Raw genomic sequence first — 322,992 nt, forward strand, 5'->3', positions numbered from 1 at the left:
CCCATTCCGAACAGAGAAGTTAAGCCCGCCAGAGCCGATGGTACTGCAGTAACATGTGGGAGAGTAGGTCGGTGCCAGATCTTAAAAGAAGCCTCATAACGAAAGTTGTGAGGCTTTCTTGTTTTACAAAATTTCCTATTAAAATGTTGTGTTGGCTTTTGTTGATCCAAAAAGCGATGTGCTTTGTGAACTTTGCTAGGCAAATGTAAATAGCAGCACAACATGCTCCATCATAGACCCGATTGCAGTGTATACCGAAGTGGATAGCGGGCAATGGCCGTATAACGGAAAGCGGGACACACGTTAATAATACAAATGAAAATGATCTGCTAATTTTTATTGAACTATTTAGCTTTCATATTGTTTAAATTACAAATAAGGTAAGGTTAAATTCTGCTTTATGCTTATCTTTGCACAATAAACACTATAAGATGAACATCAATTTTGGATCTAGGAAAGAAGTATTAATGCATGTTGAAAAATATATGCTTAAAATGATGCCTACCTATTTGAAACCTATAGATACTAACTGGCAACCATCAGATTTTTTGCCTGACTCTACGAATGAATCATTTTTTCAAGATATTAAAATATTAAGAGAGAATGCTAAAGATCTTTCTTACGATTTAGTTGCTGTGTTAATTGGTGATACCATTACCGAAGAGGCATTGCCTACTTATGAATCATGGTTAATGATGATGGATGATATTTCTCGTGATGAAGAGGGTGGTTGGGTTAAATGGAATAGACATTGGACCGCTGAAGAAAATCGTCATGGTGATCTTTTGAATAAATATTTATATCTATCTGGTCGTGTTGACATGCGCCAAATGGAGATTTCTACACAGTATTTAATTGCTGATGGATTTGATATAGGTACAGGTCATGATCCATACAGAAATTTTGTTTATACAAGTTTCCAAGAATTAGCAACTAATATTTCTCATAGAAGAGTAGCTTCGTTAGCGAAAAAGAATGGTGATGTATTGTTATCAAAAATGTGTGGCGTAATTGCAGCAGATGAACTACGTCATGCAAAGGCCTATAAAGATTTTATGTCGAAAATATTTGAGGTTGATCCTAGTGAAGCAATGATTGCTTTTGAAGATATGATGCGTAAGAAAATTGTAATGCCTGCACACTTTTTGCGTGAAATGGGATTGAAGATTGGTCAAACTTTTGGACATTTTACAGATGCTGCACAGCGTTTAGGCGTTTATACCGCTGTTGACTATGTTGAAATTATGCAACAGTTGATAGAGGAATGGAAAATTGATAGCATTAACGAGTTAAATGAAGCAGGTGAAAAGGCGAGAGATTATATTATGAAATTGCCTGATCGTTTATTACGCGTTGCTGATAGAATGAAAAACCCAACAATGGAATATAAATTTAGTTGGATACATTCTTAAGATAAAGAATTATTAGAACAAAAAAGGCTCCATTTGGAGCCTTTTTTGTTTTACATGTTGCGGCGATATTGGCCACCAACTTCGTAAAGTGCATTACTAATTTGTCCTAAAGAACAGATTTTACACACTTCCATTAGGTGTTCAAATATGTTTTCTCCAGCGATGGCTGATTTTTGTAAGTTCTTTAAAGCGTTAGCAGTTTGATTTGCATTTCTATCTTGAAAAGATTTTAATGCATTGATTTGAAATTGTTTTTCTTCCTCAGTGGCGCGGATTACTTCGCTAGGTACAATTGTTGGTGATCCGTTTTTGTTTAAGAAAGTATTTACACCTACAATTGGATATTCGCCAGTGTGTTTTAAAGTTTCGTAATACAAACTTTCTTCTTGAATTTTACCACGTTGATACATGGTTTCCATAGCACCTAAAACACCACCACGATCATTTATTCGTTTAAATTCTGCTAATACGGCTTCTTCTACTAAATCTGTTAAATCTTCTATAATAAAAGCACCTTGTAATGGATTTTCGTTTTTAGCCAAGCCTAATTCTCTATTAATGATTAACTGAATGGCCATTGCTCTGCGTACCGATTCTTCTGTTGGCGTTGTAATTGCTTCATCGTAAGCATTGGTATGCAGTGAGTTACAATTGTCGTAAATTGCATATAAGGCTTGTAATGTTGTTCTGATATCATTAAAATCAATCTCTTGCGCATGTAATGAGCGGCCAGAGGTTTGAATATGGTATTTTAATTTTTGTGACCTGTCGTTACCTTTATATTTGTTTTTAATCGCTTTGGCCCAAATTCTACGAGCTACACGACCTATAACCGAATATTCTGGATCGATACCATTACTAAAGAAGAAAGAAAGATTTGGTGCAAAATCATCGATATTCATTCCACGGCTTAAATAATATTCTACAAAAGTAAAACCATTACTTAAGGTAAAAGCCAATTGAGAAATTGGATTTGCACCAGCTTCGGCAATATGGTAGCCAGAAATTGATACTGAATAAAAATTCCTTACTTTTTCGTCGATAAAGTATTTTTGAATATCGCCCATCATCCGCAATGCGAATTCTGTAGAAAAAATACAGGTGTTTTGGGCTTGATCTTCTTTTAGAATATCTGCTTGTACCGTGCCACGCACCGCACTAATGGCATAAGCTCTGATTTTGGAATACACATCAGCAGGTAAAACATCATCTCCAGTTACGCCTAACAACATTAAACCTAAGCCATTGTTACCTTTTGGTAATTCACCTTGATATTTAGGTTTATCGATACCTTTTGCTCTATAGATTTCGGAGATTTTAGCTTCAATTTCCTTTTCTAAACCATTTTCTATGATATATTTTTCGCACTGCTGATCTATTGCTGCATTCATGAAAAAACCCAATAGCATAGGCGCTGGGCCATTAATTGTCATGGAAACAGAAGTAGATGATGCACAAAGATCGAAACCAGAATACAGTTTCTTAGCATCATCTAAAGTGGCAATGCTTACCCCAGAGTTACCAATTTTACCATAAATATCTGGACGGATGTGCGGATCTTCTCCATATAAAGTTACTGAATCAAACGCTGTAGATAATCGGTGGGCTGGTTGGCCTAAAGAAACATAGTGAAAACGTTTGTTTGTTCTTTCTGGTCCACCTTCTCCGGCAAACATACGTGTTGGATCTTCTCCATCGCGTTTTAATGGGAATACTCCAGCTGCATAAGGAAATTCTCCAGGTACATTTTCTGTTAATAACCAACGCAAAATATCTCCCCAATCTTGGTATCGGGGTAAACTTACTTTTGGAATTTGAAGTTTTGAAAGTGATTCGTAAAAAAGTGGTTGTTTAATTTCTTTGTCGCGAACTTTATAAACAAAAAACTCTTGTTTGTATTTTTCTTTTGTCTCTGGCCATTGGCGAAGTAAACGTTTACAATCACCATCTAATTGTTCTTCTAAATAGTTATAAGCATCTTGTAAATGCCCACCTAAATCTTCCCCAGAAGGGAGGGCTTTTTCCTGTTCTTCTTTAAATAGGTCAATTACACCTTTAAGTTGATATAATTTTCTAGCGATTTTACATTGTTTATCTACCCATTCGTTATAAGTTTCGCTAGCTTCAGCAATTTCTGATAAATAACGAATACGATCTGGTGGAATGATGTATATTTTTTCGGATTGAACATTGGTCATTTCCATTAGAGAAATAAAATCGACCGCTGTTTTATCTTTGATACCTTTTAATAAAGCAACAAAGAGATTGTTCATTCCAGGATCATTAAACTGTGATGCCATTGTTCCATAGACTGGAATTTCTTCGTCTTTGGCATCAAAAATATTGTGGTTGCGTTTGTATTGTTTACGCACATCTCGTAAAGCATCTAATGCGCCGCGTTTGTCGAATTTATTGATGGCAACCAAATCAGCAAAGTCTAACATGTCGATTTTTTCTAATTGAGAAGCAGCACCAAACTCGGGTGTCATTACGTATAAAGAGACATCGCAATGTTCGGTAATTTCTGTATCAGATTGGCCAATCCCGGAAGTTTCTACAATTATTAAATCGTAACCTGCTGCTTTACAAATGTCTATGCTTTCTTGAACATTTTTAGACAGCGCTAAATTTGCTTGTCGAGTTGCTAATGAACGCATATAAACCCTTGGGTTGTTAATGGCATTCATTCTAATTCTATCGCCTAATAGTGCACCACCAGTTTTACGTTTTGATGGATCTACAGAGATAATTGCAATGGTTTTGTCTTTAACTTCCACCAAAAATCTACGTACCAATTCATCAACCAATGATGATTTACCAGAACCACCAGTACCTGTAATACCCAAAACAGGAGCTTGACTTTTTAGGGTCAGTTTCTTTAATTCATCAACAAATTTTTGAGCACCTTCTGGATCATTTTCTGCTACAGTTATTGCTGAGGCTATACTTTTAACCTCTTTATTTGGAATGTTTTCTAACTCGTTTGTGATCGCTTTTGTAGTGATAAAATCGGTTTGCTCTAACATATTATTAATCATGCCTTGCAAACCCATTTTTCGCCCATCATCTGGCGAATAAATTCTAGTAATTCCGTGTGCTTGTAATTCTTCTATTTCTGAAGGAAGAATTACGCCGCCACCACCGGCAAATATTTTAATGTGTTTTGCACCTTTTTCTTGTAACAAATCGTACATATACTTAAAATATTCGATATGTCCACCCTGGTAAGATGTCATTGCAATACCTTGTACATCTTCTTGAATGGCACAATTTACCACTTCATCTACAGATCGGTTATGCCCTAAATGGATTACTTCGGCACCTGATGATTGCAATATGCGACGCATGATATTTATGGTTGCATCGTGTCCATCGAATAAAGCGGCAGCGGTAACAAAACGAATTTTATTTTTGGGTTTGTATGCTTGAATTTGTTCCATGTAGGTTCTTGTATTTGGTATGCAAAGTTAGCAAAAACTAAGGATTGGCAATGTTATTCATATAATAGATACAGAACAATCACGAACAAATTTATATGAAAAGCAGTTTCAATAGCTTTTATTAAAGTTAGTCGGGCTAATCGTTTCAATTTTTTTGTGCACTTCGACTACGCTCAGTGTGACACAAAAAAGATTTACACTAATATCCCGTTTATAAAACTTTGGTTCTTTCTACTATTTGCAGTTGCACTATGCCTAAACATATCTTATAACTTGCAAACTTCATATAGTTTTTAGTCTTAAAGCTGATGCTGATATAGATTTAGCATAACGAATAACGTTAGTTGCTAGGTTAATGTTGGTTAGTCAATTTTGTTTAATACAATTTGCTATTTGCTTTTTGCAGCTTTTGTTTATTGTACTGTTTGATGTTTTATAAGCCTGATTGAAATGATAGCCCGGAATGTAGCGAAGCGAAATGAGGACTATAAATGAAAAGCAGGGCTTACGTTAATCGTAGCCCTGCTTTTGCCTTTCAAAAAATATAAAATTTACTGAGTAATTTCTGTAATTGGTGTACCAATGCAACCATTTGGCATTTGGATACGCAGCATTGTTGCTAAGGTTGCGGTAATGTCTGTCATGTAGTATTGTTTTGATGTTTTACCAGGTTTTACATTCCAACCCAAAAACACTAGTGGGATATGTGAATCGTAATTGTACCAACCTCCATGACCTATACCAGAGGGTGAGCTAGAATTATACCAAGCTGCATGGTTTATAATTTGAATGTCGCCACTTAGTTTTGGATTATAACCATTTGCTAATCTGGTTTTTAATTCGGTGGGTAAAGTTGTGTTTTGTAGATTGGTTAAATCTATCGCGTTACTTACACTCTTTTGCTTTTTAAGGTAATTGATAGCTGTATTTTTAACTGTTGTAAAATCTAACTTACTATTTTCAATAACTTCGTGGTCAAAAATTACTTGATCATTGGTAACTGTGATGATCGCTTTTTTAAGTTGAAATTTTTGCTGCATTAAAGTATCTAAACCTCTATATAATGATCTTGAAGTAAATCTTTCTGCAGGTATTTTATTCTTAGCTAAAAATTCTGGCGCATGAGCCACACCATGATCTGCGGAGATAAAAAACAAATAGTTTCCCTTGCCCACAGTTTTATCTAAGTAGTTAAAAAGTTCTTCTAGGTCTCTATCTAATCTTAAATAAGTATCCTCAATTTCGATAGAGTTTGGCCCAAATTGATGACCAATATAATCTGTGGAAGAACAACTAATGGCTAAAAAATCGGTAATATCGTCTTTACCTAATCCCTCTTTTTCTACTGCCAATTTTGCAAAATCAATGGTCATGGTGTTACCGTATGGCAAACTTTTAATCATTTCATTATTTTTACCAATGTATTGTTTGGTTGCATGAGGAAATGAAGATCCACTTTCGTCTTTAAAACGACCTTCATAAACAACATCATTAGAGTCGCTGTTTAAATAAGTTTCTATTGGGTAAAGGGTATTCCAGTCTTTTGAAAAAAACCTATCGCCTTCTTTTAAAGCATTATATTCGTTTACCCAAGTTGGTAATTTATCCATGTAGTGTGTGCTGGTAATCCAGTTACCACTCATGCCATCGTGCCAATAAGCCCCATTTGCCGAGTGACCGCCTGGAAGTATTGATCCTCTATCTTTCATAGATATACTGATTACTTTTGACTGAAAATTTGTGGCTATTCGCAGTTCATCAGTTATTGTATTAACTTGAAGATTTTTTGGCGACATTAATCCTGCATTTGAGGTGCTGCCGACTGTTTTTTGACTTTTATCTTCAACACAATACATATCTCTACCCACCATTGGGTCGTACCATGAATTGGCAATAATACCGTTTAATGCAGGTACAGAACCTGTATAAATTGATGCATGGCCTGGAGCTGTTTGAGTGGGTGTGTAAGGAATGAAAGTGTTTTCTGCCGAGAAACCTTCATTAATTAATCTTTTAAAACCACCTTTTGAGTAACGATCGTAAAAACGATATAGGTAATCCCAACGCATTTGATCTACCACAAAACCTACTACTAATTTTGGTCTATCAACCGTTTTTGGATATTGAGTGCTTGCTGTATTTGGTTTAACCCATTTTTGAGCTTGTGATTGACTGAATGCTGAAATTAATATAGCTATTAAAAGTATTCTTATCATTATATTGGTTTTTGTAAGGGGGTAAAAATAGCAATATGATTGTGAAGTAATAGTGAATTTATTATAAAATTTCTGCTACTACAAATGTGCTTCCACCTATAAAGATGAGATCTTTAGGATGGCTTTTTTCTTTAGCATATTTAAATGCTTCAATTACAGAATTAAAAACTTTTCCTTTTAAATTATGAAGAGTAGCTTTTTGATAAAGTTCTTGAGCAGGTAAAGCTCGTTCTAAATCGGGCTGGCAAAAATAGTAAATCGCATTATTTGGCAATAAAGCTAAAACACCATCAATATCTTTGTCTTTTACCATGCCAATAACCATGTGTAATGTTTGATATTTGATATTTGCAATGTTTTTTAGTATTTCGGTTATCCCAGCTTTGTTATGACCAGTATCGCAAATTACAAGTGGGCTTTTGCTTAAGGTTTGCCATCTGCCCTGTAAACCAGTTAATTTTTTTACGTTTTTTAATGCCTGATAAATTGCTCGGTCTGGAATATTAAAGCCAAGTTCTCTGAGTTTTAAAACCGATTGAATTACAGTTAAAATATTCTTCTGTTGATAAGTTCCGGTTAAATCTAATGCCAAATTTGTAAAGATAGCCTGCTCATTCTCCAAAATATCTACTGTTAAAAAAGATCCTTTAGTTGTTTGATGATTGATTTTCAGCGTATCTTCTGCAAAATGAATGGGTGCTTTTTCTAATTTGGCTTTTTGTTTAAAAACATCAATGGTCTCTATGTGTTTTTCGCCAATAACTACTGGAATATTTGGTTTGATAATGCCAGCTTTTTCAAATGCGATTTGTGCTAAGGTATCACCTAATAAATTGGTATGATCTAAACTAATATTTGTGATTACAGAAAGCTCTGGAGTGATAATGTTAGTTGAATCTAATCGGCCACCTAAGCCTACTTCAATTACGGCGATATCAACTTTTTCTTTTGCAAAATACTCGAAAGCCATTGCAACGGTTACTTCAAAAAAAGAGGGTTCAATTTCTAGGATATTCTTTTTTTGCTTACGAACAAAATCCTTAACAAAAGCTTTTGGCACCATTTTGCCGTTGATACGGATACGTTCTCTAAAATCTTTTAAATGTGGCGAAGTATAAAGTCCGGTTTTATAACCTGATTTTTGCAAAATAGCTGCCAACATGTGAGATGTTGAGCCTTTGCCATTTGTACCTGCAATATGAATGGTTTTGAATTGATGCTGAGGATTATCTAATCTAGCACAAAGTTCTATAGTATTGTGTAAATCTTTTTTCAATGCAGCAGCACCAATACGAGTAAACATTGGAAGTTTGCTGTACAGAAAATTCAGTGTTTGTTGGTATGTCATTTTTTATAAAATACCTAAGCTATTTTACTTTAAAATTGAAAATTACTACACCAGTTTGGCTATCGCCACCAACATCAGATTTGCTTAATGAAGAGTTTAAAACTGCTTTGATACACTTGTTTACCAATTCAGTATCTGTTAAAGTACTGCCTTTAAGTTCCTGATTTGCTCTAGTAATGGCTCCAGCTTTATTAAAATATATTCTAATTGCAATTCTCCCAGTTTTCTGGCCATCATCGGTAGGTATAACCAAGTTAGAAAAACGCCTAAGCGGTATAGGCGTGTTACCATTTCCTGATCCACCTGCTCCGTAATTTGGTGCTAATGGATCTCCATTTATGCTGCCCTGGTTTCCTGGCGTATTGCCGGTACCATCACCTTGTCCGGCGCCATTGTTCTTTTTGCCTTTGTAAAGTGCATTTTGGTTAATGGCTTGCTCTGCAGGTTTTGTTTCTTTTGCACTAGTAGGAGCGTTGTTGCTTTTTTTATCCTTTGTATTAATACTAACCGCATCCTGACTGTTTTGCGTGGTTATATCCTTATCACTCATTTGAGAAGAAACAGTTGGCGTAACTTGCTGTTCTGGAGTAATTTTATCGGGCATTTTATTGTTTGCATTTTCATCCATAGAAGGCTCTTCGATGCTGGTATAATCGGTACCCATACCCGTAACTGATGTGCCATAATTTACAACCATGCCGCCCATACCAATATCTTCTGGTGGTTGAAAAGATCCGATAGCCCAAAAAATGCTCAATACAATAAACAGCGCCATTATCCCTGTTGATATGGCAATTGCTTTTGGATAGTTATTTTCTTCTTGGCTTGTCATTAATTTTTCTTCTGTTCTACTGCTAAAACAACTTTTAATTTAAGTTTGTTGGCTACATCAAAAACCTGCATGGTATTTTCTATAGAAACACCTCTAGCTACATATAAAACAATAGTTACATCATTTGCAGCTTGTTGATAGGTTTGTACTTTACTTTCAATTTGGTCTAATGTTACTTGTTCTTTATCAACGAAATAATTCAAATTCTCGTCTATAGTAACAGTAACTGTTTTTTGTGAAGTAGATTGTTGCCCTGATTCTGAACGTGGCAATAACAGTTTAACTACTTGTGGATTTACTACAGCAGATGCCAATAGAAAAAACAAAAGCAAGAAGAACATGATATCGTTAAGTGCAGAAGTATGAACTTCAACCGTACCTTTTTTTCTTTTGCGTAAATTCATTATTTGCCCGGCTCTTCTAATAAATCTATAAATTCAATTGCGTCAGTTTCCATTTTAAGGATGATTTTTTCGACCATCATATTTAAAATGTGATACAACACATAAGCTATAATACCAATGATTAAACCAGTTGCTGAAGTAATCATTTTAGTATATAAACCACCAGAAATGGTTCCAATTTCAATAGCACCTTTAATAGATACATCATGAAAAATGGTAATTACACCAATAATTGTACCTACGAAACCAAGCATTGGCGCAATACCTGCAATGATACCCAAAACACCAATGTTTTTTTCCAATTTAGATACTTCTAATTTACCGGTATTTTCAATGGCGCCTTCAATATCTTTTATTGGTCTGCCAATTCTTTTTAAACCTTTCTCCAACATTCTACCTAAAGGCGATTTTGCATTTTTACACAAAGCGATAGCATTGTCTAATCTGCCATCGTGTATGTTTTGTTTAATCTGAAACAATAGGTTAGATTCATCTTTAGATACTTTACGAATAGTTAAATAACGCTCGATAAATATAACCAAACCTAAAAAGGCCAATAATGCCAAAGGGACCATTACCCAGCCTCCAGCAAATAATAAATCTATAAAACGGAGTTCTTTAGGAGCTGTTGCAACAGTTGTGGCTGCAACATTTGTAGAATCGATCATCTGGTTCACTGTGTCTTGAACTGCTAAAAGCAATGTATTCATGTGTTATTTTTTTGGTTTGATGGGCTGTATGTAAATTCCCTGGTTTTTTAAAATTACTCTTAAACTATCTCTATATAATTTTGCTTCGTATTCTGTTAAAAAAGTGCCTGCACTTATGTTAATCATAGTTTTAGACAATTTTATCTTTTTAGCTTGAACACCTTCTTTAGCCAAATTTGCAATAATTCTATTGGCCTTTTTTTCTGTAGCTACAGCACTTACTAAAACTTCATAAGTGGTTACTGCGCTACTATCAATTTTTGGTTTGGTAATACTATCAGTGCTTAACTTAATCAAATCATTATTTTGAGCTAAACTATCAACAGCTATTGTATCTGTAAAATTTGTTACCGTATCTGCTAATACTGGAGTGATGGTTTGTTCCTGTTTATCTCCAAAATTTTTGTTGAAATAGTTATTAAAGAAATTCGGATTGATGAAATAAACAATGGCTCCTAATGCAACAATAATTAAAAACGCAATTAAAAATTTCATAAAGAATGGTAAACCTTTTTTCGGTTCTTCCTCTTCAAATTCTGGTTGCTCTACAAAAACAGGTTTTTGTTTAACTTCAATATTTTCAACTTGCTCAGGTTTAGTTTCTTCCTCAACTGTTTCTATAACAGGAGGGTTTTCATTTAAATGATGGTAGGTGGTAGGGTTATTTTTAAGCTCAGAAATCTCTTCATAAACCTCTTGTTCATCATTTAAAAGTACATTTTCTTCAACTTCAGTTTCTTGTCCAGGATTTTCTTCTTCTAATTTATTTTCCTCAACTATTTCTTCTAAAATATTTTCTTCAGCATTGCTGGATGAATGTGAAAATGTATTGTCAATTTCAATTTCGGTTACTTTTGGCAAACCATAATAATCGAACCCAATATCGTTGCCTTCTGTTGGAGTAAAGTTGATTTCGCCATTACTCAGTTTAAGTTTGCCTAAGTTAGCTAAATCAGCTTCTTGTTTATCGGTAAGGTCGGTTTGTATCCGCTCTGCGAACTCGCGGATATAATAATTAGCAGATTCTGTAGTAATATTTCTTTCTGAACTGATGTAATTCGCTAACTCTTCTTGTTCTTCTAAATCGGTAGTAAATGATAGTTTATAAGTTGGTGGTACAAAGGCATGTTGTGCTGTATCGTATTTACCAGGCGATTTTTGTTTATAAAACGTTCCTAAGCCAGCAACACCAATGGTTTTACGGGTTTTTAAAAGTTCTATGAGGTATAGTAATATATCCATTCTGGTAAAAATAAATTTTAATTCGGTACCAATCAATAATTAATTTATGAGCTCCTTAAAATGAGTAACTTAAACCACCAAAAATATTGATGCCATTTTGCTGATAATATAAAAATCTGTTGTATTTAGTGTTTAAAATATTGTTGGCTTTTGCAAATACTGAAAACTTATTGTAGATTTTATAATCAGCTCCAATGCCTAAGTCAACAAACCCTTTAACCGTTACAATTGTTTCTTTAGAAAAATCAGGGGTAGATGGATATAAACCTGCAACTTGAGGGTCTGCCACGTAAACTTTAGCTTTGCTATCATCTTGGATGGCTACACTTGCATTAAAGCTTAACTTGTTGTTGTAAGTATATGAAAAGTTTGAACTAACACGCAATTGAGGCTTAAAAAAGCTTTCATTCTCTACTGCCGGTTTGTAATCTTCCATAATCAAATTTCCTGTCCACTTTAAGTTATCGCTCACTTGTACCGATAACTCACCTTCTAAACCTAATAACTTCATGGTTCCGAAATCATAAATTACATCAAATTTATTGAAGCTATTAAAATTGTTTACAAATAATGGCATATCAGTAATTCTTTTACTATAGAATTTTGCTTTGTAACCAAAGCCCGGACCACCAGTACCTTTAATACCACCACTAATACTCAATTTTTCTACCGTATTTTGTATAGCTATATTTGCATTTAAGAAAGGGTTTTCATCGGTAAATGATTTTAAACTATTTCTATTTACATCACCTTTAACCTCTCCAAAAATTTGTAAAAATTCAGGTATCAAGGTGAAATCAGCAGTTACAGCAGGAAAAAATCTGGTGCTTGAAAATTCACCAAACTCTTGTACTAAATTTACACCAGCAGTAATTTTTACTCCATTTGCTTGCAATTTGATATAAGGATTTAAGCGGAACAAGTTGTTTGAGATATTGGTATTGACATCTTTTGTGCTACCTAGTTCTAATGAACTGGCTAATCCTAAATTAAATTTGCTAATTCTTTTATTTAAGTAACCTGTAATGGTAACTGCATTTTCTTTAGCTTCAAACTTATCATTTAATAAATAGGCATTAATTTTTGCAGCATAGCTTAATGCATTTTCATCCGTAGTAAATTTGTTGATGGCTTCACCTTCAATTTCAAAAAAGTTGATGGCTTGCTTTTCTGGGGTAGGATTTAAAGTTGGATTTAAATCATCAATGCCATAAAAATACACACCATGTCTTTGAAAGTTCACACGGCCATTTAATGTTGCCTTATCTCCAATACTGCGGCCAAAAGCACTCAATTGCTGTGAGTTTTCATTCTGCATATTTAGTTTACCTTCTTGGCCAAAATGCCTAAAAAATGCACCAGCTTGTAAAGCCTGATCATTGCCTGTGCCTACATAAGCTTCAGCTAAAAATGTGCTCAGTGAACCTAATCCACCCTTCACATAATTGTTAACTAATTCAGCAGATTTTTCATCAGCCAATTGCTGTGCTTGTAACTTTTGAATATCAGAATTAAGCGAAAGTCTACGATCGGTTACGATGTAATTAAACTTTGCTTTATAAGTACCTACATTATTTAAATCTGGACTTCTTCTTAGTTTAACCGCTTCGGCTAAAACGGGTTTGTAAGGTCTTATTACCTCAATTTCTTCAGTTACAATTTTCTCAGGTGGCTTAACCTCTTGTGCTTTCAGGGTTAAAGATCCAGCTGCTAAAAAGATAATGGTGCTATATATGGTTTTGTGTAATGTCATTTGTGCTTAGTTAATTTTTGCTAATTTTTCTTTTGCAGTAGGAAGGATATCATCATTGCCTTCATAGTTATCGATAACGCTTAATAGCGTACTTTTTGCTTGAAGTCTATCTTTTAAAGCCAAGTAGTTATCTGATAATAGAATGAATGATTTAGCCACCCAATAATCATAAGAAGGCATATTATTAATTAAATCGAAACAGGTTTTTTGTGAAGTTTTATAATCGCCTTTGGCATATTGTATAGCCGCCAAATTGTACTTTGCTTCTGCAGCTGCCAAAGTTTTTGTTTTAGCTACAACGTTGTTAAAAGATTTAATTGCCTGTGTAGTATCAGCTTTTATTAAAGAAGCTTTACCAATGTATAAATCAGCACTATTTTTTTCTTCTTCAGATGCCTTATCAGATGTTTTGATGATTTCAGCATACTTACTCATGTCATCGGCCATGCCCAAAGCATTGTAAGCTTTTAGCAAATTATTAATAGCGTAGGTATAGTGAACTTTATAATCTGCTGTAGTTTCTAATCTTTTCAAATAAACAATAGCTTCATTATATTTTTTTTCCTCCATTAAAACTTTAGATACGCTGATTAATGAACGTTCTGTATAATCGCTTGTCCAATCGTTTAAAATGTAGTCATAGTCAGGTATTGCTTCCGCAGAGCGACCTAATTTTACTAGAGATTCAGCTCTTATAAACTTAGCTTCTTTATCGTGTATGGCTTTTGGGAATTTATCAAAATAGGCATTGATTGCTTCATAAGCACCTTTTGCATCACCTTGTAAATACCTGTTATTAGCGGCCTGAAAAACAATGTTGTCTTGCTCGCTCATCGAATAATTACCTAACGGAGTTGTACCAGCATAAGCAATAAATCCATTGGCATCACCTTTGTCAATGTAAATATTTTTGATAGATTCTAGCGCTTGCTTTGCTTCTGGAGAACTTGCATAATCTCTAATCACTTTTTTAAATGATTCTAATGCCATTTCATCTTGGTCTTGATTGTATTGAACTAAACCAATGGTAACTAAGGCACGAGGAACATAACTACTACGCGGATATTTTGCAACTAAATCAACTAAATCTGATTTAGATTTATCGAAATCACCTTTATTGAAATAAGTATAAGCCGTTTCAAAGCCAGCATCATCAGCATAGTTTGAGGCAGGAAATTTGTTCAACAAGTTTTGCATGGTGGTAATTTTAGCATCATCTTGTTTCTCTAATCCTTGGATCATTCCACGTTGAAACAATGCATAATCTTCGCCAGTTAATTTACCGTTGATGATTTTGTTATAGTAAACCATTGCATCTCTATAATTTTTATTTACAAAGTAGGCATCCGCAAGGCGGATGGTTGCATCAGTTACTGTTTTGGCATCTTTATCATTGCCACTTAAAAATTTTTCGAAGTAGTTTGCTGCCTTAGTATATTTTTCATCTTCAAAAGCGGCATAACCCAAAGCATAATTTGCGAAATTATATACCTCTGTTTTTTGTGCAGCAGGCATTGTTAAAAATTGCTCGAAGGTTTTAACAGCTTCGCCATATTTGCGCAATTCATACATCGATTCGGCCATCCAATAAATTCCTAAAGCGTGTATTTCGCTATCTTCTGGGAAATTACCCGAACGTAAAAACATTGATAAAGCATTAGGAAAAGCTCGTTCGTTATAATATTCTAAGCCCCGGAAATAGGTAGCTTTTTGATAAGCTTCTTTTGCTTCTGGTGTTTTGTTTGGCAGAGGTTCTAAAATATCAATAGCAGTTTGATAATTTTTACTTGTTAATAAAATCTCACCTTGCAAAACTCTAGCCTCTGTTAGTTTTCTTGAAGATGGGAATTGTTTGATAAAGCCTTGAACCGACTCTAAAGCTTGTGCGTTAAAATCTAACTCATAACTTAATCTGGTATAGCTTAACCAAGCCTCTTCTTGTATAATTTTATCAAAATCTAATCTTGATGCTCTAAAAAAAGCGCTTCTCGCTTTTTCTTTGTTGTTCAATTTTAATGATGCTCTACCAAGTGTGTACATACCATTTTGCAAATACACATCGTCAGAATTTAACTTTTCTAATACAGGTACAGCCTCTTTATACTTTTCATTTTGGAATAGTGAGTAGCCATATTGGTAAATAAATAAGTTGTTTTTAGTTTGATTTTTATCTTTTGCGTAGAACTCTGCGAAGTATTTTTCAGCATTTTTATATTCTGCTTTTGCGAAAAATGAAGCAGCCACCAAACTTAACATTTCAGGCTCAAACTGTTGTTTAGTTTTAGCCATTGCTGGTAAGGCATAATCAATTACATCATCGTAACGCTCATCTAAATAATACATTGAGGTGATGTAATAAGGATAACTAGCCTCGTAAGTAGGAGAGCCTTTTAGCTTCTCTAAGTTTGATAGCGCTGTTTTATATTCTTTATTTAGGTAATTGATGTAAGCAAAGTAATATGTTGCACCTTCTTTAAACTTAGTATCTTCTTTTTTGGCAGCTTCAAATAATGGCTCAGCTTTTTCGTAATCTTTTAACAGAAAGTACGAATAACCTTGTTTAAATTGATATTCAACTCTTTCTTTTTGCGAAAGTGAAGTTGGTTCTGTTTTTTCGAACCATTCTAAAGCTTTTGTATAGTTCTTTTGTGCGAAGTAAGATTTACCAACATGAAAATAGGCCAATTTAGTATTCGGATTTAAAGGATATTCTCTTATAAAATCCATAAATAGGTTTTCTGCATCGTCATTACCCAACTCTAGTGCACAAACTGCAGCATAAAACTTAGCATTCTCTTTTATTAATGATAACTCGGCGTTGCTTTCTTGTTGTTTGCTAGCTTTATTTCTGGCTTGTTCTACAATTTTAAATTGTTGTGATGCTGCTGCGTATTTCTCATGTTGAAGCAGTTCTAAACCGGTTTGATAATTTTTATTTAGTGTTACTAAGGGACTAATTTGGGCAAAACTAGCGGTAATACCGCCGACTAAAAAGAGGGGAACTAATAGAAATTTCTTCTGCATAGGTTTCAAATATGGTTGGTACTAAATTAGAAATAGTAACAATGCTTATCAACATAAGTAACTAACATGTGTTGATAACACAGTTTTAACGATTGGATTTTGGAAATGTTGTTAAAGATTAGAAAAGTATTAGAAACGCTTAATCGTTTTGACTAGCTAACAAATAAAGCACAGCCATTCTAACTGCTACTCCATTTTCTACTTGTTCTAAAATAATAGATTGTTTGCTGTCGGCAACATCGCTTGTAATTTCTACACCACGGTTAATTGGACCAGGATGCATAACGACAATCTCTTTGTCGAGGTTATCTAGAATTTGTTTGTTTAAGCCATACATCATGGCGTATTCCCGTTGCGTTGGGAAGTATTTAATGTCTTGCCTTTCTAACTGAATACGCAGCATATTTGCTACATCACACCAGTTCAAGGCCTTTTTTAAATCGTGTTCTACTTTAACACCTAAGCTTGCAATGTGTCTTGGTATTAGTGTTGTTGGTCCGCAAACCATAACTTCTGCACCTAATTTTTGCAGGCATAAGATATTAGAAATTGCAACTCTTGAATGTAAGATATCGCCAACAATAACTACTTTTTTACCAGCAACATCGCCTAATTTCTGACGAATAGAAAAAGCATCTAACAAAGCTTGTGTTGGATGTTCATGAGCACCATCGCCAGCGTTAACAATTTGAGCTTTAATATGCTTACTTAAAAACTGACCAGCACCAGCATAAGGATGACGCATCACAACCATGTCAACCTTCATTGCTAAAATGTTGTTAACGGTGTCAATTAAGGTTTCACCTTTGCTAACAGATGATGATGAAGCTGCAAAATTTACCACATCAGCAGATAATCTTTTTTCAGCAAGTTCAAATGAAAGTTTTGTACGAGTAGAGTTTTCGAAAAATATATTCGCAATGGTAATGTCTCTTAACGATGGAACCTTTTTTATCGGCCTGTTAATTACATCTTTAAAGTTATCGGCAGTTTCCAAAATCAATTCAATATCATTCAGGTTAATATCTTTAATGCCTAAAAGATGTCTAGTTGATAGTTTTTCTGCTGCCATTTTTTTCTTATTGCTTATCTGATAATAAAACTACTTTGTCTTCTCCTTCTTGCTCTTTCCAGCTTACTTTTACTTTTTGCGAATCAACACAATCAACCTGCTGGCCAATATAGTTGGGTTCAATAGGTAAATGTCTGCTAAATCTTCGGTCAATTAACACCATTAACTCTACTTTTTCAGGTCTTCCGTAAGCTAACAATGCATCCATAGCCGATCGTATAGTGCGTCCGGTCCATAAAACATCATCAATCAAGATTACTTGTTTGCCTTCAATAATAAAGTCAATTGTATTACTGCTAGCGGTAACCAAACCATCTTTTCTTCTAAAATCATCCCTAAAAAAAGTAATATCTAAATGTCCTTTTTGGATAGATTTTGTTTTTAAAATTTCAGAAAGTTCTTGGTGTACGCGATCTGCGAAATAAATTCCTCTAGGTTGGATGCCTATTAATACTGTATTCTTAAAATCGGTATGATTCTCAATTAATTGATGACAAAGTCGCTTAATTGTAATTTGAAATTTTTTACCGTCTAGGAGGGTTCTCTTCTGCATTTAACAAGGATTGAGCAAATATAGGTAAATGTTTTAATGTTGTAAAGTTGAAATGTTGGAATTTGCAATTCGTTAAGCCATCACCTTTTGTAATAGTGATTTAAATTCATCTTTAATTAAACTTGTAACTGCACCAACTTTGCCATCTCCTACATCTTTACCATCAATATTTAAAATGGGCATTACATTTTTAGTAGAGCTGGTAATAAAGGCTTCATCAGCATTTTTAACATCATCTAGTGTAAAATCTTCGGCTAAAATTTTATAGCCATCTATATTAAAGTTTAAAATTTTACTACGTGTAATTCCCCATAAAATGGATGTTTTAGGTGTGCTAATTGTTTTGCCTTTAACCATAAAAAAGTTTGCTCTTGGGCATTCTCTAACTGAGCCATCCTGGTGGTAAAGGATATCATCAGCCAATTGTTGTTTTACCAAAGGTTGCAAACGGATGGCTTGTAAATAATCTATCGTTTTAACGTTGGCTAATTGTCGCTGATGGTTGTAAGTAATTAAACGCATTCCTCTATCAAAACTAGTTTCATCAAGTTTAAAAGGAGTTTGCGTAATAATTAGGTTCGGTTCAGCCATTAAATAACCATCTGCAGAAAATCCTCCGGTAAGTATAATTTTTAAACCTGAATTTGGAAGGTTGTTTCCTTCCATTAAATCGTTTATCGCTTTAAATAAATTCTCCTTGCTGTAGGGAACAGTGATATTTAATTCTTTTGCAGAATTATAAAATCTGTTAAAATGATCTTCAATAAAGATAGGTTTGCCGTTAATGGTTTTTAAAAAATCAAAAATACCAAAACCTCTTTGTACTGATAAATCTGAAACATGGATTTTAGCTTCTTCTTCTAAAAATAACTGATTGTTGATGGAGATAAATTTAGCTTTCATTAATTGATGTTATTGTGTTTTTTTAGGATAGATAATACTTTTTCTATAGGTAAGCCTTCTACAACATTGCCTTTATAGCCTTGCATATTTTTGCCTGCAAATAGTGAGTTAATGATGGCTTCTTCTGTAGCTTCTATAGCTGCCATAAAAATGGGAGAGGTGTAATCGTTGTGTAAAGTGTTGTTTTGATTTACTTTTTCTTTAGGACTATGTGCAACCCGAAGATTTTCGGCAGTTGAGAATGCAATAACATAATCGCCGCTACCATTTGAGGCAATTCCTCCAGTTTTACCTAAACCTAAAAAAGCCCTTTTAGCTAATCGTTCTAAATTTCTACTGTCTAAAGGTGCATCTGTTGCTACAATGATCATGCAAGAGCCATCAACATTGTTTAACAATTGATTGCTAAAATCGAATTTACCTAATTCTTTGCCAATATTTACGCCATTAATTTGTAATACTCCGCCAAAATTTGTCTGTACTAAAACTCCTATGGTGTAACCGCCCAAACTCTTGGGTAATTTTCGGGATGAGGTGCCAATGCCACCTTTGTAACTAAAACAGATTGTCCCTGTACCCGCACCAACATTTCCTTCTTCAACTATTCCATTTTTTGCATTTGCCAAAGCTTGTAACACATCAGCAGTAGAAACATGGCGGCCTTTGATGTCATTTAAAAAACTATCATTAGTTTCGCCAACTACTGCATTTACAGAACGTATATTTTCATTTCCACTTTGTGCTAAAGAATAAGTAATTAAGGCATCCATTGCTGTAGCAACATTCATGGTATTTGTTAAAACAATCGGCGTTTCCAAGTTACCTAGCTCCATAATTTGAGTGCTACCGGCAAGTTTGCCAAAACCATTAGCTACAAATACAGCTGCAGGTACTTTTTGCTGAAAAACATTGCCCGAATGAGGTATAATTGCAGTTGCTCCAGTTCTAACAGAATCTCCTTTGATCAAAGTGGTATGCCCAACCGTTACCCCAGAAACATCAGTTATGCTGTTGAATTTGCCTGGCGCCATTACACCAATTTTAATTCCGTAATCTCGAGCTCTTTTTTGGTTTTGGGCTAAAGCTGAAAGACTAAGGATAAAAATAAAGAAGAGCGAAAAGCATTTTTGCATTATAAAATAATTAAGTATTAATATACTTTGAACAGAATTAAGCAACAATATGATATTGCTTTCAATAATACATTTTTAAGCTGTAACTTTAAAATTATGAATGGAAATGATATTATTTTTTTCGATGGACTTTGTAATCTCTGTAATAGGGCAGTACAATTTACCATTGAAAGAGATAAAAGCAACGTTTTTCGATTCGCTTCTTTGCAGAGTGATTACGCCAACCAAAAGTTAAAACCATTTAACATTGAACCTAGCGAAGGCAATAGTTTCGTGTTATTAGAAGGAGAGAAAGTTTACCAACGCTCTACGGCAGCTCTAAGAGTAGCCAGAAAACTAACTGGACTTTGGCCATTACTTTATGGGTTTATTGTTGTGCCTCCATTTATAAGAGATGGAGTTTACAGTTATATTGCAAAAAACAGGTATAATTGGTTTGGCAAACAAGAAAGCTGCTGGGTGCCTACTCCAGGATTGAAAAGTAAATTTTTAGGTTAACTAGCTTAAAAATGATAAATTTATATTTAAGGATCTGCTTAAAAAATAAGCAAAACAGAGGCTGATCAGCATAATAAACAGATTAGATATAGAACGAATAATCCAACGATGTTGAGCTAAATCTTGTTTAAAATAATTACTGATTAAAACAACTGTTCCCATAATTAAAAACCAGCAAGAAAATAGGAAAGATGTTTGTCCACGAAAAAGTAGGGTAACAGTATCATGAATTAGTCCGCAAAACACAAAGGTTACGATTAGAGAAATACTTGTTGGTAAAAAATGCTTTATTGGCTTAAATATTTTTTTGCCAAGATAGTATCCAAATATTGGATTCCAAAAGTTCCAAAATGAGGAGAAGTTTTTAGCGCCAAGAGCTCGGTATAAATTTTTAGCTAATGATTGAGGATGTCCGATAGGAACTCCATTTCTTTTCTTTACATATTCGGCTAATGTCATGTTACTTCGGAACTTTGGCGATTTTTGTTGTCAAATTTCCTAATCAGTTTTGATTTTTGTTTTCGGTTTCCAAAGCCACAAAGACAATAATGCCAATGGCAAGCTTATACTTAACGATATGATGATCAAAATCGGTCTTTGCTTAACAATCTCTACTTCATTGTTGGTAAAAATGATAAAGGTTTCCTTTAATGCATAAAGCGTAATTAAAGTGCAAATGATGGCCAATATTTTTCGCATAGTTCTAATTTCCATTCAAAGATTAGATTAATTTTTGATCCTTACCAATATTTTTTAACATCGTGATGGTTAAAAAACAAAAAGCCAGCTAAACAATGTCTAACCGGCTCTAATCAAACCAAAAATAAAGCTTATTCTCCTTCTCGTTTTATCGGAGTTAAGTTTTTTAACTCCTCTTCGTTAAAGAGCGTGTAGTGTATTTTAAATGTTTTATTTAATGGAGTTTCTAAAGAAAAGCCACCTACGCCAAAACCATCCAAAACATCAAGGTTAAAGTGCGAATATTTCCAGTATTCGAATAAATCTCTATCTACCCAAAACTCACAGCCTTCAATTTCTCCAATACAGGCATCATTCATTCTCATATAATAGCCGCCTTTTTCAAAACATTGAGGTTGAGTGCCTTCACAGCATCCGCCAGCTTGGTAAAACATCAATTCGCCATGCGTTACTTTTAGTTCTTTAATTAGGGATATTGCTTTTTCTGTAGCATCTAATCTTTTTACCATAAATGATGTATTATTAATTGCCTAACATTAAAAATTAGTTTCAATCTGAACATCAGAAGCAATCTATTTTGCATTTAGGCTATTAAGGTGCAAAACTGTGTGAAAGATTGCTTCGTCGCTGCACTTCCCTCGCAAGGACGAGCGCCCTAAACGCTTAACTTAATGATATTGGGCACCCGCGGCAGGTAGTCGTAGACCATTCGTTTATTCCTTCGACATGCTCAGGCTGACAATTTCTCTATATCAAAAGAAACCTAATTTATTTTTATCATAAGAAATCAGCATATTTTTAGTTTGGCGATAATGACCTAACATCATTTTATGATTTTCTCTGCCAATACCAGATTGTTTATAACCACCAAATGGTGCTCCAGCAGGATACGAGTGATACTGGTTAACCCAAACTCTGCCAGCTTGTACTGCCCTTGGTACCTGATAAAGTTCATGCGCATCACGTGTCCAAACCCCCGCTCCTAAACCATATAGTGTATCGTTTGCAATTTCAATAGCTTCTTCTACAGTTTTAAAAGTTGTTACTGCTAATACTGGCCCAAAAATCTCTTCTTGGAAGATACGCATTTTGTTGTGACCTTTAAAAATGGTTGGTTTAATGTAGTAGCCTGTTGCAAGCTCGCCTTCTAAGTGGTTTACTTCGCCTCCAGTTAATAGCTCTGCACCTTCTTCTTTCCCTAATTTAATGTAGGCTGCAATTTTTTCGTATTGGATTTTCGATGCTTGTGCACCCATCATCACTGTACGGTCTAACGGGCTGCCAATTTTAATAGCTTCGGTTCTTTCGATTACTTTGGCTATAAATTTCTCGTAAATATCTTCTTGTACCAGTAAACGAGAAGGGCAGGTACAAATTTCGCCCTGATTTAATGCAAACATTACAGCACCTTCTACAGCTTTGTCTAAAAATGCATCATCATGATCCATTACAGAGCTAAAGAATATATTTGGTGATTTTCCGCCTAATTCTAATGTAACCGGAATGATATTTTCAGTTGCGTATTGCATCACTAAACGGCCAGTAGGAGTGGATCCCGTAAACGCTGCTTTATTTACCTTAGGGTTAGTTACCAAATGGCGACCTAATTCTGCACCAAAGCCATTTACTACGTTAATTACACCTGGAGGCAATAAATCGCCAATTAATTCCATTAAAACCATAATAGAGGTTGGTGTGCTTTCTGCAGGTTTTAATACTACACAATTACCAGCAGCTAAAGCAGGAGCCAATTTCCAAATACCCATTAATAAAGGAAAATTCCATGGGATAATTTGAGCAACTACACCAAGTGGTTCTTGAACTATTAAAGAAACAGTATGTTCGTCTAATTCGGTATGCGAACCTTCTTCGGCACGAATAACGCCAGCGAAATATCTGAAGTGATCAATACCTAATGGTAAATCTGCTGCTAAGGTTTCTCTAATTGCTTTTCCATTGTCAATGGTTTCAACAGTGGCAAGATATTCTAAGTTATCTTCCATCCGCTGTGCGATTTTATTTAAGATGATGCTTCTTTCAGTTGGCGAGGTTTTGCTCCATGTTTTAAAAGCTTCGTGTGCTGCATCAACAGCTAATACTAAGTCTTCTTTTGATGAATGAGCTGCTTTTGTAAATACTTTTCCATCAATTGGAGATATGTTATCAAAGTATTTTCCGTTTACGGGAGCAACAAATTTACCTCCAATGTAATTGTCGTAATGCGATTTAAATTCTGGTCGTTTTACTAAATTTTCCATGTTATTTAAGATTTGGTTAATACAAACCTAATGGCAAACGCTACCCCAGAGATAGTAAAATCGTTTCATCTAGTAGCATTATAGTTGCATTGAATGTAACCTTTACGAAATAAAGTTATATTTGAGTAATACGTTGATAGCTAACCAAATCATATTAATGATATGCAGCATACATTAAATCAAGTGAGCTTAAGCAAAGCTGAAAATTTGCAAACGCTAGTAGAAAATAGAACCGCATATACTTTAGAACGTTGTGAGTTGAGTGTTTTTGAAACTTACACGCCATCGTTTAAAGTGCCATTAACTTTTAACGATTTTGTGATTACCAGTATGTTGCGAGGTAAAAAGGTAATGCATTTGTTTGATAAACAGGGGTTTGATTATATGCCAGGAGAAACGGTTATTGTGCCGCCTGATGTAACCATGAAAATTGATTTTCCAGAAGCATCTGATTTAAATCCAACACAATGTATTGCATTAGCTATTGATAACGATCAGATTAAAAAAACGATCAGCTACCTGAACGAATTTTTCCCGAAAGAGGATAGTAAAAGTAAATGGTTGTTAAATTACGATGAATATCATTTTTATAACAACGAAGAAATTGCTTATTTGATTAACAAAGTTATCAGAATTTGTTCCGAAAAGTCAATGGAAAAAGATGTGCTTGCCGATTTAACATTAAAGGAGCTTTTAATTAGAATTATGCAAAGTCAGAACTTAAAAACGATAAATGATGAGCATTATAATCTCAACCATAATCCTTTGGCTTATGTAATTGGCTATATCAAAAATAACCTAAATCAGAAAATAAGTATCGATAATTTAAGCAGCAAAGCCTGCATGAGTAAAGCTACGTTTTACCGTTTGTTTAAGCGTGAATTAGGGATTAGTCCGAATGACTATATTTTGGCCGAAAAAATGAGCAAAGCAAAAGAGTTATTAGCAAAACCAGGCGCTAAAATAGCTGCGATTAGTTATGAACTTGGATTTAGCGATTCTAATTATTTTATCAGGGCATTTAAAAAGATTGTAGGAATTACGCCTGGTGCTTTTCAAATACAAGCTTTACTTCAAATCGTTCATTAGATGGATAGTTTCTCAATTAGTCATTCAATTCTTCTATTTTACTTTCTAAGGCTTTAATAGGTTCCTTAAAAATGCTATCATTCATTTTTTGAGCGATAAAAATAAATGGAATACTAAACAACATGCAAAAAAACAACTGCCAACTAAGGTTAGGCAAGCCGATAACAGTTTCTAGATTTTGATGTACATACAATTTATAGGCTATCCAACCAATTGGCCCAATTATTGGCAAAAAGGCATAGCCAAAAAGATTTTCCATTCTTAAAATACGTTGTATTGATTTTAGATTGTCTGCTAAAACTTGTTTAGTAGTAGAATTGAAATCTATTGCAGTTTTAATCTTTTGAAACTCTCTTTGCCCAAAAAATCTACACATTTCGTAAGTAATAAATACAGCTATTAATAAAAATTGTAAGTCGTTTTTAACAAATAATGCTGCAATAAGCATTTGGATGTTAATTATTCTTATCCATCTCAGCTTCCATTTTAATTTAAACAATATGTCTCCAAGTAAACTATGAGATCGGGTATCAAATTTAAAAGTTGCAATTGCTGGTGTTTGGTCTTTGGCTGTAAATTCAACATTCATATTTTGCCACTCTTGTTGTAAGTCCATGCTATTTTTTATTTAAGATTGTTGTTAATTGTTGTTTAATACGATGTAACTTAACGTTAGTGTTTGTTTTTGAAAGTCCCATCATCTCGCTAATTTCGGTATTGTCGAAACCATCTAGATGCAGCATAATTATACTCCGATCTATTTCGGCTAATTGTTTTATAGCTCGGTATAAAAAATCAGCCTGTTCCGACAATTCTTTAGGTTCTGAAGAAATTTCTGGAAAAGTATTTTCTTTGATAGATGATGCCTTTTTTCTTTTGTTTAAGTAGGTTAGGGCAACGTTTAAACTAATTCTGTATAACCAAGTAGAAAATTTAGCATTACCTTCAAACCTTTCGTAAGCACTCCAACTTTGAAAAACAATTTCCTGATATAAATCTTTTCTGTCCTCTAAATCATCAGCATAAAGATTTACCACCTTTAGTATAATCCCTTTATGTTCTTCAATTTTTTGGAGATAAGCCTTTTCTGTCATTATTCTTTAGACTTTAAAGATTTCCTTGTTGCTTTGAACTCTTCGTAAATTTGTGTAGTGGTTATAATAAAGGATATTGTTGCGATTAACAACATGATGTATTTAAGTATTGGATGCATTTCTGTAGTAGCTAAGATTATGATAAGAAATGCAGTTAAGCCGACTTTTGAATTTTTATTTTCCATTTTGCTCATGTTAAACTGTTTAATTTGTACAGTTAGTAAGCAATGAAGCTCAAAAATTACAATAGTCGTAAACTAATTAAAAATTCAAACTATCGGCTAGCGGTTATCGATGCAAATACTGAGAACAAGGCATCTGTTATTACCACATAGGTATATAGAAAAAACAGCTTTGAACATTATGTGCTAGGTGAACTATGTCACTATGTGTTTAATTTTTTAATGCTTCCAACACTTTTAACATCATTACTTATATAGGTCTAAGCTTCTTTAAGGGTTTGGGTTTAGGTACCTTTTGCTGTAAGTTATTCCCATCAAATCATAACGTTTAAACTGAGTTTTCAACCTTCTTAAAAAATCTGGATAGTTTTTATTTCCCTTTGGGCTCCATAAAATTTCGCTCAAAGCATCCATTCTAGGAAACAACATGTATTCTATTTTAGCAGGGTTTGCAATATATTCCGACCATAGATTTCCTTGAGCTCCCCAAATGTATTTGGCTTGTTCGGCATTCAATTCAGCTGGAACAGGTTCGTAGTTGTAAACTGTTTCTAGAGGTAAAAATTTATTTGCAGCCAAGCTATCATCATTCATAAATTGTTTATGATTTAGATATAGCTTTTCTTCTGGTGTCATAATTACTTTTTGCTTTATTTTTGCTGCCGCGATGCCACCTTTTTCACCACGCCAACTCATTACTACAGCATTTGGCGCAAGGCCACCATCTAAAATCTCATCCCAGCCTATAATGGTTTTCCCTTTGCTGTTTACAAATTTCTCGATGCGATTAATGAAATAACTTTGTAATGCACTTTCGTCTTTCAGGTTATTTGCTTTCATCATTTGTTGTGTGGCTGCATCTTTTCTCCACCAAATTTTCGAGGCTTCATCGCCTCCAATGTGGATGTATTGCGACGGGAATAAATCCATTACTTCAGTTAAAACATCTTCTAAAAATTTAAAAGTTTTTTCAGTAGGCGCAAAAACATTATTGTATTTATTCATCATTCCCCAACTTTCGGCTACTTTATAACCACTTGTTGGGTCTGTACCAAATTCTGGGTAGGCAGCCAAAGCTGCCATACTATGTGCAGGCATTTCAATTTCAGGGATGATGGTAATGTATCTTTTAGCGGCATAATCAATTACGTCCTTGATTTCTTCTTGTGTGTAATAGCCACCATGTTTAATGCCGTCTGTTTTAATAGTTGCATTTGCAGGTGTAATTTTTACATCGTTAGGTAAAACCTGATATTTGATATTTTCATTTCCTTTGCCTGGCCATAAGCCTACAATGCTGCCATTTCTCCAAGCGCCAACTTCGGTTAGTTTAGGATATTTTTTAATCTCTATTCTCCAACCATGATCATCTGTTAAATGCCAATGAAAATAATTCATTTTATGCAAAGCGAGGTAATCGATGTATTTTTTAACCGTTGCTACATCAAAAAAATGACGACTAACATCGAGATGCATGCCACGGTAGTCGAAACGGGGAAAGTCTACAATTTGAACACTAGGTATAATTAATTTCGAATTTACTTGGTTAGGAAGAAGTTGTATTAGACTTTGAACTCCATAAAATAAATCTTTTGGAGATGATGAGCCAAGATTTATGGTATTTGTTAAAACCATTAAGAAGTATTGATCAGCTTTTTTGTAAATCTTTTTGTCAGTGACAAATTGTATCCTTTTATTTGAATTTCCTTCTGTTGAGGTTACTATAGAAAGTTTAAGTTTGTAATATTTTTCTAAATAATTAGCAAAATATTCTGCAGCATTTCTGGCATCTTCGCTTGAAATATATAAGGAGGTTTCATTATCAATAATGAAATCTGGAAAGTCACTTTTGTCAATTTGCGCAGGTTTCGGAATGATATTTATTTCTTGCGCAGAAATGTTTACATTTAAAGCTATAATTAAAAAGAGGAAAGCTACTTTTTTCATTGGATTAGGTTTGATTTTCAAAAATAAGAAAAATAAACTTGATGCATTAAAAGTGATTAGTTTATGCATATAACAACGAGATTCTTCGCATCGCTCTGAATGACAAAGAAACAAAACCTCACCCTGTTAAAGCTAGTGGTTTAAAACAGTTCCTTTGTCTCTCCGCCGCGGCGGAAGAGGGACTGCGAAGACAGAGCTTTTACTACAAAACGTTGATAGGGTGAGGTTTATACTATTGAACGGAAATGTTGCCAAGCATCACTAGCTTTCAATTATAAACCCGATTGGATGAAAAGCTCCCGATTTATCGGGACTTGTAAGAAAAGCGGGGCAGAAGTAAGCGATGAGCATTAACATTCGTTTTCTAATATTTACCATATAAGGCATTTAAGGAAATATAAGACAGAGCTTCAATGAACTTATATTTCTTATATGGTTTGATAAATAAAAACAGATTCCTCGCAAGCTCGGAATGACAAAGAACCGAAACCTCACCTTGTTAAAGCAAGTGATTAAACGCAGTTACTTTTTTTCTCCGCCGCGGCGGAAGAGGGAGTGCATTGGACAGAAGCTAAACAACAAAACGCTCATAGGGTGAGGTTAAACTGAAAAGGAGATTGCCGCAGTCGATGAAAAATCTCCTTCGCAATGACGAGCCTCTAAACACAAAAAAAATCCCGATAAGCATTTGCCTATCGGGATTAAATGTATTAGCTAGTTAAAAAGCTTATTTTTTGTTTTTGCTTTCTTCGCCTTCCATTTGCTCTTTTAATTGAGCAAGAACGCTAAGATCACCTAATGTAGATTTCTCTACAGAATCTTTCACTTTTTTAACTGCACTTACAGAAGCTTTAGCTTCTTTCTTTTTAGTAGCTCTTTCTTCAGCAGCAACTTCAGCTTTAGCCTCTTCCCAAATACGGGCGTGAGATACAACGATACGTTTAGCATCTTTGTTAAACTCAATGATTTTAAATTCATTGGTTTCTTCAGCTTTGATTACAGAACCGTCTTCTTTAGCCATGTGTTTAGTAGGTACGAAACCTTCTACACCATAAGGTAAAGCAATAACAGCACCTTTATCAGTTACTTTAACTACTGTACCTGTATGAACTGAATCAAGGGTAAAGATAGTTTCGAAAGTATCCCAAGGGTTTTCTTCTAATTGTTTGTGACCTAAAGATAATTTGCGGTTTTCAACATCAAGTTCTAAAACAACAACATCTAATGTATCACCAACTTTAGTAAACTCGTTAGGGTGATTAACTTTTTTGCTCCAAGATAAGTCAGAAATGTGGATTAATCCGTCAATTCCTTCTTCAATTTCAACAAATACACCGAAGTTAGTCATGTTTTTAACTACAGCTTGGTGTTTGCTGCCAATTTGATATCTTTCTGCAACAGCTCCCCAAGGATCTTGAGTTAATTGTTTAATACCTAAGCTCATTTTACGCTCATCTCTGTCTAAAGTTAAAACTTCAGCTTCGATCTCGTCGTTAACTTTCAAGAATTCTTGAGGTGAACGTAAGTTTTGTGACCAGCTCATTTCTGAAACGTGGATTAAACCTTCAACACCTGGAATGATTTCTAAGAAAGCACCGTAATCTGCAACAGTAACAATTTTACCTTTAACTTTAGAACCAACAGCTAAGTTAGTATCTAAATTTTCCCAAGGGTGAGGAGTTAATTGTTTTAAACCTAAAGCGATACGTTTTTTCTCATCATCAAAGTCTAAAACAACAACGTTGATTTTTTCGTCTAATGACAATACTTCTTTTGGATGCTCTATGCGGCCCCAAGAAATATCAGTAATGTGAAGTAAACCATCAACACCACCTAAATCGATGAACACACCGAAATCAGTAATGTTTTTAACAGTACCTTCTAATACTTGACCTTTTTCTAATTTAGAAACGATTTCAACTTTTTGGCTTTCTAAATCGTCTTCAATTAAGATTTTGTGAGATACTACAACGTTTTTAAATTCGTGGTTGATTTTTACAACTTTGAATTCCATTGTTTTACCAACGTAAACATCGTAATCACGGATAGGTTTAATGTCAATTTGAGATCCAGGTAAGAAAGCTTCTACACCCATAATGTCAACAATTAAACCACCTTTAGTACGGCTTTTCACGAAACCATTAATAATGGTATCATTGTCAAGCGCAGCGTTGATGGTTTCCCAAGAACGTTGTGTTTTTGCTCTCTTGCGAGATAAAATCAACTGACCATTCGCATCTTCTGGAGCTTCTACGAAAACATCCACTGAATCGCCAATTTTCAAATCAGGTGTATCTCTAAACTCTGAAGTAGAAACTAAACCGTCAGATTTGAAACCTACGTTTAATACTACGTCTTTGTTGTTGATAGACACAACGATACCACTAATGATTTCGCCTTGTGTGATTTGGTTGAAAGTATCTGTGTACATATCTTCAAACTTTTTACGGTCTGCGTCACTGTAGTTACCAAATACTTTATCATCTGCATCCCAATCAAAATCCTGATCTGGTGTTGCTAAAGATGATTTGATTTGTTCGATAGAAACCGAATCAGCTTCTGACTCAATTGTTTCTTTCTCGGTTAGACGAGCGTCTGCACCTTGTAGTTCGGCATTTGTTGCCTCTAGTTCTTTTTCTGCTACTTGTTTTTTAGCCATTAATTAATAATCTCCTTTGTTCCCTATTTAGGGACTGCAAAGGTAGAAATTTCTTTTTTAAAAGGAAAGTTTTTTTTAATAAATGTTGCTGATATTAAGCTATTTATAATTCCCCTCCCTCGGAGGGGTGCCTGAAGGGCGGGGTGGTTTTTATAATTTATCAGAAATTTATTTATTAGAAAAGCAAAAACTTAGCTTTTTTTAAGGTTAGTCCCGTTTTTCGCTTTACTCGCTTCGTACCTCAACTTCGTGCTCGCTACAACCGGGTTTAAAATGCAAAACCTGTGCTAAAATTAAAAACCGTTATGGCGTAAATCTGTGTTTATCCCTATTACCTTTGATTAAAATCTACTGCTTAGTAAAAGTCCCTCTGGTAAAACCTTCGCCAACTAGCGTATTGTCATCTCTCATTAACAACATGATCGTATTTTCTTGCTGTTTGAATTTAATGATATCGCCTTCAACCGTGTATTTGGTTGTAATTAAGGTATCCATGTAAGCGTCTTCAATAATAACGTTGTTTGCCTTAAACTCAAATGAATTATAATCGCCGTCGCCATGGTTTAAGTATTTACCAGCAACAGATTTTTCTACGATAAAAGTTAAATAGCTTAAATAACCAACTGCTAAAACTACACATGTGGCCAAAACCATTAAAACTTTATTATTTAAAAATTTAAAAATTATAAATAATGAGCCTAACATAATAATGGCTACAAAAGCAATAAAAATTGTCTTAGAATTATCTTTGCTTGTTTGTTGTTGTACCATAACTTTAGGAGCATCAGCTTTTTTTGCAGGCATAGGAGAAACCCTAGTTAAGTATTGGCTACTCACAAATCCTTCGCCATTGGTTACCTTAACTTTAAAATATTTGGCATCAGTTGAATCTAAAACTTGCACATTTTCGTTTTGTGGAACAAAACCTACTTTTTTACTTGTTGGGTCTTTAGTTTCTCGAACATTTAGTTTATCTGCAGTTACTTTATACATATCTTGCGCAATAGCACCAATAGAAAAAGACAATAAAGTAATTATAAAAAGGGGGAATTTATAGGTCATGTTTTTGAATTTAGCTTAGTATTTTAAGCTTTAGCTATTAGAAATTATAAAGATTTGAAGCCTCAAAAGTAGGAAACCCTTTTAAAAACTAGCCAAAAATTTTAAAATTAACAACATTTAGCGCTAAATGTTTTGGCTTTATGCTATTGGTTAATAATAGCAATGGCCCTGCATTTTAAACCAGATTGAGCTAAATAGCCCACAGCGAAGTATAACGAAGCGAGGACTATAAGCGAAAGCAGGGCTAACATTAATAGAAGCTAAGGAAACTGATTTTCAAATAAAAAATAATTTACCAGCTACCACCAGCACCACCACCGCTACTGCTACCGCCACCAAAACTACCACTACTGCTAGATGAACTGCTGCTAGATGAACTACCACTTGATGACGAGCTAGACTCTACAAGTTTAGCTAAGGTTACCCATTTGATAAACTCTACATGGTTACAGAAACAACATTCATGAGTTAGCTTCGCTGTGCCAGTACTACTATAAGTTGGGGATTTTGTTGTTTCTTGTTTATTGAGTTGATAAGTTCTAAAGTTACATTTGGGGCATTCGGTGTAGTTTTCAAATTCTTCGGCAGGCCAAACTTTAATTTGATGTTCTCTTTGGTCTTCGCTTAGCCAGATATCATAATCATAAGCTTTAATGAGCTCTTCTTTTCTTTGTCCTTTACTTAAATAAGGCTCGCCTTCTAGGTTAATATCTCTATCTAAACGAGACATTTGTTCTTTTTTGCTATCAAATATTGGAGCAAACCTTTCTACAGTTTTTGCTTTTTTAAAGGCGTGACTAATTAAGGCTACAATTATTGGAGGAGAAAAAACAATTAGCCACCAATATTTAGCATGAAAATCTTTAACTGCCTCGAAAAAATTTTCATCATCAAAATGTGTTCTTCTTAAGTTGCCAACAAAAGCATAATAACGAAAGAATAATCCGATTGCCAATAAAGCATAAAGAATGTACGGAATATGCGTGATTTGGAAATTATCAAAAAGACCGAATCCGCTTCCAAATGCGAGCACAAAAATAGAAATAAACACAAAAAAGAAGATACCAACGCAGCCTTTAATATAAACTGAATCGTAGCCGTTTTGATTTTCTAAAATTTGATTGATGTTCTTTTTGGAGCTAGCATTTTTCTTGCTAATAACTTTTGTTTTAACTGCTTTGAATGGCTTATCGGTTAGCGGTGTACTTTTTTTGGCTTTTTTATTCACCAATTTAAAAACGATAAAAAAGAGCAATATTATAGCAACAGAAGCACCTAATGTAAACTTCCAGTCGAAGCTTTTTTGCTCTTCTTGTTTAATTAAACCCTGTATTTCGGCTTTTGCTTTCGGGTTGGTTAATTTATTGCTAACCTCATCAATTGCATTCAAAATACCATCATCGTATAGGTTTTCTTTAAAAGCAGGAACTAGATTTCGTTCTCCAATTTGTTTTAGAACAATGTCTGGTAATAATCCTTCAACTCCATCGCCACTTATGAAACGATATTTTCTTCTATCGGCCGCGATAAACAATAACAAGCCATTATTACTACCCGCTTTGCCGATGCCCCATTCATCAAAAATGGCTTTGGCAAATTCAAAATCTTCTTGATCTTCTTCGAAATCTTTTACAAAAACGATGGCAAATTCTACTTTAGTCTCTTTTTCTAATTGAACGAGTTTTTCGTCCATTGCTGATACATTTGATAAAATCCCATCAGGATTGCTTACAAAATAATCTTGTCCGTTAGTTTTAGGGTTTGGAATTTGATCAACAGTGTAGAACTTTTGAGCGAAAGCAAAGGTGCTTATCCATATAAATAGGGCAAGCAGGAAAATTTTCTTCATAAAAGAGTTTAAATAAAAATTAATCTTTAGGGAAGATTGAAGGTTTTATTTTTCAGCTTTTAGCTTGGTAATCATTTTTTCCAGCTTAACTTTATCATTGGCATAAGGTGCTAAATCAAACAAGGCTACTTTTCTAAATTCAACAGGGTGGCTTTCGCTTTGCAAAGAAATATATCCGCCAGTTAAGCGCTTACCATCTTCTTTTACTTTAGGATCGAAGTTAATTACGCTACCACCACCAATTTGAGGTTTAGTGTATTGTAAAACCACTTCTTTATCTAAAATATGCTGAATTAACGAATCTCCTAAAACTAAAAACTCTGCAGTAACCCATTGGTCGCCAGCATAAGTTTTTGATTTAGATTCGAAACAATGTCCTTTATAAAGTTTATCATCAAGAAAAACCGTTGTGCCTGGTGTACAAACATTGCTGGTGTGTCGAAGATCTGTTCCATTTCCACCAAGTAATTGTGCCTCTACAGAGATAGGAAAATCTTGATCTTTTAGCATCGTTTTTGGATCTTGCCCATGCAGCATTGCACCACTGTTTCTAGTTGCCCAACCTTCGCCACCTTTGGCTTGCTCGCCAACAAAGCGATATTCTATTTTTAATAAATAATAAGAGAATGGTTTATTGTAGTGAATATGGCCGTATTGGAAGTTAAAATCTTCATAACCATCATACCTTACTTTCATCACACCATCTTCAACTCTAAACGTATTTGCATAGTTTTCGCCAACTTCGTGTTTGGCAATTTTTACGGTCCAATCATTTAAGTCTTTACCGTTAAAAAGATTAATCCATCCTTTTTGTGCAGAGCAAGAAGATAAGGTTAGTGCAAATAAAACTAAAAAATTGAATAGGGATTTATTGAACATAGTTGTTGCTGTTAAATTTAAAAGTAGAAAATAATAAGTAAATTTGTGTTATGTCAACCAACAAAAATATTCCGGTATTTGAAAAACGCATCTTTTGGGATGTGAATTTTGAGCGACTAGATTATGATAAAAAAGCTTCATTTATTATTGAAAGGGTTTTTGAACGCGGTGATGTGCAAGATATTCGTAATTGCAGAAGGTATTATGGTGATGATTTGGTTAGGACTGTTTTAATGAAGGCTAAATATTTGCCGATACATCGTTTGTATTTGGCTAGTGCAGTAATTGGTGAACCTATAGAACTTTTTAGATGTTATACTACAACACAGTTGAGTCCAAAACTCTCTCCATACTAAAACGTTTACTTAGCATTCCAGAACTGAAAGATTTTGCTTTAGTAGGAGGTACAGCATTGTCTTTAAAATACGGCCATCGACTATCTATCGATCTTGATTTGTTCAGTTGCTATAAGATAGAATTTCACAAAGAATTTATTATAAATGCATTGAGAAATGAGTTTGGCGATGATTTTATACCAGAAGTTATGCCAGCAAAATGGGCAGTTTTTGGATTTATTAAAAATGTTAAGGTTTATATTGTTTCTTATCCTCATCAAATTATTAGAGAATTAGATTTAACTGATGGGTTGAGAATGTTCAGTACAGAAGATATTATTGCAATAAAGTTTAACGCAATTTTGGGGCGTGGAAAGAAAAAAGACTTTTGGGATATGGCTGAATTGCTTAAAAACTTTAACCTAATTGATATGATGGCTTACCACAAAGAAAAATATCCCGAGCAAATGTTATTAATTTCCTTGCCTTCGGCATTAACCTATTTCGCAGATGCGGATGAAAGTGAAGATCCTATTAGTTTAAAAGGGCAAACCTGGGGAAAAGTAAAATCTTTCATCAGTAAAAAAGTTAGCGATTATTTAAAGTAATTAAGCCCTAGGTAAAAACGGATTAACTTTTTCTAATGCAAAATCTAACTGCTCTTGTTGTGTTAAATCTGTATTGTCTAAAATAATGGCATCTTCTGCTCTAACCAGCGGACTTTCTTTTCTAGTTGTATCGGCATAATCACGATGTGCTAGATTTTCAAAAACTTCTTCGAGTGTTGTAAAATTATCGCCTTTGGCAATCATTTCTTTATGTCTGCGCTCTGCTCTAATTTTTGGATCGGCAGTCATAAAAAATTTTACCTGAGCATCTTCAAAAACTGCTGTGCCAATATCACGGCCATCCATTACAATGTTTTTAGATTTGCCCATGCGCTGTTGCTGCTTTACCATATCATGGCGAACTTGTTTGTTGGCCGATACTTCACTCACGTTTTCAGAAACAGGCATTTGTCTAATTTCTTCAGAAACTTCTTCTCCGTTTAACAAAATATGAGATTCGTAATCACGAGAGTGGAAATTTAATTCGATATGATGTAAAGCATCATCAATAGCAGCTTGATTGGTCATATCAACTTTGTTGCGCAAAAAATAAAGCGTAACAGCTCTGTACATGGCGCCACTATCTATGTAAATAAAACCTAATTTTTTTGCCAAAGCTTTTGCCAATGTGCTTTTACCGCACGATGAATAGCCATCTATGGCTACAACTAGGTTTTTTCTCATAGTTTACAAATGTAAGATTTTGCTTTATTATTTATTTATTTTTGTAAAATGATACCTACTAAAGAAGAATTAATTAAAGAGCTTACTTTTAAAACATCGCGTAGCGGAGGCAAAGGCGGGCAAAATGTAAATAAAGTTTCGAGTAAAGTAGAACTGATTTTTAATCCACAAAATTCTTTGCTTTTTAATGATGATGAAAAGGTTTTATTATTAAAAAGGCTGGCTAATAGATTAGATTCAGAAGGTAATCTGCATATCGTTTCGCAAGAGGATAGAAGCCAATTACTAAACAAACAGCGGACAGTGATTAAGCTTGTAAAACTTTTAACTCAATGTTTGCAATTAGAAAAAAAACGGAAGCCAACAAAAATTCCGAAAACTGTTATTGCAAAAAGGTTAAACAATAAGGCGATCAATTCATCGAAGAAGGAGAATAGGAAGAAGCCGGGGTTTGATTAGTCTGAGCTTTTCAAATGGGTGTTTATTTGTTAGCTTTGCAAAACACACAAAAATACCCATGAAAAAAAATCTATTGTTGTTAGCTTTTGTAGCTACACTTGTTTCGTGCACGAAAAATCAGAATGAAAATGCTTTTCCAGAAGAGAAACTATCAGCCGATATTGATTTGGTAGTTAAAGGAGCTACGCAAGAGGTTAAGCCTTTATACCCATCATCTGATGTTTATAATTTTTTAGGATATGGATACGATGTAACTGATAAATTTGTTGATGAGGTTTCAGTAAGAGCAAGTGTATTAAATGTTACTGCGTATGCAGCGACGGGTACAAATAGAATAAATATGCCTAGAAGTTCTGAATCATCTTGGAAAAATGTGATTGGTAAAGATGCAGCAAATCTTTCTGAAAGATTGTCTAATATGTTTGAAGCTACTAGAGGGTTTAAGGTATTCGGAAATACCATTCAAAGTTCTTTTCCTACATCAAATTTTGCAAATTCAAACTATGTTTATGCATATTATTCTTATTATATGATCAGAAAAAGATTTGAATTTTATTATGAATCGGCGTTAAATGATTTTATAACTAATGATTTTATGACAGATATTAGTAAGCTAGACGCTGAGCAATTAGTTAAAAAGTACGGAACACACGTTTTAAGAAATATAAGCGTTGGGGCAAAATTTGATGTTGTTTATCAAGCCAATGCTACAGAAGGAGATAAAGAAAACATTAGTATGGAAGGACAAAGATATGCCTTGAAAAATACTTTTGGACTGATGACTGGCTATTTAGATCCTGTTAACTTAAAAAACTTAAATGCAAACTCATCTGCCAAAATATACTATAGCTCTATTGGTGGTGATCTCAATAAACTGAAAACAGAAACTATAAATAATAGATTGGTATTAAATATTTCAAACTGGGTTTCAAGTACAACTGAAGAAAAGGCACGTTTTATGGGCATTGCATCAGATGGTTTAGTGCCACTTTATCACTTCATTAGTGATAATAATAAAAAAGCAGAAGTAAAGCAATACATTGAGCAATATATTGATAGCAAAGAAGTTAAACTTACAAAGTAGGGAAATAATAAAGAGCAACTTTCATTGTTCTTTATTATTTCGTTTAGCTCCCAGATTTCCCAAACCTATAAAACATACTAATCATCCCATACTTGTTTGCTTTTGCCGAACTTTTCACTTCTTTAGATTTAAATATCAATCCAAAATCTAAAGTAAAACGTGGCGTGCTGTAATTAACACCAAGCTGCTGGGCAAAAACTAATGGTTTACGGCCAAATGTTATCGGACTATCGTTATTAAACATGCTGCCTTGTATGGTGGCATCATAAGCTACAAAGTTTAATTGCGGTTTGGCATAAAAGAAAGTTTCTCTTTTAACTAGTTTTTCTGTTTTGGCATTGTTGCTAATTACGGAGTTGGTATAACCAGAATTAAATAATTGATTAATTTTTCCTGCTCTAAATAATACTCCAGCACCAGCGCCACTAAAAGTTGTACCAACATTGGCGTATCCTTCAAAAGAGAAATCTACATCTTTTTTAGCAGAGCGATGTAAGAGCTGAGTATATTGCGTAGAAAGATTTACAGCAAATTCGTTGCTAATTTGATACTGCCAACCATCAATTTCATAAAAACCAACTAGGTCATGCAAAAGCTTTTGACCATCTTCTGCTAATGAATTTGGACCAACAGTACCTGCTTCTAGCCCTACTTTTAAAATTTTTTCGCTTTTGTAAAATAGATTAACGTTTCCGCCAGCATATAAATAACCTGCAAACGGACGATCCTGTTTAGCTGGATCAGGAACATTGCCAGATATGGCATTGAACATTTTCTGTCCAGCAGTTATTTCATAGGTTAATTTTTCTAAATTCCCACCAAGTTTTTGCTGGTCGGTAGCATGGCGAAAATAAATGAACAATCCATTGGTGTAATAACGATCTTGACCATAAAATAGGTAAGCATCGTTATCACTTTTAAAACCAAATTCATTTTTATAAGACTGAGCAAATAAGCTCGAACTTAATAACATAACAATTGCTAATAGCCCAATCTTTAATTTCATTTACTAATTTTTTATTTCTGGTTTAATTTTAACAGTTATATCTTGCGCATTTTTCACTTTATCTTTCATTAAAGCCAATTCAATTACTTCTTTCATCTCCGTCACATAGTGGAAGTTTAAATCCTTAATGTAATCTTCTTTGATTTCCAAAATATCTTTCCTGTTCGATTTGCAAAGAATGATTTCCTTAATATTTGCTCTTTTCGCAGCCAAAATCTTTTCTTTTATTCCGCCTACTGGCAAAACTTTTCCACGAAGTGTAATCTCACCCGTCATGGCTAAATTAGATTTTACTTTACGTTGCGTAAATGCAGATGTAAGTGCTGTTAACATGGTAATACCTGCAGATGGACCATCTTTTGGTGTGGCACCAGCCGGAACGTGAACATGAATATCAAATTGATCAAACAAGGCATTGTCTATACCAAATAAGCCCGAGTGTGCTCTTAAATAAGCCAAAGCAATAATCGCAGATTCCTTCATTACGTCACCCAAATTTCCTGTTAAGGTTAATTTACCTTTGCCAGGGCTTAAGCTCGCTTCAATAAATAAAATATCACCACCAACCGAAGTCCATGCTAAACCAGTAACAACTCCGGCTACCTCATTACCTTCGTAAGCGTCTTTATCGTAAATTGGCGCACCTAAAATACGTTCAACATCTGCTAAACTTAAAGTTGGCTCGTAAGGTTCTTCCATGGCAATTTTGGTAGCAATACCACGTACCAATGAGCCAATTTTCTTTTCTAGACCACGTACGCCACTTTCACGGGTATAGTCTTCAATTACTTTTTCAATTAGGCTTGTCTTTAAATTAATGGCTTTATGCTCTAAACCGTGTTGTTCTTTTTGTTTAGGTAAAAGATATTTTTTAGCAATTTCAATTTTTTCTTCAATAGTGTAACCATTTACCTCAATAATTTCCATCCTGTCTAAAAGTGCAGGTTGTATGCTGCTTAAAGAATTAGCAGTAGCGATGAATAAAACATTAGATAAATCGTAATCTGCCTCTACATAATGATCGTTAAAAGCGTTGTTTTGCTCTGGGTCTAAAACTTCTAGCAAAGCTGATGAAGGGTCTCCTCTATGATCAGAACCTACTTTATCAATCTCATCTAATACAAAAACTGGATTAGCAGCACCAGCTTTTTTAATAGATTGAATAATTCTACCTGGCATGGCACCGATGTACGTTTTTCTGTGACCACGAATTTCTGCTTCATCTCTAACACCGCCTAAAGCAATACGAACATATTTACGGTTGATGGCTTTAGCAATAGATTTTCCCAATGATGTTTTACCAACTCCCGGAGGACCAACTAAACATAAAATTGGCGCTTTCATGTCGCGTTTAAGTTTTAGTACGGCCAAATATTCGATGATACGTTGTTTAACTTTTTCTAAACCAAAATGGTCTTTATCTAAAATTTTCTGAGCACGTTTTAAATCGAAGTTATCTTTGGTAAAATCATTCCAAGGTAAATCTAACAATAGCTCTAAATAATTCATTTGTATAGAATAATCAGGCGCTTGAGGATTCATTCTACCTAATTTTTCTAATTCTTTTGCAAAATGATCGGCAACAGGTTTAGCCCATTTTTTCTTTTTAGAGCGCAATTGCAAAGCTTCGTACTCTAAATCTGACGAATTGCCTCCTAATTCTTCTTGTATGGTTTTTAATTGAGCATTTAAAAAATAATCACGTTGTTGCTTATCTAAATCGGTACGTACTTTAGATTGAATTTGATTTTTTAACTCTAACATCTGTAATTCAGTTGTTAGCAATTCCATCACCATTTCTGCACGTTTGCGTAAGTTGCCCATTTCAAGCATTTTTTGCTTGTCTGCTACATCAGCATTCATGTTAGATGAGATGAAGTTGATTAAAAACGAGGTGCTCTCAATGTTTTTTAATGCAATTCCTGCTTCGCTTGGTATGTTTGGCGAAAGCTGAATGATTTGAGATGACATTTCTTTTATTGAAGCCACCAAAGCTTTAAACTCTTTATCAGCTTTATGTTTCGACTCGGCGAATTTAGCAATGATAACTTTTATGTATGGCTCTGATTGTACTTCTTCTACCAACTGAAAACGTTGTTTGCCCTGTATAATTACAGTTGTATTTCCATCGGGCATTTGCAGCATTTTAATAATATGAGCTACTGTACCAACGCTGTTTAATTCATCAAAAGTAGGATCTTCTACAGAAACATCACGTTGTGAAACCACACCAATTATTCGATCGCCTTTGTAAGCTTCCTTGATTAGTTTAATAGATTTATCACGGCCAACCGTAATTGGAATTACTACACCAGGAAATAAAACTGTATTCCTAAGTGGTAAAATAGAAAGGATTTCTGGTGTTTCTTCGCTGTTCATTTCATCTTCGTCTTGTTGAGACATTAACGGAAAGAACTCAGTATCTTCATTTATAATTGGTAGCGATTGACTAAAATCAAAGTGATCTTGTTTACTCATTAAGTAGGACTTTTAAAATATATAAACGACAATCTGACAGCATTGTCGATAAAAAGTGTTAAATCTGTATAAAGGCATGTAATTTCAACTCTTGTGCCAAAGGCATAATTACAAAATTTGTCTGAAAAAAAGTCAGCATCTAAAATAAATATTACAAAATATCATATTTAACTTAAATTAACGTTTATCATATAATTTGCAAATAGAATGATTTTGTATATTGGCAGCATGTTTGTTGTTGAATAGTGATTTTAAAATTTGTAATTTTAACTAAACCAGAAACGCTTAATGAGTTATTTTAAAAAGGCATTATTCTTATTGTTATTTGTAAGTACATCTGTAACATCTTTTGGACAAGGTAATTTTGAAAAGATGGGTAGGCAAGCTTTTATGAAAAGCGACTATAAAAATGCTGTAATCCAATTAGAAAAGGTAGAGGGTGGGCAAACTAGTGCTAGTGTGCAAAAAATGTTAGGTTACTCTTATTTTCAATGTGGAGATTATGAGCAATCTATTGCATCATATAGTAAATTAATAAGTTTAAAACCAGCTGATTATTCTGCATATTATTATCGTGGAAAAGCGAGGTTAAATGTTGCCAATGCACCTAAAGAATCGCTCAACCAAATGAGAGAGAGTTTTTATACCTCTGCAATTAAAGATTTTACTAAGGCAATAGAAATTAGTGGAGAAGAGGATGCTCAAATCTTACAAAATAGGGGTATAGCGTACAAAGATTACGGAATATTTAAATCATATAAAGTTAAAAAGGCTGCTGAAAAAACTGCCTGTATTAGTGTTTTTAATAGCTCAATTGCCGATTTTCAAAAGATACTTACTATGCAACCTTTAAGGAAAGATATTGTTGGTTTAATAGACTATGTAAAGGCACAAATTGTAAGCTTAAAATAGTATACCAGAGCTAAAAAAAATGCCTCGATCAGTAATGGTCGAGGCATTTTTTTTAGTTGAATTTACCTTGTATGATGTACCGTTTGGTATCCATCAATTTTATTTTTTGAGTCTTATTGATCTCGAAATAGTTATTTGGTAAATAAACCAAACTGTCTGTAGATGAATAAAGTACATTTTTATTCTCCAAGAAAATTTTAATTGTCTGAACTTTTTTATCTTTTAAAGATATCACTACTTTCTTAACAGGAATTTTTTCGCTTTGCGATAAGTAGGTTTCAGAAGTATCCGTTTTAGTTAATTGAAAAGAGCCTTTCCACGAAGCTTTGTTGATATCTGCATCAATAAATGAACTTAATTCTTGTTCCCAATTTGCAATGCGTAATTTTTTCTCTTCGGTTTTACCATCAACAAAAACCGTTTTAACAATAGTTGGATTTGTTTTTGATAATCTTGCTGCTTCAGTTTTAAAATAATCGCTTACGCTAAAATAGCTTTGAGTTGTAGCTTTCTCCTCATTTTTTGCACCACATGATGCAAGTATTGTAATTAAACAAAACAGAACTGGTTTTCTCATACCAAACAATTTCCTGTCATAATTTCTGGAATTTCTAATCCCATAATTTTTAAAATTGTCGGGGCAATATCTCCTAACTTTCCATCGGCTATGCTTTTGTAATTTTTATCTATTAATATACAAGGCACTAGGTTTGTGGTATGTGCAGTATTTACAGATCCGTCGTTATTTAGCATAAACTCAGAGTTGCCATGATCTGCCAATATGATAAAAGAATATCCGTTTTTTAATCCAGTACTGATAACTTTTTCTGCACAAGCATCGGCAGTTTCTACAGCTTTTACAACTGCATCAAAAACTCCCGTGTGGCCAACCATGTCTGGATTTGCGAAGTTTAAACACACAAAATCAGGCCAGCCTGCAACTAATTCTTCATTTATAGCCTCAGTAATGCCTGCGGCACTCATTTCTGGTTGCAAATCATAAGTAGCTACTTTTGGCGAAGGAACTAAAAGTCTTTTCTCATTTTCAAATTCTTTCTCTCTTCCGCCAGAAAAGAAAAAAGTAACATGAGGATATTTCTCAGTTTCTGCAATGCGGATTTGGTTTTTATGGTTGCGTTCTAAAACCTCACCTAAAGTATTTGATAAATCGTCTTTAGTAAATACTACATGAACATTGTTAAAACTTTCATCGTAAGTTGTCATGGTAACATAGTAAAGTGGGAGCTTTTTAATACCGAAATCCAAATAATCATGCTGGCATAAAGCCGATGTAATTTCTCTACCTCTATCTGTTCTGTAGTTGAAACAGATCACAACATCATCTGGTTGTATAGTAGCAGTTGGTTCGCCAATTTCATTTACCACCACCAAAGGTTTTAAAAATTCATCTGTTATACCTTCATTATAAGATTGTTGTATCGCTTTATCAATGTCATGTACTTTTTCTCCAGTGCCATTAACCATTAAATCATACGCTAGCTTTACTCTTTCCCATCTGTTATCTCTATCCATTGCGTAATAGCGTCCAATTACACTTGCAATTTTGCCAGCAGAAGTTTTTAAATGCGCACTTAAGTTTTGAATGTATCCTAAGCCAGAATTAGGGTCGGTATCTCTTCCATCTAAAAATGCGTGGATGAAAACATCTTTTAAACCTTGTTCATTAGCCGCATCACATAAAGCTTTCAAATGTTCAATATGAGCGTGTACGCCTCCATCAGATACTAAGCCGATAAAATGAACGGCTTTGTTGTGCAATTTTGCATAGTTAAAAGCATTTACAAGCGTTTCATTGCTATGTAAAGTTCTATCTGTAATGGCTTTATTAATTCTACCAAGTTCTTGGTAAACCACTCTTCCAGCACCTAAATTCATGTGGCCAACTTCAGAGTTACCCATTTGTCCGGCAGGTAAACCAACCGCTTCTCCAGATGCTTCTAATTTAGAGTTAGGATAATTTTTAAGCATCGAATCAAAAAAGGGAGTATTTGCGGCAAAAGCGGCATCAGATTTATCTTTTTTTCCGTAACCCCAGCCATCAAGAATGAGTAGTACAAGTTTTTTAGCTTCCATTAAAATGATATAGAATGATGAAATATTTAAAACAAATATAAGCCAATTAGAGTTTTAATGGAAGGTTTTTATACTTAATGATTTATAAATGGCATAATTTTAGCTTGAAAAGGTTGTTTTATAAACACACATGATGAAACCTTTACTTGCTTTATTGTTTTTACTATGGCACATTCCATCAAATAACGCCATTCAGGCAGATATTATTGATGAATTAGCCGTGGAGTTTAGAGCAGGAAATGCTAAGGAAATTGGAAAACATTTCGCATCATCTGTAGAGTTAATTGTAATTGACCAAGAAGATGTATACAGTAAAGCACAGTCTGAGCAAATTTTAAAAGATTTTTTTATAAAAAATTCCCCTTTAAAATCTACAATCATTCATCGCATTAGCAGTAACCCAAATTACCGTTATGGCATACTCTCCTTAAATACCAAAACTGGAAAATTTAGGGTAACAGTTACCTTAAAATTAATAAAAGCTACTAATGCTTTCTTAATCAACGAATTAAGGATAGAGCAAGATAGAGAATAGTAATTTAGGTCATAAATTGTTATTTTTGATTAAAAATTACTGTTTTGGATAAAAAATTAGTCGATCTATTTATTAAAAATGCCATTGCCGAAGATGTTGGTGATGGAGACCACACCTCATTAGCTACCATTTCTAAAAACACACAAGGCAAAGCAAGGCTGATTGTAAAAGAAGATGGTGTTTTAGCTGGAGTTGAATTAGCATTAGAGATTTTTGATCAAATTGATGCTAATTTAAAAGTAAATGTGAACATGGCTGATGGAGCGAAAATAAACTACGGAGATATCGCATTTACTGTTGAGGGAAGTACACATTCGATTTTATTAGCAGAGCGTTTGGTTTTAAATTGTATGCAACGCATGAGTGGCATCGCTACCAAAACAAATCGAATTGTTGAGTTACTAAAACCATATCAAACAAAAGTTTTAGATACACGTAAGACAACACCAGGCTTAAGATATTTAGAAAAGTGGGCGGTAAAAATTGGTGGAGGAGTAAATCATAGAATTGGTTTGTATGATATGATTTTAATTAAGGATAATCATGTTGATTATGCTGGTGGAATATCGAATGCCATTAAAGCCGCAAATAACTATCTAAAAGAAACAGGAAAAAATTTAGCTATAGAAATTGAAGTTAGAAACTTAAAAGAATTAAATGAGGTTTTGACTGAAGGAAATATTGACCGAATTATGCTAGATAATTTTGATTTACCCTTACTGAAAGAAGCGGTTGATTTAATAAAAGGAAAGTTTGTTACTGAGGCTTCTGGTGGCATCGTAGAAGAAAATGTAACCGATTACGCCAAGTGCGGAGTTGATTACATATCAATGGGTGCTTTAACACATTCTGTAAAAAGTTTAGATTTAAGTTTAAAAGCTTTCTAATGCCTGAAAATTCTGCCTTCTTTCAATTAATTTTTTTAGTATAATTGTAGGTCATGATATCGATCTACTCTATTTCGGCTTTAATTGCTGCCTATCTTTTTGGTTCTATACCAACTGCTGTTTGGTTGGGGCAAGCTTTTTACGGTGTTGATGTAAGAGAATACGGTAGCGGAAACGCTGGTGCAACAAATACTTTTAGGGTATTAGGTAAAAAACCTGGTATTGCAGTAATGCTTATTGATATTTTTAAAGGTTATACCGCTTGTAATTTAGCCTACTTTATAGGTCTTTCTGTTACTGGTCCACAAAATTCTACTCAGTTTGTAAATTACCAATTAGCTTTAGGTGTTATTGCAGTAATGGGGCATTTGTTTCCAATTTTTGCTGGTTTTAGAGGCGGTAAAGGAGTAGCCACACTTTTTGGAATGATTTTAGCAGTTAACTATCAAGCAGCTATAATTTGTGTTCTGGTTTTTGTGGTAGTTTTATTAAGCACTAAATATGTATCGCTAAGCTCTATATGTGCTGGTTTTGCATTTCCAATAGGAACAGTATTTGTACTTCAAACATCTGTTAAATCAGAGGTTTTGTATGGAATATGTGTTTGTTTATTGATTTTGGTTACGCACCAAAAAAATTTAGAGCGACTACTCAAAGGCAAAGAATCTAAAGTTTACCTGTTTAAGAAAAAACAAAACTAAAAAATCTAAATCTGCAAACTATCTATCATGATGTTTGTTATGAATTTGATTAACGAGGTAAAAACAAAAATCTAATGAAAAAATTAATGATCCTAGGTATTGCAACAAGTTTATTGGCAGTATCTTCATGTTCTACTGTACCATTAACTGGTCGTAGTAGATTAAGTTTAGTAGATGATTCTCAATTGCAGCAACAGGCAGCAATTGGATATCAGCAATTATTAAGTGATCCAGCAACAAAAGTTGTTTCAACAAACTCTGCGAACACACAAATGGTTAAAAGAGTTGGGGCCAAAATTGCAGCGGCAGTTACTCAATACATGAACCAAAATGGCTTTGGAGAACAAATTCAAAGTTATAAATGGGAATTTAATTTAATTGAAAGTAAAGAAATTAATGCTTGGTGTATGCCAGGTGGTAAAGTTGCTATTTATACAGGTATTTTGCCTGTAACTAAAGATGAAGCTGGTTTAGCAACGGTTATGGGGCATGAAATAGCGCATGCAATTGCACAACATTCTGCAGAAAGAGCATCTCAAATGACCTTAGCACAAGCTGGTGGTGCAGCAGTTGGTGTGGCTAGCAATAATTCTAAATATGCAGCATACATTAATCAAGCTTATGGTATTGGTGGTCAGTTAGTGATTTTAAATTATGGAAGAAACCAAGAATTAGAAGCTGATAAAATGGGATTATCTTTTATGGCTATGGCAGGATATAATCCATCTACAGCTGTAGGTTTTTGGCAAAGAATGGCTCAAGCGGGTTCTGGAGCTGCAAAGCCACCTTTGTTTTTAAGTACTCACCCTTCTGATGATCAAAGAATTGCAAGAATACAAAGAGATTTGCCAGAGGCGATGAAATATTATAAGAAATAAGGCTAAAAAGCTGAATTTTTAAGGGTGGAAGGTTTTACTTTCCACCTTTTTTATTTTATAAATTTTCTACTTTGTCAATCTTCTACTTTGTCAATCTTTCAGAGATTGACAAAGTTTGAGGTCCTTCCAAGAGTTTCAAACTTTGACAATCTAAAAAAAGATTGTCAAAGTACAGGATTTTGCCCCAAAACCTTCATAATTGCCGATGCTTTCAACAAACATTCTTCATATTCATCTTCTGCAACAGCAGCATAAGTTATCGCTCCGCCTACTTGAAAGGATAAATATTTTGTGGTTTCATTATACAATATGGTTCTGATAATTACATTAAAATCAAAATCTCCATCAGGAGAAATGCAACCAAAAGAACCCGAAAAAGCACCACGTTTGCTTTTTTCATAATCATCTATCAATTCCATGGCTTTAATCTTCGGAGCGCCAGTCATTGATCCCATTGGAAAAGTATTTTTAATGGCATCGATAAAATGTATTTCAGGATTGAGCTCGCAACTGATAGTTGAAATCATTTGATGTACTTGCGGAAAAGTATAAATGCCAAATAATTCATCAACTTTAACTGTACCCTTTATGGCTGATTTAGTTAAATCATTACGCACCAAATCTACAATCATCACATTTTCTGCCTGCTCTTTAATGCTCGATTTTAGCTTAACTTTAATCAATTCATCCTCATTAATGTCTAAACTTCGCTTTGCGGTACCTTTTATAGGCTGAGAAATAAGTTTATTACTGCGTTTACATAAAAATCTTTCTGGCGTAGCCGATAAAATATACTTATCGTAAATTTTAAAAAAGCCAGCAAATGGCGTAGGAGAGAGCTGATTAAGTTCTTGAAAAGTACCTAACGGATCAATCTCAGCATTTGCTGCAAAAAACTCCTGGCAGAAATTTACCTCATAAATATCGCCACGTTTTATATGATTTTGAAGTTTTTCTACAGTTGCAATGTATTCTTTTTTAGTAAAACGATGTTCTATTTTTACTTTTGGTAGAGGCAAATATTCATTTAGTTGAACATTATTTATGGTGTTGATGATGGCTTGTTCACCTTTTAGTAAATGAAAGTCATCGCCTTGTATTGCAATTAAATATTCGGGAATAAAAAAGTATAAATCTGGGAATTGAAGTTGATCAGTATGATTGCTTTTTAAATCTTCAACTTCGTTTTTTAATTCGTAGCTCAATAAACCAAACATCCAATCTTTTTGAGCTTCATAAAATGATTTCAACTGCTCAAAAGCATCTCCGTGGCTTATATTGATTTCTTGCTTTTTACTAAATGCAATTAGGCAATCATAATTACTGTATTGATCTTTATAATTATTACTATCTAAATAGCAAAAAACATCATAAGATGATGCGAGTTGTAAAGCTTTTTGTTTGAAGATGTTAATTTCAGAATTACTCATTTGAACTGCAAAAATAGCTAAATGTGATAAGTTATAGCTTAAAAATTAATTTTTATATATCTTTCAAAAAAATAAATTACACGATCTCATGAAAAACAAAATTTTATTACTGGTTACTTTAATACTCGTTACTTCAGCAACTTATGCTCAAAAAAATGTAAAGATTGATGATGCCTATTTTGAGTATAAAAAATCAAGAAATGTTAAGGGAAATGCTGAATCTATTTTAGCTATGCAAACATTGCTAAAAAGATCTAATGAACTTTCGGTTAAGCAAAATGCAAATGTATCTTACCATTTAGGAAGGATGTATGAAGAAATGGAACTGCCAGATAGTGCAATACAGCATTATCAAAATTCTCTACTTAGCGAGCCAGATTATCTTGTTATCCATAGGGCATTAGGTTTCATCTATTTAGCAAAAACAAAACCATACATTGCTCAAATGAATGAGGCTATTAAACAAAAAGATGCAGATGCCAATGCAAAAGCTTTAGCACAATATAAAGCTTTAATAAAAAAAGCATTGCCTCATTTAGAAAAATACCAAGCCTGTGAAAATGATGAAGAAACTCTCGGTATGATTAAGAACTTGTATAAAAGTGTTAAGGATGAAGAAGGTTTAAAAACTTTAGATGATCGCTTAAAAGTTTTATCTGTTAAATGTATTACCTTATTAGAAGATGAGTAGAAAAAAAATCCTCTTAAGTTTTCAATTTAAGAGGATTTTAATCTATTTCAACATTAAAGTCTGCATTCTATCTGGGCCAACCGATAAATATTTAATTGGCACTTCTAGTTCTTTTTCTAAAAATGCAATATAATCAGCTAATTGACTAGGAATTTGTTCTTTTTTGGTAATGCCTGTTAAATCAGTTTTCCAACCTTCAATAGCTTTTAATACTGGTTTAGGCTGTATCGAGATAATATCATAAGGCATGTAATCAATCGTTTCGCCATTGTGCTCGTAATGTGTACAAGCATAAATGGTATCGAAACCATCCAAAACATCGGCTTTCATCATGATCAATTCGGTTACGCCATTTAGCATAATCGCATATTTTAAAGCTGGTAAATCAATCCATCCGCAACGGCGAGCTCTACCAGTTGTAGCGCCAAACTCATGCCCAACCTGACGAAGATTTTCTCCAACTTCGTTATCTAATTCAGTAGGGAATGGGCCACCACCAACACGGGTACAATAAGCTTTAAAAATTCCGAAAACATCACCTACTTTATTTGGCGCAATACCTAAACCCGTACAGGCACCCGCAGTTGTGGTGTTAGATGATGTTACAAAAGGATAAGAACCAAAATCTACATCTAGCAAAGTGCCTTGAGCACCTTCTGCTAAAACTTTTTTACCTTCTTTTAAATAGCTGTTTACAAAATGCTCACTATCTACGTGAGGAATATTTTTAATGAATTCAATTGCTTCGAAAAACGCAGCTTCTTTTTCTGCTAAATCATACTCAAACTCGTAGTGAGATAAAATTTCTTTGTGCTTCTCTACTAATTTGTTGTATCTGCCTTTAAAATCTGGTAAAGTAGTATCGCCAACTCGTAAACCATTACGGCCAGTTTTGTCCATATAAGTTGGACCAATACCTTTTAACGTAGAACCAATTTTGCCAGCACCCATTTTTTGCTCATTTGCAGCATCTAACAATTGGTGCGTAGGTAAAATTAAGTGTGCTTTACGAGCCAAAACCAATTTACCAGCAGCAACTGGATCATGACCAGCTTTTTTTAGGTTATCTAACTCTCTTTTTAAAATAATAGGATCGATAACAACACCGTTACCAATCAGGTTCATGATACCTTCATTAAAAATACCAGAAGGAATGGTGTTTAGAACGAATTTTTTGCCATCGAACTCTAAAGTGTGGCCAGCATTTGGTCCGCCTTGAAAGCGTGCTATCATGTCGTATTGCGGACTTAGCACGTCAACAATTTTACCTTTACCTTCGTCGCCCCATTGCAGGCCTAGTAGTACGTCTACTTGCGTCATTATTTTAAATTAAGAATAGAAATATGAGAATTGAATTAGTTTTTTGCATTTAATTTTTGTGAGGCCACATTTTTTATCGTTGCAGCAGCACTACAATCGAAACATACACCGTACATGTTTAATGAATGATGTTTAATGTCGAATTTAAGTAAATCGCCAACCATGCTCTGAATTTGATGAATACGGGGATCGCAAAATTCTACCACTTTGCCACAATCGATACAAATTACATGGTCATGTTGATGATAGCCATAAGATTTTTCGAATTGAGCCATGTTTTTACCAAATTGATGTTTGGTTACCAAATCACACGAAACCAATAGCTCTAAAGTATTATAAACCGTAGCACGACTTACACGATATTTTTGGTTTTTCATGTGGATGTAAAGTGTTTCTACATCAAAATGGTCGTTTCTAGAATATATTTCTTCTAAAATCGCGAAACGCTCAGGTGTTTTACGTAAGTTTTTATTCTCGAGATAGGCTTCGAATATTTTTCTAACCAACTCACTCGTATTCTGTTCAGACATAGTTTTAAACTCCTCTCCAAAGGTATAGAAATGATTACACAGATTAAAGGGATTACCCTGATTAATAATTAACAAATTGTAAAGATGTTGATTACTTCTAAAATTGTTTAACTGTTTAGCTGTTTGCTTGTTTAAACTGTTTCAAGAAACCGTAAACTGAGAACTGCCAACTGTAAACTGGCTAAGCATCAAATCTGGTTACCCCGGTAACACCTTTAACTTCTAATAAATTTTTAATTAAATTATCTAAGTGATCTTTATCGTTTACAAAAATTTTAATCGATCCATCAAAAATTCCATCATTGGTGTCAACAGTAATCGACCTCATGTTTACTTTAAAATCATTAGAAATTACTTTAGTGATGTTGTTAATTAAGCCCACATCATCAATACCAACAATATGTAATCCTGTTAAGAAAGTTAACTCTTGCTGTCTATTCCATTTTGCTTTTACAATTCTGTAACCATAATTAGCCATCAGCTGTGCTGCATTAGGGCAATTGGTGCGGTGTATTTTTATGCCTTCACCTACGGTAACAAAACCAAAAACGTCATCTCCAGGTATCGGGTTGCAACATGCAGCTAATTTGTAATCTATTTTTTGTAAGTCTTCGCCAATTAAAAGCACATCAGATTCTGGTCCTTTAACTTTATTTAGTAAAGCTTCAATGTGTTGCCCTTCGCCAGGTGCATGAAAATTGCTGCGGTTTTCAACCTCTTTTTCGCTTGCAACGTAATCTCTTAAATCTTTAAGCTCTATTTTTCCTTCAGCTACCGCGATAAACAAATCTTGCGTAGAGTGGAGCTTAAAAAAGTAACTTAACTTTTGTAAGTTATCGGTATTGTAAGTAATTTTTAATGATTTTAACTTTCGTTCTAAAACCTCTTTACCGCTTTCTGCAACTCTTCTTTTCTCTTCTTTTAATGATGATTTTATTTTTGATTTCGCCTTTGCGGTAACTACAATATTTAACCAATCTTCTTTAGGTACTTGTTTACCAGAGGTGATAATTTCTACCTGATCTCCATTTTGTAGTTTATAAGAAAGCGGAACTAATTTTTGATTTACCTTAGCGCCAATACATTTAGCACCAACATCAGTGTGTATTTCAAAAGCAAAATCAAGTGCGGTAGCTCCTAAAGGGAGTTGTAACAATGCACCTTTTGGTGTAAAAATGAATATTTCATCAGAGAAAAGGTTCATTTTAAAATCATCCAAGAAGTCTAAAGCGTTTGCTTCAGGATTGCTCAGCATCTCTCTTACTTTTAAAATCCATTGATCTAAACCATTATCGTTGCTAGATTCTTTATATTTCCAGTGTGCGGCAAAACCTTTTTCGGCAATTTCATTCATCCGTTGGGTTCTTATTTGAACTTCAACCCATTGCCCTTTCGGGCCCATAACCGTGGTGTGTAATGATTCGTAACCATTGCCTTTTGGCGATGAAACCCAATCACGTAAACGATCTGGATTTGGACGATATAAATCGGTAACAATAGAATAAGCCTTCCAACAATCGGCCTTTTCGCGTTCTGGTGCGCTATCTAAAATAATTCTAATGGCAAAAAGATCGTATACCTCTTCAAAAGGAATATTTTTCTTTTTCATTTTATTCCATATCGAATGGATAGATTTTGGGCGACCGAAAAGATTAGCAATTAAACCTTGTTCTTGTAAAATTTCGTTGATTGGTTCAACAAATGTTTTGATAAACGTATTCCTTTCTGCCTTTTTCTCATTTAATTGCGTTGCAATGTATTTGTAAGTATCGGGCTCTAGGTATTTCATAGAGAGATCTTCCAATTCAGATTTGATAGCATACAACCCTAATCTGTGTGCTAAAGGAGCGTATAGATAAATCGTTTCTGAAGCTATCTTTAACTGCTTTTGCCTTGGCATAAAATCCATAGTTCGCATGTTGTGCAAACGGTCGGCAAGTTTAATTAAGATCACGCGTACATCATCTGCAAGTGTGAGCAGCATCTTTCTGAAGTTTTCTGCCTGTAAAGAACTATTGTAATCGAAAACGCCAGATATTTTGGTTAGACCGTCAATTATTTTAGCTGTTTTTTTACCAAACTCACGTTCAATGTCTTCTAAAGTGATGTCTGTATCTTCCACAACATCATGCAGCAATGCGCAAACTATAGATGTTGTACCCAAACCGATTTCTTCTGCAGCAATTTGAGCAACGGCAATAGGATGATAAATATAAGGCTCACCAGATTTTCTGCGCATATCTTGATGGCTTTCTAACGCCATTTCAAAAGCTTTTCTAATTTCCTTTTTATCTCCCTTTTGTAACGTAGATTTAGATGCACGCAACAATGCCCTATATCTCTTTAAAATTTCTTGCTTTTCTGCCTCAATATCAATTACTAAAGTATTCTTCATTTGTGTTTTCTAGGTAAAATTGTAGTATTTTTAACTTTAAAAGTTTATATTCGATTATAGAAAAAAACGAATATATAAAAATAGCGCTAACTTTGTATAGGCATAAATTTATGAAATATTCTCGTCTCTTTATTCTCTTATTTGTCATACTTGCTGCGCCTTCAATAAAAGCACAGGAAAGTAATGTTCCGGCTATCTATCCAAAACTTGGTAAAAACGATACGATTAGGGTTGCGGCTACAAATGACAACGGGGTAATGATTCCTTGGATTGGCTTACATGAGGTTATCATTAATGGGAGTAGAATGTGGAAATCGCCTCAAGAACAGGCTGCATTTAATAGATTGCGATACAATGTGCTTAAAGTAATGCCTTATGCGCTTTTCGCTAAAAGGCGGTATGAACAATTAGAACGAGACTTGTCGTCAGTTAAAGAAAAAAAAGAACAGAAAAAATTAGTTAAAGCTTGTGATGCTGAAATTAAGCGAATGTTTAATACAGAGATTAAAGAATTAACCATCACACAAGGGCAAATTTTAACAAAATTGATAGATAGAGAAGTTGGTAGAACAACTTATGACATTGTAAAACAAACAAAAGGTGGATTTGCTGCGTTTTCTTATCAATTAGTAGCGAGAGTTGTAGGACACAATTTAAAAACTACCTACAATGCTAACGAGGAGCGAGATATCGAATCCATTATCGTTAGTTCTGGTTATTACCAACAATAGCAAAAATGAATTCTAAACAAACAATTTACCCGTTTAAACTTAAACTTTTAAATGGTAAGGAAAAAGTGTTAGCTGATTTTAAAGGAAAAGTTTTATTAATCGTAAATACGGCATCTGGTTGTGGCTTTACGCCGCAATTAAAAGAACTTCAAGAGCTTAGAGAAGAATTTAAAGATCAAGATTTTGAAGTTTTGGGCTTTCCATCTAATGATTTTGGCGGACAAGAACCTCTAGATGATGCAGCAATCAATCAATTTTGTGAGGTAAACTTTGGTGTTCAATTTCCGATGTTCGAGAAAATTATGGTGAGAGGAAATCAAACACATCCTTTATTTAAGTTTTTAAGTGATAAAAAGTTGAATGGAAACTTTAACTCAACGCCGAGATGGAATTTTCATAAATATTTGATTAATAAAGAAGGTGAAGCTGTAGATTATTTTTATTCGTTTACCAAGCCAAATTCTTCAAAAATTAAAAAGAAAATCCAGCGTTTGCTGAAGTAATAAATGAGAGAAGGAGTAAATGATAGAATGACAGCATTCACTCATTCTAAATTCATTCACTCATTCAAAATTAAATATAGATGAAATTAGATATACTTGTTTTTGCAGTGCATCCAGATGATGCTGAATTGGGCTGTTCTGGAACAATTTTAAAACATATTGCTTTGGGTAAAAAAGTGGGCATTGTAGATTTTACCAGAGGTGAACTAGGGACACGTGGCACAGCCGAAACAAGGGACCATGAAGCTGCAGATTCTGCGAAAATTTTAGGCTTACATACTCGAGAAAACCTTAAGTTTAAAGATGGCTTTTTTAAAAATGATGAAGAACATCAATTAGAAGTAATTAAAATGGTGCGCAAGTACCAGCCAGAAATTATTTTAACCAATGCGTTGCATGATCGTCACCCAGACCACGGCAGGGCAGGAGATTTAGCAAATGATGCGATATTCTTATCAGGATTGATTAAAATAGAAACCACTTTAGCTGGTGAAAAGCAAATAGCCTGGCGACCACGATTGATGTTGCAATACATTCAAGATAGGTACATCAAACCAGATATTATTATTGATATCAGCGATTTTATCGAACAAAAAATAGAATCAATCAAAGCTTTTAAAACACAGTTCGATAGTCCTGATGAAAGCGAGCCGCAGACTTATATTTCGTCTCCAGAATTTTTAGAATCTGTAATAGGCAGAGCAAGAGAATTAGGTAAACAAATTGGTGGTAAATATGGTGAGGGTTTCACTTCTAGAAAATTATTGGGGGTAGATAATTTCAATAATTTGCTTTAACTTTTATCGTCAAATTACGGAGCTAACCAACAATCTGCCTGTTTATTTGTTACTCTAAAAACGAATAATTATGGCAAACGTATTCTCTTCAATAAAAAGCGCATACAAACTTTTCAAGCATATCGATTTTAATCAGCTAGATGCTTTAGCTAAAAAAGTGGATTTACCAAAAATGGTAGAAACAATTTCATCTTTAGATGACAAACAATTGGCTGGAATGATGAAATTAATGGGTGGAACTAATAAAGTAAAAGAGTTGCCACCTATTGAGGGAGATTTTTACCATTTAGGTGATGAAGCGCTACATGATGAAGATAGAGCATTGCAACTAAAAGTTAGGGCTTTTTTAGAAAAGGAAGTTCAGCCAATCGTAAATCATTATTGGAACAAAGCCGAATTTCCATTCGAGATTATACCCAAATTAGCAGAGCTAAATATCTGTGGATTAACCTATAAAGGCTACGGCTGTCCGGGTAAATCTAATTTAATGGAAGGTATTTTAGCTATGGAAATGGCAAGAATTGATACTTCCATCTCTACATTTTTTGGTGTACAAAGTGGCTTAGCAATGGGCTCGATTTACTTATGTGGTTCTGAAGAGCAGAAACGGCAATGGCTACCCTCTATGCAGCAATTTAAAACCATCGGTGCATTTGGCTTAACAGAACCAGAAGTTGGCTCAGCCGCTGCAGGAGGTTTAACTACAACTTGTAAAAGGGTAGGCAACACATGGACATTAAACGGACAGAAAAAATGGATTGGGAATGCAACTTTTGCGGATATTTTAATTATTTGGGCAAGGGATTTAGCTGATAATGAAGTTAAAGGTTTTATTGTTAAAAAGGATAACCCTGGGTTTGCAGTAGAAAAAATGCAAGATAAAATGGCTTTGCGGATTGTACAGAATGGCATTATTACTTTAACAGATTGTAAGGTTGATGAGTTTGATCGGTTACAAAATGCAAATTCGTTTAAAGACACAGCAAAGGTTTTACAAATGACAAGGGCAGGTGTTGCTTGGCAAGCGGTGGGTTGTGCTCGTGGTGCTTATGAAAATGCCTTAGCTTATACCAGAACTAGAAAGCAATTTGGTAAACCGATAGCTTCTTTTCAATTGATCCAAAACCATTTGGTAGAGATGTTGTCTAACTTAACAGCGATGCAAACTTTGTGTTTCCGCTTGTCGCAATTGCAAGACCAAGGATTATTAAAAGATGAACATGCCTCTTTGGCAAAAGTTTTCTGCTCATTACGTACGCGTGATGTGGTAAGTAAAGCTAGAGAGGTAATGGGCGGTAATGGGATTTTGCTTGAATATAATGTTGCTCGTTTTGTGGCAGATGCCGAAGCCATTTATTCTTATGAAGGAACCAAAGAAATTAACACGTTAATTGTTGGCAGGGCAATTACAGGGTTTTCTGCTTTTGTTTAGTCTTTTGTCATTCTTGATCCGCCGCGGAGCAGAAGAATCTCTAAACTGGTTTGATAATTATTGATCTTTTTTTATTACAGAATTGGTGTTAGCCAAGCAGACCCTGAAATAAATTCAGGGTGACGCAAATCAATGCTCCGTAATGCTGAATTATCTCTGCAACTGCTTTAACGGCTGTTTTTCCTCCCAAGTTGATGTCCTCGCCAACTTTAATAAATTAGATAGTACTATCAAAGGTTTTAAACTTGCCTCCCAAGTTGGCGTCCTCGCCAACTTTAATAAATTAGATAACATTATCAAAGGTTCTTAACCTCATGTTTAATTATTTAAAAGGTTTTTTAATTAATCCAAAATTACCCATTGCGCTTTTTTCATATAATGCAAAGCATGAAGAATTGTATTTTTCATCAAAATTGATTTGACCCGGCATTAACTGATTTGGAATTTCATTTCCTTTTTCAAAAAAATAAACTTTGGTATTTCCATATTTAGAATGAGGCTTTAAATTGCCGTATTTAATCAGCTCTGCTGCTGCGGTATCTTTTACACTTACGGCATAAATTCTTTGCACCGGACCAGTATTGTTTTCATTTCTATAGCTGGCAATTTCTTCAAAACCACCTTTTAAATCGCTAATTTCTGGTTGGTCAAATAAATCTTTTGCTACCCAAACTACTACAACCAAAATAATCAGGATAATGAAAATACGTTTGTTTTTATTCTGCATGTGGTGTTTTAGTTTTAAAAGTGAGGTTGTACGTAAGTCAATAGAATAATGTTTAAGAACTCAAATAAAGGGGGTATTTCAACTTATTGTTTACACTTAATTTTTCACCGCTTTGTCAGTCTGAGCGTAGTCGAAGACCTTAAAATGCGCTTCGACTACGCTCAGCGTGACAGTCTATGAAATTAAATTTAGTTAGATTTTAATGATAGTGAAACAGCCACAACTTTTCTAATTTATAAAGTTGGTAAAATCTTTTCCATTACTTCCATACCTAAATCTATATGTTGTTTTTCTATACATAACGCAGGGCGAAAGCGAATAGTTTGGTTGCCGCATCCTAAAAACATTACATTATGCTCCATCCCTTTTTGCACAAATTCATTGCGCATTTCTTTGGTAGGAAAATCGAAAGCAGTTAATAAACCACGTCCGCGTACATTACTCATTTTATCGTATTTTTTAGCTAAATCTGCTAAATTTTGCTGTAAATAAGCCCCAACATTTGCCGCATTTTCGCAAAGCTGATCTTCGTGTACAATATTTAAAATTTGAGTAGAACGAACCATATCTACCAAATTGCCACCCCATGTAGAGTTGATACGAGATGGAACATTGAAAACATTAGTTTCTACCTCATCAACTTTGTTGCCAACCAAAATACCACAGATTTGCATCTTCTTGCCAAACGCAACGATATCTGGGCGAGCGGCTTCGCTAAAATGCTCATGACACCAGAATTTTCCAGTTAAACCAACACCAGTTTGCACTTCGTCGTAAATTAAAAAGGCTTCATTTTCATCTGCCAGTTGGCGAAGTTGAATTAAAAATTCTTCACGTAAATGGTTGTCGCCACCTTCAGATTGGATAGGTTCTATAATGATTGCACAAATTTCATCCTTATTTTCAGCAAAGGCTTGTTTTACTTGAGCAATTGAAAGTTCTTCGGTTTCTTGCGCAGTTTTTAAATTCTCATCAACTAAAGGAAACTTAACAGTTGGTATAGAAACTCTAGGCCAATCGAATTTGGCAAACCATTTTGTTTTATCGGGTAAGGTGTTAGTAAGACTTAAAGTATAACCAGTACGGCCATGAAAAGCTCTTTCGAAGTGTAAAACTTTGAAACCTTTTTCTTCTTTGTGCCCTTTGGCGAAGTTTTTTTGAACTTTCCAATCCATGGCTACTTTAATTGCATTTTCTACCGCCATGGCGCCGCCAGCAATAAAAAAGGCGTGTGGCAAATAAGAAGGAATACCAACTTTTGAAAAAGTTTTTACAAACTCAGCATATTGTTGGGTATACACATCAGAATTTGATGGATTAGCCATCGCGGCCAATAGTAAGTTATGTTTAAATGCTTCATCATTCACCATTTTAGGGTGATTATATCCTAATGGCACAGAGGCGAAACAGGTGAAAAAATCTAATAGCTTGCGGTTATATTTCGAATCATAAATATAAGCGCCATTACTTTTTTCCATATCGTAGGTTAAATCAAAACCATCAGCTAAAATATGCTGTTGTAAAGTTTGATTTACTTGATCTGGAGCTACACTAAGTTGATACATAATTTCATATTTTGGTATTTTCAAATGTAACTAAATGTGCCAAATTATCAAATTTAAGCAGTATTTGTAGTTTTAGGCTAAAAAATAGGTTTAAACTGTTTAAAGTATGATTTCGATAAAATTTACAATTACTATTGTGAAATGTGGAAAAATAAAATGAATTATTTTTACATAAAATCTTCTTTTATCACCAAAAATTTAAATCAGCATTGCTGATTTTATTATGACTACCTTAAACAAATTAATTAAATAATTATGAAATACGGAGTAGTGATCAGTTTTAATACCATTAAACAAATTGGAAATATTAAAGACAATACCACAAATATTGAATATGCTTTTTTAAAAGCTGATTGCCCTCATGCAGTTGAAATACTAGATGAGGTAAAGTTTGATGTGGTTTTTGAGAAGAATAAGAATAGAGCAATTAATGTGAAGTTAGCTTAGTTTCTCTTTCATGCCTAAAATACCAAATAAACCACCGGTGTGTATGGCTAATATTTTTGCATTTGGTTTAAAATATTCATTCTGGGCCATATCATTTATGGCATAAAACATTTTTGCCGTATAAACGGGATCTATCAGCATACCTGTTTGTGCGGTAAAACATTTAATAAAATTGATTAATTCTGGTGTAGTCTTAGCGTAACCGCCAAAATGATAATCGGTATGAAGAATTAAATTGCCCTGATTTTCTTCGTACTTCCCTATCTCATCTTTAATAAATTCGCCACCTTTTAAAACAGGTATCACATGTAATTTTGTATTTAGCTGATGAGTATTTATTCCTCTTAATAATCCAGCGGCAGTGGTCCCTGTTCCTGCTGCGCAAAAAATATGATCATAAACTTCCGGTAGTTCGTCTAAAATTTCTGCGCAACCAATTACTGCTTCATTACTAGCGCCACCTTCATCAATAAAATAAGCGCTTTCATCATTTCCAAAATGAGAAGAAAATAATTCTTTTTTATTTTTATAGCGCTCTCTGTCTACAAAAATTAAAGTCATCCCAAAAAGTTTGCAAAGTAAAAGCATTTCATTTTCTACTTTTTCGCCTCTTACAAATGCTGTGGCTTTAAGTTTATTTCTTGAGGCTGCTGCTGCGGTTGCAATTAAATGGTTAGAGTATGCGCCGCCAAAAGTTACCAAATGATGTTTTTGTTTTAAATTAACAGCTGTTAAAATATGTTTTAGTTTTCGCCATTTATTACCCGAAATATAAGGGTCAATTAAATCATCTCTTTTTACCGAAAGATTATCAATTGATTTAAAATTAACAATATGTATTGGGCTGTAAATAGTCATAAAAAGAAAAGCTGCTCCAAAGAGAAGCTTTTTACTTGAGTTTTAGAAATTATTTTCCGATTCCGATACCCAAACCAGCATTAACAAAGCAGTACTCGGCTTGTGTATAAGAGGTGTAAATTCTCAAAAAACCTAAATTAAGCTAAAATCATAATGATGCGGTCATACTACTTACATCCTCGTTTTTTAAAGCAATTGGATTAGTAAAAGTTGCAGAGCCTGCTGAAGTATCAAAGTTTTTTGTTTTAGCGGTATTGTACCCTACAGTAGATAAGCCTAAGCCCATACCTTTAAATAAAGGCTGCATTTAAGCATTAACTAATTCATTGGCATATAATGGAGGGAATTAAAATCAATCGCCAACATCACTCTGTGCCAGCAAACTTAAAGGCAATAAGGAAGCTTTCAAAACTAAAATAGTTTCGAAGAAGGGTAGATTTTATTACTTTTCTTACTTATCTGTTTGATTTTTAGTCACGAAAGTAAATCTTTCTAATAAGATAAGGGAAAAAGTTTAAAATAATTCTTGCGTTGTAAGTAAAGTTTTTCATTGATAGGCAGTGTATTAACTTATTGTTAACACTTAGCAAATAATACGCCAAAACTTATTTTTCCAAATTATCAAATTGTTAATCTTACTTTTGTAACATGGAAAACAGCAATATTGTAGATCAGGAAGAAGAACAAGACTTATTTGAACATTTTAATATTGTTGTAGATAAAGGACAATCGTTGTTGCGCATTGATAAGTTTTTGATGCATCGTCTAGAAAATGCTTCAAGAAACAGAATACAAAATGCTATTGATGCAGGTAATGTGCTAGTTAATAAAGGCACTGTAAAAACTAGTTACAAAGTGAAACCTTATGATGAAATTTCCATAGTTTTTGCGCATCCACCACGTGATACAGAAGTTTATCCAGAAGATATTCCTTTAAATATTGTTTACGAAGATGCTGATTTATTGGTTGTAAATAAACCTGCAGGTATGGTTGTACATCCTGGATTTAATAATTATACAGGTACTTTAGTAAATGCTTTAGCTTTTCATTTTGAGCAATTACCCACTTTGCCGGGTAATGATGGAAGGCCTGGTTTAGTACACAGAATTGATAAAGATACCTCGGGTTTATTATTAATTAGCAAAAACGAAATTACGATGACTAAGCTTGCTAAACAATTTTTTGATCATAGCATTACTAGGAAATATATTGCCCTAGCTTGGGGAGATATTGAAACAGCAGGTAGGGTTGAAGGTTATATTGGTAGAAGTTTAAAAAACCGCATCATTATGGATATGTATGATGATGAAGAAAAGGGAAAATGGTCTGTTACCAACTACGCACCTTTAGAGCGTTTAGGTTATGTAACGCTAATTAGCTGCCAATTAGAAACAGGCAGAACGCACCAAATTAGAGCACACATGAAACATATTGCGCATCCACTTTTTAGCGATGCAAATTATGGTGGAGATAAGATTTTAAAAGGCACAACGTTTACTAAATACAAACAATTTGTAAACAACTGTTTCGAGCTAATGCCTCGCCAAGCGCTACATGCGCAAACACTGGGATTTATACATCCAACCACACAACAATACATGGAGTTTGAAGCGCCTTTGCCTGCAGATTTTGATGCTGTTTTAACCAAATGGCGTAATTATGCAGCTTTGCCTCAATAATTTTTAATGTACAATAACTAAATGTCTAACTATATTTTATTTAACGACGAGTTTTACAATGCCGATCAAGCAGTTTTAAAAGCCAGTAATAGAGGCTTTAAATTTGGAGATGGCTTATTTGAATCGATGCGCATGTGTAACGGCAAATTGATGTTTGCAGAACAACATGCAGATCGTTTAAGAGCCGGAATGAAAGCGTTAAAAATGGAAGGTTATGCATTGTTAGATGAATATTTTTTAAGACAAAAAACCGCTGAACTTCAGAAAAAAAATAAGTTGGGTGCAAATGTGAGGTTTCGCCTCTCAATTTACCGAGATGGTGAAGGTTTATATACCCCACAAATTAATAAAACTGGCTATTTATTAGAAGCAAAATCTTTAGAAACATCGGCATATGAACTAAACCAAAAGGGATTAATTGTTGATGTTTATGACGAAATTACTAAGCCGTTAAACAAACTTTCTAATTTTAAAACGAGTAATGCAATGGTTTACGTGATGGCAGGTTTGTTTCAAAAACAAAACAAATTAGATGAAGCCATGATTTTAAATCAGCAAGGTTTTTTGTGTGAAAGCACAAGTTCTAATGTTTTTGTAGTTTATCAAAATCAAATTTATACACCAGCCTTAACCGAAGGCTGCATTGCAGGTGTGATGCGTACGGTTGTGCTTCAATTGGCAAAAACACATAATTTTAATTTGGTTGAGGCTCAAATTAGTCCAGAAATTTTAAAAGAAGCCGAAGAGGTTTTTGTAACCAACGCCAGCAGTGGCATACGTTGGGTAATGGGTTACGGTAGAAAGCGTTATTTTAACGAAGTAGCAAAAGAGTTAAGTGCAAAACTAAATGCTTTGGTTTAGTAAGTAAGTTGGAAAGGACGGCAAGTCGGAAAGTTTTTCTACAATCGTAAGTCTAAGATAGATGGTTGTTTGAAAAACAATGTTAGTAGTCTTTGGAAAATTCAGTCCTTCTTTACGTTTAAATGTTTTTGTGCTTCGACAGGCTACCGATATAAAATCGGCACAAGTCAGCATGACAAAAACATATACACTTCAATAAGGTTTATAGTACAAAGTAAGTGGTTATTGGCTTTTGCAGCCGTGTATAATTGCAAAACCTGCGTAATACAAATCAGCCACGGCAGACAGGCGGGATAGCAGCGAAAATCCTTTTGGTTTTTTGTCTTCCGTCATACCGAAATAAGGAATCCCGATTAATCGGGAAGGTATCTGTCCCATTAATCCTCCTATCTTACAGATTTCTCACTACGTTCGAAATGACGTTAAAAATCCAAAGATTGTAGCGCATAGCCCGGCCAACTTAAATAGTTGTAGGAAACTGCTTTACAACTAACCATCTCAAAACTAACCACCTAACCACCTCAACAACTACCCACCTAACCACCTCTACAGCCTCATTCCTCTCAAAAGTTCATCAATTAGCATTCTTTTTTTACCTTCAAACTGTACATCGGTAACTTTTATAAACCCGTCTTTAGTTGCAAATTTCAAATAGGTTTTGCCATCCGTTAAAAATGCACCAGTAGAAATTCCAGGTTCTTTATCCTCTGGTTCGGCATTAAAAATCTTAAAGTTTTTATCGTTTAACGTGGTAAAAGCAGTTGGGTAAGGACTTAAACCGCGAATATGGTTATAAACCGTTTGGTTATTTTGGTTCCAATCTATTTTACAATAATCCTTAAAAATTTTAGGGGCAGATTTGAGCTCATCACTTTCTGGCTGTGGTACTTCGTTGTAATCATCAGCCTCGATGGCTTTAACCGTTTTTACCAATAAATTGGCGCCAACAACCATTAATTTATCGTGTAAAGTTCCGGCAGTTTCAGTATCAGTAATAGCTACACTATCTGTAAAAATGATATCTCCAGTGTCTATTTCTTGTTTTAAGAAAAATGTAGTAACGCCAGTTTCTTCCTCTCCATTTATAATGACATGGTTTATAGGTGCAGCCCCGCGGTATTGAGGCAATAATGAGCCATGTAAGTTGATAGTTCCTTTGCTCGGCATTTGCCAAACAATTTCTGGCAACATTCTAAATGCAACCACTACAAATAAATCAGCTTCGAGCGATTTTAATTCTTCAATAAAAGCAGGGTCTTTAAGTTTTAAGGGTTGTAAAACACGTAATCCGTTTTCAACCGCATATTTTTTAACTGCGCTTTCGTTTAATTTTTGGCCTCTCCCTGCTGGTTTATCTGCTGCGGTAACAACGCCCACAATAGTTAAATCTGCTTGCTGTAAAGCACTTAACGATGCAACTGCAAAATCGGGCGTGCCCATAAAAACTATTTTCATACTATGGTTGTTCAATGGATGATTTAATGGTTACAAAATAACTAAAAAATCGCTTAAAATTTCTTCCTAAACTTTATGGTACCAACTTTAGATGTAATTAATACGAGCAATTTAGTATTTGTTGATCCCGCTAAACCCGGTATTTACAGAAAAGGTAAGCCTGGTAAATTTTATTACGAGGATAGCAAAGGCAATCGTTTAAAAGATGATGCAGATTTAGAGCGCATTAAAAAAATGGTTTTGCCACCCGCTTGGACTGATGTATGGATTTCGCCGAAAAAAAATGGCTATTTACAGGCAATTGGTAAAGATGTTGCTGGGAGAAAACAGTATCGTTATCACACAGATTGGACTTCGAGAAGATCAGATCATAAGTATTTTAGGTTATTAGAATTTGGCAAAGTTTTACCCGAAGCCAGAAAACAAATTGCTAAAGATTTAAGGCGCAAAGACTTTGATGAAAGAAAAGTTTTGGCCATTTGTTTGCAAGTGATGCAAAAAACTTTAATAAGAATTGGTAACGAAAATTATGCTAAAACTTATGGTAGTTATGGTTTAAGTACGCTAAAAGACAAACATTTTAAACAAAAGGGAAATGATGCCATTTTAAGTTTTGTTGGTAAAAAAGGCGTTAAACACGATGTGAAATTAACAGATAAAAGCTTAGCGAAACTGATTAAAAAAAGCAAGGATATACCCGGACAAGATTTGTTTCAGTTTTACACAAAAGGGAAAGAACATAGGTCTGTAGATTCTGGAATGATAAATAACTACATCAGAGAAATTACTGGAGGTGATTTTACAGCAAAGGATTTTAGAACATGGGGTGGCACTTTAGAGGCTCTTAGACAATTAGCTTGTTGTACAGAGCGAACGCCTGATATTGCCAAAAAGAAAATTATTGTAGAGGTTTTAGATTGTGTAGCGAGCAAATTAGGTAATACTCGGGCTGTTTGTAAAAGTTCTTATGTTTATCCGTTGCTTTTAGAAACCTTTGAAAATGAAGGTTTGCAAAAATATTTAAAAAAGATCAATACAGTAAAACCAGATAGTGTAACTGCAATGCAAAATGATGAAAAAGTGTTGCTTCAATTTTTAAAGCAAACTAAAGTTGCTACTAAGCGCAAAAAATAACTATCTACCTAAGCTCGATTTTTATTTATTATCATTAAACACCCCGGTCTGCGACCACCCCTCTGAAAGAGGGGAATTTAGTTCGCAATTCCCCTCCTTTGGAGGGGTGCCCAAAGGGCGGGGTGGTTAAAACAAGAATAAATTTCTTATATGGCACAACAATGTATACTAATAAATCGAGCTGAGGTTATCTATCTTTTAGGTTAAGATAAGCCTCTTCAAAATTGGGAGTAGCAATGCTTAATTGTTTGCCTAATTTAACCATATAACCTGTTATTGAGTTGAGTTCAGTTTGTGGTTTATGGTCATCAAAATCTCTTTGCATAGATGAGGTTGCGGTAAATGGTAATGCCGCATAATGCGTTAAAGCTTTTTCTTCGGTATTTTCATCTACTTCAATTTTTTTAGCTTTGGCAATTGCTGAAGCTTCTTTAATTAGGTTTGTTAAATAAGTTTTATGGTCTTGCAATAATTCTCCTACTGTTTTATTAAGGTATGAGGTAGCCGTTGCTATGCAAGAAAGAAAGATGAATTTTTCCCAAATTAGTTTGGCAATTTCATCAGATAGGCAAGCTTCTATACCAGCAGATTTTAATAAATCTTCAAGCAAAATCAGTCTTTCGTCGGTTAATTGATTTAAGCCGAAATAAATTTCTTGCCTGTTACCCATGTTTTCAATAACCCCGTGATTTTTTATAGCCGATACAATATAAGCGCAGCCAGCTGGAACAAGATTGTGTGGAAATTGTGTTCTAATTTTTTCTACTGCTTCAACGCCATTTAGCAACGGTAAAATAACAGTTTTTTCGGTTACACATGGTGATATTTGAATTAAAATTTCGGCTAAATCATAATTTTTTGTGCTGATGATGATGAAATCAGCTGCTCCAATTTTATTGACATCATCGGTAGCTAAAAACGGTTTAGCAGTAAAATTTATATCGCCTTTAATAACTTTTAATCCGTTTTCCTGTATGGCTGATAGGTGCTTTCCCCGAGCTAAAAAATAAACTTCAATGTCATCATTTCCTGCATAGGCTCTAGCTAAAAGTCCGCCAAAATAGCCACCAACACCACCAATACCTGCAATAACAATTTTTATTTTACCCGTCATTTTTATCTAAATTTTTAGAAGCTGTAGAAACAAGAAACACCTCGAAGCATGTTCAAGGTGTTTCTTATATTCTTGTTTATTATTTTTTTACTGAGTGAACTGGCTGCTCGCTATTTTCTTTAGCCTTAGCCGGATTTTCGGTTTTAGCTTTAGCGGGTTCTTGATTGTAAACCTCATCTTCTGGTTTTTTTACTGCCTTTTCCCCTTGGTCTACTTTTCCTTTTGGCTGCGGTTCTTCGAAATTACTCGAAGCTTTTTCGCTAGTTTTTTTTACTTCTTTGTTCATGGCTTTTAAAATTTTAGAATGCTTGAATTTTAAATGAAATATTTCATAAAAACCAATAGAATAACAAAGAGCCAATCGCTATTGTTTCATTTTCCAAATATTAATACTCGACTATTCTTTCATTCGTTTCCTTCTATAATTCTCTCATTTAGTCATTGCATCCTTCACTAATTATAAAGCAAATATTTTTTACGCATTTCCTTATATTTATTTAAGCCTGGTTGCCATGTTGCACGAATTTCTTTTTCAGATTTGCCATCTATAATTTGCTGTCTAAAATCTCCAACACCAATTAATCTTTCAACAGGCATCAATTGGTTACTTAATTTAGAATTAAAAAAGTCTTCCTTTTTAGGAGAAGCTTTATACAGATCAATAATCCAACCAAGGTTAATCTGTTTAGTTTTTCTTAAAATCTCAGTGTCGTAATTTCTTAAATCTAAGCCATAACATATTTGATCTTTAAAAAGTGGAGTTTCTGCCATTCCTTTTATCCCGGTAGGTGTATAAGAAAATTTGTATTTACCTTTTAAATAAGGTGCACCAATAACCGTAAATGGAAACTGTGTACCACGACCATGGTTTAAATAAATGCCTTCGAACAAACAAGTTGTTGGGTAAAGCAAAATAGATTGTTGTGTGTTTAAGTTCGGTGAAGGTTTAACAGGCAAAGTATAAGGCATATTGTGCGTATAATTGGCATTTTTAATTACGGTAATTTTGCATTTTGCTTTGTCTTTTAGCCAGCCTTCGCCATTTAACATTTGAGCATATTCGCCTAAAGTTAAGCCATGCACAATTGGAATGGGCTGTAGACCAATACCCGATTTAAATTTCGGATCTAAAATTGGTCCATCGATAAAGTAGCCATTCGGATTAGGTCTATCGAAAATCATTACTTCTTTACCATCGCGGGCACAAGCTTCCATCACATGTTGCAAAGTGTTCATGTAAGTGTAAAAACGCACACCAACATCCTGTATATCAAAAATCATAATATCTACACCTGCCAAATCTTCTTTTGTTGGTGTACTGTGTTTGCCATATAATGAAATTGCTTTAATTCCAGTTTTTGCATCTACGGCATCATCTACATGTATGCCTGCACTCGCATCGCCTCTAAAACCATGTTCAGGGCCAAAAATTTTAACAATATTTACCCCTCGTTTTAATAAACTATCTACAACAGTTACTTTACCAATAATTGATGTTGGATTTACCACCATACCAACGCGTTTTCCTTTAAGCAATGGCAAATAAATTTCGGTTTGTTCTGCACCAGTTCTAAATTTTTCTACCGTAATTTTAGATTTTACAATACTTTCATTTTTAACTTTAGTTCCTTGTCCACAGGCACTTAACGTAAATAAGGTAAGCGAGGCACTTATTAAAAAATTGAATTTCTTCATTTCTTAAGGTTTTTTAATTATTATATGCTTTTTCGGAATTGAATTAGCACTTTTGCTAAGTTACAATTATAATCATTTGAATATATCATATTTCATCGCAAAGCGGATAGCCATAAAAAGTGAACGAACATTTAGCAAACTAATTGTACGCATTGCAATAGCGGGTGTAATGTTAAGTTTAGCCGTTATGATACTTTCTGTAGCTATAATTAAAGGCTTTAAAACCGAAATACAAGATAAAGTAAGAGGGTTTATTGGCGACATACAGATTTACCGTTACGATTTAAATGGATCTTTCGAGAAATCTCCTTTTGTACCTAACGATACCACCATAGCTTACCTTAAGAACAATAAAAGTTTAGCTTCATTTTACCCGTTTGCTACCAAGCCAGCCATAATTTCTGCCAATGGCGAAGTAGAAGGTATTAATTTTAAAGGGATTGATGAAACTTACGATTGGCAATATGTGCAGAAGCATTTGTTAGATGGAAAAATCATTGATTTTAAAAATAAGGATGTTTATCAAATTATGGTATCTAGTTTTACCGCAAAGCGATTAAAGCTTAAAGTTGGTGATAGTTTTATCATGCATTTTGTCCAAAATCCGCCAAAGCGACGTAAGTTTACTATTGTTGGGATTTATAGTATTGGCATTGATAATATTGATAAAAGCTTTGTTTTAGGAGATATCAATGTCATTAGAAGTGTTAATAATTGGGAGCCAAATCAAATGGGCGGCATCGAAGTTCGCACTAAAGATTTTACCACTTTAGAGCAAGATGCTGATGACGTTTATGCCAATTTAGAATTAAAATTGAGATCTAGATCGGTTAAAGAAAGCACACCAGAAATTTTTACTTGGCTTTCTTTATTGGATGTAAATACCAAAGTTTTATTGATTTTAATGATGATTGTTGGCGTAATTAACATGATTACTGCCTTACTGATCATGATTTTAGAACGCACTACCATGATTGGTTTACTAAAAGCAATGGGCATTGGCAATTGGAGTGTGATGAAAATTTTCCTCTATAATGCGATTTATTTAGTTGGAATTGGTTTGGTTTTAGGGAATGTTTTAGGATTGGGTTTAGCTTATTTACAACATGCCACCCAAATTTTTAAGCTAAATCAAAGCAATTATTACCTTTCTTACGTGCCTGTTGAAGTACATTTTTTAGATGTGTTAATGTTAAATGTAGCAACAGTTGTAATATGTGCTGTTGTACTTATTGTACCGTCTTTATTGGTAAGTAGAATTAGTCCGCTAAAAGCGATAAGGTTTAAGTAGCCTCTCCCTTCGAAAGTTACTGCTCAGGCTTCTGTTAACTCTCCCTCTCCAAAAAAGAGGGAATTAATGGGTTGTGAGTGAAACCTATAGGTTCAAACCACAGTTTTTTGTTTCCCTTTCCTTCGGAGAGGGAATTGCACAGTTTAGCCTTTACTTAATCCTTTGATAGGGTGAGGAATCTAAACCTCAATCCATTCTAGCTGCTGCAAGCCAGAAAACTCTGTTCTCAATGGCAGGTTTAAATAAGGGTAAGTAACTTTAGATAAATACAAACCGGTTGGATGCGCAATTTCTAACATTCCGGGTGTTTCTAATGTGATGAGTAGGTTTTCAAATTCATCAACACTCATATTGCCTGTGCCGATTTTTAAAAGTTTGCCAGTAATAATTCTAATCATTTTACCTAAAAAACGGTTCGAGGCAATGTGAAAACGAAGATGATCGCCATTGGCTGTGGTAAATAATTTTGCATCGTGTACATTGCAAATGGTGTGCTCATTTTTATCAGGTGCGGTGCAAAAGGCCCTGTAATCTTTATATTTTGGCAACAGCTGTACCGCTCGTTTCATTTCGTTCAAATTCAGGTTTTCGTACTCGTAATAAGAGCTCAGCTGATTTAAAAATGGATTTTTGTAGGTATGGATGTAATAATCGTACTTTCTTTGCACAGCATCAAATCTGGCATGTGGTTTTCCTTCTAAGGGGATGATATCGAAAATTGCGATGTTGTGCGGTAAAACTTTGTTGAGCCTAAATTTTAAGTCAAAATCCCATTCTTGCGCTAGATCTGCATGGAAAAAGAACTGACTAGCATGAACTCCAGAATCGGTTCTGCCACAACCGTTAATGGTTAGAGGGGTTTTAAAAATTTGAGAGAGCTTGGTTTCAATTACTTCTTGTACGCTGTTAACTTTTGGTTGCCTTTGCCAGCCGCTGTAAGTATGTCCGTTGTAAGCAATATGGAAGAAGTATCTCATAAGAGCAAAGATAGCTTTTCTGAATAGAAGCTCAGAAAAGCTATTTATGATTAAAATGTTTTGTTTACGCTTTAAGTAGCGCTAATTTCTTCAACCCAATACTACAACCATAATGTAAACCATCATGATTGGCCACAAATGTAACAGCATCTTGTACATTATTTAGCGTAAAGCCAACGTATGTACTTACTGTATAAGGTGTATAATTATCAAAAGTTCCGTTTTGCAAATCAATTGCTAATTGATCAATGGTGCTTGATAAATAACCCTTCATTTGTGCAATTTCTGCATCGCTAAAATCTTTTTCTGGTTTCGATCCGTTTTTGTAAAGATCTATCAATTCATTTTCAATAATAAATGGTTGGCCAGCCAATTTGTAGCATAAAATCTGCTGACTAACCACTAAATGCCCAATTTGCCAAGCTAAGTTGTTTTTAAAACCTGTCGGGATGTAATTCATTTCTTCGGTAGATAATTCTTCTACTAAACTTAATAATTTGTTTCTTGATGCTTTGATGAGTTCTATTATTTTTTCCATTTGTTTTTTTGATTGATTACACAGATTTAAGGTGATTACACCGATTAAGATGTTTTGATAAAGGTAGTATTTCCCAGATTTTAACGAAAGAGGTTTTTAGCTTATTTGCAACTTGACAAAAGAACCACTGTTTTTGATTGCTAAACTTGATTGAAGTGATATCCTTTTTTGTAGTACAAACTATCCTTTTTAGCACAAAAGCTCCGCAAAAAAGATAAAACGGAAAGCAAGACTGCTTTTGCCTAAGGGTTACTGCCACTGATTTTCTAAAAAAAAAACATCCGATGAATAATTAAATTCACCGGATGTTTATGTGATTAGCTCCCTCTCTTTTGGAGAGGGTTGGGGTGAGGCTATCTATTTAGCCGTTGGCTTTGCATTTTTAACGTAAGTATCTAACCAAGTATTGATTTCCCATAATTGGTGTAATATATTTTCTTTGGCTCTGTAACCATGCGCTTCGTAAGGTAAATACACAAAACGAGTGGTGCCACCATGACCCTTAATTGCAGCATACAAACGCTCGCTATTAATTGGGAAAGTACCTTGATTATCGTCCATTTCGCCATGGATTAATAAAATTGGCGTTTTAATTTTATCAGCATAGCTGAATGGGCTCATTTGATAATACAATTCTGGTGCTTGCCAATACGTACGGTCTTCATTTTGGAAACCAAATGGTGTTAATGTTCTGTTGTAAGCACCACTACGAGCAATACCAGCTTTAAATAAATTGGTGTGAGCCAATAAATTAGCCGTCATAAATGCACCATAACTATGACCACCAACTGCAATTCTGTTTCTATCGCCAATGCCTAAATCACTTAGTTTGTTAATGGCGGCTTCTGCGTTTAACTTCAATTGTTCAACAAAAGTATCGTTAGGTTTTTTGCCATCTTTAGCAACAATTGGCATTTCTGCATTGTCTAAAACTGCATAACCTTGTGTAACAAAAAATAACGGTCCGCCAGAACTAATGGTGGTAAATTTATCTTGTGAGCCTCTAATTTGGGCGGCATCTGCTGCCGAGTTAAACTCACGAGGGTAAGCCCATATTAACACAGGCAATGGTCCATCTTTTTCTTTGTTGTAACCTGCTGGCAAATATAAATCGCCAGTTAAATCAATTCCATCAGCACGTTTGTAAGAGATTTTTTCTTTTTTAACGCCTTCTAATTGCGTGTATGGATTGGTGAAATTGGTGATTTGTCTATCTGCCATGCGTAACACCAAGTTTTTGATAAAATAGTTTGGTGCATCTTTCTGACTTTCTTTACGCGTTAACAAAACCAATTTCTGCGGATCTAAAACATCAGTCACCATTTCGAAACTGCCCGGTTGGCTGCGCCATAAAATTTCAGATTTTTTGCTAGCTAAATCAAACTTGGCTAAAAATGGTAAATCGCCTTTGGCCGAAGCACCAGTGGTGTTGTTTAACAATAATTTTGTACCACCATCTGTAGTTAAAATTACTTGGCGACCAAATTTATTTTTTTCGGTAACAGGCGAGCCAGGATTGTTGTAAGCATCAGTTGTGCTTAACTCATACAAAGTTTCTAAAGCGCCTGTAGTTGGGTTGTATTTGCTTAAACGCGACATTTGTTTAGCTCTAGAGTTTTCTCTAACCAAAGCTAAAGTACTATTGCCCCAGCTTACACCACCAAAACGCATTTTGGTTTTAAAAATCTCTTTTGGCTCGCTGCTAAAAGGAGCAGCTAATTGTAAAACAGCATCATGAAATTCTACATCATTTTTAATTAAACCTTCATCTAATGGTTTAGACCAAACTACTGTTGCAGCTTCATCATCACGCCAATCGAACCCACGAGGTACGTTTTGTACGTTATCATTACCCGATGGCCTAACTTCTGTACTAGGTAAATCGGCCAAGGTTTTAATTACTTTACCAGTTCTATCAGTAATGTTTACCACCGATGGGAAACCATAAGCAGAAACCAAATAAGAAAAAGGTTTTTTAATGGTACGTACCATCATATAATTTTTATCTGGCGATAAAGAAACAGTGCTATAAATGGCTGGTTTGCCAATTAATGTTTCTACACCCGCTTTATTTTGTATTAGTTGAGAAGTTGCAAAAAACTCAAACAATTGCTCGTCAAACGGCGATTTGATTAAATCTTGTAGAGTTGCACTTGGAGCTGCTTTGCCTAAATTTTGTTGTATAGTTGGGCCTTTTGGTGCCAATGGGCGAGTTGGTTGTAAATTTGCTGCTTTTGTAGCCACACGATATAACAGTGTATTATCATCAACCCATGTGGCACCACCACCCATAATTACATTTAATGGCTGCTTATTCATTTTAGTAGCTTTTCCTGTAGCTACATCAATTACATATAAATCGACCCTGTTTTGTGTAGTGTTGGTAAGGGCAATTTTAGTTTCGCTTGGGCTCCAGCTTACACTGCCAGCATATAATGGAGATGGTAAACCAGTTACGGTAACCGTTTTATCAGTTTTAATGTTTTTAAGACTAAAATTGTTGATGTAGGTTTGGCGACTCGGAGAGAAGTTATTTGGGTTAATTCTCATCCCTGCAATGCGGTATTCTGGCATTGCCAATTCTTCTATAGATGGATATGAGTTACGTTCGCTAAACAACATCCATTCGGCTTTGCTATCAATACTTACCGCCGGTGTCGGTTTTGCCAAAAGTAAATCGGCAATAGCTTTAGGCGGCATTTGATAACTAACTGCATCTTGAGCAAAAGCGCTGCCACCTAGTGCAAGTAGAAACAGGTTTAATATAATTTTTTTCATTTCAATGATTTAAGTTTTCCTAGGTATAAACTTACGCATCATTAAATGATTTTTCGTTTTGTATCAAAAATTTGATGTTAAAGCTATTTTATTTACAAGCTTGCACAAAAACCAAAATGGTTAATATAAATGCAATTAATGATAAAATGAGTTTGGTTCTTTTCATTTTGAGTTTTTTTGTTAGCGCTAATACGATGATTTTTGGCTAAACGCTACAAATAATTTATTTTTTTTGAAAATGAAGGCTGGTAAATTATGGCTAAAACAGCCCTGCTTTTTGGTACAAGTTTTTTGTGATTGTTATGCTGAGCTTAACAAAATATCTGCAACAAAAAAGCTTTTCCCGTCAATCAGGTTTATATTTTAAAGGCAGAAGCTTTTGGCTAGCTTTTTTGCAGGGCGCCTAAATAGTAGCAAAAGCTTGTGTATTATAAACGGGATTTAGTGGAAATACTTTTTTGATTGTCATCCTGAGCGTAGTCGAAGGAAAAATCAAAAAAGATTGGAACGAGAGCCCGACTATCAATAATAGTAGTGCAAAACTTGCTTTTCAAAAATCAATTCAACTGATATTCTATACTCCTTTTTATTTTCTGTAAATTTGCAGCATTATCAATTAAGCAATAACAAAGTGTCTTTAGAGCAATTAAAATTAAGTAAACCATTGGTATCTGCCATGACAGCGGCTGGATACTTAAGTCCGAAAGAAATACAAGCAAGAAGCATGTCACGCATTTTAGGCGGACAAGATGTAATTGCCATTGGACCAGAAGGATGTGGTAAAACTACAACTTACATTTTGGGTGTTTTAATGCGCTTAAAATATGGTTTTGAAGAAGCGCCAAGAGCTTTAATTTTAGTGCCAACTAGAGAAAGAGTAGAAGAAGTTATTGCGCAATTTAAATTGTTAAATAGAAATGACACCATCCGAATTGTAGGTATACATGCCGACGGTGGCATGGAAGCTCAGATTAATGAATTGACTGATGGAGTTGATATTGTGGTTGCAGTGCCATCAAGAGCTAGAGCGGTTTATTTAAAATTGGGCTTAAATACCAACAAAATTCAAATGTTTGTGGTAGATGATGCTGCCGATATGGTAAAATTAGGTATGCAATTGCCTATTAACGAATTGGCAAATAGCATACAAAAATGCCAACATTTAATTTTTACCGAAGTAATGCATGATCGACTTGATTTAATGATTGAGCCTTTTATGAAATTACCAACAACAATTGAGGTTGATGAATTAGAAGAGAATGAAACGGAAACACACACGCAGCTTTTATATCTCGTTCCAAATTTTAGAACGAAGTTAAACTTGTTAAATCTGTTGTTAAAAGATGCAGAGGTTTTTGAAAAGGTGGTGGTTTTTGTAAATACACGTTTAACGGCGCAAACTTTATCGAAAGATTTATTTGATGGCAAAGCCGATGATATTTTTGTGTACAAACCCTTGTTTTTTGATGAAGCTGGTTTTGATGACATAGAAGATTTTAAAGCAGTAGCCGAAGCGAGGGTTTTAATTGTAGCTAATGAGGGTTTAAAGGATATGGATTTAACTGGAATTCCATTTATTTTCCACTTTGAATTGCCAGTACAAAAAGAAACTTATTTAAATAGAGTGATTAAAGCTGATGACACAGAAGTGGTTGCTATTACCTTTACAACCGATTTGGAATTACCACAAGTGCGCAAAATTGAGCAAGCCATTGGTCAGAAAATTGAGATTGCCGATTTGCCAGAAGATTTACTGGTAGAAGAAGTAACCAAAGCTAAAGCGCAAAAAAATAAAATGCTAGCTGAGCAAGAGGATGATGAAAATTTTAGAGATGCGGCTTATCATAAACGTAAAGAAAGTAACTCTAAAACTACCAATTTTGGCATTGGCCAAAAAGCGATCATGAATAAGAAGAAAAAGCATGGGTAACAATCCTTTGCCATTCTTGATTATGCTCGTCATATCGAACGCAGCGCAGCGAGGAGATATCTGCCAGCTGCTATCACAGAATTAGCATAGACTTGTGCCGAAAACTTGGAGATTCCTCCTCGTGAAAAACTCGTTCGGAATGACGAAATTACTATTGGCTAACGGTTAAAATTAATTCCCAATCTGCGTTACTTTTTTACTCATTTTCTCCTCATAAGCTGATGGAAAAATAGCATGTTTTTTCTCGACCATGGTTGCCAAAATTTGCTTTACATGGTCTTGTATTTTTGCAGGCAATGCGTAAAATGTTAAATCAACTTGGGTTTTACGCTCATTATCTAAAACTCCATTTTGGTGTCTAATTACTACTTTTTGACCTTTATAAAATAGAATAGTTTTTGCCCTACCATCATCGTATCCATTAGGTCCAAAAGTACCATAAACAATAATTGGATCAACTAAACCATCACCATCAATATCTTTAAATTGGCAGTATTTAGTCCAAAACCAAATTGAAGTTTCTTTTTCTACACCTTTTAAATCTGGGGTTTTAAAATCGTTTATTTCCCACTTTTTTAGAGAAACGCCTTTGTCAACTTTAAAATTAAATGCTTTTACTTTATTGTTAACTGTATCTTTCAATTTGTTTACACTGTCTGCACTTTCGGTTAAGGCAACATAATAAGTTCCACTTTTATCTTTATAAGTGTAGGCTCTAAAAATAGGGAAGGTGATAAGGTTTTTCTTTTTAAAAGCATCGTTAAAAAACTCATCAGTTTCTGTTTTGTCTAAAATTCTGCTGGTGGTATCAGATTGAGCAATTGCTGTAAACGAGAAGAGAGTTAAAAATATAAAGGTGCAAATGTTTTTCATGGTTTAATTATATCAGTTCAAATATATAAAATGATCACAATTTAAAGTCTTTTCGCTTCATTCCAATACACATCCATTTCTGCTAAAGTCATGTCTTGTAAAGCTTTGCCGTTTTCTCTCGCTTTGCTTTCTAAAAACTGAAAACGTTTAATGAATTTTTTATTGGTTTTTTCTAAAGCATTTTCAGGATTGATATCTATAAAACGAGCGTAATTCACAAGAGAGAAAAGCAAATCGCCAAATTCACCTTCTGCTTTTTCTATATCAATATTTTCATTTTCGGCGATGTTAAATTCATCCTTAAATTCTTGTAATTCTTCCTCAACTTTTGCCCAAACTTGTTCCTTTTTATCCCAATCGAAACCAACGCCACGAGCTTTTTCTTGTATTCTGCTGGCTTTTACCAAAGCAGGTAATCCACTAGGAACACCACCCAAAACAGACTTATTGCCTTCTTTAAGTTTAATTTGTTCCCAGTTTCTTTTTACATCTTCTTCATTGTTTACCTCAACATCACCATAAATATGTGGGTGGCGATTGATCAGTTTATCACAAACTCCGTTCAGTACATCGGTAATATCAAAATCGTTGGTTTCGCTACCAATACGAGCGTAAAAAACCAAATGCATCATCAAATCACCCAGTTCTTTCTTAATCTCTTGCATATCGCCTTCTAAAATGGCGTCAGAAAGTTCGTAGGTTTCTTCAATAGTCAGGTGTCTCAATGTTTCCATAGTTTGTTTTTTATCCCATGGGCATTGTGTGCGTAAAGTATCTAAAACGGTTAGTAACCTTAAAAAAGCGGTATCTGGAGTTGTAGTAGCAGGAGGTGGAATATTAGCTGGCATATTTATTTGATGATGTTAAAAGCAATAAGCATTGTGGTGATAAAGAGAACAATTAATCCGCAAAGGAATAAAATATCAGCTATGCTTTCTAATTTATTTGAATTTACATTTTTACTTCGCATGGCGAGAAAAGATAACAAACAACTACTCATGAAAATTACGATAGCTAAAGCTGCACCTTCATCTATAAATGTTGATTGGTGTAATTTAGCAACCTTAACAGAGGTTAAAACGATAAAACAAAAGCCTAACAAATTGGCCGATGTGTTTAAAATATGCGGCGATCTATTTTCTCTCATTCAATAATTCACTAATTCTCTCATTCAAAATTCTCTCATTCAAAATTCATCACTCCGCTTCTTCTAGTTTAATCTTTTTTGTAATTCTATAAGTCCTTCTTTTTCGTGGTTTAACTGCTCCTTCACCTAATAAATTTCCCCAAGGTTGCAAACCATCAACTCTTTCGAAAATGATTTTTAGCATCGCTAAATACGGGATAACTAAAAACATACCTGATATTCCCCAGATCATTTCGCCGATGATGATACCAATAAAAGCAAATAAAGCATTGATTTTAACTTTAGAACCAACAACCAGCGGCATTAAAATATTTCCATCGATGGTATGTATCCCAATAAAAGCAAAAATTACAAATAAAGCTTGTGTTGCTCCTGCAGTTGCGAAAGTAATTAAAGCGCTAATTAATAGAGCGGTAGAAATGCCTAAATAAGGAATAATGTTAAAAATACCAGCAATTAAACCTAAAAGGATGGCATATTTTACGCCTAATAATGATAGCGTAATAATCATCATTAGCGATACGATAAGCATTTGTAGAAATAGTCCTGTTACGTATTTTCTAATGATGCGTTGTATTTCAGTTACAATTTCTTGTACTTTTTCTTTGTGTTGTTCATCAAACACAGTAGTTAAAAATGTAAAAAGTAATCTTCTATAATTTAAAATGAAGAAAGTGAAAAGTAAGGTGAAAGCTAAAAATAATAAGCTCGATGAAAGTGTTAAAATGGTAGAACCAATTACTACGGCACTGGTGGCTAATGATTTTTCAATACCATCTGTTAAGTAAGATTTTTGCTTGTATACATTAACATTAAATGTTTTTGCAATCCATGTTTGAATGTCGTTAAAAGCGGCGGTAACTTGTTTTACCAAAAGAGGCCAGTCTGCCCAAAGCTCTGCCAACTGGTTGCCAAAAAAATAGAGGATGCCATACAAAACAGCAATCATTAATATAACTGCAGTAATTGCTGCTACACTTCTTCCAAACTTTGCCCTTTGCTCTAATGCATTTGCAAATGGTAAAAGCAAAAAAGCCATTAATAAAGAGAAAAGTAAAGGAGATAATAAAGTTTTACCCAAAATTGCCAAGTAGCCCAGCATAATAATTGATAAAAGCACAAGCGCTAATTTTGCTACAAAAGGTAGCGAGATTTGTTTCATAGATGAAATTTTGAATAAATATAAAAGTTTGCTTTAAAATTGCCCTATGTTAAACATTTATCGCAATAAGTTGTTTTGCCCCTAAACCCTAAACCTTCACAGCTCTTAACATTTCTCTTTTTCCAGGGGCACCAGGTAATTTTTCTATGGAAAAACCGCAAGCTTTAACTGCTCTTTTTAAGTTGCCTGTTATGGCATAAGTAACAAAAATGCCACCTGATTTTAACAAGCTGCAGGCATGAGCAATCATATCATCTGTCCAAAGTTCGGGTTGGTGCCTTACCGAAAAAGCATCGTAATATAGCACATCAAATAATTCATCACATTTAAAAGCCTGTAAAGTTTGGTGGGCAATTTTTAATTCGCAATGCGATGATATATTTTGTGGCTCAGTTAGTGCTAACTCATAATTGTCAATGAATTTACTCCATTGTTCATGTTCAACATAAGCATTGTAACCTGTTTGTTCAAGTACATCTCGCGTAAGCGGAAATGCCTCTATGCCAGTATAATTTAATTTAACATTATTTTCATCGCAATGCGCAAAACTGAGGATGAAGTTTAATCCTGTTCCAAAACCAACTTCTAAAATTTTTATTTCTTGATCAGGATTTTTTTCAATCGCAAATTTTAACCCTGCATTTATAAAAACATGTTTACTTTCTTGCAAAGCGCCGTGAGCCGAATGGTAATTTTCGCCAATCGTTTCGTTAAAAAGGGTATTAGAACCATCAGCAGTTTTTGTAAGGATATTCATTGTCAGGATCAGGATTTACAAGATTTGAGGATTTTCAAGATTATAATACAAAATTACTAATTTAGTGCTGCACAATTTTAAAAGATTTGATTTGCTGTAAACCTAAGCTTTTAACTTTTGTTTTCCCTAAACCCTAAACCCTAAACCCTAAACCCTAAACCCTAAACCCTAAACCCTAAACGAAATATGGATATTGAAACCTTCAGAGAATATTGTTTGAGTTTGCCTGGGACAACCGAAGGCATGAAATGGGATCATCTTTGCTTTATGATTGAAGAAAAGATTTTCGTTATTATCGCAATTGATGAGGGAAATCGTTTTTCTACCAAATGTACGCCAGAAGAATTCGATGAGCTTACCGCTCGTGATGGTATTCAGCAAGCCTTTCACATGGCCAAAAGGCAATGGGTGCAAGTGGCAGATTTAGAAGTTTTAAATGATGCAGAATTGAAGAAAAGGGTAGAAACCTCGAGAGCTTTGGTTTTAGCTAAGTTGCCTAAGAGGGTGCAGGAGAAGTATAATTAACAAAAAATCGTCATTTCGAACGAGATTTTTTTATCGAGGAGAAATCAGTGTTTTTAGATGATTAATTATTATCTAAGAGATTTCTCGTCGCTGCGCTCTGTCGAAATGACGATTATTATAAGGTTCTTTAGTTATCTATTTTACCACATTCTAATTCTATCTTCTGGTTTTTTGTATAATTTATCACCTGCTTTTACATCAAAAGCATTGTACCAAGCATCCATATTTACTGGTGCACCAATGGTTCTGTATGGGCCAGGAGAGTGTGGATCTGTTTTAATCAGCTGTGCTGCAGTTTCTGGTAAAATATTACCTCTCCAAACTTGTGCCCACGATAAAAAGAAACGTTGATCTGGTGTAAAACCATCAATTTTCTCATTACTTTGACCTTGTTTGGTCATTTTAAAAGCTGTATAAGCTGCATTTAACCCACCTAAATCGCCAATGTTTTCGCCCATGGTAAATTTACCATTTACGTGTAGGGTATCTAAAACCGTATAGCTATCAAATTGTTCGCCCAATTGTTTGGTTCTAGCTTCAAATTTAGTTCTGTCTTCAGCTGTCCACCAGTTTTTTAAGTTACCGTCTTTGTCATATTGGCTACCAGAATCATCAAAGCCATGGCTCATTTCGTGACCAATTACTGCACCAATACCGCCATAATTGATGGCGTCATCAGCTTCTGGATGAAAAAATGGGAATTGTAAAATACCAGCAGGAAAGGTAATTGAATTCATTGTTGGGCTATAGGAAGCATTAACCGTTGGCGGTGTCATGCCGAAACGTTCTCTATCAACAGGTTTGCCTAACTGACCTATGTTTTCATTATATGCCCATTTGCTTGCATTTATTAAGTTCTGCAAATAAGTGCCTCTGTTTATTTCTAAGCCATCGTAATTTCTCCATTTGGTTGTATAACCAACTTTTGGTGTAAATGCGTATAATTTGGCTAAAGCTTTTTGCTTCGTTTCATCACTCATCCACTCTAAACCTTTAATTCGGATTTCGAAAGCTTTACGTAAATTTTCAATCATCACATCCATACGGGCCTTAGCTTCTGGTTTAAAATATTTGGCAACATAAAGCTGACCTAATAATTCACCAATCGTTCTATCTGTTAACGATGACATGGTTTGCCAACGAGGGGTTTGAACTTTTTGACCAGTTTGCACTTGCGAGAACTCGAAATTTGCCTTAACAAAAGGAGAACTTAAGTTACCTGCAGCTGATTTTAAAACGTTCCATTCTAAGTATGTTTTCCAATCTGCAACAGGAGTTGAAGTTAATAAACCATCTAAAGTTTTGAAAAAGCTAGTTGAATTTACCAAAACAGTGTCTTGTCCGGTTACTTTAAGTTGTGTTAAAGTATTATTCCAGTTGATGTTTGGCGTTAACTTATTCAATTCGCTAACCGTTAGTTTGTTGTAGGTTTTATACGGGTCACGCATCTCTAACCTAGTCATTTGCGCTTCTGCCAATTGTTTTTCTATTGCAAAAATAGTTTTAGCTTTTTGCTGCGCAACCGCATCAGTATTGCCAATCAGCTTTAAAAGCGTAACCATATAAGTGTTATAAGCTTCTCTAATTTTTACGCTTCTACTATCGTTGTTTAGGTAATAATCTCTATCGCCTAAGGTTGTTCCGCCTTGCGATAGATTAACCATATATTTATTTACATTTTTACGATCTTGACCAATGCCAAATCCATAAAAAGAACCACCTATGCCGTTTGTACGCATGTAGGTTGTATGGTCTAAAATGCCTTTTAAAGAATTGATTTGTTTGATTTTTTCTAATTCGGCCTTTATAGGAGTGTAACCTAATTTTTCAATGGTAACACTATCCATAGCTGCGGCATAAAAATCGCCAACACGTTTGGTAACCGATCCAGCTTTTGCATTTTTATCAGCTGCAGCTTCCTCAACTAAACCTTTAACGGCTTGTGCATTAAACTCTCTTAATTCATTAAAAGAACCCCAACGTGTCTCTTTTGCCGGAACAGGATTGTTTTTTATCCAATTTCCACTTGCATAACGGTAAAAATCGTCGCCAGGCTTAACCGACAAATCCATGTTTGTTGGATCGATGTATTTTTGAATTTTTTGGGCGCTTGCAGTAAAGGTGCATGCAGCAATGCCCAAAACTGCAAAATAGTTTTTGAGTTGAATTTTCATACTTTAATTATTTATTAGAGTCGAAAATTACGCAATAGCCGATGTAATTAGGAGAAGTTAATAGAAATATTACTTATTAAACCAGTAATAAAGTTTGGTTAAACCCAATTTGCGAAAAATCTCTGCGTTAAATAATGCTATTCTAAACGATTTCATGTTTTTCAGTTTTATAATCATTTAACATATTTTAACATAATTTATTGTGTAAACATCTATTTATTTTTAAAATTTTTTGTGTTGATGAAAAGATTTGCAGTGTGTTATTTAGCTAGTATTGAGTATATTTGAGTGTATGGGAACTCAAAAAACATATCCGGATTTAACTGAAACGAAAGTTTATTCTTTTAGTGATGTTGATGAGTCGATGACTTATAGCTATGCTCATTATTTAAATTGGCTTTTTGATGAGAGGGTCGAATTAATTAAGGGGAAAATTTTTAAAATGAGCCCTGCTCCATCAAGAGTTCATCAGAAAATTTCATTTTCCATTTCATTAGCTATAGGCAATTTTTTGAAAAAAAGATCTTGTGAAGTTTACGTTGCACCATTTGATGTTCGTTTCCCTAAAAGCAGCAAAGCTGATCAAGACGTATTTACGGTTTTGCAACCTGATATTTGTGTAGTTTGCGATTTAAATAAACTGGATGAAAGAGGTTGTATTGGTGCTCCAGATTTGGTGGTAGAAATTCTATCCCCTGGAAATAACAAAAAAGAACTGTTGCACAAATACCAAGTTTACCAAGAGTTTGGCGTTAGAGAATATTGGGTGGTAAGTCAGGGTGATCAAAGTATTTTAATCTATACTTTAGATAGCGAAGGAAAATTTCGTCCATCGAAAATATTTACGCAAGGTGAAGAAATTACTTCAACCGTTTTGCCAGGTTTTGTGCTAAAATTAGATGATGTTTTTGAGGGGTTATAAACAGGAAATTATAATATGAAAGCAGAAAAACCATATCCTGATTTAACTGAAACGAAAGTTTACAGCTTTAACGATGTTGATGAATCGATGACTTACAGCTATGCTCATTATTTAAATTGGCTTTTTGATGAGAGGGTCGAATTAATTAAGGGGAAAATTTTTAAAATGAGTCCTGCTCCTTCAAGAGTTCATCAGGAGATTTTTGGAGCTATTTTTTTATCAATGGGCAATTTTCTTAACAACAAACCTTGCAAAGTTTATGCTGCACCTTTTGATGTTCGTTTTCCTAAAAGTGGCAAAGCTGATAAGGATGTATTTACGGTGTTACAACCTGATATTTGCGTAGTTTGTGATTTAACCAAGCTAGATGATAGAGGCTGTATTGGTGCTCCAGATTTGGTTGTAGAAATTCTATCCCCTGGAAATAACAAAAAAGAACTGTTGCACAAATACCAAGTTTACCAAGAGTTTGGCGTTAGAGAATATTGGGTAGTTAGTCAAAGTGACCAAAGTATATTAATTTATACTTTAGATAGCGAAGGAAAATTTCGTCCTTCAAAGATTTATACCTTAAGTGAAGAAGTTACTTCCACCGTTTTACCTGGCTTTTTGCTTAAATTGGATGATGTATTTGAAGGATTGTAGTTTCGCTTTTTAAACATTAAGGAATTAAGTTGCATTAAGATTTTTTGAAACTTTGCAACTGTTGTTTTTTGCACCTTATTTTGTGTCTCAAACCCGATAGTAGTGAACACGTAAGGGTAACCCTTGCGGTTACCCAGAAGTAAAACGAATAGCGGGACTAACATTAATAAAATTTACTACCCCTGCTTTTCAAATAAACTTACTAAACCTTCTTTATTACTTGCTATAAAGTTGACAAAGTAAAGCTTGCCAACTTTGCTCTTTCGCACTAAAAACGTATTTTTACCAGCTAAATTCTACACTGCAATATAAATGAGCATTTCTACAAAATATAATCCTACAGAAACTGAAGATAAATGGTACAGCTATTGGTTAGACAAAAAGTTTTTCCACTCTGAACCAGATGAACGTGAGCCATATACCATCGTAATTCCGCCACCAAATGTAACTGGCGTTTTGCACATGGGGCACATGTTAAACAATACCATTCAGGATGTTTTGATCCGTAAAGCTCGTATGCAGGGCAAAAATGCTTGTTGGGTGCCCGGAACCGACCATGCTTCTATTGCAACCGAAGCAAAGGTTGTTGCCATGTTAAAGGAAAGAGGGATCAATAAAAAAGATATATCTCGCGAAGAATTTTTGAAATATGCTTGGGAGTGGAAGGAGAAATACGGCGGCATTATTTTAGAACAATTGAAAAAGTTAGGTGCAAGCTGCGACTGGGATAGAACTCGTTTTACAATGGAGGATGACCTTTCTGAAGCTGTAATTGATAGTTTTATTCACTTGTATAAAAAAGGCCTAGTTTACCGCGGTATTAGAATGGTAAATTGGGATCCAGCGGGTAAAACAGCAGTTTCTGATGAAGAGGTTATTCGTAAAGAGGTTAACCAGAAGTTGTATTATATTAAGTATACGATTGTTAGTCCGGAAGTCGGAAAATCTGCGTATTTAACGGTAGCTACCACTCGTCCGGAAACAATTATGGCTGATGCTGCAATATGTATTAATCCTAATGATGAGCGTTTTACACACTTAAAAGGTAAAAAGGTTTTTGTGCCTTTGGTTAATCATGAAATTCCGGTAATTGAAGATGAATATGTTGATATTGAATTTGGTACAGGTTGCTTAAAAGTTACACCAGCACATGATTTGAATGATTACGAGTTGGGTGTTAAGCACAAATTACCAGTTACAGATATTTTAAATGACGATGGAACTTTAAACGAACTAGCGGTTATTTTAGTAGGCGAAGATCGTTTTGTAGCTCGTAAAAAAATTGCCAAAATGTTAGATGAGGCTGGTCATTTAGAGAAGGTGGAAGATTATAAATCTCAAGTGGGTTTTTCTGAAAGAACTGATGCTGCGATAGAACCAAAATTATCAATGCAATGGTTTGTAAAGATGAAAGAATTAGCGCAACCAGCATTAGATGATGTGTTGAATGGTGAAGTAAACTTAATTCCCAATAAATTCGAGAATACCTATAAGCATTGGATGGAAAATGTTCGCGATTGGAATATTTCTCGTCAATTGTGGTGGGGACAACAAATACCTGCTTGGTACGATGATAAAGGAGATTGGGTTGTAGCTAAAACCAAAGACGAAGCGCTAGAAGAATTTTGGAAGAAAAAAGGATTGGATGCTGGAGAAGCTGATAAAGTTGGTTTTAAAAATCAATTAGCTCCCTTTGTAAAACAAGACGAAGACGTTATGGACACCTGGTTTTCTTCGTGGTTATGGCCAATTTCTGTTTTTGATGGCTTTAAAAATCCTGATAATAAAGACATCAATTACTATTACCCAACCAACGATTTGGTAACTGCACCAGAAATTTTATTCTTTTGGGTAGCACGTATGATTATGGCTGGGCATGAGTTTATGGGCAAAAAACCATTTACAAATGTTTACCTAACGGGAATTGTACGCGATAAATTAGGCCGTAAAATGTCTAAATCTTTAGGTAACTCACCAGATCCGATTGGTTTGATTGAAAAATATGGTGCCGATGGGGTTAGGGTAGGGATGTTAATGTCATCGCCAGCTGGCAACGATTTAATGTTTGATGAATCTTATTGCGAACAAGGTAGGAATTTTGCTAACAAAATATGGAATGCTTTTCGTTTGGTAAAAGGATGGGAAGTTGATGAAAACTTAGCAAATCCAAACACACAAGCCATCAATTGGTTCGAAAGTAGATTTAGCGAAGCATTGGTAGAAATTGAAGCTAACTTTAAGCAATACCGTTTATCTGAAGCCTTGATGGCTACTTATAAATTAGTTTGGGACGATTTCTGTGCTTGGTATTTAGAAATGGTAAAACCTGCTTATCAACACCCAATTGATGCAGCAACAAAAGCAGTTACGGTTAAATATTTTGAAGAGATATTGAAACTATTGCATCCATTTATGCCATTTTTAACCGAAGAGTTATACCATGATGAGTTGTTTGGCGAAAGAACAGAAATGGATTGTTGCATAGTTGCTCAATATCCAGTTGTGGGCAAAGCCGATGAAAAATTGTTAAAAGAAGCAGAGCTGATTAAAGGTTTAATTTCTGAAATAAGAAATATAAGAAATACCCGTCAGATATCTCCAAAGGAAGCATTGTCGTTAAATATTAAAGTTAACTCTGGTTTAGTTTACGAAAGTTGGACCGATGTGATATTTAAATTAGCTAATGTTAACCAGGTAGAATTAGTTAATGATAAAATTGCAGGAGCAGCTAGCTTTATGGTTGGCAACGATGAATTTTTTATTCCCTTAAATGAAAGTATAGATTTAGAAGCTGAAAAAGAACGTTTAAAAAATGAATTGGAATATTTACAAGGTTTCTTAAAATCTGTTGAAGCAAAATTAAGCAACGAACGTTTTGTGCAAAATGCAAAACCAGAAATTATTGCAAATGAACGCAATAAAAAAGCTGATGCAGAATCGAAAATTAGCATAATAAAAGAAAGTTTAGCAGGGTAAAAATAGATAATGAAATGATGGGTATCAAAGGATTTAAAAATTTAAGATGGTTGATGTTCATTTTTTCATTTGCCCTACTTTTTGCTTGTGCTGGCGATAAAAAAGTGGAAACTAAAATAACTTATCAATCAAAAATATTTACAGAACAATACCTGATTGATTATTTAAATGGAAATCCTGATTTAAATAACGAAGACAGCTTAAAATTTGCTGAAGCATTAGATAAATTTCAGTATGATATTAAAGGTTTAAGTAATAACCCTGATTTTCTGGTTAATTTTCCTTTGCAAGCAACAAATATTAGAGATACCGTTATGGGTACGCAAAATTTTAAAATGGCAACATTCGAAGCTTTTACAGATCCGCTTCGCGATAAAAATTCTTTACTCAATAGAATAAAACTAAGGGTGAATGGTATTTTTCAGTTTCCTGATCAAGCTTATGGTTTGGCTTTGGGCGGTAAATATTACCTTAAAGCTATGATTTATAAACAAGGCAAACGTAAAGATGTGAACTTTTATAAAAAAGAAGGTGGCTCAGTTTATAATTTAGGCGTTTATCCAATGGCAGTAAAAGCGTTAAAGCCCATTATTTCTAATCAACAAATGGCTAGTTTGAAAAAATAATATCCTTATGAAAAAAGTATTAATATTAATGTTTGTTGCTTTTTTTGCAGCTTGTTCTGGAGAAAAAGAGGTTGAAAACTCAGGAGTTTTTATAGAACAAAAATTAAATGAATTTATTTCACAAAATCCTGATTGGGCAAATGATGAAACTATTAATGAAGAAATAACGGATAAATTTAAACGACAAGCCATAAAATGGAGTAATGAGCCTGATTTTTTAAAAGGAATGCCTTTGCAATTAGAACGTATTGTAGACACTACAGAAAGTGGGCAAGCAGTAAAAATGGCGCATTTTAAAACATTTAATGATAAAGTAAGGCCAGAGGGCAGTTTACTTAATTACGTTAATTTACAAATTAAAGGAATTGTTTCTGATGAGCAAGCCGATCAGTTAAAAGTTGAAAATAAATATTTCTTAACTGGAAACTTACAAAGACAGGGCAAAAGAGCTGATGTTAAATTTGTTAAAGTTTCAGATTTCAAAGGTTATGATATTGGAAGTTATACGTTTTTAATAACAGGATTTAAACCCTTATAGAAAAAAATAGAAACGATTGCGTAAAAATAATACCTACAGAAGAACTGTTTCTGATTAAAAAATCATAATATTGGTTAGGGGTTAATCTAATTAACCAAACCAAATTATAAATCTTTCAAATCATTTATTGTTTCTGTAATGGATAATACCAGAAGAAAATTTATCAAGCAATCTGCTTTAATTGCTGCGGCAACTTATGCAGGCACATTTACAAGTAGTGCAAAAAGCTACAACAGAATTATTGGTGCCAACGATAGGGTAAGAGTTGGCGTGGTAGGTTTTTCTGATCGTTTTAAAGACACACTTTTTCCTTGCTTTTTAAACCATAACAAAGAACTCAATTTTGATATTGTTGGGCTTTCTGATATATGGAATTACCGTAGAGATTTAGGCGTTGCATACGTTAAGGAAAAGATGGGCAGCGATATTAAATCTTGCAGAAATAACGATGAGCTTTACGCAATGAAAGATTTGGATGCTGTAATTGTAAGTACAGCCGATTTTCAACATGCTATGCACACGATTGAAGCTGTAAAAGCAGGGTGTGATGCTTACATCGAAAAACCATTTGCCGAAACCATGGCTGATGCAAAAGCTGCACTAAAAGCGGTTAATGAAAGTAAAAAAATAGTTCAAATTGGCTCGCAACGTAGAAGTGGCGAAAATTATGCAACTGCTGCTCAATACATTCAGGATGGTAAATTTGGGGCAATTACAGCTGTAGATTTAGTTTGGAATGTGAACCAGCCAGGCAGATGGCGCCGCCCAGATTTAGTTGCTAAATTAAAAGAAGAAGATATCGATTGGAAAAGGTTTTTAGTTAATCGCCCTGCGGATAATTACGACCCTAGAAAATATTTAGAATACAGGCTCTTTTGGCCATACTCATCTGGAATGCCTGGGCAATGGATGAGCCACCAAATTGATACTGTACATTGGTTTACCAAATTAAAACATCCACGTAGTGTAACTGCCAATGGCGGAATTTACACTTGGAAAGATGGTCGCCAAAATTGGGATACCATGGTAGCTGTATTCGATTACGGTCAGCCAGATTTTAGTGATGGTTTTCAAGTAACTTTTACTTCGCGTATGCAAAATAGCGTTGGTGATGTGGGAGAAGTTTACTATTCAAACGGGGGCGAGTTAAATTTAATTACCAATAAAGTTTCGCCAAAAGGCGGATTAAAAGAGCGTGAAGCGGCAGCAATGGGCATGAAATCTAATTTGTTGGAGCCTTTTGATCTATCAACTAAGGTGATTAAAACAGCTAGTGATGCCAATATGGGTGGTGATGCTTTAACATCGGGTCACATGCGTAATTGGATGGAGTGTGTAAGAAGCAGAAAGACACCAAATGCGCCTGTAGAAGCGGGTTATTATCATTCTATTGCAAACATCATGACCAATGCTGCGGTTCGTACCGGAGCCAAAGCTAGTTTTGATGAGCAAAAACAAGAAGTAATTGCTGGCGGAAAAATCTTTAAATATTAAACAAGTATCATCATACTTAGAAGTTTTGTCATTCAGAGCGAAGCGAAGAATCTCTTTTTAATTAATAAAAATCAACCTTAAAAATATGTTCAGTTCCTTAAAAAAAACTTGCCTATTAACCCTTTCAATTGTAAGTTTTATCGGCTTTGCCAATGCCCAAAAAGTTAGGCCATTATTTGATGGTAAAACTTTAAACGGCTGGAAAATTGTTGCTGGTGCAGCGCCTTATGCGGTAGAAAACGGAATGATTGTAGGTACAATGAAAGCTGGCTCTCCAAATTCATTTTTAATTACCGAAAAAGAGTATGGCGATTTTGTTTTAGAATTGGATGTAAAACTAGAAGGAACAGAAACCAATTCTGGCGTGCAAACCAGAAGTCATTATGATGCTGCTGGCAATAACGGTAAAGGGAAAGTTTTTGGCAGACAGATGGAAATTGACCCTACGCCAAGGGCGTGGACAGGTGGTATTTATGATGAAGCAAGACGATTGTGGTTGTATCCATTGGAAACTAATCCTGCTGCAAAATTGGCTTACAAAACAGAAGAGTTTAACCATTATAAAATAGAATGCATTGGCAATGAAATGAAAACTTGGGTTAATGGAGTGCCTGCATCTTATGTAATTGATACTTTAGATCAATCTGGTTTTATAGGTTTACAAGTACACGGCTTAGGTAACAAAAATTACCTAGAAGGGAAAAAAGTTTATTTCAAAAACATCAATATTCAAACAGAAAATTTGAAGCCTTCGGCATTTCCTAAATCAGTATATGTAGTTAACTTAACACCAAATAGTTTATCAACTCAAGAAAAAGCAAACGGTTATAAGTTGCTTTTTGATGGTAAAACTAACAATGGCTGGCTTGGTGCTTATAAAAATACTTTCCCTGAAAAAGGATGGGTTATTGCAAATGGACAGTTAAACGTAATGCCGTCTGATGGTGGTGAATCTACCAACGGTGGAGATATTGTTACTAAAGAACAATTTGCTGCTTTCGATTTGTCATTTGAGTTTAAGTTAACCGAAGGTGCAAATAGTGGTGTTAAATATTTTGTAACCTTGTCTGAAAAGAATGCAGGTTCGGCAATTGGTTTAGAATATCAAGTTTTGGATGATGAAAAACATCCAGATGCTAAAATGGGTAGAGATGGAAACAGAACTTTAGCATCATTATATGATTTAATGACAGCTAAAAAAGTTTTAGGCAGTCCACGCCCAATCGGTGCTTGGAACAGAGGTAGAGTTGTTGTTTATCCCGATAACAGCGTAGAACATTACTTAAACGGAGTGAAAGTTTTAGCGTACACCAGAGGTTCAGAAGAATTTAAAAAGCTGGTTGCCATTAGCAAGTATAAAGATTGGAAAAACTTTGGTGAAGCACCAAAAGGACGTATTTTGTTGCAAGACCACGGAAATAAGGTTAGCTTTAGGAGTATCAAAATCAAAAACTTATAATGCATCGTCGTTCGTTTGTTAAAAAATCAGCTTTGTTGGGTTCTGGCGTGTTAATGGCTGATCAACTGTTCGCAAAAGTAAACTTAGCACCAATTAATATAGCCATGATTGGTTGTGGCGATCGTGGGAAAGGGGTTTTATCTGTTATTCAGAAAATGCCATCGCAGTTTAAAACTGTTGCTTATTGCGATGTTTTGGATTTTAGATTAACAGAAACTGAAAAATATGTGCCGTCATCGGCAGTTGCCATTAAAGATTACAGAAAAATACTTGATGATAAAAAAGTTGAAGCTGTTTTTATTGCAACACCTTTAAGTGAACATTTTAAAATTGCAAAAGATGCAGTTTTAGCGGGTAAAGCAGTTTATGTAGAAAAAACAATGACTTACAATGTTGAAGAGGCATTGGCATTAAGAAAGTTAGTTAAACAATATCCCAAGCAAGTTTTTCAGGTAGGCTATCAGTATCGTTATTCGCCTTTGTATTTTAAGGTTAAGGATATGATACAGAGTGGATATATCGGTAAAGTTTCTCAGATAGATTGTCGCTGGGACAGAAATTGGAATTGGCGCAGGCCAGTTGCAGACCCCAAGTTAGAAAGACAAATCAATTGGCGGATGTATAGAGAATATTCAGGAGGATTACCCGCAGAATTGCTCTCTCATCAAATTGATTTTATCAACTGGGCTTTTCAAACCCAACCAGACGAAATTATTGGCACGGGTGGAATAGACGTTTATAAAGATGGCAGAGAAACGTACGACAATGTTCAAGCTATTTTACGCTATAAAAATGCTGGCATGATTGGTAATTTTGGTGCCACATGCGGTAATGCTAACGATGGTTATTTGTTTAAAATAAAAGGAACAAAAGGCTCAGTAAATTTATTGCCAGATACAGGGATTTTTTATCCAGAAAAGGAACGAGCAAAAGAATTAGGTATTGTGGATGGAGTAACTGGAGCAACAAAATTGGTAATCAATAAAGATGGAGGTATTCCGATTTTAGATGAGCCAACCAAGGATGGCACCTTTTATGCACTCGAAGATTTTTATAAAGCGATAACTGAAGGTAAAAAAACAGCTTCGAATATTGATACTGGTACGAAAGCATCTATTTGTGTGGCCATGTGTAACGAAGCAATTTATACTGGCGAAAAGCAGTTTTGGAAGCAGGAGTATTTTTAAAAGTTGGAAGGTTGGAAGGTTGGAAGGTTGGAAGGTTGGAAGGTTGGAAGGTTGGAAGGTTGGGGTAAATTAGCTGATCAATTTCGCAACAATTAAGCAATTTAACAATAGAACAATAAATCCAATTTTTTAAAAATTTTTGTCATTCAGAGCGCAGCGAAGAATCTCTAGACAATTGTCATCCTGAGCCTGTCGAAGGACTTTTAATAAATTCACAAATGAGATTCCTTCCCGAAAAATCGGCACAAGCTGTTCCTAGCATTGACAAATCGTGTTACAATTCCTTATAATTTGGCAACTCCTCTACAAACAAAAAATTCCCATTGGCATGATCTATTTTTGCATAGAAATGATTTAAACCATTTGTAACAGCTAACCAACGAGCTTTATATACTGAATTATACCTTGCAGCTTGATCAAAAGTAGCTTGTGTAATTGATACAGACGGTGCTTTACATTCAATTACCATAATTTTCTCCCCAGCATTATCATAAACTAAAATATCGCTGCGTTTTCTGGTTTGGTTTAAACTTAAGCCACCTTCAATTTGTAGCAAAGCTGATGGGATTTTTTTTTCCTTTAATAAATATTGGATGAAATGTTGCCTAACCCATTCTTCGGGTGTTAAAACCAAATGTTTCTTCCTAATCTCATCGAAAATAAAATACACATCATCCCTTTGGGTAATTTTAAATGGATGGTTGGGTAGATTAAGTGGGGTAGGGTTAAACATTTAGGGATAATCGAGGTTTAGGGGTTATTGTTTACCGTTTAGTTGTTAGGGTTAAAGTATATTTTCTAATTTCTCACATCTCACATCTCACATCTCACATCTCAAAATAGAACTTCAAATTTAATCATAATTCCTCATTCAAAATCGTATTTTTACCCTTAATGAGTGCCGTAGAAATTATTAAAGATTTAAAAGCAAGAAAATTTAAACCGCTGTATTTATTGCAGGGCGAAGAACCATATTACATTGATCAAGTGGTTGATTATATGGAAAATAATGTGCTTAATGATGGCGAAAGGGGTTTTAACCAAACTATTTTATACGGTAAGGATACTGATATGGCTACCATTTTAAATGCTGCAAAGCGATATCCAATGATGTCTGAATATCAAGTGATTATTGTTAAAGAAGCACAAGATTTAAAGTGGGCAAAAGAAACTGAAGGCACCAGCAAAGAAACAGAATTTGTGCTAAATTATTTCGAAAAACCTTTGTCGAGTACCATTTTAGTATTTGCTTACAAATATGCCAATTTTGATAAACGCAAAAAGATTTACAAGGCAATCTCTAAAAATGGTGTAATTTTTCAGTCAGACTTGGTTCGCGATTATAAATTAATGCCTTGGATTGAAGAACATATCAAAGAAAAAGGTTATAAAATTGCCCCTCAAGCTGCTGCGCTAATGGCAGAATATTTGGGTACAGATTTATCTAAAATAGCTAACGAAGTTGAAAAACTCTGTTTAAACATTAATAAAGAAACAACAATTACTACAGAGCATATCCAGAAAAATATTGGGATTAGTAAAGAGTACAATGTTTTTGAACTGCAAAAGGCCTTAGCAACAAGAAATGTTTTAAAATGTAACCAAATCATCAATTACTTTGCAAATAACCCAAAAGCAAATCCCATGGTTATGGTAATGGCAAATTTAAGTGGTTACTTTACTAAAATATTAAAATACCATTACTTGCCGAATAAAAATGATGCAGCAAAAGAATTAGGTGTTAGTCCGTATTTTATAAAAGATTACGAAACTGCAGCTAGAACTTTTAATGATGCTAAAACTTTCGAAATCATTAGTTTACTAAGGGAATATGACTTAAAAAGCAAAGGCTTAGACAGTACAGGAAATACAACTGATGGCGAATTAATGAAAGAAATGGTTTTTAAAATGATACATTGATAAGAATTGAGATGTGAGATTTGAGAAATACAACATTACAACACGCTAACATTACAACTTTTTAACATATAAAACAATGCTTAAAGGCCTCAGAACAATAGTATATCACGTTAGCGATTTAACACAAGCCAAAGAATGGTACAAAAATATTTTCGGAATTGAACCTTATTTTGATGAACCTTTTTATGTAGGTTATAATGTTGGAGGTTACGAGTTGGGTTTAGATCCAGATGCTTCTGGGTATGGAAAAGGGAACACTGCAATCACTTATTGGGGAGTTGAAGATATACATGAGTGTTTCAATAAATTTGCTGCTTTAGGTATCGAAATTCATGAGGCACCAAAGAATGTTGGAGGTGCAATTTGGGTGGCTAGTATTTATGATCCTTTTAAAAATATTATTGGCTTAATCGAAAATCCAGAATTTTCTATTTAACCATCATTATTCGTTTCAAAAATATCTGATATGTAACTACAAAGTTATGGTATATAAATGTTTAAACATTTATAGTGAGCTATATTTACAGTTCAATTAACTAACTGAAAATTACATGAAAAAAAATTTACTTACCGTTTTATTAGCGGTTGGTGTAATAACTGTAGCAAATGCTCAGGTTAGACCAACTGGTGGTGGAGCTGGTTCAGATTCTACCAGAAGAGCTGGTAGCGCATTAGGATCTGGAGTAACCGCTCAGCCTAAACCATACGCAACCGTAATTACAAATAAAGCCGTTACCCGCAAGGGAATGATTACAACACACAAAATCGAAGACAAGTTTTTCTTCGAAATTGCTGACACATTGTTAGGTAGAGATATTTTGGTAGTTAACCGTATTTCTAAATCAGGTGCAGATGTGCGTGCGGCACAGGGTTATGCTGGCGACCAAATTGGTAGTTCAGTGATCCGTTTCGAAAAAGGCCCAAATGACCGTATTTTTTTACGTAAAGTGAGTTTCAGAACTTATGGAGCTGATAGCACTACAGCCATGTTTCAATCTTTGAACAACTCAAATATTCAGGCTATTGCCGCTTCATTTAACATTGCCGCTTATTCGCCAGATAAAAAAGCTAGTGTTATTGATATGACTGCTTATTTAAACAGTGATAATGAAATTTTATATTTCAGTTCTCCTGCAGCTAAAACAAGATTTAGATTAGGTGTGCAACAAGCAGATCGTAGCTATATTTTAGGTGTACGTAGTTTCCCTACAAATGTAGAAATCAATGTAGTGAAAACCTATAGTCAAACAGCAGCAGCTTCTCCATTTGGAAGTGGTGCGCCAGCTGGAGGCGGCGGTGGAGCAGCTAGTGGAGCAGCTACTATCGAATTAAATTCATCTCTGGTAATTTTACCAAAAGTACCAATGAAAGCAAGATATTTTGATAACCGTGTAGGTTATTTTGCAGTTGGTTATACAGATTTTGATTTAAATCCTCAAGGTGTAAAAGAAATTGAACTGGTTAAGAGATGGCGCTTAGAGCCAAAACCAGAAGATATGGCTAAATACAAAAGAGGTGAGTTAGTTGAGCCAAAAAAACCGATCATTTTCTATATCGATCCAGCAACGCCGAAAAAATGGGTGCCATATTTAAAAGCTGGTGTTGATGATTGGGCTAAAGCATTTGAAAAAGCTGGTTTTAAAAATGCTGTAATGGGTAAAATAGCACCAACAAAAGAACAAGATTCTACATGGAGCTTAGATGATGCACGCCACTCAGCAATTGTATATAAACCTTCAGAAATTGCCAACGCAAGTGGTCCAAGTATTTCAGATCCTCGCTCTGGCGAGATTATGGAAAGTCATATCAATTGGTTTCACAATGTGCAAAAATTAGTGCATGATTGGTATATGATCCAAACTGCAGCTGTAGATCCTAGAGCTCGTAAAATGACTTTTAGTGATGAATTAATGGGCGATTTGATCCGTTTTGTATCATCACACGAAGTTGGACATACTTTAGGTTTACGCCACAATTATGGTTCAAGTTCTACTGTGCCTGTAGAAAATTTACGTAACAAGAAATGGGTAGAAGAATATGGTCATACACCTTCTATAATGGATTATGCTCGTTTTAATTACATCGCACAACCAGAAGATAACATCAGCAAAGCTGGATTATATCCTCGCATTGGCGATTACGATAAATGGGCGATAGAATGGGGATATAGATATTTCCCGGATAGCAAAACTGTTGCATCTGATATGAAAATATTAGATAAAATGACAACTGAATCTGCCAAAAATAGACGTTTATGGTTTGGTACAGAAACTAACCCAGATGATCCGCATTCGCAAAATGAAGATTTGAGCGACAATGCAATGGTTGCTAGTGATTATGGAATCAAAAACCTTAAAGTTATTTTAACAAACTTACCAGAGTGGACTAAAGAAACTGGCGAAGGTTATGAGAATTTATCTACAATGTATGGTCAATTAACAACGCAATTTGGTCGTTATATGGGCCATGTAGCTAAAAATGTTGGTGGTATTTACGAAAACCCAAAAACAGTTGATCAAACAGGGTTAATTTATGAGCGTACACCTGCTGCAACTCAAAAAGCAGCAATGGAGTTTTTAAATAGACAACTTTTTACAACACCTAAATGGTTGGTAAATCAACCTATTTTAGATAATATCGATCAAAATCCACTTGAAGTTGTGGCTAGGTTACAAGGTTCTACATTAAGTCGTTTATTAAGTAACAACACCATGAGTAAATTAGTAGCTGCAGAAGCTACAGACGGTTCTGGTGCTTATAAAATAACCGATTTATTTACAGATTTAAATAATTCTATTTTCACAGAATTAAAATCTACTAGTGCAATAGATGTATACCGTCGTAATTTGCAAAAATCTTATGTAGATAGATTAATTACGATCATTAATCCTCCAGCAGCATCTGCAGCTAGTCAGATTATTACTGCTGGTAGAGGCGGTGGTGCTGCTCCAAGTGGTTTAAGCGCTTCACAAAGTGATGTAATGTCTGTTGTTAAAGGTCAGCTTCGAGATTTAAATACGAATATTAAATCTGCTTCAAATACTCAATCAGATTCGCTAAGTAAATATCACTTAGCAGATTTATCAGATCGTATTGAAAATGCTTTAGATAAAAAATAACATTAAACGTTAAATTGTTAAATCGTCTCAATTAATTTTGAGGCGATTTTTTTTTAAACTTCATCAAATGATTTCTGCAAGAACCTTAAAAAGTAAATCAAAAATTAATCTAAAATCGTAAATTCGAATTCAAATAAAATAGCATGAAACATTGGTTAGTAAAGAGTGAGCCTTTTAAATACAGTTGGGATAAATTTAATGAAGATGGCAGAACATTTTGGGATGGCGTAAGAAATTACCAAGCTCGTAATAACCTCAGAGAAATGAAAGAAGGCGATTTGGTTTTGTTTTACCATAGTAATGAAGGTAAAAATGTAGTTGGTATCGCAAAGGTGGTTAAAGAAGCTTATCAAGATCCAACAACTGACGATAAAAATTGGGTTGTTGTAGATTTGGTTCCTGTGCAAGCATTAGATAAATCAGTTTCATTAGAGCAAATTAAAGCCGAAGAAAGCTTAAAAGATATTTCGCTGGTTAGGCAAGGCCGATTGTCTGTTATGCCTTTAAAAGCTACAGAATTCGATAAAATTTTAGAAATGGGTAGCGAATAAATTAGATTTCTAAAATCTCATCAGCAGATTTCCCCTTCTTACTCATGAGCAAACCAATGCTCATGATAAGGCTTGAGCCAAGTACTACCACAAATAAAAATGCTGTAGTAATTTCAGGCAACCTTAAGTTAGCTGGTAAATTATAGTATAAAAGTATGCTAATTAATCCTCTGGGTGTTACAAAGCCTTCTGGTAAAACATGGTCTTTTTTAAATATCAGTAAATAAGCAAACCTAATTATATAAATACTCATTAAAATAAGTAAACCATTTAAAATGATTCCCTGATTATCCAGTTCGTAAATGTTAATTGTAAAACCAAAAATTACAAAAAAGAAAGTACGAATAATAAAAGCAGTTTCTGCAGATAATTGATGCAGCTGAACCAAGTCTCTTGATAAGTTTTTGTACAGAAAAATGGTTTTAAACCAAGCATATTTTATCGTATCTGCATTGTTTAAAAACAAACCAAAAGATAAAATTAATATCAACGAAGATAAGTGGTAAGATTGGCCTATGGCATAAACTAAAATAAGTATCGAGATAATTAAAAAGAACTTAATGTGATGGGAAATTTTGCCCATAATATAAAGCAACACCACACAAGCAATTACAGAAACCAACAAAATAAGTGCTGTACTAAAACCTAAGCTCGTAAAAGAACTTATCGAAATATGAGGATTTGAAACCGCAAAATTGAATAAGATAATGCCTAAAATATCAGAAAATGAACTTTCATAAATAATAAATTCTCTCGTTTTTTTAGCCAAGCCAGCAACTGAAGGAATAGCAATTGCTGAGCTAATAACGCTGAACGGTATGGCGTTTACAAAACACAGATACAGCTCTGCGTTAGTAATTTGATGAATAATAAAAGTAATGATAGATACCGTTGACAGCAACATGATCAGTGCAGCAAAAAAAGCGCCTTTTATTACTTTGTTTTTGGCTTTTTCGTACTTTAATTCTAATGCCCCTTCAAAAACAATTAAAATTAAACCTACAGTACCAAGTGTTGGTAAAATGGTTAAAAAGTTAAAGGTTTGTATATTAAAATTATCAACCAATAAACGCAATCCAATACCCGAAAAAAGTAAAAGCAAAACCGATGGCAATTTGGTTTTACTAGCCACAAGATCAAACAGATAAGAGAAAATTACTAAGCCACTTAATATGATTAGTGTTGTATATGTTGTCATTTACTCACGCTGCTTTACAAAAAGTTGATATTATATTATTCCTTAAAAAATAAAGCTTTTAGTTCGTTTGCGTCATTTGGCTCCATTTTGCCAGCCAAAATTAAACGCAACTGTCTGCGGCGTAAAGCACCACTAAACAATTCTTTTTCGTCTTCAGTTTCGGGTGTTAACTCTGGCACCGGTATAGTTCTACCGCTTTGGTCTACTGCTACAAAAGTGTAATAAGCTTCATTGCTTTTGGCTCTTGTGCCCGATGGTATATTTTCTGCCCAAACATCTAACCTAACTTCAACCGATGTATGAAAAGCCCTTGTTACCTTAGCCTCAATGGTAATTACATCACCTAATTTAATGGCTTGTTTAAATGAAACATTATCTACAGATGCCGTTACCACAATTCTATTGCAATGTTTTTGAGCCGATATAGCTGCAGCAATATCCATCCAATGTAATAGCCTGCCGCCCATTAAATTGTTTAAAGTATTGGTATCATTGGGTAATACCAATTCGTTCATTATCGTAAAAGAATTTTTAGGATGTTTTGCTTTAATACTCATAGTTGCTGCGAAAATACGTAAAATAGAGGGTGCTTTATGTATTTTTTAAACAAATTTTATGTTTTTGCAGCGCAATTATAATGCTATTTTAAAGTTAGTCCTACTTTACGTTTCAATCTTTTTGTGCCGTTCTATTGTGATTAATCGATTGGCAGTAACACAAAAAGTATTTACACTACAATCAGGGCTGAAATTAAAGATTGTGCTATTAAACCCCTCATAGTAGCACAATAGAAGTTAAATAAACCTGATCGAAGCGAGCACGCAATGGCATTTAGTTTAGCTTTAGGGCGTTCGTCATTGCGATGGAAGTGCAGCGACGAAGCAATCTTTCATACAGTTTTGCAACTTAATGGCCTAAATGCAGAAAAGATTGCTTCGCTCTGTGAAAACAGAGGCTCGCAAAGACGAACAATAATACTTAACTTAATGACAGTGAGCGAGCACGAGCCCGAATTTTAGGGAGAGTAAAGCGTAGAGCAGAACTGAAATTGCCGATGTAAAACAACTCTTGCTTTTCAAAAAAAAATAAAAAATATTTTGAAAGATGAGTTACTAATGCATTCGTCAAACATAAAATTGAAAATTATTGATTAGTTTGCTAATTGATTTGCGTAACGCTATTCTTTATTTAAAAAAACCGAAACATAAATTTTATTTTTGGGTTATACCTACTTCAATAATTAATTTTCTGAAATGAAAAATCCAACGCTCATCCAATATTTTCATTGGTACTACAACGAACCAGATAATTTGTGGACAAAAGCTGCCAAAGAAGCATCGAATTTAGCCGAAATGGGTATTACTGGAGTGTGGTTTCCACCAGCTTATAAAGGCACAAACGGTGGTTATTCTATTGGCTATGATACTTATGATTTATTTGATTTAGGCGAATTTGATCAAAAAAACAGTCAAAGTACAAAGTATGGAAGCAAAGAAGAGTATCAAAAAGCAATTGATGAATTGCATAAAAACCAAATTACTGTTATTGCCGACACTGTTTTTAACCATAAGGCAGGTGGCGATGAATTGGAAAAAATAAAGGTTAGAAAAGTTAATGAGACCGATCGAAACGAATTTATATCTGATGTAATTGAAATTGATGCATGGACAAAATTTACTTTTCCGGGTAGGGCAGGGCAGTATTCTGAATTTATTTGGGATCATAAATGTTTTAGCGGAGTTGATTATGCGGAAAATGATCAAGAAACGGCTATTTATGCCATCCAAAATGAATATGGCGAAGGTTGGGAAGATGTGCCTTCTCATGAATTGGGTAATTATGATTATCTGATGTTTAACGACATTGATTTTAGAAATAGAGCTGTTGTAGAAGAGCTGAAATATTGGGGTAAATGGTATTTCGAAACTTGTAAAATTGATGGTTTTAGGTTAGATGCAGTAAAACATATTCCTGCAGAATTTATTGCAGAGTGGATTGATTTTATGAAAGCTGAATGCGACAAAGATTTATTTATTGTTGCAGAAAATTGGAATATTGAAAGTGTTGATGAGCTTGAAAAATATATTGAAATAACTGGTGGAAGAACTCAGTTGTTTGATTCGTTGTTACATCATAATTTTTATTTAGCATCTCAAGCCGGACAAGAATATGATTTGAGCACTATTTTTAATGATACTTTGGTGCAAAGAAACCCATTATTAGCAGTAACTTTTGTTGATAATCATGATTCGCAACCTTTGCAAGCGTTAGAATCGTTTACCGAATTTTGGTTTAGACCTTTAGCTCATGCCATGATTTTATTGCGTGAAGGCGGTATTCCTTGTGTATTTTACACCGATGTTTATGGCGCCGAATATGAGGATGATGGTCAGCAAGTTGAATTAATTGGTTTACAAGAATTACCACAACTGTTAAAAATTAGAGAAACCTTAGCTTATGGTGAGCAAAAAGATTATTTAGATCATCCTAATTGTATTGGCTGGACAAGAACTGGTAATGATGAATTTGAAAACTCAGGCATTGCCGTATTAATGACCAATGGCGAAGAAGGTTTTAAACAAATGGAAATAGGTGCGCAATTTGCTGGCAAAACACTTATAGATTTACTAGGTAAACGTAGTGAAGAAATTGTAATAGATGAAAACGGAGTTGGAGAGTTTTTATGTGCTGCTGGTAGTGTGTCGGTTTGGGGAGTTAAGGCGTAGATTAGTTCATTAGTCATTAGTTCATTGGGTTGGAAGTTTAAACTAATGAACAATTGAACTATTGATACCAATGAACAATAAACTAATTCCTAACTGTACTTAAATTGCTAAACCCAACTAACTCATCCCAACGAGCGCCAGGTTTGCGGTAATACACCATAACTTGATAAGAGTTGTCTGTTTCAAAAAAAGATCCCTCAAAAATAGTGTCATTATATTTTCCATCCTCATCAACCCAAACATATTTATAATCGTATAAACCTTGTTTAAGTTTTATATTTTGGTAAAAACGTCTTCTACTTGGTTCAAAATCGAGTTTACTATTTTCATCAAGAATATAATTATTAAATCTGCCAACTACATAAGCATTGCCTTTTGCCGTTGGTGGATTTGCATTTAAGCTAAAAAGTACATCGGCGTAATCACTATCGGTTACATTATCCCTACCTTCTTGGTTACGAATAAAGAAGTTTCCATTTTCATCAATCTGGTTACTATATCTAGCATTGCCAAAAGGTTGGTCGGTAACTAAAATTACGTTAATGGTAGTGTCTCTGTAAAAATCTTGCACATGCTCGCCTTTGTATCTAAAATTTCTGGTGTCAAATTTTCTATACTCATTGCCGCCCCAAAACTCGTTTAAATTGATATCGTTATAAACCAAAGAATTTGGTTTAACAAATGTTGGTTTAGTATTTAAAATTGAAGTCTGCGGATTGTTGTTTTGCATCACAATTGCTTTAATCTCCATATTCGGATTAACAATATTCATGGGATGAAAAATGGTGAAATTAACTTTCTGCTTAGTGGTTCTAAACTCAACACCGCTACTTGGAACTATTTCTACACCAACATTTACCGCATTATTGGTTATATATAATCTTTGCGTTAAAATCACTTTGTTTTGGTTGTTGCCCTCGTAAACTTTAAGTAAATAGTTGCCTGCAATTTTAGGTTTTATTTGCTCATTTGGTAATTTAAGTTCGTAATGAGTAAATTTTTGTAAAGTGTTAAAAGAAAAACGATACTTAAAAATGATATCCTCATCAAATGTTTCTAAATAATCTAACTTATTAATGCGTGATGGTTTCCAATCATAAGTGCAATGCTCAATGGTGTAGTTATAGTTTTTATTTCCACCTTTTAAATCGTCAAAAGCCAAAGTAATAGTTTCGGCAGATTTTAAAATGATAATTGGCAGCGATTGTTCTTTATCAGTTTTATAACATTCAACTGTTTTAATATTTGGTTGATATACTTTGTTGTCGTAAACTAATTGCGCCGCTGCATTAATGCCTGGAAGTATAATTAAAAAAGAAAATAAAAACAGATTAACTAGTTTTCTCATATTGATTTAAGCAATTTTATTACGCTATCAACCTCTTACTTTAAAGAAATTTGGTAAGCCCTCCCCTCTGGGGAGGGTTGGGTGGGGCTTTTATCCTTCCAATTCCATTATTTCACTCGCCAATTCTTCCCAAGTTTTTTGGGCGTGGTCTAGTAAAGCTTTTTCTGCTAAGTATTTTTTATTGGCTTCTGCTAATTTATGCTGATTAGAAAAAATTTCCTCTTTTGCTAAATCTGCTTCAACCGCCTTTACGCTAGCTTCAAAAACAGCAATTTCCTCTTCTGTTCTTTTCAGCTTTTCGTTTAATTTTTTTAGTAGTTGTTGCGCATTAGCCGGAGCTGGTTCAGCTGGTTTTTTCTTTTCTTCAGTAGTTGGTTTAACAGGAATTGGTTTTGGCGTTGGGATTACTCTTTTGCTATTCCATTCTTCATACTCAGCATAAGTTCCAGGATATTCTTTAATCTTTTCTTCTTCAATAAACCAAATTTTGTTAGCAACATTATCTAAGAAATACCTATCGTGAGAAACAGAAATAAAAGTTCCTTCGTACTGCTGTAAAGCCTGAATTAAAATATTTACCGACTGAATATCCAAGTGATTCGTTGGCTCATCTAAAATCAAAAAGTTCGAATCTGTTGTTAAAGATTTAGCCAAAGCTACCCTCGATTTTTCTCCTCCAGACAAAACCTTAATTTTTTTGAAAACATCATCTCCGGTAAATAAGAAACAGCCTAAAATACCACGCAGTTCTGTATCACTGTGTTTAGGTGCAAAAGCTTGCAACTCTTCTAAAATGGTATTTTCTAAGTGTAATGATTCCAGCTGATGCTGCGCAAAAAATGTGGTGGTTACATTATGCCCAGTTTCAATTTTTCCTTGAGCAAAACCTTCAGCTCCGGCAATCATTCTTAACAAAGTAGATTTACCTTTACCATTGGCTCCAATTAATGCAATTTTATCACCTTTTTCAATCAAACCATCAGCATTTTCCAAAATATCAATATTCGGATAAGCTTTAGTTGCATTTTCTACCTTAATTACGTGTCTGCCACTTGGTTTAGAGAATTTAAAGCTAAAGTTTACCGTTGGGTTATCATCATCAACATCTTCTACACGCTCCATTTTATCTAAAGCTTTCATCCTCGACTGAGCCATTTTAGCTTTACTCGCTTTAGCTTTAAAACGCTCAATTAAACGCTCTTCTTGCTTAATTTTAGCTTGTTGGTTTTTAAATTCACCTTTTTGTATTTCGCCACGTAAACCCTTTTCCTCTACGTAGAAAGAATAATTTCCTGCATAAACAGTTAATTTTCCTTTTCTAGATTCAACGGTTTTACGCACAATTTTATCTAAGAAATACCTATCGTGAGATACGATAACAATTGCCCCTTCAAAACTACCCAAATATGTCTCTAACCATTTAATAGACGGTAAATCCATGTGGTTGGTAGGCTCATCCAGCAATAAAATATCAGGAGTTTGTAAGAGTATTTTAGCCAACATTACACGCATACGCCAACCTCCAGAAAAGGTGTTTAACGGGCGGTGTTGGTCTGCAGTGCTAAAACCTAAACCTGCTAAAATTTCGTTTGCACGGTATTCAATGTTATAACCATCCAAAGCCTCAAACTCTTGTTGTTTGTCGCTCAGTTTGTATAAAGTTTCTTCACTGTAGTCTGTTTCAATCTTTTTTAGCAGTTCTTCAATTTCATCATGTAAATGGTTTTGGCGCTCAAAAGCCTCCATTGCCACGTGTAAAATAGTATGGTGAGATTCGTACGAAAGCAAATCTTGGTTTAAATAGCCAATTTTTAAATCTTTCGCCATCGAAATACTGCCCGATGATGGCGCATATTCGCCAACAATTATTTTTAGTAAAGTAGACTTTCCGGTACCATTGGCGCCGATTAGTCCAACTCTGTCTCCTGGTTTAATGTGCCAGTTGGCTTCGTCGTATAAGGCTCTAGAGCCAATTTGGAAGGTTAAGTCGTTTATAGAAATCATTTGGGTGCAAAAATACGATTTTTATTGCCGTTTTTTAGGATAAGTTTTTGAAAACGAATGGCAGTAAATTATGGCTAAATCAGCCCCGTTTTTCGCTACAATCTTTTGTTTTTTCCGTCATTTCGAGCGCAGCGAGAAATCTGTTTGTTTTTGCTATTTACTAACCTTCGCTGTTGGCTAAAAAAACAAAAGTATTTTCGCTGCAACCGGGTTTATTTAACAAAGGTAAAGTGTAGTTATTGAAGTGTAAGATGTAAAATCGTAGCAAAATATGTTATGCAATGCTTATATTTAAGGAAATAATAAATGCAGCGAATGAAAAAGATAGTTATTCTTCTACTGATGCTTACGCCACTAAAGAATTTTGCAGTAGAGTTTTTTAATGGAACTTATGCCCAAGCGCTGCAAAAGTGTAAAGAAGAAAATAAATTACTGTTTTTAGATTTTACAGCTGTTTGGTGTGGGCCATGCCATACAATGGAAATAGAAGTGTTAAATGATCCAGATGTTTCTAAATATCTTGATGAAAAGTTTGTGGTTTTAAAGTTAGATTTAGATGAGCCTGATACATATTATTATCGAGAAAAGTTTAGTGTAAATGGTATTCCTGATTATACGATTATAAATTTTGAGGGAAATCAACTTGCCAAACATTTGGGTTCTTGTTCAAAAAAAGAATTACTTGTTTTTTTTAATTCTATCGAGAAGAGCAAGAGATTAACAATAGAACAAATTGATGAAAAATTAAATGAGTTAAAAAAGATATATGACGAAAAACCAAACGCCCAAAGTTTATATGTCTATTTAAATTTTCTATTGAAATATAAACAAGATGGTGCCTTAGCAGTTAAGATTTACAAAGATGCGACAGCAATTAAGAAAAATAATATAATTCAAATTCCGAAATTGTTGGCCCATTATTTTGCACAGAATAATGATGAAAATTCATTTAAAAACTTAGTAGATTTTATGAGTGAAAAAGGTGCGGGACAATCTTTAATTTCTGCTAGAGCGCTCGCTTTTTATGAATTTTATATTGCTAAAAATGATATTAATCAAGCAAGAAAATATTTAGATGAATACCTTGATATGCTCACTGAAGATAAAAGCTGGGAAGATGTAAGTGTAAGAATTATGAGGATAAAAAACTTTACTTATACTTATAAACAATATTCATGGGGAGTTAAAGCATTAGAAAAATTGAAAGATAATTATGCAGGCGCTTACGCAAATAAAAAAAGACTTCCTATAACTGGACATCTTTATCAGTTAGCACTCATGAATTATTTAGATGGAAATTGTGCTAATACTCAACAAAACATAATTGAATACAAAAAATATCAGAGCGGGTTTAACCATCTTAGCGCTTATAATACCGAAAATGAGAAGATGATGGAAAGGATGACGGGATGCAATGAAAAAACTAAATAAAATTTCTTTTTGAAAGTTTAAATATTCTCATACCTTTGTACTGTAATAAAAATAATTACAGAATGAATAACGGAAGATTTGCCATCGCTTTGCACATATTAACTTTGCTAGATAAAGCTAAAGGCGAATTATTGTCTTCTGCATATTTAGCGGGTAGCATTAATATTAATTCGGCAATGGTACGCAAAGAGTTAAGCAACTTACGCGAATACGGATTTGTTGAAAGCAAGGAAGGTAAAAACGGTGGTTCAATATTAGCTATTTCTGCAAATGAAATTACATTAGGAGAAGTTTATCAAAGCGTTAGGCAACTTTCCCTTTTAGGAAACCAAAAGAATACGCCAAACCCAAAATGTCCCGTTGGGAAAAATATTAACGAACATTTAAATAATTTATATAACGATACAGAATTAGTGCTGATTGAACAATTGAGCAAGCAAAGCTTGGCAGATTTCAGTAAAAAATTCGGATAACTTTTTTTTAATATAAACTGTAATAAAATTAGTTACACTATAAACATAAATTCAATCATTCAAAATTCAATCAATTAAAATTAAAATATGAAAGTAGCAGTAATAGGAGCCACAGGATTTGTAGGCCAAAATTTAGTGAATGAACTAACAACTCGTGGGCATGAAGTAATCGCGATTGCTCGTAACGTAGAAAAAATTGAAGGTAGTAATGAAAAATTAATCAAGTTAGCAGTTGATGTTTTAGATACTAAAGCATTGGCGGCGGCATTAAATGGTGCCGATGCAGTTGTTAGTGCATTTAATGCTGGTTGGACAAACCCAAATCTTTACGATGATACCATAATAGGCGCAACAGCTATTCAGGAGGCGGTTAAATTGTAAGGAGTAAAACGTTACATTTTTATAGGTGGGGCAGGAACTTTGCAAATAGAAGGTAAGCAATTAGTTGATGGGCCAGATTTTCCAAAAGAAATTTATCCTGGAGCAGCTGCAGTTAGAGATTATTTTAATACGCTTAAACAAGAAACAGCATTAGATTGGTTGTTTTTTAGTCCAGCAATAGAAATGCACCCAGGCATAACCATTGGTCGTACTGGTAAATATCGTTTAGGTAAAACTAGTCCGGTATTTAATGATGAAGGTCGTTCTATTTTATCTGTTGAAGATTTAGCGATTGTAATTGCAGATGAATTAGAAAATAACGTACACCACCAAGAGCAGTTTACGGCAGCGTATTAGGGATGGAAAATGGATGGTTTTTGTCATTCTGAGCGCAGCGAAGAATCTCTCTGATGTTTGTTCTATTAGAGATTCCTCGTGCCTCGGAATGACAAATTTTTTATAGCAATAGAACAATATTGATTCTAAATTTCCCCCTTTTCCATCATCCATTTTACATTTTCCATCTTCTTAAGTATCTTCGCCTTATGTATCGTCTCATCAAACCTATTTTCTTTAAGTTCGACCCAGAAAATGTACATCACTTTGTGGTGAAACGCTTAAAGTGGTTTAATGATTACTTCCCTTTGGGCAAAACCATTATTAGAGGGAGTTATGATGTTAATATTAAAGGGCTAGAGAGAGAAGTTTTTGGCATTAAGTTTAAAAACCCGGTAGGTTTAGCTGCAGGTTTCGATAAAAACGGTGAATATGTTGAAGCTTTGAGTAACCTTGGTTTTGGTTTTATCGAAGTTGGTACGGTTACACCTTTACCACAACCGGGTAATGATAAACCACGAATGTTTCGTTTACAGGAAGACAATGCCATTATTAACCGAATGGGTTTTAATAACAAAGGTGTTGATGTAATGGCAGAACGCTTGCGATTGCTGAAAGATAAAGACCCAAGTATTGTAGTTGGTGGCAATATTGGTAAAAACAAAAATACGCCAAACGAAGATGCTACTAGCGATTACATTAAATGTTTTGATCGTTTATTTGATGTTGTTGACTATTTTGTGGTTAATGTTAGCTCGCCAAATACACCTGGTTTACGTGCTTTGCAAGAAAAAGCACCATTAATGGAATTGCTAAATACTTTACAACAACGTAACCTAAAACATGATATTTCTCGTCCAATTCTGCTAAAAATAGCACCAGATTTAACTAATGAGCAATTAGATGATATTGTAGAAATTGTACAAGAAACTGGTATTGCGGGCGTAATTGCAACAAACACAACTATTGATAGAGATGGTTTGTACAGCGAGGAAACTTTAAAAACACAAATGGGCGGCTTAAGTGGAAAGCCACTTACAAAACGCTCTACAGAAGTTATTCGTTATTTAGCTCAAAAATCTAACAAATCTTTCCCGATTATTGGTGTAGGGGGGATTCATTCTCCGCAAGATGCGAAAGACAAAATAGACGCTGGCGCAAGTTTGGTACAGCTTTATACTGGTTTTATTTATGAAGGACCAGGTTTAATTAAAAGGATTTGTAAGGAGTTGGTAAAGAGATAAAATTTACTTTTTATTCCTCAAATTTTCCTCAACCCTAAATTTAGTAATTCTTGCTATCAGCTCGAAAGGCATGGGGTGGTTAATTGGAAATTGTACAGATCCTTTACCTTGTTTGTAAATTGATAATTCTTTTTCAAAAGCCTCGTGACCAGTAGGCGTGGCGTAAAAACCGATATGATTTTTATAGCCTGCAAAATAAACTAATGGTTTTCCATTTAACTTAAAAGCTGGCATAGCGTAACTGATACATTCTTCTCCTCCAGGTGCGGCAATTTTTATAGTCGCACGAATTTGTTTTAAAATTTCTTGAGTTGGTATTGGGAAACCTAAAATGTATTCATCAATACTTTTTGCAATACTCATAACCTGTAATGTAATGTTTTCAAATCTACAGATTATGAGTAAGTTTTAAAATACTAATAGCAACAAGTTTAAGGTCATTTAAGACTTATTTTTATGCTTCTGTTTCTAAATAATTTTTTAATGCCGTGTGAACGAAATAATTCCATCCCTCGTTAAAGCTTTCTTTCTGAAATTCTTCACCAATCTCTGCAAAAGTTTCGAGTCCAGTATGTGTTATTCTTAATAATGTTTCTTCGCCTTTATCTATCAATTCCCAACATACCAAAGAGTTGCCTGGGTAATTATCATATCGCCAGGTGTAAGCGATTTTTTTACCTTCAATAACTTCGTTTACTTCACACAAATGCAAATATTGCTTTCCATTTTCTGGCCCTCCCATAAAATCGAATTTAAAACCAACTTTGGGTTCAAATTCGGCTAATTGAAAAAACCAGTTTTTCATTTCGCTAATATCAGTAATTGCGCTCCAAACTTTGTCTGCTGGTGCCTTAAAGGTTCTCTCTACTATTACTTTTTCTGCTTTCATTTTTTATTGGTTTTAGGTTTTACTTCAGTTTTTTCTGATAAATAATTATCTAAAGTGTCTAATTTATTGGTCCAAAATGATCGGTATTGTTCTACCCATTTCGAAACTTCATTTAGCTTTTCAAACTTCAATTCGCAATATCTTTCTCTGCCTTCTTTTTTAACGGTAATCAAACCGCATGCTATCAAAATTTTGATTTGCTGAGAAATTGCAGGGCGACTAATTTCAAAATTATCTGCAATTGCGTTTAAGTGTAACGGTTTTTCAGCCAATAAGTTTATAATTTCTCTCCTTGTTGGATCTGCGATAGCTTGGAAAACGTCTCTTCTCATAAATGCGTAAGTGTTTGCTTACAAATATAAATGTAAGTATTTACTTACACAAATTTTTTTAATTTTTGAGCTACATCAATTAGGAATTAAATAGGAGGTATTATTCTTTAGTAAAAGTGTACTTTCCTCCGCCTTGCTTTAAAAGCATTTGCTTTATGGCGGGATTAAACTCTAAAACAATGCCTGCAGCAATAAATTCGAAGGTGTTTTTTGCAGTGGCTTTCAATTCTAAAGGTCCTTGTCCGGTTGCCTGGGCAATTAATATGTTTTCTTTTTTGGTAATTGCAATTTTCATTGGGAAGTTAGCAGCACCATAAGTTCCTAAATATTGATCTAAATCTTCTGCTTTTACTGCAATTTCTGTAAATGATGGAATATCAAAAGGTTTGTTGTAATAAGCACTAAGCAATGCAATTAGAATTTGATTATTATCATAATTATTTCCGTTAGATGTAATTGCTACAGACAATTGCTCGGTTGGAAAATAATATAACAATGATGTAAAGCCATCAATAGCACCGCCATGTCCAAAACCTATATGATCATAAAATGGAATTTTTGTTAAACCCATTCCGTAATTGTCTTTAATGGTTTTCATTAGCTCAACACTTGGTAGCGTAACCAATTTTCCGTTTAACAAAGCCGCAATAAATGTGTTTAAATCTGCAGGATTGGAAACAATTCCTCCAGCGCCCAAAGGGATAGACATATCTGTTTCTGGTTGTTTAAGCCAAATGCCAGTAAAGGCATACGAGTTAACTTCATTGTTTGCTAAGTTAATTTTAGCGCCGTAATAGGTGTTTTTAAGTTTAAGCTGATTAATTATCTTTTCAGTTAAAATCTCTGGGTAAGTTTTTTTATAGATTTTTTCTAAAATTATACTTAAAATAACATAGTTAGAATTACTGTATTCTGATTTGCTGTTAGGTTCAAAAATGCTTGGAGTGGCATTAATCATATTTACTAATTCAGTTCTACTTTTTGGTATAGTGTTTAACTTAAGATAGTTGGGGTCATTTGTAAGGTTAAATATTCCGCTTCGGTGGTTAAGTAAATTGCCGATAGTAATTTTATTCGCGTTTTTTACATTTGGGAAATAGGTATTGATGCTTTGATTGAGCGTTAGTTTCTTTTCTTCTATAGCTTTAAAAATAAGCGTTGCAGTAAAAGTTTTAGAAATTGAACCAATTCTGTATTTCGAATCAGTATTGGCATCTTTTCCTGTTTCAATATCGGCTTTGCCTATCGCTTTTGCATAAATTGTTTTACCATTTTTTGCAACTGCAACATTTCCCATATATTTATTGTAAGCTGCAAGAATATTAAAAAGACTATCTAAATTGGCAGAATTAAAATTTTGAGCGAAGGAGGAAGTAAATAGAAAAATTGTAAACGAGAAGGATAATAATTTTTTCATTTTAACTTTTAATTGGGATTTGAATGTAAATATAGCTTTTACATTTTAACCAATTACCCAAAGTTTAACGCATAAAAAAACATCTCAAAAATTAATTTGAGATGCTTTTAAAAGTTTTTAAGAAAAAATTAGCTTATAAAGCTGCCGACAATTGTGTTAAAATTGCGTTGTTTTTAGCCAATTGATCTGTTTTAGATTGTTTAGAACGGCTACCCAACTCAAGGTTAGTAGCTAATTTTAAAGTTTTAACCTCTAAACGTGAAACGTTCTTGTTGTATCTATCTTTTCTTTTTAATCTTGTAACTGCCATGATAATGAGCTTTATTTCTTTTTTAATAATAAATGTGAGGTCGAGAGCGGATTCGAACCGCTGTAGCAGCTTTTGCAGAGCTGTGCCTAAGCCTCTCGGCCACTCGACCTTTTAAATTCAAGGTTGCAAAAATAACAATTATAAGTTAGTATGCAAAGCAGAATGTTTATTATTTCAATTTATTTCTCATTTCTTTTAATTTCACTACAAAATATAGCCGCAGAAACCGCCACGTTTAGTGATTCGGCATTGCCAAAATTAGGTATGGTTACTGGCGTAGTAATTTCTTTAATCAATTCATCACTAATGCCATGACCTTCATTTCCTAATAAAATTAACCCTTCTTTTGGCCAAATAGTTTTATAAATATTCTCTCCGTTTAACAAGGCGCCAAAAATAGGGAGCTTGGTTTGGCGTAAAAAATCTTTAAGATTGGTGTAATAAATGTTTGTTCTGGCTAAAGACCCCATGGTAGATTGAACAGTTTTTGGGTTATAAGCTTCTACGGTATCTTCACTGCAAATGATATTTTTTATGTCAAACCAATCTGCTGTGCGAATAATGGTACCTAAATTACCGGGGTCTTGTATGTTATCTAATACCAAAGAAAATTTATTTTGCAAACTTTTAGGTACTATATTTTGTTGAGTTGGGATATGAATTAACGCTAAAATACCTTGCGGATTTTGTAATGTACTAATCTTCTCCAATTCAGCGTTGTTTACTTCAAATAACTTTATATTTGCAGTGTTTTTTGGCAAAGAGGAGAGATGAGCCGCAGTGTAATATATACTGTGTATTTGGTAGCTTGAGTTTATGAATTCTGTTATAGATTTTATACCTTCAGTAATAAATATTCCACTTTCTTTGCGAAACTTCTTTAGATGAAGAGATTTTATATAACTGATTTGAGATTTTGAAAGCATACAAGTATTACGATAGGCAACAGGTACAATTTCTTGCAATATTACTATTTATTATTGTTTTCTTAGCAGGATGTGCTTCAACAAAATACATAGAAGATTACCAAGCTATCGTAAAAAAGGTAGAAATTGATAGCATAGATAAAGCGTTTGAAGAACAGGCTTTTAATTATGTGCAAAAAGATATTCGTCCATCAGAAGGTTTAGGTATAAATGTTGCCATTTACAACGTTTTTAACACTAAAGATGGAAAATACAAAACTAGTAATATTAAACCTTTAGGTTCACCACCTCCAATATTAGATAGTACTTTGGTAGAAATTTCTCGAAACCAAATTGAGAAATATTTAAAAAGTAAAGGATTTTTCAAAGCAAAAGTTAAATCAGAAATTAACGTTGCCGATAAAAAAGCTAAACTTAGATTTATAGCTAACCCAGGGCCAGCATTTTTAGTTAATAAAATTACCTATCAAATACCAGATAGTACGGTTAAAGCATTGTACTTAAACAATAAAGCTTATTTTACTCATTTAAATGTGGGCATGCAATACGATGAAGATTCGTTAGTTTATGAGCGTGAGCAGATTTATCAAGTGATGCGTGAAAACGGTTATAAGGATTTCGAACGCCCTTATGTAAGATACGAGCCAGATTCGAACCAAAACAACAGCAAGGTTAGTGTTAAGTTGGTGATCGATAATCCGTTAGATAGTAGCTTAGTTCATAAAGTTTACACCATAGGCGAATCGAATATTGTGGTTGCCCCAAATTCAGATGGTTTTCCAGAAAACTTAAATTTAGATAGTCTTAAAAAAAGTTTCAGAACTTTTAGAGGGGTTACATTTATGGATATGTCTACTCGATTTAGGAGAAATCCGATAGTGAGGTATGATTTTTTAAGGGAAGGCGAAATTTACGACATAAGAAAGGAAAAACTAACCTACGATAGGTTATACGAGCTTAACGTTTTTAAAAATGTTAAAATAGATTATGTAAAAGCAGCTGATAGTAGTCAGAAAGTGCTGCCGATTATTACCCTTATTCCTCAAAAAAGAAGAAGCAATAGGATAGAAGGAGAAATTCCATTTAATGAAGGTACTGTTGGTATTAACTTAAGTAATACGTATACAGATAATAACTTTTTACGCGGAGCGGAAAGGTTTCAGTTTCAGGTAAAAGGCGGTATACAGGCTCGTAACGTGAATGGAAGAATTTTTTCTGATATTTTTCAACAAGATTTTTCGGTAAGTGCAGGGTTAACTATACCTCGATTGCTCGTTCCTTTTAATATCCCTATGATGGGGAAAAATGGAATGCCGAGTACTACTTTTTCATCTAGCTTTTTATATGCTTTGCAAAAAGACATTACTATTCGAAGGGTATTTATCAATTATGTGAGTTATGATTGGGTAGAAACAAAATCAAAATTACATTCATTTACTCCTTTAAATGTGGAGTATCGTTTTGGTAGTGTCTTAATTGATACCAATGATACAGCTAATGGTGAAATTTTACTAAACAACCTATATAATGTTATTTTATTAGCCAGAAAGGATTTTACTTTGGGGATGAAATACGCTTATACACTTAATGCGAACAAACTAAATGAAAATAGAAGTTTCGTTTATTTTAGAGGAAATATAGATCTTGCAGGTAATTTTTTACAATTATTAACCAATACGTTTGGTGGCAAATCTAATGCAGCAAGTGGAGATTTTGGTACAATTTTAGGTTTGCCTTATAACCAATACATTAGGCCTGAGATAGATTTAAGATATTATAAAAAATTAGGTACAGAATCTCAGTTTGTAGCAAGATTAAATACAGGAGTAGGTTATGCTTATGGGAACTCAATTGCAGTTCCTTTTGAAAAACTGTTTTATGCAGGTGGCTCAAGTGGTGTTAGAGCATGGCAAGCTAGAACTTTAGGGCCAGGAAATTACAACAGAGCTATTATTCCGACCCCAGAGGAAAGAAATGCAACATTTGGCATTGATCAGCTAGGGCAAATGCGTATTGAAACCAATTTTGAGTATCGTTTCACTTTAGTAAATAAACTTTTTGGCGGTAAGTTAAAAGGAGCAACTTTTGTAGATATGGGTAATGTTTGGAACATTTCTCCAAATAATCCTCGACCAGAAACTTATTTTGATTTTAAGAGATTAGGACAACAAATTGCTATTGGTACGGGTTTAGGCTTTAGATTTGATGTTCAGTTTTTTGTGTTTAGGTTCGATTTAGGACTTAAAGTAAAAGACCCTCAGTTTAATGGTTCAGAGCAGTGGGTTATCAGTAAATTTTTTAGTGGCACTAAAGCTTTTAAAGATAGTTATGAGGCAAGTCATAGTCCCGAAAGGTATCGTTTTATGCAGTATAATTTTGGTATTGGAATGCCATTTTAAGCCCCACCCCAGCCCTCCCCAGAAGGGAGGGAGTTATTCATTTATCCCCTGATGAATTAATCAAGTATCGTAAAACTTAATTCTCCAAATAATCAAAGGTAATCAATATATTTAGCGCTATTGCATTTGTTGTTTTGGAAAACTGACTTTGTAATATAAACCCGACAAAAGTGAAAATACCCCGATTTTTCATCGGGGATTGCAACGTATGGCGGGACTAATTTTGCCATGAAAAACTACCATTGTTTTACAAAAAGAAAAAGGCAGTCTGTGTAAAACTAATGAGCCAATGATGCTATTGAACTAATAAACTATTAAATCAAATTCTTCAAGTAATCAAAAGTGGTTTCGAAAAACGTTGAGATATTTAAGCCGTTACTATAGCTAAAAATCAATAAGATAACCAATAGTATAGCTGCAAAATAAATGAACTTTTTAAAGGCAAATACCAATACAATAATCAATAATGGCACAATAATTAAAAACATTCTACTAATTGTAAATGGATTTAAATCGCCTTCTTTTTTGTAAACATAAATCAGTTTGCTATGTGTGCCTTTGTCGTTTTGATGCTTAATGTACACAAAAGTTGATTTATCTACTTGCTGTGGTAAAATAGCAACTCCTTGCGAAAAGGTTAGTTCTTGAGAAAACCCACTTATGGTAAAAGTATAAGTGCCATTGATATGCTCTATCGGTGTTTCTAAACTATCAGCAGCAATAACAGCCAATTTGCTATTTTTTAATAAACTTTCTTTTACTAAAAAGTTATTAATCTCTGCAGTTTGAGCATTAGCACTAATCGTAAAAAGCAGCAAATATGCGATGATGATGTATTTCATTATTCTATTGAACGTTTATTGTAAATTAAATATCCTAAATGTAGTAAAACTCCGTTCCTTTTTAAAGGATCATCGTATAAATTATAACTAAAACTTATTGGGCCAACTGGGGTATGATAAACCAAGCCTGCAGTACCTGCATAGTGCCATTTGCTAAATGCTTTGGCGTAACCAACACCTTGTAAACCCTTTTGCTCAAATCCTTTATATGGTATAAAAGCATAACCTTCAACCCTCAAATCTAAATTATGTTTTAGGTTATAGATGTTTTTTACTCCGCCAGCTAAATAACTGCTTGCTCTAAAGTTCTCTAAAAATAGGGATTTACTATCATTTATGGGGTAAAATGCAGGAGCGGTTAATAACGTAGCGTAATAATTATTAAACAAAGGTTGGTTAGAAATAACAGCTTCTGCAGCATACCCTAGCGTGTATTTTTTGCTATGATAAAAATATCTTTCATCACTTATTTTAATATGTGCCCATTCTCTAAATTTTCTAAAAACAGTTAACTGATTGTTTGTTAGAGTTGTAGATCTAAAAATATTACCAGGAGTATAATTTTCTTTTCCAGTAGAGAAGTTTAAACTTAACAATGAGCTATGACCTCTATCAGCGTATTGTTTTCTGTTGAGTGAATTTTGCTCAAAATATAAACTTGTTCTTAATCCATTAAAAACAGTTCTATCTAAAACATCGCCAACTCTAAAAGTATTTGTGGGGCTATAACTATCATTGTTATTGATAAAAGCAGCACTTAAAGTTAGTCTGGCGTTTCTATTTAAAGGCATTCCTAATTTTATATCTATTTTTCTATCACCCTGTTCAATATAAACTGGTTTTGGGTTTTCTATAAAAATTTGACTAGTATTATAATAATTCCAGTGGTTATAGGTAAGTTCGGCGGCTAAAAATAGAGGTAAACCAGAGGGATAATCTATTCTTCCACTTAATTGGGCTGATTCATAAAATCTACCAGAATAAAAATTTGCGCCAAATGTGTATGCTTTTCTGTTAAGGTAATTGTACTGTAAACCTAAATAAACATTACTAATTGGCCTCGATGAAATGTTGCCTCCAAAATCTATTTTAAAGCTTTTTTTAGGTTGTGCTACAATCTCAAAATTATAACTGTCTGTTTGAGCTTGGTAAGAGATTTTTGGATACACAGTTTCAAAAGTTTCATCTGCTACTAATTTATAATAGCCTGTTTTAATGTCTTTTAGGTTAAAAGTAGCTTGATCACTTTTAAATAACCTTTCAATGTATTTTTTTTGTTGAGAATTTACGCCAGATACCGTTACATTACTAAATACCAAGTCAGGTTTTCTGTCATTAAAACTAGCTCTTTTTGTTGCCAATTCTTTAGGAGTAACTCTTCTTTTAACTGTTTTTTTAATGTTGTCCATGTCGGCAATAGTTGCATCGTATCCTTTTTTAATAAGTTCGGCAACTGGGGCAAAATTGGTTACATTATAGTCAATTAAATCTGGTTGTATGTAAACTCCATTTTCGCCAACCAAAGTAGAGTCTGATTTTGAAAGAAACATGTAAACTAAAAATCTGTTCATTAGTTTATCATCGTTTTTTGGATATTCATTAAAAGTTTTTGATGAAACATTAGCGCCAATAATAAAATCAGGTTTAAATTCATTTTTCATCACATCTGCCGGAAAATTGTTGTACAAACCACCATCAAAAACATATTTATTTTCTAATTTAATTGGTCGGTAAACTAATGGAACCGTCATTGTACCTCTAACGGCTTCTGCTAAGCTGCCGTTTTTCATGATTATGCTTTTTTGAGAAAGTACATCAGAAACCATACAACGGTAGGGTACAAAAAGGTTTTCGAAGTTGTCTTTAGAAATGGCTGATGCCTGAGAAAATAGTTCTAAAAGCGCAAAATTTAATGGGATATCGTTAACCAAGTTTTGTCTAAAATTTAATCTTAAACTTGTATCGATAGATAGTTTTGCAGTTAATATAGCTGCATTTGCTGTATTCTTTTGAAAATAATAGCTGTAATCGCTTTTATATTTACCTCCAACCCAATCCTGAAAATCACTACTTAGCGCAATTTTTTCAATTTGTGAAGGTGAATATCCGGCCGCGTACATGGCGCCAACAATGCCGCCCATGCTTGTGCCTGTAATGTAATCTATCGGAATATTATTTTCTTCTAAAGCTTTTAGCGTACCAATGTGAGCTAATCCTTTAGCGCCACCACCACTTAAAACCAAACCCACTTTTTGTGCATTAACATTAAATACACAAGCAAAAAGGATGAATATAAGTAGTTTTATAGGTTGCATCACCCTATAAAAATATCGTTTTTCTTTTAATTAGTTTAACATATAAATAGAATATGTTAAAACAGAAGCAAAGCTAACCCACAATATGTAAGGGATATAGAGTAAGCCAGCACCTTTATTAATCTTATAAAAAAGAATGCTATTCACAATTATAGCTACCAACAAGATAATAATTTCTATCAACGCTAAACCAATTTGTTGCTGATAAAAAAATATAAACGACCACATTAAGTTTAATACCAATTGTATAAAATAAATGCCTGCAGCCAATTTATAATTTTTAGCTGTTTTTCTTTTTTTCCATACTAAATAAGAAGCAACACCCATTATGGCATAAAGTGTAGACCAAACCGGACCAAACAAATAATTAGGCGGATTGAAGCTGGGTTTATTTAAAGTTGTATACCAAGTTTTAACCGCTTCCATTGTGAAAAATCCGCCAAGTGCACCTATTGAAAGTGGAATAATTAAGCAAATTATAAATGGAACAAATTGGAATTTCTGATTAGAATTAAACATTATTTTTGAGGTTATTTAGCAATTAAAACAAAGATAACTTAATGATGTTTTAAAATCAATTTGCGTAAGCTAAAACAATTTTCAAATTACGTCGTTTTTGATGTGCCCATCATTAAAATTGCTTATCTTTCGTCATCAATAAAATCACGATAAAACAAGCTCTAAAGTGGTTAACGCATAGCTAAAATGAATTATAAACAATTATTAGAAGAAGTAAAAAGTCATGTGTTGGCATATTTTGCCTCACACCACAATACAAATTTGGTTTACCATAATTTAGAGCACACGCAAGATGTGGTAAACGCTACCATGCAAATTGCTAACCATTATCAAATTAACGATAAGGATTTTTTTATTGTGGTAGCAGGTGCTTGGTTTCATGATACAGGATATTTTGAAGACCCCAACAACCACGAGCAAAAAAGTGCAGATTTAGCGATAGATTTTCTAAAATCAATTGATGTTAAAGCTGATCTGAGAGACCAAATTATGCAAGTAATTCTCTCTACAAGAATGCCTCAATTGCCTACTAATCAATTAGAAAATATTTTGTGTGATGCTGATTTATTTCATCTCGGTACAGAAGATTTTAGAAAAAAGGGAAAATTGATGCACAAAGAAGTTGAGTTATTGTATGATATCAATATCAACAAAAAAGAGTGGAGAAGAAAAGATATCGAATTTTTAGAAAACCATCAATACCATACCGATTATTGCAATCTTTTATTAAATGATCAAAAATTAAAAAACTTAGAAAAATTAAAGAGTAAAACCAGCGATAAAGATATTGAGCCTATTGAAGAGGCTGTTATGGTTGAAAAAAAACAAGATAATACTGAACCCAAATTATTGAACAAAAAAGATAAACAAAGGCCAGACAAAGGTATTGAAACCATGTTTAGGATTACATCAACTAATAATCAGCGTTTAAGTGATATGGCCGATAATAAGGCCCAGCTTTTAATTACTGTAAACTCAATTATTTTATCGCTAATTGTGAGTTTGGTTTTAAGAAGATTAGAAGATAATGCCTTTTTAATTATACCCACTTTTATTCTTTTAATGGTAAGTTTATCGTGTATCATTTTCTCTATTTTGGCAACACGGCCATCAATTCCAGAAGGTGTTTTTACGCAAAACGATATCGAGAGAAAAAAGGTTAACCTTTTATTTTTTGGTAACTTTTACAAAATGGCGCTAAGCGATTACAGCAAGGGAATGATTAGAGTGATGAATGATCAGGAGTTTTTATATGGCACCTTAATAACCGATGTTTATTCTCAAGGTGTAGTTTTAGGTAGAAAATATAAACTCATCAGAATTGCGTACAACATTTTTATGTTTGGTTTAATTGCAGCGGTTTTGGCCTACGTAACCTCGTACATTGCTTACGGTAAGTTGTCATAAAATGATAGAAACCGTTGCAGAAAATACTTTTTTTGATAGAGATTTAAGTTGGCTATCTTTTAATGGTAGGGTATTAAGCGAGGCCAGCAATGCTGATGTTCCGTTATTAGAAAAAATTAAATTTCTGTCCATCTATTCGTCCAATCTCGATGAATTTTATCGCGTTCGGATGCCGGTTTTATTGGCGTTAGCCAAACTAAGCAGAAAGAAGAAAAATCACATCCAAATTGAAGAAGATTTATTAGATAACGCTAATCGAATAATTCACGATCAGCAAAGTGAATATGGCAGAATTTTAGCAGAAATTATTAAGCCACAATTGCTTAAAAATCACATCAACTTTGTTTATGGTATAAAAATACCTGATTCATTAATTGTAGAAACTAGTATTTATTTTGTAAATCAGGTGATGGCTTTTTTGCAGCCAGTAAATTTATCTGTTTCAAAATCATCCTTTTTTCCTAAAAACAACGAGCTTTATTTAGCGGTTAATTTGGTTAAAGATGCTGAAGCGCAAACCGTTATATTAAACATTCCTACCAATAACTTACCTCGGTTTTATCAGCTTACACAGGGTGATGAAAGTTATGTTTTGTTTTTGGATGATATCATTAAAAATAATTTAGCCCTAATTTTTAAGGATGCTGATATACAAGGTTGTTATAGTTTTAAAATTACGCGTACAGCCGAAATTGATTTAAAAGATGAATATGCTGGAGATTTGGCCAAGCAGATTGAAAAGCAATTAAGCAAAAGAGATTTTGGCCTAGCCACCAGGTTTTTACATCAGCCAGATATACCGGCAGAAACCCTTTTGTTATTACAGCAAAAATTAAATCTTCAAAATGCAAATTTAGTAGCCGGTGGTCATTATCACAATTTAAAAGATTTAGCTTCTTTTCCAGTTGATATAGCTGAGTTATCGAATGATAAATGGACTAAAATAAATTATCCAGCTTTTGAGAAAGGCAAATCATTGTATCATCAAATTATTAAAAATGATATCTTGATAAATCCTCCATATCAATCTTATGATAGTGTTTTAAGGTTTTTTAATGAAGCTGCGGTTGATGAGGATGTACAAGAAATTTATATTACGCTTTACCGTGTAGCTAGTGATTCGAGAATTGTAAATGCACTCATCAGCGCTGCTAAAAATGGCAAAAAGGTTTTTGTGTTAGTAGAGTTAAAAGCCCGTTTTGATGAAGCCAACAATATAAAATGGGCAAATAAAATGAAAGAAGCTGGTGTTGATATTATTTACAGCGTAACGGCTTTAAAGGTACATGCCAAAATAGCGCTCGTTAAACGTAAAGTTGGTTTAAGAACTATATATACTGGCTTGTTCTCTACAGGTAATTTTAACGAAACCACAGCTAATTTTTATACGGATCATGTACTCATGACAGCTCACCAAGAAATGTTAAGAGAGATGGAGCTTTTGTTTATGTTCTTAGCAAAGAGAGTAAAACCAAGTGATCCAAATTTAATTAAATTTCAATACCTATTGGTTGCACAGTTTAATTTACAACAACGTTTTATCGAATTAATTGACAGAGAAATGGAACATGCAAAAAGTGGTAAATCAGCTTCCATTATCATTAAATTAAATAATCTCGAAGAAAAAGTATTAATAGCTAAGCTTTACGAAGCATCTAAAGCTGGTGTTAAAGTAGAATTAATTATTAGAGGTATTAGTAGGTTAATAGCAGGAGTTAAAGATATGAGCGAAAACATTTCAGTAAGGAGAATTGTTGACCGTTACTTAGAACATGGAAGGGTTTTTGTTTTTAACAATGCTGGTAATGAAGAAATTTTTATGGGTTCGGCAGACTGGATGAATAGAAATATTTATAGAAGAATAGAAGTATGTTTTCCAGTATTAGACCAAAACATTAAACATCAAATAAAAGAAATGTTAAATATTCAATTAGCCGACACCTCAAAGGCTGTTTTAATAAACGAGCAAATGGAAAATGTTGCGGTAACAAAAAGTAAGCCTTTGCAGTCTCAATATGAAATTTACAAATTTTTAAAAGAAGAGAAATATGAAAATTAAGTTAATGAAAATTGATAAGCGTAAAATAGTTTGTTTTGGCTTAGTAGCTATAACTATTAGTATTTTAAATATTTCTTGTGTTGAGAAAAAAGATAAGGGCGAAATTAACCCTCCAGGATATGATTTAGCTAAACCAACTAGATATAATATGCCCGATATTTTGCAAGAAGTATCAGGAATTGCTTTTAATAAAGGTAAAAATGATTTTATTTATGCCCAACAAGATGAAGATGGTAAATTATTTAAATTGCCATTAGGCTCAACTGATGAAACTGTAACAAAATTTAGTAAAAAGGGCGATTATGAAGACGTGGCAATTGTAAATGATTGGGCAATTTTACTTAAAAGTAACGGGTCTTTATATTCATTTCCCCTTGCCGAAACTAAAAATACTGAAACTACAAATGTACAAGTATTTGAAAAATTAGTGCCTAAAGGCGAATATGAAGGTATGTTTGCCGACGAAGAAAATAATAAACTATATTTATTGTGTAAAGCTTGCAAAGTAGATGAAGACACCAAAAATGCCTCAGGTTATATTTTCGATTTTCAGCAAGATGGTTCTTTTAAGCCTGCAGGAAATTTCGTTGTTGATGCAAGTACGTTAGATCAACTTACTGGTAAAAAGAAAGGTGCTTTTAATCCATCTGCTTTAGCTATTCATCCAGTTACAAAAGAGTGGTTTATTGTTTCATCTGTTAACAAATCACTAATTATTACCGATGCCAAATTTAAGATTAAAGGTGCCTATCATTTAAGCTCTAATGAATTTAATCAGCCAGAAGGTATTGCATTTGATACTGCTGGCAATTTATATATTTCTAATGAAGGTAGCGAGACTACCAGTGGTAATGTTTTAAGGTTCGATTACCAAAAGACCAAATAAATTTTAATCAATATCCCTATGTTTAAAAAGCTATTTTTTGCTTTTGTTTTAATGTTTACTACCTATTCTGGCTTTGCTCAAGATAAGGATATCAAAGCTCGTGTTATTTTAATCGGCGATGCCGGAGAAATGAATGATGGCCAATTTTCGGCTTTAAAAAATGCAGCAAAACATGTAATAAAAGGTAAAACAACTACTGTTTATCTTGGCGATAACATTTATCCGGTAGGAATGGCCATACCTGGTTATGGCGATTTTGAAGAAACCAGTAAAATTTTACAATCGCAATTTAAGCCCATGCGTGATGCTGGTTCGGCTGTATATTTTGTGCCTGGTAACCACGATTGGGATAAATCTGGTCCGAATGGTTTAGCTAAAATTAAAGCGCAAGGCGATTATTTAGCTTCATTTAACGATCCACTATTAAAATTAATTCCCTCAAATGGTTGTCCAGATCCCGTTGCAATCAAACTTTCAGATAAGTTAACACTAATTGCTTATGATAGTGAGTGGTGGTTATTTCCATATAATAAGGCAAATCCAGAGGCAGATTGCGATTGCCAAACCAAGGATGAGGTAATTTCGAGAATGGAAGATTTGATGGAGCAAAACAAAGACAAAATCATCATCTTAGCTTCTCATCACCCATTTCAAAGTTATGGCTCACATGGTGGATATTTTACCTGGAGAAACCACTTATTCCCATTAGCATCCTTAAACAAAAACTTATATATTCCTTTACCTGTTTTAGGTTCAGTTTATCCGCTGTTGCGTTCTACTTTGTTAAGTCCCGAAGATTTAAATCATCCGGCCTATAAAGATATGATGGCACAGATTAACAAGGTTTTTGGCGATAAACCTAATGTAATTTATGCAGCTGGGCACGAGCATGGTTTACAGCTAATTAAAACCAAGCAATTGCAAATTGTTAGTGGTTCTGGAGCTAAAATGAACCCGAATAAAAAAGGAAAAGGTTCGCTTTTTAATGATATGAGACAGGGTTATGTGATTGCAGATCAGTTAATTAATAATGACATGAAATATGATTATTATGTTTTTGCCGATACTGGGATAACCAAAGTTTACTCTTACACACAAAAATATAGAGAATTAGCGCCAATTGTTAAAAATGAGATGAAGCCGATTTTGGCAGACAGCATCACCATTAAAATTCATCCATCTTATGATAGTGTGGGTAAATTTCATCGCTACTTATTCGGAGAAAATTACCGTAAAGATTATGCAATGGATACCAAAGTTCCTGTGCTCAGGTTATCAAAAATTAAGGGTGGCTTAAAACCTACTCAACTTGGTGGTGGTAATCAATCTAAATCATTAAGGTTAGAAGATAAAGATGGCAAAGAATGGGTTTTACGTAGTGTAGAGAAGTATCCAGAGGTTTTACTGCCGCAAGGTTTGAGAGAAACTTTTGCTAAAGATATTTTAAAAGATAACATGTCTGCACAGCATCCATTTGGGGCTTTAGTTGTACCAACACTCGCAAAAGCTGTTGATGTTCCGCATACCACGCCAATTATTGGTTGGGTATCTCCCGATGTTAATTTAGGTGATTATGGAGGTATTTTCGCCAATACGCTGTGTTTACTAGAAGAAAGAGAACCAATCGGCGAATCTGATAACACCACCAAAATGCTTAAAAAGTTAGATGAAGATAACGATAATACCTACGATGCAGGTATGTATTTGCGTGCAAGAGCGTTAGATGTAATGGTGGGCGATTGGGACAGACATGAAGACCAATGGCGATGGATGCCTGAAAAAACTGAAAAAGGTAAAAAATATTTAGCGGTTCCACGAGACCGTGATCAAGTGTTTTTTAGCTCGGATGGTAAAATTCAACGCTTTACACAAAGTTCATCGCTGTTACCTATGATGCAAGGTTACGAAAGAGAAATTAAAAATATCGATTGGTATTTATGGGAGGGTAGGGCAATGAATAGTCGATTATTGTCTCAATATACCGAAAAAGAATGGGATGCAGATGTAAAAGCTTTTTGTGATAAAATGACTGATGAAGTTTTTGAAAAAGCTTTAAAAAGTCTTCCTGAACCAAATTACACATTAAGACATGACCAATTTTTAGCTCGTTTAAAAGAACGTAGAGCATCTTTACCTAAATTAATGAATGATTTCTATCACTTTTTTAATAGAGTTGTAGATATACAAACCAGCGATAAAAATGAGCGAGTATTAATTACAGATTCCGCTGGACAGTATTTAAAAGTGCAAATCAATAAAATTTCTAAAGAAGGTAATATTAAGGAAGAAATGTTCAGTAGAAACTTCGATCCAAATGTTACTAAAGAAATTCGTTTATACACCAAGGATGGTGATGATAGTGTCTTTATTGATAATAAAACATCAAATATTAAGCTCAGAATTATTGCTGGAAGTGGTAAAAAGAACTATGATTTGCCAAATGTTAGTCGTTCAATACAACTTTATGGTAGAAAAAATGGGAATTCTACATTTCAAGGTGATGGTGAAGATATGTTGCGTAAGAAAATGTCTGTAGATACATCAAATGTTTCTTTTTACAACAAAGATATGTATGGTAGGTCATCTTTAAATTTAAACTTTGGTTTAAACCGAGATGATGGACTTTTGGCAGGTTTAAATTATAAAATCGTAAATCCAGGTTTTAGAAAATCGCCTTATGGCAATTCGCAATATTTTTCTTTTCTACACTCGTTTTCTTCCTCGGCATTTAGGTTTAACTATAAAGGCGATTGGCTAAAATTGATTGGCAAAGCCGATTTAATTTTAAAAGCAGATGCTTTTGCACCAGATAACACGCAAAACTTTTTTGGTGTAGGTAACGAAACACCCAATAATCAACCAATTCGATATTATAGAGCCAGATTTAATATTTACCAAATAGAATCATCTTTAAGATGGCGCAGACCAAAATCTACTTTTAGTGTAGGCACACAGTTTCAGCTATATAATTTTGATAATGATGACAATACTGGCAGAATAACCACAAATTTACCAGCATTAAACTCTTTTGATAGTTTAACCATCACCAGAGGTAAACTTTTCGGCGGTGTAGTGGTAAATTTCATCAATAATACCAGAGATAACGATTTGTTACCAACTTTAGGTAGTTATGTTGATTTTAAATGGACGGCAACCGCAGGCTTAAGTAAATTTGCAAATTCATTCGGACAGTTTACCGGAAGTATTTCATTGTACAAAAATTTAGATGGAAGAGCTAATTTTGTATTAGCCGACCGTTTTGGTGGTGGAATTACGGTTGGCAAACCAGCTTTTTACCAAAATCAGTTTCTTGGCGGACAAGGAAATTTGTTAGGCTATCGTCAATTTCGCTTTGCAGGGCAACATAGTTTCTATAATAATGTAGAACTTAGAGCAAAATTAGGAGACTTTGTGAGCTATGTGCTTCCTGGTCAGGTGGGTTTAATGGGTTTTTATGATGTTGGTAGAGTGTGGAATGACAACGAGAAATCTGATAAATGGCACCATGGAGTAGGAGGTGGTATGTATTTTGCACCTGCCTCTTTAACTATATTTAGGTTTGTAATGGGTCATTCTGTAGAAGGTTGGTATCCTTATGTATCTATGAGTTTTAGATATTGATATTGTAAAAAATGAATACAAGTGTTGTAAAGATTAACGAGGGCGAATGTTTCAATTGTAAGGTAGCATATACACTTTCTTTTAGGCCTCTAATTGCCTATTTAAAAAGTAGACTTAAAACTGAGCAAACCTTAAAAGCAGAATTTTATCGTTTTTTGTTAGAAAAGATTGAACGTGAAGATGCGCTTAAAAATGACATCAATGTTGATGATTTAGCAAAATATAAAGATACTTTAGAACTCATTTTTACAATTCTTACGCCTTTAATGGCCAATGAAAACGATTTGTTTTGGGCAATGAGTACACCCGTACCCGAAAGCATATTTTTTAGTACAGATGGGTTTCACGAATTTTTTAGCTTACACAAAGAAGAAAAAAATAAAAATAGCCATTTAGAAGAATCAAAAGAAACAAAGCAGATACAGTTTATTTATAAAATGATTTTGCGTAGGTTTTATAATTATACTTCTATTTCTAATAACGAAATTTTATACGCTTACACTGATCCAGAAACCCATTTAACTTCTTATTATAACATCAGTCCAGATACGCAGTTTGTTGATATACAATTTGATGGAGAATTACCTGATTTAAACTTTGAGTTGGTTGCTACACAAATGCAAGAAGGGAAAGAAATTGAACTTTTACAAGAACTTTTACCTCTAAATAAATTTAAATTTGATGGTTTTTGCGTAATTACCCTTACGGATGTTACTTTACAGCACGCATTAGATGGCATAAGAGATGCACTAGTAAACCATACTTACGAAGCCGAAGCTTACCAGCATGTAATGCAAGCGCTAAAAACTTTGGCAGGTAATGGTCACATTGAGTTCGGTCTGCTTCCATTTTTAATGGTAAATGGCAAATTTGTTTTTGATAACGATCATCATTCTCAGAGCATACTTATAGATTCTGCTAAAAAATATAACATCGAAGAAGAAACGTTTTTTAATTTGGTAAACGAATATATCGAACACCCTCGTCCGGTATTTTTTAATAATCTAACTGATGATAAAATTGAAAAGTTTCCATTTTTAGATATTTTAAGAAAAAATGGCGTTAAATCTTATTCATTTTTACCAATTTTTTATAACAACCAGTTAGCTGGGATAATGGAAATTTATTCTGAAGAAAATTTAGTGGTTGATGAAAAATTACTATCCAGATTTCATTCGGCTTTGCCATTATTAGGGCAACTTTTACAATACCGAATTGAGGATTTTAACTCAAAAATGGATAACGTTTTAAAAGATAAGTTTACAGCTTTACAACCATCGGTACAATGGAAATTTAACCAAGTAGTATGGGATTATTTAAAGAAAAGTAGGAGTAAAAAAACCCACGAAATTGAAACCGTTACTTTTAAAGGCCTTTATCCTTTATTTGGTGCAATAGATATCAAAAGTTCTACCGTAGAACGTAATTACGCTTTGCAAGAAGATCTTAAAGTTTTACTTGCGCTACTTTGCCAAACACTAGAAGATTTAAGAACCATTATACGTCTCGATTTATTAGATAAAATTTTATATAACTGTAAGGATTGGGTAAAACGAGTTGATGATTTTATCAACTCTAGTGAGGAAGCTCAATTAAATGAATTTTTAGAGCTCGAAGTTTATCCGATGTTAAGACATATAGAAAAAGGTAATTCTTTAACTACGGATGTAATTTCTACTTACTTTAACAATATTAACTCAGAAAACGGCATAGCTCACGAAAATAGAAGAACGTTAGAAACTTCTATGCAATTTATAAACACTGCTGTTAGCGATTATTTAGAAGATGCACAGCAGACTTTACAAGAGACATATCCTTGTTATTTTGCAAAGTTTAGAACCGATGGAGTAGAATACGATATTTACATTGGTCAAGACATCGCACCAGATGTGCCTTTTGATTTGTTGTATTTAAAAAATATTCGCCTTTGGCAGTTAACGGCAATGGTAGAAGTTGCTCGTTTAACCAATAGTTTGGTAGGTCAAATGCCACGCCCTTTACTTACAACACAGTTGATTTTTATTCACTCAAACCCTATAGATATTAGCTTTAGAAACGATGAACGTAGATTTGATGTAGAAGGAGCTTACAACATTAGATACGAAGTAGTCAAAAAACGAATTGATAAAGTTTTAGTTAGCGGAACAGACCAGCGTTTAACACAGCCTGGCAAAATTGCATTAGTTTATTTTAATAATTACGAAGCCAATGAATATCGAGAATATATTGAATATTTACAGGAACAAGGGTTTTTGCTAAACGATTTAGAAACTTTAGAGTTAGAAGAATTACAAGGTGTTAGCGGTTTAAAAGCATTACGTGTTGGTGTAAATTATATGTCGTGTGATTTTTTTGATGAACAATGGACCAAATTGAAAAAGTCGATTAAAATAGAGCCATCCAAAAAATTAAATAAGGATGATCAACTAAAGTTAAAAAACTAAATTCACCTAAAACTTTAAACCTGTTTTAATACCAAACAGATACATATATTCTTTGTACTACAGACCATTGTTTCTGAAGCCGCACCAACTGCGTTGAAAAATTAGTTGAAATAAATCTACTCAAAACCTCATTTAAACACCAATAAAAACCTTTCTATTTTATCTGACAAATAAATGATATGCATATCAAAAACTGTTTCTACATTTGTTTAACAGTGTTAGATTATTATACAGCACTTAACTATGGGAAGTAAAGAAAGAATACAGCGTTTAAAAGAAGATACTCGGAAGGGTATATTAGATGCTGCTTTACAAATTGTAAAACAAGAAGGATGGGCTGCCTTAAGTATGCGCAAAATTGCGGATATGATAGAGTATACCGCACCAATTATTTACGAATATTTCCCGAATAAAGAAGGTATTTTGTTAGAACTAACCAGGCAAGGTTACATCCACTTGGGTGTAAAAGTTAAAGCTGCAAGAGATAGTAAAAACAATGCAGAAGATCAATTGGAAGCCATGTGGTTAGCTTATTGGGATTTTGCTTTTGAAGAAACAGAGTTTTATCAACTAATGTATGGTGTACAAGTAAATTGTTGCGAGTTGTACAAAAAAATGCCAGAAGCAGAGTATACCACAGATCTGTTTTATGATGTAATTGAGCAAATTCTTATTCCTCCAGTTACCGAAGACACTTCTTGCTTAAAATATTATACTTTTTGGTCGTTAATACATGGTTTAATTTCACTGAACTTGGTGCAAAAAGGTGCCAATGATCAAATCAATCAAGAAATTTTAAGAAGTGCTATTAAGGCCATTATCAAAACCATTAACGACTAAAACTTTTTTTTGCCCAATTATCTAACACTGTTAAATTAATTATCTACGTAAAATACAAACTAAAATCTTTTAAATCATGAATTATATGCCAAACTTTACTTCACAATCTAACAATGTTAGATTATTTAACGCTTTAATAATATCATTATCAGCTGCAGCTCTTTTGTTTTTAGCTAGTTGCAGTTCTACACCTGCACAAGTTGCGGCAACCCCAGCACTTTCTTTGCCTGTGGCAACGGTTAATGAAAGTTCTCAAGAAACATTTATTGATTATCCAGCTGCTATACAAGGTGCATCAGATTTAGAAATCCGCTCTCAAATTGCGGGTACAATAGACAGAGTTTTAGTTAACGAAGGCCAATTGGTAAGCAAAGGTCAATTGTTGTTTCAAATTTCTGAGCTTCCTTTTAGGGCACAATTAAACAATGCAAAAGCGGCTTTAAGTGCAGCAAAGGCGGCAGTTTTAAATGCACAGCTAGAAATAGATAAACTTAATCCATTGGTACAAGCAAAAGTGGTTTCTGCTTATCAATTACAAACTGCAAAAACAACACATCAAATCGCTTTAGCAAATGTTGAGCAGGCTAGTGCTGCGGTTAGTAGCGCTCAAATTAATCTAAATTACACGCAAATTAAAGCGCCATTAAGTGGCTATATTGGCCGTTTACCAAAAAAACAAGGCAGTTTGGTTAGTCCAACAGATGTTGAAGCATTAACACAACTTTCTGATGTACATGAAGTTCGTGTATATTTCTCATTGGCAGAAACTGATTTTATCAATTTTAATGCAAAATACCAAGGTAATTCTGTAGCCGATAGAATTAAACATTTGCCATTAGTTTCATTGATCTTGGCAGATGATACCATTTATCCAATATCAGGAAAAATTGATATGATTGATGGTCAGTTTGATAAAAATACAGGTGCAATTACTTTAAGAGCAAGTTTTGCCAATACAAAAGGTTTATTAAGATCGGGCAATACAGGTAAAATAAGACTAGGCTTAGCGCATGAACATGCGCTTTTAGTGCCTCAATCTGCCACCGTAGAAATGCAAGATAAAACTTTTGTATTTGCTGTGGGTAAAGACAATAAAGTAACCAAAACTGCCATTGCAATTGATGGAAAAGCAGGCAATGATTACCTAATAAAAGACGGTTTAAAACCTGGCGACCAAATTGTTTTAAGTGGTTTAGACCGATTACAAGATGGTCAGCTTATTCAACCCGATAAAAAAATTGAAAAAGTAGCTCAATTAATTTCTAAAAAATAACAATAAGATAATGTTTAAGATTTTTATACAAAGACCAATACTGGCAACCGTAATTTCCATATTATTGGTAATATTGGGTGTACTTGGTTTAACTAAATTACCGCTCCAACAATTTCCAGATATTGCACCACCATCGGTTTTGGTTACTGCAGTATATCCTGGTGCAAATGCCGAAACTGTTTTACGTTCGGTAGCGCCATCTTTAGAAGAGTCAATTAATGGCGTTGAGAACATGACCTACATGAGTTCAACGGCTAGTAATGACGGCTCATTGGCTATTACAGTTTTCTTTAAATTAGGTACCAATGCAGATCAGGCGGCGGTAAATGTGCAAAACAGAGTTGCTCAGGCCACCAGTCAGTTGCCTGCAGAAGTGGTGCAGCAAGGTGTAACTACCGCAAAACAACAAAATAGCTTTATTATGGCTATTGGCATGTTTACAAAAGACGAAGCAAAATATGATCAAACTTTTGTGGCCAATTATGCACAGATTAATATCATCCCCGAAATAAAAAGGATACCAGGCGTTGGCGCTGCAAGTATTTTTGGTGGTGTAAAAGATTATTCGATGCGTGTTTGGCTAAATCCAACTCAAATGGCAACTTATAAAGTTACCCCTAACGAGGTAATGAAGGCCATTCAGGATAAAAGTTTGGAAGCTGCCCCAGGTAAATTTGGTGAACGTAGTAAAGAAGTTTTTGAATACGTAATCAAATACAAAGGAAAGCTTACTAAGCCCGATGAATATGAGAATATAGCAATCAGATCTAATCCAGATGGTTCTGTTTTACACTTAAAAGATGTGGCCAGAATAGAGTTAGGTGCTTATTCTTACAACAGTTTAACCCGTTTAAACGGACAAAAAGGTGTAGTGATTGGTATTATCCAATTGGCTGGTTCTAACGCAAATGAAATACAGGTTGCCATTAATAAGTTAATGGAAAAAGCTGCTAAAGATTACCCAAAGGGGATTGAACATAACATTTTCTATAGCACAAAAGTAGCTTTAGATCAATCAATAGATCAGGTTATACATACTTTAATTGAAGCATTTTTACTTGTATTTATTGTTGTTTTTATCTTTCTGCAAGATTTTAGGTCAACTCTTATTCCTGCTATTGCGGTGCCAGTAGCTATTTTAGGTACGTTTTTCTTTATGCAACTTTTTGGGTTTTCTATCAATTTATTAACCCTATTTGCATTAATTTTAGCCATAGGTATTGTGGTAGATGATGCCATTGTAGTTGTAGAGGCTGTACATGCCAAAATGGAACATAAGCATTTAGGACCAAAAGCAGCTACACACGAAGCCATGAGTGAAATAACTGGAGCTATTATTTCAATTACTTTAGTAATGGCGGCGGTATTTTTGCCAGTTGGTTTTATGGAGGGCTCAACTGGTTTATTCTATCGCCAGTTTGCATTTACCATGGCCATCGCCATTGTAATATCAGCGGTTAACGCATTAACGCTTAGTCCGGCATTAGCAGCTTTATTTTTAAAAGACAATCATGGTAATGAACAAAATATTGCACATAAAAAGGTAGGTTTTAAAGAGAAATTCTTTAATGGATTTAATAGCAGTTTTAATGCAATGACCAATCGCTATGTAAACAGTTTAAAATTTCTAATAAAAAATAAGTGGTTAAGCTTAGGTGGCTTGGCTTTAATTACTCTTGTTACAGTTTGGATGGTTAGAACTACGGCAACTGGATTTATCCCTACCGAAGATCAAGGATTTATTGCTATTTCGGTTTCTACACCATCAGGTACATCATTAGATGGTACACAAAAAGTAATGACCGAAGCAGAAAATGTTTTGAGTAAACTTGATGCGTCAAGAGATGTAACAGCCATTTCTGGGTTCAATTTGCTTACCAATTCAACAAGTCCATCATCTGCGGTAGTTTTTGTATTGCTTAAACCAATAGAAGAAAGAGGCAAGGTAAAAGACATTGATGAGATAATGAATGAAGTGAGAGCCAAATTGGGTGCCGTTTCTGGTGGAATGTTCTTCGTGTTCAGTTTTCCAACAGTACCAGGTTTTAGTAATGTTGAAGCTTTAGATATGGTTTTGCAAGATAAAACTGGGGGTAAGTTGGATAAGTTTAGCGGTATTTCTCAAAATTTTATAGCAGAGCTGATGAAACAACCTGCTATCGCGGCAGCTTTTACCAGTTTTAAAGCAGATTATCCTCAATTACAATTAGATATAAATGATGAAAAAGCTGATCAATTGGGTGTAAATGTTAAGGATATTTTGCAAACCATGCAAACTTATTTTGGCAGTGCCCAAGCCTCAGATTTTAATCGTTTTGGTAAATATTATAGGGTTGTGGTACAAGCTGATATCCAAGATAGGGCAGATCCATCAGCTATAGATAGGGTTTTTGTGAAAAACAACAAAGGAGAAATGGTGCCATTAAATACCTTGGTTAAGTTAAGTCGAATTTACGGCTCAGAAACGGCATCAAGATATAATTTGTTCAACTCTATTTCTATTAATGCCATTCCGAAACCTGGTTTTAGTTCTGGCGATGCTATTAAAGCAATTGAGGATGTAGCAGCTAAACAATTACCAGCTGGTTATAGTTATGAGTTTTCTGGACAAACCAGAGAAGAAATCTCTTCTGGGGGGCAATCGGCGGTTATCTTTTTATTGTGCGTTGTCTTTATCTACTTTTTATTATCAGCACAATATGAGAGTTATTTATTGCCATTAGCAGTTATTTTCTCTATTCCGGTTGGTGTGTTTGGTGTGTTCTTAGCCATTGGTTTTGCTGGTATAGAAAACAATATTTATGTACAAGTTGCACTTATCATGCTCATTGGCTTATTGGCCAAAAATGCAATTTTAATTATAGAGTTTGCAGTGCAAAGACGCCGAGCCGGACAACCATTAGTAGCAGCGGCCTTAGAAGCAGCTAAATTAAGGTTGCGTCCAATTATCATGACATCACTTGCCTTTATTGTAGGTTTAATTCCGATGACTTTTGCTACAGGTCCATCAGCTCAAGGTAATCACTCTATCAGTATCGGTGCAGCAGGCGGTATGGTTTCGGGTGTAATATTAGGCTTATTTATTATTCCAGTGCTTTTTGTAGTGTTTCAATATCTACAAGAAAAAGTTAGTGGTGGTCAATCAGAAAAAGAAAAACATCATGCTAAAATTTTAACTCCAGATGGAAACTAATCAAAATTTAAAAGCAGAGGAAGCAGGTAAAGTGGATGAATTTTTACCGCTCATTACCGCTTGGTTAAAAAAATGGTAAAATTAAACAGTTATAAAAATGAAAAAAATAATAAATAATGTCTTCGCAATTTTAATATTGATACTTGCGAGTTGTGGCATAACCAAAGATATTGCTACGCCAATAAAAGATGTGCCTATAAATTTTAGAGGCACAGAGGATAACCAAACTTCTAGCATAGGTACATTATCAGTTAAAGATTTTTTTAACAATGCCACTTTGCAGCAATTAATTGATACAGCGCTGTTAAGAAATTTAGATATACAAATTGCCTTGCAAAATATAGAAGCTGCAGATTTAATGTTTAAGAGAGCGAAGTTAGGTCAATTGCCAAGATTAAATTTTCAGGCTTCGGTAAACTCTAACAGACCCTCATCTAATAGTTTAAATGGTTTAAGCACCTCGCAGTTTTTAAATACTAACCATATAGAAGATTTTAACGCAAATTTAGCCTTATCATGGGAAGCTGATATTTGGGGTAAAATTGCCAAGCAAAAAGAAGCTACTTATGCCACTTACCTACAAACGGAAGAGGTTAAAAAAGCAGTACAAACCCGTGTTGTTGCTCAGGTAGCTACAACGTTTTATCAGTTAATTATGCTAGATGCGCAGTTAAAAGTTGCCAATAGTAATGTAGAATTTGCTGCTAATACAGTTAAAATGATTAAAATGCAGTATGATGCGGGGCAGGTAACTTCATTGGCTATACAGCAGGCAGAAGCACAAAAACTACAGGCCAGCCAGCTTATACCTCAAATTTTGCGAGAAATCAGTATTCAAGAAAATGGATTAAGTGCCTTAAGTGGTAAATTTCCATCGGCTGTAGAGCGCTCTCTTATTTTAGCACAAATCAATATTCCAGAACAACTTGCTGTAGGTGTGCCATCAGCTATGCTTAGTATAAGACCAGATGTAAAAAGCGCAGAGCTAGCTTTAAAAATAGCCAATGCAAATGTAGGTGTTGCCAATGCTAAACTTTATCCATCGTTAATTATTTCAGCTTCTGGCGGATTGAATTCTTTTAAAGCTAGCAATTGGTTTAATATACCTGCATCGTTATTTGGTATAGTTGGGGGAGGTATTACTCAGCCTCTTTTAAATAGCAAAGAGCTTAAAACACAGTTTCATATCTCAAAAATAGAGCGAGAAAAGTCTGTAATGTTATTTAGGCAAACTGTTATTGGCGCAGTGGCCGAAGTAGCTAATGAACAAGCAAAAATTATTAACCTTAAAAGTGAATATATCATAGCTCAAAATAGAGTTGCAACTTTACAATTAGCAGTTAAAAACTCCGATTTGCTATTTAAAAGTGGCATGGCAAATTATTTGGAGGTAATTGCCGCACAAGGAAATTTGCTGCAAGGAGAATTGGATTTAACCAGTTTAAAAACCGCACAGCTAAATACCAGTGTATTGTTATATAAAGCTTTGGGAGGTGGATGGCAATAAGCAACTTAAAAAACAAAGCTCTAATTTTATGAGCTTTGTTTTTTACTATTAAAGCGATATAAGAATTGGTTGATTTGAAAATAACCTAATTAATTTAAAGAATGTGAGCGTAGTCGAAGTTTATTATAATGCTTAGAACTAATAGTTAATGCAGGCAAACACTCAATTTTGTTAAAGAATAACTTCAAAAAAATTATTTGACTAAACTCTCATTATAAAATATTTATGTTGATTTTTGATACAGCAATTTTTTAATATTGTGGCAACATTACTTCAAACCTAGTGCCTTCACCTTCAATCGAGGTAATTTCCATTTCACCATTTAAACCGTCAATCAAATGTTTAATCATTTTTAAACCAAAGCCATAACCTTTTTCTCCCTCGGTTCCGTTTGTTGAGGTTTTTGAACCATTCAAAATACTATCAATCATTTCATCGTTAATACCAACACCAGTATCAACAACTGTAATATTTAATGATACTTTTTCATCAATTTCTCTTAAATCTAAGTTTACAATTACATCACCATTTTGGTTGGTAAATTTCATTGCGTTTGAAATTAAGTTACCTACAATTTGCAATACTTTGTTTTTTGCAAATGGAATACATTTTTGCACCTCGTTAATATTTACTACAAAATTAATGTCTTTTAATCTGGCTTGTGGCGTATAAAGTTTGGTAATTTTTTCTTTTAATATCGATAGATTAAAATCATCCTCAGTTATTGGTTTAGAAATTCTTTTTTCAGATAAAATCTCATCTGCTAAATCTAAAACAGATCTTCCGCCTCTATGAATTAAGTTAACCATTTCAAAAATATCGTTCAGCTTAGTGTCATCCTCAACCTGATCTTTAATAATCTGGCTGATTCCAATAATACCTGCCAAAGGACCTCTAGTGTCATGCGCCACCTTTTTACTGGTTTCTTTTTCAGAATGAAGTTTCGTTTTAAGATCTTGCACAACTTTAATTGTATTTAACCTTGTAATGATCTCATTGGCAACAATTTTTAGCATCTCAATTTTTTCAGGAGATAGTTTTTTTAGGTCTTTATCTAAAACGCATAAAGCACCAATATTATGCCCAGAGTTGGTTCTTAATGGCACACCAAAATAATAACGCAAATTAAGCGGACTATCTACATAAGATTTACTTTTAAACCTATTGTCTACCGAAAGATCTTCTACTTCAAATTGCTCTTGCTCTAAAATGGTGTATTGACAAACAGAATCTTCTCTTGCCATTTGATCTATTGCTAAACCGAAATTAGAAATAGACCATTGTGTGTAAGAGTCTATTAAATTTATAAGAGATATATCTGTACCGCAAATTTTAGCAGCAAGGGTGGTGAGATCCTTAAAAGTGCTTTCAAGATTAGAATAATCGATATCAAATTCATATAGATTTAATATCCTATCCATTTCATTGGCTGGAATTGGTGTTATATTTGACGACATTATATAGGGATTGATTAATGCTGAGCTAAATTATTAATTAATAGTTAAACAATAGCATAATAACCAATTAACTTACCGCATAAAAAATAAAGCTTACATTAAATTAATAATGCAAGCTTCATTTTCGTGCTCCCGACGAGATTCGAACTCATATCGATGGTACCGGAAACCATAATTCTATCCATTGAACTACGGGAGCAGGTTGCAAATATAGCTAAATAGCTTTTTAAATAGCTTAAAGAATATAAATTGCTTTTGCTATTAACCTTATATAATAAAAATAGATACGCCTAAATTAAAACAATGAAGGTTTTAATTGGCTTTTTAAAAAGAAAAAGGCACTTTTGCAAAACGATGTAAATACAAATTTAATTGTTTAAGCTTATGGAAGAACTGCTTGTAGATGAAGTGTTGGAATTGTTGGAAAACGATAGTGATAAGCAGTTAAAATTATATTTAAACGAACTAAATATATCTGATGTAGAACATTTAATAGATGAATTGCCGCAATACGCAGTTAAGTTTATCGAAACACTTTCTATTAAAAGAGCGGTAAATGTATTTCGTATTCTCGATTTTCCTACGCAAGAGCGGATCATTAAAAAGTTGCAAAGCAATAAGTTAACCGAAATTGTTAGGCAATTACCACCCGATGATAGAACAGCACTTTTGGGCGAGCTTAAAGGCGATGCTGTAAAAAAGCTCTTAGTTTTATTGCCTGATAATGACAGGATAGAAGCGCTTCATTTACTTGGTTATAAGGAAGATAGCGTTGGCCGAATGATGACGCCAGATTTTATTGCCGTAAAAATTGATTGGACAGTAAGTCGTGTGTTGTCACACATTCGCAGGTATGGCAAAAACTCAGAAACCATTGATGTGGTTTATGTAATTGATAAAGATGGTGTTTTGTTAGATGATATTCGGATCAGAGAAATATTATTAGCCGATCCTGATGTTAAAATTGGTGAATTAACAGATAACAGATTAATTGCTTTAAAAGTAAACGACCCACAAGAAGAAGCAATTAACGTTTTTAAAATGAATAATCGAGTTGCTTTGCCGGTTATCGATGATCAGAATGTATTGTTAGGCATTGTAACAATTGATGATATTTTATGGATTGCCCACGAAGAATACTCAGAGGATATCCAAAAAATGGGGGGTACGCAAGCTTTAGACGAACCATATTTAGATGTACCAGTTTTCGAGCTTTACAAAAAACGCGTAGTTTGGTTAATTGTGCTCTTTTTTGGCGAACTGTTAACCATTGCAGCTATGTCAAATTTCGAGCATGAGATTGCCAAAGTGGTTATTTTAGCCACATTTATTCCCTTAATTATTTCAAGTGGTGGTAACAGCGGTTCGCAAGCGGCAACACTAATTATACAAGCCATGGCACTAGGCGAAGTAACCATAAAAGATTGGTGGAATGTATTAAAACGCGAAATTTTCTCAGGAATTTTTCTTGGCACCACACTTTGCTTACTAAGTTTTAGCGTAATTTTAGTTTGGCATTTGGTGATGCCATCGTTTAGTACGCATTATGTTTTAATCGGTTTGGTTGTTGGCTGTTCTTTAGTTGGTGTGGTGCTTTGGGGTACATTAATGGGTTCTATGTTGCCGCTATTGCTCAAAAAATTAGGCGCCGATCCAGCTGCTTCATCTACACCATTTGTGGCAACTTTAGTAGATGTAACAGGTTTACTTATCTATTTTTCTTTTGCGATGTTGTTTTTAAAAGGAGTTTTGCTGTAATAATCGCTTCGTCCTTTCGAACGAGCTTTCGCGAGGAGAAATCTACAAGTTAATTGCAAAAGCTTACCTTAACGCAGCGAAGATTTGCAACAGATATCTCCTCGCTGCGCTGCGTTCGATATGACGCGAAAAAAGAAAAATACCATTGCTACTTAAAAAATTAGGCACAGATCCTGCGGCTTCATCTACGCCATTTGTGGCAACTTTAGTAGATGTAACAGGTTTACTTATCTATTTTTCTTTTGCGATGTTGTTTTTAAAAGGAGTGTTGCTGTAATAATCGTTTCGTCCTTTCGAACGAGCTTTCGCGAGGAGAAATCTACAAGTTATTGCAAAAGCTTACCTTAATGCAGCAAAGATAGGAAACAGCTTTCTCCTCGCTGCGCTGAGTTCGATACGAAAGGCAAAAATTTACTACTATTTAGGCTAAGCACCTAACAACTGCAAATAGAACCTATAGCCGAAGTGCAATAAACGGGATAGTAGCGAAAATAGATTTTTGTTTTTTCTTAAGCTTTGACAAATTAATAGCAAAATAGAAAGAAAGTTGTCAAAGCTCAAAAACAAAACTATTGTAGCAAATAGCCCGACTATAATTAAAAATAGCTGCTTTCTCTGCTTTTCAAATAAAAAAAAGCCACTTCAATTTAAAGTAGCTTTTGAAATTTTTTGGATTGTATTAAAGTCCCCTTTAGGGGTTATACGTTAAATCTAAAGTGCATAATATCACCATCTTCAACCACATAAGTTTTACCTTCTACACCTAATTTACCAGCTTCTTTACAAGCAGCTTCCGAACTTAGGGTTACAAAATCATTGTATTTAATAACTTCAGCACGAATAAATCCTTTTTCAAAATCGGTATGGATTACACCTGCAGCTTGTGGTGCTGTAAAACCTTTGGTAATGGTCCAAGCTCTAACTTCTTGTACACCAGCTGTAAAGTACGTGTATAAATCTAACAAACGGTAAGCTGCTCTAATTAATTTATTTACACCAGATTCGGTTAAGCCTAAATCGGCTAAAAATTCCTGACGTTCTTCGTAGTTTTCTAATTCAGCAATTTCCGATTCGATTTTAGCCGAAATAACTAAAACCTCAGCGTTTTCTTCTGCAACGCTAGCTTTAACTAAATCAACATATTTATTGCCATCAATAACAGAACCTTCATCAACATTACAAACATACATTACAGGTTTTTGAGTTAGCAAACCTAGGTCTTCAATAAACTCAAAATCATCTTTTTCTACATTTGCAGTACGAATAGATTTACCAGTATCTAAATGCGCTTTAAAAACAGAAAGAATATCAAAAGTTCTTTTGGCTTCTTTATCTGTTTTAGCCATTTTTTCTACTTTTTGGATACGTTTTGTAACCGTATCTAAATCTTTCAATTGTAATTCGGTATCAATAATCTCTTTATCGCGAATTGGATCTACTGAGCCATCAACGTGAATTACATTGCCGTCATCAAAACAACGTAATACATGTATAATTGCACTTGTTGCCCTAATGTTTCCTAAAAATTGGTTGCCTAAGCCTTCGCCTTTTGATGCGCCTTTAACCAAGCCAGCAATATCAACAATTTCGATAGTGTTAGGTTGTACTTTGTTTGGTTTTACCAAATCAGCAAGTTTAGTTAAGCGCTCATCTGGAACCGTAATTACACCAATATTTGGTTCTATAGTACAAAAAGGAAAGTTTGCTGCTTGTGCTTTTGCGTTAGATAAACAGTTAAATAAGGTTGATTTACCAACATTTGGTAGTCCAACTATACCACATTGTAATGCCATTTATATATTTTTATTTAATTCGTATTAATTTTTTGCTTTGCGGTTCGCCTTGCCAATTAAAATGATTTAACTGATGTAGTTTTTCGCTTTAACCTTAATATGCTATTGTTTGGTCTCTCACCTACCATTTTCCACCTCTGCCAAAGGGCGCAAAGATATTAATTTTTACCGCCTTTTTGTATAGTAAAATATAGCTGTATCAATATTAATTATCATTATCTTTACTAAATTGATATAAAGACTTTGAAATGGAAAATAACGAAGAAATACAAGAAGTAAAAAGTGAATTAAATTTAGTAGTTAGCGAAGAAATGCGTAGCTATATTTATGAAATTGCCAAATGGGCCAGCTTTTTAGCTATTGTTGGTTTCGCTTTTGCAGGTATAACTATTATTAGTGCTTTTACAATTGGTGCGGTAATGAACAATAATCCGCAAATGTTAGCTTTGGCTTCAAACATGGGTGCTGCCGCAGGAGCAGTTTTTACTGTAATGTTTTTAATTATTGCGTTTGCTATTTTTTACCCAAGTTTGTTAATGTTTAAATATGCAGCAAAAGCAAAAATTGGAGTTTTGTATGGCGAACAAGCTAGTTTAAACGAAGCAATGGGTAAATTAAAATCGCTATTTAAATATTGGGGGATAATTACAATTGTATATTTAGCTCTTTATGCTTTAATGATTATTGCAACAATTATGGGTAGAGTTGCCGTTTAATTTCAAAAAAAAAACTCCTAATAAAAATTAGAAGTTTTTTTGAATTTATAGTTTCTTAAAAAGAAAAATCGTCTTTATCTGTTTTTGGAGTGTTCGAATATTCTGCGTTTTCAGTATACTCATAACGCTTTTCAACCACTTCTTGATGAGATTTAATATATTCTACAGTTTCAGTAAGGCCTTCTGTAAACTTTTCAAAATCTTCTTTGTATAAAAAGATTTTATGTTTTACAAATACACCATCTTCTAATCTCTTTTTGCTTTCTGTTAGCGTTAGGTAATAATCGCCCGAACGTGTTGCTTTTACATCAAAAAAATAAGTACGCTTACCAGCTCTCACTTTTTTACTAAAAACTTCTTCTCTCTCTTTGTTGTCAAAATCTCCCATTGTTCTGTTGTAGTATAAATTTAAGGTTGGGGTAAATATAAAGCAATAATTATTAATTCAAAATAGATTATGCGATCATTTTCATTTAAGTTAATTTTTTTAAAGTGCTATTGCAACTTGTTGTTAAGCGTTTTCTTCTTCTAATAGCTGATTGTTGAACATTTCTGTATAAGCGCCACCCTTGTTAAGTAATTCATTATGTGTGCCTTTTTCAATAATTTCGCCATTATCTAAAACGATAATTTGATCAGCGTTTTTAATGGTAGAGATACGATGTGCAATTAAAATACTGGTTTTGCCTTTCATTATTGTACCTAAATTGCCTAAAATTTCTTCTTCAGTTTTAGTGTCAACAGCTGATAGACAATCATCGAAGATTAAAATTTTAGGTTCTTTGATCAAGGCTCTTGCAATAGAAACACGCTGTTTTTGTCCGCCAGATAAGGTAATACCTCTTTCACCAAGCATGGTTTCAAACTTTTGGTCAAAATCTACAATATTGTTATAAACTGCTGCGTTTTTTGCTGCGGTTTCAACTTGACCTTCACTAATTTCGCTTAAGCCAAAGGCGATGTTATTTTTGATGGTATCAGAAAAAAGAAAAACTTCTTGCGGTACAAACCCAATCTTACTGCGGTAATTATTTAGGTTGATATTGCGCAACTCCTTGCCATCAATCTCAATTTTTCCCGAATCTGTATCATACATGCGCATTATTAAATTTGCTAAAGTAGATTTTCCTGAACCCGTTCTACCAATAATTGCTACAAATTGACCTTTCTTTATTTCAAAGCTTACGTTTTTTATTGCTTCAATCCCAGTATCTGGATAAGTGAAACTTACATTTTTAAAGCTAATGTTACCTTCAATTTCAGGTTTTTCAACATTGTTGGAAGTGATATCTGGTTGCAGTTTTAAAAATTCATTGATCCGCTTTTGCGATGCCGCCGCTCTTTGTATTAAGGTAGTAACCCAACCTAACATCGTAACCGGAAACGTTAATAAATTGATATAAATGATAAACTCTGCAATGTTACCAGCTGTAATTGTGCCAGCAATTACCTGTTCGCCACCAATATAAATGGTTAAAATTGTACTAATGCCAACTAATAACAGCATAGCTGGATAAAAAAGAGCTTGCACCTTTACTAAACTCATCGAGTTTGTTTTGTACGAATTGCTTTCTTCTTCAAAAACTTCTTGCGTTTGCGCTTCTCTAACGTAAGATTTGATCACCCTAATGCCCGAAAACCGCTCTTGTACAAAACTCGATAATCGCGACAATTGCTCTTGTATTTTTTCGCTTTTTTGATTGATTAATGTATTTACATAATAGACGATCACCACTAAAATTGGTAAAGGCAACAAAGCATAAAAAGCCAATTTTACATTTACCGAAAACATAAAAAATATGGCCGTAAAAAATAAAATGGTGGTATTGGTGGTGTACATAATCGCAGGGCCAACGTACATTCTCACCCTGTTTACATCTTCGGTAGCCCTGTTCATTAAATCGCCAGTATTATTGCGTCTAAAAAATCCTAAACTTAATTTTTGGTAATGTGCGTAAATTTCATTCTTCAAATCGTACTCAATATGGCGAGACATGAGGATAATGGTTTGCCGCATAAAGAATAAAAACAAACCTCTAATCATGTAAATAACCAATATTAGAGCGCCAAAAAAGAAGAGGTTGGTGCTAAAGATGTTGTAGATAACTTCTTGTCTGTCAAAACCATCAAAAAGTTGATAGATGCTAATGTTTTCTGTGATTAAATTAAAAGCATGCCCAACAACTGGCGCTTGCAAAATTTGAAAAATAATAGAGATAATTACAAAAATTAGCCCAGGTATAATTCGCCATTTATATTTATAGAAGTATTTGTTTAAAAAAAATAGATGCTTCATGTTCGGTAAAGTTAGCCAAAAGAGTTTCTTTTTTGGTAATTCTTATTAATTTGTTAAATCGATAAATTAAAATGAATATTATTCTTCATCATATCATAAAATAATTATCTTCAACTTATAAATTAACAAACTCATTTTATGAAAAAAATAACGCTCAAAAACTGCAAGTTTTTAATTTGCATAAGTTTCGTTTGCCTATTTGCGGCACATGCTTGTAAAAAAGACCGAATAATTACACCTTTACCTCAACAAGTTCAACTAATAAAAAAAGAAGCTATCTTAAAGTGGATAGAAGATAATCCCGCGGCAAAAATATTAACTTTAGATTGGAAGCATGCAAAACAAACAATAGTAAATGGCAATAAAATAGTCCGAGTGCCTACGTTAAATATTGTAAATGATTTAGCGGCTTCTACCTTAAATAATAACTTAATATTAGGTTCAGATAAAAGTAATGGTTCTAAATCTAATAATCCGTCTTCGGCCAACAAAATTAAAAACCCATATTTCTTTAATTCTCACCCGCCTGAACTATTTTTTGTTCAGCGTGGTGTCAGCGACAAGATTAAGGGAGCATTGCTTAATTTCGTTCCGACAGACCCTAAAATGGATTTCGGAGAAAGCGGCAAATGGACAGGGAAACTTTATAGTTGGAACTTAAGTTCTGATACACTTTGGGTTCAGGACTTAAAAAAAAGCAAATTATTAGATAGGTATGGACTAAAGTATTTATCTAATAATGAAGCTAGCGTTTTATCTAAATCTACAAATAGAAGCAAAGTTGGCTCAGTAAACAATACAGTAAGTTGCTGTTTTTTTGAATGGTTGGCTACAAAATTAGGTAATTTAATTGGCTGGTTGGGTGATGTTTTAGGTTTACCTACTAATAACTTTATAAGTGAATTTGGTGGTGGTTTAAGAATAGATTGGGGTTCTGTTTGGGCACCAGGTACAGATCCAATGAGCATTGAACCCCTCACTGATGAGGGTGTAACAGGCAGTTATCTTTACGGATTTGGTCCATCATTTGATTTTGAGAATTTTCCGTCTGGCGGTCCAAATGCTGGTGGTTCTGCATTTTTACCATATTCATTGTTGTATCTCATCCAGAATATGCCTTATCTAAGTGATCAAGATAAAAACTGGTTTGGGCAAAGAACTTACATAACTGAAAAATTTGCCAAATATCTGCAAGAAAATGGTAATATAAATCAGAATTTTGAGTTGCTAATGTGGGCTAAAGTTTATATAGACAACCATCCGATTTATGATATTGGTATGGAAGGAGCCATGGAAAAATTGTTTTTAATCAAGAACTTAGGTTTGTCTCCAGAGCAGGATGTTTTGATACACGCTTATACTGATTTTTCAGTTACTTTAGCAGCATATTTAAAGACTAATCAATTAACACAGGAAAATATTGATTTTGGAAAATGGGCTGTTGAGTATTTAGATGGTAATAGGAACTTAAATACTAATAACTTTTTTACTGAGTTTTTCCCAACTGGCCCCGAAATAATTGCAGACCCTGATGCTAATAACTGGACTGACCCTGATAATGAGGTATTAACAGATCTAGACCAGACCGTTTACCAAGAATATCAAGACAATCAACCTTGGCCGACAGTTAAAAGAGATGACATAATTCCGTTTGAGAAATTTGTGCCTATAAGAAATAAGCTTGATTCTTATGGTAACCCAATTATAGGGTATGGTGGTAGGCCAATAACAGTTAACTGTCTTATTCTTGCCAAAGAGCAACTTGGAAAGGCAGGATATACTGCTTCTGGTTGGTTGCCGGGTTCGCAGACATTTTCAATCTACAAGGAATCTACAGGGGTTAATTTATCAAGAACAAAGGAAGCAATAAGTTACATGATAGCTGCACTTTCTCAAAAAATACCTGTTCTCATTGGAGTTGATAATAGACCAGGTACACCGTCCTTATCAAATTTGGACAACTCAACCGATCATTTTGTTGTGGTTGTGGGTATGGGAACAGATGCAACTGGTAAGTATTTTCAGTTTGTAGATAATGCTACAAAAGATCGTGCGACAGGTGCCAGTTGGAGCAACAGACTTTACTACAATACAACAACTGGAAAAATTACAGGAAAAACTGCTATTGAAGGTTATAGAAACTTGCCCAATATGCGTGATTATACTATTACACAAGTAAGGAAAAGTATAAAAAAATGATATATGAAAAAAATAATATTAGTGATTGTTTATAGTTTGTTATTTAATTATTGCCAAGCACAAAATAACAAAACAAATCCCGAGCATAAAAAAATTAAATCAACAATTGTTGGTTTTTTAAAATGGTACAAAGGAAATGAAGCTAAAAGTATAGCCAATGCTTATGATACTATTATTAAACATCGTTCAATCATAGTTTGGGAAGATTTAGATAGCCTAATAAGACCTAATATAGATATGATTGCAGTTCAAGGCTATTTGGATTGGTTAAAGTCCAGTAATCACGTGAGTGATTCATTCTTAAATGCTTTAGATAACTATCATCAAAAAATTGCTGATGAAGTAAAAACATATAAATCATTTCCAAAAAGCACAGGTATTTTTTCCATACCTGGACTCAATCTTGATGTTATTTTTGGATTTGAGCCAGAGGAGACTTTAGAATATATTGATAAAGGCGTCTTTACAAAAATAAGAGTCGTGGGTTACCATGCACTAGTGCAATTTGATATTCCAAACCACGAACATCGTATTTTTTTTCTTTCTAAAACAAACAATAAATGGTTAATTGATAGAATTGAATTTAATCATGAATATTATGACCTATTAATGAAGTAAAATAAATTTTCTAGCTATTAATTGTTAGGCTTGAGAAGATGTATAAAGAAGCATTTTCTGATCCTATGTATTATGTATATCTAGCCCACGCATTTGTTGGTACAATATTTCAGAAATGGCAAAGATATTGGTAGATTTAGATTTCATAACCTTGCTCTTCGAGATGTTCTGAAAGGCATCCCGAAGTAACTTATAAAGTGGATTTGAAATCCACGCTATTTAAAAATTCAAGATGCGCTTCGCTTAACATCTCGAACAGCTTGCTGATAGATTGTAATGTTTTCGGTGATTAAATTAAAGGCATGCCCAACAACTGGCGCTTGCAAAATTTGGAAAATAATAGAGATAATCACGAAAATTAGCCCAGGTATAATTCGCCATTTATATTTATAGAAGTATTTGTTTAAAAAAAATAGATGCTTCATGTTCGGTAAAGTTAGCCAAAAGAGTTTCTTTTTTTTATTTATCCTACAAAAACAATTCAAATAACCGTTTTTTTATCTTAATTTTGCGCTATCAATTCAACAATTTGGTATGTCTGGTAATAGTTCTGTAGTAACTTCTGTTTTAGACCAATTAAGTGCATCTGGCCACAAAAAAGTGGTTTTTTGTAATGATCCCGATACCGGATTAAAAGCCATTATTGCTATTCACGATACTACATTAGGTCCGGCTTTGGGCGGCACACGTATGTTTAACTACAATTCGGAAGCAGAAGCTTTAGAAGATGTGTTGCGTTTATCAAAAGCGATGACTTACAAAGCTGCCATAACCGGCTTAAATTTAGGTGGTGGTAAAGCAGTAATCATTGGCGATTCGAGAAAGATCAAAACTGAAGCTTTAATGCGCAGTTATGGTCGTTTCATTAAAAACCTAAACGGCGAATTTATTACTGCAGAAGACATGGGTACTACCACACGTGATATGGAATATATCCGTATGGAAACCGAATATGTTACAGGTGTGCCCGAATCCATTGGTGGAGGCGGAAATCCTGCTCCGGTAACTGCGAAAGGTGTATTTTTAGGTATAAAAGCCTGTGTTAAAGAAGCCTTTGGTACCGATATGTTGGCGGGAAAATCTGTTGTGGTACAAGGAATTGGAAATGTAGGCGAGAATTTAGTAGAGCTATTGAGACAAGAAAATGTTGAAGTTTACATTAGCGATATCAATGAAGAACGTTTGCACGAGGTTGCTCGTAAATACAAAGCAAAGCCTATAAGTGCCGATAAAATTTTTACCATCGGTGCCGATATTTATGCGCCATGTGCTTTGGGAGCTACATTAAACGATAAAACCATCAAAAACATGAAGTTTGCCATTATTGCTGGCTCTGCAAATAATCAATTGGCAGATGAGCAAGTGCATGGACAATTATTGTTAGATAAAGGTATTTTATATGCACCAGATTACTTGATCAATGCAGGTGGATTAATCAATTGTTATTCGGAATTAACTGGTTTCGGTAAAAAACGTACCATGCAGTTAACCGAAAATATTTATGAGGCAACTCGCGAAGTAATTAAACTATCAAAAACAGAAAATATACCAACAAATTTAGCCGCTAGTCGCATTGCGGAAAAAAGAATTAGCGATATCAAAAAAATCAAATCATCATATTAATAAACAATAAAGGTAAAATTTACCACTCGTTCTTACATTCATGTTAAACAGAAGGCACCTCAGAATTAAAGCTTTGCAAAATATTTATGCATGGCACATGACAGAAAAAAAAGATAGCGTAAGCAGTCAAAAAACTTTAATGCAAAGTATTGATAGTGTTTACGAAATGTACATCAGGATGCTTGCCTTATTGGTAGACGTAACTGAATATACCGCAAATGATGCCATTGAAAGGGCTAACAAACATTTGCCAACAGCCGAAGATTTAAATCCAAATCAGAAGTTATTGCACAATAAATTTATCGAGGTATTAAAACTAAATCCAGAATATACGGCTTTGGTTAATAAATATCAGGTTAATTGGCATTCAGATCCAGAATTGGTAAAATCAATTTTTATCAAACTAAAGGAAACAAAAGAATACGCTGATTATTTGGTTGAAGAAACGGAAGATTTAGAAAGTTCTAAAGAAATCATCAAGTTTATTTTCCGTAAGGTATTACTTAAAAACCTTAATATTTTACAGGCATTTGAAGATAAATTTATCAACTGGCCAGTAGATAGAGAAGTGATGCAAGGCATGATTGCTAAAACATTAAAGAACTTTACTTCTGATGATCCTTTTAAAAATAAATTAACGCCAATAAGTGCCGACTGGACAGAAGATAGCCGTTTTGTGAAAGATTTGTTTGCCTACACGCTAAAAAATGATAGCGCTTATCAGGATTTAATTGGCGAAAGAACAAAAAATTGGGAAGCTGAACGTATTGCTTTAATGGATACTATTTTAATGAAAATGGCGATTTGTGAAATGATGAATTTTCCATCAATCCCTGTTAAGGTAACTATAAACGAGTACTTAGAACTTTCAAAAGATTACAGTACACCGAAAAGTAATACATTTATAAACGGTATCTTAGATAAAATTTTAAGTGATTTAAAAAGGTCAAATAGCATTAAAAAATTAGGTAGAGGATTAATAGATGAATAAAATGAAGAAATTAATTTTTGTATTATTTGCTGCAGCTGCTTTAACAGCATGTAACCAAAGCAAAGCAGATAAAGTTGCCGATAAAGTAGAAATGGCTGCACCTACAGAATTGGTAGAAAATGCTCCAGTAGTAAAATTTGATAAAGAAATTTATGATTTTGGTGTAATTGAGCAAGGCGAAAAAGTAACTTATGATTTTAAGTTTACTAATACAGGTAAAACACCATTAATAATTACAGATGCAACCGCAACTTGTGGTTGTACAGTGCCAGAAATACCAAAAAAACCTATTAAACCAGGCGAAGGTGGTACCATTAAGGTTGTTTTTGACAGTACAGGTAAGTTAGGCATGCAAGATAAACAAATAACATTGGTTTCTAACGCTAACCCAACACCAGAAAACTTACACTTAGTAGGAGAAATAAAAGAGAAAAAATAAGTCTGATTGCCATTCAGAATGGCTATCTGTCAGAAACAATTTAACAATAAATCAATTTAACAATACATTAAATGACTACATTATTATTATTACAAGCAAAAGGTTTTGATTACAATACATTAATTATGATGGGAGCGATTATGGTCGTTTTCTATTTTTTTATGATCAGACCTCAGGTAAAAAAAGCAAAAGATCATAAAAAGTTAGTTGCAGAATTAGGTATTGGCGATAAGGTAATTACAACAGCAGGCATACACGGTAAAATTGTAGGTTCAAATGATACAACATTTTTAATTGAGGTAGAAGGCGGTACTAAAATTCGTTTCGATAAATCTGCAATTTCTTTAGATGCTACAAAAGCAGCAGCAACACCAGTAACGCCAAAAGCATAATATTTAACTCTTTAAAATAGCCATTCTTCTTAATTTCGGGAGAGTGGCTTTTTTTTGTAATTTTACCAAATGCCATTTATAAAATTAACTAAGGTAGAGCGTAAGCGTTTTTTGGTGTTTATCAGTTGTTTTATTTGTGCCCTAGCTGCGTGGCTTTTTATGGCGCTTAATGGTAAGTATAAATATATTGCTAAAACAGAGTTGATTTATAAAGATGAGCCTCAAAATAAAGCTTTTAAGCCTTTGCAGCCAGATGTTGTTGATTTAGCAGTTGAAGGAACCGGCTGGCAATTGCTTTTTTCGAGATTAAGAATAAATCCTCAATCAATTACAGTTAGTTTAGAAGGCTTAAATAGAAGGAATTTCATTTTGTTTTCTGAGCAAATGGATCAAGTAAACAGGCAATTAGAAACCTCCCAAAAAATTATTGCAATTAAACCAGATACGCTCTACTTTGATTTTAGTAAACGCACCAATAAGCGAGTGCCTATTAAACTGACATCGCAATTAACGTTTGTCAATCAATATGGTATTTCTAGTCCTATAATTTTAAAGCCCGCTTATGTAAATATTTCTGGTCCACAAGAAGAGTTAAGCAAAATTAGCGAATGGGCTACTGATACCTTAAAATTGAGTAATTTACAGCAAACAACAAACGCCAGAATAGCCATCAGAGAAAATTATAGCAATAATATTAGTATTTATCCAAGTAGCGTTGGCGTTGTAATACCAGTTGATGAATTTACGGAGAAAACGGTTGAGGTTCCATTAAAAATAATTAATAACATTGATTATGATGATGTTAAACTGTTTCCGAAAAAGGTTCAGGTTACATTTTTGGTAGCTTTAGCTAGCTATCAAGAGGTTGATGAAGATTTTATTGAGGCTGTTGTAGATATCAATGAGTGGAAAAAACTAAAGCACAGCAAACTTACCGTTAAAATTAATCGATTGCCAACATACTGTAAATTAATTAAGGTATTTCCTGATAAAATTAATTTCATCATCGAAAAATAATGCTTAAAATAGGAATTACTGGCGGAATTGGAAGCGGAAAAACAACGGTATGTAAGGTTTTTGAAACTTTAGGTATTCCAGTTTTTTATGCAGATACAGTTGCAAAAGAAATCATGATTACCGATTCTGTTTTAGTTGCTGGGATAAAAGATACGTTTGGCGAAGAAAGTTATTTTGGAGATGGTTCTTTAAACAACAAACACATCGCAGCTATCGTTTTTAACAATGTTGATGAATTAGCTAAGCTAAATGCCTTGGTTCATCCGGCAGTGTTTAGAGCTTTTGAAACGTGGGAAAAAGATATTCCATCAACAGTGCCCTACACTTTAAAAGAAGCGGCTTTATTGTTCGAAAGTGGCTCTTATAAAATGTGCGATCAGAATATCTTAGTTACATCGCCTATGGCTGTAAAATTAGCAAGAGTGATGCAACGCGATAATGTGAGCGAGGCCCAAGTTTTAGCTAGAATGGACAAACAATTTAGTGATGAGCAAAAAATGGCCATGGCTAATTATTTTATCGAAAACACCGAACAAAAATCTGTGATTGAGCAGGTTTTAAACTTACACCAGCAATTTTTAAATCGATAAAATCGGATTTTTTTGCTTAACCTAATTTATGCTAAACTCTAAAGAAATTATTGCTGATTTTATTGTTCAAACTAAAATAGGTTTGTTTTGTGCCGAGGGTAATTTTTATCTAGATCCGAAAGAACCAGTTGTTGATGCGGTAATATCTCATGCACATGGTGATCATGCAATTGGGAATAACCAAAATGTATATTGCACCAAACCAACAGCTGTATTTATGCAACATCGATACAAAAAGTTTGCAGCTGGTCAATTTTTAATTAAAGCTTATCATCATAAATTTAATTTAAATGGAGTAGAAATCTCTTTCATCCCGGCAGGACACATGTTGGGTTCTGCAATGGTTTTGATGTGTTTTAAAGGTGTAAAATATCTTTATACTGGCGATTATAAGTTAGAAGCTGATGATACTTGTGAGCCAATTGAATTTGTAGAGGCTGATGTATTGATTACAGAAACAACCTTTGCAGATCCTGAGACTGAGCATCCTGATGCTTTACAAGAAATTAAAAAGCTGAATGAGGTTAGCAGCAACATTATGTTAGGTGCTTATGCGTTGGGTAAAACTCAGCGCTTAATTGCCATGATAAACCAACATTGCCCGCAAAAACGAATTTTATTACACCATAGTATTGTTCCATTTACAAAAATTTACGAGCAGCTAGGCGTAAACTTGGGTAAATACGAAGTGTACGACAGAAAGGTGATGAAAACCAACCAAACCGATATGATTTATATCGTTCCGCCAATGGTTTTTAACAGTTATTTTAAAGCTGTAAATGTGGTAAGGGTATTTGCCACAGGGTGGAAAAAATTACAGCAAAACAATCAAATTCAATTGTATATTTCTGATCATGTAGATTGGAAAGCGATTATAAAAACCATAGAAATTGTTAAACCAACTGAGGTTTGGACAACACATGGAAGTGGAACACAATTACAATCTTATTTTAAACCTAAATTGGTAGTTAAATTGCTCAATTAATGATAGAGGGAGTAGATTATTATCTCAATGAAAACGGTCTAATGGTTTTTACAGCCGCATACCATCTGAAAAGAGGGAACTGCTGTAAAAATAAATGCAAACATTGTCCGTGGAATTTTGGGAAAACTAATAATCAAAATTCCTCAAAATCATCTAAAAAGCAATAAAACACCTATGGTTCAACTACAAAAAGAAGTTAAGGCGGCAAAATTTGAAAACATTTTTCAGCAAGCATTAGTCAACGTAATTTTCACTTATCACTGGAGTAATCAAAATGTAAAAGAAGCATTATCACCTTTTGATATTACTCAACAACAATATAATGTTTTAAGGATTTTAAGGGGTCAATACCCAAGTCCGGCTACAGTTAACTTAATCAAAAATCGTATTCTTGACAAAATGAGCGACACCTCACGTATTGTAGATCGTTTGATACAAAAGGGATACGTAGAAAAATCTGTAAATAATTACGATAAGCGGGCGGTTGATATCATCATCTCTGATAAAGGATTATCCTTGTTGAAAAAAATGGATAAGGAAATTGATTTTTCATCTTTCATTGCACCTAATATAACACCAGAAGAAGCCGAGCAACTAAATGTTTTATTAGATAAGATGAGGGGCTAAATTTAATGGCTATGCCCTGCAGCATAAAAACCAATTAACGCAACTCCAATTCCTAATAAAACCGCTAGCATTTTCCGTTTATTAATTTTATGATCTGCACTCGATTCGAAGAGTATAGTTGTTGAGATATGTAAGAATATGCCAATTACAATACCCATTACTTTGTTAAAATATTGCTCCATTCCGGTAATGCTTCCATTGCTTAAGCTTAAGCTAAAGTAATATCCGGCAGGTGCCATTACAGCAAAAATAATAATGTAAAAGATAACTTTATTGGCTTTAATATGGTTTTGAACTAAAATGCTTGCTAACGCAAATGCTGCTGGAATGTGATGCAGAGAAATACCGAAAATAAGTTCGTTGTTTTGGTCTTTTGCCAATGGCATACCTTCTAAAAAGGCATGTAAACATAAACTTGCCATAATGCCCCAAGGAAATGCATGACTATGATGATGTTTATGGATATGACCATGTTCTACACCTTCAGAAAATTGCTCTAAAAATACTTGAAGTAAAAACCCAATCAATATAAAAATGCCAATTTCCCGCTTATCGGTACCACTATAAGCATCTGGTATTAAATGTAAAACAGTGATGGCAAACAAATAGGCGCCACTAAAGGAGAGGATAAGTTTTAAGAGTTGCGATTTGTCATTTTTTACCAAAAAGATAGATAAACCTCCTAAAAATGCACAAAAGAATAAAACGAGAAACTTCCAAATTTCCATTAGATTGCAGGTTTGATTTTGGTGTAAAGGTAAAAAGTAAAAAAGCCAATGCAAGTGCCTAATAAAGCGCCAAACATTGTGTCAATTGGGTAATGAACACCAACATAAACTTGCGCAAAGCTGATAATGAATGCCCAAAATAAGCCTAAAGGTAAAATTGGTTTCCAATCTTTATAAAATAGACAAATTAAAAAAACTGCAATTGCAAAATGATTGGTAGCATGAGATGATGGGAAGCTAAAGCCACTTCCGCAAGGTACTCTTCTAATAATTTCATCGGCTAAATTAACATCATTACAAGGTCTTATTCTACCAATAAATGGCTTTATTAAACGAGAAGCAATAAAATCGCCTATGGCAAATGTGGTTAAAATCATTGCAATCATATAATAGCCCTGCTTTTTGTAGTTTCTGATACAAAAAACAACTATAAAAAGATAAAGCGGCGACCAAAAAAATCGGTTTCTGAGCAATGGCATTAACCAATCGAAAAATCCGTTACTTAAACCACGATGGATTTTAACAAACAATTCTACATCAAATTGCTGAATATCTGCCATTATGCTTTTTTACAAACAAGTATTAATCTGTCAGATTTAATTTCATCAAAAGCGTCTAAATTATAGTTGCCAAAAGTTTCCGTAATCACCAATCCACTTTTAGTTAACATTCGCTCAAAATCTGCTAAAAAGAATGCTTGAACACGTTCTTCAAAAGCATAAACTTTTAAGCGGTGCTCAAAATTGATGTGTTTAATAATTTTCCCTTCTGAAACAAATTTATGTAAATGAAATTCTATGCCGTCTATTGTTTTAGTTTCTTGGTTCGTGAGGTTTTTGATGATTTTCTGGGTATTAAAATAATCAATTACCAAGGTTCCATCGGGCTTTAAACCTTTTCTAAATGATTTTAACGCATTTACATGATCTTTTTCACTTTCGAAATAACCAAAACTGGTAAAAAGGTTTAATGCAATATCGTAATAATTGATATAGCCTAATTTTCGCATATCATGCACGTAAAAGTGCAAGTTCTTTTGTTCAAACTGCTGAGCGTACTTAATGTTTTGTTCAGAAAGATCTATGCCTGTAACATCATACCCTTTTTTGTTCAAATAAATAGCATGTCTGCCTCTGCCGCAGGCGATATCTAAAATTTTGCTGTCGCTTTTTGGGTGTAAATATGCAGACAGATTGTCAATTAATAATTCAGCCTCCTCATCATTACGTTGACTGTAAAGAATGTGATAATAAGGTGAGTTAAACCAATACTGAAACCATTTTCGCTGCATACTGCTAATATGTTAACTTTTTTGTGAGCAACAAATATAGTAAATTGAAGTGCAAGAGCTAAAAAATTAATTTTGAGGTATTACAAATGAGATTAAAAATTACTTAGCCCTTTGTTAATTAATGCATTTCGTTCTTAAAAATTTCTTATTTTTGAGGAAAATTATAAAACTTGACTTTAATAAAATCTATTTCTGGAATTAGAGGTACCATTGGCGGAAAAGCTGGCGATGGTTTAACCCCAATTGATATTGTAAAATTTACTGCTGCTTATGGTTCTTGGGTAGTAAATAAAACTCAAAATAAAAAAATTGTCCTTGGTCGTGATGCCCGTATTTCGGGAGAAATGGTAAACAATTTGGTAATAGGCACGTTACAGGGTTTAGGTATAGAAGTGATAGATTTGGGTTTATCTACTACACCAACTGTAGAAATTGCTGTACCAATGGAAAATGCTGGTGGTGGAATTATCTTGACTGCTAGTCATAACCCAAAACAATGGAATGCTTTAAAACTTTTGAATGAAAAAGGCGAATTTATTAGTGATGCTGATGGTAAAGAAGTTTTAGAAATAGCCGAAGCCGCAGATTTTGCATTTGCTGATGTAAATGAATTAGGTAAAGTTGTAAGTAACGATACCTATTTGCAAAAACATATTGATGTGATTTTAGCCTTGCCTTTGGTTGATGTAGAGGCCATTAAAAAAGCAAATTTTAAAATCGCGATTGATTGTGTAAACTCTACTGGTGGTATTTTTGTGCCAGCATTGTTAAAAGCCTTAGGTGTAGAAACAGTTTACGAATTGTATTGCGAACCAAATGGCGAATTTCCGCACAATCCAGAACCTTTGCCAGAAAATTTAACTGAAATAGCTAAAGTTGTACAAAATAAGAGAGCAGATTTAGGTATTGTAGTAGACCCAGATGTGGATAGACTTTGTTTTGTAAACGAAGATGGAACCATGTTTGGCGAAGAATATACTTTGGTAGCAGTTGCTGATTATATTCTTAAAAATACCCCAGGCAATGCGGTTTCTAATCTTTCATCAACACGTGCATTAAGAGATGTAACCGAAAAAGCTGGTGGCGAATATAATGCTGCAGCTGTGGGAGAAGTAAACGTTGTAAATCAAATGAAAGCTACCAATGCGGTAATTGGCGGCGAAGGGAATGGCGGAATTATATATCCAGAGCTTCATTATGGCAGAGATGCCTTAGTTGGTATTGCACTATTTTTAACCCATTTAGCTAAAGAAGGCCTTACAATTTCACGTTTGCGCAGCACTTATCCTGCTTACCACATTTCTAAAAATAAGATTACACTTACGCCAGAAATGGATATTGACGCCTTATTAATTAAAGTACAAGAGAAATATAAAAACGAAAAAACCAGTACTATTGATGGTTTAAAGATAGACTTTGCGAACGAATGGGTGCATTTACGTAAATCGAATACAGAGCCAATTATCCGTATTTATAGCGAAGCTGAAAATGAAACTGTAGCCGAAAACTTGGCGAAAAAAATTATTTCAGACATTAAAGAGATCCTTCAACTTAACTAATTTAATCCCTGCCTGCGGTAGGCAGTTTTGTAAATTTTTTTTTAATGGATTAATTAATCTGTGAAATCTTTTACATCTGTGTAATCATTTATTTTATGAAAAGAGTTTATTTAGATAATGCAGCCACAACACCTTTAGACCCAAATGTGATTGCCGAAATGACCAACGTAATGCAGAATTTTTACGGAAATCCTTCTGCAATACACGCATTAGGTAGAGAGGTAAGAACTTTGGTAGAGAAAGCGAGAAAGACTGTTTCTGGCTTGCTAAACGCGTCGCCTTCAGAAATTTTCTTTACCTCTGGTGGTACTGAAGCAGATAATACGGCTATTCGTTGTGGTATTTCTGCTTATGGAATTAAACATGCCATTACCTCTAAAATAGAACATCACGCTGTAGAACAAACTTTAGAGAAGCAATTAAAAGATGGTATAATAGATAAATTGAGTTTCGTAAATATTGATGAAAAGGGAAATGTTGATTATGCACACTTAGAAGATTTGCTACAAAATAACGAACGCAGTTTTGTTTCTTTAATGCACGCCAACAACGAGTTGGGTACCCTTACAGATATGGAAAAAGTTGGTGATATTTGTGAAAAATACAATGCCATCTACCATGCAGATACTGTACAAACCATGGGGCATTATACCCATGATGTACGTAAATTAAAGGCGCATTTTATTGTTTGTGCAGCACATAAACTACACGGACCAAAAGGTGTGGGCTTTTTGTTCGTTAACAGCAACATCAAAATACCACCAATGATTTATGGTGGCGCACAAGAGCGTAACATGCGTGGTGGTACCGAAAATGTGTATGGAATAGTAGGTTTAGCTAAAGCTTTAGAAATTGCTTATGCAGAAATGGAAGAGCATCAAAACTATATTCAAGGTTTAAAAGATTATTTAAAAGAACAATTGATTACCGAAATTCCGGGTATTGCTTTTAATGGCGAAACTGAAGCTGATAAAAGCCTATATACGGTTTTAAATGTTTCTTTTCCAGAAATGGATATGGCAGATATGTTGTTGTTTAACTTAGATATCAACGGAATTTGTGCATCTGGCGGTAGTGCCTGTTCATCTGGCTCTAACATTGGTTCGCATGTTTTAAATGGTATCAAAGCAGATCCAAATCGCCCTTCGGTACGTTTTTCATTTAGTAAATACACTACAAAGGAAGATTTAGATTACGTTTTAGAGAAAGTTAAAATGGTGGTAAAGCAAAATGCTTTAGCTTAATCCTATAAAATACAAACTCCTTGGTTGGTGCGCTCACCACAAGTGTTCGGAACAAATTTTTTAATGATTATTTATCATATAGAGATTTAGAAAAATTGATAAAAACACGCACTTCGAGTGCAATTAAGATTTATTAGAAGTATTTTTAGACCTCAGAGAGGTCTTATATCTATAGCTAATATGCAATTTATGTTGTGCGACCCCAGCTGGGGTCTAATTTATGCCTTGCAATTGCTTTACAGATGTTATCCCGCTGGGATAATTTAACCCTTCGTTTAATTTTCTAACCATAAATAGACATTGAAAACATAGGCTAGCGCATCTTTTCCTATATTAACTATGTGCCTATGTGTTTAATTTTTAATCTTCCGAACACCTATGGTGTCCTCGCCAACCATAAATAGAGCCTTAGCAATACTATTAAGTTTTTTTATAAAGCAATGGCAGTTATTTATTGGATAAATTAGTCGTCTTTTTATTGCAATAAGAGCCTTTGCTCCGTTGTGGATCTAGATTACAACGTTTGTAGTTATTGATAATGCTCAATGTCATAAAATTAAGGTTTTATTTGACCTTTCCAAGGTCAAATATCTATTGAATAAATGCGTTTTTTTTTGTTCGACCCCGATGGGGTCGCATAGTTTAAATCAATTCATTAGCTATAAATATTTAAATCTTACGGATTTTTTCTTTAAAAAATGTTATTGGCAATTGCTAGGCGTAGTGCCAACTTGCGAAGTTTACAAGGCCAAAAGAAAACGGGAGAACTTCGAAAGTTTCGTTTCCTAATAGACTGACGAAGTTATCCCTTATACAAAGCCCAATAAACTTTGTAAGTCTATTTGCGCTCGCTAAAAGCAAACCTAAATAGCAGTAAGAACCTGAGTCTAATAAACCCGACATACGTGGAAATTCTTTTTACCCCTAAATCCCCTGAAGGGGACTTTGTAAAAAGAATTGCAACATTGGCGGGAGTGCTGTTTGTTCATTGCAAAACACCTGCTTTTCTCCTATAAAAAACAAAATAGTTATTGTGTTGTTATTTAAATACATCAAAACTAAATGTTATGGAAAATCAAAAAGAAAATCAAGAAGAGAATAAAAGAGAAGTAAAAAGTGATTTAATTGATGCAGTAAATCCTGATAAGGAAACAAAACGTACTGAAGAAAATATCGAAAAAAGTTCATCATCAAATCCAACAAGTATGTTCGAAAAAAAGCATACACGCAGTAACCATTCACTTGGAGGTAGCCACGAACCAGGCACTACTCCAGGCACTGGATTTTAACTAATAATTAACTATATTTAAACCACGACATTCATCGTGGTTTTTTTATTTACTTTATGCAAAGAAGAAAATTTATTCAAAATTCTGCACTAGCGGCTGCAGTTTTAGCTTTATACAAAGGTGATGCTTTTGCAAATCCATTTAGAGCTTATCAATTTAAAGAGTTAAGAAACGGAGTTGGAGTGTTTTTAGAGCAAGGTGGTACAATTGCATGGCTAAATAGCTCTAGCGGTTATGTAGCTGTAGATTCGCAATTTCCTGCATCGGCAGCACATGTAATAGATGAGTTGAAAAAATTAGGTGATAAACCTTTTAAATATCTATTAAATACCCATCACCATGGCGATCATACTGGCGGAAATATTGCTTTTAAAGGTTTGGCTGAGCATGTAGTAGCGCATGAAAATTCCTTGGTAAATCAAAAGTTAGCAGCCGAAAAGGCAAATAATTTAGCACAGCAATTACTACCTGATGTAACTTTTGGAAAAGGCTGGAAGGCGCCAGTTGGCAATGAGAAAATTATTGCTTATTACTACGGTTCTGGACATACCAATGGCGATGTAGTTTATCATTTCGAAAATGCAAATGTAGTACATGTTGGCGATTTAGTGTTTAACCGTAGGTTTCCTTATATAGATCAGGCAAATGGAGCTCATATTGGCAATTGGATTACTGCTTTAGATAAAATTTACAATCAATTTGATAAGGATACGATTGTTGTAACCGGGCATAGCTTAGACCCTGAAAAAGTAGTGGGCGATAAGGAGAATGTTAAAGCATTTAAAAATTACTTAGAAAGTTTGCTAGCTTTTGTTGGTGCAGAAATTAAAGCAGGTAAAACTAAAGAAGACATTTTAAAAGCAACCACAATTCCTGGTGCGCCAGAATGGAAAGGCGATGGAATTGCAAGAAGTTTAACTGCTGCATATACTGAGTTAACAGCAGGATAAGAGGAATTTTCAGCTGAGTGTTTGGAGTAAAAGTGTTCAAACGCTCAGTTATTTTCCAGCAAACTTTATTTCCTATCGGTCGGTGTCTCACCGACCGAACGTTTTCTGCGATTTTTTATCATCAAGTAAAGTTCTAATCTCTATAGTCTCTTAATATTCTAAATTCATCAATCCCTGTCTTATAAAAGCTTGCGCTACTCCATCTATACTCTTCTGGATACTTACATAACCCCCACTTTTCAATGGTCGGGTTATAATGTATGTAATCTATTTTTTGGAGTAAAATATTTTCTGTGCTTAACGGAATAGCAAGCGGGTCTCGTTTCCAGAATTGATAATTTCTATCCATTTTTTCAGAATGATAATTATTTAGTAGTGTAGGGTTATTTGCAAGAAGATATCTTCTGAATTGATGAGCTGTAAATTTGGTAAAACTTGTTGCTGGATTTTCTTTGCCATTTTGTTTTAACATATTCCAAATTAAATGAATATGATTAGGCATAATTACGTATGCATAAATTTCTACTAGTTGTTGTTTTACTAAATATTGTAACGAGTTAATAATTATCATTTTCAAGTTGTCATCAACTAAGAGATGAGCGAAATTACAGATGGTATCTGTATAGAAATATGAATTATCGAAATCCATTTGTCCCTGCCGTTTATGGAAAATATGCATAATATGAAATAAGTTGAAGGGACAACGATACAAAATAGCATATTTGAAGCTGAATATTAAAATATTATCGTGTTTTTTCGGTCGGTGAGACACCGACCGATAGGCGCAAAGGAAATGTTATTAAAAGAAGTTTACTACCTTGCGTAGGGAATTGACAGTAGGTTAGATATTTGTATTACTTTACACGTTTTTTCGGTCGGTGAGACACCGACCGATAGGTGAATTAACAGCTGAGCGTTTGGGGTAGTAGTCCTCAAACGCTCAGTTATTTTACGCAAAACTTTATTTTCAATTTATAAACGTTCCATATTAAAAATAACTCATCTATTTCATTGGTTGTTAATTCATTCCAAAATTTCTATCGGGTATATTTGTAGTAACAAATTCCTCTTGCTATGGATGATTTTTTAGCCGCCCGTTCGCAAATGGCCCTTTCATTGGGCTTTCACATTATTTATGCTTGTATCGGAATGGTAATGCCATTTTTTATGGCGGTTTCGCATTACAAGTGGCTCAGAACAAATGATGAAGTTTATAAAAATATTACCAAAGCTTGGAGCAAAGGTGTAGCTATATTTTTTGCTACAGGAGCAGTTTCTGGCACAATGCTCTCGTTCGAGTTAGGTTTGCTCTGGCCAAAATTTATGGAACATGCCGGCCCAATTTTCGGAATGCCGTTTTCATTAGAAGGTACAGCATTTTTTATCGAAGCCATTGCACTAGGCTTTTTCCTTTACGGATGGAATAAACTGAACAAATGGTTCCATTGGTTTACAGGAGTTGTTGTTGGAGTAAGTGGTTTAGCTTCGGGTATTTTAGTTGTTGCTGCAAATGCTTGGATGAATAGTCCGGCAGGATTTGATTTTGTAGACGGAAAATATTTAAACATAGACCCAATTGCCGCAATGTTTAATAAAGCATGGTTTACACAAGCATTACATATGTGCTTAGCAGCTTTTACGGCCACAGGTTTTGCAGTTGCGGGTGTACACGCTTTAATGATCTTGCGTAAACAAAATCCAGATTTCCATTATAAAGCTTTTAAAATTGCAGCGGTTTTTGCGACTGTATGTGCTGTTTTGCAGCCCATCAGCGGAGATTTATCAGCAAAGGATGTGGCGCAAAGGCAACCTGCAAAATTAGCTGCAATGGAGGCGCTATACACTACCCAAAAACCAGCACCATTACTTGTTGGAGGAATTGTAGATGAAAAAAATAAAAAAGTAACTCATGCCATAGAAATTCCTGGTGCTTTGAGCTTTTTAGCCCATGGCAATTTTAAAGCTGAGGTAAAAGGATTAGATCAAATTCCGGCAGACGAGCAACCACCAGTAGCGATAACCCATTATGCTTTTCAAATTATGGTAGGCATTGGCACATTGTTAATGTTAATTTCACTAGGTTATTTTATTTTACTTTTGCGCAAAAAATCAATTTTAGATCGTAAATGGCTGCTTAAATTATTCGTTTTAGCTATCCCGTTAGGTTATATCGCCTTAGAAGCAGGTTGGGTAGTAACAGAAGTTGGTAGACAACCATGGATTATTTATGGTATTATGAAAACCCGAGATGCTGTTACCCCAATGCCTGGTATCGCATGGTCGTTTTATCTATTCTCGGCAATTTATGCTTCGCTAAATGTTATTGTTATCTTTTTGCTTTACCGACAAATAAAAATGGTACCAGTACTTTATAACCAGCATAAATTTTCATCATCTGTAAAAGCCAATTAATATGGAATACGTAATTATAACATTTTTATGTTTAGCCATTTTACTTTATTTTTTGTTAGGCGGGGCAGATTTTGGCGCTGGAATTATCGAATTATTTACCTCACAAAAAAACCGTAGTAAAACCCGTAAAACCATGAGCCAAGCCATTGGTCCGGTTTGGGAGGCCAACCACATGTGGCTCATTATAGCTGTTGTAATTTTGTTTGTTGCTTTTCCTAAAATATACACCACCATGTCTGTTTATTTGCATATTCCGTTAGCTATTATGCTCATCGGTATTATAGCAAGAGGAACGGCATTTGTTTTCAGACATTATGATGCCGTTAAAGATAAAATGCAAGAGGTTTACAATAAAATATTTATCTATTCAAGTTTTATTACCCCCTTATTTTTAGGCATTATTGCAGGTAGTGTAATATCTGGTAAAATAGATAGCGAAGCAAATAATTTTGCGGATGCTTACGTATATGGTTGGTTAAATTGGTTTTCAATTGCTGTAGGTTTGTTTACTGTTGCACTTTGTGGTTTCTTAGCGGCTATCTATTTAATAGGAGAGAGCGAAGAACTTGTAGAGCAGCAACGCTTCATTAAAAAAGCAGAGTTTATGAATGTGGCTGCCGTAATTTTTGGCGCAATGGTTTTTACGGCAGCTTATTTCGAAGATGTTCCTTTATATAAATGGGTTTTTCAAAACCAAATTGGTTTATCGGCAGTAATTTTAGCTAGTTTATCGTTAATTTTATTATGGTTTCTATTACTAAAAGGAAAAACAAAAATCTTAAGGATTTTAGCTGGTTTTCAAGTAACGATGATTTTGGTAGCCATTAGTTTTGCGCATTTTCCTAATTTTATCCAATTAAAAAATGGATCTGCACTCTCACTATTTGATGCTATCGCCCCTTTTAAAACAGTACAAGCATTAGGATGGGCATTGGTTTTAGGTAGTTTTTTGATATTGCCCTTTTTAGGATATTTGTTTTATAAATTTCAGCAGAAAGAAGAGTAAATGTAGTTCATTGGTTTATTAGTTTTTTGAAGCGCAATTACAGTACAACTATTAATGTCAGTCCTGCTTTACATTACAAGTCTCGGTGGTTGCTAGTGCGAAACTTAATAGTCATCAAAACCGAGCGCTTTTCATTTCAATCAGGGCTATTTAATAAATTTAGTACTTAAAGGAAACAGCTTATCTGCCGTAATTTAAAATAAACTCATTCCAACGGCAATCTTGATAATCAGTAAACATGTGAAATAGCAAACCTATAGCTATAATTTTAATTAGCTTATTTTTCTGAAATAATAATAAAAAGTAAACTGCAATTGCATAATAACTATGTAAAGGATGAAAACCAATGCTACATCTGCCAGCTTCAAAAATTGGTGTCGCCAGTAAATGATCTAAATCAACAAGCATGGTACAGAGTAAAATTAGATACGTTTTTTTCCAATCATCCTTAAAAAATAACCACGCTATCACCAAGGGAAAAACGAAATGTAAACCGTAATGTATTAATGTTTGGATGATCTTGAGGGTAGCGATGTCCATAATCTAGTTGTATCAAAAGCTAAATTATAAAAATAACGCTAAGCTTAAAATTTAAATTTTCTTACCTTTTCGCTAGCTTTTAAATATTCACCTAACGCCGCAGAGCCATACCAATTAAACAAATCTGCATCTAAGAGTTTAGCTTTAACAGCGGGGTCAGTTGCCAAAATCTCTTTAGCTTCCTCTATCGTTTTTACATTTAAAATGAATATGCCTCTATAGTTTTTATCGTTTTTTCCCATTGGTCCAGCAACAACAAGTTTATTTTCTTTTACCAATTTACCCATGTTGGTCATGTGGCCAGCAAAAGCAGCATCGTATTCTGTTTTGGTTGAGGTTGTATTTGAGCCAGTTTTCAGCATCACCAAAATATATTGTTTCATCCCATAATCATCAGCACCTACTGTTTTAGCTAATTCAGCATCGTAATTTGGGTTTATGTTTTGAGCTTTTGTGCTTACAAATAGTACTGTGCAAAAGATAATAAGTAGTGTGTTTTTCATAATTTTTTGTTTTTGGTTTAGACGCTGCCTTAAAGCATAAGGTTACATCAATTTAACAATTAAATTAGCCCTTTGTCTATTTAAAACTTCATCAGCGAGTATTTAATTCAAGTTTTTTTCAGCCAGCCATTTTGCCAATTCTGCTTTTATCGCTTTGCCCATTTTTTGCTGATTTGCAGGGCTTTCTAAAAAATCTTTACTTACACCATTGTCACCAACTTCTAAAAGTACACGGTATTTTGCTGTATTTACATGCTCATCTAAACTATAAAAAGCTTTTTTGCCTGTTGCTTTGCAGGTATAATCGTTTCTACCAGTTGAGCTATCTAATTGTACACCTCGGTTTTCTAAATCGGTAACAGCACTTATTGCAGCAACTAACCTAGCCGCTAAAGCTCTGTTTTCTGCTTCGTATTGATCGCCATCATGTATAAAACCCCAAATGGCATGGCGCTTTGTTCCTCCATTATTATGTATAGAGATAAAAACAGCTGGTTTCTTTTTGTTGGCTTGTTTTAATTCATAAGCATAGCCAGATATTTTGCCATCAATTATTGCAGATGTATGCTCAACAATCGTATTGCTGCCTACATTTGGATGATGTAAGTTGGGTTCATTTAAACTCCAAACTTTAAACTCTTTTAGTTTAGGATTTACACCCATTGCAGCTTCAACAATACCATTACAAACGGCAGCTTCACTAAAATCTTTACCAGTATCTGTTTGGTGCGATGGTTGCCAAACTACAATCGCCTTTGGCTTGCTTAAAAATTTTACAGTGAAACTGGATAGGAGCGTAAGGCAGGCAAGAGAAAAGAATATTTTTTTCATAGGGATTGATTTTGATATTCTAAGTTAAGGATTTCAGATTGAAATAAAATTTGATGTTCTTAGACGTTGAGAATTGAAGTTAAATTAATCCATAAAAAAAGCAGTGTTAATCTTCGGAAGAATTTTAACCCTGCTATATTTACTTGTTCATTAGTTTCATTTGTTCATTGGTATAGCAATTTGCTAAATGAACTATTGAACTAATGATTAATGAACTGTCTAATTCTTCATCATCTTTAAAAAACTTGCCAATTTAGCTTTCATTTGTCTTCTATCAACAATAAAATCTAAAAAGCCGTGCTCCAATACAAATTCAGAAGTTTGGAAACCTTTTGGTAAGTCTTTTTTAATGGTTTCTTTAATTACTCTTGGTCCGGCAAAGCCGATCAAAGCACCTGGTTCTGCGATGTTAATATCGCCTAACATGGCATAAGAAGCAGTAACACCACCAGTTGTAGGATCTGTTAATAAAGAAATGTAAGGAATTTTAGCTTGCGCTAATAAAGCCAATTTAGCCGATGTTTTAGCCATTTGCATTAGTGAAAATGCAGCTTCCATCATCCTTGCGCCACCAGATTTAGAAATCATTAAAAATGGCACTTTATTTTTTATGCTATAATCAATAGAACGAGCAATTTTCTCTCCAACTACCGAACCCATAGAACCGCCAATAAAAGCAAAATCCATACAGGCAACCATTAATTCTTGTCCATCTACTTTACCGTGAGCAGCTCTAATTGCGTCTTTTAAGCCAGTTTTAGCTTGGCTTTCTACAATTCGCTCGGTGTAAGGTTTGTTATCGTTAAATTGTAATGGATCGCCAGAAGTTAAGTTGGCAAACAATTCGGTAAATTCGTTATTATCAAAAAGAACTTCGAAATATTCTTTAGAGCCTATTCTTAAATGGTAATCGCAGTATTGGCAAACATATTTGTTCTCCGTTAAATCTGCACTGTGTAAGGCCTTTTTACAATTAGGGCACTTGTTCCACAAACCATCTGGTGCTTCTTTCTTTTCTTCTGTTGTGGTACTAATACCTTTTTTTTCTCTCTTAAACCAACTCATGTTATGTTTTAAAATTGCGACTACAAAGAAACGAATTTTTTTTAAACAATAGTAGCTGTTTTGCGGAAGTGTTTTACAAAAAAACACAATTAATCAATAGGCTTATTGTAAAAAATACACTTAGGTAAAAAATGCTGTTTTTGTCGATTTTTTTTTTAACTTCGAAATATCAAATTTAAATAGAAATGAGTTTAAAAGGCTATAAAGGCGTAATTTACGGAGCAGCCGTTCAAGAATTGTTTGAGCAGGCTAAAAAACATCAATTTGCATTACCAGCGGTAAATGTTACAGGAACCAATACCATTAATGCGGTAATGGAAACTGCAAAGGCAGTAAATTCTCCTGTTATGATACAACTTTCTAACGGCGGAGCACAGTTTTACGCAGGTAAAACTTTAAATAACGATAATTTAAATGCTTGCGTTTTAGGTGCAGTTTCTGCGGCTAAACACGTGCATTTATTGGCAGAGCATTATGGTGTAGCAGTAGTTTTACATACTGATCATGCTGCTAAAAAGTTATTACCATGGATTGATGGATTGCTAACGCATGGTGAGCAATTTTTTGCAGAAACAGGTAAACCATTGTTTTCATCGCACATGTTAGATCTTTCTGAAGAGTCATTAGAAGAAAACATGGAAGTTTGTGTGGAGTATTTTAAACGCATGAATAAAATGGGTATGACCATTGAAATTGAGCTTGGTGTAACTGGTGGAGAAGAAGATGGTGTAGATAACAGCGATGTAGACAGTTCTAAATTATATACCCAACCAAGTGAGGTTGCTTATGCTTATGATGAGTTGAGCAAAGTGAGTGATCGTTTTACCATTGCTGCTGCTTTTGGTAATGTACACGGTGTTTACAAACCTGGTAACGTTAAATTACAGCCAGTAATTTTAAAAAATTCTCAAGATTTTATCAAAGAAAAATATAGCTTAACAGCAGAGAAACCAATCAATTTTGTTTTCCATGGTGGTTCTGGTTCTTCGCAAGAAGAAATTAGAGAAGCAATTTCTTACGGTGCAATTAAAATGAACATTGATACCGATATGCAATGGGCATTTTGGCAAGGCATTTTAGATTATTATCAAGCTAACGAAGCTTTCTTGCAAGGTCAAATTGGTAATCCGGATGGCGATGATAAACCTAATAAAAAATATTACGATCCACGTGTTTGGTTACGTAAAGGCGAAGAAGAGTTTGTGAAACGTTTAACAGGCGCTTTCGAAGATTTAAATTGTATTAACGCAAACGATAAATTGTAAAAATCAATTTTTATAGATAAAATTAAAGCGTCCCGATTATTCGAGACGCTTTTTTGCTTTTTATAGGATATTATTGTCAATTTAGTATAAATAAATTCTTATGATGAAAATAGCTAAAAAAAGTGGTGGTTTATTTGAGCAATTCGCCAATGCTGCCACCAAATTCACCGGTAGCTCGCCTGCATTTATTGGTGCTGTGGCAATAGTATTTTTATGGGCGGTTACAGGTCCACTTTTTAATTACTCAGAAACTTGGCAACTTTTTATCAATACAGGTACAACGATCATTACATTTTTGATGGTGTTTTTAATTCAGAAAGCACAAAATAAAGATGGTAAAGCTATACAATTGAAGTTGAATGAATTGATTGCCGCACATGATCACGCCAGTAACAGAATGGTAGACATTGAAGATTTAACCGAAGATGAATTAGATCAACTGCATAAATTTTATGTTACCTTGTCTCGCTTAGCAAAAAAAGAAAATGATATTCACTCCTCACACTCTATTGACGCCGCAAAAGAATTAAATTTAGAAAAAGTAAAATCGATTAAACACTACAAAAAACTCAAAAAATAATGGATTCACTATTGGTACAAAAGGCACTAACTAAAGAAGAATTGGAAAAGGTTTTTGCCATCCGCAAAATTGTTTTTGTTGATGAGCAGGGTTGCCCACCAGAGCTAGAGTACGAGAATGAAGATGTTTCACATCATTTTTTAGCTTTATCAGATTATAAACCTTGTGGTGCTTGCCGTTGGCGAAAAACAGATGCTGGTTATAAATTAGAGCGCTTTGCTGTTTTAAAAGAGTTTAGAGGTTGCGGGGTAGGTAGGGCTTTAGTTGCCACTGTTTTAGCTGATTTACCGTCAGATGCACATTATATTTACCTCAACTCTCAATTAGATGCAGTGGGTTTATATGCTAAATTTGGTTTTGTTACAGAAGGAAAACAGTTTGAAGAAGCTGGTATTCAGCATTTTAAAATGGTGAAGAAAGTTTAGCGAGAAAAGGCTTATTTGTGACGCCATGTTACTTAAATAATTTTAAAGATAAGTACATCACCACCCCGGCTTTCAGCCACCCCTCCGAAGGAGGGGAATTGCGTCTAATATTCCCTCCGACATGTCGGAGGGTGCCCATGGGGCGGGGTGGTAAATTAACCGCTCGATTTTAGTTCTTTATACAATATTAAGACTCCAAATACAAAACTTACTAAACAGGTGCCCCAAATTAACCAGTCTTCTAGCATATGTGGCCTAAACATAAAATGACCATGATTTCCTGCACCATATACGGCAAAACAGAATAACGCAATTAATAATAAAATAATTGCTAGAATGATTTTTAAAATTCTCATTCCAAATAGTTAAAAATCTGTTTTTATCTGTGTCAATCTGTAGTTAAATCAATTACCGCTAAAAACTTTCGCAGACAAAGCCATCGCCTCATTCCATTTCTCCATATTCAGATTCAAATCTTCGCCTTTGGCCTGCAAATAATCAATTAAATCTTCTGTCGCCATATTACCAGTTAAATCATCAGCTGCCATTGGGCAACCGCCAAAACCTTTTAAAGCACTATCAAAACGTTTACAGCCAGCTAAGTAAGCTGCTTCAATTTTTTCTAGGCGAGTAAATGGTGTACTATGTAAATGAATACCGATTTCTGTTTGCTTAAATTTCTCAATTAGTACAGGTAATATGGTTTTAATCTTCTCAGGAGTTGATACTCCTGTTGTATCGGCAAGCGACACAATTTTTACACCTCTGCTTACCAATTCATCTGCCCATTTTTCTACAATCTCTACATTCCATTCATCTCCATACGGATTACCAAATCCCATAGATAAATAAACAACCGCGGTTTTTTGGTGTTGGTCGCAAAGGTTCAGCATTTCTTCAACAGTGGTTAAAGATTGTGCTATTCTCGAATTTGTATTGCGTTGCTGAAAGGTTTCGGAGATAGAAAAAGGGAAACCAAGATAGTTAATCTCTTTGTGTTTTACCGCTTCTTCAACACCTCTTAAATTGGCTACAATAGCCAATAGTTTCGTGCTGGTGTTCTGTAAATTTAATTGTGCTAAAACTTCTGCTGTATCACGCAATTGCGGAATAGCTTTTGGAGATACGAAACTGCCAAAATCAATCGTATCAAACCCAACTTGCAGTAACAAATTAATGTATGCTGCTTTTAAATGTGTTGGTATAAAATCGTGTAAACCTTGCATGGCATCACGAGGGCATTCAATGAGTTTCATTTTTTGAGATGTTAGAAGTTAGAAGTTAGATTTGAGATATGAGATTTGAGATTTGAGACTTTGTTTATCGCCAAAAACAATGAACTAATTTTGAGCCTAACGAAATCTCGATTTATCGGGAAACTGTTAAACTTTCGGACTTTCCGTCTTCCCAACTTGCGGACTTTCTTCCGTCTGCAAACTATTAATCGCTTTCCACTTTTCGCCTTTAATAAATGGCCTGATAATTAATCTCGTACCTCTATCGTAACTGAAATAACTCCACACCCAGTTTACAAAAACGATTAATTTATTTCTAAAGCCTACTAAAGTCATTAAGTGTACAAACATCCAAGTAAACCAAGCAAATATGCCTTGAAAACGGATTTTACCGATATCAACTACAGCTCTGTTTCTACCTACTGTAGCCATACTTCCTTTATCAAAGTATTTGAAATTTTCTGTTGGTTTGCCTTCAATAATGTTTAGTAGGTTTTTGGCTAGTAAAGTTCCCTGTTGTATAGCCGCTGGTGCCACACCGGGATGCCCATTTGGAGTTTCATCTGTAATCATCGCGGCAACATCTCCAACCGCATAAATATTTTGGTAGCATTCTACTTTATTAATCCGATCTACTTTTAAACGGTTGCCACGTACCGTACATTCTGGATTTAAACCGTCTAAAATCACACCCTTAACACCCGCACTCCAAATTACTGTTGCTGATGAGATGTTTCTGCCATCAAGTAATTCAATTGTTTTGCCATTATAGCTTTTTACCCTTGCATTGGTATATACCAAAACGCCCATTTCTTCTAAAAACTGTTGCGATTTTTGTTGTGCTTGCACAGACATTGGTCCTAACAATTCTGGAGAACCCTCAATTAAATAAATATTTACCTGATCAATATTTATTTCCGAATAATCATTTTTTAAAACGTGGCGCTTTAATTCGGCTAAAGCACCCGCTGTTTCTACACCTGTTGGGCCGCCACCAACCACTACAAAATTTAATAATTCTGCTTTAGTTGTTGGTTCTGAGGTAATTAACGATTGCTCTAAGTTTTGCAGAATTAAACTTCTCAAATTTAAGGCCTCTGGTATAGATTTCATCGGCATTGCATTTTGCTGAATTTCATCTTGACCAAAAAAGTTACTGGTAGAACCCGTTGCAATTACCAAATGATCGTAATGAATTGCTCCAATTGTTGTTAAAAGTTTGTTTTCTTCAGGAATTACTTTTTTAACCTCAGTAACTCTAAATTTAAGATTTTTTTGCCCTTTAAAAATTTTTCTGATCGGAAAAGCGATCGAATCTGCTTCTAAACCACCAGTAGCAACTTGGTAAAGTAAAGGTTGAAAGGTGTGGTAATTATGTTTGTCGAGTATTGTTACATCTACCTCTTTATTTCTTAATTTTTTTGCCAATTCTATCCCACCAAAACCACCACCAACAATTACAATTCTTTGTCTTTTGTTTTCCATAGTAAATAAACTATTTAGCCTATTAAATAGTTTGTCAAATATAGCAAGTTATAAATTGAATAAATGTAAAACCAATCGAAGTAATGATAAAGCAGAATATTAAATTTTTTTGAAAAACTATGTCAGTGCTTTTGGCTTTTTCAGCCCCGCTTTTTAATCGCCTGCCTGCCGGACAGGCAGGGGTTTATATTACAAAGGCAGTAGTTCTTTTGAATTTTACCCTATCAGCGTAAGAGGTTAAACGCAGTTTCTTTGTCTCCTCCGCCGCGGCGGAAGGGGCAAGACAGATAGAAGTTCTCACTCAATCATTCATAGGCTGAAGTTATTTTCAGCCTCTCCTAAGCATTTCTTGCTTTGTTATTTAAACCCGATTGCAACGAAAAGCTCCCGATTTTTTCATCGGGACTTGAAGTGGAAAGCGGGGCAGGAGCAGGCGATGAAATGCTGACATTATTTTACACCTCACCCTTTTAAAGTTAGTGGTTAAACGCAGTTCCTTCGTTCCCCTCTCCTTGAGGAGAGGGGCTTGGCAGACAGCATGCAAGCTCTAACCTTTCACGGGGTGAGGTCACAAAAAAAGGGTTCCGAAAAATCGAAACCCTGATATTCTTTTTAAAGATTAAATTAACTAAGCTTTTTTAGATGCTTCGTCTTTAGATAAATCGATTACAATTGGAGTAGAGATACATAATGATGAATATGTACCAATAATACGACCAATTAATAAGGCGAAAATAAATCCTCTAATGCTATCTCCACCAAAAATGAAGATTACAATTAATACGAAGAATACCGTTAACGAAGTTAAAATAGTACGACTTAAAGTACTGTTTAATGCGAAGTTGATTAAAGTATCACGTTCTGCACCATAAACATCTTCTTTTCCTTTTTCTGCCAAACGCTCACGGATACGGTCAAATACAACAACTGTTTCTGTCATGGTGTAACCCATTACCGTTAAAATAGCTGCAATAAAATCTTGTCCAATCTCTAAAGGGAAAGGTAAAACACCATCTAAAATAGTATAGAATGATAATACCAAGGCCACATCATGAAATAATGCGATAACCGCACCCAAACCATATTGCCATTTACGGAAACGAACCAAGATATAGATAAACATTACCAAACAAGAGAACAAAATTGCTCCGTAAGCTCCGTAAATAATATCATTTGCAATAGTTGGTGTTACTTTTTGAGAACTTTCAATTTCGTATTTAGCACCTAATTCTCCCAAACCTTTTCTTAATGCATTTTCTACAGTTTTATCAGCATTAGGATCTTGATCATTAATGTGGTAAGGAGTAGTGATTTTTAATGCATTATCAGTACCAGCAGTTTTAACCAAAGCTTCTTCGCCTTCAAAATTAGCTGATAATTTTTCTGCAACTTCTGAGGTATTCATTGGTTTATCGAAAGTAACCATGTACGTTCTTCCACCTTTAAAATCTACACCTAAGTGCAAGCCGTCATTTTTAATGTAAAATATAATACCTAAAGCAATAATTGCAGCAGAGATCATATAATATAACTTTCTGCGACCAACAAAGTTGAAAGCAATATTTTTAAATGCATTTCTAGTTACACTATTATCGAAAGAGATGTTAGCTTTTCTTTTTAACATCGATTCGAAAATAACTCTTGAAATTAATACGGCTGCAAAGAACGAAGTGATTACACCCACACAAAGCGTTACAGCAAAACCACGAACTGGTCCAGTACCAAATACTGCTAAAATACCACCTAAAATAAATAAGGTTACGTTAGAGTCGATGATAGACGACATGGCATGTTTAAAGCCTTCTTTAATAGCGGTAGCTGTGTTTTTACCTAAAGCGAGTTCCTCTCGAACACGTTCAAATATCAGGATGTTGGCATCTACTGATAAACCAATAGTTAATACGATACCAGCTATACCAGGTAATGTTAATACAGCACCAAATGCTGCCAACACACCCATTATAAAGAATAAGTTAATTACTAAGGCAATATTAGCAACCCAACCTGCTTTGTTGTAATACAAAGCCATAAATGCTAAAATAACAGCAAATGCAATTACAAATGAAGCTAAACCGCTATCAATTGCTTGCTGACCTAAAGAAGGACCAACTACATAATCTGATACGATTTTTGCTGGAGCTGGTAATTTACCCGCTTTTAAAATGTTTGATAAATCTTTAGTATCTTCTGGAGTAAAACTTCCAGAGATTGAAGAAACACCATTTGGAATTTCGTTTTGTACAGTTGGAGCAGAATAAACTGTATTATCTAATACAATTGCAATTGCTTTTTTGTTATTTGGATCTGCAGATGCATCAGCAGTAACTTTTTTCCATTTAGTAGCACCTTCAGAAGTCATGTACATGGTAACTTCTGGATTATTATTCTGATCGAATGAATCACGAGCATTAGCTACTGACTCGCCACCTAAATCTGGTTTGCCATCTAACGAAGTAACTTTAATTGCATATAATTCAAAAACCTTGTTTTTATCCATTGGTTTTAAACTCCACATGAATTTAAGTGTACCTGGAATTAAAGATTTAATATCTGGTCTAGCGAAATATGCATTCACTTTAGCCGTATCTTTTTGTAAAACCCAACCAACTACTGGTCCAGGGCGTAAAGCTTGCTGACCGTTTTCTGCTTGGTAAGTAGGAATGCTTAAAACTGCATATAATGGATTTTTCTTTGCAGCTTCTGCAGCTAAAGCAGTTGATGAAGTATCTTTTACTTTACCACCTTTCACCATATCGGCTAATTTACCACCTGTAGCTTTAGTTGTATCAACTGCAGCAGTTGTAGTATTAGCAACTGTATCTTTAACTGTTACAGCCAAAGTTTTATTGATGTTTTCTAAAATACCAACAACTTCTTCATTTTGGTAAACTTGCCAAAATTGTAACTCAGCAGAACCTTGTAATAATTTACGAACACGTTCTTTATCTTGTACGCCCGGCATCTCAATGAAAATTCTGTTAGAACCTTCTTGTTTTTGCATATTCGGACTAACCATACCAAAACCATCGATACGGCTACGTAAAATTACAAATGAACGATCGATAGCACTAGTAGCTTCTTTAGATAAATAACTTTTTACCTCAGCATTGCTAGCGTTAGCTTTTAATAAAGTAGTATTATCTTGATTAGCAAAAAAATCTGCTAATTTGCCGTTTGGAGCTAGTTTTTCATATTCACTTACAAATAAAGAGATGTAATCTTTACCACCAGCATTCATTTGCGTTTGTGCATTTTGTAATGCTTGGTTAAAAGTAGCATCGTTGGTATTGTTAGCTAAAGATTTGGTTAGCTCAGCTAATGAAATCTCCATGGTAACGTTCATACCACCTTTTAAATCTAGTCCAAGGTTAATTTCTTTACCTTTTACTTGTTGGTATGTTAAGCCTAAAACTGGATAAACTGGCTCATTAGCCATTGAATCCAAATATGATTTTTCTTTAACGGCATCGCCTTTGGCAAACGCTTTTGCGTCTTTTTCTACATTGTATGTAACCAAATTAAATGATAACGAATACAGACAAACAATACCTAATAGTATTGCCATAAATTTAATAAAACCTTTACCTTGCATCTTTTGTTGTGTAATTATTTCTTATTTGCTGTTTTTAAACAAGTCGGCAAATCTAATTATTTTTTTAAATAATAAGACTTGTTATTTAACTTTTGTTAAGGAAGTTGAGTTATATGCGTTCCAACGTTGAAAAAGTGTAAGCTACACTATTTTTTTCATCTGCTGGATGAAATTCTGAACTGATCTCTTTCCATTCATTTTTATTTAACTCAGGGAAATATACATCAGCCTCGTAAGTTTGGTGTACTGTTGTTAAATAAATTCTATCGGTAAACTGTATTGCATGTTTGTAGATTTCTGCCCCACCAATTATAAAAACTTCATTTTCACCTTCGCAGAGCGATATTGCGGCGTTTAAGCTATTTACTACTTCTACATTTGATATTTGAAGATCAGTTGCTCGGGTAATTACAATATTTCTTCTATTTGGTAAAGGTCTACCAATAGAATCGTAAGTTTTTCGGCCCATTATTATGGTATGCCCCGATGTAATTTCTTTGAAATGTTTTAAATCAGCAGGTAAATGCCAAAGTAATTGATTGTCTTTACCAATGGCATTGTTTTCTGAAATGGCTACTATGATGGATATTTGGTTCATTGGTTCATTGGTTCAAGAGGGACATCTTTCGTCATTGCGAGGTACGAAGCAATCTTAAAGCGATTTGCTAAAAGGAGATTGCTTCGTACCTCGCAATGACGATTTAATTTATACAGCAACAATCCCCTTAATATGTGGATGTGGATCGTAATTATCTAATGTAAAATCCTCAAACTTAAAATCGAATATGTTTTTTACCTCAGGATTTATTTTCATTGTTGGTAAAGGTCTTGTTTCTCTACTTAATTGTAAGTTAGCTTGTTCGATATGATTATTGTATAAATGTGCATCGCCCAGGGTATGTACAAAATCACCGTACGCTAAATCGCAAACTTGGGCAACCATCATTGTTAAAAGCGCATAAGATGCAATGTTAAAAGGAACGCCTAAAAAGATATCCGCACTGCGTTGGTATAATTGCAAACTAAGCTTTCCCTTAGTTTCCCCCTTCAGGGGGTCAGGGGGTGCTACGTAAAACTGAAAAAATGCGTGACAAGGAGGTAGAGCCATATTTTCAACTTCAGCAACATTCCATGCAGAAACAATTATCCTTCTAGAATCTGGATTGTTTTTAATGGTATTGATGATTTGGGTGATTTGATCGATCGATTCGCCGTTTGGTTTTGGCCATGAGCGCCACTGCGAACCATAAACTGGACCTAAATCTCCATTTTCATCCGCCCATTCATCCCAAATGCGTACGCCATTTTCTTTTAAATATTTGATGTTCGTATCGCCGCTTAAAAACCAAATTAGCTCATGTATAATTGATTTTAAATGCAGCTTTTTAGTAGTTACCATCGGGAAACCATCTGCTAAATTAAATCGCATTTGATATCCGAATACGCTTATCGTTCCAGTTCCAGTACGATCGTGTTTTTGTGTGCCATTATCCAGCACATGCTGCATTAAATCTAAATATTGTTTCATACCCCAACCCCTAAAGGGGCTTTTATTTTTAATTTAAGCAAAACTATAAATTTATACCTTTTTTATTGTCTTGGTTTTTCCACAATATGAAAATTTAAGCTTGAAAAATGATTAAAGACCTTAAATCTGTTTAAATTAAGAAATTACTTAAACCGAAGGCATCTTATAGCCGTTATTGTAGGCAGCTGCAAGAAACTTATTTGCCTCACTATCTGTAAATTTGTTTTTTTCTGCATCCCAGTATATTTTTTTGCCTAATCTATAAGCAATGTTTCCCATTTGGCAAATTTTTGCAATGTGCGATCCAACGTCAATTGAGGCATTTAGGTTCTCGAGTTTTCTAGATTGTATCACATCTAAAAAGTTACTAGTATGCTTTTCTAAACCATTATCAAGAGATTTTTGAAACTCTACACGTTCAATTTTATCTTTTCCACTTTCTCTTTCGGGTATAACTTCCCAGCCTTGTCTGTTTACCACCAATGTGCCGTTATTTCCAATAAATGCAACACCATGATCTCTGCTGTAAGGTCCACCGTTTATGCCAGTTGCGTGTTCCCATTGCAAATTGAAATCTTTAAACTGATAAATCGCAGTTAAAGTGTCTGGTGTTTCAGATGCATCATCAGGATTTGCGAATTTACCTCCAGAAGCTACGATACTAATGGGTGTTTCGGCTTTCATGCCAAGTAAAGCAAAGTCAATCATGTGTACACCCCAATCGGTCATTAAACCACCAGCATAATCCCAGTACCATCTAAAATTAAAATGAAAACGATTTCGATTAAATGGTCTGTTAGTGGCTGGTCCAAGCCATGTTTTATAATCTACGCCTTCAGGTACAGCTGTGTCGGGTACAATTGGAGTGGCTTTCATCCATCCTTGGTAGGCCCAAGCTTTAACCAAACGCACGTTGCCTAATTTGCCAGAGTGAACATAAGCCATAGCATCTTTAAAATGTTGCTGACTTCGTTGCCATTGGCCAACTTGCACCACTTTATTGTACTTTTTTTGGGCAGCAACCATCAAGTTGCACTCATGTATAGAGTTGCCGGCAGGTTTTTCTACATAAACATCTTTGCCAGCTGCCAAAGCATCAACCATCATTTTACAATGCCAATGGTCTGGAGTGCCGATTACAATTACATCAATTTCTTTGTTAGTTAATAGTTTTTGATAGTCGCTTACGGAAGAAACTATAATATTTCGTTTTGCTAATTCTGCTGTTCTTTTGGTTAAAACGTTTTCATCAACATCACACAATGCAACACATTCGGCTCGTGGGTCTTTTAATAAAGCGTTTAAATTAGACCAGCCCATTCCATTTACACCAATTACTGCAAAGCGGATTTTATCAACCAAACCATTGGCAAATAGGTTAAGTGGAGCAACTGATGATAAAGTTGTACCGGCTAAAAACACTGTAGTCGATTGAATGAAATTTCTGCGTTTCATATACTTTCTGGTTATTTTAATAAGTGATTACACAAAATAATAGATCATTAGTTTATAAATATATCGCATTTGATTAAAATTGTAGTCTTTAGGTTCGATTATAAAATCTTTATTTTTCCGAAAAGCACATAAATTTTGTAGATTTCACTAGAATTTGTAGCTGTTAATATGCGTAAAAAACTTATTATTTTCGCTTTATTGTTATTTGTAACTGTTCAAAGTTTTGGTCAATCAGTAAAGGCATTAAAACTTTCAGCTGCTGCTATTGCTTTAACCAAGCAAAAAGTAGTTTATGATCCTGCTTATTTTAGTATTACTTACCCAAATGGCGATGTGCCTGCCGGAAAAGGTGTTTGTACTGATGTAGTAATCAGGGCTTATCGCTCTGCTTTTAACATCGATTTGCAAAAGGAAGTTCATGAAGATATGAAGCCAAATTTTAAGTTATATCCTAAAAACTGGGGAAGAAAAACAACCGATAGAAATATTGATCATCGGAGAGTTTATAATTTAATGGTTTTCTTTAAGCGTAAAGGTTCAGTAAAACCTATGACAAAAAATGGTTCAGATTACAAGCCGGGCGATATTGTATGTTGGAATTTGAGTGGTGGAATTTCTCATATCGGTTTGGTGGTTAATAAAAAATCGCCCGATGGCAAACGCTATTTAATTGTGCACAACATTGGCGCAGGACAAGTAATAGAAGATGTGCTGTTTGATTGGAAGATTATTGGCCATTATACTTATCGGTTAACCTAATTTACGAATTACGATTTTAGATTTACGATTTCGAAGTGCCTTAAAAGATTCTACTTTCTTTGTATCTTTGAAAAATCTAAAATCGTCAATCTACAATCTAAAATCAAAAGATGTTAACTTTTGCAAACGCTAAAATAAATTTAGGTCTATTCCTCACAGAAAAAAGGGCAGATGGTTACCATAATTTGCAAACTGTTTTTTATCCCATTAAAATACATGATGTAGTAGAGCTAATTGATGCCGATGAAACTTCGATGTTAATTAAAGGAATCGATATTCCTGGCGATGCTAGCGATAATATTTGTTTAAAGGCATTTAAGACACTTCAAAAAGAGTATAATTTACCTCATCAGCAAATTGTTTTACTAAAAAATATTCCGGTTGGTGCAGGTTTAGGGGGAGGTAGCTCGGATGCAGCTTTTTTAATGAAATTGGTTAATCAGAAATTTAATTTGGGATTGTCTGATGAGCAAATGGAGGAATATGTTAAGCCATTAGGTGCAGATTGTGCGTTTTTCATTAAAAATAAACCAACTTATGCGTTTGCCAAAGGCGATGAATTTGAAGAGCTTGCCATCGATTTGTCGACTTACTTTTTGGTTTTAGTAAAACCACCAGTGCATGTTTCTACAGCGCAGGCTTACAGTAAAGTAAAGGTAAAACAGCCTTCTACTTCTCTAAAAGATTTGATACATTTGTCGCTACAAGATTGGCAAATTCATGTTTTAAACGATTTTGAGCCTTCTGTTTTTGCAAATTATCCAGAAATTGACAAAATAAAAACTCAGCTTTATCAAGCAGGTGCTAAATTTGCATTAATGAGTGGCAGCGGATCTTCGGTATTTGCAATATTTGAAAAAGAAGTAAAACTGCCAGATTTAGAGAAAGATAATTTAGTTTTTTACGATTTATAACACTGCTCGTCATCCTCAATTTATTTCAGGATCTTTTAAAACTGATGCTGAAACAAGTTTAGCATGACGATGAGGCAAAAAAAATGGAAATCAACCTGATCCGCAAAAGCGGAAAATTTAATTTTGAAGCAGAAAACGAAACTGGTTTTACCGTTGAGTTAGATGCAAACCCTGCAATTGGCGGCGAGGGTAAAGGTTTTAGGCCTATGGAAATGTTATTGGTAGGTTTAGGCGGTTGCAGTGGTATTGATATGGTTAATATCCTCACCAAGCAGAAGGAAGATTTAGCTGATATTAAAATCAATATTAAGGCGAGTAGGGTGCAAGCTGAACCAGCCATTTTCGAAGAAATTAATATTCAATTTAACTTAACAGGAAATTTAAGTGTAGCGAAAGTAGAACGAGCCTTACAAATGACCTTTGATAAATATTGTTCTGTTTCTAATATTTTAGGCAGATCAGCAACCATAAATTTTAGTTATAGCATTAATCAAGCTTAAATTTTTATCATTATCTTTGAATTATGAATGAAGTATTTTTTCTTGTTGAGGAAGCTGTGGAAGGCGGATATGTAGCAAAAGCGCTAGGAGAATCTATATTTACCGAAGCAGATACGATTGATGAATTAAAAGCTAACATCAAAGAAGCAGTTCAATGTCATTTTGATGAGGATAAAATGCCTAAAATTATCAGGTTACATTTGGTGAAAGAGGAGTTGTTAACGCTATAATATGTTAATCAATTAATGAAGATACCACGTAACTTATCAGGCAAAGAACTCGTTAAAATATTGGAGAAATTTGGCTATGAAGTTAGTAGAAAAAAAGGAAGCCATGTTAGGCTAACGCACTTTCAGAAAGGTTTACATATCACCATACCTATGCACAACCCACTAAAATTAGGAACACTTTCAGGTATTTTGACTGACGTTTCTGAACAATTGAATATTTCAAAAGAAGAAATCCTAAAATAAATAATCTTTAAAGGATATGATTACTACCTAAGGTCTCAAATCTCATATCTCAATACTCATATCTCATAAAATGTCCCAAAATTTCGAAACCATAGCCATTCGTACCCAAACAGAAAGAAGCTCGCACAAAGAGCATTCATCGCCTATTTACTTAACCTCGAGTTATAAGTTTGATGATGCCGAAGAGATGCGTGCTTTATTTGCAAATGAAAAAGAGGGAAACGTTTATAGCCGTTACTCTAATCCAAATACATCAGAATTTATTGAAAAGATGTGTTTATTAGAAGGAGCTGAAGATGGTTTTGCAACCGCAACTGGCATGGCTTCTATCTTCACTACATTTGGTGCTTTCTTAAAAAGTGGCGATCATATTGTGTCTAGTCGCTCGGTATTTGGTTCAACACATCAATTATTAACTAATGTGTTTTCTAAATGGGGCGTTACTTTTGATTATGCCCATTTAGACAAACCAAAAGAATGGGAAGCTTTGATTAAGCCAAATACGAAGATGATTTTCGTAGAAACGCCATCAAACCCAGGTATTGATATTATAGATTTGGAGTTTTTAGCAGCTTTGGCCAAAAAACACAACCAGCTATTGGTAGTTGATAATTGTTTTGCTACGCCTTATTTACAGCAGCCTATTAAATTAGGAGCACATATTTCTATCCATTCGGCCACTAAATATATAGACGGACAAGGGCGTGTTTTGGGTGGAGTAATTTTAGGTAGCAAAGCTTTGATTACTGAAGTGATGAATTTTGCCCGTCACAGCGGTCCATCTTTATCTCCATTTAACGCATGGATTTTATCTAAAAGTTTAGAGACTTTAGCCGTACGCATGGATCGCCATTGTGAAAACGCATTAAAAGTTGCCGAATATTTAGAAACTCACCCAAAAATTAAATTGGTAAAATATCCGTTCTTAAAGTCACATCCTCAATATGAAATTGCTAAAAAGCAGATGAAACAGGGTGGCGGCATTGTAACCATTGTGGTAAATGGTGGGGTAGATGGCGCTCGTAAATTTATGGATGGCTTAAAAATGTTCTCTATTTCTGCAAATTTAGCGGATACTAGATCTATCGCAACCCACCCAGCAACAAGTACACACAGCAAATTAACCGAAGAAGAACGTAATATTGTGGGTATTGAGCAAGGCTCTATCCGTTTATCTATCGGTTTAGAGCATATTGATGATATCTTGAAAGATATTGAATTGGCACTAGCAAACTAACTTCTTTTTTTTACGACTTATTTATACTGCCTGGTCTTAGCATCTAGCTAAGACCTACGTTTTTTGATATTTGATAAGTCTTAGCGAGAGGCTAAGACTAGATTAGTACTCTTCAGTTCTATTTTTTAACGAATAGGCGAATACCAATTTACAGGTTGTGATCTTAAATTTGAACCATCACTTTCGATGTGGTAAAGTAATAATGGTATTTTAAAATCTACCAATTGGTCTATTACTTGGGCTAATTTTTCTGAAAAGTCTAAGCTAGAGATGCCATCTTTAAGGTAAACATACACAACAGTTGCAGTTTTGAATTCAAAACGATCAATTTTGCTAGGCCATTTTTTACTAATCCTAGTTAAAAAGGCCGATATTTTTTTAGTTTCTATCGGATTTTCCATAAGCTTCGTTGCTTTATTTAAACATAACGAAACAAGATGAAAATGATTTGATTGTAACAGAACTTGTACGAATTTTTAATGTGGTTTTAATCTTAAAATTGCTTGTTTTTTGCACAATGCTTTGTGCTGTTAATAGTTGCACAATTTTTAGTTTAATTAACCCGATAGCAATGGAAAACCTTTTTTGCCGAAGGCATTTAAAAAAAAAGTTTGGAATGAATAGCGGGACTGAATTATCAAAAGAATTACAGGAATTGCTTACCTATAAAAATTTTTTGTACGATGAGTTAATTTTTTTACTTTATGGAGTTAACTAATATAATCTCTGTCTTCATCGCTCAAAGGAGATCTATTTTCTGTATTTACCGTATAGTTTTTCTCAATTTCGGCGTCTAAACTTGTCACTGTTTTACGTGGTCTGCCTACCAAAAAGCCCAAAATAAAACCAATTAAAATGCAAATACCGATTACTAATAGTTTAGAAAATGGTACAGGAGCACCGATTAAAAAATCGAAATCAACTGCATCGTTATTGATGATTAAAAATGTAGTGAGTAATGCTGTAATTACGATGATGAATATGGTTTTTGCTTTCATTTTTGTTTGTTTGTGTCCGTTTTACGGGATGTAAAGGTTTAAAAACTGTAATTAAAAGTAAACTCTAATATAGGGTTTTGGTTATAGATTTTGTTTACAAAAACCAATCTTGCTCCTAAATCTACAACAGGTTGGTAACGCAAAAGGTTTACACTACTACGTAATTCTAAGCCAAAAGTTTTAGGTTGTGTCAAATTTGTTTCGCTGCCAATGTTTTCATAGTGACTAAATAAACCTCCTCTAAAATTTCTGATGTAAGCCAACGAGCCAATTTCTGCATCAGGAAACGCAATTGGAAAGCGGTAATTGAAAAGTAATGTATTTTTTAATACACTTTTTGCGCTAATTTGTCCGTAGCCAAAAACAGTATTAATTTCATTATTTAAGCTTAAGGATCCGCTGCTTTCTTGAAAATTGTAACTTGTGGTAAAAGAATGATTTCTGGCAATGCCAGGGAAATAGAATAAACTTTCAAAAGCCAGCAAATCTCCAGTTAAGTTCTGGTCGAAAGGTTGGTTATAATAGCTAAACCTTATCGATTGGGCCCAACGAGGGGCAACATCCCGCTCTGCGGTACGAACACTATGACTAAATCCAATACCGTAACTCATCGGAAAATTGATGTTTTTACGAAACAAAGCTGCTTCCTTAGCTTCAAAATATCTCTGGGTGTAACTTGTGCCAACTTCAGCCAAAAAACTGTAAGAATGATTATATGCATTAATGCTTAGGGGTAAACTTGCTTTTAAATCAATAAAGTTTTCTCGCCAATTGGCTTCGTTTACCACGTCGTTTTGTCTATAAAAACCTATTCGAGGTCTATTTCTTAAAACAGCGGTAAAAATAGGATAGAGGCTTTTGTAAGAGAAACCGGCATTGTATTCAACTCTTCTTAAATCGCTGTGGTAGTTAATTCCTGTAAAAAAATCGAATGTGTTTAATAAATCATTTGATTTGAGTTGTAAACCAAATCTATCATTGTCATCAATTGTTGGACTAATGCTATGAAAATTAAATGAATTGGCCAGCGGGCGATATTTTTTGGCTTCAAATTTTTCCGTGGGGATATTGTCAAAAACATTTCCAGTGTTTTCTTGTCGCTCAGCTTCTTCCCCAAAATAAACAAATTGATTTTTTGTAATCGTTTGAGGTAAAATTTCTGTTTGAGCAATATCATAACCCGTAAGCTGAAAATTGTTAAATAATATAGAGCTGCCATCGAAGCTTAAACTAGGGTTAAAACTACCAAATTTTGCTGCCGTGAGCGCTATTATCTTTTTGTTTTCGATATCAACCTCATAAATGTTGTCGACGCCGCTTAAATGAGCGTTAAATGCGATTTTGTCTTTTAAAAATATTGGTCTGCTTAATTGCTGATTAGTTTCGGGGAAAATTTTTTTATTTACTCCATTTTCTGTCAACCAAAGTGATTTTCCTTTTTCGCTAACGCTGATGTAGGTAATTTTAGAACCATCACTGTTTAAAGCGGGTGTTTGCAAAATTGAATTTTCTGTATTTGGAATGGTTTCTAATATTTCTCCGTTTTGCGGATTAACCACAACTAAATTCGATTGATTGCTTAAATCTATTTGTACTGCAACGATTTTTTTTCCATCAGCTGAGATAGAAGGGGAGAAGAGCCTTGATTTAAAAGTTAATTGCTTTTTCTGTTTGCTTGCAAAATTATAAGTGCAAATTACGCTGTAGCTTCGTTGTTTATAACGTGGATCAACTCTAATCTCGTCCCAAACTAAAGTACCATTGGCATAACTAAGCCATGGTTGCTCTTGATAAGCGATTTTAAAGAGCTTCTCTTCGCTTTTATCAGCGTTGATTAATACAAAGCCTGGGGTTTCACTTTTGGTTTGTTTAAGCGTTAATATTTGGCCTTTTTTAATTTCTGTTGGCAAAAAATAATTGCTGGCAAATTTCGCAGTGCGATTGAGTGAAACATAATTTTCACTTGTCGTTTTTTCAGCTTGTTTTTGCCATTGCTGTTTTAGTTCGGCAATTGTTTTTTCGTAATATTTCTTTGTGTTATTACCAGCAAATTTTTTCAAGCTATTGGAGAAGGGGTAAAGTCGGAGAGGTCGTTTTTTTATATCGCTTAAAAGGCTATCGGCAATTCCTTTGCCAAACTCTTTTCTCAAATTAGAAACCATTAAATAACCGAGTTGATAATAACCAGCGGTGATGTCTTTATTAGAACCAAAATAATTTTTTGAGTACGAAAAATTTTTGCCGTTAAGGAGGGAAGTTCTGAAAGGCATAATCCATGAAGGTTGTCTTCCTCTTCCGGCATTGGTTAAAGAAGTTTCGATGCTCACTGCGTCTCCTTCAAAAAACCATAAAGGTACTGCTGCTCCTAAGTAGGCGAAATAAATTTCTTCAGGAAAAGGCTTGGATTTGACGCCTGTAATTTTATCGAATTGAGCAACGTGTCTAAGTTCATGAACGGCTAAGTTGTTTAGCCAATCTTGACTGTCGAATTGCTGCGGAGGAGTGGTGTAAAATTGTGAATTTTTTGGAGCCAATTGAACGAAGCCATTTGCTACAGTTCCGCGGTTTTGTAAAACGATTGGAATTGCAGTTTTTTGGAGGCTTAAACTGTTGGCAACTGAAGGATAAATTTTAGCGATGGTATTAGCCATTCTTTGAGCTTCGTTTTCTAATTCGATAGGGTAAATGATTTTAAATCCATTTGTTTGTATTTGTCTCCATTTTACACTAAGTGGATTTTGTTCACTGTCGAAAATTTGCGAAAAACTACTTAGTGAAATAAAAGTTAATATGATTAGCGTTAAAGTGCTGATTTTTAAATTTATATATAAGTAATTTAATTTCATATTTACTGATTGCTAATTTATTTAGTTTTTTAAATCTTTTGATGTTTTGTTTTTGTTAATTTATACTTTATCTATTATGTTTTAAATATTTGATAATAAGATAATTACTTAAATTAATAAATGTTGTGCTATTCGCTATAATTCCTAATAATTTGCTTTTTTTTAACAAGGTCTCAAAAATTTTTTATAAAAATTTAAGTGGTTAAAATTATGGAGTTAATATACACTTATTCTATCATATTTAAGGTTGATTTTTTCTGCACAATCCAAATTTATTTAAAATTTGTGTTGATAATTATTAACTTTTATCTGAATATTGGGAGCTAAAATGTTTCTTTTTGAGCAGTTTTTTTTGTTTTTTAAGCTATTTTTTACCGTCAAATTGATCAAAAAATCAGCTTGTTTTTCATTTATTTTTAGGGTTGTATTTCGCCTATTTTTTGCTGTTTTTCAAGTTAGATTTGAGCTCCAATTTTGCCTAAATTTTGTCTTATTTTTCCTATCCCCTACCCCATAGAATTGAGCAAAATAGTTAGGTATTTAGCTTTAATGTAAATGGTAAATCAACAGTTTTTTACCTTTTATTTTACGGATATTACATTGATTTTAATATTAGAAATCAGTGATTTTAAGCCATGTTTAAGCTTGGATATTTGCTGGGTATTAAGAAACTTTACAAATTTAGAATTGATTTTTTAACCAAAATAGGAGACATAATTTTTGATTTTAGCGGACTAAATTCACATGATTAGGTATCTATTTAGTGCTTATTATAATCATTTTTTGCCCTTGATAGACTGTTTTAAGAGGTAGTTAATATTGTTTAATAAGGTGAGTTTGCGCTTAATTTAAATTTAAAATAAAAGCTATAAAGATGGGTTTTCGGTTGATGATAGACTTTAATATAAGGCAGGCAGGCAGGCGTATAAGCGTAACAAAGGAGCTATCTTTAGTGAATAGTACTGTTTTTTGCGCTTCAAAAATTAACAATAAATTGTAAGAAAATTGGTGCGATGGAGTGTAATTAAGCTTTGTTTCTTCGCTTTTTATAGATCGGATATATGAATACAGCAGCAAGAATTAATAGTGATCCCGCATAAAATCCGGCTGTCATTTTTTCTTTATTTCCGAATAATAAAAGTGCCAAAAGAATACCATAAACGGGTTCTAAATTGGTAACTAACGCCACCTTAAAAGCTGATAAAGTTCGCATAACTCCAACACCAGCAACGTAGGCTAATGCAGTGCAAATGGTGCCTAAAACAAATAAGTAAAACCAGTCTGTAGTACTTAAATTAAAGGTCTCAGCTTGTAAACTTTGATCAAAAAGGCGATATAAAGTGATCCAGAAAAAGGCGCCAGAAATCTCGTAAAAACCAATAATGCTTGCTTCAGTTTTTTGAACAAAAGTTGAGTTTATGGTAGAAAATACACTGGCTGCCAATGCGGCTAATAAACCAAAAATGATACCCGTTGTGTATTGTGCTTCAAATTTAAAGATGAGATAAATGCCTAATATGATGACTAATCCGATAAAAATATCGCCTTTAGATATGTTCTGTTTTTTGGCTAAGGGCTCAATAATAGCCGTGAATAAAGTTACTGAAGAAAGACAAATCAATCCAACAGATACGTTTGACACTTTAATAGAATGGAAAAAAAAGATCCAATGTATGGCAACTATAGCTCCTGTAAAAAAGAATTTCAGGAATTGGCTTTTTGTAATTTTGATGTTTGTTTTGCTAAGCATGAAATAAGCGAATAAGCTTAAACTAGCAATTAAAACCCTGTACCACACCATTTGCACAGCGTTGATAGAAATAAGATCGCCTAAGATGCCAGTAAACCCCCAAATAAATACTGTAGCATGTAAAATAAGTAGATTTTTGTTGGTTTGGAAGTAACTTTTTCTGGCTGTATTGCTCATTATTTTGGGGCTCTTCTTAATAAATATATGCCTAATAAACCAAAAAATATGGTAGGCAGCAGCACGGCCAATAATGGAGGAAAGCCACCTTTGGTAGAGAACATTTTAGCAAACTGATTAAATACGATATAAGCAAAACTTAAAATAATGCCTATGCCGAGCGGTAAGCCAACACCACCTCTTACCTTACGTGATGACAAAGCTACTCCAATTAATGTAAGTACATAGGCAGAAAATGGCTGAAACCACCTTTTGTATTGCTCAAAAAGTAAATCGCTCATGATACCTGAACCTCTGATTTTTTCTTTCTGAATTTTTTCTGATAACTCGCCGTTGCTCATGCTTTCAAAAACGTTTTGGTAAGCAGAGAAATCATCGGGTCTCATATCTAAAATGGTGTCTTTTTGCGCACTAATGCCATAAGCCATGGTTTCTTTAAAGCCATCAATATTTCTGGTAGAATAATTAGTCATTTTCCAAACTCTTTTTACCGAATCCCAAGCTATTTGGTCGGCAACAAGCTTTTTCTTGATCTCATCGCCTTTAAATTTATCTAAAGAGAAGCGATAGCCAATATTCGTTTTATTGTCAAAGCTTTCAATATAGATGTAGGTATTGCTATCGATTTTCATGTGAATGTTAGCCTTTGTAAAAGGATCATTCTTGTGTACAACTTCGTTCTCGAACTTGTTTTTAATTCTATTGGTATAAGGTAAAACGTATAAATTACTCGCTAAATTTGCCGTAAAGATGATAGATGCTGAAATAAAATAAGGGCGCAAAAAACGGTTAAAACTAACACCACCGCTCAAAATTGGTACAATTTCGGTTTGATCGGCCATTTTTGCGGTAAAAAATATTACTGCAATAAAATTAATTAACGGCGAAAGCATGTTTACATAAAATGGTATTGAACCTGCGTAGTATTGCGTAATTACTTGCCAAATATTTAGGTCTGCTTCTAAAAAATCATCCAGTTTTTCTGATAAATCGAAAATTACAATAATAACTACGAACAAAATAAGCGTATAGATGAAAGTACCTAGGTATTTGCCTATGATAAAACTATCTATAATTTTTGTACGTCGTTTAATTGCCTTCATTTATAATTTTGTGCCTAATATGGTTACCATTTTGTTTTTCCAAGCGTAAAATTCGCCAGAAATTATTTTTTCTCTGGCTTCGTTAACCAACCAAAGGTAAAAATGTAAGTTATGTAACGTAGCAATTTGGGCGCCAAGCATTTCTTTAGAGTGCATTAAATGTCTCAAATACGCTTTAGAATATACCTGATCGGCATGTAAATCACTATCAGCATCTATAGGAGAGAAATCACTGGCCCATTTTTTATTGGTAATGTTAATCATCCCGTTTCGGGTAAATAACATTCCGTTTCGGGCGTTTCTGGTAGGCATTACACAATCAAACATATCTACACCTAACGCAATATTCTCTAAAATATTTACTGGTGTACCAACACCCATTAAATAACGAGGCTTATCAACAGGTAATATATTACATACTACTTCCGTCATTCCATACATTTCTTCAGCTGGTTCACCAACAGACAAACCACCTATTGCATTGCCTTCTCGATCCATGGATGCAATAAATTCTGCAGATTTCATTCTTAGATCTTTATATACAGAACCTTGTACAATTGGGAAAAGTGTTTGGTCGAAACCGTATTTAGGTTCGGTAGTATCGAAACGATGGCAACAACGCTTTAACCAGCGATGGGTCATGTTAATAGAATTGGCAGCATATTTATAATCGCATGGGTATGGTGTACACTCATCAAAAGCCATGATAATATCTGCACCAATGGTTCTTTGTATATCCATAGCATATTCTGGTGTAAACAAATGTTTAGAACCATCAATGTGCGAGCGAAAGGTAACGCCTTCTTCTTTAATTTTACGGACTTTACTTAGCGAATACACCTGATAACCACCACTATCCGTTAAAATGGGTTTATCCCAACCTATAAATTTATGCAAACCACCAGCAGGTTCAATAATATCTAATCCTGGTCTAAGGTATAAATGATATGTATTGCCTAAAATAATTTGAGCTTTTATATCTTCCTTTAATTCTTTTTGATGCACTGCTTTCACTGTTCCGGCAGTACCAACAGGCATAAATATTGGGGTTTGGATATCGCCATGTGCTGTAGTAATTGTTCCAGCCCTGGCTTTAGAAAGTGGGTCGCTTGCCTGTAAATTAAATTTCATATTTGTGTGTAATCCGCTTCGAAAAATCATACAAAAGTAGCAAGAATATTCCTTTTTATGGGTTACGAATTTTTTATCAACATAAAGCGGCATTACAGATTAAAAATGAGAGATTTGCAGCTTTTAAAACTAGATTGTGGAATTTAATATAATAGAGATTTGCTTGTTGGGTGGATTGGTTTTTTGTTTATTAGTGCAGTTGTATTTTAGTTTGTTTGTTCATCTAAAATTAGCAAATGTTAAAATAAATCAAGTAAATGAGCAACAACAGCAAGCCATTAGCGTAATTATTTGTGCCAGAAATGAGGCGGAGAATTTAAAACAGTTTTTACCGCATATACTTAGCCAAAATTACCCAAATTTTGAGGTAATTGTAGTTAACGATCGCTCATGGGATGGAACTGCAGATATTTTAGAAAAATTTGAAAAGAGCTTTTCACATTTAAAAGTTGTTACTGTTGCTGATGGAGATAAATTTATTGCAGGTAAAAAGTTTGCAGTTACCATGGGCATTAAAGCAGCTAGCAACGAATGGTTGGTGTTTACTGATGCAGATTGCGAACCAGCATCAACAAACTGGCTTGCTGAGATGCAACCTCCTTATAATGAAAATACAGCATTGCTATTAGGTTATTCGCCATATTTTAAAAGAAAAAGTTTAATAAATGTGTTAATTAGGTTCGAGACCTTTTTTACGGCGGTTAACTACCTATCTTTTGCCCTAAAAGGAATGCCTTACATGGGCGTTGGTAGAAATATGGCTTATAAAAAATCTTTGTTTTTTAAAAATAAAGGTTTTGCAGCGCACATGCACATCCCATCGGGTGATGATGATTTGTTTGTAAATGCAAATGCAAATTCAATTAATACGGAAATCAGAATCCATCCCGAATCACATGTATGGAGCGAGCCAAAAACCTCACTCTTTGCTTATTTACGCCAAAAGAAAAGGCATTTTGGTGCAGGTAAAATGTATAAATCGAAGCATAAGTTTATATTGTCTGCTCAGATTATCATTCAGTTTGCTTTTTATGTCTTAGGGATAACACTATTGTTTTTTCCATCTACCTTATATATTGCATTAGGCATATTTGGCTTCAGTATTTTAATCAGAAGTTTCATCTATCCTAAATTATTAAAACGTTTAAATTATGGCGAATTAAGATGGTGGTTTCCAATTTTAGATGTTATTCTTTTTGTTTTTTTAGTGCTTAACGGTATTCTGTCTATATTTGTGAAGAAAGTACAGTGGAAATAAACCCCAAACCCCTAAAGGGGCTTTAATTTTAATACAAAATGTCTGAAGTTAAACCTGATATCATTTTAAAATACTTTAAAAACTTAACAGAAGAGCAAGTTTCACAATTTTCGCAATTGTACGAATTGTATAGTTTTTGGAATGCGCAAATCAATGTAATATCGAGAAAAGATATTGATGAATTGTACGAAAGACACATTCTTCATTCTTTAGGCATCGCCAAATTTTGCGAGTTTAAAGCAGGCGAAAAGGTTTTAGATGTTGGTACTGGCGGAGGTTTTCCGGGAATACCATTAGCAATCATGTTTCCAGAAACTCAATTTCATTTGGTTGATTCGATTGGCAAAAAGATAAAAGTAGTTACTGAAGTTGCAGCGGCTTTAGGCTTAAAGAACGTTACAGCTAGTCATTTAAGGGCTGAGCAAGTCCCAGATAAGTATAATTTTGTAGTTTCAAGAGCGGTAACCAGATTGATAGACTTTTATCCTTGGATACAAAATAAGTTTGCCAAAGAAAACAAAAACGCCATTCCGAATGGGATTTTGTATCTAAAAGGGGGCGATTTAAACGAAGAAATTAAAGAATCAAAACTGAAAGCAGAGTTGTATCCGCTTTCAGCTTATTTTGAAGAAGAGTTTTTTGAGACTAAGTTTGTGGTTTATATACCTCAGTAGTTAAATTACAGCATATTTATTGAACCTCGCTTATTACCTTTTGGGTCATTATGCATTTTCATTAAAAAAGTATATTTTCCCTTATTGATTGGGGCATTAGCATATTTTTTATAGTTTCCTGATTTTCCATTCCAATCATCCTGATAATTTGCGTTATTATAAACAATTTCTTGCTTATCATTATATACTGTCAAAGTTTTACCATCGTTTTCAGAATTAGGAATTTTTAAGAAAAATGAATCATTTCTGTTAAGTGTAATATTTGTATAGGATGGGGGTGGACCTGGTGCAACATCAAAATACTTTAAATCTGCTCCTTTAATTATTACCGCACCATATTTACCCTTTTCACCATACATTTTAGCGGCATCTTTCTGGCTAATGATTTTAACACTTTCGGTATTCTTTACCCCAAAGAACTTGTACTTATCAACAACAGGTTTACCGTTTATCTCGATATATCTTAAATCTGGTTTTGCAATTATGTATTGCGTTCCGTTGTGTTTGAGCTCACTCCTTGGGTAAAATAAATTTTGATTAATCTGGCTTGCTGAAGGTGATTGCAAACTTGTTTTATCATTATTTAAAGGATAACCCTGTACAACTTTCGTTGGATTTGATTGAGGATAAGCTTGTATTTTAACCTCTTTTAATTGATCTCCGTTACTATTAATTGGATAACCCTGTACAACTTTCGTTGGATTTGATTGAGGATAAGCTTGTATTTTAACCTCTTTTAATTGATCTCCGTCACTATTAATTGGATAGCCTTGTACAACCTTGGTTGGAGTAGATTGTATACCATAGCCAACAACTGTTACCTCTTTTAATTCTTCTTTATCTTTTTTTAGAGGATAACCTTGTACAACTTTGTTTACATTTGGTTTTGTAGGATTTAGATTCGGTGTTTTATTTGTTTTAACTTTTTTATCCTTAAAACTTGCTGGTGGTGGCTCTATTGCTGGTGGAGCTTTTAACGGTTTTTTTGTTGATCTTACAATTGGCGGCGGATAAGTATTTACTGCTTTTTCGCCAATAATTTCTACAGCGCCATATTTACCTTTTGTATCGCCATATTTTTTGATCGCTGCAGCACTATTTAAATAGATAACTTCATCAGCTTCACTGGTTCCATAATATTTGTTATTGTCAACAATCTGTTTTCCGTTGATCACGATTAGTCGTTTTTCTAACGACACATAATTGTTTTTCTCATCATATTCGTGAACTGGGAAGTAGCTTTTTTTGATTTCTAGCACTTCTTGTGGTACAGTTGCAATATCATTGCTTTTCTCCGGAAGCAAGTTTACATAACCATAACTTTTTGTAAATGCCATTGTAGATATGCAAAGCATACCGCCAGCCAATGGCAAAGCCAACAACAACCTGAGCCTTGCCCAATTTGCTGTTCTTTTTTTGTTTAACATGTTAATTCTCCTTTTTAATATTGATTGATTGAATATTTGATTGGTAAGTGGAGTTGGCATTACACCGAAAGAGTTTTCGATTAAAAACATGGCATATTCATGTTTTTGCATGCCTTGGTTGGTGCTTAAATCATCGGCAATATATTCATGTAATAGTTTAACATCTTTTTTAATAAAATAAATGATCGGATTAAACCAGCAGATGATTTGTAAGATTTCGAAAAACAGAATATCTAAGCTATGTTTCTGTTTTATGTGTACCAATTCATGTTTAAATACGGTTTCTTTTTCCGCCAGATGCGGATGAATAAATAAAAGGTTAAAGAATGAAAAAGCTGTTTTTTGGGCATCCAATTCAATAATGGTAATTTTTCCGGTTGATTTTTTATCGGCTTTTGCCCATAAACTTATAATTTTTACCAGGCTAAATATTAATTTGGAGGCAAACACAAACGCCACTAATAGATAAATAGGGTAGAGATAATCTGTATAATGGATAGGCTCAACTACAGGATTTGAGGTCATACTTGCCAGCTCTTCAACAGTGTATAAAACTGGAGGAAGAAACAGCACATTATCAACGATGGGAGCGGGTTTTAAAAAACCCAATTGTAAAACGGGTAATATAAAAGCTGTTAAACTGCTCAATAATAAAAAGTAGCGGTTACTATTGTAAAATGTTTCGTGTTGTAAAAACAGTTTATAAAAGCCATAAAATAAAAGCAAATACAAATTTGCTTCTAGCAAATAATACATCCATTCCATTATTTCTTATTTTTAAGGTTTTCGGCTAAGGCAATTAACTCGTCTAATTCATTCATATCCATGTTTTTTTCTTTTACTAAAAATGAAACTAGGCTCTGATAGTTGTTCTCGAAATAGTTGTTCATCACTTTATCGAAAGCGAAATGTTTGTATTGCTCTTCGGTTATTAGCGGAAAATAAATGTGGGTGTTGCCAATTGCCTTGTGACTGATAAAACCTTTTCCCTCTAAAACTCTGATTACAGTTGATACCGTATTATATGCAGGTTTGGGTGGTTCCATCTTTTCGATCACTTCTTTTACCAATCCTTCTTTCATTTCCCAGAGGATAAGCATCACTTGTTCTTCAGCTTTTGTTAACTCTCTCATTATATTATTTGCTTAAACGTTAATTTAAATTTACTACTATTTTTATAGTTAACAAACTATTTTTATAGTTTAGTTTTAACAAACTGATTTACAGTTATTTAAAATTTATTATTTTTCATTAAGATAAATTATTACATTAGATTTAATGAGTTTAGTACACAAAATAGCGCTTACATTAATTAAAGGTGTTGGTCCAATGCATGCCAAAAATTTGTTAATTCATTTTGGCAGTGCCGAGAATGTTTTTGCTGCAAGCAAAGAAAAAATAATGAAGATTGATGGTTTAGGAGAAAAAACAGCCGAGGCTATTTTAAATACGGATGCTTTAGTTAAAGCCGAAAAACATTTAGATTTTATTGAAAAGCATCATGTGCAAGTATTATTTTATGCAGATGATAACTACCCAAAGCGTTTACGCAACTGTTACGATGCGCCATTAATTTTATATTACAAAGGCACAGCCGATTTAAATCATAAACGGATTATTAGTATTGTAGGAACTAGAAATGCTACTGCTTATGGTAAGTTATTATGTAAACAATTGGCCGAAGTTTTAAAGCCTTACAATGTAATTATTATGAGTGGTTTGGCACATGGAATTGATGCTGCAGCTCATAAAGAAAGTTTAAACTTAGAGATACCAACAGTTGGTGTTTTAGGGCATGGCTTAGATCGCATTTATCCGGCAGTACATAAAGAGTTGACTGTTAAAATGGTGCATAATGGTGGTTTACTAACTGAGTTTTTGCCTGGCACAAACCCCGATAGAGAAAATTTTCCCAAACGGAACAGAATTATTGCAGGCATTGCCGATGCAACAATAGTTGTAGAAGCATCCTTAAAAGGTGGTGCATTAATAACCGCAGAAATTGCCAATTCTTACAATAAAGATGTGTATGCTTTTCCGGGGAGAACAACAGATGAATTTTCTGAAGGCTGTAATTTTTTAATCAAAACCAATAGGGCAGGGCTTATAAATAATCCAAAAGATCTAATTTATTATTTAGGTTGGGATGATGAAATTGATCAAAAACAACAAGTTCAAATTCAAATGCCTTTAGATTTAAATAAGGAAGAACAACGAGTTTACGAAGTATTAAAAGAAGAACCTATAGCAATAGACGATTTAGCCCTAAAAACCAAATGGCCTCAAAGTAAATTGGCTATCATTTTACTTACCTTAGAAATGCAAGGAATTATTGTTTCGTTACCAGGTAAAATTTACAAAATTGCCTAATAATATAACATTAATGCCTACTTAAATGGTAGATTATAAAACATCATTTTATGTATTGTTAATCAACAAAATTAAGTTCTGATTTTGTTTTAATTGATAAAATACTAATCGCCTTTGCTTACTTTTGTAATATGTGGTACAACAATATTTTAGAAACAATTGGCAATACGCCGTTAGTTAAATTAAATAACATTACTAAAGAAGTTTCTGCTACAGTTTTAGCAAAAATAGAAACTACTAATCCGGGTAATTCAATTAAAGACCGTATGGCGGTTAAAATGATTGAAGATGCCGAAAAACGTGGTGTTTTAAAACCTGGTGGAACAATTATAGAGGGTACTTCTGGTAATACTGGTATGGGTTTAGCAATGGCAGCCATTATTAAAGGTTACAAATGTATTTTTACCACAACAGATAAACAATCTAAAGAAAAGGTTGATGCATTACGTGCTTTTGGTGCCGAAGTAATTGTTTGTCCAACAAACGTTGATCCAGAGGATCCACGTTCTTATTATTCAGTATCATCTCGTTTAGAGCGTGAGGTGCCAAACTCTTGGAAACCTAATCAGTACGATAATTTAGCCAATACACAAGCGCATTATGAGCAAACTGGACCAGAAATTTGGGAGCAAACTGAAGGTAAGATTACACACTTAGTAGTTGGTGTGGGTACAGGTGGAACAATTTCTGGAACAGGAAAATACTTGAAAGAAAAAAATCCTAATATTAAAGTTTGGGGAATTGATACATACGGCTCAGTATTTAAAAAATATAAAGAAACCGGGATTTTAGACAAGGATGAAATTTATCCTTATATAACCGAAGGTATTGGAGAAGATTTTTTACCTCAAAACGTAAACTTTGATGTGATTGATTTGTTTGAAAAAGTGACCGATAAAGATGCTGCTTTAATGACAAGAGATATTGCTCGTAAAGAAGGTATTTTTGCTGGTAATTCTGCTGGTTCTGCTATTGCAGGTTTAATTCAACTAAAAGACAAATTAAAGCCTGAAGATGTGGTAGTTGTTATTTTTCATGATCACGGCAGTCGTTACATGGGTAAAATGTATAACGAAGATTGGTTGCGTGAACGCGGTTTCTTAAAAGACGAAAAATTAACAGCTCGTTCTATTTTGGCAAAAAGAAGTAACCAAGAAGTGGTGACTTTAGATTGCGAAAAAACAATTGCAGAAGCGATTAACATCATGAAAACCTTAAGTATTTCTCAATTGCCTGTTACCCAACAGGGAATGGTGATTGGTAAGGTAACAGAAAGTAATATTTTAGATTCCTTGTTAGAAAATCCTGCACTAAAATCTAGTCCGGTAAAAGAAATTATGACTGCTAGTTTGCCTTTTGTTGATCTAAATACATCAATTGATAAAATTTCATCGATGATAAATAAAGATAACAGTGCGGTTTTGGTTGAAGATGAACAAGGAAAATTTGAGATTATAACACAGTACGATATTATTGAAGCGATTTCTGGGTAAAAGCCCCACCCTAACCCTCACCAGAAGAGGGGAGGGAAACAAAGTTGGAATTCATTGAGCTTAAATAGGTTTCTGGAAACAGAACTGTTGTAGTCTAAACCTGACTTAGCGGAAATCCTTTTTTGTCATCCTGAGCGTAGTCGAAGGACAAAAAAGATTGAAGCGAGGGCAGGACTGACATAACCAAGGAGTTACTGTAACTGCTTCTCAAAACCAGTAATGAAAATTAATTAGTCATCCGATGAATATTGACATTATGCCTATATTCATCGGATGACTGCATAAAAAAAACCAGCTCCGAAATAATCAAAGCTGGATTTTTTGTGTCTTTAGGTTTACCTTCAACCCTCTACCTTATTAATGGCTTGGTCCGCTACCTTCTACACGTTTAATTTGTGCACCTAAAGCACGTAAACGGATATCGATATCTTGATAACCACGTTCTATTTGCTCAATATTGTAAATTGTTGATGTTCCTTCGGCAGATAAAGCTGCAATTAATAACGAAACTCCCGCTCTGATATCTGGAGATGTCATGCTAATACCGCGAAGCTGATATTTTTTATCGATTCCATTTACGGTAGCACGGTGTGGATCACATAAAATAATTTGAGCACCCATATCTATCAGTTTATCTACAAAGAACAAACGACTTTCGAACATTTTTTGATGGATCAATACATTTCCTTTTGCTTGAGTAGCCACTACCAATACAATACTTAACAAATCTGGCGTAAAACCAGGCCAAGGCGAATCGGCAATGGTTAAAATAGAACCATCAATAAAAGTATCAATTTCGTAATGTTTTTGAGAAGGGATGTAAATGTCATCGCCTCTGCGCTCTAATTTTATCCCTAGTTTTTTAAAAACTTCTGGTATAACACCCAACTCATCGTAACACACATTTTTTATGGTAATTTCAGATTCCGTCATAGCAGCAAGGCCGATGAAAGAACCGATCTCAATCATGTCTGGCAACATTCTGTGTTCTGTACCACCTAATTTTTTGACACCTTCAATAGTTAATAAGTTAGAGCCAATACCTGATATTTTTGCACCCATGCGGTTAAGCATTTTACATAATTGCTGTAAATAAGGTTCGCAAGCTGCGTTGTAAATGGTGGTAGTACCTTTTGCTAAAACTGCAGCCATTACAATATTTGCAGTACCAGTAACCGAAGCTTCATCTAAAAGGATATAAGCACCTGTTAAATTGGTTGCATCTACATTAAAAAATGCTTTTTTACTATCGTAGATAAACTTTGCACCTAATTTTTCGAAACCTAAAAAATGCGTGTCTAAACGTCGGCGACCAATTTTATCGCCACCAGGTTTAGGGATTGCCGCTTTACCAAAACGAGCCAATAACGGGCCAACAATCATGATAGAACCACGCAAACCGCCTCCTTTAGCTTTAAAAATATCAGAAGAAAAGAATTCTAGGTTGATATTTTTAGCTTCGAAAGTGTAAGTGTCTTTGTTAATACGTTCAACAGCTACACCTAAATCTCCTAATAATTCGATCAGTTTATTTACATCTTTAATATCAGGAATATTGCTGATAGTTATTTTTTGATCGGTAAGTAAAACGGCTGATAAAATTTGCAGTGCTTCATTTTTTGCACCTTGCGGAGTAATTTCTCCTTTTAGTTTCTTACCACCTATAATTTCAAATGCATTCATAATTTATAAATAATTCCGTCATTGCAAGGAACGAAGCAATCTCATGTTTGAAATTAATTCGGTTTCTCCAAAGACGATAAGGTCTTTAATATCTTTGTTTTGGATTATTATTTTTTTGGTGTCTACCAGCGTTGTTATTGCTATTCTGGCGCCCTTTATTATTGTTGTTGTTTTTTCCTCTATTGTTGTTATTCTGACGGTTAACTTGAGGTCTAAATTCTATCTTTTGCAAGTTTACATTTTCATCTAGCTCTAGCATTCCTCCAGAAAGTTCGCGTAAGTTTTTAAAAATCACCTCATCAGAAACATTGTCTTTATTCCATTGCACATAGGCCATTTTCATAAAATTGGCAACACCTTGTACCATAGCTGCTTTACGTTCCGGATTTTCTTCCTCAATTGTTTTTTCAATCAGTTTCTCTACGGTTTTACCATAATGTTTATACCTAATTTTTTGTTGAGGATAACCAATATGTGCAGGTTTTACCATTGCCGCTTCAGGCGTTGGTTTTGGGTAGGGGCTATCCACATCAATTTTATAATCAGAAATGATATGTAAATGATCCCAAAGTTTATGCTTAAAATCGGCAACATCACGCAAATGTGGATTTAAAAATCCCATTAGATCTATTACTGCCTGTGCATATTTATTGCGTTCGTCTTTTGTAGGTAAATCGATAATGTACTTTACCATATTTTGTACATTACGACCATACTCTGCCAAAATCAAATCGCTACGAGTTGTATTATAATCGAAATTCATTGAATTATTTAATTATTGAAAATTAGGTATTGTTAGGCACATTATGAAATAACCAAATTGTTAATTTATGTGATTGAAAAATCGAGACATAAAGAGTTAAGAATTTTTGGTTAAGAGTTCATCGAAATGTTGAAGCCTTTAATATGATAAAGGTATAGAATTATTTAGAAATAATTCTATTTAATTTTTTCAATAAACCATCCTAAACAATTATATCAGTTTTATTGCCTTGAAAAAAGGATTAAGGGTAAAACATTACCTAAGTCGGCTGTTTTTAAAGCTTTAATATATTGTATTCTTATTGGGTTTGTATTTGATAAATTACTTTGACCCCATGTAAATAAAGTTTTCTTAAATATTTTTTCGATAATTACATCTGCTATTAATCTGCTATGGCGTCCATTCCCGTTTGGAAAACAATGTATACTTACTAGCCTATGCTTAAAGCGGATGGCTGTTTCATCTGGTTCATAGGTTTTATTGTAGATCCAAAATAAACAGTCATCCAACAAAATTTTAAGTTCAGTCGAAATTTTCCAATAATTTACACCAATGTTTTTTTCTGTTTTTCTAAATTCTCCAGCCCACTTCCAAGTTTTAGCATACATTTTGTAGTGTAAATCTTTCAAAAATTTTTCTGTTAGAATAACTTCTGGTTTAAGTTTTTTTGAAACAAGCCATAACATTGCTTCTTCTATGTTTTGTTGTTCAAATTCGTTTAATTCTTCAGTTGTGGTAATGGTAACAATGCGTAATCCTTCCTTTTCCTCATCATTTAATGGGGTCTGACCATCATTATAAGATAATTCTAGTCCCATAAACTTTTTGGTAATTCATATTTTATCTCTTGCGTTCTTTCTTCAATTGCTTTTTTTAAACGCAAAGCAGAGTTTTCTTGGTCTTCAAGTTTCATTGTATTAGACGTACGCATTACTATTTGAGTTGCAAGTTCTTTTGCTTTTCTTTCAATAAGGCTTTCCAAAGAGCCATCTATTGGTACAAATCCGTAAACTAGTTTCATATCTAAGGCTTTGGCTGCTTCTTTTAAAGATTTTAAGGTAATATTTCCTTCTTTTTCTCTTGCCTCTAATTCCTGAGCACTTTGTTTACTTATTGAAAGTTTATTTGCTAATTGTACCAGAGAAATGCCAAGCGTTAAACGTATAGTTCTTATCCACCCAATTGGTGGTATTATAGATTGATTAATAGCTAGATATGGTAATAATTTAGACTCTAATTGTGCTATTTGAAGTTTTAATCTGCTCATGAAGTAAGGTTTTAGCCTGACAATTTAATATAAATGTAAGGTTATAGCCTGACAAAAACAAATTTTAGTCAGGTTATAACCTGACTATTTGAGTTAATTTTTCCTGCGTTTGCATTACGATACCCATTCACTTGTCCCGAATTTATTTCGTGAATCTGGGTAAGACGAGGCGTATAAACTTTGCGTTCTTTGTTTCTTTGCGGTAAAACCTATTTAACAATCCTCAATTTCGCGAACTTCAATAACAACTGTTTATTGCCCAAACCCTGAAAAAACACAGTTGCTTTAACATCTGGCAAGGTTCCTTCTAAATTAACAATCTTCCCGAAACCAAATTTTTCGTGTTCAACATCCATTCCATTTTGAAACTCATTAACTGCATTAGGCGCAAAACCAGCAGTTGGTACGTGTGCTTTTGGTAAAATAGAAGTTGTTTTTGGTCTTATTGTGGTTGTACTAGTAGTAGGTTTAGGAGATAATTCTCTCTGCTGTGTCCATGTTTTTCGTTCACTATCAAAACTATTTTCCCCAAAGCTACTTTTAGCAGGTTTAACAACTTCTAACTCCAAATAAGAAGGATTGATCTCGTTGATAAAACGACTTGGCTCACAAGAAGTTAAAGTTCCCCAACGGTAACGAGAAGTTGAATAAGTTATGGTTAATTTCTTTTCTGCTCGAGTTATGGCCACATAAAACAAACGGCGCTCTTCTTCTAAATCAACCCGAGAAGTTAACGACATTTGAGATGGAAACAAGTTTTCTTCTAGCCCTACAATAAACACATTTTTAAACTCTAAACCCTTGGCAGAGTGTACCGTCATTAATGAAACCGTATCCGCATCTTTGTCTTTATCCTTATCGTCGTTAGTTAAAAGAGCAATATCTTGCATAAAAATTGCTAAACTTCTGTCTTCAATATCTTCACGTTCGGCAAACTCTTTAATACCGTTCAATAATTCTTGTATATTTTCATAACGAGAACGACCTTCAACGCTATCATCAGTATGTAATTCTTTTAAAATACCCGAGTGTTGCGCAATGTAAAGTGCAGTTTCATAAGCATCTAACTTTTTAGATTCTGCTGCAAAACTTTGTATCATTACCGCAAAATCATTGAGCTGATTTGGAATGCGACCATCAACATATTGATGCGCATTGCAGATTACCTGCCACATCGTAATATCGTTCTTATCGGCAGCAACAGAGATTTTTTCTAAAGTTGTATCTCCTAAACCACGGCGTGGATAATTAATTACACGTTTAATTGCCTCTTCATCTGCCGGATTAAAAGTTAAACGGAAATAGGCGATTAAATCTTTAATCTCTTTACGTTGATAAAAAGATAAACCACCATAGATTTTATAAGGCACGTTTAATTTGCGTAAAGCTTCCTCCATTGCTCTACTTTGAGCATTGGTACGGTATAAAATGGCAAAATCTTTATAGCTTATTCCTGCATTTAATCTGTCTTGCACAATCGCTTCGGCCACTAATTTTCCTTCTTCATTATCAGAAAAAGCTCGTGAAACCTTAATTCTATCACCTTTTTCATTTGCAGAGAAAACGTTTTTCTCCAACTGATTTTTATTGTTGGCAATAATGCTATTGGCAACTTCAACTATGTTTTGCGTAGAGCGGTAATTTTGCTCTAGCTTATAAACTTTCAAATCTGGATAATCACGCTCAAAGTTTAAAATGTTTTGGATATTTGCCCCGCGAAAAGCATAAATACTTTGAGCATCATCACCAACCACACAAATATTTTGGTTAGCAGCGGCTAGTTTTTTAACAATGGTATATTGCGAAAAGTTAGTATCCTGGTACTCATCAACCATTAAATATTTAAACTTATGCTGGTATTTATTTAAAACATCAGGATGGTTTTTCAATAAAACGTTGGTTTTAAATAACAAATCATCAAAATCCATTGCTCCAGCTTTGTAGCAACGTTTGGCATAAGTATCGTAAATTAAACCTAACAGCGGACGTTTATTTCCCGCATCTTCGGCCTGTATCTGGTCGTTTTCTAAATATTCGCTAGCAGAAACCAAGTTGTTTTTAGCAGATGAAATTCGGTTGTAAACTACATTTGCGGCATACAATTTATCATCTAGCTGCATTTCTCTTAAAATAGTACGAATCAAACTTTTACTATCATCTGTATCGTAAATGGTAAAGTTACTTGGGTAGCCAATTTTTTCCGCCTCCACACGCAAAATTTTTGCAAAAACAGAGTGAAAGGTTCCCATCCAAATATTTTTAGCTTCGTTACCAATCACTTTACTAATGCGCTCACGCATATCTTTACTGGCTTTGTTGGTAAAGGTTAATACTAAAATGTTAAAAGCATCAACACCTTTTTCTATCAAATGCGCCACGCGGTAAGTAATTACCCTCGTTTTGCCCGATCCTGCACCAGCAACAATCATTACTGGTCCTTGGGTGTTTTCTACTGCTGCTCGTTGTTGTGGGTTTAATCCTGCTAAATAATCCAAATCCGTTCCTGTCTTTTTGAGGTTCAAAAATAAGAAATTATGTGGTGGTATAAAAAGGTGTTGGTAATTAGTTTAGCTTTTTATAATAAGTCCCCTTTAAGGGATTTAGGGGTAAAGCAAGTACAGTATTTCATTTGATTGTTAGTCCTTTTCTCCGCTCAAATTCCGCCGAAGAAAAATCGGCGTCATAACCGCTTCGCCAAGGTTTAGATAAGTTGGGTTGGTGCAAGAAACAAAAGTTACAGGGAGTAAATATGTAGATAATTACTGGTCTAGAAAAAAATCTTCATCGAGTTGCTTAACTTCATAAGTAGATTTAATCTGAATGCCTACATTAAATTCGTGCATCAAGTCAACTAACTTATTTCCATCCAATAATATAATTTTATGATGTGCATTTTTTGCCTTTTCAACAGCTCCTTTATCAAATAATGATGTTGTTACAAATACTCCTTTATTAGTGTCTCCACTCATAGCACCAATAAAATTTCTTATATCTTTTTCTCTTACCTTATTTTCAGTAAACCTTTTGGCTTGTATGTAAATTTTATCTAACCCTAATTTATCTTCATTGATTATTCCATCTATACCCCCGTCAGATGATTTTGATGTTTCAATAAATTCGCCATATCCCATTTTTTTGAGTAAGATCAAAATTACTTTCTCGAAATAATAAGGGTCAATTGTTTTTAGTTTTTCTAGAAGATCATTTTTGACTTCCAATTCAATTTGTGAAAATCCTTCATCGATTAAATCTTGAGGGGAAGCATTTTTGATTTCCTTGATAGTATCAGATGATAATATTTTTTTAGTATTTTCTTCAGTATAAAAGTTTAAAAAATTAGTATCCTGTTCAACGTCGTTTAATGTTAAAGTTGTTTTATGATTTAGTCCCTTCTCAGTTATTTTTATTAATCCTCTCTCAGGATAAATAATATAACCACCCTTTTTTAGATAAGATTTGCCCCAAGCTATTCTATTATTTATAAGAATATCTCCAGTTTTTGTTTTTTCACTAAGCAAGTTTTGAGGTAAATGAGCATAATACTTTTTAACCACAAGTTTTTGCAGATCCCTAGTATGGATAGTCTGTCCGTTACTTAATATATCTAAAATCGGATTAAATGTTTCGTGGAATTTTGGTATTTCTATTTTAGTCATCTTTTGAGCATTAATTATCTATTAATTTATTGAACTCGCCAACATTTGCACAAAAGGCAAAGCTTTGCTGTAATCCAGTTCCTCATATTCTATGCCTAGCTTTCTAAGGTTGTGATAGTAAGTTTGGTGTTGCTCGTAATAGTTTCTCTCAGAAGGAATAAACCAAGCTTTTTCTCCTAGTTTTTCAGATAAAAACCATTTTTCTAACAAGCGTCCTGTTCTACCATTTCCATCTTCAAAAGGATGGATTTTTACAAATACCAAATGTATCAACGATGCGAAAAAAAAAGTTTCGTTAAAAGTGAGTTCACAATTAATCAGCTTTGCTATATCTTCATGTAGTTTGTTTAATTCTTCTTCAACTTTTTCTGGGGCAACTGCAACATATTCAATTTTGCCATCTTTAGTAACAACAAACATATTTCCTTTTCTCAACCTACCTTGTTGTGCTTTTTGGAGAATGTGTTTAGTGAGTAGGGTATGCGCTTTTGCAACATTTTTTATATTTAACTTATTTTGTTGGGCGTAAATATAAGTGTCATACAGGTCGTCTATTTTACGAGTGTAATCTGGTAAAAAATGAGCGCCAAAGCGTTTATGTTTAATATACGAATCCAGTTCAATATCTTCTCCCTCAATTTTAGAAGAAAATACTGCTGAAACCGAAGTATAGAAACTAAAATTAGCAACATCTAACTCGCTATCTTTTAGTTTATTGAATTGCTTTTCTAAATCATTATTCAATTGACCAAGAAACTTAGAAAGTAAAGTTATAGGAAGTATTTGTAAGTTTAATTCTTCTATATTGTCCATTAAAATATCATTCTATGCTACTAATTTACACTTATTTAAATTAAACTTTCATCACAATAGATTTGCTTTATCTTCACTTTGGTCTTTCAGCTTTAGTCTTTTTGCTTTTTAACTACATCCAATCCTCATCACTACTCTCAACCTGATACAACCAATAATTAACCAATCCTTTAATCTCGGTGTAATTGCCAAACTTGTAATGAATTACCCCTGCAGCGGTGTGTAAATCAACATGGCCAACATCAACACCTTTATGCCAAGGATACTGAAAAGTGCTAATTGCCTGTATTTTATGCGGAAAAATATGCTCATAAGAAATATCCCAAATGCCAGATTTTTTGATGATGAATTCCTGATTAACCATTAAACGATGTCTGCGGTAGCTAAAATAAATCATCACTAAAACGATGATGAAATAGATAATTGACAAGGGATAAAAACCCATCACTTCTGGAATATTTAAAGCTACAATCCAAAAAATCCCGACAGGCAAAACTGCATTAAACAGAATTGGCAGGTTTAAAAACCTAAAATTGGGTAGATAAGTTTTAGTTTCATTTGGTAATTTGCTCAAGATAATTCTCAGAATTTCATCTTTTTCTGTGGCGCTGCACCCTGGCAAGCTCAAGTTAGATTTTTCTAAATCTTTAGCATCAGTTGGTACGCCAGACGCTGCTTGTTTTAAGTTTAGGTTTAAGATATTTAGTTTTTTCTGAAAATAATTCTGACTATAACTCGTAATCTGCACCTTTTTTGGGCTCAACAAAGTGTTTTTCTTATTCAATAAACCAGCAGAAATTAATAGCGAGTGTTTGTGTTTGCTGATCTTAAAATCATAAAATTTAACTATTGTTCTCACAATATTAATCACAAGCAATAAAATAATAACCGCTAAAAACAATATGCCGATTGACGCTACATTAATTCCTCTTTCAATGGCAGCTTCAACTTGTCCGTTATCTGTATCAAAAGCTTTCAATAACTCTTTCGCATTATGAAAAACAGCATAAGCAAAACCAATTAATAAAGCCAGACTGCTACCATAGTTAGAAGTTAAACCTACTTTCAGTAAGGTTGATAGACTAAGATTAATGAATGGCTTTTCGGCCTCTAATTTTTGTTCATCATTATCAACTAAAGCATTTTCAGCTACTTTATTACCGTTCAATAAATGTTCTTTTAATCGATAGGCCGAAGCTTCATCAATAGCCTTAATGCTCACTTCTTTATCAGCGCCACCAGCAGTGTCAATTTCTACACTAAAAACGCCAACCATTTTTTGTAAAAAAGATTGGTTAATATTTACCTGCTGTATCTTCTCAAGCGGAATAGTCAACAAAGTTTTGTTAAAAATGCCTTTATTGATTACAAATTCTTGCTTTTCATTATCTAAAAAGAAAGTAAATTTTAAATAATTTAAATAGGAAAAAACAATGGTTATAACCAGAATAATTGCTCCACCCAGAAAAAAGTAAACCAAGTGGCTTTTTTCAGCTTTTAAAAGAAAAATAATAAAAGGAAAAAATAACGCTCTGATTACTTTTTGAGCAGCATAGCTGGCCATAATTACAATACCTGCAGCCGATTGCCTTTGCGGTTTACTAAAATCGTTTTCCATCTTATTCAGCAGTTGCATCTACTATAAAATCCAATCTTTTAACTAAAGCTTCTTTTATCATTTTTGCTTTATCAATTTCAACTCCTGCAATCTGAACATGTCCGCTTGCGCCACCAGCCGTATAAATCTGTAAGGTTGCCAATCCGTAGCTTCTAGAAGTGATGCCTTCATCTAAAGCAACATGCTGTATTCTGTTAATTGGGATGATGGTTGTGGTTTCGGCAATCACACCATGTTTATAAATGATATCTTTTTCTCGCAAAGCGAAACCTCTTTTTTTGAAACTTAACCTGTAGATGATAAATAAAAAGGCCGAAAACAATACATATCCAGCGATAGGATAGATGGGATTTGGTAGCTTATCATCTAATAAAAAAATAAACAAACCTAAAAACGCACCTAGTATAATCAGTACAATGCCAAGGTTAATTACAATTACATTCCAATATTTTGAGTTTGGAGCTGTTAATATTACATCTTCGTATTTGGGTAGATTTGCTAAATCGATCGTTTCGTTTGTAAATTCTTGCATAGTTTTGATTTCTGCCTAAAGATACAAATCAATCATTTTGCATTGAGCAATTTGAAGGTTTTTTTACCACATAGCCACATAGTTTGTTAGAAACACAAGCCTATCATCTGTTGCAAATAATGTTTTTCAAAATCTTAACCCTTTTAATGAAGTTAAAACCAAATCTGATGTGTCTATGTGGTTCCAAATTTAAACAGTTTCCTATATTTGTGTAAAATATAAATGTTATGCAAGAAATCAAGAAATATGTAGAAGATAACAAACAGCGTTTTTTAGACGAGTTGTTTGAGTTGTTGCGTTTTCCATCGGTTAGTGCCGATCCTAAGTATAAAGGTGATGTGTTAAAAACAGCTGATTTTGTTGCGCAAAAATTAAAAGATGCGGGTGCAGACAAAGTTGAAATTTGCGAAACAGCAGGTTATCCAATCGTTTATGGCGAAAAAATGGTTGACCCAATTTTACCAACCGTATTAATCTATGGTCATTACGATGTGCAACCAGCAGATCCGTTAGAGTTATGGCATACACCACCATTTGAGCCAACCGTACGCGATGGTAAAATTTACGCTCGTGGTGCTTGCGATGATAAAGGGCAGTTTTACATGCACGTAAAAGCATTCGAATTGATGATGAAAACCAACACTTTAGCCTGTAACATTAAATTCATGATTGAAGGCGAGGAGGAAGTTGGTTCTGCAAACTTGGGTATTTTTGTGAAAGCCAACACCGAACGTTTAAAAGCAGATGTAGTTTTGATTTCTGATACCTCGATGATCAGCATGGAAAACCCATCTATTGAGACTGGTTTACGTGGTTTAGCTTATATGGAAGTAGAAGTTGTTGGTCCGAACCGCGATTTACACTCTGGTGTTTATGGTGGTGCAGTGGCAAATCCAGCAACTATATTATGTAAAATGATTGCTTCTTTACACGATGAAAATAACCACATTACCATTCCAGCTTTTTACGATAAAGTTATCGAGCTGAGCGATGAGGAGAAAAAAGCGCTCAATTCTGCTCCTCATGATGACGAAGAATACAAACAAGATTTAGCAATTGACGAAATTTGGGGCGAAAAAGGTTATTCTACTTTAGAGCGTACTGGCACCAGACCAACTTTAGAGGTTAATGGCATTTGGAGTGGTTACATTGGCGAAGGTGCAAAAACTGTATTGCCAAGCAAAGCCAATGCTAAAATTTCGATGCGTTTAGTGCCAAACCAAAGTTCTGAAGAGATTTCTGAAATTTTTGCCAAACATTTCGAAAGTATTGCGCCAAAAGGAGTGAAGGTAAAAGTTACCCCACACCATGGTGGCGAGCCTGTAGTTACACCAACCGATAGCGTAGCCTACAAAGCTGCCGAAAAAGCAATTGAAGATAGTTTTGGTAAAAAACCAATCCCAACTCGTGGTGGTGGTAGTATTCCTATTGTTGCCCTGTTCGAAGATGTTTTGGGTATTAAATCTGTACTTTTTGGTTTCGGTTTAGATAGCGATGCTTTACATTCGCCAAACGAAAAATACGATATTTATAACTACTACAAAGGCATCGAAACTTTGCCATTGTTCCATAAATATTTTGCTGAGTTGAGTAAATAAGATAACGATTTTAATTTTTGTCACGCTGAGCTTGTCGAAGCGCATTAGTAGGTCTTCGACACCAGCCACGGCGGGCAAGCGCTCAGACTGACATTATTTTAGAAATTTAAACTATTGATTAGTTACATTAAATTCCAAAACTCCCTGTTTATTTGTTTAAGCAGGGATTTTTTATGGAAAACGAATGTTAGTTTTTCATAGATGCTGCAGTCCCGCCATTGCCTATAGTCCTCATTGCGTTGCACTTCATTCCGGGCTATTTGGCGCTGTCGGGTTTATAAAACTAAGGGTTGGGTTTTATAGGGGAGAAGTGTGGCGGTTTGATAAATTTGATATTGTTTTACTTTTCAGCACCAATGTTGATGCGGAACATAACTTTTGGCTACTACAAAACTATCACCAAAGCACGGAAATCCCGCCTATTGCAAGTGTGTTGTTATGCCTAGTTTTTCTTTTCATTACATTGGTTTTTTCCAGTAAGAACTTGTTTTAACGTATCGAGGGTCTTCCGTTTTTATGCCATAAGAAGTAGCTTGGTCGTCATATATAACATTGCCAACTAAAATGTCTTTATATCGTCCTATTCTGTCAAACTCGAACAGGTCTTCGATAATGTTACGGTAAACAGCATTAAATCCTTTTCTTGGCAAAATATGTTTCATAAATTCTAATTCCTTAATACGAACATCTAATTCTTTTGGTAAAGAAATATCCTTTACGAGTGGTATTGAACTGAACAGAAATTTTAGTTGACTAAAACCTATACCTTGCTTGTCACCTAGACCATATTTACTTTCTATACTCTTGAAGTTTTTATTTATGTCTGTAGTTAGAAGGTTAATCTCTCTAATAAATTTAATTCTATCATCATTGTCTAAAAGCAGATTTAACTCTCTTAATTTTGTCCTTGCTTCAAAGAAAAATTTATTGTCTCTTTCATTTAATGCTGCTTCAATTATTTTTTTTGAGTTATTTGTTTTTTTTGCAAAATAGGCTGAGAACAAAGGAATATCCAATGCCACACCGAAATTTTGAGAATTTACTAAAATGCTTTTTATAGTTTCCTCTGATTGTGTATTTATAGAATTTCGGAAGTTTCCAAACACACCCAAGTTATAGTCAGGATATGTTCTTTGAATAATGTTTTGTAAAAATGATTGTCGAATTGGTTGAATGAATAGGTCTGCGTAAAGGTAGTCAGCTGCTAAAACATAAAAAGCTGTTCTTTGTGAAATCCAATTTAAACTCGCCACCAATGCTTGAAATTGAGGAGAAAGTCCATCACCAACATCTGAATTGCTTACTTTTCCATTGTCAAGGTTAATGTATATTTCATTTCCCTTACTGTCATAAAGTTTTGGTGTCTTATTGATAAGTCCTGCCGCTACTTCATATTGTTCATTATTTTCCTTAAATATAAATGAATGCAGTTTAGTGAATTGGTCTTGGTCTAATATTGAATTTCCAAGAAGCATTTTTTGCGTCAAGAAGAATTTACTGGCGGACATATCCCAAGTAAACTGGAATGTCATTTGAAGCCTTTCAAAATAAGCCTGAAAATCAGTGTCAGAAATCTTGCCGCCCCTAATTTCAAGTGAAATGTTTTTAGTTACGTCATTAGCTGTTTTTACAAATGTATCATACTCGAAAATGTCCTTTGATATGAAACGAATATTGGGAAAATAATCAATCCTATTTTTTCTGTATTTTTCTTTGTAATCGTCAATACAAATTATATTGTCATAGAATAAAATAGCTTGAATGTAGTTCTCAAAAGAAATTATGTCATTATCTATTACTGACTTATTCTTAACTGGAATTTCACCCAAAAGTCTTTGAATACCGGTTAAAGTTGAGTTGTCAATTAGGGCGTATCTCATTAGTCGAAGTGCAATTTGTTTTTACCAAAGTCTTTAGCAATCAGCAAGCCAAGCCTTAATTTTCTTAGAATATAATCAGAGGAAGTCGTGAATGAATTACGTTCTGTAACCCCAATTGAAACAGTAATCTTTAGTTCACTTTGAATAGTTTGCATTAGAAGAAAAAGATTTTTTTTATTCATCTCAAAATTGCCGAAACAAGAAAAGAGAAACTCGTCACTGTCAACCCTTGTTATTTTGTTAAGAGCAGGAATTTGTTTTATAGTATATGAAAGTTGGTCAAGTAAAGTGTTCCCCCTTTCATAGCTGTTAAATAAGTTAAAGGTTGTAAAGTCATCAATGTCGAGTAAGCAGAAAATAGTTTCTTTTTCTTTACCATTAAAAAAGTCTATGAGTTCCCTTCTGTTATCAGTCGTTTTCATTTGTCTGGCGTTCGTCTAAAATTTACTAATAACTTTCTGCTTTCAGCAACATATCCTTGTTTAATCATTTCCAAGCAAATATAAACCTTTAATACTCATTCATTAAAGTAATTTTTCCATATCAAAAATTAACTAACCGCAAGCTACCAATTACTCTAATAAAATTTTTACGGTTTCCCGTAATCCGTTTATAATTCTAAAACCGACAAACCCTAAATTTACAATTTTAAACCAACTCATAACTCGTACTTCTACCACCTTGTTCTTCTTGTTTCAAAATTCTTTTTTCTATTAAATCTTTAATGTCCCTTAAAGCTGTGTCTGTAGAGCATTTAGCTATTTTTGCCCATTTAGAAGATTTTAGTTTTCCTTCAAATCCATCTAGTAGTTTATTCAACATCAAACGTTGCCTTTCATTTAATGAGGTATGTTCATGATGTTTCCAAAATTCTATTTTATCTACTATCTTTTTTAAGGTGTTTTGTGTTTCAAGCAATGCATTTTTCAAGCAAGTTAAAAACCACTCCAGCCATTCGGTAATATCTCCATCGCTGTGCTGTACTTTTTGTAATATTTCATAATAGCGTTTTCGTTCTACCAAAATTTGGCTCGACATGCTGTAAAATCGCTCAGTACTACCATCAGATCGTGACAATAATAAATCTGAAATTGCTCTTGCAATCCTACCATTTCCATCATCAAATGGATGTATGATGATAAACCAAAAATGAGCAATAGCAGATTTTAATACTAAATCTAGGTCGGTATGCTCATTATTTAACCAAACAAGGAATTTATCCATTTCTTGTTTTACTAAATTGGGTTCAACAGCTTCGTAATGTATCTTTTCTTTGCCCATTGCCCCAGAAACAATTTGCATTACTCCAGTACGGTAATTTCCAACCTCAATTTTATACATTCCGCTTCGTCCTGTAGGAAACAATGCCGAATGCCATCCAAATAAACGGTCTTCGCTTAGTGGTTGCAGGTAATTTTGTGTGGCATCCAACATCATTTCTACAACGCCTTCTACATTTCTATCGATGGGAACCAAGCCAGCCACTTCCAAACCTAAACGTCTCGCTATGGATGAACGCACTTGTTCATAATTCAACTGTTCACCTTCTATTTCAGATGATTTTACCACATCTAAAGTAAGCGTTGTTAGATTAGCTTCATTTTTTGTAGAAAAACCAATTGAACTCATTTGACCAGCAATTGTCCCTTGAAGATGACGTACTTCACCAAAAACCTTTTGGATAGTTTTTTCTTCCCAAGTAAAATCAGTCCAGTTTTTGTATTGATAAATGTATTTTGCCATGGTTGAAAATTATTCTTGCGGTAAATATAAGTATTATTCGCCGCAAATTTGCGGCGAATAGAAATGTTATTTACCGCAGTTTAACAACTAATTTTTTCCCAATTTTGCAATATGCCTCCAATTAAGAGAAAGCCAGTAGCAAGAAAACCCGTCACACGTAAAAAACCGAATAAACCATTTGCTGCCAAATGGAAAGTGGCTATTGCAGGTATTTTGTTAATTTTGCTTTCTCCATTTTATTATGGCTATGTGTTAAAATTTGCTTCGGCCACTTGGTTTTGGTTACGCCATCCAACAGACGATGTAAACTATAGAACCTACGAAAGTTTTGCGATCAAAATTCCTAAAAAACATCAAATACATGGCATAGATGTTTCTTATTACCAAGGTAAAATAGATTGGCAAAAGGTAAAAGCAATGGAAGAAGACGATGTGAAAATCACTTTTGCCTTCATTAAAGCAACCGAAGGCATTTTATTAGTCGACCCGTATTTTCAACGCAATTGGCGTGAAGCACCAAAAGCAGGTTTAAAAGCTGGGGCTTATCATTTCTTTAGGCCAAAAAAATCGGGTTTATGGCAAGCCAATTTCTTTTTGCAAACCGCTAATTTCGAAAAAGGAGATTTACCGCCTGTTGTGGATATCGAAAGTTTAGATGGCGTTTCGCCAGAAAAAATGCGTAAAGAATTAAATGCTTTTATCATCCAAGTTGAAGAAAAAACTAAAGTTAAACCCATTATTTATTCTGGTTTAAAGTTTTACAAAGATTACCTACGTGGTTTTTATAACGAATATCCCCTTTGGGTGGCTCATTATTATCAGCCTAAGCTAAAACTAGCAGATGATACTTGGGATTTTTGGCAACATTCTGATAAAGCCCGCATCAATGGAATTAACCATGTAGTAGATTTTAATGCTTTTAATGGTGATAGTTTGAAGTTTCAGCAAATGCTGATTAAGTAAAAAACAGGCTGTAGGATTATACGCATTAAGATGTCCAATTAAGCTAACATTGATGTAATTTATGAAGTTTTTGAAACCTATATTACTATAATAACATATTTGTCATTCCGAGGAACAGTTTGTCCCGATTTTTCGGGAAGGAATCTCTTTTATGAATTCAATTGTAGAGATCCTTCTCCGCCGCGGCGGATCTGGATGACAAATTCTTTTCACATAACCTGAACTCAAACAAAAAAGCCCTCCCGAATTTCGGAAAGGCTATTGTTTGTTTGGTTTGATATTAATTAACTTCTTGCTGCTACGTAAACTTCTGAAGCAGACATATCTGTTTTTTTAGATTTAAATTGTTGTAAAGTTATTCTCGAAGTTTTATCCATATCGATAGTATATAAATCTGTATCTCCTTTTAAGGTTAAGGTAGATTCATCTTTAATACTTGTGTATAAACTTTCTGTTTTTGCATTGATGTTTACATACGCGTTATCTTTAGTAAATACTTGAAGATATTTTAATGTGATTAAATTTTCAGTTTTTACAACAGCATTTTCAGCCGCTTCAATTCTATAAATATCATCCACATAAATAGTGATTTTTGCATTATTTTTTGAGGTGATATAAACAGCGTCGCCTATTTTTTTTACCGTTATTCTTTCCGTTCCTTCATTGGTGTAAAGAACTTTAGATTTTGAATTTTGAATGATTGTTACTTCAGCATTGCCACTAATATTTAATTTTCTAACTGATGAAATGTTTACCGTGTTTGCCGATACAGCATTTGGTTTTAAATCTGAGTTTGCATAAACTAATGAAGTTGAGCATGTTAAAGCGATTAAGCTAGTTGCGATTAGGGTTTTGATTGAAGTTTTCATGATTGCTAAGTTTTGTTTGTGATTTGTAGATAAGACGCACACAATCAAAAAACGTTGCAAGCAAAAACAGGGTATTATACGTAAACTTCGTAATTATCGACCAACGGGGTTTTAATTTAGACGAACCCTAAGGCTACGTCATATCGAAGAAGGTATCTTGATTTTTCCTATCGTGTTGACACATCTTTTTGCTCATTGTATTTTGAGGATTTGCTAAGTACAGTCCATATATTGCTGTCTTGAGCTAAGCACACGTCAATCCCTAGTGCCAGATTGATCAAAAAAACAGAAGTACTATAGAACAAATAGCACTTCCAAACCTTAAACGCAGTGGTTTTGTGTTCAAGTGTGTAGATGCTTTCATTTATTGCAAACGAACAAAACGAAGTGCCGCTGTTTTTTTGATGAGCGAGGGATTGTGAAAAGGCACATTATGGGATTGATAAGCATTTTTGCATACTTTTGATGCTTCAAAAGTTTGATGCCATGCGGCATAGAGCTAAAAAAATATCAATAATTGCATCCACACTCTAGGATTTTTAGGGAAGCTATCTGTTTCAAATGGAAGAAAATTTAGCTGCTCAACTTTCGTTAACACTAGTAAAATTTACAGATTTCTCCTCGTTCCTCGTTCGAAAAGACGAACTATACTATCCAACGCTCACAAGTTTCCAGAAACTCTTCATCAGCATCTGCTCCAATGCCAATGGTTTCTGGTACAGTTAAAAAGTAACCATCGTAAGTTAAACCACCAACAACAGGATCAACCAAATGACCTAATAAACAAGTATCTAAATCAAAAAACACCACATTCGGACTAGCTAAAGCAAAATGTAGGTTAGCAGTTAAAGCAATTCTACTTTCTAGCATACTGCCAATCATGCATTTTACGCCATGCTGTAAAGCAATTTCGTGTATTTTTTGCGCTTCTAAAATCCCTCCAGATTTAGAAAACTTAATGTTGATGTATTCGCAAGCTTGGTTATTAATCAACTTCCTCGCATCATGGTGGTTATAACAACTTTCATCAGCCATTAATTTAATAGGAGAGTTTAAAGCCAATTCTGGTAATTTATCATCAAACCAAGTACGCATGGGTTGTTCACAAAATTCTATATTCTGGTCAGCTAATTCGCCTAAGGCAAATAGCGCATCATCAAAACTCCAACCTTGGTTGGCATCTAAGCGTAAAACCATTTCATCGCCTACGGCAGCTCTAATTTGTTTTACTCGTTCAATATCATCATTTACCTTTTTACCGAGTTTGATTTTTATAATCCTACAGCCGTTTTTTTGATATTTTAATGCAGTTTGCGCCATACCTTCTGGTGTATCAATACCAATAGTCATGTCGGTTTCAATGGTCTTTTTTTGTCCGCCTAAAAACTGGTACAAAGGCAATTTTGCATTTTTTGCAGCAATATCAAACAGCGCCATATCAAAAGCACTTTTTATGGTAGCATTATGATCAGCATAAGCCAACAAATCTTGCATTCTTTCAGGTATTTCTAAGGGATTTTTACCTTTTAAAATTTGCGCAAAATCTTTAGCCATTGCCAAGCAAGTTTCTTGGGTTTCGCCTACAATCATCGGAAATGCAGAACATTCGCCTACACCATGTATACCTGCATCGGTATAAATTCTGATTAAAACATTTTGTGCAAAGTGCATGGTGCCGGTAGCAATTACAAAAGGCTCCATTGGTATGCTAAAGCGGTATATTTCGGTATGGGTAATTTTCATTTTTGAGATATGAGACAGTAGATATGAGTTTGAGGACACTAAAGTAAAAAACAAAACTAAATGAAAGGGGTTAAATAGATAATTTATATTTTTACAAGGTTTCAGAGAAATGTCTCAAATCTCACATCTCAAATCTCACCTCTAAAATGCAAGAACCCAATAACCTCATTCACGCGTCATCACCATATTTATTGCAACATGCTTATAATCCGGTAGAGTGGCATGAGTGGAATGCTGAAGCGCTAGAAAAAGCAAAAAAGGAAAATAAATTGATTTTGGTGAGTATAGGCTACTCGGCCTGTCATTGGTGCCATGTGATGGAACATGAAAGTTTCGAGAACTTTGAAGTGGCTGAAGTGATGAACAAACATTTTGTTTGTATTAAAGTTGATAGAGAGGAAAGACCAGATATCGATCAGATTTATATGTTGGCGGTACAATTGATGAATGGAAACGGTGGTTGGCCATTAAATGCCATTTGTTTGCCAGATCAACGACCAATTTATGGAGGGACTTATTTTCGCAAAAACGATTGGATTAACATTTTAGAAAATGTTGCCGATTTATGGAAAAACGAACCAGATAAAGCCAAAAATTACGCAGAGCGATTAACAGATGGCATTAACCAAGCCGAAAAAATAATTCCTGCTACAAATGAACTCGAATTTGAGCTAGTACAATTAGAAGAAATCATCGAACCTTGGAAACGCCACTTTGATATCAATTTAGGGGGCTATAACCGTGCACCAAAATTTCCATTACCAAATAATTGGAGTTTTTTATTGCGCTATAGTTTCTTAGCTGCAGAAGAAGCAACTTTTATGGCCACTTGCACTACTTTAGAACAGATGAGCATGGGTGGTATTTACGATCAAATTGGTGGTGGCTTTGCCAGATACTCGGTTGATGATAAATGGCATGTGCCACATTTCGAAAAAATGTTGTACGATAATGCGCAACTCATGAGTTTGTATGCCGAAGCTTATCAATGTTTAAAGTTTAAGCCTTTCGTACAAGTAATTGTAGATACCATTGATTGGACTTTTAGAGAAATGAGTGCGGATAACGGCTTATTCTTTTCTGCTTTGGATGCAGATAGCGAAGGGGTAGAAGGTAAGTTTTACGTTTGGGATAAATCAAAATTTGATGAAATCCTTGGCGAAGATGCTACGCTAATGGCCGAATATTTTGATGTAACCGAACACGGAAATTGGGAAGAGGAGCATACCAATATTTTAAGAAGAACCAAAACTGATGAGGAGATTTTAGAGAAATATGAGTTAGATGCTGAAACCCTTTACGATAAAGTTGCCCTTGCTAAAGCAAAACTCTTAGACGAACGGAGCAAAAGAATAAGACCGGGTTTAGACGATAAATGTTTAACCGCTTGGAATGCCATGATGATTAAAGCTTTATGCGACGCATCGCAAGTGTTAAACTATCCTGCATATTACGAAAGAGCTAAACTTGCAGCTAACTTTATGTTAGACAATTTAGTAACTCCAGATGGCGGTTTATTTAGAAATTATAAAAACGGTAAAGCATCAATCATAGGCTTTTTAGATGATTATGCTTTTATGATTGAAGCATTAATTGCACTCTACGAAGTAGATTTTAATGAAGAATGGTTAGATGAAGCGAAATCTCTTACAAATTATGTGATTAATCATTTTAATGATGCAGAAAGCGATATGTTTTTTTATACCGCTGCCAATGGAGAAGCTTTAATTGCTCGTAAACACGAAGTGATGGATAATGTAATACCAGCATCTAATTCAGTAATGGCACAAAATTTACAAAAACTAGGTTTGTTTTATGATGAGGAAAATTGTCGAGAAAAAGCATCGGCCATGCTAAAATCGGTTTTACCTCGCATAAAAGCTTACGGTTCTGCTTACTCAAATTGGAGTATACAATTATTAAATGAAGTTTATGGTATTAATGAAATTGCAATAGTTGGTAATAATGTTAGTGAGATAAAGAAAGAATTTAGCCAAAAATATATTCCAAATAAAATAGTTTTAGGTGGCATAAAAAGCGAACTTCCACTATTAAAAGGTAAAGAAAGCGAAGAACCAAAAATTTACGTTTGCCGAAATAAAACTTGTCAACTACCTGTTAATACTGTGGAAGAAGCTTTAAATTTTATCAATTAAATAGTTGTTAAAAAATTACTAAACAAGCATTTATTTAATTTTGGGTAGATTGCGCAATGTTTGAAAAAGAAGAAAGTATTATTGCAAAAAGAAAAGCGCTAGTTAAAGAAATTGCTAAACTTAAAAAAGAATACATTAGCATTAGAGAGCGAGCTGAAAAGCACAATGCCGTGGCAAAAATTGCTGAAAAGCAAAAAGAATTAACGCAAATTAGAGAAGAATTTATTGATGAACAAACCAAAAATAGAAGATAGATAAGTTTGATGAGACTTAAATTAGATTAATCATCTTTCTCTTAATTAGCAATTTTTTCCTTTTTTTAGTTGTTTAACTCACCAGAAAGTCAAATATGTCTCAACAAAATTGCTTCTATTTTGTTAGCCTAATAATTAACCTATATTTGCCAAAATTATTAACCGCATGTTTAGGTTTACAACATAATTTTGCCAATGCCAAGCACAATGGCGTTGTAATAAAACGATCAATTAAAATAAAATAGATGAATATCAATTCAAACACTGTAGTGTCTATCACTTATGAGCTACACACTACAACTCCAGAAGGTCAGCAAGTTTTTGTTGAAAAAGCAAACGAAGAGCAACCGTTAGTATTTTTATACGGCGTAGGTATGATGTTACCTAAATTTGAAGAACATTTAGCTGGCTTAACAGCTGGTGATGAATATAGTTTCGAGCTTTCTGCGGCAGATGGTTACGGCGAAATTGATGCTACAGCTCATGTAGATTTGCCAATTAGCATGTTTGCAGAGGCTGGTCCAGATTTGCCAAATGTTGGCGATGTTATTCCATTGCAAGATAACCAAGGAAATCAATTCCGTGCTGGTGTAACTGGTGTACATGAGGAGCATATTTCGGTAGATTTAAATCACCCGATGGCTGGTAAAAACTTAATTTTTGCTGGTAAAGTTTTAACCGTACGTGAAGCAACTGCTGATGAATTAAGTCATGGTCATGCTCACGGAGCCGACGGACATTCAGGTCACGAATAATATTAAATATTTTTTTAAAAGGCGTTCTATTTGGAGCGCCTTTTTTTTTGGATAAGAATTAATCTACGATTGTCAGTCTGAGATTGTCGAATACGGTTACTAAAGGTAGTAAAATCCAAAATATTGTCCTTCGACAGGCTCAGGATTACAATATCTTCGTTTTCTACTTAATATGAAAGTATCATAACCAAATTTTTAAATTTTGAAAAGCAAAACCCCTTTTCTATCGGTTATTTCAGTCCCGCTATTCGTTCCAATCTTTTTACCAAATCCCCGCCTCGGCGGGTACTTGGTAAAAAGGATTTACACTGCTATCGGGTTTAAAATGCAAGAGTAGTGCAATTGTTAAAGTTTTGGACGCATAAAGTAAAATCCGTCACCCTAAATTTATTTCAGGGTTTGGGCTGAGGGATTAAAAGCTTACAAAATGGAATAAAATAAATGAAGCCATTAATCACTATCATTAAACCAATATTAATTCTATTTTTAGTTGTAAATCTGTTTTTTTGGATGGTATATCATGCCAGCGGTCATAAAATTCCTGTACAAACAGATTTAACTTTTGGTTTTATTAGTTTATTTCTAGGTTTAGGAATACTTTTTCTATACTTGAAAAAGCTATAATATTTCAAAGTATCTAAAGACTGTCCTCCTGAGGGGGTAATTTATTTCATAAAAATCAATATGAATGACGTTAATTTAGCTCGTTTTTGTCATCCAGAGTGCAGCGAAGGATCTCGAATTTGTATTCCAATTATGAGATTCCTCCGAAGTCGCCTGCCTGCCGGCAGGCAGGGAATGACAAAAAAAGGAGTTTATATTTTATAAAAAATTGACTTATAGATACTTAACAAATAATGCCAATGGTAACTTGTCAAAGGATTTCGGTAAATTCATCGATCGGTCTTCGACAAGCTCAGACTGACACATCTAACTAAAAAAAAATCGCTGAACATTTCTGCTAAGCGATTTTCTATTTGTTTCTTTATTTTATTTAAGTCCCCTTTAGAGCCTGCTCCGATTTTATATCGGAGGGATTTAGGGGTTTAAAACTCCGCACTTTTCGGGAACCTCGGGAAAGCAATCACATCTCTAATATTTGTCATACCGGTTACAAACAAAACTAAACGCTCAAAGCCTAAGCCAAAACCAGCGTGTGGTGCAGAGCCAAAACGGCGAGTATCTAAATACCACCATAATTCTTCTTGCGGGATATTCATCTCATCCATACGTTTGGTTAGCATATCCATACGCTCTTCACGTTGCGAACCACCAATCATTTCGCCAATACCTGGGAATAAAATATCCATAGCCGCTACTGTTTTGCCGTCATCATTCATACGCATATAAAACGATTTGATATCTTTAGGATAGTCTGTTAAGATAACTGGTTTTTTAAAGTGTTTTTCTACCAAATAACGCTCGTGTTCACTTTGTAAATCTGCACCCCATTCATCAATTAAGTATTTAAACTGCTTTTTCTGATTTGGTTTGCTATGTTTTAAAATCTGTATGGCTTCAGTATAAGTTAATCTTTGGAACTCATTTTCTAAACAGAAGTTTAACTTGTCTACTAAAGATAATTCGCTACGTTCTTGCTGCGGTTTAGTTTTTTCTTCTTCTAATAAACGATCATTTAAAAAGGCAATTTCGTCTTTGCAATTTTCTAAAGCATAGCTGATCACATATTTCATCATATCCTCTGCCAATTGCATATTGTTTTCCAAATCTGCAAAAGCAACTTCAGGCTCAATCATCCAAAACTCGGCCAAGTGACGAGTAGTGTTTGAATTTTCTGCTCTAAAAGTTGGTCCGAAAGTATAAATTTGCCCAAAAGCCATGGCAGCTAATTCGCCTTCTAACTGACCAGAAACCGTTAAATTGGTAGCACGACCGAAAAAATCTTCAGAAAAATCTACTTTACCCTCATCCGTACGAGGAGTTTTATCAAAATCTAAGGTAGTTACCTTAAACATTTCGCCAGCACCTTCTGCATCACTTGCAGTAATTACAGGCGTGTGCATATATACAAAACCACGCTCATTATAAAATTGGTGTATGGCAAATGCTAATGCATGACGAACCTTAAATACTGCATTAAAAGTATTGGTACGGAAACGCAAGTGTGCTTTTTCACGTAAAAATTCTAAACTGTGTTTTTTTGGTTGCAAAGGATATTCTTCAGCATTACTATCACCTAAAATCTCAATAGATGCAGCCTTTACATCAACTTTTTGTCCTTTACCCAAAGATTCAACTAAAGTTCCCGTAACCGAAATTGCTGCTCCAGTAGTAATTCTTTTTAATAAATCTTCTGGTGTATTGGCAAAATCAACAACAATTTGAATATTGCCCATGCAAGATCCATCATTTAAGGCTATAAATTGATTGTTACGAAAAGTACGTACCCAACCCATTACTTTAACTTCTGTATCAAATGCCGTAGAATTCAGCAGGTCTTTAATTTTTTCTCTTTGTATCATGCTTTTTAGCTCTATAAGGGCGTCAAAAATAAGGATTTAAACCTAAAATTTGCTATTTGTTTTATTTTTAAGTTTTGGTAAATTCCTTTTTCTTTTAGGTTAATAATCTTAAATTTGTTGTATCCCTAAATTAAATTTACAATTTGTTCTCTTTCAAAAAAATCCTAAATGGTAAAAATCTAATTGGCGATCCAACGTTATTCTCGCTAGAAGAAAGAATTTTTAATACTTTTTGTATTATAGCTTTCATCACCATGTGTTTCGAAGTTCCCTTTAATTATGTGATAGGCCTAAAGGTGCCTGCTATATTATGTGCTTGTGGTATTTTTATTTCTGCTTCGCTTTTTTATCTTTCTCGATTTAAAAGGAAATCGTTGTTAGGTATTATATTATTTTCAACTGCCTGTAATGTAACATTTGCTATAAATTATTTCTATAACTCAGGTATTTTTGGTCCAAATTTATTGCTATTCGCCTTGGCCTTTTTACTTGTGATAGCAATTATACCGAAGCAACAATTTAAAATTTGGATACCTATCAATCTATTACTGGTTTTAACTATACTCATTATAGAATATATTTATCCGCAAACGGCTCCAATTGCCTATATCAATAATTTAAGTAAAACCATCGATTTTGGTATAACTTATTTTGTAGTTACATTAATTACCTACTTTGCGATAAGTTACATTAGGAAAAATTATGAGTATGAAAGGAGTTTAGCCTTTAATAAAACTATTGCAATAGAAGAACAGAGCAAAAAAATTATTCAACAAAATGAAGAATTAGAAAAATTAAGTATTGAAAAAGATAAGCTTTTCTCTATAGTTACGCATGATATAAAGACACCTTTAAATTCAATACAAGGTTATTTAGAGCTTTTGGCAGAAACAGACTTACATAGTGAAGAACGATCGCTGTTAAAACAACAATTGTTAGAGATCACAAAAAACACATCAAGTATGCTAACTAATGTTTTGTCGTGGTCTAAAACTCAATTAGAAGGCTCACATGCAGAATTAGTTCCTGTAAATATTAAACAAACATTAGCAAATGGGTTAAACATAGAACGTAATAATGCCAAGAGAAAAGGAGTAGGTTTTGATATAATCTGTGAAGATGAAGTTGAAATACTGGCAGATCAAAATATGTTTGAGTTGGTAATGAGAAATTTAGTTAATAACGCAATTAAATTTACACCAAAAAGTGGCTTTGTTACAATTACTATTAAGGTAGAGGATAAAAAATGTTTAATTATAGTTAAAGATACTGGTTTGGGCATAAATGAGGCACAGCAAGAAAAGCTGTTTAAATTAAAAGCATCTTCTACGTATGGTACCAATAACGAGAGAGGTATTGGCTTAGGTTTAATGTTATGTAAAGAATTTACCGAACTCCAAGGTGGTGAAATTTGGTTTGATAGCAAGCCCAAACAAGGTTCTACTTTTTATTTGTCTTTTAACTTATTTGTTAGTGAACAGGTAAGGCAATAAAAAACGATGCGCCTTTATCTTTGCCTTCACTTTCTGCCCAAACTTTTCCATGATGTAATTCTACCAACATCTTAACGATAGATAGGCCTAAGCCATTTGAGTGTTCTTTGCCAGTAGGTACAGCGCTTAATCTGGCAAATTTGGTAAATAACTTGCTCATTTCATCCTTTAACAAACCCTGTCCTTGGTCTTTAAATTCTATCAAAAGATCATTGTCAATTGTAGTAACGTTAATTAGAACAGTAGTATTTGGGTGTGCATATTTTAAGGCGTTGCTCAGTAAATTTTCAAAAGCATCTTGCAGTCTGATGCTATCTGCATAAATTACCGACGAACAGTTGCAATTGATGATTACGTTTTGTTGTTTTTGTGCGGCAATTAATTCGAAATTGTTTTTTGCTTGCTCTAAAATCTGTAATACATCAACTTCATCTGCATTTAACCTAAAACTTGCATTTTCGCTTTGAGATAAATCAAGCAAATTATTTAAGCTGTTCAATACACTAGTAGCCGATCTTTTTATCCTGTCTGCAAAATCGGTAACAACTTTTGGGTCGTCTGCTTTTTTCTTTATTAACTCTGCAGAAAGAGAAATAGTGGTGTTTGGGTTTTTTAAATCATGAACAATTCTGTTCATCATATCGGTTTGCGTACGCATTGCTTTGCGTGTAGCTAATCTTAGTTCAAGCTCGTCCATGGCAATAGCCGATAATGTTTCGAGCATTTTTAATTGTTGCTCTGTAACCTCTTTTGGTTCAACATCTAAAACGCAAACCGTGCCCAGATGCAAGCCTTCTGTTGTTTTTAAAGGTGCACCTGCATAAAATCGAACTCCATTTTCCATTGTTACAAACGGATTGCTTTGTAATTCGGGTACCTCTAATATGTTGCTAAATAGCGTTACATTATTATTTAAAATTGCAATAGAGCAAAAGCTGTCATTTCTGTTTATTTCGGTTGCGGCTAGCGGACTAATATTGGTTTTGAAAAATACTCTTTCTTCGTCAACGAACGTAACTTGGGCTATTGGTGTATTAAATATTTGGGCGGCTAAAATAGCTATCTTATTAAATGTGTCTTCTTCAGGTGTATCCAGAATATCATAAGCTCTTAGCTTTTTAATTCGCTCTGCATCATTATCTGGAATAAGTGAGTTCGGGATCTGAAAATTACTCATAAATTTTATTTAGAAAATACAAATATAGTGTAATTCAAATGAATGCAATATTTAGCTAATTTTAGTTTTTATGCTGTTTTAGGATAAAAATTATCTTAAAATTTCATAAAATTCAATTTTTAATAGTTTTTATTTAAATATTGTAGTTATTTTTTAATAAAATATTTAATTTGTGATGTTTTTAGTGTTTTTTATCGCTTATATTTTTTACTTTTTTATTGTTTAATGTTTATTTAACGTTAAATATTTAATATTTATCTTTATTTTTTAAATATTAACTCATTTTTGTTAAAAAAATTAAAAATAATTTATAAATATGTGATAAAAGTGTTTATATTTGTGGTGTTCATACAAAAAAGTACATTTATATTTGGTTTGATAAAAGCTCTGGTTGGATGGCCAGAGCTTTTTCATTAAATATTTTACAATAGAACATTAAAAACAGAACTAACAACCAACCAAACTATAGTAAAAGACCAGTTCGAATATTCGACTGGTCTTTTCGATTCTATTGAAATCTATTTTAATATTAAGGAATTAAGTTTCATTGCTCATTGAAAATCAAAAGCGATAGTTGTTAGTTGTATAAAAATTTAGTTCGATGCTTCAAATGGGTTAAAAATTTAATTTAAGCCCTTTCTATAACTTTACGTCACAATTAATTTTTCAGTTGTTTTCATTGATTTTTTCCTTTAAGAGAGCTTCGCTTTATTTCAGGCCTGGCAAGCAAGACAACTGCTGATCCAGTACGTAGGGGATGGGCAGGACCAGTAGGATAAGCATAGCATCCTTAAAGTGTCAAGTTTAATTATCGACTCAGTTTATAAAAGAATCAAACTAAATAACTTAAACAATTCGTTTACTAGAAAATGTAATCTTAACTGTTCTTAATTCCTTAATGTTAAGCATAAAAAAAACCAGCTGATAACTCAACTGGTTTTTAAAAATTAGATTTTTCCGCCTTGCGGACTATACTATTATCGACTTATGAAGCTAATACTTGCGTTACTAAATCAGCTGCTTCTTTTAATTGAATTGCTGAGAAAACTTTCAATCCAGATTCGTCAATTAGTTTTTTAGCTTCTTCGGCATTAGTGCCTTGTAAACGACAAATAATTGGAACTGGAACATCGCCAATTTCTTTATAAGCATCAATAACGCCTTGTGCAACTCTATCGCAACGTACAATACCGCCGAATATGTTAATGAAAATTGCTTTAACGTTAGGGTCTTTTAAAATGATATTAAAACCAGCTTTAACTGTAGTTGCATTTGCAGTTCCGCCAACATCTAAGAAGTTAGCAGGCTCACCACCAGCAATTTTAATGATATCCATTGTTGCCATTGCTAAACCAGCACCATTAACCATACAGCCAACGTTACCATCAAGCTTAACATAGTTTAAGTTACTTTCGCTAGCTTCAACATCTGTTGGGTCTTCTTCTAATTTATCACGCATTGCTGCATAATCAGGGTGACGGAACAATGCATTCTCATCTAAATCAACCTTAGCATCAACAGCAATAATTTTATCATCGCTAGTTTTTAAAACTGGGTTAATTTCAAACATTGCAGAGTCTGTAGCGTCATAAGCTTTATAAAGAGCAGCAATAAATTTTACCATTTCTTTATGTGCAGCGCCAGTTAAACCTAGGTTAAAAGCAATTTTACGTGCTTGGAAACCTTGTAAGCCAACTTTCGGATCAATCTCTTCTTTAAAAATTAAATGAGGAGTGTGTTCTGCAACTTCTTCTATATCCATACCGCCTTCAGTACTATACATAATAATGTTAGTTCCGTTAGCGCGGTTTAATAAAACAGAAACGTAAAATTCTTTAGTTTCAGAAGCGCCTGGATAATAAACATCCTGAGCAACTAAAATTTTATGAACTTTTTTACCTTCGGCACCAGTTTGTGGTGTAACCAATTGCATACCTAAAATATCGGTAGCACGTTGTTTAACCTCGTCTAAGTTTTTAGCCAGCTTAACGCCACCGCCTTTACCTCTACCACCAGCATGTACTTGTGCTTTAATCACAACCCAATCAGAGTTATAGTCGGTTTTCATTTGCTTAGCCGCTTCTACAGCTTGTTCAACAGTTTCAGCTACAATGCCTTCTTGTATGGCAACACCAAAACTCTTTAAAATTTGTTTACCTTGATATTCGTGGATATTCATCTGTTCAAAAATTTGCTCAAATCTACAATTTCAAAACCTTTATACAAAGCCAAAAATCAATTAAAATGCAAACAATTGCCTATATCGCCGTATCACACAAAAATGTGACTCAATTTCATAGTTTTTATTTTTAGAAAAGCAATGTTTAGCACTCTTTTTAAAGTTAGTCCCGCCTGCCTGCCGGTAGGTTGGTTTTTCGCTGCAATCTTTTTGTGCTCCACTTTGTTTCGCTATACAAAAAGTATTTACGCTGCAACCGGGTTTAGAAAATAAAAGCTTGTACAAATAGGAGGGGTTGCAAAGTTTAAAATGCTTATGGTTATTGGAGATACCAGCCAGATCTAAAAGAGTTTAGGATTTAGCTTACTTTATTTAAGATAGGTTTGCCAGTTTTCCTATCAATTAAATAGATTAGCGTTCTCATTTCATATTTTTCAGATTGATTTTTATCAACTCTAAACTTATAATTAATTTTAATTTTGCCATTTTTAATATCTTTTATATAAACTTCACTGCAACAATAGCCAAATAGCGATTTTATATTTTTGATATTCCATAATTTTTCTTTTTCAACTTTTTCGGGTGTAAATTCATATTCATTCCATGTGGGTAGGTTAAGATTGCCAATTATCAGTTTGTCACATTCAAATTCACCTCCTGTTTTAAGAATTAACCAATTTTCAAATTTCATCAGTTGTTCATTTTTTTTCCATTGCCTCTTGGTGTAGTAACCAAACCCTAAATTGATCACAATACCATTGTTTTTGTACAAATATGAAATTACGTTAGGTGATGAATGAATATCAGGGTTGAACACAGCATTACAAATTAAAGTTCCCCCAATATTTTGGTTTATTTTTGCGCTGTCATAAACTGGGTCGAATGCAGTCGCTAATCCATATATAAATATAAAGATTACGAAGCTGATACTTAAAATAAGTATGATTTTAATTTTTTTCATGGATTTCTTATTAAGAACTTATACAACCCCAAATAGTATCACCGCCTTTTGTTAACTAAACGGGATAGTAGTGTAAATACTTTTTGTTCTTTGAGGTAAAACCTCGTAGGTTATTAGGCAAGAGCATAATAAACCTACGAGGTTTGTGGATTGGCAAACAAAAAGATTGAAACGAATAGCCCGACCAACCATTAATCGTTTCACAGCAACTGCTTTTCTAATCTTCTTTTTTAAAATACTCCTTAGTCTGCCAATCTCTAAAATTCCATGATAACCAAGATAAGCGCTCTTGCTCTTCCTTAAATCTCTCGATACGCAGATCTAAATCTTCATTAAAACTTTTAATTCTTTGCTGCGCTAGCTCTCTTTTTAGTTTTGCGCTATCAATTGGTGGTTCGGGTAATTGAGCTGTAGTAGGTGTGTCAATTGTTGCTACTGCGCTTTCTACCTCAGTAAGCGTTACATCATAATCATCAGTTTTAGCAGCATATTTGTTTAATAACATCCTGTTTTTATCTATTAACGGTAATGTTTTATCAGACATTTCCATTAAATGTTTTACATCTAAAGCAATTTGTTTTCTGCTATTGATATTGTAATTAACAATAAGTGCATCCCAATTTATTATACCAAAAACAATTAATAAAATATACCAGGTTAGACCATTAACTTTTAGCAAATAGTAAAGCGTTTTCTTTTTCGCTACCTTAATGTATACCGTAAATAAACCAATAACGCATAAAGTTAAAAACACTAAAACTCCAATTCTTTTGTGTGTTAAGCCACTTAAATTGATGTAATGATAGTCTCTAATTAATACTGAAAAAATAAGGAAGGTGTTTTGAACAATCCATGCGTAAGCCAAAATTTTAAGTGTTTTATTTCTGCTAAAAAAATTGAGGTTACCACTAAAAAAGAATAAAATAACCAACATCGCCATTAGGATACTAAATATCAATGAATTTGCGCCTTCGTGTAGTTGAGTAGATAAATATGTATCATCAAAAGAACTAATATTGCCGAGCCATAGGGTATTAAAATCTATAATGTTTAGCGTAAGTAAAAGCAGATTTAAAGCCATAAAAGAAATGATACCTATGATATATTCGGTTTTTAACGCCATCTTTTTTTGAATAATCGAACCTAAAAAAATGGATTTTAGCTCTTGTATATAAGAAGTTGAAAATTTGCTTTTTCTCTTTCTAAGTAAATTATCTGGAGCTTCTGCATCTATTTTTTCTAAGGTAGTTTCTTTAAAGGCCAAAAGCATACCAGCAGTAAATAGTATTCCTAAAATTATGTGCAAGAAACGAGCAAAACTTAAATCGCCAAAAATGAATGTAAAAACATTACTAACAAAGTTGGAAATATTTGTAATAAACAACTCGCCGTATTTAGCAAAAACAGGATTTGCAATGCTGTAAATAATGCTAAAAAATATTACAACAATAATAGGAATGATGATGTATTTTATTGGCCTTAAAATAGGCTTAACTGAGAAATTACCAATTTTTGCATTAATTAATTTTTTGACAAAATTAATAGGTGATGAAGCTATTTGTAAAAAACCAGCTAACAAAGCGGCGAATACTGATTTAATTTTAGGGGCATGAGTATATCCTACAAAAACAATTAATGTAATATAGTAACCAAATATATTTAACACTGAATGATTTATAACAACCAATATGGCAGCTATGAGATGAGAGATGGCAATAGCTATTGTTTTTTTATTAGTTCGGTGTGTTTTTTCTAAAAAAAGCACAATCAAGATAAATAAAGAATGTAAGAGCAGGTTTAATCCTAATCCTTCATTCCAAAAAAGGAAATTAAATAACAACCCACCACCAAAAATGGCTAAAAGTTGCAAGTCGATAGGTTTTTTCATTTAAATTTAGATAATGATATGAGGGTATTCTGTAATTATTAAAAAATATAAAATGGCAATTGGAATATTAATTAATAATAGACCCATTGATTTTAAGGTTTCTATTCTGCTTCTTGCATCAGTTAATACGATTATTAGCAGTGAAAGAAAAAGCATTAAATTTAGTACTGTTGCAATACATAGGTAAACAAAGCCGAATATTATAATTTCGGTGTTTTGAGAAAATAAATATAAAAGGAAGAATATTGTACCTATGATTAGGGAATATTTAAAAAGGTACATTGATAGTTTAACTAGGCTCAGATTTTCTGATATCATCATGATAAAATCAATTTTAATTATGAAGTAAAAAGTTTGAAATAAATAGATTAATTACCTGCAAACGGAGAGCCGAATATGCCTACAGCCAATTCTGCCCAAACCAAAAACAATACAAATAAGATAATTAAGGTTAAAGCTAATTTTAGCTTAGTAGATCGAATTTTTCTGGATACCACTTCTATGGACATTCCTGTTACCAATAGAAGTATGCCCATGATAATAAAATCTGCTAAATCCCAATTTACTTCTTTGGTAAATTGCATGGCAACTAATGGAATTAATAAAATTAAGGCTACGATACCTATTACTGTTGCGAGCCTTTGAGTTAAGTTAAAATTTGTTTGTGTTTCTGTTTTCATCATTTAAAATTTTATTTATGTAAAGTGCTTTGTATTTCAAAGTAAATAATTAAAAAAAATTAAATTCCTTTGATCATTTTTTCTAAAGCATCTAAATGTGCTTTAAAAGATTGTTTACCTAATTCGGTAATATAATATGTTGTATTTGTTTTTTTGCCAATAAATGCTTTCTGAACTTTTAAGTACTCAGCTTGCTCTAAGGTGTTGAGGTGAGAGGCTAAGTTGCCGTCAGTTAACTCTAAAAGTTGTTTTAGTTCATTAAAACTTACGCTTTTGTTTACAATTAAAATAGACATTACGCCAAGCCTAATTCTGCTATCGAATATTTTGTTTAATGCTCCAATTGGATTGCCCATTACTTGTTCCTTTCATATTTAAAGTACATGATCAATCCGTAAAATATGTGTAAAATGCCAAAGCCAATTGCCCAAAAATACAAGCCATAACCAATATAAAACATGGCAATTAAACCTAAAATAACTTCACAAATACCTAAAAAGCGTATATCGGTGTAAGTATATTTACTTGCATTAATAAGCGCTAAGCCATAAAATATTAAACAAGAAGAAGCAATTAAACCAATGGCACTCGGAAAATTTAACAACAGAGCAATGATAAAAAATCCACCAGCACCTAGGGGTATTGCTAGGTTAATTAACATATTTTTTGCGGTTTTACCCCAAAATGGGATGTTTTTCTTTTTGCTTTGTCGGTAAGTAAAAATAAATCCTCCTGTTAAGGCGAAAATTAATACTAAAAAAGCAATTTTAATGAGGTTGGCTTCAATCTCTACATCAGCATCTATACCAAATCCATAATCACCATTGAGGTACTTTTTCAATTCGCCATGGGCGAAATAAGCGCCAACTAATGCAGTTAAGCCAGCAAAAACCCCAGACAAACCGCTTAAAGAAATAAATCTCGACGAACGATCCATCATGTTTCTGATGTCGCTCAATGCACTTAGTTGTTCCTCTTGATTACTCATAATGTAAAGCACTTTGTTTTTCAAAGTTAAATAAGATTATTAGAATTGCAAATTTTATTTAAAGAAATTGTTAGATATTGTTGTATTGCTTTATTGTTGATGATTTTTCAAACAATTTAACAATTTAACAGATGAGCAATTTAACAATTGTGTAACTTTACAACATGCTAAAAGCAAAAGGTATAAAAAAAGCATACGTTAATTTACCGATTTTAAAAGGGGTAGATTTTGAAGTAGCAAAGGGAGAAATTGTAAGTATAATTGGTGCTTCTGGTGCTGGTAAAAGCACATTGTTGCATATTTTGGGTAGCTTAGACAACCCGGATGAAGGTACTGTAGAATTAAAAGATACTTTAATTAATAAACTTTCTGGAGAGATGTTAAGTGTATTTAGAAATCAAAATATTGGTTTTGTATTTCAGTTTCATCATTTATTGCCAGAATTTACAGCATTAGAAAATATTTGTATACCAGCATTTATTGCTAAAAAAAGTAAAAAAGAAGCAGAACAAAGAGCTTATGAATTATTGGATCTTTTTGGTTTAAAAGAAAGAGCAAATCACAAACCTAATGAACTCTCTGGTGGAGAACAACAAAGAGTTGCGGTAGCAAGAGCTTTAATTAATAATCCGGCAATAGTTTTGGCCGACGAACCTTCTGGTAACTTAGATTCTGCAAATGCAAAAGCTTTACACGAGTTATTTATCCACCTACGTGATAATTTTGAACAAACTTTTGTGATTGTAACGCATAATGAAGATTTGGCTAAAATTAGCGACAGGGTAGTAACGATGAAAGACGGTTTAGTGGTTTAGATAGGTTTCCCGAAATGTCGGGATTTCGCTTCGCTCAACATTAGTATTATTGTTCATTAAAAATTCAATCATTCTCTAACTCACTCATTCTTTAATTCACACATTCAACATTGAAAATTCTCATCACAGGAGGCACATCTGCAGCCGCACTTAAGTTATCAAATGCGTTAATCGGTCATCAAATTATTTTGGCAGATTATGGCGATGTACCTTCAATTAAATCAGCTGCGTTTACAATGGTAAGCTTAGGCGATAAAAATGATGATACGATTGCACACAATTTGTTGAATAACTGTTTAGATCACGAAGTAGATGCAATACTGCCGCTGCAAAATTTTGAAATTGAGCCAGTTTCAAAATCAGCGGTACTATTTGACGAATTTAATATTAAAACATTAATACCTAAAAGGGAGATTTTAAATGCCTATTTTTCAATAAATCAAATACCAAAATCTAGTGAATATACAATTTATATTGATGGTGAGGTTGTTTTTACTACCATTGAAGAAACATTATTGACACTGCATGGCAGAGGAGAAAATTTGAATGGGGCTTTTTATTTTATGGATCAAAAACTGCAATTAATTACTATTTAATCATGAGCATCCAAAATCATATCCAATCAAAAAAAGCATTCATATTTGCTTTTGATGATGTATTATACCCCCATAAAGATTACCTATTACAAGTTTACTACTTGTTTTCAGAGTTTTTAACTTACTCAGAATTGCTCAATTCTGCAGAGATTTTGAACTTTATGAAAGATGAATTTGAGAAAAATGGAAGTGAGCAAATTTTCGAGAAAACGGCTGAGAAGTTTAATATTCCATCAAAATATAATGACAACTTTAACTTATTACATCAAACAGCAATATTGCCTTTAAAGCTATTATTGTACCAACAAATTCTTACCTTATTACAAGAGTTGGTGGTTGAGCGGAAGGAGATTTTTTTAGTATTAGATGGCGAGCCTCAAGAGCAACTCAATAAAGTTAAACAAACAGAATGGCATGGTTTAGAACGCTATTTGAAATTGTACTTCGTTAAAGAGTATGGAACCATGGCAGAATGTGTTAAAGATATTCATACTTTAAATGGTCTAAATCACTCAGAAACAGTATTTATAGGTGCAAATCATCAAACAGAACTGTTACTAAAACCTATTGAAGTAGAATATTTCTCTGTGAGAAAACTATTGTAGATTTTTTTTCGTTTATTTACGTTGAAATCTATTCTTAAAATGAAACTGAAACAAATATTGGTGCTATCTGCACTTTTAATTGGTGTTGCTACCGGATGTAAAAAAACAAAGGTTACACCAGCTGTAGTTACTCCTCCTCCAACTACTCCTCCAACAACTGCCACTGCAACTAGAGAAGAGTTGTCTAAAGACTCGATTTTCTTATATGCTAAAGAGGTTTATTTATGGAACGATAAATTACCAACTTATACAGCATTTAATCCCAGAAGGTTTGTAAATTATTCAAATAACCTAGACAACTATAAAGAAGAACTTTTTGAGATAACAAAATTTTCAAATCCGTTTGAGTATAAAACAAATGGAACATCTTCAAAATATTCATATATTTTTGATAAGGCTAATCAAAATCCAACAGCATCAATAAATAGATCTGCTTCTGTAGATTTAGAAGGAAATGGAAATGATTTAGGAGTAAGGGTTGGATTTTATGGTACAGACGCTAATTTCACAACTTATGTAACGGCTGTTTATCAAAATTCTCCAGCTGAAAAGGCTGGGTTGCTACGTGGTTATTTAATTACAAAAATTAATGGGGTTAGTTATGGCACAAATTTTAGTTCGAATTCTAATGCCTTAAATTCAGCCTTAAATGGAACAAATATTACATTAGAAGGCGTTAAAAGTGATGGCACTTCGTTTAACGTTTCATTAACTAAATCAATATTTAAAAGTAGCCCAATCTATAAATCTAAAGTTTTAACTGCTGGAACAAAAAAAGTGGGTTATGTTGCCTATGCAAGATTTTCTAATGCAGAAAATTCAGTTGCAGAATTAAACAACATTTTTAATGATTTTGGTACTAAAGGAGTAACTGATCTTGTAATCGATTTAAGATACAACGGAGGTGGCTATGTAAGTACTGCAGAACATTTAATTAATTTGATAGCTCCTTCTACCGCCTCTGGTGTTATGTTTTCTGAACATTACAATACAACAATGCAAAGTGGACAGGCTACTATTCTTAAAAATCAACCTTTATTAGATGCCAACGATAAAGTTCAATTTAGAAATGGCAATATCATTACCTATTTTGATGTGAATTATTCAGTTGCTTCAAATACGGTTAATTTTGCAAAAAAAGGTCCGCTTACTACAGTAGCAAATGTTGTTTTTATCGTGTCTGGCAGTACTGCATCTGCAAGTGAATTGGTAATTAATTCATTAAAACCCCACATCAATGTTAAACTAGTAGGAAGAACTACCTATGGTAAACCTGTAGGATTTTTCCCAATTACGATTGAGAATAAATACGATGTTTATTATTCAATGTTCGAAACGAAAAATTCTTTAGGTCAAGGAACTTATTATGATGGCTTTGTTCCGGATGTAGATTCTCCGGAAGTGCCAGCAAATACAATCATGTATGATTTTGGAGATGTTAATGATAATTATCTTAAAAGAGCATTAGCAATAATCGCTCCTGGTGTAAATGTTACTAGCCAAGCAAAAACAATGACAGCTAGACAAGAACAATTAGCATCGCCATCTGCTAGTATAATTGGTAATGAGTTAAAACCTGAATTTAAAGGGATGATTGAAAATAGATTTAGGATGAAGTAATCAGCTAAAAACATCTTATTCTTGTTACAAATTATTTAAATAAAATCTATTGGCATTTTTGTTGTATTACAAAATTTTAATTAACTTGTTTACACAAAATAAGAATATATATGACTACCGAATTAATTGAAAAAGAAGCAATAGACGTTAACAAGATTATAAAAGCAGATACTGATCTTTCTAGCGAATTAACTGATAGATTAGCAAGTGCACCACGTTTGGGTAATGAGTTTAAATCAAAGGCAACCATTACTTTTAATACCACCGAAGGACCAAAAAAAGTAAGTACAACAGTTTGGTCAGTTACCGAAAAATACATTCAACTTAAAAACAATATTCATATCCCAATTAAAAGTTTAATTGATATTGAATTCTAAAAAAAAATGCCCGTTTGTTAACGGGCATTTTTCGTAAAAAATAGCTTGACATTTATTGCTTTTTCATTTGTAAGCTTTCTCTAAAGATAGTTTGTATATCTCTTTGCTTATCGATGTTTACAATTACTTCTTGTATCGAGTTGGCAGCATCTATAAAAAAAGTTTTGTTAATATTTTTAAACTCATCCGTTGCTTTATGGTAGTCTTTATGATCTTCTACTCCAAAATAAATAAAGGGGATGTTTTTAGCATTAAAAGCGCCTTGGTCACTTTGGTTTGTCCAATCATCACTACCTAATTTGGGATCATCATGTCCTAAAAGTAGTTTTAAATTAGGATTTGTAGTAACTAAAAAGGGTTTCAACTGTGGGTATTTGAAAGTACCAACAGCATAAAGTTCTTGCTTATCATTATGGCTAATCATATCCATATTAATGTTTAGCTTTATTTTATCTAAGCCAACTGGCGGATTAGCCACAAATGCTTTAGCACCTTGTAAACCCATTTCTTCTGCATCAAAAATTGCAAAAATTAAGGTATTGTTAGGTTTGTTTTTAGTAAAATATTTGGCAAGCTGTAATAAGGCCGCCACTCCAGAAGCATTATCATCAGCACCATTGTAAATTTCATTTTTAATGATGCCAACATGGTCGTAATGAGCAGAAATTACAATTATATTTTCTGTTTTGCCAGGTATGTAAGCAATTAAGTTTTTACCTTCAATTGCAGCTGCACCGTTTCTACCTTTAACTTCAAAAGATTGTTCATAATTATTTTTACCAGGATAGGGTTGCAAGCCAATTTCTTTTAATCTGCCTGTTAAATACGTTCTTGCCATTTCAGCTCCCTTTGTTCCGGTTTTTCTACCTTCGTAGGCATCAGAAGCTAATATTTCTACATCTTTTAGCAATTGCTCACTATTTTGCGCTGTATTTTGTGGTGTTTTAACTGTGCCACAGCTTAGTATAAAAGCCAATGGTATCAGAAATAATTTATTCATGGTGTTTCAATTAATGATAGATGATAAAGGTAAATATATTGTATGATAAATTTCATTTTTGATTTTTGTAAAAAACTTAAATCGATTAAATAATGTTAGGTTTAAAATCTTAATTTGGAACATTAATTATTTAAAATGGAATATAGACGTTTAGGGAAATCTGGTTTACAGGTTAGTGCACTTTCTTTTGGTAGCTGGCTAACATTTGGTAACCAAATAACAGATAAAGTAGCCGATGAATTAATGGGTGTTGCTTATGATGCTGGAGTAAATTTTTTCGATAATGCAGAAGGTTATGCCGAGGGGAAATCTGAAATGGTGATGGGCAAAATATTGAAAGCTCAAAAATGGGAGCGAGATACTTTCGTGGTGTCTAGTAAAGTTTTTTTTGGTGCAGAACGAAAAGGGCCAAACCAAATGGGTTTATCTCGTAAGCATGTAATTGAAGCTTGCAATGCTGCGTTACAACGTTTACAGGTAGATTATCTGGATTTATATTTTTGCCATAGACCAGACAAAAATACGCCAATTGAAGAAACTGTTTTTGCCATGAATACTTTGCTGCAACAAGGGAAAATTATGTATTGGGGTACATCAGAGTGGAGCGCTTCAGAGATTATGGAAGCTATTTCGGTTTCTAAGCAAAATCATTTGATAGGTCCTACGATGGAACAACCGCAATATAATTTAATAGAGCGTAATAAATTAGAAAACGAATATCTCCATCTTTTTAAAAATCATGGTTTGGGTACAACCATTTGGTCGCCTCTAGCTTCGGGTTTGCTTTCTGGTAAATTTACCAAAGGCGATACGAAGAATACAAGGTTAGAATTGAAAGGGATGGATTGGTTAAAAGATAGGGTAATGGCAGAAGAAAAGATGAAGAAAGTGATTGAACTTCAAAAATTGGCCGACAAAATGAATTTGCCTTTAGCTAAATTGTCATTGGCTTGGTGTTTAAAAAACCCAAATGTGAGTACAATGATTTTGGGTGCTTCAAAAGTAGAGCAGTTAAGAGAGAATTTAACGGTATTAGAGGTTGTGCCTTTGCTAACCGATAAAGTGATGGGAAAAATTGATGAAATAATGGGAACTAAGCCAGAATTGCCGGCGTTTTAATAAAGGATAAGTCAAGCCGTCTTTTCGAACGAGCTTTTCGCGAGGAGAAATCTGTAAGTTTTTGCAGAGGCAGACAGTGCCATATTAACAGATATCTCCTCGCTATGCTGCGTTCGATATGACGACAGCGCAAAAGCTGTGCAACTATTTAGGTTTGCACCATGTGGCACATGCTAGTTCGAGCTTGTAGCTCGAACTAATTTTGTTGGAAATTTTTATGGAATTGGCTTTTAATAATTAAAACTTACGAAGTCTATTTTGACATATCCGCTAATAGATTTCGTAAGTTTTTATTTGCTAACTATTTAGGTTTGCACCATGCAATATTGCCATAATAATCTGCCTTTAATCTATAAACCTGATAGAAGTAAAATTTGTCATACTGAGCGTAGTCGAAGTGCAAATTTTATGGATAGCAGATCTAAACTTGCCAAAAGCTACTGCCATTCTTTTTCAATACGATTTAAATTTTATGGTTTTGGTTCTCGTATCACACATCTCAAATCTCACATCTCAAATATAAATCTCACCTTTTAAATACGTAACCGCACTGCCGCTCATTAACACCCTATCGCCCTTAAGCTCGCACCACAACTCGCCTCGGCGTGCCGAAAGCTGCAATGCATGAAGTGTTGTTTTGCCTAATTTTTGTGCCCAGTAGGGGATAAGATTACAATGAGCAGAGCCTGTAACTGGATCTTCGTTAATGCCTGCAGATGGAATAAAAAACCGCGATACAAAATCGCTATGATCGCCTTTGGCTGTTGCGATGATACCCATAATGTCAAGTTTTGCCAAAGCTGAAAAGTCAGGTTTTAAGGCAATAACATCAGTTTCTGTTTCATAAACCAACATGTAATCCCTAGATTTTAATAATTCGATAGGAGTGCTGCCATCCAAGGCATCAAGTAATCCTTTTGGCGCATCAGTAATGTTTGCTGGTCGAGATGGGAAATCTAAAGTATATAAATCGTCTTTTTTGCTAACTGTTAATGTGCCCGCTTTTTGTGTATTAAAATGAATAGTGTCTTTCTGATAGCCCAGTTCTGTGAATAAAATATGTGCTGTTGCTAAGGTAGCATGGCCGCATAAATCAATTTCATATTCGGGTGTAAACCATCTCAATTCAAATATGTCACCTTCTGGTACAAAAAAAGCAGTTTCTGATAGGTTATTTTCTACAGCAATTTTTTGCATTACTGGTGCTGGCAACCATTCTGTTAATGGAACGATAGCAGCAGGGTTACCGCCGTAAAGTTTAGCTGTAAAGGCATCTACTTGGTAAATTGGTAATTTCATAATGTATGATTTTTTACGAATTTACAAATAGAATTGTCATTTTAAATGTCGAATCTTTTCAAAAAATGAATCTATTAACTTGAATTTTATTTCGCTTTGTCAATCCTGACGAAGGAAGGATCTCTCTCGTTGAATCAAAAAATAAATTCGTCGTTCCTCCGAATGGTAAAATTGATGATTGATTTTATAGTTTAAATTTTTGAAAATAACTTACAGGATTGAAAGCGAAGAATCTCGATAATGATTTATATTAGAGATCCTTCGCTGCGCTCTGGATGACAAAATTGGTTAATAATAAGTAAGCCTAACTACGCCAGCCAATTTTTTAGCTAAACGGATCACTTGACGGGTGTAACCGTATTCGTTATCGTACCATGCATACAAAACTATAGACTGGTTATCGTTGGCAATAATTGTTGCTGGTCCATCGATAATTGATGCATGACTGTTGCCAATTAAATCGCTACTAACCAATTCATTTGAAATCGAATACTCTAATTGCTCAGATAAATCGCCAAACAATGAAGCTTGTTTTAAGATAGCTGCTACCTCTTCTTTTGTAGTGGTTTTTGTTAATGATAAATTTAAAATAGCTAAAGAAACATTTGGCGTAGGTACGCGAACTGCATTGCCAGTTAATTTGCCAGCTAAATGAGGAATTACTTTCGCAACTGCTTTATCGGCACCAGTTTCGGTAATTACTAGGTTTAATGCTGCTGAACGACCTCTTCTGTATTTCTTGTGGTAATTGTCTAATAAATTTTGGTCATTAGTGTAAGAATGTACCGTTTCGATATGACCTTTTTCAATACCAAAATTATTATCAATTATTTTTAGTACAGGAATTATTGCGTTGGTAGTGCAAGATGCGTTAGAGAAAATTGTTTCAGTTTGGTAATCAAAATCTGCATCATTTATGCCGGTTACAATATTTGGTACATCGCCTTTGGCAGGAGCTGTAAGTAAAACTTTGCTAATTCCTTTGGCTTGTAAATGTCTGCTTAAGCCTTCTCGATCTCGAAAAACACCAGTGTTATCAATCAATAAAGCATCGTTAATTCCGTAAGTTGTATAATCCGCATCTTCGGGATTTTTTGCTACGATAAGGTAAATAGTTTGCCCGTTAATGATTAATGCTTTGTTCTCGAAATCTTCTACAATTGTGCCGTTGAAAGGGCCATGGATAGAATCAGTTCTTAACAGTTCAGCTCTTTTAATAAGTTCTTCATCGCTATAGGTTCTGGTTACAATGGCTCTTAATCTTAATTGTTCGCCTTTACCGGCTTGTACAATTAATTCTCTGGCAGCAATTCTGCCAATTCTACCGAAACCATACAAAACCACATCTTTTGGTTTTAAGCTAATTTTGTCTTTACCAATATGCTTGCTCAATTTGCTCACTACAAAATTATGCATGCCCGAGTGTGTGTTGTTTTCGTCGAGCCATTCGGCTGCTAAGCGACCAATGTCTATACGAGAAGGAGCAAGGCTGCATTTGGCAATGGTGGCTGCCAGTTCAAGCGTTTCGTAAATGGAAATATCGGTTCCGCTTACTTCTTTTGCGTATTGGTGGTAAGCTAGTATTTCGCTACTGCCAACATCGAATAAAGGTTTTCGAAAGAGAACAAGTTCGATAGAACGATCGAACCATAGTTTGCCCACAACACTGATTAGCTCTAGTGCTTTTTTTTCTTTCTCAATCCAGTTCTGAAACTCTGATTGATATTTATTTAACATACAAGAAATTAATTTGGTTAGAATTGCTGCAAAAGTAAAAAAGATCGGGCGAGTACCCAATCTTTTTTTATTTATTTTCTTGTAAAAATCTGTGCTACAAGGTGTTTAAAACACACTAAGTAGCCAATTTTTTAATGCTTATCCTAAGTAAGATTTTAAGATTTTACTACGTGAAGTATGACGTAAACGTTGTAAAGCTTTATCTTTTATCTGACGAACACGTTCACGAGTTAAGTTAAATTTCTCGCCAATTTCTTCTAACGAAAGTGGGTGATTTGTACTTAAACCGAAAAACAATACAATAATTTCGCGTTCACGTTCGGTTAAAGTAGATAATGAGCGTCTAATTTCTTCAGAAAGTGATTCGTTAATTAAGTTGCTATCTGTATTTGGTTCGTGGTTTTCTAAAACATCTAATAAGGTGTTTTCTTCACCTTGTACAAATGGTGCATCCATAGATACATGGCGACCAGAGTTACTCAATGTGTCAGAAATTTTGTCAACTGTAGTTTCTAAAATATCTGCCAATTCTTCTGGAGAAGGTTCACGTTCAAATTCTTGTTCTAATTTAGAGAAAGCTTTACTGATTTTACTTAATGAACCAACTTGGTTTAAAGGTAAACGTACAATACGACTTTGCTCTGCAATTGCTTGCAAAATTGATTGACGGATCCACCAAACAGCATAAGAGATAAATTTAAAACCTTTAGTTTCATCAAAACGCTTAGCTGCTTTAATTAAACCTAAATTACCCTCGTTAATTAAATCGCCTAATGTTAAACCTTGATTTTGGTATTGTTTAGCAACCGATACAACGAAACGTAAATTGGTTTTTGTTAAACGCTCTAAAGCGGCTTGGTCACCTTCACGAATTTTACGAGCTAATATAACTTCTTCTTCTGCGGTAATTAAATCTACTTTTCCAATCTCGTGTAAGTATTTGTCTAACGATTGACTTTCGCGGTTGGTGATGGATTGGGTTATTTTGAGTTGTCTCATTTATGTGTTTTAGTCCTCTTAATTAATCTCGATTCTGCAAAAGTATAAAAAAAACTACAGTTTCGAATTGTAAATCGTTGAAAATGTAATGCTTTATGTCACATTTTTTAACAATTGCTTTATAACAAAAATCATTCCAAATAAATTTTGTCAGTTGGTTTGTTTTTTAGTTGATTTGCAGTATTTATATATTGTAAATCAATAAATAAATTTTGTTTTATAATATATTTTGATTTCATTTGCAGGAGAAATAATTGTTGATTTAAAGTAAAAATAAAACCTCATCATGTTATGGAAAAATTACGCTCATTGAAAATTTATAAAATTTTATTAGATATAGGATGGTATGGTTTAATCATCGTAATGTTTATGTATTTTATTGTAAACATTCTTTCGCTGATTGCCTATAATGAAATTAGAGTCGATAAATTTACTCCATTTGATTTTAGTGTGGAGGTAAAAAGCTTTGATTTTGCTAAGATGAAAAACTATTATTCATTTAAAGTAGATGATGCGCCCATTCTCACTTTAAAATTAGAGAAAATTGAATTGTCAAAATTGAGTTCTCCATTTGTTTTATGGTATTTATTTGTTGCGGTTCTAGGATTTTGTATCACATTGTTTCAATTAAAATTATTTAGGGAGTTTATTAGCGATGTAATTGATAAAAAAATATTTACCCTTATTAATGTAAAAAGACTAAGGCTTATAGGTTTTATGCAATTGCTTATGATCCCTATAGGGATTGTTATATACTTGGTTTTTACTTATTTTTTTGTCAATCATCCTATTTTAGACAAATCATTGAGTTATGCTCCAAATTATTGGGAACTATTAGATGAATTGGCGCCTGGCTTAGAGTATTTAATTTTTGCAGGTGTTTTTAATTTCGGCTATCAATTAAAACAAGAACAAGATTTAACGATATAATTATGAAAACAAAAAATCAGGTATTGTTATTAAAATTAGCCTACATATTGGTTATTGTTTTAGCATTAATATATAATTATGGAGATATGCAGAAAGGTTTTATCGATGCTAGTACTGGCGTAGATAGAAGTTTACATCCGGTTGCAATTATAGCTTTAATATTCGCTACAATTATTGGGATTGGTATTGTGCTAAATATTTATTTTTTTATTAACTCTATTCAAAACAACAGTGTTTTTAGTCTTTTAAATATTTCCCGAATTACTATGATTGGTTGGTTCTGTATTTCTCAAGCTGTTTTGTTATATGCTTTTTATTTCTTCGAGGCTAATGGTAAAATAAACAACAATTCCATCTATCAGAAGATTGTTGGTGTAGATTTTGATTTTTGGCTGGTTATTTTTGGAATTACAATGTTGATTATTGGATTTGTATTTAAAAAAGGAATAGAATTACAAAAAGAACAAGAATTAACTATTTAAGCCTTATTTTTGCACAAATCCCTATGCCAATAATTGTTAATCTCGATGTAATGTTAGCCAAGCGAAAGATGTCGCTAACCGAACTCAGTGAAAGGGTAGGAATTACCATGTCTAATCTCTCTATTTTAAAAACAGGCAAGGCCAAGGCAGTTAGGTTAGAGACTTTAGAAGCTATTTGTAGGGTTTTAGATTGTCAGCCTGGTGATATTTTAGAGTTTAGGGTGTTTGCGATTTAGAGCTTAAATAATTTTGTAGCGTAACTCTTATTGATATAAGTCAGTCTGAGCGTAGTAGAAGACATATAAAAGCGTTTCGACTACGCTCAACGTGACAAAAGAGATTGCCGCAGTCGGTGAAAAACCTCCTTCGCAATGACGCGGAAATAGTAAATTGATAAATCTCCTTAAAAGAAATAAAACAAGCTTTATCAGTATGAGTTTTCCCTAAACCCTAAACCCTAAACCCTAAACCCTAAACCCTAAACCCTAAACCCTAAACCCGATAAACCAAATGCTCATGCTTGTTGTCTAGCAAATAGCGATAACCAACTTTTTTAAAGCCTAATTTCTCATACAATCGCTTTGCATCTGGGTTAGAAACTAGTAAACCAACTTTATCAAAGCCAATTCTTTCAGCATGATTAATTACATATTTAATTAAATCTTTTCCAATTCCTTTGCCTTGATATGATGGATTTACAGCCAATGTATCGATATAATATTCTCCAGCTTCGCTTTCTACATCCATATCAAAAACACCATGATGAAATGCTTTGCGGATATAATCAAAAAATGGTTTACGTAGTTGTTCTATTGCTCCGCCATCGTAGGCATTTATAGCGCCAACTACTTTTTCATCTAGTACATAAACAAAAGTATTGCTAAGGCAATACTGATTTCCTTCTTTCAGTACAAAATCCATTAATAGCGAAAATGCAATTGATTGATCCGCCGATGCGATAAATTTAAATGGTAAATCGCCCATGGCTAACATCATTAGTTTTACTAAATCATTAGCATCAGCTGGACTTGCATTTCTAATCATCTAAAAGTGCATTTTAATGCCATAACCCATTCTAAACATTTTATGAAATGTAGAGATTGAGCTATTTCTAAACCAACTAATTGCGTATAAATCGTTTGTATTAGCTTCGGCATAAATGCTTAAATCTTTAATTTTTGAGTTGGGTTTACTTAACAATTTTATCTCTGTACTTGCACCTAAATGCAAACGTAAAGCAGACGACCAAAAATAATAACCTTTTCTGTATTGAGGTGCTTCAAATTGATAATCGAAATTATCACCTATGGTATAAGAAGGAAAGAAAACTGGGTTAAATGGTTTAATGATTATTTTATCTCCTATTGGGATATTAAATGGTTTGTAATGGAATTTAATTGCAGTCATCGTTAATTCGCCTCCTAAACTTTCGGGTACATAACCGACGTGAAAGCTCAATTCTGCTTTTTCATTAAATAAATCATACCCAGCCCCTAAACTTAAAAAACCAATACTGCCTGCGTATTGAAGGTTGATATGATCTGGCGTTACTGTATTTAAAAATTTGTTTTGTGCGAAACTAATTTCGCTCAAAAGCAGTAGAAAAAGGGCACTAAAAGTTAATTTCTTGAGCATTAATTTGTCCGTTAGAAATGTCAAATATGGTATAAGCACGCTCATAAATTGCATTCGTAATTATAAAAGGAACACCACTATTACCATCTTGATAAAAGGTTTGTAATTTAGAATGATTGTGTGAGTGTAAAGAGGCAATTAAGTTTGGTGTTTGATTTAAAAGTGTTTTGTATGGTTGCATCAAGGCGGGATCAAAATCTCCTCCAAAAGGAGCAATATGAGCAATTGAAATTAAATGGGTAGTGCCATTGCCAGTTTTTAAATTTTCTTTTAACCAAGGTATGTTTGGCGTAGAACCGTCGAAATTGTACTCTCTACTATTGGTATCGTGACAGACAAATTTAACGTTACCGTAAGTAAACGTAAAGTTTAAAGCACCAAACATTCTTTTATAAATGTCTTTTCCATTTGCTACCAAATCGTGGTTGCCAATTACATTAATAAATGGAACTTTCAGCTTTGCATAAATATCATAAATTGCATCAAACTCAGTTAAAAGACCAAAATCAGAGATATCTCCATTTAAAATCACAAAGTCGATGTCATTACGGGCATTTACCATTGTTACAAAATCTCTTGCAGCCGCATAACTTCTTTGTGTATCGCCAGAAAAGGCAATTCTTATAGTATTAGAAGCAGTTTTTTGATTTAATAGGGCAATTTGCTTTTCATTAACATTGCTTGCTGTTTTTCTATTAAAAACCTGATTAGGGCTATATTCATCAGAATTACAACTGAAAATAAAAACACAAACTATAAGAAGGAGTAATTTTTTAATCATTGTTAATTAAACATTGAAAAGAGTAAAAAGTTCGGTTAACATTAAATTAAAGTAACTCTGTTAGTTTAAATGTATCTTTTATTCTAACTCCTTTTTCAGTTTGCTGTACCGTACAACATTCGTTATTTGGATCGTGTTCTAAGTATAAAATATATTCATTGGCAGCCGCTTCTTCTAAAAACTCCTTTTTTTCTTTTAATGTTTGTAGCGGAAACATGTCGTAGGCCATTACATAAGGCAATGGGATGTGTCCAACAGAAGGCAATAAATCTGCCATGTAAACAATGGTTTTATCGTTATATTGCAATTGTGGCAACATCATGGCGTCTGTATGTCCGTACGCAAAGCGGATTTTAATTCCTTCATGAAATAAAACGCCATCTTGCGAAGGAATAAATCTCAATTGTCCGCTTTCTTGAATTGGAACAATATTTTCTTTTAAAAAAGATGCCTTTTCTCTTGCGTTTGGATGAATTGCCCAATCCCAGTGTTGTTGGTTAGTCCAGTACAGTGCATTTTTAAACGCAGGGCGATATTTATCTCCATATTTTTCGATAGAACCACCACAATGATCGAAATGCAAATGCGTTAAAAATACATCGGTGATATCATCTCGGCTAAATCCAGCGGCAGCTAAAGATTTATCCAAAGTATCATCGCCATGCAAATAATAGTGACCTAAAAATTTATCATCTTGTTTATTTCCAATACCATTATCCACTAAAATTAGTCTGCTGCCATCTTCAATCAATAGGCAACGCATGGCCCAAGTGCATAAGTTATTGGCATCAGCCGGATTGCTTTTTTGCCAGATAGATTTAGGTACAACGCCAAACATTGCGCCACCATCTAATTTAAATAAGCCGGTATTTATAGTGTGTAATTTCATAAGCCCTTCCCAACCCTCCCCGCCATGGCGGTAGGGCTTTAGTTTGCACCCAAAATACAAAAAAAACCTTTAGCTTTTGCCAAAGGTTTTCAGAGTTTATCCTAAGCCTCCCCTCGGGGGAGGTTGGTGGGGCTTTTACAAGTGAATTACTTCGCCATACGCATCAGCGGCAGCTTCCATAATTGCTTCGCTCATGGTTGGGTGTGGGTGTACAGCTTTAATCATTTCATGACCTGTAGTTTCTAATTTACGAGCCACAACAATTTCAGCAATCATTTCGGTAACGTTAGCACCAATCATGTGTGCACCTAATAATTCTCCGTATTTAGCATCGAAAATTAGTTTAACGAAACCATCTTTTGCACCAGCAGCACTAGCTTTACCTGATGCCGAGAAAGGAAATTTACCAATTTTTAATTCGTAACCAGCTGCCTTTGCTGCTTTTTCTGTATAACCAACAGAAGCAACTTCAGGTGAGCAATAAGTACATCCTGGGATATTGTTGTAATCTAAAGGTTCTACGTGCTGCCCAGCAATTTTCTCTACACAAATAATTCCTTCTGCAGATGCAACGTGAGCCAAAGATTGACCGCCAACAACATCGCCTATGGCATAATAACCTTTTACTGTTGTGTTGTAAAATTCATCAACAACTATTTTGCCTTTTTCAGTTTTGATACCTGTTTCTTCTAAACCTAAGTTTTCGATATTTGCTATTACACCAGCAGCTGAAAGTACGATATCACATTCTATCGTTTGCATGCCTGATGCAGTTTTAACCTGAACTTTACATCCAGCGCCAGTTGTGTCAACAGACTCAACACTTGCCGATGTCATGATTTCGATACCCGTTTTCTTTAAACTGCGCAAAAGTTGTTTAGAAACATCTTCATCCTCTACCGGAACAATGTTTTCCATAAACTCTACGATGGTTACTTTTGTACCCATTGTAGCGTAGAAATAGGCAAACTCGACACCAATAGCTCCAGAACCTACCACAACCATAGATTTTGGTTGTTCAGGTAAAACCATTGCTTGGCGGTAGCCGATTACTTTTTTGCCGTCTTGCTTTAAGTTTGGCAATTCTCTAGAACGAGCACCGGTAGCAATTACTATATTTTTTGCTGTTAATTCTTTTTGAGCACCATCTGCACCTTTAACATCTACTTTATTGCCTGCCTTAACTTTGGCAGTGCCCATAATAACGTCGATTTTGTTTTTCTTCATCAAAAACTGAACGCCTTTACTCATGCCTTCTGCAACACCGCGACTACGTTTTACAACTGCTGCGAAATCTGCTGTAGCTTCTGGAGCATTAATGCCGTAATCTGCAGCGTGGTTAATGTATTCGAAAACTTGAGCACTTTTTAACAAAGCTTTAGTAGGTATACAACCCCAGTTTAGGCAAATGCCTCCTAAAGACTCACGTTCTATAATTGCAGTTTTTAAACCCAATTGAGAAGCTCTTATTGCAGTAACATATCCGCCCGGACCGCTACCTATTACAATTAAATCGTAGTTCATATTTTTAAAAAAGAAGAAAACTAAATTAATACGGTGTCAAAATTAAAAAAAATGTTGGTTAAAATAAGTTTAATGATTGCCTGTCACCTAGTTTTGACAAAAAAAAGGTTAATTAAAATGATTTAAACCAGAAAAACGGGCAAAATGCCATATTAGAAAACTATTGATAAACTGATAGTTACATAATTTAACCTGTATGTTAAGTGTTGATAAGTTTTCGGTAGAATTAATAATTATTTAACATTGGAAACAAACAAGTGAACGAAATAAATATTTACCTTTGTGGCGTTATTTTAACATATTTTAACAAAACAAAAAATAATTAAAAGAGTATGAAGAAATCTTTACTATTAAAAATTGTAGTAATTGTTCTTGCCTTTGTTGGATTTATTGGTTCTACAAATGCGCAGGTTACTACATCGTCAATGGCTGGTCTTATCAAAGACGCCAAAGGACCTTTGCCTGGGGCAAGTATAAAAGCTGTCCATACCCCTTCAGGTACAACCTACGCTGTTGCTACCAACAATGATGGAAGATTTTCTATCGGCAATATGAGAGTAGGCGGTCCATATACTATTGAAATCAGCTATATTGGTTTTAAAACTAGTAAAATTCAGGACATTTATTTAAAGTTAGGTGATATCTATACTTTAAATTATATGCTTGATGATTCTGGAAACACATTAAGTGAAGTTACTATTAGTGGAACTAAACCTACTGGTGTTCAACAAAAAACTGGCGCTAGTACAAACATTTCAAATCGTGATTTAGCTACTTTGCCAACTATTTCTAGAAGTATTACTGATTTTACTCGTTTAACTCCTCAAGCTAATGGTAATAGCTTTGGTGGTAGAGATGGTAGGTATAACAACATTCAAGTAGATGGAGCTAACTTAAATAACAACTTTGGTTTAAGTAATGATCCTCTTCCAGGTGGAGGTTCTCAACCTATTTCTTTAGATGCTTATGATCAAATTTCTGTAAATATTGCACCTTACGATGTAAGACAAGCAGGTTTTACAGGTGCAAACATTAGCGCGGTAACTAAAAGTGGTACCAACACTTTTCACGGTGGTGCTTATGGTTTATATCGTGACCAAAGTTTCTTAGGAACTAATGTAGGTAGCAATGATATTTCTTCTCAAATTGTTGATTCGAAATCTCAAACTTATGGATTTACTTTAGGTGGTCCAATCATTAAAAACAAATTATTCTTCTTTGTAAATGCTGAAAAAGAAGAAAATCAAGCTCCTGGTATTGCTTTCTCACCAACAGGTGGGTCAGGTTTAGGAACGGTTTCTTCAACCACAGTAGCTGATTTAAAAACAGTTTCTGATTATTTAAATACTAAATTTGGCTACCAAACTGGAGCTTATGATAACTTTCCATCATTTGGAAGAGATAATCACAAGATTTTAGCAAAAATTGATTGGAACATTAATAACAATCATAAATTATCATTAAAATTTAGTGATTTTAGAGGTACTGATGATCAGACTTTAAATGCTACTAGTGTGCCTAATGGAGGTGGTTTTAGAGTAACTGGACAAGGAAGTGCGCTTGCAAGAGCACCTAACAATAGATTTGGTCCAAGATCATTTTCTTATGAAAATGCCAACTATGGTTTCTTAAACACGACTAGAAGTGGAACTTTAGAGCTAAATAGTAGGTTAGGTAATAAATGGTCGAATCAGTTGTTGTTAGCTTTTACTAAAAATCAGGCAACTAGAGATTATCCAGGTGAAATTTTTCCAACAATTGACATTTATGATGGAACTACTGGAAATAATATCATTACTGCTGGTATGGATCCATACACTTTAAATAATGATGTTGTAAATGATGTGTATAGTTTTACAAACAACATCACTTACAATGCTGGTAAACATAATTTCACAGCTGGTTTAACTTATGAGTATCAGAAAACTGGTAACATGTTTATGGCGCCAGCAAATAGTTATTATGTATTTAACTCTATCAGTGATTTAGTAAATGATAGAGCACCTGCATACTTTGCATATACTTATTCATTAGTGCCTAATACCCCTGCGGTTTATTCTGCAGAGTTAAAAATTGGTCAGGCTGGTGCATATATTCAAGATGAATATAACATCACTGATAATGTGAAATTAACATTTGGTTTACGTGCTGATATGCCAATTTATCATGAAGATCCTTTAAATAACCCAACAACGTCTAAATTAAATTTCTATGCTGATAATAACAGTACTCTAAGAAATTATACTACTGATAAATGGGCAAATAGTAGGGTATTACTTTCTCCAAGAGTTGGTTTCAGAGCTACTTCTGATGACAAAACATTAACTTTTAGAGGTGGTATGGGAATATTTACTGGTAAAATTCCTTTTGTGTTCTTAACAAACATTCCTACTAACACAGGTATGTACCAGTTTGGTGGTGCAATTAATAATAATACACCAGCCGGAGTTGCACAATTAAATACTATTAGATTAAATTCTAACCCAGCAGCTTACGCTAATTTGTTCCCTACTTCGGCAGGTACAAGTACTCCAGCTAACGTTGTGTTTATGGATGAAGATTTTAGATTTCCAAAGGTTTTTAGAATTAACTTAGGTGTTGATAAAAACTTAGGAAGTGGTTATATGTTTACTTTCGATGGTTTATTTACTAAAGATATCAATGCTGTAAGAATGAGAAACGCTAACTTAACAAACCCTAATGGGATAGTTGTTGAAGGTGGCTTAACTCGTCCACGTATTGTAGGTGCTAACAGATTAAATGCTGGTGTAACATCTGCAATTGTATTAGAAAACTCTGCAAAAGGATATGCCTCATCATTAACTGCTCAGTTGAGCAAAACTTATAATAATGGTTTTTCTGGTTCAGTAGCTTATACTTTCTCTGCTGCAAAAGAAGTAACAGCTAATCCAGGTAGTCAAGCCTCATCTGTTTGGAACTCTAACCCTAATGTTGGAACTTCGAATTTCCAAGAATTAGCTAATTCAGCATATGCAATTCCACACAGAGTTGTAGCAAATATTTCTTACAGAAAAGAATACTTGAAGCACTTAGCAACAACTTTATCTGTGTTTTACGAAGGTTCTAACCAAGGTGTTTATAGTTATGTAGTGAATGGGGACATCAATGGAGATGGAAACAGTTCAGCAGATTTAATGTATATTCCACGTGCTGGAGAAACTCTTTTCCAACAATATACTACAGGTAGTGGTGCTACTTTAAAAACTTTCACTATTGCTCAACAAGAAGCTGCTTTAGAACAGTTCATTAATAGCTCACCTTATTTAAGTAAAAACAGAGGTAAATTTGCAGAAAGAAATGCTGCTTTACTTCCATGGTTTAATAGAGTTGATGTTAGATTATTACAAGATATTTTCTTCACAACTGGTAAAAATGGAAAACAAACATTACAATTTAGTGCAGATGTTATCAATGCTGCTAACTTAATCAACAAAAATTGGGGTACATACCAACGTACGATCTTAAATAATCCTTTAAGTTCTCAAGGTGTTAATGCAACAACTAATAGACCAACTTATAGATTAGCAAATTCATCTGGTGAATTAGTAACTAATGCTTTCCAAGATGTAATTACTCCAACAAGTACTTATAGTATTCAATTAGGTTTAAGATATATATTTTAATCTTAAATGTTTAGTTTTTCAAAACCCGCTAGCTCTTGTTAGCGGGTTTTTTTATGGCTTAGAATATAATTAAATTGTTAGCTTTAAAAGAATAAATTTTTTAATATGAAAAAATACATAATTACAATTTGTTGTCTTTTTGTACTATCGATATCTTCTTGCAAAAAAGATTTTGATATTAATGTAGATAAAACTTTTGTAGAGCAAGGTAGATCTGGTGGGGATTTAGGATTTGGGGGAGTAATATTACAACTATCACCTAACGGTAAAGCAGGAATATTATATGGAGGAGATTTTTTTTACAGTGGTATTTACGAAAGAAAAGGCAATAAAATTATTATGACAGAAGGGAGTAAACAAAATGAGTTTAAGATTATTTCGGAAAATGAACTAATTTATGAAGGCAATAGAAAGCTAATTCTTGAAAATAAATAATGCAAAATAAGATTGACATAAACCCGCTAGCTTTTGTTAGCGGGTTTTTTTGTACCTTTTATTTTACGTATGGTTAACAGATTTTATTCGTAATTTCATTTATCCTTATTTAAAACCATAACCATGAACCAAGAAATTATTAACCTTTACGACTCATATACCCACAGCCAAATTGATAGAAAAAACTTTATGAAAAAGTTGGCTATTTTAACAGGAAGTACTGCCTTAGCGCTTACAGTTTTGCCCATGTTAGAAAGTAATTATGCTGCTGCAGCAACAGTTAGCGATGATGAAGTGCAAAGTGAAATGATCACATTTAATGGTGTTGATGGAGAGGTAAAAGCTTTATTAGCTATGCCAAAAGGAAATAAAAAGAAGTTGGGTACTGTGGTAGTTATTCATGAAAATAGAGGATTAACCGCACACATTAAAGATGTAACTAAAAGAGTTGCCTTGGCTGGTTTTGTTGCTTTAGGTATTGATGCACTTTCGCCATTTGGTGGCACACCAGATGATGAAGCAAAAGGAAGAGAGTTGATTAGTAAATTAGATGCTGATAAAAATTTGCAGAACTATTTAAAAGGTTTGGAGTTTTTAAGAAATCACAAAAATGGAAATGGTAAAACTGCTGTGGTTGGTTTCTGTTGGGGAGGTAGTATGGCCAATAAACTGGCAGTTGCTGATCCTAAATTAAATGCTGCAGTGGCTTATTATGGTGCACAAGCAAAAGCAGAAGATGTGCCGAAAATAAAAGCAAGTTTAATGTTGCATTACGGACAATTAGACGAACGCATTAATGCAGGGATACCAGTTTATGAAGCAGCTCTAAAAGAAAATAAAAAAGAGTATAAATTATTTATTTACGATGGTGTAAACCATGCATTTAATAATGATACTTCGCCAACTAGATACAATGAAGCTGCCGCTAAATTGGCTTGGCAAAGAACAATTGATTTGTTTAAAGAGAAGCTAGGTTAGTGTCGTCATTTCGAGTGAGCACGGCGACGAGAAATCTCTTCGTTAGCATCACAAATATTATGTTAAGCAGCGAAAATAACAAACAGATAACTTCAGGAAGTTTACTATTCCAAGCTTGTGCTTGAAGTTAAGTTACTAGCTATTGTCAGTCTGAGCGTAGTCGAAGACACTTCTAATTATATTATTACTTTAAAAAGATTTCCTTCGACTACGCTCAGGATGACATCTTTTTTGAAGTCCTTGTTTTAACTCAATTAACGCTATCAGTCCTTCAACATTTTGAGATAATGTACAATTTAAGGAATGTGTTTAAAGAATGATAAATTAAAAAAACAAGTTAATTATAAACGAACTCCCCAAATTCGCTGTGAATAGTTACCTGCTTTTGGCTTCCGTTTTCTACTCTACCAATAATTTGTGCGTCGATGTTAAAACTTTTTGAAATGGCAATAATATCATCAGCAATTTCAGCTGGTACATAGATTTCCATTCTATGGCCCATGTTAAATACTTTGTACATTTCTTTCCAATCAGTTGCAGATTGCTCCTGAATCAGTTTAAATAGAGGCGGAACAGGGAATAGATTGTCTTTAATCACATTAACATCATCATTGATAAAATGCAAAACTTTGGTTTGTGCACCACCGCTGCAATGCACTAAGCCATGTATTTGATTTCTATATTGATCTAAAACTTTTTTAATTACCGGGGCATAGGTGCGAGTAGGAGAGAGTACTAATTTGCCAGCTGTCATGCTGAGCGAAGTCGAAGCATCTATGGTAACTTCATCTGTTAATTTTTTACCACCAGAAAAAACCAAATCAAATGGAACAGCTGGGTCGAAACTTTCTGGATAGGTATTAGCGATTGATTTTTCGAAAACATCATGACGGGCAGAAGTTAAACCATTTGAGCCCATACCGCCGTTGTATTCGCTTTCGTAAGTTGCTTGTCCGTAAGATGCTAAACCAACAATTACATCACCATTTTGTATGGTATGGTTGCTAATCACTTCAGCTCTTTTCATGCGGCAAGTAACTGTAGAATCTACAATAATTGTTCTAACTAAATCGCCAACATCGGCAGTTTCTCCGCCAGTGCTAAAAATAGAAATACCAAGCTCACGTAGCTCGGCTAAAATTTCTTCGGTACCGTTAATTATTGCGGCTATAACTTCGCCAGGTATTAGGTTTTTATTACGCCCAATTGTAGATGATAGCAAGATGTTTTCTGTAGCACCAACACAAATTAAATCATCCAAATTCATGATGATGGCATCTTGAGCGATACCTTTCCATACAGAAATATCTCCAGTATCTTTCCAATAGGTATAAGCTAATGACGATTTTGTACCAGCGCCATCGGCATGCATAATGTTGCAATAGTTTTCATCACCCCCTAAAATATCTGGAATGATTTTACAAAATGCTTGAGGAAAAATGCCTTTGTCAATATTTTTGATTGCAGCATGTACATCTTCTTTGGATGCAGAAACGCCACGTTGGTTGTACCTGTTATCGCTCATAATTGCTGCAAAGATAAGTTATTAAGCTGAAAGACTAAAGCCGAAAGGCCAAAGATTGAGATAGAATTAAAGATTGTTTAAAGGTTTTTTGAAAATCAATTTCAGCAGTTCTTACCAATGTTAGTCGGGCTTTTTGCTTCAATCTTTTTATTGCCCTTCGACTACCTGCCTACCGCAGGTACAATGTCATTAAGTTAAGAAAAATTAACACGTTGGCGGGGACGCCAACATAAGAAATTTCCAGCGTTGGCGTCCCCGCCAAGGCTTAACTTAATGACATTGACTGCAGCCAGGCGCTCAGGGTGACATAAAAAGTATTTCCGCGTCAATCCCGTTTATTAAACTCGGGCTTTTACACCTAGCAACCAAACATAGCTGCATAGGTTTTGGTTTGATAAACCTTCAGCCACAGCTGACAGGTATTATAGCGAATGCTTTTTTCGCTAAACTTACTTGGTCGGGTCGTCATGCTGAATTTTTCAGTAGCTTATATTGATTTTTGTCTTCAAGATAGCTTCGCTGTTTATTTCAGCATCTGTTTGGCATGAAAGACCCTGACCTGTAGCGAAGCGGAAAGCTACGCAGTAAAATAAATTCAGGATGACGAAGAAGTTAACCTTTTTGGAGCGATATTTTTTAGTTAAACTTACGAAGTCTATTTGCACATTGCCTGTAGACTTCGTAAGTTTTGAGCTAAACTTCTTTTACACCTAGCAACGAAACATAACAGCAAAGGTATTGCATTTTAAACCTTATTGAAGCGGTATCTCCCGATTTTTCATCGGGAATAAAGCAGAAAGAAGGACTAGCTTTGATTGTTGAAGGCAATTGCTTTTCTGAAAGTGAATATAGTGACAGACTTTTTGCATTACGATACCCAATCAAGTTGGGTATGACGAGACCATAAACAAAAAAGGCGTTCCGAATAATCGAAACGCCTAAACCTTAGGGAAAAATAAACTATTTTAAAAACAGTAATTCGCGGAATTTTGGTAAAGGCCAAACGCTATCGTCAACAATTTGCTCTAATTTATCAACATGGTAACGGATGGTATCAAAGTAAACTTTAACTTTCTCATCATAACCAATTGCTTTATCGCGGCTGTCTTCAATTGCATTTGTTTTTTTACGTTCTTCTAACATCGCATCTATATTAGTTTTAACGATGCCAATGTGCTCAGAAAGTGTATTGATGATAGCTAAAGGTGTTGCAATAGCTTCTTTGCTTAAGCCTAGTTCTTTTAAACCTCTTGCATTTTCAATTAGCGTATTTTGGTAAGCAATTGCAGCTGGTAAAATCTGACTGTTGGTTACATCGCCCATTACACGAGCTTCGATTTGAAGTTTTCTGAAGAAACTTTCTAATAAAATTTCGTGACGAGCATGCAATTCGCGTTTGCTGAAGATGTTTGTTTTGGTGAACAGTTCAGTTGTTTTATCGCTTACGTAAGCATCAAGTGCTTTTGGCGTAGTTTTAATATTTGATAAACCACGTTTAGCAGCTTCATCTGCCCACTCTTGGCTATAACCATTTCCTTCGAAACGGATATCTTTAGATTCTTTGATGTAACGTTTAATTACCGTTAACAAAGCAACGTCTTTTTTATCGCCTTTTTTAATTAATTTATCTACATCAACCTTAAATTTAGTTAACTGATCTGCAACAATTGCATTTAAAACAGTCATTGGAGCAGAAGAGTTAGCAGTAGAACCAACTGCTCTTAACTCAAATTTATTACCAGTAAAAGCAAAAGGAGAGGTACGGTTACGGTCTGTATTGTCTAAAATAATTTGTGGAATTTTAGGAATACCTAACCAAAGACCGTTGTCTTCTTTGATTTTTTTGCTAATGCGTGAATGTTCGATTTCATCTAAAATCTCGTCTAATTGCTGACCTAAGAAAATAGAAATGATTGCTGGAGGAGCTTCGTTAGCACCCAAACGGTGATCATTACTTACAGAAGTGATACTTGCTCTTAATAAATCTGCATGTTCGTGAACTGCTTTAATTGTGTTTACAAAGAAAGCCAAGAACATTAAGTTATTTTTAGGCGTTTTGCCTGGTGCCAATAAATTTTTACCAGTATCGGTAATTAAACTCCAGTTGTTATGTTTACCCGAACCATTGATGCCTGCGTAAGGTTTTTCGTGTAATAATACTTTGAAGTTATGACGACGAGCAACTTTTTCCATCAAATCCATCAATAATTGATTGTGATCGATCGCTAAGTTGATTTCTTCGTAAATAGGCGCACACTCAAATTGAGATGGTGCAACCTCGTTGTGACGAGTTTTTAAAGGAATACCTAATTTTAAAGCTTCGTTTTCGAAATCTACCATGTAAGCAAAAACACGCTCAGGGATAGAACCGAAATAATGATCTTCTAATTGTTGGCCTTTTGCAGACATGTGTCCGAATAAGGTACGGCCAGTCATTACTAAATCTGGGCGAGCATTAAACAAAGCAAGATCTACTAAGAAATATTCTTGCTCAATACCCAAAGAAGCTGTTACTTTATTGATGCTTTTATCGAAGAATTGGCAAACCTCAACAGCTGCTTTATCCATTGCTGCCAATGCTTTTAACAATGGCGCTTTATAATCTAATGATTCGCCAGTGTAAGAAATAAATACAGTAGGAATACAAAGTGTTTTGCCAGCTTTGCTTTCCATAATAAATGCTGGAGATGAAGGATCCCAAGCGGTGTAACCACGTGCTTCGAAAGTGTTACGAATACCGCCGTTAGGGAAACTTGATGCATCTGGTTCTTGTTGAACTAATGCGCTACCAGCAAATTTTTCGATTGCTCCTTCGCCACTTGGCTCAAAAAAAGCATCGTGTTTTTCTGCAGTAGAACCAGTAAGTGGCTGAAACCAATGTGTATAATGAGTTGCACCTTTGCTCATTGCCCAAGTTTTCATTGCAGAGGCAATCTGATTTGCATCATCTTGATTAATTAATTCTCCTTGACCAATGGTTGACATTAGTTTTTCAAATACTTCTTTTGATAAGAAGTCTCTCATTTTTTTCTTATCAAAAACATTTGAACCGAAAAATTCAGAAATTTTAGTAGAAGGTGCTTTAACATCAGGAGAAATTCTGTTTTGCGCCTCTTTTAGAGCAATTGTTCTTAGACTTTTCATTGATTTATAATTGTTTTATATCTGTAACGAAGCTATCATGAGTTTTTGATTGTTAATTCAAATGTAAACTCATGATGGTTTCATTGATTTGTTTAAATTTTAACCAAAAATATGATTTTATTTCTTTTTTCTGCTAAAAATTCAGTTAAAATGTTGAAAAAATTGAAATTTTAACCGAAATGTTAAGAAATTGTTAGAATTTGATAATTGATAGGCGTTTTGCAATTCCTTAAAATTTAATCGCAGCACTTTTCAATTTCAATACCAAAGTTTAAAATAAATTACAATTTAACTTTATCTAATTGTATATCAGTATATTAAGTTATTTATTGCAAAAGGATATGGAATAATGAAATAACTAACATCATAGTTTAAAAAAACCTAAAAGCTATGTTCAATAATTCATCAAATTTATACGGGGGCGAGTGGCTTGCTCTTGTATTTAGCAACAGAAACAAAAACTATGGTGCTTATGTGCTAAGAAAAGAGTCATCAAGTATTATGGTAAAAGCGCTGGTAATTGTAGTGCCCATATTTTTACTATTGTTTATTGGGCCCATGTTATATGCGCAACTTAAACCACAACCAGATAAAGAGGTGCAAGTAGTTATAGAAACTCGCGATATAGATATGATACATGAAATGAAGCCAGAAAAGCCAAAAGAAAAAGAAGTTGAAAAGGAGTTGCCCAAAGCCGAGCCTATAATTGAAAAAGTAAAACAAGTTAATCTAAGCTCAAATATTGTAGTTGTTGATAAAGTAGATATTGCTGAACCACCAACTAGTAAAGATGTTGAAAATGCTGTTGTCGCTAGCGTTACTTCGGATGGTGTGGAAGGAAAAGGGAATGCTAAAACTGCTGGAACTACAGAAAGTGGAGGTGGCAATGGAACAGCTAAGGAAGGAAGTAATGAAATTTTTGATACCTATGGTGTTGAAGAATTTCCTGAGTTTCCGGGTGGAATGGCAGCATGGTCTAAATTTATTCAACGTAATTTGCGATACCCCTACATAGCGCAAGATGCTGCTGTACAAGGTAAAGTTTACATCAGTTTTGTAATAGAAAAAGATGGAACTGTTTCTGATGTATCTTTAGTTAAAGGTATTGGGTATGGTTGTGATGAAGAGGCAATCAGGGTAATTAAAAAATCGCCTAAATGGAAACCAGGTAAACAAAATAAGCAAACTGTAAGGGTTCGTTATAATATACCAATTAATTATACGATTAATCAGTAAGTAGCTGCTTCAATAAAAAAAGCGATTGACAAAGGTTAATCGCTTTTATATTTTGGCAATCATCCATTTCTCGTACCACATTTGAAACTGTAAAATTAGCCAAACTTTTTGTGCGTTATGAGAAGTGCTATTTAAGTAAAATGAATTCGTAATTTTTTTTACCTCGTTAATGTTAAATAATTGATGTTCGTTTAATTTTGATGGCGAAAGATAATATTTAACCAAAGGTTTTAATGATGTTTTGAGCCATTTTGATAATGGAATTACAAATCCTTTTTTTGGGTTATTGATTAAACTGTCTGAAATGTATTTGTGTGTTATTTTTTTTAAAAGGTATTTTTGTTCACCATTTTTAAGAAATAATGACGCATCTAATGTTGAGAGATAATCTATTAATTCTGTTTTTAAAAGGGCATCTCTGTTTTCAATTCCGAAATATCTAAAGCATCGGTCGTTTTTTGCAATAATATTATCTGGTAAATAATTGTGTAAATCATGTATTAGCAATTCTTTTACTGTATTTACCTTGGTTTGATCATTATCATCAAAATCAAAATCTAATAAAGCTTTTATTTCATTTTTGGTAAAGCAAGCGTTAATGGCAAGGTATTTATTAATTAAAGTATCAGCCTCAATCACTTCTTTCATTTTAGGTTGAGCGATATTATAAAAACCTACAATAAATTTTTTAAAAAATTTAGGGATAGGTTTTTGCATTACTTCATTTATTTTAAAGACTTTGGCGTAAGTTCTGTAGCCACCAAACATTTCATCGCCACCTTCAGAGCCCAAAAGAACTTTAACATCACGATGTAATTGCTCGGCAATAAATGCTACAGGTACTGCGCTACTGTCACCAATTGGCTCATCAAAAATTTCTGTTAAATTTTTAACAATGCTGAAGGCTTTTTCTTTATCTAAATAAAGTTCTTGATGATTTGTTTTTAAGTGTTCTGCTATTTTTCTTGCTTTTGGCGCTTCATCTAATTTCTCATTTTTATACCCGACAGTAAAGGTTTTAATTCTTTTAGATTGATTGGTTTGCAATATAGCTGCAACCGTAGAACTATCATAACCACTACCTAATAAAATGCCAACAGGTACATTTGCAATATTCCTTTTGAGTATAGATTCTGTTAAAATTTCTTCAATTTTATTTACAACTTCTTCTTCGCTTTCGGTGCTTAAAATAACAGGTTTTAAATTTAACTTTACTAAGGGATAATCATAGCTGTTACCGCTGTGAATGTCAATTGTTATTAAATTTCCTTTGGTAAATTGGTAGATGTTTTGATAAATCGTTTCATTTCCCTTAAAATATCCATACCTAAAAAATGTGGCCATTGCTTTTTTATTCACTTCTTTTTTTACAAAAGGATAAGTCAATAAAGTTTTAATTTCTGAAGCAAAAGCATAAAATCCTTTAATTCGATAAAAGTATAGAGGTTTGGCTCCAATATCATCTCTGCCTACCAATAATATTTTTAATTTTCTATCTAATAATGCAAATGAAAATGATCCGTCCAGCATTTCGAATGATTTATTGCCCCATTTTTTGTAACATTCTAAAACTACTTCGGTATCAGATAATGTAGAAAATATTATTCCATATTTTATTAAATTCTCTCTTAATTCTAAATAATTATATATAGTACCGTTTAAGGTTATGGTGTAATTGCCACAGGTTGAGGTTAGTGGTTGTGAGGCACGCTCACTTAAATCTATTGTAGAAAGCCTCTCATTGGCAAAGCCCAAAGTATAACTGGCTTTTTTTTCAAAATAAATTCCAATACCATTGGTGTTTTTTGCACCCATTAAAGCAGATGAATTTTTGAAGTCGGCTTCACTTACGCAGTTATTATGATCAATAAAACCGTTTATTCCGCACATTTAATAAGTATTGGTAGATTTAAGTTTGGTTTGAGTTGTTATTGCGAGATATAGAACAAGTTCTTGTTATTTCGTAAGTTCAAACATACAAAATTTTGATGAAAAATTGCTTGTTTGATTAGTATAGATGTTTTTGATGATTGATTTATATAAAAAAAGCCAGCTTTTTGAGCTGGCTTGATATTCTTTTATTTACTTTCTATCCATTTTCTAGCATTTACAAAAGCTTCCATCCATGGGCTAACTTCGTCTTTTCGTCCTTTCGGATAATTTGCCCAATGCCATTGAAATAACGAACGTTCAATGTGTGGCATCATTACTAAATGTCTACCAGTTTCATCGCACATCATTGCAGTGTTATAATCAGAACCATTTGGGCTAGCTGGATATTGTTCGTAACCATATTTAGCAACAATTTGGTATTTGCTTTCTTCGTAAGGTAATTGGAATTTACCTTCGCCATGCGATACCCAAACACCTAATGTGCTACCGGCTAACGAAGATAACATGACAGCATTGTTTTCTTGTATTGTTAGGGATGTAAAAATGCTTTCGTGCTTATTACTGTCGTTATGCAGCATTTTTGGTTTTTCTTGGTGATTTTTGTTAATTAATCCCAATTCTATAAATAACTGACAGCCGTTACAAATACCAACCGACAGCGTATCTTCACGAGCGAAGAAATTTTCTAAAGCAACTCTAGCTTTTTCGTTGTATAAAAATGCACCAGCCCAACCTTTAGCCGAACCTAAAACATCAGAATTTGAGAAACCGCCAACTGCACCAATCAACTTTATGTCTTCTAAAGTTTCTCTACCCGAAATTAAATCGGTCATGTGTACATCTTTTACATCAAAACCTGCCAAATACATTGCATTAGCTACCTCACGTTCAGAATTACTACCTTTTTCTCTTAAAATCGCAGCTTTCGGTCTTGGCTTTGTGTTGTCAATTATTGGTTTTTTGCCGTTAAAGTGATTAGGGAAGTTGAATTTTAAAGGCTGGTTTTTGTAATTGTTAAAACGTTCTTTTGCTTTTGCATCTCCACTTTGTTTGCGGTCTAACAGGTAGGAAGTTTTAAACCAAACATCACGTAAATGATCAATATCAAAACTGAAAATGTCTGTTGCATTTTTAACTTCCAGCGTAGCTGAATGATTAACCTGACCAATTTTATGGAAGGTGATGTTGTTTTCGTTAAAAATACTTTCTACTGAAGCATCTGCTTGAAAAACTAAACCAATATTTTCTGAGAATAATAATTTAATGCTATCAGCTTCGCCTAAAGTAGATAAGTCTAAAGTTGCACCTAAATCACGATCTGCAAAACACATTTCTAATAAAGTAGTTATTAAACCACCGCTGCCAATATCATGTCCGGCCTGTATTTTTTCTTCTTTTATTAATTGTTGGATGGTGTTAAAAGTAGTTTTAAATTTCGCTGCATCTTTAACATCTGGAGTTACATTGCCAATTCTATTTAAAATTTGCGCAAATGATGAACCACCAAGTTCATAAGCATCATTAGAAAGGTTGATGTAATAAATCGAACCACCATCTTTTTGTAAAACTGGTTCTACAACTTTAGTAATATCATTACAATTTCCGCCTGCAGAAATTATAACCGTGCCAGGTGCAATAACATCACCATCTTTGTATTTCTGTTTCATTGATAGCGAATCTTTTCCTGTCGGGATATTGATTCCTAAATCAATCGCAAAATCTGAACAAGCTTTTACGGCTTCGTATAATCTCGCATCTTCGCCTTCGTTTTTACAGGCCCACATCCAGTTTGCCGAAAGCGAAACAGATTTTAAGCCATCTTTTAATGGAGCCCAAACAATATTTGATAATGATTCTGCAATCGCAATTCTGCTACCAGCACCAGCATCAATTAGAGCTGATAGGGGAGCATGACCAACCGAAGTGGCAATACCTTCTTTGCCCTGAAAATCTAAAGCCATTACGCCACAGTTGTTTAATGGCAATTGTAATGGACCAGCACATTGTTGTTTGGCTACTCTACCACCAACACATCTATCAACTTTGTTGGTTAACCAATCTTTACATGCTACGGCTTCTAGTTGTAAAACTTGTTCTAAATACTTGTTTAATAGAGTTTTATCATAGTCAACCGACTGATATTTTCTGTCGATTTTCTGATCTTCCATTACAACTTTCGGCGAGCTGCCAAACATATCTTCTAAAGCAAAATCCATCGGTTTTGCGCCAGTGGTTTCAGATTTAAAAGTAAAACGATGATTGTTTGTTACTTTACCAACGGTATACATTGGCGAACGCTCGCGATCAGCAATTTTTTGTAAAGTTTCAATGTGTTCATTGCCAATCACCAATCCCATACGTTCTTGAGATTCGTTACCGATAATTTCTTTAGCAGAAAGCGTCGGATCACCAACCGGAAGTTTATCTAAATTGATTAATCCGCCAGTTTCTTCTACCAATTCTGATAGACAGTTTAAGTGACCACCTGCACCATGATCGTGGATAGAAACGATGAAGTTTTCTTCGCTTTCTACCATTCCACGAACCGCATTAGCAGCACGTTTTTGCATTTCGGGGTTAGAACGTTGAATGGCATTTAATTCGATGCTGTTTCCGTGTTCGCCAGTATCAGCAGATGAAACTGCTGCACCGCCCATTCCAATCCTATAATTTTCGCCACCCAAAATTACGATGTTATCTCCTTCTTGTGGTTTTTTCTTTTGTGCCTGACTAGCTTTACCGTAACCGATACCACCAGCTAACATGATTACTTTGTCGAAGCCTAATTTTCTGTCGTTTTCTTCATGTTCGAAGGTTAAAACAGAACCCGTAATTAAAGGCTGGCCGAATTTATTACCAAAATCAGTAGCACCATTAGATGCTTTAATTAAGATATCCATTGGTGTTTGGTACAGCCATTTTCTTTCTTCAACACCTTTTTCCCATGCTCTACCTTCTTCTAAACGAGAAAGCGCAGTCATGTAAACTGCTGTTCCTGCTAAAGGTAAAGAGCCTTGTCCGCCTGCTAACCTGTCTCTAATTTCTCCACCCGAACCAGTTGCCGCACCGTTAAATGGTTCAACAGTAGTAGGGAAGTTATGTGTTTCGGCTTTTAATGAAATTACTGATTCGAAATCGCTAGTTGTATAGTAATCTGGAACATCGGCACGTTTTGGCGCAAATTGTTGTACAACAGGACCTTTAATAAACGCTACGTTATCTTTATAAGCAGAAACAATATCGTTAGGATTTGCTTCTGAAGTTTTACGGATTAATTTGAATAGGGAAGTAGGTTGTTCTTCGCCATCAATTACAAATTTGCCGTTAAAAATTTTATGTCTACAATGTTCTGAGTTTACTTGAGAGAAACCAAAAACTTCTGAATCTGTTAAAGGACGCTCTAGTTTTTTAGCTAATGAATTTAAATATTCTACTTCATCATCACTTAAAGAAAGACCTTCTTGTTTATTATAGGCAGCAATATCAATAACGTCGATAATTGCTTCTGGTTTAATGTTAATGGTAAAAACATCTTGACCAATGTTTTCGTATTTCTGAGAAAGCATTGGATCGTATCCAGAAAAATCTTCACTTACTTTTTCAAATTCTTCAATTCTGATGATATCTTGGATATCCATATTTTGGGTAATTTCTACCGCATTGGTGCTCCAAGGTGTAATCATAGCTGCTCTTGGCCCAACAAAAAAACCATTTAAGGTTGTCTCATTTTGTAATTTGGCACCGCCGAATAACCATTCTAATTTTGTAATGTTTGCAGTGGATAGGGATTTTTCTGTTTGTAAAACAAAAACTGCATTGGATTGGCTTAAGAAGAAGTGAATCATGCCCGCAAATTTAAGGTTAAAATTTTAAAAATGCCATTAATAGCTGTTAATAAAATAGGTACTTTTGAACAATTTCAGATATTTAGCAAATTACTAATTACTAAATAAATTATACTTTCACAATGTTCAATCGCATTCATCACATCGCCATTATTTGTAGCAATTACCAAGTATCAAAAGATTTTTATGTCAATAAATTGGGATTTAAAATTCTGGGAGAAGTTTTTCGTGAAGAGCGAAAATCTTATAAGTTAGATTTAGCTGTTAATGGTGTTTACCAAATTGAATTGTTTTCTTTTCCAGAACCTGCGGCTCGAGCATCAAGACCAGAAGCAGCAGGTTTAAGACATTTGGCTTTTGAGGTTGATGATATTGAAAAAGTTATCGCCGATTTAAATGCAAAAGAAATTGTTACAGAACCAATTAGAATTGATGAATTTACGGGAAAGAAATTTACTTTTTTTACAGATCCTGATGGTTTGCCTTTAGAGTTGTATCAGAAATAGTTGAACTATTGGCTTTGTCAACCTTCTAACAAGTTGCAAAGAAAGTGGACAAAGCTTTAGAAATGATAGGATGAGTATATTTAAATTTAAAAAATTCGATGTAGACCAAACAAATTGCGCCATGAAGATTAATACTGATGGCGTTTTGTTGGCGGCATTAGTACAAAGCGACAAGCCAAAACGTATTTTAGATATTGGAACAGGGACGGGTGTATTGGCTTTAATGATGGCTCAAAGATTTCCGAACTCCAAAGTTGAAGCTGTAGAAATAGATGAGTTAGCCTCAACAACCGCTGGAAGAAATTTTAAAAACTCAGTTTTCAGTGATCGTTTGTTAATCAACAATATTGCAATTGAACAATTCAGCAATGCCGAAAAATTTGATTTAATTATCACTAATCCTCCATTTTTTGTCAATGATTTAAAAAGCACAGAAGAGAAAAAAGGAATTGCAAGACATGCTAGCGAGCAGTTTTTTGTAGATTTAGTTGGTAAGGTGGATGAGATTTTAGCTAAGGATGGACACTTTTGGTTTATTTTACCACCCAAACAAGCTGATTTTTTAATTGAAAAAGCAAAGGAGTTTCAATTATTCGTTCAGAAAATTGTGTTGCTACATTCAGACCAAGCTAAACCTGCATTTAGATCTATTGTTTGTATAGGTAGAATTGAAACGGGTTTGGTAAAGGAACAGTTTTATATTTATGAAGCCGAAAAAATATATACTAAAGCTTACCAAGAATTATTGAAAGATTTCTTTTTAGGATATTAACCATTAGCGAATTGCATATAAACCATTAGCATAAAGAGGTTTTATAAACTGGATTGTAGGGATATCTCCCGATGTTACCAGGAATATATAGTAAAGCCATACTGACACGAAAAAGGGCTATTGCCATTACTTTAATGATACTTTAAATTTGAACATGTTATGAAAAAAATAGGTTTATTGTCTGATACGCATGGTTTTTTAGATGATGCTGTTTTTAAATATTTTGATGAATGTGACGAGATTTGGCATGCTGGCGATTTTGGAGCAGGTGTTGCAGCGCCTTTGGCTAACTTTAAGCCATTGAGAGGTGTTTACGGAAATATTGATGGTAAAGAAATAAGATCGGCATATCCAGAACATTTAAGATTTAAGTGTGAAGAGGTAAACGTATGGATGACGCATATTGGTGGATACCCTAATCATTATGCACAACAAATAAAAGAAGAAATTTACACTAAGCCTCCTCAGCTTTTTATATGCGGTCATTCGCACATTTTAAAAGTAATTTTTGATGATAAAATTAAATGTTTGCATATAAACCCAGGTGCTGCAGGTAAAAGTGGTTGGCATAAAGTAAGAACTTTAATAAGATTTTGTATTTCGGAAGAAAAAATACATACCTTAGATGCCATAGAGTTAGGTAATAGATAACGTATAAAGTACACTAAGTAGATTATGGCAGGAATAAAAACACTCGGACAGTTTATTATTGAAAAGCAATTGGATTTTCCTTATGCAAAAGGCGAACTTTCTAGATTATTGAGAGATATTGGTATTGCTTCTAAAATTGTAAATAGAGAAGTAAATAAAGCTGGCTTAGTTGATATTTTAGGTGATGCAGGTTCTGTTAATATACAGGGTGAAGAGCAAAAGAAGCTAGATATGTATGCAAATGAGCAGTTTATATCGGCTTTAACGAGTGGTGGAGAATGTTGTATTGTGGCTACCGAAGAGGAAGATGAGTTTGTGCCGATAGATTCTCCGGTATCTAAAAATGCGAAATATATTGTTTGTATTGATCCTTTAGATGGTTCTTCAAATATTGATGTAAATGTTGCAGTAGGTACTATTTTTTCTATTTATCGTCGTAAATCTGTTGATGGCGATGCCACCTTAGCAGATGTATTGCAAAAAGGAACAGATCAAGTTGCTGCGGGTTATGTAATTTATGGTTCATCAACTATGTTGGTTTATACTACAGGCAAAGGAGTAAATGGGTTTACATTAGATCCATCAATTGGCGAATTTTGTTTGTCGCATCCTAATATGAAAATTCCTGATGATGGAATTATTTATTCGATTAATGAAGGTAATTATGTGCACTTTCCTGATGGTGTTAAAAAGTATTTAAAATATGCTCAGGTCGAGGATTTGGCTACAAAAAGGCCATATACATCAAGATATATAGGTTCTATGGTTGCAGATATTCATCGTAATTTAATTAAAGGTGGTATTTATATTTATCCAACTACAGCAGCATCTCCCAATGGGAAATTAAGACTTTTGTATGAGTGTAACCCTATGGCATTTATTATTGAGCAGGCAGGTGGTGTTGCTTCTGATGGTTTTAACCGTATATTAGATATTGTGCCAACCGAATTGCATCAAAGAACTTCTGTTTTTATCGGCTCACCAAAAATGGTTAAAATGGCTGAAGATATGATGGCAGAATTTTCTGCAGAAAGTAATCAGTTTAAGGTAGATGCAAACGAAAAATTAGCTGAACTTGGTGTTGTTGGCAGCATCGATTAATGCCCTAAATGTTACAAGGTATTTTTAAATGACTAGTTATTTCTATTAGTAAATAGGATATTAGATTTGCTATTGTACCTTTGCATAAAGACTGAGTGAATGAAAAAAACAGAAGAAAATATAGCTTTAAGCTATGTAGTTAAAACGATAACTAAAGCGATAGCTGATTCGCAGGTGGAGCAAGGGTTAATAAATGAGTATGTTATAAAGGATGGAAATGATACCATATTTCTGAAACAAGACCCAAATAATAATGCGATCTTAATTACAGATAAAAGAAATATTCTTTTTAGTGAAGATTTATTAGAAACACTTCAAGATATTCATTTGAGTGTAAAGGGGAATGAGGAACTTAAGTCCGCATTACAAAACTCAACAATCATTATTAATGGATTAGATATTGAAACTGATTTTGTATTTCAAGCTGTTAAAGATTTTTTAGATCAATTAAGTAATAGCTATGAGTTTGTGCAAACTGTAGAAACTGAAGTAACAAAAATTGGAGTTGGTTTTAAGTTTGGTAAGCATATTTTTAGGTTAAATATTACTAACGAGCCTGCAATGATTACACTTGAGCCAAGGTTTGTTAAATCTTTTGATGCTGGTATTCAGAAAACAATTACTGAGGATATTAATAAAGTACAAATTGCTGTAAACAAGATGTTTAAAAGTTCTTAAATTTTTAAAAAGTATAAATTAAAGCCTTGCATTTTATGTGGGGCTTTTTTTGTGGCCTATCAAATGCTACATTTTATAATAAATTATTCTGCTTTTTTTCGGCTTCGAAAAAGGTATCAATTGCCAATTGACTTTTGTTTTGAGATGCTGCTACAGCTAACCTATCGCAACGTTCATTTTCTGGATGGTCGTTATGACCTTTTATCCAAATAAATTTTATTTGATGTATTTTATGTAAAGCAAGATATTGTATCCAAAGATCTTTGTTTTTTTTATCTTTAAAAGCTTTTTTTACCCATCCAAAAACCCATCCTTTTTCTACTGAATCTACTACATATTTAGAATCTGAATAAATGGTAACCTGTTGACCGGGGTTTTTTAATGCTTTTAATCCTTCTATTACCGCCAGTAGTTCCATTCTGTTATTGGTAGTTAAACGAAAACCACCGCTTAATTCTTTTTCGTAAACACCAGAGCGTAATACAACACCGTAACCACCTGGTCCTGGGTTACCGCTTGCTGCTCCATCTGTATAAATTTGTATCATAAAGTAAGCAAAGCTAAGTTTTTAAGCTTATAAATTTATTTTTTGCGCTGTCAATTAGATTGTAATTGATTTAAAGTAGTTGGTTTATAACCGCTTAAAAATTTTTAATCGAAAATTTTCATAAAAATTTGAAAAGGATGTTAAAAGTCGTACTTTTGTTGCTCTGAAAAAACACGGTGGTTGTAGCTCAGTTGGTTAGAGTATTGGTTTGTGGTGCCGAGGGTCGTGGGTTCGAGCCCCATCAGCCACCCCGTACGGGGCAAGAGATTTTTAATAGTCTTTTGCCCCTTTTTTTTACCTTCTAATTTCTTGTTTATCAAGTAGATGCGCTCAAAAGTTTCGCTCAACAAAGCGGTTCGATGTTGTAGGGTTTCAAAATCGAATTTTTCGGGGAACATCGAACCAATCAGCCTTCTCTTATCATTAATCGTAGATTTGGTGAAAATCGGAAATAGTTGGGTGAGTGTAAAAATGGCATCATCCAGAATGGGATCAAGCTGAGAAATAGTGTATTTCTTTTTGGCAATTTCATCTAATTTAGCCTCTGTTCTTACCATATTCTCTTCACATTCGTGTTTCAAAGTCTTATAATCATTCCCATCTATATCTCCAAGCAAGAGCAATTCCCTTGCTCTGGTAAGTTTATTATTGCTTTCTGTGAGCTGTTTGGCCAGATAGGTCTTATATTCCTTATTTTCCAAAGTGTCGCTTGCATATTCATCCAAGATAACCATTTTAAACAGCTCCGCAGTTTTTGCATTCAAGCTATGGTCGTTTAAAAAATGCATAAACTCTTTATTGACTACTTCAGCTTTATACCTACAACCACATTTAGAAGAACAATGGTAATAATAGTAATACGCATTCCTGCCTTTAGAAGCACTCCCACATAGCGTACGCTCACATCGGCTACATGCCATAAAACCTTTAAGAGGTAGCTTGTCATCAGAGAATATCTTTGTTTTGATTGTTCTTTTCTTTCCATCAAGGATGTCCTGTACATCAAAGAATAACGAACTTGAAATAATGGGCTCGTGAAGTCCCTTTACCAATCTTGCTTCTTCGTCTTTATATTTTGGAACTAAAATTTCCCCGCAGTAGATTGGGTTTCTCACAGACCTGAGAAAATTATTCTTGCTACAGACTAGGCCATTTTCTACTGCTTGATTAAATACTTGTTCAGTCGAGTACTTTCCTTTGGCGATTTCCTTGAATGCCCATTCCATCAATTGCGCTTGCTCAGCGTTCGGAGCAATATACTTTCTTCCATTTTCTGAGGTGAGGTTAACATAACCAACAGGAGCAAGTCCAGGCCACCTTCCTTCTTTTCTTGCCCTTCTCATTCCATAAAAAGTGTTTAGCCCTCTTCTGTCATTCTCTATTTCAGGTGCCGTGAGGTAAATGGCGAGCATCATTTTGTTCTCTGGCACAGACATGTCCAACGGCTGTTCGATGGCCTGAGGTTCAACGCCAAATGATTTGAGCTTGCTGATCATATTATAAGCATCTGGAGCGTTGCGGCTAAACCTGTCCCATTTGGTGAATAGCACCAAGTCGGTTTTGTGCTTTTGTTTACGCAATAGGGTAAGGAGCTTTTGCCATGCAGGTCTCTGGAAGGTTTTTGCGGAATGATCTTCATAAATTACCTTTCTTACAGTAATATATGCAGTTTGGCAGTACTTCTGTAAACGTTCCTCCTGATCGCGTTGGGAGTACCCTTTGTCGGCCTGTTCATCGGTGCTCACCCGTATGTATAAATCAGCAATTTTCATTTCTTAAAGTTTTGATCGACAATCAATTTAGCTAAAAAATACATTATTTCCAGCATTTCCTGGGCATCATTTTTATCTATATTTATGCCATTCTTCGATAAGATTTTAACGGCTTGTTCGGGGGAAATATTTCGTTTCTTTTGTAAAATGTTCCTCATGATATGACAGTTAAAGGAACAATAATGAAAATTTGGGCTTGGGTGCTATGAGTAGGTCTGGTATATCCCTGCTGATGTTAAATTATCTCTAGTTATTGACAAAATGAATATTTATTTTTATAATTGTATATGCTTTTGGCAAGCTAGCCCGTTCGTGCGAAGATCTATTCAGCCAATTAATTGTTTAATAATGCAAACCTGCCTGCTTATTATCCAAACAAGATTACGGACGCAAATACATAGGATAATTAAGTAGGTATAAACAGGAATGTATTATGACACCTATTGAGTATCTAAAACTCCAAGCAAAAAATCTTCTTAAAGATTTCAAGACCCAAACTTCTTCATTTGATCCTAAACTTCAGCGTAACCTATATGAGTACGACCCAAGGTTTTTCAAAATCGACTTGCTCATAAATGACTTCGATATAAATGAAGAAAAATTTCAGTTAGGCAATGCCCAGCACGTAATCGCTAAGCTTTGCGGATTGGATAAATGGCAAGACTTATCGAAAGCATCGCCAGCCAAAATTGAGTTATCAATTTTATTGTACACTAACATGGACAGGCTTGAAGTGCGTGATTGGGATCAATATGTTTTAGATATTGAAACCGCAAACAACGTAAAGCTTGATGATGATTTTAAATTGCAAATCTTTAAAGAAGGATTTTTAGAGCGCGAACAAGACGTTTTTTATGATGACTATCGACTTTCTAAAGATGATGAGGATGAAATTGAATGGGAAATAGATGATTTTGTACCGAGCGTACCTACCGAAAAAATCTATTCATTGCCCCTAAATGGAAAAGATCGTGAGGAATTTATTGAGGCTGCTAATTGGTCATTCGAGCGTATTTTTAATCGCATTGAACCTAACTATCCTGAGTTGACCCGTTCATTGTGGGATGCGGAACGTTATATTGACGAAGAATTATTAAAGCCAGAAATGTTACCCATAGACCGTGATTATGCACTTTCTTTGGTTGATGGTTTCATGGTTGGACATGTTATTCAGTTGGCTGCGCAAGCTGATGATCAGGCGGAAAAAGCTGATTAAATGATTATGGGGTAAAGTTAAACTCGGTAGCCCTAACAAACTGCCGAGTTTTCCATGCATCATAAACGGGTAGAAAGCTCATTATTCACTTTGTCAAAATGGATAAAATGATTTAAGGTTAATTAATGACTTGCAGCTGAATAACGTCTAAACGACAGAAAATTAGAAATCTGTTTGTTACTTTAGCGAATATTACCCTCATTACATGATAGATTTTAGAGAACTTCCCGAAGATGGAATAAAATTTGAGCAGTTGATCAGAGAACTTTTAGTCCTTGAAGGATTTGAAACACATTGGACTGGCGTTGGACAAGACGGGGGAAAAGATCTTGTAGTAACTGAAAAGCTAAAAGGAGAACTTTCTGTATATGAAAGAAAGTGGTTGGTCAGCTGTAAGCATACCGCAAATTCGGGGAAGTCATTGGGAAGAGAACAAGCAGGAAATATTAGTGAAGATTGCAGAGCTATTGATGCTGAAGGTTACATTTTGGTTTGCTCGACTCAACCAACAGCCAGTCTTGTAACTCGGCTAGATGAAATAGAGAAAAAACAAAATATTATAACAAAGGTATGGGACTCGATTGAGATTGAAAAAAAATTGTCTAAACCCAACACATTCAGCCTTATACATACTTTTTTTCCTGAGAGTTCAAAAAACTATCAATGGAAAATTTATAATGCCTTTTCTCCTGCGTTTTGGGCGGCGAATTACAAGGACTACTTTTTTTACATGAGCTGTAGACATTCGAATAACTATCCATATCTGGAGAGCATTGAAGCAATCGTGTCAATTTTAGAGAAAGTAGCATTGGTCAAAGATAAATATGGTCTGGAATCTCAATATTTAAGATTAAGAGCTGTTTATTATGATGATAAGCATTGCAACCACATCGCATATGTTGATTACATTTATCCAAATGGGACAAAAAAGGAGAACCTGATCGGACCAAAAAAAATGAATAAGGTGTTAAGCAAATTGTTTTCTGATATGGAGGACCGGGTCTTAAATCAACCCGATTGGGATATTATTTATTTGGAAGAGTCTGTTGGCGGTGATAGTTTTCAGTTAAACCATAAAAGGTATTATCAGCCATATTTGAAAGAGTTTGAAAAGGGGGAGGAACGAAAAAAATTCCTGCACAATTGGGTTTACGAGATTGAACAGCTAGAAGAGCAGTTTGGAGAACGAGAGGATATCCTAGGTATATAGTTTTCTTTCAAATTATACCTTTCGTATTCGCATAAAGTATAGCTTTCAATCGTTCCGATGGATTTTTTATGCCCCTATTGACAAGTCTGCTAAAATCTTTCTTGTACCGCTTGTCAATAATCTCTGATTCATATTCATTGATGTACAGTAGCTGGACAAAGTGAGCCTCCAGTTCTTGCCGCTGGCTCACATATTCTAGATAATTCTCAGTGGTTTCACCAAATTTCACGTAGTTATCATCCATAATATCTGTATTGTGCTGTAAAAAGTGCACGGTTTCATGGATAACCGGGTGTGTTAGGTGGCTTAATCTTTTTGGAACAGAAACTTTATAATTTTCATACGCCAGACTTTTGAATTTATCAATTGGATATTTCTGGTAGCCACTTACCTTTGCCTTCCCTTCTTCGGTAACTATAACATCAAATAGCCTTGGTCCGCCCGAATGTCCATTATTTGCCATAGCGTCATCGAGATTTTCACCTTCGAAGCCAGTCCAAGTGTCCCTGATTGGAATTTGGCATCTTTTCATCAGTGTTTCGACTTGGCGAAAAAGCTTTTTCTTTTGTGTTTCTGTATAGCTCATAGGATGAAGATATCATTTTGTACCGTAAAAATAAATGGTATATCCCAAAATGACCCTTTACCACTGATTTGAACCCATCAACTTTGCTGTCACTTAAATTATTGCAATGAAAAGTACAGCACCGTTACCCAAAATACCACTGTTCATCTGCACTGCTTCGTCCTCCTCGCAGTGTCCTTTTCCCTTCAAAGAAAAGGAGCAAGCGGAAGTTAGGCAGAGCCTTACTTTCTGTCCCCACGCTACTGCTACGGGGTTTCAAGAATTCTCCGGGAATTCTTTGGCCTTTAGCAAAGGCATCAAACCGCAAAAACAGAATTCCCTGCTGAATTCCGGCAACAAATAACCACATATGGAACAGGAAAACGTAAACACGGTAAAATACCCCGCACAGCTCGATATAAAGTTCGCAAAAGTGGCCTTATCCCTTGGACTAACCAAGCGGGAGCTGTTCGTCAAAATGGTGGAATACTTCTACCGTACCAAAAAAGATCCTACGGATATCAACGATGAATTGATGAAAAACACACTTGCTAAAAACCATAAAGCCTACACCAGTTTCATCAAGGCACAGGAAAACCTCTTGCTAATTCCCATGAAGGAAAGCATGGACAGGATGATCAACAATCAAAAGGAAATCGTAAAATATTTCAATGAGCAGGTCATCAATGCCAACAAGACCATCATCAAGAACCTGAATACTACCGAAAACCTGATAACCAAATCTTTGCAGGACAAGGACAGAATAAAGGCCATATTCCTGCAGATCCTGAACAACTATATCAAAAGCCGTGAGGAACTGGGCACTTTCAAGACAAGGGAAAAAGAGGAACTGGCAGATACCGTTCGCAACCAGATCAAATATCTCTAAGCCATGTACATCAATATTACCGATAGCGAAATGGGTAACAATAGGGGAAGCAGTGGCACGCTGGTACATTACCTCGATAAGGAGAATAGGCTATTCAAATCTGAGGAACCCACGCTCTGGTTCAATGGCGAAAGCAAAACTGTCCAGTCATATGAGGTCAAGAACAGGATCGATCATAACATTGCCAAATTGTGCAGGTATGATGCGAAGTTCTTTCTGGTCAACATCAGTCCCAGCCAAAAGGAGATTGCCCACCTAAAGGAACTTTACGGAGAAGATGGGGCAAGAGAAAAGTTGAGGGAATATGCCATAAAGATCATGGACGAATATGCTAGGAACTTCAAAAAGGAAAATATCCAATCCAATGCCGATCTTTTATGGTTCGGTAAACTGGAAAACCACCGCTATTATTCCTTTAAGGATAAAGAGGTGAAAAGTGGACAGGTCAAACGGGGAACGGTAAAACCGGGCGAGCAGATGCACGTTCAGGTAATCGTGAGCCGCAAGGACATCACCAACAAGATTAGGTTGAGCCCGATGAACAAATCAAGGGGCAAGAATGCCGAACATTCCAAGAAATTGGGCCAGTTTGACAGGGTTGCCTTTAAGAATTCGGGCGAAAGGGTATTCGATCACCAATTTGATTTCCAACGGCCGATCAGCGAAACGTTCAATTATGCCAACGCCAACGCAAAGGGACTAAGGGAAAGGCTGGAGATGCAGGCATCGGCGAGTAGATCTACGCCAAAAGAAAAGCTTGAAGAACCGAAACAGGAAAGCCAGCACATCTACCTCCCACAACCAGAACCGACCAATTACCTTGGTCTGCTACTGGAAAAACAGCATGCTGAGCCACTGGGCACGGGACTGAAAAAAAGAAAGAAACGCAGAAAAAACAGGGAGAACGAACAGGGATTAAGTCTGTAAACTAAAAATATTTCAATATGAACACAGGGGAAGATATTCAAGGGCTAAGGAAGATAACCGATTTTACAAGGATGATCAGTATATTCATACTGGTCATCCATTTTTACCTCTGCTGTTATCAGGCTTTTAAGGCTTGGGGCTGGACAGCGGAGATCACCGACAGGCTGATTTCAAACATTGCAAGAACTGGACTGTTCAGCGGGATAATGATACCCAAGCTATCGGCACTGCTCATGCTTATCATTTCGCTTGTTGCGGTCAAGGGCAAAAAGGATGAAAAGATCCAGAAGAACGCCATTATTGCATATCTGTTGACTGGGCTGCTATTGTTTTTCATCAGTGCCCTTTGTTTGTATCTTTATACATCAGTACAAATTGTAGCTGTATTATACATAGCCATCACCTCCATTGGCTACTTGCTAATTCTTACAGGGGGAGGATTATTAAGCAGATTAATTAAAAACGCACTGAACAAGGATGTGTTTAATTCGGAGAACGAGACCTTTCCGCAGGAGGAACGGCTGTTGGAGAATGAATATTCCATCAATCTGCCGGCTAAATACAGATTGAGGAATAAGGTCAAGGACAGTTGGATCAACGTCATCAATCCCTTTAGGGGAATTCTGGTGGCAGGGACACCTGGTGCAGGTAAGACCTATTTTGTGATCCGCCATATCATTGACCAGCACATCAAAAAAGGGTTTTCCATGTTCATCTATGATTTCAAGTTCGATGACCTGTCCAAGATCGCCTACAACAAACTATTGAAATACCACAGGAATTATAAGGTGAGACCAAAGTTCTATGCCATTGATCTGGAAAATCCAAAGCATAGGTGTAATCCGCTTTCGCCCGAGGGCATGGAAGATATTACCGATGCCGCCGAAGCATCAAGGACCATTATGCTTGGACTGAACAGGGATTGGATCAAAAAGCAGGGCGATTTCTTTGTGGAGAGTGCGGTCAACTTTGTAACGGCAGTGATCTGGTACTTGAGAAAATACAAGAACGGGAAATACTGTACGCTGCCACATCTGATCGAGCTGATCCAGTTTGATTATGATCCCTTGTTCGCCATCTTAAAAGAAGAAGCAGAAATTATTCCGCTCATCAATCCCTTTATTTCGGCATTGCAAAGAAAAGCCATGCCTCAATTGGAGGGACAGATCGCCTCGGCAAAGATTGGTCTTGCAAGATTGTCTTCACCAAAATTATACTATGTGCTCAGTGGTAATGATTTCACGCTTGATCTGAACAATCCCGAGGAGCCCAAGATCATCTGCGTTGGCAATAACCCACAGAAACTGCAGGTCTATGGTGCAGTATTGTCACTTTACATCTCAAGGGTCATCAAATTGGTCAATAGAAAGGGACGGTTAAAAAGCAGCCTGATCTTTGACGAGTTCCCTACCATTTTTTTTAACAATATGGACAGTCTGATTGCTACGGCAAGGAGCAACAAGGTTTCCACGACCATTGCTGTACAATCTACCGAACAGCTGAAAAAAGATTACGGCTCAGAGCAGGCCGATGTGATTACGGGAATTGTTGGCAATATCATTTCTGGGCAGGTGACGGGCGATACGGCAAAGAAACTGAGCGAGGGTTTTGGTAAGATCTTACAGAACAAGGAAAGCAGGAGCATTTCCAGTAACGATGTATCCATTTCTAAATCTACCCAGATGGATTACGCGATTCCTGCATCAAAGATTGCCGCACTTTCTTCGGGGGAATTTGTGGGCATCGTAGCAGATAATCCGGATGAGAAGATCGGTCTTAAGATGTTCCACTGCGAGATACAGAACGATCATGATGCCATAGCCGAGGAGGAGAGGGGTTACAGGGACATCCCCGAAGTCAAAAAAGTAAGCCATGTTGATGTGATGGAAACTTACGGTTCCATAAAGGCAGAGATTGACCAGCTTGTAAAACTGGAACTTAAAAAGATTGGCCGGGAAAATACGATTGGAAAACCAAAAGATGAGAACAAAGAGGTGGAAGAAGGGGATGAACTGATGGATCAACAGGGTATTGTGATGTAATTACAAATGATACATGAACGTTTTTTAAGGATTTTTAGTCGCGGAAAAAATTGATTTTCTGCGAATTTAGTCAATCTGCAGCATACGGGTTCGCTGCGCCAAGGTAGTGCCCAAAAAATGGGTATCCGCCATCCTGGCGGAGCCTCCGCATTTTTTTGGGCCTCCACCTTGCCCGTTATGCTTCAGATTGGCTGTGATGTGCCATAATCAATTTATCATTCACTTAAAACTTTAGATTATGGAAACGTTACAAATAAATCAGTTAATGACCGTTGCGGAGGTTACGCTAAGATATCGGCCAAAGATAAAGCCCAGCAATAGGCCAGTAGTTAAATGTTCAAAAGATGCTTATGAAATCTTATTGGGCTTTTGGAATTTAGATAAGATCGAATTCTGTGAGCAGTTCTGTGTGATGCTGCTGAACAATAGGGGAAGGGTGTTGGGTGTTGTCGAATTGTCAAGTGGCGGGTTCAATGGAACAGTGGCAGATCCCAAAATGATCTTTGGCGTGGCGCTAAAGGCCTGTGCCAGCTCAATAGTGATTGCGCACAACCATCCCAGTGGTGACCTAAAGCCAAGTAGCCAGGATATAAAAGTAACCGAAAGGCTGGTTGCAGCAGGTAAGCTTTTAGATCTTGCTGTTAATGACCATCTCATCGTGACCACAGAAGGTTATCGTTCTCTTGCAGATGATGGGTACATTTAAGCGGATAATATTTCCACTAAGCTCCTTTAGAAATACTTAAGGGCTTATTCTTTCTGCTTGTACACCACTGTGTTTTTCTTCCAATGGTAGATAGAGGAAAAAACGGATGGAGGAAAAAAGTAATGGTTAACCCGAACCACCGGCTATCTGAATGTCAATATATTCATTTGGGAAATGTCTAGGCTATGCTGTTTAAGTGTTAAATAGCAGATTGGACTTTGACTTCCATATTTGTTTCGTTAATTTAGCTCAGTTCAATATGCAATGCCAATATGATGGGGTCTGGATCGATAGATATTTTTTTAGTCCTACTTCTTGTTTACTCAGGTATAGTTACCGGTATGCTTATCATGGTACTTGTACAAAGATCAAGGGTCAGCCAAGGCGATCTCAATTTAACTTACGGATCTCTTGATGATGATCCACGGCCGGATCTTTATGGTGATATTCTGGATGAAAATAGGGAACATGTGGGGGACCAGTTAAGGATAAGAATCCACTTAAAGGTAACCAATCTGGGCAAGCAGACGGCTCATAAATTAAATGCGGTTTGGGGAGGTGATGATGGCAACTGGTTTCAATGGACCATTGTACCCCCTTTGGATAAAAGAACGCCCCTACCTCTCGGTACGCTCAAGTACAATGAAAGTGTTGAATTCCATCTTGAATGTGAGGTTCCCTATATAAACACAAAGGAAAAGGGCGATCACTTTTTCTGCCTGTTTTCTATTGATTTTGAATTTCGCCAGAGTAATGGAGAAACCTGTATCCAGGAGCTGAAATGGTTCAGTTATTCTAATGATTACGTATTCATTGGCAGTGGGGAAGTGTACAGATATTATGATTAGCCCAACTTCGGATATGACCACAACAATGGACTAATCATAAATGGACTAATCATAATTTAAGCTTTAATATCCGTTAGTTAGCCGGGTAGCTGATGGTAAAGGTGAGGGTTTCATTTTCAATAAAGCCATTTTCCTGGGAGAAGCTGCTCTTTTTATCCTTGTCAAGATCAAGGAGCTTGCCCCGGTCTTCTTCCTCCTCTTCCACTGAGGTATTTTCCTGTTTGTTCAGTTCTACTGGTAGCCTGTTCTCCAGGGCATGCTTCGTTTCTGCGGCGGCATTATCGATCCAGGCCTGATCAATCTGTTCAAGGTACTGCACCTGTGAAGGGCTGAGGTCAAAATGCGACTGGACCCAAGCTGGGAAATCATCACCTGCTGCATCTGCCTCAATTTGTAACTGTGGCTGTGGCAAGTCATACAGTTCTTCTACTAGTTGTTGTGCACCGGCATTGGTAAATGGGAAAGTATTCATATGTTATGGGTTTAAGTTAATAATTCATGGATAAATGATTTTAGGGCTAAACTATTGCTATAGGGGGATATTTTGTTGTACGGAATGCCTCAAGAATGGCGAACGGTAGTAATAAAATGGCGAATGGTAGGATTTGGAGTCTCTAATAAAAGCCGTAAAAACGAAAAGTTCCTATTTTTACGTTTTTAATCCGTTCCTATGCGTAACAATTTACAGCTACAAACAAATTCCAGAAAGGTCAAGTATCTGCATTGGTCCTTACTGCTGGTTATCTCTCTAGTAATTGCACATCTTATCGTAACAGAAAGCCAGAAAAAACCGATGCTTGTGCTTATCCACCAATTCAATTATAAAGTTGCCATGGCTTTTAGTTGGACCATGACCTTTGCCATCATGTACTGGATCAACTGGTGTACAAGATTTCTTGATACCTACAGGCCATGGACGGGAAATTGGATTGTCAGGACATTGATACAGTTTGTATTAGGTGTGTTGGCAGTTTTGATTTTTGATATACTAGTCGTAAAAGGGTATTTTGATGCCTTTAATCGAGATTTTCGCAAAAGTGGATATATGGAAGTTGAATTTCCCATCGTAAGGTTGATGGTGCTGCTGATGAACGTAACCAATATTGCATGGTTTTTTGCAGCTAATTATTACCATACCAAAAGGAAAAATGAAGAACTGGGTGAGTTCATCAAACTTCTCACGGACAAGGAACAGCAGCAGAAGTTTTATAGAAGGACAATAAAGGCCCATTTGGGCAACCGCATAATACTGGTGGAACTGAACGAGATTGCGTGTTTCGCAAGGGAAGATAATATTGGCTATGTTTATTTGCTGGATGGACATAAGTTCAACATCGATCTCAAACTCTATCAACTGAACGCGCTTTTGGATTCCTCATCATTCTATCAGATCAACCGATCTGTAATCATTTCCTTGGATATTGTAAAGGGTTTTGAAAAGGTAAAGAACCAGCAAGCAGCAATCATCCTGAAGGAAGGAAACCAGTTGGAGGTATCGCTTCTGGTGAGTAGGGACAGGTTCGAGGGGTTCAAGGAGCGCTTTGATACCTATAGAATGTTTTAGGACTTGCCCAGTTTGTCATTTTCTTGGTGCTCTTTGAGGCCGGGTCATACCATTCGCCAATTTATTTCTACTATCCACAATCCCTGGGAGGGAACTAAATAAGTTTTTTAGTTAACATCGCTATATTCACTTATGGATTAATTTGATATATGACAAAAACCAGAACCTATGGTCAAAGCAGCTCATGAAACCAGAAAAATGATAATAGATATCCTTACATTGGCATTTGCCGAAAATAAAAGCGTGCAGGCTGTTTGTGGTGCGAACATCCGACGCGTCCGCAGACTGATGGCATATGGCTATGATAACTGTGCGGCTTTCGGTAGGGTGTACCTAACCGAAGACCATAGTGCATGCGCACTGGTCTTATTCCCGGATAGGAAACGGACTTCCCTTAAAACAATACTCTGGGACCTCAAATTGGTAGTAAAGGTTATTGGCCTGACAAAGTTATTTAGGGTGCTCAAAAGGGAGTCGGTTATAAAATCACATCATCCAAAAGCGCCATTCTCTTATCTATGGTTTATAGGTGTCGATCCCTCAACGCAGGGGAGGGGAAAGGGTAGTGCGCTTTTGGATATAATTATTGAAGATGCTGCTGTGGCAAACAGACCGGTGTACCTGGAAACCTCTACTATTGAAAATATTGCCTTTTACAAAAAACATGGACTTGAGGTCACTGGGGAAGTCCAGTTTGGCTATAAACTTTTTCTGATCAACAATTATAGAAAGTAAATGTGTCTTGGTATTAACACCCATGATAATGATGGTATTCGGTTCGGAACTTCATGTGCTCACAATGGTCTGCTGCCTGCTGGAATTTGGCATGTGCTGTTACCAGTTGATATATTATCTTTCCTTTCCTCAGGAAAGGAGAAGATTTTGGTACTTGTGGCTGCTGATACTTTTGGTTTTCTATAACATTACCGGTGGATTATTTCCAGATCCAAAGATTGATATGCCGATAAGGCTACAGAACATAATTGCCTATGGAAGCGGTTTCCTGATGGCTTCCTACTTTCCATTCTATTTCTATAAGGCCTTTAATCTTAAAAGGTTAAGGTTCCACGCGATATATGGCGTGCAGTTTTTCCTATTGCTGCCCTATGTCATTTTTTTTATAATAATATATTCAAGGAACGGTGACCTGGAATTTGCAAGGAGCTATGGGATGATTGTTCCGGCAATCTATTCGGTTGTCATATTTTTTGCAATGCTCAATGCGATCAGGCTCAAGATCAATGGCCGCAAAAAATCACCATATCCCTACAGGATTATTGATATGGTTCTGGTCTATGCTGCGGTAAGTCCATGGGTTTTCATGAGCGCCTTTGCCTATTTTAATGTGGCCCAGTGGATCGAAGTACTAATGACCAATATCGGATTTTTGATCATCACCATACTTTTCATTGCAAGGTCAGTCAGGCAGTCAAGGATGGAAATGTCAGAAAGGCTTTCGAAGAAACAGGATTGGGAAGAGCTCTTTGGCAACCACTGCGAGACCTATAGGTTGAGCAAGCGGGAGCGTGAGATTGCGCTGCTGTTGTGCAAGGGCATGACCTATAGGGATATCGCTGGTGCTTTGTTCATTTCCGAACGGACGGTAGATAACCATGTCCAGCGGATATTTTTGAAGACTGAGGTGAACAAAAAAATGGATCTGCAGAAAAAGCTCGGTTTTGTGCACTTGATCTGATGGCATGGGAGAGGATCACGATCATTCATATGCCAATAGGTTACTCGATCAGCTATACGGGTGGGTCCCACTTTCAGGCTCATTTAGGCTTGCCCTCAGAGAGCTCATCCAATTGCAGCGGGAAAACCCAAAGTCGATCATACTTGATAGCTCCCATCATGCCAAACGGATGTGGTATAGCCTAGACAGTTTTGTCGTTGGCTATGACTATACCAGGGGGAATGGCCAGAAGGTAACAAGGATATATTTGCCCGGTGATGTATTTACGGATCTATCCAGCTTTTTTCAGAACAAGCCTGCAAAGCTGAAACTAGTTATTCTTCAGGGCGGAGATTTGTTGTATGTTACCAGAGCTGACTTTAACGGGTTGAGACAGTATGCCGAAGGGTTTGATCTCATACAGCACCTGATGCTGCTCGAGCAGGAACTGGAATCTTGGCGGGGCTGGATAATGACCTTGAGGGATGAGCAAAAGGTTGCTGAATTTAACCAGCGCTATCCCATGTACCTGTTGCCGAACCATATCTGTGCTTCTTTTCTACAGATGACCCCATCAAGATATAGTGCTGTCAAAGCCAATTTTACTGTCGGCAGTTGATTTTCAGTCATTTAGGTTTTCTTACGAATAAAATCTAGTAATAAAAAGCCTATCGGGATATTTTTGGAGATCTGATTTTTTAGACTTTTGATGTGTTGATTGCTGAATGGGTATTAATTAAATGTTAAGTCACCAATGGAAAATAAGGTTGTTTTAAAAACTGGGTTGAGGAAAAGTAGGTTGATGATAGATATAGTCTGCTTTGCGTATTTCATCCTTTTCATCTATGCCGCTAGTAGCAAGTTATTGGATTACGAGAAATCTAAGTTGCAAATGTTAAAATCTCCTATTATAACAGATTATGCCTTCTTTCTGGTTTGGCTAGTTCCAGTGCTTGAAATTATCATTGGTGTCCTGTTGTTGATCAGGAAAACAATTTTGCCTGGTCTCTATGCAGCACTTGCCCTTATGTCAGCTTTTACTGCCTATATCATTGCTATCTTAAATTTTAGCGATAGCATTCCCTGCAGCTGTGGCGGGGTCCTAGAACGGCTAGGATGGAGTGAGCATTTGATATTCAATCTGATCTTTATGGTTATGGCAATTGTGGCTATTCTACTTCAGACAAAAATAAATGAAAAGGGACGGGTTACGACTGTCCAAACGATATTCTAATGGCCAATTTGAATGAGGGGAGACCGAAAACCTGAAAAAGAGTAGGTAATTAATAAAAACTTAAAAACATGAAAAAGTTACTATTTTCTGCCCTTGTTGCAGTTATTGCAGTGGGCGGGGCATTTGCGACCACTAAATTGGCGCCAATCTATTATGCGCCAAATTCTGATACACCAGTGGATTGTGCACCAGGAGCAATTCTTTGTTCTACAAAAACTGGGTCATCGTTGGTTTATACTCAAAGTTTTTCATCTGGTCAACAGGATGGTGACAACAGAGTGGACTTGACCGAAGTTGATACAGCTAGGCCATAAAAAAAACGGTCACTATGCCTAGTGTATAGTGACCGTTTTAAATGATTTATATGAAAAAGAGCATATTTTTAGTGGTTTGTATAATTGTTTTATGTTTTTCTGTCATCCTCTTTTATCAACGTTTCTTTTTGAAACAAGATAGAAACGGTTTTGAAAGAAAAATAATTAAAACAACTTACAAAGTAGTAAATTCAATAAAACTCCCATCATCATCTTGCTATTTTGCTGGTGAACCAAACGAAGAATTATATCTTAAGGACCTTCAAACTGCAAACGTCATCTTCATTGCTGATCTTACCCTATCCAACATCAAAAAGCGAGCATATAATGTGCCAGACGAAATAAGCGTGAGGAAAAGAAAAGTTAATATTGGCATTGTAGGAACATCTGTTTTTATCAGTGGCAATCTGGCCGGTAATCTCAATATCTATTCTCTTGCTAATCCTACTGGCACGAGTTATAAAAACCCAAAAATCTGGTTCGATCAGACAACCTTGGCATCAAATACAACCGTAATTGGCCGGGGATTACAAACGATTAAGGGGAACTTGCAAATACAGGTTATAAATTTCAATTACAAAAAAGGTAGAGTCAAAAGCACCTATAATCTTTCCGCAGAAGCTGAAAATGTGTTCAGTGTTGATGGTCAACTTCAACTGGATAATATGTCTAAAGACCTTTTCTATATGTTTTTTTACAAAGGGAGCTTTCTGTGCCTAGATACAAATCTCAATCTAAAGTATGAGGCTAAAACAATCGACACAATAACCTCTTCATCTTTAAAAACCGCTACCCTAAGCGCCAAAATTAAAAATAAAACCGAAACTAAAACAACTCAGTCAACGCCAAGAAATGTGATAAACCGAAGTTATACGCTGTATCAAAATCATCTTTATTTAATATCATCTTTAAAAGCAGACAACGAAAGCCTCTCCAAATTCCGGGATAATCAGATCATTGATGTTTATACATGTGAAAGTGGAAAATACCTGTATAGCTTTTACGTTCCGAAATTCAAAAGAACAAAACTAAGAGAACTTAAAATACATGATAAAAGTCTTTTCGCAATATATGACGATTTTCTAGTTGGATATAAATTAGTGCAATAATCTTAACGTTGCAAATATTGGTGTTGCCGGAAAATTATAATTCTTTAATTGCACTCAGTATTAAACCATAAGCATCTTTGGCACCGTTTATTGTATTTGCATATATTTCTCCCTTTTTATCTATAACCAAGAGAAAGGGTGCCCCCGATAAATCGTAATGCTTTGCAAATGGATGTTTGAAGCCATTTTCAGCATATACATTTAGGTATTCCTTAGACGTGTATATCCCACTTTCCAAACCATTCTTCCACTTTTCAATGCTGCTATCTACGCTGATTGAAAGATATACAAAGTCCTCCTTACCTTTGAGTAAATGGTAAAAATCTTTATGAAAATCGTGATGAAACTTTGCGCAAGCACCACATCCGGTAAACCATAGGTCAATAAATACAACTTTATTTTTTAGCGAATTCAAGCTTACTGAATTTCCGTCAAAACCTTTGAACAAACCATCGTAAACCTGTCTTCCTATAGCAAGCTTTTGTTGTGAGGAGTAGATGTTTTTTACGAACGGAATTGTAATATACTTTTTGCCGTCTTCCATGAGTTCATCGGTTGTTTTACTATCAAACTTCATTTGGGAAACATAGCCAGAAAAGCCCAGGAAGAGATTTGCAACTAGTCTTTCCCTAACTATTCCAGAATATTTGTTTAGCAAAACATCGTATAGTTCCTTGAGTGTGATGCTATCCGTTACAGAATTAATTAAGAGGTCATAGGCTTCTTCACGTGCAAGAAAGTTGAGTTGAGTTGGACACAATGCAAGGTCATCGCTAGGTATATTTTTGAATTTCTCTTTATTGAGATTAAAATTTTTTTTAATCAGTGATTGACTGATGGGATCGTTTTTATAGGTGATAGAGTACAGGCCTGACATTCTGAATTTCCAATCTGAAAAAATTGGAGCATGCTCATAATTTATCAATGTTTTCATTCTATCACTAAGATTTGAATGTCTAATGATATCATTTTTCTTTCCTACTAATCGTGAGGTAAATTCATTCAAGTGGTCCAATTTGATTTGCAGGCTATCTGGTTTGCCCAATTGTAATTGCTTTACTCCCTTTCTAAATTCGGTATCAATCTCTGCGGGCGAGCCTAGATGCGCAAGTTCGTCAATTAGTCTATACTTGTATGCACCATTTCCTTTAAATGTTATGCTGAGTGCAACACCGCTTTTGTCAATATTCAGGTTAATGCTATCTGTATTTTCAAAATAATAACGCTTTCTAGCCATCTCTGTGATAGCTCTGCCATTTTTCATCAGCCAAAAGCTCATGATTGCAGGTTCCGGGAAATTTGGGAGTTTAAAGCTAAAATTACCTGCTTTGTTAGTAGTTATGGAGAAATTCTCATAATTAGTCCTGTATGGAGTGTATGGCCTATGAAAGATCACTTCGATGGTGTCCATCGTATTGATCCTTTTTCCATTGACCGTTATTGTACCTTTGAAAATAGGCTGCGGTTTTATTGATTGTGCGATACACGTATTGATATTACATAGGACAGCAAAGGCCATGAATGCTGTAGATAAAATTTTCATAAAATTGGGTTTAAATGGCCATACACGCCTTTCATTAAAAGCATGTATGGTTCAAGATCAGTATCCCGGGTTCTGACTGATATTGTTATTATTATTGATTTCCGAAATACGGATGGGAAAAAGTTCGAAGTTGGTTTTCCAGTTGGGTTTGGTTACTGAAAGTACGGTAGACAATCTATTTGACCTTTTGAGCTCAAACCACCTATCTCCCCATTCACAGAAAAGCTCATTTCTTCTTTCGGTTGCAATCGTAGTTAATAAAGACGCTTGGTCAATTGTTGGATTGATATCTATAATTAATGGTAGTCCCGCTCTCGCTCTTATCCTATCAATATCACTAATACTTCCGCTTAGATTATTTTGCTTTGCCCTTGCCTCCGCACGTATTAGATATTGCTCGGCTAAACGAAATACCATTGAATATTCTGTAACATCAGAAGATGATCTTACTTTATATTTGAAGGGATAAAAATATTCAACACCTGAACTAACGAGGCTTTTAATCCAGGAAATTTTTCTAAGATCATTTTGTTCAAAGGCCCTTTGAACAAAATCAGGACGAAGTGAAACATTTACAGGAGCACTTGCAAGGATGTAAAAGTTGCCTGCGGCAGTATTTGAGTTGGGGGCTGGCATTAATTGCCAAATTGCTTCCTGGCTATTTTTCAGGAAGACTCTGTCCAAAGGCACAAGTTGATAAGTATTGACTTGGGATATCACCAGACCTGAATATTTTTCAGCGTTTTCCCATTTGCCCAAATTTAAATATACACGGCTTAATAATGAGTGTATCGTTGAGATATTAGGTCTAACTCTTTCTGCAGTCACATAACTTTCTCCCAATAGGCCTTCGGCAGTTTTCAGATCGCTTAAAATTTGTTCATATACCTTGTCCACTGATGCTCTTGTGGCCCTTTTGTTGGTTTGATAGTTAGTTGACAGGTGCAAGGGAACTTCACCAAACAGGTTGATCAGATAGTAATAGCAGAACGCTCTGATAAAATATGCCTCTCCTTTTAATTGGGAAGCCACAGTTGGGGTGATCCCCTGCTCTAATGATAACTGTTCAATAATTCCATTGGCATCAAATATCCTTTTATAGGGGTTATCCCAGATAGCACTTAACATTGCATTTTCAGGGTTTATCTGGTTGTCAAAAAATGGCTTATAGGTTTGTATATTGTAACCTATTAGTTCATCGGCAGTTAATCCACAAAGAGTTGTAATGCTCCTTGGGCCATTACAAGCATAGTCATTAAGGGCCATTTGCTGATATATGCCCAATAAAGCGGAAGTTGCCAATTCGTCACTTTTAAAAACGGTTGATGGTACGAGGCTGTTTTTTGGTGGGTCAATCTCAACGAATTTTTTGCATGAGGTTATAATAACAAAAATTGAGATTGTTATTAATATAGTGTATCTAATATTTTTCATTTGATTAATTTTAAAGTGCAACCTTCAATCCGAATACAAAGGTCCTTAAGGGGGGTAGTCTGCTGATCAATTGACTATTTTCCGGATCCAATCCAGGATATCTTGTGATAGTGAAAATATTTTGGCCCTGAATAGAAAGCTCTGCGTTTTCAACTTTTACTATTGATAAGATTTTTTTTGGCAGTTTATAGATTAGGGAGACATTTTTAAGTCTCACAAATGAATTGTCAGCTAATGATTGGGCTCCGTTCGATTTTCCTATTAGAAAATTCAGATAGCTTGGTGTTGTGGTAGAAAACTTCGGAATATCCGATACGTCTCCCTGTTTCTGCCATCTTTCGAGTACCTCCTTTGTCTGGTTATTCAAAGGTATGTTCGAAGAAAAATATCCAGGGGCATAGCTTAGGTTATTAAGGTAGCTGAAGCCGGTTGTTTTTGAAAAAGACAACAGAATGTCCAGCGAAAATAATTTGTAAGAAATTGTACTTCCCAGGCCTCCATAAGCACTCTGCCCGGTAAATTTGTTTAGATATCTATCTAAATCATTTTGCAAGCCATTTTTATCTACATCTTCAAAAACATATAGCCCCGTCAGTGGATCGACATAAGTGTTCAGATACCTTTTTATATTAAGTGGTTCGCCAACTATATAAAGCGTTGAATTACTTGATGTGCTTAAACCGGGATATTCTACAAGTCTGTTTTTTGGAAGTGAGATATTAAAATTAGTAGACCAATGCCAATTAGAATTATTAATGATCTGGATGCTAGTGTCAAACTCCCATCCCGAATTTTGGACAATGGCGGGGAGGTTTGCATTTATAATAGTAGCTCCAACACTTGGAGGCAGGGGGGTTCCAACTAGCTGGTTTGATGATCTATTTCGAAAGTAAGCTGTTTGGAGTGATACCTTATCTTCTAGGAAACCTAGTTGCAGGGCCGCTTCTAGCTTATTATTATTTTCCCATCCATAATTGGGGTTTGAAATTCTGCTGGTAATCAAGGTTGGAATGCCCTGATAAGCTGTGCTACTGTTATATAACTGTAAATATTGATAGTCTGAAATCTGGTCGTTTCCAGTGCTTCCAAAACTCGCCCTCAACTTACCGAAACTAATGATTGGGATCGAATTTCTGATGAATTTTTCTTCTGAAAATATCCATGCCATTCCGATAGCCCCAAAATTCGCTATTTGGTTTCCTGGACCAAATCTACTGCTGGCATCACGCCTAGCTGTGATATTAAAGAAGTATTTATCCTGTAAGTTGTAGTTCAATCTAGCAAATAATGCCCCATATCTATAAATATAGCTATCAGATTGGGTGATGCTGAAAACAGATGCAGATGCAATATTATCCAACAATTCATCACTGTTGAAATTTGATCCCCTTATATTTCGATAATTTGCAGCGGTTTGCTGCAGGGTAGACCCAATTAGCGCCTGTAGCTTACCGTTATTAATTTTCTTTTCAAAGGTTAATTGAGGTTCGACAAGCCAAGAATTATTAGAAGTATTGCCAAATTGACTTGATCGGTCAGCGGGAGTTGGGCCATAGCTTGGCGAAAGTCCCTCTAATGGTGATTTGGCAATTTCTTCCCTTTTAATCGTAGTATATCCTATAGAAGTCTTTAGCTCCAAACCTTTTGAAATCCTATAACGCAAATTTGCATTTGCGATCAGGTTATCCGTATTGGCATCTATTGTATATAACAGGAAGGACATCGGGTTAAATACCAATGGTAAGCCATTATAATTCCAGTTCAATTTCCCATATTCGTTATATGGGTCTGGTGCATTTGGAGCTAATGTTATATAGCTGGTTAAGTCGGTGGACATCAGATTACTGATACTGTTGCTATATGTGGCTGTAAAGTTGGCCTTAAAGCTATTTCCATCTGCTCCGAAATCAAGATTGGTATGAGCGCTAGTTCTTTTAAATCCAAAGCTGCCTGGGAACACCGTACCCTCTCGATAATGGTTTCCACTTACCAGATATTTACTGTTTTTGTTGCCGCCGGATATGCTGACAGAAGCGTTTGTTACGTTTGCAGTTCCGCCAATAAGTTCTTTTTGCCAATCAGTATATTTGGTTTTATCCCAAACTCCATTAACGTCATAATCAGTCGCAGATGGACTTAGATTATCATTCCTAAATGCCTCCATCCTCATACTTAGATATTCTTCGGTGTTCATTAGGTCTATTTTTCTTCCTACCTGGCTGAACCCTTGGGAGATATTGGCATTTACCCTTGACTCTCCCGATATTCCCTTTTTTGTGGTTATGAGAATTATACCATTTGCACCCCTTGAGCCATATATTGCAGTGGCGTCCGCATCCTTTAAGATTTCGACACTTTGGATGTCATCCGGATTTATTAAGCTCAAAGGATTGCTGCTTTGTAAAATAGGACTAGAATTTGCTGTATTAATGCCAGTAGAAGGGTAAGGTACACCATCGATAATATAAAGTGGTTGTGATCCGCTACCGATACTATTTCTACCTCTTATTTGAACAATGAAACCTGAACCAGGAACACCAGATTGTTGGACGATATCTAAACCTGGGACTCTGTTTTGTAGGCCCATTAGTATATTGTTTATAGGCTGTTTTTCAATGGTTGAAGAGGTTATCTTAGCTATCGAGCCGGTTCGTTCCCGATCCTTTACCATATAATAACCAGCGTTGATGTCAACACTGTTAAGGGTACTTGGTTCTTCTTTTAAAACAATCGTTAGGAATATGTCCTTATCCACTTTTTGCTCAACGGCGCTGAAACCCAGGTAGGTAAATCTTAGTGAGATGTTTACATTGGGTACAGAAATCGAAAATTGGCCCTTTTCATCGGTAACTGTATTTTTGCCGGTTCCAACTACGCTGACATTCACGCCAACCAAAGGGCTGCCTTTTTCATCCGACACACTGCCTCTTATTTCAATTTCATTAATTCTACTTTCCGTTTTTTTATCGATTGTTTTTGCCTTCCGTTTGACTACTATGGTCTTATCAAAGATTTCGTAGGTAAATGGCTGGTTTTTCAGGCATTGGTCAAGTGCGTCTTTAAGGCTGCCATTCTTTAAGCTTACCGAAATTTTATTGGCGCTGGCGATATCCTCCTTATCGTACCAGAAACCATAACCGGTCTGTTTTTTGATTTCATTGAAAACAGTCTCTAATGAAATGTTTTTTAGGTTAAGGTTGATCTGCTGTGCTTTGGCCATCGCAGAAACCGTAAGAAGATTAATAAGCGTAATTACAATGGCAAACCGTAATGCTTTAGCGGGTTTTTGGATAGGATAGGGACTGTTTGGGAGCGCTAATATAGGTTTGTACCACTTCCCCGTTCTAAAGAGGTAGCGATGTTTAAAAAAAATCATACTTTTGTGCTGTTTGGGTTTGTTGATCAGTTATCTTTCAAATGGTACGCTTTATGCGTTTGTTCAATCCCCCCAGATTTTGCCAGATGTGCTACGAACACTTCTGGCATTTTTTATGGTGGGGAATTATTAACTATTACTAAAACTAAATTTACTTCATTGGCATTACTGTTTAAGGTTTATGGTGTTACGATGAGTTTATTTTGATTATTATCCTGGACGATGTTAAAATGGATATCACTATAGGCAAGTATTTTTAAGAGTACAGATAGGTTGGATTTTCTGGAAATGCTGCCATTAAATTTTCTCCTTGGGATGTCTCCCTGATATTCAACCTCTATATTGTACCATCTTGAAACCTGTTTCATTATCTCCTGCAGGTCGGCATCTTTAAATTCTATCCTTCCGTTTTTCCATGCCATTGCAGTTTCCATATCTGCATCTTTTACCTTGATTTCATTTCTAGAAACTAGAGCCTGTTGGCCAGGTTTGAGCAATGCGCTATTTTTGTTTTTGCTTATCTTAACCGAGCCTTCCAATAGCGTGGTTATGGTATTATTGTTGTCCAGATAACTGTTGATGTTAAAACTTGTGCCCAACACTTCTACTTTTTGGGAGCCGGTGCTAACATAAAAAGGCACTTTCTTTCCATTATTCGCTGCTAGTTTTTTTACCTCAAAGTAGGCCTCTCCGGTCAATTGCACATGTCGCTCACTTACCTTCTCGAAATTGGTTGGATAGGTGAGGGATGATTCGGCATTGAGCCAAACTTTGGTGCCATCTGCTAGGATGATCTGATATTCCCCACCGGTCGGGGTAGTTAAGGTTTGGGGGGCATTAGTATTTGTTCCTTTTGCAATTCGGGTTCCGTCGGTGTAGCTAGTTCCAGTCCCAATTATAACTATAGCGTTTTTGTTGCTGTTCAGGCTTATGGTTTGTCCGTTATCTAATGTTAAGATGGCTTTATTGCCCCCTGGGACAATTTCTTCGGCAATCACCTGTTGCTTTGGGATGTCATATCTATCAAATATATGCCAAGAACCGATAGTAAGTAAGGTAATGGCGGCGATTGCCGCAATACCCGTCCATAGGTTTATTTTTTTTACCGGTGTAGGAATTGGTAGCTCAGCATAAATTTGATTGCCTATCTTTTTGATGTGTTCTTGAGAAAGATCAACGTCTTGCTCATTGTAGGTGAGAAACCAAGCTTCAAGCAGTGTTTTTTCCGCTTCCGTGCAGATTCCTTGTTTATATTTGATCAATAAATCGTTAGCTTCTTGGTCAGTCATTATCCTTTTGGGTTAATGTATTTGAAGCTAGTACGGAGAATGAGATGGAGAAATGAGAAAAATTATCATTTATATTTCCTCAAACTCAACTTTAGATCAAAGTATTGTGGATTTGCAACAATACTTTACTTCTCACGAGATAAAGCACTTTACTCTTTAGCTCTATCTAAATGCATGATTAGTGGATATTCTCATTAATTTGGAAGGAATACTATAATATATGTAAATCTAATTGTTCATTTGAGTTCCACTGTATAGCTTTTAAGTCTGTGCAATTTATTCTAGCTCGTGTTAGTTTGTCTTTAATATAATCAAGATCGCTGTTTGCTTTTTCCTTCCATTCTCGATAGTAAACCTGTTTTATAACGAATAATACAAATTTTAGCGGGGTTAATGTTTTATTTAACGGAATACGCATGTGATTTTGGTAACCAATATGCAAATGGGAAGTAGAGTGGATAAGTGGTCTATAACCTTTTCCTTCGAAGTCGTACCTAATGGTTGAATAATTCTCTAGTAATTCCTGTTCATCAAGATATTGTTGGTATTCAAAATGAAATAGTTCGCCGATTTCTTCTAATGTCTCTTTGTTGTTTTCATTAACAAGCAGTTCGCTAACAAAATCTTGATAAGAGCGGAAGGTAAATGGAGTTTGAAAAAATGCATATCGCAGTTCAAGGTCATTGCCATTTTTTTTCATTTGAAATTGAAAAAAAGATTGATCATTTAAAATAATATCATAGTCGAAGTTTCTTAGTGCAACTAAGAATGTTTCTTTGTAAGTTGCTTTTTGTGATGACAACTTAAATTCCTCTGTGACGCCATCATTATTTATTGATTTTAGACCATTGTTTTTGAATAGGCTAAAATCCCTTAAAACCTGTTTCGATTCTTGAAGAGATATATTAAAAAGGGATTGATTCATTATTTCTTGTTAATATTACGACGCAATTTTTCAACAATTTCATCCCTTGTCAAGTCTGTTTCGCTTGAAAGCTCGTCAGCTATTCTTTCTATTTTATTTAAAAAAGTTTGTGCCTTATCAATACCTTGTTTTATAGTAATTACATCGATTTCACTTGGCTGAATAAACTCTAGTTGATAATTGTTCGTTTTTAGCATATTCAACTCATCAATACAATAATCAACAGTTTCCCCAACTCCAGAGAGAGTTACCCAAGCAAGGCTTCGGGTCATGGCGGTAAATATTTTATTTCTTTCAGTTATATCATCCTTTGCTGAGAAGACACTATCTATGCCGGCAATATAAATACTTCCTGCCTCATTCCCTTTTGCATTAAAAATTGTAGATAATGTTACGTGGTCCTTTACTTTAAATACTGTATTATTCGTTGGAGCATTTAATAAATTGAAGGATTTAATTCCTTTTTGTAGTAATTTATCTTCAATATAATTAAAATAATTTTTGACTGCTCGATTGTCCATGCAGACCACTGAAATGTCCTCCGGTCTCAGCTCTTTGGTTATATCAGTAGCTATAGCATCAACAATGAAATCTAGTTCTTCTTTAAAGGTCATTAATTTCTTGACTGTAAGAATTTCTTTTTCTCCTAATAATTTATTTTTAATCTCAGAACTATTATCAATAGATCTAGAAATTTCCATATAACATTTATCAGAAGAATCTCCTTTATTTACTGTGAAGCCAAGACTTTCCCAATGTTCATTACTCTCCAACCGCTGGATAATTTTTATCGTGTCATTTTTGCTTTTATTGTATATTCCTAGCCCTAATGCAAATGCAGAAATCAATATTGATCTTGGATTACGATAACACTTATAAAGTACCAAGTCTTGAAGATCGTCATTGCCAACTGAGAAATCAATATGCCAGTTGCCAAATTCGTCCTTTCCAAATGTTTCTTTCTCATTTTGTAAATCAGTATGAAGGATATTTTGAAAGTCATCATACGCCCAAATTATTTTATTTCCTTTAGTAATTTCTCTACAAAGACGGTAAAAACTTTTTGCAAAATCTTGAGCCTCATCCAGAAGGGAATAGTCATATTGTTTTTTTAATGTGTGCTTGATCAGCTGTTCGCAAACATAGTCAAACGGATTACTAGGTCTATTTAATCTTGCATCGGTAAAACCCACAGATAAAATATTATTCTCATCGCAGGCTGATGAATAAACGCCTTCTAATGATCTGCCACCCCATGCATGCATAACGTGGATCTTATCCCAATTTGGGTCACGTTCTGCGAATTGTCTGTAGAATCTAGTAATTAGTCTTTTGATAAGATCGTTTAAGCTTTTGGTATAATATGTATACAAAATTTCAGCATCTGGAAATTGTAAATGTATTATAGCAGCTTTCATAGCCAATATTATCGTCTTTCCTGATCCAGCTAACCCTCTAATTCTTTGTGGGCCATCTACCACAAATAATGCAGCACGTTTTTGTTCGAGGTCGAAATTATAAATCTCACTCTCTATGGCTGATAAGATTGCTCCATATGAATTCTTAAAATCCTTCGGGTCACGTAGTTTCCTATCGATAATTTTTGGAATTCCTCTTGAACCTTCTATTGTAGATTTTAATTCTTTTAATTCAGTATTAGTCAGATTACTTGAACTTTCAGTAATTAGACTTTCAAGTTGTGACTCATTAATTACAATTTCAAAACGATCAAGCTCGTTATTGGGAATTTCTGCACAGTTGTGGATATATACAACTGGTATTATTTCAATTTTAAGGCTTCTTCTATTTAGTTGTAAATTAGGAGCATCTTTTAATATTTTTGCAAAAATTAGCCTATCTATTTCGTCCAAATGGTTTCCGATTACATTCGAATCATATGGAAATCTATCTGAATATTCAGTGCATTGAAAAACAAAAACTCCATGACTAGGGCAAATAAAAATTACGTTTGCAGTAACAATATTATCCCCTTCTGCATTTGGATAAATGGGGAAATTATGATAGACCGCGCCCCTGTCAAAATCTAATCGGCTGTCGATGTTAGTTAACAATGTCAATAACGCTTTGGCACTTGGTTCTTGTTTAACCAAAGTTTCGTTAATGTTTCTTTCGATCATGCTTTGAGGAGACTATAAGTGGTGAAAGTATTGAGTAATTTATCTTGCCTAAATTAATACTTTTCCATTTCAAAATGAATATGCTACCATTTATATTTTAGAGGATAACTATTGCAGATAGATTTGTTTACTACAATGGCAAAAATGCAATAATCAACCCAAGTTTAGTTCTCAAAATCTTAACAGCATTGTTAATATGATGTGAGACATTGCTTTCTGTAGTACCTAGTTCTTCCGCAATTTCTTTATTTGAGAGATATTGCTTCCTGCTCATCTCGAAAACCTCTCTCATTTTCTTAGGGAGCGATTTAATTTGAACCTCGATATATTCAAGTAATTGTTTTTCTCTTATTAAATGGTCGGTGTATTCAACTATGTTTGTCGAAGCAAAATCTTTGAGAGAGTCGATATATTTTGTCTGCACTTTCTGGTGAGCGAAAAAATCAAAAATTCTACTTCTTAACGAGATATATAGGTATTGAGCTATATTGCCATTCTCAAGTATGGTTTCCTTTTTTACCCAAAGTTTTGTGAATAGTTCCTGAACAAAATCCTTAGCCAGTTCTTCATCACTAAGTTTCTTGTAAGCGAAGACAAACATCAAATAAAAAAAGCGATTGTAGATTTCGGAATAGGCTAAATGATTCCCTTCTCTTAATAAAGCAACTAATTCATCATCAGAAAGGGTTTTGTATCCAGACATTGCTCATTATTCATTTAACAACGAGCCTGTAAAATAGCGAAGAAGGATATTGTATAATACAACAGGGCCGGTAACTCGCAAAGTCTAATGTTCAATGGCTCTGACAAAGCCAACCCCTTTTGTAAGGAGTCCTCAACAATAAACATAAGCGAGCACCGACCCTATTGTAAAATAGGGTTTGGATGCTGCACTTACGCTCGTTGAGTTAAATTGTCAGATTTATGAACGAGGCTCGTAAGCAGTCCTTATTTAATTAAGAAGAACTGCAAATCTAATACTTTTGCAAACTAAAACAGATTTTCTGTTAAGTTTCTAAACAAATATTGATATTTTAGTTTGGATAAAAAACGTAAAATATGGATAATTTATCCTATTTTTACTATCGAAAATAAATTTAATTTTATGCAAAATCCATTAAATAACTTCCCTAATTCAAAGTTGAGAATATTTAGAGAGCTAAATAATTTTACTCAAAAATATGTTGGTGAAGAAATTCTTGGGATAAGTCAAAATACATATTCGAGACTTGAGAATAGTCCTAAAAAGATAACTAAAGATCAAGCTGAAAAGTTAGCTGAAGCTTATAATATTACTGTGGATCAGTTGTTATCCAATGACACTCCAATTGTGAGTTTTCATAATAACACAATTGACAAAGCATTTATTCAGAATTATTATGAAACGCAAAAAGAATTAGTTGATGCGTTAATTATTGAAAAAGATAAGCAGATTGAATTTTTAAAGTCAGAACTCGAGAGAGTTAATGAACAGTTTTCAAAATTATTTAATAAAGTAGCAGATAAGTTATAGCATTTACAAATATAAATAAGGTAATTGGCTGAATTCTTAAGGGTTTCTGTCTATTGGATTATCATTGAGTTTATCTGTATCTTTGTATAAAGATATCTATGATTTTTTGTTCGTAGAAATTAAAGGTTAATAAAAAGCTTGTTAAAATGTTCAACTTTCTCAATTACATACATATCTCCAATTTTAAATCAATTAAAGATTGTAGGATAGATGGTTGTAGGAGGATTAATTTGTTTATTGGACGTCCCAATGTTGGGAAGTCTAATCTATTAGAAGCTTTATCATTATATAGTATTCCCTACCTTAAGGATAATAAGATTAGAAATTTATCTAGCTTGGTTAGGATAGAGAATGAGACCGAATTGTTTAGGAGTGGAAACTACGGAGAACCTCTGTCGGTACGAACTGATTATGGTACTGTAGTGATACAGTTTGATAGGTATGAGGGGGTTCGAATTAGTTTAGATACTAAAGATGGCGGAGGAGCCTTTCAGTTAGATGAAAAGCTTAACATAAAGGTGCCTGCCTCTAGCTATTTCGAATCCGCAGTAAAAAAATATACTTTTTCAAGTAAGACAGATTTTGCTTCATCAAGTTCAAGATTTCTTTTGCCACCATTTGGCAATAACCTTCTCGGTGTTATTGAAAGGGACCCACAGCTAAGGGATGAGATTGTACAGATGTTTAGAGAGTATAATTTGAGCTTAGTTTTTGATAAGGCAAGTCAGTCACTAAAGATCATGCAGCCTTCTGGAAATGAAATATTTCTCGTTCCCTATAACTCTATTGCTGATACGTTGCAACGCATCATTTTCTACAAAGCTGCCGTGAGTTCAAGTACAAATAGCATTTTATTGTTTGAAGAACCGGAGGCACATTCATTTCCGCCGTATATGACTCATTTGACACAGGAAATGATTTATAAAACGGATAATCAGTATTTTTTGGCCACACATAGTCCATTTATTCTGAGCGATCTCCTAGAGAATGGACGGGACGATCTTGCTGTTTTTATGGTTCATTATGAGGATAATGAGACTAAGGTTAGAAAATTAAGCGATGAGGATCTGGACGATGTTTATCAGAAAGGTGTTGATCTGTTTACGAATAGTGAAAGTTACATATAATCATGGATTTAGCGATTATTCCAGAGTGTTATGTTGATACTAATCTTATAGAGACGCTTGTTCCTCCAGTAAAGGGAGGTTATAACCACCAAAAAGGATGTGGTAGGGTTGCTGCGGTTATGAAAGCCGAATTTGCTGATAATTTTGCACTTGGTATTATCGATAAGGATAAGAACCAGTTAGACTATCTAAAAGAGTTTGCATTGGCACACCAATATGGTAATCTTTTACTTTATAAACACGATCAAAAGCCTCATTATATCATTCAAATAAGCCCTGCAATCGAACGCTTCTTGATGTCTGGTGCTGACTCAGTGGGTATTTCATTGACCGATTATGATCTGCCAGCTGATTTGCACAGGTTGAAGAAAATATCAAAATCAGTAAATAGTAAGCAAGATCCACGTTTCAAACAATTAATAAGGTCGGTTTCTAAGGCAGGAGCACCTGAATTTCTCAAGCTTTCCCAGTGGATCAAATATATAAGGGATACAAATTACGATATATCTCTAGATGAGCTAAAAGCATTGTAATGTTATTTCTTAGGTAAAGTGCTATGGGCTCAAAAAAAATATATTAGGTAATATCTTCTCAACTATATATCAATTTTTGCATATAATTTCTATTAGGGGAAAACCACTATTTAACTAAAATGGTGGTTTTTCCCTATTTTTTTGTGCCCTATGATCAGCAATTTTGGGCTATAAATCTCGACGATATGGAAAAATGCTACAAGTACCTCGCCTGATGTGAAAGTTGTTGCCAGTTAACGGGCAGGGCGGGGGTTTACTTAAATTTTGTGATATGATCCAAGAATTGAGCAAGCGTTTGCTAAAACAAATGGAAACTGAATTGGAAGAGATTGCGATGCAGACTTCCGAACCCCTCACTAAATTAACCTCAGCGCTAAAGCCCATCAGACAAAACCTAAGAAAGCTTAGACTTTATCTTGATGACCATCCATTTGCCTCGGTGGAAGACGAAATCCATTTTTTTAAAAATATTAAGCCCGAGTTCTACAAATGGCAGATCTATTTCTCCGAGCTGTATACCATCGAATCCGGAATCCCATCGGTAGATGTTGATGCCCAGCGCCAGTGGTTTGAAAATGAACTGGTGTATGTACAGCGATTTTTCAAGCAGTACAGTTTCCAATACCAGTATTATAAGCTTGGAGCGACCGAACTTGACAGGTTTTATTTCGTAAGGGGAGTTGAGAATAACAGTTTGCTGATGCCAAGTTTACCTGAACTTGATCCGCTCTTTTCTACGGCCTGTGACTATCTTTTTTCTAAGCTCAAAGCATTTGAGCTCTTGCAGACCTGGCTGCTCGATAGGATCCTCTACCTTAAGAAAAATCCGTTGGCCAGCTATCAGCCGGGCAGCGATGTTGAACAGATGCGCTGGACAGGGGATAGTATCAACCTTGCAGAGCTCGCTTTTGGGATACACCGTACAGGTCAGCTGAATAACGGAACCGCCTCGGTTGGTTCTATTTTTAGGTGGCTCGAGGACAAGCTACAGATCAACATTGGTATCCCGTCCAAAAGATTGAGCGAGATCAGACGCCGAACTTCAATTAGCCGCACCCGATTTCTGGATGAAATGATCGAAGAGGTTGTCCGCAAGATGGACAAGGAAGACGAATATCATCCCGGCAGGCGATAATCGTTTATTTTTTATTGATTATGATTTGCCTTTTTTCAGTATTAAAAATTTTTTATTGGTATATACCAAGGTGGATCAATGTAGGTTGTGGAGTATGCGAAAATTTGCTTTCAGAATCCTGTCGTAATTCAGCGGCAGGAAAAAAGGAATTTTTATGCTACAACAATTTACTTGGCAACAGTTCTTGGTTGCCACATTAGTGCTTACCCTGATCTGGTATGTGGGGGTTGTCCTGATTTTTTATCGGAAGGAGTTTTTTGGTCTGCTCGGTAGGAAACGTAATGATGTCCCAAGGGAAAGCTTGCCCCATCGATGGGAAGGTAAAGTCGACCAGTTAGCTGTGTCTGAAGAACAGCCAGAACTGATGGGCGCTTCAAAGCTTCCTGAGGGAATGAGCATGACAACAACCGAGGCATTCGGTTTTTCGGGAGAGGTATCAGAAGACAGCAAGATGGAGCAGATTGGTCTGGTGCCCGATGTGCTTGAGGAACTTAAGGTGGTTTTTGCAAAGCTTTCTAGGGTCGATGGCAACAAAAGGGACTTTATGGACATGATGTCTGATGTACGGGAGAAGTTTCCAAAAATCGCTTCCAATCCAAACATTGGGCGGATCAATGAATTCATTTCCGACCATGCGCCATTTCACCTTTCTGCCGAAGAACTCGAAGACATCTGGGACTAGGCGCAATTGCCTTCCAGTAAGCTAATTTTTAACCATAAACATTTCAAAATGAAAAATCAATTCAATAAACATAGACAACAAATTTCCGCGAAATTCCTATTTCTGGCAATTATATTATGTGCGTTCAATATGCTAATGACCTCATCTCTTTATGCACAGGATGGCAATGCCGGCATTGCCGAGGCAACAAACAAGGTCAAGGGATATTTCGATACCGGATGTGACCTTATGTATGCCATCGGTGCAGTTGTTGGCATCATAGGCGCTGTCAAGGTCTTTAACAAGTGGAATGCAGGAGAGCCTGATACCAATAAGGTAGCCGCTGCTTGGTTTGGTAGCTGCATCTTTTTGGTGGTAGTGGCAACGGTACTTAAATCATTTTTCGGGATATAGCCATGGCCAGCATTTATCAGATAAATAAGGGCGTGTCAAAGCCGATTGTCTTTAAGGGCCTGAAAGCGCAATACATCGCCTACCTAGCGGTTGGACTGGTCCTTTTATTGATTGGCTTTGCAGTCCTTTACATCTCTGGAGTAAGCCTTTTTATCGTGTTGCCGCTAATCATTATTCTTGGAACAGTGCTATTCATTGGCACTTTCAGGTTGAGCCACAGGTTCGGGGAGCATGGGCTGATGAAATACCTGGCCAGAAAGGGACTTCCCAAATCCATTAAATTCCGTTCTAGAAGAATATTTACTACACTTAAATACTCAAATCATGGTAGAAGCTAAGAACATATTGCCGATCTATAAGGTTGAGCATAACTGTATACTTTCGGTGCAGGGAGATATTACCATTGCCTATGAAGTCACATTGCCAGAAATCTTTACCCTATCCGATCGGGATTATGAAGCCTATCATCAGACATGGGTAAAGGCAATCAAGGTACTGCCACAGTTCAGCGTATTTCATAAGCAGGATTGGTTTACTGAAGGAGCATATAAGGCGGATTTCAGTAAGAAGGATAACAGCTTTCTATCGGCGAGCAGTGAGCGGTTCTTTAACCAGAGACCCTGTTTAGACCATAAGTGCTATATCTTTCTGACCAAAAAACCACTAGGGAGAAAACCTTCCTCTTCTGCTTACAGCAATATCCTTCGCAAATCTATTGTGCCAGCACAAACCATTAACCCATTGATTTTTAGCGATTTTTTGGACAGTGCGGGGCAGTTCGAGCGCATACTTTCCGATAGCGGATTTGTTGAGCTAAAACGGTTGAGTGATGATGAACTCGCGGGTACGGCAAATAGCCCTGGAATTATCGAACGCTATGTTTTCCTTTTGGGAGCTGGCCAGATGTCCATGATCAATGATATCCAGATCAGGGATGGAATCAGCATAGGGGATAAGAAGGTAGAACTTTATACGCTATCGGATGCGGAAGATATGCCAGCGTTGTGCGGAAGCAGGATCAATTATGACAGGTACAGTACCGACCGAACCAAATTTTCAATCGGGTTTGCAAGTCCGCTTGGAAGCCTGCTGAACTGCAACCACATCCTGAACCAATATGTGTTTATCGAGGATGCCCAAAAAACAATCAAACGGTTAGAGGCTAAGAAACTTCGCCTGCAATCTTTGTCAGGTTATTCAAGGGAAAATGCAATTTCTAGGGATGCGACCAATGATTTTCTGAACGAAGCGATTGCTTCGGGAAAACTTCCAGTTAAAGCACACTTCAACGTGCTGGCATGGTCTGATGATCCAATAAAGGTAAAAGACCTTAAAAATCTAGTAGGCTCTGCAATGTCTCAAATGGATGCCGTTGCCAAAAAGGAAACATATGGGCAGGCGCAGATATGGTTTGCCGGACTTCCGGGAAATGAGGCAGATTTTCCGATGAACGACACCTTTGATACGTTCGTGGAACAATCGGCGTGTCTGTTTAACCTGGAATCCAATTACCGTTCCAGTATCAGTGCCTTTGGAATGCGTATGGGCGATAGGCTTTCTGGACGGCCTGTTCATGTGGATATATCAGATGAACCGATGAAGCAGGGCATCACGACCAACCGGAACAAATTTATCCTTGGGCCATCCGGTTCGGGAAAGTCATTTTTTACCAACCACATGGTGCGTAGTTACTATGAGCAGGGAGCGCATGTCGTTCTGGTAGATGTTGGGCACAGTTACAAGGGGCTTTGCGATCTGGTCGGTGGATACTATTTTACCTACTCGGAAAATGACCCGATCAAGTTCAACCCATTCTATCTCACAGATGGCGATTTGCTGGATACCGAAAAAAAGGAAAGCATCAAAACGCTATTACTTGCACTTTGGAAAAAGGATGATGAGCCGTTTCGCAGGTCTGAATACGTAGCACTTTCCAATGCGTTGACCCTGTACTATGAACATTTGGCGAAAAACGCAGACCTGTTTCCATGTTTCAATTCTTTCTATGAGTTTCTGATGTCAGACTACATGCAGGTGCTCGAAAATGGAAAGGTTAAGGAAAAGGATTTTGATGTCGGCAATTTCCTGTACGTGCTAAATCCCTACTACAAGGGCGGGGAATTTGACTACCTGCTGAATGCGACAGAAAATCTGGATCTGCTGCACGAAAGGTTCATTGTGTTCGAGCTGGATGCCATAAAAGATCATGCCATCCTGTTTCCGGTAGTTACGCTGATCCTGATGGAAATGTTCATTTCCAAGATGAGAAAGCTCAAGGGTATCCGAAAGGTGTTGTTGATTGAAGAATGTTGGAAGGCGATTTCAAAGGATGGAATGGCAGATTACATCAAATATGTTTTTAAGACGGTAAGGAAATTCTTCGGGGAAGCAATAGTGGTAACACAAGAGGTTGAGGATATTATTTCTTCGCCCATCGTAAAGCAGGCCATCATCAATAATTCTGACTGCAAGATCCTTTTAGACCAGAGCAAGTACCAGAACAAGTTCGATCAGATTCAGGAACTGTTGGGACTGACTGATAAGGAAAAAGCACAGGTACTCTCGATGAACAAGGCAAATGACCCGAAAAGGAAGTACAAGGAGGTGTTTATTTCCCTTGGTGGCCAGTACAGCAAGGTCTATCGTACCGAAGTTTCGCCTGCCGAGTATTATGCCTATACTACTGAGGAATCCGAAAAAATGATGGTACAGCAATACACCAAAAAGTACGGAAGCGTCCAAAAAGGTATTGCCATGCTGGTTTGTGATCTGAACATTAATAACTCTAATCGTAAATCCTAAATCCAATGTTATGAAATTCAAGATCATTTTAACAGTACATATATGCGGTTTGCTGTTGTCCTGTAATACCAACAAGAAACAATTTGATGTGCCTGGCACATACGTGAACAACACCAGTGGTAAATACAGCATTGCTAGTGATACCCTGGTAATTGAAGCCTTGGAACAAAACAGGTTTAAGGTTAACAGAAAAACTGGTTTTAACCTCATTAGCGATGGCAAAAAAGGTAGGCGTGAATATGGGACTGAAAAGTGGAACACCATTTACAATGAAAAAACAGGTGTGCTGACCGAAACCCAGCGTGGTAAGGAACTCATCTTTTATCCCGATTCCAATATGCTGATGATCGGAAGAAGGGTTTACAAAAAGCTCGATTAATCAATTATGAAATCATTATTAAAAATATTAGGCCTTCCCTTCAGGGTGAGGTCAGGAGGAAGATTTATGAAAAAGTATATGGTCATCCTGCCATTAAGCGCCATGACGCTGTTTGTCGGATTGCCCCAGGGGGCTAATGCACAGATTGCCGTTCTGGAAGTCATCAAGGCGGGTGTTAAAAAAGTAATCAAGGCGGTAGACCTAAAGGTACAGCGCTTACAGAACGAAACAATCTGGCTACAGAATGCCCAAAAGGTGCTGGAAAACCAGTTGTCTAAGCTCAAGCTGACAGAGATTGCAGATTGGACGGAAAAGCAGAAAGAGCAGTACAGCAAATACTATGATGAACTCTGGCGCATCAAGTCGGCCATTACCTATTATAAACGTATCAAAGACCTGACCCAAAAACAGGTAGATATAGTTGATGAATATAAATGGGCATGGGGACTGTTCCAGAAGGACAAACATTTCAAGCCCGAAGAACTGGACTATATGCAAAAGGTCTATTCAGGGATATTGGACGAGAGCATCAAAAACCTCGACCAGATATTCCTAGTCATCAATTCCTTTAAAACGCAGATGAGCGATGCCAAGAGACTGGAAATCATTGCTAAGGCTGCCGATGAGATGGATGCAAACTATTCTGCATTAAAGAAATTCAATTCTGGAAATATCGGTATATCTATTCAGCGTTCTGCCTCGCTGGATGAAACCGCTAAACTCAGAGAAATTTATGGAATCGATTAAGCTGAAATTCGCATTCGCCTTTGCGCTCCTCTTGGGTGTTTCAAATTGTTACGGGCAGAACTGGAACGAAATCTTCAGGCAAAAGAAGACCCAGCAAAAATATCTCCTGCAACAGATCTTAGCCTTAGAAGTCTATGCCAGTTATCTCAAAAAAGGATATGAGATTGTGGATGGCGGACTGCAAACAATCAGGGATTTTACAAATGGCGAATTCAGTCTGCACAATGCCTTTATCAGTAGTCTGAAAAAAGTTAGTCCGGCAGTAAGGAATGATTTAAGGGTTGTGGAGATCATCGAGATGCAGGTTAATATCGGTAGGGAGTTTAATGGTATTAAAGCCAATCCAAACCTGAGTGTTTCCAATCAGCTCTATATCCAGAATGTAAGGGAAAACCTTTGGGAGGAGAGCCTAAAAGACCTGGAAGAACTGCTGATGGTGATTACCTCGGGTAAAATCGAGATGAGCGACGATGAGCGGATTGAAAGACTGAACAGAGTCTACTTCTCCATGCGGGACAAATCGGCTTTTACCCAAAATTTCATCAGCGAGATCAGCCGATTTACCAGGCAAAAGGAAATGGAAATAAGATCAATTGAACAAACAAGGAACAATTATGGAATCAGGGAATAAAATCAGAAAATGCCTTTGTTTGATGCTCTTCTTTTGTGTGTTTAGCGTATCTGTAAGGGCACAATCGCAGGAGGTGCAGCAACTGTTATTGAACGTTGAAAAACTATCGCAACTCAAGAACATTCTGGCGGATATGAAAAAGGGCTATCAGGTGGTTTCGGGCGGTTACAATACCGTCAGGAACATATCCCAAGGAAATTTTTCTCTCCATGAAGTTTTTTTGGATGGGCTGATGTTGGTTTCGCCAGAGGTAAAAAAGTACAGGCGTGTTGCCGATATCATCAGTTACCAGAAGAACATCATTTCAGAGTACAGATCTGCATTCAAGCGGTTCAATGCTTCTGAAAATTTTAATTCGACCGAAATCGATTATCTGGGAAGGGTTTACAAGCAGCTGTTCGATCAGAGCATCGATAACTTGGATGAACTGGCAATGGTAATTACCTCTTCAAAGCTTAGGATGAACGATGATGAAAGGCTACAGGCCATAGACCGAATTTTTGAAGATGTACAGGATAAACTGGTATTCCTTCTGGATTTCAACAGCAAGGCAACCTCCCTTTCTCTGGCCAGGGAAAAACAAAAATCCGATCTCAAACAAAGTTTAAAACTTTATCAATAGCAGCTTCAATATGAAAATTAGTATAAAATTATTAGCAGTGACCGCATTTTTAATGCTGTTATTTCCCTTGGGTTCACAGGCGCAGGGGCTGGCAAATCAGATCGGCGGACTTCACGCCGTGCTTGAAAAAGTGTACGATGATATGATACCGCTCTGCTCGGACATGATAGCCGTTGCAAGGGGCATAGCTGGATTTGGCGCACTCTGGTTTATTGCATGCCGTGTATGGCGCCAGATTGCATCCGCCGAACCCATAGATTTCTACCCTTTATTGCGCCCCTTTGCACTCGGACTTGCCATCGTCCTTTTTCCCGCCCTGCTTAGCGTTATGAACGGGGTGCTCCAGCCCACCGTTTCGGCCACGGGCGCAATGGTAAAAGATAGCAATCTGGTTATAAAGGAACTGTTGAAACGGAAAGAAACGGAACTGAAAAAGTCGACCAAATGGAAGATGTACGTTGGCGAGGACGGTTCTGGAAATAGGTCGGAGTGGTATAAGTACACCCATCCAAAAGACCCGAATGCAGAAGATGAAAACTGGATGGAAGCCATAGGAAATGATATCATGTTCTGGGCTGATCGACAGGACTACAAGATCCGCCATAGCTTTAAGCAGTTCATGAGCGAACTTTTGGAATTGGTCTATCAGGCAGCTGCACTGTGTATTAATACGCTCCGAACCTTCTTTCTGATCGTGCTTGCCATCCTTGGTCCGCTCGTACTTGGGTTTGCGGTCTTCGATGGCCTCCAGCATACACTTTCGGTCTGGATAGCAAGGTACATCAATATCTTTTTATGGTTGCCCATCGCCAATATCTTCGGTGCAATCCTTGGAAAGATACAGCAGAACATGATCAAGCTTGATATTGATGAGGTAGCACAGAATGGCGATACCATGTTCTCCAGCACTGACACCGCTTACATGATATTTTTAATTATTGGAATAGTAGGGTATTTCTGCGTACCAACAGTTGCCAATTATGTGGTACATGCGGGTGGTGGAAATAGTATCCTGACCAAGATCAATTCCATGACCTCTGCCGGAGCTAGAGAAACCAGACAGGGAGCCAATACCAGCATTGCAGGACTGAAATATGGCGCAGGTATGATTTCCGATTCCTTGGGAGATGGAAAACGGCAGATGTCTGGAATGGCAGAGGCATCGGGGCAGGATTATTTCAAGGACAAACTAAGCGGTAAATCGAGCTGAAAGCGAGCTCATGAGTACAGATAAAAAAATCTATACTCACGAATAACCTTAATTAAAACCAACATTATGTTCACACAATTTAAAAATATAGACACCGCTTTCAGGCACATCAAACGCTTCAGCATCTTTCTGATATTGGCCTGTGTATGCCTGTCTGGATTTGCGATCTACAAAAGCTTTGATCTGGTAAAGACCATGCAGTCCAAGGTATATATCTTGGCAAATGGAAAGGCAATCGAAGCTTTCAGCACCACTAGGAAGGATAACCTGCCCGTTGAGCTGCGGGATCACATCAAAACTTTCCATCATTATTTTTTTACGCTTGACCCGGATGATAAGGTCATCAAGAACCATATTGCTATTGCACTCAACCTGGCTGATGAAAGCGCAAAAAAGGCAAATGACAATCTAAAAGAACAGGGATATTACAACAACATCATATCCGCTAATATTTCTCAGGAAATCGAGGTGGACAGTGTTTCCCTGGATATCAACCAGTATCCCTTCTATTTCAAATGTTATGCCACGCAAAGACTGATTAGGTCAAGTTCCACGGCAACTCGGAAACTGGTAACGCAGGGCTTTATCCGAAATGTATCGAGGTCTGACAACAATCCACACGGATTTCTGATACAGCGGTGGGAAACATTGGAAAACACAGATCAACCCTTAAAACCGTAGACATGGCACTATTCAAAAAAAGAAACCATAGGTTTTCGGAAGAAACACTTACCGATCATATTGCAAACTATGTGAACCAAAGGCAGAGAAAACTGGCAGATTACCTCAACATTAAAACAAGGCATGCTTCAGGTTCCTCCCTACTTTATGGACTGATTATTTTCTGTACTGTGTTTGGAAGCTATCTGCTCTATTTGCTGACGAGTGCATTTGGTGCATACAATTAACCCGATTTATTCAATCTAAAATCAATAAAATGAAAACAGAACTTAACAGAGACAAACGCAGGGTACTGCTTTTTATCCCCATCCTGATCGTTCCCTTTATGGCATTGGGATTTTACGCAATGGGTGGTGGTAGGGGCGATGAATTGCTGTCAAAACCATCGGCGGGTATCAATACCAACCTGCCCAATGCTTCCTTTTCAACCGATACGCCAAAAACAAAAGCCGATTACTACCAGCAGGCAGACCGCAACTCTTCAAATAAGGAAGATAACGGAATTGCTGGCATTGCAGGACAGCTTGGGTTTTCAGATCTCAAAAGAAAAGCTGGTTCCCAAGATGAACAGACCAAACAGATCAACGAGAAACTGGAAGCCCTGAACAGGGAAATCAATAAACCCGAACCTGTATATGGGCAACCGAAAACTGTAGCAAAGGCTCAGCCCTCCAATATCAAAAATGATGTAGACAGGCTGGAAGCTCTGATGAAGACGATGCAGGATAATAAATACGAAGACCCGGAAATGGCACAGCTTAATACAATGATGCAGAATATCTTGGATATACAGCACCCCGAACGCATCACCCAGCGTATGCAATTTACACAATCGCTCAGTCCAGACAGCCAGTTCAGGGCGACACCTGCAATCATAGTCGATAACCAAAAGGCCGTTCAGGGCGCAACCATAAAAATCAGGTTGCAGGATACCCTTCGCATAAACGGGATGCTTATTCCCAAGGGGCAGGAACTATTTGGTGCCTGCAGGATTACCAACCAGCGCCTATTGCTCGATATCAAAAATATCAGGCTGGGCACTTCCATCATTCCAGTTGACCTTTCGGTCTATAGCCTGGATGGAATGATTGGTATCGATGCACCAGAAGCCCTGCTGACCGGAGCATTAAATAACGGAACCGATAATGCTGTAAGAAGCATAGGGTTTGGAGGTTTTGACCAGTCAGTTGCCACGCAGGTTGCAGGTGCCGGAATAGATGCGGCAAGGCAATTGGTCAGTAAAAAAGTGAGAAACATCAAAGTGAAGCTAAAAAGTGGATATTCTGTTCTTTTACGGAATAACCAACTTAGTTCAAGATGATGCGTGGTAATTAAACCAGTGAAATTATGACGCAATTGATCAAAGATCTAGAAATGGCGAGTGGCTTGATCGAATATTTAGAACAGGAGAAAGCCCAAAGCCGCCAATGGGTAGTGTATGATACAGATAATCCCATTACCTCAAAATATGACTTGCACTGCTTTACGGACGAAAGTGAAGCAATTGATTTTGCTAAAGAGTATCAGCAGATATGGAACTGGCATGAAGCTGTACCTATTGGTACCATGATCTACGATCTGAAAGAACTGGATAAACTTCAATCAAAAGAAATTGACCTAAATAATAATAAGGAAACATCATTAAAAACAATAAAAGATATGAATTTGAACAATCTGGAAAATCTCAGGGATGAGATGAAAAAACTGGGCTTTAGCACTCCGCTGATCGCCAAAATGGAAGAGCATATGAAAAATGACGATCCTACCTTTAAACTGTACGACCAGGTTAAGGCAAATCGTGGGCAAGTCGATATCACGCTGCACTTTAAACAGTCTGGGCAGTCAGATTACTATTATCTGAATAGACTGGAAGCGGTACATAACCAGAGTAAACCCTTAGAAGAGGGACAGAAGTATATGGTGATCACCAAGACAGATGAAGGAAAAAACATCGTTAAAAAACTGGAAAATGTTGCCGAGGCAATAGATTTTTTCAAAAAGCAGAGCGGCAACAGTCAACTTGCTGTTGGCAAGGATGCGGCAAACAAGTCCATGCTCGCCAATATGGAAGAGGGCAAGGTCAATTACGTTGCAAAGGATTTCAATCGTGAATTTTACTCTCCACCATTGCCACAAACTTTTTGGCTGGATCATGGTAAGGGATTTACCAAGGAACAAGCTGCGAACCTGGTTCAGGGAAGAGCTGTATATCGTGATGATCTTTTGAGCAGAGAAGGTAATCCTTATAAGGCCTGGATGCAATTGGATACCGAAAAGGAAAGAGACCGCCAGAACAACCTAACCTTTCGCCAGTTTACCAATGCCTACGGTTATGATGTCAAAGCCCTTTTGGATGATTACAAGATCAAAGAAATGGCTGATCCCAAAAAGGCAGAAGCTTTGGAAACAGCATTGATAAATGGTAACCGTCCGCTGGTAACTGTTGAAAAAGATGGGCAGGAAACCAAGATGTATCTGGAGACGGCTGTACGTTACGGCAAACTGAACTTCTATGCAGAAAACGGAAAGCCCGAAAAAAGAGAACAGTTCCAAAAAGAAACTGGGCTAGAAATGAGCAATACATTCACCAAGAAAATGGAACAGAGCAAGGACAAGGAAGTAGCCCAAGGCCAAGGGATGGGAGTTTAAGCAGAAAATTATATATTCGCTTTAGGAAGAACTAGAAGAACTAATTAATTCACAACATAAAAAACAGATTATTATAATGGAAAAATTTGAAAAAGTAAAACAGCTAATCTCCGATATCGAAACAGATGCGGGAAAATTCTATAATTCCAACAATGGAGCAGCAGGTACCAGAGTGAGAAAAGCGATGCAGGATTTGAAAGTACTGGCGACAGAAATCAGAAAAGAAGTTACAGAAAAGAAGAACGCTAAGTAAAAAATAGTGTTTTGAGATTTAGACCTGATCGGAAACGATCAGGCTTAATTATTATCTATTGTTTTCTATCATCCAGATATTTGTAGGCTAAATCATATATCTGATCTTTGGCAGTATTATCCATTCTACTCGTTACATAAATAAATTCTTCAGCATCTGTAGAAAGTTCTAAATATATCAAGTCTTTAATATCTTTAAACAGTATCTAGTGATGAAATTATTTATTATACTTGTGAATGATTTTAAGCTATTAGATGGAGATTCGATGCATAATAATAGATGATGAGCCACACGCTATAAGTGAGTTGGAAGATTTAATTATGAGAACTCCAGGAATTGGCCTTTTGGGTTCTTTTTACAATGTAAATGATGCCGTGAGATTTTTAAACGAAGGCCAAATTGTTGATATCATCTTTTCCGATATTGATATGCCTTTAATAAATGGAATAGCTGCGGCTAAGATTCTAAAGGCATATTGCAGTAATTTGATTTATGTCACTGCCCATAGAAATTTTGCAATTGAGGCATTTGCAGTTAATGCGATTGGGTATCTTTTAAAACCCGTTGGTATTGAAGCTTTTGTTTCAAAGATATCAGAAATAACTCTAAGCATAAGAAATATCAAGGGAAACAGTAACCAAGATCTTATTTTTATTAAGGGTAGTCATAAGAATGCTTTTATTAAATTAGCGTTCAGCGATGTTATCCGTATCGAAGCTATGCTGAATTATGTTAAAATTTTTACTCAAAAGGGAGATGAAATTACCTATGTAGGCTTAAAAAAACTTGAAGATATATTAAAAAAGAAGTGTAATTTTTTTAGAATTTCTAAATCCTCTATCATAAACTTAGATTTTATGGATAGGGTTGATGGCAACGTAATCAAAATGAATGATGGTGGAGCATTAAATATTGGTGAGAAATACAGAGATGCGTTTCACGAATTTCTTAGGAAACGCACCTTGAATTCCTGATTACTTAATTTTTTATGCTATTAAAGATTCCCGTCAATGTTATCGTTGTGATGGTGGCTGTAGTTGGGTCAGTTTCGGAATGCAGTTTTACCGAATTGCTTTTTGAGTATGAGATGAGTGTTCTTCTAGCAATTTTGAATTTCTTTTCTTTAGTATCCATGGTTTTGTCTTTTAAATTGAAACCAAGAATATCACATCTGAAATTCATGCGCATTTTTATTATAGTAACCATCCAAAATATTATATGAAAACTATAAAAGAGAATAGTAGGCTGATTAAGGTGCATATTTTGTGCTGGATTATTTATATCTCTTATGAGGTTTTGGTATCCAGAGCCTTATCTGGAAGATATAGTCATTTTTTGTATTATCTTTTTTTCTATTTTCTTAATATTATTTTATTTTATTCCCATACCTTTTTTGTAATGCAGAATTCATTTAGGAGTGTTCCAGCAACACTTTTACGTTTCCCATTTTTGCTGATATTGGAGGTTGGAGTATATGTTGGCATGTCTGCGTTGTTTAGCCATCTTCTTCATGAACTCAACGCACGAAAAGAGCCCCTGATATTTGATTGGCAAGTCTATATTTCGATAATCTGGCGCGGATTGCTTTTTATTCTTTTCTCAACTGGATATTATTTTTTAATATCATATGTTGGCAAAATAAAGCAACAAATGCGAGAAGCTATTGAAATGGACCGACTGAAACTTGAACTTGCCAAATCACAAATGGATTTTCTACGCTCTCAGATTAATCCACACCTGCTATTTAATACCTTGAATTTTGTAAAATATGCAGCCAAAAATCAACCGGATCAAGCTGATGAGGCCATCATCAGGCTTTCGGAAATTATGACTTTTGCCATGGAAAAGAGCAATGGCAGTGAAGGATTTATTGATCTTGAACAGGAGCTTAAGCAATTAGAAAATATCATTAGGATAAATCAATTGCGGTTTAATAATAGCTTACATATTACCTATAGAATCGAACTAGATCGAAAAGATATTTTAATACCCCCAGTTATCCTTCTTACACTGGTAGAAAACTTGTTCAAGCATGGGGATTTGAGTAACAAAGAACATCCTGGAGAAATCATTGTAAAAGGTAATGTAAATGGTTTGGAGTTTTGTACCAGCAATATTTCCAAAAGCGGAAAGTTGTATGAACATGGACATCTAAATACAGGTCTTAGGAATATGATATCTAGATTGGAATTAACTTATGGTAAATATCACATATTCACCTACGAACAACAGGGAATGTATTTTAAAACTAGATTGTTTTTGTATGATATCTAAATAATTATATCGAAGTTTTATTGCTCTTGCCTGATGTTAAGAATTGAAACATAAATAGGCAAAATTGATATTTGCAAGGTTTTATATTAATGATATATTAAGATGATTTAATAGATATATCATTATGAACATAACAATTACCAATCGAGCGGTGTGTAGAACACCAGTATTTGCATTGTCTAGTACTTTAGAACTGGCTTGGCCAAATCTAAAGTTATTGATTGCAGAAAGTTCCCCTGAATTTTATCAACAGATCGCACATATTAACGAACCTGCAATAGCAGATCTGTCAGAAAAACTGCGTTTTACAATTTGGAAGTATTTTAATCGATGTAGATACAGGCCAACACCTTTTGGGGAATTTGCTTCTGTGACAATGATTGATAATCAAAAGGGAGATGAACATTATATTGTATTAAGTGAATTAGCTCATTGCCATCGTTGGTTTGATTGGTCCGCTAGAGGGAAAGTTCTTAGTTTCTCTCACTATAGTCTAAATACTATAATATCTCGAAATCCAACTATCTATAAGAATAAGTTTGAATTTCGTTATCTATATTGCGATGCCGCTGGCTTTGAACTGACCGCTATACCAGCTTGGGAAGAGATTGACCAAGTCATTACCTTGTGTAAAAGCAAAGTATCAATAGGAGAAATTACTCAATTATTAAAAGATAAACTTAGCTATACTGAAATGGAAAGTAGAGGGCTGATTTCTCAATTAATTGAATTACAGGCATTATATTCTGAACTTCAACCAAACATCACTGGAGAAGATTTTTTTGACCGATTGAAACTGAGACCTAAAATTAAATTGCCTGATTACTCTATAAGTAGTCGCCGTCATATAAAGGGTAGCTTACCAGAAGTTTATATCAAGTCTTCCCAAAAATATATTGAATTCATAGCTCGGTTATTACCAGTAGTTAGCAATATGGATCTTGATAAATTTAAGCTTGAATTTCTTCAACGGTGGGAACAACAATCAGTACCATTGCCATTAGTTTTGGATGGGTTATTAGGTATTGGATATGGAAATTCCAACTATTGCGTAGACTCGTCTCTCACAGCATTGCTCAAACCTCAAAAAGAAGTACACTCTATGGTTGAATTAGCAGATTTCCAGTTATTTTTACTCAATAAGCTCATAAGTGGAGAGGAAATTAATTTAGCAAGCTACAAGGTAAATTCACCATTAACACCGAACCCAAAACTTCCAAATACTTTCAGTATGCAGCTTGAAATATACAATGGCAAACCAGTAATATACAAAGCGGGTGGATCTACCGCTAATGGAATTCTGGGTAGGTTTACAAGAATTGACGAATATTTGGCATATGCCAGAAAATTAGCAGAATTAGAACAGCTATCTAATCCAGATGTGCTTTTCTTTGACGTTGCTTACGCTTTTGAAGGAAAAATAGACAATGTAAATAGGCGAGCCCATATTTATCCCATAGAACTCTGCCTTGGTACTTGGTCAACTGCTGACGAAAGCTTGCAGATGGAGGATATTTTAGTACGTATCTATGATGATCAAGTGATGCTGCAACATCGCTTAACAGGCAAAAGGCTAGTTCCCCGTATTGCCAGCGCTTACAATTATCATCGATCGGATCTGGTTCATTTTAGGTTTTTAAGCGACCTTCAACATCAAGGCCTTTCTAGCAATCTTAGCTTTGACCTCCAAAATTTTTTTCCACACTTGGACAGCTATCCCAGGGTTACTTATGGCAATTGCATCATCAACCCAAAAAAATGGTTGTTGCCAAGGTTTGATTCCTTGACAGATTTGCGTAATTGGCTTTTAAATAAGCGGTTTGATCATTTGCTTAGGATTGGTAATGGTGATCAAGTTTTAATTGTTGACCCTCAATGTGAAACAGATATTATTTTTTTACATCGGTACCAAAAACAACAGGCTAGTCCACTTTATTTAAGTGAAGGGTTAATCGAACGGTCTGGAACGGTAGGAGATGATAAGGGAAACACTTATCATGCACAGTTCATCGTTGATTTTGAACATCGAGGTTTAGTTTATTCTAAGTCTCCTTCAGATGATGACACAGATTTTCAACGTGATTTGAAAATGCCTGGAAGCGAGTGGTTATATATCGAACTCTATATGCATCCTCTAGCAATGCGAGACTTTTTGAACGATGAAGTGAGAATATTGGTAAAAAGTCAAGGTCAATTGATAAGTAAATGGTTCTTTATTCATTATAATAATCCCGAAGACCATTTGCGCCTTCGATTTAAGTTGAGGGATCCTAATCAGCTACATATTATCTTACAAGGCCTATGCCAGGTGTTGGACCGTAGTAATGGTCATGGACAGTTGAAGAAAATATTAATTAAGAGTTACGAACGGGAAATTTCACGTTATGGACTGAAAAGAATTGATATGATTGAACAATTTTTCTTTTTAGATAGTAATCTGGCACTTTTAGATATCTCAAAGTCTGTTGAGCAACGATATGAACGAATTGTTGATTTTATACTGAAGCTCAGTCAGAGGTTATTTACTGATCTTGAAGAACTAGTTTTGTATTTTGGACGCATGGCAGACATGTTTGCAAAAGAGATGAATTTTGATAGAGGGCAATTTAAAGTTATTAATGCTGCATATGGAGAATTTACTAAGAAGTTTTCTGTAAAAAAAAAATCATTAAAAATAATAATTTGTCTATTTGACAAGATTCTTTATGCATGTCCAATAAAAATGCGAGAAAAACTTTTAGCAGACTTGATTCACTTACATGTCAATAGACGTTTCAGTCAAGAACAAAGATTACATGAAGCTATCTTATATCAATATCTTCATAAGTTATGTTTAAAAAAGAGAATGATGAAAAACTATGTCAACACAGATTAGGCTTATGAAGTATTTGCATGAATTTATGAATTGAAGTATTATAGCAAAATTATTCCATAAGAAGTTTAAGAATGCAATAATGAGCTTTCATATAATAATTTGACTAGTTGCTATAATAAAATAGATCCTAAAACACACTAATATTAAATTCAAATAATTAAATAACCTTTTAACCTAATTAAAATTAAAATGAAAAAATTAACTTTATTTTTATTTGCAAGCTTTTTTAGCTTTGGCGTAGCTGTTGCGACTACTGGTAATACCGGTGAAATCATCGATGATGGCGCAGTTCCATGTAGCTCTTCAGAATGTCCTGGATCTGGAACACTTTGCTGTAAGGACGCAAAAACAGGAGATCCTTTTTACAAAAGGTAAAACTATCATTTATGCAAGGATGAATTGAAAGACATTCGTACTTGAATAAATCTTAACACATTGAAAGGGGGAATACCCCTTTCAATTTTTTTTTAAACTCAAAATAACCTTTTCAAAAAATGATTAAATATCGACCTCTCATTTTAATTTTAGGAATCACTGCTTTGATTGCTACGTTACTCTATTTTAGCAAGAAAAACGATAATTCTAAATATGATTTTACAAGAAAAATTCACAATCTTACATCTGTCGTTGATACTATCATGATAGGTTATGCGCCTATTAAAATAGAAAAATATTCTAATGGTTTGCTACTTCATGATGAGGATAACTATAAAATTCATACACTTGATTACAGCGGTCAGACCAATTTTTTGTTTTATGGGAGTAGTATAAAGGATATTGTCATAGGGTTTAAAGCAATTCAAAATGGTATATTTCTTTTCAAGCCACGCAGAAAAGTAATAGAATTTATTGACTTGAACAGCGGTAAAGTGTTAAATAGCTACAAAAGGGAAAAGCTATTTACTAGAGCTGCGATTTTGGGCGACACCATCGCTCTTGTAAAGGAAAACCTTGATGAACTGGGTCTCAATGACGTATTTACAACTTTTGTTCTTGGATCAGATAGAAACTTACAACTGCCTAATATTTTGAAAAAAAGAAATGATGGTGGGCTACAAAGTGATGGTTTTTTTGTATATGGAAGTGACAAAGTTTTTTATATCAATTATTTTTTGAGCTCAATATATAGTTTCACTCCCAATGGACAACTTTTTATGAAAGGTAGTACGTTAGACAGAAACGCAATTCCGCCAAAAGTTGTTTCCGAACGTGAGGGGTCTTATTCTCTAAAGGAAACAGTTAAAACCAATAATAGAAGTGGTAGTTCTGATAATGGCCTACTTTACATAAATTCTTCAGTAAAGAGTAAAAAAGATGATATATCTAACAGAATTAGTGTTATTGATGTCTATGATTGTAATAGTCTTCAGTACAAGCACAGCATCACAGTTCCTGATTTTGAAAAAAACAAATTATATGATTTCACCGTAAACAACAATAAGCTATACGCACTTTATGGAAAAAAAATACTTATCTATCAGTTGTAATAATCTGGGCTCCAAAAATTATACCGTTCATATATTAGCAGCACTAATGTTCATACTAATGTTCTATGCAGGAATAGTAAAATTATCGACCTTCCAGGTTTTTGTTATTCAGCTGGACAAATCTCCGCTAATTCCTGATGTTCTTACAGTAATGACTGCAATAACCATCCCAATGACGGAATTACTGATAGCGCTTGGGCTGCTGTTCTATAAATACAGAACTTTGTCTTTTTTAGCGGGTTTTGGAATCATGTTTGGTTTTTCCCTTTACCTTATCGTTTTAAATACATTTTATGTAGAAGTACCATGTTCTTGCGGTGGGATACTTGGGAAGATGAGCTATGAAACACACATTGTATTCAACGTTGCTTTCACAATCATTAGTTATACTGGGTACTATTTTAGTAAGAAGCAAAGCAATGGGTAAAATTGCCATTTTTATATTATTTATTGTTTCGTCGTTATCACTATTTGGGCAGAAGTTAGAAAAATTTAAGATTATTGGAATAGTAGTGGATTCCGTGTCCGGTAAGCCTATTGAACATGCAACAATCTCTATCAAGACCAAAACGGGTTTTGTTGCGTTGGGCATTGTTAACAATGAGGGTAGGTTCATTTTTGGAGAACTTGCTGATGGCAGTTATCAGCTTGAATTTTCAGCTTACGGATATAACAGCAAAATTATTAATTCGATTGTGGTCTCAGTTTCTGAAAAGTCAAAGGATGTAGGGACTATTTTACTATCTGCAAAAGTAATCGATCTGAATGAGGTTAAGGTTGAAGGCGCTAATTTTAGGCAGTACATTGACAAGGATGTCTTTATAATTGATCAAAATAAATTTACGAATGGATCACGTTCTACAGATGTTTTGAAAAGAATTAACGGACTGTCAGTAACACCAGGAGGTGACGTTAAAGTTCTAGGGAAATCCGATCCCAAAATATTGGTGAATGGAAGGTCTTATGACTTATCTTACATCAAATCACTTCCTGCCAGTAGCATCAAGTCTATTGAAGTTATCTCTATCGCACTTCCAAAATACGATGCGGAAGGATATAGTTCGGTAATCAATATTATCACTATGAAAAATCTGATAGACGGTTATAATGGTGATGTATATGCTAGAATTGGAACTAGAGATATTTTTGGTACCGGTGTTTCAGCAAGAGTAAAATCTGGCAAAGTCAGCTTGGATGCCTATTATGATTATTCATCTTATTTGTACCTAGGTGATTATAATCTTATTACAACCTTCAAGGATAATATTATTGATAAACAGATCGGTAAAAGAACTAATGATTTTAGCTCTCATGCATTAACAACAAACTTTCTTTTTAACTTGGATACTTTGAATACAATCAACTTTTCGGTTGGTGTTAACAGATCCAAAATAAATAGGCAGAGTACTACGGATTATATAACAACATCTACAGTATTGCCCTCAACTATTAACAGCACTTCTGGAAATGCTTACGATAATTATAGGCTAATAGCAGAATATAAACACGTGCTTTCAAAAAAAAAACTGGATCATTCTCTCACCACAACCGGTTATTATAAAAAGAATAATGAAAGTTTAGAGCAGGTGATAGACCAAATAACCTCCTCTATCAACAATAATAACATAAATAATATATATTCGGATGAATTCATTGCTCAGGTTGATTACAATCTTCCAGTTGACTCAAAAAAAAATTTTGATGCAGGGGTCAAATTTATCCGGAGAAAAAGCCTAAGTACGTATGCCTATTTGGTAGACGAGAATGATAAAAATGGTATTGGACCAGGAGGGGGCTTAGCAGGCGAAGTTGACTATTTGCAAAAAATAGAAGCAGCATATGCTTCATATAATGCAAACCTTGGCTTTATGTCTTTCTTGCTGGGTGGAAGGCTTGAATCGACAAGACTCAATACCCAAGGTACTAGCACATCCATTGATCAGAATTTCCTAAATTTTTTCCCAAGCATTGCATTGTCAAAGAGTTGGAAGCAATTTGGCCGTTTAAAACTTAATTACTCAAGAAATATAGCTAGGCCTGGCGTGGGTTACATAAATCCATTCGTCGACACCAGAGACCCTAACAATATATTAGTGGGAAATGCCAATCTAAGACCCGAATTTGGCAACGCTATAGAGTTAACTCATAGTAAGAGGTTCAGAAATATGTTTATTTTGACGTCCTTACGATACAACACTGAAGTTGACTTAATACAGTCTTACGTATATCCCTCGCAAGACATTCTTATTACACAATATCAGAATATAGGTTCTAAAACAGCTTACACGGTCGGAACTTCAATCAGCTATGATTTTACTGAAAAATTTTCAATGAGCTTAAGTACCTTTATGAATAAAGTAAACAACTACGATAGATTGTTGGAAGTCTCTACTTCTGGATATACATATTCTCTGGATGGAACATTGAACCTAAATCTCGGAAAAGGATATAACCTCGATGCTTCAGTCATGTATGCTTCTCCAAAATTGACTCCTCAGGGAACAATATATGGTGTTAATGTAATTGAGGCTTCGGTCAACAAAACATTTGATAAGAATTTTTCGATCAATGTGATTGCTTCAGATATCACCAACAGCTTGGGATTGACAAGAAAGAATACTACCACATCAAGTGGAATATATCAGATTTCGGAAACTCGATTTAATAACAGAGCCTTTAAAATCAGTGCCTTTTATTCTTTTGGAAAAGATTTCCGTGTCAAACGGCTTTCACGAAAGGTCAATAATAATGATTTAAAAGAACTTGGAAAACAGTAGTTTGAGTAAATCAATAAAAGTTACGTTAAAAAAAATCATATAAACTATAGCACTATTCTCTGCTTACTGAGCGCCCGCGAAACATGGTGCTTTAATTAAAATCACTGATTTCTGTTAGGTACTCACGGTGTTTTTCTACGCTCATTTTCGGTCTGCAAAAGCCTTCCAAACATACCTTTTCAGTTTTGCCAATGCATCGATGTAAAGCCCTAGACCTTTTACGTATCCTTCATATTTTTATGGTAGTCATGCTGGTTATGCCTGATCTATATAGTCTTCCCTTAAAAAGCCGATTTAAGTGGAAAAGCCATTGACGAAGAAATCAGGCTAACTCCCGAGGTATTGGGTATTGAACCCAAAAATAGATAGAGAAGATTTTATTCGTAGAAAAAACAATTACCTGATTCAAAAGCTTATATAAAAGAGTTAGTTAGACCTGATCGGAAACGGTCAGGTTTTTTTGTGAAGAAATATTATAATCTGTATACCTTTCAATTGGAAGAAATCAGCGATCAAGAGGCTCCAATGGAAGAGGAAGCAGTTTTTCATTGCAGGTATGTTCATTCGATCTATAATGAAACAATAGAAGATTTTGATCATTTCGATGGCGCAATCAGAACATACCCTTTCGAAGATATGGTGGAAAGAACAGCGAAAAATTTCAAGGAATATGGGAAGAACTCTGCCTATAAGAAATTGTTCAAAGTAAATAAAAAGCTTCCAATTCACAAATGGAAATCTTTGGTAACCCTATTTTTAAGAGGTAATTCATTAATCTATGAATATTTTGGTTTCAAGGAGGAAATTGAAAAACTTCGTTCGCCAAAAAAAGCTCAGCTTGATTTGATGGATAAATTAGTACCTTTTAGTATCACGGAAAAAGAGGGACTTAAAATATTAGTCTCATACTTTAAAGTAAATGATCTACGCGAGGGTAGGTATGTTGACGCTTTTGATATTATGTCAGATGGCAACCAAAAGTTTAAATGTGTTGATTTTCCAATTCTTGAAATGAAAAAAGCTCCACAGCGACTGGGAGACGATCTAATTATTCCTGACGACATTGAATATATTAAGTGCGAGGATCGTTACTGGAACATTCCATCAATCATGCACCAAGGAGATAATGCAGGAGTATTGCTAGCCAATACTATACTCGCTTTGAAAAACCTGTTCAATAAAATGATAGCCAAAGGTAAGGTATTTGATATTTCCATTACTGGGCTTTAGCGATCCGCTGATTGCCAAGATGGAAGAGCACATGAAAAACGATGATCCTGCCTTTAAGCTTTACGATGAGACAAAGGCAAGCAGAGGTCAGGTTGATATTACCCTACACTTTAAGCAGTCTGGGCAATCTGATTATTATTACCTCAACAGGTTGGAGGCCGTACATAACCAACTTAAACCGTTAGAAGAAGGGCAAAAGTATATGGTGATTACCAAAACCGAGGAAGGAAAGAACATCGTCAAGAAACTGGAAAATGTTGCCGAGGCCATCGACTTTTTTAAACAGCAGAAAGGCAACAGCGAACTTGCAGTGGGAAAAGATGCCGCAAACAAGTCGATGCTTGCCAATATGGAAGAGGGCAAGATCAATTATGTTTCTAGGGATTTCAAGCGTGAATTTTATTCTCCACCATTGCCACAGACTTTTTGGCTGGATCATGGAAAGGGATTTTCAAAAGAGCAGGCCGCTAACTTGGTACAAGGCAGGTCGGTTTATCGTGATGACCTTTTGAGCAGGGAGGGTACGCCTTACAAAGCCTGGATGCAACTGGATACCGAAAAGGAAAGAGATCGCCAGAACAATTTGACCTTCCGCCAGTTTACTGATGCCTATGGTTATGATGTCAAAGTGTATATTTCGGAGAAACTGACCATGTGATTCCGTGGCAAACTGACCACCTAATTTGCTGGCGAACGAACGTTGCAAATGCTATAGAAGCGTTAACAAAAGTAGTTATTTAAAGTTGTTTTTTATTGGAAGCTATTTTCTTGCACAGGCACCCTTTTCTTCCGCATTGATTCTCCCTTGAGTTCAATACGGTTGGCATCATGAACAATCCTATCCAATATTGCGTCGGCAATGGTTTTTTCACCAATCACTTCATGCCATTTGCTTACTGGCAGCTGTGAGGTAATGATAAGTGA

At 34.8% G+C, this 322,992-nt stretch carries 288 protein-coding genes, 3 tRNA genes, 1 rRNA gene and 2 pseudogenes; 153 read left to right on the forward strand and 141 right to left on the reverse strand.

The window, feature by feature from the left end; translation table 11 throughout:
* Together rrf and FA045_RS10065 are read left to right on the forward strand one after the other, a co-directional pair.
* Positions 1-80: ribosomal RNA gene (gene rrf, locus FA045_RS19230) — 5S ribosomal RNA — on the forward strand; the annotation flags it as partial.
* Between the two features lie 351 nt (positions 81-431).
* The gene (locus FA045_RS10065; RefSeq protein WP_136876949.1) at positions 432-1,412 is read left to right on the forward strand and encodes an acyl-ACP desaturase; all 981 of its coding nucleotides are present in this window, start codon (positions 432-434) and stop codon (positions 1,410-1,412) included.
* Positions 1,413-1,462: 50 nt separating this feature from the next.
* Here the strand turns inward: FA045_RS10065 and FA045_RS10070 are convergent, their stop codons facing one another.
* From FA045_RS10070 to FA045_RS10130, 13 genes are all read right to left on the reverse strand, one after another.
* On the reverse strand, positions 1,463-4,852 hold the full coding sequence (locus FA045_RS10070) for a methylmalonyl-CoA mutase family protein (RefSeq protein ID WP_136876950.1): 3,390 nt from the start codon (positions 4,850-4,852) through the stop codon (positions 1,463-1,465).
* Between the two features lie 551 nt (positions 4,853-5,403).
* A complete protein-coding gene (gene pafA / locus FA045_RS10075) occupies positions 5,404-7,068 on the reverse strand; it encodes an alkaline phosphatase PafA (protein WP_136876951.1) in 1,665 nt (554 codons plus the stop codon).
* A 61-nt stretch (positions 7,069-7,129) separates the two neighbouring features.
* The gene (locus FA045_RS10080) at positions 7,130-8,416 is read right to left on the reverse strand and encodes a bifunctional folylpolyglutamate synthase/dihydrofolate synthase (protein ID WP_136876952.1); all 1,287 of its coding nucleotides are present in this window, start codon (positions 8,414-8,416) and stop codon (positions 7,130-7,132) included.
* Between the two features lie 19 nt (positions 8,417-8,435).
* Positions 8,436-9,248 carry an energy transducer TonB gene (locus FA045_RS10085; protein ID WP_136876953.1) on the reverse strand — a complete coding sequence of 271 codons (813 nt, stop codon included), beginning with the start codon at positions 9,246-9,248 and terminating at the stop codon, positions 8,436-8,438.
* Positions 9,248-9,652: an ExbD/TolR family protein gene (locus tag FA045_RS10090; protein ID WP_136876954.1), complete on the reverse strand. Its 405-nt coding sequence runs from the start codon at positions 9,650-9,652 to the stop codon at positions 9,248-9,250. The genes FA045_RS10085 and FA045_RS10090 overlap by 1 nt, the downstream gene beginning before the upstream one ends.
* The gene (locus tag FA045_RS10095) at positions 9,652-10,362 is read right to left on the reverse strand and encodes a MotA/TolQ/ExbB proton channel family protein (RefSeq protein ID WP_136876955.1); all 711 of its coding nucleotides are present in this window, start codon (positions 10,360-10,362) and stop codon (positions 9,652-9,654) included. Before FA045_RS10095 ends, FA045_RS10090 begins: the two co-directional genes overlap by 1 nt.
* 3 nt (positions 10,363-10,365) lie before the next feature.
* Positions 10,366-11,604: an HU domain-containing protein gene (locus tag FA045_RS10100; protein ID WP_136876956.1), complete on the reverse strand. Its 1,239-nt coding sequence runs from the start codon at positions 11,602-11,604 to the stop codon at positions 10,366-10,368.
* A gap of 55 nt (positions 11,605-11,659) precedes the next feature.
* Complete coding sequence (locus FA045_RS10105) at positions 11,660-13,357, reverse strand: TonB-dependent receptor (protein ID WP_136876957.1); 1,698 nt, start codon at positions 13,355-13,357, stop codon at positions 11,660-11,662.
* Positions 13,358-13,363: 6 nt separating this feature from the next.
* Entirely contained in the window at positions 13,364-16,381 is a 3,018-nt protein-coding gene (locus tag FA045_RS10110) for a tetratricopeptide repeat protein (RefSeq protein ID WP_136876958.1), read from the reverse strand.
* Between the two features lie 139 nt (positions 16,382-16,520).
* On the reverse strand, positions 16,521-17,453 hold the full coding sequence (locus FA045_RS10115; RefSeq protein ID WP_136876959.1) for an aspartate carbamoyltransferase catalytic subunit: 933 nt from the start codon (positions 17,451-17,453) through the stop codon (positions 16,521-16,523).
* Between the two features lie 7 nt (positions 17,454-17,460).
* The gene (gene pyrR, locus FA045_RS10120; protein WP_136876960.1) at positions 17,461-18,006 is read right to left on the reverse strand and encodes a bifunctional pyr operon transcriptional regulator/uracil phosphoribosyltransferase PyrR; all 546 of its coding nucleotides are present in this window, start codon (positions 18,004-18,006) and stop codon (positions 17,461-17,463) included.
* Positions 18,007-18,078: 72 nt separating this feature from the next.
* The gene (locus FA045_RS10125) at positions 18,079-18,909 is read right to left on the reverse strand and encodes an aminotransferase class IV (RefSeq protein ID WP_136876961.1); all 831 of its coding nucleotides are present in this window, start codon (positions 18,907-18,909) and stop codon (positions 18,079-18,081) included.
* Entirely contained in the window at positions 18,909-20,042 is a 1,134-nt protein-coding gene (locus tag FA045_RS10130; protein ID WP_136876962.1) for a DmpA family aminopeptidase, read from the reverse strand. Before FA045_RS10130 ends, FA045_RS10125 begins: the two co-directional genes overlap by 1 nt.
* Positions 20,043-20,069: 27 nt before the next feature.
* On the opposite strand from FA045_RS10130, the gene FA045_RS10135 reads away from it, so the two are divergent.
* Positions 20,070-20,540 carry a thiol-disulfide oxidoreductase DCC family protein gene (locus FA045_RS10135; protein ID WP_225871317.1) on the forward strand — a complete coding sequence of 157 codons (471 nt, stop codon included), beginning with the start codon at positions 20,070-20,072 and terminating at the stop codon, positions 20,538-20,540.
* Here the strand turns inward: FA045_RS10135 and FA045_RS10140 are convergent, their stop codons facing one another.
* The 4 genes from FA045_RS10140 to FA045_RS10155 form a co-directional block, all read right to left on the reverse strand.
* Positions 20,541-20,999 carry an acyltransferase gene (locus tag FA045_RS10140; RefSeq protein ID WP_136876963.1) on the reverse strand — a complete coding sequence of 153 codons (459 nt, stop codon included), beginning with the start codon at positions 20,997-20,999 and terminating at the stop codon, positions 20,541-20,543.
* A 39-nt stretch (positions 21,000-21,038) separates the two neighbouring features.
* On the reverse strand, positions 21,039-21,254 hold the full coding sequence (locus FA045_RS10145; RefSeq protein WP_136876964.1) for a hypothetical protein: 216 nt from the start codon (positions 21,252-21,254) through the stop codon (positions 21,039-21,041).
* Positions 21,255-21,370: 116 nt separating this feature from the next.
* A complete protein-coding gene (locus FA045_RS10150) occupies positions 21,371-21,748 on the reverse strand; it encodes a DUF779 domain-containing protein (protein ID WP_136876965.1) in 378 nt (125 codons plus the stop codon).
* Positions 21,749-21,991: 243 nt separating this feature from the next.
* Entirely contained in the window at positions 21,992-23,497 is a 1,506-nt protein-coding gene (locus tag FA045_RS10155; protein WP_136876966.1) for an aldehyde dehydrogenase family protein, read from the reverse strand.
* A gap of 162 nt (positions 23,498-23,659) precedes the next feature.
* On the opposite strand from FA045_RS10155, the gene FA045_RS10160 reads away from it, so the two are divergent.
* The gene (locus FA045_RS10160; protein WP_136876967.1) at positions 23,660-24,586 is read left to right on the forward strand and encodes an AraC family transcriptional regulator; all 927 of its coding nucleotides are present in this window, start codon (positions 23,660-23,662) and stop codon (positions 24,584-24,586) included.
* Positions 24,587-24,602: 16 nt separating this feature from the next.
* Here FA045_RS10160 and FA045_RS10165 read toward each other — a convergent pair whose 3' ends face one another.
* From FA045_RS10165 to FA045_RS10200, 8 genes are all read right to left on the reverse strand, one after another.
* Positions 24,603-25,202, reverse strand: a complete 600-nt coding sequence (locus tag FA045_RS10165) for a hypothetical protein (protein ID WP_136876968.1) — start codon at positions 25,200-25,202, stop codon at positions 24,603-24,605.
* A gap of 1 nt (position 25,203) precedes the next feature.
* Positions 25,204-25,680 carry an RNA polymerase sigma factor gene (locus tag FA045_RS10170; RefSeq protein WP_136876969.1) on the reverse strand — a complete coding sequence of 159 codons (477 nt, stop codon included), beginning with the start codon at positions 25,678-25,680 and terminating at the stop codon, positions 25,204-25,206.
* A complete protein-coding gene (locus tag FA045_RS10175) occupies positions 25,680-25,874 on the reverse strand; it encodes a hypothetical protein (RefSeq protein WP_136876970.1) in 195 nt (64 codons plus the stop codon). Before FA045_RS10175 ends, FA045_RS10170 begins: the two co-directional genes overlap by 1 nt.
* A 258-nt stretch (positions 25,875-26,132) precedes the next feature.
* On the reverse strand, positions 26,133-27,809 hold the full coding sequence (locus FA045_RS10180; protein WP_136876971.1) for a beta-N-acetylhexosaminidase: 1,677 nt from the start codon (positions 27,807-27,809) through the stop codon (positions 26,133-26,135).
* A 727-nt stretch (positions 27,810-28,536) separates the two neighbouring features.
* Positions 28,537-30,468, reverse strand: coding sequence for a 30S ribosomal protein S1 (gene rpsA, locus FA045_RS10185; RefSeq protein ID WP_136876972.1), 1,932 nt, complete (start codon positions 30,466-30,468; stop codon positions 28,537-28,539).
* Between the two features lie 348 nt (positions 30,469-30,816).
* The gene (locus tag FA045_RS10190) at positions 30,817-31,530 is read right to left on the reverse strand and encodes an SH3 domain-containing protein (protein ID WP_136876973.1); all 714 of its coding nucleotides are present in this window, start codon (positions 31,528-31,530) and stop codon (positions 30,817-30,819) included.
* A gap of 292 nt (positions 31,531-31,822) precedes the next feature.
* Positions 31,823-33,379 carry a TPM domain-containing protein gene (locus FA045_RS10195; protein ID WP_136876974.1) on the reverse strand — a complete coding sequence of 519 codons (1,557 nt, stop codon included), beginning with the start codon at positions 33,377-33,379 and terminating at the stop codon, positions 31,823-31,825.
* A gap of 45 nt (positions 33,380-33,424) precedes the next feature.
* Positions 33,425-34,258, reverse strand: a complete 834-nt coding sequence (locus FA045_RS10200) for a 3-keto-disaccharide hydrolase (RefSeq protein ID WP_136876975.1) — start codon at positions 34,256-34,258, stop codon at positions 33,425-33,427.
* A gap of 50 nt (positions 34,259-34,308) precedes the next feature.
* Here FA045_RS10200 and FA045_RS10205 point away from each other — a divergent pair, with 50 nt between their 5' ends.
* A complete protein-coding gene (locus FA045_RS10205) occupies positions 34,309-34,614 on the forward strand; it encodes a DUF6922 domain-containing protein (RefSeq protein WP_136876976.1) in 306 nt (101 codons plus the stop codon).
* Entirely contained in the window at positions 34,569-35,201 is a 633-nt protein-coding gene (locus FA045_RS10210; RefSeq protein ID WP_136876977.1) for a nucleotidyl transferase AbiEii/AbiGii toxin family protein, read from the forward strand. Before FA045_RS10205 ends, FA045_RS10210 begins: the two co-directional genes overlap by 46 nt.
* Here FA045_RS10210 and cmk read toward each other — a convergent pair whose 3' ends face one another.
* The gene (gene cmk, locus FA045_RS10215; protein WP_136876978.1) at positions 35,202-35,885 is read right to left on the reverse strand and encodes a (d)CMP kinase; all 684 of its coding nucleotides are present in this window, start codon (positions 35,883-35,885) and stop codon (positions 35,202-35,204) included.
* 48 nt (positions 35,886-35,933) lie between these two features.
* Between cmk and arfB the strand changes: the two genes are divergently transcribed.
* Together arfB and FA045_RS10225 are read left to right on the forward strand one after the other, a co-directional pair.
* Positions 35,934-36,344: an alternative ribosome rescue aminoacyl-tRNA hydrolase ArfB gene (gene arfB, locus FA045_RS10220; RefSeq protein WP_136876979.1), complete on the forward strand. Its 411-nt coding sequence runs from the start codon at positions 35,934-35,936 to the stop codon at positions 36,342-36,344.
* Positions 36,345-36,402: 58 nt separating this feature from the next.
* Positions 36,403-37,428, forward strand: a complete 1,026-nt coding sequence (locus tag FA045_RS10225; RefSeq protein WP_136876980.1) for an MAC/perforin domain-containing protein — start codon at positions 36,403-36,405, stop codon at positions 37,426-37,428.
* A 43-nt stretch (positions 37,429-37,471) separates the two neighbouring features.
* Here FA045_RS10225 and FA045_RS10230 read toward each other — a convergent pair whose 3' ends face one another.
* Both FA045_RS10230 and lon read right to left on the reverse strand, forming a co-directional pair.
* A complete protein-coding gene (locus FA045_RS10230) occupies positions 37,472-38,434 on the reverse strand; it encodes a lipid A deacylase LpxR family protein (protein WP_136876981.1) in 963 nt (320 codons plus the stop codon).
* A 3-nt stretch (positions 38,435-38,437) separates the two neighbouring features.
* Positions 38,438-40,912 carry an endopeptidase La gene (gene lon, locus FA045_RS10235; RefSeq protein WP_136876982.1) on the reverse strand — a complete coding sequence of 825 codons (2,475 nt, stop codon included), beginning with the start codon at positions 40,910-40,912 and terminating at the stop codon, positions 38,438-38,440.
* A gap of 288 nt (positions 40,913-41,200) precedes the next feature.
* Between lon and FA045_RS10240 the strand changes: the two genes are divergently transcribed.
* On the forward strand, positions 41,201-41,824 hold the full coding sequence (locus FA045_RS10240) for a tetratricopeptide repeat protein (RefSeq protein ID WP_136876983.1): 624 nt from the start codon (positions 41,201-41,203) through the stop codon (positions 41,822-41,824).
* A 52-nt stretch (positions 41,825-41,876) separates the two neighbouring features.
* Here FA045_RS10240 and FA045_RS10245 read toward each other — a convergent pair whose 3' ends face one another.
* Positions 41,877-42,401 (reverse strand): hypothetical protein, encoded by a 525-nt coding sequence (locus FA045_RS10245; RefSeq protein WP_136876984.1) that lies wholly within the window; start codon positions 42,399-42,401, stop codon positions 41,877-41,879.
* Positions 42,398-43,918 carry a 2,3-bisphosphoglycerate-independent phosphoglycerate mutase gene (gene gpmI, locus FA045_RS10250; protein WP_136876985.1) on the reverse strand — a complete coding sequence of 507 codons (1,521 nt, stop codon included), beginning with the start codon at positions 43,916-43,918 and terminating at the stop codon, positions 42,398-42,400. Before gpmI ends, FA045_RS10245 begins: the two co-directional genes overlap by 4 nt.
* Before the next feature lie 130 nt (positions 43,919-44,048).
* On the opposite strand from gpmI, the gene FA045_RS10255 reads away from it, so the two are divergent.
* The 4 genes from FA045_RS10255 to FA045_RS10270 all read left to right on the forward strand — a co-directional run bounded on the left by FA045_RS10255 (position 44,049) and on the right by FA045_RS10270 (position 46,919).
* Entirely contained in the window at positions 44,049-44,453 is a 405-nt protein-coding gene (locus tag FA045_RS10255; protein WP_225871318.1) for a DUF4783 domain-containing protein, read from the forward strand.
* 44 nt (positions 44,454-44,497) lie between these two features.
* On the forward strand, positions 44,498-45,340 hold the full coding sequence (nadC, locus tag FA045_RS10260; RefSeq protein WP_136876986.1) for a carboxylating nicotinate-nucleotide diphosphorylase: 843 nt from the start codon (positions 44,498-44,500) through the stop codon (positions 45,338-45,340).
* Positions 45,341-45,393: 53 nt separating this feature from the next.
* The gene (plsY, locus tag FA045_RS10265; RefSeq protein WP_136876987.1) at positions 45,394-46,041 is read left to right on the forward strand and encodes a glycerol-3-phosphate 1-O-acyltransferase PlsY; all 648 of its coding nucleotides are present in this window, start codon (positions 45,394-45,396) and stop codon (positions 46,039-46,041) included.
* 74 nt (positions 46,042-46,115) lie between these two features.
* Positions 46,116-46,919, forward strand: a complete 804-nt coding sequence (locus tag FA045_RS10270) for a M48 family metallopeptidase (RefSeq protein WP_136876988.1) — start codon at positions 46,116-46,118, stop codon at positions 46,917-46,919.
* Positions 46,920-47,083: 164 nt separating this feature from the next.
* Here FA045_RS10270 and FA045_RS10275 read toward each other — a convergent pair whose 3' ends face one another.
* Entirely contained in the window at positions 47,084-48,349 is a 1,266-nt protein-coding gene (locus FA045_RS10275) for an anthranilate synthase component I family protein (protein ID WP_136876989.1), read from the reverse strand.
* A gap of 88 nt (positions 48,350-48,437) precedes the next feature.
* On the opposite strand from FA045_RS10275, the gene FA045_RS10280 reads away from it, so the two are divergent.
* Positions 48,438-49,040 carry a hypothetical protein gene (locus FA045_RS10280; RefSeq protein WP_136876990.1) on the forward strand — a complete coding sequence of 201 codons (603 nt, stop codon included), beginning with the start codon at positions 48,438-48,440 and terminating at the stop codon, positions 49,038-49,040.
* Between the two features lie 42 nt (positions 49,041-49,082).
* Here FA045_RS10280 and FA045_RS10285 read toward each other — a convergent pair whose 3' ends face one another.
* The 3 genes from FA045_RS10285 to FA045_RS10295 all read right to left on the reverse strand — a co-directional run bounded on the left by FA045_RS10285 (position 49,083) and on the right by FA045_RS10295 (position 53,285).
* Complete coding sequence (locus FA045_RS10285; protein ID WP_136876991.1) at positions 49,083-50,360, reverse strand: adenylosuccinate synthase; 1,278 nt, start codon at positions 50,358-50,360, stop codon at positions 49,083-49,085.
* 35 nt (positions 50,361-50,395) lie between these two features.
* Positions 50,396-50,890, reverse strand: a complete 495-nt coding sequence (locus FA045_RS10290; RefSeq protein WP_136876992.1) for a Fur family transcriptional regulator — start codon at positions 50,888-50,890, stop codon at positions 50,396-50,398.
* Positions 50,891-51,071: 181 nt separating this feature from the next.
* Complete coding sequence (locus FA045_RS10295; RefSeq protein WP_136876993.1) at positions 51,072-53,285, reverse strand: RelA/SpoT family protein; 2,214 nt, start codon at positions 53,283-53,285, stop codon at positions 51,072-51,074.
* Between the two features lie 110 nt (positions 53,286-53,395).
* On the opposite strand from FA045_RS10295, the gene FA045_RS10300 reads away from it, so the two are divergent.
* The 4 genes from FA045_RS10300 (at position 53,396) to FA045_RS10315 (ending at position 56,748) form a co-directional block, all read left to right on the forward strand.
* The gene (locus tag FA045_RS10300) at positions 53,396-54,016 is read left to right on the forward strand and encodes a DUF4294 domain-containing protein (protein WP_136876994.1); all 621 of its coding nucleotides are present in this window, start codon (positions 53,396-53,398) and stop codon (positions 54,014-54,016) included.
* 5 nt (positions 54,017-54,021) lie between these two features.
* Complete coding sequence (locus tag FA045_RS10305) at positions 54,022-54,519, forward strand: glutathione peroxidase (RefSeq protein ID WP_136876995.1); 498 nt, start codon at positions 54,022-54,024, stop codon at positions 54,517-54,519.
* 80 nt (positions 54,520-54,599) lie between these two features.
* Positions 54,600-55,316 carry a bacillithiol biosynthesis deacetylase BshB1 gene (gene bshB1 / locus FA045_RS10310; protein WP_136876996.1) on the forward strand — a complete coding sequence of 239 codons (717 nt, stop codon included), beginning with the start codon at positions 54,600-54,602 and terminating at the stop codon, positions 55,314-55,316.
* 70 nt (positions 55,317-55,386) lie between these two features.
* A complete protein-coding gene (locus tag FA045_RS10315; RefSeq protein ID WP_136876997.1) occupies positions 55,387-56,748 on the forward strand; it encodes an acyl-CoA dehydrogenase family protein in 1,362 nt (453 codons plus the stop codon).
* Positions 56,749-57,070: 322 nt separating this feature from the next.
* Here FA045_RS10315 and FA045_RS10320 read toward each other — a convergent pair whose 3' ends face one another.
* Both FA045_RS10320 and lat read right to left on the reverse strand, forming a co-directional pair.
* Positions 57,071-57,475, reverse strand: a complete 405-nt coding sequence (locus tag FA045_RS10320; RefSeq protein ID WP_136876998.1) for a hypothetical protein — start codon at positions 57,473-57,475, stop codon at positions 57,071-57,073.
* Between the two features lie 233 nt (positions 57,476-57,708).
* Positions 57,709-59,040, reverse strand: coding sequence for an L-lysine 6-transaminase (gene lat / locus FA045_RS10325; protein ID WP_136876999.1), 1,332 nt, complete (start codon positions 59,038-59,040; stop codon positions 57,709-57,711).
* A gap of 255 nt (positions 59,041-59,295) precedes the next feature.
* Here lat and FA045_RS10330 point away from each other — a divergent pair, with 255 nt between their 5' ends.
* Entirely contained in the window at positions 59,296-59,487 is a 192-nt protein-coding gene (locus tag FA045_RS10330; RefSeq protein WP_136877000.1) for a cold-shock protein, read from the forward strand.
* On the opposite strand, the gene FA045_RS10335 is transcribed toward FA045_RS10330, so the two are convergent.
* A complete protein-coding gene (locus tag FA045_RS10335) occupies positions 59,479-60,345 on the reverse strand; it encodes a 1-aminocyclopropane-1-carboxylate deaminase/D-cysteine desulfhydrase (protein ID WP_136877001.1) in 867 nt (288 codons plus the stop codon). The two genes, FA045_RS10330 and FA045_RS10335, sit on opposite strands and share 9 nt — an antisense overlap.
* A gap of 148 nt (positions 60,346-60,493) precedes the next feature.
* Positions 60,494-60,652, reverse strand: coding sequence for a hypothetical protein (locus FA045_RS18865; protein ID WP_169305044.1), 159 nt, complete (start codon positions 60,650-60,652; stop codon positions 60,494-60,496).
* A 341-nt stretch (positions 60,653-60,993) separates the two neighbouring features.
* Here FA045_RS18865 and FA045_RS10340 point away from each other — a divergent pair, with 341 nt between their 5' ends.
* Together FA045_RS10340 and FA045_RS10345 are read left to right on the forward strand one after the other, a co-directional pair.
* On the forward strand, positions 60,994-62,025 hold the full coding sequence (locus tag FA045_RS10340; RefSeq protein WP_136877002.1) for an RluA family pseudouridine synthase: 1,032 nt from the start codon (positions 60,994-60,996) through the stop codon (positions 62,023-62,025).
* A 21-nt stretch (positions 62,026-62,046) separates the two neighbouring features.
* Positions 62,047-62,886 carry an aminotransferase class IV gene (locus FA045_RS10345; protein ID WP_136877003.1) on the forward strand — a complete coding sequence of 280 codons (840 nt, stop codon included), beginning with the start codon at positions 62,047-62,049 and terminating at the stop codon, positions 62,884-62,886.
* A gap of 546 nt (positions 62,887-63,432) precedes the next feature.
* Here FA045_RS10345 and fmt read toward each other — a convergent pair.
* Positions 63,433-64,341 carry a methionyl-tRNA formyltransferase gene (gene fmt / locus FA045_RS10350; RefSeq protein ID WP_136877004.1) on the reverse strand — a complete coding sequence of 303 codons (909 nt, stop codon included), beginning with the start codon at positions 64,339-64,341 and terminating at the stop codon, positions 63,433-63,435.
* 75 nt (positions 64,342-64,416) lie between these two features.
* Between fmt and FA045_RS10355 the strand changes: the two genes are divergently transcribed.
* On the forward strand, positions 64,417-65,475 hold the full coding sequence (locus FA045_RS10355; RefSeq protein WP_136877005.1) for a DNA topoisomerase IB: 1,059 nt from the start codon (positions 64,417-64,419) through the stop codon (positions 65,473-65,475).
* Positions 65,476-65,662: 187 nt separating this feature from the next.
* Here FA045_RS10355 and FA045_RS10360 read toward each other — a convergent pair whose 3' ends face one another.
* The 3 genes from FA045_RS10360 to FA045_RS10370 form a co-directional block, all read right to left on the reverse strand.
* Complete coding sequence (locus FA045_RS10360; RefSeq protein ID WP_136877006.1) at positions 65,663-66,589, reverse strand: ketopantoate reductase family protein; 927 nt, start codon at positions 66,587-66,589, stop codon at positions 65,663-65,665.
* A 79-nt stretch (positions 66,590-66,668) separates the two neighbouring features.
* On the reverse strand, positions 66,669-66,875 hold the full coding sequence (locus FA045_RS10365) for a hypothetical protein (RefSeq protein WP_136877007.1): 207 nt from the start codon (positions 66,873-66,875) through the stop codon (positions 66,669-66,671).
* 167 nt (positions 66,876-67,042) lie between these two features.
* Complete coding sequence (locus FA045_RS10370; RefSeq protein WP_136877008.1) at positions 67,043-68,284, reverse strand: DUF1343 domain-containing protein; 1,242 nt, start codon at positions 68,282-68,284, stop codon at positions 67,043-67,045.
* A gap of 76 nt (positions 68,285-68,360) precedes the next feature.
* Between FA045_RS10370 and FA045_RS10375 the strand changes: the two genes are divergently transcribed.
* Positions 68,361-69,575, forward strand: a complete 1,215-nt coding sequence (locus FA045_RS10375; protein WP_136877009.1) for an ABC transporter permease — start codon at positions 68,361-68,363, stop codon at positions 69,573-69,575.
* Between the two features lie 179 nt (positions 69,576-69,754).
* Here the strand turns inward: FA045_RS10375 and truA are convergent, their stop codons facing one another.
* The 3 genes from truA to FA045_RS10390 all read right to left on the reverse strand — a co-directional run bounded on the left by truA (position 69,755) and on the right by FA045_RS10390 (position 73,868).
* Entirely contained in the window at positions 69,755-70,552 is a 798-nt protein-coding gene (truA, locus tag FA045_RS10380; RefSeq protein WP_136877010.1) for a tRNA pseudouridine(38-40) synthase TruA, read from the reverse strand.
* Positions 70,553-70,616: 64 nt separating this feature from the next.
* Complete coding sequence (locus tag FA045_RS10385; RefSeq protein WP_136877011.1) at positions 70,617-71,090, reverse strand: DinB family protein; 474 nt, start codon at positions 71,088-71,090, stop codon at positions 70,617-70,619.
* Positions 71,091-71,447: 357 nt separating this feature from the next.
* Complete coding sequence (locus FA045_RS10390; protein ID WP_136877012.1) at positions 71,448-73,868, reverse strand: alpha/beta hydrolase family protein; 2,421 nt, start codon at positions 73,866-73,868, stop codon at positions 71,448-71,450.
* 631 nt (positions 73,869-74,499) lie between these two features.
* Between FA045_RS10390 and FA045_RS10395 the strand changes: the two genes are divergently transcribed.
* Complete coding sequence (locus FA045_RS10395) at positions 74,500-75,798, forward strand: DEAD/DEAH box helicase (protein WP_136877223.1); 1,299 nt, start codon at positions 74,500-74,502, stop codon at positions 75,796-75,798.
* Positions 75,799-75,969: 171 nt separating this feature from the next.
* Here the strand turns inward: FA045_RS10395 and FA045_RS10400 are convergent, their stop codons facing one another.
* From FA045_RS10400 to mnmD, 5 genes are all read right to left on the reverse strand, one after another.
* Positions 75,970-76,671: a M949_RS01915 family surface polysaccharide biosynthesis protein gene (locus FA045_RS10400; protein WP_136877013.1), complete on the reverse strand. Its 702-nt coding sequence runs from the start codon at positions 76,669-76,671 to the stop codon at positions 75,970-75,972.
* 41 nt (positions 76,672-76,712) lie between these two features.
* Entirely contained in the window at positions 76,713-77,519 is an 807-nt protein-coding gene (mazG, locus tag FA045_RS10405; protein WP_136877014.1) for a nucleoside triphosphate pyrophosphohydrolase, read from the reverse strand.
* Between the two features lie 2 nt (positions 77,520-77,521).
* The gene (locus FA045_RS10410; RefSeq protein ID WP_136877015.1) at positions 77,522-77,818 is read right to left on the reverse strand and encodes a hypothetical protein; all 297 of its coding nucleotides are present in this window, start codon (positions 77,816-77,818) and stop codon (positions 77,522-77,524) included.
* Positions 77,819-77,867: 49 nt separating this feature from the next.
* Positions 77,868-78,980, reverse strand: coding sequence for an AI-2E family transporter (locus tag FA045_RS10415; protein ID WP_136877016.1), 1,113 nt, complete (start codon positions 78,978-78,980; stop codon positions 77,868-77,870).
* A gap of 88 nt (positions 78,981-79,068) precedes the next feature.
* A complete protein-coding gene (mnmD, locus tag FA045_RS10420) occupies positions 79,069-79,737 on the reverse strand; it encodes a tRNA (5-methylaminomethyl-2-thiouridine)(34)-methyltransferase MnmD (RefSeq protein WP_136877017.1) in 669 nt (222 codons plus the stop codon).
* Between the two features lie 186 nt (positions 79,738-79,923).
* Here mnmD and FA045_RS10425 point away from each other — a divergent pair, with 186 nt between their 5' ends.
* Positions 79,924-80,262 carry an MmcQ/YjbR family DNA-binding protein gene (locus tag FA045_RS10425; RefSeq protein ID WP_136877018.1) on the forward strand — a complete coding sequence of 113 codons (339 nt, stop codon included), beginning with the start codon at positions 79,924-79,926 and terminating at the stop codon, positions 80,260-80,262.
* 140 nt (positions 80,263-80,402) lie between these two features.
* Here the strand turns inward: FA045_RS10425 and FA045_RS10430 are convergent, their stop codons facing one another.
* On the reverse strand, positions 80,403-82,436 hold the full coding sequence (locus FA045_RS10430) for a M13 family metallopeptidase (RefSeq protein ID WP_136877019.1): 2,034 nt from the start codon (positions 82,434-82,436) through the stop codon (positions 80,403-80,405).
* A 292-nt stretch (positions 82,437-82,728) separates the two neighbouring features.
* Here FA045_RS10430 and FA045_RS10435 point away from each other — a divergent pair, with 292 nt between their 5' ends.
* The 8 genes from FA045_RS10435 (at position 82,729) to FA045_RS10470 (ending at position 92,283) form a co-directional block, all read left to right on the forward strand.
* Positions 82,729-83,358, forward strand: coding sequence for a Uma2 family endonuclease (locus FA045_RS10435; protein WP_136877020.1), 630 nt, complete (start codon positions 82,729-82,731; stop codon positions 83,356-83,358).
* Between the two features lie 15 nt (positions 83,359-83,373).
* Positions 83,374-84,003 carry a Uma2 family endonuclease gene (locus tag FA045_RS10440; protein ID WP_136877021.1) on the forward strand — a complete coding sequence of 210 codons (630 nt, stop codon included), beginning with the start codon at positions 83,374-83,376 and terminating at the stop codon, positions 84,001-84,003.
* A gap of 312 nt (positions 84,004-84,315) precedes the next feature.
* Complete coding sequence (locus tag FA045_RS10445; RefSeq protein ID WP_136877022.1) at positions 84,316-86,979, forward strand: valine--tRNA ligase; 2,664 nt, start codon at positions 84,316-84,318, stop codon at positions 86,977-86,979.
* Positions 86,980-86,993: 14 nt separating this feature from the next.
* Positions 86,994-87,605: a hypothetical protein gene (locus tag FA045_RS10450; protein ID WP_136877023.1), complete on the forward strand. Its 612-nt coding sequence runs from the start codon at positions 86,994-86,996 to the stop codon at positions 87,603-87,605.
* A gap of 7 nt (positions 87,606-87,612) precedes the next feature.
* Positions 87,613-88,143 (forward strand): hypothetical protein, encoded by a 531-nt coding sequence (locus FA045_RS10455; protein ID WP_136877024.1) that lies wholly within the window; start codon positions 87,613-87,615, stop codon positions 88,141-88,143.
* A gap of 138 nt (positions 88,144-88,281) precedes the next feature.
* Complete coding sequence (locus FA045_RS10460) at positions 88,282-89,637, forward strand: Gfo/Idh/MocA family protein (protein WP_136877025.1); 1,356 nt, start codon at positions 88,282-88,284, stop codon at positions 89,635-89,637.
* An 85-nt stretch (positions 89,638-89,722) separates the two neighbouring features.
* The gene (locus tag FA045_RS10465; RefSeq protein WP_136877026.1) at positions 89,723-91,096 is read left to right on the forward strand and encodes a 3-keto-disaccharide hydrolase; all 1,374 of its coding nucleotides are present in this window, start codon (positions 89,723-89,725) and stop codon (positions 91,094-91,096) included.
* Positions 91,096-92,283: a Gfo/Idh/MocA family protein gene (locus FA045_RS10470; protein WP_136877027.1), complete on the forward strand. Its 1,188-nt coding sequence runs from the start codon at positions 91,096-91,098 to the stop codon at positions 92,281-92,283. Before FA045_RS10465 ends, FA045_RS10470 begins: the two co-directional genes overlap by 1 nt.
* 274 nt (positions 92,284-92,557) lie before the next feature.
* Here FA045_RS10470 and FA045_RS10475 read toward each other — a convergent pair whose 3' ends face one another.
* Positions 92,558-93,016: a type I restriction enzyme HsdR N-terminal domain-containing protein gene (locus tag FA045_RS10475; protein WP_136877028.1), complete on the reverse strand. Its 459-nt coding sequence runs from the start codon at positions 93,014-93,016 to the stop codon at positions 92,558-92,560.
* A gap of 161 nt (positions 93,017-93,177) precedes the next feature.
* Here FA045_RS10475 and holA point away from each other — a divergent pair, with 161 nt between their 5' ends.
* The 4 genes from holA (at position 93,178) to FA045_RS10495 (ending at position 97,873) form a co-directional block, all read left to right on the forward strand.
* Positions 93,178-94,203 carry a DNA polymerase III subunit delta gene (gene holA / locus FA045_RS10480; protein ID WP_136877029.1) on the forward strand — a complete coding sequence of 342 codons (1,026 nt, stop codon included), beginning with the start codon at positions 93,178-93,180 and terminating at the stop codon, positions 94,201-94,203.
* Between the two features lie 76 nt (positions 94,204-94,279).
* The gene (locus tag FA045_RS10485) at positions 94,280-94,639 is read left to right on the forward strand and encodes a VOC family protein (RefSeq protein WP_136877030.1); all 360 of its coding nucleotides are present in this window, start codon (positions 94,280-94,282) and stop codon (positions 94,637-94,639) included.
* Positions 94,640-94,754: 115 nt separating this feature from the next.
* Positions 94,755-97,322 (forward strand): zinc-dependent metalloprotease, encoded by a 2,568-nt coding sequence (locus tag FA045_RS10490; protein ID WP_136877031.1) that lies wholly within the window; start codon positions 94,755-94,757, stop codon positions 97,320-97,322.
* A gap of 143 nt (positions 97,323-97,465) precedes the next feature.
* Positions 97,466-97,873, forward strand: coding sequence for an EVE domain-containing protein (locus FA045_RS10495; protein ID WP_136877032.1), 408 nt, complete (start codon positions 97,466-97,468; stop codon positions 97,871-97,873).
* Position 97,874: 1 nt separating this feature from the next.
* On the opposite strand, the gene FA045_RS10500 is transcribed toward FA045_RS10495, so the two are convergent.
* On the reverse strand, positions 97,875-99,071 hold the full coding sequence (locus tag FA045_RS10500) for a cation:proton antiporter (protein ID WP_136877033.1): 1,197 nt from the start codon (positions 99,069-99,071) through the stop codon (positions 97,875-97,877).
* A 35-nt stretch (positions 99,072-99,106) separates the two neighbouring features.
* A complete protein-coding gene (locus FA045_RS10505; RefSeq protein WP_136877034.1) occupies positions 99,107-99,628 on the reverse strand; it encodes an acyl-CoA thioesterase in 522 nt (173 codons plus the stop codon).
* A gap of 696 nt (positions 99,629-100,324) precedes the next feature.
* Between FA045_RS10505 and amyA the strand changes: the two genes are divergently transcribed.
* Positions 100,325-101,797 carry an alpha-amylase gene (gene amyA, locus FA045_RS10510; protein WP_136877035.1) on the forward strand — a complete coding sequence of 491 codons (1,473 nt, stop codon included), beginning with the start codon at positions 100,325-100,327 and terminating at the stop codon, positions 101,795-101,797.
* 82 nt (positions 101,798-101,879) lie between these two features.
* Here the strand turns inward: amyA and FA045_RS10515 are convergent, their stop codons facing one another.
* On the reverse strand, positions 101,880-103,145 hold the full coding sequence (locus tag FA045_RS10515) for a type IX secretion system plug protein (protein WP_136877036.1): 1,266 nt from the start codon (positions 103,143-103,145) through the stop codon (positions 101,880-101,882).
* A 90-nt stretch (positions 103,146-103,235) separates the two neighbouring features.
* Positions 103,236-105,149 (reverse strand): ABC-F family ATP-binding cassette domain-containing protein, encoded by a 1,914-nt coding sequence (locus FA045_RS10520; RefSeq protein ID WP_136877037.1) that lies wholly within the window; start codon positions 105,147-105,149, stop codon positions 103,236-103,238.
* Positions 105,150-105,464: 315 nt separating this feature from the next.
* Here FA045_RS10520 and FA045_RS10525 point away from each other — a divergent pair, with 315 nt between their 5' ends.
* From FA045_RS10525 to FA045_RS10540, 5 genes are all read left to right on the forward strand, one after another.
* Positions 105,465-106,580 carry a thioredoxin family protein gene (locus tag FA045_RS10525; RefSeq protein WP_169305045.1) on the forward strand — a complete coding sequence of 372 codons (1,116 nt, stop codon included), beginning with the start codon at positions 105,465-105,467 and terminating at the stop codon, positions 106,578-106,580.
* A 62-nt stretch (positions 106,581-106,642) separates the two neighbouring features.
* Positions 106,643-107,053: an Rrf2 family transcriptional regulator gene (locus FA045_RS10530; RefSeq protein WP_136877039.1), complete on the forward strand. Its 411-nt coding sequence runs from the start codon at positions 106,643-106,645 to the stop codon at positions 107,051-107,053.
* 87 nt (positions 107,054-107,140) lie between these two features.
* Positions 107,141-107,434: an NAD(P)-dependent oxidoreductase gene (locus tag FA045_RS19065; RefSeq protein ID WP_225871319.1), complete on the forward strand. Its 294-nt coding sequence runs from the start codon at positions 107,141-107,143 to the stop codon at positions 107,432-107,434.
* A 39-nt stretch (positions 107,435-107,473) separates the two neighbouring features.
* Positions 107,474-107,791, forward strand: coding sequence for an NAD(P)-dependent oxidoreductase (locus FA045_RS19070; protein ID WP_225871320.1), 318 nt, complete (start codon positions 107,474-107,476; stop codon positions 107,789-107,791).
* Between the two features lie 188 nt (positions 107,792-107,979).
* Positions 107,980-109,014, forward strand: coding sequence for a quinone-dependent dihydroorotate dehydrogenase (locus FA045_RS10540; RefSeq protein ID WP_136877040.1), 1,035 nt, complete (start codon positions 107,980-107,982; stop codon positions 109,012-109,014).
* A gap of 3 nt (positions 109,015-109,017) precedes the next feature.
* On the opposite strand, the gene FA045_RS10545 is transcribed toward FA045_RS10540, so the two are convergent.
* From FA045_RS10545 to FA045_RS10575, 7 genes are all read right to left on the reverse strand, one after another.
* Positions 109,018-109,377: an iron chaperone gene (locus FA045_RS10545; protein WP_136877041.1), complete on the reverse strand. Its 360-nt coding sequence runs from the start codon at positions 109,375-109,377 to the stop codon at positions 109,018-109,020.
* 91 nt (positions 109,378-109,468) lie between these two features.
* A complete protein-coding gene (locus FA045_RS10550; protein ID WP_136877042.1) occupies positions 109,469-109,903 on the reverse strand; it encodes an SRPBCC family protein in 435 nt (144 codons plus the stop codon).
* Positions 109,900-110,235 (reverse strand): ArsR/SmtB family transcription factor, encoded by a 336-nt coding sequence (locus FA045_RS10555; protein ID WP_136877043.1) that lies wholly within the window; start codon positions 110,233-110,235, stop codon positions 109,900-109,902. Before FA045_RS10555 ends, FA045_RS10550 begins: the two co-directional genes overlap by 4 nt.
* A gap of 100 nt (positions 110,236-110,335) precedes the next feature.
* Complete coding sequence (locus FA045_RS10560; protein WP_136877044.1) at positions 110,336-111,652, reverse strand: serine hydrolase domain-containing protein; 1,317 nt, start codon at positions 111,650-111,652, stop codon at positions 110,336-110,338.
* A 133-nt stretch (positions 111,653-111,785) separates the two neighbouring features.
* Positions 111,786-111,962: a spore protein gene (locus FA045_RS10565; protein WP_136877045.1), complete on the reverse strand. Its 177-nt coding sequence runs from the start codon at positions 111,960-111,962 to the stop codon at positions 111,786-111,788.
* Positions 111,963-111,999: 37 nt separating this feature from the next.
* Positions 112,000-112,071 (reverse strand) — tRNA-Cys (locus FA045_RS10570).
* Between the two features lie 70 nt (positions 112,072-112,141).
* Positions 112,142-112,888, reverse strand: a complete 747-nt coding sequence (locus FA045_RS10575; RefSeq protein ID WP_136877046.1) for a TrmH family RNA methyltransferase — start codon at positions 112,886-112,888, stop codon at positions 112,142-112,144.
* On the opposite strand from FA045_RS10575, the gene tamL reads away from it, so the two are divergent.
* The gene (tamL, locus tag FA045_RS10580; protein WP_136877047.1) at positions 112,879-115,287 is read left to right on the forward strand and encodes a translocation and assembly module lipoprotein TamL; all 2,409 of its coding nucleotides are present in this window, start codon (positions 112,879-112,881) and stop codon (positions 115,285-115,287) included. The genes FA045_RS10575 and tamL overlap by 10 nt on opposite strands.
* A gap of 314 nt (positions 115,288-115,601) precedes the next feature.
* On the opposite strand, the gene FA045_RS10585 is transcribed toward tamL, so the two are convergent.
* From FA045_RS10585 to FA045_RS10595, 3 genes are read right to left on the reverse strand one after another with little or no spacing between them, the layout of a single operon-like run.
* Positions 115,602-116,129: a hypothetical protein gene (locus FA045_RS10585; RefSeq protein WP_136877048.1), complete on the reverse strand. Its 528-nt coding sequence runs from the start codon at positions 116,127-116,129 to the stop codon at positions 115,602-115,604.
* Positions 116,129-118,444, reverse strand: coding sequence for a patatin-like phospholipase family protein (locus tag FA045_RS10590; protein WP_136877049.1), 2,316 nt, complete (start codon positions 118,442-118,444; stop codon positions 116,129-116,131). The genes FA045_RS10585 and FA045_RS10590 overlap by 1 nt, the downstream gene beginning before the upstream one ends.
* A gap of 30 nt (positions 118,445-118,474) precedes the next feature.
* Positions 118,475-118,963, reverse strand: a complete 489-nt coding sequence (locus tag FA045_RS10595; RefSeq protein WP_136877050.1) for a TspO/MBR family protein — start codon at positions 118,961-118,963, stop codon at positions 118,475-118,477.
* 186 nt (positions 118,964-119,149) lie between these two features.
* Here FA045_RS10595 and FA045_RS10600 point away from each other — a divergent pair, with 186 nt between their 5' ends.
* From FA045_RS10600 to FA045_RS10640, 9 genes are all read left to right on the forward strand, one after another.
* Positions 119,150-120,370, forward strand: a complete 1,221-nt coding sequence (locus FA045_RS10600) for a Pycsar system effector family protein (RefSeq protein WP_136877051.1) — start codon at positions 119,150-119,152, stop codon at positions 120,368-120,370.
* A 1-nt stretch (position 120,371) separates the two neighbouring features.
* The gene (gene ppk1, locus FA045_RS10605) at positions 120,372-122,429 is read left to right on the forward strand and encodes a polyphosphate kinase 1 (RefSeq protein WP_136877052.1); all 2,058 of its coding nucleotides are present in this window, start codon (positions 120,372-120,374) and stop codon (positions 122,427-122,429) included.
* On the forward strand, positions 122,419-123,315 hold the full coding sequence (locus FA045_RS10610) for an SdiA-regulated domain-containing protein (protein WP_225871321.1): 897 nt from the start codon (positions 122,419-122,421) through the stop codon (positions 123,313-123,315). Before ppk1 ends, FA045_RS10610 begins: the two co-directional genes overlap by 11 nt.
* A gap of 18 nt (positions 123,316-123,333) precedes the next feature.
* Positions 123,334-126,936, forward strand: a complete 3,603-nt coding sequence (locus FA045_RS10615; RefSeq protein ID WP_136877053.1) for a BamA/TamA family outer membrane protein — start codon at positions 123,334-123,336, stop codon at positions 126,934-126,936.
* 11 nt (positions 126,937-126,947) lie between these two features.
* On the forward strand, positions 126,948-129,380 hold the full coding sequence (locus FA045_RS10620) for a GAF domain-containing protein (RefSeq protein ID WP_136877054.1): 2,433 nt from the start codon (positions 126,948-126,950) through the stop codon (positions 129,378-129,380).
* Positions 129,381-129,623: 243 nt separating this feature from the next.
* On the forward strand, positions 129,624-130,220 hold the full coding sequence (locus tag FA045_RS10625; RefSeq protein ID WP_136877055.1) for a TetR/AcrR family transcriptional regulator: 597 nt from the start codon (positions 129,624-129,626) through the stop codon (positions 130,218-130,220).
* A gap of 76 nt (positions 130,221-130,296) precedes the next feature.
* Positions 130,297-131,493: an efflux RND transporter periplasmic adaptor subunit gene (locus FA045_RS10630; RefSeq protein WP_136877056.1), complete on the forward strand. Its 1,197-nt coding sequence runs from the start codon at positions 130,297-130,299 to the stop codon at positions 131,491-131,493.
* 10 nt (positions 131,494-131,503) lie between these two features.
* Complete coding sequence (locus FA045_RS10635) at positions 131,504-134,686, forward strand: efflux RND transporter permease subunit (RefSeq protein ID WP_136877057.1); 3,183 nt, start codon at positions 131,504-131,506, stop codon at positions 134,684-134,686.
* 97 nt (positions 134,687-134,783) lie between these two features.
* The gene (locus FA045_RS10640; RefSeq protein ID WP_136877058.1) at positions 134,784-136,193 is read left to right on the forward strand and encodes an efflux transporter outer membrane subunit; all 1,410 of its coding nucleotides are present in this window, start codon (positions 134,784-134,786) and stop codon (positions 136,191-136,193) included.
* Positions 136,194-136,444: 251 nt separating this feature from the next.
* Here the strand turns inward: FA045_RS10640 and FA045_RS10645 are convergent, their stop codons facing one another.
* Both FA045_RS10645 and FA045_RS10650 read right to left on the reverse strand, forming a co-directional pair.
* Positions 136,445-137,650: a GAF domain-containing sensor histidine kinase gene (locus FA045_RS10645; RefSeq protein WP_136877059.1), complete on the reverse strand. Its 1,206-nt coding sequence runs from the start codon at positions 137,648-137,650 to the stop codon at positions 136,445-136,447.
* A 127-nt stretch (positions 137,651-137,777) separates the two neighbouring features.
* Positions 137,778-137,849 (reverse strand) — tRNA-Arg (locus tag FA045_RS10650).
* Positions 137,850-138,034: 185 nt separating this feature from the next.
* Here FA045_RS10650 and mgtE point away from each other — a divergent pair.
* Complete coding sequence (gene mgtE / locus FA045_RS10655) at positions 138,035-139,408, forward strand: magnesium transporter (protein WP_136877060.1); 1,374 nt, start codon at positions 138,035-138,037, stop codon at positions 139,406-139,408.
* Positions 139,409-139,547: 139 nt separating this feature from the next.
* Positions 139,548-139,685, forward strand: a pseudogene (locus FA045_RS10660) (magnesium transporter); the annotation flags it as partial.
* A gap of 421 nt (positions 139,686-140,106) precedes the next feature.
* On the opposite strand, the gene ychF reads toward FA045_RS10660, so the two are convergent.
* The gene (gene ychF / locus FA045_RS10665) at positions 140,107-141,201 is read right to left on the reverse strand and encodes a redox-regulated ATPase YchF (RefSeq protein ID WP_136877062.1); all 1,095 of its coding nucleotides are present in this window, start codon (positions 141,199-141,201) and stop codon (positions 140,107-140,109) included.
* 248 nt (positions 141,202-141,449) lie between these two features.
* On the opposite strand from ychF, the gene FA045_RS10670 reads away from it, so the two are divergent.
* Positions 141,450-141,917 (forward strand): DUF5362 family protein, encoded by a 468-nt coding sequence (locus FA045_RS10670; protein WP_136877063.1) that lies wholly within the window; start codon positions 141,450-141,452, stop codon positions 141,915-141,917.
* A 55-nt stretch (positions 141,918-141,972) separates the two neighbouring features.
* On the opposite strand, the gene FA045_RS10675 is transcribed toward FA045_RS10670, so the two are convergent.
* Positions 141,973-142,305 carry a DUF3276 family protein gene (locus FA045_RS10675; protein ID WP_136877064.1) on the reverse strand — a complete coding sequence of 111 codons (333 nt, stop codon included), beginning with the start codon at positions 142,303-142,305 and terminating at the stop codon, positions 141,973-141,975.
* Between the two features lie 123 nt (positions 142,306-142,428).
* On the reverse strand, positions 142,429-144,213 hold the full coding sequence (locus FA045_RS10680) for an ABC transporter ATP-binding protein (protein WP_136877065.1): 1,785 nt from the start codon (positions 144,211-144,213) through the stop codon (positions 142,429-142,431).
* Between the two features lie 138 nt (positions 144,214-144,351).
* Between FA045_RS10680 and FA045_RS10685 the strand changes: the two genes are divergently transcribed.
* The 11 genes from FA045_RS10685 to FA045_RS10730 all read left to right on the forward strand — a co-directional run bounded on the left by FA045_RS10685 (position 144,352) and on the right by FA045_RS10730 (position 153,694).
* Entirely contained in the window at positions 144,352-146,412 is a 2,061-nt protein-coding gene (locus tag FA045_RS10685) for a hypothetical protein (protein ID WP_136877066.1), read from the forward strand.
* Between the two features lie 3 nt (positions 146,413-146,415).
* Positions 146,416-147,030, forward strand: coding sequence for a hypothetical protein (locus tag FA045_RS10690; RefSeq protein ID WP_136877067.1), 615 nt, complete (start codon positions 146,416-146,418; stop codon positions 147,028-147,030).
* A 534-nt stretch (positions 147,031-147,564) separates the two neighbouring features.
* Complete coding sequence (locus tag FA045_RS10695) at positions 147,565-148,653, forward strand: Glu/Leu/Phe/Val family dehydrogenase (protein ID WP_136877068.1); 1,089 nt, start codon at positions 147,565-147,567, stop codon at positions 148,651-148,653.
* Positions 148,654-148,693: 40 nt separating this feature from the next.
* On the forward strand, positions 148,694-149,644 hold the full coding sequence (gene nusB, locus FA045_RS10700; protein WP_136877069.1) for a transcription antitermination factor NusB: 951 nt from the start codon (positions 148,694-148,696) through the stop codon (positions 149,642-149,644).
* Position 149,645: 1 nt separating this feature from the next.
* Entirely contained in the window at positions 149,646-150,083 is a 438-nt protein-coding gene (locus FA045_RS10705; protein ID WP_136877070.1) for a DUF1573 domain-containing protein, read from the forward strand.
* Positions 150,084-150,154: 71 nt separating this feature from the next.
* Complete coding sequence (gene yajC / locus FA045_RS10710; protein WP_136877071.1) at positions 150,155-150,475, forward strand: preprotein translocase subunit YajC; 321 nt, start codon at positions 150,155-150,157, stop codon at positions 150,473-150,475.
* A gap of 69 nt (positions 150,476-150,544) precedes the next feature.
* Positions 150,545-151,492 carry a CdaR family protein gene (locus FA045_RS10715; RefSeq protein WP_136877072.1) on the forward strand — a complete coding sequence of 316 codons (948 nt, stop codon included), beginning with the start codon at positions 150,545-150,547 and terminating at the stop codon, positions 151,490-151,492.
* Positions 151,492-152,082, forward strand: coding sequence for a dephospho-CoA kinase (coaE, locus tag FA045_RS10720; RefSeq protein WP_136877073.1), 591 nt, complete (start codon positions 151,492-151,494; stop codon positions 152,080-152,082). Before FA045_RS10715 ends, coaE begins: the two co-directional genes overlap by 1 nt.
* A 28-nt stretch (positions 152,083-152,110) precedes the next feature.
* Positions 152,111-153,067: an MBL fold metallo-hydrolase gene (locus FA045_RS10725; RefSeq protein ID WP_136877074.1), complete on the forward strand. Its 957-nt coding sequence runs from the start codon at positions 152,111-152,113 to the stop codon at positions 153,065-153,067.
* Between the two features lie 41 nt (positions 153,068-153,108).
* Positions 153,109-153,234: a DUF5522 domain-containing protein gene (locus FA045_RS18870; RefSeq protein ID WP_262709611.1), complete on the forward strand. Its 126-nt coding sequence runs from the start codon at positions 153,109-153,111 to the stop codon at positions 153,232-153,234.
* A gap of 7 nt (positions 153,235-153,241) precedes the next feature.
* Positions 153,242-153,694, forward strand: coding sequence for a MarR family winged helix-turn-helix transcriptional regulator (locus tag FA045_RS10730; RefSeq protein WP_136877075.1), 453 nt, complete (start codon positions 153,242-153,244; stop codon positions 153,692-153,694).
* A 2-nt stretch (positions 153,695-153,696) separates the two neighbouring features.
* On the opposite strand, the gene FA045_RS10735 is transcribed toward FA045_RS10730, so the two are convergent.
* From FA045_RS10735 to FA045_RS10745, 3 genes are read right to left on the reverse strand one after another with little or no spacing between them, the layout of a single operon-like run.
* Positions 153,697-154,422 carry a ZIP family metal transporter gene (locus FA045_RS10735; RefSeq protein WP_136877076.1) on the reverse strand — a complete coding sequence of 242 codons (726 nt, stop codon included), beginning with the start codon at positions 154,420-154,422 and terminating at the stop codon, positions 153,697-153,699.
* Complete coding sequence (locus FA045_RS10740; RefSeq protein ID WP_136877077.1) at positions 154,422-154,982, reverse strand: phosphatase PAP2 family protein; 561 nt, start codon at positions 154,980-154,982, stop codon at positions 154,422-154,424. Before FA045_RS10740 ends, FA045_RS10735 begins: the two co-directional genes overlap by 1 nt.
* Positions 154,982-155,713 (reverse strand): class I SAM-dependent methyltransferase, encoded by a 732-nt coding sequence (locus FA045_RS10745; protein WP_136877078.1) that lies wholly within the window; start codon positions 155,711-155,713, stop codon positions 154,982-154,984. Before FA045_RS10745 ends, FA045_RS10740 begins: the two co-directional genes overlap by 1 nt.
* 170 nt (positions 155,714-155,883) lie before the next feature.
* Here FA045_RS10745 and glmM point away from each other — a divergent pair, with 170 nt between their 5' ends.
* From glmM to FA045_RS10765, 4 genes are all read left to right on the forward strand, one after another.
* A complete protein-coding gene (gene glmM, locus FA045_RS10750; RefSeq protein ID WP_136877079.1) occupies positions 155,884-157,272 on the forward strand; it encodes a phosphoglucosamine mutase in 1,389 nt (462 codons plus the stop codon).
* Positions 157,273-157,367: 95 nt separating this feature from the next.
* On the forward strand, positions 157,368-158,516 hold the full coding sequence (locus FA045_RS10755; RefSeq protein WP_136877080.1) for a cysteine desulfurase family protein: 1,149 nt from the start codon (positions 157,368-157,370) through the stop codon (positions 158,514-158,516).
* A 1,067-nt stretch (positions 158,517-159,583) separates the two neighbouring features.
* Positions 159,584-159,805 carry a hypothetical protein gene (locus FA045_RS10760; protein ID WP_136877081.1) on the forward strand — a complete coding sequence of 74 codons (222 nt, stop codon included), beginning with the start codon at positions 159,584-159,586 and terminating at the stop codon, positions 159,803-159,805.
* A gap of 56 nt (positions 159,806-159,861) precedes the next feature.
* Positions 159,862-160,755: an MBL fold metallo-hydrolase gene (locus FA045_RS10765; RefSeq protein WP_136877082.1), complete on the forward strand. Its 894-nt coding sequence runs from the start codon at positions 159,862-159,864 to the stop codon at positions 160,753-160,755.
* 133 nt (positions 160,756-160,888) lie between these two features.
* Here the strand turns inward: FA045_RS10765 and FA045_RS10770 are convergent, their stop codons facing one another.
* The gene (locus FA045_RS10770) at positions 160,889-161,404 is read right to left on the reverse strand and encodes a transposase (protein WP_136877083.1); all 516 of its coding nucleotides are present in this window, start codon (positions 161,402-161,404) and stop codon (positions 160,889-160,891) included.
* 425 nt (positions 161,405-161,829) lie between these two features.
* Here FA045_RS10770 and FA045_RS10775 point away from each other — a divergent pair, with 425 nt between their 5' ends.
* Positions 161,830-163,167 (forward strand): cytochrome ubiquinol oxidase subunit I, encoded by a 1,338-nt coding sequence (locus tag FA045_RS10775; RefSeq protein WP_136877084.1) that lies wholly within the window; start codon positions 161,830-161,832, stop codon positions 163,165-163,167.
* A gap of 1 nt (position 163,168) precedes the next feature.
* On the forward strand, positions 163,169-164,173 hold the full coding sequence (locus FA045_RS10780; RefSeq protein WP_136877085.1) for a cytochrome d ubiquinol oxidase subunit II: 1,005 nt from the start codon (positions 163,169-163,171) through the stop codon (positions 164,171-164,173).
* Positions 164,174-164,353: 180 nt separating this feature from the next.
* Here FA045_RS10780 and FA045_RS10785 read toward each other — a convergent pair whose 3' ends face one another.
* The 4 genes from FA045_RS10785 to accD form a co-directional block, all read right to left on the reverse strand.
* Positions 164,354-164,713, reverse strand: a complete 360-nt coding sequence (locus FA045_RS10785; protein ID WP_136877086.1) for a DUF6122 family protein — start codon at positions 164,711-164,713, stop codon at positions 164,354-164,356.
* A 44-nt stretch (positions 164,714-164,757) separates the two neighbouring features.
* Positions 164,758-165,216 (reverse strand): YciI family protein, encoded by a 459-nt coding sequence (locus FA045_RS10790; RefSeq protein ID WP_136877087.1) that lies wholly within the window; start codon positions 165,214-165,216, stop codon positions 164,758-164,760.
* A gap of 102 nt (positions 165,217-165,318) precedes the next feature.
* Positions 165,319-166,047 carry an N-acetylmuramoyl-L-alanine amidase gene (locus FA045_RS10795; protein WP_136877088.1) on the reverse strand — a complete coding sequence of 243 codons (729 nt, stop codon included), beginning with the start codon at positions 166,045-166,047 and terminating at the stop codon, positions 165,319-165,321.
* 219 nt (positions 166,048-166,266) lie between these two features.
* The gene (gene accD / locus FA045_RS10800; protein WP_136877089.1) at positions 166,267-167,112 is read right to left on the reverse strand and encodes an acetyl-CoA carboxylase, carboxyltransferase subunit beta; all 846 of its coding nucleotides are present in this window, start codon (positions 167,110-167,112) and stop codon (positions 166,267-166,269) included.
* A gap of 185 nt (positions 167,113-167,297) precedes the next feature.
* On the opposite strand from accD, the gene fbaA reads away from it, so the two are divergent.
* The 3 genes from fbaA to FA045_RS10815 all read left to right on the forward strand — a co-directional run bounded on the left by fbaA (position 167,298) and on the right by FA045_RS10815 (position 169,382).
* Positions 167,298-168,377 carry a class II fructose-bisphosphate aldolase gene (gene fbaA, locus FA045_RS10805; RefSeq protein WP_136877090.1) on the forward strand — a complete coding sequence of 360 codons (1,080 nt, stop codon included), beginning with the start codon at positions 167,298-167,300 and terminating at the stop codon, positions 168,375-168,377.
* A gap of 100 nt (positions 168,378-168,477) precedes the next feature.
* On the forward strand, positions 168,478-168,957 hold the full coding sequence (locus tag FA045_RS10810; protein WP_205943136.1) for a low affinity iron permease family protein: 480 nt from the start codon (positions 168,478-168,480) through the stop codon (positions 168,955-168,957).
* Positions 168,957-169,382, forward strand: coding sequence for a GNAT family N-acetyltransferase (locus tag FA045_RS10815; RefSeq protein ID WP_136877091.1), 426 nt, complete (start codon positions 168,957-168,959; stop codon positions 169,380-169,382). Before FA045_RS10810 ends, FA045_RS10815 begins: the two co-directional genes overlap by 1 nt.
* Positions 169,383-169,786: 404 nt before the next feature.
* On the opposite strand, the gene FA045_RS10820 is transcribed toward FA045_RS10815, so the two are convergent.
* The 6 genes from FA045_RS10820 to FA045_RS10845 all read right to left on the reverse strand — a co-directional run bounded on the left by FA045_RS10820 (position 169,787) and on the right by FA045_RS10845 (position 178,677).
* On the reverse strand, positions 169,787-170,638 hold the full coding sequence (locus tag FA045_RS10820) for a hydroxymethylglutaryl-CoA lyase (RefSeq protein WP_136877092.1): 852 nt from the start codon (positions 170,636-170,638) through the stop codon (positions 169,787-169,789).
* Positions 170,639-170,764: 126 nt separating this feature from the next.
* Positions 170,765-172,102, reverse strand: a complete 1,338-nt coding sequence (locus tag FA045_RS10825; protein ID WP_136877093.1) for an NAD(P)/FAD-dependent oxidoreductase — start codon at positions 172,100-172,102, stop codon at positions 170,765-170,767.
* A 628-nt stretch (positions 172,103-172,730) separates the two neighbouring features.
* Positions 172,731-175,694, reverse strand: coding sequence for a protein translocase subunit SecDF (gene secDF / locus FA045_RS10830; protein ID WP_136877094.1), 2,964 nt, complete (start codon positions 175,692-175,694; stop codon positions 172,731-172,733).
* A 109-nt stretch (positions 175,695-175,803) separates the two neighbouring features.
* On the reverse strand, positions 175,804-176,292 hold the full coding sequence (locus tag FA045_RS10835) for a dihydrofolate reductase (RefSeq protein WP_136877095.1): 489 nt from the start codon (positions 176,290-176,292) through the stop codon (positions 175,804-175,806).
* Between the two features lie 108 nt (positions 176,293-176,400).
* On the reverse strand, positions 176,401-177,222 hold the full coding sequence (locus tag FA045_RS10840) for a thymidylate synthase (RefSeq protein WP_136877096.1): 822 nt from the start codon (positions 177,220-177,222) through the stop codon (positions 176,401-176,403).
* Positions 177,223-177,369: 147 nt separating this feature from the next.
* Complete coding sequence (locus tag FA045_RS10845) at positions 177,370-178,677, reverse strand: Gfo/Idh/MocA family protein (protein ID WP_136877097.1); 1,308 nt, start codon at positions 178,675-178,677, stop codon at positions 177,370-177,372.
* Between the two features lie 168 nt (positions 178,678-178,845).
* Between FA045_RS10845 and FA045_RS10850 the strand changes: the two genes are divergently transcribed.
* From FA045_RS10850 to FA045_RS10875, 6 genes are all read left to right on the forward strand, one after another.
* Entirely contained in the window at positions 178,846-179,436 is a 591-nt protein-coding gene (locus FA045_RS10850; RefSeq protein ID WP_136877098.1) for a DUF1287 domain-containing protein, read from the forward strand.
* Between the two features lie 110 nt (positions 179,437-179,546).
* The gene (gene ispE, locus FA045_RS10855) at positions 179,547-180,350 is read left to right on the forward strand and encodes a 4-(cytidine 5'-diphospho)-2-C-methyl-D-erythritol kinase (RefSeq protein WP_136877099.1); all 804 of its coding nucleotides are present in this window, start codon (positions 179,547-179,549) and stop codon (positions 180,348-180,350) included.
* An 83-nt stretch (positions 180,351-180,433) separates the two neighbouring features.
* The gene (locus FA045_RS10860) at positions 180,434-180,850 is read left to right on the forward strand and encodes an OsmC family protein (protein WP_136877100.1); all 417 of its coding nucleotides are present in this window, start codon (positions 180,434-180,436) and stop codon (positions 180,848-180,850) included.
* 23 nt (positions 180,851-180,873) lie between these two features.
* The gene (locus FA045_RS10865; protein WP_136877101.1) at positions 180,874-181,080 is read left to right on the forward strand and encodes a 2-oxoisovalerate dehydrogenase; all 207 of its coding nucleotides are present in this window, start codon (positions 180,874-180,876) and stop codon (positions 181,078-181,080) included.
* A gap of 15 nt (positions 181,081-181,095) precedes the next feature.
* Positions 181,096-181,323 carry a type II toxin-antitoxin system HicA family toxin gene (locus FA045_RS10870; RefSeq protein WP_136877102.1) on the forward strand — a complete coding sequence of 76 codons (228 nt, stop codon included), beginning with the start codon at positions 181,096-181,098 and terminating at the stop codon, positions 181,321-181,323.
* A gap of 70 nt (positions 181,324-181,393) precedes the next feature.
* On the forward strand, positions 181,394-182,560 hold the full coding sequence (locus tag FA045_RS10875) for a trans-sulfuration enzyme family protein (protein WP_136877103.1): 1,167 nt from the start codon (positions 181,394-181,396) through the stop codon (positions 182,558-182,560).
* Positions 182,561-182,685: 125 nt separating this feature from the next.
* On the opposite strand, the gene FA045_RS10880 is transcribed toward FA045_RS10875, so the two are convergent.
* From FA045_RS10880 to tgt, 6 genes are all read right to left on the reverse strand, one after another.
* Positions 182,686-182,961, reverse strand: a complete 276-nt coding sequence (locus tag FA045_RS10880; protein WP_225871323.1) for a hypothetical protein — start codon at positions 182,959-182,961, stop codon at positions 182,686-182,688.
* Positions 182,962-183,270: 309 nt separating this feature from the next.
* Positions 183,271-183,558, reverse strand: a complete 288-nt coding sequence (locus tag FA045_RS10885) for a LapA family protein (protein ID WP_136877104.1) — start codon at positions 183,556-183,558, stop codon at positions 183,271-183,273.
* Between the two features lie 38 nt (positions 183,559-183,596).
* A complete protein-coding gene (locus tag FA045_RS10890; protein ID WP_136877105.1) occupies positions 183,597-186,404 on the reverse strand; it encodes a hypothetical protein in 2,808 nt (935 codons plus the stop codon).
* A 1,024-nt stretch (positions 186,405-187,428) separates the two neighbouring features.
* A complete protein-coding gene (locus FA045_RS10895; RefSeq protein WP_136877106.1) occupies positions 187,429-188,331 on the reverse strand; it encodes a DMT family transporter in 903 nt (300 codons plus the stop codon).
* Positions 188,331-189,434 (reverse strand): LptF/LptG family permease, encoded by a 1,104-nt coding sequence (locus FA045_RS10900; protein ID WP_136877107.1) that lies wholly within the window; start codon positions 189,432-189,434, stop codon positions 188,331-188,333. Before FA045_RS10900 ends, FA045_RS10895 begins: the two co-directional genes overlap by 1 nt.
* The gene (gene tgt, locus FA045_RS10905) at positions 189,435-190,565 is read right to left on the reverse strand and encodes a tRNA guanosine(34) transglycosylase Tgt (protein WP_136877108.1); all 1,131 of its coding nucleotides are present in this window, start codon (positions 190,563-190,565) and stop codon (positions 189,435-189,437) included.
* Positions 190,566-190,701: 136 nt separating this feature from the next.
* On the opposite strand from tgt, the gene FA045_RS10910 reads away from it, so the two are divergent.
* Together FA045_RS10910 and rsmG are read left to right on the forward strand one after the other, a co-directional pair.
* Complete coding sequence (locus tag FA045_RS10910; RefSeq protein ID WP_225871324.1) at positions 190,702-191,823, forward strand: glycosyltransferase; 1,122 nt, start codon at positions 190,702-190,704, stop codon at positions 191,821-191,823.
* A 38-nt stretch (positions 191,824-191,861) separates the two neighbouring features.
* A complete protein-coding gene (gene rsmG, locus FA045_RS10915) occupies positions 191,862-192,497 on the forward strand; it encodes a 16S rRNA (guanine(527)-N(7))-methyltransferase RsmG (RefSeq protein ID WP_136877109.1) in 636 nt (211 codons plus the stop codon).
* A gap of 5 nt (positions 192,498-192,502) precedes the next feature.
* Here the strand turns inward: rsmG and FA045_RS10920 are convergent, their stop codons facing one another.
* Positions 192,503-194,689: a M56 family metallopeptidase gene (locus FA045_RS10920; protein WP_136877110.1), complete on the reverse strand. Its 2,187-nt coding sequence runs from the start codon at positions 194,687-194,689 to the stop codon at positions 192,503-192,505.
* A complete protein-coding gene (locus tag FA045_RS10925; RefSeq protein ID WP_136877111.1) occupies positions 194,689-195,057 on the reverse strand; it encodes a BlaI/MecI/CopY family transcriptional regulator in 369 nt (122 codons plus the stop codon). The genes FA045_RS10920 and FA045_RS10925 overlap by 1 nt, the downstream gene beginning before the upstream one ends.
* Positions 195,058-195,202: 145 nt before the next feature.
* Between FA045_RS10925 and dprA the strand changes: the two genes are divergently transcribed.
* Positions 195,203-196,294 carry a DNA-processing protein DprA gene (dprA, locus tag FA045_RS10930; RefSeq protein WP_136877112.1) on the forward strand — a complete coding sequence of 364 codons (1,092 nt, stop codon included), beginning with the start codon at positions 195,203-195,205 and terminating at the stop codon, positions 196,292-196,294.
* A 131-nt stretch (positions 196,295-196,425) separates the two neighbouring features.
* On the forward strand, positions 196,426-197,787 hold the full coding sequence (locus FA045_RS10935) for a pyridoxal-phosphate dependent enzyme (RefSeq protein WP_136877113.1): 1,362 nt from the start codon (positions 196,426-196,428) through the stop codon (positions 197,785-197,787).
* A gap of 357 nt (positions 197,788-198,144) precedes the next feature.
* Here the strand turns inward: FA045_RS10935 and murA are convergent, their stop codons facing one another.
* From murA to FA045_RS10980, 9 genes are all read right to left on the reverse strand, one after another.
* Positions 198,145-199,470: a UDP-N-acetylglucosamine 1-carboxyvinyltransferase gene (murA, locus tag FA045_RS10940; RefSeq protein ID WP_136877114.1), complete on the reverse strand. Its 1,326-nt coding sequence runs from the start codon at positions 199,468-199,470 to the stop codon at positions 198,145-198,147.
* A gap of 85 nt (positions 199,471-199,555) precedes the next feature.
* Positions 199,556-200,233: a DUF4290 domain-containing protein gene (locus FA045_RS10945; RefSeq protein ID WP_136877115.1), complete on the reverse strand. Its 678-nt coding sequence runs from the start codon at positions 200,231-200,233 to the stop codon at positions 199,556-199,558.
* A 221-nt stretch (positions 200,234-200,454) separates the two neighbouring features.
* A complete protein-coding gene (locus tag FA045_RS10950; RefSeq protein WP_136877116.1) occupies positions 200,455-201,051 on the reverse strand; it encodes a mobile mystery protein B in 597 nt (198 codons plus the stop codon).
* Positions 201,042-201,500 (reverse strand): mobile mystery protein A, encoded by a 459-nt coding sequence (locus FA045_RS10955; protein ID WP_136877117.1) that lies wholly within the window; start codon positions 201,498-201,500, stop codon positions 201,042-201,044. Before FA045_RS10955 ends, FA045_RS10950 begins: the two co-directional genes overlap by 10 nt.
* A gap of 209 nt (positions 201,501-201,709) precedes the next feature.
* Positions 201,710-203,995, reverse strand: coding sequence for an ATP-dependent helicase (locus FA045_RS10960; RefSeq protein WP_136877228.1), 2,286 nt, complete (start codon positions 203,993-203,995; stop codon positions 201,710-201,712).
* A gap of 264 nt (positions 203,996-204,259) precedes the next feature.
* A complete protein-coding gene (locus FA045_RS10965; RefSeq protein ID WP_136877118.1) occupies positions 204,260-205,156 on the reverse strand; it encodes a restriction endonuclease in 897 nt (298 codons plus the stop codon).
* Between the two features lie 21 nt (positions 205,157-205,177).
* A complete protein-coding gene (locus FA045_RS10970; RefSeq protein ID WP_136877119.1) occupies positions 205,178-205,969 on the reverse strand; it encodes a Fic family protein in 792 nt (263 codons plus the stop codon).
* Between the two features lie 112 nt (positions 205,970-206,081).
* Complete coding sequence (locus FA045_RS10975) at positions 206,082-207,587, reverse strand: PH domain-containing protein (protein ID WP_169305047.1); 1,506 nt, start codon at positions 207,585-207,587, stop codon at positions 206,082-206,084.
* 1 nt (position 207,588) lies between these two features.
* Complete coding sequence (locus FA045_RS10980) at positions 207,589-208,119, reverse strand: PH domain-containing protein (RefSeq protein ID WP_136877121.1); 531 nt, start codon at positions 208,117-208,119, stop codon at positions 207,589-207,591.
* Between the two features lie 227 nt (positions 208,120-208,346).
* Between FA045_RS10980 and FA045_RS10985 the strand changes: the two genes are divergently transcribed.
* A complete protein-coding gene (locus FA045_RS10985) occupies positions 208,347-209,717 on the forward strand; it encodes a dipeptidase (protein ID WP_136877122.1) in 1,371 nt (456 codons plus the stop codon).
* A 458-nt stretch (positions 209,718-210,175) separates the two neighbouring features.
* Here the strand turns inward: FA045_RS10985 and FA045_RS10990 are convergent, their stop codons facing one another.
* From FA045_RS10990 to FA045_RS11000, 3 genes are all read right to left on the reverse strand, one after another.
* A complete protein-coding gene (locus tag FA045_RS10990) occupies positions 210,176-211,597 on the reverse strand; it encodes a hypothetical protein (RefSeq protein ID WP_136877123.1) in 1,422 nt (473 codons plus the stop codon).
* Positions 211,597-212,019 carry a nucleotidyl cyclase domain-containing protein gene (locus FA045_RS10995; RefSeq protein ID WP_136877124.1) on the reverse strand — a complete coding sequence of 141 codons (423 nt, stop codon included), beginning with the start codon at positions 212,017-212,019 and terminating at the stop codon, positions 211,597-211,599. The genes FA045_RS10990 and FA045_RS10995 overlap by 1 nt, the downstream gene beginning before the upstream one ends.
* Positions 212,020-212,245: 226 nt before the next feature.
* The gene (locus FA045_RS11000) at positions 212,246-213,340 is read right to left on the reverse strand and encodes a Fic family protein (RefSeq protein ID WP_136877125.1); all 1,095 of its coding nucleotides are present in this window, start codon (positions 213,338-213,340) and stop codon (positions 212,246-212,248) included.
* Between the two features lie 111 nt (positions 213,341-213,451).
* Between FA045_RS11000 and FA045_RS11005 the strand changes: the two genes are divergently transcribed.
* Positions 213,452-214,303: a glycoside hydrolase family 25 protein gene (locus FA045_RS11005; RefSeq protein ID WP_136877126.1), complete on the forward strand. Its 852-nt coding sequence runs from the start codon at positions 213,452-213,454 to the stop codon at positions 214,301-214,303.
* A gap of 284 nt (positions 214,304-214,587) precedes the next feature.
* Here the strand turns inward: FA045_RS11005 and FA045_RS11010 are convergent, their stop codons facing one another.
* Together FA045_RS11010 and FA045_RS11015 are read right to left on the reverse strand one after the other, a co-directional pair.
* A complete protein-coding gene (locus FA045_RS11010) occupies positions 214,588-215,172 on the reverse strand; it encodes a GIN domain-containing protein (RefSeq protein WP_136877127.1) in 585 nt (194 codons plus the stop codon).
* A gap of 645 nt (positions 215,173-215,817) precedes the next feature.
* On the reverse strand, positions 215,818-216,915 hold the full coding sequence (locus tag FA045_RS11015) for a mandelate racemase/muconate lactonizing enzyme family protein (protein WP_136877128.1): 1,098 nt from the start codon (positions 216,913-216,915) through the stop codon (positions 215,818-215,820).
* A gap of 146 nt (positions 216,916-217,061) precedes the next feature.
* On the opposite strand from FA045_RS11015, the gene FA045_RS11020 reads away from it, so the two are divergent.
* From FA045_RS11020 to FA045_RS11030, 3 genes are all read left to right on the forward strand, one after another.
* Positions 217,062-219,071: a thioredoxin domain-containing protein gene (locus FA045_RS11020; protein ID WP_136877129.1), complete on the forward strand. Its 2,010-nt coding sequence runs from the start codon at positions 217,062-217,064 to the stop codon at positions 219,069-219,071.
* Between the two features lie 56 nt (positions 219,072-219,127).
* On the forward strand, positions 219,128-219,325 hold the full coding sequence (locus FA045_RS11025) for a hypothetical protein (RefSeq protein WP_136877130.1): 198 nt from the start codon (positions 219,128-219,130) through the stop codon (positions 219,323-219,325).
* Between the two features lie 245 nt (positions 219,326-219,570).
* The gene (locus tag FA045_RS11030; protein WP_136877131.1) at positions 219,571-220,080 is read left to right on the forward strand and encodes an FKBP-type peptidyl-prolyl cis-trans isomerase; all 510 of its coding nucleotides are present in this window, start codon (positions 219,571-219,573) and stop codon (positions 220,078-220,080) included.
* 1,046 nt (positions 220,081-221,126) lie between these two features.
* Here the strand turns inward: FA045_RS11030 and asnS are convergent.
* Complete coding sequence (asnS, locus tag FA045_RS11040) at positions 221,127-222,563, reverse strand: asparagine--tRNA ligase (protein WP_136877133.1); 1,437 nt, start codon at positions 222,561-222,563, stop codon at positions 221,127-221,129.
* Positions 222,564-222,706: 143 nt separating this feature from the next.
* Here asnS and FA045_RS11045 point away from each other — a divergent pair, with 143 nt between their 5' ends.
* Positions 222,707-224,056 (forward strand): sensor histidine kinase, encoded by a 1,350-nt coding sequence (locus FA045_RS11045; protein ID WP_136877134.1) that lies wholly within the window; start codon positions 222,707-222,709, stop codon positions 224,054-224,056.
* Here FA045_RS11045 and FA045_RS11050 read toward each other — a convergent pair.
* The 7 genes from FA045_RS11050 to FA045_RS11080 form a co-directional block, all read right to left on the reverse strand.
* On the reverse strand, positions 224,034-225,233 hold the full coding sequence (locus tag FA045_RS11050; RefSeq protein WP_136877135.1) for a GAF domain-containing sensor histidine kinase: 1,200 nt from the start codon (positions 225,231-225,233) through the stop codon (positions 224,034-224,036). The two genes, FA045_RS11045 and FA045_RS11050, sit on opposite strands and share 23 nt — an antisense overlap.
* Positions 225,234-226,218: 985 nt before the next feature.
* The gene (sucC, locus tag FA045_RS11055; RefSeq protein ID WP_136877136.1) at positions 226,219-227,412 is read right to left on the reverse strand and encodes an ADP-forming succinate--CoA ligase subunit beta; all 1,194 of its coding nucleotides are present in this window, start codon (positions 227,410-227,412) and stop codon (positions 226,219-226,221) included.
* A 358-nt stretch (positions 227,413-227,770) separates the two neighbouring features.
* Positions 227,771-228,373 (reverse strand): hypothetical protein, encoded by a 603-nt coding sequence (locus FA045_RS11060; protein ID WP_136877137.1) that lies wholly within the window; start codon positions 228,371-228,373, stop codon positions 227,771-227,773.
* 217 nt (positions 228,374-228,590) lie between these two features.
* Positions 228,591-230,261: a DUF4153 domain-containing protein gene (locus tag FA045_RS11065; RefSeq protein WP_136877138.1), complete on the reverse strand. Its 1,671-nt coding sequence runs from the start codon at positions 230,259-230,261 to the stop codon at positions 228,591-228,593.
* 368 nt (positions 230,262-230,629) lie between these two features.
* On the reverse strand, positions 230,630-230,944 hold the full coding sequence (locus FA045_RS11070; protein WP_225871325.1) for a hypothetical protein: 315 nt from the start codon (positions 230,942-230,944) through the stop codon (positions 230,630-230,632).
* A gap of 56 nt (positions 230,945-231,000) precedes the next feature.
* Positions 231,001-231,297: a winged helix-turn-helix domain-containing protein gene (locus FA045_RS11075; RefSeq protein WP_136877139.1), complete on the reverse strand. Its 297-nt coding sequence runs from the start codon at positions 231,295-231,297 to the stop codon at positions 231,001-231,003.
* A complete protein-coding gene (locus FA045_RS11080; protein WP_136877140.1) occupies positions 231,297-231,929 on the reverse strand; it encodes a hypothetical protein in 633 nt (210 codons plus the stop codon). Before FA045_RS11080 ends, FA045_RS11075 begins: the two co-directional genes overlap by 1 nt.
* Before the next feature lie 164 nt (positions 231,930-232,093).
* Between FA045_RS11080 and FA045_RS11085 the strand changes: the two genes are divergently transcribed.
* The 5 genes from FA045_RS11085 to FA045_RS11105 all read left to right on the forward strand — a co-directional run bounded on the left by FA045_RS11085 (position 232,094) and on the right by FA045_RS11105 (position 235,942).
* Positions 232,094-232,744, forward strand: coding sequence for an ABC transporter ATP-binding protein (locus FA045_RS11085; RefSeq protein ID WP_136877141.1), 651 nt, complete (start codon positions 232,094-232,096; stop codon positions 232,742-232,744).
* A 110-nt stretch (positions 232,745-232,854) separates the two neighbouring features.
* On the forward strand, positions 232,855-233,340 hold the full coding sequence (locus FA045_RS11090) for a hypothetical protein (RefSeq protein WP_136877142.1): 486 nt from the start codon (positions 232,855-232,857) through the stop codon (positions 233,338-233,340).
* A 2-nt stretch (positions 233,341-233,342) separates the two neighbouring features.
* Entirely contained in the window at positions 233,343-233,945 is a 603-nt protein-coding gene (locus FA045_RS11095; RefSeq protein WP_136877143.1) for a haloacid dehalogenase, read from the forward strand.
* Positions 233,946-233,984: 39 nt separating this feature from the next.
* Positions 233,985-235,565: a S41 family peptidase gene (locus FA045_RS11100; protein ID WP_136877144.1), complete on the forward strand. Its 1,581-nt coding sequence runs from the start codon at positions 233,985-233,987 to the stop codon at positions 235,563-235,565.
* 110 nt (positions 235,566-235,675) lie between these two features.
* Positions 235,676-235,942, forward strand: coding sequence for a hypothetical protein (locus tag FA045_RS11105; RefSeq protein ID WP_136877145.1), 267 nt, complete (start codon positions 235,676-235,678; stop codon positions 235,940-235,942).
* 52 nt (positions 235,943-235,994) lie between these two features.
* On the opposite strand, the gene FA045_RS11110 is transcribed toward FA045_RS11105, so the two are convergent.
* Complete coding sequence (locus FA045_RS11110; RefSeq protein WP_136877146.1) at positions 235,995-236,942, reverse strand: M20/M25/M40 family metallo-hydrolase; 948 nt, start codon at positions 236,940-236,942, stop codon at positions 235,995-235,997.
* A gap of 135 nt (positions 236,943-237,077) precedes the next feature.
* On the opposite strand from FA045_RS11110, the gene FA045_RS11115 reads away from it, so the two are divergent.
* Positions 237,078-238,061: a potassium channel beta subunit family protein gene (locus FA045_RS11115; RefSeq protein ID WP_136877147.1), complete on the forward strand. Its 984-nt coding sequence runs from the start codon at positions 237,078-237,080 to the stop codon at positions 238,059-238,061.
* A 513-nt stretch (positions 238,062-238,574) separates the two neighbouring features.
* Here FA045_RS11115 and FA045_RS11120 read toward each other — a convergent pair.
* The 3 genes from FA045_RS11120 to FA045_RS11130 form a co-directional block, all read right to left on the reverse strand.
* Positions 238,575-239,360, reverse strand: a complete 786-nt coding sequence (locus FA045_RS11120) for a PhzF family phenazine biosynthesis protein (protein ID WP_136877148.1) — start codon at positions 239,358-239,360, stop codon at positions 238,575-238,577.
* 288 nt (positions 239,361-239,648) lie between these two features.
* Positions 239,649-241,097, reverse strand: a complete 1,449-nt coding sequence (locus FA045_RS11125; protein ID WP_136877149.1) for a glyceraldehyde-3-phosphate dehydrogenase — start codon at positions 241,095-241,097, stop codon at positions 239,649-239,651.
* 138 nt (positions 241,098-241,235) lie between these two features.
* Positions 241,236-242,096: a sigma-70 family RNA polymerase sigma factor gene (locus FA045_RS11130; RefSeq protein ID WP_136877150.1), complete on the reverse strand. Its 861-nt coding sequence runs from the start codon at positions 242,094-242,096 to the stop codon at positions 241,236-241,238.
* Between the two features lie 291 nt (positions 242,097-242,387).
* Between FA045_RS11130 and FA045_RS11135 the strand changes: the two genes are divergently transcribed.
* From FA045_RS11135 to FA045_RS11145, 3 genes are read left to right on the forward strand one after another with little or no spacing between them, the layout of a single operon-like run.
* The gene (locus FA045_RS11135) at positions 242,388-243,026 is read left to right on the forward strand and encodes a DUF2975 domain-containing protein (RefSeq protein WP_136877151.1); all 639 of its coding nucleotides are present in this window, start codon (positions 242,388-242,390) and stop codon (positions 243,024-243,026) included.
* A 2-nt stretch (positions 243,027-243,028) separates the two neighbouring features.
* Entirely contained in the window at positions 243,029-243,508 is a 480-nt protein-coding gene (locus FA045_RS11140; RefSeq protein ID WP_136877152.1) for a DUF2975 domain-containing protein, read from the forward strand.
* A 23-nt stretch (positions 243,509-243,531) separates the two neighbouring features.
* Positions 243,532-243,744: a helix-turn-helix domain-containing protein gene (locus FA045_RS11145; protein ID WP_136877153.1), complete on the forward strand. Its 213-nt coding sequence runs from the start codon at positions 243,532-243,534 to the stop codon at positions 243,742-243,744.
* Positions 243,745-244,000: 256 nt separating this feature from the next.
* Here the strand turns inward: FA045_RS11145 and FA045_RS11150 are convergent, their stop codons facing one another.
* The 5 genes from FA045_RS11150 to lpdA all read right to left on the reverse strand — a co-directional run bounded on the left by FA045_RS11150 (position 244,001) and on the right by lpdA (position 248,337).
* Complete coding sequence (locus tag FA045_RS11150; RefSeq protein ID WP_136877154.1) at positions 244,001-244,552, reverse strand: GNAT family N-acetyltransferase; 552 nt, start codon at positions 244,550-244,552, stop codon at positions 244,001-244,003.
* Positions 244,553-245,143 carry a hypothetical protein gene (locus FA045_RS11155; RefSeq protein ID WP_136877155.1) on the reverse strand — a complete coding sequence of 197 codons (591 nt, stop codon included), beginning with the start codon at positions 245,141-245,143 and terminating at the stop codon, positions 244,553-244,555. It lies immediately after the preceding gene.
* Positions 245,121-245,924 (reverse strand): metallophosphoesterase family protein, encoded by an 804-nt coding sequence (locus FA045_RS11160; protein ID WP_136877156.1) that lies wholly within the window; start codon positions 245,922-245,924, stop codon positions 245,121-245,123. Before FA045_RS11160 ends, FA045_RS11155 begins: the two co-directional genes overlap by 23 nt.
* A gap of 46 nt (positions 245,925-245,970) precedes the next feature.
* A complete protein-coding gene (locus tag FA045_RS11165; RefSeq protein WP_136877157.1) occupies positions 245,971-246,813 on the reverse strand; it encodes an MBL fold metallo-hydrolase in 843 nt (280 codons plus the stop codon).
* A 135-nt stretch (positions 246,814-246,948) separates the two neighbouring features.
* On the reverse strand, positions 246,949-248,337 hold the full coding sequence (gene lpdA / locus FA045_RS11170; protein ID WP_136877158.1) for a dihydrolipoyl dehydrogenase: 1,389 nt from the start codon (positions 248,335-248,337) through the stop codon (positions 246,949-246,951).
* A 332-nt stretch (positions 248,338-248,669) separates the two neighbouring features.
* Between lpdA and FA045_RS11175 the strand changes: the two genes are divergently transcribed.
* From FA045_RS11175 to FA045_RS11185, 3 genes are all read left to right on the forward strand, one after another.
* On the forward strand, positions 248,670-251,981 hold the full coding sequence (locus FA045_RS11175; protein WP_136877159.1) for a TonB-dependent receptor: 3,312 nt from the start codon (positions 248,670-248,672) through the stop codon (positions 251,979-251,981).
* A gap of 105 nt (positions 251,982-252,086) precedes the next feature.
* On the forward strand, positions 252,087-252,416 hold the full coding sequence (locus tag FA045_RS11180) for a hypothetical protein (protein ID WP_136877160.1): 330 nt from the start codon (positions 252,087-252,089) through the stop codon (positions 252,414-252,416).
* A gap of 123 nt (positions 252,417-252,539) precedes the next feature.
* Entirely contained in the window at positions 252,540-253,394 is an 855-nt protein-coding gene (locus FA045_RS11185; RefSeq protein ID WP_136877161.1) for a dienelactone hydrolase family protein, read from the forward strand.
* A gap of 337 nt (positions 253,395-253,731) precedes the next feature.
* On the opposite strand, the gene FA045_RS11190 is transcribed toward FA045_RS11185, so the two are convergent.
* Together FA045_RS11190 and FA045_RS11195 are read right to left on the reverse strand one after the other, a co-directional pair.
* A complete protein-coding gene (locus tag FA045_RS11190) occupies positions 253,732-254,919 on the reverse strand; it encodes an AIR synthase related protein (RefSeq protein WP_136877162.1) in 1,188 nt (395 codons plus the stop codon).
* Between the two features lie 960 nt (positions 254,920-255,879).
* Positions 255,880-258,063, reverse strand: coding sequence for a glutamine synthetase III family protein (locus FA045_RS11195; protein ID WP_136877163.1), 2,184 nt, complete (start codon positions 258,061-258,063; stop codon positions 255,880-255,882).
* A 390-nt stretch (positions 258,064-258,453) separates the two neighbouring features.
* Between FA045_RS11195 and FA045_RS11200 the strand changes: the two genes are divergently transcribed.
* Positions 258,454-259,299 carry an energy transducer TonB gene (locus tag FA045_RS11200; protein WP_136877164.1) on the forward strand — a complete coding sequence of 282 codons (846 nt, stop codon included), beginning with the start codon at positions 258,454-258,456 and terminating at the stop codon, positions 259,297-259,299.
* 45 nt (positions 259,300-259,344) lie between these two features.
* Here the strand turns inward: FA045_RS11200 and asnB are convergent, their stop codons facing one another.
* Positions 259,345-261,189: an asparagine synthase (glutamine-hydrolyzing) gene (gene asnB, locus FA045_RS11205; RefSeq protein ID WP_136877165.1), complete on the reverse strand. Its 1,845-nt coding sequence runs from the start codon at positions 261,187-261,189 to the stop codon at positions 259,345-259,347.
* 188 nt (positions 261,190-261,377) lie between these two features.
* A complete protein-coding gene (purL, locus tag FA045_RS11210) occupies positions 261,378-265,037 on the reverse strand; it encodes a phosphoribosylformylglycinamidine synthase (RefSeq protein WP_136877166.1) in 3,660 nt (1,219 codons plus the stop codon).
* Positions 265,038-265,159: 122 nt separating this feature from the next.
* Here purL and gloA2 point away from each other — a divergent pair, with 122 nt between their 5' ends.
* From gloA2 to FA045_RS11235, 5 genes are all read left to right on the forward strand, one after another.
* Positions 265,160-265,543 (forward strand): SMU1112c/YaeR family gloxylase I-like metalloprotein, encoded by a 384-nt coding sequence (gloA2, locus tag FA045_RS11215; protein WP_136877167.1) that lies wholly within the window; start codon positions 265,160-265,162, stop codon positions 265,541-265,543.
* Positions 265,544-265,613: 70 nt separating this feature from the next.
* Positions 265,614-266,315, forward strand: coding sequence for a tRNA1(Val) (adenine(37)-N6)-methyltransferase (locus FA045_RS11220; protein ID WP_136877168.1), 702 nt, complete (start codon positions 265,614-265,616; stop codon positions 266,313-266,315).
* Between the two features lie 159 nt (positions 266,316-266,474).
* Positions 266,475-266,966 carry a metallophosphoesterase family protein gene (locus tag FA045_RS11225; RefSeq protein ID WP_136877169.1) on the forward strand — a complete coding sequence of 164 codons (492 nt, stop codon included), beginning with the start codon at positions 266,475-266,477 and terminating at the stop codon, positions 266,964-266,966.
* Positions 266,967-266,990: 24 nt separating this feature from the next.
* Entirely contained in the window at positions 266,991-268,067 is a 1,077-nt protein-coding gene (gene fbp / locus FA045_RS11230; protein WP_136877170.1) for a class 1 fructose-bisphosphatase, read from the forward strand.
* A gap of 99 nt (positions 268,068-268,166) precedes the next feature.
* Entirely contained in the window at positions 268,167-268,745 is a 579-nt protein-coding gene (locus FA045_RS11235; RefSeq protein ID WP_136877171.1) for a hypothetical protein, read from the forward strand.
* A 73-nt stretch (positions 268,746-268,818) separates the two neighbouring features.
* Here FA045_RS11235 and rnhA read toward each other — a convergent pair whose 3' ends face one another.
* Positions 268,819-269,292 (reverse strand): ribonuclease HI, encoded by a 474-nt coding sequence (gene rnhA / locus FA045_RS11240; RefSeq protein WP_136877172.1) that lies wholly within the window; start codon positions 269,290-269,292, stop codon positions 268,819-268,821.
* 176 nt (positions 269,293-269,468) lie between these two features.
* Here rnhA and FA045_RS11245 point away from each other — a divergent pair.
* A tRNA-His gene (locus FA045_RS11245) sits at positions 269,469-269,542 on the forward strand.
* 742 nt (positions 269,543-270,284) lie between these two features.
* Here FA045_RS11245 and FA045_RS19075 read toward each other — a convergent pair.
* Together FA045_RS19075 and FA045_RS18875 are read right to left on the reverse strand one after the other, a co-directional pair.
* A pseudogene (locus tag FA045_RS19075) lies at positions 270,285-271,064 on the reverse strand (recombinase family protein); the annotation flags it as partial.
* On the reverse strand, positions 271,061-271,222 hold the full coding sequence (locus FA045_RS18875) for a hypothetical protein (protein ID WP_169305048.1): 162 nt from the start codon (positions 271,220-271,222) through the stop codon (positions 271,061-271,063). The pseudogene FA045_RS19075 and the gene FA045_RS18875, both read right to left, overlap by 4 nt.
* A gap of 275 nt (positions 271,223-271,497) precedes the next feature.
* Between FA045_RS18875 and FA045_RS11255 the strand changes: the two genes are divergently transcribed.
* Positions 271,498-272,280 carry a hypothetical protein gene (locus tag FA045_RS11255; RefSeq protein WP_136877173.1) on the forward strand — a complete coding sequence of 261 codons (783 nt, stop codon included), beginning with the start codon at positions 271,498-271,500 and terminating at the stop codon, positions 272,278-272,280.
* 205 nt (positions 272,281-272,485) lie between these two features.
* Complete coding sequence (locus FA045_RS11260; RefSeq protein WP_136877174.1) at positions 272,486-273,490, forward strand: restriction endonuclease; 1,005 nt, start codon at positions 272,486-272,488, stop codon at positions 273,488-273,490.
* Between the two features lie 7 nt (positions 273,491-273,497).
* On the opposite strand, the gene FA045_RS11265 is transcribed toward FA045_RS11260, so the two are convergent.
* Positions 273,498-274,076, reverse strand: a complete 579-nt coding sequence (locus FA045_RS11265; protein ID WP_136877175.1) for a hypothetical protein — start codon at positions 274,074-274,076, stop codon at positions 273,498-273,500.
* A gap of 106 nt (positions 274,077-274,182) precedes the next feature.
* Here FA045_RS11265 and FA045_RS11270 point away from each other — a divergent pair, with 106 nt between their 5' ends.
* The 6 genes from FA045_RS11270 to FA045_RS11295 all read left to right on the forward strand — a co-directional run bounded on the left by FA045_RS11270 (position 274,183) and on the right by FA045_RS11295 (position 279,467).
* Complete coding sequence (locus tag FA045_RS11270) at positions 274,183-274,419, forward strand: hypothetical protein (protein WP_136877176.1); 237 nt, start codon at positions 274,183-274,185, stop codon at positions 274,417-274,419.
* Positions 274,420-274,425: 6 nt separating this feature from the next.
* On the forward strand, positions 274,426-274,944 hold the full coding sequence (locus tag FA045_RS11275; RefSeq protein WP_136877177.1) for a BfmA/BtgA family mobilization protein: 519 nt from the start codon (positions 274,426-274,428) through the stop codon (positions 274,942-274,944).
* 3 nt (positions 274,945-274,947) lie between these two features.
* Positions 274,948-275,871, forward strand: coding sequence for a DUF5712 family protein (locus FA045_RS11280; RefSeq protein WP_136877178.1), 924 nt, complete (start codon positions 274,948-274,950; stop codon positions 275,869-275,871).
* Between the two features lie 17 nt (positions 275,872-275,888).
* The gene (gene mobC / locus FA045_RS11285; RefSeq protein ID WP_136877179.1) at positions 275,889-277,913 is read left to right on the forward strand and encodes a conjugal transfer protein MobC; all 2,025 of its coding nucleotides are present in this window, start codon (positions 275,889-275,891) and stop codon (positions 277,911-277,913) included.
* Positions 277,914-278,151: 238 nt separating this feature from the next.
* Positions 278,152-278,619 (forward strand): JAB domain-containing protein, encoded by a 468-nt coding sequence (locus tag FA045_RS11290; protein WP_136877180.1) that lies wholly within the window; start codon positions 278,152-278,154, stop codon positions 278,617-278,619.
* Positions 278,620-278,891: 272 nt separating this feature from the next.
* Complete coding sequence (locus FA045_RS11295; protein WP_205943137.1) at positions 278,892-279,467, forward strand: hypothetical protein; 576 nt, start codon at positions 278,892-278,894, stop codon at positions 279,465-279,467.
* A 73-nt stretch (positions 279,468-279,540) separates the two neighbouring features.
* Here the strand turns inward: FA045_RS11295 and FA045_RS11300 are convergent, their stop codons facing one another.
* The gene (locus FA045_RS11300) at positions 279,541-279,939 is read right to left on the reverse strand and encodes a hypothetical protein (RefSeq protein ID WP_136877182.1); all 399 of its coding nucleotides are present in this window, start codon (positions 279,937-279,939) and stop codon (positions 279,541-279,543) included.
* Positions 279,940-280,137: 198 nt separating this feature from the next.
* Between FA045_RS11300 and FA045_RS11305 the strand changes: the two genes are divergently transcribed.
* The 7 genes from FA045_RS11305 to FA045_RS11335 all read left to right on the forward strand — a co-directional run bounded on the left by FA045_RS11305 (position 280,138) and on the right by FA045_RS11335 (position 285,363).
* Positions 280,138-281,031 (forward strand): LytR/AlgR family response regulator transcription factor, encoded by an 894-nt coding sequence (locus FA045_RS11305; RefSeq protein ID WP_136877183.1) that lies wholly within the window; start codon positions 280,138-280,140, stop codon positions 281,029-281,031.
* A 168-nt stretch (positions 281,032-281,199) separates the two neighbouring features.
* Complete coding sequence (locus tag FA045_RS11310; RefSeq protein ID WP_136877184.1) at positions 281,200-281,766, forward strand: GNAT family N-acetyltransferase; 567 nt, start codon at positions 281,200-281,202, stop codon at positions 281,764-281,766.
* A 28-nt stretch (positions 281,767-281,794) separates the two neighbouring features.
* On the forward strand, positions 281,795-282,727 hold the full coding sequence (locus FA045_RS19155) for a helix-turn-helix domain-containing protein (RefSeq protein ID WP_136877185.1): 933 nt from the start codon (positions 281,795-281,797) through the stop codon (positions 282,725-282,727).
* A gap of 169 nt (positions 282,728-282,896) precedes the next feature.
* Positions 282,897-283,325: a cyclic nucleotide-binding domain-containing protein gene (locus tag FA045_RS11320; protein WP_136877186.1), complete on the forward strand. Its 429-nt coding sequence runs from the start codon at positions 282,897-282,899 to the stop codon at positions 283,323-283,325.
* A 135-nt stretch (positions 283,326-283,460) separates the two neighbouring features.
* Positions 283,461-283,940: a MauE/DoxX family redox-associated membrane protein gene (locus FA045_RS11325; RefSeq protein WP_136877187.1), complete on the forward strand. Its 480-nt coding sequence runs from the start codon at positions 283,461-283,463 to the stop codon at positions 283,938-283,940.
* A gap of 68 nt (positions 283,941-284,008) precedes the next feature.
* Positions 284,009-284,254: a DUF6520 family protein gene (locus FA045_RS11330; RefSeq protein ID WP_136877188.1), complete on the forward strand. Its 246-nt coding sequence runs from the start codon at positions 284,009-284,011 to the stop codon at positions 284,252-284,254.
* 50 nt (positions 284,255-284,304) lie between these two features.
* Positions 284,305-285,363 (forward strand): hypothetical protein, encoded by a 1,059-nt coding sequence (locus FA045_RS11335; RefSeq protein WP_136877189.1) that lies wholly within the window; start codon positions 284,305-284,307, stop codon positions 285,361-285,363.
* Between the two features lie 34 nt (positions 285,364-285,397).
* Here the strand turns inward: FA045_RS11335 and FA045_RS11340 are convergent, their stop codons facing one another.
* From FA045_RS11340 to FA045_RS11370, 7 genes are all read right to left on the reverse strand, one after another.
* Positions 285,398-286,906 carry a TlpA family protein disulfide reductase gene (locus tag FA045_RS11340; protein WP_136877190.1) on the reverse strand — a complete coding sequence of 503 codons (1,509 nt, stop codon included), beginning with the start codon at positions 286,904-286,906 and terminating at the stop codon, positions 285,398-285,400.
* 57 nt (positions 286,907-286,963) lie between these two features.
* Positions 286,964-288,340: a RagB/SusD family nutrient uptake outer membrane protein gene (locus FA045_RS11345; protein WP_136877191.1), complete on the reverse strand. Its 1,377-nt coding sequence runs from the start codon at positions 288,338-288,340 to the stop codon at positions 286,964-286,966.
* A 10-nt stretch (positions 288,341-288,350) separates the two neighbouring features.
* Positions 288,351-291,716, reverse strand: coding sequence for a SusC/RagA family TonB-linked outer membrane protein (locus tag FA045_RS11350; protein ID WP_136877192.1), 3,366 nt, complete (start codon positions 291,714-291,716; stop codon positions 288,351-288,353).
* Between the two features lie 179 nt (positions 291,717-291,895).
* A complete protein-coding gene (locus FA045_RS11355; RefSeq protein WP_136877193.1) occupies positions 291,896-293,005 on the reverse strand; it encodes a FecR family protein in 1,110 nt (369 codons plus the stop codon).
* Between the two features lie 211 nt (positions 293,006-293,216).
* Complete coding sequence (locus FA045_RS11360) at positions 293,217-293,930, reverse strand: DUF2290 domain-containing protein (protein WP_136877194.1); 714 nt, start codon at positions 293,928-293,930, stop codon at positions 293,217-293,219.
* Positions 293,930-296,068: a DEAD/DEAH box helicase gene (locus tag FA045_RS11365; protein WP_136877195.1), complete on the reverse strand. Its 2,139-nt coding sequence runs from the start codon at positions 296,066-296,068 to the stop codon at positions 293,930-293,932. Before FA045_RS11365 ends, FA045_RS11360 begins: the two co-directional genes overlap by 1 nt.
* A gap of 130 nt (positions 296,069-296,198) precedes the next feature.
* Positions 296,199-296,771, reverse strand: a complete 573-nt coding sequence (locus FA045_RS11370) for a sigma-70 family RNA polymerase sigma factor (protein WP_136877196.1) — start codon at positions 296,769-296,771, stop codon at positions 296,199-296,201.
* Positions 296,772-297,173: 402 nt separating this feature from the next.
* Between FA045_RS11370 and FA045_RS11375 the strand changes: the two genes are divergently transcribed.
* The 27 genes from FA045_RS11375 (at position 297,174) to FA045_RS11500 (ending at position 322,726) form a co-directional block, all read left to right on the forward strand.
* Entirely contained in the window at positions 297,174-297,581 is a 408-nt protein-coding gene (locus tag FA045_RS11375) for a helix-turn-helix domain-containing protein (protein WP_136877197.1), read from the forward strand.
* Between the two features lie 146 nt (positions 297,582-297,727).
* Positions 297,728-298,708, forward strand: coding sequence for an AAA family ATPase (locus FA045_RS11380; RefSeq protein WP_136877198.1), 981 nt, complete (start codon positions 297,728-297,730; stop codon positions 298,706-298,708).
* Positions 298,709-298,710: 2 nt separating this feature from the next.
* A complete protein-coding gene (locus FA045_RS11385) occupies positions 298,711-299,241 on the forward strand; it encodes a hypothetical protein (protein ID WP_136877199.1) in 531 nt (176 codons plus the stop codon).
* Positions 299,242-299,512: 271 nt separating this feature from the next.
* Complete coding sequence (locus FA045_RS11390) at positions 299,513-300,376, forward strand: RteC domain-containing protein (RefSeq protein ID WP_136877200.1); 864 nt, start codon at positions 299,513-299,515, stop codon at positions 300,374-300,376.
* Positions 300,377-300,530: 154 nt separating this feature from the next.
* On the forward strand, positions 300,531-301,058 hold the full coding sequence (locus FA045_RS11395; RefSeq protein ID WP_136877201.1) for a hypothetical protein: 528 nt from the start codon (positions 300,531-300,533) through the stop codon (positions 301,056-301,058).
* Positions 301,059-301,106: 48 nt separating this feature from the next.
* On the forward strand, positions 301,107-301,451 hold the full coding sequence (locus FA045_RS11400; RefSeq protein ID WP_136877202.1) for a DUF4134 domain-containing protein: 345 nt from the start codon (positions 301,107-301,109) through the stop codon (positions 301,449-301,451).
* 2 nt (positions 301,452-301,453) lie between these two features.
* Complete coding sequence (locus FA045_RS11405) at positions 301,454-301,789, forward strand: DUF4133 domain-containing protein (RefSeq protein ID WP_136877203.1); 336 nt, start codon at positions 301,454-301,456, stop codon at positions 301,787-301,789.
* Complete coding sequence (locus tag FA045_RS11410; RefSeq protein ID WP_136877204.1) at positions 301,776-304,253, forward strand: TraG family conjugative transposon ATPase; 2,478 nt, start codon at positions 301,776-301,778, stop codon at positions 304,251-304,253. Before FA045_RS11405 ends, FA045_RS11410 begins: the two co-directional genes overlap by 14 nt.
* 10 nt (positions 304,254-304,263) lie before the next feature.
* Entirely contained in the window at positions 304,264-304,632 is a 369-nt protein-coding gene (locus tag FA045_RS11415) for a hypothetical protein (RefSeq protein ID WP_136877205.1), read from the forward strand.
* 6 nt (positions 304,633-304,638) lie between these two features.
* Positions 304,639-305,379: a conjugal transfer protein TraI gene (locus tag FA045_RS11420; protein ID WP_225871326.1), complete on the forward strand. Its 741-nt coding sequence runs from the start codon at positions 304,639-304,641 to the stop codon at positions 305,377-305,379.
* Entirely contained in the window at positions 305,366-306,010 is a 645-nt protein-coding gene (locus tag FA045_RS11425) for a hypothetical protein (RefSeq protein ID WP_136877206.1), read from the forward strand. The genes FA045_RS11420 and FA045_RS11425 overlap by 14 nt, the downstream gene beginning before the upstream one ends.
* Positions 306,011-306,032: 22 nt before the next feature.
* On the forward strand, positions 306,033-306,632 hold the full coding sequence (locus FA045_RS11430; protein ID WP_136877231.1) for a TerB family tellurite resistance protein: 600 nt from the start codon (positions 306,033-306,035) through the stop codon (positions 306,630-306,632).
* Positions 306,633-306,642: 10 nt separating this feature from the next.
* The gene (traJ, locus tag FA045_RS11435) at positions 306,643-307,842 is read left to right on the forward strand and encodes a conjugative transposon protein TraJ (protein ID WP_136877207.1); all 1,200 of its coding nucleotides are present in this window, start codon (positions 306,643-306,645) and stop codon (positions 307,840-307,842) included.
* A gap of 66 nt (positions 307,843-307,908) precedes the next feature.
* A complete protein-coding gene (gene traK / locus FA045_RS11440; protein ID WP_136877208.1) occupies positions 307,909-308,523 on the forward strand; it encodes a conjugative transposon protein TraK in 615 nt (204 codons plus the stop codon).
* A 2-nt stretch (positions 308,524-308,525) separates the two neighbouring features.
* Positions 308,526-308,750 carry a hypothetical protein gene (locus tag FA045_RS18965; protein WP_205943138.1) on the forward strand — a complete coding sequence of 75 codons (225 nt, stop codon included), beginning with the start codon at positions 308,526-308,528 and terminating at the stop codon, positions 308,748-308,750.
* A gap of 29 nt (positions 308,751-308,779) precedes the next feature.
* The gene (traM, locus tag FA045_RS11445; RefSeq protein WP_136877209.1) at positions 308,780-309,844 is read left to right on the forward strand and encodes a conjugative transposon protein TraM; all 1,065 of its coding nucleotides are present in this window, start codon (positions 308,780-308,782) and stop codon (positions 309,842-309,844) included.
* 26 nt (positions 309,845-309,870) lie between these two features.
* The gene (locus tag FA045_RS11450; protein WP_136877210.1) at positions 309,871-311,172 is read left to right on the forward strand and encodes a hypothetical protein; all 1,302 of its coding nucleotides are present in this window, start codon (positions 309,871-309,873) and stop codon (positions 311,170-311,172) included.
* A 76-nt stretch (positions 311,173-311,248) separates the two neighbouring features.
* The gene (locus tag FA045_RS11455; protein WP_136877211.1) at positions 311,249-311,425 is read left to right on the forward strand and encodes a histone H1; all 177 of its coding nucleotides are present in this window, start codon (positions 311,249-311,251) and stop codon (positions 311,423-311,425) included.
* 254 nt (positions 311,426-311,679) lie between these two features.
* The gene (locus tag FA045_RS11460) at positions 311,680-312,399 is read left to right on the forward strand and encodes a LytR/AlgR family response regulator transcription factor (protein WP_136877212.1); all 720 of its coding nucleotides are present in this window, start codon (positions 311,680-311,682) and stop codon (positions 312,397-312,399) included.
* A 244-nt stretch (positions 312,400-312,643) separates the two neighbouring features.
* The gene (locus tag FA045_RS11465) at positions 312,644-313,699 is read left to right on the forward strand and encodes a sensor histidine kinase (RefSeq protein WP_136877213.1); all 1,056 of its coding nucleotides are present in this window, start codon (positions 312,644-312,646) and stop codon (positions 313,697-313,699) included.
* A 124-nt stretch (positions 313,700-313,823) separates the two neighbouring features.
* Positions 313,824-316,574, forward strand: a complete 2,751-nt coding sequence (locus tag FA045_RS11470) for a thiopeptide-type bacteriocin biosynthesis protein (RefSeq protein ID WP_136877214.1) — start codon at positions 313,824-313,826, stop codon at positions 316,572-316,574.
* Between the two features lie 189 nt (positions 316,575-316,763).
* Complete coding sequence (locus tag FA045_RS11475) at positions 316,764-316,949, forward strand: hypothetical protein (protein ID WP_136877215.1); 186 nt, start codon at positions 316,764-316,766, stop codon at positions 316,947-316,949.
* A gap of 119 nt (positions 316,950-317,068) precedes the next feature.
* Positions 317,069-318,061 carry a hypothetical protein gene (locus FA045_RS11480; RefSeq protein ID WP_136877216.1) on the forward strand — a complete coding sequence of 331 codons (993 nt, stop codon included), beginning with the start codon at positions 317,069-317,071 and terminating at the stop codon, positions 318,059-318,061.
* Positions 318,030-318,488 (forward strand): MauE/DoxX family redox-associated membrane protein, encoded by a 459-nt coding sequence (locus FA045_RS11485; protein WP_136877217.1) that lies wholly within the window; start codon positions 318,030-318,032, stop codon positions 318,486-318,488. Before FA045_RS11480 ends, FA045_RS11485 begins: the two co-directional genes overlap by 32 nt.
* On the forward strand, positions 318,481-320,838 hold the full coding sequence (locus FA045_RS11490; RefSeq protein ID WP_169305050.1) for an outer membrane beta-barrel family protein: 2,358 nt from the start codon (positions 318,481-318,483) through the stop codon (positions 320,836-320,838). The genes FA045_RS11485 and FA045_RS11490 overlap by 8 nt, the downstream gene beginning before the upstream one ends.
* Positions 320,839-321,333: 495 nt before the next feature.
* On the forward strand, positions 321,334-322,068 hold the full coding sequence (locus FA045_RS11495; protein ID WP_136877219.1) for a hypothetical protein: 735 nt from the start codon (positions 321,334-321,336) through the stop codon (positions 322,066-322,068).
* The gene (locus tag FA045_RS11500) at positions 322,043-322,726 is read left to right on the forward strand and encodes a hypothetical protein (RefSeq protein WP_136877220.1); all 684 of its coding nucleotides are present in this window, start codon (positions 322,043-322,045) and stop codon (positions 322,724-322,726) included. Before FA045_RS11495 ends, FA045_RS11500 begins: the two co-directional genes overlap by 26 nt.
* Positions 322,727-322,818: 92 nt before the next feature.
* Here the strand turns inward: FA045_RS11500 and FA045_RS11505 are convergent.
* The coding region (locus tag FA045_RS11505; RefSeq protein ID WP_169305030.1) for an ATP-binding protein at positions 322,819-322,992 on the reverse strand (174 nt) is incomplete at its 5' end.

The sequence above is a fragment of the Pedobacter cryotolerans genome, from assembly GCF_005116475.1.
GTDB lineage: Bacteria > Bacteroidota > Bacteroidia > Sphingobacteriales > Sphingobacteriaceae > Pedobacter > Pedobacter cryotolerans.

Bases quoted from the DNA above. Each gene is read 5' to 3' on its own strand.
- FA045_RS10065 (WP_136876949.1), top strand. From the start codon at position 432: ATGAACATCAATTTTGGATCTAGGAAAGAAGTATTAATGCATGTTGAA.
- FA045_RS10070 (WP_136876950.1), bottom strand. From the start codon at position 4,852: ATGGAACAAATTCAAGCATACAAACCCAAAAATAAAATTCGTTTTGTT.
- pafA (WP_136876951.1), bottom strand. From the start codon at position 7,068: ATGATAAGAATACTTTTAATAGCTATATTAATTTCAGCATTCAGTCAA.
- FA045_RS10080 (WP_136876952.1), bottom strand. From the start codon at position 8,416: ATGACATACCAACAAACACTGAATTTTCTGTACAGCAAACTTCCAATG.
- FA045_RS10085 (WP_136876953.1), bottom strand. From the start codon at position 9,248: ATGACAAGCCAAGAAGAAAATAACTATCCAAAAGCAATTGCCATATCA.
- FA045_RS10090 (WP_136876954.1), bottom strand. From the start codon at position 9,652: ATGAATTTACGCAAAAGAAAAAAAGGTACGGTTGAAGTTCATACTTCT.
- FA045_RS10095 (WP_136876955.1), bottom strand. From the start codon at position 10,362: ATGAATACATTGCTTTTAGCAGTTCAAGACACAGTGAACCAGATGATC.
- FA045_RS10100 (WP_136876956.1), bottom strand. From the start codon at position 11,604: ATGGATATATTACTATACCTCATAGAACTTTTAAAAACCCGTAAAACC.
- FA045_RS10105 (WP_136876957.1), bottom strand. From the start codon at position 13,357: ATGACATTACACAAAACCATATATAGCACCATTATCTTTTTAGCAGCT.
- FA045_RS10110 (WP_136876958.1), bottom strand. From the start codon at position 16,381: ATGCAGAAGAAATTTCTATTAGTTCCCCTCTTTTTAGTCGGCGGTATT.
- FA045_RS10115 (WP_136876959.1), bottom strand. From the start codon at position 17,453: ATGGCAGCAGAAAAACTATCAACTAGACATCTTTTAGGCATTAAAGAT.
- pyrR (WP_136876960.1), bottom strand. From the start codon at position 18,006: ATGCAGAAGAGAACCCTCCTAGACGGTAAAAAATTTCAAATTACAATT.
- FA045_RS10125 (WP_136876961.1), bottom strand. From the start codon at position 18,909: ATGAAAGCTAAATTTATCTCCATCAACAATCAGTTATTTTTAGAAGAA.
- FA045_RS10130 (WP_136876962.1), bottom strand. From the start codon at position 20,042: ATGCAAAAATGCTTTTCGCTCTTCTTTATTTTTATCCTTAGTCTTTCA.
- FA045_RS10140 (WP_136876963.1), bottom strand. From the start codon at position 20,999: ATGACATTAGCCGAATATGTAAAGAAAAGAAATGGAGTTCCTATCGGA.
- FA045_RS10145 (WP_136876964.1), bottom strand. From the start codon at position 21,254: ATGGAAATTAGAACTATGCGAAAAATATTGGCCATCATTTGCACTTTA.
- FA045_RS10150 (WP_136876965.1), bottom strand. From the start codon at position 21,748: ATGGTAAAAAGATTAGATGCTACAGAAAAAGCAATATCCCTAATTAAA.
- FA045_RS10155 (WP_136876966.1), bottom strand. From the start codon at position 23,497: ATGGAAAATTTAGTAAAACGACCAGAATTTAAATCGCATTACGACAAT.
- FA045_RS10160 (WP_136876967.1), top strand. From the start codon at position 23,660: ATGCAGCATACATTAAATCAAGTGAGCTTAAGCAAAGCTGAAAATTTG.
- FA045_RS10165 (WP_136876968.1), bottom strand. From the start codon at position 25,202: ATGGACTTACAACAAGAGTGGCAAAATATGAATGTTGAATTTACAGCC.
- FA045_RS10170 (WP_136876969.1), bottom strand. From the start codon at position 25,680: ATGACAGAAAAGGCTTATCTCCAAAAAATTGAAGAACATAAAGGGATT.
- FA045_RS10175 (WP_136876970.1), bottom strand. From the start codon at position 25,874: ATGAGCAAAATGGAAAATAAAAATTCAAAAGTCGGCTTAACTGCATTT.
- FA045_RS10180 (WP_136876971.1), bottom strand. From the start codon at position 27,809: ATGAAAAAAGTAGCTTTCCTCTTTTTAATTATAGCTTTAAATGTAAAC.
- rpsA (WP_136876972.1), bottom strand. From the start codon at position 30,468: ATGGCTAAAAAACAAGTAGCAGAAAAAGAACTAGAGGCAACAAATGCC.
- FA045_RS10190 (WP_136876973.1), bottom strand. From the start codon at position 31,530: ATGACCTATAAATTCCCCCTTTTTATAATTACTTTATTGTCTTTTTCT.
- FA045_RS10195 (WP_136876974.1), bottom strand. From the start codon at position 33,379: ATGAAGAAAATTTTCCTGCTTGCCCTATTTATATGGATAAGCACCTTT.
- FA045_RS10200 (WP_136876975.1), bottom strand. From the start codon at position 34,258: ATGTTCAATAAATCCCTATTCAATTTTTTAGTTTTATTTGCACTAACC.
- FA045_RS10205 (WP_136876976.1), top strand. From the start codon at position 34,309: ATGTCAACCAACAAAAATATTCCGGTATTTGAAAAACGCATCTTTTGG.
- FA045_RS10210 (WP_136876977.1), top strand. From the start codon at position 34,569: ATGTTATACTACAACACAGTTGAGTCCAAAACTCTCTCCATACTAAAA.
- cmk (WP_136876978.1), bottom strand. From the start codon at position 35,885: ATGAGAAAAAACCTAGTTGTAGCCATAGATGGCTATTCATCGTGCGGT.
- arfB (WP_136876979.1), top strand. From the start codon at position 35,934: ATGATACCTACTAAAGAAGAATTAATTAAAGAGCTTACTTTTAAAACA.
- FA045_RS10225 (WP_136876980.1), top strand. From the start codon at position 36,403: ATGAAAAAAAATCTATTGTTGTTAGCTTTTGTAGCTACACTTGTTTCG.
- FA045_RS10230 (WP_136876981.1), bottom strand. From the start codon at position 38,434: ATGAAATTAAAGATTGGGCTATTAGCAATTGTTATGTTATTAAGTTCG.
- lon (WP_136876982.1), bottom strand. From the start codon at position 40,912: ATGAGTAAACAAGATCACTTTGATTTTAGTCAATCGCTACCAATTATA.
- FA045_RS10240 (WP_136876983.1), top strand. From the start codon at position 41,201: ATGAGTTATTTTAAAAAGGCATTATTCTTATTGTTATTTGTAAGTACA.
- FA045_RS10245 (WP_136876984.1), bottom strand. From the start codon at position 42,401: ATGAGAAAACCAGTTCTGTTTTGTTTAATTACAATACTTGCATCATGT.
- gpmI (WP_136876985.1), bottom strand. From the start codon at position 43,918: ATGGAAGCTAAAAAACTTGTACTACTCATTCTTGATGGCTGGGGTTAC.
- FA045_RS10255 (WP_225871318.1), top strand. From the start codon at position 44,049: ATGATGAAACCTTTACTTGCTTTATTGTTTTTACTATGGCACATTCCA.
- plsY (WP_136876987.1), top strand. From the start codon at position 45,394: ATGATATCGATCTACTCTATTTCGGCTTTAATTGCTGCCTATCTTTTT.
- FA045_RS10270 (WP_136876988.1), top strand. From the start codon at position 46,116: ATGAAAAAATTAATGATCCTAGGTATTGCAACAAGTTTATTGGCAGTA.
- FA045_RS10275 (WP_136876989.1), bottom strand. From the start codon at position 48,349: ATGAGTAATTCTGAAATTAACATCTTCAAACAAAAAGCTTTACAACTC.
- FA045_RS10280 (WP_136876990.1), top strand. From the start codon at position 48,438: ATGAAAAACAAAATTTTATTACTGGTTACTTTAATACTCGTTACTTCA.
- FA045_RS10285 (WP_136876991.1), bottom strand. From the start codon at position 50,360: ATGACGCAAGTAGACGTACTACTAGGCCTGCAATGGGGCGACGAAGGT.
- FA045_RS10290 (WP_136876992.1), bottom strand. From the start codon at position 50,890: ATGTCTGAACAGAATACGAGTGAGTTGGTTAGAAAAATATTCGAAGCC.
- FA045_RS10295 (WP_136876993.1), bottom strand. From the start codon at position 53,285: ATGAAGAATACTTTAGTAATTGATATTGAGGCAGAAAAGCAAGAAATT.
- FA045_RS10300 (WP_136876994.1), top strand. From the start codon at position 53,396: ATGAAATATTCTCGTCTCTTTATTCTCTTATTTGTCATACTTGCTGCG.
- FA045_RS10305 (WP_136876995.1), top strand. From the start codon at position 54,022: ATGAATTCTAAACAAACAATTTACCCGTTTAAACTTAAACTTTTAAAT.
- bshB1 (WP_136876996.1), top strand. From the start codon at position 54,600: ATGAAATTAGATATACTTGTTTTTGCAGTGCATCCAGATGATGCTGAA.
- FA045_RS10315 (WP_136876997.1), top strand. From the start codon at position 55,387: ATGGCAAACGTATTCTCTTCAATAAAAAGCGCATACAAACTTTTCAAG.
- FA045_RS10320 (WP_136876998.1), bottom strand. From the start codon at position 57,475: ATGCAGAATAAAAACAAACGTATTTTCATTATCCTGATTATTTTGGTT.
- lat (WP_136876999.1), bottom strand. From the start codon at position 59,040: ATGTATCAACTTAGTGTAGCTCCAGATCAAGTAAATCAAACTTTACAA.
- FA045_RS10330 (WP_136877000.1), top strand. From the start codon at position 59,296: ATGAAATACGGAGTAGTGATCAGTTTTAATACCATTAAACAAATTGGA.
- FA045_RS10335 (WP_136877001.1), bottom strand. From the start codon at position 60,345: ATGACTATTTACAGCCCAATACATATTGTTAATTTTAAATCAATTGAT.
- FA045_RS18865 (WP_169305044.1), bottom strand. From the start codon at position 60,652: ATGCAGCCTTTATTTAAAGGTATGGGCTTAGGCTTATCTACTGTAGGG.
- FA045_RS10340 (WP_136877002.1), top strand. From the start codon at position 60,994: ATGGAAAACAGCAATATTGTAGATCAGGAAGAAGAACAAGACTTATTT.
- FA045_RS10345 (WP_136877003.1), top strand. From the start codon at position 62,047: ATGTCTAACTATATTTTATTTAACGACGAGTTTTACAATGCCGATCAA.
- fmt (WP_136877004.1), bottom strand. From the start codon at position 64,341: ATGAAAATAGTTTTTATGGGCACGCCCGATTTTGCAGTTGCATCGTTA.
- FA045_RS10355 (WP_136877005.1), top strand. From the start codon at position 64,417: ATGGTACCAACTTTAGATGTAATTAATACGAGCAATTTAGTATTTGTT.
- FA045_RS10360 (WP_136877006.1), bottom strand. From the start codon at position 66,589: ATGACGGGTAAAATAAAAATTGTTATTGCAGGTATTGGTGGTGTTGGT.
- FA045_RS10365 (WP_136877007.1), bottom strand. From the start codon at position 66,875: ATGAACAAAGAAGTAAAAAAAACTAGCGAAAAAGCTTCGAGTAATTTC.
- FA045_RS10370 (WP_136877008.1), bottom strand. From the start codon at position 68,284: ATGAAGAAATTCAATTTTTTAATAAGTGCCTCGCTTACCTTATTTACG.
- truA (WP_136877010.1), bottom strand. From the start codon at position 70,552: ATGAGATACTTCTTCCATATTGCTTACAACGGACATACTTACAGCGGC.
- FA045_RS10385 (WP_136877011.1), bottom strand. From the start codon at position 71,090: ATGGAAAAAATAATAGAACTCATCAAAGCATCAAGAAACAAATTATTA.
- FA045_RS10390 (WP_136877012.1), bottom strand. From the start codon at position 73,868: ATGAAAAAAATTATATTAAACCTGTTTCTACTTGCACTAGGTGGCAGC.
- FA045_RS10400 (WP_136877013.1), bottom strand. From the start codon at position 76,671: ATGAAAAACATTTGCACCTTTATATTTTTAACTCTCTTCTCGTTTACA.
- mazG (WP_136877014.1), bottom strand. From the start codon at position 77,519: ATGCCAGCTAATATTCCACCTCCTGCTACTACAACTCCAGATACCGCT.
- FA045_RS10410 (WP_136877015.1), bottom strand. From the start codon at position 77,818: ATGAGAGAAAATAGATCGCCGCATATTTTAAACACATCGGCCAATTTG.
- FA045_RS10415 (WP_136877016.1), bottom strand. From the start codon at position 78,980: ATGAAACAAATCTCGCTACCTTTTGTAGCAAAATTAGCGCTTGTGCTT.
- mnmD (WP_136877017.1), bottom strand. From the start codon at position 79,737: ATGAATATCCTTACAAAAACTGCTGATGGTTCTAATACCCTTTTTAAC.
- FA045_RS10425 (WP_136877018.1), top strand. From the start codon at position 79,924: ATGGATATTGAAACCTTCAGAGAATATTGTTTGAGTTTGCCTGGGACA.
- FA045_RS10430 (WP_136877019.1), bottom strand. From the start codon at position 82,436: ATGAAAATTCAACTCAAAAACTATTTTGCAGTTTTGGGCATTGCTGCA.
- FA045_RS10435 (WP_136877020.1), top strand. From the start codon at position 82,729: ATGGGAACTCAAAAAACATATCCGGATTTAACTGAAACGAAAGTTTAT.
- FA045_RS10440 (WP_136877021.1), top strand. From the start codon at position 83,374: ATGAAAGCAGAAAAACCATATCCTGATTTAACTGAAACGAAAGTTTAC.
- FA045_RS10445 (WP_136877022.1), top strand. From the start codon at position 84,316: ATGAGCATTTCTACAAAATATAATCCTACAGAAACTGAAGATAAATGG.
- FA045_RS10450 (WP_136877023.1), top strand. From the start codon at position 86,994: ATGATGGGTATCAAAGGATTTAAAAATTTAAGATGGTTGATGTTCATT.
- FA045_RS10455 (WP_136877024.1), top strand. From the start codon at position 87,613: ATGAAAAAAGTATTAATATTAATGTTTGTTGCTTTTTTTGCAGCTTGT.
- FA045_RS10460 (WP_136877025.1), top strand. From the start codon at position 88,282: ATGGATAATACCAGAAGAAAATTTATCAAGCAATCTGCTTTAATTGCT.
- FA045_RS10465 (WP_136877026.1), top strand. From the start codon at position 89,723: ATGTTCAGTTCCTTAAAAAAAACTTGCCTATTAACCCTTTCAATTGTA.
- FA045_RS10470 (WP_136877027.1), top strand. From the start codon at position 91,096: ATGCATCGTCGTTCGTTTGTTAAAAAATCAGCTTTGTTGGGTTCTGGC.
- FA045_RS10475 (WP_136877028.1), bottom strand. From the start codon at position 93,016: ATGTTTAACCCTACCCCACTTAATCTACCCAACCATCCATTTAAAATT.
- holA (WP_136877029.1), top strand. From the start codon at position 93,178: ATGAGTGCCGTAGAAATTATTAAAGATTTAAAAGCAAGAAAATTTAAA.
- FA045_RS10485 (WP_136877030.1), top strand. From the start codon at position 94,280: ATGCTTAAAGGCCTCAGAACAATAGTATATCACGTTAGCGATTTAACA.
- FA045_RS10490 (WP_136877031.1), top strand. From the start codon at position 94,755: ATGAAAAAAAATTTACTTACCGTTTTATTAGCGGTTGGTGTAATAACT.
- FA045_RS10495 (WP_136877032.1), top strand. From the start codon at position 97,466: ATGAAACATTGGTTAGTAAAGAGTGAGCCTTTTAAATACAGTTGGGAT.
- FA045_RS10500 (WP_136877033.1), bottom strand. From the start codon at position 99,071: ATGACAACATATACAACACTAATCATATTAAGTGGCTTAGTAATTTTC.
- FA045_RS10505 (WP_136877034.1), bottom strand. From the start codon at position 99,628: ATGAGTATTAAAGCAAAACATCCTAAAAATTCTTTTACGATAATGAAC.
- amyA (WP_136877035.1), top strand. From the start codon at position 100,325: ATGAAAAATCCAACGCTCATCCAATATTTTCATTGGTACTACAACGAA.
- FA045_RS10515 (WP_136877036.1), bottom strand. From the start codon at position 103,145: ATGAGAAAACTAGTTAATCTGTTTTTATTTTCTTTTTTAATTATACTT.
- FA045_RS10520 (WP_136877037.1), bottom strand. From the start codon at position 105,149: ATGATTTCTATAAACGACTTAACCTTCCAAATTGGCTCTAGAGCCTTA.
- FA045_RS10525 (WP_169305045.1), top strand. From the start codon at position 105,465: ATGAAAAAGATAGTTATTCTTCTACTGATGCTTACGCCACTAAAGAAT.
- FA045_RS10530 (WP_136877039.1), top strand. From the start codon at position 106,643: ATGAATAACGGAAGATTTGCCATCGCTTTGCACATATTAACTTTGCTA.
- FA045_RS19065 (WP_225871319.1), top strand. From the start codon at position 107,141: ATGAAAGTAGCAGTAATAGGAGCCACAGGATTTGTAGGCCAAAATTTA.
- FA045_RS10540 (WP_136877040.1), top strand. From the start codon at position 107,980: ATGTATCGTCTCATCAAACCTATTTTCTTTAAGTTCGACCCAGAAAAT.
- FA045_RS10545 (WP_136877041.1), bottom strand. From the start codon at position 109,377: ATGAGTATTGCAAAAAGTATTGATGAATACATTTTAGGTTTCCCAATA.
- FA045_RS10550 (WP_136877042.1), bottom strand. From the start codon at position 109,903: ATGAAAGCAGAAAAAGTAATAGTAGAGAGAACCTTTAAGGCACCAGCA.
- FA045_RS10555 (WP_136877043.1), bottom strand. From the start codon at position 110,235: ATGAGAAGAGACGTTTTCCAAGCTATCGCAGATCCAACAAGGAGAGAA.
- FA045_RS10560 (WP_136877044.1), bottom strand. From the start codon at position 111,652: ATGAAAAAATTATTATCCTTCTCGTTTACAATTTTTCTATTTACTTCC.
- FA045_RS10565 (WP_136877045.1), bottom strand. From the start codon at position 111,962: ATGGCAGTTACAAGATTAAAAAGAAAAGATAGATACAACAAGAACGTT.
- FA045_RS10575 (WP_136877046.1), bottom strand. From the start codon at position 112,888: ATGCTTTCAAAATCTCAAATCAGTTATATAAAATCTCTTCATCTAAAG.
- FA045_RS10585 (WP_136877048.1), bottom strand. From the start codon at position 116,129: ATGAAATACATCATCATCGCATATTTGCTGCTTTTTACGATTAGTGCT.
- FA045_RS10590 (WP_136877049.1), bottom strand. From the start codon at position 118,444: ATGCAACCTATAAAACTACTTATATTCATCCTTTTTGCTTGTGTATTT.
- FA045_RS10595 (WP_136877050.1), bottom strand. From the start codon at position 118,963: ATGTTTAATTCTAATCAGAAATTCCAATTTGTTCCATTTATAATTTGC.
- FA045_RS10600 (WP_136877051.1), top strand. From the start codon at position 119,150: ATGAATTATAAACAATTATTAGAAGAAGTAAAAAGTCATGTGTTGGCA.
- ppk1 (WP_136877052.1), top strand. From the start codon at position 120,372: ATGATAGAAACCGTTGCAGAAAATACTTTTTTTGATAGAGATTTAAGT.
- FA045_RS10610 (WP_225871321.1), top strand. From the start codon at position 122,419: ATGAAAATTAAGTTAATGAAAATTGATAAGCGTAAAATAGTTTGTTTT.
- FA045_RS10615 (WP_136877053.1), top strand. From the start codon at position 123,334: ATGTTTAAAAAGCTATTTTTTGCTTTTGTTTTAATGTTTACTACCTAT.
- FA045_RS10620 (WP_136877054.1), top strand. From the start codon at position 126,948: ATGAATACAAGTGTTGTAAAGATTAACGAGGGCGAATGTTTCAATTGT.
- FA045_RS10625 (WP_136877055.1), top strand. From the start codon at position 129,624: ATGGGAAGTAAAGAAAGAATACAGCGTTTAAAAGAAGATACTCGGAAG.
- FA045_RS10630 (WP_136877056.1), top strand. From the start codon at position 130,297: ATGAATTATATGCCAAACTTTACTTCACAATCTAACAATGTTAGATTA.
- FA045_RS10635 (WP_136877057.1), top strand. From the start codon at position 131,504: ATGTTTAAGATTTTTATACAAAGACCAATACTGGCAACCGTAATTTCC.
- FA045_RS10640 (WP_136877058.1), top strand. From the start codon at position 134,784: ATGAAAAAAATAATAAATAATGTCTTCGCAATTTTAATATTGATACTT.
- FA045_RS10645 (WP_136877059.1), bottom strand. From the start codon at position 137,650: ATGTCGTCAAATATAACACCAATTCCAGCCAATGAAATGGATAGGATA.
- mgtE (WP_136877060.1), top strand. From the start codon at position 138,035: ATGGAAGAACTGCTTGTAGATGAAGTGTTGGAATTGTTGGAAAACGAT.
- ychF (WP_136877062.1), bottom strand. From the start codon at position 141,201: ATGGCATTACAATGTGGTATAGTTGGACTACCAAATGTTGGTAAATCA.
- FA045_RS10670 (WP_136877063.1), top strand. From the start codon at position 141,450: ATGGAAAATAACGAAGAAATACAAGAAGTAAAAAGTGAATTAAATTTA.
- FA045_RS10675 (WP_136877064.1), bottom strand. From the start codon at position 142,305: ATGGGAGATTTTGACAACAAAGAGAGAGAAGAAGTTTTTAGTAAAAAA.
- FA045_RS10680 (WP_136877065.1), bottom strand. From the start codon at position 144,213: ATGAAGCATCTATTTTTTTTAAACAAATACTTCTATAAATATAAATGG.
- FA045_RS10685 (WP_136877066.1), top strand. From the start codon at position 144,352: ATGAAAAAAATAACGCTCAAAAACTGCAAGTTTTTAATTTGCATAAGT.
- FA045_RS10690 (WP_136877067.1), top strand. From the start codon at position 146,416: ATGAAAAAAATAATATTAGTGATTGTTTATAGTTTGTTATTTAATTAT.
- FA045_RS10695 (WP_136877068.1), top strand. From the start codon at position 147,565: ATGTCTGGTAATAGTTCTGTAGTAACTTCTGTTTTAGACCAATTAAGT.
- nusB (WP_136877069.1), top strand. From the start codon at position 148,694: ATGTTAAACAGAAGGCACCTCAGAATTAAAGCTTTGCAAAATATTTAT.
- FA045_RS10705 (WP_136877070.1), top strand. From the start codon at position 149,646: ATGAAGAAATTAATTTTTGTATTATTTGCTGCAGCTGCTTTAACAGCA.
- yajC (WP_136877071.1), top strand. From the start codon at position 150,155: ATGACTACATTATTATTATTACAAGCAAAAGGTTTTGATTACAATACA.
- FA045_RS10715 (WP_136877072.1), top strand. From the start codon at position 150,545: ATGCCATTTATAAAATTAACTAAGGTAGAGCGTAAGCGTTTTTTGGTG.
- coaE (WP_136877073.1), top strand. From the start codon at position 151,492: ATGCTTAAAATAGGAATTACTGGCGGAATTGGAAGCGGAAAAACAACG.
- FA045_RS10725 (WP_136877074.1), top strand. From the start codon at position 152,111: ATGCTAAACTCTAAAGAAATTATTGCTGATTTTATTGTTCAAACTAAA.
- FA045_RS18870 (WP_262709611.1), top strand. From the start codon at position 153,109: ATGGTTTTTACAGCCGCATACCATCTGAAAAGAGGGAACTGCTGTAAA.
- FA045_RS10730 (WP_136877075.1), top strand. From the start codon at position 153,242: ATGGTTCAACTACAAAAAGAAGTTAAGGCGGCAAAATTTGAAAACATT.
- FA045_RS10735 (WP_136877076.1), bottom strand. From the start codon at position 154,422: ATGGAAATTTGGAAGTTTCTCGTTTTATTCTTTTGTGCATTTTTAGGA.
- FA045_RS10740 (WP_136877077.1), bottom strand. From the start codon at position 154,982: ATGGCAGATATTCAGCAATTTGATGTAGAATTGTTTGTTAAAATCCAT.
- FA045_RS10745 (WP_136877078.1), bottom strand. From the start codon at position 155,713: ATGCAGCGAAAATGGTTTCAGTATTGGTTTAACTCACCTTATTATCAC.
- FA045_RS10755 (WP_136877080.1), top strand. From the start codon at position 157,368: ATGAAAAGAGTTTATTTAGATAATGCAGCCACAACACCTTTAGACCCA.
- FA045_RS10760 (WP_136877081.1), top strand. From the start codon at position 159,584: ATGGAAAATCAAAAAGAAAATCAAGAAGAGAATAAAAGAGAAGTAAAA.
- FA045_RS10765 (WP_136877082.1), top strand. From the start codon at position 159,862: ATGCAAAGAAGAAAATTTATTCAAAATTCTGCACTAGCGGCTGCAGTT.
- FA045_RS10770 (WP_136877083.1), bottom strand. From the start codon at position 161,404: ATGGATTTCGATAATTCATATTTCTATACAGATACCATCTGTAATTTC.
- FA045_RS10775 (WP_136877084.1), top strand. From the start codon at position 161,830: ATGGATGATTTTTTAGCCGCCCGTTCGCAAATGGCCCTTTCATTGGGC.
- FA045_RS10780 (WP_136877085.1), top strand. From the start codon at position 163,169: ATGGAATACGTAATTATAACATTTTTATGTTTAGCCATTTTACTTTAT.
- FA045_RS10785 (WP_136877086.1), bottom strand. From the start codon at position 164,713: ATGGACATCGCTACCCTCAAGATCATCCAAACATTAATACATTACGGT.
- FA045_RS10790 (WP_136877087.1), bottom strand. From the start codon at position 165,216: ATGAAAAACACACTACTTATTATCTTTTGCACAGTACTATTTGTAAGC.
- FA045_RS10795 (WP_136877088.1), bottom strand. From the start codon at position 166,047: ATGAAAAAAATATTCTTTTCTCTTGCCTGCCTTACGCTCCTATCCAGT.
- accD (WP_136877089.1), bottom strand. From the start codon at position 167,112: ATGAGTTGGTTTAAGAGAGAAAAAAAAGGTATTAGTACCACAACAGAA.
- fbaA (WP_136877090.1), top strand. From the start codon at position 167,298: ATGAGTTTAAAAGGCTATAAAGGCGTAATTTACGGAGCAGCCGTTCAA.
- FA045_RS10810 (WP_205943136.1), top strand. From the start codon at position 168,478: ATGATGAAAATAGCTAAAAAAAGTGGTGGTTTATTTGAGCAATTCGCC.
- FA045_RS10815 (WP_136877091.1), top strand. From the start codon at position 168,957: ATGGATTCACTATTGGTACAAAAGGCACTAACTAAAGAAGAATTGGAA.
- FA045_RS10820 (WP_136877092.1), bottom strand. From the start codon at position 170,638: ATGAAACTCATTGAATGCCCTCGTGATGCCATGCAAGGTTTACACGAT.
- FA045_RS10825 (WP_136877093.1), bottom strand. From the start codon at position 172,102: ATGGAAAACAAAAGACAAAGAATTGTAATTGTTGGTGGTGGTTTTGGT.
- secDF (WP_136877094.1), bottom strand. From the start codon at position 175,694: ATGCAAGGTAAAGGTTTTATTAAATTTATGGCAATACTATTAGGTATT.
- FA045_RS10835 (WP_136877095.1), bottom strand. From the start codon at position 176,292: ATGAACCAAATATCCATCATAGTAGCCATTTCAGAAAACAATGCCATT.
- FA045_RS10840 (WP_136877096.1), bottom strand. From the start codon at position 177,222: ATGAAACAATATTTAGATTTAATGCAGCATGTGCTGGATAATGGCACA.
- FA045_RS10845 (WP_136877097.1), bottom strand. From the start codon at position 178,677: ATGAAACGCAGAAATTTCATTCAATCGACTACAGTGTTTTTAGCCGGT.
- FA045_RS10850 (WP_136877098.1), top strand. From the start codon at position 178,846: ATGCGTAAAAAACTTATTATTTTCGCTTTATTGTTATTTGTAACTGTT.
- ispE (WP_136877099.1), top strand. From the start codon at position 179,547: ATGTTAACTTTTGCAAACGCTAAAATAAATTTAGGTCTATTCCTCACA.
- FA045_RS10860 (WP_136877100.1), top strand. From the start codon at position 180,434: ATGGAAATCAACCTGATCCGCAAAAGCGGAAAATTTAATTTTGAAGCA.
- FA045_RS10865 (WP_136877101.1), top strand. From the start codon at position 180,874: ATGAATGAAGTATTTTTTCTTGTTGAGGAAGCTGTGGAAGGCGGATAT.
- FA045_RS10870 (WP_136877102.1), top strand. From the start codon at position 181,096: ATGAAGATACCACGTAACTTATCAGGCAAAGAACTCGTTAAAATATTG.
- FA045_RS10875 (WP_136877103.1), top strand. From the start codon at position 181,394: ATGTCCCAAAATTTCGAAACCATAGCCATTCGTACCCAAACAGAAAGA.
- FA045_RS10880 (WP_225871323.1), bottom strand. From the start codon at position 182,961: ATGGAAAATCCGATAGAAACTAAAAAAATATCGGCCTTTTTAACTAGG.
- FA045_RS10885 (WP_136877104.1), bottom strand. From the start codon at position 183,558: ATGAAAGCAAAAACCATATTCATCATCGTAATTACAGCATTACTCACT.
- FA045_RS10890 (WP_136877105.1), bottom strand. From the start codon at position 186,404: ATGAAATTAAATTACTTATATATAAATTTAAAAATCAGCACTTTAACG.
- FA045_RS10895 (WP_136877106.1), bottom strand. From the start codon at position 188,331: ATGAGCAATACAGCCAGAAAAAGTTACTTCCAAACCAACAAAAATCTA.
- FA045_RS10900 (WP_136877107.1), bottom strand. From the start codon at position 189,434: ATGAAGGCAATTAAACGACGTACAAAAATTATAGATAGTTTTATCATA.
- tgt (WP_136877108.1), bottom strand. From the start codon at position 190,565: ATGAAATTTAATTTACAGGCAAGCGACCCACTTTCTAAAGCCAGGGCT.
- rsmG (WP_136877109.1), top strand. From the start codon at position 191,862: ATGTCTGAAGTTAAACCTGATATCATTTTAAAATACTTTAAAAACTTA.
- FA045_RS10920 (WP_136877110.1), bottom strand. From the start codon at position 194,689: ATGGAATGGATGTATTATTTGCTAGAAGCAAATTTGTATTTGCTTTTA.
- FA045_RS10925 (WP_136877111.1), bottom strand. From the start codon at position 195,057: ATGAGAGAGTTAACAAAAGCTGAAGAACAAGTGATGCTTATCCTCTGG.
- dprA (WP_136877112.1), top strand. From the start codon at position 195,203: ATGAGTTTAGTACACAAAATAGCGCTTACATTAATTAAAGGTGTTGGT.
- FA045_RS10935 (WP_136877113.1), top strand. From the start codon at position 196,426: ATGTGGTACAACAATATTTTAGAAACAATTGGCAATACGCCGTTAGTT.
- murA (WP_136877114.1), bottom strand. From the start codon at position 199,470: ATGAATGCATTTGAAATTATAGGTGGTAAGAAACTAAAAGGAGAAATT.
- FA045_RS10945 (WP_136877115.1), bottom strand. From the start codon at position 200,233: ATGAATTTCGATTATAATACAACTCGTAGCGATTTGATTTTGGCAGAG.
- FA045_RS10950 (WP_136877116.1), bottom strand. From the start codon at position 201,051: ATGGGACTAGAATTATCTTATAATGATGGTCAGACCCCATTAAATGAT.
- FA045_RS10955 (WP_136877117.1), bottom strand. From the start codon at position 201,500: ATGAGCAGATTAAAACTTCAAATAGCACAATTAGAGTCTAAATTATTA.
- FA045_RS10965 (WP_136877118.1), bottom strand. From the start codon at position 205,156: ATGACTAAAATAGAAATACCAAAATTCCACGAAACATTTAATCCGATT.
- FA045_RS10970 (WP_136877119.1), bottom strand. From the start codon at position 205,969: ATGGACAATATAGAAGAATTAAACTTACAAATACTTCCTATAACTTTA.
- FA045_RS10975 (WP_169305047.1), bottom strand. From the start codon at position 207,587: ATGGAAAACGATTTTAGTAAACCGCAAAGGCAATCGGCTGCAGGTATT.
- FA045_RS10980 (WP_136877121.1), bottom strand. From the start codon at position 208,119: ATGCAAGAATTTACAAACGAAACGATCGATTTAGCAAATCTACCCAAA.
- FA045_RS10985 (WP_136877122.1), top strand. From the start codon at position 208,347: ATGCAAGAAATCAAGAAATATGTAGAAGATAACAAACAGCGTTTTTTA.
- FA045_RS10990 (WP_136877123.1), bottom strand. From the start codon at position 211,597: ATGAGATACGCCCTAATTGACAACTCAACTTTAACCGGTATTCAAAGA.
- FA045_RS10995 (WP_136877124.1), bottom strand. From the start codon at position 212,019: ATGAAAACGACTGATAACAGAAGGGAACTCATAGACTTTTTTAATGGT.
- FA045_RS11000 (WP_136877125.1), bottom strand. From the start codon at position 213,340: ATGGCAAAATACATTTATCAATACAAAAACTGGACTGATTTTACTTGG.
- FA045_RS11005 (WP_136877126.1), top strand. From the start codon at position 213,452: ATGCCTCCAATTAAGAGAAAGCCAGTAGCAAGAAAACCCGTCACACGT.
- FA045_RS11010 (WP_136877127.1), bottom strand. From the start codon at position 215,172: ATGAAAACTTCAATCAAAACCCTAATCGCAACTAGCTTAATCGCTTTA.
- FA045_RS11015 (WP_136877128.1), bottom strand. From the start codon at position 216,915: ATGAAAATTACCCATACCGAAATATACCGCTTTAGCATACCAATGGAG.
- FA045_RS11020 (WP_136877129.1), top strand. From the start codon at position 217,062: ATGCAAGAACCCAATAACCTCATTCACGCGTCATCACCATATTTATTG.
- FA045_RS11025 (WP_136877130.1), top strand. From the start codon at position 219,128: ATGTTTGAAAAAGAAGAAAGTATTATTGCAAAAAGAAAAGCGCTAGTT.
- FA045_RS11030 (WP_136877131.1), top strand. From the start codon at position 219,571: ATGAATATCAATTCAAACACTGTAGTGTCTATCACTTATGAGCTACAC.
- asnS (WP_136877133.1), bottom strand. From the start codon at position 222,563: ATGATACAAAGAGAAAAAATTAAAGACCTGCTGAATTCTACGGCATTT.
- FA045_RS11050 (WP_136877135.1), bottom strand. From the start codon at position 225,233: ATGAGTAATTTTCAGATCCCGAACTCACTTATTCCAGATAATGATGCA.
- sucC (WP_136877136.1), bottom strand. From the start codon at position 227,412: ATGAATATCCACGAATATCAAGGTAAACAAATTTTAAAGAGTTTTGGT.
- FA045_RS11060 (WP_136877137.1), bottom strand. From the start codon at position 228,373: ATGAAAAAAATTAAAATCATACTTATTTTAAGTATCAGCTTCGTAATC.
- FA045_RS11065 (WP_136877138.1), bottom strand. From the start codon at position 230,261: ATGAAAAAACCTATCGACTTGCAACTTTTAGCCATTTTTGGTGGTGGG.
- FA045_RS11070 (WP_225871325.1), bottom strand. From the start codon at position 230,944: ATGATGAAAACAGAAACACAAACAAATTTTAACTTAACTCAAAGGCTC.
- FA045_RS11075 (WP_136877139.1), bottom strand. From the start codon at position 231,297: ATGGGCAATCCAATTGGAGCATTAAACAAAATATTCGATAGCAGAATT.
- FA045_RS11080 (WP_136877140.1), bottom strand. From the start codon at position 231,929: ATGAGTAATCAAGAGGAACAACTAAGTGCATTGAGCGACATCAGAAAC.
- FA045_RS11085 (WP_136877141.1), top strand. From the start codon at position 232,094: ATGCTAAAAGCAAAAGGTATAAAAAAAGCATACGTTAATTTACCGATT.
- FA045_RS11095 (WP_136877143.1), top strand. From the start codon at position 233,343: ATGAGCATCCAAAATCATATCCAATCAAAAAAAGCATTCATATTTGCT.
- FA045_RS11100 (WP_136877144.1), top strand. From the start codon at position 233,985: ATGAAACTGAAACAAATATTGGTGCTATCTGCACTTTTAATTGGTGTT.
- FA045_RS11105 (WP_136877145.1), top strand. From the start codon at position 235,676: ATGACTACCGAATTAATTGAAAAAGAAGCAATAGACGTTAACAAGATT.
- FA045_RS11110 (WP_136877146.1), bottom strand. From the start codon at position 236,942: ATGAATAAATTATTTCTGATACCATTGGCTTTTATACTAAGCTGTGGC.
- FA045_RS11115 (WP_136877147.1), top strand. From the start codon at position 237,078: ATGGAATATAGACGTTTAGGGAAATCTGGTTTACAGGTTAGTGCACTT.
- FA045_RS11120 (WP_136877148.1), bottom strand. From the start codon at position 239,360: ATGAAATTACCAATTTACCAAGTAGATGCCTTTACAGCTAAACTTTAC.
- FA045_RS11125 (WP_136877149.1), bottom strand. From the start codon at position 241,097: ATGTTAAATAAATATCAATCAGAGTTTCAGAACTGGATTGAGAAAGAA.
- FA045_RS11130 (WP_136877150.1), bottom strand. From the start codon at position 242,096: ATGAGACAACTCAAAATAACCCAATCCATCACCAACCGCGAAAGTCAA.
- FA045_RS11135 (WP_136877151.1), top strand. From the start codon at position 242,388: ATGGAAAAATTACGCTCATTGAAAATTTATAAAATTTTATTAGATATA.
- FA045_RS11140 (WP_136877152.1), top strand. From the start codon at position 243,029: ATGAAAACAAAAAATCAGGTATTGTTATTAAAATTAGCCTACATATTG.
- FA045_RS11145 (WP_136877153.1), top strand. From the start codon at position 243,532: ATGCCAATAATTGTTAATCTCGATGTAATGTTAGCCAAGCGAAAGATG.
- FA045_RS11150 (WP_136877154.1), bottom strand. From the start codon at position 244,552: ATGATTAGAAATGCAAGTCCAGCTGATGCTAATGATTTAGTAAAACTA.
- FA045_RS11155 (WP_136877155.1), bottom strand. From the start codon at position 245,143: ATGCTCAAGAAATTAACTTTTAGTGCCCTTTTTCTACTGCTTTTGAGC.
- FA045_RS11160 (WP_136877156.1), bottom strand. From the start codon at position 245,924: ATGATTAAAAAATTACTCCTTCTTATAGTTTGTGTTTTTATTTTCAGT.
- FA045_RS11165 (WP_136877157.1), bottom strand. From the start codon at position 246,813: ATGAAATTACACACTATAAATACCGGCTTATTTAAATTAGATGGTGGC.
- lpdA (WP_136877158.1), bottom strand. From the start codon at position 248,337: ATGAACTACGATTTAATTGTAATAGGTAGCGGTCCGGGCGGATATGTT.
- FA045_RS11175 (WP_136877159.1), top strand. From the start codon at position 248,670: ATGAAGAAATCTTTACTATTAAAAATTGTAGTAATTGTTCTTGCCTTT.
- FA045_RS11180 (WP_136877160.1), top strand. From the start codon at position 252,087: ATGAAAAAATACATAATTACAATTTGTTGTCTTTTTGTACTATCGATA.
- FA045_RS11185 (WP_136877161.1), top strand. From the start codon at position 252,540: ATGAACCAAGAAATTATTAACCTTTACGACTCATATACCCACAGCCAA.
- FA045_RS11190 (WP_136877162.1), bottom strand. From the start codon at position 254,919: ATGAGCGATAACAGGTACAACCAACGTGGCGTTTCTGCATCCAAAGAA.
- FA045_RS11195 (WP_136877163.1), bottom strand. From the start codon at position 258,063: ATGAAAAGTCTAAGAACAATTGCTCTAAAAGAGGCGCAAAACAGAATT.
- FA045_RS11200 (WP_136877164.1), top strand. From the start codon at position 258,454: ATGTTCAATAATTCATCAAATTTATACGGGGGCGAGTGGCTTGCTCTT.
- asnB (WP_136877165.1), bottom strand. From the start codon at position 261,189: ATGTGCGGAATAAACGGTTTTATTGATCATAATAACTGCGTAAGTGAA.
- purL (WP_136877166.1), bottom strand. From the start codon at position 265,037: ATGATTCACTTCTTCTTAAGCCAATCCAATGCAGTTTTTGTTTTACAA.
- gloA2 (WP_136877167.1), top strand. From the start codon at position 265,160: ATGTTCAATCGCATTCATCACATCGCCATTATTTGTAGCAATTACCAA.
- FA045_RS11220 (WP_136877168.1), top strand. From the start codon at position 265,614: ATGAGTATATTTAAATTTAAAAAATTCGATGTAGACCAAACAAATTGC.
- FA045_RS11225 (WP_136877169.1), top strand. From the start codon at position 266,475: ATGAAAAAAATAGGTTTATTGTCTGATACGCATGGTTTTTTAGATGAT.
- fbp (WP_136877170.1), top strand. From the start codon at position 266,991: ATGGCAGGAATAAAAACACTCGGACAGTTTATTATTGAAAAGCAATTG.
- FA045_RS11235 (WP_136877171.1), top strand. From the start codon at position 268,167: ATGAAAAAAACAGAAGAAAATATAGCTTTAAGCTATGTAGTTAAAACG.
- rnhA (WP_136877172.1), bottom strand. From the start codon at position 269,292: ATGATACAAATTTATACAGATGGAGCAGCAAGCGGTAACCCAGGACCA.
- FA045_RS18875 (WP_169305048.1), bottom strand. From the start codon at position 271,222: ATGAGGAACATTTTACAAAAGAAACGAAATATTTCCCCCGAACAAGCC.
- FA045_RS11255 (WP_136877173.1), top strand. From the start codon at position 271,498: ATGACACCTATTGAGTATCTAAAACTCCAAGCAAAAAATCTTCTTAAA.
- FA045_RS11260 (WP_136877174.1), top strand. From the start codon at position 272,486: ATGATAGATTTTAGAGAACTTCCCGAAGATGGAATAAAATTTGAGCAG.
- FA045_RS11265 (WP_136877175.1), bottom strand. From the start codon at position 274,076: ATGAGCTATACAGAAACACAAAAGAAAAAGCTTTTTCGCCAAGTCGAA.
- FA045_RS11270 (WP_136877176.1), top strand. From the start codon at position 274,183: ATGAAAAGTACAGCACCGTTACCCAAAATACCACTGTTCATCTGCACT.
- FA045_RS11275 (WP_136877177.1), top strand. From the start codon at position 274,426: ATGGAACAGGAAAACGTAAACACGGTAAAATACCCCGCACAGCTCGAT.
- FA045_RS11280 (WP_136877178.1), top strand. From the start codon at position 274,948: ATGTACATCAATATTACCGATAGCGAAATGGGTAACAATAGGGGAAGC.
- mobC (WP_136877179.1), top strand. From the start codon at position 275,889: ATGAACACAGGGGAAGATATTCAAGGGCTAAGGAAGATAACCGATTTT.
- FA045_RS11290 (WP_136877180.1), top strand. From the start codon at position 278,152: ATGGAAACGTTACAAATAAATCAGTTAATGACCGTTGCGGAGGTTACG.
- FA045_RS11295 (WP_205943137.1), top strand. From the start codon at position 278,892: ATGATGGGGTCTGGATCGATAGATATTTTTTTAGTCCTACTTCTTGTT.
- FA045_RS11300 (WP_136877182.1), bottom strand. From the start codon at position 279,939: ATGAATACTTTCCCATTTACCAATGCCGGTGCACAACAACTAGTAGAA.
- FA045_RS11305 (WP_136877183.1), top strand. From the start codon at position 280,138: ATGCGTAACAATTTACAGCTACAAACAAATTCCAGAAAGGTCAAGTAT.
- FA045_RS11310 (WP_136877184.1), top strand. From the start codon at position 281,200: ATGGTCAAAGCAGCTCATGAAACCAGAAAAATGATAATAGATATCCTT.
- FA045_RS19155 (WP_136877185.1), top strand. From the start codon at position 281,795: ATGATGGTATTCGGTTCGGAACTTCATGTGCTCACAATGGTCTGCTGC.
- FA045_RS11320 (WP_136877186.1), top strand. From the start codon at position 282,897: ATGTGGTATAGCCTAGACAGTTTTGTCGTTGGCTATGACTATACCAGG.
- FA045_RS11325 (WP_136877187.1), top strand. From the start codon at position 283,461: ATGGAAAATAAGGTTGTTTTAAAAACTGGGTTGAGGAAAAGTAGGTTG.
- FA045_RS11330 (WP_136877188.1), top strand. From the start codon at position 284,009: ATGAAAAAGTTACTATTTTCTGCCCTTGTTGCAGTTATTGCAGTGGGC.
- FA045_RS11335 (WP_136877189.1), top strand. From the start codon at position 284,305: ATGAAAAAGAGCATATTTTTAGTGGTTTGTATAATTGTTTTATGTTTT.
- FA045_RS11340 (WP_136877190.1), bottom strand. From the start codon at position 286,906: ATGAAAATTTTATCTACAGCATTCATGGCCTTTGCTGTCCTATGTAAT.
- FA045_RS11345 (WP_136877191.1), bottom strand. From the start codon at position 288,340: ATGAAAAATATTAGATACACTATATTAATAACAATCTCAATTTTTGTT.
- FA045_RS11350 (WP_136877192.1), bottom strand. From the start codon at position 291,716: ATGATTTTTTTTAAACATCGCTACCTCTTTAGAACGGGGAAGTGGTAC.
- FA045_RS11355 (WP_136877193.1), bottom strand. From the start codon at position 293,005: ATGACTGACCAAGAAGCTAACGATTTATTGATCAAATATAAACAAGGA.
- FA045_RS11360 (WP_136877194.1), bottom strand. From the start codon at position 293,930: ATGAATCAATCCCTTTTTAATATATCTCTTCAAGAATCGAAACAGGTT.
- FA045_RS11365 (WP_136877195.1), bottom strand. From the start codon at position 296,068: ATGATCGAAAGAAACATTAACGAAACTTTGGTTAAACAAGAACCAAGT.
- FA045_RS11370 (WP_136877196.1), bottom strand. From the start codon at position 296,771: ATGTCTGGATACAAAACCCTTTCTGATGATGAATTAGTTGCTTTATTA.
- FA045_RS11375 (WP_136877197.1), top strand. From the start codon at position 297,174: ATGCAAAATCCATTAAATAACTTCCCTAATTCAAAGTTGAGAATATTT.
- FA045_RS11380 (WP_136877198.1), top strand. From the start codon at position 297,728: ATGTTCAACTTTCTCAATTACATACATATCTCCAATTTTAAATCAATT.
- FA045_RS11385 (WP_136877199.1), top strand. From the start codon at position 298,711: ATGGATTTAGCGATTATTCCAGAGTGTTATGTTGATACTAATCTTATA.
- FA045_RS11390 (WP_136877200.1), top strand. From the start codon at position 299,513: ATGATCCAAGAATTGAGCAAGCGTTTGCTAAAACAAATGGAAACTGAA.
- FA045_RS11395 (WP_136877201.1), top strand. From the start codon at position 300,531: ATGCTACAACAATTTACTTGGCAACAGTTCTTGGTTGCCACATTAGTG.
- FA045_RS11400 (WP_136877202.1), top strand. From the start codon at position 301,107: ATGAAAAATCAATTCAATAAACATAGACAACAAATTTCCGCGAAATTC.
- FA045_RS11405 (WP_136877203.1), top strand. From the start codon at position 301,454: ATGGCCAGCATTTATCAGATAAATAAGGGCGTGTCAAAGCCGATTGTC.
- FA045_RS11410 (WP_136877204.1), top strand. From the start codon at position 301,776: ATGGTAGAAGCTAAGAACATATTGCCGATCTATAAGGTTGAGCATAAC.
- FA045_RS11415 (WP_136877205.1), top strand. From the start codon at position 304,264: ATGAAATTCAAGATCATTTTAACAGTACATATATGCGGTTTGCTGTTG.
- FA045_RS11420 (WP_225871326.1), top strand. From the start codon at position 304,639: ATGAAATCATTATTAAAAATATTAGGCCTTCCCTTCAGGGTGAGGTCA.
- FA045_RS11425 (WP_136877206.1), top strand. From the start codon at position 305,366: ATGGAATCGATTAAGCTGAAATTCGCATTCGCCTTTGCGCTCCTCTTG.
- FA045_RS11430 (WP_136877231.1), top strand. From the start codon at position 306,033: ATGCTCTTCTTTTGTGTGTTTAGCGTATCTGTAAGGGCACAATCGCAG.
- traJ (WP_136877207.1), top strand. From the start codon at position 306,643: ATGAAAATTAGTATAAAATTATTAGCAGTGACCGCATTTTTAATGCTG.
- traK (WP_136877208.1), top strand. From the start codon at position 307,909: ATGTTCACACAATTTAAAAATATAGACACCGCTTTCAGGCACATCAAA.
- FA045_RS18965 (WP_205943138.1), top strand. From the start codon at position 308,526: ATGGCACTATTCAAAAAAAGAAACCATAGGTTTTCGGAAGAAACACTT.
- traM (WP_136877209.1), top strand. From the start codon at position 308,780: ATGAAAACAGAACTTAACAGAGACAAACGCAGGGTACTGCTTTTTATC.
- FA045_RS11450 (WP_136877210.1), top strand. From the start codon at position 309,871: ATGACGCAATTGATCAAAGATCTAGAAATGGCGAGTGGCTTGATCGAA.
- FA045_RS11455 (WP_136877211.1), top strand. From the start codon at position 311,249: ATGGAAAAATTTGAAAAAGTAAAACAGCTAATCTCCGATATCGAAACA.
- FA045_RS11460 (WP_136877212.1), top strand. From the start codon at position 311,680: ATGGAGATTCGATGCATAATAATAGATGATGAGCCACACGCTATAAGT.
- FA045_RS11465 (WP_136877213.1), top strand. From the start codon at position 312,644: ATGAAAACTATAAAAGAGAATAGTAGGCTGATTAAGGTGCATATTTTG.
- FA045_RS11470 (WP_136877214.1), top strand. From the start codon at position 313,824: ATGAACATAACAATTACCAATCGAGCGGTGTGTAGAACACCAGTATTT.
- FA045_RS11475 (WP_136877215.1), top strand. From the start codon at position 316,764: ATGAAAAAATTAACTTTATTTTTATTTGCAAGCTTTTTTAGCTTTGGC.
- FA045_RS11480 (WP_136877216.1), top strand. From the start codon at position 317,069: ATGATTAAATATCGACCTCTCATTTTAATTTTAGGAATCACTGCTTTG.
- FA045_RS11485 (WP_136877217.1), top strand. From the start codon at position 318,030: ATGGAAAAAAAATACTTATCTATCAGTTGTAATAATCTGGGCTCCAAA.
- FA045_RS11490 (WP_169305050.1), top strand. From the start codon at position 318,481: ATGGGTAAAATTGCCATTTTTATATTATTTATTGTTTCGTCGTTATCA.